We start from the raw sequence: 461,373 nt of genomic DNA on the forward strand, positions 1-461,373 counted from the left end.
AACGCCCGGCCCCATTCCGAACCCGGAAGCTAAGCCCTCCAGCGCCAATGGTACTGCACCCTAATCAGTGTGGGAGAGTAGGACACCGCCGAACACAACTTCACAAAACCCCTGTGACCACTGGTCACAGGGGTTTTGTGCTGTCTGGACCTCAGCTCAGATGGTGCACTTCCTGCAGCTTGTAGACCGGGGTCGGGATGCCCTCGTAGCGCGCTTTCAACTGCAACGCGAGATACAGCGAGTAGTGCCGCGACTGGTGCAGGTTGCCGCCGTGGAACCACAGGTTCTGCTGCTGAGTGGGCTTCCACATGTTGCGCTGTTCGCCCTCCCACGGTCCCGGATCCTTGGTGGTCTCCGAGCCCAGGCCCCACACTTTTCCGACCTTGTCGGCGACGTCCTGGCCGATGAGATCTGCGGCCCAACCGTTCATCGATCCGTATCCGGTCGCGTAGACGACCACGTCGGCCGGCAACTCCGTCCCGTCCGACAGCACCACAGTGTTCTCGGTGAGGTGATCGACGTTGCCGTGGGCGAGCTTGATGGTGCCGTCGGCGACGAGCTCCGCGGCACCGACGTCGATGTAATAGCCCGATCCCCGCCGCAGGTACTTCATGAACAGGCCGGAACCGTCGTCACCCCAGTCATGATCGAAGCCGGCAGCCTCGAGGCGGTCGTAGAAGTCCTTGTCACGCTCCCGGATCGCGTCGTATACGGGGATCTGGAACTCGTGCATGATCCGGTACGGCAGTGACGCGAACGTCAGGTCCGCCTTTTCCGTGGTCATGCCGGAAGCCAGCGCCCGCTCGGAGTAGAGATCACCGAGACCGAGATCCATCAGCGACTCTGACTTGACGATGTGTGTCGACGAGCGCTGCACCATCGTCACGTCGACGCCGTTCTCGACGAGCGCCTTGCAGATGTCGTGCGCGGAGTTGTTCGATCCGATGACCACGGCCTTCTTGCCGACATAGGCGTCGGGCCCGGGATGGGCGCTCGAGTGGTGCTGATCGCCGGCGAACACGTCCTGACCGGGGAAGTCGGGGACGTTGGGCTTTCCCGACATGCCGGTGGCGAGCACCAGGTGGGTGGGGTGCACCGTCACCTTCTCGCCGTCGCGATCGAGTTCGACGGTCCAGCGGCCGTCCTTCTCGTCGAACTGCGCCGAGAGACATGTGGTCGAGTTCCAGTACGGCACCTCCATCACGCGTGTGTAGAACTCGAGCCACTCGCCGATCTTGTCCTTGGGCGCGAACACCGGCCAGTTCTCGGGGAACGGCAGGTAGGGGAGATGGTCGTACCAGACCGGATCGTGCAGGCAAAGCGACTTGTAGCGGTTGCGCCACTGATCTCCGGGGCGCTCGTGCTTGTCCACCACGATCGACGGCACACCCATCTGCCGCATACGGGCGCCGAGCGCGATCCCGCCCTGGCCGCCGCCGATGATGAGCGTGTACGGATCCACGGTGTATCCGAGCTCGCGCTCCTCGTCCGCACGCCGCTCCGCCCACGAACGCGTGTCCTCGGACTGTCCGTGGACGGCGCCCTTGACGCGTCGGTCGCCCTGGGGTTCCTCGAAGCCTTTCAGCTCACGCAACGTGGTGAGTAACGTCCACCCGCGGTCGACACCGTCCTCCCCGCGTCGTAGGCGAAGGTGCCCCTTCCCGCGACCGGTGGCCGTCTCGAACTCGATGAACGCCGACACCACATCGCCGTCGGCGGTGGCGGGCTCCGCGGTCACGAACCCGCTCGGATCGGCCTCCGGTAACCGGGCCTCGAGCATGTCGGCCAGCTGTTCGTGGCCCTCCATCGTCGTCAGGTTCCAGGTCATCGCGACCAGATCCCGCCAGAAGCAGTCGGTCACGAATCCCGAGACGACGCGATCGATGTCGCGTACCGCGAGCGCGGCCTCGAACTCGGCCAGCCAGCGATCCATCCGCTGTTGAGCATCGTCGATCCCGGGTGCCGCGGCGCCGTCGGCGGACGCCTCCGCGAGGTCGGTGGGTTCGATGGTCTGCGTCATGTGACTCCCTGTCGTCGATCGCCGGGCCTTCACCGTCGAAGACTCCGCGCTGTGATCCACAACACACGCAGTGGGTGTCCCGGCGCCAGGGTTGCAGCGCGTTGCAACCCTGGCGGCCGACGTGGCCCGTCACATAGACAGGTCTGCATCGGTGGGCGACGATGCCGCGCCGGGACGAAAGCAGCCAGCCATGCGAGCAGCCATCTACCACGGACCCAACAAGGTCGCGATCGACGACGTGCCGGTACCCGATCCCGGACCGGGGCAGGTCACCATCGCCGTCGCGTACAACGGCATCTGCGGCACCGACCTGCACGAGTACTACGCCGGCCCGATCTTCATCCCGACATCACCGCATCCCCTGACCGGCGCCGAGCTGCCCCTGATCCTCGGCCACGAGTTCGCGGGCACGATCTCCGCGGTCGGCAAGGGTGTCACCGGGTACGCCGAGGGCGACCGTGTGGCGATCGAACCGCTGTACCGATGCGGCCACTGCGGACCGTGTTCGGCCGGCACCTACAACGTCTGCGCACAGATCGGCTTCCACGGGCTGATGTCCGACGGCGGCATGGCCGAGTACACCGTGGTCCCGACCGACATGCTGCACCGACTGCCGGACTCGGTGTCGTTCGAACTCGGAGCGCTCGTCGAACCGATGGCCGTTGCCCACCACGCCGCGACGCTCGGTGACGTGGGCGACGGGGACACGGCGATGATCTACGGCGCCGGCCCCATCGGCATCGGGTTGTGGTTCGCACTGCGGGGCAAAGGCCTCGAGGACATCCGCGTGGTCGAGCCATCGGCGACGCGACGGGCCGCCATCGAGGCGCTGGGGGCGACAACACTCGACCCCACCGCGGTCGACGTCCCCGCCCTCGTCGCCGACGCCACAAACGGCCGCGGTGTCGACGCCGTCTACGACGCGGCTGGGGTAGCACCCGCGATCGAATCGGCGCTCGCGTGCGTCGGCGCCCGCAAGCCCATGGTGAGCGTCGCGATCTACGAGAAACCGCTGACGACACCGTTGATCGATCTCGTGATGAAGGAGGCGCGCATCCAAGGATCCCTCTGCTACACCGGCGCTGACTTCGAGGCCGTGATCGCCCTGATGGCGTCGGGCGGCTACGACACCACCGGGTGGGTCAGTTCCATCTCCATCGAGGACGTCGTCGATCAGGGCTTCGAGGCGTTGCACGCGGGGACGAAGATGAAGGTCCTCGTCGACCCGACGCGGTGAGCGTGTCGTTGCCCGTCGGTGTGACGAGGCGCACACTGGTGCCATCATGACCCGTTCCGAGACCCCCGAGCCCGCGCTCTACGCGGGCGACGACCCACGCCGCTACGCAGAACTCCTCACCGAGGTCTACGACGCGACGATGTCGGGGGACAAGGCACCGGCCCGGCCCCGTGAGGTCATCGACGACTCGTGGACTCGACTCCTGGCGCAGGGCGCCGATCCCGATCGGATGAACCGGACGAGCCCGTCGGTGACGGTGGGCGACCTCGAACTCCGTCGACAGGAGTCGGGCCTGGCCGACGTGGTCGACGATCTCGCCCGCGGTCTCGAATCGGTGATCACCGACGGCGACAACATCCTCGTCATCGCCGATCGCGGCGGTCGGGTCCTGTGGCGGAGTGGCTCGAACCGCGTTCTCACCAACGCCGATCGGCTCGGGTTCGTCGAGGGCGCCGACTGGGCCGAGGGCGCGGTCGGGACCAATGCCATCGGGACCGCCCTGGCGTCGGGGCGGGCGCTGCAGGTGTTCTCCGCCGAGCACTTCGTCCGCAGTCACCACACGTGGACGTGCGCCGGTGCACCGATCCGCGACGCCCGCACGAACGAGGTCATCGGGGTCGTCGACGTGAGCGGGCCGGCGGCGACGATCCACCCGACCACCGTCGCGCTGGTCGACGCGGTCGCCCGTCTGGCGGAGTCGCATCTGCGGGAACTGCACCGCCGCACGCTCGATCGGCTGCGGTCCGTCGCGGCCCCGATGCTGGCGCGTCTCGCCGGTCGGGCTCTGGCGGTCGACGCCCACGGGTGGGTGGCCGCCGTGGAATCGGTGGCCGACCGGAACCGGATCCTACTGCCCGACGACCTGCGACCGGGGCGTGTGTGGCTCCCGTCGCTGGGGTCGTGTGACATGGAGCCCCTTCCCGGCGGATGGCTCGTTCGCGTGGGGGCCGACGCCGGCGCCGCCTCCGACGTCCCGACGACGGTGGTGGTCGATCTGCGCGACGGCAGCGCACCGTCGGTGCGCGTCGACACCGCGCTCGGCGGATGGACGAACGCCCCCACTCCACGGCACGCCGAGATCCTGTATCTCCTCGCACGACACCGGGCCGGCCGCACCGCGGCACAGATGGCGAACGATCTGTTCGGCGACGAGTCGCGCGTGATCACCGTGCGCGCCGAGATGTCGCGCTTGCGTAGGCAATTGGCGGGCGTCATCGTCGGCAACCCGTATCGCTTCCTCGACGACGCCGACGTGCAGCTGATGCTGCCGCTCGACACCGCGCGTCTGCTACCGCACTCGGTCGCGCCCGCGGTCTGTCGGGCCCGGGTCGCCTGACGCCGGATGGCTGCGCAGTGAGCGGTGGTTGCGGATCGCGACCGCCGCCGCCAGCACCCAGATGACCGCGACGACGATCCCCAGGCCCAGGCCGTAGGGGCGATCGAGGATGGTCGCGTTGTCGGGTGTCTTGTCGGCCGGGCGCGGGGCGAGAACCGGCAGCGACAGCAACACCAGGATCAGCGTGGCCGCACCGGCGACCAGCACCGGCGCCCACACCGTCGAGGGCAGCAGGCGCCGACCGGCGTGACCGAACATCGTGTAGACCGGCGCAAGGATCGCGTCGTGCGCGATGAGGCCCGCGGCGAGCCAGATGAGCAGCGAGATCTGGTCGGCGGTCTGTACGTCCCACAGCAGCGACACCCCGTACGCGGCCATCCCGACGCCGGCGACGGCGAGTACCAGCCGGATCGCGGTGGTCACAGGACCTCGATCCGCGACAGCCATTTCGTCTGCAGCACACCGGGCCGGTTCGGTGCGATGAGTCGGCACGGATACCCGTGGTCGAGACTGAGGACCTCGCCGTTGAGTTCGAGGGCGATGAGGGTGTCGTCGTCGTCGACGAAGTTCGCGGGCAGCATGGTGACCCCGTAGAGGCCGCGATCGAACGACACGACGCGGGCGTCCCGTCCCCGTCGGTCGTCGACCGTCGCGAGCAGATCCCGTAGGCGCACACCGCGCCAGGTGCCCGAGGCGCTCCACCCCTCCACGCACGCGATAGGCAGGTCGCGGGTCGTCTGCGGCAACGACCGCAGCGCCTCGAGCGACATCGGCGTCTCGCGACCGCCGACGGCGAGCATGAGGCGGTAGTCGGCGCCGCGTATCCGGTCGGTGATCCCCGCGGCCTGCGCGGTGCGATTGATCGGCACGCCCTGCGGACCCTCGCCCGATCTCGGCGCGAGGAACGCGGCCCAGCGCAGGAACGGGACGGACTGCCCCGCGTACGCCACTGCCGTCAGGGCGGCGATCGCCCAGGTACCGCGCAGGACGGTTCGGCGGGTGAGGACACCACGGTGTGAGGGGGCGGCCTCGGCTGCCTCATCGGTCGAGGTGTCGGCGTCGAGGGGTTCGCCGAGGGCGGTCCGGATGATCGGCAGCTTCACCGCGATGTGGACGGTCAACGCGCCGATGGCGACCCACGCCATCGCGTAGTGGGTGGTGGTGAAGAAGAACTTCCACGGATACCACTGCGCGGTGTTCATCAGCCCGGTGAACAGCTGGAAGATGCCCGCGGCCACCAGCACCGCGATCGACAATCGTTCGAGCAGACGCACCGGTGACCCGATCCGCGGGCGCGCGAACAACTTCGGGTACACCACGCCGAGCTTCACCAGCAGCAGAGGTATCGCCACGACCCCGCTGATCACGTGCAGTCCCTGCGTGACGCGGTAGAGCCATGGCGGGTTGGCGGGCCAGTAGAACCACCCCGGCGGGTGCTGGATCCAGTGGCTGATCAGGCCGGTGACGAAGCAGACGGTGAACGCGATGCCGAGCAGGAGGCCGACGCGGGCGGTCAGGCCGCTCCCGCGGACCGGCTTGTCGGTCCGGTCGTCGAGTCCGACCGCGGCGAGGGCGTCGTCGATGTGGTCGTCGAGGGGGCGACCTCGGAACGTCGGCGTCGGGAACCTCACGCTGTGGGGTACGCGGCGGAGGGTTCCCTGTGCCGAATGGGGTGCATACAACGAGACGATATGCTTACGCCACAAACTTCACAGCGTGGATCCGAAGGACAACAATGACCGATCGTGAACAGCGGGGCTCTCGAGCCACCGACCATCGTCGCCGCGACGACGGCCCACGCCGTGGCACCGGATCCGCGAACCGGCCACCCGAGCCGTCCATCCCGGACGACGTGGTGCCGCAGGATCTCGACGGAGAGGTCCGCCGGGACCTCCTGACCCTCGACCGCACCAATGCCGACGCCGTCGCGCGCCACCTGGTGATGACCTCGCGACTGCTCGACGAGGATCCCGCGCTCGCTCTCGAACATGCGCGAGCCGCCCGGCGGCGAGCCGGTCGCATCGCGGTGGTCCGCGAGACCGCAGGCATCGCGGCCTACAACGCCAACGAGTGGACCGAGGCGCTCTCGGAACTCCGTGCCGCGCGGCGTATGTCCGGCGGGACCACGCTGCTGCCGCTGATGGCCGATTGCGAACGGGGACTGGGCCGTCCGGACCGCGCCATCGACATCGCCCGCAGCGACGAGGGCCGTGCCCTGACCGGGGACGAGGCGACCGAGATGAAGATCGTCGAGTCCGGCGCGCGTATCGACCTCGGCGACTTCGACAAGGCCGTGGTGACCCTGCAGGCCGCGGGACTCGACCCGTCGCAGACCGGCACCGGACCGGCGCGCCTGTTCTACGCCTACGCCACCGCGCTGCACGCCGCGGGACGCACCGACGACGCCGTCACCTGGTTCATGAACGCCGCGGCCGCCGACGTCGACGATGTCACCGACGCCGAGCTGCGCCTCATGGAGCTCACCGACCCCGAGGGATTCGCCGAGCACTTCGGCGACGAGGACGACAACGAGGGTGAACTCCTCCAGACGCAGCCCGTCGAGATCCCCGAGCCTGTTGCCCCCGAGCCTGTGGCCCCCGCGCCCGTCGACTCCGAGCCTGTGGCCGCCGCGCCCGAGCCCGCTGTCGCAGAACTCGTGGTCACCGAACCCGTGATCACCGAGCCCGAACCCACCGAGCCCGAACCCACCGCGGCGGCCACGCCGACACCGAACGAGGAGACCGACGTGACCGGCGACGCCGCGGGCGACACCCTGGCCGACGGGTACGACGCGATCCTCTGCGATCTCGACGGGACGCTGTTCGCCGGGGGCGAGGCGATCGACGGTGCGCAGGAGGCGTTGGCGCAGGTGACCGCGCCCGCCTACTTCGTGACCAACAACGCCAGCCGCCGCGCCCCCGAGGTCGCCGACCACCTGACGTCGCTGGGCTTCACCGCGCAGGCCGATCAGGTCGTCACCAGCGCGCAGAGCGCCGCGGCCCTTCTGGCGGAGCACCTCGAGCCCGGGTCGCGGGCACTGGTCGTCGGTACCGACGGCCTCGCCCAGGAGATCCGTGAGGTGGGCATCGGCGTGACGCGCAGCGCCGCCGACCGGCCGCAGGCCGTGGTCCAGGGACACTCGCCCGACACCGGCTGGGCGCAGTTGTCGGAGGCCGTGCTCGCCATCGCCGACGGCGCGCTCTGGATCGCCTGCAACATCGACCCGACCCTGCCGTCGGAGCGGGGCTTCATGATCGGCAACGGCTCGATGGTGGCCGCAGTCGCCCACGCGACCGGCGCGACACCACTCGTCGCCGGCAAACCGGCCGAGCCGCTGATGCGCGACGCCATCGCCCGCAGCGGGTCGCAGCACCCGCTGGTCGTCGGTGACCGCCTCGACACCGACATCGCCGGTGCCGCCGCCGTCGGCGCCGACAGCCTCCTCGTCCTCACCGGTGTGGCGTCCCTCGCCGACGCCGTGTGCGCCGCGCCCGATCAACGCCCCACCCACATCGGCGGTGACCTGAGCGCGTTGACGCGCCCGGCCGGGTCGAGCGCGGTCGGACCCGTCGACGGATGGACGGTCTCCGTCGACGACGCGGTCATCCGCATCGCCGGCACCGATGGCGATCCCGACGCCCTGCCGGCCGCGGTGCTGCATGCGGCGTATGCGGCCGGGCTCCCGGAGTCGGCACGCGAGGTGACGTTCGTCGTCGACGACGACACCACGGCCGCGGCCCTGAAGCGATACGGCGTCGACTCCGATAGCGTCTCGAAGCGATGAGCCATCCGTCGCCCGCACAGATGCCCGGCCGCTTCGGCGCCACCGCGGCGTCCGCCGAGACGTCCCGGGTCGACCCCGACGCCGTCGTGCGCGGGGTCGCCGACCTCCTCGACCGTGTCGACGAGGTCCGTCGCGCGGCGTCCGATCACGATGCGCACGACGGTCCGGTCGATCTGACACCTCTGTCCGCTCAGGCCGAACTCCTCGAACAGGCTCATGACGTGCTCACCACGGCCCTCGAGCAGCTCGACCGTGTGTGACCGCTGATGGCGCCGCGGGCACGCCTCGACGCCGAACTGGTGCGGCGGGGACTGGCCCGTTCGCGCGAGGAGGCGCGTGATCTGATCGTCGCGGGCCACGTCGCGGTCAACGGTGTCGCGGCGGGTAAACCGGCCACCAACGTCGGCCGTGACACGCCGATCGTGGTGTCGGAGAACGACACCGAGAAGTGGGCGTCGCGCGGGGCACACAAGTTGATCGGTGCGCTCGACGCGTTCGCGCCCGACGGTCTGTCCGTCGAGGGTCGTCGTGCCCTCGACGCCGGCGCGTCGACCGGCGGGTTCACCGACGTCCTGTTGCGCCGGGGTGCGCGGGAGGTGGTCGCCGCCGACGTCGGGTACGGCCAGCTCGTGTGGCGCCTGCAGACCGACGACCGGGTCGATGTCCGGGACCGGGTCAACGTCCGTCATCTCGACGCCGAGGCGATCGGGGGACCGGTCGACCTCGTGGTCGCTGATCTGTCGTTCATCTCGCTGCGCCTGGTGTTACCGGCGTTCGCGGCGTGCGTCGCACCGGGCGGCGATGTGGTGCCGATGGTGAAGCCGCAGTTCGAGGTGGGTCGCGAGCGGGTGGGATCCGGTGGTGTGGTGCGGGATCCGGGCCTGCGCCGCGACGCGGTGTGTGGGGTCGCGGCCCGCGCGCTCGCGCTGGGCCTGCGTACGGTGGGCGCGGTGGCCAGCCCGCTGCCGGGACCGTCGGGAAATGTTGAATACTTCTTGTGGTTGCGGCGGGATGGAACCATCGACCCGGTCCCCGACGTCGATAGGGAAGACGTCGATTCAGCGCACGGTGAGATCGATGACGACACATTCGCCGCCATCACGACGGCGATCGAGGAAGGACCCCGGTGACACAGGTGGGGGCGCGAAGCGTGGGGACCGATCGCGAGTTCCTCGTCGTCGCGCACACGGGCCGCGCGATCGTCACCGAGACGATGGCGGCGATCGCCCGACACTGCGCCGACGCCGGTGTCGGGATGCGCGTCGTCGAGCACGACATCGCGGGCTCGTTCCGCGGCAAGGCATCCGATCCGCGCGCGGTGCACCCGGTCGATCCGGCCGAGCTGCGGAGCTTCGGCGCCGATGTCGAGGTGACCCGCGGCGACGAGGAATCGGCGGCGGGCTGCGAGATCGTCATCGTCCTCGGCGGTGACGGAACCTTCCTGCGCGCCGCCGAACTGGCCTACCCGTCGTCGGTCCCGGTGCTGGGGATCAATCTGGGCCGCATCGGATTCCTCGCCGAAGCCGAGGCCAACCGTGTCGACGCGGTGATGGATCAGCTCATCCGCGGCGACTACCGCGTCGAGGAGCGGATGACGCTCGACGTGTCGGTCATCGTCGACGGCGACGACGTCATCGCCCGCACCTGGGCGCTGAACGAGGCCAGCATCCAGAACCCCGGCAACCAGGGTGTTCTCGAGGTGGTCACCGAGGTCGACGGTCGCCCCGTCGCCTCCTACGGCGCCGACGGGATCCTCGTCTCCACACCCACCGGTTCCACCGCGTACGCGTTCTCCGCGGGCGGGCCGGTCATGTGGCCCGATCTCGAGGCCATCCTCGTGGTCCCCAGCAATGCCCACGCACTGTTCACCCGTCCCCTGGTCACCAGCCCGAACTCGGTGATCGCCATCGAGGTGGAACGGTCGCGGCAGCATGCCATTGTCTCGTGCGACGGCCGGCGCACCATCGACGTCCCCCCGGGTGCGCGCATCGAGGTGGTGCGCGGTGCGCGGCCATTGCAGTGGGTGCGGATCGATTCCGATCCGTTCGCCGACCGACTGGTCACCAAATTCGATCTTCCCGTCACCGGCTGGCGGGGCAGGCAGGTGTGACGTGCTCGAAGAACTAGCGATCAGCGGACTCGGTGTCATCGCCGACGCCGCCGCGGAATTCCACGACGGCTTCACCGTCCTCACCGGCGAGACCGGCGCGGGCAAGACGATGGTCGTCACCAGCCTGCACCTCCTGTCCGGTGTGCGCGGCGACGGCGACCGAGTGCGCACCGGCACCGACCGGGCCACGGTGGAGGGCCGGTTCCGCGTCGATCCGTCGCTCACCGGCGTCGACGAGATCCTCGAGTCGGCCGGCGCCGAACGCGACGAGGACGACACTGTGATCGCGGCGCGGTCGGTGAGCGCCGACGGTCGCTCGCGGGCGCATCTGGGCGGACGCTCGGTCCCCGTCGGGACCCTCGGTGCGTTCACCACCAGCCTGCTGACCATCCACGGCCAGAACGACCAGCTGCGGCTGCTCAAACCCGACCACCAGCGCGACGCCCTCGACCGCTTCGGCGGCAAGCCGGTCGCGAAGGCGCTGACCGCGTATCGCGCGGCGCGGCAGACATGGATCGACGCCGTCGACCAGCTCGAGATGCGTCGCCGCAACTCCCGCGAGCTGGCACAGGAGGCCGACCGGTTGCGGTACGCGCTCGACGAGATCGACGCCGTCGAGCCGACACCCGGCGAAGACCTCGAGCTGGCCGCACTGGTGACCCGTCTCGGCGATCTCGAGGAGGTCCGCTCGGTCGCCGCCGGTGCACACGCCGCGATCACCGGTCAGGCCGATCTCGACGGCGATGCCGTCGACGCCGACGCGGCCGCCGCGATCGACCTGCTCGGGCAGGTCCGCACCCTGCTGGGATCCACGTCCGAACCCACGCTGCGCGATCTGCTCCCGCGGGTGGAGGAGGCGTTGTCGGTGGTCGGCGACATCGGCGAGGAACTCGCCGGATTCCTCCACGGGCTCCCCGCCGACGCCTCGGAACTGGAGAAGGTGCTCGTCCGGCAGTCCGAACTGAAGAACCTGATCCGCAAGTACGCTCCCGACATCGACGGTGTCCTGGCGTGGCGCGATTCCGCGCGCAGCCGCCTCGCCGAGATCGACGACTCGTCGGTGTCGATCGAGGCGTTGGAGACCGCGGCGCAGGAGGCGACGACCGCGCTGGTCGGTGTCGCGGCGACGCTGACCGCCGCACGGACCAAGGCGGCGGGCTCGCTGGGGACGAAGGTGAGCCGCGAACTCGGCGGGCTGGCCATGAAGGACGCGACGCTCGAGGTCACGGTGTCCCCCGACGAGTCGGGGGAGAGCGACCCGCGCAGCCTCGTCGTCGACGGGACGCGACTGCACGCCGGGTCCGGGGGAGTCGACCGTGTCGAGTTCACCCTCGCCGCGCATTCGGGTGCGGTGCCGCTCGCCATCGCGAAATCGGCATCGGGTGGCGAACTCTCGCGCGTGATGCTCGCCCTCGAGGTGGTGCTCGCGGGGCCCGACGGCGGGTCGACGATGGTGTTCGACGAGGTCGACGCCGGTGTCGGCGGCCGCGCCGCGGTGGAGATCGGCAAGCGCCTGGCCGCCCTGGCGCGCAGCCACCAGGTCATCGTCGTCACCCACCTGCCGCAGGTGGCGGCGTTCGCCGACAACCACCTGCTCATCGGCAAGACGACCGGAAAGAGTGCGGTGACCAGCTCGGTCGAGACCCTCGACCACTCGGGTCGTGTCGCGGAACTGGCGCGCATGCTCGCCGGACTGGGCGATTCGCACACCGGCCGCGCGCATGCCGAGGAGCTGCTCGCCACCGCCGACCGGGAGAAGGCGCTGGCCTGATCCGTGGCCGGTGACCCCGTCGACGCCTGTTACTGATGTGACAAAAGTGGCGAATGTTACGGCGCGCCTCCGTGCCCGTGTTCACCCTCGGGCCGATCATGGGCGTCATGAAGATGCCAGCCCTGCTCTCCCGCACCGATGACACCCTGCCCGGATTCAGCGGGATCGCCAGGGTCGACAAGAACACCTCGCGCCTGCTCGAGCGCGTCGGACACGGCGACATCGTCGTCCTCGACGAACTCGACCTCGACCGCGTGATCGCCGACCGTCTCGTCGAGGCCGACGTGACCGCCGTCGTCAACGCCTCCCCGTCGATCTCGGGTCGCTACCCCAACCTCGGCCCCGAGGTGCTCGTGGCATCGGGGATCACCCTCATCGACGACGTGGGCCCGGAGGTGTTCCGCCGCATCAAGGACGGATCCAAGATCCGCATCGACGAGGGCAACGTCTACGTCGGCGGCAACCGCCTGGCGCGCGGCACCGAACTCGACGAGCGCGCGGTCGCCAAGCTGATGATCGAGGCCAAGTCGGGTCTCGTCGACCACCTGGAGGCGTTCTCCGGCAACACGATCGAGTTCATCCGTAGTGAGTCGCCGCTGCTCATCGACGGTGTCGGTGTGCCCGACGTCGAGGTCGACCTCAAGAACCGACACGTCGTGGTGGTCGCCGACGGCGCCGAGCACGAGCTCGACCTCAAGAAGCTCAAGCCCTTCATCAAGGAGTACGCGCCGGTCCTCATCGGCGTCGACGGTGGAGCCGACACGCTGATGCGTGCCGGGTACCGACCCGACCTCATCGTCGGTGACCCCGAGGCCATGCGGGCGGCGACGCTCAAATGCGGTGCGCAGGTGGTGCTCCCGGCCGACCCCGACGGCCACGCCGTCGGCCTCGAACGGATCCAGGATCTCGGTGTCGGGGCGATGACCTTCCCGGCCGCGGGTTCGGCAGCCGACCTCGCGCTGCTGCTCGCGGACTTCCACGGCGCGGCGCTCATCGTCACCGTCGGCACGTCAGCGTCACTCGACGACTTCTTCGACCGGAGCCGCCGCGAGTCGAACCCGTCGACGTTCCTCACCCGCCTCAAGGTCGGACCGAAGCTGGTCGATGCGAAAGCCGTTGCCACGCTGTACCGCAGCCGTGTCTCCGGTGCCGCGATCGCACTGCTCGTCCTCGCCGCGCTGGCCGCGATCATCGTCGCACTCGTGATGAGCAACACCGGCGGCGAGATCGCCGACTGGATCGTGGCCGAATGGGACCGTGGCTACGCCTGGGCCAGGGACGCCTGGAACCGATAGCTCGTGATCTCGCTGCGCCAGCATGCGATCTCGCTCGTCGCCGTCTTCCTCGCGCTCGCCGTCGGCGTGGTGCTCGGATCGGGCTTCGTCGCCGATCGCATCGACTCCGGGAACGATTCGTCGTCCTCCCTCCGCTCCGACAACGACACCCTGAGTGCTCAGGTCAACGCGGCCGACTCGTTCAACGACGCGATCTCGCCGCGCCTGCTGCGCGGTCTCCTCGCGAACCGTTCGGTCCTCGTGGTCACCGCACCCGGTGCGGCCGAGGCCGACATCGCGGCAGTGAAGACCTCCCTCAACCAGTCCGGGGCGACGTTCGCCGGCCAGATCGGGCTCACCGACGAACTGGTGGGTGACGCGTCGGCGCAGAAGCTGACCAGCATCATCGATCAGGCCATCCCGTCCGGCGCGTCGTTGCGCACCGAGCTGACCGATTCCGGTGGGCGGGTCGGGGACCTGCTGGGTCTGTTGCTGCAGCGCAAGGTCGACGCCCCCGGTGGCCCGTCGGACACCGACATCTCCGCCGGACTGCAGGCGCTGCGCCAGGGCGGGTTCATCACCTACGTCGACAACGCCGTCAACCCGGCGCAGCTCGCCGTGGTCGTCACCGGTGGATCCCTCGGTGACAACGCCGGTGCACGAGGTCAGCTCATCGCCCGTTTCGCGGCCTCGTTCGGGGCACGCGGATCCGGGACCGTGATGGCCGGACGCAGCGGATCGGCCGACGGATCGTCGCCGATCGGGGTGCTGCGCGCGGACGCGTCACTGTCCCGCGTGGTCGCCTCGGTCGACAACGTCGATCAATCCACCGGTCGCATCGTGACCGCTCTCGCACTCGCCGATGCCCAGCGTGGACGTCCGGGCGCGTACGGCTCGGGTCCCGGCGCGTCGGCGATCGCCCCGGCCACCTGAGGCCGTTCCCGGGGGCCGTGACACCCCCGGGGTCTCGCCGGCGGTACGTCCGGCGCCGGAGGTGTTACGGTAAAGCCCCGTAGGCGAGCAGGTTTTCCGACCCGCTCCGGCCAATCGGGAGAAGCGTTGCGACCACTGCGTCATGCACCATCAGGCACCAAGCACATCTTCGTCACCGGAGGTGTCGCATCCTCGCTGGGCAAAGGTCTGACCGCCTCCAGCCTCGGACAACTTCTCACCTCACGCGGGCTCCGCGTGACCATGCAGAAGCTCGATCCGTACCTCAATGTCGACCCCGGGACGATGAACCCGTTCCAGCACGGTGAGGTCTTCGTCACCGAGGACGGCGCCGAGACCGACCTCGACGTCGGCCACTACGAACGCTTCCTCGACCGGAACCTGTCGCAGAGCGCGAATGTGACCACCGGACAGGTGTATTCGACCGTCATCGCCAAGGAACGCCGCGGCGAGTACCTCGGCGACACCGTGCAGGTGATCCCGCACATCACCGACGAGATCAAGAACCGCATCCTCGCGATGCGCCTTCCCGACGCCGACGGCAACGAGCCCGACCTGGTGATCACCGAGATCGGCGGCACCGTCGGCGACATCGAATCGCAGCCCTTCATCGAGGCCGCACGACAGATCCGCCACGACGTGGGGCGCGACAACGTCTTCTTCCTGCACGTGTCTCTGGTGCCGTACCTCGCGCCGTCGGGGGAGTTGAAGACCAAGCCGACGCAGCACTCGGTGGCCGCGCTGCGCAACATCGGTATCCAGCCCGACGCGCTGATCCTGCGCTGCGACCGCGAGGTCCCCGAGCCGCTCAAGAACAAGATCGCGCTGATGTGTGACGTCGACATCGAGGGCGTCATCTCCACCCCCGACGCACCGTCGATCTACGACATCCCCAAGGTGCTGCACCGCGAACAGCTCGACGCCTACGTGGTGCGCAAGCTGGGGTTGCCGTTCCGCGACGTCGACTGGACCATCTGGGGCGAACTGCTCAAGCGGGTGCACGAGCCGCGCGAGTCGGTCACCGTCGCGCTCGTCGGCAAGTACGTCGACCTGCCCGACGCGTACCTCTCGGTCACCGAGGCCATCCGCGCCGGCGGGTTCGCCGCGCGGGCCAAGGTCGAGATCCGCTGGGTGCAGTCCGACGAGTGCGCCACCGACGCCGGTGCACAGCAACATCTCGGCGATGTCGATGCGATCCTCATCCCCGGCGGCTTCGGCATCCGCGGCATCGAGGGCAAGGTCGGCGCGGTCCGCTTCGCCCGCCGCCGCGGCATCCCGCTGCTCGGGTTGTGCCTGGGCCTGCAGTGCATCGTGATCGAGGCCGCCCGCGAGGCCGGCCTCACCGACGCCAGTTCCGCGGAGTTCGACCCCGACACCACCCACCCGGTGATCTCGACGATGGCCGATCAGGAACAGGCCGTCGCGGGTGAGGCCGATCTCGGCGGCACCATGCGTCTCGGCGCGTATCCGGCTGTGCTCGAACGCGGTTCGGTCGTCGCGAACGCCTACGGCACCACCGAGGTGTCCGAGCGCCATCGCCACCGCTACGAGGTGAACAACACCTACCGCGACCAGATCGCCACCACCGGTCTCCGGTTCTCGGGCACCTCACCCGACGGGCTCCTCGTCGAATTCGTCGAGTACCCGCGGGAGATCCACCCCTTCCTCGTCGCCACCCAGGCGCACCCGGAGCTCAAGAGCCGACCGACACGTCCGCACCCGCTGTTCGCGGCTTTCGTCGTGGCAGCGCTCAAATACAAGGCCGCCGAACGGCTCCCGGTGAACGTGCACGGCGAGGACGAGGAGACCGCACGCGATCCCGAACCCGAGTCCGGCGCCGCCGAGGTGAGCGCGTGACCCCAGCGTCGTCTCCGGGCGGCGAGCCGTTCGACTTCACCGTCATCGGTTCGGAGACCGTCTACGACGGCGCGATCCTCGCGCTACGGGTCGATGAGCTCACGATGCCGGGCGATCGGACCGCCCGACGCGAGGTCGTCGAACACCACGGCGCGGTGGCCATCGTCGCGTGCAACGACGACGGTGCCATCGCCACGGTCACCCAATATCGGCACCCGGTGCGGCGCCGACTCCGCGAGCTCCCCGCCGGGTTGATGGACTCCGGTGGCGACGAATCACCGGTCGAGGCCGCACGGCGTGAACTGATGGAGGAGGTCGGCGTCGAGGCCGACCGCTGGCACACCCTCGTCGACGTCGCCTCGTCACCGGGTTTCACCGACGAGGCGCTGCGCGTGTTCGTGGCCGAGGGGCTGCACACCGTCGACCGCCCCGACGCGCACGACGAAGAAGCCGACATGGACATCGACTGGATCCCGCTCGACGACGCCGTGGCCATGGTGTTCGCCGGTGAGGTCGTCAACGTCACCAGCGTGTGCGGCATCCTCGCACTGGCCCACGTCCGCGCCACCGGCGCCGACCTCCGCGACCCCGACTCGCCGTGGGTCGATCAGCCCACGGCACTCGATCGTCGCCACGCCGCGCGGAAATGACCGTGGGCCAATGGAACTCGACGACACGACGCTGGGCGGCCAGATCCGGCGGTACCTCGATCACCTCGCCGTCGAACGCGGTGCCGCGCCGAACACGCTGAGTTCCTACGGCCGCGACCTCCTGCGGTATCAGCGGTACCTCGTGTCACGACAGATCGACGACCTCGGCGACGTCGCCGAGGAGGACGTGCGCGAATTCCTCGTGGCGCTGCGCCGCGGCGACCCCGACCGCGACGAGAAACCACTCGCCGACAGTTCGGTCGCACGCACCCTCGTGGCCACACGAGGTCTGCACAAGTTCGCGGTCGCCGAATCGATGGCGGCCACCGACGTCGCGCACGCCGTGCGTCCCCCGAAAGCGGCCCGACGGCTGCCGAAATCACTACCGGTCGACGAGGTGATCGCGATCCTCGAGGCCGCGGGTGGCTCGGGCCCCTCGGAGACACCGCGCACGCTGCGGGATCGGGCGTTGATGGAACTGCTCTACAGCTGCGGGGCGCGGATCTCCGAGGCGGTGTCGCTCGACATCGAGGACGTCACCTCCGAGACCGGTGCGGTGTTGCTGCGCGGCAAGGGCGGTAAGGAACGCCTCGTCCCCGTGGGCGGACCGGCGCTCGAGGCCCTCGACGCCTACCTGGTGCGCGGTCGGCCGGCGCTGGTCTCGAAGTTCAACCCGGCGTTGTTCCTCAACTCCCGCGGCGGTCGGCTCTCGCGGCAGAGCGCGTGGCAGGTGCTCGCCGACTCCGCGCAGCGCGCCGGTCTCGACAAGGCGGTGTCGCCGCACACGCTGCGCCACAGCTTCGCCACCCATCTGCTTGACGGCGGCGCCGATGTCCGTGTGGTGCAGGAACTGCTGGGACACGCCTCGGTGACGACCACGCAGGTGTACACGCTGGTCACCGTGTCGGCGATGCGTGAGGTCTACGCAACCGCACACCCGCGGGCCCGGTGACGGCGATGCGTCGCCGTCTCGACGGCGTGACGCACTAGGCTGATCTGCGATCGACGACCCATTTTCGTGACAGGAGCATCGACAACGTGACCACGCCCCAGCCACCGGCCCAGGGTGCCCCGTCGCGCGATGCTCCGCTCGAGCAGTACAGCTTCACCATCGACACCCCGTCGCGCGGACCGGCGCAGGCCGACGTCTCGGCCGAACCCGAGGGTGTCGGCCCCACGGGGCGGGCCACCCGCGAGGTCCCCGAACCCCAGCCCCTGGACCGACACGGCCCCGCGATCGTCATCGCGGTGTGCAACCAGAAGGGCGGCGTCGGCAAGACCACGTCGACGATCAACCTCGGTGCCGCGCTCGCCGAATACGGTCGCCGCGTGCTGCTCGTGGATCTCGACCCGCAGGGCGCCCTGTCGGCGGGGCTCGGGGTCCCGCACCACGATCTCGACCTCACCGTGCACAACCTGCTGGTGCCGCCGCAGGTGTCGGTCGACGACGTCCTGATGCGGACCCGTGTCGACGGACTCGACCTGCTGCCCAGCAACATCGACCTCTCGGCCGCGGAGATCCAGCTCGTCAACGAAGTGGGCCGCGAACACACGCTCGGCCGGGCGCTGCACCCGATCCTCGACCGCTACGACTACGTGCTCATCGACTGCCAGCCGTCGCTCGGCCTGCTGACCGTGAACGCGCTGGCCTGCGCCGACACCGTGCTGATCCCGATGGAGTGCGAGTACTTCAGCCTCCGCGGACTCGCGCTGCTCACCGACACCATCGACAAGGTGCGCGACCGGCTGAACCCGCGGCTGAGCCTCGGCGGCATCCTCATGACCATGTTCGACGCACGCACCCTGCACTCGCGGGAGGTGATGGCGCGCGTGGTCGAGGTGTTCGGCGAGCGCGTGTACGACACCGTCATCAGCCGCACCGTGCGGTTCCCCGAGACCAGTGTCGCCGGCGAGCCGATCACCTCGTGGGCACCGAAGTCCGGGGGAGCGAAGGCGTACCGGGCGCTCGCACGAGAGGTGCTGCACCGCACCGGCCGATCGTGATGACCGACGACCCGGCGAGCGCTACGGGCACCGTCGACACGACAGACGCGGTCGCTGAGTTCGATCCGTCGGTGTTCAACGTTTCGCTGGCGAACTTCTCCGGACCGTTCGACCTGTTGCTCGACCTGATCAGTCGCCGTCGGCTCGACGTGACCGAGGTCGCGCTGCACGCGGTGACCGACGATTTCATCGCCTACACCAAGAAGATCGGGTCGATCGTCGACCTCGATCAGACCACGCAGTTCCTGGTGGTCGCGGCGACCCTGCTCGATCTGAAGGCCGCGCGACTCCTCCCGCGCGGTGAGGTGGAGGATCCCGACGACCTCGCGTTGCTCGAGGCCCGCGACCTCCTCTTCGCCCGGCTGCTGCAGTACCGCGCGTACAAGCAGGTCGCCGCGCTGTTCGCCGAGCTGGAAGCGGCCGCGCTGCAGCGTTATCCGCGCGCGGTGTCGTTGGAGGCGCGGTACGAGAAGCTGCTGCCGGAGGTGACCCTCGGTGTCGACGCGCGACAGTTCGCCGAGGTCGCGGCGACGGCGATGGCGCCCAAGCCGGTGCCGCGTGTCGGGCTGTCGCACCTGCACGACGTGGACGCGGTGTCGGTGCCCGAGCAGGTGGTGCGGGTGACCGAGATCCTGCGGGTCGCCGGCGCCAAGCAGTGGGTGAACTTCTCGACGCTGGTCTCGGAGTGCGCGAACGGTCTCGAGGTGGTCGCCCGGTTCCTCGCGCTGCTGGAACTGTTCCGCCAACGGGCCATCGAGTTCGAACAGAGTGAGGCGTTGGGCACATTGCACGTGTCGTGGACCGGTGAACGCGACACCGAGGAGATCACCGTGACGAGTGCGGACGACTACGGATGAGAGACCGATGACCGAGGACATGCTGTTCGACGACCACGACGACCACGACGACCACGACGCCCTCGCCGACGACGAACTGCGGTCGGCGCTGGAGGCGATGCTGCTGGTCGTCGACTCGCCGGTGACCACCGAGTCGCTGGCCAACGCCGTCGGCGAACCCGAGGAGCGTGTGGCCGAGGCGTTGCGGGCCTACGAGGCGGAGCTCACCGAGCGGTCCAGCGGGATCGACCTGCGGTACGCCGGCGATGGCTGGCGGCTCTACACACGCACCGATTACGCCCCCTACGTGGAGAAACTCCTCCTCGACGGGGTCCGGTCGAAGCTGACACGCGCCGCGCTCGAGACCCTCGCGGTGATCGCCTACCGCCAACCGGTCACCCGCACCCGGGTGAGCGCGGTACGGGGCGTGAACGTGGACGGCGTGATGCGCACGCTGCTCGCCCGTGGGTTGATCCGCGAGGCCGGCAGTGACCCCGAGACCAGTGGAACCATGTACGGCACCACCGAGTTGTTCCTCGAACGACTCGGTCTCGCGTCGCTCGCGGAGCTGCCCGATCTGGCGCCGCTGCTGCCCGATGTCGACATCATCGACGACATCGACGACGAGATCATCAACGATCCCCGATTCGCCAAGATGGACTCCCGGCAGGCAGACTCGAGGATTGACCTCACCACCTCAGAACTGGATTAGACATGACACCCGCTAGCCGAGACGGCAGACCGGACCGAAGCAAGACCACCTCGAACGCCGCGCGTACCGGTAACTCCCCGGGCCGGCCGAAGAAGCCGCACCGCAAGGGAACGGCCCACGTCGCGAAGGGCGCCGCGCCGAGCGTGCGCCGCGGCCAGGAGCGCATCAACAACGCCAAGCCCGCCAAGATCCAGAACGTCACGCCCGAGGGCGACGGCGCCAACTACGTCGCCGATGGCGTGCGGCTGCAGAAGGTGCTCGCGCAGGCCGGCGTCGCCTCGCGCCGCGGCGCCGAGGAGCTGATCGCCGCCGGTCGCGTCGACGTCGACGGCGAGATCGTCACCGAGCAGGGCATGCGGATCGACCCGACCACCGCGGTGGTCCGTGTCGACGGCGCCCGCGTGGTGATGGACGAGACCCTGCAGTACCTCGCGCTGAACAAGCCGAAGGGCTGGCAGTCGACGATGTCCGACGACCAGAACCGGCCGTGCGTCGGCGATGTGGTCGCCGAACGGGTGATGGCCGGACAGCGTCTGTTCCACGTCGGTCGCCTCGACGCCGACACCGAGGGGCTCCTGCTGCTCACCAACGACGGCGAGCTCGCGCACCGACTCATGCACCCCTCCTTCGAGGTACCGAAGACCTACCTCGCGACGGTCAAGGGCATCCCGCCCCGCGGCCTCGGACGCACCCTGAAGGCCGGTGTCGAACTCGACGACGGCCCGGTGTCGGTCGACGGCTTCGCCGTGCTGGAGATCCTCGAGGGCCAGGCTCTGGTGAAACTCGTTCTGCATGAAGGGCGTAAGCGGATCGTGCGACGCATGCTCGACCACGTCGGGTTCCCCGTGCTCAACCTCGTGCGCACCGAGATCGGTGCCGTGCACCTCGGCAACCAGCGTCCGGGCAGCCTGCGGGTGCTCGGACGCGACGAGGTCGGCGCGCTGTACAAGGCGGTGGGAATGTGACCGCGACACCTGCGATCATCACGATCGACGGACCCGCCGGCACCGGCAAGTCGAGTGTGTCGCGTCGTGTCGCCGACCGCCTCGGCGCCCGCTACCTCGACACCGGCGCCATGTATCGCGTGGCGACCCTGGCCGCCCTGCGTGCCGACGCCGATCTCGAGAACCCCGACGCCATCGCCGATTCCGTCGCCGACGTCGAGATGACGCTGTCGAACGACCCCGATTCGCATGCGGTCACCCTCGCCGGTGAGGACGTCTCGGGCGAGATCCGCACCGACGCGGTGACGTCCGCGGTCTCCTCGGTGTCGGCGGTCGGCGCCGTCCGCGAGAAGATGGTTGCGCTGCAACGCCAGATTGTCGCCGGCGAGTTCGCCGTGGTGGAGGGACGCGACATCGGCACCGTCGTGTTCCCCGACGCCGAGCTGAAGATCTATCTCACCGCGAGCGCGGCCGCCCGCGCACAGCGACGTCACGACCAGAACCTCTCGCAGGGACGCCCCAGCGACTTCGACGAGGTGCTGGCCGCGGTGGAACGTCGCGACCACCTCGATTCGACGCGCGCGCTGTCGCCGCTGCGTCCCGCCGACGACGCGATCACCGTCGACACCAGTGACATGACCATCGAGCAGGTGATCGACCACCTCGTCGAGTTGGCGACCGACCGTATCGGAGCACGCGCATGACCGACCAACAGGATTTCGATCTCGGCGGCGTCGACGGTGTGTGGTCGGACGAAGCCGATTGGCAGATCGGTGAATTCGGCGACGACGGAGAAGGTGGCGACGCAGTTGCCATGCCGACCGTCGCGATCGTCGGACGACCGAACGTGGGCAAGTCGACGCTCGTCAACCGCATCCTCGGTCGGCGTGAGGCCGTGGTGGAGGACATCCCCGGCGTGACGCGCGACCGGGTGTCGTACGCCGCGGTGTGGTCGGGTCGACGGTTCCTGGTGCAGGACACCGGCGGCTGGGAGCCCGACGCGAAAGGCATGGGTCAGGCGATCGCCCGTCAGGCCGAGTTCGCGATGAACACCGCCGACGCCGTGGTGCTGGTGGTCGACGCGACCGTCGGCGCCACCGCGACCGACGAGGCCGTCGCACGCGTGCTGCGCCGCTCGAAGACGCCGGTGCTGTTGGCGGCGAACAAGGTCGACGACGAGCGTGTCGAATCCGAAGCCGCCGCGCTGTGGTCGTTGGGCCTCGGTGAGCCGCGGTCGGTGTCGGCGGCGCACGGTCGTGGAGCGGGCGATCTGCTCGACGCCATCCTCGAGGTGCTGCCCGAGACGCCGCGTGACTTCGGTCAGCCGGCCGGTCCGCGCCGCGTCGCGTTGGTCGGCAAGCCGAACGTGGGCAAGAGCTCGCTGCTGAACAAGTTGACCGACTCCGATCGGGCCGTGGTCGACAACGTTGCCGGAACCACCGTCGACCCCGTCGACGAGCTGGTGGAACTCGGTGGGCGACTGTGGAACTTCGTCGACACCGCCGGCTTGCGCAAGCGCGTGAACACCGCCAGCGGCCATGAGTACTACGCCTCGCTGCGTACGCGCGCGGCCATCGACGCCGCAGAGGTGGCGGTGCTGCTGATCGACGCATCGGAGCCCATCACCGAGCAGGATCAGCGGGTGCTGACGATGATCGTGGAGGCCGGCCGGTCGCTGGTGATCGCGTTCAACAAGTGGGACCTCGTCGACGAGGACCGGCGCCTGCAGCTCGACAAGGAGATCGACCGCGACCTGGCCCGGGTGCCCTGGGCGCGTCGGGTCAACATCTCTGCGTCGACGGGTCGTTCGGTGCAGAAGCTCGTTCCGCAGCTCGACACCGCGCTGGACTCGTGGGACAAGCGCATCTCCACCGGTCAGCTCAACGGTTGGCTCAAGGACATCATCGCGGGTACCCCGCCTCCCGTTCGAGGCGGTCGCCAGCCCAAGGTCATGTTTGCGACCCAGGCGGCGACCCGTCCGCCGACGTTCGTGCTGTTCACGACCGGTTTCCTCGAGGCTGGCTACCGCCGCTTCCTGGAGCGCAAGCTGCGTGAGCAGTTCGGCTTCGACGGCTCACCGGTGCGGATCAACGTGCGCGTGCGGGAGAAGCGCGAGCGACGCAAGTAGACGGCTGAGGCGATTGGCCCCCGCGTGGGCCGGTCGGCTAATCTGTACAACGCTGCTCCTCGCGGAGCGGCGATGCCCCTCACGGGGCAGCCACGGGCTGTGGCGCAGCTTGGTAGCGCACTTGACTGGGGGTCAAGTGGTCGCAGGTTCAAATCCTGTCAGCCCGACTTCATGACCGAGGGCTTACGTGCCGGTCATTGTCCTTTGTGTCAGAATTGGCCGCGGGCTTGATGCCAATGAACGCCGGACTTGCTGCTTAACTAAATCTCATACTCGCCGCTTTGCCGTGTGGGCAGCGCGGCGACCTGTGTCGGTGAGCGTCCAGTATCCTCGCGTGGTGACACCCCGAACGTAGGGTTGCAGCAACCCCTCCGCCACCATCGTGTTGCGCTCCCATGCGGTCTGGTTCTCCCATTTGGTTTCTCCGTTTGAGTCCTGAGGAAGCCAATCGTCGGTGGTAAATCGGTTTGCGAACCGCTCGTTCATATGTTTGAGGACGCGTTGTTTATGTGCGGTTCCGCCGAGTTCGAGCAGTGCGACCAACAGATAGTTCCGCAACGTGATCTGTGGCGTCAGGTCCATGCCAGAAACTGTATCCGGAGAGTGCGCCATGATTGTGACGTTTGCCCAAGCTTGCCACTTGTTCTCGGGCGCCGCCCATCTCGGAATCGACGGTCGCGCGGGGAGAAGATAACTTCTAAACGTCGCGATGTGACACGCGTGGCACCATCCGGCATGTAGATGAACGGCGGCCCATCTCGTGAGTACACCTAAGTTCCCTATGCTTTGATTGAGCGGTGGATACGAAGGTAGATGAGACTCTCGGCGGAACGATGGGTCATTTTTGGCTAGACCTCGCGACTTACAATCGCGCTGACACCTCGTGGCAAGGCCATGCCGAGGAGCAAGACGGCTACCTCGCGATTCGGACTATTAAACGATCCGACGAGGGACTCCCACAGCTGCGAGTCACTCCGATACCAGACGCCGTTTACGGCGCTACTGAGGTTGGCGGGACGATTGCCTACGATATTCGAGGTGTCCCCGAGAACAGCGTCATGGGGGGCAACAAGATTTCTGTTCGCTCCTACCTTGCGCGAGGATTTGTCGTCGGTGTTGACCCGAACGAGGTAGCCAGTGCGAAAATTGTTTCAATCACCGCATACTTCTATGGGCTTGTCATGTGGAGCGGGGCTAAGGCCGCTCAAATCGACTACGGCAAGCAGCCCGATGGCCGGGTCGACACGGTGAATTACACGATTCGTCGTGTAACTCCAATCTCTGCAAAGATCAGCGACCGCCGGACTCTCGAGATTGGTGTTACTTGGGAAGCTAGCGAACGACAGTTCGATCAGTTTTCGGCCTCTACTCCACTTGCATTCACTATCGCCAAATCTAGGCCCGGGACTTGGCGCGAGCTCATCCGCCCGGTGATTGCCTTTCAAGATCTAATCAGCCTGGCCTACGACGCATTCGTCCCGTGCGTCGGCGGTTCGCTGGTTCCCCACTACCGTAAGGGCGTTGAGCCGAGCAAGGGCGCGCTTTGGAGTACATCCCTCATGGACTTTCCAGACGGGGTTAAGCGTGCTTCTGAGAAGTCCGAGCGACCAACATTCTCCCTGGCAGCAATTGGTGGGGCGCCGGGGGTGCGGCGATGGCTGCTGTTGGCTGAGACGCATCCCCGCGCGGTGGGGCCGCTGACCAGTGCCCGGCGGTTCGGTATGACGACTGTTGAAGTCGAGCTAATTAACATCGCCGTCGCTATTGAGTACTGGGTCGGAGCATGCAAGAAGGATTCGGGTTCGAGGCCGCAGTGGACCAAAGTTAAGAACAGGGGGTACGCCGAATTGCTGGCCATGCACGTCGGTTCAGAATTCCGAGAGTTCGTCGGCGGTGACGAGTGTAAGTGGGCGCGTCTGTTCTGGGACCGATATACCGCCCTGAAACACGACCCGCTGGTGTCCTATGACTCTTATGAGATTTCGACTCTCATGAGGAGTGGACGAATACTTCTAATGTGCGCTCTGCTGAATCGGGTAGCTGGCTCTAAAGAGCCCACGAGGTGGATATGCCAGTCCACCCAGTTCTACGGCTTGGGCGAGCGGATACAGGACCTCATGGCGAGCAAGCCGAAGCTTTTTCGGCGGTAGCGTCACCTCACGAGGCTGGCGATGCCGCCCGCGAAACTTTGGCAGGCAGAGCCGGGCATGTCTCATTTCACGCGTGGCGTGCCCGTGCCGCAGTGAGATGCGACGGATCCAACTACGCTAAGCGTCCGATCGAGAGGGCCAGCGTAAGTGCGCCCCGGCTCTGCCGAGATCAGAAAGGCAACGAACTGGACGCCCGTTCCCTGCTTCTCACCCGCGCCCGTATGGCGTTTTCTCGCCTGCTTCGACCGCGAAGGGCAGGTGGTTGCCGGCCGGGGGAAGCGGGCAGGTCGCGAAGTCGATGAAGGCGCAGGGCAGATTGACTGCACGGTTGAAGTCGAGGATCACGTCTCCGCCATCGCGAACGATCTCGTCTGACGCGTCGATCGCGAGGCTGCGGTTGGCTGCGTAGGTGGTCACTCCCGACGTCTCGTCGGTCAAGAGCACGCTCAGGCCGCCTTCCTTGCCGTTGAACGCGACCAGTCGGTGTTCGTCGCCGTCGCGCTCGAGGACCAGCACTCCCGGTGAGACGTACACGTGCGCGAGTCCCTCGGCGACCGCCCCGACGGTGACGGGCTCGGGCGCGGGGTGGGGCTCGAAGCGGGCGTCGATCGCCCACGCCGGGTCGGCGGGATAGGCAGGGACACCGCGGAAGTCACGAATCGTCGGGGCGGAGTTGTCGTGGACGCGGATCAGGTACCCGTCGCCGCGGCGGGCGACCTCGATGTGGTGACCGTCGACGTCGACGACCTCACCCGGACCCGTGGGGTGCAGGTCGAACGTGCGCGGTGAGAACGTCTCGTCGTCGCCGGGTGCGAGGTGCGCAACCGGCCCCTCGTACCACCATGACCCGGGCAGACCGTCAAACCGACCGGGCTCGGTGTCGAGCCACTCCAGACGATTGATCGACAACCATCCGCCGGGCGCTCCGAGGGCCTGTTCGCGAGCGTGGTGCCACTGCTCCCAGTCGGCGGCGAAGCTGTCCACCGCGGCAGTGCCGCCGTCAGTCGTGATTGTCGTGGTCATGGCGATCTCCTCGTGTCGGTTCACCATTCCAACGCGCGCCGAGGCCGCGATGATCGCATTGCCGTCGTCACGCACGAAAGTGTTGACCTGTTCGTCGGGGAAGGGGTGGCTCACCTACGTGGTCGGCACCGGACACCCGACCTACCGTGGATGCAATGACTCCCTCCCTGCGGTGGATGCGTCCCGGATTGGTGCCGGTGGTCGCGGTGCTGTGCGCCGGACTCGTCGCCTGCTCCTCCGGTGACGGTCCGTCGGGCACCCCGTCGACCTCCACGCTGCCTGCCGGACTCGGCGCCGACCAGCTCGTCTCCACCCGTTTGACCGCTGTGAACGGTGTCGAGGCCGGTGCCGCGTCAGGAAAGTCGCTGAACGTCCCGAAGGGGTGGACCGCGCAGGTGTGGGCTGATGTTCCCGACGCCCGGATGGCGGTGTGGACGCCTGACGGTCGGCTCATCGTGTCCACCGGCAAGGGTGGGTCGCTGTCGATCGTCACGCCGGGCAGCGGCGACCGGGGGCCACGCGTCGCGCAGTTGGCCAGTGGGCTCAGCGATCCGCAAGGAGTGGCCATGACCCGCCAGGGCGGACGCGACATCCTCGTCGTGGGCGAGGACTCGCGGGTCACGACGTGGACATACGCGAACGGCGCCATCTCCGACCGTCGAGTGGTCATCGACAATCTGCCCACGGGCGGCCACGACAGCAAGATGGTTGCCGTCGACGGCGACCGCATCGTCTACAACGTGGGATCGACGGCGAACCGCAGCGTCGCTGACCGCACCGCCACCCCGGTGCGCGCGACCATCGCACAGATCGGGTTCGACGGAACCGGGAACACCACACTCGCCGTCGGGGTGCGCAACGGTGAGGGACTGTCCGTGGCGCCCGACGGAACGGTGTTCACCGCCATCAACGAAGACGACAACCAGCCCTACCCGTTCCGCGACGGCGACCGATTCGGCACCGCGGTGCGTTCCTATATCAACGACCATCCCAACGATCAGATCTCCCGCATCACGCCCGGCACGGACATGGGATGGCCACTGTGCGTGCCGGACTCCCGCGGCAAGGCCGACCTGCGCGACCTGGGATACGTGAACGACCCGCAGTTCAATTCCGACGGGCAGGCCCTGGACTGCTCGCGTATCGGCACGACGATGCTCGGGCTGCCCGCGCACAGTGCCCCGGTCGGGTTCGTGTTCACGCGGGGGTCACGACTTCCCGCCTCTCTGGCCGATGGTGCGATCGTCACCGCGCACGGCTCGTGGAACCGCCAGCCGCCGCGCGAGCCGTATGTCGCCTACACGCCGTGGGATAGCGCGACGAGATCTCTCGGTCCTGCGCGACTGGTGGCCACCGGCTTCCAGAACTCGGCCGGGAAGCGCTGGGAGAGAAGCGTCGACGCGATACCCGGTCCGGACGGATCGCTGTACGTCACCGACGACACAGCCGGCCTGGTGTATCGGCTCACGCCCGGACGGTGAGATCGGGCCCACGGCGCGATCCGGCGTGGGACAGTACGTCGATGAGTGACAGCGTCGCCGTCATCGGGGCGGGACCCGGCGGGGTGATCGTCGCCCGTTGGCTGCTCGCGCAGGGATTCGACGTCACGGTTTTCGAGGCGGGGCCGACGCTGGGTGGCCAGTGGTCCGGGCGACCGGGATCCAGCGGCGTGTGGCCGGCCATGCACACCAACACCAGCCGCGTCCTCACCGCGTTCAGCGACCTCGACCCGGACAGCGACGTCGTCTTCCCGTCGAATCAGGACGTCCTCGACTACTTGCGCCGGTTAGCCGACACCTTCGACATCACACCCCGTATACGACTGCACACCCGCGTCGACCTCGTGGATCGCGAGGGAGACTCCTGGCGGGTCGAGCACGCAGGCACGGTGGAGATCTTCGACCGGGTGGTCATCGCCACCGGGCGGTTCCGAGCGCCCGCCATACCGCCGGTCCGAGGCCTGGATGCGTTCACCGGATCGGGCGGGGTGTCGTCGACCTTCCACTACCGCGGCGCCGACGACCATCGCGGCAAGCGCGTACTGGTGGCCGGATGTGCCGTCAGCGCGCTGGAGATCGCCGCCGAACTCGCCCATTCCGGTGCTGAGACGGTGGTCGTGACCCAACGTCGCCAGCGCTATGTGCTCCCGAAGTTCGCCGCCGGGGTCCCGTCGGATCACCGGATCTTCACCCGGTTCGGAGCCCTCGCCGCCGCCGCACTGCCGCCTGTCGAGATCGACCGGCAGCTGCGCGAGATCGTCGTCGAGGCGGGTGGGAGCCCCGAGCAATATGGTGCTCCTCCCGCGGACCCGTCATTGTTCGCCGCGGGTGTCACCCTGAACCAGACGTACCTGCCCCTGGTCGCCGAAGGGCGGATCGGGGTGCGCCCCTGGATCGAGTCGGTCGACGGGAGCGAGGTGACGTTCGCCGACGGAACCCACGACGAGTTCGACACCATCCTGTTCGGCACCGGTTTCGGGGTCGACATCCCGTGTCTGAGCGACGAGGTACGAGCGGTTCTCGACCTCGACGACGCGCACATCGACGCCGACCGGTACACCTTCCATCCCGACCTGCCCGGGCTGGCCCTGGTGGGGATGTGGGATCAATCCGGTGGCTATTTCGTTCCGCTGGAACTGCAGGCCCGGTGGATCGCCTACGCGTGGGGCGGTGTCATCCCGATGCCCTCCGACGCCGAGCAGCGGGACGCTGTGGCCGCCTACCGCTCCCGACGCGGACAGTCGCAGAAGACGCGGATGAATCTGGCGGCGATCATGTTCGCGCGGGCCGCCGGTGTGGAACCGTCCATCGACAAGTGGCCGGAACTTCAGCGGGCTCTGCTGTTCGGCCCACTCGCGCCCAGTTGTTTCCGGCTCGAGGGACATGACGCGTCACCGGATGCTGCACAACGGTTCACGCGAGACGCCGCAGCCTTCGGCGCCATCTCCGACCCCGAGTTCACGGAACGGGAACAGTCCTACCGGTCGATGCTCCAGTCGACCTAGGGCTCGGTGGCCGAGGGTTCATGCGTCAACACTGACCGACGAAACGCGAGCATGGACACGAGGTACGCGGCGCCGATGGCGATGAGGCCGACCACGATGACGATCGGGGTGGCGGTCGACATCGGTGACACCAGGACCACCACGGCGAAGATCGTCCATGCCAGTGCGGCGACGGCGACGGGGACGTCGAACCGGCCGAGGCTGAACGCGCCCTCGGTGTGGCTCAGCCGCCGGCGTACGGCGAGGTAGAGGACCACGATCAATCCGTAGGTGATGGCGGGGAACAGCGTTCCCGCCGTGATCAGTTCGAGGAGGGCGTCGCCGGGGATCACGACCATCGTGACGATGCCGATCACCAGGGGTAGGACGGTGGCGCCGATGGGTGTCTGCGTCTGCGGGTTCACCTTCCCGAGCACGCGGTGGCCGGGGAAGCGGGCGTCGCGCGACATCGCGAACACCGTTCGGGCGCAGGAGGTCATTGTGACCATCCCGCCGCCGAAGAAGGCGATACCGACGCACACGAGAAGAATCCGCTCCATCGGTGCACCGAGCTGGGCACGGAGGATGTCGGCGACGGGGGAGCCCGATTTGCTGACCGCGTCGACGTCGTCGATGGCGACGGTCAGGGCGATGAGGAACAGCATGCCCAGGACACCGGCCGCGACAACCGATCCCACGATCGCCCTCGGAACGGTGCGGTGCGGATCCTTCGCCTCCTCGGCCATGTTCGCCGCCGAGTCGAAGCCGACGAGGGTCGCCAGGCCCACGATCATGGTGGCCATCAGGCCACCCCCGAATGCCCAGTAGTCACCGGATCCTGCCGTCACGCCGCGCGAGGTGAGGTTGTCCACCGACCCGTCGCCGGTCAGCGCGACGGCGATCAGCAACCCGACGACCAGCACGATGACGATCGCCACCTCGACACCCACCGCCAGCGAGTTGATCAGGCCCACCAGGCGCGTCGATGCGATGGCGAGCACGGCCTGCACCAGCAGGATCACGACGGTGATCACCCGCGCGGTGGTCTCGTCGGGTGCCATGCCGAACAGCGGCATGAGGCATTGGCTGGCCACCGCGTTGTCGATCGCGGTGAGTCCGGTGATGAGATAGCAGAACGTGAGCCACCCGAAGATCCAGCCGATGCGGGGGTTCGCCAGTCGCGACGCCCACTGGTACGACGACCCGCTCAGCGGTATGCGCGCGGCGAACTGCGCGATCACCAACGCCACCAGTAGCTGGCCCGCCATCGCGACCGGCCACGTCCAGATGCCCACCGGCCCACCGTTGGCGAGCAGATCGTCGTAGGTGGCGAAGATGCCCACCGCCACCGAGATGAACGCGAACGACACCGCGAACACCTGGAACGAGCTGAGGGTGCGCTTCAGTTCGGGGCGGTAGCCATACGCCGACGGTGACTCGTCGACCGCGTCCGGCGGCAGGTCTGGTGCGGTCATCGTGTGCCCTTCGCCCCGACGCGGCTGGTCTCCGACAGTGTTCACCGAAGACGCCGGTCGCGGGCGCGTTCCGCGCAACGTGACGGAACGGATTATCCTGCGCGCAGCTAACTTTCAGGCGACATGAGCACATCGCGCGGTGACGACCGCGTTCCGCGGACCGCGGCCGGGCGCATCGAGAGCTGAGTCAGGCCTGCTCTTTCGAGCACCACCAGGTGGTGCGGCCGCCGACGGTGCCGCGTTTCATCGGTGCACCGCAGCGGGGACACGACGAGTCGGCATTGCGGTAGGGGATGATCTCGCCGGTGTGGACGCCGCCCTTGCGGATGGCCGCCCGTGTGCAGCGGCGCAAGACACGGCGCAGCTCGTCGACCTCCTCGGTCGACAGGGTTTTCGCGCGCCTCGACGGCGAGATCGACGACTGCCACAGCACCTCGTCGGCGAGCAGGTTGCCGATGCCGGCGATGGCGTGCTGATCCAGCAGGCGCGCCTTGAGCGGGGCGGCGCTGCGCGAGATCATGTCCCGGAATTCGTCGCGGGTGATCTCGGCGGCGTCGGGGCCGAGGGCGTCGATGTCGGGTTCGAGCCGCACCCGCCCGAGGCGCCGCTTGTCGAACAGGCGCATCTGGCCACCGTCGTCGAACGACATCGAGAAGCGCGTCCACTCCGGCTTGTCGGACTTCCGCACGCCGACCTTCGCGTTGCCGCCGCCGTAGTTCGACGACTGCTTACCCTCCGGTGCGGTGACGATGACCCGGCCACCCATCCCGAGATGGATTCCGAGCGTGGGTCCCTCGTCGCCGTCGGCGGTCTCGGTCTCACACCACATCGCCTTGCCGCGGCGCAGCGCCTTGGTGAGACGCCCGCCGACGAGAGCGTCGGCGATCTCCCCGGGTTTGTGCGGTCGGCACTCGTACTGGTCGTGGTCGTCGATCTCGGTGATGGTGCGATGCAACGCCTTCTCGACGACCTGCCGGGCGTTCTCGACTTCGGGGAGTTCGGGCACCCTACCGGTGTACAGGCTCGCGCTGTTCCGCGCTGTCCTCTCGCACATGGCGGTGGCGGCGGACGATCAACACCACGATCGCGACCGCGAGAACCGAGTAGACGACGTAGTCGAAGTACCCGAGGTAGTCCTGGAAGCGGTCGTTCTGGGTGCCCAGTGCGACACCCACTCCGAGCAGCAGGCCGTTCCACAGCGCTGAGCCGGCGATGGTCAGTGCGCTGAACACCGCGAGGTTCATCGCGCCGGCACCGGCGGGCAGCGAGATGATCGATCGCACGCCGGGGATCATCCGACCCAGGAACACCGACCACGTCCCGAATCGCTGGAACCAGTGCGCGCCACGCTCGGCGTCACGCCGGCTCACGATGCGGGTCCACACCGCGAAGTCGACCGTGCGGTCGAGGCCGACCCAGCGGCCGAGGCCGTAGAGCACCAGGGCTCCGAGCCAGGCGCCGATGGTGCTCCACAGCAACAGCCCCACGAAGGACAGGTCGCCACTGCGGCTGAGATACCCCGCGAACGGGAGCACCACCTCGCTGGGGATGGGCGGGAAGATGGTCTCGACGAAGATCAACAGTCCGATGCCGATGTCGCCCATACGCTCGAGCACATCGGCCGCGAGTCCTGTGAGCCCGGTGAATCCGTGCTGATCGGCTGCCGCTGCCGCCAGGGTGCTCACTCGGCCCAACCTCCTCGATTCAGTGGCTCGGACGCCACGGGTTGCCCTCCATGATCCAGAAATCGGACGATACGGACCACGTTCGTGGCCTAGAGCACAGGACTAGCGCGTATCGCCTGGGCTGTGATCACTGCCGAAAACTCTGATGAACAGGGACGTTGCCCTCGCCCGCAATTATGGTTTTGCCATGAAACTTCCGGGGATGTCGTCAGGTCGGGTGCGTGCTGCCGTGTTCGCCGTTGTGGCGATCATCGCTGTGGTGCCGAGCGCAGGCCAGGCCGCGGGGGCACCGGCAGCGCGCAGTGAGACCACATGGTCATCGACAACACCGATTGCCGGGGTGATCGGCTCCGTCGTCCGGATCGCGGCGCCGTTGCCGCCGTCGGCGGGCCCGCATCCCGCGAAGTGCGACACCATCTCGTATCTGCGCTGGCGTTCGGCCACCGGGCCGTCCGACCACCGCAAGGCGGATCGGATCCTCGTCGCCCAGCCGGGAGTCTTCGAGGGGGCGGGCGCCTTCGACAGCGTCGCGCGCAACACCGTCGCCGCCGCAGCGGCCCGGGGGTCGTCCATCGAGTTCTGGGCTCTCGACCGTCGCTCGAACTGTCTCGACGACCACACCGGTATCGCCGCGGCGATCGGCGCCCGCGATTATCGCGTGGCGTCGGACTACTACCTCCACGGCGGGCAAGCGGATGGTCGTCGCTTCGGCGGGTACGCCGACGGAGCCGACACCGCGTGGCTGAAGAACGTCGGACTCGAACAGACCCTGCGGGATCAGTACACGGTTCTGCGTGAGGCGTTCCCCGACCCGCGACAACGCCGCGCGAAAGTCCTCTGCGGTGGTCATTCGCTCGGCGGATTCCTCACCGGCTACTTCGCCGAGTGGGACTTCGACGGCAATCGACGCACCACCGAGGACGCCGGCTACCGACAGTGCGGCGGGTGGTTCGCGCTCGACACCGCCATCAAGGCCGGCCCGCCGAACCCGACGAGCGTGCAACTGCCGGACGTCCCGCCGCCTCTCGCCGCACTGGGGGAACCGATCTTCTCCGCCGTCGACACAGCGTTGCCTGTGCTCCGCCTGCCGGCGGTCATCAATCCCGAGACCGTGAACCTGTTGTCGCTGGCCGCCACCGCTGCCCAGGTCGATCCCGACGGCGTCAACTCCGTGGTCGACAGCCTGCCGGTGAACACCAACATCACGCTGACCCTGCGAGCGCTGCTGTCCAAGGACGCGGCCATGGCGGCCACCGGGAGTCCTGACATCCGTGCGCTGCGCGCCACGAATACCGCGGTTCTGGGATCGTTGCTCGACGACAACTCGCAGCCCCTGGGATTCCTGCAGGCGAGCGTGGGGTTCCCGACGGGATCGCCGGTCGGCCCGAAATCGTTCCCCGTCCCGGACGCCCTGCGCCGGTTACCCCTGGTCGACGGTCAATTCGGCGACGCACGCAAGGCCGCTCCGACGTTCTATGACGCCGCGCATCTGTACCGCTGGCTCGACTACGACGAGGTGGGCGGCACACGATCGCTGCCGAACGAGTCGCAGTTCACGACGCGCGCCGGCGAGGTCACGTCCATCCGAGAACTGGCGCGCAGCTTCGTCGAACCGCCCCTCGACTTCACCGAGGCGTACTTCCCGTCGCGCATCGCGCTGGATCTCGCCCAGTCGACGGCGCCGAGCATTGCGCGGCATCTGTTGTATCGCAACGGTATCGGCGAGAATCCGATTCTCACCATCAAGGCGAGTGGGGGAGTGGCACTCTCGGGTCAACGTGGCGCGGGTCGGTTCGTTGTCGCGCCCGGATACAACCATCTCGACGTGCTCACCGCCGCGCAGACACAGAACAACGGACGGCCCGAGATCGTCTCGAGTGAGCTGGCGCGCTTCGCCATCGACCCGGGTTCCGCTCGGCGCTGAGCGCGCCGGTCAGTCGCCGAGGGCGAGGATGCCCTCGGCCGAGGCGACACAGATGGCGTCGTAATCTGCGGGAATGGCGTCGCCGACCAGGGGGCGGATGAGTCCGTACGGTCCCTGGCGGGTCGCGAGCAGAGCCAGTCGGACGCGGCGATCGGTGAGCCGCCCGTACCGGCGGCGCACCACGTCGCGCAGCGCCACGTCGATCGCGTCGTTGACCGTGGCGACATCGTCTCGCATCGACTCGGGTACCAGCTCGATGAGATCGGTCCGCCGATACAGCGACATCGCCTTCGCGTCGGCCGGGTTGTCGCGACAGAAGCGGGGCACATGACGCGCGAGCGCCACCAACGACTCGCGCGGATCGTCGATCTCCGACGCCCCGAGCAGGCCGGCGTGGAATCGCCGGATCGACCGCACCCACAGTGCGCCCAACAATGCGTCGCGCGAGGCGAAGCGGTGATAGATCGACCCGGTCGGGGCGCCTGCGGCCTTGGCGACATGGGTGATCGTGGTGTCGCGCCAGTGTTCACGGCACGCCTCGGCCGCCGCGTCGAGGATCGCCTCCACGTCATACTTTTGGCTTCTTGCCACGATCGTTCACCGGCCTTACATTCAGAACGTGGATACTAGAACAGCGATTCTAATTGAGCGCGACCGGGTCCCCCTGTGGGCGAGGCGACTGTCGTGGGCCGCGTTCTGGGTCACGGTGCCCTCGGCGGTGTGGCGGGTGTTGATGATCGTCGGACTGATGCCGGGCACCGAGGCCCTGCGGGAGTTCGAACTCGCCGACGATGCGGTGGTCGGCTACATCTACGTGTTCGGGCTCAGCATCGTGCAGCTCGGTGCCGCGTTCCTGACCGTCGGTCTCGTCCGACCCTGGGGCCAGGTGTTCCTGGGGAGGCGGGTGCCGCGTGGACCGGTCATCGTCGCGGGCGTCCTCGGCGGCCTCGCGGTGACCTGGCTGTTCACCATCTCGATGGTGTCCCAGGTGCTGACCGGTCATCGCCCCGACGCCGGTCATGTCAGTGGGTTGCCGCTGGCCGTGATGGTCGCGTGCTACCTCCCGATCGTGTTCTGGGGTCCGCTCGAACTCGCCGCGACGTACGCGTTCTGGCGTCGGGGGCGGACCGTCGACCTGTCCGGAGCACAATCGCGGGCATGACCTCGCTGAACAAGGACACGACCGTCTGCATCTCGTTGTCGGGTCGGCCGTCGAACATCGGGACCAGGTTCCACAACTTTCTCTACGCCGAACTCGGTCTCGACTTTCTCTACAAGGCGTTCTCGACCGATGACATCGAGGGTGCGATCGCGGGGGTGCGCGCACTCGGTATCCGTGGCACGTCGGTGTCGATGCCGTTCAAGGAAGCCGTCATCCCGCTGGTCGACCTGATGGAGACCTCGGCCGCATCGATCGAGTCGGTCAACACCATCGTCAACGACAACGGCACGCTGACCGCGTCGAACACCGACATGGAGGCGGTCGCCGCACTCATCGACAGCCACGGCCTCGACGCCGCCGCGCCGGTGGTCGTCCGCGGCTCGGGTGGCATGGCGAAGGCAGTCGTGGCGGCGTTCCGTTCGGCGGGCTTCGACGATCTGACGGTCGTCGCACGCAACGGGGCCGCCGGGACGGCTCTGGCCGACAAGTACGGCTACCGCTGGGCCTCTGTGACGCCCGATCTCGACGGGCCGATCCTCGTCAACGTGACCCCGTTGGGCATGGATGGCGCCGACGCCGACACCCTCTCGTTCGACACCGCGCAGATCGCTGCCGCGCGGACCGCGTTCGACGTGGTCGCGTTCCCCGCCGAGACGCCGTTCATCCGCGCCGCGCGACACGCCGACGTCCCCGTGGTCACCGGCGCCGAGGTCATCGCCCTGCAGGCCGCGCGGCAGTTCGAGCGGTACACCGGCGTCGCGGTGACACCCGACCAGGTGGCTCGGGCATCGGAGTTCTCCCGACAGGTAGTGTCCGGCGGGTGAATTCGACCCCCGCCGTGCTGTCCGTGAACGCCCGCCTCGCCGCCGAACTGGCGGTGGCCGAGCACCAGGTCGCCGCCGCGGTGGGGTTGCTCGACGAGGGGTCGACGGTCCCGTTCATCGCCCGATACCGCAAAGAGGTGACGGGCAGCCTCGACGACGCACAGCTGCGCCTCCTCGAGGAGCGCCTGCGATACCTGCGTGAACTCGACGAGCGCCGCGTCGCGGTACTCGCGGCCATCGACGAGCAGGGCAAGCTCACCGACGACCTGCGCGCCGCGCTGAACGCCGCCGACACCAAGTCGCGGGTGGAAGACATCTACCTGCCGTACAAGACCAAGCGCCGCACCAAGGCGCAGATCGCACGCGAGGCCGGTCTCGAACCCCTCGCCGATCGACTCCTCGCCGACCCGTCACTGAACCCCGAGACCGTCGCGGCCGAGTACCTCGGCGACGACGTCGCCGACAGCGCCGCCGCCCTCGACGGCGCGCGGTTCATCCTCATCGAACGTGCCGCCGAGGACGCCGACCTCGTGGGCGCCACCCGCGAGAAGTTCTGGACCGACGGGGTCCTACGTACCGCTCCGCGCACCGAGGAAGCGGCGAAAACCCCTGCCGCGCAGAAGTTCCGTGACTATTTCGACTACTCCGAGCCGCTCGAGAAAATGCCGTCGCACCGCGTACTCGCCGCCCTGCGCGGCGACAAGGAAGAGGTTCTCTCGCTCACCTTCGACGGCGGCGACGATGACGCGTACCAGGCGATGGTGGCCCGGTCCCTCGGCGTCGACCTGTCGCACCCGGGACCGGCGACCACGTGGCTCGCGACCACGGTGCGGTGGGCCTGGCGGGTCAAGTTGATGTTGACCGCCGAGAGCGACGCCCGCATGCGGCTGCGCAAGAAGGCCGAGGACGACGCCGTCGCGGTGTTCGCCCGCAACCTCAACGATCTGCTGCTGGCGGCGCCGGCCGGTGCCCGCACCACCCTCGGTCTGGATCCGGGATTCCGCACCGGCGTGAAGGTCGCCGTCGTCGACGGCACCGGCAAGGTGGTCGACACCTGCGCGATCTTCCCGCATCAACCGCAGAAGCAGTGGGACACCGCCAAGGCGACGCTGGCCGCGCTCGTGCAACGCCACGGCGTGGACCTGATCGCCATCGGCAACGGCACGGCCTCCCGGGAGACCGACGCGCTGGCAACCGAACTCATCACCGAGATCGGCAAGGCCGGCGGCGCAGCACCCGCGAAGGCGATCGTCAGCGAGGCGGGCGCGTCGGTCTACTCGGCGTCGGAGTACGCGAGTCGTGAACTGCCGCAGCTCGATGTGACGCTGCGCGGCGCGGTGTCCATCGCGCGACGCCTGCAGGACCCGTTGGCCGAACTGGTGAAGATCGATCCGAAGTCGATCGGTGTCGGCCAGTACCAACACGACGTGAATCCGGCCACCCTCGCCCGTAGCCTCGACGCTGTGGTGGAGGACGCGGTGAACGCCGTCGGTGTCGACCTCAACACCGCGTCGGTGCCGTTGTTGTCGCGCGTCTCCGGTGTCTCGACCACGCTCGCCGAGTCGATCGTGGCGCACCGCGATGCGACCGGACCGTTCCCCACCCGTACGGCGTTGCTCGACGTCCCGCGATTGGGGCCCAAGGCCTTCGAGCAGTGCGCGGGATTCCTGCGCATCAGCGACGGTGACGACCCGCTCGACGCGTCGGGTGTGCACCCCGAGTCGTATCCGGTGGTGCGCAGCATCCTCGACCGCTCGGGCGTGCAGTTGGCCGAACTCATCGGTGACACGAGAACACTGCGCGCACTGCGGCCCTCGGAGTTCGCCGACGACCGGTTCGGTGTCCCGACGGTCACCGACATCATCGCCGAGCTGGAGAAACCCGGTCGGGATCCGCGACCGGCGTTCGCCACCGCCACCTTCGCCGCCGGGGTCGAGAAGGTCGCCGACCTGAAGCCGGGCATGGTGCTCGAGGGGGTGGTCACCAACGTCGCCGCATTCGGTGCCTTCGTCGACGTGGGTGTTCACCAGGACGGCCTGGTGCACGTGTCGGCGATGTCGAAGACGTTCGTCTCGGATCCGCACGAGGTGGTGAAATCCGGTCAGGTGGTGAAGGTGAAGGTCCTCGAGGTCGATACCGACCGCCAGCGCATCGGACTCACCCTGCGACTCGACGACGAGGCCGGCGCCCCCAAGCAATCGACGCCTCGCCCCCCGCGCGAGCGCGGATCGAACAAGAGCCCGCAGAAGGGGCAGGCGCGCTCCGACAAGGGCGGCCGCGGTGGCGACCGACGTGCCGCGGCCGCACCGACCGGCTCGATGGCCGACGCCCTGCGCAACGCAGGCTTCGGTCGCTGACGCGCGGAGATCGTCCGTCCTGGGACGCACTTCGGGCATAGTGCCCGAGCTGGCTCTCAGAACGGACGATGTCGGTCGGTAGCAGCCGTCGGGGCCTGCGTGAGTCAGTTCTGTGCGTCGAATTCTGATCGCGCACGCTCGATCTGGTCGAAGTGCTGCGCGGCCCAGGCAAGTAGAACGTCGACGGGCTCACGCAAGGTCTTGCCGAGCGACGTGATGCGGTACTCGACGGCGACAGGTCGGGAGCTGACCACCACCCGTTCGACGATGCCGCTTCTCTCCAACCGGCGAAGCGTGGCGGTCAGGCTCTTCTGCGTCACGGTGGGTATCGCGCGTCGCAGCTCGTTGAAGCGGCAGGGTCGTTCGCAGAGTTCGTTCAACACGTGCAATGACCACTTGTCGAGAACGTGATCGAGAAGTTCTCGGTGGGGTGACGAAATGGTCAGATCATCGCTGTGGTGGCGGGCTGAGGTATCGGTCATGAAACCTGGTCTCGTTGAAGTGTCCTGGCTGTACTAGGTATCAAGAACATACCTAGTACGTCGACATCAGGAGAAGCACCATGAGCGTTCGTCTTTCGAGTCCTACAGGTCTGATGACGCCGGCGCCGTATCACCACGTCGCGAGCGGCACCGGCAGTCGCCACATCCATGTCGCGGGTCAGATCGCACGCACGGCCGACGGGATCCCGGTGGCGCCCGGCGACCTCGCAGGGCAGGTGGCGCAAGCACTTCGCAACACCGCGACCGGACTGGCTGCGGCGGACGCCTCGTTCCGCGACGTAGTCCGCCTCACCTTCTACGTCGTCGGGTGGGACCCGTCGATGATGGACGAGTTCATGGCCGGCGTGGAAGGGGTCGCGGACGAGATCGCGCTGCCGCAGCCGATGCCGCCGTCGTCCCTGATCGGTGTCGCGATGCTGTTCGAGCCAGAGGTGCTCGTGGAGGTCGAGGCCACCGCGATCGCCGAATGATCGTTGTGGGCGTGCGGCATCAACGATCGTCGCGATGTCGCCGGGCCTCATCGATCACGTCGTCGGCCGAGCGGCGACCTGCGTAGGCCTGCTCCACCGGCGACAGGCGGTAGCCCCACCGTTCGAGTTGGCCCAGATAGGCAACGACCCCCTGGTCGGCCGTGTCCTCCCACGATTTCTGGGTCATGGTCCATTCGAATGCGGTGAGGACCATGGCCAGTGTGGCTGCACGCGGATCACCCAGTGCGGCAATCAGATCGGTGCCGTGGGCCCGGTACTTCGACTCCGTCGTCGGCGCGCCGAACAGGTCCACGGCGAGGGCGACACTGGCGGGACTCAGTCGGTTGTACAGCAGGTCGAGATGCGCGGCGACGAACTCATCGACACCGGGTAGTCGTGGGGTGTCGAGGACGGCGTCGCGTATCCACGCTCGCCGCCACGGTATGAGGTCGGCGTCGAGCCGGCGGAGTGACCGCACCGTCTGCCACTGGCGGTGTTCGGCGTCCGCGTCGGCCAAGCGCGTCCTGTGCAGGGGCGTCGAATGCCGTGAACGCGCGGCACGCATCGCATCGATGCTCGCCGGACGCGCCAGGTCCCACGTCAGATATCCGACATAGATGTCGAGCCCTGTCGTGGCGGCGATCGCGCTGAGGAGGGTGTCGGGACCGCGCACGCGGCATGCGATGTCGGCGTCGTCGACGGGGCAGTAGATCATCCCGAGATGGCGTCGTCGCGCGTCGTGATGGGCGTTCGCGTGGACGGTCCAGCCCGCATCGCCGCTGATGGGCGGCACATACGACGTCGCGATGTCGACGAGCAGGTCGTCGAGCGTCGCCGACGAGCGGTACGTCCAGACCTCCTCATGGGTGCTGACGTCGTCGCCCATCGCGACCGACGCGCGATCGATGTGCACGGTCAGGGTGTCGTTCATGTCGCCTCCCGGTCGACGTGAATCACACCATGCGTGCGGCCGCCCGTCCCGCCTGTCGACCGGAGAAGATGCATCCGCCGAGGAACGTGCCCTCGAGGGAGCGATAACCGTGGACGCCGCCCCCGCCGAAGCCGGCGGCCTCACCGGCGGCCATGAGTCCGGGGATGGGTGTCCCGTCGGCGTCGAGAACCCGTCCGGACAGATCGGTCTGTAGGCCTCCCAGCGTCTTTCGCGTCAGGATGTTCATACGGATCGCTATCAGCGGACCGGCCGCGGGGTCGAGGATGGGGCCCAGCGGTGTGGTCCGCACGAGGTTGTCGCCGGTGTAGGCCAGCGACCGCTTGATACCCAGGATCTGCGGATCGGTCGACCGCGGGTTCGCGGCCTCGCGATCGCGCGCGACGATCTGACGTTCCAGATCGGCCGCGTCGATGAGCCGCTCGCCCACCAGACCGTTCATCTTGCGCGCCAGCTCGGCGACCGTGCGGGCCTGTACGAAGTCGACGCCGCGATCGAGGAAGGCCTGCACCGGTTTCGGCACGTCGTCGATCACGCGGTTGGCGAGATAGGCGACGAGGTTCTTCGCGGTCAGTTCGGGGTTCTGTTCCGATCCCGACAGGACGAACTCCTTCTCGATGATCCGCTTGTTCAACACGAACCAGGAGTGGTCGAAACCGCTGCGCTGGATGAGTTCCAGGGTGCCGAGGGTGTCGTAGCTCGGGATACCGGGTGACGGGAACCGCCGCCCGCGGCCGTCGAACCACATCGAGGTCGGTGCCCCGAGGACCCGGATGCCGTGGCCGGGCCAGATCGGCGCGAAGTTCCGCAGCCCCTCGGTGTAGTGCCACATGCGGTCCCGGTTCACCACCCGTGCCCCGGCACGCTCGGTGATGCCGATCATGCGGCCGTCGACATGCGCGGGGACGCCGGTGATGAGACGCGCCGGGGCAGTGCCCAGACGTGCGGGCCAACTGTCGCGGACGAGTTGCTGATTGCCGCCGATGCCACCCGACGCGACTATCACCAGCGGGGCGCTGATGGCGAAATCGCCCGCTCTGACACGGGAACTGGGGGTTCCGCGCGCGGCCGAACTGGCGGCGAGCACGGTACCGCGCACACCGGTGACCGCGCCGCCGGTGGTGACGAGCTCGTCGACACGATGCCGGAAGCGGAACTCGATGCGACCACGTGCGGCCGCCGCGCGGACGCGCCGCTCGAACGGTTCCATCACCCCAGGGCCGGTGCCCAACGTCAGGTGGAAACGGGGGACCGTGTTGCCCGGACGCCCCGGTCGCCCGTCGCCACGCTCGGCCCACCCGACGACAGGAACCCACGCCATCCCCATCGACGACAGCCACGCGCGCTTCTCGCCCGCGGCGAACTGGAGGTACGCCTCGGCCCACCGGCGACCCCAGTAGTCCTCACCACGCGGGTCCTGCGGTGCCCGATCGAAGCCGGCGGTGGCGAACCAGTCGGTCCGGGCGCGCTCATAGGAATCCCGGACGCCCAGCAGCCGCTGCTCGGGCGTGTCGATCATGAACAACCCGCCGAGACTCCAGAACGCCTGTCCGCCGACGTTCTTGCCGTTCTCCTGATCGACGATGACGACCCGCTTCCCGCGGTCGGCGAGTTCGGCCGCGGCCACCAGACCCGCCAGGCCGAGACCCACCACGATGACGTCGGCGTCGGTTCGTGGTGCGGCCGCGGCGTATCCGGCGCCGGCCAGGCTCGAGGCCGTCACGGCTGCGGTGACCGCCAGTCCGCCGGTGGCCAACGCCTCGCGGCGGCTGATGCCAGCTGTGGTGTCGATGATCGTGATCCTTCGCCTCGGCCCCGGTCGCGGGTCGGGCCCGGGTCAACTCCGACGATTAGATCAAATCCGACATCGCGGTGTTCTCGATCGACGTCGTGTCGTGGTCGGGCATCACGGTCGTCACCGACACCTGGAACTCGTCACCACCGGCAGGAACCGATTCAGTGCCCCCGACTGCGCAGATAGGTGGCCAGGGCGGTGATGGTCGCCGGATTGCGCGGACTCTCGACCAGGGCGGCGTAGGGGAACGACAAAATGTTGTCCTCACGGATTGCTGTGGTCCCGGCCATGAGGGGTTGGGCGCGCAGCTGGGCGGTCTTGGCCGCGACCGTGTTCGCCTGTCCCGCGCCGTAGTCGACGATGACGATCACCTGCGGATCGTCCTGTGCGGCGGCCTCCCAGGACACCGACGTCCACGAGTCGTCCAGTTGCGAGAAGACGTTCGTGCCACCCGCCTCGGCGATGATCTCGTCGGGCGCGGCGTTGCGTCCGGAGGTGAACGGGGCAGGGTCGGCGCTGTCGAACAGCAGGACACGGGCTCGGCGATCGGCTGTCGGCGCGGTGGCGGCGGCCTGGGCGACCTCGCGTTTGTACCCGGCGATCAGGGCCGAGGCGCGGTCCTCGACACTGAAGATCCGGCCGAGGTTGGTGAGGTCGTCGTAGAGCGCGTCGAGCGGACGGGTGATGCCGCGTCGGGTCGATCCGCGCTGTCGGCACGCCTCGGTCAACTGATACGGCGTCGCACCGATCGTCGAGATCCAAGCCGGCGTCACGCCGGTCGACTCCTTGAAGCCGTAGTTCCATCCGGCGAACACGAAGTCGGGCGCCGCCTTCTGGATCACCTCGCGGGTGAAGGCCGTGCCGAGCGAGGGCGTCGATGCGAACTCCGATCGCCACGGCGACGATGCGATGTCACGTTCCTTGCCCTCGTAGGTGGTGTAACCGACCATCCGGTCCTGCAGCCCCAACGCGAACATCATCTCGGTGATGCCGGTGTCGTTGGTGAGCACCTTGGTCGGGCGTGACGGAACCGTCAGCGGTGCACCGCAATTGGCGACCGTGACCGCCGCACCGGACGAGGTCGGTGCGGCGGGGTCGGAAACCGTGGCGCCGCACCCACCGATCGTGAGTGCCGTGGTGAGCGCCAGTGCGGCGCGAGCCAGGAAGCGTCGTGTCATCGGGGGGTTCCTTCGTCGAAGATGATCTGCGGAACGCGCAGGCGTGGATGGGTGACGATGTGGCACCCGATACCGAAGAAGCGGGTGATGGTGTCGGTGGTGAGGACGTCGGCCGGGGTCCCGCGGCGCACGATGCGCCCGTCGGAGACGACGACGAGTTCGGTGCAGAACTGGGCGGCGATGTTCAGGTCGTGCAGTGCGGCGATCACGGTGATGCCCCGCGCGCGGGCCGCCTCGAGCACCGCGAACTGGTGACGTATGTCGAGATGGTTGGTGGGTTCGTCGAGGACCAACACGCGGGTCTTTTGGGCGAAGGCGCGCGCGATGAGGACCCGCTGGGACTCTCCTCCGGAGAGCTCGGCGAACCGTCGGCGCCCGAAACCTCCTATCCCGGCATCGATCATGGCGCGCTCGCAGATCTCGCGATCGGCGGCAGTGGGCGACCGAAGGAGGCGGATGTGGGGTAGTCGACCGGTGGCCACCACCTCGGCGACCGTGAAATCGAGGGTGACTGCCGAGGATTGGGTGAGCGCGGCGACCTGACGGGCGTTGTCGCGCAGCGACGTCGCGACGATGTCGGTGCCGTGCACGGTGACCTGGCCGCCCGACGGGGACAGGGCTCGGAACAGGCAGCGCAGTATCGTCGATTTCCCGCTGCCGTTCGGCCCGATGACGCCGAGGAACCCACCGTCGGACACCGACAGCGACAGGTCGTGCACGATCTCGGTGTCGCCCAGGCGGATCGACACGTCGCGGTAGGCGACGGCCGGTGTCGCTGAGGTGGCATCCGGGTCGCCTGTCATGTCGTCACCCGGTCGCGGCGGCGCATCAGTGCCACGAACACCGGCACCCCGACCGCGGCGGTGATGGCGCCGATCGGCAACTCGTACGGCGGAACCAGGGTGCGGGAAACGATGTCGGCGACCACCACGAACACCGCACCGAGCACGGGGCTGAGCAGGAGCACGCGGCGGTGGTCGGCGCCGACGAGCAACCGTGTCACGTGCGGCATGATCAGGCCGACGAACCCGATTGCGCCGCAGACGGACACGATGACGCCGACGATGACGGCCGACACCACGAACAGCGCCAGGCGGAATCGGCCGGGATGGATGCCGACACTGGCCGCGACATCATCGCCCATCGACAGGGCGTTGAGGTGACGGGCGCACGCGCTCGCGAGCACCACGCCGACCACCGACACCGTGCCGACCAACCACACTGAGTACCATGTGGCCGCGGCGAGACTGCCCAGCAGCCAGAACATCACGCTGCGCGCGGCGTCGCCGGCGGGCGCGAGGAACACGAGAACCGTCGTGATGGCCGAGAACCCGTAGCCCAGTGCGGTTCCCATGAGAACCAGTCGGGTCGGTTCGAGACCGCCTGCGCCGCGGGCCAGCACGAGCACGATGACCGTGGCGCCCAAAGCGCCGAGGAACGCCGCCGACGGCAGCGCATAGAGTCCGAGTCCGCCGAGGGCGCCGAACAACACCACGGCGGTCGCGCCCACCGACGCGCCCGAGGAGATACCGAGGATGTACGGGTCGGCCAGGGCGTTACGGACCAGCGCCTGCACCACGACCCCGACGACACTGAGCCCGGCGCCGACGAAGATCGACGTGAGGACCCGGGGGAGTCGGGAATCGGTCACGACTCGGTAGCCCGGGACGTCCTGCGGGGCGATGGTGCCGCCGACGACATCGGCCCACAGATAGCGCACCGCGTCGGACGCGGGAATGTGCACGCTGCCGACGATCATCCCCACCACGGAGACGGCGGCGAGCACGAGCAGGGACACCACGACGGCCGTGCCGACACCGGGGCGACCGCGTACCTGCATCCGATCCCTTTCCGTCTGTGCGGAAAAGGGGTGCAGACAGCCACGACAGGATCACGAGGCGCCGCACCGGCCATATCCCACGAGGCCGATGAGCGGTCGCATCGTCCGACGCGACCAACGGCGGCAGGTCTTCGGACTCTCGGGCACGGCATCTGTCTCGATGCCACCTACCGGCGACTGCTTCCCGGCCGGGGCCAGTGCATTGCTGTCGCGTCGTTCCCGATCACCGCTGCGGGGCAGTTCCGGACTCGCACCGGATTCCCTCTTGCGGTGCTCCCGGAGAAACGAGACGACCGGGAGCACACCGACGTCGGGGCAGAACTTACCCGAGCCCGCGACCGTCCCGGATCAGCGCCTCGGCTCGTCCTCGGTGAGCAGGGCCTTCATGTAGGTGAAGAGCTCCTTGTCGGTGAGCGCCCGCCACTGCGGGGCCAGCAGCTTCATGTACTTCTCGACGTAGAGGAGCTGCTTGCCGACCAGCACCAGCTCACGCGGCAGCCGCAGGTCGTAGGCCTTGGCCAGCGTGGCGAGCTGGGTGCCCAGCGCCGTGTACGACATCCCCGCGAGGTCTTTGCCCGCGATGGGTGCGGTGAACCGTCGCATGTCCTTCGCGCCCTCGCGGGTGCTGCCCGGGTTGCGGACCGCGCCCAGGGTGAACAGGGCCCGGCCGGCGGCCTCGTAGTCGTTGCGCACCATCAGGTCACCGACCAGGCGCCGCATGATGCGACGGGTGCGGGGGGTGAAGCGTCCGACGATCCCGAAGTCGAGCAGCACGAGTTTGCCGTCGGAGTCGACGAGGACGTTGCCCGCGTGCAGGTCGCCGTGGAAGAGGCCGCCGTGGAAGGCCGACTCGAGGAAGACCAGCAGCAGATTGCGCACCAGCGCGGTGCCGTCGTGGCCCGCGCCGCGTACGGCGCGCGCGTCGTCGATGCGGATGGCATCGACGTACTCCATCGTGAGCACCTCACCGGTGGTGAACTCGTGGTGCACGGTCGGGACCCGCACGCGATCGGCGAACGGTGTGTCGGCGAGACCCGCGACGAACTCGTCCATCGCCTGCGCCTCGTTGCGGAAGTCGAGTTCGGCGTCGAGGCCGGTCGCGAAGTCGTCGACCACGTTGCGCGCGCTGAGCATCCGACCGTACGGCGACAGTTCGAGCAGATCGGCGAGCCTCTCCAGGATCGCGACGTCGGCGGCGAGTCGGGTGGCGATACCGGGCCGCTGCACCTTCACCACGACCCGTTCGCCGCTGTGCAGCGTCGCGGTGTGGACCTGCGCGATCGACGCCGACGCGATCGGCACGGCGTCGAACTCCGCGAACACCTGCGACGGCGGGGCACCGAACGCATCGGTGAGCACCTTCTCGATCACGGCGATCGGTGCGGGGGCCACTCTGTCGAGCAGGGTCTCGAACTCCCGCGACAACGCCGGGGTGAACACACCCGGGCTCGAGGCGATGAGCTGCCCGAGCTTCACATACGTGGGTCCCAGCCGCTCGAAGACGTCGCGGACCTCTCGGGCCGCACGTTCGGGCAACGGCTTGCGGGACCGGAAACCGACAGCCACCTCACCGACGCCGCGTGCCAGTTGGAAGGCGGTGATGCCGACACGGCGCGCCTCGGCGATCGGCGACACATGCGGGAGGTGGACGTGTACGTGCGCTGAGCCTGCGGCCACGGGGGCCAGCTCGGTACCGGGTTCACGAGTCATGGTCTTCGCAGTATGCAGTGGTGAGGTCATGGGTGGGTCGAGGTCGGGGACACGAATGCGGCGAGAGGACTCGCCGTCGGCGATGGTGCCGAACCCGAGCGCGTCAGTCAAAGCGAACCGATGCGGGCGCCCGGGGTCGTGACCGGGCACACTGGTTCCCCTGAACCGCGTGAGAACAGGGGGTCGGCCATGCCCGGCGAGGGAACCGCACTGACCAAGCTCGGATTCCTGACGATCGGGCGGTTCGCCGAGTCGTCGCCGCGCGACGGGCACCTGGAGACGATCGACACTATCCGGCGTGCCGAGGATCTGGGTTTCGACTCGGTGTGGCTGCGCGACCGGCACCTGCAGTACGGCATCTCCTCGCCGGTCGCGGTGATGGCCGCCGCGGCGATGGTCACCTCGCGGATCGAACTCGGCACCGCGGTCATCCCGCTCGGACTCGAGAACCCGTTCCGCCTGGCCGAAGACCTCGCCACGGTCGACGTGCTGTCGAACGGACGTGTCAATCCGGGTGTGTCGGTGGGTACCCCCATGCGCTACGACGACTACCGGCACGTGCTCTATCCCGACACACACGACGTCGAGGACTTCTCGAAGGAGCGCGTGCTGCGCCTGCTGCGTTGCCTGCGCGGCGATCCGGTGAGCGACTTCGAGGGCACCGTGGGGATCGAGTCGTTCTCGCGGCGCGTGCAACCGCACTCGCCCGGCCTCGCCGACCGCGTCTGGTACGGCGGCGGTCTGGGTTCGGCGACCTGGGCCGGTGAGCAGCAACTCAACTATCTGACCTCGTCGGTGGTGTTCACCGAGGGCGGCCCGGCACGGGATTTCGCGACCATCCAGGCCGAGCACATCGACGCCTACCGCGCCGCGCATCCCGATCCGTCACGCGCGCGGGTGTCGCAGGGGCTCGTGGTGATCCCCACCGACACCGCGACCCCCGATCAGATCCGCCGCTACGAGGCCTACGCGGAGAGCCGGTTCGCCCGGACACTCGAACCGCAGGGACCGCGAGGGATGGTGTTCGCGCCCGATCTCGTCGGACCGTCCGACGAGATCGCCGCCCGCCTGTACGAGCACGCAGGATTCCAGCGCGCCACCGAGGTCGCCTTCGCCCTCCCGTTCTCGTTCGAGCCCGATGACTACGTCCAGATCATCACCGACATTGCGACGCGCCTCGGGCCGGCGCTGGGATGGCGTGGCCCGGCATAGGTGTCTGCGAGCGATCGACTCCCCGCCCGACAGCGCCTGACCCCCGAGCTCGCTACGCTGGACAGGTGGATTCGGATTGGATCGATAGTGCCTTCAACCCCACAGCGGCGGTTTTGAAGACGCTAGAGGACTTTGATGCCGTTCAGGTGATCGGTGGCGGTGCCATCATTTTTCCGGCGAACCTTCACGTAATGGACGGGGTCGTCGAGAATATTGTCGCTGTAACAGTTGCGGCTGGGGCGAGGTTGTCGAGCGTCGACTATGCCCGTCGCAAGTATGTGGCGGCGAGGAACAATCTCCCAGCGGAAAAGAATGTCCTTTCCGAATCCTTCCGCGCAGCACGCCGTCATATTTCCGCGTCGATTGAAAGTATGGACGGAAAAGCAGGAGGGGAACCATCCGTTGGAGTGTTCGCGTCTGCAGTCGCTCTGCAGCGGCTACAGACCAGCCTGCTGGCGGCCCACGTCCTTTACAGCCTTGGCCTCAATTACGAGGGAGACGCCGTCGCTCGCCAAGTTCTCGAACAAATCGCATGGTCGGTGTCAGCGTCGAAGGCGGAATCGGTGGATGCGCTAAAGAAGATCTCCGCATCGGGTTCGGTGGGGGAGTTGAAAAGCGTCGTGGGATACGCAGGCAGAATGTACGGAATGTTATGCAAGTTTACTCATCCGGGTTACGAGCAGCACCTGGCAGCATTCGAAGTCGGTGATGATGGCCTTGGCAGGATAAACGTAAGCTGGGATCGGCGACAAGACTCAGCTTTGACTCTCGTTCTTCTCGCTGACTTGTGGGTGGTTGCGTGGGAGTTGACTCAGCGTGACTTTATCAATTCGTTTGTCGCTTGGGTCGTTAGGTCGAAACTTGAGCTAAATGAAGAGCGGCAGTTTCTCATATACATTCGGGAAAATTTCACAGCGGATAGTGATTCCCGCGACTGATCGACCCCTTTTGCAACACCGCCTATTCAGTTAAGTTCGTTGAGAGCTAGTCGCCAACCCAATGCGTACGATCGTGAAGTTTTCAGTTCGCGGCGTCTCATCCGCGCTACGCGTGTGGTTCTGGCGATCTGTATCACCGTTGACCGCAAAGTAGGAGCCCCCATGCCCCCCGCGTCCACCGCGCACGTCGCCGACAGCCACGACCTGATCCGGGTGCAGGGGGCGCGGGAGAACAACCTGCGCGACGTCGATGTCGTGATCCCCAAGCGCCGCCTCACCGTGTTCACCGGCGTGTCCGGCTCGGGCAAGAGTTCGCTGGTGTTCGCGACCATCGCCGCGGAATCGCAGCGGATGATCAACGAGACCTACAGCGCGTTCCTGCAGGGGTTCATGCCGACCCTGGCCCGCCCCGATGTGGATCTCCTCGACGGACTGACCACCGCCATCATCGTCGACCAACAGAGGATGGGCGCCGACCCACGGTCGACTGTCGGCACCGCGACCGACGCCAACGCCATGCTGCGGATCCTGTTCAGCCGCCTGGGGAAGCCGTATGTCGGTTCGTCGCAGGCGTTCTCGTTCAACGTTGCCTCGGTCAGCGGCGCCGGGGCCGTCAACGTCACCCGCGGCGGTCGCGACGTGAAGAAGCGCGCCAGCTTCACCATCACCGGCGGCATGTGCCCCCGCTGCGAGGGACGCGGCTCGGTCAACGACATCGACCTCACCGCCCTCTACGACGACGCGAAGTCGTTGCAGGACGGAGCGCTGACCATCCCCGGCTACACGATGGACGGGTGGTACGGACGGATCTTCGCCGGCTGTGGCTTCTTTCCCTTCGACAAGCCGATCGCGACGTTCACCAAGCGACAACTCGACGACCTGCTCTACAAGGAGCCGACGAAGATCAAGGTCGAGGGCATCAACCTCACCTACGAGGGGATCATCCCCAAGATCCAGAAGTCGATGCTGTCCAAGGACGTCGACGCCATGCAGCCGCACATCCGCGCCTTCGTCGAACGCGCCGTCACCTTCGCCACCTGCCCCGACTGCGACGGCACCCGCCTGAACGAAGGCGCGCGTTCGTCGAAGATCGCGGGGAAGTCCATCGCCGACGCGTGCACCATGCAGATCAGCGACCTCGCGGTCTGGGTCCGCGGGATCAGCGACGCCGCCGTCGCGCCGCTGATCGAGTCACTGGGGGAGACCCTCGACTCGTTCGTCGAGATCGGACTCGGCTACCTCAGCCTCGACCGACCGGCGGGGACGCTGTCCGGCGGTGAAGCGCAGCGCACCAAGATGATCCGGCACCTCGGGTCGTCGTTGACCGACGTGACCTATGTGTTCGACGAGCCGACCACCGGTCTGCACCCGCACGACATCGCCAACATGAACGACCTCCTGATCCGCCTGCGCGACAAGGGCAACACCGTGTTGGTGGTGGAGCACAAGCCGGAGACCATCGCCATCGCCGATCACATCGTCGATCTCGGTCCCGGGGCCGGATCGAGCGGCGGCACGGTGTGTTTCGAGGGCACCGTCGACGGGTTGCGCTCCAGCGACACCGTCACGGGACGGCATTTCGACGACCGTGCGTCGCTGAAGGACACGGTGCGCGAGCACACCGAGGTGATCGAGATCCGGGGCGCCGATTCCCACAACCTGTTGTCGGTCGACGTCGACGTCCCGCTGGGCGTGCTGGTGGTGGTGACCGGTGTCGCCGGTTCGGGCAAGAGTTCGCTGATCCACGGTTCGCTGTCGGGACTCGACGACGTGGTGTCGGTCGACCAGAGCCCCATCCGCGGCTCGCGACGGTCCAATCCCGCCACGTACACCGGTCTGCTCGACCCCATCCGCAAGGCCTTCGCGAAGGCCAACGGCGTGAAACCCGCTCTGTTCAGCGCGAATTCCGAGGGTGCCTGCCCGACCTGCAACGGCAACGGGGTGATCTACAGCGACCTCGCCATGATGGCGGGCGTCGCCACCACCTGCGAACTGTGCGAGGGCCGTCGGTTCATGGCCGAGGTGCTCGAGTACCACCTCGGTGACCGCGACATCAGCGAGGTGCTCGCGATGTCGGTGGCCGAGGCGACCGAGTTCTTCGGGTCCGGGCCGGCCGCGACACCGGCGGCGCACAAGATCCTCGAACGTCTCTCCGACGTCGGACTGGGCTACATCAAGCTCGGTCAACCGCTGACCACCTTGTCCGGAGGGGAGCGGCAGCGACTGAAGCTCGCCACCAACATGGCGGGCAAGGGCGGGATCTACGTCCTCGACGAGCCGACCACCGGGCTGCATCTCGCCGACGTCGAACAGTTGCTCGGCCTGCTCGACCGGCTCGTCGAGTCGGGGAAGTCGGTGATCGTGATCGAGCACCATCAGGCGGTGATGGCGCACGCCGACTGGATCATCGACCTCGGGCCGGGAGCCGGCCACGACGGTGGTCGCATCGTGTTCGAGGGGACACCGGCCGATCTCGTCGCCGACCGGTCGACGCTCACCGGCGAGCATCTCGCCGCGTACGTCGGAGCCTGACCGGCCGATAGCGAACCAAGCGAGCGCTTGGTTTGTTAGCGTCGCCGGGTGGGATTCCTGACGCAGACCACCCCGGACGTCGACCTGGCCACCTGGAAGACGGGCACGCGCGCGGAGAAGATCGTGCCGATGGCGCGGCACTGGGCCGAGGTGGGGTTCGGCACTCCGGTGGCGCTGCACCTGTTCTACGTGATCAAGGTGCTCGCCTACGTGGTCGCCGCGTGGCTGCTGTCGGTCGGCACCTCCGACGTGGGAGGGCTGACCGACGTCCGCGGGTGGTGCGACGAGCCGGTCGTGTTCGCGAAGGTCGTGCTGTTCACGATGCTGTTCGAGGTCGTCGGACTCGGGTGTGGTTTCGGACCGCTGAACAATCGCTTCTACCCACCGATCGGGTCGATCCTCTACTGGCTGCGTCCGGGCACCATCCGGCTGCCTCCCTGGCCGCGCCGGATCCCGCTCACCCGGGGCGACGAGCGCCGCCCCGTCGACGTCGCGCTCTACGCGGCTCTGCTGGTGTCGTTGCTGGCGGCGCTGATCGTGACCGAGCCGCCGCGCTGGCTGATCGCGGTGATCCTGGTGGTGCTGGGAGCAGCCGCGCTGCGCGACAAGACGATCTTTCTCGCCGCGCGCGGAGAGGTCTACGCCGCGCTGACGGTCACGTTCCTGTTCGCGACGGTCGACGCCATCGTCGCGGCGAAGATCGTGTTCCTCATCATCTGGGTCGGGGCGGCGACCTCGAAACTCAACCGGCACTTCCCGTTCGTGGTGTCGACGATGATGTCGAACAACCCGATCCTGCGGCCCCGGTTCATCAAGCGAGCGTTCTTCGAGCACTTCCCCGACGATCTTCGACCGGGTCGGCCGGCACGCACGATCGCGCACCTGAGCACGGTGATCGAGATGGCGGTCCCCCTGGTGCTGTTCTTCTCCGGCGGCGGTTGGCCGACAGCGGTGGCCGCGGTGGTGATGCTCGTGTTCCATTTCGGGATCCTCTCGGCGATCCCGATGGGGGTTCCCCTGGAGTGGAACGTCTTCATGATGTTCGGCGTCCTCGCTCTGTTCGTCGGCCACGCCGACGTCGGGCTCGGTGACCTCGCGTCTCCGTGGTGGGTGATCGCGCTCGCGGTCGTCTCGGCGGGCACCGTGGTGATCGGCAACCTGTTCCCGCGCAAGGTGTCGTTCCTGCCGGGGATGCGGTACTACGCCGGGAACTGGGACACCGGGATGTGGTGCATGAAGCCGTCGGCGGCGGCGAAGATGGAGGCCAACCTGGTCGCCATCGCGGCGATGCCCGCCTCCCAACTCGAGCGGGTCTACGGCGCCGGCGACGCCATGCAGATCCCGCTGTACATGGGATATGCGTTCCGCGCCTTCAACACCCATGGTCGTGCCCTGTTCACCCTCGCCCATCGCGCCATGGCGGGTCTCGACGAGAGCGACTACGTGCTCACCGACGGTGAGCGCATCTGCAGCACCGCCATCGGTTGGAATTTCGGTGACGGCCACATGCACAGCGAGCAGCTGATCGCCGCACTGCAGGCCCGCTGTGCGTTCGAGCCGGGAGAGGTACGCATCGTCCTGCTCGACGCCCAGCCCATCCACCGTCAGCGGCAGGAGTACCGGCTGGTGGATCCGGCGGTGGGCGAGTTCGAGCGCGGGTTCGTCCGCGTGGCCGACATGGCGACCGCGCAGCCATGGGACGACACGATTCCCGTTCATCCGTATTTCGATCCTGAGGATCGCAAATCTGGACAGGTCAGCGGCCCGCGACGACCGTGACTCTCATGACTTCCACCATCCGCGCCAGCGTTGTGCCGTTCGTGATCGAGGCCGAGGGGACCGGCGTCGCGCAGACGCTCACCTCCCAGGGCGACAACAAGCACGTCTTCGAGACCGACGCGTACCCCGCGTTCGGCGGCAAGGACGAAGCGCCCAGCCCGCTGTTCTACGCCCTCGGCTCGCTCACCTCGTGCAACCAGGTGACCGCCGCTCTCGTCGCCAAGGACCTCGGCATCACGCTGGGCAAGTTCTCCTTCACGGTGCAGGGCGACCTCGACACCCTCGTGCTCGTCAAGGGCGAGGAGGGCAACGCCAACTTCGACAAGGTGTCGGTGCGCGCCACCGTCGAGACCGACGCCACCGACGAGCAGTTCTCGACCTTCGTCTCCGAGATCGAACGTCGTTGCCCCGTCACCCAGCTCTTCGTGCGCAGCGGGCTCGAGTTCGACAACCAGTGGACGCGTGCAGATCTGAGCTGACGGCTCTCCGGCGCCGAAAATGAGGTGCCGACCGTCGGTGGCGGTGCGTAGCGTTTCTAACGATGACCGCCACCACGACCCCCCAGCCCACCCGCGCCGCGCCGGCGCGGGTGGGCTCTGTCGTGGCCGCGGCGCGCCCGGTCTCGTGGCGTCGGTTGGCGCGTCCCGCGACCGGGGCGGCGCTCGTCGCGCTGACCGTCGCCGCGATCCTGCAGGCATCGGGCACCGTCGTAATCGGACGCGTCGCCGCCGATCCCGGGTGGACGCTCGTGATGGCCCTGGCCGGATGTCTCCTCGGATACGCCCTTCTCGACACCGCCGGCCGCACCGTGTGGGCCGGGTGCGCCGATCGGGCCGAGGGTGAGCTGCGCGGCGACCTCCTGAGCGCGGCTCTGCGCCAACCACTCGACCGGCTCTCCGAGCAGGCGGTGGGCGAGGTGCTCGACCGCGTCGACGACGACACCCATGAGGTGGGCACGCTGGTGCGCCTGCAGGTGTGGGACGCCCTGCGCACCGTTGTCGGGACGGTTCCGATGCTGATCGTCGCCGGGCTCACCTGGTGGCCGGCGTTCATCATCTTCCCGGTGATGGGTCCACTCATCCTGTTCTCGATCCGACCGTTGCTGACCGAGCTGCGCGCACGGAAGGTGTCCGAGGAGATCGCCTGGACCGATCACGCCGCGGCCATGGAGGAGGGTCTCGCCGCCGCCGACGACCTCCGCACCAGCGGCGGGCAGGCCTACCTCGTCCGACGCTGTGCCGAACTCTCCGCCGAGATCAGCCGCAGGTTCCGGCGCGTCATCGTCGCCGAGACACGCATCACCATGCGTGCCGGCGGGCTGCTGTACGTACTGCTCGGCGGCGTGGTGGTCGCCGGAGTGGCGCTCGTCGCCGACGGCGATCTCGACGTCGCCCGCCTCATCACGCTGTACCTCGTCAGCTCCGGACTCATCGGCCAGATCAACCAGCTCGCCCGGCATCTGCCCGAACTCCAGGCCGGCATGGGCGCGGTGGTGCGTCTGCGCCAGGTCCTCGACGCCACCCCGGAGCCGACCGGTGGCGCGACGCTGCCCGACGGTCCGGTCGACATCGCCGTGCGCGGACTGTCGTTCGCCTACTCCGACGGACCGACCGTGCTCTCGGACGTCGATCTCGTGGTGGACGCGGGACAGACCTGCGCGCTGGTGGGCCGCACGGGGTCGGGCAAGTCGACACTGGCCTCGCTGGTCTCCCGAGCGGTCGACCCGCCGCGGGGAACGTTGTTCGTCGGTGGCGTCGACGTCTGCGACCTCGACCTCCACGACCTGCGGTCGTCGGTCGGTGTCGTCACCCAGCGCACCGAGATCATCGCCGGCACGCTGGCCGAGAACATCGCACTGTTCGCCGACACCTCACGCGATCGCGTGCGCGACGCCCTGGCCGACCTCGAAGTCGACGACTGGGTGGCCGGGTTGCCCGCCGGGATCGACACCGTCCTCGGGCCCGGCGGTACCCGGCTGTCCGCGGGCGAGGAACAACTCGTCGCCTTCGCGCGACTCCTGGTCCGTGACGTACGCGTGGTGGTACTCGACGAGGCCACCGCCCGGATGGATCCCGTCACCGAGGCGCGGGTCGTGCACGCCGCCGACCGACTCCTCGCCGAGCGGACCGGCATCCTCATCGCGCACCGACTCACCACCGTCGCCCGTGCCGACACCGTCGCCGTCCTCGACGGCGGGCGGGTCATCGAGTACGGCTCGCGCGTGGCCCTGCAGTCGGGGAGCGGCCCGTTCCGGCGGCTCCTCGATGCCGCCGATCTCGATCCGCGCGGTGCCGACGACACGGCGGACCACGGTTCGCCCGGTGTCGGCGGGGTGCGCCGCACCGGCACACCACCGACACCCCGCCCGACCGCAGGAGGATCGAGCCTCACGCGCGGCATCCGACGGATGCTGGTGACCCACCCCCGCTGGGGCGTGGTCGGGACCGCGCTGTTCGCGTTCGCCGCGATCGTCGGCGCCGGCGGCGCGCTCACCGGCTTCGTGTGGGGCCATCTGGTCGCGGACCTGCAGCGCGGTCAGACCCCGATCGGTCTCACCACCGCGATGCTCGGTGTGCTGCTGAGCGCTCCGTTCGTGCTCGCCGCCGCGCTGCGCGGATTCCTCCCGTGGTGGACCGCCGTGTCGCTGCGGATCCGCATGACGGTGCTCGAGGCGCAGACGCGGTCGCACCGCCTGCCCCGCACCCCGCCCGGCGAGGTGATGTCGCGTGTCCTCGACTCCGACCGCTTCCTGCGCTATGGCGACCGGTGGATCGATGTCATCAACGGCCTGTTCGTGGTCGTCGTGACCGCGGTCCTCGGTGGAAGCGTGCTCGCCGGCGGGATCCTGCTCGCGGTCATGCTCGCCGCCGCCGCGGCGTCGGTGGTCGGACGGCCCATCGCCGGGCGGTCGGCCGCCGCCGCCTCGGCGACGCGGGCGGGGTTCGGGCGCGCTCTCGTCTCGTCGCTCGAAGGCGTGCGCACGGTCAAACTGGCTGCCGCCACCGAGGACGTGCACGCCCACCTGACCCGCGTCGACGACGGTCGCGTCGACGCCGCGGTGCGTGAACACCGCGTCCAGTCGGTGCTCATCGGGGTCCCGGTCGTGATGGTGCAGGTCGGGGTGGTGGCCGCCTGGACGATCTACCTCCTCGGCGGATGGGGTCTGGCGACAGCACTTCTCGTCTCCGGCGCGGTCGCGGGTTTCGACTACTTCGGTCGCGTGGCCGGTGCGGTCATCACCGAGGCGCCGGGCACCCGAGCGTGGCAACGCGCCACCGCCGGATTCGCCGGCGGCGCCGACCTGATGGACATCCCCGGTGGCGTCGACCTCATCGCCGGGACCGCACCCGCGGCGCCGGCCGAGCCCCGGGACCCGCTGCGGAGCCTCGAACTGCGCGGCCTCACCGCGGTCCACGACGACGGCACCCGGGGCGTGATCGGAGTCGACCTGACGGTGACGGCGGGGGAGTTGGTCCTGCTCGTCGGTCAGGTCGGGTCGGGCAAGTCGAGCCTCCTGTCGAGCCTGTGCGGACTCGTCGCGCACACCGGGTCGATCCGCTGGAACGGCACCGAGGTGGACGACGTCGAGACGTTCCTGCGGCCGGGTCGGGTCGCCCACATCGCCCAGGTGCCGCGCGTGTTGTCGGGCACCTTCGCCGACAACATCGCCCTCGACCACGACCGTCCCCTCGCCGACGCCGTGGCGGCAGCCCGACTCGAACCCGACGTCACCGCGGCCGGCGGGATCGACGCCGTGATCGGGCATCGGGGCGTGCGGCTGTCGGGCGGGCAGGTCCAGCGACTGGCGTTGGCGCGTGCGCTTGCCGTGCGTCCGGAACTGCTTCTCGCCGACGACGTGTCGAGTGCGCTCGATGCCACAACCGAGGTGGAGCTGTGGGCGGGCTTACGAGAACGCGGCATGACGATCCTCGGGGCGAGCTCGAAGCGGGCGGCATTGGCGCAGGCCGACCGCGTTGTCGTGCTCGTCGACGGCATGGCCGTCGCCACCGGCGCGTGGCGGGAACTCGAGACGCGCTGGGGGCACCTCGCCGGCTGAGCGCTCGGTGCCGTCGGCGTTCGGCACACTGGACCGATGAGCGACGACACCGTGGTGATGACCGACAGCGGACCCGTCCGCGGGTCGGTCACCCACACCGAACCCACCGACACCGAGGCGACGGCGACCATCCGGTCGTGGAAGGGCGTGCGCTACGCCGCGCCGCCCGTCGGCGACCTGCGATGGCGAGCACCGCAACCGCCGACCCCGTGGACCGAACCCGCCGACGCGACGCGGTTCGGTGCGGCGGCGCCCCAGCCGACGCTGCCGTTCTTCGATCTCGGCGACGGCGTCACCCTCGACGAGGACTGCCTGTTCCTCAACATCTGGGCCGCCGACACCGACACCGACTCGCCGCGGCCGGTGATGGTGTGGGTGCACGGCGGCGCCTACGTCCTCGGTGCCGCGAGCCAGCCGATGTACGACGGCACCTCGCTCGCCGCAAGCGGCGAGGTCATCGTCGTGACCGTGAACTATCGGCTGGGAGCGCTGGGGTTCCTGGACCTGACGTCCTTCGATTCCGCCGACCACCGGTTCGAGTCGAACCTGGCGCTGCGGGACGTGATCGCCGCACTGCGCTGGGTGCGCGAGAACATCGCCGCCTTCGGTGGCGACCCGGACCAGGTCACCCTGTTCGGAGAGTCCGCCGGCGGCGGGATGGTCACCACCCTCATGACCGTCCCCGCCGCCGAGGGCCTCTTCCACCGCGCCATCGCTCAGAGCTCACCGGCCACCTCGGTCTACGACAGCACCCGTGCCCGCGGCATCGCCGAGAAGTTCCTCGAGAACATCGAGGTGTCACCCGACGCCCTCACCGATCTGTTGTCGATCCCCGCCGACCGGATCGCGCAGGTGGGCAACGCCCTGTTCGACGCCACACCGAAGACTTCGCCGGGCACCCTCGCCTTCGCTCCCGTCGTCGACCGCGATCTCGTCCCCGACTATCCGGTGACGGCGCTCCGGGATCACCGTGCCCACCCTGTGCCCCTGATGATCGGCACCAACAAGGACGAGGCCGCACTGTTCCGGTTGATGCGCTCGCCGCTCATCCCGATCACCCGCGACTCCATCCGCTCGATGTTCGCCCAGATCGCGCGGGAGCGACCCGATCTGCCGCTCCCCACCGAGGAGGTCGTGCTCGAGGCCTACGCCGACGTGCGCGCGAAGGGGCGCGGTGAGGCCGTGGCCCGCGACATCGGGTTCCGTATGCCGACGGTGTGGCTCGCCGACGGCCACAGCCAGATCGCGCCGGTGTTCCTCTACCGGTTCGACTGGGCGACCACCATCCTCCGGTTGTTCCGCATCGGCGCCACCCACGCCACCGAACTGCCCTACGTCTTCGGCACCCTCACCAGCGGCTGGAAGGACATCACCTTCAAACTCGGGGGGCGCGCGACCGGGGAGGCGGTGTCGCGGCGGATGCAACGCCGATGGATCGGCTTCGCCGTCTCCGGCACGCCCGACGGTCTCGACGGCGACCCGGCCTGGCCGCCCTACGGCGACGACCGCGCCACCCTGGTCATCGACAGCACCGACGACGTGGTCGTCGATCTCGACCGGGCGATCCGCTCGGCCTGGGGCGACGAGGTGCTGAGCTTCACCTGACCGGCACACTGGGGTGGTGCGCGCAGCGATCTACCGCAGTTTCGGGGGACCGGTCTCGATCGAGGAGATCGACGACCCGCCCTGTCCGCCCCACGGGGTGATCGTCGCGGTCGGCTCGACCGGCCTGTGCCGCAGCGACTGGCACGGCTGGCAGGGCCACGACCCCGACATCCCCCTGCCGAACGTCCCCGGCCACGAACTCGCGGGGACCGTCGTCGAGGTCGGCCCCGACGTGCGGAACTGGACCGTCGGCGCGCGCGTGACCGTTCCGTTCGTGTGCGCGTGCGGCGAGTGCGCGGCCTGTGCCCGCGGCGACCAGCAGGTGTGTGAGCGACAGACGCAACCGGGATTCACCCACCACGGGTCGTTCGCCGAACGTGTCGCCCTCGACCACGCCGACGTCAACCTCGTCGCCGTTCCCGACGCCGTCGATCTCGACACCGCGGCGTCGCTGGGATGCCGCTTCGCGACGGCCTACCGCGCGGTGGTCCAGGTGGCCGACGTCCGCGCCGGAGAACGGGTCGCGGTCCACGGATGTGGGGGAGTGGGCCTGTCGGCGGTGATGATCGCCGCCGCCCGTGGTGCCCACGTGGTCGCCGTCGACCCGTCGGAACGCAGTCGTGTGCGGGCGGCCGAACTCGGTGCGGCGCAGACCTGTTCGGACGCGGACGGTGTGACCGACATGGACGCGTCGATCGACGCGTTCGGCGCGCCGACCACCATGCGCGCCTCGCTCGGATGCCTCCGACCGCGTGGCCGCCACGTGCAGGTCGGTCTGCTCGGTGCGGACGACACCCCGCCGGTGCCGATGGGCGCGGTGATCGCGCGAGAACTGCAGATCCTCGGCAGCCACGGCATGGCCGCCCACACCTACCCCGCGATGCTCGCCGAGATCGCCGACGGCACCCTGCGACCGCAGGATCTGGTGCGCGAGACGATCGGCCTCGACGAGGCACCGGCCCGCCTCATGGCGCTCGGGGAGCCGTCGGCGGGTGTCGGTGGCGTGACCGTGGTGCGTGTGGCCGCCATAATCGGGTCATGATCCGCAACGTGGTGGTGGGCCGACTCCGGGTGACCGACGACGACGGGCAGGCGCGGGCCGACCGACGGCAGCTCCGGGCGGGCCTCGATGGCATCGCCGCGTTGCGTCTGCCGGGGGTGTTGGCCAACCACTGTGGCCTCGACGCCGAACTACGCGCCGGTGGTTGGGATTTCGCCATCACCAACGACTGGATCGACGCCGCCGCCTACGAGGCGTACGACACCGACCCTGTGCACAACGTGTTCCGTGCGCAGATCGTGGAGGTGTGCGACCAGGTCGCCCGCGTGCAGTTCGAGATCGCCCCCGGCCTGTGACGCTCACCGCCGATGTCGCCGTCCACACGATCCGGCGTATCCCGCGCTCGCCGGACCCGCGACTCCCGCGCATCGACGTCGACGACCACCGCCCGGGGCTCATCGACGTCGTCGGCACCAGCATCCGTGACCGCGGTTGGTGGGTGATCGTCGGCATCGCCATCGGGATCGTGATCGCTGTCCTCGCCTCCGGGGCCGTCGTCTCCGCGGCGATCGCGGGTGCCGTCGGCGGGTTCGCGCTGGCGTTCGCGGTCTCGCAGTTCCTCGGACTGCGCCTCGGCCCGCATCGCACCGACACCCCGATCGTCGACGTGGTCCCCGAGACGCTGCGGGTGATGGAGTTCAACGTCCACGGCGGGATGGGTGGGCCCGGGAAGTTCTTCGCGACCCGCGCGACGCTCGACCACCTCGCGGCCACCATCGCCGCGCACCGTCCCGACATCGTGCTGCTGCAGGAACTCGACGACTTCGCCGCGCGGTCCAACGGGACCGACACCCTCGCCCGCCTGGCCCGTCGACTCACGCCCACCGGCGCGGTGATGGCCCCCGCGGCGGAGAAGATCTACGGCCGCCGCGAAGGGACGGGGATCCTCACCTTCGGCGGGATCACCGTCGGCGACGCCCGCGGACTCCGGATCTCCGACCCGTTCGGCGACGGCACCGGCCGGCGCCTGCGATCGGCCGCCGACATGTGGATCGGGGTGATCGGCGGATGGATCGGCCGCCGCCCACGACCGTTCGGGGCGGTCACCGAGTACCAACCGCGCGGGGCGTGCGAGGCGATGATCCGCACCCCGGCGGGCAACGAGATCCGCGTCGTGTCCGGACATTTCAGTTCCCCCCACGACGGCGTCGACGAACCCGCCCGTCAGGTCGCACCTGTCGCGGAGATCCTCGGCCGGTGGCAGGGGCCCACCATCGTCGGTGCCGATTTCAACGTCCGCGACGGCTCATCGGAGTTCACGGAGGAACACGAACGCTTCGCGGCCGCCGGGCTGACCGAGGCCACCGCCGGTGCACCCGCCAACAGCGACCGCATCTACGCGTCGGCGCATTTCGCCGCGACCGACGCGCGTAAACACGACACCCCGTCCGGGGAGCCACCGGCGAGCGACCACTCGCCGGTCACCGTCGACCTGCACCTGCGCTAGAAGGAGAACCGATGGACTACGTCAACCTGGGGACCAGCGGACTGCGCGTGTCGCGGATCAGCCTGGGCTGCATGACGTTCGGCGAACCCGGTCGGGGAACCCACGAGTGGACCCTGCCCGAGGAGCAGTCGCGACCCATCATCGCCCACGCCCTCGAGGCGGGCATCAACTTCTTCGACACCGCCAACTCGTACTCGGCCGGGTCGAGCGAGGAGATCGTGGGACGCGCGCTGCGTGACGTCGCCGACCGCGACGACGTCGTGATCGCCACCAAGGTGTTCCACAACGGCCGGAAGGCGCCGTACGAACGCGGGCTCTCCCGCAAGGCGATCATGACCGAGATCGACGGCAGCCTCCGACGACTCGGCACCGACCACGTCGACCTCTACCAGATCCACCGATGGGATCCGCTCACCCCGATCGAGGAGACCCTCGAGGCGCTCCACGACGTGGTGAAGGCCGGCAAGGCCCGCTACATCGGGGCGTCGTCGATGTACGCGTGGCAGTTCGCCAAGGCGCTGCACATCTCCGAACGCAACGGATGGACGCGCTTCATCTCGATGCAGGACCACTACAACCTGCTCCACCGCGAAGAGGAGCGGGAGATGCACCCGCTGTGCCTCGACTCCGGCGTCGGGGTGATCCCGTGGAGCCCGCTCGCCCGCGGTCGACTCACCCGCGACTGGGACACCACCACCGAACGCAGCTCCACCGACGCCTTCGGCTCGACGCTGTACACCGACGACGACCGCACCATCGTCGACGCCGTCGCCGCGATCGCCGACCGCCGTGGGGTCCCGCGCGCGCAGGTCGCGCTCGCGTGGGTCATGCACCAGTCGGCGGTCACCGCACCGATCATCGGTGCGCGCACCATCTCCCACCTCGACGACGCCGTCGCCGCGACCACACTGCGTCTCGACGACGACGAGATCGCGGTCCTCGAAGCCCCCTACCGGCCGCGACCCGTCGTCGGATTCGGCTAGACCGGATCAGCCCTGCGCTTCCAACGCTGAATCAGCCCTGCGCTTCCAGCGCGACGTCCTGCCACTGCTCCCAGTTCGCGATCCGGCTCTCGTAGTCGGCCTTCGCAATGCCCAGCGGCGCCTCGCCGAAGAACACCCGCAGGGGCGGGGTCTCGGCGTCGATCACCTTGAGCAGCGCACGCGCCGACGCCGCCGGGTCACCCGGTGTGCCGCTGCGCTTCGCGCGCGCCTGCTGGGCCTTCTCGTGGGCGTCGGCATAGGCGTCGAGCTCGGTCGCGTGCTTGGCCGACGGACCGCTCCAGTCGGTGGAGAAGCCGCCCGGCTCGATCAGCGTGACGTGGATCCCGAAGTCGGCGACCTCCTGGGCCAGCGACTGGGAGAAGCCCTCCAGCGCCCACTTGGACGCGTGGTAGAGCCCGACGAGCGGGAACGCGCTGATGCCGCCGATCGACGACACCTGCAGGATGTGGCCGCTTCCCTGCTCGCGCATGTAGGGGAGCGCGGCCTGCGTGATCCACAGTGCGCCGAAGACGTTCGTCTCGAGCTGTGCGCGCGCCTCCGCCTCACTGACCTCCTCGACGAACCCGAAGAGGCCGTAGCCGGCGTTGTTGATGACGATGTCGAGACGCCCGAAGGCGTCGTGCGCCTTCGCGACGGCGGCGAAATCGGCGTCGCGGTCGGTGACGTCGAGCGCGATGGGCAGGATCGCGTCCCCGTACTTCTCGACCAGATCGTCGAGCGACGAGGTGTCGCGTGCGGTGGCCGCGACCTTGTCGCCCCGATCGAGAGCCGCGATCGCCCACTCGCGTCCGAAACCCCGTGATGTGCCGGTGATGAACCAGACCTTGCCGCTCATGACTGCCGCCTCTCTCGCTGTGTGCGTGTCGACCGCACGATCGGCCGGTGCCGACCGTGGTCTCTCGTGGCAACGTCGTTACTCCTGCGCACCATTCCCGTCGCCGATGGTTTGCGCGATCGACCACCGCCCGACACACCGATCTGCTTAGTTCAGGCAATGAACAAAACCCGTGCGGCCGTCATCGCCGCCCTCCTGCTGTTCTTCGCGATCATCGGCGACGGCGCCGTCGCGAACGCCACCCCGACCGAGCAGTACCCCGTGGACCCCGCCGCGCAGGCCGCGTCGCAGGTCTACCCGGGTCCGCCGCTCAGCGCACAGACCCGCTCGCTGCAGCGCGCCGCCTTCGTGAGCGTGCCCAGCAACTACGTCTACAACGTGAACCTGGCGCCCGTCGCCCGTCACGACTACTGCACGTCGTCACCCGACAGCTACTTCAGCGCCGACTTCCGCGGACCCTGCGCGCGTCACGACCTCTGCTACGACGCCGCCGACCGCGCGGGCACCAACTACTCGGCCTGCAACTCGGCGCTGCGGACCGACCTGATCACCAACTGCGCGTACGCATATGGCGGCAGCGGAGCGTCGTACCAGACGTGCGTCGCCACCGCCGACGTCTACTACGCCGCGGTCACGGTCGCGCACCTGTAGCGGCGACCGACTAGACGAAGGCGACGGTCCCGTCGTCGCCGACCCGCCACCCGGGGTTGTGGGCGATCTCCCAGACCAGCCCGTTCGGGTCTCGCACATGGGCATGGAAGATGCCGCCGAACGCACCGTCGGAGGGTGGGACCAGAACCGTGGCCCCGGCCGCGACCATCTCGTCGACGACCGCGATGACCTCGTCGCGGTCGTCGACGTTGGAGGCGAGGGTGACGCCGCTGATACCGGTCGTCGACGTCGTCCCGCCGAGGTCCGCGTCGTACTTCTCCGCGTCGAAGAGGCCGAGCAGCAGCCCGGGTGCGACCTGGAAGAAGAGGATCTCGCCGGGCACGTCCATGAGGGCGTCCCACCCCAGTCGCGCGCAGTAGAACTCGCGCGCGGCGTCGAGATCCTGCGTCGCCACGGTGATGAAGTGCGTCTGCATTCGCATCGGCCCACGGTAGGACGATCGTCGACCTCGGCGCACGCGGCCGCCGATGGTCACCTGCCGGGGTGTACAAGTCAGGTATGGGATTCACGCGGGAACAGCTCGAGTCATATCGCGACGACGTCATCGACGACCTGATCGGACCCGACTGCCGATTGCTCATCGTGGGCATCAACCCCGGGTTGTGGACGGCGGCCACCGGCGCCCATTTCGCCCGTCCGGGCAACCGTTTCTACCCGGCGTTGCACTGCGCAGGCATCGTCCCGCGCATCATCGACGCCGCCGATGGATTCACCGACGCCGACCGCGCGACTCTCCTCGACGCAGGGATCGGCATCACGAATCTGGTGCCGCGGGCGACCGCCCGCGCCGACGATCTGACCACCGCGGAACTGAGAGCGGGCGCCCTGGTGCTCATCGAGACCATCGAGCGTGTGCAGCCGGCACTGGTGGCGTTCGCCGGGATCACCGCGTATCGCACGGCTTTTCAACGCCCGAAGGCGACCACCGGTCGTCAGCCCGACGACATCGCCGGCTGCCCGGTGTGGGTGATGCCCAACCCGAGCGGACTCAACGCCCACGACACCGTCGACACCCTCGCCGCCGCCTACCGTGACGCCGCCACCGCGGCCGGTCTCACCGTCGGGGCCACCGTCGCCGCCGCGGTGCCGCCACCCCGACTGCCGATCAAGAAGGTGCGACGACGGTGAGTCGGTCGACCACCCGCCTACCCGACGCGACGGTCGATGCGTTGCGACACGCTCCCTTCACCTACGCCGAGGTGGGCGCGACCGCAGAGGATCCACTGCCCGCGGGCTACGCACATCAGCGACGCGAGGTCACCGTCGGCCGCGGGGCGCAACGGTTCGCCCGGTGCGCGCAGGCGGTCATGGGGTGGCAGGTCCAGCTGCGGTCGGGGATCGCGGTGGCCACCTCCGACGACCCGATCGTCGACGGTGCGATCGCGCGGATCGCGATCGGGGTGGGTCCGCTGAGGCTGCATGCACCCACACGGGTCGTCTACGTCGTCGACGAGGAACGCCGATCCGGATTCGCCTACGGCACGCTCGCCGGACACCCGGAATCGGGCGAGGAGTCGTTCGTGGTCGAACACCGCCCCGACGACTCCGTCGTCTTCGCGGTCCGCGCCTTCTCGCGGCCGGGAAGTCTCCTCACCCGTGCGGCCGGCCCTCTGGGCCCCGTCGCCCAACACCTCGTCGCTGGGCGATACCTGCGCGCCGTGGCCGGTCTGCCCGACTGATCGACTGGCATCCTCGCGCCGCGGCCCCACGACTGCATAGGGTCTGCGCATGACCTTCACGCGAACCGATGTCGGCTTCAGCTCCGCGGGCGAGCGATGCGCTGGCTGGCTCTACCGGCCCCAGGCCGACGACAACGCGTCCGGGCCCGTGCCGATCGTGGTGCTCGGGCACGGACTCGGCGCGGTCAAGGAGATGCGCCTCGACGCCTTCGCCGAACGCTTTGTCGCCGCGGGATACGCCGCGCTGGTCTTCGACTACCGCCATTTCGGCGACAGCGAGGGCACCCCGCGCCAACTGCTCGACATCGGCAAACAGCGCGCCGACTGGCATGCCGCGATCGCCCACGCCCGCGGGCTCGACGGCATCGACCCCGATCGCGTCGCCCTGTTCGGCACCTCGTTCGGCGGCGGGCACGTGCTGGCCGTCGCCGCGCAGGACCCGCGGGTGGCCGCGGTGATCTCCCAGTGCCCCTTCACCTCCGGACTCGCCTCGGCGCTCACACTCGGGGTCGGGCCGTCGGTCCGCGTGACCGCCCTGGGGTTGCGTGACGCCGTCGCCCACCTCACGCGCCGGTCACGGGTGATGGTGCCCCTGGCCGGGCGCCCCGGCGAGGCCGCATTGATGAACGCCCACGACGCGCTCGGCGGCTACCTCGGCATCGTCCCCGAGGGCGAGGACGACTTCGCCAATGCCGTCGCGGCGACCATCGGGCTGCAGATCCCGATGCAGCGGCCCGGGAAGTACGCCGCCGACATCGAGGTCCCGGTGCTGTTCGGGGTCTGCGAGAAGGACACCGTCGCGCCGGCGGGACCGACCCTGCGGTTCGCCGCCAAGGCCCCCAAGGGCGTGATCAAGCGGTATCCCGTCGGCCATTTCGACATCTACGTCGGTGAACCCTTCGAGGTCGCCGTCACCGACTACGTGGAGTTCCTCGGCCAGGCCGTCGGGCACTGATGCACCCGCGGCGAACCGCACCGGCAGGACCGACCCCGTGACCCCGACCGTCACATGCCGGACCGAGTACCGCCTGCGCGCACACGAGGTCCTCGCCCGCACGGCGTGGGTTCTCGTGACGGTCGGCGCGGTCGCGCTGGTGGTGTTGCGGGCCGTCGACGTGGGATCGGGTACGACCATCGCGGTCGTGCTGGTCTGTGTCGCAGGCGGACTCGGTTGCGCCGGCGTCGGTCGCGGCATCCCGCGTCCCGCCGTGACGGTCGCCGCCGACGCCGAATCGCTCTACATCGGCAACGAGGACGTCGCCCTGCACGAGATCCCCCTCGACCGTCTGCTGTCGGTCGAGACCGATCGGGGACCGGCGACGGCGACCTCGTCGATGGCGGGCGACGACGCACGCCGTCTGACGATCGCCGGTCATCCCTATCTGCAGATCGAGGTGGCACGCAGCGGACCCGACACCGACGCCGTCGACCGGTGGCAGGTCGCCGTGGTCGAGGGCGATCCGGCCGCACGAGAGGTCACCGAGCGACTCCGGTCCGCGGCGCGTCCTCGTCCGTCCCGCACGGTCGCCGACGCGGAACCCCGACGCCGGGTGGCGCGTGTCGCCGACGCCGGCACCGACGAGGCCGCGATGCGCCTGTGGGAGGCCGCCACCCGAGTCCACGACGAGGTGATGGCGCAGTACGCGCCGTACGAACTCGACACCACCCTGGCGCAGTCGGCGCCGGAGGTGACCGATGTGCGGCGGCCGCAGGTGCAGCGGTTCCAGGAGGCGATGGACGCGGCGGAGGCGTTGCGCACCGACGCCTGGCCGGGCGATCGTGCCTACGCCGACCGCTATCAGCAGGCCGCGTTGGCGTTGCGTGACGCGTGGCGCGACTGCGTGGGTGCGCCTGATCCGACGGGTTCAGGAGATCCCGGGGCGTAGGAACGCGCCGTCGGGCGAGTACGTCCCCCGCGAGGCGTCGCCGGGTCCGACGGCGACCCAGATCGTGGGTCCGTAGTCGTCGCGGTAGCCGCCGATGCCTGCCGAGATGTCGATCGCCTCCCGGTCGAAGTCCTCGACGCGGCCGCGACGCATGGCGTCGTCGCGGACGCGCTCGAACACCGCGGCGGACAACCGGTTCGGGGCGAGCGCACCGCGCTGCAGACGGCCCGTCGAGTTGTCGTAGGAACTCACGGTCTCGGGGAACTCGCCCGGGACGACGGTGACGCCCTCCACCCGATCGACGGTCGTGTACTCGATGAGGACCCCACCACTGTTCTGGATCGACCCCGCCCGCATGATCGGCGTCCCTCGTCGCGTGCCGCGGATCTCGAACCGCGTCAGGACGGGCGAGTCGAACGGTAGTGCGCGCGAACGCATCACGTCCTGGCCGATGCGCATCGACGTCGCCAGGTCGGACGCGTCGAAGACGTCGGCCACCTCACCGGTCATCCGTGCCTGCACGTCGATCCCGGTGAAGGTATCGGCGCCGAGTTCCGCGGTGGCCAGCGGGTCCTCGCCCTGTCGGGGGCGGGTGATGGTGAGCGATCGCAGTGCCCGCTGCGTGGCGGGCACCCGCGACCGCATGGTGGCGGCGACGGTGTCGGCGTCGAACCGGGCCAGGTCGTCGAGGGCGAACGTGTCGGCGCGGCGTTTGGCGCTCTGATGCGTCGACGGGGTCAGCCATCGCCGCGAGGTCGTCGAGTAGCTCGCCGACACGACCTCGCCGGTTCCGGGGGAGAGCACCTCGATCCGGTCGCCGTCGACATCGATGGTGAGCGTCAGGACGTTCGCGCCGGCCTGTGCGCCGAGCGTCGCCACATGCTGCCGCAGATCGTCGAGACGGGCGGACGGGTCGGTGATGGAGTCCGCGTCGTCGTCCCGTGTCGAACCGGCCGCACCGGTCGACGAGGACATGTCGACGTCGACATGCCAGGTGTTCGCCGGCACCACGAGGATCACCGCGAGGGCGACCAGGGCCGTGATGATCGGGTACAGCACCGTCGCGCGTCCGGGCACGTCGTCGAACCCCGGCGTGGTCGGTCGGTCACGTGCCGGGACGACGAGCGGCGACATCTCCGTATCCGGCGTGGCGAGGAGCAGGTCGAACTCGGCGCGGCTCATCGACGCAAGCCACCGCGCCTCGTACGGGGTGTCGTCGGGCGGCGCCACGGTGGCGCTCACCACGGCGAGCTGACGCTCGGCCGGACCGAGGGTGCTGCGGGTGACGGCGTCGACCCGCACCTCGATGCCCGGTCGCGACGGCGTCCACGCCGGCAACCCGTCGACCCGTCGGGGACGCGGCGAGAGCACGACACCGGTCGCCAGCAGCGCCACGCCGGCGAGCAGGGCCATCAACCACCCGTTGTGGGCGCCGAGTCCGACACCCGCGCCGATCGCCACACCCGCCGCGACGGCTCGGATCGTCGAACGCCCTCGCAGGGTCATCAGGTCACCCTTTCCGGCAGTGGGACGGTCTGACGATACTGCGCATCGTCGGCGGTGAGCGTCGGTACGAATTGCCGCCCGGGCCCGCGTACGGTAGACGGCGGTCGAGTGGCGCGCGCGACGACGCCGTGCCCGGCCACAGACGAGTGAGGAGTTCGACGCGGTGGGAAAGCTCTCGAACAGGATGTGGCGGGCACTGGGCGCGCAGTCGTCGCGGAACCAGTCGAAGTCGATCGCGCTGATCAAGCGGTCGACCGAGCACGATTCGTGGGCGGCCGGCCTCGACGACGCCGAGTTCGCCGCCGCCGCCGAGAAGCTCGACATCACCGACCCCGCGGGCACCGATCGCGCGAAGTTCCTCGCCCTGGCCCGCGAGGCCGGCGACCGCGCCCTCGACATGCGTCCGTTCGACGTCCAGCTCCAGGGAGCCCTGCGCCTGCTCGAGGGCGACGTCGTCGAGATGGCCACCGGTGAGGGCAAGACCCTCGCCGGCGCGATCGCCGCGGTCGGCTACGTCCTGCAGGGGCGGCGCGTGCACGTCATCTCGGTCAACGACTACCTCGCCACCCGTGACGCGGAGTGGATGAAGCCGCTGTTCACCCTCTTCGACATCACCTCCGGTGCCGTGTCGGAGTCCTCCACCCGCGCCGAGCGCACGACCGCCTACGGCGCCGACATCACCTACGGCTCGGTGAACGAGGTCGGCTTCGACGTGCTGCGCGACCAGCTCGTCACCCACGCCGACGAACTCGTGTCGCCGCGACCCGATGTCGCGATCATCGACGAGGCCGACTCGGTGCTCGTCGACGAGGCGCTCGTCCCGCTGATCCTCGCCGGCGCCACCACCGGCGAGGTCCCCGACCGAGTCATCCACGACGTGGTCGGCAAGCTCAAGAAGAACCACTACGAGATCGACACCGAGGGACGCAACGTGTTCCTCACCGACGAGGGCGCGCAGTTCGTGGAGGCCGAGCTCGGCGACATCAACCTCTACGACGAGGAACACGTCGGCACCACGCTGGTGCACGTCAACATCGCGATGCACGCGCACATCCTCGTCGAGCGCGACGTCCACTACATCGTGCGCAACGGCGAGGTCCACCTCATCAACGCCTCGCGGGGCCGCGTGGCACAGCTGCAGCGGTGGCCCGACGGTCTGCAGGCCGCGGTCGAGATGAAAGAGGGCCTGGCGCAGACGGATTCGGGTGAGGTCATCGACACGATGACCGTGCAGGCCCTCATCGGCCGCTACCCCACGGTGTGCGGCATGACCGGTACCGCGCTCGCGGCGGGCGAGCAGTTCCGCCAGTTCTACGAGCTCGCCGTCTCCCAGATCCCGCCGAACGCCGACAACATCCGTGTCGACGAGGCCGACCGTGTCTTCGACAGCAAGCACAACAAGTCCGAGGCCGTCGTCGCCTTCGTCAAGGAGATCCACGAGACCGGCCAGCCCGTCCTCATCGGTACCCACGACGTCGCCGAGTCCGAGGAACTGGTCTACCTGCTGGAGCGGGCGGGCGTGACCAGTGTCGTGCTCAACGCCAAGAACGACGCGCAGGAGGCGGCGATCATCGCCGAGGCCGGCGCCCTCAACGCGGTCACCGTCTCGACGCAGATGGCCGGTCGCGGCACCGACATCAAGCTCGGCGGATCCCGCGGCGAGAAGGACGGACGATCCACCGGCGCCCGTGACCAGATCGTCGAGCTCGGCGGTCTGTGCGTGATCGGCACCGGTCGGCACGACACCGAACGCCTCGACAACCAGCTGCGTGGTCGTGCGGGCCGTCAGGGCGACCCCGGACGGTCGGTGTTCTTCTCCAGCCTGCAGGACCCGGTGGTCACCAAGAACCTCTCGTTCAAGCGCGACCCCGAGTCCGAGGAAGAAGACGGCTCGATGGGGGAGAAGGGGATCGAGCTCATCGAGCAGGCCCAGCGCGTCGCCGAGGGCATCATGCTCGAGCTGCACGCCAACACCTGGCGCTACAACAAGCTCGTCAACCAGCAGCGCGACATCGTCGTCAAACGGCGCATGGAACTGCTGACGACCGAGGTGGCCCTCGACGAGTTCACCGAGTCCGAGCCCGACCGCGTCGCGGAGCTGACCGGTTCGGCCTCCTCGGGAGGCACCGGGCGCCACGGCGCCGCATCCGGTGGGGCCGAGGACTCGGCGGACGACGAGGCAGGTGAGAAGGCGACGGGCGAGAAGGCGACGGGAACGGTCGCCGTGCGGACCGAGCCGGTGCCGCACGATGTGCTGGTGCAGGCGGCGCGCGAGATCGCCCTGTTCCACCTCGACCGCGCGTGGGCCGATCACCTCGCGTTCGTCGCCGACGTGCGTGCCAGCATCCACCTGCGCTCGATCGGCCGGGAGAGCCCGCTCGACGAGTTCCACAAGCTGATCCTCGACGAGTTCTCGCGGCTCCCCGGCGAGGCGGTCGAGAAGTCGCGCACCACGTTCCGGGAGGCGACGATCACCGCCGACGGTGTCGATCTCGACGCCGCCGATCTCCGTCGGTCGACCACGACGTGGACCTACATGGTCCACGACAACCCGTTCGCGGGCGGCGGGGCGAAGACGCTGCAGGGCATCATCGGCATCTTCCGGTGACCGGTGTCGGCGCTGTCTCTGTGACAGTCTGAGCGCATGGATCCCGACGGGCCCGCCGCCACCGCCGACGCCCCGTCGGACCGCATCCTCACCGTCCCCAACCTGCTGAGCTTCCTGCGCCTGCTGTTGGTGCCGGTGTTCGTGTGGTTGCTGTTGTTCGCCGAGGCCGACGGCTGGGCGTTCGTGGTCCTCCTCGTGTCGGGGTTCTCCGACTGGGCCGACGGCAAACTCGCGCGCCTGCTCAACCAGTCGTCGCGGCTGGGCGCACTGCTCGATCCGGCCGCCGACCGGCTGTACATGATCGTGATCCCCATCGGCCTGGGCATCCGCGACATCGTCCCGTGGTGGATGATCGCGATCCTGCTGGCCCGCGACCTGTTGTTGCTCGCCAGCGTCCCGTTGCTGCGCAGCCGCGGGATGACCGCCCTGCCGGTCACCTACGTCGGCAAGGCGGCGACGTTCTCCCTGATGTACGGATTCCCGTTCGTGCTCGGCGGACAGCTCGACGGACTGTTCGGCGACATCATGCACCCCATCGGCTGGGCGTTCCTGGTGTGGGGGATCGGCATGTACCTGTGGTCGTTCGTGCAGTACTGGTGGCAAACCGTGCTCGTGCTCAGACAAATGCCACGGGTGGGGAGTCCGATGCCACGGGTGGGCGGATGACCGACCGCGATCCACGCTAAGGTTCTCCGCGTGAGTGAGACAGAGGTTCCCGAAAACCTGCGCTACACCGTGGAACACGAGTGGATCGAGCAGGTCCGTCCCGGCGTCGTGCGTGTGGGCATCACCGCCTACGCCCAGGACCAGCTCGGCGATGTCGTCTTCGTGCAGCTCCCCGCCGTCGACGATGCCGTCGACTCGGGTGAGTCGTTCGCCGAGGTCGAGTCGACCAAGAGCGTGTCCGACATCTACGGCCCGCTCGCGGGCACCATCGCCGCGGTCAACGACGACCTCGACGCCACCCCCGAACTGGTCAACTCCGACCCGTACGGCGCGGGCTGGCTCGTCGAGATCGCGGTCGCCGAGGACACCGATCTGAGCGTGATCCTCGAGGATCTGCTCGACGCCGACGGGTACCGCACGGCCATCGAGGACTGACCTCGGCGCATCGTCGCCGGTGTCGATCCGCCGCACCCCGGTGCGGTTAGGATCGATCCGACGGGCGGGCCTCATCCGGCGTGACAACAGCGTTGACCGAACCCCACCGGGTCCGGACACCAGAAGAGCTTAAGGAGAAGTGGTGAGCGACAACGAGAAGGACCTCGACGCCCCCGTCGAGACGACGTCGGTCTTCCGCGCCGATTTCATCAAGGAACTCGACGCGAACAGCGGATCCACCACCGAGTCCGCCGAGACCGCGGTCGAGCGGCTGTCGGCGGGCACCGCGCTGCTGGTCGTCAAGCGCGGCCCCAACGCCGGGTCGCGATTCCTGCTCGACCAGACCACCACGTCGGCCGGACGCCATCCCGACAGCGACATCTTCCTCGACGACGTGACGGTCAGCCGTCGCCACGCCGAATTCCGTTTGGGCGACAACGAGTTCCAGGTGGTCGACGTCGGCAGCCTCAACGGCACCTACGTCAACCGCGAGCCGGTGGACTCCGCGGTGCTGGCCAACGGGGACGAGGTGCAGATCGGCAAGTTCCGACTCGTCTTCCTCAGCGGCCCGCACGCCGACGGGTCCTCGGCCAACGGGTAACGCGTGACCTCGCCGTCCTCGGGTCCGGGCCCGGGACCGAAGAACTCAGCAGATCGATCACCGGCCGAGGGATCCATGTCCATCGGTTCGGTGCTCGATCAGCTGCGTGGCGACTTCCCGGACGTGACCATCTCCAAGATCCGGTTCCTCGAGTCCGAGGGTCTGATCACCCCGCAGCGCTCGCCGTCGGGATACCGACGCTTCAGCACCGGCGACTGCGAGCGGCTGCGTTTCGTCCTCACCGCCCAGCGTGACCGTTACCTGCCGCTGAAGGTCATCAAGGAACAGCTCGAGGCCATCGATCGTGGTGAGCGGATCGACCCGGGCACCCCGCGGTTGCTCTCCTCGGCCCGGTCGTGGGTGGCCCCCGCGGTCGATTTCGAACGCTCCGGCGGTCGCATCTCCCGCGAGACCCTGCTCGAACGCACCGGCGCCGACACCGCGTTCGTCGCCGAACTCCAGCGCAGCGGTCTGCTGACACCCGGCGCGGGTGGCTTCTTCGACGAGGACGCCGTGCGACTCGTCGAAGCCGCCTCGGCGCTGGCCGACTACGGTCTCGAGGCCCGACACCTGCGGGCGTTCAAGGTCTCGGCCGATCGTGAGGCCGGTCTGGTCGCCCAGATCGCCAACCCGATCGCCAAGGGCAAGGGCGCCGGCGCACGCGACCGCGCCGAGGAACTGATCCGCGAGGTCGCCGCCCTCTCGGTCACCCTGCACACCCAGTTGGTGAAGGCGGCCGTCCGCGACGCGCTCGACTGAGCTGCGGCCGGTGCCGCCGCCCTCGAACTGTGCACGCGCGCACGAGCATTCTCAGCGTCTCGACCTGCGCAAGGTGGGCGCGTGAACGCCGGTGAGGTGTAGCGTCGAATGCGATGTCAGGCGACATTCGATGCCGTTGGGAGAATCGCATGGGTCAGATGCAGGTCGTGGGGATCCGGGTGGAGCCGCCCCAGGGACAACCCGTGCTGCTGCTGCGCGAGGTCGACGGCGAGCGCTACCTCCCGATCTGGATCGGACAGAGCGAGGCCGCGTCGATCGCCCTCAAGCAGAAGGGTGTCGAGCCCCCGCGTCCCCTCACCCATGACCTGATCGTCAACCTCGTCGCGGCGTTCGGGCAGGAACTCGTCGAGGTCCGGATCGTGGACATGCAGGAGGGCACCTTCTACGCCGAGCTCGTCTTCACCGGCGATCTCCGGGTGTCGGCCCGGCCGTCGGACTCGGTCGCGGTCGCCATGCGTGCGGAGGTCCCGATCATCGCCGACGAAGGAGTGCTCGCCGAGGCGGGTCTGCTGATCCCCGACGAGGAGTCCGCCGACGGCGACGAGGTGAAAGAGGACGAGGTCGAGAAGTTCAAGGAGTTCCTCGACACCATCTCGCCCGACGACTTCAAGGCCTCAGGCGGAGCCTGATCTGTGTGACAGGCGGAGCCTGATCTGTGTGACAGGCGGAGCCTGATCTGTGTGACAGGCGGAGCCTGATCTGTGTGACAGGCGGAGCCTGATCCTCGCGGTGTTCGAGGTCACGGTTGGGCTTCTGCCGGATCACAGTTGACCCTCAAGCTGACGTTGAGGTTGAGCCGCCCGCGAGTCGCGTTGAAACACGCTGTCGGCGCACCTACCGTTCACCACGACGCCCGCGACGAGCGGGACGGCACCCAGGGTCGGGTAGACGGCGTAATCTGAGTGACATCGATGGTGTTCGCATCATCATTCCTCGGGTTGCCGGGGACTCCCCCGAGCATTCGAGGAGAACTCAGTGGGCGACGAGCCGACCACCCGCGATGACGCGGACACCGCCGCGGACGTGACCGACACCGGGCCGGTGGCCTCGGTCCAGCAGGCCCGACAGGGCACGCTCGACGACATCGCGCCGGGACTGTTCCCGAACGACACCGTGCCCGACGAGCTCGTCGGCTACCGCGTGCCGAGCGCCTGCCAGATCGCCGGCATCACCTACCGCCAGCTCGACTACTGGGCACGCACCTCGCTGGTCGTGCCGTCGATCCGCGGAGCAGCGGGCAGTGGCAGCCAGCGCCTGTACTCCTTCAAGGACATCCTGGTCCTGAAGATCGTGAAGCGACTCCTCGACACCGGGATCTCGCTGCAGAACATCCGCGTCGCCGTCGACCACCTGCGCAAACGCGGTGTCGAGGACCTCGCACGCATCACCCTGTTCTCCGACGGCACCACCGTGTACGAGTGCACCTCGGCCGAAGAGGTCGTCGACCTGCTGCAGGGCGGTCAGGGTGTCTTCGGCATCGCCGTCGCCGGCGCGATGCGCGAGCTGTCGGGCACCATCGCCGATTTCCCGGGCGAACGCGCCGACGGTGCGATCGCCGAGACCGCGCCCGAGGACGAGCTCGCGGCTCGCCGCAAGACCCGCGCGCGCCGCACCGGCTAGACTCTCCCTACGTCGCCGCGACACGGGAGAGCGTCGTGACCCGCGAGGGTCTCGGCCGCCGAAGGAGCAACACCTCTCCGCCAATCTCTCAGGCCCCAGGACCGTGTCGTACGCCGGCGTCTCTGGAAAGTGGTGACCCCGTCACCCGCCCACGGTGAAAGGCCGCTCTGCGCGGCTGAATCTCTCAGGCGCCCGAGCCGACCTATCGCGTCGGTGACGGCAGGACAGAGGGGGAGGACCCACCTCAGTCCGGCGTGCCGCCGGACTCGGCGCAAAGGTTCTCCCGTGACCGAGTTGTTCTCCGATGTCTTCGCAGACCGCCATGTCGGACCCGATTCCGACGACCTCGCCCGCATCCTGTCGGTGCTGGAGATCTCTTCCCTCGACGACCTCGCCGACCGGGTGGTGCCCGCCTCGATCGCCGACCCGGCCGACGCCAACGGTCTGCAGACGCTGCCGCCGGCGGCCACCGAGGTCGAGGCCCTCGCCGAGCTGGCCGAACTGGCCTCGCAGAACACCGTCGCCACGTCGATGATCGGCCTGGGCTACTACGGCACCCACACCCCGGCGGTGCTGCGGCGCTCCATCATCGAGAACCCCGCGTGGTACACCGCCTACACCCCGTACCAGCCCGAGATCAGCCAGGGCCGACTCGAGGCGCTCCTCAACTTCCAGACGATGGTGTCGGATCTGACCGGCATGGACGTCGCGAACGCGTCGATGCTCGACGAGTCGACCGCCGCGGCCGAGGCCATGACGCTGCTGCGTCGCGCGAACAAGAGCAAGTCGCCGCGCTTCCTCGTCGACAGCGACGTGTTCCCGCAGACCGCCGCGGTGATCGCCACGCGCGCCGAGCCGCTGGGCATCGAGGTGGTCCGCGCCGATCTCACCGCCGGCCTGCCCGACGGCGAGTTCTTCGGCGTGCTGTTTCAGGTGCCCGCCGCCTCGGGCGCGGTCATCGACGCCGCCCCGATCATCGCCGCCGCCCACGAGCGCGGCGCGCTGGTCGCCGTCGGTGCCGATCTGTTGGCCCTGACCCTCATCACCGCGCCCGGTGACCAGGGTGCCGACGCCTGCTTCGGCACCACGCAGCGCTTCGGCGTGCCGATGGGCTTCGGTGGTCCCCACGCCGGGTACCTGTCGGTGCACACCGCCCACGCCCGCCAACTGCCCGGCCGTCTGGTCGGGGTGTCGAAGGACGCCGACGGCAACCTCGCCTACCGGCTGTCGCTGCAGACCCGTGAGCAGCACATCCGCCGCGACAAGGCGACCAGCAACATCTGCACCGCCCAGGTCCTGCTCGCCGTCCTCGCCGCCATGTACGCGAGCTACCACGGTCCGAAGGGACTCACCGGCATCGCCGAGCGCGTGCACGCCCGCGCGACGTCGATCGCGAACGCGTTGACCGCCGGTGGCGTCGACGTCGTGACCGACACCTTCTTCGACACCCTGTTGGTGTCGGTGCCCGGCCGTGCCGCCGACGTCGTGGCGGCCGCCAAGAACGACGCGAACATCAACCTGCGTCTCGTCGACGCCGACCACGTCGGCGTCGCCTGCGACGAGACGACCACCGCCGAGCACGTCGCCGCGGTCGCCACCGCCTTCGGGGTCGACCCCGCCGACGCGTCTGCTCCTGCGCCGATCAGCCCCGCGCGTACCTCGGAGTTCCTGACCCACCCCGCGTTCAGCCGGTACCACACCGAGACGGCCATGCTGCGCTACCTGCGGCGACTGTCCGACAAGGACATCGCCCTCGACCGCAGCATGATCCCGCTCGGTTCGTGCACGATGAAGCTCAACGCGGCCGCGGAGATGGAGCCGATCACCTGGCCCGAGATCGCCGGTCTGCACCCGTTCGCCCCGAAGGCCGACGTCGCCGGCATGCGGACCATGATCAGCCGTCTCGAGAAGTGGCTCGCGGACATCACCGGATACGACCGGATCAGCCTGCAGCCCAACGCCGGTTCGCAGGGTGAGTACGCGGGTCTGCTCGCGATCCGCAAGTACCACCTCAGCCGCGGTGACGAGTCCCGCGACATCTGCCTCATCCCGTCGAGCGCGCACGGCACCAACGCCGCCTCGGCGGTGATGGCGGGCATGCGCGTCGTGGTCGTCGCGTGCCGTGCGAACGGTGACGTCGACACCGCCGATCTCAAGGAGAAGATCGCGACCCACGCCGAGACGCTGGCCGCGATCATGATCACCTACCCCTCGACCCACGGTGTCTTCGAGCACGAGGTCCGCGAGATCTGCTCGGCCGTCCACGACGCCGGCGGTCAGGTCTACGTCGACGGTGCGAACCTCAACGCGCTGGTCGGTGTCGCCCGACCGGGCCAGTTCGGCGGCGACGTCAGCCACCTGAACCTGCACAAGACGTTCTGCATCCCGCACGGCGGCGGCGGACCCGGTGTCGGACCGATCGGCGTCCGGGAGCACCTCGCGGAGTTCCTGCCCGGACACCCGCTCGACGACGACCTGCCCGGCGACATCACCATCTCGGGCGCACCGTACGGCTCGGCGTCGATCCTGCCCATCACCTACGCCTACATCCTGATGATGGGGGCCGAGGGCCTGCGACGCGCCACGCTCACCGCCATCGCGTCGGCCAACTACATTGCCAAGCGACTGGCCGACCACTACCCGGTGCTCTACACCGGGGCGAACGGCACCGTCGCGCACGAGTGCATCCTCGACCTCCGCCCGATCACCAAGGCGACCGGCGTCACCGTCGACGATGTCGCGAAACGACTCGCCGACTACGGTTTCCACGCGCCGACGATGAGCTTCCCGGTGTCGGGGACCCTGATGGTCGAGCCCACCGAGAGCGAGAACCTCGACGAGATCGACGCGTTCATCGACGCGATGGTCGCCATCAAGGCCGAGATCGACAAGGTCGGGGACGGCACCTGGGCCGTCGACGACAACCCGCTGCGGGGCGCACCGCACACCTCCGAGTGTCTGGTGTCGCAGTGGGATCACCCCTACACCCGCGAGGAGGCCGCGTTCCCGAACGGACGGCCCAGCGCCGGTGCGCGCGACAAGGTGTGGCCCTCGGTGCGCCGGATCGACGGCGTCTACGGCGACCGCAACCTGGTGTGCAGCTGCCCGCCCATCGAGGCCTTCAGCGAGCCCGTCGAGGCCTGAGCGGGTCAGCCGACCCGAGTCGAGGTCGGCTACCCGCCGAGGACGAGTTGCGCGATCGCGGCGCCGGCGGCCGGTTCGGGCGCCGGCATCGGGGTCGCGGTGACGTCGAACGACACCGCCGCGGTCCGGGCGGGAAGCGATGCGCCGCCGCGGAATCCGAGCGCGGTGATGGTGCGCAGCTGGTCTGGGGTGCGCGCGAACCGGAAGAACGCCGCGACGGCCTCGGCCTGGGTGGCGTTCACCTGCGGGCCGGTCAGGTCGACGACCGGGTGATCGGCCGTGGGCGTTGCGCCCTCGGGACGTAGCTCGACCACCGATGGTTGTGCGGTGTCCTTGGTCGCGGCGTAGAGGGCCTGTTCGGTGATCGGTACGGCGTGGATGGCCGCCCCCGCGGGGTCGCCGCCGCCCGCGATCGTCGTCAGGGTCCGCTCCGCGCTGCCGTCGGTCGCGACGGGGGAGCGTCGGCGCAGATCGAGCAGTGTCGAGGTCACCTGCCGCGACTGCGCATCGGCCACGGTGAGGCCGTTCACCGTCGCGCGACCCACCTCGGTCGCCACGGCCTGCGATGCGAGCACGGTCGCGTCGCTGCCCGGCCCCGACGCGCGGGCCATCCGCAACGAGCCCCAACCCCGCACGCCGAACTCGGCGAGGCTGTTGTCGTTGCGCTGCAGCGTGGGCAGCTCGATCCACGACACCCGCCGCGCCGCGGCCCGCGCGAACTCCGGTGCCACCGCCAGCACCACGGGCGACGACACCAACGACTCCGGGTCGCCGTCGACGATCGCCGAACGGGCGGCCAGCAGCTGTGCACTCCACACCGACGACGCCGGCACCCACGCCGCGGGGTAGGCGCCCATCGAGGCGGCGTCCCAGGTACCGGTGAGCCCCTCGAGCGTGGTCTTCGGGTCCGACGGTCGCACCGTCACCGTCACGCACGCATCGCGCACGACGGGCCGCGTCGCCGAGTACGCCTGCGCGATCGTGGCCAGCGGTGTGGCGATGTCGGCGTCGGCGAGAACGGTGACCGTCTGCTCGCCCTCCACGCAGGTACGCGCGGCGGCGTCACCGTCGTCGGACAGGCTGTTGCCCAGCAGGTTCCAGCCCACGACGAGCGCCACCACCACGATCACCGCGAGGATCGTCAGCGACAATCCCCGGCTGATGCCGCGGCGGCGCGTCTCGTCGGTGCGGTGCTGACCCATAGGCGACGAGGATAGCCTCGCCGATCAGCCCTGCGCGGCCTTGTACTCCCGACGCCGGCGATGCAGGATCGGCTCGGTGTAACCGCTGGGCTGTGTGGTCCCCGACAGGATCAGCTCCTTCGCCGCCTGGAAGGCGATGTTGGAGTCGAAGTCGGGTGCCAGCGGTCGGTAGGTCGCGTCGCCCTCGTTCTGTCGGTCGACGACCGGCGCCATCCGCTCCAGCGAGGCGACGACGTCGGCCTCGGAGACGATGCCGTGGCGCAGCCAGTTCGCGAGGAGCTGGCTGGAGATCCGCAGCGTTGCCCGGTCCTCCATGAGCGCGACGTCGTGGATGTCGGGGACCTTCGAGCAACCGACGCCCGCGTCGATCCACCGGACCACGTAGCCGAGGATCGACTGGCAGTTGTTGTCGAGCTCCTGCTGCTTCTCCTCGTCGCTCCAGTCGGTGTTCGGGGCGAGAGGGATGGTCAAGATGTCGTCGACCGAGGCCGGGTCGCGCTTGGCGATCTCGTCCTGACGCTCGAACACGTCGACCTGGTGGTAGTGCAGCGCGTGCAGCGTCGCGGCCGTCGGCGAGGGCACCCACGCGGTGTTGGCGCCGGCCTTCGGATGACCGATCTTCTGCTCGAGCATGTCGGCCATCAGATCCGGCATCGCCCACATGCCCTTGCCGATCTGGGCGTGATGCTGCAGACCCGCGTGCAGGCCGGTGTCGACGTTGAAGTCCTCGTAGGCCTTGATCCAGGTCTGCGACTTCATCTCGGCCTTGCGGACGACGGCGCCGGCCTCCATCGAGGTGTGGATCTCGTCGCCGGTGCGGTCGAGGAAGCCGGTGTTGATGAAGACGACCCGCTCGGACGCCGCGGCGATACAGGCCTTGAGGTTGACCGTGGTGCGGCGTTCCTCGTCCATGATGCCGACCTTGAGGGTGTTCTCGGGCAGCCCGAGCAGCTTCTCGACACGACCGAACAACTCGACGGTGAAGGCGACCTCGTCGGGACCGTGCATCTTCGGCTTGACGATGTAGATCGAGCCGGTGCGCGAGTTCTGCTGGCCATCGGCGCTCATGCCGTGGACGCCGATGAGCGAGGTGAAGATCGCGTCGAGGATGCCCTCGGGCGCCTCGGCACCGTCGGCGGTGACGACGGCGTCGTTGGTCATGAGGTGGCCGACGTTGCGGACGAACAGCAGCGACCGACCCGGCAGGGTGAGCTCACCGCCACCGGGCGCGGTGTAGACGCGGTCGGGGTTGAGCACGCGGGTGAAGGTCTTGCCGCCCTTGCTGACCTCCTCGGCCAGATCACCCTTGTTGAGTCCCAACCAGTTCCGGTATCCGAGGACCTTGTCGTCGGCGTCGACCGCGGCGACGGAGTCCTCGAAGTCCATGATCGTGGTGATCGCCGACTCGACGAGGACATCCTTGATGCCCGCGGGGTCGGTGGAGCCGATGGGGGAGTCGGCGTCGATCTGCACCTCGAGGTGCAGTCCGTTGTGGCGCAGCAGCACACCGGTCGGGGCCGAGGCCTCGCCGGTGAACCCGACGAACGCGGCCGGATCGGCGAGCGCGGTGGTGGAGCCGTCGTCGAGGGTGACCGTGAGGACGGTGCCGTCGATCGCCAGCCCGGTCACCGACGCCCACGACCCGCCCTCGAGTGCGACCGCGCCGTCGAGGACGTTCTTGGCGTAGGCGATGACCTTGTCGCCGCGGACCTTGTTGTACGAGCGGCCCTTCTCGGCGCCGTCGGTCTCGGGGATCGCATCGGTGCCGTACAGCGCGTCGTACAGCGAACCCCAGCGCGCGTTGGAGGCGTTGAGCGCGAAGCGTGCATTGAGGACCGGGACGACGAGCTGCGGGCCGGCGGTGCTGGTGATCTCGGTGTCGACGCCGGCGGTGGTGATCTGGAAGTCCGCGGGAACCTCGACGAGGTAGCCGATCTCCTGCAGGAACGCCTTGTAGGCGCCGGCCTCGAAGGTGTTGTCGCGGTGCCATGCGTCGATCTGCTGCTGCAGCGCATCGCGGACCCCGAGCAGCTCGCGGTTGCGGGGTGCGAGATCGGTGATGATCTCCGCGACACCGTTCCAGAACGCGTCGGTGTCCACACCGGTGCCGGGCAGGGCCTCGGAGGTGATGAAGTCGTGCAGAACGGACGCGACCTGCACGCTGTTCCCGCCTTCTCCGACTGTGACCCGCTCGGTCATGACTGCCTCGCTTCTCCTGGTGTGGACGTGTGTTCGACGTTCAGGTTACTCGGCGGTAAGCGGGCGTCGTCGATCAGGTTGCGCTGATCAGGGCCGCGCAACGATCGATGAGACGGCGACGCAGCACCGCCGCCCTCCGGGCCGACGCCGCCTGCAGGCGAACGTATTCGGCGCGACCACGGGCCGATTCGATCTCGATGGGCGCGAAGCCGAGCCCGGCGAGGTCGTAGGGGCTCGCGCGCATGTCGAGCTCCCGGAGATCGAAGGCGAGTTCGAGGGCGTCGACGACGGTCCCGGAATCGATCAGGGGCACCAGCTTGTGCGCCCATTTGTAGAGATCCATGCCGGCGTGCACGCATCCGGGTTGCTCCCGGTCGACCTGGGTCGCCCGGGACAGGGGCTCGACGTTGCGGTCGGTCGCGTCGTCGGTGAAGAAGCGGAACGCGTCGAAATGGGTGCAGCGCAGATCCGCCGCCTCCACGACGGCGTCGGTGTCGGTTGCGGACAGGCGCAGCGGTGCGGTGTGTCTCCGCGTGTCCGGGGAGCGATAGACCATCGCCCACTCGTGCAGGCCAAAGCAGTTCAGACGCGGCGCGCGGGATTCGGTCGCCGACAGGAGGCGATGCACGAACGTGACCGTGGTGAGCCGGTCGGCGAGGTGGTCGGGATCGACCGTCAGGTGCCCGTCGTCGGTGACCGCGTAGTGCGGGTACTGCCGGTGCGGTGGTTCGCCGCCGAGCGCCACGCCGAAGCCGGGGTGCCAGCGACGCAGCTGTGCCGGCTTGTGGCTGTAGTACCGGAACAGGAACTGCCACACCGGGTGTGCCTCACCCGACGCCGTCTGCTGCGGGTGTGCCGCCAGCAGTGCGTCGACGCGGTCGCGATGCGTCGATGCGCGGTGCGCCCACTCATCCGGCGCGAGCACCCGGCCGGTGGCGGTGATGGACACGCTCACACCCGGTGGGTCTCGTCGCGCACGGTGCCGACGAACTCCTCCACGAGATCTTCGAGCGCGACGACCCCGATGGTGCGGCCGTTGCCGTCGACGACCGCGCCGAGATGGGCGCTGGTGCGGCGCAGATGGGCGGTGGCCTCGTCGAGCGAGGTGTCGCCGGAGATCACCGGCAGCGGTCGGATCTTGTCGACACCGATCACCGAGTCCTGGCCCACCTGGTCGTCGAGGATCTCGTCGAGAACGTCCTTGAGGTGCAGGTAGCCGGTGTAGACGCCGTCGACACCGCGAACCGGGAAGCGGGAGAACCCGGTGTCGGACACCGCCTTCTCGATCGATCCGAGGGTGGGGCCGGACCGTCCGGTGCCCGATTCGACGGTCACCTGGACGCTGCGGAGTTCGTCGAGTCCGATCGCCACCTCGGACACCGTTCGACCGGTCGTGCGCAGGGCGCGGGTCAGTCGGTCGTGCTCCTCGGCGTCGATGAGCCCCTCCTCGCGGGACTCGCCGATCATCTCGGCGAGCTCGCCGGCCGAGACCGTCGCGTCGAGTTCGTCCTTCGGCTCCACCCGCATCGCCCGCAGCGACAGGTTCGCCGCGAGGTTGTAGAAGGCGATCAGCGGGTGGGCGACGCGGATGAAGGCGAGGTGGGCGGGCACCAGCAACATCGCCGAGCGTTCCGGACCGGCCAGCGCGATGTTCTTCGGCACCATCTCACCGAGCAGGATGTGCAGGATCACCACGAGGATCAGCGCGATGGTGAACCCGATCGGGTGCAGGAAGGCGTCGGGGACACCGGCGAGGTCCATCGGTTTCTCGATGAGATGCGCGACGGCGGGTTCACCGACACGGCCGAGCAGGATCGAGCAGATCGTGATGCCGAGCTGTGCGCCGGCGAGCATCAGCGACAGTTCCTGGCCCGCCCGGATCACCGTCGTCGCGCGACGCTTGCCCTGATCGGCCAGCGCCTCGAGCCGGTCGCGGCGGGCGGAGATCAGCGAGAACTCGGCGCCGACGAAGAACGCGTTGCCCGCCAGCAGTGCGACGGCGAACAGCACGCCGAGGATGTCGTTCACGACGGCGCCTCCCCGGACTCGGGGATGGGGGTCAGCGACACGACGTCGATGCGTCGTCCGTCCATGCGGACGACACGGGCGCGCCACCGCGGGGCGACCGGCATAGGGTCCCCGCCGGAGTCCTCGTCGTCGGCGCCGTCGCGCTCGGGCAGGTCGACCTCGTCGCCCTCGGTCGCGAGTCGGCCCAGGGTCTGCATGACCAGACCGCCCAGGGTGTCGTAGTCGCCCTCGGGGGCGCGGTACCCGGTCGCCTCGGCGAGTTCGTCGATGCGCAGCAGTCCGGCGCAGGTGTAGCCGGTGCCGTCGGGGGCGACATCGGCTTGCTCGTCGTCGTGTTCGTCGGTGACGTCGCCGACGATCTCCTCGATCAGGTCCTCGGTCGTCACGATCCCGGCGGTGCCGCCGTACTCGTCGACGACGATGGCGACCTGCATCCCGTCGGCGCGGATGCGCCCCATCAGGGCGTCGCCGTCGAGGCTGGCGGGCACCACCGGCACCGCGCGCGCCAACACCCCGAGGGTGGTGGACTCGCGCTCGGCGAGCGGCACCGTGAAGGCCTGCTTGATGTGGACGAAGCCGCGGATGTTGTCGAGATCGCCCTCGACCACGATCGGGAACCGCGAGAAGCCCGTCTCCGACGCGGCGACGATGAGGTCGCGCACGTTGGCGTCCTGATCGAGTGCGTCGACGGTGACCCGAGGGGTCATCAGTTCCTCCGCGGTGCGCTCGCCGAACTGCAACGACCGGCTGACCAGCAGCGCGGTGCCCTTGTCGAGTGCGCCCTCACGGGCGGAGTTGCGGACCAGCGACCCGAGTTCCTGCGGCGACCGCGCCGAGCGCAGTTCCTCGGCGGGCTCGATGCCCAGCCTGCGCACGAGCATGTTCGCGCTGCCGTTGAGTCCGTTGATGGCCCATTTGAACGTCGTCGAGAACGCGGTCATCGGGCCCGCGGTGCCCCGGGCGGTGGGCAGTGGTCGCGCGATGGCGTAGTTCTTCGGGATCAGCTCACCGAGGATCATCGACAGCGACGTCGCGATGACCAGGGCGAGGACGATGGAGATGATGGAACTCACCTCGTCGGACGCCCCGACCGCGTCGAGTGCCGGTGAGAACAGCTGCGCGAGAACAGGTTCGGCGATGTAGCCGGTCACCAGGGTGGTGATGGTGATGCCCAGCTGGGCGCCGGAGAGCTGGAACGACAGCGTGCGGTGGGCGCGTGCGACCTGCCGCGCGCGACGGTCGTCACGACGCCGGAGGTCCGATTCGACCGCCGAGCGTTCGAGGGCGGTCAGGGAGAACTCGGCCGCGACGAACAGAGCGGTGCCCAGGGTGAGGGCGATGAAACCGAGGAGGCTCCCGACGAGGATCAGTGCCTGCACGAGCAGTTGTCCTCCATGAGCGCCGCGGGGTGAGGTCGACCGGGCGCAGTTCGATGCGATGTCTGTCGTTCATCGTATCGGGTGACCGCGCTCACAGGTCAGACGAGCGGGGGCTCACCATCCGCTCGGGAGCGGCCGCCCCTCGGCGAAGCCTGCCGCCGACTGCACGCCGAGCACCACCTTCTCGTGCAGTTCGTCGAGTGTCCGCGCACCCACATAGGTGGCGGTGCTCCGCACGCCGGAACAGATGTGGTCGATGAGGTCCTCCACGCCGGGGCGTTGCGGATCGACCAGGATCCGTGAACTCGAGATGCCCTCCTCGAACAAACCCTTGCGTGCCCGATCGAAGGCGCTGTCGGTGGCGGTGCGTGCGGCGACCGCACGTTTGGACGCCATGCCGAAGCTCTCCTTGTAAGGGCGACCGGAGGGATCGTGCTGCAGATCGCCCGGGGATTCGAAGGTGCCGGCGAACCACGAACCGATCATCACGTTCGAGGCACCTGCGGCGATCGCGAGCGCGACGTCACGCGGATGTCGGACGCCGCCGTCGGCCCACACGTGTGCACCGCGGGCGCGTGCCACCGCGGCGCATTCGGCGACGGCCGAGAACTGGGGTCGTCCGACACCGGTCATCATGCGGGTGGTGCACATGGCGCCGGGCCCGACGCCGACCTTCACGATCGAGGCCCCCGCGTCGAGGAGATCGGTGGTGCCCTGTCCCGACACCACGTTCCCCGCGGCCAACGGGACACCGAGCGCGGCCTCGGAGATGGCCCGGACCGCGGCGATCATCTTCTCCTGGTGTCCGTGCGCGGTGTCGACGACGAGGACATCGGCGCCGGCGGCGACGAGCGCCGTCGCCTTGCCCACCACGTCGCCGTTGATCCCGACCGCGGCGGCCACCCGCAGGCGCCCCTGCGCGTCGGTGTTGGGCTGGTAGATGCCGGTGCGCAGTGCGCCGGTGCGGGTCAGGACCCCCATGAGCTCACCGTCGGTCCCGGTGAGGATCGCGACACCGAGATGGTGATCGGTGAGTGCGTCGAACACCGCCCGCGGATCGGAGTCGACCGGCATGGACACCACCGTCGTGTCGAGCACCTCCCGCAGGCGCGCGAAACGATCGACACCGGCACACGCGGATTCGGTGACGATGCCGAGCGGCCGACGGTTCTCGTCGAGCACCACCACCGCGCCGTGCGACCGCTTCGGCAGCAACGCCATCGCGTCGGACACCGAGTCCTCGGGACCGAGGGTCACCGGGGTGTCGGCGACGAGGTGGCGACTCTTCACCGCCGCGATCGACTCGGCCGCGGCCTCGGCGGGCAGATCCTGCGGCAGCACCACGACCCCGCCACGACGCGCGACCGTCTCGGCCATCCGCTTGCCGGCGACCGCGGTCATGTTCGCCACCACGATGGGGATCGTCGTGCCGGTGCCGTCGCGACTCGTCAGATCCACGTCGAAGCGCGAGGCGACATCGCTGCGGCCGGGCACCACGAAGACGTCGTCGTAGGTGAGGTCGGTGGTCGGGGTCTGTCCGTCGAGAAACCTCAAGGGCTCAGGCCTCGACCTCGGTCCGGCCCTCGCTCCACAGCGTGTGGAACGTGCCCTCCTTGTCGATGCGCTGGTAGGTGTGCGCGCCGAAGTAGTCGCGCAGACCCTGGGTCAGTGCGGCGGGCAGGCGGTCGGCGCGCAACGCGTCGTAGTACGACAGCGACGACGCGAACGCCGGCACGGGGATGCCCATCTGGGTCGCGGTCACGACCACGCGGCGCCAGCTGTCGACGGCCTTCTCGACCGCGTCGCGGAAGTACGGCGCCAGCAGAAGGCTCGGCAGGTCGGCGTTCTCGTCGTACGCCTCGACGATGCGGTTGAGGAACTGCGCGCGGATGATGCAGCCGCCGCGCCAGATGGTGGCCATCGCGCCCGGGTGCAGGTCCCAGTCGTATTCCTTGCTGCCCGCGGCGATCTGGTCGAAGCCCTGCGCGTAGGCGACGACCTTCGACGCGTAGAGCGCCGAGCGGATGTCGTCGATGAACTGCTCGGTGTCGGTCGGCGCCGCGCCGAGCGTCCCCGATTCCAGTCCGTTGGCGGCCTTGCGCTGGTCGAGTGCGCTCGACAGGGCGCGGGAGAACACGGCCTCGCCGATGCCGGTGGTCGGGACGCCGAGGTCGAGTGCGGACTTCACCGTCCAGCGGCCGGTGCCCTTCTGGCCGGCGGCGTCGACGATGACGTCGACGAGTGGCTTGCCGGTGTCGGCGTCGGTCTGGGAGAGGACCTCGGCGGTGATCTCGATGAGGTAGCTCTCGAGGTCGCTGGAGTTCCACTCGCGGAAGACGTCGGCGATCTTGTCGACCGGGAGGTCGAGGGCCTTGCGGAGCAGGTCGTAGGCCTCGCCGATGAGCTGCATGTCGGCGTACTCGATGCCGTTGTGCACCATCTTCACGAAGTGCCCCGACCCGTCGGGGCCGATGTGGGTACAGCACGGGGTGCCGTCGACGTGTGCCGAGATCGACTCGAGCAGCGGGCCGAGCGACTCGTAGGCCTCCTTGGGGCCACCGGGCATGATCGACGGGCCCTCGAGCGCGCCGACCTCGCCACCGGAGATTCCGGCGCCGACGAAATTCAGCCCGCGGTCGCTCATCTCCTTCTCGCGCCGGATGGTGTCGGTGTAGAGGGAGTTGCCGCCGTCGATGATGACGTCGCCCTCCTCCATGGCGTCGGCGAGCTCACCGATCACCGCGTCGGTGGCGTCACCGGCCTTCACCATGATGAGCACGCGGCGCGGCTTCTCCAGCGCGGCGATGAACTCCTCGATGGTCTCGGTGCGGACGAAGTCACCCTCGGAGCCGTGCTTGTCGATGAGGGCGTCGGTCTTGGCGATGCTCCGGTTGTGCAGCGCGACCGTGTGCCCGTGACGGGCGAAGTTGCGGGCGATGTTGGAACCCATGACCGCCAGACCGGTGACACCGATCTGTGCGCGTGCAGTGCCCGAGGAGGTGTCAGCCGATGTGCTCTGTGTCATGTCACCCAGCCTATTCCGTCGCGCCGCGGAGATGCGTCGCGAGGGTCAGGCCGTGAGCAGTCGACTGAGCTCGGTGAGCCAGGGGATGGCCACCGCGAGGGTGGGCAGCACCAGGATGCCGACCGCGCACACGTACGCGGTCAGTGCGGCGGTGCGTGCGGGCTCGTCGTGGGTGAGGCGGCGGACGCGCGTGAGGGTGGTGGGGCCGCCCACGGCGAGCGCCCCGCGCGGTGCGACCGAATCGGCGCACGCCACCAGGGCCCGACCGAGCGGCGTGGGTCCCGTCGCCCGCACGGCGTGGTCGTCGGCGAGGACCTCGACCAGGAGTTGGACGGCACCGAGTGCGGACTTGCTGCGGATGAAGCGCGGGAACGCAGCGTGCACGGCGATGAACGCCTCGAGGATGAGGTCGTGGCGGGCACGCAGGTGCGCGCGCTCATGGGTGATGACGGCCTCGAGCTCGTCGGGGTTCAGGCGGGCGATGACGCCCTCGCTCAGCACGACGCGCTGCCGCAGTCCGGGCAGGCAGTAGGCGATGGGTTGCTCGACCTCGAGCATGCGGACGTCGCGGGCCAACAGTTGCCGATCGCAGCGGCTGCGGTCGACGCAGTCGAGCAGGTCGATCAGTTGGCGGTGGGCCGAGCGGCGCGCGCGGGTGCGTACGCCCACCCGCACGACGGTGTACATCAGGCGTGCACCGATGACGAGGGTGAGGACGAAGACACCGACGTAGACGAGCCACAGGGTGATGCCGAGGGAGTCGATCTCGTCGAGCGGGTTCGTCGTCGGCCGTCCGTCGGGTCCGACGACCAGCAGGTTCGAGGCGATGGCGAGTCCGCAGCTGAAGGCCGAGAGCACGGCGGCCAGCGCGACCGCCTGCCACAGGGTCATGGCAGCTCGCGGGGCACGCAGTGTCCACCGTGCCCGGGAGAGCCACTCGGCGACCGGCCCGGTGAGGATCAGGGCGAAGAGCCCGAATACCAAGGCGGTCATCAGTGAGTCCTACGGGTCGCGGTGCGCGGCGGGTGACACCGCCATTCTACCCGGGAGAGCATGTCCTCCAGGCACAGATGCGACTGCCCGGTCAGCGGCTTCCGGAGTCCGGACGGGCGGCCTCGAGTTCGTCGAGAGCGCGTCGCAGGGCGTCGGCCTCGTCGGCGCCCACGCGGCCCACGAAGGAGACCAGCGCCGCGTGGCGCGATGTCGACTCGTCGGCCTCGCTCAGTGCGTCGACCATGAGGCTCGCGACGAGGTGTTCGCGCGGGTGGGTGGGGGAGTACTGGTGAGCGCGGTCGTCACGGATCTGCGTGACCAGGTTCTTCTTGGCCAGGCGCTGCAGCACCGTCATCACGGTCGTGTAGGCCAGCTCGCGGTCACGTGACAGCGCTGCGTGTACCTGCCGCACCGTCTGCGGGCGGTCGCTGGACCAGAGATTGTCCATGACCGCGCGTTCCAGATCACCCAAACCGCTCATCCTTCCGAGTTTACCGATGTATGCGGTGCGGGGCGTCACCGCAGGCCCCGCGATCGTGATACTGGCCGCGACGGCCAGTTAGTCGACCCACTTGACGAAGTCGATAAGGGTAGCCTATCTTAATCACAACGTCGGACCGCGTGAGCGTCCTGAGGGCTGCAGAGACCCCCGGTCCACGCCACGGCAGGCCCCGCACCCCCGGTGTGGGGCCTGTCGGTTTTCCGCTCCGTTTCCCCGCCGCGGTCGTGGCATAGGGTCACCTCATCCGACCCCCGAAGGAGTTCCCGTGGCAGACGAACTGTCGATGACCGACATGGTGACCAGCGGACTCGACGCCACCCTCGGCTTCGACTACTCGACGATCAGCGGAGACGGTTCCGTCGCGAGCTTCGAGGCCGGGGCCGTCCACCATCAGCCCTACGGGATCGTCCACGGCGGCACGTACTGTGCGCTCGTCGAATCGCTGGCCTCGGTGTCGGCGGCGAAGTGGTTGCAGGACAAAGGCCTGCCGGCCAGCGTCGTGGGGGTCAACAACTCGACCGACTTCCTCAAAGCGGTCCGCAGCGGCCGGGTGACCGGCCGGGCCGTCCCGATCCATCGCGGGCGTTCGCAGCAGCTGTGGCAGGTCGACATCACCGACGCCGACGACCGGTTGGTCGCCCAGGGTCGCGTCCGTCTGCAGAATCTCGACAACCGACCGTCCTGAGGTGACGTCGATGACCGGCCTGACCGATCGCGCCGCGCAGCGGATGGACGCGATCCTCGACCCCGTCGACGCTCGACTCGACGCCATGTACCCCGATGTGCGCGTCGACGAACAACCCGTCCACACCGTGTACGTCGGCGCCGACGTCGTGGCGAGCGACACCCTCTCACTGTGGTCGACCGAGGCGGTGTCGATCGCCGAGGCGAACCGTCCGGTGCTCGTCGCACTGTCCTCCGATGCCTCGGTCGACGCCGTGATCGCCCGGTTGCGCCGCGACCCCGTCGACGACCTGCGCATCGACCTCGAGGACGGATACGGCAACCGACCCGACGACGTCGAGGACGCCCACGCCCGCGCGGCCGGCGAGGTGCTCGCCCATTGGTCACGCACCGCCACCGGACCGCGGTTGACCTCCGGGGTGCGGTGCAAGGGGCTCGGACCGGCCGAACGGCGTCGCGGGCTGCGGAGCATGGAGATGGTGCTCACCGGCGCGGGCGGGGTGCCCGACCGATTCGTGTTCACCGTGCCGAAACTGCGCGCGGTCGAACAGGTCGACGCCGTGGTCGCGCTCTGTGAGGAGATCGAACGCGCGCACGGACTCGGCGAGAACACCGTCCGGTTCGAGCTGCAGATCGAGAGTCCGCAGGCGGTGATCGGATTCGACGGTACCGCCACCGTGGCCGCCGCCATCCACCGTTCAGGTCCGCGACTGAGCGGATTGCATTACGGTACTTACGATTACAGCGCCGCGATGGGTGTGGTGTCGGCGCATCAATCGCTCGAACACCCCGTCGCCGACCACGCCAAGGCCGTCATGCTCGCCGCCGCCGCGCAGACCGGGGTGTGGGTGAGCGACGGCTCCACACAGGTCGTGCCGACCGGTGACCCCGACCGTGTCGCCTCGGCCCTCCGACGCCACCACCGTCTGGTGCGGCGTTCCCTGGAACGCGGCATCTACCAGGGCTGGGACATGCACCCGGGACACCTGGTGACCCGATGGTTGGCGGTGCAGACGTTCTTCGCCGAGGCGATGCCGGCCGCTGCGGCCCGCCTCGGTGGTCATCTCGAGCGGGTGACCGGCGACGGCACGGCCGAATCGGGATCGGACACCGGCGTGCTCGACGAGCCGGCCACCGCCCGGGCGATGGCCACGGTGGTGGCGCGGGGATGGGCGTGCGGCGCATTCACCCACGACGACGTCGCCGCGCTCGCACCCGCGATCACCCCGGCCCGTGTGGCCGCACTGGCCGCGGGTCGCCGACCGGTGTGAGGGCACGCTCGTCGCCGCGCCGGGCCACCGGACGCGTGGCACTATGAGGACTCCCGGTCGGTGGGATTCCGATCCGCTGAGCGGGAACCGACGTCGGTGAGGAGGGCACGTGCGGCTGTCACTGCACGAACAGGAACGGCTGATGATCTCCTACGCAGCCGAATTGGCGCGTCGCCGACAGGGCCGCGGACTGCTCCTCAACCACCCCGAGTCGATCGCGGTCATCACCGACCACGTCCTCGAAGGGGCCCGCGACGGCCGATCGGTTGCGGAGCTGATGGCGTCGGGCCGTGAGGTGCTCACCCGCGAACAGGTGATGGACGGCGTCCCCGAGATGCTCCACGACGTACAGGTCGAGGCCACGTTCCCGGACGGGACGAAACTCGTCACCGTCCACGACCCGATCTCATGACCGCCCATCCGGCCGGTGAGAGCCGCGTGATCCCCGGTGAGATCCTCTGCGACGACGACGGCGAGATCGAGATCAACGCCGGAGCGCCGGTCACGCAGATCGTCGTCGTCAACACCGGTGACCGACCCGTCCAGGTCGGCAGCCACTTCCACTTCGCGCAGTGCAATCCGGCGTTGTCGTTCCCCCGCGACCAGGCGCACGGTCGACGACTCGACATCCCCGCGGGCACGGCCGTGCGTTTCGAGCCGGGTATCGAGATGACCGTCGACCTCATCCCCATCGGCGGGGCCCGGGTTGTCCCCGGGCTCTCCCTCGACCCGCCGGGAAGGCTGGACTGACATGGCGTCGCTGCAGAGGTCCCGATACGCGGAACTGTTCGGTCCGACGGTCGGCGACCGGATCCGCCTGGCCGACACCGACCTTCTCATCGAGGTGACCGAGGACCGCTGCGGCGGACCGGGGCTGGCCGGCGACGAGGCGGTGTTCGGCGGCGGCAAGGTGATCCGCGAATCGATGGGTCAGGGCCGCGCCACCCGCGCCGAGGGCGCCCCCGACACCGTCATCACCGGTGTCGTCGTCCTCGACCACTGGGGGATCATCAAGGCGGACCTGGGTATTCGTGACGGTCGCATCGTCGCGCTGGGCAAGGCCGGCAACCCCGACACCATGGACGGTGTGCACCCCGACCTCGTGATCGGCCCGTCGACCGAGATCATCGCGGGCAACGGCAAGATCGTGACCGCGGGCGGGATCGACTGTCACGTCCACTTCATCGCGCCTCAGATCATGGACGAGGCCCTCGGGAACGGGATCACGACGCTCATCGGTGGGGGCACCGGTCCGGCCGAGGGCAGCAAGGCGACCACGGTCACGCCGGGCGCGTGGCACCTGGCGTCGATGATCGCCGCCACCGATCACTGGCCGATGAACATCGCACTCCTGGGCAAGGGGAACACGGTCGGCGCCGACTCCATGCGCGAGCAGCTCCTCGCCGGCGCATCGGGATTCAAGGTGCACGAGGACTGGGGAAGCTCCCCCGCGGCGATCGATGCCTGCCTCCGGATCGCCGACGAGACCGGTGTGCAGGTGGCCCTGCACTCCGACACCCTCAACGAGGCGGGGTTCGTCGAGCACACGCTCGGGGCCATCGCCGGCCGGGGGATCCACGCCTACCACACCGAGGGTGCCGGTGGCGGGCACGCACCCGACATCATCACCGTCGCAAGCTATCCGAACGTCCTGCCGAGTTCGACCAATCCCACGCGCCCGCACACCGTGAACACCCTCGACGAGCACCTCGACATGCTGATGGTCTGCCACCATCTCAACCCCAGCGTGCCCGAGGACCTCGCCTTCGCCGAGAGTCGGATCCGCCCGTCGACGATCGCCGCCGAGGATCTGCTGCACGACCTCGGTGCGATCTCGATGATCGGCTCCGACGCCCAGGCCATGGGACGTGTCGGTGAGGTGGTGTTGCGCACGTGGCAGACCGCGCACGTGATGAAGTCCCGGCGGGGTTCGCTCGCCGGTGACTCCCGCGCCGACAACAACCGCGCCCGGCGCTACGTCGCGAAATACACCATCTGTCCCGCGGTGGCCCACGGCCTCGACCACGAGATCGGCTCGATCGAGGTGGGCAAGCTCGCCGACCTCGTGCTGTGGGAGCCGGCGTTCTTCGGCATCAGGCCGCATGTGGTGGTCAAGGGCGGCGCCATCGCCTGGGCGGCCATGGGCGACGCCAACGCCTCGATCCCGACCCCGCAGCCGGTGCTGCCGCGCCCGATGTTCGGCGCCTCGGCGCCGGTCGCGGCCGACACCTCGCTGACCTTCGTGACCCAGCAGGCACTCGACGACGGTCTCGCCGACCGGCTCGGTGTGCGACGGCGACTCGCACCGGTCGGCAACGTGCGCGCGGTGGGCAAGGCCGACATGCCGCTCAACGACGCCACCCCCGACATCGTCGTCGATCCCGACACCTTCACCGTCCGCATCGACGGCGAGGTGTGGGAGGAGCAGCCGGCGACCTCATTGCCGATGGCCCAGCGCTACTTCCTGTTCTGATGGCCGTCCCGATCCCACTGGCGATGATGCTGACCCTGGCCGACTCCCGGCTGCCGGTCGGCGGACACGTGCACTCCGCGGGCGTCGAACAGGCGGTCGCCGATCGTCTCGTGACCGATGTCGCGAGCCTGCGCTCCCACCTCGAACACCGTGTCCGCACCGGTGGGCTCGTCGCCGCGTCGATCGCCGCCGCGGTCGCCGAGGGGCGGATCGACGAGGCCGACGCCCAAGGGGAGACCGACGCCCGCACACCGTCGGCGGCCGCACGGGCGGCGTCGGTGACGCAGGGGCGCGGCATGCTGCGCCTGGCCCGGAGACGGTGGCCGCATCATGACTTCACCGCGCACGTGGGCCGGACACACCTGCCGGTGATCTCCGGGACGGTGGGGCGGCTCTGCGGTCTCGATGCGCGACAGACGGCGTTGGTCTCGCTGTACACGGCGATGACCGGGTCGGCGACCGCAGGCCAACGCCTGCTCGCCCTCGACCCGGCCGACGTCGCGATGATCACGATGGATCTCGCCGGGGTGTGCGAGGAGACCGCAGACCTGGCCGCGCTCGAACTCGCCGATCTGTCCGACCCGGTCTTCGACGTCCTCGCCGAACGACACGAACGGCGTGACATGCCCCTGTTCGCCTCCTGACCCCCGGGCACGGACGACCGAGCCCTTGAGATGACCTAGCCCTGAGATGACCGAGCCCACGACCGCACCCGCAGCACCCACACACGAGGATGGTGACCATGCCCCCGCATCTGATCGACGGTGAACCCCACACCCATCACGACCGCCCGCGCCGGGAGCGCGTCGCCGGGGAGGCCCTGCGGATCGGTATCGGTGGGCCTGTCGGATCCGGGAAGACGGCACTCGTGGCGGCACTGTGCCGCCAACTGCGCGAGGAACTCTCGGTCGCCGTGCTCACCAACGACATCTACACCACCGAGGACGCGGACTTCCTGCGTCGCAACGCCGTTCTCCCCGACGAACGGATCACCGCGGTCCAGACCGGTGGCTGCCCGCACACCGCGATCCGCGACGACATCACCGCCAACCTCGACGCGATCGACGACCTCGTGGCGGCCAACCCGCCCCTGGACCTGATCCTCGTGGAGTCGGGCGGGGACAATCTCACCGCGACGTTCTCGACCGGACTGATCGACGTGCAGATCTTCGTCATCGACGTCGCCGGCGGCGACAAGGTGCCCCGCAAAGGTGGTCCGGGCGTGACGTTCTCGGATCTGCTGGTGGTCAACAAGACCGACCTGGCGCCCCTGGTCGGTGCGGACCTCGGCGTGATGGCCGGCGACGCCGCGCGTGTCCGCGAGGGCCGCCCCACCGCGCTGATCTCCCTCACCGACGACCCGGCCGCGAGCGACGTCCTCGCGTGGGTCCGCACGCAGCTCGCCGAGGTGGCCGGCGTCACGACCTGATGCACACCGACGTGTGCATCATCGCGCGCCGCGGTCGGACCCCGCTGATCCGCGCCACGGGCGGACTCGCGGTGCGACAGACCGGTGTCGACCGGGTGCATCTCATCTCGACCGCGGCCACCCCGCTGGGCGGCGACCGCATCAGCGTCAGCGTGCAGGTGCAGGCCGGCGCACGCCTGCACCTGCACACCGTCGCGGCCACCATCGCCCTGCCCGCGCGCCACGAGACCGTCTCCGATGCGGAATGGACCCTCGACGTCGCCGACGAGGCGGAACTCGTGGTGGACCCACTGCCGACGATCGTCGCCGCCGATGCCGACCACCGCACGCGGACGCACGTGCACGCGGCGTCGACCGCAAGGGTGACGATCGGGGAGACCGTGCAGATCGGACGGCATACCGAGGGCGCGGGGCGATGGTCGGGCCGCTTGCACGTCGACGTCGACGGCGCCGCGGCGTTACGACATCGACTCGAACTCGACCGGTCGCGGCGTGCGCTGGTCAGTCGGTTCGTCTACCCGGACCCGAGACCGTCGGCGGTCTCGGCGACCGCGGTCGCCGCACGACTGGACCTGCGCTGCGGTGCCACACTCACCACTGTGGTGGCGGCGTCGCTCGCCGAGGCGAGCTCCGCGGTGGCCTCGCTCTAACCGGCCTCGGCGCGTTCCTTCTCGACCACCGAGGGGTCGCCGACGTTCTTCTCCGCCTCGGCCTGCGCATCGGTCGTGCCCTCGGTCTGGTGACCGTCGGTGCCGGGCGTGGATGTCGCTGCCGGGGGCGTGGGTGCCTCGGCTGCGGGGATGCCCGACGCCTCGTCGACCTTGTTCTCGGATTCGAGATGGTGCAGGTGGTCCATCGCGGTGCGCGCGTAGACCTGCTGCTCGGTGACGGTGAGCTGTGACCGGTTGCGCGTGGTGAACGACACCGCCCAGTCGATGATGGTGCTCAGGCGACTGCGGAACCCGACGATGTAGACCAGGTGCAGCGCCAGCCAACCCAGCCACGCGAAGAAGCCCTCGGTCTCGAATCGCTTGGAGGTGAACGGGATCGGCACACTCATGACGGCGCTGAACCGCGACACCGTCGCCATCGACCCCTTGTCGTGGTACTTGAACGGGGTGCGGTCCTCGGGCTTCTGACCGTTCAGCCCGGCCTTGATCGCGTCTGCCGCATACCGCCCACCCTGGATGGCGCCCTGCGCCATGCCGGGCACGTTGTCGATGGACATCATGTCGCCGACGACGAACACGTTCGGGTGACCCGTGATCGACAGGTCGGGCTGCACCTTCACGCGACCGGCCCGGTCGAGTTCGACACCGCTCTGCTCGGCGAGCTGCTTGCTGAGCGGGCTCGCCGCGACACCGGCCGACCACACCTTGCACTGCGACTCGATGCGACGGGTGGTGCCGTCTTTGTCCTTGACGGTGAGCCCGTTGTAGTCGAGGTCGACGACCATCGCGTTGAGCTGGATCTCGACGCCCATGCCCTCGAGCCGCTTGGCCGCCTTCGTGCCGAGGTTCTCGCCCATCGGCGGCAGCACCGCAGGGGCGGCGTCGAGCAGGATCACCCGGGCGCTCGTCGGGTCGATGTTGCGGAACGTGTCCTTGAGGGTCTTGTCCGACATCTCGGCGATCTGGCCCGCGAGTTCGACACCCGTGGGTCCGGCGCCGACCACGACGAACGTGAGCAGTCGGGCCCGTTCCTCGGGATCCTGGGACAGCTCGGCCTGCTCGAAGGCACCGAGGATGCGGCCGCGCAGCTCGAGTGCGTCGTCGATGGTCTTCATGCCGGGGGCGAACTCGGCGAACTGATCGTTGCCGAAGTACGACTGCGCGGCACCGGCGGCGACGATGAGGCTGTCGAACGGCGTCTCGGTGAGGCGGGTCAGCAGCCGCGAGGTCACGACCTTGCGCTCGAGGTCGATCGACTCGACGTCGCCGAGCAGCACGCGGGCGTTGTCCTGTTTGCGCAGGATGACGCGGGTGGCGGGGGCGATCTCGCCCTCCGAGACGATGCCGGTCGCGACCTGGTAGAGCATCGGCTGGAAGAGGTGGTGGGTGGTGCGGGCGATCAGGGTGACGTCGACATCGGCCTTGCGCAGGCGCTGTGTGCCGAACAGGCCGCCGAATCCCGAGCCGATCACCACGACGCGGTGTGGGTGTCGTCCGTCCGTCGTAGCGCTCATGGGCTTCTCCTGTCAGTCGACGTGCGGTGGGGCTGCCGCAAACGATGGTCACGCGTGGGCTCGACCGAGTGGGGGAGATCCGACCGATCGGGTCGGTCTCCGCGACCGTGCTCGACGCCAACGGTAGTCAATCCGTCCGACTCGCACGCGACAAGGCTCACACGACGTCGTCGAGGGCGGTGAGTGGCTCCGGACCCCACAGGTCGATCAGGAGCGCGTGACCTGCGATCGACGAGCCCGGTAGGCGGCCACGCTGGCCCGGTTCCCGCAGTTGCGCTCGGCGCAGAACCGGCGAGAACGGTTGCGTGACATGTCGATCAGCACGCAATCGCAGTCGTCGGCGACACAGGTTCGCAATCGGTCGAACTCGTCGGCGCGGATGAGGTCGACGAACGCCATGGCGGTCTCGGCCCCGATACGGTCGGCGAGCGGATCGCCCGAGTCGGTGACGTGGATGTGCCAGTCGGCCGTGTCGTGGCGTGTGACGAACGGCCGGGCGCCCGATTCGCGGAGTATCCGGTTCACCTCGTCGGCCGCGGCGTCGCGGTCGAGGTCCCAGAACCGGGCGAGTCGGTCGCGCAGCGCCCGGACCGCCTGCAGTTCTGCGAGGTCGCCGTCGTGGCGGCCGGTGTAGCCGTGGGTGTCGAGGAAGTCGCCGAGGTGATCGGTCGTGGCCAGCGTGTCGGTGTCGGTGCGTCCGGAATTGACCAGTGCGGTCACCGCGACCAGCGCCGGCTCGGTGTCATGAGTGAAACGCATCTTGACTCCTGACAGGTGTGTGTCGTTTCCTTGTCATGAGCATAAGCTGCCGACGCTCATGACACACCGGATGCGACGGCACTCGAGGAGAGGCGGACCGATGCCACGCGCAACAGCCACACCGACGGCGGGGCCCGGATCGGTGACGTCCGGCGTCGCGCTGGCCGCCGTCTCCGCGGTGTCGTTCGGGATGTCGGGGCCGCTGGCCTCGGCACTGATCGAGGCCGGGTGGTCCTCGACGGCGGCAACCCTGCTGCGCCTGGGGCTCGGCGCGGTGGTGCTCGTGGTACCGGCCGCGATCATGGGGCGTCGGCGTCTCGCCACCATCGCCCGCGCACCCTGGTCGGTGATCGCCTACGGCGTGATGGGGGTGGCGATGGTGCAGTTGTGCTTCTTCAACGCCGTTCGCCATCTCGATGTCGCCGTCGCGTTGCTCATCGAGTACAGCGCGCCGGTACTGGTGCTGATCTACCGCCGGGTGGTCGGCGGTCATCGCGCCGGTCGTCTGACGCTGCTGGGCGCCGCGGTCGCGATCGCGGGGCTGGTGACCGTGGTCATCGGCGGCGCCGCGGGATGGTCGATAGACCCGATCGGTGTCCTCTGGGCCGGCGCCGCCGCCATCGGGCTGGCCGGGTATTTCCTGATCGCCGGCCCGAGCGCGCGCGTCGATGCCGACGGGCGCAGTCGCGGTGACGTCGACCCGGTCGCGCTCACCTGTGGCGGGCTCGTGATCGGAGCAGTCCTCGTCGGTGTGGCCGGCGCCGTGGGGCTGTTGCCGATGACGGCGAGCACCGCCGACGTCACCCTTGCCGGAGGCGAACTGCCGTGGTGGACCGCCGCTGTCGCGGTCGCGGTGATCTCGACCGCGATCGCCTACGTCACGGGGATCGCGGCCGTCCGCCGGCTGGGACCCACACTGGCGTCGTTTGTCGCGCTGGTGGAGGTGATCACGTCGGCGACGGCGTCCTGGATCCTGCTGGGCCAGTCGATGTCACCGGCTCAGATGGTCGGTGCCGTGGTGATGCTGTGCGGCATCGTGACCGTCCGACGCGGAACCGATCGCAGCGAGGCCGACGGCACGACTCAGGCCGTGAGCTCCGACGTCGACCCGCGCACCGCCCACACGAAACGTGCGCTCTCCCAGTCGGATCGACGCAGTTCGTATTCGACCTCGCCGCGCTCGTAGCCGTCGGTCTCCGCGTTGTCGCCGAGATGCAGTGCCGTCAAACGCATCCCGGATTTCTCCATCACCCGCCGCGACGCCGAGTTGACCGCCATCGTGCTCGCGAAGACCCGTCCGGTGTCGGGGGCGTCGAACGCGACGCGCATGAGGGTCTGCGACCCCTCCGTCGCCAGCCCTCGGCCCCATGCGGCACGCCGGAGCCGGTAGGTCAGTTCGAGTTCGGGTTGCGTGCCGTGGCGCGGGGCCCGTAACGAGAACCAGCCCACGAACGCCCCGTTCGACCGGTCGAGTGCCACCCACATCCCACCGCCGCGGCGCGACGACAGCTCGGCCACCGCACGGGGCACCACCCAGTCCTCGATCACCGCACGAGGGGTCGGTGCGCCACCGGACACGTAGCGCATGACCGCGGGATCACTGTCGAGTTCCACCAACGCCGACACGTCGTTCGTGCCGACGGGCCGCAGGATCAACTGGGGCGTCTCGACGATCAACGCGCACCTCGTTCTCCGCGGCCCGGATGGTCACCCGATCGGTGGTGACCACCGGCCGCCGGCCGGGCGAGTGCCCATGCCCGGCACCCGAAGTGCGCTCATGATACGGCCTGCGGGCTCACTTTCCGCACTGATGCGCCAACGCGTCGGCGAGTCGCGGCATCCGGAACTCGTGGCCCCATCGCTCCAGTTCGGTGGGCACCACGCGCTGGTCGGCCAACGCGAGCGAGTCCGCACCCGTCTCGGTGAGGAGCAGTTTCGGCGCGAACTCCGGCACACGGAAGAACGTGGGGCGGTGCAGGACCGAGCCCATCGTGGAGGTGAACTCCGCATTGCGCACGGGCTCCGGCGACACCGCGTTGACCGGTCCGCTGACCCGCTCGTCGAGCGCGGCGCGATAGAACACATCGCAGACGTCCTCGAGGCCGATCCACGACAACCACTGTCGCCCGTTGCCGATCGGCCCACCGAGTCCGGCCGAGAAGAGTGGTCGCAGCAGCTTGAGCATGCCGCCCGCCGCCGACTGCACAACGCCCGTGCGGATGTTGCTGACCCGCAGGCCGGCGTCGCGCGCCGGGTCGCATGCGGCCTCCCAGTCGCGCACGATGTCGGCGACCACGCCGTCGCCGGGTGCGCTCGACTCGGTGAGCCGCTCGTCGCCGCGGCTGTCGCCGTAGATCCCGATCGCCGAACCGGCGACGAACACCGATGGACCGGAGCCGCGGGCATGTGCCGCCGCGGCCACCGAGGCCAGTGCGCGCGTGGGCCCGACGCGACTGTCGCGGACCGACGCCACGTGGGAGTCGGTGAACCGACCGGCGATCGAAGCACCCGCGAGGTGGATGACCACGTCGACACCGTCGAGGAGATCGGCCGCGGGATGCGCGGTGTCCCAGCGCCGTTCGTCGGGGCCCTTCGGGTCACGACGAACCAGGGAGATCACCCGGTGCCCGCCGGTGGTCGCCAGTGCGGCCAGCGCGGTGCCGATCGTCCCCGACACGCCCGTCATGGCGATGGTGATCGGTGTCGGCTGCAGCGCCCGCGCCCACTTCTGGGTGACGATGTCGTCGGCGAGCTGGCGGTGGCGGAAGTCGAACATCGACGACAGCACGAAACCGGGTACGCGGGTGTCGACCGTGTCGGTGATGCGGGTGCGGTCGTCGCCGACGGCGTCGAAGCGGTGGGTGTGGGTCCACGGCGTGACGAACTTCAGCGGCACCGAGGTGAGGGTGTCGACGAATTGATGCGGCGGGTGATACCCCGACGGCACGTGCGTCGCCTTCCATGGCAGTCCACCCGGCAGGGCGAGGACGGCCTGTCCGTCGGAGATCGAGGTCGCCTCCGAACGCAGCGACATCGGTGCGAACGGCGGCGACAGCCGGTGGAAGGCGCCGGGGCGGGTGTGCCAGGCGAAGACCTCGTCGATGGTGTCGTCGACGACCGACGACCGCGTGATGCTCATGCTTCGAGAGTAGGCACATCGCGGGCCGACCATGCCGCCGCGACCACGTGCGTCGACCGGCGACGTCCGATTGCGCTGTGAGCCGAACGGGGTGCTCCCATCCGGCGCGCGGGAGACAACGAATCATGGTGGAGACGCCGATGAGGCGATAATGATCGCGCGCCCGGCGACCGACACCGGCCGCGCCCGATTCGAACCCAGGATCCGAGGTGGGAGATGGTGATGGACGCCGCACGCCCGTCGATGCCGTCCGTCGCGGTGATCGGCTCCGGTGTCTCCGGACTCACCGCGGCCCACATCCTCGGTCGCAGTCACGCGGTGACGCTGTACGAGGCCGACGATCGGTTGGGTGGGCATGCTCACACCCATTCCGTCGCCGACGGAGACCGGACGCACCGGATCGACACCGGTTTCATCGTCCACAACACCGAGACCTACCCGCTGCTGCGGCGCATGTTCACCGAGCTCGGCGTGGCCACCCAGCCCACCGAGATGAGCATGAGCATCAGTGACCCGGCGGGTCGCTTCCAGTACGCCGGTGGTCGGGGGATGGGTGGCATCCTGGCGCAGCCCTGGAGACTGGCCGATCCGCGTTTCCTCGGGATGCTCGTCCAGATCAAACAGTTCCACCGTGCGGCCGCCGCGTTCCTCGACACCGCCGACGACGAGGACCTCACCACCTACGGCGAGTTCCTCTCGGGGCATCGTTTCGGTGGGTTCTTCCGTCGGCACTACGCGATCCCGCTCGTCTCGTGCGTGTGGTCTTCGGGTGCGCAAACCTCGCTGGACTACCCGGCGCGCTACCTGTTCGCGTTCCTGCGCAACCACGGCATGCTGTCGGTCACGGGATCGCCGCAGTGGTACACGGTGACCGGCGGCTCGCACGAGTACGTCGACCGGATCGCCGCGACACTCGACGACATCCGCCTGGGCACACCGGTCGCGGAGATCACGCGCAGCGACACCGGTGTCACCGTCGTCGACGGCCACGGCGGGCGTGAGCGGTTCGACAAGGTCGTCGTCGCCACGCACCCCGAGCAGGCCCTGTCGATGCTGGCCGATCCCTCCGAGGCCGAGAAGACGCTGCTGTCCGCCTTCCACTACTCACCGAACGAGGCCGTCCTGCACACGGATTCGTCGTTGCTGCCCCGTTCGCCGCGGGCGCGCGCCTCGTGGAACTACCTCACACCCGACACGTCGAACGGACCCACCGACGACGCGGACGGGGACGAACTGCCGGTGGTGACCTACTGGATGAACCGGTTGCAGGACATCGACAGCGACACCGACTACCTGGTGACGCTCAACGCCCGGCACCTCATCGACCCCGCATCGATCATCGAGGTCATGGACTACGCCCACCCGGTGTACACACGCGCCGCCGTGGCCGCCCAGTCGATGCTGCCGACCCTGACCACCGCGACCACCGCCTTCGCCGGCGCCTACCACGGGTGGGGATTCCACGAGGACGGCTGCCGATCGGGCGTGGCCGCCGCAGAGGGACTCGGCGCGACATGGTGACCCCGGAACCGGTGCGCTCATGACCGCCGTCCTCGACCTCCCCCCGTTGCCCGCGATCGTCGCCGGCGACGTGGCGCACCGCCGCCGTGGCGCGACGGCGCACCGGTTCCGCCACCGCGTCTACCAGTGGCTGATAGACCTCGACGCGCCGCCTCGACTGCCACGTCCGCTCCGTCCCTTCGCCCGGTTCTCCGCGCGAGACCACCTCGGTGCGCTCGACACCGACGACACCCGTGCGATCAAGAGCAACGTCGAGACGTTCCTGCGCGCCAACGGGATCGAGACGGGACCCGGCTCACGGATCCTCATGCTCGCCAACGCGCGCGTGCTGGGCTACGTGTTCGACCCGCTGTCGGTGTACTGGTGCCTCGACGCCGCCGGAACCGTGACCTGTGTCGTCGCCGAGGTGCACAACACCTACGGCGAACGGACGGCCTACCTCCTCCATCCCGACCGTGATGGACACGCCGAGGCCGACAAGCACTTCTACGTGTCCCCGTTCAACGACGTCTCGGGCCGGTACCGGATGACGTTCCGGCTCGACGCCGACCGGATCGGGGTCACGATCATCCTCGACCGCGCCGGTATGGAACCGTTCACCGCGACGTTCACCGGCGTCCCACAGCCGGCGACCCCCCGTCGGGTCGCCCGCTCGATACTGACCATGCCCCTGATGCCCCAACGGGTCTCACTGCTCATCGCCGTCCACGGGATCTGGCTGTGGGCACGACGTCTCCGCGTCGTCCCCCGGCCCCCGCACACACCACCCCAGGAGGTCTGACCATGACAGGAGTCGCAGATCCGTTCGCCGTCCGCCGTCCCGTTCTGAGCGGGACGTGGTTCAAGACGCCGATCACGAAGCGTCTGGTCGACTACGCGATCACCAAAGCGCCCGTCGCCGTGCGCTTCCCCGACGGCACCGTGCGCGGGCACGGGGGCGAGGGCGCTCCCGAACTCGAGATCGTCCGGCCCAAGGTGTTCTACGACCGACTGAGCCACAACCCCAAGATCGGACTGGGCGAGGCGTACATGGCGGGCGACTGGCGCGCGGCCCCCGGCAGTGATCTCGGCGCCGCCCTCACCCCGTTCGCCGAACGACTCACCACCCTCATCCCGGAGCGCTTGTGGAAGATGCGGGCCGTGGTCGACAAGCGGATCCCGGAAAGCCAGCGCAACTCGATCGAGGGATCGAAACGCAACATCGGATCGCACTACGACCTGAGCAACGAGATGTTCGCCGCGTTCCTCGACCCGACCATGTCCTACAGCTCGGCCATGTTCGATCCCGCAACCGATTTCGCCGGCCAGGATCTCGAGGCCGCGCAGTATCGCAAGATCGACTCGATCCTCGACATGGCCCACGTCGGCTCGGGGACTCGCGTGCTGGAGATCGGCAGCGGCTGGGGAGCGCTCGCGATCCGGGCGGCGCAGCGCGGCGCCCACGTCACGACGGTGACCCTCTCGGCGGAACAGCGCGAGCTCGCCCTGGGGCGCATCGCCGAGGCCGGCCTGAGCGACCGGATCGACATCCGCCTGCAGGACTACCGCGACGTGCGCGGTGAGTTCGACGCCATCGTGAGCGTGGAGATGATCGAGGCCGTTGGCGAGGAGTACTGGCCGACGTACTTCGGGGCCCTCGACTCCCTGCTCGCCCCGGGCGGCACCGTCGCCATCCAGGCGATCCTCATGTCGCATGCTCGGATGCTCGCGACGCGTCGCTCGTGGGGCTGGATCCAGAAGTACATCTTCCCCGGTGGACTCATCCCGTCGCTGCAGGCGATCGACGATTCGCTCGCCGACCACACCTCGCTGGTCCGTTCGGACCGCCTGGAACTGGGTCAGCACTATGCGGAGACACTCCGGCGCTGGCGTCATCGATTCAACGAGACCTGGACGACGGTGTCGCACAGGGGATTCGACGAGACCTTCCGCAGGATGTGGGAGTACTACCTCGCCTACTGCGAGGCCGGCTTCGCGTCCGGATACCTCGAGGTCAGCCAGCTGCAGTTCACCCGACGCCCCGCCTGAGGGCACGCGCCGCCCGCCTGAGGGCACGCCGTCGGTACCGGTCGATAGCATGACCGGCATGTCTGATCACGTGGTGACGGTCTCGCTGCAGCTGCGGTGGGGCGACATGGATGTGAACAACCACATCAACAACGTCGCCATCGCGCGCCTGTTCGAGGAGTCACGCGTGCGGGCCGGCATGGCGCTCCTCATCGCCTCCGGTGCACCGCCCTCGGAGGACGGTGCATTGATCGACGGTGGACTCGTGGTGGTCCGGCAGGAGATCGAGTACCTCGCATCGATCCCGTACAGCGGCGACGACATCACCTCGCGTGTCTGGCTCAGCCGCGTCGGCACATCCTCGTTCGACTTCGGATGTGTGTTGACCGACCCCGCGGGCGCCCCGTTCGCTCAGGCCGAGACCACCCTGGTCTGCGTCGATCCGGCCGGACGACCGGTCGGCCTGGGCGAGGGTGTCGCCGCGGCGATGCGCGACCGAGTCGAGGCGCCGGTGGCCCTGCGCAGCCGTCGACCGTGACCGCATGACGCCGTCGAGTCGGATCCACCGATGTTGACGGCGCATCGCGCCGAGCGCACCGATGTGCTGGCGTCGGCGCTGGCCGACATCCTCGCCGAGCCGCTCGCCGATCCGTTCACACCGGAGATCGTGGCGGTGCCCGCCAAGGGTGTGGAACGGTGGCTCGCGCAGACCCTGTCGATGCGTCTGGGCACCTCATCGGTTCCGCGCTCACCGGCCGTCGTGACCGACGATAGCGACGGGATCGCCGCGAACATCGATTTCGCGTCACCTGCCGAACTCACCGAGCGGATCCTGGCGGCGGTGCGGGGGCATCGTCGCCGCGACGACCCGTGGGCGGCGGCTCGGGTGCAGTGGATGATGGTCGACGTCCTCGACGCCTGCTCCTCCGACCCCGCCTGCGCGGTCCTGGCCCGTCATCTCGGCATGGCGGGGGCCCGTCCGGATCCGCATCGTGTCGGACGGCGGTGGTCGACGGCCACCGATCTCGCCCGACTCTTCGCCTCCTACGCCTCGGCGCGACCCGGCATGATCGCCGACTGGGCGGCCGGTGACGACACCGACGGTCACGGACAGGCTTTGCCCGCCGACATGCGATGGCAGGTCGTCGTGTGGCGTGCGTTGCGCGACCGCATCGGGTCGCCGAGCCCGGCCGAACGCCTGTCGGCACTGTGTGAACGGATAGCGGCCGCCCCGGACGTCCTGGAACTCCCGCCGCGGTTGTCGCTGTTCGGTCCGACCCGCCTGACCACGGAACAGATCCGGGTCCTGCGCGCGGTCGCCGCACACCGGGACGTCCACCTGTTCCTGCCGCATCCCAGCGATCGCCTCTGGTCGTCGCCTCCGGAATCGGACGAGGTGGTCCGGCGTCGCGATCTGCCCCGCGCCGGGGTGTCGAATCCGTTGCTGGCCGGGCTGTCCCGCGAGATCCGCGAGACGCGACTGCGCCTGGCTCCCCATCTGGACCGCGATCTGCACCACCCCGACCCCGACGGCACCGCGCCCGACGATGCCGATACGCCGGGCGCCTCGGTGCTGGCGCGGTTGCAACGCGCGATCCGCGACGACATCGCCCCGGCCGACACACCGGTCGGTCCGGTCGACGACTCCGTCTCGGTGCACGCCTGCCACGGTCCGGCACGGCAGGTCGAGGTCATGCGCGACGTCCTCGCCCGGATCTTCTGCGAGACCGACGATCTCGAGCCGCGCGACGTGATCGTCATGTGCCCTGACATCGAGGCCTACGCGCCGTTGATCCGGGCCGCCTTCGGCCGCGAGGGCAGCGGTCATCCCGCCCACGGCCTCCGCGTGCGGCTCGCCGACCGGAGCATGGCCGCCACCAACACCGTTCTCGACGCGGTGGTCGCCGTCGTGGCGTTGGCGGGCGGACGCGCCACCTCCGGAGAGATCCTCGACCTCGCCGCCCGTGAACCGGTCCGCACGCGATTCGGCTTCGACGATGACGACCTCGAGACGATCGCGGAGTGGATCTCCGAGGCCGGCGTGCGGTGGGGGATCGGTGACGCGCAACGTGCGGCCTTCGGTCTGCGCGGGTACGAACAGAACACGATGTCGGCGGGCCTCGACCGGATCGCGCTCGGCGTGGTCGCCGACGAGTCGTCGATCGGATGGATTCATCGAGCACTGCCCTTGAGCGGTATCGACAGCGCCGACATCGATCTCGTGGGCCGCTTCGCGGAGTTCGTCGACCGACTCGACCGCTGTGTCACGGCCATGTCGGGTGGTCACACCGTCGAGGAGTGGGGGAGCGCACTGCTCGCGGTCATCGACGACCTCACCGACGTCCGCCGCGCCGACACCTGGCAGCGGGCGCAGGCCGTCGACGTCGTCGGGGCCGCCCTCGAACACGGCGATCCCGCCACGGTTCTCCGCCGTCCCGACGTCGTCGCCCTCCTCGACGACGTCGTCGCCGCACGGCCCACCCGGGCGAACTTCCGCACCGGCGAGCTCACCGTGTGCACGATGGTCCCGATGCGAGCGGTGCCGCACCGCGTGGTCGTCCTCATCGGCCTCGACGACGACACCTACCCTCGGGCCACCCGTGACGACGGTGACGACATCACCCGCCGCGATCCCTGTGTGGGCGAACGCGATCCGCGCAGCGAGGACCGACAGCTGTTGCTCGACACCATCATGTCGGCCCGTGATCGTCTGGTCATCTGCTACAGCGGCGCCGACCCGGTCTCGGGACTACGCCGCCCCCCGTCGGTGCCGGTGAGCGAGATCGTCGACGCCGTCGCCGCGATCGTCGGCGCCGACGACCCGACCTCGATGGTGCACCGTCACCCGTTGCACGCCTTCGACCCGGGCAATTTCGCCGAGATCGACCCGTTCTCGTTCGATGTCGCGGCACTGACCGGTGCGCGGGCACTCACGCAGCCGCCGGACCATAACATCGGTTTCGACCGCCGCCCGCTGACCCCCGTCCCGCCCGACGACATCGACATCGCCGACCTCATCGCGTTCTTTGATCACCCAGTGCGCGGCTTCTGCCGACAACGGCTGGGTTTCCTCGTCCCCGACACCGACGACCTGCCGGCCGACCAGTTGGACGCGGCGCTGGATCCCCTGGACCGCTGGGGGATCGGCGATCGCCTGCTGCGTCGGCGTCTGGCCGGCGAGTCCATCGAGGCTCTCCGTGCCACCGAACTGCGGCGCGGGACGCTGCCACCGTTCGAGCTCGGTCAGGTCGCATTGGCCGGAGTGCTCGACGACGTCGAACGACTCGCCGCCGCCGCGCAACCGATGCTCGATCGGCCCGTCGAGACCGTCGACATCGACGTGCCCCTCGCCGACGGCCGCCGCCTCGTCGGCAGCGTCGGCGGCGTGCACTCCGACCCGAACGGGGCGACGGTGTTCCGAGCGCACTACTCCCGCCTCGGGTCCAAACATCGGCTCCAGAACTGGATCTCGCTGCTCGCCGTCGCCGCCACGCGTGACGGCGCGGCCGAGGCGGTCGCCATCGGGCGCGCCGGGCGCGGGTCACGACTCTCACGATCGACACTGGAGGCGCCGCCGGACCCGGTGGCACCGTTGCAGGCGCTGGTCGCCCTGCGCGACACGGGACTGACGCAACCGCTACCGCTGCCCTCGAGTGCGGCGGCCGTGTACGCCGACCGCCGGTACGCCGGCAGCGACCACGCGGACGGGATCGAGGCCGCCCGCAAGGACTTCGACGACAAGTTCGGTGACGTGCACGACCGCCATCTGGGTCTGGTGTTCGCCGGCGGATTCGACGAGATCCTCGCCGCGGCCGAGCCCGTCGGCTTCGCGATGGCCGCGGCCACGATATGGCGACCGCTGCTCACCGCCGAGAGGATCGACACCCCGCGATGACACCCCGCGCCCGCACCATCGTCGCCGCCACGTTCGACGTCACCGCCCCACCGCCCTCGGGCACCACCGTGCTCGAGGCGAGCGCCGGCACCGGCAAGACCTACGCCATCGTGGCGTTGGCCGCGCGGCACATCGCCGACGGCGTCGACATCGACCGCCTGCTGCTGGTCACCTTCTCGCGGATGGCCACGGCCGAACTGCGCGAGCGCACCCGGACCCGGTTGACCACCCTCGCCGCGGGGCTCGCCGACCCGGATGCGGCCGCCGACGACCCGCTCGTGCAGGTGTTGGCCGCAGCGGAACCCGAGGTCGTCGCCCTGCGACGTCGGCGTGTGGTGGCCGCGCTGTCGGACTTCGACGCATCCACGGTGAGCACCACCCACACCTTCTGTTCGCGCATGCTCGACGCCCTGGGCATCGCCGGAGAGCGCGACCACGGCACCACGCTGGTCGAGGAGGTCGACGACCTCGTCACCGAGGTCGCCCGGGACGTCTACATCAAACGGTTCAGCGGAGGCCACGCCCCCTTCTCCTTCACCGATGCCGACGAGATCGCCCGTGCCGGGGTCCGGCACCAGCAGGCGACCCTCGTGCCGCGTGAGGCGCCGGACAACTCCGCGGCGGCGGCACGGGTCGACTTCGTCGCCACGGTGCGCCGCGAGGTCGCACGGCGGAAACGGATCATGCGGATCCGTGACTACGACGAATTGCAGTCACTGCTGCGCGACGTCGTCGCCGATCCCGAACACGGCGCCGCGGCGCGGGCTCGTGTCCGACAGTTCTTCGACGTCGTGCTCGTCGACGAGTTCCAGGACACCGACCCGGTGCAGTGGGACATCCTGCGTCTGTGTTTCCACGGCTCCGCCGACCTCGTGCTCGTGGGCGACCCGAAACAGTCGATCTACGCGTTCCGCGGCGCCGAGGTCCTGAGCTATCTCGACGCCGCGACGGTCGCCGACAATCATCAGGTCCTCGGCACCAACTGGCGCAGCGACTCCGGGCTCGTCACCGCGCTCGATCATCTCTACGGCGAAGCGGCCCTGGGTCATCCCGACATCGTCGTGCGACCGGTGGACGCCTCACACACCACCTCCCGCCTGTCGGGTCGCACACCCCTGCGCCTGCGGTATCTGTCGCGCACCGGCCTCGGACCTCTGGGCGACAACGGATTCCCCACCGTCGCGGCGGTGCGCGGCGCGGTGATCGACGACGTCGCCGCCGACATCGCCCGGCTGCTCGGTGATCCGCCGCAGCTCGACGACACCGACGGCGGGCGACCGTTGCGACCGTCGGACATCGTCATCCTGCTGCGCACCCGCGCCACGATCGCGCCGATGCAACGGGCGCTCCGCGACGTGGGTGTCGCCTCGGTGGTCGGCGCCGGGTCGAGTGTGTTCGCCACCGACTCGGCGCGCGACTGGTTCCACGTTCTCCGCGCCCTCGAACAACCCACCCGATCCGATCGTGCGGCGCTAGCCGCGATCACACCGCTGATCGGGCGCGCCCCGGTCGACCTCGACACACCCGACGGCGACGTCGCCGCCGATGTCGGTGACCTGTTGGTCGATCTCTCGCAGACCCTGTCGCGTGCGGGATTCGCGGCCATGTTCGACCAGCTCGCCGAGCGCACCGATCTCGCGGGTCGCATCCTCTCCGCGGTCGACGGTGAACGGATCATGACCGATCTCGTGCACCTGGCCTCCCTGTGCAACCGGGTGATGGTGGGGGAGTCGCGCGGTGTGACCGGACTCCTGCGATGGTTCGCCGACCGCCTCGACGACCCCACGGTCGGCGACCAGACCGAGCAGAGCCGCCGGCTCGACCGCGACGCCCAGGCGGTGTCGATCATGACCGTCCACGGCAGCAAGGGGCTCGAGTTCCCCGTGGTGTACGTGCCTTTCGGTTGGGACTCGGCGCGCAACCCGTCGCCGTCGACGGTGCATCTCCACGACGCCGACGGTCGACGGATCCTCGACGTGGGCGGCAAGAACGACCCCGGCTTCGACACGAACGTCCGCGCCGCACAGACCGAGGACGCCGGCGAGGAACTACGACTGTTCTATGTGTCGGTGACCCGCGCCCGATCGCAGGTGGTGCTGTGGTGGGCGCCGGCCACCACCGCACGCCGATCGCCCCTGCACCGACTGTTGTTCGCGCGCAACGCCTCCGCGGCGACGACGAACGCACCCGACCCCGCCGTCTCGGCCAACGTCCCCGCCGACGCGACCGCGGCGACCGCGCTGCAGGAGTGGGGACGACCGATGGGCGAGCTGATCTCGGTGGAACACGTCGACGCGACGTCACCTGCTCCCGTACTCACCCCCGATGACTCGCAGGGCCGCGTCGATCTGCGGGCGGCGACGTTCGACGCGGTGATCGACGACGACTGGCGCCGCACCTCGTATTCGGCGCTGGTGGCCGACCACCACCTCGACGCCACCGCGCTCGGTACCGACGCACACGCCCCCGAGGTCGTCGGTCCGGGCGCGGCGGAGCCCGAGGCCGTGGGAACGGTCGACGAACCGGAGGAGGTCACCGCGACCTCGGGCGGCGGGGGCGCGCCGTCGCTGATGAACACGCTGCCCGCGGGCGCGGCCTTCGGCACCGTGGTGCACAGTGTCCTGGAGGAGATCGACACCGACGCAGACGATCTCACCGCCGAGATCGCCGACCGGTGTCGCCACGCGGCCGCGGTGTCCGGGCTCGACATGGACGCCGACGTCCTCGCCACCGCGATCGCCGGGGTGCTCACCACACCCCTGGGAATCCAGCATCCCACCGACACGCACACCACCGACGATCTCGCCGGCCTCGGGATGCCGAACCGATTGTCGGAACTGGACTTCGAGTTCCCCCTCGCCGCCACCGGCGGGCCCACCGTCGCCGCGATCGCCGACCTCCTCGAGAACCATCTGGCCCCCGACGACCCGCTGCGGGCCTATCCCGGCCACCTCCGGGACATCGGCGGCTCGACACTGCGCGGCTTCCTCACCGGCAGCATCGATCTCGTGGCCCGCGTCGGCGCCGGATCGGGACACGAGCGATACGTGATCGCCGATTACAAGACCAACCGACTCGGTCTCGGCGACCTCGGGGTCGAGGACTATCGGCCCGAGGCCATGGCGCAGGAGATGATCCGGTCCCACTACCCGCTGCAGGCCCTCCTGTACTCGGTGGCACTGCACCGCTACCTGCGGTGGCGGCTCGCCGACTACGACCCGCATCGACATCTCGGTCCGGTCTGCTACCTGTTCGTGCGCGCCATGATCGGCCCCGACACCCCACCGGGGTGCGGGGTGTTCACCTGGGATCTGCCGCCTGTCGTGGTGACCGAGCTCTCCGACGTGTTGGCGGGTCGGTGATGGGGACCGACGCACGTATCGCGGCCCGGGCGCAGGGGCTGCTGGCGACCTTCAACGCCGCCGGTGTACTCGGCGTCGCCGACGTCCATGTCGCCTCCCGGCTGGCCGCCACCTCTGCGGTCGAGATCGATCCCGACGTGCTGCTGGCGACCGCGCTCACCGTGCGTGCGGTGCGAGCCGGGTCGGTGTGCATCGACCTCGCCCGCCTGCGTGACATCCCGCCCGACTCCGAGACCCCCGGCGGCCGAGACCCCGACGGCGGTGACACGGGGGCGATCGACGCGCTGCCCTGGCCCGACCCGACCACCCTCGTCGAGAAGGTGCGGAACAGTCCCCTCAACGGCTCGACGACTGCGTCGCCGCTGCAACCCCTTCGGTGCGCGACGACCGATGACGGTGTCGATCTGCTCTACCTCGACCGCTATTTCCGGCAGGAGCAGCGGGTGCGTGACGTGCTCGCCGCCCGCGCACAGATCGCGCCGGCAGTCGATCTGGCCGCCGTGACGGCGCATCTCGACGATCTGTTCCCCGCTGCGACATCCGGGGCCGGCACCGGAATCGACCGCCAACGGTTGGCCGCGGCGGTCGCGGCGACCCGACCGACGACCGTCCTCGCGGGTGGCCCCGGTACCGGCAAGACCCACACCGCCGCACGGATCATCGCGCTCCTGTCGAGGCTGCACGGCCCCGGCATCCGCATCGGACTGTGTGCCCCGACCGGTCGGGCGGCCGCGTCGCTGCAGGAGGCGGTCGTCGCACAGTCGGTCGCACTCGATCTGCCCGAGGTCAACGCGGTGACCCTGCACAGGCTGCTCGGCTCCACGCGGCGCGGCAGTGGTCGATTCCGGCACGACGCCGGCCACCGACTCCCACACGATGTCGTGATCGTCGACGAGGCGTCGATGGTGTCGCTGACGATGATGTTCCACCTCCTCGACGCGCTGCGGCCGCAGACCCGACTGATCCTCATCGGCGACCCCGATCAGCTCGCGTCCGTCGACGCCGGCGCGGTGCTCGCCGATCTGGTGCACCGGCGACACGACACTCCGCTGGACGGACCGTTGGCCGGCATCGTCGACTCCGTCGCGACCCCCGCCGAATTCGACGCTGACGAGCCGGACATCGCCGATCGCGCGGCGATCGCCGACGGGGTCATCTCGCTGCGCCGCCGTCGGCGGTTCGGGGCCGACATCGGGCGACTCGCCGACGCCGTCCGCGACGGCGATGCCGACACCGCCCTGGACCTGCTCGCCGCGGGATCACCGTCGGTGACGCTCGTGTCGCCGGACGACCTCGACCCGGTGCGCGGCGACGTCACCGCGTGGGTCGCGGCCATGTCCGACGCCGCGCTCGACGGGGATGCCGACGCCGCGCTCGCCGCACTCGGGAGTCATCGGGTCCTCTGTGCACACCGGGAGGGACCGGCCGGTGTGGCGGTGTGGGCGCGGCTGGTGACCGCGTGGTCGGCGCCTGTGGCGACCACCGGACCCGACCGTCTCTGGTACCCCGGCCGGCCGGTGCTGCTCACCGAGACCGACCACCGGGCGCAGCTGTACAACGGCGACACCGGTGTGGTCGTCGCCGAGGCGGACCGGCTCATGGTGGCGTTCGGCCGGGGCAGTCTGACGCGGCTGGTCCACCCGCAACGCCTGCGCGGGGTGATGTCGGCCCACGCGATGACCATCCACCGCAGCCAGGGCAGCCAGTACCGGTCGGTGTCGGTGGTGGTGCCGCCCGCGGAGTCGGCGTTGCTCACCCGCGAGCTGCTCTACACCGCGATCACGAGGGCCACCGACCGCGTGGTGCTCATCGGCACCCCGGACGGCCTGCGCGCCGGGATCGAACGGAAAGTGCTGCGCGCCAGTGGCCTCCGGTCCTCGCTCACGCAGACGTGATCGCGGGGCCGTGACCGACGGGGAGGTGATCAGGAGGCCGCGAGATCGATCCCGCCGTCGGCGAGGTCCCGACGCAGGAACCACTCGGTCCCCAACAACGCGGTGCGTTGTTCCACGTCGAGGGTGACGAGCACCTTCAGTGCCGTGCTGCGCTCGACCTCCGAGGCGTGGGCGTTGATCGCCTCCCACTTGCGGTCGAGCCACGGCGTCACGTCGATACGGGTGTCGATGAGGTGGTCGGGGGTTCCGGGTGCGGCCGCGTCGTCGGTGGCCGGGGCGGTGCCGTTCACGCGCAACCCGATGGCCTTCATCAGGGCCGTCGGGACGGTCGAGAAATACAGGGACGACACCTGCCACGCCGCCCCGAGTTCGGGGTGGACCGGACCGCAGGCGGCGGCCTCGACCGCCGCGACGGCAAGGCGATGGGCGTGGATGTGGTCAGGGTGCCCGTAGATGCCGAACGCGTCGTAGGTGACGACGACCTGGGGTCGGCGGCGACGGATCTCGGCGACGATCTGCGCGACCGCTTCGTCGAACGAGCAGTCACACAATCGCGGTTGACCGGGGGCGGAATCGGGGAACTTGTCGTCGGCCCAGCCCAGCATCACCGGTTCGGCCGCACCGAGGGCGCCCAGGGCGGTCACCAGTTCGACATGCCGATGTGTACCGGGCGACCACGTGCAGGTGATGACCGAGGTCGGTGCCCCCGCGGCGATGGATCGGGCGATGACTCCGCCGGTCCACAGTGACTCGTCGTCGGGATGTGCGTGGACGAACATGACGCTGGGATACGGCACGGGCCTCCAACCACTGTCGACGTTGTGTGGTCCAGCGTAGTCAGTGCGCGAAATGCTTCCGTCGGGGCAGCTCGCCGGTGGCACGTACCTGGGTGAGACCGGCGACGGCGGTGCGGAGGTTGTCGGCGAGGTGGCGGGCCATGTCGGCCGAGAACCCCTCTCGGACAACGATGCGCAGCACCGCGACGTCGGTGGCGTCGTCGGGCATCGTGTAGGCGGGCACCTGCCAGCCGAACGCGGCGAGGGCCCGGGACACGTCGAACACGGTGAAGTCGTGGTCGCCGGTCATCTCGAACGCGATCACCGGTATCGCGCTGCCGTCGGTGACCACCGAGAACCCGTCCATCGAGTCGATCTCGTGGGCGAGCCACTGCGCCGTCTCCGACAGACACGCCATGATCGACCGGTACCCGGCGACACCGAGGCGCAGGAAGTTGTAGTACTGGCCGATGACCTGGTTGCCCGGGCGGGAGAAGTTGAGGGTGAACGTGGGCATGTCACCGCCGAGGTAGTTCACGTGGAAGACGAGGTCGTCGGGCAGATCCTCCGACGTCCGCCACACCGCGAACCCGATGCCGGGGTAGGTGAGCCCGTATTTGTGGCCGCTGGCGTTGATCGACTTCACCCGGGGGAGACGGAAGTCCCACTCGAGGTCGGGGTCGAGGAACGGCACGACGAATCCGCCGCTGGCCGCGTCGACGTGCACCGGGACGTCGGGGCCGCCCCCGTCGGCCAACGCGTCGAGCGCGGCGACGATCTCGGCCACCGGCTCGAGCTCACCGGTGAACGTGGTGCCGAGGATCGCAACCACGCCGATCGTGTTCTCGTCGACGGCCTCGGTCACCTGCTCGGGCGTGATCACGTACCGGCCGCGCTCGACCGGGAGGTACTTCGCCTCGACGTCGAAGTAGCGACAGAACTTCTCCCACACCACCTGCACGTTCGATCCCAGGACCAGGTTGGGGGTCCCGCTGCCTGTGCCGCGGGCGCGCCAGCGCCACTTCAGCGCCAGTCCGGCGAGCATCACCGCCTCACTCGAACCGATGGTGCTCACGCCGACGGCACTCGACGGATCCGCCGGGTCGAGATCGGGAGCGTGGAACAGGTCGGCGACCATCGACACGCATCGTGACTCGATCGCCGAGGTCGCCGGGTACTCGTCCTTGTCGATCATGTTCTTGTCGAAGGTCTCGGCCATCAGTCGTTCGGCCTGCGGATCCATCCACGTCGTGACGAACGTGGCGAGGTTCATCCGCGACGCCCCGTCGAACATCATCTCGTCGTGGATGAACCGGTAGGCGGCGTCGGGATCCATCGACTCCTCGGGCATCCGGAGTGCCGGTACGCGTTGCATCGACAGGCGTCCGGTGTAGGCGGGGGCCAGGTGGGTGTCGACGGGTGTTCCTGCGGCGGGGTGGCGGTGTGACGGTTCGTTGGTGTCGGCCATGAGACCGGCTTACACCACGCGCGCAGGGCATCCGGGTCGTTCCAGGTCGATTCGAACCAATCGCCGAAATCGCGCCTCGCTAGAATCACCGCCATGAGCACACCCGTCGAAGAACGTGAATTCCAGGCCGAGACGCGCCAGCTGCTCGACCTGATGGTCCACTCCGTCTACTCCAACAAGGACAGCTTCCTGCGCGAGTTGGTGTCGAACGCCTCCGACGCCCTCGACAAGCTGCGTCTTCAGGCGTTCCAGGACAAGGACCTCGAGGTCGACACCTCGGATCTGCACATCACCATCGAGCGCGACACCGAGACGCGCACTCTCACCATCCGCGACAACGGCATCGGCATGTCGCGCGACGACGTCGTCGGACTCATCGGCACCCTCGCGCGGTCGGGAACGGCCGAGCTGCGCAAGAAGCTCGCCGATGCTCAGGATTCCGCGGCCTCGGCCGACCTCATCGGCCAGTTCGGCATCGGCTTCTACTCGACGTTCATGGTCGCCGACACCGTCACGCTGCTGACCCGCAAGGCCGGCGAGTCCGAGGGCACGCGGTGGCGCTCGACGGGTGAGGGCACCTACACCATCGAGACCGTTGCCGACGCCCCGCAGGGCACGTCGGTCATCCTCGAACTCAAGCCCACCGACACTGACGACCACCTCTACGACTACACGTCGGAATCGAAGATCCGGGAACTCGTGAAGCGGTACTCCGACTTCATCGCGTGGCCGATCCGGATGGACGTCGAACGGACCGAGAAGGTCGAGAACGAAGGCGCCGAAGGCTCCGACGACACCGCCGAGCCGACCGAGCGCACTGTCGTCACCACCGAGACCCTCAACTCGATGAAGGCGCTGTGGGCGCGGTCGAAGGACGAGGTGACCGACGAGGAGTACACCGAGTTCTACCGCCACGTCAGCCACGGCTGGGACGAGCCGCTCGAGACCATCTCGCTCAAGGCCGAGGGCACGTTCGAGTACCAGGCGTTGCTGTTCATCCCGTCGCAGGCGCCGTTCGATCTGTTCATGCGCGAACGTGCAGGGGGCATCCACCTGTACGTGAAGCGGGTGTTCATCATGGACGACTGCGAAGAGCTCATGCCGGAGTACCTCCGCTTCGTCAAGGGTGTCGTCGACGCGGCCGACCTGTCGCTCAACGTCTCCCGCGAGATCCTGCAGCAGGACCGGCAGATCCGGGCGATCCGTCGCCGACTCACCAAGAAGGTGCTGGCGACCATCTCCGACATCAAGTCCTCGCGGCCCGACGACTACGACACCCTGTGGGCGGAGTTCGGTCGCGCGCTCAAGGAGGGCCTGCTCTCCGATCAGGACAATCGCGATGCGTTGCTGAAGATCTCGTCGTTCGCCTCCACCAACGATCCCGAGAAGCTCACCGGGCTCGAGGACTACGTGTCGCGGATGAAGCCCGGCCAGTCCGAGATCTACTACATCACCGGCGAGACCCGCCAGGCCATGGAGAACTCGCCGCACATGGAGGCATTCCGCGCCAAGGGCATCGAGGTGCTCCTCCTCGGCGATCCGGTCGACGAGATGTGGGTCGGATCCATCCCCGATTTCGACGGCAAGCCGCTGCGGTCGATCGCCAAGGGCGAGGTCGATCTCGACGACGACGCGGGGAAGTCCGAGGACGAGAAGAAGGAAGCCGAGGCGGAGAAAGCCGAACGCGGCAAGGCGTTCGCCGATCTCACGGCCTGGCTGACCACGACGCTGGACGAGAACGTCAAGGAGACGCGGCTGTCGACCCGCCTCACCGATTCGCCGGCATGTCTGGTCGGTGACACGTTCAGCTTCTCGCCGCAGATGGAGAAGCTCTATCGCGCGTCCGGTCAGGTCCTGCCGCCCAGCAAGCGGATCCTCGAGCTCAACCCCGACCACCCTCTCGTCGTGGCGCTGCAACAGGCCCGGGCGGGGAAGGGCGACGACCAGTCCCTCGTCGACACCGCACACCTGCTGTACGGGATGGCCGTGATCGCCGAGGGCAGCGAACTGACCGACCCGGCGAAGTTCGCGAAACTGCTCGCCGATCGGTTGGCGCAGACGGTGTGAACGGCGGGTGACGGCGCGCTGCTAACTTTGCTCTCGCCCCGAATCGAGTGGTCGCGGGTCGAAGAAGCCAAAGGAGCTCCACGTGTCGTACCCGATCGTCGGTACCCCGGACGCGGCCAACACCGCGTGGGTCATGGTCAGCGCGGCCCTCGTGCTGGTGATGACCCCCGCACTGGCGTTCTTCTACGGCGGCATGGTGCGCGCCAAGAGCGTGCTCAACATGATGATGATGTGCATGTCGGCCGTCGGGGTCGTCTGGGTGCTGTGGCTGCTCTTCGGATACTCGATGGCGTTCGGCGACGACATCGGCGGCGTGATCGGTGACCCCACCCAGTTCGCCGGGCTGGACGGACTCTTCGGCGGCAACTACTCCGCCGGCGACCCGGCGGGGGCGTCGATCCCGCTGGTGGGGACCATCCCCGCGCTGGTGTTCGTGATGTTCCAGGCCGGCTTCGCGATGGTGACCGTCGCGCTGATCGCCGGCGCGGTGGCCGACCGCATGAAGTTCGTCGCCTGGCTGGCCTTCGCCGCGCTCTGGGCCACGTTGGTCTACTTCCCGGTGGCGCACTGGGTGTTCGCGATCGACGGCCTGGCCGCGGAATCGGGCGGCTGGATCGCGAATCGCCTGGGCGCCATCGACTTCGCGGGCGGCACCGCGGTCGAGGTGAACTCGGGCGCATCGGCACTGGTGCTGGCGCTCATCGTCGGCAAGCGTCGGGGATGGCCCCGCGACCCCATGCGGCCGCACAACCTGCCCGCGGTCATGCTCGGTGCCGGACTGTTGTGGTTGGGCTGGTTCGGTTTCAACGCCGGTTCGGCCCTCGCCGCCGACGGGACCGCCGCCATGGCCCTGGTGAACACCCTCGGCGCCGGCGCGGTGTCGCTGCTGAGTTGGTTGGTGGTCGAACGCATCCGGCACGGAAAGCCGACATCGTTCGGTGCCGCGTCGGGTGTCGTCGCCGGACTGGTGGCCATCACCCCGTCGTGTGCGTCGGTGACGCCCATCGGTGCCATCGCGATCGGGATCGTCGCCGGAGCGGTCAGCTCCCTGGCCATCGAGCTGAAATACCTTCTCGGATACGACGATTCGCTCGATGTCGTCGGAGTCCACCTCGTGGCAGGCGTCGTGGGCACCGTGATGATCGGACTGGTCGCCAGCAGCGCAGCGCCGGCCGGCGTCGACGGACTCTTCTACGGTGGCGGCCTCGATCAGCTGTGGCGTCAGGTCGTCGCGGTCCTCGCGGTCGGTGCCTACGCCATGGTCGTCACCGCCCTCATCGCGCTGGCCCTGAAGGCGACCATCGGCGTACGGGCCGAACCGCAGGACGAACTCGACGGCATCGACGACGCCGAACACGCCGAGACCGCCTACGATCTGGCGGCGTCGCGCGGCGGACGTCTCGACATCTAGACGCTCGTTCTGGCGTGAACTCCATCTACGTGGGGCGCGTTCTGTGACGTTGTCCAGCCAACAGCGGATGAACGGCGACATACCGTTCTGTGTCCGAAATCATTAGCGACACTTGAGATTACGGTTTGACCGTTTCTGTGACCTGTTCTGGTGGGCATTCACGTCCACGGCGCCGTCATGTCATCGAAACCCGGGAGTGTGTTCACCGGATGTTCGCCTGACTCGATCAGGCTTCACCCCGATCGACGTCGCCGCGTAGGTGTCGTCAATCCAGTCATGTCAGACGCAGATGTCCCGAGCGCGCTCGGGGTCCTGATCGCCCGAAAGAGGAACAGATGAGCAAGAACTCCACCGCGTTGCGGCGAGCTGCATCGCTGGGGACCATGGCCGTGGTCGGTGCCACCGCTGTCGGCCTGGTGTCGCAGGGCGCCGCCAACGCCGACACCTTCCAGAAGCTCCCCAACGGTGCTGCGCGGGGCGACAATCTGCTGATCACCCGTAGCGGTGAGTCGGTCCAGGTGTCGCCGTCGTTGGCGGCCAACGGTGCCGGCCGCAACGCCTGGGTCTCCGCCGACATCACCCTGTACGCCCCCAAGCTCAAGGCCAAGAAGGCCGGCCCCAACCGCGGACCCGCGGGCGAGACTGCGATTCCCGGCACCAACGGTGTCGAGACCAACGGCGCGTCGGCGACCCTGTCGGCCGGCTACATCGTGGGCTGCCAGGTCAGCATCGGCAGCCTCAGCCTCGGTGGCGGTCTGTCGGTCAACAACACGGGCACCGGCGGCGTGCCCTCGGTGGGTCTGAACGGATCGTTCGCGCTTCCGCTGACTCCCGGTCAGGTGAGCTTCGTGCTCCTCAACTACAAGAACATCGAGAAGGCCGGTACCTACTACCTGTCCTACGATCGCGCGCAGCTGCAGGTCCAGGGCTGCGGCGGCTACGCCCAGGCCCGCTCGTACGCGGTGGTCGAGACCACCGGTGACGACCACCAGAAGGTGACCCTGTACGGCAAGCCCTTCAACATCGGCTGACCTGACCTCCATGACACGCACTCAGACACAAAGGGATTCGATGAACACCTCCAGCAAGTCCTCGCGGCGGGCGGTCGGCGTCGCCGGCACCGGCGCCGTCATCGCGGTCGCGGCCGCGCTGCTCTCCCAGGGCACCGCCAACGCGGACGTCTTCGTGAAGCTGCCGTCGCAGACCGACGTGCAGACGCTGCCCGACGGCACGAAGGTGTCGGTCGTACGCACCAACGAGAAGGCGGTCATCGCGCCGTCGCTCGGCGGCACGCCACTGCACCGCGCCGCGCAGGTGTCGGCCAAATACACCGTCACCACCAGCAAGAAGGCGAAGATCCGCATCACGGCCGGCTACATCGTCGGTTGCCAGGTGTCCATCACCGGCACCAGCAACTCCACCACCGACTCCGGCGCGCAGAACCAGATCACCAGGTCGACCACAGGTGCTGTCGGCTCGACCCAGACCCTCAACCTCGGCCCCGGTCAGGCAGCGGTCTACTACGTGAACAACGTCGAGAAGGCCGACGATTTCGGCAGCCAGCAGCAGACGCAGAACGTCGACTACGAGACCACCAAGGCCTCGAACAGCTACACCAACGAGCAGCTGCAGCTCACCGGTTGCGCCGGCTACGCGCAGGCGCGTTCCTACGCGACGATCCGCATCCGCACGTCGAACGTCGACAAGCAGATCTCCACCTACGGACGGCCGTTCAGCATCGGCTGATCTGCCTGCATCGCAGTCTGACGACGACACCCCCGTCACCGGTACACGGTGGCGGGGGTGTCGTGGTTCGCCGGAGAGCGACGTCAGCGGGGGAGCAGGTCTGCCGGGATGAGTTGCAGTGAGCTGGCGGCACCCGGTGCGCTGCCGGTGACCGCCACGATCCCGGTCACCGGGTCCATCGCCACCGAGTTGGGTTGTTGCACCGTCGGGACGTCCCCGCGAATACGGGGTTTCGCCGGATCCGACATGTCGACGAGGCGCAGGGTGTTCGTGGATCCGAGCGTCACGAGCAGTGTCTTGGTGCGGTCGTCGTAGCTGAGCCCGTAGGGCTTGCCCGGCGCGTCGATACGGGCCACGTCGACCACTTGCGGGGTGATCCGTTCGACGAGAACGGCCCCGCCGTCGGTGTCGGCGAATGCCACGAGTCCACCGCCGAGAGCGTGCGCGTGCGTCAGACGGGTGCCGATCTTCTTCTGGGCGACCTCGGTCATCGTGGTGCCGTCGTAGACGAAGACACCGTTGCCCTGGACGTCGGCCATGGCGGCGTAGCGCCCGACCGCCGCGACACCACCGGGCTGCGGGGGACCGGCGGGGAGCGACTTCACCACCTTCCCGTCCCGCAGGAACAGTGCGCCGCCGCCGTGCTCGTTCGTGCCGACCAGTGTTCCGTCGGAGGTGCGGACCGCATCGTGGGGCAGGTCGCCCACGCCGGTGGCGATCGGACCGAACGTGCCGTCGAAGGACATCTCGGTCACCGTGTTGCTCGTCTCCAGCGGCACGATGACCGGACCGTTCGGCCCGGCAAGTTCGAGATGCCTTGGTGCGCCCCGGGTCTCGACGGTGCGGATGACGCGACCCGCGCGGACGTCGACGAGGGTGAGCCCATCGGGCCTCCGCACGCCCACCGCCGCGATCCCCGCGGAGCCGATGACGACGCCCTCGGGCTCGTTGCCCACCTCGATGGTCGTGCCGATCGGCGGGGTCGTCGGCGCAGGCGCCACGGCAGGTTCGGCGGCCACCGGCGTGCTCGACGGAGCGGCCCGATCGGTGGAGGTGTCCGACCCGCACGCGGCGATCAGGACGATTGATACGGCTGCGGTGGCGGCTAGTGCGACAGACCTCATCGCCTCAGTGTGCACGCGTACTGTCGTGTGAGGCACGTGCACACATGGCAATGCGGCGATACCGCCGCAGGAGAAGGGGAATCAGAATGCCGATCGCCGCAACCGACTACCACCACGTACGGCTGACCGTCCGCGACATCGCCGTCTCGCGGAAGTTCTACGACGACGTGTTCGGTTTCGACGTCGCCTTCGAGGTACCCGACGGCGCCGACGAGCAGACCCGGGAGCAACTGGCGTTCCTGTACGGCGGCGTGATCTACCAGTTCGGCGGCGGACTGCTCGGCCTGCGTCCCGTCGCACCCGGCGACGACTCGTTCACCGAGGACCGATCCGGTCTCGACCACGTGAGCTTCACGGTCGCATCGCTCGCGGACCTGAACGACGCGAGTGCCCATCTGGACTCTCTGGGCATCGACCACGAGCCGATCAAGGATCTCGGCGACGCCGGTATCGCGATCCTCGAGTTCCGCGACCCCGACAACATCGCACTCGAGGTCTCCGCGCCCAACTCCTGAGCCGGATCGATCCTTCGGCGACCATATCCGCTCAGCAGGCCACGCCGATGAGTGGTGGACCGTCACCGGCCTCCACGTCGGTGGGTAGTCCGCAAGTGACGTCGACCAGTTCGGTGCCCCGCTCGCGCCAGGCCAGAACGAGTCGCTCGTCGGGGTGATCGACGCAGAGGATCCGGCGCGGGCCGGACCACCCCGGCGATGACCATCGAGCGCAGGTGGTCATTGCGCGCAGGGTGCTCGCGCGCAGGGCCGTGACCGCGGCCCCGCTGTCGACGAGATCGTCGAGCACGCCGGCCACGGTCAGCGAGTCGGTGATCAGCAGGTGGGCTCCGCGCGAGAGCGCGGCGGCTCCGAGCCATCCCGACCACGGGTGGGTATGGGCATGCGTTGCGACGGCGACGGTGTCCTCGTCGTCGATGTCCAGCAGCGAGGCCATCGTGGCGACGTTGCCCGCCACCGTGGCGTGGTCGAAACCGACCGGCGCCGCCCCGGTCGGGTGCGCGGGCATCAACACACCTGGATCGCCGGGAAGCGGGTTCCGCCGCCAGGCCTCACCGGTGCCCGTCGCCATGAACGCCTCGTAGTCGAGCGGCTCACACAGTGCGTCCGGGATGCGACCCGAGGTCAACACGATCTGTCGGCGGCTCAGGAGGCCGATGTGGTCGTGGTGCACAGGGTCGACGACGACCGCGATCATCGAGGTGTCCTCGGCAACCGTGGTGGTCATGGCGGGCGGCACGGCGGGGTCGAGGGGAACGTGGCTGGCGCCGAGCGCCAGCGACGCGTAGAACGTCTCGACGGCATGTTGTGTCGTGGGACCGAGGAAGGCGATGCGGTCGCCGGCTCGGACTCCGACCTGGGCGAATGCGGCGCTCAACGCGGTGACGCGCTCGACCAACCGGCCGTAGCTCGTGGTGGTCCCCGACGAGCTGATGGCGACCGATCCCGGCCGCCCCCGCGGCCCCACCGGCACCCATGGAACATCGTTCGATGTGATCACGTCGATCTCCCTCCCCCGATGGACGACGTATTCAGTGCCACCGAGGGTGGCAGATGTTGAGGTCGAATGCGAGGGTGGCGTCCGCGGGCGGTCGACCGTCGACGAGCGGGCCGCACCCGGGGCACCGGCCTCGTCGCCCCTGTTCACGCGACACGTTCGGCGGGCCCGCTCCACGGCGCGTTGTCAACGCGTGGACGTCCGTGATGTGATCGGGTCAACCGAAACGTAGGCGCACTTATGTGCCGAGGAGGCGCTGTGACCGTCGATCGTCTGTTGCCGTCGGATGAGGCGCGTGAGCTGATCGGGCTGACGCGTGACATCGCCGGCCGAGTGCTCGATCCCATCGTCGACGAGCACGAGCGCCAGGAGAAGTACCCCGACGGCGTGTTCGCCACGCTCGGCGAGGCGGGCCTGCTGAGCCTCCCGTATCCCGAGGAGTGGGGTGGGGGTGGTCAGCCGTACGAGGTCTACCTGCAGGTGCTCGAGGAACTCGCCATCTCCTGGGCGGCGGTCGCGGTCGCCACCAGCGTGCACGGCCTGGCCTCGTTCCCGCTCAGCGTCTACGGCACCGATGAGCAGAAGCAGCGGTGGTTGTCGGAGATGCTCAGCGGACGCACCATCGGCGCCTACAGCCTGTCGGAGGCGCAGGCGGGTTCGGATGCGGCGGCCCTGGCGTGCAAGGCGACCGCACGCGGCGATGACTACGTGATCAACGGGGCCAAGGCGTGGATCACCCACGGCGGTGTCGCCGACTTCTACAACCTGTTCGCGCGCACCGGGGAGGGATCCAAAGGCGTGACCTGCTTCCTCGTGGCGAAGGACACGCCGGGCTTGTCTTTCGGCAAACCCGAGGAGAAGCTCGGGCTGCATGCGATCCCGACCACCGCGGCCTTCTACGACAACGCCACCGTCGAAGGGGCGCGACGGATCGGTGACGAGGGGCAGGGACTGCCGATCGCGTTCAGTGCGCTCGATTCCGGTCGCCTCGGTATCGCCGCGATCGCGGTCGGCATCGCGCAGGCCGCACTCGACGACGCCGTCGACTACGCACAGGAGCGCAGCGCCTTCGGTCGCAAGATCATCGACCACCAGGGCCTCGGTTTCCTGCTCGCCGACATGGCCGCCGCCGTCGACTCCGCGCGGGCGACCTATCTCGATGCCGCTCGTCGCCGCGACGCGGGTCTGCCGTACTCACGCAATGCGTCGGTCGCCAAGCTCGTCGCCACCGACGCCGCGATGAAGGTGACCACCGACGCGGTGCAGGTGTTCGGCGGGTACGGCTACACACGGGACTACCGGGTGGAGCGCTACATGCGTGACGCGAAGATCACCCAGATCTTCGAGGGAACCAACCAGATCCAACGTCTGGTGATCAGTCGGTCCCTCGCGCGCTGAGCCACCTCGGGCGACCGTCAGGTCGACGGGGTGTGCGGTCCCGCGGCGTGTCGGATGATCGCCTGTGCGAGTTCCTTGGGCCTCTCGTCGGGGATCCAGTGACTGACCCCGGTGAAGGCGAGGAAGTCGAACCCGCCGACGGCGTTACGCGACGTCGCCTCCACCGTGGCCCGGCGAATCGCGATGTCGCCGTCGCTCCACACCTGGAGGACCGGAACGGTGGTGGTGGCCGGGGCGGCCTCGCGGGACAGGATGAAACCGCGGTACCAGTTGATGCCTCCGTGACGCACTCCCGGCGCGGCCGCGGCGCGGGCGTCGCGGTCGGCGAGTTCGGGTGTCTGACCGGACCGGATCAGGAACCGCGCCATCATGTTCCGCCGGGCGAGAAGCAGTTCGGGAAGTACCGGGAGCTGGAAGACGAGCATGTACCACGAGCTCAGGATCTGTCGGCTGTGTGACAGCGCCCGGGCGAAGGTGGCGGGGTGCGGCACCGACACCGCCGTGAGCGTGGTCAACAGATCAGGTCGCCGACAGGCGACGGTCCAGGCCAGTGCTGCGCCCCAGTCGTGACCGACGAGGTGCACCGGCGCGCCGACGTCGGCGATGATCGCCTCCATGTCGGCGGTCAGGATGTGCGGTCGGTAGGACAGTCGCGAGCGCGGTGTCGCACCGACTGCCGCCCCTCGTAGGGACGGGACGACGGTGCGGTATCCGGCGTCGTGCAGGAACGGCACCACCGCGTCCCAACTGCGTGCGTTCTGCGGCCAGCCGTGGAGCAGCACGATCGGGGTGCCGTCGGTGGGTCCGCTGTACTCGACCGGCAGGACCACGTCTCCGGTCGCGACGTCGTGGACCGTCACGCCCGCGGGCGGGGTCACGACGGCTGCCCCGACGACCGCGGGGTGTCGCGGACGCCGCCGTAGATGCCGCGCCGCACCACGAGCGGTTGCAGCACCCGATCGGTGGACCAGCGCGGGATGCGGGTCGCCCGCCCGTTCGGCGCGAAGACCTGCAGGCCGTCGGGCTGGACGCCGAGCACCGAACCCCACCGCCGCCGCCGCGGGTGGTAGCTGTGCGGGCGACGCCCGTTCAACACGCTCATCACGTTGCGCGCGACGAGTTTGTCGGCCCGGTTGCGGGCCGATCCGCGCAACGGATCACTCGCCGCGACGTCACCGACGGCGAACACCGCGGGATGTTCGGGGAGTTGCAGGTAACGGTTGACGCGGACGAAACCGTCGACGTCGAGGACCTCCGACGGCAGCCATCCGGTGTTCGGTCGCACCCGACCGATGGCCCAGATGATCGCGTCGGCCGTCGAGGTGGCCTGCTCGGTCTGCCAGCGCACCGCACCGGAGGTGATCCGTTCGCAGGCGAAGTCGGGCGGGACCACCGCACGGTGTCCGGGGTGGAGGGTGACCCCCGCGTCGAGCAGACGTCGACGCACGGTCTTCCACGTTCGCGGATGGTGCTGGGGGAGCGCACGGTCACCGGGGAAATAGAGGTCGACGCGTTTCTCGGGCCACCGCAGAGCGATGTTGGCCGCGGTGCTCACGGCCGCGGCGCCACCGCCGACGACCATCACCCGCGCCGCGCGGGCGACGCGGTCGTGGTGCTCCGCGATGTCGGCGGCGACCTCGTCGGTGGACTGCAGTGCGGGCGACCGCCAGAACCCGTTGGTGACGCCGGTCGAGATCACCAGTGCGTCAAAGGCTTCGGTGACGGATTCCCCGTCCTCGACCCAGGTGACGGTCTTGGCGTCGAGGTCGGTGGCGGTGAGCGACGCGTGCACGGTGCGCACCGTGTCCAGTCCGCGGTACTGGCCGAACTCGATCCAGTAGTTGCGCGCCCACTCCTCGGGTCGGCCCAGGCGCGAACCGAGTTCCTGCCCGCTGACCAGTCCGGGTTTCGACGAGACACCGACGACGTCGGCGTGCTTGGCGAGGTGGATCGCGGTCAGGAGCCCGCTGTCGCCCAGACCGGCGACGATCACCCTCGGCGTGTTCACGCGGCCACCTTCCGCGGAGGACGCGGGACGAATCGCGACACCCTTTCGACGACATCGGAATACGAGGCACGGCTCTCGAGGCTGCGAGCCTCCATCATGGGGATGCTCGCGCCCAGGAACATCGCCAGCATCGCGATCGCGCCGACGAACAACCACCACGCGTCACCGGGTGACACCGCGACGCCGAACAGGGCCAAAGCGAACCAGAAACTGAACTCGCCGAAGTAGTTCGGGTGCCTCGACCACGCCCACAGGCCACGGTCCATCGTCTGTCCGGGCTGCTTCGTTGCCACGAACCGCCGCAACTGCTCGTCGGCGACGTATTCGAGTGCGACGGCACCCAGGCCGACCGCGGTCGCGACGAACGCGAGCCAGCCCACGGCGTCGTCGGGCCTGGTCACCGCCACGTAGACAGGCAGCATCCCCAGGAACACCTGGCCCGTGGGGATCAGGTGGATCGCGACGAGATCCACCACGAACTCCCAGCGCCCGGCGCCGTCCCGCAGATTCCCGTACCGCCAGTCCTCGTGATGGAGGCCGGGAAAGCTGCGCGCCCAGTTCCAGGTGAGGCGCACCGCCCACACCATCACGACGACGCTCACCAGCCACGCGACCAGGCTGTCTGCCCCGACGTCTCCGCGCGCCCACCAGAAGATCGTCAACAGCGGCGGGATCACGCTCCAGAACGCGTCGTAGAAGCTGGAGTTCCCGTGGAACCGGCTGAACGCGAAGATGACCAGGGTCGCGAGGACGTCGGCGACGAGTGCGTCGAGCCAGAGGTGATCGGTACGCGGCCCGAACACGACCCACAGCAGTGCGACGACGACGGCGAGTGTGTACGCGACGCCGACTCTGAGGAACGATCCTGTTCTGCTCACGGTCTCCGATGGTGCCAGTTCGACCCCGACGATCCGGCGTGTTCGCTACAGGATCCCCTTGAGTATCCCGTACCAGTAGACGAGCGGTAGCCCATAGCGGTCGAAGGCCCAGGCGGACCGTCGCGCGGCGAGCGGGTCGAGGAACGACGGCAGCGATGACGTGATCTCGCCGGTGCGGTCGAACTCGGCGGCGATGAGCCGATGCAGGTCGGTCGGGATGGGGGCGACGGTGTACCCGTCGTAGTGCGACAACGGCACTCCGGAGCGGGCCGCGATCATGTTGCCGACAAGGATCTTCGACTGCTGACGCAGTGCGCCACCGGACGGGTCGGTGTCGACGGCGGCACCGTCGCCGAGACCCCACACCGTCGGATGGGTCCGGTGACGGAACGTGGCGGGGTCGATGTCCACGACGCCGGTGGCGTGGTCACCGGCGAGCTCCGACTCCGAGACCAGCGGTACCCCGCGGAACGGCGGCACGAGATGGAGCATGTCGTAGCGCAAGGTGGTCGTCGCCCCGTCGGATCCGGTGGTGGAGCCGGATCCGGTGGCGGTGAGGGATCGGTGCTCGGGATCGAGAGCGGTGACGGCGGTGCGACGCAGGACGTTCACTCCGAGGTCGGCGAGGTGGTGTTCGAGGCGGACGTCGAGACGAGGTACCCCGACCAGTCCCTCACGGTCGACGACGAGGGTGATGTCGACGTCGTCGAGTATCCCTGCGCGACGCCACACACCGGCGGCGAGGAACAACGGTTTGATGGTGGTGCCCGTGCAGCTGACGGGTGGACGCGGGACGGTGAACACCGCATGGCCGCCCGGGCGCATCGCGCGGACGGCGTCGCGGGTCTGTTCGGCGGCGTCGACGTAGTTGCTGCCGACCGCCGGGGTCGACAGTGCCTCGGCGACACCGGGCAGCGCGGCGTCGTCGGGGACCAACCCGGTCGCCACCACGAGATCGCGGTAGGTGAACAGGCGACCCGAGGCGCACCGGACGGTGTGGGCATCGGCGTCGATGGCGTCGACGGTGTCGTCGATCCAGGTGGCGTCGGCGGGGGTGACCGATCGTTGGGTGCGTTCGGCAGAGGCCAATGTGGCTTGGCCGGAGCCGACGTACGACAACAGCGGTCGGTAGGTGTGGACGCGCTGCGGTTCGATCACCGCGACGTCGGTGATGCCCCGGCGACACAGTCGGGCCGCGGTGCCGATACCCGCGTTGCCCCCTCCGATCACGATGACGTCGAAGGAACGGTCGGGCGTGACGCCATGTGCATGCATTACGTTCCGTTGTACGCCGCGAAGCCCCGGCCCCCATGGGGCCACCGCTTCTCTCGAGATCGGACGACCTCATGACCGACGTGCTCATCTCGGCCCGGGATCTCGCCACACGCCTTCTCGACAAGGACCCGCCCGTTGTCCTCGATGTGCGCTGGCAGCTCGGGGACCCCCACGGCGCGGAGCACTACCGCGACGCGCACGTACCCGGCGCGATCTTCGTCGACCTCCATGCCGAACTCGCCGCACCGCCGACGGCCGCGGACGGTCGCCACCCGCTGCCCGCTCCCGACGCGTTCGAGACGTCGGTGCGTTCCTGGGGTGTCGGGGCGGACTCGTGGGTGGTCGTCTACGACGACACCGGGGGTCTGGCGGCGGCACGTGCGTGGTGGCTGCTGCGCTGGGCGGGTCACACCCGGGTCCTCATCCTCGACGGAGGTCTGGGCGCCTGGCGTGACGCGGGTGGCGCGGTGTCGGCAGGTGAGGAGAAGGCTGCTGCACCAGGAGATTTCATCGTCACCCCAGGCAGCATGCCGATCGTGCACATCGACGACGTCGGTCGCGACGGGGTGCTCCTCGACGCGCGGGCGCCCGAACGTTTCCGGGGTGAGACCGAACCGATCGACCCGCGCGCCGGCCACATACCCGGTGCGGTCAGCGTGCCCACCGCGGCGAACCTCGACGCGTCGGGTCGATTCCTGGAACCGTCGGCCCTGCGGGACCGGTTCGCGCGAGCAGGTGTCACACCCGGCGCCGAGGTGACCGTCTACTGCGGATCGGGCGTCACCGCTGCGCACGAGATCGCCGCGCTCGCGGTCGCCGGTGTCGATGCGGCGCTGTATCCGGGTTCGTGGTCGCAGTGGTCGGCCGACCCGGCGCGCCCGGCGGCGCGCGGCGAATGAGTCGGATCGTGACCCCCTGACACCGCCGCATGCGGGAGCGATCGCCAAAACCTCAACGGATGTTGTGAAGAGTCACACGCTCACCATGCTGCACCGTATGTTCGGCTGAAAAGGGGTCGGTCGACGCGCGGTGGTGTCCGTTCTGCCCCATCATGGTGATGTCCCTCCACGCTCAATTCGGGAGTCCCTCTTGCTCTATGCCCCACGGCGACGGCACCTGCTCGTCGTTCTCACCGTCATGCTCAGCGGCGCACTCGCATTCGGGACGGTGGGGGGCACCGCCGTCGCAGCCCCGCCACCGGTTCCGGTGCTGCCGGCACTTCCGGGAGTGTCCACCCCGCCCCTCCCCAAGAACATCGGGCCGTCGGTCTCGAATCCGGGCGCGCTGTACCGCCACCCCGCGAACCTCGCCTCGCTCGCCGACGGCGACGTCATCCGCGCGGTCAAGAGGGACAATCCGTTCCGGACCACCCCGTCGGAGGCGTGGCAGATCGCCTTCCGCACCAACGACTCGCACGGCAAGCCCGCGGTGGGTGTGACCACGGTGATCGTGCCGTTCAACCACAAGGCCGACATCCCCGTGCTGTCGTACCAGATGATCATCAACGCGATGGGTATGCGCTGCCAGCCCTCGCAGAGTGTGTACACGACGACCGACTGGATCGCGTCACCTGTCGACCCCTGGGGATTCAACTTCGCGCTCGCTCGCGGATGGGGTATCGCGATCCCCGATCATCTCGGTGAGAAGACCGCGTACGCGGCTGTGCGCATGAGCGGCCAGATTGTTCTCGACGGCATTCGCGCCGCGACCCGCTTTTCGCCGCTGCGACTGAAGAACTCCAAGTTCGCGCTGTCGGGGTACTCCGGCGGCGGCATGGCGACCGGTGCCGCCTCGACCCTGCAGGCCACCTACGCGCCGGAGGTGAACATCGTCGGCTCCGTGTGGGGTGGCGTGCCCACCAACCTCACGCAGATGGCCGAAGCCATCGGCACCGACAACTCGCACCCGGCCTTCGGGCTCGCGATGGCGGCGTCGTTGGGACTCGAACGCGAGTATCCGAAAGAACTGCCGATCAGCAGCCACCTCAACTGGCTGGGTCTGCAGACGCGCGCCCAGATGGCCAACGCGTGCACCAACGAGATCCTCGTGACCGGCTTCGGGAAATCCGCGCGGATGGTCGCCAAGAACTTCGACATGCTCAACGCGCCCGCGACACGACGCGTGCTGGCGCTCAACAGCATCGCGAGCATGCCCGAGGTCGCGAAGGCGCCGATCTTCGAGTTCCACAGCCCCACCGATCCGCTCATCTCGGTGACGTCGCTCGATGCGACGATGAAGCGGTACTGCCGGGCCGGGACGAAGGTCTACCAGCTCTCGACCCCGGCGCCGGAGCATCTCAGTGCGGCCGCTGTCGGCTTCTTTCCGGCGTATCAGTGGATGGCAGATCGCTTCGCGGGCAAGCCCGTTCCGACGAATTGTCGAGGCTGACCCTCGGGTGGTCGCGCTGTCAGCGCCGGTGGTCGGTCAGGATCTCCTGCCAGTTGGACGGAACGCGGGCGCGCGGTCCGGGCGCGGTCTGATCCCGCGGATGGTGATCGGGTGGCGCAAGAACAGGGCCCTCGAACATCGCGCCGGTGCCGTAGTCGTAAAACCAGGCCTCGCCCGGCTCGAAGCTCCGCACGATCGAGTGGCCCGAGGTGGTCGCGTGCTCGGTGGCGTGAGCACCCAACGAGTCATCACAGCATCCGATGTGGCCGCACTGGGCGCACCGGCGCAGGTGGAACCACCATCCGTTCTGTGACTCGCAGTCGACGCAGCCCGTACCGCTCGGTGCGCTGTGTGGGTCGATTCCGGCGATGTCGCTCATCGTGCCTCCCAGATCGTGCGGGCGATTCCCGACCATCGCACACACCGCGCCGAGCCGCACGGGTCCTCGCCGCCCCGGTCAGACCTGGGCGAGCCGACCCACCGGGAAGATGTAGTCGAGGCGTGGGATGAGTCCGGTCTGCGACGGGGTCGGACCGTAGACGACGAAGACGACGGGTCCGCTGCCCGTGGGCAGCACGGCGACACGGTCGGGGTAGCTCAGCGGGTTGGGGGAGGGCACCGACTGGGGCAGTCCGGTGACACCCGATGCGCCGGTCCGCAGGTTCACCCACGCGGCGGTGAGCTGCGAGCGCTCGATGATGAACCGCTGGATGACGGTGATCGTCTTGCGGTTGTGGTCGATGCGCGCGTCGACCTGTTGACCCGGGTTGCCGTTGCCCGGATTGGCGAGGGTGAACTGCTCCACACCGGCGGCGACGGGGGTCGCGCCGGCGGCTGCGGCCGCGATCGGCGCGGGTACCCCGGCGGCGACCAGTCCGGCGACGGGGTCGACGGCAGGTGCTGCCTGCGCAGTGCCACCCCCGAAGGCGGCGACGGCGATCGCGGCTGACGCAGCGGCGGTGGCGATGGTTCGAGTGATGCGGATCATGCTGTCTCCCAGTGATTTCAGAACGGCGATACGAAGCTGATGATGGTCTTGCAGGACTGATTGTTGATCGGATTGCTGTCCGGCGTGCTGGAGGTGGCACGAGCGCAGATCAGTGCCGGACCTCGTGTCTTCACCTCGATCTGGAAGCCGGAGTTGATCCCCACCGAGGGGGCTGATCTCGCCTGGCCGTTGTTGATCGTCAGCGTGACGTTCTTGGCCACGGCCGGCCCCCAGAGGTTGGTGACGAACACCCCGGTCGTCCTGACGCCGGTCTTCGCGTCGACGTCGAGGTCGGCGAAGGTGATGGTGAGATCGGCGGTGCCGGGTCCTGATCGTGGTGTGCCGAAGTCCGACGATCCGAAACCGGCGGCCGCCGAGGGGCCGGCCGCCACGCCGGTGGTCAGCGCAGCGGCTGCGGCCATGGTCACGCCGGCGGTGATGATTCGGCGTCGGGGGAGGTGTGTGGACATGGGATCTCCTTCGCTGATGTCGCGGGCGCGCGTTCGCGAGCTGCCCCCGGGGGCGACGGGGCTTACACAGGTGGTATCGCGGCGTACCGAAGAGTTGTTACAGCGTCTCACGAAAGAGCGCGGAAAGCATCAGCGTCAGAGGCGGGTGGCGACGAAGACATCGACCGGATGGGGCACGTGCGGTTCTCCATCCGCGCCGGGCACCGAGACGGCGTCGAGGTATGCACGAACCGGCCTGCGCAGCTCGGGGGTCAGGCGGGCCTGCACGGCGAAGTCGAGCACGTCGTCGCCGGCGGGGCCGAGGTCGACCAGCGCGTCGAGCGTGGAGACCTCGTCGAGGACGATGCCGGTGGCGCGGAAGGCCTCGGCGACATCGGAACTGAACCATTGGCGATGATCGTCCAGCGGTGGGGCCAGTACGTCGACGAGTGCGTTGAGCGCGGCACGCGGGGCGTTGAGCACCCAGAGTTGTCCGCCCGGCCGCACCAGTGCGAGGGCTTTGCGCAGGGTCTGCTCGAGGTCGGCGACGTAGTAGATCGAGTGGACGAACACCACGGCGTCGAAGGTCTCGTCGACCACCGCGTCGGCGAACGACGCGACCTGTACCTCGGCGCTGAGCTCGCGGGCGCCCAGGGCGGCCATCTCCGCGGTGAACAGCCCCGCACTCCCGGACCACGGTTCGATGCCGACGTAACGCACGGGTCGACCGGGCACGGCTCGCACCAATCCCTCGGCGAGCCGAACGTCCAACGTGCCGTCCCCACACCCGACCGAGAGCACCGAGAGGGGCCCGTCGCCGAGGCCGGCCAGCCGCCCGGCGAGATGGTCGGCGATCAGACCGCGCTGGTCGGAGCGGCGCTCGAACGCTGCGTGGTCGCGTGCGTAGGAGTCGGGTTCGAGAGCCGGCAGCGCCGCGGCCCCCCGACGTGCATCGCGGAGGTCGTCGAGAAGCGCGGTGGCGACCTCGGTCGACGGAGTCGGTACTAGGCTCGTCATCAGATCGAGTCAACCACGTCGGCTCGATCAGGGGGTCGAATGTGGCTGCCGATGACGGGACGAGAATTGTCGTGAGCAACAGGGACACAGCCGAACGCAGCCTCGAGCACTGGAGCGAAGCCGGACGGACGGGCATGGAGGCGTTCTACGCCCTCGCCACCGAGGACTACCGACAACTGGCGCTGGCCGCGGACTGGCCAGTTCTGCTCGGGGGCCGTGCGCACGACGGCTGGTCGCTCCTCGACGTGGCCTGCGGCAGCGGAAAGTTCCCGACGGCCCTCCGCAAGTACACAGATCTGTCCGCGCTGCCCGAGATGTCCTACGACCTCCTCGACCCATCGGAGTTCTCGGTCGCCGAGGCCCGCAGCGTCCTGGGGCCGCCGTTCGCCGCCCGCCACGACCTCGTGATGACCCTGCAGGATCTCCCCGACGAGTACTCCGGCTACGACGTCGTGTGGGCCACCCACGCGCTCTACGCGCTGCCGCCGGCGGAATTGGACGCCGCCGCAGAGCGGTTCGTCGCAGCTCTCGCTCCCGGTGGTCTCGGTCTGATCGCACAGGCCACCGCGGCATCGCACTACCTCGCCTTCTACGACGCCTTCCGGGCAGGAGTGCGCGAGGCGACGCCGTACACGACGGCCGAGCAGGTGCGCGACGCACTCGTACGCGCCGGCGCCGATGTGCGCGACCAGCGCGTCACCTACAGCACCGGGACATCAGATCGTGCTGTTGCGCAAGGATTCCTGCAGCGCTGCGCGTTCGACGACTCGGTGTCCCTGGAGGAGATGGAAGCCGCGCCCGTGCTGGGTGACTACCTGGCCTCCTGTCGCGACGCGTCCGGTTCCTACACCTTCTCCCACGAGGCGGCTCTGCTGTGGCTCTGAACAAGTCGACCGTGAACGAGCGTCTTCCCGAGCAGAACCGGGACGGCGGCATCGAGCAGGACTGGGCGGGGAACGATCAGGACTGGTGGGACTGGTACGTCACCCTCGCCGCGAACGAGAACGTACCGACCGAATTGGTCGACGGCCCCGGTCTCCCCGACGTCGAGGCAGCCACCGACGAGCAGGTCGAGCGCGAGTTGTCCGAGCCCTACGACCTCGACCCGGCCGCGGTCGCGTCGTTCGCGCGCGAGGCCTTCGTGCGGCTACCCGCCGTGCTGTCGCCGCCGGTGGTCCGACGACTCGCCGAACGCCTCGAGGAGTTGTTGCGTGCCGAGCACGGCGACGACGTCGCCGGTCGGTTCACCGCGCTGGAGCAGATGTGGCTGCACGACGACCTGATGCGGGCCGTCGCGTTGTCGCCCCGGATCGGCGGTCTGGCGGCGGCGCTGTTGGATGAGCCGGGCGTTCGGCTCTACCACGATAACGCGTTGTCGAAGGAGCCCGGATGCGGCCGGACCCCGTGGCACCACGACGCAGAGCACTTCCCGCTGCAGACCACCCAGGCGGTCACCGCGTGGATGCCGATGTCAGCCATCCCCGGTCGTATGGGACCGCTGTCGTTCGCTCGTGGCCGCGAGGTGCTGGGGGAGGTGTCCGACCTCGAGTTCGACAAGGTCGGCACGTCGTACGACGAGGCCGTCAGTCGGCGCTTCGTCGAACGTGACGTCTCGGTGGAATCCGGCCCGTTCGCCGTCGGCGACGTGTCGTTCCACTCCGCGCTGTGCTTCCACACCGCCGGGCCCAACCTGACCACGCAGCCGAGGCGGGCATTGGCCACCACGTACTTCGCCGACGGTGCGCGGGTGGTCGATTCGCCGACCCTCATCAGTGGGACGTGGCGGGAGTTCCTACCGGGTGTCGAGCCCGGCGGTCTCGCGGCCTCCGACCTCAACCCGGTGGTCGGCCTGCGCGGCTGAGGTTCACCTCTCGGCGACTGCGCCACGTGGTGCGATCGTACGAATACTCGTAGTTGTGCGTAACAAGTGAACGAATCGGCGCGATGGTACGGCCATGGACCACACACGCAAAAACATCTCGGCCTTAGCCGTCGCCGTCGCGGCGACATCGCTGATCCTCGGCGCCGGTATGGCGCATGCGGACACCACGACGGATCCGTCGTACCGGCAGGACGACGGACCCACCTGCATCGGGACGAATCCGAACATCATCGACCTCCCGTTCACCATCAAGGTGACGGCTTATCAGAACGAGTTGCGCTCGCACCACAATCGACTGCAGGTCACCACGACGATGCTCGGTTCTGTGAACGCTCCGTACACCGTCGACCTGTCGATGCGTGCAACGAACACACGCACGCGCGCGACAGTGAGCGCCCGTCTCACGACACGAGTCGACAAGATCGGATTTCTCACGCCGTTCTACAGCGGCGCCTACCTCGACGATCAGCCGTACGACGGATACATCCACCCCGGCGTCGGCCCGGTCGACATCACCGTCGTCGCCCAGCCGCATGGTCGCGTCCCGGTTGGTCCGGTCACATGCCGCGTGCACACGGTCGTGGTCTAGGCGGACCGACGCCTCACGACGGTTTCGCGCGGGTGGCCGAGAAAGCGATCGACACCTCGTCGACCACCTTCATCGCGCCCAGCATCTGTGAGTAGGGCTTGATGCCGAAGTCGGACTGTCGCACAGTCGATTCTGCGGACAACCGCCACGCGCGTTCCTCATCCTTCACCCGCAGATGCACCGAGTGATCACGACTCTCGCCGTGGATCTCCAGCGTTCCGTCGAGGCGGAAGCCGTTGTCGATGGCGGTGATGTCGTCGGCGCGAAAAGTGATCTGCGGGAATCGCTTCGCATCGAATGTTTTCAGCGCGTTGAGTCGCGCGACCACCTTTTCGGGCCCCAGCAACGGGGTGACTCCGCCCTGGCCGTCGACGACGTCGAGCGAGTCGACGTCGGCCGTGAGTTCCAGTGACGCCGGTTCCTCGCCGGACCAGTCGACGACCGCACGCCAGCGTGTCATCGCGATGGTGAGCCGGTGGCCCATCTTCGCGGCCTTGCCGGTGACGCCGGTCTGGATCTCCAGCACCGCGTCATCCGAGGGGCCGAAGGTCCAGTGCGTTGTGGTCATCCCCCAACGGTATAGCGCCTCGCGGCCTGCATCGGCCCGCGGCCGTCATCGCGGTGTCGTTCAGGGACCGGGGGACCGATGGCACTTGTGTATCGGTGAGTGGCTCAGTGGTTGAAGAGCGGCCCTTCGCCCGGCAGGTACGGCCCCTGCACCGGGTAGGAGTAGCCCGACGGAGGAGCCGGCGGGGCAGCGCCCGGGGGAAGATCGGCTCCGGCTGTACCTGCGCCCAGGCCCAGAGCCAGCGCCCCGCCTGAAAGTCCCACGACGACTGCGGTTGTAGCAAGAAGCTTCTTCATGCATATTTCCCTTCGTCGATGCGGCGCAACGCTCTGCGCCAGCTGTTCACAAGCCTAACTAAGGTAGCAAAGACGCCATAGACGTGCTCGCCGCGGAACGGATGCTGGAACACGCGTGGACATCATCTCCTGAGATCCGCGGATGGAAATTGTCCTGGTGGGGGACATGTTTCGGCGGCCTGCTGCCTTCAGCTTCCAGGCGAAGCTCGATGCCGCTGCTCGAACGGTTCAGCGGCCGTCGACCGTTCAGGGCCGCGCGTATGAGCTCATCGATTGCAGGGTCGCGGCGGCGCGGGCGCGGAGTTCGACCTCATCGGCGTGCACCAGCACGCCGTCGTCGACGACAATCCGGCCGGCGACGATGACGGTGGTGACGTCCGATGCTCGCGCGTGGAGTCCCAACGCCGGTACGGGGTGATCGACGCCGAGGTGATGCGTCGCGCCGGTGTCGACGATGGTCAGGTCGGCCAGTTGTCCGACCGCGATGCGCCCCAATCTGTTCGGGTTGCCCGTGCTGACTCCCGAGTTCGTGGACATCGCGAGGGCCTGTTCGAGCGTCAACGCAATATCGGACCCCGCAGTCTCGCGGTGGACCATCAGAGCCGCACGAATTGCGTCGAATGGTGTCGACACCGTCGACGGAGCCAAATCGCTTCCCAAGACGATCGGCGCCTGCCTCGAGAAGACGCGGGACGGCACGCCTCGCAGCGACGCCGAACCCGAGAACGGCATTACCGCCGGGGTTGTGATTGACCGTCACTCCGGTGCGCGCGAACTCGGCGATGTCGTCGTCGGTGACAGCGCCGGCGTGCATCACGGTGCAGCGCGGGTCGAGGATCCCGGTGTCGAGGAGCCGCTCCGTCGTTGTGCGACTTTGCGCCAGATCATGCGCACGTACGGCCTCTGGTGTCACGTAAGCGTGCATGTGGGTGGGGATGTCGTAATCGGCGGCGAGTCCGCTGATGCCCTCGAGGAGGGCGTCGGAACAGGCCAGCGGTTCGATGCCGGACAGGGTTGGGCGGACGCGTGCGTCGGTGGTGCCGTCGATGCCCTCGATGACGGAGCGCGCCGCGTCCAGTACCTCCGCCGTGTCCGCCTGCTTGATGACTTCGCCTGTGGTGGTGTGCCATTGGTCGGCAAGGCTGGGACCTGCCGCGGCCCGGATGCCTACATCGCGAGCGGCGTTTGCCACCCCGGACACTGACGGTGAACCGGCGTCGACCACCGACGTGAATCCGGCACGCAGCATCGACGCCATCACGGGCGCCACGACGGCCGACACCACATCGTCGGGCACTCGTGCCGCCAGCATTCCGGCCATCGCCGGTATCACCGTCGCCGGGCGTCCTCCTCCCGAGAACATGCCCTCCGTGCGCGCAGCTGAATACGGCCGGCCGGCGCCGAGAAAGGCCCCGAAGTGCACATGCGCATCGATGAATCCAGGACAGACGACGCTCCCCGTCGCGTCGAGCCTGAGTCGCGGCGTCCAGGACGTCTCGATGTCCGAGGCCGGTTCGACCGCGACGATGACGCCATCGGCAATGGCGATCGCATACCCGGACAAGCGGCCTGCCGATGAATCGAGGGCCAGGATCTCGGCGCCGGCGACAACGAGATCACAACTTTTCGGTGCGATCATGCGGCCAAGGGTAGCGATACAGCGCACCTGCCGAGGTTGTCTCACACACCCAGTTGCACCAGAATCACAGCGCCCTGACCGATTTGGGTGATGCCAGACCAACGGGATTCTTCGCCGATGCGCGGCAGCTCTATGTCGGTGTGCGCAGTGTCCCTATGGCCGTACGCGCGCCGTCGCGGCCTACCCAGCACGCCGTGTGACCGACCAACTCTGCTCGAAGGAACCCGCTGCTGTGGCCGCGTGGCCACTGAATGCCCGCCCTGGCGATCTGGTCTTGGACGAGGTCTGCGCAACTGACAACGATGGCCTCCTCGTCGTCGTAGACGAGCGCGCCGCCACCGCTGTGACCAGCGCCGGCCGGCGCTCCCCCGAAGGGGGTTATGTCGCTTGAGAGCCAGACAAAGTCGTTGTGGCGGTCGTGCATTGCCTCGAAAGCGATGTAACCAACTGTGCCGTTGAAGGATTGCACGTTGAGGTCTCGGCACAGTCGGTTGATTGCGCGGTGCCACGTCTCCGGCAGTTCGCTCGATGTGATGACGACACCGTCAGCCTCAGACCACGTAGCCGACATGACCACTTCGTCATCGTCGAATAGGCCGCGGTAGGACACAAGTGACAGTGTGCCCGGCCCGGAGCCCTCTCGGCTTTGGGAACGAATATCCCGGAGGACTTCAGCCTCGATCACCTGCCCAGCCTGAGACACCCGCGTGGGCGTTGGCGACGGATGGCGCAGAGGCACGGGTCCGGGTGCTGGTTTCTGCTCAGGCGGGAACTTGTTCGGCCGTAAGTGCATCGGAAGAGATGACGGGTGCGGCATGGGCCGCGCCACAGGACATTCTCTCAACGGTTATGTGTGCCGGCCGCGACGCCGCCGCACGTCAGAGAAAGGTGCGCCATGTACCCCCAGCAACCCCTCGCCCCGATCCGCATGGCGCCACCCCTTCATCACACATGGGTCGCAGAGCCGGGCGACCACGACGCGCTCGCCCTCGCCAGTGTGAAGATCGCGGCGATGACGCCCGCTGTTGTCGCAGTGGTGGGGCTGACGGTGATCCTCGCGCTGCTTGACATCGTTTCGGGGTCGTTCGCCGACACCGGTGGTGTGCTGCTGTTCCTGGTCGTGTTCGTTCTGGCGTTCCCGATCGCGTTGTACCTGCGGGCCAAGAAGGTGCTCGCCGCGACGGCGTACCCAGGGGCGGTGTGGGCGCTGGGCTTCGATGAATCGTCGATCGTGCTGGTCGATCCGCGGGCGACTGCGGTGGTCGCCTACGACATGTACTGCAAGCCCCGCAGACGATTCGGGGTGGTGACACTTCGCAACAGCGTCACCAACGGATTGACGGTCCTGCCCGCCGAACTCGTTGCCGAGCTGGCTTTCGCACACTTGCGCTCGCGGCTCGCCTCATGACGAGAGCCATCCCCGACTCAGGGGAAAAGATCGCCGCATCAACTGCATTCAAATCTGGCCAGTCAGCTCTAGGTGAGGACTCAGAGGGGAGTGCGGGACGATGAGCGCTCAGGATCCGCGGCGGTACGGAGTCGAGTTCTGGCTGGTGTCAGCTGTGCGAGGAACAGGGCTGCTCTTCGGCGGGAGCATTGTCGTGCTCACCTGCATCTTCTCCTATGGGCAGATTCGGTTCGCCGGGTTCTCTGTCGGGGCGATCGGCACCAGCTTCGGTGCCGCGTTCTTTTGGTCGATCCTCGGACTCATCGCAACGTGCTACTTCTCCATTCCGCTCGCGACGTTGCTGACAGGGGGAGTGCGAATGATGCTGGGAGAGATCGCCCGGGCACGTGACAAGCGATGAGCCGACAATCAGACGCGCTGTCTCAGCAATCGTGAATTCGTACGGCCAGACGTCGCCGAGACTGGCCACGTCGCCGGGGGAGAAGGAGACGACGTCGTGACCGCGTCGACGCGCGTCGGGGAAGACAGTCGGATGGTCCGGGAACTCTGGTCGCGCGGCGGGCATCTAACAACCATGACGACGACGAAAGCCCCGACATCGATGGATAAACCCAGCACGAGTGACCCCACGTCGGCGTTCTCCCGACTGATGGACTTTGCGCCGTTCGCCCGGCACCGGTGGCCCAGCCGTATCCGTGTCACCGCTGGTGGCGGGGAGCACGGGAAGGTGTACCCGATTCGCAGCGTGGCCGCTGACGGCAGCGAGACCGATACCATCTGGGTCCGAACACCGGAAGCAGGGCGGGGCAGCCCGGTGGAGTTCTACAGCGACCCGCAGTTGAGCCGACTCGTGTCGACGCTGCGCCCAGCCCGGCGCGGCAGCCGCGTCGTCGACTCCTTCGATCGCGACATGTTCACGTTCCGGCTCAACTTCTGGGTCGGATTGTTCGTAACGTCATGGCATTTCCGCGATGCGCAAGGCCAACACATCTTCACCATTAGGGAACGGGTTCGCGACGCGATCTGGCGTCGGCTGGTCTTCGGACCCGTCAAAGGGTGTCTCGGAGGCAGCGACATCGCCGGACTGCTTTTCGCCCCCCTCTTTGCGCCCTTCTTCCTCATCAAAGGACACCCACGGGTGTCGATTGTGATGCCCGGTCATGGACGCATCGGTTACATCGGGCACCGCAAATGGGCTTCTGTTCGCGATGGCTTCGATGTCCGACTCGATCCCCGCAAACCGTCACCGCCGTGGCGCGATCTCGCGATCGCGGCGGTCGGTGCCGGCGAACGGTTCGCGTGGGGGCCGAGCATCTGAGCTACATCACCAACCATGAGATGGACGTGACGACACCAGACGTGAAGGAATAGTCAAAGATGCTTGCTTGGTGGCAAACCCGCGGGTCAATTCCTTGGCAAGGGGTCTCCGTGATCGCACCGAAGACTGCCTGCACCGCACTCGCACCGCCGAACGTACACAGGAGACCGACCAGCGCGGAGGTAAGTACGCCGAAGACGGGCACACCGGAGATCGCGGATGTCGTCGCCGTAGCGGCAATCGTCGAAGTCATGCGCGGCCGTCCAATAAAGCCCGGCGGGTCATCTCGCTTCCAGGAGGCCGAAGTGCAGCGATCCGGTGGTAGCTTCGCGAGGTGATCACGGAGTTGTTCGCGGAAGCGGGCCTGTCGGAATGCGCCCGTGATGCTGCGTGTAGCGCGGAGTTCAATCATTCGGTCTACATATTGCTGGCGAAGGCGGCGGTAGCCGGGTTGTGGTTCGTGACGACGTTTGCCGCGACGGTGAGTGTGGGCCTGTCGGACATGGAGCCCCGGCGCAGCGGTCTGTGGATGTTGGCTGTGTGGTTCGTTCCCTTCATGGGTCAGGCGTTTTGGTGGCGACATCGCCGACGTCTGATCAGGTCGTTGCCGCCACTGTCTGACGACGCTCTTTCGCAGCCAAACCGCGGGCGCCGCCGTTCGTGGTGAAGGGCCTCGAAGCGTTGAGTCGGTCGTGCTCAGCGTCGTCATTTCTCTCGCCAGCGTTAACGGGCGGCCTCACCTTCTGCATCCAAATCGACCGCGGGCGCGGCCGGCGATCGGGGTGGAATGGAGCGGGGCCCGATCTTCCATCGAATCGTCACTGTGACGATTCGATGGAAGATCGGGCCAAATACATTGGAGTGGTGGGTGATCGATCGGTGGCTGTCTGGCCGAAAGGTTGAGACGCTTCGCGTCCGGCTTGTGCGATCGATAGTGTCCAAGTTGGAGACTGTGTGGATCGAAGCCCGTAGGTGATGGTGGCGATCGCGCTCACGGGCGGCATCGACGGCGGCCAGTGCGTCGACGGCGGCCAGTGTCGTCGTGATGGTATGGGCCTGCTCTACCCAGGCCTCGGCTTCGTGCCGATAAGATACATTATGTCAGGTAGTTGCTAGAAACTCCTGCTAGACACGGCGGACAACTTCAGGGTGGCGTCATCTCTCGCAATTGCTCGCGATCGCCTCTACGACGACGCTGGATGAGGCTATCCTCGCTGGCCAGTGTCGATCGGCTCCACCCCAACGCGTCGGGCTACCGCACCATGGCCGAGGCAGTCGACCTGGACATGATCACAGATCTCGGTCCGGCTGACGGTGGCTGCAAGGCGCGGCAGCCGTCCTGACCCGTGCCGCCGAAGTCAGTTCGAACCCAGTTCCCGCCCTGTCGACATGAGGTCGAGGACGGTCGTCGCCACCTCACAGGCGCAGCACGCAACTGTGGTCGGTCTCTGCGGGTGACTAGAGACGTGCTCGAGCGAGACGCTCGCGGACGAGTTCTGCGCCAGGACCAGACAGCGCCACGGTCGGAACCGGGCGGCCGGTCACAGCCAGCAATATGTCCATCGCCGGTCCGGACAGCGTCGGACCGTGGCCACGGACGAAGTCGGCATCGGTGGCTTCGAGCCTCACGCCGGCGACAATCGCTTTGCTGCCGCCCATCGAGGCCGACGTTCGGCATTGGTGATCCAACCCGGCCACAACAGCTTCCGGCGGATACTCCCCCCGCAACCCCAGAGGGCGTCGGATGTCTTCGCCGTGAACAAAGGCCTCCACAAGACGCGTCGCAAGCGGTGCGGGCGGTGTCCTGGTCAGAGAGGCCACGTTGGCCAGCTCGGTAACCGTGGCCTGGGCATCTGCGCGGCGCTCACGTGCGATGCCAGCGGCATTGGCTCGATCGAACCCCCCGCGCGCCCGCGCCATCGCCATGATGAACCGCAGGCGCGAGGTCTTGGCTGTGTCGATCAGGTGAGCCAGTACATCGTGGACATCCCACCCCACACACAAAGATCCGACTGCAAAAGACTCTGCAGGGAATGGCCGTAGTTCCTCGACCAACCGCATCCGCTCCTTCGCGACTACATCCCACACCTTCAACGCGGCCAACCCGTCCTCCTTCTGAGTGCGCGAGTAGCGCCTGGATCTCTCCTGTGAACAGACCGCGCGACGACCCGGAACTCATCGGCCAGTTCTCACGCAGACGATTCGCGAGGCGTGTGCGGTCATTCGCCAACCGCCAGAGGTTGGGTGGAAACTACAGCGTGGCCCTTTCCGCAACGGTGTTCAAAGTCGAACTCGGTGTCTCCGACGTCGAGCACAACTACTACGCCGATCACACTTTGACCGTGGCGCGACACCCCAGCGAAACTTACGAGCGCATGGTGGTTCGGCTGCTCGCGTTCGGTTTGCGGGCGCATCGACTGAACGACGTCGAAGGTGAGTTGACGTTCGGCGCCGGCCTGTCGACCCCGGGCGTACCTGACTTGCGACTCGCCGACTACACCGGTCGAAACGTGGAGTGGATCAACGTCGGTCAGCCCGACGAACGAGCCTTGAGCAAGGCGGCCGGCCAAGCCGAGCAGGTGGTTCTGTATCCATTCGCCTCCGGTGTGGCCACCTGGTGGCGGACCGTCGGCCCCAAGGTCGTCGGGATCGCGAACCTTTCAGTGGTCCAGATTCCGCACGCGCCCATCGCGCAATTGGCGCAGACCATCGATCGGCGTGTCTCGGTTCAGGTCATGATGATCGAAGGTGAGGTGACAATGACTGTCGGCGGTGTCGACGTCACCTTCGCGCCAGAGACTCTGAGGTGACCGGCCCCGTCATCTCGTTTGACAGCCTTATTCTGTTCTCGGGATGGAGCCGAACCAGCGGCCGTCGCGCATTCGCGAATAGTCGGCATCCACGAAGATACGCAGCAGGTTCGACAGCGCGCCGTTCGCGGACCCGTGGTCGAGGTTGGTGAGGAACGCCTCCACCACGGCCTGCTCGGCGAACAGGATGGTGTCGAGGTGGTCAGTGAGACTATCTGCGCTCAAACGGGTTTCGGTCAGCTGATACGGGTGGTGCAACGCGGTGAACAAGAACCAGTAGCGCTCGGCGTCGGTGCTCAGGACGTGCGCATGGCGTTCGGAGATGGCAAGACGTTCGACCCGGTCGGCGTGCCCGCTGGCCACGTAGATCTCGTACACGAGGTCGCCGCCCACGCGCAGCACGCTGGGGCCGTAGGGCGCTCTGGGTTCGAGGACCACCACGTCTGGGTCGGGCATCGGCAGATTGTCTCAGCCTAGGAGGGGGATTCGGTCGTTTCCAGGGCCGCCCCACGGGTGGGGCCGGGTCCCAGGGCCCAACGGATGGCCGATGTCATCGCGATGCCACTCCCCCGCACTGCCGTCGCCTCGGTGACGGGCAGGTACGGCAGGCGCAGCGGGAACCGGGTCCACCACGGCATCATCGACACCGCCACCGACGACAGGACACCGTATGCGGGACGTACGGCCAGCGGGATGGGCGGATTCAGGAGGATGAATCGCGCAGTCCGGCGGGCGGCGGCCGTGCCCCGGAGCTCCGACCTGTAGGCCGCCAGCACGTCGTCGAGCTCAGCAGTCGTCTCGGGGACGTCGACCGCGCCGAGACCCCGTGCCACGAAGGCGGTCTGACGCACATACTCGTCACGACCGCCCGCATCGAGCGGGTCAGCGCCATAGCGGTCGTGTGCGCGCAGGAAGCTGTCGATCTCGGCGACATGGACCCAGCGGATGAGGTGCGGGTCCGACGCAGCGTACGGGCGGCCGTCCGGCGCCGTCCCGGTGATGCGTTTGTGGACGGCGCGGACGATCCGGATCGCGCGGTCGGCATCGTCGATGGTGCCGAACGTGGTCTCGGCGAGAAAGGTGCTGGTGCGCTGGAGTCTCCCCCACGGGTCACCGCGGTATCCCGAGTGCTGATCGACCGCGGCCATCGCGAGCGGGTGCAGCGACTGCAGCAGCAGCGCCCGCATCCCGCCGATGAACATCGACGCGTCGCTGTGCACGCGGTAGATGGCCGAGTCGGGACCGTAGCGGCGCGGCCCGGTCGACAGATGGATCCGGTCGCGTCGAGCCGGACCTTCATCACCGGCGACGCGTTCGAAGATCATCTCGCCCACGCGCTGCTGGACCGAACTGAACGGGTTCATCTCCCCACTGTGCGCCTCGCTGGATCGTGCCTGATCAGATCGGTGAGACACGACGAATCTGATTCGAGGCGCCTCGCTTCGGCACCCTCGGAACAGTACAAATGCCCGAATTCGAACTCCTGCGACATAGTAAAGAACGACGTTACTGTTGTGAAGTGACCCAACTCCGTCTCCCCCACCGCGCACTGTTCGTCACGCTCGGAACCACGAGTGCGCTCTGTGTCACCCTTCTCGCCGGGCCGTCGGCACAGGCGGCTCCCCCGCTGTCGGTGACCACGGTGGCGAGCGGTCTCGACAAACCGTGGGACGTCGAGGTCGCCCCCGAAGGAACGCTGATCTCCGGCGAGCGCAGCGGACGGTTCGTCGCCGTGCGCCCGGGAGGGGCGGCGCAGACCGTCCGCGCCGATCAGTCACAGTTGTTCGTCACCAACGAGGCCGGTCTCATGGGACTGGCGCTCGACCGCGGTTTCGCGGCCAACCGCACGCTGTATTCCTGTCAGGCGGAGAAGACCTCGGGCTCGGGGATCGGCACCGGCTCGGCCGGCAATCTGCCCCTCCCCTTCCCGAACACGGGACAGGTCATCAACGTGGTCGCCTGGCGCGTCGCCGACGACTGGTCGTCGATGGCACGGACACGCACGGTGTTGTCGAACATCCCGGTCAACTCCGGCGGTCGTCACGCGGGCTGCGGACTGACCGCAGCACCCGACGGCACATTGTGGGTGGGCACCGGTGACAACGCGGTGCCGTCCTACCCTCAGAGCCGAACGACACTGGGCGGCAAAGTTCTCCACATCACGCCCGGCGGTGCCCCCGCGGGCGGAACCCTTCCTGGGACGCCCATCTACTCACTCGGCCACCGCAACGTCCAGGGTGTGGCGATACAACCCGGAACCGGGCGGGTCTACTCCATCGAGCAGGGTACCTCCCGCGATGACGAGCTGAACCTCCTCCAGCCGGGGGGCAATTACGGTTACCGACCCGACCGCGCTCCGTTCATCTACGACGAGTCGGTGCCCATGACCGACCCGGAGCGGGTGCCGGGCGCCATCGGCGCGGTCTGGAGTTCCGGCGCACCGACCCTCGCGACGCCGGCGCTGGAGTTCCTCCCCGCCGCCGGATGGGGCGACCTCGGTGGCGCAGTGGTGATCTCGACCCAGCAGGGAAAGCGACTGGTATTCGTCACGCTCTCGGAGAACGGTCGCGAGACGGTGCGCACCACCGACGGCCTCCGCGACACCTATGGACGCCTCCGCGGCCTGAAGGTCGACCGCGACGGATCGTTGTTGGTGACCACCGACAACGGCGGCGGCAACGACCGCATCCTGCGCGTCCGAGCCGGTTGAGGCGGCTACGCCGTCGACTTCCCTGCTGATCGGTGGTCCGGGACACCCTCGTAATCCGGCAGTTGGATGCCGTTGATCGCGCGCCCGACCAGCTCCATGAACCAGTCGCCGCCGAAGTCGGGTAGCGGCTCGGTATCCGGGCCGGGGATCTCGCGGGTGTGGGCGTTCAACCGTCCGATCTCCTGGTTGGCCTCGACGAACGGACGCAGCCGCTCCTCGTACCGGGCGAAACCGGTGTCGGGATCCCAGCCTGCCGTAACCAATTCGCCGGCCAACACGTAGGCGCCGACCAGCGCGAGCCCGGTTCCCTGTCCGGACATCGGGGACGAACAGAACGCCGCATCGCCCAGTAGCGCGACCCGACCGTGAGACCACCGGTCCATCACGACCTGCGCCACCTGGTCGAGATAGAAGTCGGGCGTCTCGTCGAGGTGCGCGAGCATCTGAGGGGTCAGCCATCCCAGCCCGGCCATGCGTTCGCGGAGCAGTGCCTTCTGGGCGGTGATGTCGCGGGGGTCCACGCTGTACCGGGGTGCACCGAAGGAGAACATCGCCATCGCGCGCTGCGCATCCTGGATGGGGCGCAGGAGTGCCGAGCGCCCCGACTCCTGATCCTGATACTCGAGCAGGTATCGGTCCAGCCCGAAGTCGTTGGGCACGCTGTAGAACGCCAGTGCCTGTCCGAGATGGCGGATGTGTTCGTCATCCGGCCCGAAGACCATGGTGCGTAACGGCGAATGCAGCCCGTCGGCCCCGATCACCAGATCGAAGCGTCGACGCCCACCGCCGGCGAAGACGACGTCGACACCGTTCGCATCCTGCGCCAGTCCGGAGATCCGGTCGCCGAACACGTACTCGACGTCGTCGCGGGTGTCGTCGACGAGCACCCGCGCGAGGTCGCCGCGCAGGATCTCGATGTCCGCGATGAACCCGTCGCCACCGTCGTCGTCGGCAAGGAAGGTCTGCAGAATCTGTCCGTCGGCGTCGACGGAGTGTGCGCCCGCGGTGTCGGTACATGCCGCGCGGACCGTCGAGTCCAATCCCATGCGTGTGATCACGTCCCGGGTGACCCCTCGCGCGTCGACCGCCTGACCCCCTGGACGCAGACCCGGTGAGCGTTCCACCACGGTGACCTGGGCTCCTCGGCGGTGCAACCAATGGGCCAGGGCCGGGCCCGCGATACTCGCCCCGGCGACCAGCACCCGTGGTGCGGCGCTCTCCTGTTCGTCGATGTGCATCATCGTCTCCGTCTCGCTGCCGTCGTGGCACCCCCACCGGGGCCGAACGCTGGTGCGTTCTCCACTCCATTGACCGCGCGGAGCGACGAAAGTCATCGGTCCGACCCCTCGTCGGGCCTCGGTCGAGCGCGCATACTCCGGATATGACGATGTTCGGTCGAATGAACACCACCATCGAACGCCGGCTCCTGGTCAACTACCGGGTCGATCCGTCGGTGGCTCAGAGGTGGTTGCCAGAGGGCTTCCGCCTCCAGCTCGTCGACGGTGTCGCGATCGCCGGTATCTGCATGATCCGACTGGCGCGCATGGCGCCTCCGGGCGTGCCTGCGGTGCTGGGGTGGCGCGGAGAGAACGCCGCACAGCGTGTCGCCGTGGAGTGGGACGACAACGGCCACAACGCTCGTGGCGTGTTCATCACGCGTCGATTCAGCGCGTCGTCGTTCGCGGTCGCGGCCGGTGGACGTCTCTTTCCCGGTGTGCACACGAAAGCGACCATCACCAGCGACGAGACGCCCGACCGGATCGCCGTGTCCCTGCGGACAGCGACATCGCCCGCCGTCACCGTCGACGCCGACGTCGCGGTGACGACATCGCTGAGGGGCAGCGTCTTCCCGACCGTTGCCGACGCCTCGGACTTCTTCCGCGCCGGCAGCACCGGGTACTCCCCCGCCCACACCCCGAACCGACTCGACGGCCTGCGACTGCACACCGACGACTGGCGTGTGGAGCCCACCACCCCCATTGACGTGCGATCGACGCTGTTCGACGATCTACCGACAGGGGCAGCCGAACTCGACAGCGTGCTGGTGATGCGAAATGTGCGCGCAGCATGGCATCCGGTGCCCGCGCCGACGGCCGGCGGGCGAGCGCAACACGTCGGCTGACCGCTCGACCCCCTGACGTCAGAGAGCGAACCGACCGGCGAAGGCGCGCAACGGCAGATCGGCGCTGGTGACGATGCCCGGTGGGGCGGCGACGACGGAACGGATCGCGTTGAGCGCGGGCAGACCCGTGACGGTCATGCCGATCGAGGCGAAGTCGCCGGGATCATCGAGACGCACGCCGGGCTTCGGGAAGATCATGTGCTTGCTGTAGATGTTCGGATCGCCCTTGATGTGGGTGATGTAGCAGCCCTGGATGTCCCACGCGGGATCGGTGTGCGGGGTCATCTGCCATTCCAGGTGCGTCTCCACGCGGGGTACGCCGTCGACCATGCCCTGGTACTCGATGTAGTTGGCGCCCAGCGATCCCTTCGGCATCTGGTACCAGCCGAGGTCGACGTCCTTGGTGCAGGCACCGAGCTCGTAGCTGAAGCGCACCTCGTCGAGGTCGAGGTCGAACGAGTCGGCCATCAACCGCACGCTGTCCTCGAAGACGGCGGTGTACTTGTGCAGCGACTCGGGAATGGACGGATCGTCGACCGGCCGGCCGTACCCGACCTCTTTCCAGGTCTCTACGGAGTGGTGACACGACACATCCACCGACTCGGTGACGGTGATGTTCTCGATCTCGGCGACGTCGGCGGTGTGCACGATCCCGAGGATCTGCGCGAGACCGGGGTTCATCCCGGTGCCGTAGAACGTGGAACCGCCCTTCCGGCAGGCGTCGGAGATGACGTCGGTGATGGGTTTGCCCGAGCGGTGTCGGTGGTGGGCGTTGCGATGGTGGCCGGTGATGAAGTCGGCGGTGGTGACGATGTCGATGCCCGCCTCGAGGACCTGCACGTAGAGGTCCTCGTCGGGGAAGACTCCGTGGAAGGTGACGACATCGGGTGCCGCGGCGATCATCTCGTCCACGGATCCGGTGGCGGTCACTCCGACGGCGTCGACACCGGCGAGCTCGCCGACGTCTCTGCCGACCTTGTCCGGCGAATAACAGTGCACGCCGATGAGTTCGAGATCGCGGTGGGCACCGATGCGCTTGATCATCTCCGAACCGACGTTGCCGGTGGCGACCTGGAAGACGCGGATGGGTGCGGTGAGGGGCATGGAAGTCCTTTCGGACGAAGGGAGTGGTCAGCGGGTGAGATGTGCGCGGGCCGCCGCGGTCGCGTCGAAGTCGTCGGGGTAGAACTGCGTCGCCCATCGGCGGATCGCGGTGAAACCCTCGAACTCTCTCGGCGACAGCGCCGGTGGATCGGAATAGCGTTGGTGTGCCCAGATGTGGAGGTCGTTCTCGAACTGCTCGATGACACCGGCGGCGTTGCGCAAGGCACGGCTGGTCGGAGTCGGACTGTCGTCGCCGGGTTTTCGGCCGATCCAGACGGTGAAGCGGATGTCGGAGGTGGTCTCGTCGACGGGTGTCACCGACGTGAGCGTTCGGTTGTCGATCATCCCCCAACTCTTCGTGGCCGCGACCCCGATGCCGCTGTTGATCGCCTGCACACCGCTGTTGATCTCCTCGGCGGGGACGTCGTCGAAGGCGATGGTGAAGTCGACGTAGGAGACCGGTGCGTCGAAGTCGTGACGCGTGAACTCCGGGACCAACGGGGTGTCGTGGACGTAGGTGAAGTGTGCGAAATCGACGCCGTTCTCCTGTACGTACTGCGGGTGGATCTCGAGTCCGGGCCGGAACAGGTGGGTGTGACCGAAGGCCGGGTAGTAGTCGGCGGCACTCTTGTCGTCGTCGAAGCCGGTGAGCACCTCGGCCACGTCGAAGTACGGTTCGCGACGCTGCTCGTCGAACCAGATGAAGACGGACTCGCTGTGCTCGGCCACAGGGTAGGTGCGGATCCGGCGGCCGCGGTTCGGGTGCTTCTCGTAGGGGACACAGACGTTGCGGCCCTGCTGATTCCACTCCCAACCGTGGAACGGGCAGCGGAGGATCTCGCCGTCGACCTTTCCGCCGAAACCGAGATGGGCGCCGAGGTGTTCGCAGTACGCGTCCATGACGGTGATTCGTCCCGCACTCGAACGCCACGCGATCATCTCGGTGCCGAAGTAGGTCATGCGGTGGACGTCACCGACTGCGATCTCCGCCGACCACGCGACCTGGAACCATCCGGTCGGCTTCATCGGGAGAGGAGTTCTCGCCATCGTGGCCCTTCCGCCGGTGACTACGTCTCCTCGAACATAGAGCCCTCTGTGAAAAAAGGAAAGAGCCCTCTGTGAAAGCGGCGCGACGTACTACGATCGGGTCATGGTCGAGAGCGGTGTCGCGAACAGGCGCACCAACAGACGGGGGCAGGCCACTCGGGAGTCGATGCTCGACGCGGCACTGAAGGCGTTGGCCTCCGGCGATCCGGGAGCGGTGTCCGGGAAGAGGATCGCCGGCGAGGTGGGCGTCACCTGGGGTGCCGTCAAGTACCAGTTCGGCGATGTCGACGGCTTGTGGGCGGCGGTCCTGCGCCACACCGCCGAGCGCCGTGGCGATCTGCCGGCCGGTTCGGTGCCCACGGCGACACTGCACGAGCGGGTGGCGACCATCATCGACAACATGTACGACGGTCTCGACACCGCCGATTCCCGCGCCATCGAGACGTTGCGGGCCGCAATGCCTCGTGACCGCGCCGAGTTCGAGCGGCTCTTCCCCCGCACCGCAGCCGAATTCGCGTCGTGGGGCGACGCGTGGCTCGCCACGTGCACCCGAGCCTTTGCCGGACTCGGCGTGGATCCCGGACGGGTCGCGGAGGTCGCCGCCTTCATTCCCGGCGCGATGCGCGGTATCACTTCCGAACGTCACCTCGGCTCCTACAACGACCTCGACCTGGCGCGGCGCGGACTCACCAACGCCATCGCGCACTACCTTCGGGCCGAGGAACCGACTGCGGACGGTGTCAACGGAGTCGGGTGACCACGCCGCGATCACCGTCCACGCGAACCCGGTCGCCGGTCCGCAGGGTCCGGGTGGCGACGAGGGTGTTCACGACACAGGGCAGTCCGTACTCCCGCGCGACCACGGCGCCGTGGGACACCGAGCTGCCGATGTCGGTCACCAACGCGGCGATGACGGTGAAGTACGGGGTCCATCCCACGTCGGTGACCGGCGCCACCAGGATCTCGCCGCCCCGGACGTCGCGCGCCTCGGCGATCGATCGGGCCACGCGCACAACGCCGTCGACGCATCCGCGGCCCGCGGGTCGGCCGACGATCTCGGAGTCGTCGACACCGTTCGGCGGTCGTACCACCAGCGGTGTCGGACGCCCCACGGAGACGTCGTCGAACTCCAACGCCTCCTGACACGGCAGTGCCGACCTGCGCCGCAGCCCGGCATGCACCAGGTCGGTGATGTCACCGGAGCCGACGATCCGGCGCAGTTCGGTGCGATCGAAGAAGTACACGAGGTCGGCGTCGGGAAGTCGTTCGGCACGGGCGAGCACCTGCCCCAGATGGCGGTAACCGAGTTTCAGCGAATGCGCCATCGCCGCCAGTTTCGATTTCGTCTCCTCGCGTCCCCGTGCGCCTCCTCGCGCAAGCCGGGCGAGGAACCGGACAGGCAGCGGGTCGGCCGTCTGATCCGCTCGCGGTGCGGCACGACGGGCCACGGGATCCGACGCCGACCGCACCATCACCTGCAGCATCGTTCCCAGGCCCTGCGGGTCCTCGCCCCACGACGGGTCGCGCATGCACAGTTCCCGATAGCCGCGGTGGCCGTGTCGTTGGAGAAAACCTCGAAGGGCCACTCCGGCAACGCCGGTCGATGCGCGCAGCCTCATGACCGCATCCCCGGGTTCGGACGTGGTGAAGTCCTCGGCCGAAGGGTCGGTGGCGATGGCATGGGCCACCTCGTCGAGCTCGGCCAGCATCACCGCGCTCTCGACATCGGTTGCCCCGGCCATCAACCGGCTCGCGGCGGCCCGGCCGTCGTCCTCGTGACCGCCACTCGCCACCGCCCGGCGGATCATGACGCTCTCGAGCACGTTCGCCGCGACCGCGGCACGCGACGACGAACGGACGTGGGTGGCCATGACCTCACAGAACAGATCCACCCCGTCGTCCAACTGCCGCAACACCTCTCGAGGATCGTCGGCGTCGGGGACGTCGAAACCGGCGATCTGATCACCGAGACGCCGGATGGCCGGCCCAGCCGACAGTGCGAAACCGGTGAGCAGAACGGTGTTGACCAGCCGACGCACGAACGGTTGAGGCGGTTTCGGCACGAGTTCCTCCACGACCCGGCCGCACACCGACATCGAGAACTGCTCCAGTGAGTTGCCCAGGATTCCCGCGCTGAGCGCCGTGCCCTCGGTGAGATTGAGGAACATGTGCCCCTGGAAGTATCCGACCTGCCGCCAGGGCGACTCGTATCGCGGCTGGGCCCGCGCGACCACCTGGGTCATCTGCATCGCGTAGTCGATCGCGAAGCCGGACACCGCCGCGGTCAGCGGACAGTAGGCGCCCGGCATCATCTCGCCGATGTTGCAGCGGGTGTAGACGTGGTCGTCGCCGGCCAGAGGCGAATCCATGGCGTCGAGTGCGCCCGGCAGGGTGGTGATGGGCCGGGCCTGCAGCCACCACAGCTGCCCGTCCCGATCGATCGCCCACTCGAGATCCATCGGCCGCCCCCAGTGGTCGACGGCCCGGATCGCGCCCGTGCGGATCGCCCGGAGTTCGTCGACCGAGATCGCGGGATCTGCTCTGACCTCGCGGATCACGCAGTCGCCATGTGCATCCAGCACGAAGTGATCCGGCGATGCGGTGCCGTCGACGAGCGTGTCGCCCAGACCGGCGACCGCATCGATCACCATCAGATCGCGCCGACCGGTCGCCGGATCCGCGGAGAACACCACGCCGGCGGCGCGGGCGTCGACCATCTGCTGGACCACGAGGTGCATCGTGGCGACGTCGCGGCCCGCGTAGGCCGTCACGCGGTGGGAGCCGGTCGAGGCGGTGCACGTCTGTACGGCCCGCGCCAGGTCGTCGGCGGTGGCCACCCCCAGCACGGTGTCGTACTGACCGGCGAAGGACAGCTCCCCGCCGTCCTCCCCCACGGCCGACGAGCGCACCGCCAACGGCGTCGCCCCCAGATCCCGCATCCGCGCGAACCATTCCTCGGCGACGTCGTCGGAGATCTCGTCGGCGGGATCGGCGACGACGAACCCCGCCGGGACCCGGAACCCGAGACGCTGCAGCCGCGCCAGTCCGGCAGCCTTACCACCGAACCGGTCGTCGACGACATCGTCGAACTCGACGGTCGTGGTCACGTCGACACCGTGAGGGAGTCGACGACCTCGGCGAGTGCCGTGGCGTCGATCGGGCCGGGTTGATAGAGACAGATCCGCTCCGACACCCCGTCGACACGGTCGCGGATGTGCGCGGCGACCTCGGCCGGGGTCCCACAGGCGGCGATGGTGTGGAGCATCTCGTCGTCGATCAGCCCGGCCATCTCACGCCACCGCCCCTGCTTCGACATGGCGTTGAGTTCCGGCTGGAGGTCACCCCACCCGTGCGCGTCGAGCACCGGGCGGTAGGCCGGGGTGGATCCGTAGAACGCCAACAACATCCGCGTCGAGGCGTGGTCTCCCCCGCCGTCCTGATCGGATTCGACGGAGACGATGATCTCGGGCACCACCTCGAAGTCGTCGCCACTGCGGCCGGCCGCAGCGAGCCCCGCCTGCACGGCAGGCATGGTCGACCCGTGCAGGAAGCGCTTCGACCCGAACGGCATCACCAACAGCCCGTCAGCCACCTCGGCGGTGGCGGCGGTCAGACGAGGGCCGAGGGCACCGAGATAGATCGGCGGCGGGCCGAACGGGTTCGGGCCCGGGACGAACGTCGGGGTCATGAGCGTGTGCCGGTAGTACTCGCCGCGGAAGTCCAGTCGCTCACCGCTGTCCCACGACGCGAAGATGGCCCGCAGGGCGCCCACCATCTCCTTCATGCGGTCGACGGGATGATCGAACTGCACCCCGTAGCGCTTCTCGATCTGCGCCCTGATCTGCGTGCCGAGCCCGAGGATGAACCGTCCCTCGCTCAGGAGCTGCAGATCGTTGGCCTGATGGGCCAGCTGGATCGGATTGCGCGGGAACGCGATCGCCACATTGGACAGCAGGTCGAGGCCCGGAACCGACGACGCCAGGACCAGCGGCGTGAAGACGTCGAACGGACCCTCGAACGTGAACACACCCGATGCCCCGGCCTCCCGCAACACCCCGGCACGCTCGACGGCGTCGGTGGGGCCGAACAGTGCGGTCATGACCTTCATGGCCGAGGCGTCCGTCCCGCCACGTCGGTCCAATCGAGGAAGCCCGACGGGTGATGGGGACCGATCACCCCGTGCTCGAACAGCCCTGCGCCGCGGTGCACGGTTCCGTCGGTATCGGTGGTCACGGCCGTGCAGACATGATCGATGAGGCTGAACGCCGCCCGCGCCATCACCTCGGGATCGGTGAGATCGAAATGGACACGCTCGCTGAACTTCTCGCCCTTCCACGTTCCGTGCGCCCACGTGGGGTCGCCGCCGTATCCGGCGCCGAAAGCGATCGGGGCGAACAGCGTCGATTCGAGATCGAGAGTGCTGCGGTCGCCGGCGCGGTTCAGGAACTCGATGTGGGCGCCGTGCGGGATACGCGTCCCGGGGGTGTAGTCGATCTCGACGCGTACGCCGTCGAGCTGTTCGACGCGGCCGTCGGCCCACCGACGCGTGCAGTCGTAGAGACTCCTCTGTCCGTCGGCGTCCTCCTGCAGGATCAGGAACAGCTGGTGGTCGTCGAAGGTCAGCGGTAGGTACAGCCACCAGATGCCCTGCAGGGCATTGTCGGGTCGGCCCTGGGGTTCGGATTCGCCGATCGGCCGGATACCCCATGATCGATCACGGCTCGCGACGCTGGTGTCGTGGTCCACCTCGAGGCGTTCCCCGTCGACATCGATCCAGCCCTGCCAGGTGCCGACCTGCGCGAAGCGGCAGGCGTCCAGGGTGACCCGCCTACGGCTCAGCATGGAGTGCGGTCGTTCCAGGGCAGCGGGGAACGTTCCGCGCCACGTGAGGTCGGCCGACATCCCCTCGGTGGGCGCGAGGGTCAGGTGGATCTCCCGCAGCGGCTCGACGACGTCGATGCGGTAGCCGTTGACGTTCGGGTGCAGTCGGTCGTCATCGATGGCGTCGCTGAGATGGACCGCGGTCTGCGTGTCGCCGTGGCGGACCACCAGGTACGCGTCCTTCACACCCAGGCGCGGGTAGTAGCCGATCCCCGTCAGCGCCATGAACCGTCCCCCGCGGTCGAGCACGTTGAAGTACGACCGGTCGTAGAACTGCCGGTCCGACGGTTCGGGCCAGGTGACGGGAGCCGGTGTCTGGTGGATCGGATACTCGTCGAGCGGACTGAGAAGCACCGGGAACTCCCTCAAATACGATGTGTGCCGTATCGGAATTACTCTGGCGTCATGGCACCAGAAAGCCGCAGCGAAAACAAGGGGTCGGCTCCGTCGACGGCGGGTCGCCCGCGGGATTCGCGGATCGACGCGGCGATCATCGCGGCGACGCGGGAACTGATCGTCGAGACCGGCTACCCCGCACTGTCGCTGTCGGCGATCGCGGCGCGCGCGGGTACGACGACGGCGGCGATCTACCGTCGCTGGTCGGGCAAGACCCAGCTCGTCCACGAGGCGGTGCTGTCGGCCGATTCCGTGCCCGCCGCCGACGGTTCCGACGACATCCACGGCGAGATCCGGGCGGTCGTCGAGACCGTGCGCGCCATGTTCGACAAGCCCTATGTGCGGGTGGCGTTGCCGGGCCTGATCGCCGACACCGTGGCCGACCCCGACGTGCACGCCATGATGATCAGCCGGCTCGCGGGCAACCTGACGGCGTTCGAGTCCCGATTCGGCCGTGGGCGTCGGCCCGACGACCGCCTGCCCATGCTCGCCGAGGTGGTGGCCGGCACGGTCATCGTCCGCCTGCTCATCCGGCAGGACGCGATCCTCGATGACGCCTGGGTCGAGGAGATGACCCGCATGATCACCGATCCCTGGACCGCGGACCCATCCTGATGTGGATCAGGCGTAGCGGCCGATCGCCCACGCCCGCGCCGCGTCGGTGGTGACCGCGTCCACCACCTCGCCGTCCTGATAGAGCCCGGTCTCGACGACGATCGATGTCTCGATCGCCTCGCGCCACGCCTGCACCGGTCCCTCGCCGAACGGTTTGTGCGGGAGCAGGTCGTCGATCATGACCACCGACTTCTCGTGCGCCAATCGCGCCATGTTGGCGATGTCGGCGGAGGCGACCTCGTAGGTGTGGCCGCCGTCGATGAACAGGACGTCGAAGGTCTCCCCCGCGTGCTCGCCGGCGAACGCCGGGACGGTCTGCGTGGAATCGCCGGTGATGAGTGTGTGACGGCCGGGGAACTCGTCGTCGATGCACTGTTTGGCCGTCGCCACGTACTCGTGGTCGCCGAGGTCGAACGAGGTGACCTCCACCTGCGGGTCGGCGCGGAGGAAGGCGTGGCTGGAGAAGCCGGCGTTGAAACCGATCTCGACGATCCGGCGCACATCGCTGCGGCGTGCCAGGGACTCGAGGAACTCCATCTCGGTGTCGCTGACCGAACCCTCGACGAACCACCCGTTGCTCCGTGCGTCGTCGACGTTGGCGAGAAGGCGCTCAAAACCCATGTGTCACCGCTTCGTTGCCGTGAGAGCCGTCGTGTCGGCCCCGATGAACCCATCCTATGCGTCGGCGTCGGACGGCTTCGGCTCGTTCAGCGGACGACGCGGTACCGCAGGTGTGCCACCCCCGGGGCCTCGAGCACCCGGACCAGTTCGAGTTCTGGTCGCCCCGGTGCGAACCCGTCGAACAACCGCTCGCCGGAGCCGAGGATCTCGGGACTGAGTTGGATGTCGATCTCGTCGACGATCCCGGCCGAGATGGCCTGCCGGGCACACGACGCGCCGCCGGCGATGGAGATCGAGCGGCCCGCCGCGACCGCGGTGGCCTGGGCGTAGGCGGACTCGATCCCGTCGGTCACGAAGAAGAAGGTCGTGCCGCCCTCGAGCTCGATCGGGTCGTGGGCGTGGTGGGTGAGGACGAAGACCGGGCAGTGATACGGCGGCTCGTCACCCCACCAGCCGGTCCAGTCCGACGCGCCCCATTCACCACGCACCGGTCCGAACATGTTGCGGCCCATGATGGTCGCGCCCATCTCGTCGAGCATCTCCGACATGACCTGTCGGTTCACCGGGTGATCGAGACCGGGCCCGATGTGCCAGGCGTGGACGCGTTGGCCGCCGATGCCGAGCGGGTGGTCGGCACTCTGTTGCGGACCGGCGACGAAACCGTCCGCCGACATCGACATCGACAGGTTGGTGCGGCTCATGGTGTCCCCGTTCGGTCGTCGGCTGCGTGCGGTCGGGGGTCGCGCCCGGCCAGCGCGAGGATACGGTGCAGCCGGTCGGCGTCGTCACCGATCGGCGTCACCGGTCCGAACGGCCCGGCCCCGGTGTCGGGATCCGGGGGGAAGAGCGTGAAGAACCGCTCCACGTGGTCGAGTGTCGCGTCGTCGACCCGCACGGTCTGATCGGTGGCATGCGCCAGATCCCAGGCGTGCACGGTCAGCTCCTCGGCGGCCACGACGGCGTTGTCCCGAGCCGACATCTCGACGCCACCGGCGCTCACCTGTCCCTCCCACGCGCTCGGTTTCCCCCAGGCCGTGGCGAGATCGTCGAGCTGCGCGGGGATGGCCGTGCGCCAGTCGCCCACGAGTCCGTCCGGTGGCCGGATCGGGGCCTTGCGCGCGCTGTCGGTGAAGACGCTGCTGAACTGGTGGATGTGTGCCAGCAGGTCGCGCACGGTCCAGTCGTCGCAGGGCGTGGGCCGATCGAGATCGTCGTCGTGCACGGCGTCGACGAGACGTGTCATCTCTCGCGCGGCAGGGCTCAGATCGAACATCGCGTACCTCCGTCGGGTCGGTGTCGGTGGTGTAGACCCCGACCGCGGCGAGAACTCATCGGCACCGTGCGCACCTACCGGGCGGTCCGTGCTCAGCCTGCGGCGTCGGCCGGGTCACCGAAGCGCACGTCGGTGACCCAGTCCGCGTCGGCACGGTGGTGCAGATCCGCGTAGGTCTCGGCGATGAGGTCGGGGTCGTAGCGCGTACCCGGGGCCACCGGACCGCACACCGTCACCGTGGCGCACCGCACGCCGTGGTCGCGATGACCGGTGTCGAGCAGTTCGGCGAGCGCCCGGACACCGGCCTTGCCGAGCGACAGGCTCGTCAGTGCGGGCAGCGGGTGCGGCATACCCGCGGTCAACAGGAATCGACCGCCTCCCGCCTGACCCATCCGGTCGAGGACGGTCGCCGCGGTCGTGACCGCTCCCCCGACGTTGACCGCATACGTGTCGAGAAGGGTCTGCGCGTCGAGGTCGTCGATCGTGTCGGTGCGGATGACCCCGGCGTTGTAGACGACGAGCTCAGGGACCCCGAGCCGTTCGAGAAGATCGTCGACGGCGGTACGCAATGCGTCCGCGTCGGCGACGTCGGCTCGTGCGCCGGCTGCCGTGTCGGGGAGATCGACGAGCAGAGCGTCGATCGTCGCCTGCGATCGTGCGATCACGCCCACCGGGTGACCGGCCGCGGCGAAGCGCCGTGCCACCGACCGGCCGATGCCCGGGCCGGCGCCGATGACCAGGACCGACGCCCCGCCGCCACCGCCCAGACCACCGCCGCTCAGGTCAGCACCGCGCCTTCGGATGCCGAACCGACGAGCTTGGTGTATTTCGCCAGCACACCGCGGGTGTAGCGCGGCGGCAGCGGCGCCCAGTCCTGGCGACGCGCCTCGAGTTCCAGCTCGTCGACGAGTAGATCGAGCGTGCCCTTGCCGACGTCGAGCCGGATCCGGTCACCGTCGGCGACGAAGGCGATGGGGCCGGCGTCGACGGCCTCGGGCGCGACGTGGCCGACGCACAGGCCGGTGGTGCCGCCCGAGAACCGACCGTCGGTGAGCAGCAGGACGTCCTTGCCCAGTCCGGCGCCCTTGATCGCGCCGGTGATGGCCAGCATCTCGCGCATCCCCGGGCCGCCCTTGGGGCCCTCGTAGCGGATGACGACCACGTCGCCTGCCGCGATCGTGCCGTCCTCGAGGGCATCCATGGCCGCGCGCTCACGCTCGAAAACCCGTGCGGTGCCCTCGAAGACGTCGGAATCGAAGCCTGCCGACTTCACCACCGCGCCGCCCGGCGCCAGCGACCCCTTGAGGATCGTGATCCCGCCCGTCGGGTGGATCGGATCGGACATGGCGCGCAGCACCTTGCCGTCGGGATCGGGTGGGGTGATGTGAGCCAGGTTCTCCGACATGGTCTTCCCGGTGACGGTGAGGCAGTCACCGTTCACCAGACCTGCGTCGAGGAGAGCCTTCATCACGACGGGGACCCCGCCGATGGCGTCGACGTCGGTCATCACGTGCTTGCCGAACGGTTTGACATCGGCCAGGTGCGGGACCCGGGAACCGATGCGGGTGAAGTCGTCGAGGGTCAGTTCGACCTCCGCCTCGCGGGCGATGGCGAGGAGGTGCAGCACCGCGTTCGTGGACCCACCGAACGCCATCACCACCGCGATCGCGTTCTCGAACGCCTCCTTGGTGAGGATGTCGCGCGCGGTGATCCCGCGGCGCAGCAGCTCGACGACGGCCTCGCCGCTGGCGTGGGCGAACTGATCGCGGCGGCGGTCCGGCGCCGGCGGAGAAGCGCTGCCGGGCAACGACATACCAAGCGCCTCGGCCGCGCTCGCCATCGTGTTGGCGGTGTACATGCCACCGCACGCACCCTCGCCGGGGCAGATGGCGCGCTCGATGGTGTCGACGTCCGCACGCGACATGAGGCCTCGCGAACAGGCGCCCACGGCCTCGAAGGCGTCGATGATGGTCACCTGGTGCTCGCTGCCGTCGGAGAGCTTCGCGAAGCCCGGCAGCGTGGACCCCGCGTAGAGGAACACGCTGGCCAGGTCGAGTCGGGCGGCGGCCATCAGCATGCCGGGCAGCGACTTGTCGCAGCCGGCGAGCAGGACCGATCCGTCGAGACGTTCGGCGCTGACCACCGTCTCGACGCTGTCGGCGATCACCTCACGGGACACCAGCGAGAAGTGCATGCCCTCGTGGCCCATCGAGATCCCGTCCGAGACCGAGATGGTGCCGAATTCGAGCGGGAACCCACCGGCCGCGGACACGCCTTCCTTCACCGCCTTCGCCAGACGCTGCAGCGACAGGTTGCACGGGGTGATCTCGTTCCACGAGGACGCCACGCCGATCTGCGATTTACCCCAGTCCTCGTCGCCCATCCCGACCGCGCGCAGCATGCCGCGGGCGGCGGTCTTCTCGAGGCCGTCGGTGACGTCGCGACTGCGGGGCTTGATGTCCGGGGATTCGTTCTCGGGCGACATGGCACTCCTGATCTGTGCGTGGGCGCGGCGGACGGGGCTGTCCGGCGCCGCTGCCGCGAACTGAGCGGCTCGTCGAGAAGTATGCCCCCGGGCCGTGCCCGATCGGCGCCGAGTCGGGTCATGTCCCCGCTCCCGTACCGAGGTGTGTTGCTCCGCCGGGACAGGACGGGGGTCGTACCCATGATGCGACGTGAGCGACCCCGACCGTGGTGCTGGCACTCGCGTCGGTCGAGTGCTAGAAATGTGCGACAGCACCCGATCGTCTCCGAGGAGGTTTGTCATGGATCCCCTGAGCAATCCGCTGCACAGCGCCGACGACGCCGATCTGATCGAACAGTCCACCGAACTCGGTGCAGATCCCGCAGGGCTGGAGGACTACCCCCACACCGACCACGACACGCCGCACGTGCCCGACGAGGTGTCGTGACCTTTTCGTGACCGGGGCATCGTTCGCGCACCGAAGTCCGTGTGCTGCTTTCGCCGTCGGGCACCTCGACCTACCGTCGAGGACGTGAGCGAAAACGTTGTGAATCACGCCCTTCCGATCGGTACCCACAAATCGATCGCCGACCTCGTCGCCGAGGGCCGTACGCTGGCCGAAGTCGCTGCCATACTGGACATGTCGGTCATCGACGTCCTGCGGTGGTACTCCGAGATGGCGGCCGTTCTCCACGTACGGGAATTGCCCGCACTGGCAAAGCGCCTGCGCGACATGGAATACGGGAAACCGACGGTGAGCCCGTGGCGCCGCGACATGTTCACCGGCGAGGCCGTCGTGCCGCAGGCACCCGACGCGCCTGCGCCGCTCGCCGGCTGAGACGACCGAAACAGGTTCCGCACGTACGGTGGCGGTCATGGATCTCATCACCGTCGACACGCCAGACGGAACCGCGCAAGCCCACGTCGCCACTCCCCCCGCGGGAACCGGCCCGGGCGTTCTCCTCTTCATGGACGCCATCGGACTCCGGCCACAGATCGTCGCCATGGCCGAGCGCATCGCGTCCTGGGGTTACGTGGTGTTGTCGCCCAACGTCTTCTACCGCGACGGCGACGTCGACACGTTGATGCCGACCGTCGACCTCCGCGAACCCGGCGCGCGAGACGAATTCTTCTCCGGGGTCGGTCCGCGGATGGCCGCTCTCACCACCGAGCGCGCCGCCGGTGACATCGCCGCCTACCATTCCGCACTCCTCGCCCTCGACGCCGTGGTCGGCGATCGGGTCGGAACGGTGGGCTATTGCATGGGTGCTCGTCTCGTGACGCGCTACGCCGGCCAGTTCCCGGACAACGTCGTGGCCGCGGCCGGGTTCCACGGCGGTGGGCTCGTGACCGACGACGCCGACAGTCCGCATCTGTCGCTGGCCACGGCCCGTGCGCGCTTCGTCTACGGGCACGCGGACAACGACGGGTCGATGGGTCCCGACGCCGTGGCGGCACTCGGGTCGGCGCTCGCCGACGCGGGATTGACGGCCACGAACGAGATCTACCCCGACGCGCCGCACGGGTACTCGATGGCTGACACCTCGATGTACCAGGAGGCAGGGGCCGAACGCAGCTTCGCGGAACTCCGCGCCCTCTTCGCCGACACGCTGGGGTGATGCGGTAGGTGATCCCCTGCGTCACACACAGCGCTACTCTGACATCAAACAATGGCACTGTGCGTGATGGGAACGTGATGACGACGATGGACGATCGACCGGTCGCGCCGGCGACGAGCACTCTCGACGTGGGCATGGAGGCGATCACGCGGCGTCTCGCCGACTCGTCGGTGCTGGCGTCGCGGAACGCGATGACCGAGATCGACTGGAACGCCCCACTCGACCCGACCAAACACGGATGTTCGCCCGAGTGGTCGACGCTCTACGGCACCGACTACTGGGACGAGTTGACCGAGGAGCAGCGGGTCACGCTCACCCGCCACGAGTTCGCCTCGACCATGACGATCGGCATCTGGTTCGAGATGGCCCTGCAGAAGATGGTGATCCGCGACCAGCGTTCCTCGCCCGTGCAGTCCGAGGAGTTCCGGTTCGCGATGACCGAGGTCGCCGACGAGTGTCGGCACTCGCTCATGTTCGCCCTCGCGGCGCAGAAGATGGTCGGCACGTCGTACCGTCCCGGCCCGCGGGTGGCCACGCTCGGACGGTTCTTCATGAACACGGCCGGGGGCGAGCTCGCCTATGGCGGGATCCTGGTGGCCGAGGAGATCCTCGATGTCATGCAGCGGGGTTCGCTGGGTGACCCGCGGGTGCTGCCCATGATCCAGACGATCAACGAGATCCACGTGCTCGAGGAGTCGCGGCACATGCGCTTCGCGCGCGAACAGGTCCGCGAGGCGATGGACGGCGCCGGACGACTACGCCGTGAGACCAGTGCGGTCCTGATCGCGTTGGGTGCCGAGCTGATCATCTGCAGCCTCGTGCGCCCGCAGGCGTTCACCGACGCCGGTCTCGACCGTCGCCGTGCCGTGGCGGCGATGATCGGCAACGACCACCACCACCGGATGGTGCGCAGCGGTTCGGTGCACCTCATGCAGTTCCTCGACGAGGTCGGTCTGCTGACACCGCGCGCGGCGAGGATCTACGCACGCAACCACATGCTGTGACGCGAGATGGTGGGCACCGACGGCCGCGGGCGCGTACTGTCGAGTCATGACCGATTCGAACACAGGTTCGACACCTGACACAGCGTCCACCACCGGTTCCGATGTCATCGGAGCCGACGCCGGCAACACCACCGAGAAGGATCCCGAGGACTGGGTGACCGGCGACGAGCCGATGACCGGAGCCCAGCGGAGTTACCTCGACACCCTCGCCCGCGACGCCGGGGAGACCCTTTCGGCCGATCTCACGAAGGCGCAGGCCTCCGAGGAGATCGAGCGGCTCCGAGCCGCGACCGACCGCACCTGACCCGAGTCCGCACTCTGGCGGGGTGCGGACCCCGCGGCCGCGATCGTCCGTAGCATCGAGGGATGGACGACGCGATCGCGACCGCGGGGGTCTTCCCCCTCTCCGACGACATCACCGTGACCCGGATGGGTTACGGCGCCATGCAATTGGCCGGTCCGCACGTGTTCGGCCCGCCGGCCGACCGCGACGCCGCGGTGGCCGTGCTGCGCGCCGTGGTCGACGCCGGGATCACCCACGTCGACACCAGCGACTTCTATGGACCGCACGTCACGAACCAGATCATCCGCGAGGCCCTGCACCCCTACCCGGACGATCTGCACATCGTCACCAAGGTGGGTGCTCGTCGCGACGCGGAGGGCAACTGGCCGTCGGCGCTGTCGCGCGACGACCTGCGATCCGCCGTGCACGACAACCTGACGAACCTCGGACTCGACGCCCTCGACGTGGTGAACCTGCGGGTCGGTGGGTTCGGTGAGGCCACTCCCGGTTCGTTGGCCGAGCCCTTCACGCACCTCGTCGAGATGCAGCGGGAGGGGCTGATCAGACACCTCGGCGTCAGCAACGTGAACGCCGAGCAGGTGGCCGAGGCGCGATCGATCGCCCCGATCGTCTGCGTGCAGAACAACTACAACGTGGCCCACCGCGTCGACGACGCGCTCGTCGACGAGCTCGCCGCGGACGGGATCGGCTTCGTGCCCTATTTCCCGCTCGGTGGGTTCTCGCCGCTGCAATCCGAGCGACTCGACGCCGTCGCGGCGCGCCTGCAGGCGTCCCCGATGAGCGTGGCCCTTGCGTGGCTGCTCGCGCGCTCCCCCAACATCCTTCTGATCCCCGGCACCTCCTCGCGTGAACACCTGCGGGAGAACATCGCCGCCGCGGCCCTCGAACTCCCCGCCGACGCGATGGCCGAACTCGACGCCATCGGCTGACACACCCGTCGTCCATCCGACCGAGCGCCCCGTCCTCTGTGGAGATCTCCTGTCGCCGTGCAGAAGGACGTGCCCGCAACATCTGTTGACGTAGGGTCTGAGCCCAACCGGTCCCGACGACGGGACCACGGTCGGAGGGTGGACGATGCGGGTACGTACGGTCGGATCGGGCGAGACGCCAGCGGTCGCCGCGTGGCACGAGACGTCGCAGCAGTGGATCGACCTCGACGCGGCGGCGCAGGCGCTCGACCCCGCCGCGCGCGGCGAATCTACCCGCGACGTGCTCGCGTTCCTCGCCGCCCGCGAACGCGGTCGCGACATCGCTGCATCCCTGATGGACCGTGCGGTCGCCGAGGGCGTCGCCGTGGCGACGCCGACGCCCGCCCGACCGCTGCAGCCGGCGTCGCTGCGCTGCTTCATGGGATGGGAACAGCACTGGAGCCAGGCCGCCCACCAACTCGTACGGCGCAACATCCCCGCCGCGATGCCGTTCATCCGCGGTGTCGAGATGGTGACCCGCAAGGACTTCCCTGCGCTGCGCCCCGGGGCGTCGTTCTCCGATCACCCGATGTACTACACCGGCAACCACCTGACGATCCTTGGCGACGGCGATGTCGTCCCGTGGCCGTCGTACTCCGATCTGCTCGATTTCGAGCTCGAGTTCGGGATGATCGTGGACCGGCCCCTGCGCGACGCCACGTCCGCCCAGGGCGCCGACGCCATCGGCGGCTTCGTCGTGTTCAACGATCTCAGCGCCCGCGACACCCAGTGGGACGAACAACGCAACGGTTCGTTCGGACCCGTCGTGAAGACGAAGACCTTCGCCAGTTCGATGGGGTCGGTCGTCGTCACCGCCGATGAGGTTCTCGATCGACTCGACGATTTGTCGGCGTCGGTGGTGGTCGACGGCGAGACGTGGTCGTCCACCGGCACAGCCGGGCTGCGGTGGGGACCCGGAGACACCGTCGCCTACGCGAGCCGGGGCGAAGACGTGTTCCCCGGCGAGATGATGACCTCGGGCACGTTGCCGTCGGGCTGCGGGTTGGAACTGGATCGGTGGATCGCGCCGGGCAACACCGTGACTCTCTCCATCGACGTCATCGGCTCGGTCACCAACGCCATCGGAGCCAAGGGCTGATCGGCCGACCGCGGCGCCGGGGTCATCGCGCGGTGTGCATCACCCGATTGATGATCTGCTCCACGACTGCCTGTTCGTCATCGGTGCGCGGGGCGTAGAGGAACAGGTAGCTGTCGGGCAGTCCGATCCTGCCCGCGAGTGGGTGTCGTTCGCCCCACCCGCGGTCGACGATCTCGTGGACGTCGTCGGGTGCGGCGACCACGTGCATCGATCCCTGTCCGTGTACGTGCGCGATCTCGCCGTGGGCGTCTCGGGCCCAGGCGGTGCCGGGTTCGGTACAGAACAGGGCGTCTCCGCGCTTCTCGAACCGGCTGCGTTCGAGGTGAAAGCCGTTGTCCTCGGCGGCGTCTCGCAGCCGCGACTCCAGACCGGCCACACGGGCCGCGTCGGCGTCGGCGCCGGTCTCCCGGTGCGGGATCGGGTACGGCGCGATGGAGGGTCGGGGTCCCTCGCGGTCGGGTAGGTGTAGACGGTGGACGTCATCGCCGGCTGGTTCGTCGCCGCTGACGTCGAGTGGATCGCGGCCCCACGGTCGCAGTGCGCTGGTGATGACCCAGCCGATCTGGTTCGCGGGCAGTCCGCCGGGCCCCAACTCTTTCCATCCCCGGTAGTTCTGGGCCAGTCGGTTCATCGGTGTTCTCCTGTCTGTGCAGGTGGGGGTATCTCGGCGGCGGGCTGTCATACCCGCGCGCGCTTGTGCACACTTGTGCACAAAGAGCATCATGACAGTGAGTCGTGTCACGTGCGCAGAAGGTGGGATGAGGATGAGTCGGGGAAACGCAGTGCGGATGAGGTTGAGATGGTTTGCGATGCACGGATTCCTGCGCTTCGTCGCCGGTCGTGCCGCTGCCGCAGGTGATCTGCAGGCACGGCTGATCGCCGATCCTTCGGCGCGCAAGGACCCGACCGGCCTGTACGGCGAGATCCGTGAGGCCGCTCCTGTGGTGCGTTCGCGGTTGGCGAGCGTGACCGTCGACCACGGGATCGTGTACGACACGCTGCGGTCCGACGACTTCCGCACGATCGTTCTCGGGTCCCGGCTCCCCGGTCCGCTGAAATGGATCGAGGAGCGGACGCGGTCGGGGGCGCTGCACCCGCTGCGCCCGCCGTCGTTGCTGGCCACCGAGCCGCCCGAGCACACCACCTATCGCAAGCTGGTGTCATCGGTGTTCACGGCGCGTGCGGTCGCGGCGTTGCGCGACAACGTGCAGGAGACGGCCGACCGTCTGCTCGACGGGCTGATGGACCAGAGCGGTCCGATCGACATCGTGGAGCGTTACTGCGCGGAACTGCCGGTCGCGGTCATCAGCGACATCCTCGGTGTCCCCGAGTCCGAACGCGGTCGCGTGTTGGAATTCGGTGAGCTCGCCGCGCCGAGCCTCGACATGGGCCTCACCTGGGCGCAGTTCACCCGGGTCGAGACCGGACTCCTCGGCTTCGACCAGTGGCTCTCGGACCACCTCGCGACACTGCGCCGCAACCCCGGCGACGACCTCATGAGCCAGCTGATCCGGGCGACCGAGGACGGGGTGTCACTGACCGACGACGAGTTGCGGGCCACGGCCGGACTGGTGCTGGCCGCGGGATTCGAGACCACCGTCAACATCCTGGGCAGCGGGATCGACCTGCTCATCAAGCACCCCGAGCAGCTGGCGCTCCTGCAGGAGGATCCCTCACTGTGGGCCAATGCCGCCGACGAGATGCTGCGACTGCAGGCCCCGGTCCAGATCACCGCGCGCGTCGCGCGCCGTGACGTCGAGGTCGGCGGCGAGGCGCTGTCGAAGGGTGACCTGGTGGTGCTGGTCCTCGCCGGCGCCAACCGTGACCCGAAGGTCTTCACCGATCCCGAACGTTTCGACGTGACGCGGGAGAACGCCAACAAGCACCTGTCGTTCTCCGGCGGACGACACTTCTGCCTGGGCTCGGCGTTGGCCAGGGCGGAGACCGAGGTCGGACTGAAGTCCTTGTTCGACCGGTTCCCGCAGATCACCTCGGCCGGTCAGGGCACCAAACGCGACACCCGCGTGCTCAACGGGTTCGCGCGCCTTCCGGTGCTCCTGGCACAGCCCAGCCGCGAGAGCGCCCACAGCCGTTAGCTGCAGGCGCCCTCGCGGACGAGGTCAGCGGGCGGCGTCGACCAGCCCCAGCGACCGCAGATCGGCGACGTACTTGGCGATGAGCTCGGCACTGAGGTGCGGGATCTCGCCGTTGTCACCGATACGCGCCTCGGCCACCGCCGCGGCGAAGCGCCGCGACGGGATGGCCGACCCGGCGATTGCCACGTCGGGTTCGGCGAACGCGTGGAGCAGTGGCAGCAGCGACGCCCGCCGCTGCGCCTCGGGCAACGCACGGATCGAGGTCTCGAATCGTGCGACCCACGAGGCGTAGTCGTCGATGCGGGTCACCGCGACACCGCTGTCGATCAGCCAGTCGACGACGGTGTCCAGTGAGATGCCGTCGTCGTGCGGGTTCACGACGTTGTAGGTCTCGTACCCCTTGTGCACCGAGGAACCGAGGTCGGTGATGGCGGTCGCGGTGAAGTCCGCGGGCAGGCCGTCGTAGTGCGCCCGCGGTCGATCGGTCGAACCGTCATCGGACCGATAGAACGAACCGGGCGCCACGCCGCTCGCCATCACGCTCAGCACCAGCCGTGTGAACATGTCCGGGACGTTGAGCTGGCCACCGAATGTGCTGTGGGCCAGGATCATGTCCGAGCGGAACACCGCCACCGGCAGCTCGCAGAGGTCGTGCGCCTCGCGGAGCAGGACCTCCCCGGCCCACTTGCTGTTGCCGTATCCGTTCGCGTAGGTCTCGTCGACCGACCGTCGCGCACTGGCCGAACGGATGTCGAGGTCCTCGTCGAGGATCGACGGTCCGCCGTCGGCGGCGACGCCGACGGTCGACAGGTACGTGATCGGCTTCACGCGGCTCGTCAGTGCCAGCGCGATCAGCTCGGCGGTCCCCACCACGTTCGGTCCGAACAGCTGGTCGTACGGCAGCACGTGGTTGACGAGGGCGGCGGGATGGACGATGAGATCGACCTCGTCGGCCAGACGCTGCCACGTTGACGCGTCGAGTCCCAGGTCGGTGTCGGCGATGTCGCCGGCGAGCACCTCCAGTCGACGACCCGCCAGTTCCCGGAAACGGGAGAGCAGTTCCGGATCGCCGCTGTCGAAAGCGGATTCGAGGCGGGCGCGGGCGTCGTCGGCGTCACGCCCGCGGATGATGCACACCAACCGGCCGTCGGAGGCGTCGAGACGTTCCAGCCATTCCAGGCACAGGAAGCGGCCAAGGTAGCCGTTCGCCCCGGTCAGCAACACGGTGCCCGGCTTCTCCGGGGCCCGGGGCAGTGACGGTGCAGCCGAGAGGGTCTCGGCGTCGATGAACTTGTCGAGTGTGAGCTGTTCGGCGAACACCTCGGTGGCACCCTTGCCGTGCACCGAGGTGAAGGTGGGCCGCACGGCGCCCGCGCGTGCACGCTCGATGTGCTCGGCGATGGCGCTCAGATCGGTGGCCGCGCTCATCAGCACACCGACCGGGATCTCGACGTCGAAGATGTCGGTCAACAGGTTCGAGAACGTCAGCGCCGACAGCGAGTCGCCACCGAGATCGGAGAACCGGACACTCCCCTCGACCTGACCCGAGCCTCCCACCGTGGCCATCGCCGCACGGGTGACCGTCTCGAGAACCGGGCGGTCGTTGCCATGGCGGCGCAGGTCACGCAGCTCGTCGTTCTGCCCGTCGGCGAGCTGGGTGTACAGCGCCTCGAGGCTGCCGCGGTAGTGCTCCGTGAGCGCCGGTCGCAAAAGCTTGCCGACGCCGGAGAGCAGACCGGCCTCGCGGGTGAACGGCGACCGCTCGACGATGATGTCGCGCGGGATCTCGTACGAGTTCAGTCCGGCGCCGCGGGCGCTCTCGCCGATGGCGTCGAGCAGTCGGGTACGCAACTGCGCGTCGGAGTCGATCTCGGCCGACACCTCGTCGGTGGGCACCACGACGGCGAGCAGGAACGCGCGAGAGCTGTTGCCGTAGACGAAGATCTGAGCGACGCCGTCAGCGGTGACGAAGATGGACTCGAGTCGTGACACCGCGACGAACTCGCCCTGGGAGAGCTTGAGGACGTTCTTGCGGCGATCGAGGTAGACGAGGTGGCCCGGTTCGGTCTCGGCCATGATGTCGCCGGTCAGGTAGAAGCCGTCGTCGTCGAAGACCTCGGCGGTGACCGCGTCACGCTTGTAGTAGCCGGGGAACATCGAGTCCGATTTCAGGACCAGTTCGCCGCGCGGATGCGGGGTGTCGCTGGTGTGATAGCCCAGTTCGGGGACGTCGATCAGCTTGTACTCGGTGACCGGCGGTTGGTTGACGACGCCGTTGATGAGCACCGGACCGGCCTCGGTGGAGCCGTAACCGTCGACGAGGGGTACGTCGGCGCAGGTGGTGATGAACTCGGCCATCTCCGGCGCGAGTGGCGCGGTGCCACACATCGCCGACAGGACGCGTCCGCCGAGCAGCTCCTCCCGCAACTCGGCCTTCACCGCGTCCTCGACGGCACCGACATCGGTGGCGTCGGCGTCGAGTCGGTGGTCGACCTGACTGCGGAAGCGCTGGAAGATCATGTCGCACACGCGTGGGACGAGCATCAGCGCGGTCGGGCGGACCAGCGCGAGATCCTCGAGCAGGGTCGACAGATCGCTGGCGGCGACGAAGTACGCGGTACCGCCGCTGCCGAGGGTCTTGGCGAGGACGGCTCGGCCGGCGACGTGGCTCATCGGCATGTAGTTGACCGAGATCTCGGGGATCGCGCCGGTGTCGAACCAGAACGTGGTCCACAGGCGGGCGACGTTGCGTGTCGGGTACATGGCGCCCTTGGGCGTTCCGGTGCTGCCCGAGGTGTAGATCAGGGTCGCGAGCGCGTCGGCCCAGGTGTCCTGCGCGCCGGATTCGGGTGTGCCGAAGGCGGGGACGGCGGGGGCGGTGCGACCGCGGTCGACGGTGTCGGCCAGGGTCTCGAACGCGGTGTCCGTGCCGGACAGGCGCTCTCGGGCCTGCGCGATCAGGTCGCGGTGGTCGTCGTCGTCGGTGAAGTTGTCGAACACGACCAGCCGGGAGGGTGCGAAACCGGTGGTGATGAGCTCGACGGCGTCGGCGAGGTGATCGATCGACACCGCGAACACGGTGGGTTCGGTCTCGGTGATGATCGGGGCGAGGGCCGCGGGGGTGGCGCTGGTCTGCAGCGGCACGCTCACCGCGCCGAGGTGCGCGCAGGCGAGGTCGATCACGGCGTAGTCGACGCTGGTGAAGCCGAGGGTCGTGACGAACTGCCCGGGCCGGACGAACTCCGCCCATCCGGCGGCGACGGCCGCGATGCGGTCGGCGAGCTCGCCGTAGGTGACGGTGTCGAAGCGTGGCACGAGGGTGCGGGTGGTGCGGCCGGTGGACGCGTCGGTGGTCGTCTCGGTGGCACGCGTGCCCAGTGCCGGTCGGTCGGCGTACGCCTGAAGGACGGTGGAGATGACGACGGCGAGCGGGGTGTCGGGGTCGTGGGACCCGGAGAGATCCGGGTTCGGGAGGGCCGCGGCGACCTGCGGGTCGTTCTCGGTCAGTCGATGGAGCCGCTCGGCGACGTGGGCGTCGAGCTCGTCGCGGCTCGGGGTGTCGGCGGTGTCGTCCTGGGTGGGTGTGCTCATCTCGTGCCCTCCTGTCGCACTCCCGCATCAGCGGGTGGCTCGGCCGTACGTCGAGCCTTAGTACCGCTAACGAAGGGCGGAGGCCGTGATATTTCCGCTGTCGATGTGGCGAATGTCTCTCAGGATGACTCGTCGTCGGAATAGGGCGATTCGCCCGTATCCAGCGGCAATGACGGATCGGCGAGGTACGCGATCGTCTCATCGACTCGACCGGCGATGACGCCTGGGGGTTGGTAGACGAGCCGTCCCGGCAGGCGTTCCAGCGCCGAGATGGCGTCGTCGAACGGCGCCAACGCGTCGTCGCCCCCGGGGACCGAGCCGGTCCCGACGGCGACGAGTCGGCCGTCGAGGGCGAGGACCGCGTCGTCGAGCCGCTCGAGCGCGGCCGCCGAGACGGGGTCGGCGCGCAGGGTGTGGTTCTCGTGGACCAGCGCGATGGCGTACCGGAGGCGGCGATGCAGCAGCGGAGCGGGATCGTCGGATGCGGCCCATTCGCGTGGCGCGGTGCCCGGACGGCCGGGGAGAACATCGGTGGAGCGGGCGAAGCGGCGCACGCGCACCATGGAGTCGATCACGAACCACGCGACGCCGGCGAGCACGGCCACCGCGAACACGATGGTGACGACGACGATGAGGAGCGACACGTCCGTCATTGTCTCTCCCCTGGTTCACGAGCCGACACCGCGCCCCGCCGCGCGGGCCGGTGGTGGGTCAGGACGCCGAGGCGATGTCGCCGCGACGACGCGACTTCTCGAGGTACATGGCGGAGTCGGCCCGCCGCCACGCCCCGTCGAGTCCGTCGGCGGGTTCGTAACGCCCGACACCGACCGACGCTGATATCGCGTTCGCGGACAACGTCTCCCGGATCGCCGCCACCACCTGGCCGACGACGCGCAGCGGTGATCCGCCGATGAGGATGCCGTATTCGTCGCCGCCGGTACGGGCGAAGACCGCGGGTACGTCCACCGCGGATGTCAGCAACGCCGCGACCCGCCGCAGGTGGTCGTCACCGGCGTGGTGACCGTGGGTGTCGTTGGTGCGTTTGAGGTCGTCGAGGTCGATCACCACCACCGCGCCGGGATCGCCGAAGCGACGGAATCGTGATTCCTCGACCGCCAGCATGCTCTCCCACCCACGTCGGTTGAGCAGCCCGGTCAGGGCGTCGGTGTCGGCATGGCGGTGTGCGGCCTCGAGCGCGCGCTCGGCCGCAGTCGCCTGCAGGTCGGCTTCGAGGATCCGGGACAGCAGCGACGCGAGCAGGGTGATGAGTTCGGTATGGGTGTCGGCGTCGAGCGGCAGACGCTCGCGGCCGAATCCGCAGACCGAACCGAACAGCGTTCCATCGGATTTCGCGAGCGGGAAACCGACATAGCTCGTCGCCGGCGACCCGGTGAGGTCGATCACCGCGGCATACTCGGGCACCGCGCGCATGTCATGGGCGATCAGCGGGCCGCCGTCGGGGGTCAGGTTCTGACACATCGCACTCGACCACGCCACCGCCGAACCCGCACTCACGCCGAGATCGGTGTCGTCGACGGTCAGGTAGATCTGGCGCTCACCGTCGAAACGGGTGACCGTCCAGGTGCCGATCGGGAAGACCCGTCGCAGATGGTCGAGAACATCCTGCGATGCCTCGTCGAAGCGAGGTCGTGACCGCTGTAGCGGGGGTGCCGAGTGCATCCGCGCTCCTCAGTCCGATGAACCCTCCCCCATGGAGAGCTCGATGCCAACGACCTGTCATCGTTCGATGTCACAATATCGTTACGGCCGATGCGGTGCGCGGCGCGGACGCCTTGTGACGATCTCCTACCGCGCGTCAGTGCCCGAGCAGGCGTGGGAGCCGGTGTTGGATCCGCTTGGCCGTCACGAGTCGACTCGTGAAGGCCACCGCGAGTGAGGCCAACAGCATCCCGGAACTGACGATCCATGCATCCGCGAACGAGGTGCTGCGCCCCACGGCATTGCCGCTGAAGCCCAACGTGACCCCGCTGAGGACCGCGGAACCGAAGGCCGGATACGACGCCTTCGTCTCCAACTTGATCTTCCAGTCCACGGCATCGCGCCGGAGGTCGGCGATCGAACGCTCCGAGGGGGTCGCACCGCGTGACTCCCGTCGTGCTGCTTCGATCGCGAGCTCGAGATCAGGGTCGTGCGGGGCGTTCCAGGCGCGGGTCAGCGACCAGATCCAGCCGAGGACGATCACGACATCGCAGATGGCGAAGGCCACCGTGCTGATGTTCGTCACACCGCCGATGGTAGGTCAGTAGACGTCGCGCACGTATCGCTTGTCGGCGGCGAGCGCTTTCACGTAGGCCTCGGCGCTGTGCGGGGCGAGACGCCCGTATTGGGCCACGACGCCCTTGAGCGCCGCGTCGACGTCGCGGGCCATGCGCGTCGCGTCACCGCACACGTAGATCGATGCACCCCGATGCAGCCAGTCCCAGATCTCGGAGCCGTGCTCGCGCATCCGGTCCTGTACGTAGACCTTGTCGGCCTGATCGCGCGAGAACGCGACGTCGAGCCGTGTGAGCACGCCCTCGTCGAGCATCGTCGTCAGTTCGTCGCGGTAGTAGAAGTCGGTGGCCTCGTGTTGCTCGCCGAAGAACAGCCAGTTGGGTCCGGTGTGACCCAGCGCGCGCCGCTCCTGGAGGAACGCGCGGAAGGGCGCGACGCCGGTGCCCGGCCCGATCATGATCATCGGGGTCTCGGGATCGGCCGGGGGACGGAAATGCGTCGACTTCTGGACGAAGATGCCGATCTCGTCGTCGTCGGCGTGATCGGCGAGATAGGTCGAGCACACGCCTCGTCGGGGTGTGCCGTGCAGATTGTGTCGCACGGCCGACACCGTCAGCTGTACCTCGTCGGGATGGTCGAGTGGACTCGACGAGATCGAGTAGAGCCGGGGCTGCATCGGTTTGAGCACGGCCAGCCAGTCACGGATGCCGGCGCGGACAGGGTGGGCGGCGAGCAGATCGAGCGACTGCCTCCCCCACGTCCAGTCATTGAGCCGGTCGCGGTTCTCGGGCAGCATCATCGCCTCGAGATCGACGTCATTGGTGCGACGCACCACGAAGCGCAGCAGATCGGGGGTGATGCGCGCTATCTCGAGATCGTCGCGGAGCGCGTCACGCAGAGGCCGCGGTGCACGGCCGTCGAGGTCGACCGTGGCGTCGCCGTCGAGGCCCGTGAGCGTCAGCCACTCGTCGACCAGGTGCGTGCTGTTGCGGGGCCACACGCCGAGCGCGTCGCCGGTCTCGTAGCTCAGTGTGTCGGCGGGAAGGTGAAAGCCGAAGTGACGGACATCTTTCGCCGATCCGGCGCCGGACAGCGGTGTGTTGCGGATCAGGCGTGTGCGCAGCGGCGACTTCCTGCTGTATCCGGCGGGCTCGGACGGCGCGGTCGTCGGCACGGACGGGGCGCCGACGGGTGCGGCGGGGGCCAGTCGTGCGGTGACCGTCTGCAGCCACCCGGCGGCGGTCTCGGCGAACTCGGGTTCGCAATCGGCACGCTCGGCGATGCGGTCGGCACCCAGCTCGGCCAGCCGTGAATCGAGTTTGCGGCCGTGGCCGCAGAAGTCGTCGTAGTTGGAGTCGCCGAAGGCGAGCACCGAGTACCGCACGCCGCGCAGATCGGGCGCGTCCGGAGCGGTCACCTGATCCCAGAACGCGGCGCCGTTGTCGGGGGCATCGCCGTCGCCGGTGGTGCTGGTGATCATCAGCGCCGCGTCGTGGTGCGCGAGATCGGCCACGGAGAAGTCGTCCATGGAGCGCAGGGTGACCCCGACACCGGTGTCGGCCAGGTGGGCCGCGGCGGTGGCCGCGAACTCCTCCGCGGTCCCCGTCTGCGATGCGCACAGCACGACTGCCGTGGTCGTCGGCGTCGATCCGGTGTCGTCGGCGATGCCTCCCGACGGCACGGTGCGCGACCAGATGCCGGCGAGCACGCCGTCGACGTAGGCGCGGGCGGCCGGCGACAGCGGCGCGTGGGCGGGAACGGTCGGCACCGAGCCGACGGGTGCGTCACCGACCGGCGCGGCCTGCAGACCCGCGACGAGGCCCGCGACCCAGGTCCGTTCGGAGGCGGTGAGTTCGACGACGTCGGACGCAGAGACCCCCAGGGCCCGGCCGATCGGCCCCATCGAGTCGGTGATCGCCGGAGACGGGGCCTCACCGGGAGCGGGCACGACCGACGACTCCGCGGCGGGTCCCACCCGGACGAGTCGCACCGCGCAGAACTTGAACTCGGGTTGCTGCGACGCCGGGTCGATGGCGTCGTTGGTGACGGCGTTGATCGCCAGGTTCTCGCCGAACACGTCGCTCCAGTGGAAGGGTGCGAAGCATCCACCGGGGCGGATCCGGTCGCTGATCGTCGCGGGGAGCACGGCCGTACCGCGGCGTGAGGCGATCTCGACCCGGTCACCGTTCGAGATACCCAGGGACGCAGCGTCGTCGGGGTGGATCTCGACGAAGGGCCCCGGGTTGAGTCTGTTCAACTTGGCGACCCGACCGGTCTTGGTCATGGTGTGCCACTGGTGCGGTAGCCGGCCGGTGTTGAGGACGAACGGATGGTCGTCGTCGGGCATCTCGGCGGGGTCCATGGCCGGTCGGGCGAGGAACTGCGCGCGACCGTTCGGGGTCGCGAAGGCCAGGCGGGGCGTCGTGCCGTCGGGCCGGGTCAGCAGGTTCTGGCTGACACCGTCGTTGAGGTAACGGATGGGATGGCGCGACTGCGTCGACGTCGGTGGGCAGGGCCATTGGATCGGTGACTCGCGCAGGCGGTCGTAGGCCACGCCCCGCAGGTCGTATCCGGTGTTCGGGTTCGCGAAACCGACGATCTCGTCGAACACCTCCTCGGCGGTCGCGAAGTCGAAGGCCTCGCCGAACCCGAGTTCGCGTGCCATGAGCGCGATGAGCTGCCAGTCGGGCAGGCAGTCGTCGGGTGCCGGCACACCGGGTCGGAAGAGTGTGAGGGTCCGCTCGGAGTTGACCATCACCCCCTCGGATTCGGTCCACGACGTCGCCGGCAGCACGACGTCGGCGTAGGCGTTGGTCTCGGTGTCGACGAACGTGTCCTGGGTGATCACCAGCTCGGCGCGTTCGAGTCCCGCGATGACCGTCGATCGATTCGCCACGCTGGCAACGGGATTGGTGCAGATGATCCAGCATGCCTTGATCTCGCCCTGCGCCATGCGGGAGAACATGTCGATGGTGCCCGCGCCCGCCTCGGTGCGCAGCGACCCCGCACGCAGACGCCACGCGTCCTCGACGAACGAGCGATCGGCGTCGACGAGGACACTGCGCTGGCCGGGTAGCCCCGGCCCCATGTAGCCCATCTCGCGGCCACCCATCGCGTTCGGCTGACCGGTGAGTGAGAACGGGCCACTGCCGGTGCGGCAGATCGCCCCGGTCGCCAGGTGCAGATTGCACAACGCGTTGGTGTTCCACGTCCCGTGGGTCGACTGGTTGAGGCCCATGGTCCAGCAGCTCATCCAGTCGTCGGCCTCGGCGATCCACCGCGCGGCGGTCCGCAGGTCGGACTCGTCGACACCGCATCTCTCGCTCACCACGGCCGGGGTGTACTCAGCCAGGAACTCCACCAGTCCCTCCCAGCCGTCGGTGAACTCGGTGATGAAGTCGTGATCGACCGCATCGGCCTCGACGAGCAGGTGGAGCAGACCGTTCATCAGCCACAGATCGGTGCCGGGGGCGATCTGCAGGAACAGATCTGCCTTGTCGGCGGTGGCGGTCCGGCGCGGATCCACCACGATGAGGCGCGCACCGGACTTGATCCGGTCGAGCATCCGCAGATGCAGGATCGGGTGGCAGTCGGCCATGTTGGCGCCGGTGACGAAGAACAGATCGGCATGGTCGAAGTCGTCGTAGGAGCCGGGCGGCCCGTCGGCACCGAGCGACTGCTTGTAGCCGGTGCCGGCGCTGGCCATGCACAGTCGGGAGTTCGATTCGATGTGCGACGTCCGGAGGTAGCCCTTCGCGAGCTTCGTCGCCAGGTACTGCGCCTCCAGCGACATCTGTCCGGATACATAGATCGCGACCGCGTCGGGGCCGTGCTCGTCGACGATGGCGCGGAGTCGACGCGCGGCGAGACCGATGGCGTCGGATGTCGCGGTCGGGACCGCGGCGCCCCCGCGTTCGGCGCGGACGAGAGCGGTGTGCAGACGACCGGGCGCGGCGAGCATGTCGGCCGTGGTGGCGCCTTTGGTGCACAGACGTCCGGCGTTGCTGGGGTGTGCGGTGTCCCCCGAGGTCTTGGTGACGACGTCGCCGCCGTCGGGACCACGGCCGATCTGCAGGACCATGCCGCACCCCACGCCGCAGTACGCGCACAGGGATCTGACCATGGCCCCATGGTGGCGGCGCGGGCTCTCGCGGCGATTACCTCGCTGTGTGTCGGAGGTGACGATCTCCTCACCGCGCCCCGCTCGTGCGGGTGAGCGCGGGACATCCGTATCGGATCACCTCGATCGGAACCCATCGGTGCAGATCAGAGGCATCGACGAATGTCGTCGGCCGGTTCGGTGACCGGTCCTCGGCCTAGCGTGAACAGACCATCCACCGCGCGAGAGGACCGGTCATGACCACTTCCACCACCCACATCGGCGGCGTGATCGCCGCGACCGCGGACGCGATCGCATCAGACCCGACGAACGCGCATGCGCTGTTCCGCGGTGCTGCGGTCGCTCACGACGCGGTCGCGAGCACGATCCGTCTGGGCCAGTACAGCGTCGAGGTCGATGAACCGCCGGCGCTCGGCGGCGAGAACACCGCGCCGAACCCGGTCGAGTACTACCTCGCCTCGCTGCTGTCATGCCAGGTGGTGACCTACCGGTTCTGGGCGGAGAAGCTGGGGATCTCCGTCGACGACATCTCGGCGACGGCCGAGGGCGACCTCGACGTCAACGGGTTCTTCGGGTTCGACGACGACGTCCGTGCGGGGTTCGGGGAAGTGCGGCTGGAGATCACCGTGACCGGCCCCGAGTCGCAGGAACGCTACGACGAACTGCAGGCCGCGGTGGATGCGCACTGCCCCGTCCTCGACCTCACCCGCAACGCCACGCCGGTGCACACCACCCTGCGCGTCGGTTGAGTCGCCGCAGCCGGCTCGACACCACGGTGGTAGAACTCGCAGGGTGAGCGACCACGAATTCGGCTTGCGTACCCGGGCGATTCACGCGGGGGCCCGCGTCGACCCGCACACCGGTGCCCGAGCCATCCCGATCTACCAGACCGCCAGCTATGTCTTCGCCGACGCCGACGACGCCGGAGACCTCTTCGCCCTGCAGAAGTACGGCAACATCTACAGCCGAATCGGCAACCCCACGGTCGCTGCGTTCGAGGAGCGGATGGCCAGCCTCGAGGGTGGGATCGGGGCGGTCGCGACCGCCAGCGGTCTGTCGGCGGAGTTCGCCGTCTTCGCGACGCTGGCCGGTGCCGGCGACCACATCGTCGCCGCGGCCGGACTCTACGGCGGAACGGTCACCCAGCTCGACGTGACGTTGCGTCGCTTCGGGATCGAGACGACCTTCGTCGGCGGCACCGATCCGGCCGATTACGCCGCGGCCATCACCGATCGCACCAAATTGGTCTACGCCGAGGTGATCGGCAACCCGTCGGGCGAGATCGCCGACCTCGAGGGGTTGGCGGCCGTGGCCCACGACCACGGACTCCCCCTGGTCGTCGACTCCACCATGGCGACCCCGTGGCTGTGCCGACCGATCGAACACGGTGCCGACGTGGTGGTCCATTCGGCCACGAAGTTCCTCGGCGGGCACGGCACCACCCTCGGTGGGGTGATCGTCGAATCGGGCCGATTCGACTGGGGCTCGGGCCGGTTCCCGGCCATGACCGAGCCCGTCGCCTCCTACGGTGGGCTCACCTGGTGGGGCAACTTCGGCGAGTACGGGTTCCTCACCAAGGTCCGCAGCGAGCAGGTCCGCGACCTCGGTGCCAGCCTCGCCCCGACCTCGGCGTTCCAACTGATCCAGGGCATCGAGACCCTGCCGCAGCGGATGGACGCGCACATGTCCAACGCGCGGGCGGTCGCGCAGTGGCTCGACGCCGACCCCCGCGTCACCTATGTCCGGTGGGCGGGGCTGCCCGACCACCCCCACGCCGAGCGTGCGGCGAAGTACCTCCCGGCCGGGCCGGGCGCGGTGTTCGCGTTCGGTATCGCCGGTGGTCGCGACGCCGGTCGTGCCTTCGTCGAGAACGTCCGTCTGGCCAGTCACGTCGCGAACATCGGCGACGTGCGGACCCTCGTGATCCACCCCGGCAGCACCACGCACCGGCAGTTGACCGCCGAGCAGCTCGAGGCCGCGGGCGTTCCCGACGACCTCATCCGCATCAGTGTCGGCATCGAGGACATCGAGGACATCCTCTGGGATCTCGACCAGGCGCTGGCCGCGGCGACGGCCACCGCGGAGGAGGCGAACTCCGATGTCTGACACCAGGACCTGGGTGGGCCCCACGGCCGCACAACGCCGGACCATCCTCACCGAGACACGGACGATCGCCATCGTCGGTGCCTCGAAGAACCCCGCACGCGCCAGCTACTTCGTGAACAAGTACCTGTCGTCGACCTCGGACTACACCATCTGGTTGGTCAACCCCACGATCGACGACATCGAGGGCACCACCGTGTACCCGACGCTCGCCGATCTCCCCGGTACCCCCGACCTCGTGGACGTGTTCCGCAAACACGACGATCTGCCCCAGGTGGCCGAGGAGGCCATCGCCGTGGGTGCGCGCACCCTGTGGTTGCAGTTGGGTCTGTGGCACGAGGACGTCGCGCACCGGGCGGAGGAGGCGGGGCTGCGCGTGGTGATGGACCGCTGCATCAAGATCGAGCACGCGCGCTTCCACGGCGGGCTGCACCTCGCAGGTTTCGACACCGGCGTGATCGACTCGCGTCGTCGGTCGGGTCTGTGACCGGCTGATCTGCGCCCTACTGCCACTATGGGGAGTGTGACCCGCAACGACGCCACCAGGCCCACGACCGACGACTCGGTCGACGGCTACCTCCCCATCGCCGATCACGGTGTCATCGGTGATCTGCGCACCGCCGCACTGGTCGGCATCGACGGTCGTATCGACTGGTTCTGCTGCCCGCGCTTCGACTCGCCGAGTGTGTTCGGCTCGCTCCTCGACTCGTCGAAGGGCGGATCCTGGGACATGTCGATGGTCGACGGACTCGTGTCGACGAAGCAGTTCTATCTCCCCGACTCCAACGTCCTCGTGACGCGGTTCATGAGCGAGGACGGCGTCGCCGAGGTGCAGGACCTGATGCCGCTGGCCAAGCCCCGGGACCCCGATCACCGGACCCGGATCGTGCGCCGCATCGAATGCGTCCGCGGGCGCGTCACCATGTCGATGCGCCTCGATCCCGCCTTCGACTACGGACGCGCCGAGCACACGGCCACAGCCGTCGACGACACCCACGTCACGCTCACCGGTGGCGACCTGACGTTGTACCTCGCGGCCGACGTGCCGCTCGAGGTCGACGGTGGCGTCGTGACCTCGCGCATGCAGCTCGGTGTCGGCGAGGCCGCCACCTTCAGCCTCGGTGCCGACGAGATCCCGGACGACGAACGCGATTCCGAGGCGTCGGAGCACATCATCCACGCGACGGTGCGGTTCTGGCAGTCGTGGTTGGCGCAGTCGAACTACACCGGTCGCTGGCGCGAGATGGTGCACCGCTCCGCGCTCGCGCTGAAGCTCATGACGCATGAGCCGACCGGTGCGATCGTCGCGTCGGTCACCACCGCGCTGCCCGAGGAGATCGGCGGCGAACGCAACTGGGACTACCGATACGTGTGGATCCGGGACGCGGCGTTCTCGCTCTACGGCCTGCTGCGACTCGGATTCAACGACGAGGCGGCGGCGTTCATGGGCTGGCTGACGCGGCGGTTCAGCGACGGCGGCGGCGCCGACGGCCGCCCTCTGCGTCTGATGTACACGATCGACGGTGAGGCGCCCCCGGACGAGAAGCCGCTCGAGCACTGGGAGGGCTACCGCGGGTCGACGCCGGTGAACGTCGGCAACGGCGCGACCAACCAGATGCAACTCGACATCTACGGCGAACTGATCGACTCGGTGTACCTGTTCAACAAGTACGGGCCGGGTATCTCGTGGAACTCGTGGAACGAGTTGTGCGGGGTGATGTCCTGGCTCGTGGACAACTGGGACCAGTCCGACGAGAGCATCTGGGAGGTGCGGTCGGAGTCGCAGAACTTCGTCTACTCGCGACTGATGTGTTGGGTCGCGTTCGAGCGCATGATCCGGATGAGCCGACAGCGCGGACTGCCCGGTGATGTCGCGACGTGGATGCGGACCCGCGACGAGATCTTCGATCAGATCATGACCAAGGGGTGGAACGAGTCTCGTCAGTCGTTCACGCAGACCTTCGAGTCCGACCGACTCGACGCGTCGCTGTTGCTGATCCCGGCCGTGAAGCTGCTCTCCCCCACCGATCCACGATTCCTGGCCACACTGGAGGCCATCGAGGGCCAGTTGGTGAGCGACTCGCTGGTGTTCCGTTATGACGCGAGCGATCATGACGACGGCCTCAGCGGTACCGAGGGCACCTTCTCGCTCTGTTCGTTCTGGTACGTCGAGGCGCTCACTCGGGTCGGTCGGCGGGCCGACGCCCGCCTGGCGATGGAGAAGATGTTCACCCACGCCAACCATCTCGGCCTCTACGCCGAGCAGGTGGGCCTCACCGGCGAACAACTCGGCAACTTCCCCCAGGCGTTCACCCACCTCGCCCTGATCAGCGCCGCCTACAATCTGGACCGCGAACTCGGCGTGTGACGCGCCGGTCGACCGCTGTCGACGGGTCGGTGGAACCGAGCGCACCCACCGAGAACAGTCCAGACTGGACACATCATGACCGAGCAGCATTCGCCGATGGATCAGGCCGAGTCGTCGCCGAGGCGCGCGGCGTCACCCGGGCAATCCGTCGAGCTGACAGCCGGCGGGGTGCCGGTGGTCGAGCGCGACTTCTTCATCGAGGAGTTCCGCGGGGTCACGATCGTGGTCGCCCTCAGCGCCGTGACCTCCACCGCCCGGACCGCGATCCGACGAACCGTCGGTGAGTTCGCCTCGGGTGACACGCGGTTCGTCTTCGTCGTCCCGGTCGATCGGGTGGCGGAGGTGACCGAGGCAATCGACGCTCTGGCCGTGGAACGGTCGGCCACATGGGACGACAGGACGGTCGCCCGCCTGTGGCTCGCGATCGCGGACTCGCATCGCGTCGTGATCGGCGCGGAGGCATCAGAGGTCGCACGCACCGCCGGATCGGTGTCCGCGAGCGTCCGGGCCTCGAAGATGGTGCTCACCGATGCCGGTGGCGGCTGGGGCACGCCGTGTAGGAGCTTCGCCGACATCGACGCGCACCGCGACCTACTCGTCGCGCACCTCGCCGGGCGCGGGCTCGACGACTTCGTACCCGCCGCGCACGAGGCGCTCGCCGGTGGCGCCTACAGCGTGAACCTCTGTCGCGCGGAGGATCTCGAGTTCGAGCTGCTCACCTTCGAGGGCCGTGGAACCGTGCTCACGCAGGGTCGATACCTGCATCTCGCGTCGCTACAGGTCGACGACTTCCCCGCGATCGAGGCCCTCGTGGAGCAGGGTGTGCGGGAGGGTGTGCTCAAGCAGCGGAGCCGGCTGGAGGTCGCGCGTCTGGCGGTCGGCGGGCTGGGCGCGCGGGTGCTGCGCACCGGCCACCTCGCGGGCGTCGTGGGGCTCGAGGTGGACCGGTACGCCGGAACAGGATTCGGCGAGGTGTCGGGTCTGATCACCGTGGCGGAGTTCTCCGGGCTCGGTGCCGGGGGTCTGCTCGTCGACGGATTGTCGGCGCGATGTCGTGACCGAGGTATCACGACCCTGTTCGCGGTGACGGTCAGCGCCGATGCGGCGCAGTTCTTCCTGCGGCGCGGTTTCGACGAGGTCGGCCCACAGGACGTACCGCCTGCGAAATGGGACGGCTACGACACCGACCGTCTGACACAGGCCCGCTGCTTCGTGAAACAGGTGTGAGTCGGGGTGCCACCGGCGGTGCTCTCGCGCGGTGAGACCGATTGTGCCGTCACGGGTTGAGATCGGCGATGAACCGGTCGACGCGCTCGGCGATCTCCTCGGGACGCTCGCCGTTGATCGCATGGGACGCACCGGCCCACACCTCGACCTCGGCGCCGGGCACCTCTCGCGCGGTCCGTGCGGCGCGCTGCGGGTCGTGGACGATGCTCTCGCCCGCGATGATCGCCAGGACAGGTGTGGTGATCGCCCGCAGTTCCGCAACGGACGGTCGCGCAGGCTGCGGCATCGACTGACGGAAGTCGCGCATTCCCGAGGCGATGAGACGCCCCTCGGGGACCGCGTCCGAGACGGTCGCGCCGCCGGCGGTCATCGCGAGAAGCCGGTGGCGTAGGGAATCCGGGAGGCCGGGGATGACGCTGCCCATCGACACCGCGATCATCTTCGCGGTCAACGGCGCGAACGTGTTCGCCGGATCCAGGAGAACCGCCGATGCGACGCGTTCGGGCCGGCGCATGACGCACTGCCCGACCAGCCACCCTCCGACGCTGACGCCGAGCAGGTGAACGTGCTCGAGATCGAGGGCGGCCAGTGCCTCGTCGATCCACCTCACCGCGTCGTCGTTGTCGCGGATCGGCGCGGTCTGGGTGCTGGCGCCCGGCTCCCCGATCGAATCGAGGGACCATACGTCTCGATCTCCCACCAGGGTCTGGATGTTCGAGCGCCACAACGGAGTCGAGGCCTGGCGGCCGGCGAGGAGGACCAGGGGTGTGCCGCCTCGGGTGCCCCAGCGGTAGGCCCGGACCCGTCCGAAAGAGGTGTGGGCACTGGCGACCTCGTCAGGAGACGGGAGCAGACCCATGCCGTCGAGGTAGGCGGCGGCGAACCGCTCGAAGCCCGGCCGGCCGCGGAAGTGGCCCACATCCGGTGTACGCCCGATGTTCGGGTCGAGGAACACGCCGCGGTCCATGCGGCGAGCCTAACCGTCGACACAGCAGGTGTCCGCCCACCTTCTGCGCCGCGCTCGACGGGCGCCCGGCCGTCCGGTCGGAGATGCTGTGGAGGTGAACAGAAGCGAACTGACCGAACTCATCGTCGCGCGCCGCATCGAGGCGGGGGTGACGTGGCAGGACCTCGCCGACGCGGTCGACCGCCCCGTCGTGTGGACGACCGCGGCATTGTTGGGGCAGCACCCCATCCCCCGCCCGGAGGCGGAGATCCTCGTGGAGAAGCTGGGCCTGCCCACCGATGTGGTCGCACTGCTGGGTGCGGTGCCGGTTCGAGGGACCGGTCGTGATGTCGCGGTGAGCGATCCGACCATCTACCGGCTCTACGAGGCGTTGGCCGTCTACGGTCCTGCGCTCAAGGAGCTGATCCACGAGAAGTTCGGCGACGGCATCATGAGCGCCATCAACTTCAGCCTCGACATCGACAAGGTGCCGCATGACTCCGGCGACCGTGTGGTGATCACCTTCGACGGGAAGTTCCTGCCGTACGACTGGGTCAGCGGCCGCTGACGAACCAGCCCACCGGGTCGGCCAGGGCGTCGGCGGCGTGCGGGCCCATCGAGCCGGGTGCGTAGGACGCGATCGCCGGCGGGTTGTCGAGCAACGGTGCCGCGACCTCCCACACGTGGGCCAGTCCGTCGGGACGGGTGAACAGCGAACGATCGCCGTCGAGCACGTCGAAGAGCAGACGTGAATACGGTGACAGGCCACCGCCGTTGGTCTCGATGGAGCTCAGCGGCAATTCCATGTGCGCCACCGAGAGTTCCTCACCGGGGCCGGGTGTCTTCACCGTCAGCGTGATGTCGATCTCGCCGTCACCGGACAGATCGAAGGTCAGCGCCGCGCCGTCGGCGGGCAGATGGGTGACCGGGCCGTCCTCGGGTCGACGGAAGACCAGCGTCACGCGTTGCGCGGAGACGCCCAGCATCTTCCCGGTCCGCAACACGAACGGGACGTCGCGCCACCGGTCGGTGTCGACCCACATCCGTGCAGCGACATAGGTGTCGGTGTCGGAGTCGTCGGCGATGCCCTCGGTGTCCCGGTAGCCCTCATACTGACCGAGCACCACCTCGTCGGTGTCGATGGGGCGGAACGCCGCGATCACCGACTCCCGCGCGGTCTGCAGGTCGTCGGCGCGCAGGCTCAGCGGCGGCTCCATGGCCACCTCGGCCGCCACCTGGAACAGGTGGGTGACGAGCATGTCCAGCACCGCACCGGTGGCGTCGTAGAACTCGGCACGGTCGTCGATGTCGAGGGTCTCGGGGATGTCGATCTGCACCTGCTCGACGTGTTCCCGGTTCCACAGGCCGGCGAACATGCCGTTGGCGAACCGGATGATGTGCAGGTTCTGGGTGCTCTCCTTGCCGAGGAAGTGGTCGATCCGATAGACCTGCTTCTCGTCGAACACCTCGTGTACCGCGACGTCGAGCTCCTCGAACGACTTCTGTGAGGTGCCGAAGGGCTTCTCGTAGACCACCCGGGCACCCTCGTCGAGTCCGTGCTCGCCGAGCGCCTTCGTGTAATCGGTGAACGTGGCCGGCGGCAGGGCGATGTAGTGCACGAGTTGGACGTCGTCGCCGCTGAAGTCCCCTGCCCCGTCGTCGCCACCGTTGCGGATCTCGTCGATGACGTCGGGGAGCTGTCCGGGATCGTCGACCGTGAATCCCCCACCGGCGAAACGGAGATTCTTCGCGAACGCGTCCCAGTGGTCGTCGGTCCCGTCGCCGAACTCGGTCAGCGCGTCGGCGACGTGTTGCCGGAACTCGTCGTCGGTGCGCTCGCCGCGACCGTTGCCGATGAGCTTCCACCGCGTCGGCAGCAGCTCGCGTTGGGCGAGTTCGTAGAAGGCGGGCAGCACCATCCGTTTGGCGAGATCGCCGGTGGCACCGAACAAGACGAAGACCGTGGGGGTGTCGGCCCCTGAGGTGGAGTCGGGCATGGCTCCACTATGCCCCACGCGCGGTGGTGGGTGCCGAGCAGCGCTCGACCGGCCTGCTCAGCGTCGGGTGAGGACGAAGACCGGGATGGTCCGGTCGGTGCGTTGTTCGTAGAGACGGAAATTGGGCCACACGTCGAGGAGTTCGGCCCACAGCGCGGGCCGGTCGTCACCCGCCTCACGCCACGACACCTCGATCGGGGTGCCGTCGACGACGATCTCGGCGGAATCGGTGGCGCGCAGGTTGTACACCCATGTCGGGGTCTTGGGGTTGCCGAAATACGAGCCGGCGATCAGCCATTCACCGTTGCTGCGCGGTGCGCACAGCAACGGGGTCGATCGCAGGACGCCGCTCTTGCGGCCCGGGACCCGCAGCATGAGGTTGGGGAGTCCCGCGATGTCGAGCAGGCTGACCCGCCCGCCCGTGACACGTTGCAGGCGACTGTCGGTCTTCTCGATCAGCGGCAGTGCTTTCGGCATCCAGGGGATGGCGCCGATGCGGACGGCGAGCGGAGTGAGCAGACCCATGTCTCGACGGTAGTCGGCCCGCGCGACGGGATCCGACCGTCCCGGCTAACCCGATCGGTGACCGGGCGCGACCGGGCGCCGCGTGCGGGCAGGCTGTCGCTGGAACTCCAGGAGAAGACGTGCGACCGCATCGGGGTCCTCGACCTGCGGGAAGTGACCGACGCCGGGGAGGATCTCGAGCCGGCTCGCCGGCATCGCCTCGTGCGCCGCATGGGCGTGCGCCACGGGGATGACCGCGTCGTCGTCACCCCAGATGAGCAGGGTGGGCATCCCCTCGTTGAGATGCAGTTTGCCCATCGCGCTGACCGCCTGTCCGCGGTGGTCGACGACCGCGCGCAGGGTGCGCAGGAACGCCGCGCGGGTCTCCCGGTCACCGAGGGACCGGTGTGCGCGCCACATCTCGTTCGCTCGGGGGGCACGCAGGCCGCGGTCCCCCAACCACGACGCCACCTTGTTGCCGGCGGTGATCACCGGCGCCGCGGCGATGACGGGCATCAGCAGCTCTGCGCCCGGGGCGGCGAGCAGCCGCAGGGTCCAGCTGACGTCGGGCCCGAGGCCCCCGCTGCTGATCAGCGCGAGTCGTTGGCAGTACTCGGGGTGCTGGTAGCTGAACTGCATCGCGACGCCGCCGCCGAGCGACTGGCCGACGACGGTCACGCGGTCGATGTCGAGTTCGTCGAGCAGGTCGCGCAGCCAGGCCGCGAACGAGCCCAGCGAGTAGTCACCTCGCGGCTTGCCCGACGCCCCGTGACCGGGCAGGTCGGGGGCCAGGACGCGATGATGCCGCGCGAGCTCCGGGATCACGTCGCGCCAGGTGGCCGAGCTCCCGGCCATCCCGTGGATCAGCAGGATGACCTCGCCGCGACCGACGTCCCGGTAGGCGGCGGGCTCACCGTTGATGGTGACGGTCGACAGGGTGGTCATGAGCCCAGGGCGGCGAGGTTGTCCACCGACCGCCGGACGTCGGACTCGATGACGCGTGCGACCAGCGAACCGACAGGACCGCTGAGGAGGCCACCACTGAGGGTCGCGGTGAGGTCGAAACGGGAACCGGAGTCGACCGAGGCGACCGTCATCGACAGGTCGATCTTCACCCCGCCCCGACCGGTGCCCTGCAGTCCGATCCGTTCGGGCTCGTCGTAGGTCGTGACCGTCCAGCTGATGACGTTGCGGAAGCCCTTCACCTTGATGAGCGACTTCACCGAGGCGCCCTTCTCGATCCGGCTGGGCACCTCCGACCGCCACCCACCGAAGATCGTCAGCCATTCATCGAAACGACCCAGGTCCGATGCGAGTGCCCAGGCGTCGGCCGGGGACAGGTCGGAATCGACCGTCACGGTCACACTTGCCACAGTGGGTGTCCTTCGCATCGGGGTGCGGCGACGCGTACCGCCGCCTTCCGGCCGACGCTACCGGTGAACGCGGTCCGTGGTCGCCCCACCGCCCCACCTGCCGCGGCGTGGGTGTGATCTGGCGCACCGGTAAGGTGACCGGCGACGATGCTCTGCGGACCACATCGGCCCAGCCCACGGCCGAGGTGCCCGTACGAGCCACGATCCTCCGCATCGGTGGATCAGGGGGAACACCACGGAAGGAAGATGGCACCCATGACCGAGCTGGACCCGTTCTACGAGGATGTGCAGGCGCACTACGACCTCTCCAACGATTTCTTCGACCTGTTCCTCGACCCGTCGCGGATGTACAGCTGCGCCTACTTCGAAGAGGACGACTACACCCTCGAGCAGGCGCAGTACGCGAAGATCGACCTCTCCCTCGGCAAGCTGGGGCTCGAGCCGGGGATGACGTTGCTCGACGTCGGTTGCGGCTGGGGCACCACCATCAAGCGCGCGATGGAGACCTACGACGTCAACGTCATCGGACTCACACTGAGCAAGAACCAGTACGAGCTCGTGAACGCCTCCCTGGCCGAGGCCACACCCGAGGGACGGACCGCCGAGGTGCGTCTGCAGGGCTGGGAGGAGTTCGACCAGCCCGTCGACCGCATCGTGAGCATCGGCGCCTTCGAGCACTTCCGCGCCGAGCGCTACCCCCAGTTCTTCGAGAAGACCTACAACCTGCTGCCCGCCGACGGTCGCATGCTGCTGCACACCATCGTCGCGTTCAACCGCCACGTGATCCGCGAGAAGGGGCTGCCCATCACCCGCGAGGTGCTGCAGTTCGCGCGATTCATCGCCAACGAGATCTTCCCGGGCGGGCAGCTCCCCGAGCCCCACGACGTCGAGCGCGAGTCGACCGCGGCGGGATTCACGGTCGAGAAGATCCAGCCGTTGCAGCAGCACTACGCCCGCACGCTCGACATCTGGGCGGCCGCGCTGGAGAAGCGTCGCGAGGACGCGATCCGCATCGCCTCGGAGGATGTGTACAACACCTACATCCACTACCTGACCGGGTGCGCCGACTACTTCCGCAACGGCTACATCGACGTCATGCAGTTCACGCTGGCCAAGTAACCCTCGGCCGCCGATCCGCCCCTCGACCCCCGGTCACGACCGGGGGTCGAGCACGTCGAGCATGCCCCGCACCGCCGACGGCCAGCCGTAGTCCTCGGCACGGAGACGCGCGCTGACCCGTCCACCCGACGACAGTGCGAACACCGACCGCACCCCGTCGGCGAACTCGCCGGTGGTGTTGCCGGCGATCGCGCCGCAGCGGTCGGTCACCATCTCGGCGACCGCCGAGGTGCGTGAGGCGACGACCGGTGTCCCCGCGGCGAGTGACTCCAGCGCGGACAGGCAGAAGGTCTCGTGTGGTCCGGGAGCCAGTGCGACGTCGGCGGCGGCGAGCAGCTCGGCGACCCGGGTCCGGTTGTCGAGGAAGCCGGTGAACTCGACCGGGAGGCCGGCGGCGCGGCGCGTCAACGAGGCCCGGCGCGGACCGTCTCCCGCGATCACCAATCGTGCGTCGACGCCGGCGGCGAGCAACCCGGCGCAGGTGTCGATGCTGCGTTCGACGTGCTTCTCGACCGAGAGACGCCCGCAGTGCACGAGTAGGTGCGAGGACCTGCCCCGCCAGGCGTCGACGGTGGCGGTGTTGCGCCGGCGGGGGTGGAACAGGTCGAGATCGACCCCGAGGGGCACGCGGTGGACGTTCGTCGCGCCGATCCGATCGAACTCGGCGCGGGCGAAGGCGGTGGTGCACACCACCGCGTCGTATCCCGCCGCGGTGCGCGCGTTGGCGATGTCGGCCGCGGCGCGAGCCCAGCGTGCGGGCATCACCTGACCGAGGAGACGGTCGAGGCGTTCGTGGCTGATCATCACCGACGCGATCCCGCGACGGCGCGCCCACGGGCCGAGGCCGCGCAGTGTCAGCCGATCCGAGACCTCCAGCGCGTCCGGTGCGAGTCCGACGAGGAGGTCGGTCACCCGTCGCGGATCGGCCACCCGATAGCCGCCGGTGCCCGGGATCCTGATGGCGGGCACGGTGATGCGCGCGACGCCCGAGGCGAGGACCTCCTCCGATGCCGCACGACCCGGGACGATCACCGTGACGCAGTGGCCGTGATCGGTGTACCCACGTCCCAATTGGTCGACAGCGGTCCGGAGACCGCCGGAGCGCGGACCGTAGAAGTTCGCGACCTGCACGATGCGCATGACCCGCAGTGTCCCCGGGGTGCGACGCCGTCGTGTTACGCCGAGATGACCGGCGGCACAACATGTACACAATTCATCCCGCCGGTTTCGTGACGTCGCACAAAGCGGCGCGGTGGTCACAGGAAGGTCTCAGAGAACGCCGCTAACCTCGCAACATGGACACGATCGCCGACAAGGAATCGCGACTCTCGTGGGTGCTCGCCGGTCTCGCCGGACTGGTGGGCGCAGCCGCATTCACCCAGACCGGAGGGTATTTCGTCACCTTCATGACCGGCAACGCCGAGCGCGGTGCGCTCGGATTCCTCCAGGGCCGGCCCTGGATGGCGACCGCAGCCCTGCTGCTGACGCTGTCATTCGTCTCGGGCGTCGTCGTTGCGTCGTTGTGCCGCAGGCACTTCTGGGTCAACCACCCGCACGGTGCCACGGTGCTCACGACCGGTGCACTCGCGATCGCGACGGTGGTCGACCTGTTCATGGCGGGATGGGATGCGCCACAACTGAATTTCGTCCCCATCATCTTCGTCGCGTTCGGCATCGGCGCCCTCAACACCTCGTTCTGCAAGAACGGTGAGGTGTCGATCCCGCTGAGCTACGTCACCGGGACGCTGGTGAAGATGGGGCAGGGAATCGAACGCCACATCAGCGGCGGCCCGATCACCGCGTGGCTCGGCTATTTCCTGCTCTACGCCTCGTTCTTCGTCGGCGCCGTCGCCGGCGGCATCATCAGCCTCATCATCACCAACCCGCAGATGCTCCTCGTCGCCACGGTGATCAGCGCCGCGACGACGATCTACACCTACTCCAGTGCCGACCGGAGTGGCGTCCTCGGATGACCATGCGATCGGAAACAGGCTGCCGTCACTCGTATTTCGGCACGACCGCGTAGACGATCAGGTCGCGGGGCGCGCCCTTGGCGCGAAAACGTCTGCGGCGAGTGATGTATTTGTCCGCACGCGTCGCCTCGAGGGTGGAGCTGGTGGCCAACACCTCTCCCCCGGCTGCGGCGTCGGCGACCCGGGCTGCGATGTTGACGTCGACCCCGAGGTAGTCGTCGCCCTCCCTGCGGGGCTTGCCGGTGTGCAGCCCGGCGCGCAGAGCCGGGCGATATCCGTCGACGGTGATCGCGCTGACGGCCATGCACGCCTCGTGAGCCGCCTCGATGGCGTCCGCGCCGTCGACGAACACCGCCATCGTGCCGTCGCCGAGCGACTTCACCACGCGTCCGTTGCGCCGCGTGACCACATCGTCGGTCGCCGCGTTGACCTGGCGGAGGAGCGTGAGGACCCTGTCGTCGCCGGCGGCCAGCGCCCAGGTGGAGAAGCCGACGAGGTCGGTGAACAGGATGGTGACGAACTCGCTGGGCGCCTCGGTGGGTGCGCGCCGCGCACCGATCGCCTGCCAGAGTTGCACCGCCGTGAGACCGAGTTCCCGCAGCGCGCTGGGCTCCTCGGCCCCGGCCTCGCCGATGAGCCGCGCGATGCGGTCACTGCGACGCGTCGGGTTGCTCGACACCTCGAGGATCGGGAGGTCGCCGGGCGCGACCTGTCGCGCGGTGCGCGCGGCGCGCACCACCGAGTCGGTGCGATTGACCCGCGATGCCCACCGACGCGCCGACTGCAGCGCGTCGACGACCGACCGTCCGGGGCTGCGCTTGTCTCGGGGGGTCACAGGTCGATGGTGCACTCGCCCGAGACGGTGCTGATGCAGGTCTGGATACGGTCGCCCTCACGACTCTCGGTCCCGTTGCGCAGGTCCCGGGTGTAACCCCCGGTCAGCTGCACCACGCAGCTCTGGCAGATACCCATCCGGCATCCGAACGGCATCTGCACACCCTGGCTCTCCCCCGCTTCGAGCAGCGTTGTCGCGCCGTCGATCTCCAGCGACCGGCCCGATCGCGTGAACGTGACCGTGCCGCCTTCGCCGCCCTTGTCGGTGCGGGCGATGGCGAAACGCTCGACGTGCAGGTTGTCTCCGAGTCCGGCGGCGCCCCAGGTGCGTTCGACGTCGTCGAGCATCGCGATGGGACCGCACGCCCAGGTCGATCGCGTCTGCCAGTCGGCGACGCGATCACCGAGCCGTCCGAGATCGACCTTGCCCATGGTGCGGGTCAGTTGCAGGTCGAGGGTGTAGCCGACACCGGCGGCGGCGAGCTCTTCGAGTTCGGCGAGGAAGATGACGTCCTCGCGGGTCGGCGCCGAGTGCACGTGCACGATGTCGGGGGTCTCGCCGCGGGACCGCAGCCCGCGCAGCATGGAGATGACCGGGGTGATCCCGCTGCCCGCGGTGATGAAGAGGATCGACGGCGGCGCGGGGTGCGGCAGCGTGAAGTCCCCCTTGGGGGCGGCGAGCCGGATGACCGTCCCCGGCGCGACGCCGTCCACCAGGTGCGTCGAGAGGAAGCCGTCGGGGTTGGCCTTCACGGTGATGGTGATGCGCTTCTTGCGCGTCGCCCCGATGGAGGTCAGCGAATACGACCGCCAATGCCAGCGGCCCTCGATCTGGAGACCGATGCCGACGTACTGCCCGGGTTGGTAGTTGTGCGAGAAACCCCACCCGGTCTCGATCTCGACGGTCGCGGTGTCGGTGGTCTCGCGGGTCACGGCCACGATGCGACCGCGCAACTCCCGCGCCGACCACAGCGGGTTGAGCAGATGCAGGTAGTCGTCGGGCAGCAGCGGGGTGGTGGCCCGGGCGACGAGCCCGCGGATCACGTTCACCTGGGGCGCGGTCGCGGAGACGTCTGCGGCGGGCCGCCGACTCCACTTCAACAGATCCATGTCCATCCCTGCCCGTCTGCTCGGCCGCTCGCGAAACCGGTCCCCGTCGCCGAGGCCCGAGAGCACAGTACCCGCCGGTCGACGAGGTCTCCTCGACGATGCAGCGGCGAACGAATCACTCGGTGACGGTGGCCATCTCGCCGGTCGGGGAACCGGCTGTCGGCGGTGTCGTGTCGTCGCCCGCCTCGCGTCGGTTGGCGATGACGCTGCTGATGAAGGCCGCACCGATGAACGCGACGCCGACGAGGCCGGTGATGATCTCGTTGATGTGGTACTCGATCGAGATGAACAGGATCACCGACAGGGCGCCGATCGCCCAGTGTGCGCCGTGTTCGAGGTACCGGTACTCGGCGAGCGTGCCCTGCCGCACCAGGAACACGGTGATCGAGCGGACGAACATCGCGCCGATGAAGCCGAGGCCCAGGGCGATGATGATCGGGTCGGCGGTGATGGCGAACGCGCCGATGACGCCGTCGAAGGAGAACGACGCGTCGAGCACCTCGAGGTAGAGGAACAGGAAGAACGCGGCCTTACCGGTCGCCTTCACCAGGGTCGACGGCCCACCCGCGGCCCGCGACGCGACATCGCGTTCGTGGTCTTCCTCGAGTTGCTCGGTGTGGAACAGCGAGCCCAGACCGTCGACGGCGATGTAGGTGATCATGCCCAGCACGCCGGCGATCATGATCGTCGCGCGATGCTGGTCGTCGGCGAGGAACTCCGCGACCAGGGTCAGGCTGCCACCGGCGATGATCACCGAGAGCTGGTCGAGCTTGCCGATCGCCGCCAGTGGCTTCTCGAACCATGCCAACCACTTGGTGTCGCGCTCGGCGAGGATGAAGTTCAGGAACAGCATGAACAGGAACATCCCGCCGAACGCGGCGATCTGTGGGTGGGCGTCGGTGAGGATCTTCTCGTAGCTCGGGCTGCCGTCGGCGAAGTTCTCGGCCCCGCCCGCGGGCGGGTTCATGGCCAGATCGAACGCCCGGACCGGATCCAGTCCCGCCGTGACCCAGACGATCACGAGCGGGAACAGGAGCCGCATCCCGAAGACGGCGATGATGATGCCGACCGTGAGGAACATCTTCTGCCAGAACTCGCTCATCTTCTCGAGCACGGTCGCGTTGATGACCGCGTTGTCGAAGGAGAGCGACACCTCCAGCACACCGAGGATGGCGCACAGCGCCACCGCTTCCCAGCTGCCGTAGATGAACGCCACCACCAGTGAGGCGATGGTCACCAGGATCGAGATCCCGAAGGTGCGAACAACCACGAGGGGAAGCCTTTCGGAGAGGGCTAGCGCGTCAGACGTTCACACCGTAGTCGCGTGCGATCCCGGCGAGTCCCGAGGCATACCCCTGGCCGACCGCGCGGAACTTCCACTCCGATCCCGAGCGGTAGAGCTCACCGAAGACCATGGCCGTCTCGGTGGAGGCGTCCTCCGAGAGGTCGTAGCGGGCGAGTTCCTTGCTGTTGGACTGGTCGACCACGCGGATGAAGGCGTTGCGGACCTGACCGAACGACTGCGAACGCGAGTCGGCGTCGTAGATCGAGACGGGGAAGACGATGGAGTCGACCTCCGGCGGGACGGCCGCGAGGTTCACCTTGATGACCTCGTCGTCGCCCTCGCCCTCGCCGGTCAGGTTGTCGCCGAGGTGCTCGATGGAACCGTCCGGGGAGGTCAGGTTGTTGAAGAAGACGAAGTGCTTGTCCGACAACGCCTTCTTGTCGGTGCCGGCGGCGATGGCGCTGGCGTCGAGGTCGAAATCGGTTCCGGTGGTGGTGCGGATGTCCCAACCGAGACCCACCGACACCGCCGTGAGGTTCGGTGCCTCCTTGGTGAGAGAAACGTTGCCGCCCTTGCTCAAGCTGACGCCCATGTCAGTCCCTTTCTTCAGTGGTCATTCTGTGGGTAACCGTACGTGAGATCCGACAAACCGTGCGAGGGATCCACGGGGGCAACGGACGGCATGCGCGTCGCGTTCCCGAGCGCCGCTCGCGTACGGCGGGACGTGTCGACACGCGTCGGGCCAGTACGATCGCGCTCGTGGTCAGTGGCTGGTTTCGACGCGCGCCGCGTGCGGGCGGCACCCCCACGCCGCGATCGGCGGCCCCCGGGCCACTCGACGGACCCCGTGAGGCCATGGTCCGCGATTTCCTCGCGCTCGACCAGCGACTGTCCATCATCGCCGAGGGTGTCGACGCCGCCGCCGACCTCGCGACCGACCGCTCCCTGACCCGCGAGTTCGAACCGGTGCGCGCATCGGTCTACGCCTCGATCGACTGGTACCTGCGGCTCAGCGGTCAGTCGACCGAACTCTCCGCCGCCGGGGCGGGCCTGGTGTCGGAGACCGAATACCGCCAGTGCTCCGAGGCCCTGCAGAAGGCCATCGCCGATCTCGACCGCTTCTACACCGCGCACTCGACCGCGATCGAGAACGCCCGGGCCGTGCGCGCCGCCGTCCCCGACGAGGCGGGGGCGGCCGCGCGGGCGTCGGACGCCGCGGTCGACGCGGTCGGGGCGCTCGACCCGCATCTGCGGGACTACTCGTCGATCCGGGTCGCCCTGGTCGAGCACGCCGGCGCACGCGACACCTTCGACCGCGCACGCGCAGCCGGCGAACCATCGGCCATCCACACCGCCACGGCTGATCTCGTCTCCGCGGTCGAGGGTCTGCGGGCGGCCGTCGCGGGTGCGCCCGGCCGCGCCGAGGAGGTGCGCAGGGCCCTGGCCTCGGTGCGGACCCGCCGGTCGGCGGTCGCGACCCGCGCGCAACGACTCCCCCAGGCGTATTCGGCTCTGCTCCGGGAGTTCTCGTCGGCCTGTTCGGAGGATCTGGTCGGTGACGACCGTCGCGGTGACGAGGCGCTCCGATCGGCTGATCACTTCGTCGACGCCGCGACCGAACTCCTCGCGGGCGACCCCGATGCCGCCGCCGAGCGCGTCGCCTCGGCCCGCAGTCGCCTCGCCGACGCCGAGGGGTTCGTCGACGGCGTCACCGACCGCCTGGCGCTGCTGCGCGACGTGCGGGCCGATCCGCGCCGCCTCGAGGGCGAGGTCCGGTTCGCCATCCGCGACGCACAGCTCCTCGCGGTCGACCGCCGCCTGGTCCCGCGCTGGGGTTCGGTGCTCGATGCCACCGCGGCGCGTGTCGAACGGGCCACCGCTGCGCTGGTCGGCACCCACCCCGACTACTGGGGGTACGTGCAGGAACTGACCTCGGTGTCGGAATTCGTCGCCGAGACGGTGGCGAAGATGAAGGGCGAGGCGCGCCGGTGAACGCGACCGGTCACCGCAGCGTCACCCATTTCCCGATGCTGTCGGTGTCGGAGTGTGAGCGCCTGTTCCACCGGCGCCCGCGCGCGGTCGCGATCGACGGCGACGTCGACCTCGTGTCCACCGCCCTGGGGGCGACGCTGTACATCCCCGCGGTGCGCGACAACCTCGCCGATCTCATCGTGCGGGCCGGTACCGCCGGTTCGGTGTCGGTGGTGATCGATCTCGAGGACGCCGTCCCCGACGAGGACGTGCAGTCCGGTGTCGCCGCGATCGTGTCGACGCTCGACGCGTTGTCGGCGCGACCGTCGGTGCCGATGGTCTTCGTCCGCGTGCGTCATCCCGGTCAGATCGACGAGGTACTCGACGCGATCGCGGCCGACACGGACACGCTGGCCGGGTTCGTCCTGCCCAAGTTCTCCGCCGACACCGGCCGGTCGTTCCTCGACCCGATCGTGGCGGCCAACGCCACCCGCCCGCACCGGCTGCGGGCGATGCCGATCATCGAGACCGCGCGGGTCCTGCACCTCGAGACCCGATCCGAGGAGCTGCACGCCATCGCCGAACTGCTCGACGCGTACCGGTCGGTGATCCTCGCGGTGCGGATCGGTGCGACCGACCTCAGCGGCGCGTTCGGCATCCGTCGCGATCCCGACCTCACCATCTACGACGTCCACCCGGTCGCGTCGGTGATCGCGTCGATCGTGAACGTGCTCGGTCGGCGCGACGGCACGGGGTTCATCATCACCGGCCCGGTGTGGGAGTACTACAACGCGCACGAACGCATGTTCCGACCGCTGTTGCGCAACACGCCGTTCCGCGAGATCGACGCGGTGCGTTTCCGCAATCGTCTGGTCAGCCGGGATCTCGACGGGTTGCTGCGGGAACTGGTCCTCGACCGCGCCAACGGCCTACAGGGCAAGACGGTCATCCACCCCACCCACGTCAACGTCGTGCACTCGGTCTGCGCGGTGTCGCACGAGGAGTTCGTCGATGCCCTCGCGGTTCTCAACATCTCCGAACGCGATCTCGTGGATGTGGGTGTCGACGGGTCCACCCGGTCGGTCGCCGAGGCGGTCGACGCCGTGGGCGCCGCGGCGGCCGACGTCGGTGGTGTGCTGCCCTCGGAGTACCGCAACAAGATGAACGAGCGCCGACCGCACCGCAACTGGGCGATCCGGACGTTGACCCGGGCGACGGTGTTCGGGGTGACCCGCCCCGAGGTGGGGGTCATCGAACTGCTGACCGCCGTGGTGGACCGGTGAGCGATCGGTGGTGGGCCGAGACCCATCTCGGGCTCCGAGCACACCACGTCGAGTCCTCGGCCGGCCACACCGTCGACGACCTCATCGTGCCGGGTCTCCGGCGCAACCCGCGCCGGGCGCACCTGTGGGTGTCGACGGTGCTGGGCAAGCACATCCCGGTCGCCCCCTCGGCGATCCTGCATGCGGCCGACGACCTCGCCGATCTCGCGACCGCCGAGCTGTCGCGGCGAGGACTCGATACCGACATCACCGTGTTCGGGTTCGCCGAGACCGCAACGGGTCTCGGTCACTGCGTGGCGCACCGGATGGCGGCGGCCACCTATCTGCACTCCACCCGACGGACGCACCCGGGGGCACCGGTGTTCGCGACGTTCACCGAGGGTCACTCCCACGCCACCGACCACCGGATCTCTCCCACCGACGCGGACCTCATCGCCGGGCCGGGTCCGCTGGTGCTCGTCGACGACGAGATATCCACCGGCGACACCGCTCTCGACGCGATCGCGTCGCTGCACGCCGTGGTCCCCCGTGGGGTCTACGTGGTGGCGTCGCTGGTCGACATGCGCTCCGATGAGGACCGGGCCCGATGCTCCGCGGCCGCCATCGATCTCGGTGTCGACGTCGCGTTCGTCAGCCTGGCGCGTGGGCGGGCCGAGATCCCCGACGACCTCGTCGACCGCGTCCTGGCCCTGCCCGCACCCGAGGCGCCGCCCAGCGCGGACACGGCGCCGGGCTCGGTCGACACCGTCGTGATCCCCTGGCCGGCGTCGGTGCCCGACGGCGGCCGACACGGCTTCCTGGTCGGCGACGAGCCCGCGTTCGCTGAGCATGTGCGCCTGGCCGCCGACGCCGTCGCCGACCACCTCGACGCGGACGCCCCGGTGGTGGTGATCGGGCACGAGGAGCTGATGTACCTGCCCCTGCGCATCGCCGCCGAACTGGAACGCCGCGGGTGCGATGTGCGCTCGCAGACGACGACCCGATCACCGGCCCATGTGTTCGACGACCCCGGTTATCCCCTGCGCCACGGGATGGAGTTCCTCGCCCCGGAGGCGCAATGGTCGGCCGACGCGCCGCGACGTCACCTCTACAACGCCGCCGCCGACGAGCCCGGTACGCAGCGGGTCCTGGTGGTCGACACCCCCGCCGACACCGCGGAGCTGCGATCCCCCGACGGCCTTATAGCGGCCCTCACCGCGCGGGGTCGGGCCTTGCTCGTCGCCGTCGTCGGGGCCACGGATTTCGTCGCACTCGCGCGAGCCCGGAGCGACTCGTGACGACCCCGGATCCGCTGTACGGACCGACGTTCGGCAGCTACGCCGCCGATGAGGTGGCCTGGTTGCTCACCGACCTCTCCGACCGCCGACTCGAGGCCGACATCACCCAGCGCGAGAAGGCGATCCAGGCCGGGACCGCGCACTACGCCGAATCGCTGCCCGTCGAGTTCCAACCGGATGCCGCCTACCGCGAACTGTTCGCGACGGTGCTGGCCGACACCGCCGACACCCTCGCGACCGCCGTCGCGGTCGTCACCGAGCTGGTCCTGGCCGAACGCGGTCACGACATCGTGTTCGCGTCGCTGGCACGGGCCGGAACCCCGATCGGGATCCTGATGCGCCGCTGGGCCCGACACCGACACGGTCTCGACCTCCCGCACTACGCCGTGTCGATCGTCCGCGACCGCGGGATCGATCCCGTCGCCCTGGAACACATCGCGGCTCACCACGATCCGGCGTCGGTGGTCTTCGTCGACGGATGGACGGGCAAGGGCGCGATCGCGAAAGAGCTCGCCGCAGCGCTCGAGGTCGTCGCCACCGGCGGCGGTCCGCGTTTCGACCCCGACCTCGCAGTACTCGCCGACCCCGGCCACTGCGTGCGGACCTTCGGCACGCGTGAGGACTTCCTCATCGCCTCGGCGTGCCTGAACTCGACGGTGTCCGGCCTCGTCTCGCGCACCGTGCTCAACGCCGACCTGATCGGTCCGCGGGACTACCACGGTGCGAAGTTCTACGCCGACCTCGCCGACTCGGATGTGTCGAACCTGTTGCTGGACAAGGTGTCCGGACGCTACGCCGCCGTCACCGCGGGGGTGGACGCCGCCGTCGCGTCGGTGCAGGGCTCGGATCGGACACCGACGTGGACCGGGTGGCGGTCGGTCGCCGAGATCGCGCAGCGCTACGGCATCAGTTCGGTCAACTTCGTCAAACCCGGTGTCGGGGAGACGACCCGGGTACTGCTGCGGCGTGTGCCCTGGCGGGTTCTCGTCCGCGACCCCGATGCGCCGGAACTGCGCCACATCTTCGCCCTGGCGCAGAGCCGGGACGTTCCGATCGAGGTCGTCGACGACCTCGCCTACGCCTGCATGGGCCTCATCAAGGAGATGCGATGACCACCGCCGGCGCGACGGATCTGATCGCGACCGACCTCGATCGCACCCTGATCTACTCGGCGGCCGCGGCAGGGGTGGCGGCCCCCGACGATCCGCTCGCGATGGCGGAGTTCCGGTGCGTCGAGCTCTATCGCGGTGCACAGCAATCGTTCATGTCACCGCTGGCGGTCGAGCTGCTCGCCGAGCTCGACACCCTCGCCGTCGTGGTCCCGACGACGACGCGCAGTGTCGAGCAGTTCCGTCGCGTCGACCTCCCCCTCGATCGCGGCCGGCGGCCGCGATACGCGGTGGCGGCCAACGGCGGCGAGATCCTGCTCGACGGTGTCGCCGACCCGGCGTGGCGCACCGAGGTCGAGAGACGTCTGAGCGCCACGTGTGCGCCGGTCGACGAGGTGTACGACCATCTCGCCGCCGACTCCGACCCGACGTGGCTGACGAACCTGCGCATCGCCGACGGACTGTTCTGTTACGCCGTCGTCGATCTCCCGTCCATGCCCGATGACGTGGTGTCGCGGTGGCGGGTGTGGGCGGAGCACCGCGGATGGAACGTGTCACGTCAGGGACGCAAGATCTACGTCGTCCCCGACCCCCTCACCAAGGCATCGGCCATCGAGGCCATCGGCGAGCGATACCTGCCCGACCGGCCACGACGCGTGTTCGCCACCGGGGACGGGGTGCTGGACACCTCGATGCTCGTCGCCGCCGACCGGTCGATCCGGCCACGCCACGGCGAGCTACAGGAACTCTCGTGGCACCACCCGTCGTTGTCCGTTACGAGCAGTTCCGGGATCGCCGCCTCGGCGGAGATCCTCGAGACGCTGCTCGTCTGGACCCGCACCGACCCGACGCCACCCCGATGACGTCGGACGCGCCGCACAACGACCTCGACGAACAGGACCGCTACTGATGGCAACGACGCTGACCAAGGGACAGAACGGGCCGCTCGGGTCCACCGACGTCGAGATCGCGATCGACCTCGCGACCGCGGGTGATCTGTCCGCGTTGCTCGTCACCGATGCGGGCAAGGTCCGCACCGACGCCGACTTCGTCTTCTTCAACCAGCCGTCGGGTCCCGGGGTCACCCTGGTCAGTGGGTCGGGTGTCGGCACGCTGCGGCTCGACCTGTCGGCCGTCCCCGCCGACATCAGCCAGATCCGCGCGGTGATCACCCTCGAGAACGGCACGTTCGGTGCCGTCGCGGCGCCGGTCGCCCACGTCCGCGCCGGCGGTGCCGACGCGTTCGAGTACCGGATCGACGGCCTGTCGTCGGAATCGATCGTCATCGCGCTCGAGGTGTATCGCCGCGGCGCGGACTGGAAGGTCCGCGCCGTCGGTCAGGGGTACGCCGGGGGCTTCGCGGCTCTGGTCACCGACCACGGGGTGTCGGTGGACGACGCCCCGACCCCGCCAGCCGCGACACCGCCCGCCGCTCCGACCCCGCCCCCGGCCGCCCCGACCCCGTCGGTGTCCTACAGCCGCCCGGCCCCCGCGACTCCCCCGCCCGCACCTCCTGCCCCGCCCGCAGCCGTGGCGCCCGCCGGAGCCCAGCCGTGGCCGACGGCCTCCACCGGCGAGGTCAGCCTCAGCAAGGACCGACCGGTCAGCCTCACCAAGGGCCAGCGGGTGTCGCTGCAGAAGGACGGCGGGGTCGCCCTCACCCGCATCACCATGGGCCTGGGGTGGGATCCGATCCTCACCAAGAAGGGTCTGTTCGGGGGTGGACGGTCGTCGAACATCGACCTCGACGCCTCGGCCATGATGTTCGCCGGCACTCAGCTCGCCGACCTCGCCTACTACGGGCAGCTGGTCAGCAAGGACGGCTCGGTGAAACACCACGGTGACAACCTCACCGGCGAGGGTGACGGCGACGACGAGGTGATCGACGTGGACCTCACCCGGATCCCGCAGCAGATCACGCAGATCCTGTTCATCGTGACGTCCTACCAGGGGCAGACCTTCGAGCAGGTCGACAACGCGTTCTGTCGTCTGGTGGACCAGTCCAACCGCGCCGAGCTCGCCCGCTACACCCTCGCCGGTGGGATGCCGTTCACCGGCATCGTGATGGCGAAGGTCTTCCGTGGCGACGGCGGGTGGAAGCTGCAGGCCGTCGGCGAGGGCATGGCGGCACGACACCCCGGCGAGGCGGCCAAGCAGATCCAGCGTTTCCTCTGACGGGTCGCGGTCACCGCAGGCGTTCGGCGTCGCCGGCCTGCTCCACCAGCCGGCGGCAGAGGTCGTCGAGTTCGGCGTGCGACGCGCGTTCGGCGACCGCGGTGGCGACGTCCTCGGCGGCGCACCGCAGCTCGAAGAGCCGGTCGACCAGTTCGGTGGCCTCGGTGCTCGACAGGATCACCGCATCGGTGGGAACCGCACTGCCGCCGACCGCGGCGCGTTGTTCGTAGGCGCGCTGACGGCACGCCCGCTTGCAGTATTTACGGCGCCGGCCGGTCTCGGAATCGACGACCGGGCGGCCGCACCACGCGCAGGCGTAGGGGCGCCGCCGACGCTCGGAATCCATCAGCGCAGCGTACCGGTGGTGACCAGACGGGCTGTGCACCGTCGGCGGGCGATCCGACGGTGTCGCGGCATGTGACCGCTGTGGGAATGGCGGGTAGCATTGCGGTGTTCTGGCTCGCAGGCGACCGGTGCCGATCCGCGGCAGCCCGGTCGGCCCGACGTCCCGGCGGCTGCGCGCACCGATCGCCGCATCCCCCGGTCGACGAGTCCACAGCAGAGAGGACGACACCATGGCAGATCGAGTACTCCGAGGTAGCCGACTGGGCGCGGTCAGCTACGAGACCGACCGCGACCACGACCTGGCACCCCGCCGCATCGTGCAATACCGCACCGACAACGGTGAACTGTTCGACGTCCCGTTCGCCGACGACGCCGAGATCCCCTCGAAGTGGCCGTGCAAGAACGGCATGGAGGGCACCATCCTCGAGGGCGCCGAGCCCGACGAGAAGAAGGTCAAGCCGCCGCGCACCCACTGGGACATGCTGCTCGAGCGTCGCAGCGAGGCCGAGCTGGAGGAGCTGCTGACCGAGCGGATGGACCTGCTCAAGCAGCGTCGCCGCGGCGTCACCACCTAGACCCCGGGAGGTCGCATCCGCCGGTCGGTCACGACCGGCGGATGCCCGCCTTCTCGAGTCGGTGCTTCATGCCCCACTCGAACACCTTGAAGAACGCCTCACCGATCACGTCACCGCTCATCTTCGATTCGCCGATCTGGCGCTCGGTGAACGTGATCGGCACCTCGCTGACGGTGAAACCCGCCTGGATCGTGCGCCAGGCGAGGTCGATCTGGAAGCAGTAGCCGTGGGAATCGACCGACGCGATGTCGATCTTCTCCAACACCGCGCGACGGTAGGCGCGATACCCCGCGGTGATGTCACGCACGCGGACGCCCAGCGCGAGCCGTGAGTACGTGTTCGCACCCTGCGACAGCAGCTTGCGCCGCTTCGGCCAATTCACCAGTGATCCACCGGCGACGTACCGGGACCCGATGACGAGGTCGGAACCGGCGTTGATCCCTTCGAGCAGCCGGTGCAGCTGCTCCGGCGCGTGGCTGCCGTCGGCGTCCATCTCCACCAGCACGGCGTAGTCGCGCTCGAGGCCCCATCCGAAGCCGGCGATGTAGGCGCCGCCGAGGCCGCTCTTCTCCGCGCGGTGCATGACATGGATCCGGTTGTCGGCGTCCGTCGACGCCAGATCGTCGGCCAGTGCACCGGTGCCGTCGGGGCTGCCGTCGTCGACGACGAGGACGTGCGCCGCCGACAGCGACGCGTGGAGCCGGCCGATGATGAGCGGCAGGTTCTCCCGCTCGTTGTAGGTCGGGATGATCACGAGCGTGCCGGCGCCGTCGGGGCCGACCGGGCGGGACGGATCAGGGACGCCCGACGGATCAGGGGCGCCGGACGGGCCGTGGCCCTGCGGGGTCCGCGAATCCATGGGTCTCCTTCGACTCAGGTCTGCTCGCCGCTCGACCCCGTCGATGCCGCGGTCGTCAGCGGCTCGTCGCCCGAGGTCTCGGCGCGCACATGTTCGCCCAACTTAATACGTCGGACCAGCGCGACCAAAAACCCGATCACCGTCAACGCGACGAGCACGGCCTGCGGGATCGCGCCGGCGCGTGTCGCCAGGGTGCGGTTCACGTGCAGCGGGATCGTCGAGACCAGCGTGCCGGGGGCGAAGAACTCGGTGCGGGAGGTCACATGGCCGTCGGGGGCGACGATGGCGCTGATGCCGCTGGTCGCCGCGACAGCCACCGCGCGCCCGTGCTCGACGGCCCGGATCTGCGACATCGCGAGCTGCTGATACGTCATCTGCGTGCGGCCGAACGTGGCGTTGTTGGTCGGAACGTAGAGGAACTGGGCTCCGGCGTCGACGGCGGACCGCGCCGACCGGTCGAAGGCGACCTCCCAACAGGTCGACACACCCACCCGCACCGCCCCGTCGGCCCCCGCGACCGGGACGGTCAGTGCGGTGCTGCCGGTCCCGGCCCGGAAGTTGCCGGCCTTGTCGGCGTAGGAGGAGAAGTGGCGGAAGAACGATCGCCACGGAAGGTACTCGCCGAACGGCTGCACGATGTGTTTGTCGTAGCGACCGATCGGACCGTTCGCGCCGTCCCACACCAGGACGGTGTTGGTGGGCCGCCCGTCGGCGTTGTCGATCAGGGTGCCCACGAGGATCGGCGCGCCCACCGCGCGTGAGGCCGCCGTGATCTCCTCGGCGGCGTCGGAGTTGTCGAGTGGATCGATGTCGGAGGCGTTCTCCGGCCACAGCACGACATCGGGTCGGGGCTGGGTACCGGCACGGATCGCGTCGGCCAGCCGCAACGTCTCGGCGACGTGGTTGTCGAGAACCGCACGGCGCTGGGAGTTGAAGTCGAGGCCCAATCGCGGCACGTTGCCCTGGATCGCCGCGATCGTGAGCGTCGACCCGGGTCGGTCGGCGGGTGTGTTCGCAGCGTGCACCGACGGCCACATCGCCGCGGCGGCGATCGGACCCACCAACAGCGCGGCGACCGCACCGGACAACCGCATCCGCATGGCCGGCGGGCGGGTGATCGCGAGGATGACCACCGCGGCGACACCCGCGCCGGTGAGCGCGACGACGAACGACAGGCCCGGTACACCGCCCAGGGCCGCGACCGAGGTCAGTGGGCTGTCGACCTGTCCGAAGGCGGTTGCGCCCCAGGGGAAACCACCGAAGGGGAACGACGATCGCGCCCACTCGACGGTCACCCAGCACAGGGCGAACCACAGTGGTGCGACGCCCAGACGCATGGTGAGCGTGGCGATCGCACCGAACAGCGCGAGGTAGAGCGCGAGGACGATCGACAACGCGACCCACGGCAGTGGGCCGACGTAGACCCCGATCCACGGCAGCAGCGGTAGCCAGAAGGCGGCGCCCCAGACGAAACCGCACCAGGTGCCCATCCGGACGCCGGTCCGGTCCACGGCGAGCGCCGCGTACAGCAGGCCGAGCGAGACGACACCGAAGAACCAGAGGTTGCGCGGCGGGAACGACGCCCACATCGCGACACCACCGGCGGCGGCGGTCCCAGTCCGGATCAGCCAAGTCCGGATCACCGGTGCTCGGGTCATCAGTCGGGCCTGCGGTAGATGACCTCGCCCGCGCGCACCGTGCGCAGGCACACCGGCAGATCGACGCCGGGGGTGACATCGGGCAGTGCGGGGACACGCGACCGCGGGTCGGTCGACCAGCGGGCGACGCTGTCCGAGGATCCGGCGGTGACCATCTCCCCCACCTCCCACACGGCGTAGTCGGCGGGCGCGCCCGGCACGAGGGTGCCGCGGTCGCGATCGGTCTCGCCGGCCGCGCGCCACCCGCCCCGGGTGCAGGCCGCGAACGCGGCGCGCGGCGACACCGCGTTGCGGGGGTTGTGGTGGTGGACGGCGGCGCGGATCTGTTCCCAGGGGTGGATCGCGGTGACCGGGGCGTCGGAGCTGAAGGCGAGGGTGACCCCGGCGCGTGCCAGCGCGGCGAAATCGTTCAGGGTGGTGCCGCGCGGCAGCCCGAGCCGTTGTTCGTAGAGGTCGCCCGGTCCGCCCCAGAGGGCGTCGAAGATCGGTTGCATGCTGGCGGTGACGCCCGCCCGCGCCAGCACCTCGGCCGCGGCGGCGTCGACCATCTCGGCGTGCTCGATGCGGTGACCGCACCGCGCCACCGCCGCTGATCCCACCTCGTCGATCAGGGTGGTGAAGGCGCTGACGACACACGCCGTCGCCCCGTCGCCGATCAGGTGGAAACCGGCTTGGACACCGGCCTCGGTGCACGCTCGCAGGTGCGCCAGGACGGTGTCGTGGTCGAGATAGTCGACCCCGTGGTTGTCGGCGTCGTCGGAGTAGGCGTGACACAGCCACGCGGTGTGCGATCCGATGGCACCGTCGATGAACAGGTCACCGGCTAGTCCGTCGGCTCCGGTGGCGTGCATCAGCGCACGGGCATCGTCGGCGGTCGCCACGGCCTGTCCCCAGAGTCGCCGTACGCCGACCGGGTGGTCGAGGTCGGCGATCGCGGCGAAGTCGTTGAGCCCGCTGATGTCGGGGCCGCCGTTCTCATGGACCATCACCACCCCGTGTGCCACGGCTTCGTCGAGCGCGCGCAACTGGGCGCGACGACGCTGGGTGGGCGTCAGGAGCTCGCGTGCGGCCCCGCGCACCAGGTGGTGTGCCTCGGCGGTGAGCGGCTGCTGTGGGTCGTACCCGTGGGCTTCGTCGACTCCGGCGGCGATCAACCGCAGCGCCGAGGAGGCCACCGCGGAGTGCTCGTCGATGCGGGCGAGGTAGACGGGGCGATCGCCGACGATGGCGTCGACCTCGTCGGTGGTCGGACTGGCGTGATCGGTCCACTGGGAGTCGTCCCACCCGAGACCCCAGATCAGGTCGCCGCCGGGGGTGTCGTTGGCGTGCGTGCGCAACAGGCCGAGGCACTCCGCCCGGCTCGTGGCCTCGGAGAGGTCCAGTCCGGCCAGCGACAGGCCCGTCGAGGTGAGGTGGACGTGGGAGTCCACGAACGCGGGAGCGACGAAAGCTCCCGCGAGATCGTCGATCTCGGCGTCGGGGTGGAGGGCGCGCCCGACGCGGTCGGACCCGATCCAGGAGATGATCCCGTCGGTGACGGCCATCGCGGTCGCGTCCGGGGAGACCGGCGAATAGATGTGCCCGCCGACGAACAGTTGAGTTCCCACGAGGGTCCAGTGTGCCCTGTGTGCGCGCGGGTACCGGCGTCAGGCCGCTCAGCCGATCGAACGCCATCCCGGGGTGCTGCCGGGCGACGCGGGATGTGTCGGGTCGACGACCTCGCCCTCGACGACGATCCCGCGGCCGCCGGCGGCGCCGTAGCGGTTCATCGCCGTCACGACGCGACGGGCGCCGACTGCCGCGACGAGCGGGCGTGCCAGTGCCCGGACGGGTCCGAGCAGCAGCAGGATTCCGAGCACCGTGCTGACGATGCCCGGCAGGAACAGCAGGAACACCGAGCCGGCGAGCAATGCGGTGTCGGTGAGCGGTCGCACCGAATCGGTGGAACCGTCTGCCGCGGCACGGAGTTCGGCGAACACCCGCGCGCCCTGACGGCGCAGCATCGCGAACCCGATGATCACCGCGGCGAAGGTCGCGAGCAGCGTCCACCAGAAGCCGATCGCGTACACCAGACCGACGAACGCGCCGATCTCGACGAGCAGGTAGGTGGCGAACACGGCGAGCTTCATGGCGATCAGTCCTCGGTTGTGGTGATGGAGTACCGGGTCAACGAACGAGGGACCGATTTTTCTCCCGGACGGCACGCCGGGCTGGGTCGGCCGCCTACTCGTCGCCCTCGATGTCACCCTCGGTCTCGAGGAACACCTGCTGCAGCTGGGCGAGCAGTTCCGGCGGGGGCTGCGACCACAGCTCCCGCCCGGCGGCCTCGAGGAGCCGCTCGGCGATCCCGTGCAGCGCCCACGGGTTCGACTCGGCCATGAACTTGCGGTTCGTCTCGTCGAGGACATACGTCTCGGTGAGCTTCTCGTACATCCAGTCCTGCACCACGCCGGTGGTCGCGTCGTAGCCGAAGAGATAGTCGACGGTCGCCGCCATCTCGAACGCGCCCTTGTATCCGTGGCGTCGCATGGCGTCGAGCCACCGCGGGTTGATGACGCGGGCCCGGAACACCCGAGCGGTCTCCTCGGCCAGCGTGCGGGTGCGCACCGACTCCGGACGGGTGCTGTCACCGATGTAGGCCTCGGGCGACTTACCGGTCAGCGACCGCACCGTGGCGACCATGCCGCCGTGGTACTGGAAGTAGTCGTCGGAGTCGGCGATGTCGTGTTCGCGGGTGTCGGTGTTCTTCGCCGCGACGGCGATCCGGCGGTAGGCCGTTCGCATGTCGTCGGCGGCGGGGACGCCGTCGAGGCCGCGTCCGTAGGCGAAGCCGCCCCACGTCGTGTAGACCTCGGCCAGATCGGTGTCGCTGCGCCAGTTCTTGCTGTCGACGAGCTGCAGCAGCCCGGCGCCGTACGACCCGGGCTTCGACCCGAAGATGCGGGTGGTGGCGCGGCGCTCGTCGCCGTGGTCGGCGAGGTCGGCCTGGGCGTGGGCGCGGACGAAGTTCGACTCGTGGGGCTCGTCGAGATCGGCCACCAGACGCACGGCGTCGTCGAGCATCGCCAGCACGTGGGGGAAGGCGTCGCGGAAGAAGCCGCTGATGCGGACGGTGACGTCGATCCGGGGCCGCTTGAGTTCCTCGAGCCCGATGGGTTCGAGGCGCACCACGCGCCGTGACCCCTCGTCCCACACCGGCAGCACCCCGAGCAGGGCGAACACCTCGGCGATGTCGTCCCCGGAGGTCCGCATCGCGCTGGTCCCCCAGATCGACAGACCCACCGACTGCGGGTACTCGCCGTGATCGGTGAGGTACCGGTCTATGAGCGACTCGGCCATCAGCTGGCCGGTCTCCCACGCCAGGCGCGACGGGATCGCCTTGGGGTCGACGGAGTAGAAGTTGCGACCGGTCGGCAGGACGTTGATGAGTCCGCGCAGCGGCGAGCCGCTGGGTCCCGACGGGATGAAACCGCCGTTCAGGGCGTGCAGGATCCGGTCGACCTCGCCGTCCGTCTGCCGCAGACGCGGAACCACCTCGGTGGCCGCGAACTCGAGGATGCGTCCCACGGTGTCGCGTTGCGTCGCGTCCTCGACCGAGGCGACGACGGATCCGACGGCGTCGACCGCCCAGTCGGCGTCGGCCATCGCGACGATGAGATCGCGTGCGCGGACCTCGATCTCGTCGACCCGCCCGCGGACCTCGTCGCCGTCCTCCGACAACCCCAGGGCCTCGCGCAGGCCGGGGACGCTGCGTTCGCCGCCCCACATCTGCCGGGCGCGCAGCATCGCGAGGACCATGTCGATCTCGGACTCCCCGCGCGGCGCCTCGCCGAGGATGTGCAGGCCATCCCGGATCTGGACGTCCTTGATCTCGCACAGCCAGCCGTCGACGTGCAGCAGCATGTCGTCGAACACCTCCTCGGCCGGTCGCTCCTCCAGGCCGAGATCGGTGTGCATCTGCGCCGCGGTCATCAGCGTCCAGATCTGCTGACGGATGGCCGGCAGCTTCACCGGGTCGAGGGTGGTGATGTTGGAGTGCTCGTCGAGGAGCTGCTCGAGGCGGGTGATGTCGCCGTAGCTCTCGGCGCGCGCCATCGGCGGGATGAGGTGATCGACGAGGGTCGCGTGCGCCCGACGCTTGGCCTGCGTCCCCTCCCCGGGGTCGTTGACCAGGAACGGGTAGATCAGCGGCAGATCGCCGAGCGCGGCGTCGGTGCCACACGACGCCGACATGGCGAGGGTTTTTCCGGGCAGCCACTCGAGGTTGCCGTGCTTGCCGATGTGCACGATCGCGTCGGCGCCGAACCCGCCGCGATCGGCCGGTGCGGCCACCCACCGGTAGGCGGCGAGGTAGTGGTGGCTCGGCGGCAGGTCGGGGTCGTGGTAGATCGCGATGGGGTTCTCGCCGAACCCGCGTGGCGGCTGCACCATGAGCAGGATGTTCGCGAACTGCAGTGCGGCGATGACGATCTCGCCGTCGGGATCCGACGACCGGTCGACGTAGAGCTCGCCGGGCGGCGGACCCCAATGGTCGACGACCCGGGCCCGGAAATCGTCGGGCAACGTCGCGAACCACTCCCGGTACAGCGACGCCGAGATGCGGATGGGATTGCGTTCGAGCTGTTCGGCCGACAGCCAGTCGGGGTCCTGTCCCCCGGCCTCGATGAGTGCGTGGATCAGCGCGTCGCCGTCGCCGGCGGCCAGGCCGGGGACCGCGTCGTCGCCGTACTCCGGGCCCATGTCGTATCCGGCCGCACGCATCGCGCGCAACACCCCGATGGTGCTCGCGGGGGTGTCGAGGCCGACGGCGTTGCCGATGCGGGCGTGCTTGGTCGGGTATGCCGACAGCATCAGGGCAACGCGCTTGTCGGCGGGAGCGATGTGGCGCAGACGCGCGTAGCGGGTCGCGATACCGGCGACGCGTGCGCACCGCTCCGCGTCGGGCACATAGGTGCTCAGTCCCTCGGCGTCGATCTCCTTGAACGAGAACGGCACGGTGATGATCCGACCGTCGAACTCGGGCACCGCGACCTGTGTGGCGACGTCGAGCGGGGTCATGCCGTCGTCGCCGTCGGCCCAGGTCGCGCGGCTGCTGGTGAGGCACAGGCCCTGCAGGATCGGCACGTCGAGGGCGGCGAGCTCGGCGACGTCCCAGGCCTCGTCGTCGCCGCCGGCGGTGACGCCCGCCGGTCGGGTCCCGCCCGCGGCGAGCACGGTGACGACCATGGCGTCGGCGGCGCGCAGTGTGTCGAGCAGCTCCGGAGGTGCGGCGCGCAGGGACGCGCAGAAGATCGGGAGCGGGCGTGCGCCGTGGGCGACGATCGCGTCGCACAGAGCGTGGATGTATCCGGTGTTCCCCGACAGGTGCTGCGCCCGGTAGAAGAGCACCGCGACCGTCGGGCCCGCGACGTCGGTGTGGTCGCGTTCCAGGATCCCCCAGGTCGGGGTGGACTGCGGCGGCTCGAATCCGTGTCCGGTCAGCAGCACGGTGTCGGACAGGAACCAGCTCAGTTGCAGGAGGTTCTCGGGTCCGCCCTCGGCGAAGTACTGGTGTGCCTGCGAGGCGACGTTGGCGGGGACGGTCGACAGTTCCATCAGGGCGGCGTCGGGGGCCATCTCGCCACCCAGCATCACCAGGGGCACGCCGGACGAGAGGACCGTGGCCACCCCCGACTCCCACATCTGCCGCCCGCCCAGGATGCGCACGATGACGAGATCGGCGGCGTCGAGCATGGCCGGCAGGTCGTCGGTGACGCTGATGCGGTTGCAGTTCGCCCAGGTGTAGTCGCCGCCGGACGATCGCGCGCTGGACAGGTCGGTGTCCGAGGTGGACAGCAGCAGGATCACTAGTCGTGCCTCCCTGGGGGTTTCGCGCCCCGGTGGTGGTGTGGAGATCTCCGGTGAGCGGATCGGGTCTGACTTCCCGCGTCGCCGCAGGTCACAGTGGCGCGACCGCACCGGTTTCCCACCGGTTTCCGCACCGCTCTGCCGACGACGATACGGGTCTGTGCACCGGCGGTCGTACCGTGGACGCCGTGACCACGCCGCCCGATCCCACCGCGCGGACCCGCGCCGACGACGCTTGCCCGGGTGCGCTGTCGCTGCATCAGGCCGCCGATGGACCGCTGGCGCGGGTCCGGTTGCCCGGGGGCGTGCTGACCCCGGAGCAACTCGCCGTGCTGGCCACCGCGGCCGACGAGCTGGCGAGCGGCGACCTCGAACTCACCAGTCGCGGGAACGTGCAGCTCAGAGCGGTGCGAGACCCCGATGCGCTCGCGCAGCGCCTCGCCGACGCCGGGCTGCTGCCGTCGGAGACCCATGAACGGGTGCGCAATATCCTCGCCTCGCCGCTGGCCGGTCGGGTCGGGTCGGGACCCGACGTCGCGGGCATCGTCACCGACCTCGACCTCGGTCTGCGCGCCGACCCGGACCTTGCGGACCTGCCCGGTCGCGTCCTGTTCGCCGTCGACGACGGCACCGGCGACGTCACCGGACTCGGACCCGACATCGGTGTGCACGCCCTCGGCGGTGACGAAGGGCTCGACGGTGCGTTCGCGCTCGTCCTCGCCGGCGCCGACACCGGGGTCCGCGTGGCCGCCGACGCCACGGTCGCGACGATGCTGGCCGCGGCACGCGCCTTCGGTCGCCAACGCGACAGGCAGTGGCGGCTGGCAGAACTGCCCGACGGTGTGGCCGCGGTGCTCGACCACACCGGTCTGACCGCCACCACCGATCCGGTCGAGCTCGGGTCCGAGGGCTCGGCGCCCGTCGGCTGGTTCGAGCAGGCCGACGGCAGGGTCGCGCTGGGTGCGGTGCTGGCCCACGGGATCCTCCCCGCGCGGACGGCCACCGTCATCGCGGCCGTCGAGAAGCCGGTCATCGTGACCCCGTGGCGATCGATCGTGCTGGTCGACCTCACCGAGGACGAGGCCGAGGCGGTGGTGCGCGTGTTGGCGCCGATGGGGCTGATCTTCGACGCGAACTCGCCGTGGGTGCGGGTCAGTTCCTGCGTGGGATCACCCGGGTGCGCGAAGTCCCACGCCGACGTCCGTGCCGATCTCGAGTTCGCCGTCACCGCCGGTACGGCGGGCCATGACGGGCGTGAGCACTGGGTCGGATGCGACCGAGCCTGCGGCAGTCCCCACTCCGATCACCTGCGGGTCACGGCGACGGGCGAGGGATACGACGGTCAGAGGGTCGACGGCCCGCGGCTATCGTGAGTCCCGACATGTACTCCTACATCCACGACGGCGCCGAGATCTACCGGCAGTCGTTCGCGACCATCCGTGCCGAATCCGACCTGTCGGCGTTCGACGACGACACCGAGACCGTCGTCGTCCGGATGATCCACGCCTGCGGGCAGACCGACCTCACCACCGACGTCGTCGCCACCCCGGGTGTCGTGACCGCGGCGCGGACGGCGCTGCGCAACGGCGCTCCCATCCTGTGCGACGCGACGATGGTCGCCTCGGGGGTCACGCGCCGGCGCCTGCCGGTCGACAACGACGTCGTGTGTCTTCTCGGGGACCCGCGGACGCCGCCGCTCGCCGAGCAGTTGCACACCACCCGTACCGCGGCCGCGGTCCACCTGTGGGAACCGATGCTCGAGGGCGCGGTGGTCGGCATCGGCAACGCCCCCACCGCGTTGTTCGCCCTCCTCGAGCAGATCGACGCGGGCGGTCCCCGCCCGGCCGCGATCGTCGGTGCCCCGGTGGGGTTCATCGGTGCCGCCGAATCGTGTGCGGCACTGGCCGAGCGGACCGATCTGGAGTTCATCACCGTCCTCGGGCGCCGTGGCGGCTCGGCGATCACCGCCGCCGCGCTCAACGCGTTGGCGAGCCCGGTCGAGTGAGCGCCGATCGCATCGATGCCGGATCCGGCGCCGGGAAACTGTGGGGTGTGGGCCTCGGGCCCGGTGACAGCGAACTGGTGACGGTCAAGGCGGCACGGATCATCGCCGACGCCGACGTGGTCGCGTATCACTCTGCGCGCCACGGCCGTTCGATTGCGTTGGGCGTCGCCACCCCGTACCTGCGAGAGGGTCAGCTCCACGAGAAGCTGGTGTACCCGGTCACGACCGGCACCACCGATCATCCCGGCGGGTACCGCGGGGCACTCGAGGAGTTCTACACCGAGTCCGCCGAGAGGCTCGCCGTCCACCTGCGTGCTGGGCGCACGGTCGCCCTTCTCGCCGAGGGTGATCCGCTGTTCTACAGCAGCTACATGCACATGCACAAACGTCTCGTCGACGAGTTCGACGCCGAGATCGTCCCCGGTGTCACCTCGGTGAGCGCGAGCACCGCCGCGGTCGGGATCCCGTGGGTCGAGGCCGACGAGACCACCACCGTGCTCCCCGGGACCATGGGCCGCGACGAACTGGTGCGTCGACTCCGCGACAGCGATGCGGTGGCGATCATGAAGCTGGGTCGCACCTTCCCCACCGTCCTCGAGGCGTTGGAGACCGCCGGTCTCGCCGACCGCGCCTGGTACGTCGAACGGGCGTCGACCACCACCCAGCGCGTGGTGCCCGTCCGCGACGTGGACCCGACCTCGGTCCCCTACTTCTCGATGATCGTGGTCCCCGGTGTGATCAACGGTGTGGTCAACCACGTCGGCACCTCTGGTGCAGCGACCGCTGATCCCGTCGGCGGCGAGGTGGTGGTCGTCGGCCTGGGTCCCGGCGCACAACGGTGGACGACGCCAGAGGTGCTCGACGAACTCGCCCGCGCCACCGACATCGTCGGTTACAAGACCTATCTCGCCCGGATCTCGCCGCGTCCCGGACAGCGCATGCACGCCAGCGACAACCGCGTGGAATCCGAACGTGCCTGCATGGCCCTCGATCTCGCCGCGGCGGGCGCCCGCGTGGTCGTGGTGTCGTCGGGCGATCCGGGTGTGTTCGCGATGGCCTCGGCCGTGGTCGAGATGTCGGCGGAAGCGCCGTGGACCGGGGTGACGGTCCGCGTGGTCCCCGGGGTGACCGCGGCCAACGCGGTGGCGGCGGCGGTCGGTGCGCCGCTGGGACACGACTACGCCGTCATCTCCCTGTCCGATCGCCTCAAGCCGTGGGACACCATCGAGCGTCGTATCCGCGCCGCAGTGTCCGCCGATCTCGTCATCGCCATCTACAACCCCGGTTCGGCCAGCCGCACCTGGCAGGTCGAGGCGCTCCGCTCGATCCTGCTCGCCGAGGTCGGCGCCGAGCGCCCGGTGATCGCCGGTCGCGATGTCGGCGGCCCGGAGCAGGCGGTGTCGATGACCACGGTCGGTGAGCTCGACCCCGCGAGCGTCGACATGCGGACGTTGCTCATCGTCGGGTCGTCGACCACCCAGGTCGTCGAGCGGCCCGCCGGCGCCGCGGTGTTCACCTCACGCCGCTACGGCGACGCCTGATCGGTCGTCACCCCGGGGTGAGTGCCCGGCGGACCGCGCGGAGTGCGTCGTCCACCGAGGTCACCACCTGCCCGTGGTCGGGTGGCGCGGGCCGTTGCACCATCACCACCTCGACTCCGAGCTCGGCCGCCGCACGCAGCTTCGCGCTCGTGAGGTCACCCCCGCTGTTCTTGGTGACCAGGGTGTCGATGTGGTTGTCGCGCAGGATCTCCCGCTCGTCGGCGAGGCGATAGGGTCCGCGACTGCGCAGCACCCGGTGGCGGCGCGGGAGGGACCCGGTGGGCGGGTCGACCACGCGGATGAGGAACCACGAGTCGTCGATGTCGGCGAAGGCGCCCACGTCCTGACGGCCGGTGGTGAGGAAGACACGCCGGGCGCGCGTGCCCACGTGGGCCGCCGCCGCGCCGATGTCGGCGACGGTGGCCCAGTGGTCGTCGGGGCCCGGTGTCCAGGGTGGGCGCCGCAGCGAGATCATCTGCGCGCCGGTCGCTCTCGCGGCGTCGGCGGCGTTGCGGGAGATCTGTTGCGCGAAGGGATGGGTCGCGTCGACCACCGTCGTGCAGTGGTGGTCGGCCAACCAGGCCGCGAGACCGTCGGATCCTCCGAACCCACCGATGCGGACCTCGCCCGCGGGGAGGGCCGGATCGGTGACCCGACCAGCCAACGAGGACACGCATGCGATGCCGTCGGCGACCAACGCCGCGGCGAGTGCCCGGGCCTCGCCGGTACCGCCGAGGATCAGGACGGGGGCCGGCGGCTCAGTGGCCGTCACCGGCCACCTTCGTCATCCGTGCCTGCGAATAGAGGTAGCTGTCGGGGAAGCCCGAGGCGGCGAGGACGCGGCCGACGAACACCACCGCGGTGCGCACGATCCCGGCCTCGGTGGTGCGCGCGGCGAGATCGGCCAGTGTGCAGCGGACGATCTGCTCGTCGTCACGGCTCGCGAACGCCACGACGGCACAGGGGCAGTCGGCGCCGTAGTGCTCGACGAGGTCGGCCTGGACCTGCTCGATGCGGTGGGCGGCGAGGTGCAGGGCGAGCGTGACTCGTGTGGCGGCGAGTTCGGCCAGGGTCTCGCCGTCGGGCATGTCGGTCGACAGGGTCGAGACGCGGGTGATGAGCAGTGACTGCCCGACGCCGGGGACGGTGAGCTCCCGTCCGAGTGACGCGGCGGCGGCCGCGAAGGCCGGGACACCGGGCACGATCACGTGGTCGATACCGATGGCGTCGAGAGCTCGGATCTGTTCGGCCACCGCGGAATACAGTGACGGGTCACCGGAGTGCAGGCGGGCGACGTCGTGACCGGCGCGATGTGCGGCGGCGATGTGCTCGACGATGTCGGCCAACGGCATCCGTGCGGAGTCGATGAGCACCGCCCCGGGTGGGCAGTGCTCGAGCATCTCGGCGGGAACGAGTGAACCGGCGTACAGGCATGTCGCGCAGCGGGAGAGCACATTCGCCCCACGCAGGGTGATGAGATCGGCGGCGCCGGGGCCGGCGCCGATGAAGTACACGGTCACGGTCGCTCCTCGGTGGTGTGCGGTTCTTTGACGACCGACCACTGCGTGACGGGCAGGATGGGACGCCACGTCGTCATGCCCCCGAGTGGCGCCGCGTGGTCGATGTGGATGCGGCGCAGGTCTCCGCCGAGGCTGCGCTGCCGGTCCATCACCAGTGTCTCGGACTCGAGGGTGACCGCGTTGGCGACCAGGCGTGCGCCGGGGGCCATGGCGTCCCAGCAGGTCTCGACCATTCCCGCGACGGTCAGACCACCGCCGACGAACACGGCGTCGGGTCGTGGGGCGTTGTGCAGGGCCGCCGGCGCCTCGCCCTCGATGCGCAGGCGCGCGGTGACGCCGTGTCGTGCGGCGTTGTGCGCGATGCGAGCCCGTCGGTCGGGGTCGGCTTCGAACACCACGGCGCGGCTCGTGGGCTCGGCGAGCAACCATTCGATGGACACCGACCCGGCGCCACCGCCGATGTCCCACAGCACCTCCCGCGGAGCGGGCCGCAGCAGCGCGAGCGTGAGCGACCGGACGGCCGTCTTCGTCAGTTGCCCGTCGGAGTCGAAGTCGGTGTCGGGGCGACCGGGTGCGGTGCTGATCCTCGGGCCGCGACAGGCGACGGCCACCACGTTGAGATCGTGACCCGGTGGTCGTCGCCACTGCGCGGCGTCGGCGGACTCGATCGTCTCCTCGTCACCGCCGAGGCATTCGAGCACCGTGACCGAGGACTCGCCGAAGCCGTGGTCGCACAACGCAGTCGCGATGGCCGCGGGCGTGTCGGCGTCGCGGCTCAACACCAACAGTCGCACGCTGTCGCTCACGTGGGCCAGGATCGTCTCGACCGGATCGGTGACGAGACTGATGACCGGTGTGCGCGCGAGGTCCCATCCCATGCGCGCAGCCGCCAGCGACGCGCTCGACACGGCCGGGATGACGCGGACCCGCTCGGCGCCGATGAGCCCGACGATCGTGGCGCCGACGCCGTGGAACATGGGGTCGCCGCTGGCGAGTACGTGCAGCGGTCGCGCCGGCGGGTCGGCGAGCAACGCGCGGAGGTCGGCGAGCATGGGCGTCGACCACGCGTGGGTGCGCGCCGACAACTCGGGCAGCAGGTCGAGTTGCCGTGGTGAGCCGGCAATCGTGGTCGCGCCCATCAGCTCGTCGTGCGCAATCGGCGACAGTCCGTGCCATCCGTCGGCGCCGATGCCCACCACCACGACGTCGGGCACGGTCATCGCGGCATGCGACGCCAGATCGGCTGCGGCAGCAGTTTCATCACGAAGAACGCCGGGCGGATGGCCCACGGGATCCACACCGTCGCGCGCCCCCGCTGCAACGCGCGCACGACGGCGTCGGCGACCTGGTCGGGTGTGCTCGACATCGGCGCGGGCTCCACACCCGAGGCCATCAGGTCCTTGGTCATCGCCCCGACGACGAAGCCGGGCCGAGCCAGTAGCAGGTGCACGCCGGTGTCGTGCAGGGCGTCGGACAGACCCGACGCGAAGCCGTCGAGGCCGGCCTTGGTGGATCCGTACACATAGTTCGCGCGTCGTACCCGTACGCCGGCCACCGAGGAGAAGACGATGATCGCGCCCGCGTCGCGTGCGCGCATCGTCGCGGCGAGCGGGGTGAGCACGCTGATCTGCGCGAGGTAGTCGGTGTGGGCGATCTGCAGGGCGTGGGCGACCTCGGTCTCGGCGCGGGCCTGATCACCGAGGATGCCGAACGCGACGATGGCGACACCGATCGGGCCGTGTCGTGCGACCACCGACTCGACGATCCCCGTGTGTGACGCGGTGTCGTCGGCGTCGAACGCGACGGTGTGCACCTCGCGAGCTCCGGCGGCCATTACGGCGGCGGTCTCGGTCTCGAGGTCGTCGGGTCGCCGCGCCGCCAGCACGACCACGGCGTCGGCGGCGATGCGTGTCGCGACGGCGAGGCCGATCTCGCTGCGCCCGCCGAACAGCAGCACGACACCGTCGGTGTCGGGTCGTCGACGTCCTAGGGCCACGTCGGCCATTGTGTCACCGCCGGCATCGACCTCGTGACCGCCTCCGTGGCCTGCCGGTCAGCGGTCGATCTCGGGGCGGGGCTGACGGAGGTTTTGAACGACATCCCGATAGAACTCCGAGACGAGTCCATCGGTCGCGTGCACCACGTTTCCGCGGGCAGCTCCTCCCCGACCACCGAGCGGGCCGGACAGGGTGATCACGAATCTTCGGGGCGGACGTTCGTCGTCTCTCGTGAGCGCCGCAGGATCATCGCGCAGATTGCCGAGCTCGACCGACCGCGGTGGTACCGACTGGCGGCCGGAGACCTGACTTTGAATCAGCGTCTTGACGGGTGCGTCCGGAAGCTGTCGAAGGAGGGCCTTGACCCTGGTCACAGCTCGAGCGCTCGACGCCGCGTCCACGGTCGTCGAGCAGCTGACGCGTTCCAACCGAAGATCCATGGAGACGGTGAGGGGTCCTGTCGCGCCGGGGATACGCAGAGAACCGAAGAGCACACCCGAGTCCGTGAGCTGCTGGACCCGGGAGGTGCTGTCGACGCGATTACGGGGGAAGTTGGGCGTCACATCGACACCGAGAAGGCATGAGAGGTCGTGCCCGATGTGGCGGACGAGTTGATCGAATTGATGACAGACATCGACAGCTGCCTTGTCCTTCGGATGGATGGTCTTGTTCTTCACCCCGTCCCGAACTTGCACCCAGAGCTGACCCATGTCGGTGAAGCCGTGGAGTCCCGAACGGTCGTGCTGGAGATACCGCACGAATTCGCGCAGTACCCACCCCTGGGTGAAGTCCTCGATGCGGTGGTGCATTGACAGTTGAATGGCCACCGAACGGATCTCGTCCCACGAAAGATGGTGGAGGCTGACCTTTCGAAGCTTTCTCCTGTCGATCTCGACAGGAAAGTCGTCGTGGCCGCCGAGCAATTGATTGCTGATGGTGACCACCGCATCGAAGGAGTTCGCCTTGGCGACCGCGATGTAGCGCTCGACTTGATCGGAGGCAAGCGCATTGCTCGACGTCTTCGCCTCGACAAGTGCGGTCCACTCCCTCTGTCCGCGACGAATTCGTATGAGTCCATCTGGACGAAACTTCTCGCCGTCGATGGTGAACTCGGGCTCGATGTAGGTGGTGACCGCTCCCGGCGGCGCACCCACCCTGCGTGTCAATTCTCGGCCGAACTCCTTGACGCCCCCGACGACCGCCAGCAGAGCGGATACCGCTCGTCGCTCTCGTTCTGTGCCCGAACCGATCCCGGACACCGAGAACAAGCGCGCCTCGTCCCACTCGCTCGCATCGGTCAAAGAACTGCTCATCGACCATTCAGGAAGGACGGGAGGGCGCTGCGCGCGTTTGACAGTGAGTCGGGTCGGGCCCCCCGAGGCGGACGGCACGGGTGTGGAATCGTCGTTCGGTGCCGAGGGTGAGCCGGGGGTGGCCACCTCCTCGGTGGTGGGTTCAGGTGCCGAGTCCTCGATGTTGACGCCGTATTCCGCAGCCAGACTGGGTAATCCGCCGGCATAGCCCTGGCCGACCGTTCGGAACTTCCACTCGTCGCCGCGACGATAGAACTCCGCGAAGATGAGAGCTGTGACGCGAGGGTCCGGGACGACGTCGAACGATGCGAGGTCGGTTCCGTCGGCGGCGTCGGCGAGGATCACCTGAAGCGTCGTCGCAACGTCGAAAGTCGTCGCAATGCTTTCGTCAAGGCTCGCCACCACCAGAACCCGCTCGACCTCGTCGTTCATTTTGTCGAGATCGACAACAACCGAATCAGTTCGTATCTCGTCGCTGTCGGTGCGGTCTGCGATGTGGATCGCGCCGTCGGAGGACGAGGCCTGGTTGTAGAAGATGAAGTCGTCATCGGAACGAACACGGTGATCGGGTCCCAGTGCGAGTGCACTGACGTCGGGTCCGTCGATGTTCCTGTCTCCGAACGCGGAATGCATCAAGACGCAGAAGACACGCGGCTCGCCGGCAATCGTTGCCAGCGAGACGTTCTCCCCCTTCGCCATGACGTGTACGGAAGTGGCGGCCATCCTCCGACTATCGCACGGGGAGCGCTGTCAACTGGTCGACTCACAGCACTTTCCCGTTCTGGCAACACCTGCTGCGGAACATCCCGGATTGCTTTCATCAGCTGCCATCGCGGGCGCAAGTGGCAGAAATTTTGGCACGGTGGGCGCGGTGTTTCGGCACGGTCGGCGGATGACAGTCGGGCATACGCACCGAGGTCGCGGATAGGCTCGACGGGTGCCCCGTACCGCAGCTGATCTCTCCCCCGCCGCCCTGGAGTTCCTCACCGATCGCCATCTGGCCAGTCTCACCACGCTGCGTGCCGACAACACCCCGCATTCGGTCGCCGTGGGGGTCACCTACGAGCCGGAACGCAGCCTGGCGCGGGTCATCACCTTCGAGGGCAGCCAGAAGGTGCGCAACGTCGATCGGGGCGGGTATGCCGCGGTCACGCACGTCGACGGGCCGCGGTGGCTCACGTTGGAGGGTCCCGCTCGGATCAGCCGCGACGCCGACGACATCGCCGAGGCGGTCCGTCGCTACGCGTTGCGCTACCGGCAGCCGAAGGTCAACCCGCGCCGCGTCGTCATCGAGATCGAGGTGACCCGCGTGCTCGGATCGCAGTCGCTGTTCGCCGAGGACACCACCGCGTGACACGACGCCGCGAACTCCTCCATTCCGGCGCAGGCGTCGTCTTCGGTGTCGCGTTCGTCTACCTCGCCGCCTGCTACGTGTTCGACGCCATCGACAGCCCGTCGGTCTACCGGGTGTTCCTCGCGATCGTGTCCGTGCTGCTGGCGGCGGGTATCGGTGTCGACGGCTATCGACGGATGACCGGTCGCAGCCGACCCGCGCTCGCCTATCCGCGCGTCAATCCCGCCACGGTGCCCTTCGACGACGTCGTCGCGGTGACGACGGGGACCGACGACCGGATCGACGCGATCCGTCAGCTCCGCGAAGCGCACCCCGGGTTGGGTCTGAAGGACGCGAAGGACCTCGTCGACGAGGTGCTGGCGCGCCCGGATCTGTGACCAGCCGAGCCTTGTGACCGTTCAGACGCGGGTCAACCCGTGCGGCCGGGTGTTCATGGGCTCGCACCCGTCGGCGGTCACCACCACGATGTCCTCGATGCGTGCGCCCCACTCGCCGGTGAAGTAGATCCCCGGCTCGACGCTGAACGCCATGCCCTGCAGCAGGGGCTCGTCGCTTCCGGCGACGATGTAGGGCTCCTCGTGCACCGACAACCCGATGCCGTGACCCGTGCGATGGATGAAGTTCTCGCCGTAGCCGGCGGCGGCGAGGACGTCGCGGGCGGCGGCATCGATCTGGTGTGCGGTGACGCCGGGCGCGACGGCGTCGACCGCGGCCTGCTGCGCCCGTTCGAGAACGGCGATGCGTTCGGCGACCGATGCGTCGGGCTCCCCGACGCAGTAGGTCCGGGTCGAGTCCGAGTTGTACCCCGGCGCCACCGGTCCGCCGATGTCGACCACGACCACGTCACCGTCGGTGATCACGCGGTCGGACACCTCGTGGTGGGGATCGGCGCCGTTGGGTCCCGATCCGACGATGACGAACGCCGCCTCGGTGTGTCCCTCCTCGAGGATCGCGGCGGTGATGTCGGCGGCGACATCGCGTTCGGTCCGTCCGGCGACCAGCCACTGCGGCACCCGCGCGTGCACGCGATCGATGGCGGCGCCCGCGCGTCGTAGCGCGTCGATCTCCGCATCGTCCTTGACCATGCGCAGCGTGCGCAGGATCGGCGTCGCCAGTCGGGGGAACGACCGCAGGCGATCGGCCAGCGGGATCAGATGCAACGCGGGCACCGAGTCGGAGACCGCCACCGTCGCGTCATCGGCCACCCCCTGCAGGGCGAGTCCGTAGGCGTCCTGGCCGTCGACCCAGTCGCGGGTCTCGATCCCCAACTCCCCCACGGCCGAGGCGCGGAGCGCGGCGAGTTCGAGACGAGGAACCACCACCCAGCTCGCCCCGACACTCGGGATCACCAGCGCGGTGAGCCGTTCGAAGGTGCTCGCGCGCGAACCCGTCAGGTACTCCAGATCCGGTCCGGGGCCCACGATCACGGCGTCGACACCGGCGCGCTCGGCGTGCGCCGCGACACCGGCCAACCGTTCGGCGTAGACCTCTGCGGGGAAACGTTGATCGGTCATGAGTTCACCGTAGGTCACCGCACGACGCCTCGCGGATCGTTGCCCCGTGGGCCCGGGCTGATCTGGCACAGTGTCGTGCATGGCTGCCCCGGTGATGCTGCTCGACGGTGCGAGTCTGTGGTTCCGAGCGTTCCACGGACTCCCCGAGAAACTGACCGCGCCCGACGGGCGGCCGGTCAACGCCGTCCGCGGATTCCTCGACATGATCGCGGTGCTCGCCACGCGTGAATCCCCACACCGACTCGTCGTGTGCCTCGACTACGACTGGCGTCCGCAGTTCCGGGTCGACCTCATCCCCTCCTACAAGGCGCATCGGGTCGCCGAGACGGTGGCCGCCGCCGACGGCGAGGAGTTCGTCGAGGAGGTCCCCGACACCCTCACCCCCCAGGTCGACATGATCATGTCCTTCCTCGCCGCGGCCGGGATCGCGTCGTCGGGGGCGCCGGGGTGCGAGGCCGACGACGTGATCGGGACCCTGGCCGACGCCGAGACCGACGACCCCGTCGTGGTGGTCAGCGGCGACCGCGACCTGTTGCAGGTGGTCGTCGACGACCCGGTCGAGGTGCGTGTGCTGTACGTGGGTCGTGGCGTGAACCGCGCGGAGAAGTTCGGTCCCGCCGAGGTGGCCAAGGTCTACTCGGTACCGCCGCGGCGTCCCGGCACCGCGTACGCCGAACTGGCGATGCTGCGCGGCGACCCGTCCGACGGGTTGCCCGGGGTGGCCGGTGTCGGTGAGAAGACGGCCGCGAAGTTGTTGGCGCAGTTCGAGACCCTCGACGGCATCGAGGAGGCGGCACGCGCCGGCCACAAGGCGATCTCGCCCCGGATCCGCGCCTCCATCGTCGACGCAGCGGACTATCTCACCGCGGCCCGCACGGTGGTGTTCGTGCGGACCGACGCGCCCGTCGACGGGGACACCGTGGGCATGGTCCCGGCGGCGCCGGCCGACCCCGATGCGCTCGCCGCCCTCGTGGCCGAACTGGGCATCGGGTCGTCGGTCAACCGCGTGGCCGAGGCCTTCGAGTGGGACGAACGCTTCTGAGGAGGGGCCCGGGGGTCGGGCCGGGTCCTCAGTTCGCGCTGGGGCGACCGACCTCGTAGGTGCCGTCGTCGTCGAGGAAGGTCACCGACACCTTCTGCTGCGCCCCGGCGACGGTCGCGGTGCAGGTGAAGCTGGCGCCCTTCTTCACATCGGTGCCCGAGGGGCAGCTGACCGACGACACGTCGGTTGCGCTGTAGTCCTTCTCGAGGATCGACTTCACGCCCGACTCGGCCGCGGACTGTGAGAGCTGCTTGGTGAGTGCGAAGCCCGGGGCGACGAACGCCGTGATGGCGAGCACCACGACGACGACGGCCACGATCCCACCGGCGACGGCGATCTGCACCGGTCGGCGCTTACGCGGCTCCCGGCCCATCGACGCGAACTGATCGGACCCCTGTCCGCCCGGAAGGGACTGCTGCGGTGCGCCATAGGGCTGCTGGCCGTACTGGGGTGTCCACGGAGCCGAGGGACTCGGTTGCCCGCCCTGGTTCGGGTCCGCATAACCCTGCTGCCCATGGCCCTGTGTCCCGTACCCCTGCTGGCTGTACCCCTGTGTCCCGTAGCCCTGCCCACCGGACGGGGGCGCACCCCAGGGGCTGCCGGGTGGTGGACCGTACGGATTCGGTGGGTACTGATCGGGGTACTGGTTGCCGTCGGGTGCGTTCTGGCCGTAGGGGTTCGGATTCGGCGGGTAGGGCTGGCCGTAGGCGGGAGGTCCCCAGGGTTGTGCGCCGGGCGCGTCGTCGCCCGGCCGCTGTCCACCGGGGTTCTGGGGGTCGCTCATCGGTGCCCTCCGCAAGTCGATAAGTGTGCGCGACGGTGCTCCACCGCCGGTGCTCCGGTCCGAAGATACCGCAGACCCCGGTCGTCGCCGGGGACCCGAGCACCGACGTCCGGCGGGGACTGATCAGCCGAGTTCGACCGCGACGACGCCGCGTTTGATGCACCCCACGGCCGACTTCGCCGACCGGGCCAGACGCCCCTCGGCGCCGGCGCTCATGCGGATCTGCTCGAGGAGATCGATGACCTGACGCGACCACCGGACGAAGTCACCCGCCGGTAGCGGGCGCCCCCGTTCACCCGCGACAGCCAATGCCTCGCCGAGCGACCGGCCCGACGCCCACGTGTACATCGCGGTCGCGAACCCCGCGTCGGGTTCGCGGGTCACGCCGACGCCGTGTCGGTTCTCCAGGGCCGACAGCGTGCGCCACTGCTTGTGGGTCGCCGAGAGGGTCTCGCGCAGAGTCGGGTTCCCGGTGACCAGGTCGGGTCCGGAGTACGTGTCGCGCCGCGACTCGTAGACCACCGACGAGACGACCGCGGCGAGCTCCGGCGGTGTCATCGCATCCCACACGCCCGCGCGGATGCACTCGCAGATCAGCAGGTCGCTCTCGCTGTAGACGCGGCTCAGTGTCGAACCGGACTCGGTGACCACCATGCGCGGCGCGCCCTCGGCATCGACGTCGGCCAGGAGGTAACCGAGTTCGGTGAGCACGGCCACGATGCGATCGAAGGTGACGCTCAGCGTCGAGGTCCGCGTGTCGACCGAGGACGTCAGGTTCGTGATCTCGCGCAGCGACCGATTGCGACGCTCGGCGAGACGGAACAGGTCGTCGTGGCTCGACAGCTCATGCGCCGGATGCGCCCGGAGCCGAGCCCGCAGATCGGCCAGTTCGCCGTCGTCGGCGGCCGGGGAACGCTTGGTGTTGCGGCCCTTCGGCACCGACAGCCCGGTGTTGCGCAGCGACGACGCCAGATCACGCCGGCCGCGTCCCGTGCGATGGTCGACCTGTCGCGGCAACCGCATGTTGCCGACGACCTCGGGTGGGTTCAGGAAGTCCGAGACCCCGACCCGGCCTGCCCACCCGTCCTCGCACAGGACGAGCGGTTTGGGGTCGCGGCGGTCGTTGGCCGGCTCGATCACCACGGCCAGTCCGCGGTGACGACCCCCGTGGAGGCCGATCACGTGGCCGCGCTTGAGGCCGAACAGCTCGTCGACGGTGTTGGCCTGCAGGGTCATCCGTTTGTGGAACTTCAGATCGCGTTCCCGGGTGCGGATGTCCTCGCGCAGCGTCATGTATCCGAGGAAACCGTCGTAGGCCGACGCGTCACCGGCCGGCTCGTCGGGTGCGAGACGACCGGGGTCGATGCCGAGACCGCTTGCGCGGCCGACGAGTTCGGTGTCGATCTTGCGCAGGATGCCGCGTGCCTTGTCGATCTGCCTGTGCTGGCCGACCACCGAGCGGTCGGTCTGGAACTGCGCGAACGACCGCTCGAGGAGATTCTTGGCGCCGGCCAGCCCGAGGCGCCCGATGAGGTTGATCGCCATGTTGTACTCGGGCGCGAAGGAGCTGCGCAGCGGGAAGGTCCGCGCACCGGCCAGGCCGGCGACCCGTGTCGGGTCGAGGCCGGGCATCCACACGACCACCGCGTGGCCTTCGACGTCGATGCCGCGGCGACCGGCACGACCGGTCAACTGCGTGAACTCGCCGGGGGTCAGGTCGACGTGGGACTCGCCGTTGAACTTGACGAGTCGCTCCAGCACCACCGACCGGGCCGGCATGTTGATCCCCAGCGCGAGGGTCTCGGTCGCGAACACCGCACGGACCAGTCCGCGGACGAACAGCTCCTCGACCGCGTGCCGGAACGCCGGCAGCATCCCCGCGTGGTGGGCGGCCAGTCCGCGCCGGAGACCGCTCTCCCAGCTGTCGACGCGCAGGATCTCGCGGTCCGACGGAGAGAACTCACCGGTGTAGCGGGCGACGACCTCGGCGACCTGCTCGGCCTGGTCTGGCTCGAGGAGGTTCAACCCGGACCGCACGCACTGTTCGAGCGCGGCCTCGCATCCCGCACGGGAGAAGATGAACCCGATCGCCGGGAGCAGCCCGTCGCGGTCGAGGCGGGCGATCAGGTCGGGTCGGGAGATGGTGCCGGTCGGACGCCCACGTTGGGGCCGCCCACGCGCACCCCGACCGCTGTGTGCGCGCTGGTGGTCCTCCACCATCTCGCGCTGCTTGATGTAGCGCGTCAGCTCGCCGTTGACCTGCGGGCGTTCGCCGGGACGGATGCGCTGATCGAACAGGTCGAAGATGCGGTTGCCGACCATCATGTGCTGCCACAGCGGGATCGGTCGGTGGTCGTCGACGACGACGGTCGTGTCGCCGCGCACGGTCTTGATCCAGTCGCCGAACTCCTCGGCGTTGCTCACCGTCGCCGAGAGGCTCACCAGCTTCACGTCGGGATCGAGATGCAGGATCACCTCCTCCCACACCGCGCCGCGGAAGCGGTCGGCGAGGAAGTGCACCTCGTCCATCACGACGTGTGACAGACCGTCGAGCGCGGGCGAGTTCGCGTAGATCATGTTGCGGACGACCTCGGTGGTCATCACCACGATCGGGGCGTAGGGGTTGATCGAGCTGTCGCCGGTCAGCAGTCCGATGGAGTCGGCGCCGTGCACCGCGACGAGGTCGGAGTACTTCTGGTTGCTCAGCGCCTTGATCGGGGTGGTGTAGAAGCATTTCGTGCCGGCCTGCAGAGCCAGGTGGACCGCGAACTCACCGACGATGGTCTTGCCCGCACCGGTCGGCGCACAGACCAGCACACCGTGGCCGTCCTCGAGAGCCGCACACGACTCCCGCTGGAACGGGTCGAGGGAGAACGACAGCCGATCGGTGAACTCACGGAGCCGCGGGCGATCGACCACCTCGGTGACTGCTCCCTCGGTCATCGGGGCACCGGCGTCGGGGCCCGAGGGGGTGTCGTCGTCCCAGGGTCCGGCGGCCTCAGAGGATGTCATCGAACTCACCGGCGCGCACCGGCGCCGGGGTGTGGGTGACCGTCGACGCACCGACCTTCTCCGGGCGGTGGTCCAGCGGCGAGGCCTCGTCGTCGTCGAGGTCCGCCCAGTCCTCGCCGAGACGGCGGGCCTTGCGGCGGTCGTGGATGCGGGCGAACTGCACCGCGAACTCGAAGAGCACGGTGAGCGCGAGTGCGAGCGCCAGCATGGTGAAGGGATCCGAACCGGGGGTCACCACGGCGGCGAAGACGAACAGACCGAAGGTGAGACCGCGCCGCCATGCCTTGAGGCGCTCGTAGGTCAGGATCCCGATGAGGTTGAGTGCGACCACCAGCAGCGGGAGTTCGAAGCTCACGCCGAAGATGACGAGCAGATGGAGGATGAAGTTGAAGTATTGGTCGCCGGCGAGCGCGGTGACCTGGACGTTGTCACCGACGGTGAGCAGGAAGTGGAACGCCTTGGCGACCACCAGGTAGGCGAGGATGGCGCCGGTGACGAAGAGGGTCGCGGCGACGGTGACGAACCCCATCCCGTAGCGGCGCTCGTTCTGGTGCAGACCCGGGGTGATGAACTGCCAGATCTGGAAGAACCAGATGGGGCACGCCAGCACCACACCCGCGGTGAGACCGACCTTGAGTCGAAGCATGAACTGGTCGAACGGACCGGTCGCGAGGAGTCGACATTCGTTGCCCGGCGTCAGCGTCGCCCGGGCGCTCTCGGGCAGCGCGCAATACGGACCGCGGAGCAGTTCGCCGAGCGACTCGATGTGCAGGAACCCGTACGAGTACCAGACGAATCCGATGATGGTGGTCAGGCTGATGGCCAGAACCGAGATCAGGAGGCGTCGACGCAGTTCGTAGAGGTGCTCGACGAGCGACATGGTGCCGTCGGGATTGACCTTCACACGTCGACGACGTGGATCAAGGGGAATGCGCACGGTGCGGGTCTCGGTTCCTCACGTGACGGTCGGTGGCGGCCGGCGACGGGCACGTCGCGGCCGGCGGTACACCGGTTCGCCGGGTGTCCCCGGCACGGTCGGACGACGCTGTAGGTCAGCCGACCGTCGTCCCGATCAGGCGCTGCGACGCTGGTTGTCGGTCTCGTGGGTGGCGTCGGTGGGCGAGGGCGGGGTGATCTGACGCGGCGTGACGTCGGCGTCGGAGTCGTCGTTCTTGGTGTCGGCGGAGGAATCCTTGCCGTCGTTCTGCATCTCCTTCACCTCGCTCTTGAAGATGCGCATCGACCGGCCCAGGCCGCGAGCGGCGTCCGGGAGCTTCTTCGATCCGAACAGGATCAGGAACACGATCACCACGATGATGATGTGCCACGGCTGGATGGCGCCCATGTCAAGACCTCCGGGGTTGGTTGCTGCCGATGCTACCGGACACGACCCGTGCGACCGCGCGACGACAGCCGAGCCGATGCGTCACCGGGTGGGCCCGTCGTAGGCGGCCAGTGCGTCGGCGGCGCGGCGGGTCACCTCGCCGGCGGCACCCGGCGCATTCATCAGGCGGATGCGGCCCCCGAACCCCAGCACGAAGCGGGTGAGCCAGTCCTCCGAGCCGTAGGTCATCTGCGCCCGGATGTGGGTGCCGGGGGCGGTCTCGGCCACGTCGTCGAGCGGCTCGATGAGGTAGTAGTCCATGACCCACACGACCGACGGGTCGATGGTGATGAGCGCCGTGGGGAGCTGCGGGTCGGCGTTGAAGAGGGCGAGGGTGGCCTCGGGATCGGGCTCGTCGGGGACGGTCGCGGGTTCGTCGAGCACGCGCGCCTCGTCGACACGGTCGAGGCGGAACAGGCGGATCCCCGCACTCTGCCGACACCACCCCTCGAGGTAGCTGTTGCCGTCGACGGCGACGATCCGCACCGGGTCGACGATGCGCTCGGACACCGCGTCGCGCGATGCCGAGTAGTACCGGATCCACACCGCACGCGATCCCCGCACCGCGTCGCGGACCGCGGCCATCGGAGCGGAGACGTCGGTGGTCTCGGCGGCGTCGGACGGCTCCCCCGCTCCTGTCCGCACATCGGGATCTCCGGGGTCACGCGCGCTGCCGACGGCCCGCTCGACCTTGGCGATCGCCCGCCGCGCGGCCTCGGGGTCGAGCACGCCGCGCATGTCGATGAGTGCGCGCAACGCGACCAGCAGCACCGATGCCTCGGTCGGGGTGAGCCGCAGGGGCCGGTCGATCCCGGCCGAGAACGTGACCTGGATGCTCTCCTCGCTGAAATCGAGGTCGATGAGATCGCCCGGGGTGTAGCCGGGCAGACCGCACATCCACAGCTGGTTCAGGTCGGCCATCACCTCTTTCGGCGTGACCCCGAGGTCGGCCGCGGCCTCGTCGGCGCTGGTGCCCGGATGCGCCAGGAAGTACGGGACCATCGCCAACAGGCGGCTCAGGCGCGACGGCGCGGGGGCGGTCATGCCGTCACCTCGGCGGCGAGCGTGCGCAGGTCGGCGATCACGCGATCCCGCAGATCGGCCGGTTCGAGCACCACCGCGTCGGCACCGGCGCCGAGCACCTGACGGGCCAGCGAGTCGACGGTCCAGCCCTCGATTCGCAGTGCCGATCCGCTGCGTCCCCCGAGCTCACGCGGCTCCGACGACACCGCCGACCGCCGCATCCCCTCCGCGCGACCATCGGCCACCCAGACGGTGGCCGAGCGGGTGTGGGCGCCGTCGCCGAAACCCACGGCCGCGGCCACGACCTCGCGGAGGTCGACGCCTTCGGGACGGTGCACGACCTGGTCGGTCTCGACCACCGGTTCGGAGATGCGCGACAGTCGGAACGTACGGGTCTCGCCGCGCTCCAGGTCGTGGCCCACCACGTACCACCGACCCCGGTGGGTCACGACGCCCCACGGTTCGAGGTGTCGAGTGGCCACCGGGCGGGTGCGGGTCGGTCGGTGTTCGAAGGTGACGCCGCGGCCGTGGTCGATCGCGGCGAGCAGGGCGGCGAGCACCGCCTCGGACCCCATCGATCGGGGTGCGGCACTGTGCACGCCGACGTCGAGGGCCGAATCCGCGCCCAGTTCGACACCACCGGCGCGCAGTTTGAGCAGAGCGCCGCGGGCCGCGGCGGCCATCGTCGGGGTGTCCCACAGCGCGGCGGCCATGGTGACCGCGGCGGCCTCGTCGCGGTCGAGCGCGATCGCCGGCAGTTCGTAGGCATCGCGGTTGATGCGGTACCCGTCGGTGTCGCTGAACGCCGAGTCGCGACCGGTCTCCAAGGGGATACCGAGGTCGCGCAGTTCGGTCTTGTCGCGCTCGAACATGCGGTTGAAGGCCTCGTCGGACCTCGACTCGCCGTAGCCGGTGACGCTGCTGCGGATCTGCTCGGCCGTCACGAACCGTGGGCTCGCCAGCAGGCAGATCACCAGGTTCATCAGACGTTCGACTTTGGTGGTGGCCATCGCCGCCAAGCCTAGGACACCGCCGACCTACATCGACGCAATCAGGCGGTCGACGCGCTCGTCGACGTTGCGGAACGGGTCCTTGCACAGCACGGTGCGCTGGGCCTGGTCGTTGAGCTTGAGGTGCACCCAGTCGACGGTGAAATCGCGACCCGCCTTCTGTGCCGCCGAGATGAAGTCGCCGCGCAGTTTTGCGCGGGTGGTCTGCGGGGGCTCGTCGACCGCGGCGGCGATGGCCTCGTCGGTGGTGACCCGCTTGACCAGTCCCTTGCGGGAGAGCAGGTCGAAAACGCCACGGCCGCGCTTGATGTCGTGGAAGGCGAGGTCGAGCTGGGCGATCTTCGGGTCCGACATGTCCATGTCGTAGCGGTCGATGTAGCGCTGGAAGAGCTTGCGCTTGATCACCCAGTCGATCTCGGTGTCGACCGAGGAGAAGTCCTGGCTCTCGACCGCGTCGAGGGTGCGGCCCCACAGGTCGACGACGAGGTCCATCTCGGGATCGGGCTTGCGGTTGCGTAGGTGCTCGACGGCCCGCGCGTGGTACTCGCGCTGGATGTCCAGCGCGCTGGCCTGGCGTCCGCCGGCGAGCCGTACCGGACGGCGCCCGGTGGTGTCGTGGCTGACCTCGCGGATCGCGCGGATCGGGTTGTCCAGGGCGAAGTCGCGGAACGCCACGCCGGCCTCGATCATCTCGAGCACCAGTGCCGCGGTGCCGACCTTGAGCATGGTGGTGGTCTCGGCCATGTTCGAGTCGCCCACGATGACGTGGAGTCGGCGGTACTTCTCGGCGTCGGCGTGCGGTTCGTCGCGGGTGTTGATGATGGGCCGCGAGCGCGTGGTCGCCGAGGAGACGCCCTCCCAGATGTGCTCGGCGCGCTGCGACAGGCAGTAGGTGGCCGCCTTCGGGGTCTGCAGCACCTTGCCGGCGCCGCAGATCAGCTGCCGGGTCACGAGGAACGGCAACAGCACATCGGAGATCCGGGAGAACTCGCCGGCGCGCACCACGAGGTAGTTCTCGTGGCAGCCGTAGGAGTTGCCCGCCGAGTCGGTGTTGTTCTTGAACAGGTAGATGTCGCCGCCGATGCCCTCGTCGGCGAGACGCCGCTCGGCGTCGATCAGGAGCTCCTCGAGCACCAGTTCGCCGGCGCGATCGTGGTTGATGAGCTGTACGAGGCTGTCGCACTCGGCGGTCGCGTACTCGGGGTGCGAACCCACATCGAGGTAGAGACGCGCGCCGTTCTGCAGGAACACGTTCGACGATCGGCCCCACGACACCACCCGCCGGAACAGATACCGCGCGACCTCGTCCGGGCTCAGGCGTCGATGACCATGAAAAGTGCAGGTCACACCGAATTCTGTCTCGATGCCCATGATTCGTCGTTCCACTCGCTCAACCCTACCGGTGCAGGGGTGAGCGGGTCGGTTCCCGCCGAGGAGGGCCCGTCGTGTGGCGCGATGCCGGGACGTCCTACTCCGCGGTCGACTCGCCGCCGGTGGGGTCGGATGTCGGCGCCGGTGTCGGCAGCATGGCCGCCACCGCGTCGGCCGACAGGCGTCGGAACGCGCGGCGCGGTCGGTTGCGGTCGAGGGTCGCGACCTCGAGATCCCCCGCGGTGAGTACGCGCGGCTCGGGTGTCGGGGCCGAGGACCCGTTCGCCGGTGCGGCCGGGGAACCCAGTGCCGCCACTGCTGTCGTGAGGGCCGTCGTGAGGTCGGAGTCGGCGACGTAGCCGTCCTTCATGGCCGTGGAGATGGCCTCGTTCGCGCCACCCATCACCAGGAAACGGGTCTCGTCGTTGATCGAGCCGTCGTAGGTGATGCGGTACAGCTGAGCGGGTTTCGTGCTCCCGAACGGGCCGATCTCGGCGACGCACAGTTCGACCTCGAACGGCTTGGCCTGCTCGGTGAACACCGAGCCGAGGGTGTTGGCGTAGGCGTTGGCGAGCGACAGCCCGCTCACGTCGGCGCGGTCGTAGCTGTAACCGCGCATGTCGGCGTGCTGGATCCCCGCCTTGCGCAGGCTCTCGAACTCGTTGTACTTGCCGACCGCGGCGAACCCGATGCGGTCGTAGATCTCGGAGACCTTGCGGAGTGCGTTCGACGGGTTCTCGGCCACGAACAGCACGCCGTCGGCGTAGGTGAGGACGATGACGCTGCGGCCGCGGGCGATTCCCTTGCGGGCCAACTCCGAGCGGTCGCGCATGATCTGCTCGGCACTGGCGTAGTACGGGAACGTCATACCGTGCCTCCCCACGGAGCGGCCTCGTTGGCCGCGGTCCGTTGCGCGATGACCGCGCGAGCGGCCTCCTCGATGCGGTCGGCGGCGATCTCCTGTGCGCCGTCGCGACCGATCACGACCGCCGTCGGGACGATGCGGCGCACGAGATCCGGTCCGCCGGTGGCGGAATCGTCGTCGGCCGCGTCGAACAGCGACTCGACGGCGATCGACAGGGCCGAGTCGGTGTCGAGATCGGGACGGTAGAGCTTCTTCAACGCCGACTTCGCGAACACCGAACCCGAACCGATGGCCTGGAAACCACCGAACTCCTCGTGCCGGTCACCGGCGACGTCGAAGGAGAAGATGCGTCCCCGACGGTTCTCGTCGGCCCCCTTGCTGTCGTCACCGTCGGCGTCGTAACCGACGAGCATCGGGATGGCGGCCAGACCCTGCATGGCCGCACCGAGATTCGACCGGACCATGGCGGCGAGGCGGTTGACCTTGCCGTCGAGTGTGAGCGGGATGCCCTCGATCTTCTCGTAGTGCTCGAGCTCCACCGCGAACAACCGGACCATCTCCACCGCGATGCCCGCGGTTCCGGCGATGCCGGCCGCGGAGTACTCGTCGGTGACGAACACCTTGCGGATGTCGCGGCTGGCGATCATGTTGCCCGCGGTCGCGCGACGATCACCGGCGATCAGCACCCCGCCGGGGAAGTTGACCGCGACGATGGTGGTGCCGTGCGGGATCAGGTCAGCGCCGTTCGAGGCGGTGAATCGACTGTCGGGCAACAGTTCCGGCGCGTTGCGCCGCAGATGATCGGAGAACGAGGAGAGATCTCGACCGAGCGAGGTGACCGGATCGCTCACTGGCCGCCCTTCTGCACATAGGCGCGCACGAAGTCCTCGGCGTTCTCCTCGAGCACGTCGTCGATCTCGTCGAGGAGGTCATCGGTGTCGTCGGCGAGCTTCTCGCGACGTTCCTGGCCGGCACTCGTGTCGGGACCGGTACCGGAGTCGTCGTCCCCGCCACCGCTACGCCTCGTCTGTTCCTGCGCCATTGCTGCCTCCTTGAGCCTGCGACTTCACCCGGCGTCACGTCGGGAAGGTCCGTAGGAACACCCTACCGGGGCCGATGTCGGAAAGGGTCGCCCGCGTGGCCGACCCACCGCCACCTCCCGTGAGAACCCCGCGCGAGGTCAGTTGGTCAGCTGGTCGACCAGCTCGGCGGCGGAGTCGACCGAGTCGAGGAGCGCTCCCACGTGGGCCTTGCTGCCCCGCAGCGGCTCGAGGGTCGGGATCCGCACGAGCGAGTCGCCGCCGAGGTCGAAGATCACCGAATCCCAGCTCGCGGCCGCGATGTCGGCACCGAACCGCCGCAGGCACTCACCGCGGAAGTACGCACGGGTGTTCTCCGGCGGCGACGACACGGCGTCCATGACCTGCGCCTCGGTGACCAGTCGCTTCATCGACCCGCGCGCGACGAGCCGGTTGTAGAGCCCCTTGTCGAGGCGGACGTCGGAGTACTGCAGGTCGACGAGTTGCAGTCGCGGCGCCGACCATGCAAGGCCCTCGCGGTTGCGGAACCCCTCCAGCAGTCGCAGCTTGGCCGGCCAGTCGAGGATGTCCGAACACTCCATCGGATCGCGTTCGAGGCGGTCCAGGACGTCGATCCAGGTGTCGAGGACGTGCTGCGCACGAGGGTCGTCACCGCCGCGCGTTCGGAAGAACTCGGCGCACCGCTCGTGGTAGATCCGCTGTACCGCAAGAGCGGTCATCTCACGTCCGTCGGCCAGTGCGACGGTCTGGGTCAGGGTGGGGTCGTGGCTGATCTTGTGCACCGCGGTGACGGGGCGGGCGAGCTCGAGGTCGCTCAGGTCCACACCACCCTCGATGATGTCGAGGACCAGCGACGCGGTGCCCACCTTGAGATAGGTGGCGGTCTCGGCGAGGTTCGCGTCGCCGATGATCACGTGGAGCCGCCGGTAGCGATCGGGGTCGGCGTGCGGCTCATCGCGGGTGTTGATGATGCCCCGCTTGAGGGTGGTCTCGAGTCCGACCTCGACCTCGATGTAGTCGGCGCGTTGCGACAGCTGGAAGCCGGGGTCGTCGCCGGACTGGCCGATGCCCACCCGACCCGAGCCGGTGAACACCTGGCGTGTCGCGAAGAACGGTGTGAGACCGGTGATCACCGAGGTGAACGGGGTGTCGCGGGCCATCAGGTAGTTCTCGTGGGTGCCGTACGAGGCGCCCTTGCCGTCGATGTTGTTCTTGTACAGCTGCAACTTCGGCGCGCCGGGGACGCTCGCGACGTGGCGTGCCGCGGCCTCCATCACCCTCTCGCCGGCCTTGTCCCAGATCACCGCGTCCATCGGATCGGTGACCTCGGGCGCGGAGTACTCAGGGTGCGCGTGGTCGACGTAGAGCCGGGCACCGTTGGTGAGGATCATGTTCGCCGCACCGACCTCGTCGGCGTCGATGATCGGCGCGGGACCCGAACCCCGACCGAGATCGAAACCGCGTGCGTCGCGCAGCGGCGACTCGACCTCGTAGTCCCACCGCGTCCGCTTCGCCCGGGGCACGCCCGCCGCCGCGGCATACGCGAGAACCGCCTGCGTCGAGGTCATGATCGGATTGGCGCCCGCCTCGTTGGGTGCGGAGATGCCGTATTCGACCTCGGTGCCGATGATTCGTTGCATGCCCCGAGCCTAGAGGCTGCGACGAGACCTACAGGTACTGGCCGGTGTTCGTCTCGGTGTCGATCGCGCGGCTGGCGCCGGCGCTCTTGCCGGTGACCAACGTGCGGATGTAGACGATCCGCTCGCCCTTCTTGCCCGAGATGCGGGCCCAGTCATCGGGATTGGTGGTGTTCGGCAGGTCCTCGTTCTCGGCGAACTCGTCGAGGATCGAGTCGAACAGGTGCTGCACGCGCAGGCCCGGTGTGCCCGTCTCGAGCTGCGACTTGATCGCGTACTTCTTCGACCGGTCGACGACGTTCTGGATCATCGCGCCGGAGTTGAAGTCCTTGAAGTACATGACCTCTTTGTCGCCGTTGGCGTAGGTCACCTCGAGGAAGCGGTTGTCGTCGTTCTCGGCGTACATCTTCTCCACGACGCGCTCGATCATCGCGGCGATGCACGCGGCGCGGTCGCCACCGAACTCCTCGATGTCGTCGGAGTGGATCGGCAGGGTGTCGACGAGGTACTTCGAGAAGATGTCGATCGCCGACTCGGCATCGGGTCGCTCGATCTTGATCTTCACGTCGAGGCGCCCGGGACGCAGGATCGCGGGGTCGATCATGTCCTCGCGGTTCGACGCACCGATCACGATGACGTTCTCGAGGCCCTCGACGCCGTCGATCTCGCTCAACAGCTGCGGCACGACGGTGGTCTCGACGTCGGAGGAGACGCCGGATCCGCGGGTGCGGAAGATCGAGTCCATCTCGTCGAAGAACACGATGACCGGGGTGCCCTCGGAGGCCTTCTCGCGAGCCCGCTGGAAGATCAGGCGGATGTGCCGCTCGGTCTCGCCGACGAACTTGTTGAGGAGCTCGGGGCCCTTGATGTTGAGGAAGTACGACTTCGCCTCGCGGGCGTCGTCGCCGCGGGCCAGGGCGATCTTCTTGGCCAGCGAGTTGGCGACGGCCTTGGCGATGAGCGTCTTGCCGCAGCCGGGAGGGCCGTAGAGCAGGACGCCCTTCGGCGGGCGCAGCGAGTAGTCGCGGAACAGGTCCTTGTGCAGGAACGGCAGCTCCACGGCGTCGCGGATCTGCTCGATCTGGCGGCCGAGACCACCGATGTCCTCGTAGCCGACGTCGGGCACCTCCTCGAGCACGAGGTCCTCGACCTCGGCCTTCGGGACGCGCTCGAACGCGAAACCGGCCTTGGTGTCGACGAGCAGCGAGTCGCCCGGGCGGAGTTTGCGGCGGTGGCCGTCCTCGCCGTCGACCTCGCCCATGAGGGGCTCGGCCAGCCAGACGACGCGTTCCTCGTCGGCGTGACCCACCACGAGGGCGCGGTCGCCGGTCCCGAGGACCTCGCGCAGGGTGCTGATCTCGCCGACGGAGTCGAACGCGAGTGCCTCGACGATGGTGAGGGCCTCGTTCAGGCGCAGTGTCTGACCGCGTTTGAGCGACTCGACCTCGATGTTCGGCGAGATCGTGAGGCGCATCTTGCGGCCCGAGGTGAACACGTCGACCGTGGAGTCCTCGTAGGTGTCGAGCAGCACGCCGTAGCCGCTCGGCGGCTGGCCGAGACGGTCGACCTCCTCGCGGAGCGCCAGGAGTTGCTGGCGTGCGTCCTTGAGGGTGTCGAGCAGCTTCGCGTTGCGTGCGGTCAGCGTCTCGATGCGCGTCTGCGGGTCGGTGTCGGTCGAGTCCGGCGGGACATTCAGACCGCGGTTCCCGGTATCGGGCATGGGGGCGTTGCCTGAGCCTGTCGAGCGCGCGGTCGATTTCTGCGCGCCTGCGGGGTCGTGGCGATCGGATTCGGTCATTGCTGACTCCTCTCCCCGGCGGAACACCATCGGTTTCACCGTTACCCCACGCTACCGGCGTGCGGGGCGACATGCCCCGCATGCCACGACGTTCGACGTTGACGTCTCGTTAACTGGGACGACGCCCACCGCTCGCCCGACGGTTCAGCGGTCGTTGGACCCCTTGTTGGAGCGGCGCTGGGGCCGGAGGGTGACCGTCCCCGGAGCGAGGCGTCGTGCGGTCACGAGAAACGCGGTGTGACCTTGCATCTTGTGCGACGGGCGGACGGCCAGGCCGACCACGTTCCACTCGCGCAGCATGGTCTCCCACGACCGCGGTTCGGTCCAACACTGCTGCTCACGCAGGGCTTCGACCACCCGGGAGAGCTGTGTGACGGTCGCCACATAAACCACGAGCACGCCGCCGGGCCGCAACACCGACGACACGGCGTCGAGGGTCTCCCACGGCGCCAACATGTCGAGGATCACGCGGTCGACCGACGCCGCGGCGTCCGCCGTGGCGGCGAAGTCGACGATGTCGGCGACGGTGAGTTCCCAGTTCGCCGGGCGTTCACCGAAGAAGGTCTCGACGTTGCGCACCGCGTGCTCGGCGTGGTCCTCGCGGACCTCGTAAGACAGCACCCGCCCCTGGGGGCCGACCGCGCGCAGCAGTGAACACGTCAGCGCACCAGATCCGGCGCCGGCCTCGAGCACGACACTGCCGGGATAGATGTCGCCCTCGGTGACGATCTGCGCGGCGTCCTTGGGGTAGATCACCTGAGCACCGCGCGGCATCGACAACACGTAGTCGGTCAGCAGCGGACGGAGGGCCAGGTACTGGGCGCCGCGGGTCGAGGAGACGATGGTGCCCTCGTCGGTGCCGATGAGGTCGTCGTGCGCGATCGCGCCGTGGTGGGTGTGGAAGCTGCCACCCGTCTCGAGGTGGACGGTGAACTTGCGGCCCTTGGTGTCGGTCAGCTGGACGCGGTCGCCGACGGTGAACGCCGAGGCGGCCGCGATCGGGTCGCCGGTCGCGTCCTGTGCGGCTGTGTCGTACATCAGGCATACCCTGCCAGGTGTGAGCACGGCGTCAGACCACAACCCCACGGCGACACACCCCGCACCCCTGGTCGATCCCGCCCCCGAGGGGCCGCGCAGACCGGCTTTGTCGCCGTCGCGCGCGGCGGATTTCAAACAGTGTCCCCTGCTGTACCGATACCGCGCGATCGACCGGTTCCCCGAGGCGTCGACGACCGCGCAGGTCCGCGGCACCGTCGTGCACTCGGCGCTGGAGAACCTGTTCGACCTCCCCGCGCCGCTGCGTACCGCCGACACCGCCGACGTACTCGTCGAGGCCGCGTGGGATGTGCTGTGCGAGAAGGACCCCGAGTTGCGGTCGCTGGTCGCCGAGGCCGACGTCCCGGCGTTCCTCGCCGAGGCGCACCGTCTCATCGCCACGTACTACACGATGGAGGACCCGACGGCGTTCGACGCGCAGGCGTGCGAGATGCGCATCGAGATCGACATCGCCGACGACGTCGCCCTGCGCGGGTTCGTCGACCGCATCGACGTCGCGCCGACCGGCGAGGTCCGCGTCGTCGACTACAAGACCGGCCGCTCCCCCGGCGAGATGTTCGAGGCCCGCGCGCTGTTCCAGATGAAGTTCTACGCCCTGGCCATCATGCGGCTGCGGGGCGTCGTCCCCGCACGTCTGCAGCTGATGTACCTCGCCGACGGCCAGGAACTGCGCTACACCCCCGACGCCGAGGAACTCGAACGGTTCGCAGGCACCCTCACCGCGATCTGGCGGGCCATCCTCGATGCCGGGGCCACCGGCGACTTCCGGCCGAAGCGATCGCGGATGTGCACCTGGTGCGATCACAAGGCCCGCTGCCCCGAGTTCGGCGGCGAGATACCGCCATACCCCGGATGGCCCGGCACGCCCACCGAGGACACCGCCGCCGACCACCTCGCCTCGTGACCGCCCCCGGAACGGCCCCGCGCGGCTACTACGTGCCGCTCGGCGCCGACGACGGCTGGGAACACCTCATGCCGACCGCCGAGTCGGTCAGTGTGTGGACCGACACCATCCAGCACGGCGGCCCGCCGTCTGCGCTGATGGTCCGCGCGATCGAGAACCTGGACATGCCCGCGCACCTGGCGATGTCACGGGTCACCGTCGACATCCTCGGTGCGATCGGACTGTCGGAGAACCGCGTTCGCGCGCAGGTCATCCGCCCGGGCCGACAGATCGCGCAGGTGCAGGCCGAACTCGACGTGCAGACCGCCTCCGGTGACTTCCGGACCGCCGCTCGCGCCACCGCCTGGTTGATCGCCACCTCCGACACCGCCGCGGTCGCGGCGCCCGTCGAGTCCCCGTCCGTGCCCGCCGCCGGCGACGACACGATCGGCGAGCTGCCCACGTGGCTCGACGCCGGTTGGGGTGCATCGGGTTTCATCTCGACCGTCGAGTTCCGCGCCTCCACCGACCCGGATCGACCTCGACTGGCGTGGCTGCGGCCCGCCGTCGACATCGTCGCCGGGGAGACCGCCACACCACTGGTGCGCACCTGTTGCATGGTCGACGTCGCGAACGGACTGGGCTCCACGCTCTCGCCGTCGGAGTGGACGTGGATGAACACCGACACCACCATCCACCTGCGCCGTGCACCGACCGGCGACTGGACCGGCATCGACGCCGCGATGGTCGGCGGGGCACACGGATTCGGCTATACGGCGGCCGATCTGTTCGACGACGACGGCTCGCTGGGTCGGTCCAGTCAGACGATTCTCATCACGCGCGCGGGCTGACGGACCCGCGGTCGGTCAGAACCGGCAGGAGCGGATGTCGCTGGCCAGGATGGCCTTGGCGCCCATGGCCGAGAGGTCGTCCATCACCGACTGGTGTCCCGCCCTCGGGACCATGGCGCGGACGGCGACCCAGTTGTCGTCGGCCATCGGTGCGACGGTGGGTGATTCCAGCCCGGGGGTGATCGCGACCGCGGCGTCGAGCAGGTCCTTGCGGCAGTCGTAGTCCATCATCACGTACTGCTGACCGACGACGACGCCCTCGATGCGCTTGATGAGCTGTTCGGCGGCGCGGGACGGCGCGACGTCGGCGCCGTGGATGAGCACGGCCTCCGACTGGCACATCACCTCTCCGAACGCCTGCAGATTGTGTTGACGCAGTGTGCGTCCCGACCCGACGACGTCGGCGATGGCGTCGGCGAGACCGAGCTGGATGGAGATCTCGACGGCACCGTCGAGCCGGATGATCTCGGCGGTGATGCCGCGCCGGTCGAGGTCGGCGCGCACGATGTTGGCGAACGATGTCGCGATCCGGCGCCCCGACAGGTCGGCCTCGGTCATCTCGGTGTCGACAGGACCGGCGTAGCGGAAGGTCGACGCGCCGAAGCCCAGCGACAGGCTCTCGGTGACCGGTGCCTGCGAATCCCAGGCGAGGTCGCGTCCGGTGATGCCGAGATCGAGCTCTCCCGACCCGACGTAGATCGCGATGTCCTTGGGACGCAGGAAGAAGAACTCGACGTCGTTGGCGGAGTCGAGGACGGTCAGGTCCTTGGCGTCGGTGCGTCGGCGGTAGCCCGCCTCGGCGAGCATGGCCGCGGCCGATTCCGACAGGGCGCCTTTGTTCGGCACGGCTACGCGCAGCATGTGATCGATTTCCTTCGTGAGGGACGTGACGGTCGGGCTGTGGTGAACGAGGTGTCTACAGGTACCGGTACACGTCGGCCGGTGTGAGACCACGTTTGATCATCATCACCTGCAGCCAGTAGAGCAACTGAGATATCTCCTCGCCGAGCGACTCGTCCGACTCGTGCTCGGCGGCCAGCCACACCTCGCCGGCCTCCTCGATGATCTTCTTCCCGAGGGTGTGCACGCCGGCGTCGAGCGCGGCGACCGTCCCGCTGCCCTCCGGGCGGGTCGCGGCACGCTCGGTGAGCTCGGCAAAGAGGTCGTCGAAGGTCTTCACGGGAAATCAGTCTCCCATGACCGCATGGGCGGCCCGACCGCGACGCCAGGCGTCCGACACCCCGGCCATGTCGAGACCCACGAGACTCTCGCGGAACGTCCGTCCCGGGGCCTGCGGGACCTCGGCGTCGGACGGGACGACCAGCGTCGGACAGCCCGCCGCCCCGGCGGCCGTGGCACCGGTCGGTGAGTCCTCGATGGCCAGGCAGTCCGCCGGCGACACCCCGGCCGCCCGCGCCGCGGCGAGATAGAGGTCGGGTGCAGGTTTGCCCTCGGCCACCTCGTCGCCGCACAGGGTGTGCGCGAACCGGTGCTTGCCGATGGTGGGCAGCGCCCGCTCGGTGAGGTCGCGTTCGGTGTTGGTCACCAGCACCATCCGGATGCCCGCGGCAGCGATCGTCCGCAGGGCTGCGTCGGCGCCCGGCCGCCACGGGATGCCGTCGGCGAACAGCTCTGCGACCCGGCCCCGCAACCAGTGCGCCTGGTCGTCGAGGTCACGCTGCGCGTCGGGCACACCGGCGGCGTCGAAGAGCTTCGTCATCGCGCCGACCATGGAGTTGCCCAGCGTCGACTGACGCAACTCCACCGTCATCACCGCGCCGAGCCGTACCGCGAGCTCGGCCATCGCCACGTCCCACAGCTTCTCAGAGTCCAGCAGCGTCCCGTCCATGTCCCAGAGAACCGCCCGCGGCAGGGCGCCCTCGGGGGGATCGACGGGTACGGGTCCCGGCGTGGCCACGTCAGACGTTGAAATACTTGGCCTCGGGGTGGTGCAGGACGAACGCGTCGGTGGACTGCTCGGGATGCAGCTGCAGTTCCTCGCTCAGCTCGACCCCGATGCGGCCCGGCTCGAGCAGCTCGATCATCTTCGCGCGATCCTCGAGATCGGGGCACGCGCCGTAGCCGAACGAGTAACGCGCGCCGCGGTATTCGAGATCGAAGAATCCCTGCGGCGACGTCGGGTCGTCGCCGGCGACCGAACCGCCGTCGAAGGTGAGCTCCGACCGCACCCGCTGATGCCAGTACTCGGCGAGCGCCTCGGTGAGCTGCACGCCGATGCCGTGCACCTCGAGGTAGTCGCGGTAGGAGTCCTTCGCGAACAGGTCGTTCGCGAAATCGGCGATCGGCTGGCCCATCGTCACGAGCTGGAACGGCAGCACGTCGACCTGACCGAGTTCGGTGGCCCGTTCCTTCGACGCGATGAAGTCGGAGATGCACAGGAACCGACTGCGCTGCTGACGGGGGAACTCGAAGCTGAACCGGACGTCGGCGTCGGGCCGCGGCTCGGTCAGCACATGGACGGTGTCACCCTCGCTGACCGCCGGGAAGTAGCCGTAGACCACCGCGGCGTGCTGGAGGATGTTGCCCGTCGACAGACGGTCGATCCATTCGCGGAAGCGCGGACGCCCCTCGGTCTCGACGAGCTCCTCGTAGCTGGGACCGTCGCCGCTACGGGTGCCCCGCAGACCCCACTGCCCGAGGAACAGCGCACGTTCGTCGAGCAGCCCGCGGTAGTCGGCGATCGGGATGCCCTTGACGATGCGCGATCCCCAGAACGGCGGCGTCGGGATCTCGTTGTCGGCGGCGACGTCCGAGCGCGCCGGCACCTCGACAGGCGCCTGCTCGGCCTTGCGCTTGGCCGCGATACGGGCCGACTTCTCGTGCCGCGCCTTGCGTTCGGCGGTCTTCGCCTCGGCCGCGGCCTTCGCCTCGGGATCCTGCGTCGAACCGCCGCCACGCTTGGCCGACATGATGTCGTCCATCAGACGCAGTCCCTCGAAGGCGTCCCGTGCGTAGTGCACGTCGCCCTCGTAGGTCTCCGACAGATCGTTCTCGACGTAGCCACGCGTCAGCGCGGCACCACCGAGCAGCACCGGGTAGTTCTCGGCGAGCCCGCGGGAGTTGATCTCCTCGAGGTTCTCCTTCATCACGACCGTCGACTTCACCAGCAGACCGGACATTCCGATCACGTCGGCGCGCTTGTCCTCGGCGACCTCGATGATCGTCGCGATCGGCTGCTTGATGCCGATGTTGACCACCTCGTAGCCGTTGTTGGACAGGATGATGTCGACGAGGTTCTTGCCGATGTCGTGGACGTCGCCCTTGACCGTGGCCAGCACGATGCGGCCCTTGCCGTCCTCGCCGGTCGCCTCCATGTGCGGCTCGAGATGGGCGACCGACATCTTCATGACCTCGGCCGACTGCAGCACGAACGGCAGCTGCATCTGGCCCGAGCCGAACAGCTCACCGACGGTCTTCATGCCCGACAGCAAGGTCTCGTTGATGATCTTGAGCGGCGGGACCTCTTTCATCGCGTCGTCGAGGTCTGATTCGAGGCCGTTGCGCTCGCCGTCGACGATGCGTCGCTCGAGTCGCTCGAACAGCGGGAGCTTGGCCATCTCCTCGGCGCGGCTCTCGCGCGCCGACGCCGCCGACACACCCTCGAACAGGCCCATCAGCGTCTGCAACGGGTCGTAGTCGGTGTTGCCCTCGCTGCGGACGCCGTCGGTTCCGCGACGGTCGTAGACGAGGTCGAGTGCGACCTCGCGCTGCTCGTCGGGGATCCGCGCCATCGGCAGGATCTTCGAGGCGTGCACGATCGCGGTGTCGAGACCCACCTGGGCGCACTCGTGCAGGAAGACCGAGTTGAGCACCTGGCGCGCGGCGGGGTTGAGGCCGAACGAGATGTTCGAGATACCCAGGGTGAAGTGCACCGACGGGTGCGCCTCGTGGATCCGCCGGATGGCCTCGATGGTCTCGATGCCGTCCTTGCGGGTCTCCTCCTGACCGGTCGAGACCGGGAAGGTGAGGGCATCGATGATGATGTCCTCCTCGCCCAGCCCCCAGTTCTCGGTGATGTCGGTGATGAGGCGTTCGGCGACGCTGACCTTCCAGTCGGCGGTACGCGCCTGGCCCTCCTCGTCGATGGTCAGCGCGACCACCGCGGCACCATGCTCCACCGCGAGCTGCATGATCTTGGTGAAACGCGAGTCGGGTCCGTCACCGTCCTCGTAGTTCACCGAGTTGACCGCGCAGCGACCGCCGAGCGCCTCGAGTCCCGCCTGCAGGACCGCGGGCTCGGTCGAGTCGAGCATGATCGGCAGGGTCGACGAGGTAGCGAGACGGGTGGCCAGCGCGGTCATGTCCTCGGCGCCGTTGCGGCCGACGTAGTCGACGTTGAGGTCGAGCATGTGCGCGCCGTCGCGGGTCTGGTCCTTCGCGATGTCGAGGCACTTCTGGTAGTCGCCGGAGAGCATGGCCTCGCGGAAGGCCTTGGAGCCGTTGGAGTTGGTCCGCTCCCCGACCATCATGAAGCTGTTCTCCTGCTCGAACGGCACCGAGGCGTAGAGCGAGGACACCTCCGACTCGTGCTCGACCGACCGGGTGCCCTTCGTGGTGCCGCGCACGGCCTGGGCCAGCTGGGAGATGTGTTCGGGGGTGGTGCCGCAGCATCCGCCGACGAACGACAGGCCGTAGTCGGATACGAAGCCGCTGACCGCCTCGGCCAGCTCGTCGGGCAGCAACGGGTACTCGGCACCCTTCGGGCCGAGCTGCGGCAGGCCGGCGTTGGGCATGACCGACACCGGGATGCGCGCGTGCTTGGACAGGTACCGCAGGTGCTCGCTCATCTCGGCCGGTCCGGTCGCGCAGTTGAGACCGATCAGGTCGACGCCGAGCGGTTCGATGGCCGCCAGCGCCGCGCCGATCTCCGACCCGAGCAGCATCGTGCCGGTGGTCTCCACCGTGACGTGGGAGATGATCGGGATCCGCCGACCGAGCTGCTCCATCGCGCGCTTGGCGGCCAGCACCGCCGCCTTCACCTGCAGCAGATCCTGCGAGGTCTCGATGAGGATCGCGTCGGCGCCACCCTCGAGCATGCCCAGGGCGCACTCCTGGTACGCGTCGCGGATCACCGCGAAGGTCGTGTGGCCCAGCGACGGCAGCTTGGTGCCGGGGCCCACCGAGCCGAGGACGAAACGCGGGGTGCCGTCATCGGACGGTCCCATCTCGTCGGCCACGCCCTTGGCGATCGCGACGCCCTTGCGGGCGAGCTCACGGATGCGGTCGGCGATGTCGTAGTCGCCGAGGTTCGAGAGGTTGCAGCCGAAGGTGTTGGTCTCGACCGCGTCGGCGCCGGCCTCGAAGTAGGCACGGTGGATACCGGCCAGGACCTCGGGGCGGGTGTCGTTGAGGATCTCGTTGCAGCCCTCGAGATTGTTGAAATCGTCGAGGGTGAGATCGGCGGCCTGGAGCATGGTGCCCATGGCGCCGTCGCCCACGAGGACTCGTTTGGCCATCGCGTCGAGGAACGTCGAGTCGTACGAATCGGTTCCGGTGGTGGCAGACATGGTACTCAGCGTAGTTCGCTCCCTATCGGTGTTCGGTCGTAGGCTGGTTCGGTGCACGCTGAGAAGACCGGCCATCTCCCCACCTTGCGGTCACCGATCCTCGTCGCAGCGTTCGAGGGCTGGAACGATGCCGGTGACGCCGCAAGCGGCGCGGTCGAACATCTGGCCCTGATCTGGGATGCGCAACCCCTCGCCGAGATCGATTCCGACGACTACTACGACTTCCAGGTCAACCGTCCCATCGTAAAGCAGGTCGACGGTGTCACGCGACGAATCGAGTGGCCGGCCACGTCGATCTCGTGGTGCAGCCCGCCCGGATCCGACCGCGACGTCGTCCTGCTCCGCGGCATCGAACCGAACATGCGCTGGCGTGGATTCTGCGCGGAGATCCTCGACACCGCGCGCTCGCTCGACGTGCAGACCATGGTCATCCTCGGTGCACTGCTCGCCGACGCACCCCACACCCGACCCGTGCCGGTGACCGGCACGGCGTACAGCACCGATTCCGCGTTGGCCTACAACCTGCAGGAGAGCCGGTACGAGGGTCCGACGGGCATCACCGGCGTGCTGCAGGACGCGTGTGTGAACGCCGGCATCCCCGCGGTGTCGTTCTGGGCCGCGGTCCCGCACTACGTGTCGACGCCGCCCAACCCCAAGGCGACGGTGGCGCTGTTGGGTCAGGTCGAGGAGGTGCTCGATCTCGAGGTGCCGCTCGGCGACCTGCCCGCCCAGGCCGAGGAATGGGAGCAGGCGGTCACCGAGATGACCGAGGACGACGAGGAGATCGCCGAGTATGTCCGCGGTCTCGAGGAGCGCGGCGACGCCGAGGCAGGCACCGACGACGCGCTGTCGAAGATCGACGGTGACGCGCTCGCCGCGGAGTTCGAGAAGTATCTCCGTCGCCGCGGGCCGGGCTCGTTCGGCGCCTGACCCCGTCCGCGCTCGGCGTCTCTCTCACCGCCGGGGTGCGCGCCGGGTGAAGTCCTGACCACCGAGATGTAACACCGCGGCAAAGGCCCATTGATCCCGGCCACGAACACTGACGCCATGTCGTCGACTCCCATGTTCTGGCAGGGTGTGTTCGGTTTCACCGGCACCGGACTGCACTCCCCCGCACCGCTGGACCCCTCGCTCTCCTACGTGGTCCCTCCGGGTATGACGGCTCAGCCCTTGTACTTTCGCGGGGGCAACAGCTCCGACGAACTCGTGTACGTCACGCTCACCCGCGACGGCGAGTCGATGCGGGTGTTCCCGATGGGCGCGAAGGCCTCGGTCAACGTGCCGCTGCGTGTGGTCTCCGACGTCGACCCCGACTCGGTGCTGGCGCTGACCTTCGCCGCGCCACACGGCTGCACCGGGTCGATCGTCGTCGATCTCGGCTGGGTGCTCGTGTGACCGCGGTGACAGGGGGCTCGGTGACAGGGGCCTCGATGACGGGCGCCTCGACCGGGCGGCGGCGGCTGGTGGTGGTGGGCAACGGCATGGCCGGTGCGCGGACGGTGGAGGAGATCCTCAGCCGCGGCGGCAGCGAGCAGTTCGCGATCACCATGATCGGCGACGAGCCCTACGGGAACTACAACCGCATCATGCTGTCCCACGTCCTCGCCGGTGAGAGTTCCATCGACGACGACGATCTGATGCTCAACCCGATGGCCTGGTACCGGGACAACGGTGTCGAACTGTTCGCCGGCGATCGCGCGGTCTCCATCGACCGTTTCGCCAAGGTGGTGACGTGCGAGAGCGGTCGACAGATCGACTTCGACCTGCTGATCATCGCCACCGGCAGCACCACCTTCTTCCCGAACATGGACGGGCTGCGGGAGCCCGATGGTCGACTCGCCCGAGGTGTCTTCGGTTTCCGCACCATCGCCGACACCAACGGGATGCTGCAGATGGCCGAGGCCGGCGGGGCCGACGACGGCGCCGAGCGGGTGCGTGCGGTCGTGATCGGCGGCGGTCTCCTCGGTCTGGAGGCCGCATACGGCCTCCAGACGCAGGGCGTCGCGGTCGACGTCGTGCACTCTCCCGGTCACCTGATGAACCAGCAGCTCGACGAACGTGGCGGACGGGTGCTGCGCACCAAGATCGAGGCACTCGGTGTCGGGGTGCACACCTCCCGACGCACGACCTCGGTCCTCCGCGACGACGTGGGAACCGTGACCGGTGTCGCATTCGCCGACGGTTCGAGCCTGCCCGCCGACATGGTGGTGGTCACCGCCGGGATCCGGCCGAACGTGGAGCTGGCGCGCCGCACCGGTCTGGTGATCGAACGCGGCATCGTCGTCGACGACCAGATGCGCTGCGAGGACGAGGGTTTCCTCTACGCGGTCGGCGAGTGCGCACAGCATCGCGGGGAGGTCTACGGGCTGGTCGCCCCGCTCTGGGAGCAGGCCGTGGTGCTCGCCGACGTGCTCACCGGTGCCGATCCGACGGCGGCGTACCACGGTTCGCGGTTGACCACGAAGCTCAAGGTCGCCGGTGTCGATGTCGCGGCCATGGGCGTGAAGGGCCCCGAACGCGACGACGACGAGTTCGTCCAGTTCTACGAACCCCGCAGCGGCACCTACAAATCGGTGGTCGTGCGCGACAACAAGCTCATCGGCGCCATGCTGCTCGGCGACATCAGCAAGGCGAACTTCCTGACGCAGGCCTTCGACGAGAAGGTCGCGCTACCGGCCGAACGCATCAGCATGCTCTTCGACATGGGCACCCCGTCGGCAGCGGTCGGCGCGGCCGAGCTCTCCGACGACACCGCCGTGTGCAACTGCAACGGGGTGACCAAGGGTGCCATCGTGGCGAGCGTGCGCGGTGGTGCGCGCAGCGTCGGCGAGGTGGTCGCCGCCACCCGGGCCGGCAAGGGATGCGGGTCGTGCAAGGGGCTCGTCGCCGACATCGTCTCCTTCGCCGCAGACGGTGACCTCGCCGAGGACGTCTCGGCGAACTGGTACGTGCCGTGCATCCCGATGACCAAACCCGAACTGCTGGGCGCGATCCGGGCGAGCAACATCCGCTCGGTGTCGGAGATGTTCGAGAAGCTCGCACCGCAGGGCGAGGACGCGGCCGCGAAGATGCCGCTGGCGTCGCTGCTGCGGATGGTGTGGGGCCCCGACTGGACCGACGAACGCGGCGCGCTCTACATCAACGACCGCGTGCACGCGAACATCCAACGCGACGGCACGTTCTCGGTGGTGCCGCAGATCAAGGGCGGGGTCACCACGCCGGATCAGTTGCGGCGCATCGCCGATGTCGCCGACAAGTACGCGATTCCGATGGTGAAGATCACCGGAGGTCAGCGCATCGACCTGCTCGGGGTGAAGAAGGAGGATCTCCCGAAGGTGTGGGGCGACCTCGACATGCCCTCGGGATTCGCCTACGGCAAGAGCTTCCGCACGGTGAAGACCTGTGTGGGCACCGACTACTGCCGGTTCGGTCTCGGTGACTCGACGGCACTCGGTATCGCGATCGAACAGCGGTTCCAGGGTCTCGAGACGCCCGCGAAGCTGAAACTCGCGGTCACCGGTTGCCCGCGCAACTGTGCCGAGGCGTTGTGCAAGGACGTCGGCGCGGTGGCCGTCGGGGCGGCGGGCGCGGCGTCGGATCGGTGGGAGATCTACGTGGGCGGCGCGGCGGGTGCACACATCCGCAAGGGCGATCTGCTCGCGACGGTCGACTCGTCCGACGAGGTCGTCCGGTTGTGCGGCATCTTCATCCAGCACTATCGGGAGCAGGCGAAGTGGCTCGAGCGGACCTACGCCTGGGTCCCGCGGGTGGGTATCGAGGAACTGCGGGCGGTGCTCGTCGACGACCGCGACGGCATCGTCGCCGGCCTCCAGGAACGCATCGAGGACAGCGTCGCCGGCTACCGCGACCCGTGGCAGGACCGGACCGAACCCCGATCGCCGGCACAGTTCACCTCGGCGCTGCCTCTGCTGCCGCTCCCCCGGGTCCCCGTCCGATGACCGCCGACGTCAGCGACGGGGTCGAGACCCCGCGCGGGGCAACGTATGTGACGGTCGGGTCGATCTCGAATCTCACGCACGGTGAGGGACGGGCCTACGCGGTCGGCGGTGTGCAGATCGCGGTGTTCCGTGTCGGCGCCGACGAGGTGCGGGCGACGGGCGCGGTGTGTCCGCATCGTGGTGGGCCCATCGCCGACGGCCAGGTCGACGGCGCGAAGGTGGTGTGCCCGCTGCACCAGTTCGCCTACGCCTTCGCCGACGGCGCCTGTTCGGACCCGTCGATCGGGTCGCTGCCGGTATACCCGGCGCGGGTGGTCGACGGTGTCGTCGAGGTCGCGCTCTGACCCGGTCGGCGTCGCCGCAGCGCTGTCAGCTGATGCGTTCGATCGACACGACGGGCGTGGTGATACGCCAGGTGCGCACGTCGGGATCGTCGGCCGCCCGCACCCAGAACTGGGCCGATTCGCCTATGCGGCAGGACTTCACGCCCAGCAGCGGGATGTCCTCGGAGTCGCGTCGCAGCGCACTGACCGCCCACGATTCGTCGGTCGACCCGCCGACACCGGGTGCGCGCAGCAGCGTCATCTCGGAGAAATCGAGCAGATAGGTCGAGGTCCGTGTGACGACGGTCCACACGCCGGAGGTGGTGTCGGGGTCGATCTCTTCCAGATGGGCCACCTGCAGGACTCTACCCAGCGCGCCCCGCCGATGACGGGGTACTGCGTCAGCGACGCAGCTCGACGCCCAGCAGGGTGTCGAGTGCGTGCTCGACCTCGGTGCCTGCAGTGGTCGACGATCCGAGGCCGCGCACGGCGTCGGCCGCCCACGCATCGAGCGCGGCAAGGGCTTTGGGGGTGTCGAGGTCGTCGGCGAGATGCTGACGCACCCGGGCGATGGTGTCGGTCGGATCGGGTCCGGTGGGTCGCGACACCGCGTCGCGCCACGACGACAGTCGGGTGTGCGCCGCCGCGAGCGCCTCGTCGGACCACATGCGATCGGTCCGGTAGTGATCGGCCAGCAGCCCGACGCGGATCGCGTTCGGGTCGACATCGGCCGCACGGAGTTTCGAGACGAACACCAGGTTGCCGCGGCTCTTCGACATCTTCTCGCCGTCGAGCCCCACCATCCCGGTGTGCACGTAGTGCCGTGCGAAGCGACGCTCACCGGTCAACGCCTCGGCATGCGCCGCGGAGAACTCGTGGTGCGGGAAGATCAGGTCGCTGCCGCCGCCCTGCACGTCGATCGGCGACCCCAGTCGGTTCAGGGCGATCGCGGCGCATTCGATGTGCCATCCCGGTCGGCCCGGACCGTGCGGTGAGGGCCAGGACGGTTCGCCCTCGCGCGCGGCGCGCCAGATCAGGGCGTCGAGCGGATCGCGCTTGCCCGGTCGCTGCGGGTCGCCGCCCCGCTCGGCGAAGAATGCAGCCATCGTGTCGTGGTCGTAGTTCGACTCGTAGCCGAACTGCTGTGTCGCGTCGGTGCGGAAGTAGATGTCGGGGTACTGGTCGTCGTCGACGATGTAGGCCGCGCCCGACGCCAGAAGCTTGTCGACGACCTCGACGACCTCGTCGATCGACTCCACTGCACCGATGTAGTCCCGGGGCGGCAGCACCCGCAACGCGGTCATGTCGTCCCGGAAGAGCTGCGTCTCGCGTGCACCGAGATCGCGCCAGTCCTCACCGTCGCGATCGGCCCGCTCGAACAGGGGGTCGTCGACATCGGTCACGTTCTGTACGTAGTGCACCCCGTGGCCGAGATCGCGCCAGATCCGGTTGACCAGATCGAACGTGAGATAGGTCGCGGCGTGGCCGAGGTGCGTCGCGTCGTACGGGGTGATGCCGCAGACGTACATCGTCGCCTCGGCTCCGGGGGTGACCGGCCGAACCTGCCGATCGGAGGTGTCGTAGAGCCGGAGCTGCGGGCCCTGCCCGGGAAGCGGACGTACCTCGATGTCTGACCACGACTGCATATCTCCACCCTATGGGCGCACCGTCATCGCCCGTCGGGGCACCCACCGACGGGGGCTTTTGTCGACCGACTAGAACGCGGGCCAGGGAATCGGTCGGGAACGGTCGGCGCTGGGCATGACCGGGCTCGCGACGAGCTCGCGGGCTCGCAGGGTCAGTGCGGCCACCTCGGTCGGAGTGATCAGCGTCGGCAGGTCGCGCGCGAGTTCGGAACCCGCGGTGGTGAGCTCGACGAGAAGCGTCTCGATGTCGGCGACGAGATGCGCGGGCACCGGTTCGTCGGCCCATCCCCACAGCACCGTGCGCAGCTTGTCCTCCGAGTGCAGGCAGATGCCGTGGTCGACCCCGTAGACCTGCCCGTCGAGCCCCTCGAGGACGTGCCCGCCCTTGCGGTCGGCGTTGTTGATGACGACATCGAGGACGGCCATCCGCTGCAGGCGTGGGTCGTCGGCGTGCACGAGTGTGACCTCCTCGCCGCGCGCGTCGTAGGCGTCGATCACACGGCGGAAGTTCTCGGGCACCATCGCGGTCGGGCACAGGTCGACGAGATCGAGGTGTTCGGGGACGGTGTCGGCGGGCTCGGGAGTGTCGATCCAGCGTTGGACCATCCCGGGGCCGAACTGACCGTCGCGGAACACCGTGGTCGGGATCACCGACCAGCCCAGCGCGTCGGAGACGCGGAACGACGCGATCTCCCGGCCGGCGAGGGTGCCGTCGGGGAAATCCCACAGCGGTTGCTCACCGCGCACCGGTTTGTAGACGCAGCGCAGACTGTGATCGCCGAGACTCGCCTCGCACACCAGGGTGGCGTTGCTCGCGCCCCTGATCTGTCCGATCAACTCCATCTCGCCCGTGCGCAGGATCTCCGCGATGTCGGGTGAGGACTCCGATTCCGCCGCGGTGGGCGGCATCAGCGTGACGGCCCGTCGGTCGGGTCGTCCCCTTGCTCGTCCTCGTCGTCGTCTTGCAAGGCCGCGCGCAGGTCCGGGTCGTCGAACACGTCGGGGTCGACGAAGTCGAGCGACTTGTCGAAGGTGATCTCGCGCTTGTAACCGTTGGTGCGGACGCACATGTGCCCCGACGGGTCGAGCGGGAGGCCGCACAACGGGCACGGCTCACGACCGGCCGAGATGACACGCGTCGAGCGGGCCGCGAACTCGCGCGCGGCCGCTGTGCTGAGGAACACGCGCACCGCGTCGGGACCTTCGTCGGTGTCGTCGAGCACGACGCTCTCGTCGAACTCGCCCTCGGTGATGGCGAGGAGTTCGACGACGACCGCCTCGGACTCGGCGTCCCACCCCAGGCCCATCGTGCCGACGCGGAACTCGGCGTCGACCGGCATGATCAGCGGGCTCAGATCCTCGATGTGATCGGACTCCGGCGGCAGAGGGGTGCCGAAACGACGGTTGATCTCCTCGAGCAGCGCGCCGATGCGGTCGGCGAGGATCTGCACCTGCTGCTTCTCCAACATGACGCTCACCACCCGTGCCTCGTGGGTGGCCTGCAGATAGAACGTCCGGTCGCCGGGTGCGCCGACGGTCCCGGCGACGAAACGGTCCGGGCTACGGAAGACGTGGATTGCCCTGGGCATGGCACCTCCTGTCGCTGTCGTGGGTCGTGGGTCGGGCTCGCATGGTCGATCAGCCCGCGGGGGGCGTGTGCGCGGTCACCGGTGGTGCGCCGTGCTGGTCGTGGGATCCGGTCGAACCGCCGATCACGGCGTCATCGGAGGCGGGTGTGGTGCCCGACGCGGTGTCGGTGGGCGACGGGGGCGCGGGCACCGTGGGCCGCGCGCCCGTGGAGTTGACGGTGTGCACATACGGGCGCGACGAGCTGTACCGGATCACGCTGATCGACGCCGGTTCGACCACGATCCGCTGGAACGAGTCGAGGTGCATCCCCATGGCGTCGGCGATGATCGACTTGATGACGTCGCCGTGTGAGCAGGCCACCCAGATCCCGGAGCCGTCCGGTCCGCCGTAGAGCGCGTCGAGTTCGCGGATCGCGGCCACCGCACGGCTCTGCACGTGCGCGAGACCTTCACCCTCGGGGAAGATCGCGGCCGACGGCTGCTGCTGGACGGTCTTCCACATGTCCTCGGCGAGCAGGTCCTTGATCGGCCGGCCCGTCCACTGGCCGTAGTCGACCTCGACGAGTCGGTCATCGACCACCTCGGTGAGCCCGCGGGCCTCGACGAGCGGCGCAACGGTCTGCTCGCATCGCTGCAGCGGGGAACGGACGACGGCGACGAGCTTCTCGACGTGATCGAGTCGGCCCACCACCTCGCCGGCCTGCCTGCGACCGGTGTCGTCGAGGTCGACGCCGACGCTGCGGCCGGCCAGCACACCCGAGGTGTTGGCGGTCGAGCGGCCGTGGCGCAGCAGGATGACGGTCACTCGACCACCCTATGCGGCACCTCGGCGCGACCGCCGTCGTCGAGGTGCGCGTTCGCGGCGAGCGCAACCGGGCATCGCCGCCGACGGGAGGCCGCATCGAGGAGTCCGCGTCGGAGGATGTCGGGCGATCAGGTCGCGCTGACGACCCCGCCGGCGAGCAGGCCCAGGACGATGAGACCCACGATGACGCGGTAGCCCACGAACCAGTTCAGGGAGTGTTTCGCGACGAAACGCAGGAGCCAGGCGATCGACGCGAAGCCGATGACGAAGGCGATGACCGTCGCGACCAGGAGCTGTGGACCGCTGGCCTCGAGGCCGTCGCCGCTGGGCGAGAAGGCGTCGGGGAGGCTGAACAGCCCCGACGCGGTGACCGCGGGGATGGCCAGCAGGAAGGAGAAACGGACCGCCGCCTCCCGCTGGAGCCCGAGGAACAGGCCGGCACTGGCGGTGGCGCCCGAGCGCGAGACACCCGGGATGAGCGCGAGGCACTGCGCGAGGCCCATCGTGACGCCGTCGCGCAGGGTCAGCTCCTCGATCGGACGGCGACGCTTGCCGTATCGCTCGGCCAGGACGATGACGGCCGAGAACACGATGAGCATCGTGGCGATGAGCCAGAGGTTGCGTGCGCCGGTGCGGATCTGGTCCTTGAAGACGAATCCGAGCAAACCGATCGGGATCGTGGCGAAGATCACGTACCACCCGATGCGGTAGTCGAGACCCCGCTGCTCGGAGGAGAACAAGCCGCGGAACCACGCGGTGATGATGCGCACGATGTCGCGGGCGAAGTAGAGGAGAACCGCAGCCTCGGTCCCCAACTGTGTGACCGCGGTGAACGAGGCGCCGGCGTCGTCACCGAAGAACACCCCCGACACGATGCGCAGGTGCCCCGAGGACGACACGGGGAGGAACTCGGTGAGGCCCTGTACGGCCCCCAACACCACGGCCTGGGTCCACGTCATCGCATCGGTCACCGCGCGAATGCTACGTCACGGCCGCACCCCGCCCGACCTGAGCGCACGACCGTATCGAACCGTGCGCCACTATGGTTCTCATGCCCGCAACCCGTCCGGCCGCACGACACGCAGCCGCCCGACACACCGCCGGCGCCGCGCTGGCGGCCGTCCTCCTCGTCGCGGTGTCGGCGTGCGGCAGCGGTTCCTCGGACTCCCCCGACGTCGCCACGACCATCCCGCAGACGGCGCTGCCCGCGCCCACCGGTACCGCCCGCCCCGCCGGATCGGTGGTCGCGGCCCCCGCCTCGACGTCGCTCGTCCTCGACTCGACGGGCAAGCGCGTCGCCGTGCTCGGTGCCGACCGCCGATCGGTCGTCGTGTACTCCACGGCCGCACCGACCGCGCCCGTCGCGACCCGGACGATCCCTCTGCCCGAAGCGGTGTCGGCGATCGGCGCGGTGTCGGGCGACGACCTCGTGGCCGTCGCGCCCTCGACCCTCGTCGACATCGACCTCACGACCGGTGTCGCACAGGGTCACGACGTCACCGTCGGCGAGCCGTTGAGCGTGGCGCGACTGTCGAACGGTTCGGTGGTCATCGGCACCGCCGACGGGAAGATCGTGGAGGTGGGTGCCGATCGTCGCGTCGTCCGGACCGTCGACGGTCTCGTCCGGGTCGACGAACTGGCCGTCGCGGCGCGGACCGGGAAGTCCGATCAGGTGGTGGCCCTCGATCGTGCGCAGTCGTCGGTGACCTCGGTGGACATGTCCGACGGATCGTTGGGCGAGGCGCTGCGGACGGGCGACGGCGCGACCAACCTCGTCGTCGACCACTACGGACGGTTCCTCGCCACCGACACCCGCGGCGGCGAGTTCCTCGGTTTCGACGGCGACCCGCTGCTCACCAAGTTCCGCTATCCGGTGGCCGAGGGACCGTACGCCGTAGGATATGACGACGTCCGCAACCTGGCGTGGGTCGCGACCACCGGCGACAACGAGGCCATCGCGTTCGACCTCGCGTCGGGGATCCCGACCGAGAAGCGCCGCGTGGCCACGGTGGGCCAGGCCGATGCGATGGTGGTCGACAGCGCGACCGGCACCGTCTACCTGCTCTCGGCCCGCGGCGACGGGTTGCAGGCCGTCAGCGGGTGACCGTGGCGACGACAAGAATCCGGGAGGCACAGTGCGACGTGGATCCGAGGGCCGTATGACCCGTTCCACCGCGTTCCCCGCCGAGTGGAACGAGATCCGCAGCGCCGAGGACTACGAGTACGTGCCCCTGCGCCTGCCGCCCGACGTCACACGGGTGACCGCGTCGATGCGTCTGGCCATCGAGGCCGAATTCGGCGGGTGGGAGATATCCCGGGTCCGTCTGTACACCGACGGCAGCCGCAAGGTGCTGTTGCGGCGCAAGCGGACCCGCACCACCCCCGACACCGCACCGGCGCAGGTGCACCGGTGATCGATCGGCTGTACCGACTGCTCTATCCCCTCGTACTGCGGGGCATGTTCCTGCTGCCCGCAGAACGCATCCACACGCTGATCTCGCGCGCGCTGTCCACCCTGGGTCCTCGCCGGCCTGTTCTTGCGGTCACCACACGGCTGTTCGGGCCGACCGACCCGATCCTGCGGTCACAGGTGTTCGGTGTCGACTTCCCCGCCCCGATGGGCCTCGCGGCCGGCTTCGACAAGAACGCCGAGGCCATCGACGCCTGGCCCGGGATGGGTTTCGGGTTCATCGAGATCGGCACCGTCACCGGCTCGGCCCAGCCCGGCAATCCCCAGCCGAGATTGTTCCGCCTCCCCGCCGACCGTGCTCTGATCAACCGCATGGGGTTCAACAACCACGGTGCCGCGGCCGCCGCGCACCGATTGGGTCGCCGCCGCCGTGGACCGGGGTCGATCCCGGTCGGCGCGAACATCGGCAAGACGAAGCTCGCCGCGCCCGACGAGGCCGTCGACGACTACCGCACCAGCACACGGCTGCTCGCCCCGCTCGCCGACTTTCTCGTCGTCAACGTCAGCTCGCCCAACACCCCCGGACTGCGTGATCTCCAGGCCGTCGCGTCGCTGCGACCGCTGCTGGCTGCGGTGCTGGAGCTCGCCGACATCCCGGTGCTGGTGAAGATCGCACCCGACCTGTCCGACGCCGACATCGACGACGTCGCCGATCTCGCGGTGGAACTCGGACTCGCCGGAATCGTGTGCACCAACACCACCATCGGCCGCGGCGGCCTGGCGACCGGCGCCGACGAGGTGGAGCGGATAGGTGCCGGGGGTCTGTCGGGTGCCCCGTTGGCCGACCGGTCGCTGGCCGTCCTGCGTCAGCTCTATCGCCGCGTTGGCGATCGCGTCGCACTGGTGTCGGTGGGCGGCATCGAGACCCCCGAGCAGGCGTGGGAACGGATCTGCGCCGGGGCGTCCCTCGTCCAGGGCTACACGGGCTTCATCTACGGCGGTCCCATGTGGGTGCGCGACATCCACGACGGGATCGCGCAACGCCTTCGCGCGCACGGCTTCTCGTCGTTGCGCGAGGCGGTGGGGAGCGAGAACGCCCCCCACGCAGCTGCGTGAGGGGCGTTCGTCGCACGGCGACCGCCAGGTGAGTGTCAGTCCTCCGCGGCCTGCTCGTAGGTCGCGTGGATGACCGCGCGTCCGATGGCGTGGCTGAACAGGTTGAACCCCAGGAACGCAGGTGTCGCGTCCTCGGGCAGTCCCAGCGACTCGACGTCGACGGCGTGGACGACGAGGAAGTAGCGGTGCGGACCGTGCCCGGGCGGCGGTGCGGCGCCGATGAAGCGCTTCGCCGAGGCGTCGCCGGCGAGGGTGACCGCTCCCGCCGGGAGACCGCTGCCGTTCTCGTCACCGGCGCCCTCGGGCAGCGAGGTGGTCGACACCGGGATGTCGGCGACGGCCCAGTGCCAGAAGCCCGACGCGGTCGGTGCGTCGGGGTCGTAGACGGTGACCGCGAAGCTCTTGGTGCCCTCGGGGAATCCCGACCAGCTCACCTGCGGTGAGGAATCATCTCCCCCGGCGCCCATGATGCCGCTGACCTGCGGCTGCGCGAAGGCCTCGCCGTCGGCGAAGCTCTCCGAGGTGACGGTGAACGTCGGGAGGTCGGGCAGGGCGTCGTACGGGTTGTAGCTCGACATGGGTGTTGTACACATCCTTTCGAGATCACGTGCACCCGGGCGGGCGCATCGTGACCATCCAACGCCCGGGAACGGTGTACGTGTTCCCGGGCGTCGCGACGATACGATCAGTAGAGAGAGAACGTCGCCTTCCCGGGCAGGTTGGGAAGCGTGGTCTCACCGGACTCGTCGTACTTGCTGTAGGTGGTGATGGTCGATGCGACCCGCCCGGCACCGGGGCCGAACCCGAACCCGTCGAGGATGTTGTCGGGGAATCCCTCCACCGAACCGTCGGGACGAACCGTCTGGATTTGCCCGTCGGAGTTCCCGTTGGTCAGGTTGCGCCAGGTGACCGCCAGTTTGAATGCGCCGCAGTTCGCCCCGAATCGGCTGATCTGCACCTTCACTCGGTACTGCCCCGCTTTCGTCTGCGGGAGCTTGGTCGCGTTGATCACCGCGAAGCATGCGAACCCCGGCGTCACGGTGAGGGTCGGCGAGTAGGCCACCGCACCGGTGTTGATCGCCGGTGCCGCGGGTGCGGCGGTCGCCACCCCGGCGGCCCCGGTGATGGCTCCGGTGGCGATGACGGATGTGGCGATCAATGTGCGCAGGCCGTGCGAGCCGAAACGTGTCGAGATCATGTGTGTACTCCTCGTGATCACGGATCGGCGAATGCCGACCTCACGGGGTACGTCGACGTACCGACACTTCGCGTTACTAGTTAGCGAGAAGAAGCGATAACGATGTGGTCTCGGCTCAGCTGTGCAGCAGGAAGTGCTCGAGGACGCGGGTGCCGAACAGCAGGCCGTCGACCGGCACGCGCTCGTCCACGCCGTGGAACAGCGCCGCGAAATCGAGGTCCGGCGGGAGCTGCAGCGGGGCGAACCCGAAACACCGGATACCGAGTTTGGCGAACGCCTTCGCATCGGTGCCGCCGGAGAGCATGTACGGCACCGTCCGCCCATCGGGGTCGAACGCCAGGATCGCGTCGTTCATGGCGTTCACGAGGTCGCCGTCGAAGGTCGTCTCGTAGGAGTCGAGCTTGGTCACCCACTCCCGCGTCACGTCGGGACCGATCAGTTCGTCGACCTCGGCCTCGAACTGCGCCTGGCGGCCCGGCAGTACTCGGCAGTCGACGACCGCGGTGGCGGTCTGCGGGATCACGTTGGCCTTGTACCCGGCGTCGAGCATCGTCGGGTTCGCGGTGTCACGCAGCGTGGCGCCCACGATCCGCGCGATCGACCCGAGCTTGAACAGCGTCGTCTCGAGGTCCGGGGACGTGGCGTCGAGCTGCAGCGTCGACTCCTCGCTGACCGCGGCCAGGAACTCCGACACCGATTCGGTCATCACGAGCGGGAAGGTGTGGCGGCCCAGCTTCGCGACCGCCTCGGCGAGGATCGTGACGGCGTTGTTCTCGTGCAGGAACGACCCGTGGCCGGCGGTGGCGGTCGCGGTCAGCTTCATCCACGCGATGCCCTTCTCCGCCGTCTCCACCAGGTAGAGCCGCTTGGTGGAGCCGTCCGGGGTGTCGACGGTGAGCGAGTAGCCGCCGACCTCACCGACGGCCTCGGTGATGCCCTCGAACAGATCCGGCCGGTTCTCGACGAGCCAGTGCGATCCCCACTTGCCGCCGGCCTCCTCGTCGGCGAGGAACGCGAACACGATGTCGCGCGGCGGCACGGTGCCGTCGCGACGGAACTGCCGCGCCAGCGCCAGCGCCATCCCGACCATGTCCTTCATGTCGATCGCGCCGCGACCCCACACGTATCCGTCTTTCACCGACCCCGAGAACGGGTGCACGCTCCAGTCCTCGGGTCGCGCGGGGACCACGTCGAGGTGGGTGTGCAGGAGCAGGGTCCCGCGTTCCCGATCGGCCCCGGGCAGGCGGGCGAAGACGTTTCCGCGACCCGGTTGGCCGGACTCGACGTACTCCGTCTCGTAGCCGACGTCGGCGAGCTGCTGTGCGACCCACCGCGCGCACTCCTCCTCGCCGACCGTGGTCGCGAGATCGCCGGTGTTGCTGGTGTCGAACCGGATGAGTCGGCTCACGAGGTCGACGACCTCGTCGGTCGCCCTCGGACCGCCAGGGTCGGGCGTCTCGGAACCGGGGGCGTCGGATGCGGGGTTGTCGGTCACGGGAACCATCCTGTCACCCGCCCACGGGCGCCTCGGTGGAGTGGGGATTTGGGATCCGACGATCGGGTCGGTTAACGTAGTCCGGCACTCACACGGGCGTCATCGCCCGTACATGTCCGGGTGGCGGAATGGCAGACGCGCTAGCTTGAGGTGCTAGTGTCCTATTAACGGACGTGGGGGTTCAAGTCCCCCTCCGGACACACTCTTTCGGCTCTCGCCGGTCTCACGGCACCATTTCTCGCAAGGCCTTCTCCACGGCATCGATCGTGTCGTCGACCGATCCCGCCGTCGCCACGCGAACCCCCCGTTCGTCGGGCTCGAGGTCCTCCAGCGTCGCGAGCTGCGACTCCAACATGGTCACCTTCATGTAGTGCCCCGTCCGCCCCTCCAGGCGACGCCGCAGCTCGTCGGTCGGCGCGGTCAGGTGCACGAAGACGACCCCGGCGCGTGCCCGGGCGATCCGGTCCCGGTACGCACGGCGCAGCGCCGAACACGCGAACACCGTCGGGTCACCGTCGCCGTGTCCGTCGAGCCACGCGACGACCGCGTCGAGCCACGGCGCCCGGTCGGCGTCGGTGAGGGGATGCCCGTTCGCCATCTTCTCGATGTTCGCCGCCGGATGGAGGTCGTCGGCGTCACCGAACGGACGCCCCAGTTGTTCGGCGAGGCCCTGGGCGATGGTCGTCTTCCCCACTCCGCTGACGCCCATGACGCAGAGGTGAGGGCCGGCGATCGGGTCCGCGGAGCGCGTGTCGGTCACGCCACCCTTCTAGCACAGCGGAGCGACGTCGAGACGGTTCGTGCCGGACGCAGGGTCTCTCTACACTGGCCTCCCGTGACCTCACCGATCGATCCTGCCGACATGGCCACGGTCCGGCGCGTCCTCGATCAGGTGGCGACCATGGACACGGGGCATCCCGACTCGATCGAGGTGCAGCGCGCGGTGGCCCACATGTTCAAGCTCGCCAAGAGGTCGAAGAAGAAGGCGCGTCACGCCGAGCGCCTCGCCGCCGACCGCGCCGTGTTGGGCGCCACCGCGACCGGGTCGGCCGATCGCATCGACGACGAGACCGCCGGTGTCGGTCTGTCGGGGGACGGCACCGGTGTCGCCGGGCACCTCATCCGTCCGCAGGCCTGCTACATCTGCAAGACCGAGTACACCGAGGTCAACGCGTTTCACCATCAGCTGTGTCCGGATTGCGCCGCGGACAACCGCGCACGTCGCAACCAGCGCACCGATCTGCGCGGCCGCCGCGCCCTCCTGACCGGGGGTCGCGCCAAGATCGGCATGTACATCGCGCTGATGCTGCTCCGCGACGGCGCCGAACTGACCATCACCACGCGGTTCCCCCGCGACGCCGCCCGCCGGTTCGCCCGACAGACCGATGCCGACGACTGGCTGCACCGACTCACCATCGTCGGCATCGACCTGCGCGACCCGGCGCAGGTGGTCGCCCTCGCCGATTCGGTCGCCGCGCGTGGCCACCTCGACATCCTGGTCAACAACGCCGCGCAGACCGTCCGTCGGTCGCCGGGGTCGTACCGCTCCCTCGTCGACGCCGAGGCCGCTCCCCTGCGCGGCGCCGCGGCGGCCATCCCCGCCCTGACGATGGGCGACAGCTCGGAGCTGCACCCCAACGCCCTCGCCGGCGGGTCGAGCTCCGACGCGGCCGCGGAATCGTTGGCGGCCCTGGCGATGACGGCCGGCTCGGCGTCACCGGCGCGCATCGCCGACGGCACGGCCGTCGACGCCGGCGGACTGCTTCCCGACCTGGTGAGCTCCAACAGCTGGGTCGCGTCGGTCGACCACGTGGACCCGCTCGAACTCCTCGAGGTCCAACTGTGTAACAGCGTGGCGCCGTTCATCCTGCTGTCGCGCCTCACCCCGTCGCTGCGGGCCTCACCCGCCCGACGCAAGTACGTGGTCAACGTGTCGGCGATGGAGGGCATCTTCTCGCGCGGCTACAAGGGGCCGGGACATCCGCACACGAACATGGCGAAGGCGGCCCTGAACATGTTGACCCGCACCAGCGCCGGGGAGTTGTTCGACGACGGCATCCTGGTGACCGCGGTCGACACCGGGTGGATCACCGATGAGCGTCCGCATGAGTCGAAGATGCGTCTGGCCGACGAGGGCTTCCGTGCACCGCTCGATCTCGTCGACGGCGCGGCGCGGGTGTACCACCCGATCGTCGACGGCGAGAACGGGATCGACCTCTACGGCTGCTTCCTCAAGGACTTCGAGCGGTACCCGTGGTGACCGATACCCTGCACTCGGCCGCGGCGACGATCATCGATGAGACGTTGGTGTCGATGCGGACGATCGTCGCCGATCTCGGCGACGGCCTCGTGAACACGACCCCGTCACTGCCCCAGAAGAACTTGCCGCAGACGAATTCGCCCTACGCGATCGTGTTCCACTGCGTCGAGCTGACGAAGTTCTGGGCCGGCAGTGTCATCGGCGGTGAGCAGATACCCCGTGACCGCGCCGCCGAGTTCCGTGCCACCGGCACCGCCGCGGCCCTGTGCGACGCCGTCGACGACGTGCGGACACGCGTGAGCGACTGGCTGCACATCGCCGTCACCGAGGGGGTCCGCGACCGCGACGTACGAGGGTCGACCCGCACCGCCGACATCGCCGAGGCGACCCCGCAGTGGATCATCCTGCACATCCTGCGCGAGCTCGCCCAGCATCTCGGCCAGCTCGAACTCACCCGCGACGTCCTCCTCGACGCCGTCGACACACCCGGCGGATAGTGTGCGCGGGTGACCGTGCACCCCATCGTGTTCGACTGCGACACCGGCATCGACGACTCCCTGGCGCTGCTCTACCTGCTGTCCCATCCCGACGCCGACCTCCTCGCCGTGCTCTCCACGGCCGGCAACGTGCCCGCAGACGTGGTGTGCGCCAACAACCTCGCCTGGCTGGAGCTGTGCGACCGCGACGACATCGAGGTGTGCCTGGGTGCGTCGGCGCCGTTGGTCGCGGAGCTGATGACGACCGAGGACACCCACGGTCCCCTGGGCATCGGCTACGCCGACCTGCCGCCCGCACCCCGTGCACCGTCGTCGCGATCGGCCGCCGACGCCTGGATCGAGATCACCGCGGAGCGACCGGGCGAGGTCGTCGGGTTGGTCACCGGGCCGTTGACCAACCTCGCGCTGGCCATCGAGCGCGATCCCGACCTGCCGTCGCGTCTGCGACGGCTCGTCGTGATGGGCGGCGCGTTCCACCACCCGGGCAACACGACACCGACCTCGGAGTGGAACGTCGCCGTCGATCCCGAGGCCGCCCAACGGGTGTTCGCCGCCTTCGGTCGCGACGGTGCACCGACTCCCGTCGTCTGCCCCCTCGACCTCACCGAGACCATCGTCATGACCCCCGACCACCTGGGTCGTCTGGCCGCGCAGGCGGGCAGCGCCCCGGTGGAACAACCCTCGGTGACCGACGAGCGCGGTCTGCGCTCGGTGGCCGACAACCGGGTGGTGCGCCACCTCGTCGACGCGATCCGGTTCTACTTCGAGTTCCACGCCGACCACGACGAGGGCTACATCGCCCACATGCACGACCCGTTCGCCGCCGCGGTCGCCCTCGACCCCTCCGTGGTCACCACCCGGCCGGCTGTCATCGATGTCGAGCTCGCCGGCACCCTGACCCGCGGCACCACCGTCGCCGACGAACGCGGGATGTGGGGACGAGATCCCAACGCCGCCATCGCGACCGCGACCGATCCCGATGCCTTCTTCGACGACCTGATCGATCGGATCGCCGGACTCGCGGCTCAGGTGCGCTGAGCGTGACGGGAGTGGGCCGGGCGCGGGTGTGCGGCGTAGAACTCGAGATGTCGAGCCGCGGCGGTCTCCCAGGTCATCGACTGCGCGAGGGCGCGGCCCGCGTCGGCGCGGCCGGTGTCGGTGCGGTCGGGGTGTGAGGTGATCGCCTCGTCCAGCTCCCGGGCCAGCTCCTCGACGGTGGCGGCGTATCCGACGGTGTCGCCGAACACCTCTCTCAGCACCGGCAGATCGCGGGTGACGACCGGACGACCGGCGGCGAGTGCCTCCATCGCGGCGAGTCCGAAACCCTCCTTCACCGACGGGAACGCGAACACCTCGGCGGATGCGACGAGTGCGGGGAGTTCGTCCTCGTCGACGGTGCCCAGCACGACCGGTGCGACCGCGAGTTCGGCGCCGCGTCGGTCGAACGCCTCGCGGTACTCGCGGTAGTCGAAGAGCGTCTCACCGCCCGCGAACACCAGGGCGACGTCGGGGTGCGAGATCTGCAGCTGCGCATACGCTTCGAGGAGGTCGATGCTGCCCTTGCGGGGTTCGATGCCGCCGACGGCGAGGATGTGGCGGCCGAGTCGGTCGCGCCATCGATCGCGCCCGGCGGTGGCCGCGGGGGTGTCGGTCGCGGCGGCGGCGAACCGCTCGGCGTCGACGCCGTTGGCGATCACGGTCGGGTGGAGACCCCAGCCCGCGGTCACCTCCGACGCCACCGCCGCCGACACACAGATGTGGGCGTAGGGCTCCGCGATGGCCTTCTCGTGGCAGTCCGCGAGCACCGGGGTGGTGAAGGTGTCGAGGTGGTGCACGGTGCGGATGCACCGGCCCACGGCGTTCGCGCTGATGCAGTCCTGGGCGTGCACGATGTCGTGGTCGTCGGGGGTGAAGGCGCGACGCATGGTGTCGATGGACCGGACGATCCGCTCGGTGACGGTCTCGCCGTCGACGGCCGGGAAGTCGACGAGCCGCAGGCGGACCCGTGGATCGACGGCGCGGAAGAAGCCTCGGTCGCCGGCGCGGGCCAACGACCACACCGTCACCTGCGCGCCGGCGTCGACGAGCGCCTCGGCGAGGTTCAGGGTGTGGACGACCCCGCCGCGCGGCTTGGTGGAGTAGGTGATCAGGGCGATGTGCACGGGGCTGCTCCCTAGTTCGTGGGCAACGTCTGCGGCGCCGCAACCGGCCCCGCGCCGGTCGGTGCCGCGGGAACGTAGGTGTCGGGTCGCCGTTCGGCGAGATGGTGCAACACCTTTCGTGCGCGGGTGATCTCGGTCTCGACATCCATCGTCACCGTGGCCATACCGCCCTTCGATCGGGTCGTGGCGAGGATCTCGCCACCGGGACCGACGATCTTCGCCTGGCCGAGGAACCGCAGCGACCCCATCACGCCGGTCTGGTTCGACGACACCAGGACAACCTGGTTCTCCGCCGCGCGGGCGGCGTCGTAGAGATCGAACAGTCGCGACTGCCGGTCGGCGGGCAGCCGTGAGGCGCGGTCGGTGACGCTCGCCGGCCACGCCGACAACGCGGCGATGACGTGGGCCCCGTCGACGGCGACGGCACGGGCGGCCTCGGGGAAGGTCTTGTCGTAGTCGATGAGCATCCCCATCCGCCCGACGGGGGTGTCGAAGGCCGTGAACCGATCGCCGGCGGTGTAGGCGATCGACTCCCCCGCGGGTTGGTGCACCTTGCGATGGGTACCGAGGATGCCGTCGCCGCTGACGCAGACCGCGGAGTTGTATCCGCTTCGCGGGGGGGAGTTGTACCCGCTGCGTGCGGCGTCGGGTCCGTCGTCGGAGACCTCGGCGTACCCGACACACACGGTCATGTCGCCGGCCGCGGCGATGATCGCGGCGATCTCGGGTCCGTCGGTGGCGAGCACCGGCGGCAGTTCGGTGAGGTCGGGACTGCGCAGGTCACCGATGTACCCGCCCAGGCTGGCGTCGGGGAACACCAGGAGATCGACGCCGTCGCGACGCGCGGACTCGATGATCCCGACCACCTTCGCGACGCTGCGCTCGAGGTCGCGACCGAAGTGTGCGGCGACCGCACCGATGGTGATCGGCGCCATCAGCGCCGACCTGGGTGATCGGGGGTCACGCGCGACCCAGTCCGGTGACCCCCGAGTTCACCGCGGTCGTCGTCACACCGTCCGGCCAGCGCAGGCGCACACCGGGGGTCGCGGTCAGCCGTCCGCACACCGCGCTCACGACATCCCTCGGCAGTCCCGCGGGCGCCGCGGTACCCGGGCGGTCGGCGGTGAGCATCGCGAATCCGGGGAAGCACGTCAGCCAGGATCCCATGTCGACCCCGCCCGGACGGGGAACGGCGGCGACGTCGATCTCCGCGCCGGTCCCGCACGCCTCGGCCAGCATCCCGGTGGTGCCCGCGATCCCGGCCATGCTGACGTCCTTCGCCGCGCGCGGGTCGAGTTCGCGCACCATCGCGTTCATGGCGCGGAGGTCGTGCGGGGTCCGCGTACTCGTCGAGTCCCATTGCCCGCCGTGGTATCCGGGTCGCCATCCGCCACTCACGTCGACGGTCACCCGGAGGTGGTCACCGACATCGGCACCGCCGGCCGGGACGGGTCGTCGGGTGGTGCCCAGTGCGGTCACCGACAGCGACGCGGGCACCCCGAGCTGGGTGTGGCCGCCGAGAACCGGCACACCCCACGCGGAGGCGGCACCGGCCATGCCCCGCACGATCCGGGTCAGTTGGGATCGTGTGGTGGCGCCGACGGCATCGAGGAGGCCGGTCGGTGTGGCCCCCATCGCGGCGAGATCGTTGAGGTTGACCAACACCGAACACCAGCCGGCCCATTCGGGGTCGCGGTCCACCATCGAGGGGAGGATGGCGTCGCAGGCGGCGACGATGTCGCTGCCCGGAACGGGTACGCCGTCGTCGCCGGTGAAACCGGCCGGACCCAACCCACCCGGTTGCTGTCGGAACGGTGCCAGGGCCTCGGCGAGGAACGACTTGGTCCGCTCGGCGACGCGCTCGATGCGCCGCGGATCCCACCGCATCCGGACGTGGGGTCGGCCGCCGATCTCGCACACACCGACGTCCTGCCAGCCGAGGTGGGCGAACATCCGGCGGTGTGGTCGCTGCACGGTCGCCTCGAAACGCAGCACCCCGCGTTCGGAGGCATGCGCGCACGCCGCGCGCACCAGCGCCGGACCGATGCCGGCGTCGTGGCGTGAGCGGTCGACGACCAGGCGGCTCCCGGTCCACCACCCGATGTCGGCTGTGTCGATCCCTGGTCTGTGGTCGATCCCCCACCCGTGCTGCGGCGCGAGGCGTACCCCGCCGACCACGGTTCCCTCGGCGGTGACGGCCACGAGCACGAGGGTGCGCGGGTCGTCGTCGATGTCGTCGATGTCGCTGCCCGAGAACACCTTCTGCTCGTCGACGAACGCCTCGCGGCGCAGTTTTCGGTAGGCGTCGTGGTGTGCGGGGGTCGTCGCGGGGGTGATGAGGAAGCCGACCCGGGTGGCGTCGAGACCCCGCGGCAGCCCCGAGAGGATCGACATCTCGGCGGTCGGCGGACGCATGTCAGCCGCCGACGTTCGGCAGGATGCTGCAGGCGCCGCAGGCGGCGCAGCCCGCGTTTTGATCCGCGCCGCTCATCCCGGACAGGCGCAGGTGTTCGGCGACGCCCCGCGAGACCTTTTCCAGGACAGCGGCATCGGGTGCACGGGCGCCGTCGACGTCCACGGCGAGGGTGCCGGGGTGCGGGCGGAACGGCACCACGAACGGATAGACGCCGGCGTCGATGAGCTCGCGCGCCCCGGCGACCATCTCGTCGGCGTCCTCGCCGAGACCGACGATCAGGTAGGTCGAGACCTGGTTGCGCCCGAAGACGCGCACCGCCTCCGTCCACGCCGACCGGTACTCGGAGAGCGCGACGGTGGCCTTGCCCGGCATCCACCGCCGTCGGACGTCGTCGTCGAGCGACTCGACGTGGATGCCGATCGACCGGGCGCCGGCCTCGTGGAGTTCGGTGATCGTGCCGAGATCCGCGGGCGGCTCGCACTGCACCTGGATCGGGAGATCGGGAACCGCCGCACGCACCGCGCGCACACACCGCGCGAGATGTCGGGCGCCACGGTCGTTCCCGGCCGAGGTGCCGGTGGTCATCACCATCTGCCGCACGCCGTCGAGCCGGACCGCGGCCTCGGCGACCTCGGCCAGCTCGTGCGGCTTCTTCACCGCGACCGTGGCCCCCGACCGCAGCGACTCCTCGATGGAGCAGAAGCGGCACCGTTGGTCCTCGCCGTAGCGGATGCAGGTCTGCACCACCGTGGTCGCCAGCACGTCCCGCCCGTGCAGCTTCGCCAGCTTCTCGTAGGCGACCCCGTCCGCGGTCTGCAGATCGTAGAACCTCGGACGGTCGACCGCCGAGACGTCCAGACCGGTGTCCACGCCGTCGAGCAGCACCCTGTCCCCGTCGAACACGAACGGGCTCAACGGGTTGCGCGGGATCGCGGCACTGAGTCCGTCGATGACGAGATGTCCGTCGTCGCTGGGTCCGGCGCCGGGTGACCGGGTGACCGGGGCGTCACCCCGGAATCCGAGCAGGGCGAGATCGACGCGCGTGGATACCGACATGTCCGTCTCCTAGACCATGTACGTCGAGTTGATGATGGCGCCCTTGCGCGCGTAGTGGATGAGCGCGTCCTGCACGTCGAGGGGGTGGGCGGGGATGACACCCTCGATCAGGTCCTCCTCGCGCCCGCCGTGCAGCGCCAGGCCGAAGCGGCAGCAGTAGACCGTCCCGCCCTCGGCGATGAACGTCTCCAGCGAGCCGTTGATGTTCTGCTCCCCCGGGAAACCGGAGTCGCCGGTGGTCGGGAATCCACGTGTCGCCGAACAGTTCATGGCACCGGGACCGTAGAAGTAGATGGCCGACTCGAAGCCCTTGCGCAGCGCACGGGTGGCCTGCAGGACGGCGACGAAGCTCACCGACGACTCGTGGGCGATGCCGTGTACGAGGGTGAAGTAGGTCTCCCCGTCCTCGGCCTGGTAGTCGGGGAACAGCTTCGTCGAGCCGTAGATGTTCGACCCCTTGGGAAGTGAGGGGTGCGGGATCTCGGCGAGAGACTTCGCGATGTTCTCGGCGATCTGGTCGTCGATCTCGGACATGGGTCCTCCTGGAGGTGAGGAGATGACGAGAGGTGTCATCTCAGCGGTTGTCCCGACTGGTTCGATGTCGAGTACATACGGGGGCCGTTTCCGGCTGGTTGTGCGTGGAACAACGCGTTGTTACGCAATCGATCCCGCGTTGCGATCAGGTTTCGCCGATCGCCCCGGCGCCGACCGTCTCGGGCAGGGACGAGCGGCGCACCTTGCCGGCGGCGTTGCGTACCGGCACACGGCGCACGGTGATCGGTCCGGTGGCGCAGTGCGCGGCGAGCTGCGCGCGGGTGAAGGTCTCGATGCTGTGTCGGCCAACCTGCGCGTCACCGATGTCGACCACCGCACACAGCCGTGACTCGCCGTCGGCCGTGCGCGACCCGTAGACCACGGCCTCGCGGACGGCCGGGTGTCCGACGATGCCCTGCTCCAGCCGGGCGGGATACAGGTCGGTGCCTGCGCAGGTCACCACATGCGTTCGGCGGTCCACGACGCGAAGCCACCCGCCCTCGTCGAGGGCACCGATGTCTCCGAGGGTGTCCCATCCCTGTTCGTCGCGGTGGGAGTCGGCCCCGAGGTAGCGATAGCGCGATCCCCCGGATCGACGCATCCAGATCTCGCCGATCTCGCCCGTGTCGGCGCGACTGCCGTCGTCGCGTCGGATGCACAGCTCGGTGTCGCCGAGCGGCCGCCCGACACTGCCGGGATGACGAAGCCAGTCGACGCCGTCGATCATGGTGATGCCGTTGGACTCGCTGCCGGCGTAGATCTCCACCACCCGCTGCGGACCCACCAGATCGATGAGCGCGCGCTTGTCGGCCTCGGGACAGGGTGCACCCAGGTGGAGGACGGTCTCGAGCGAGTCGAGATCGGCGCCCGACCGCCGGGCGGCGTCGGACCGGACCAGGCGATGGATCTGGCTGGGGGTGAGCATCATCCACGTCACCCGGTGCTCGGCGACGATCGCCGGCAGGGTGGCGACGTCGAGCGGGTCGGCGAGGACGAGGCTGTGGTCGGTCATCACGCCGCGCAGGGCGTAGGTGAAGGTCGCCGAGTGCCACATGGGTCCGGTCACCAATGCGACTGCCGACCGTGGCAGGAACGCGGGGGTCGCGGCGTCGGGATCGAACCGCGCGGGTGCGGTCGCCTGCACCACCTTCGGGGTCCCGGTGCTCCCCGAGGACGTCGGTGCCTTCCAGCTCGCGGCCCACCGATCCTCGACCGGACCGTCCAGCACCGACGACGGCGGGACGGCGCCGGCCGGCCACCACGGGACGGTGTCGTCGACCGGTGGTGCGCCGACGACGAGCGCGGGCCGCGCGACGGCCTCCACGGCGGATCGTTCGGCGGTCCGCAGGTCCGGAGCGAGAGGCTGCGGTGTCGCCCCGCACTTCCAGATCGCCGCACACGTCACGACGAACTCGACCGAGGTGGGCAGGGCGACGGTGACGAGGTCGTCGGTGCCGACGCCGAGCCCTGCGAAGACCCGCGACAGACGATTGCTGCGCCGGTCGAGCTCGGATGCCGTCACACGCTCGCCGGTGTGGTGGTCGGTGATGAGCACGCGATCAGGGTGATCGGCGGCCCGATCGGCGATCAGACGGCCGATGGACTTCTCCGTCACACGGTGCCTCCCGTCACCGACCGACCGCCAGGCGCAGCGGTCCACCGCGACCGGCCGTGCGGTCGGCGATGATGTCGGCGACGTGGCCGGCGTCGCGATCGATACCGAGGAACCGCCCCGAACCCCACGTGTGCATCCACGGCAGTCCGATGAAGCTGAGGCCGTCGACAGCGGTGATCCCGCGGGTCTGCATGGGTCGCCCGCCGCCGTCGAAGGCGCTGGCCTCGATCCACCGGTAGTCGGGCCGGTACCCGATGGCCCAGATGATGGTGGTGACGCCGGCGGCGGCGAGATCGAGTTCGGTGGGATCGGCGTCGGGCTCCCACACCGGCGTGTACCGCGACGGCGGTGGTGCGTCGACGCCGCTGCGTTCGATGTGGGCGTCGATGTCACGACAGATGGAGTTGTAGACGGCGTCGGCGGCGTCGAGCGATGCGGTGAGCGTGGGTGCGAAGCGCAGCGTGCTCCCCTGACCGTCGACGAGGGTGCCGTAGAGGCCCATCCCCTCGCGGGCGAAGGCGCGCAGGTCGACGTCGCGGCCTCCGTCGCGACCGGTGACGTAGTGGTTGGTCTTCTCCCGCGCCGCGGCGCCGCCCGGGTACTGCCGGGCCGGGACGTCGTAGAGGCCCATGTCGGCCAGCCAGGTCATGGCGTCACGCCCGCGGTAGAAGCGCGCGACCCGGGGTGCGTTGCCGATCGCGAGGTGGACCTCGCGGCCCTCGAGATGGAGGTCCTCGGCGATCTGCGCACCGGACTGGCCCGATCCTACGACGAGGACCGCGCCGGGTGGGAGTTCGCCGGCGTTGCGGTACTCCTCGGAATGCATCTGGTGCACCGCGGGATCGATCGACCCGGCGAAGGGCGGGACCACCGGGATCGGGTAGCCGCCGGTCGCGATCACCACCTCGTCGCACGACAGCGTGGTGATCTCCCCTGCCGACTCCAGTGTCAGTTCGAAACCGCCGTCGGCTCCGTGCGCCAGCCGCGTCACCCGGGTGTGGGTGATCAACGGCGGTGCGAAGGTCTCGAGCCATCCGGCGAGCCAGTCGACGACCTCGTCGCGGGTCATGAACCCGTCCGGGTCGGTGCCGTCGTAGGCGTATCCCGGCAGCCGGCAGTGCCAGTTCGGGGTGACCAGGGTGAAGTTGTCCCAGCGGGTGTCGGCCCACTGGTGCATCGGTGTCCGTGCCTCGATGACGACGTGGTCGACGCCGCGGTCGGCGAGGTGCCAACTGACCGACAGGCCCGCCTGGCCGCCGCCGATGATCGCGACGGGGATCTGCTCGGGTGGTTGCTGCTGATCACGCTCGAGGCGTGCCGCGATCGTCATGACACACTCTGCGATCGACGGCCGGCGGGATCCGGGGTGTCGAGCGGGGGGTGCATCTGCGCGACCGTGACGACCGCGTCACCGGCGAAACGCGCTGAGCGGGAGACGATCTGCTCGCTCGTCGCCATCGCCGAGGTGCAGGCGAAACCGTACTTGGCACGCACCCGTTCGGAGGCGGTGTCCAACGCCGAGACCGATCGGCGCACGAAGTCGTCGACGGTGTAGCTCGCGCCGTCGGTCAGGTGATCGTGCATCACCAGGCTCGGTGAGTAGCAGCGGTCGACGCTGCCATCGGGCCAGCGGACATCGAAGGTCATCTCAGGCACGGGACAGTTCCTTCCATGCCGCGGTGTGGTCGGTGTCGGTGAGTGCGCCGTACACGTCGGGGCGCCGGTCGCGCAGGTGGAACATCCCGCCGCGCATCGCGCGGAAGGTCTCGTCGATGTCGACCTCGGCGACGGCCATCCCGCTGCCGAGGAGGGTGGTGGCGAGGATGTTGCCGCCGGGGTCGACGACCTTGGCGTTGCCGACGTAGCGCAGCGAACCGAAGGTGCCGGACTGGTTCGAGGCGATCCAGAAGACCTGGTTGTCGAGGGCTCGGGCCTGATCGAAGAGGTTGAACCGATGAGTCCAGCGGTCCTCCTGCAGGTTCTCCGCGGTCGCGGTGCGGGCGGCCGGCCACGCCGACAGGCTCGCGATGATCTCCGCGCCGTCGAGCGCCATGGTGCGTGCGGCCTCGGGAAACGCCTTGTCATAACAGATCTGGAGCCCCACCCGCCCGACCGGCGTGTCGAACACCCCGTACTCGTCGCCTGCGGAGTACGACATGTTCTCCCCCAGTGGCTGATGCACCTTGCGGTAGCTGCCGTAGACCTGTGTGCCGTCGAGCACGGCGGCCGCGTTGTAGCGGACCTCGCCGGTACCGTCGGGTGCGGACCCGAGTTCGCAGAAGCCGATCGCGACGACCATGTCGCCGACAATCTGCTGGACCCGGCGGATCTCCGGGCCGTCGAGGGTGATGGCCGGGGGAAGGGACCGCGCGGTGTTCTTCACCGTGTCGCCGTGGTTGCCCAGCGAGGAGAGATAGCCGCCGATCGCGGCCTCGGGGAACACGAGGAAATCGACGCCCCGCTCCCGCGCCTGGGCGACCATCGTCTCGATGAGGGCGTAGTTCTGGTCGAGGTCGCGGGTGAAATTCGCGGACACTCCTGCGATGGTCGTCATGATGGTTCCTCGTCGTGGGTTGGATCCGAGTGGATCTGGTCCGGGTCTCGATCTCGGAATCCAGTACACGGGTGAGGAATTGCGTGGTGGTTGCGCCCAGAACAACGCCGCGCTGCCTGGTGCTCACAGCCGTAATGTCGCCGAAACGTCCGGCGCGCAGAGCGGACGCGGTCAGCCGCGGTCGTCGAAGGCGGTGACGATCTCCAGCGCGGCCAGCGCAGGGGTCAACGACCCGTCGCGCACCTGCGCCTCGACGCGGGCACGGGTGGCCCGCACCGTGGGATCGGTCCCGAGACGGTGCATGAGCGCGTCGGTCACCATCGCCCACATCCAGTCGACCTGTTGTTGGGCCCGCCGCGACTCGAACCGGCCCGCGTCGGCCAACACCTCGCGGTGACGGCAGACGGTGTCCCAGAACTCCCGCACGCCGGTGTTCTCCAGTGCGCTCATCGTGAGGACCGGCGGGAGCCACAGCGCATCGTGCGGATAGAGGAGCCGCAGCGCCCCACCGAGTTCCCGCGCCGCCGATCGTGCCTCGCGTTCGTGCTTGCCGTCGGCCTTGTTGACCACCACGATGTCGGCGAGTTCGAGGACGCCCTTCTTGATGCCCTGCAACGAGTCGCCGGTGCGCGCGAGGGTCAGGAAGCAGAAGCTGTCGACCATGTTCGCGACGGTGACCTCGGACTGGCCCACCCCGACCGTCTCGACCAGGACGACGTCGAAACCGGCCGCCTCGAGCAGCACGATCGTCTCCCGCGTCGCCTTGGCGACACCGCCGAGCGTGCCCGAGGTCGGCGACGGCCGGATGTAGGCCTGCGGGTGCACCGACAGCTGTCCCATCCGGGTCTTGTCGCCGAGGATGGAGCCACCGGTACGGGTCGACGACGGGTCGACGGCGAGCACCGCGACCTTGTGCCCCTGCTCGATGAGGTACATGCCGAGCGCCTCGATCGTCGTCGACTTGCCGACGCCGGGAACGCCCGTGATCCCGACGCGATACGAGCGGCCGGCGTCGGGCGTCAGCTCCAGCAGCAGTTCCTGCGCGAGCGCACGGTGGTCGGCGCGGGTCGACTCCACCAGGGTGATGGCCCGGGCGAGCTGCGGACGACGATCGGCCCGGATGTCGTCGGCGAGCGTCGCGGGATCGATGGGTACGGGAGGCATCAGCGCGGCGGGGGGCCGTCCCGGTCGGTCATCCGGCCGCCGCCGCACCCGGCAGGTCGAGACCGAGCTGTGCGGCGAGCTTGGTGACCAGTTCGACTGCGCTGTCGGCGATCACGGTGCCGGGCGGGAAGATCGCCGTCGCGCCGGCCGCGTACAACGCGTCGAAGTCGCCGGGCGGGATGACACCGCCGACGACGATCATGATGTCCTCGCGACCGACCGCGGCGAGCGCGGACCGCAGCGCCGGGACGAGTGTCAGGTGTCCCGCGGCGAGCGAGCTGACGCCGACGACGTGGACGTCGTTGTCGGCGGCCTGGCGGGCCACCTCGTCCGGCGTCTGGAACAGCGGGCCCACGTCGACGTCGAATCCGAGGTCGGCGAAGGCGGTGGCGATCACCTTCTGGCCGCGGTCGTGGCCGTCCTGGCCCATCTTCGCGATCAGGACACGGGGGCGTCGGCCCTCGGCCTCGGCGAACTCGCCCACGATGGCGATCGCGGCATCGATGTTGCTCACCTGCCCGGCCTCATGTCGGTACACCCCGCTGATGGTCTTGATCTCCGCCTGATGCCGACCGTAGACCTTCTCCAACGCCTCGGAGATCTCGCCCACCGTCGCCATGTGGCGCGCCGCCTCGATGGCCAGCGCCATCAGGTTGTTCTCGGCGCCTCCGCCGGTGTCGGGCCCACCCTCGGTCGACGTGCCCGTCGCCTCGGCGGCGCGGGTCAGGTTCGCCAGGGCCGCGGTGACGGCGTCGGAGTCGCGCGACGCCCGCAGCGACGCCAGTTTCTCGAGTTGCTCGGCGCGGACGCGGCTGTTCTCGACCTTGAGGACCTCGACCTCCTGATCGGAGTCGACGGCGTACTTGTTGATGCCGATCACCGGCTGACGGCCCGAGTCGATCCGCGCCTGGGTGCGGGCGGCCGCCTCCTCGATCCGCAGCTTCGGGATGCCCTCGTCGATGGCCTGGGCCATGCCGCCGGCCTCCTCGACCTCGGCGATGTGCGCGCGGGCCCGCTCGGCGAGTCGGTGGGTGAGCCATTCGAGGTAGTACGAGCCACCCCACGGGTCGATGGGACGGGTGGTGCCGGATTCCTGCTGCAGCAACAGTTGGGTGTTGCGCGCGATGCGTGCGGAGAAGTCGGTCGGGAGCGCCAGCGCCTCGTCGAGTGCGTTGGTGTGCAGCGACTGGGTGTGGCCCTGCGTGGCCGCCATCGCCTCGATACACGTCCGCGCGACGTTGTTGAACGGGTCCTGCGCGGTGAGCGACCACCCCGAGGTCTGCGAATGTGTGCGCAGTGACCGCGATTTCGGGTTCTTCGGCTCGAACTGGGCGACCAGTTCACTCCAGATGAGGCGGGCGGCACGGAGTTTGGCGACCTCCATGAAGAAGTTCATGCCGATGCCCCAGAAGAACGACAGACGTGGGGCGAAGGTGTCGATGTCCATGCCCGCGGCGAGTCCGGCCCGGATGTACTCCACCCCGTCGGCGAGAGTGTAGGCGAGCTCGAGATCGGCTGTGGCCCCGGCCTCCTGGATGTGGTAACCCGAGATGGAGATCGAGTTGTACTTCGGCATCCGCTCGCTGGTGTAGGCGAAGATGTCGGAGATGATCCGCATGGAGGGCTTCGGCGGATAGATGTAGGTGTTGCGGACCATGAACTCTTTGAGGATGTCGTTCTGGATGGTCCCGGCCAGCTTCTCCGGTGCCACCCCCTGCTCCTGGGCCGCGGCGACGTAGAGCGCGAGGATCGGCAGCACGGCGCCGTTCATCGTCATCGACACCGACACCGAGCCGAGGTCGATCCCGTCGAACAGTTCACGCATGTCGAGGATCGAGTCGATCGCGACCCCGGCCATGCCGACGTCGCCCTCCACACGGGGGTGGTCGGAGTCGTAGCCGCGGTGGGTGGCGAGATCGAACGCGACCGACAGACCCTTCTGGCCGGCGGCGAGGTTGCGTCGGTAGAACGCGTTGGACTCCGCAGCGGTGGAGAACCCGGCGTACTGGCGGATCGTCCACGGCTGGTTGACGTACATCGTCGGGTACGGCCCGCGCAGGAACGGTGCGGTGCCGGGGTAGGTGTCGATCGGGAAGCCCTCGGCGACGGCCTCGTCGCGATCGGTGCGTCCGTACACCGGGCGCACGTCGATGCCCTCGGGGGTCGCCCACGTCACCTGCTCGACGGTGTATCCGTTGGCCGCGGCGCCGGATTCGGCGAGTGCGTCGAGATCGTCACGCCCGACCTCGGCGGCATCGGACGCGGTGGTGTCGGGGTCGACGAGGGGGATCTCGGCGAAGCTGCCGACGCCGGGTCGGGTCTGCTGTGCTGTCTCGGGTGAGGTGGTCATGCGGGGGCTCCCTGCGATGTGAGCATGTCGAGCAGGTCGGTGAGGACGGCCACCGCGTCGACCCCGAGGGTCAGGTGGCCGTCGGGACCGAGCGACTCGTCGTCGGCGGCCGCGGTGCCTGCGAGGGCTTGTCGGGGCCCGGCCAGCAGGACCCGGGTCACCCCGGCCGACCGCAGTGTGGCGATCGCGTCGAGTGCCACGGTGGCGTAGCGCTTGTCGGTGCCGCAGATGATGGCGACCGTCGCACCGGCTGACCGTGCCGCGTCGGCGAGATCGTCGGTGGGTCCGGGGTCCACGGCCGCGATCCCGCCCGCGGCCATGAGGTTGGTGGCGAACGTGGTGCGCGCGTTGTACTCCGCCACGGTGCCCAGCGGTGCGAGGAACACCGACGGGCGCTCGCCGGTGGCGGCGAGATGGGCGTCGGACCGGTCGCGCAACTGCTCGAAGGCCTCGCCGTAGCGGGCCGCGGTGGGGGCGACGCGGTCGGCCGGGAGCGGCTTCTCGGCGAGGTTCGGGAACTCGGTCACGCCGGTCACGGCGAAGCGGCGGTGGGCGATGTCGTCGTCGCGTCGTGCGCGGGTCGCGGCGATCTCCTCGGCCAGCGATCCGGAGTCGAGCGCCGTGGTGTACCCACCGGCCGCGTCGATCCGCTGCAGCACTTCCCAGGCCGCCTGCGCCATCCGATCGGTGAGGTCCTCGACGAACCACGATCCGGCTGCGGGGTCGAGGACCCGCCCGAGGTGCGATTCCTCGAGCAGCAGCAGTTGGGTGTTGCGGGCCATGCGTTCGGCGAAGGTGCGTGAGACCCCGAGGGCGTCGGGTGGCAGGGCGGCGTCGAACGGCAGCACCGTCACCTGGTCGGCACCCCCGACACCGGCTCCGAACGCCCCGAGCGTGGTGCGCAGCAGGTTCACCCACGGGTCGCGCTGGGTCATCATCGCCGACGATGTGACGCCGTGCTGGGGGGCGCCGCCGTGCTCGGGGGCCCCGACGACCTGCGCCACGCGTGCCCACACCCGGCGGGCCGCACGGAACTTGGCGATCGTCTCGAACTGGGCGTCGGTGGCGGCGATGCGGAAGGAGATCTGGTCGAGGGCGTCGGCGACCGTCATACCGCTCTCGGTGGCCACCCGTAGGTACTCGATCCCGGCCGCCACCGCCGCACCGATCTCCTGTGCCTCCGATGCGCCGGCGTCGTGGAACACCGTGCCGTCGACACAGATGGTCCGGATCGGTTCGGTGCGCGCAGCCGCGGCGGCCGCCAGAGACAGGGTGTCGGGGACCGACGCGGCGTCGGTCCCGGCGAACCGCGCGGTCAGCGGGTCGGCCCCGAGACAGATGTGGGTGGTCGTCGGGTCGGCAGCGTCGGGTCGGGCGTCGAGCAGGGCGAACAGCGCCGAACCGACCGCCGCGGTGTGCGCGCCGGCGCGCACGGTCAGCGGCGCGAGGTCGAGGAGCACCCCGTCGAGGGCGCGGGTGATGTCGGCGGCGGGGTCGTCGGTGCTCGGGCTCCACCACAGCGCGCTGACCCCGGTGGTCAGTCCGTCGAGGATGGCCGTGTTGACCTCGGCGGGGTCGGTTCCCTCGCCTCCGTAGACGGCGGTGACGTGCCAGCCGCGAGTGACGTCACGGGCGGCGTCGCGGCCGCGGACGAAGGGGAACCTTCCGGGCAGGGTGGGCTCGGGTGTCTCGGTGGCGGGATCGTAGAGCGGGTCGACGAGTATGTCGTCGTAGGTGGTGGTGGCGAGCAGTGCCGACGCCGGCTGGGTGATCTCCGACGGATCGACGCGACGTGCTTTCGCCAGCACCCCCGCGACGGCCTGCTCCCAGGCGGCACGGGCGTCGTCCGGGGTGTCGGCGCTCGACGACGCCTGATCTCCTGAGCTCTGAACCACGTGTGGAACTCCTCGTCCCCGGTCGATCCCCGGTGGGTGTGATCGTAGCGGCGGTCGGTCACCGTGCGGAGGCGTCGGCCGCAGTCGACGCCTCCGCACGGTGAGGTGGGCCTCATGTGTATTTACCGCATCCGTCGGTGAGACCGCGGTCACACCCGTGTGAACGCTCGGTCGGGTGGTCGCGGTGAGGTGACGGGTACGGTGAAACACCGTGGTCGGAGCTCTTCGTCGATGGTGGCGACTCGGTGCGATAGGTGTGGTCTTCGTCGCTGCCGCGATCACCGCGACCTTCGTCGGTCTGCCCGATGTCGACCAGTTCCGGCAGTGGTCGTCGTCCATCGGACCTGGGTTCGTGATCCTCTTCCTCGTCGTCCATGCGGTCGTCTGCGTGGCGCCGATCCCGCGGACGATCTTCACCCTGGCCTCCGGCGTCCTGTTCGGCCCCGTGCTCGGTCTCGCGGTCGCCGTCGTCGCCAGCACGGCGAGTGCGACCGGGGCATTCCTGCTGGTTCGGGCGCTGGGCCGCGAGACGGTCGCAGCGCGGCTCACCCACCCGGCCGTGACCGCGGTCAACACGCGCCTCGAACGCCGCGGATGGTTGGCCGTCGGGTCGTTGCGGATGATCGCCCCTGTGCCGTTCTCGATCATCAACTACTGCGCGGGGTTGTCGGCGGTACGGCTGCTCCCCTTCGTGGCCGCGACGGTGGTCGGCATCCTGCCCGGCACGGTGTCGATCGTGATCCTCGGCAGCGTGATCGGTGGCGGCGCGAATCCATGGGGACTGGTGGTGTCGGTGGCCGGTGTCTGCCTGGGACTGGTGGGTATGGCTCTCGACGCGCGTCTTCCGGTCGCGCCACCGGTCAAGCCGGAGGACTTGCCTGAGGATAATCAAGCCTCAGGCCTGGACGCTGACGCTGCGACACCGCGACTGTAAAGCTTCACGGCTTGACATGGCTTGGTCAATTACGCAGACTTGACCCATGTTCGTGATGACCGTCGATCAGCGACGTAGCCGCCGCGAACGCGACCGCGTGCCCGATCTGCTGGCACGGTTCGCCGACACACCCGTCGTCCGGTCCTTCGATCGCACCGCCGGGGACGAGGTCCAGGCCGTGGTGGCCGAGGCGTCCACGGTCGTCGACATCACCCTCGTCCTTGCCGAACTCGGCACCTGGAGCATCGGCATAGGCGCCGGTGCCGTCGAGGAACCGCTGCCCGCCGTCACCCGCGCCGGTCGGGGGCCGGCCTTCGAGGCGGCGCGCGAGGCGGTGACCCTCGCCAAGCACGCACCGGGGTCGGTGTGTGTGCGCGGACCCGACACCGACACCGCCGCCGACGCGGCAGCCGTGCTCAGCCTTCTCGCCGTCCTCGTCGCCCGTCGATCGCCCGAGGGCCGTGCGGCGGTCGAACAGATGCGGGCCGGTCGATCGCAGAGCGATGCCGCCGAGGCACTCGCCGTCACCAAACAGGCGGTCTCACAACGACTCGCGGTCGCCGGATGGCAGGCCGAGGCGGCCGGCCGGCGCACGGCGATCCGCCTCGTCGAGCGCGTCGATCCCGGGCAGCGGGGCGCGTCGTGATCGGCCTCGTCATCGCGGCCCTCGTGGTCTCGGCCCTCGCCCCTGTCCCCCAGCTCCTCGGTCTCCGATCCCCCACCGCGCGCCGCCTCGCCGCCGGCCTCGGCGTCATCGGGCTGATCGCCGCAGCGATCGCGGCCGCACAGACCGACCCGGCCACCGGGTTCGCGCGCGGACTGGTCCTCGTCCTGGGCGTGACGACGGCGGCGACCGGCGCCATCGCCCTCGTGCCCCTGCTGTTCGACATCGTGCGGGACGAGGACGACCGACAGCCAGAGCCAGATCCCGACAACCCAGACCCCGACAGCTCCGAGCCCGACGACAGCGTCCCCGCGTCGACGACCGTCACGACCCCGCTGCGCGGTGGGCGCCTCATCGGGGTTCTCGAACGCACGGCCGTCGCCGCTGCGGTCCTCGCCGGGTGGCCCGAGGGGATCGCCGTGGTACTGGCGGTCAAGGGACTCGCGCGCTATCCGGAGATCCGCGCCGCGCACGCCGGTGAGCAGTTCATCATCGGCACCTTCGGATCGGTCCTGTGGGCGCTGGCCGTCGCGGGCACCGCGCACCTCGCCCTCCACTGACCTCCGTCGTGGCCGGTCGGCGTCGAGATCCGCCGGATTACTCTGCCCACCATGACCTCTCGCACACAGCTGGCCGTGACACTCGTCGCGACCACCCTCGCGGTCTCGGTTCCCGCCGCCACCGCGTCAGCCGCCCCGATCAGATCCACACAGACGACATCCGGCGCGGGCGCGATCGTGGCGCCCGTCGTCGACCGCCTGCTGCTCGCCGATGCGGTGGCGCGGTCGAAATGGGTGACTCACGGCGCGATCGACGACCCGGCGCGTGAACGGGCCGTCATCGACGCAGCGGTGGCGGGCGCGACGCCGGCAACGGCAGATCGGGTGCGCATGGTGGTCCGCGATCAGATCGAGTCGAGCAAGACGGTGCAACGGGGCCTGTTCGCCGGGTGGCGTGTGGCCCCGTGGACCGCGCCGCATGCCGACACGGACCTGTCGGCCACCCGCCGACGGATCAGTGCCCTCACGCGCGACATCGTCGCCCGCGTCACCGACCGCGACCCCCGGGACCCGGTATGCCCGGCCGACGTGGCGTCGGCGACGGTGCGCACCGTCACCGACCGCGGCCTGACGCCGCTGCAGACCGTGGCGCTGGTGCAGGCCGAACGGTCGCTGTGCGCGCTATGACCCGGTGCCGGGACCGATCTCGTCCTGACCGGCATCGGGGTACCCACGATCGCGGCCGCCGAGCACGGTCTCCGGTGCGCTCGACTGCGAGCGCGACGTGAGCGGTTCGGCGACGGGCTTGCGGGCCACCGCCTCGGCCTCGGCGACCGCCTGCGCCACCTTCGGGTCCGACGCGAGGTCGAACCAGTCCTCGACGTCGGAGTCGTCGACCACCGGCGCCTCGTCGGTGTCCGACGACTCGTAGCGGAACACGCCGTCGTCGCCCTGCGCGCCGAACGACTTGGCGAAACCCTGGAGCGCGGAACCGAAGTCCGACGGCACGACCCACACCGAATTGCCCTCGCCCGCAGCCATCTCCGGCAATTTCTGCAGGTACTGGTAGGCGAGCAGTTCCGGGGTCGGCTTGCCCGCCTTGATCGCGGCGAACACCTTCTCGATCGACTTCGCCTCGCCCTGGGCGTACAGGTACTGGGCGGCGCGCTCGCCCTGAGCGCTGAGGATCCGGGATTGCCGGTCGGCCTCGGCGGCGAGGATGGCGGCCTGCTTGGCGCCCTCGGCCGAGAGGATCTGGCTCTGCTTGTTGCCCTCCGCGGTCTTGATCGAGGACTCCCGTTGGCCCTCCGCGGTGAGGATCATCGCGCGCTTCTCACGGTCGGCCTTCATCTGCTTCTCCATCGACTCCTGGATCGACGGCGGCGGCATGATGCTCTTGAGCTCCACGCGGGCGACCCGCAGGCCCCAGCGTCCGGTGGCCTCGTCGAGCACGCCGCGCAGCTGCGCGTTGATCGAATCGCGTGAGGTCAGTGTCTCCTCGAGCGTCATGCCACCGACGACGTTGCGCAGGGTCGTGGTCGCGAGCTGCTCGACGCCGATGATGTAGTTGTTGATCTCGTAGACCGCCGACTGGGGAACGGTCACCTGGAAGTAGACGACCGTGTCGATCGACAGGGTCAGGTTGTCCTCGGTGATCACCGGCTGCGGCGGGAACGACACCACCTGCTCACGCAGATCCACCCGCGCCCGGATCCGGTCGACGAACGGCACCAGCAGCGTGAGCTGACCCGACACCGTCTTGGTGTACCGACCGAGTCGTTCGATCACCGCCGCCTCGGCCTGCGGGATGAGGGCAACCGACCGGAAGAGGATGACGAATGCCAGCAGAACCAGCACCACCACGACCACGAGTCCGACAACCATTGCGCACCTAGCCTTTCCAGACGACCGCGGTCGCCCCGTCGATCTGCATGACCATGACGTCCTGGCCGGATTCGAACACGTCTGATTCGTGGAGCGCACGCGCCGACCACACCGAACCGTCGAGCTTCACCTGACCGCCGTGCCCGTCGACGGTGGCGACCACCGTCGCCGTCTTCCCCTGCAACGCCTCGGCGTTGGTGGCCAACATCGGTCGCCGCATCAGGTGCCGTTTCGCCACAGGGCGCACCGCGCCGAGCAACAGGACCGACACCCCTGCGAAGACGATCCCGTCGACCACCAGCGGCAGGTCGAACAGCGCCACACCCGATGCCGCGAGGGCACCGCCGGCGAGCATCAAGAGCACCAGCTCACCGCTCAGCGCTTCGGCACCGACCAGGATCAGTGCCGCGGCCAACCACAGGAGCGCGGACATGACCCCATACTGCCAGAACGCTCGTACGAGCCGCCGGATCGCAGATCCGCCCCCCTGCCCGCCGGAGGTGCGATCTACTCGGGGATCGCGGTGACGAAGTCGATGAGTTCCTCGACGCTGCGCAGCAACTCCACCCGGACGTCGCGGAAGTCACGGACCGCGGCGTAGACCCGACGCCACCCGTCCTGCGGTGTCCCCCAACCCAGTCGGGCGCAGACACCGGCTTTCCACTCCTCCGACCGGGGCACCGACGGCCACGACTCGATGCGCAGGCGTTCGGGTTTGACCGCCTCCCACACGTCGATGAACGGGTGACCGCACACCAGGACGTGCGGTCCGACGCTCCGGGTGAGTCGGCTCTCCTTGGAGTGCGCGACGAGGTGGTCGACGAGCACCCCGGCGCGGCGGTGCGGTGCCGGGCCGAACTCGGCGAGGACGTCGTCGAGGTTGTCGAGGCCGTCGAGGCTGACCACGACGATCCCCTCGGCGCGCAGGTCGTCGCCCCAGATCCGTTCGACGAGCGCCGCGTCGTGCACACCTTCGACGAACAGGCGGCTCGCCCGGGCGGTGCGGGCCCGCTGTGTGGGGGCGGCGACCGACCCCGACGCGGTCCGCGCCCGGGTGGTCGGCGCCGCGACCGTCGGGCGGGTGAGCGTGACCGGGGCGCCGTCGATGAGGAAGGCCGCGGGCCACATGCCGAACAGGCGGGTCCGCCCACCGCGGTCCTCGAGGCGCACGTGGTCGACGTCGTTGCCGCGTTCGATCCCGACGATGGCCCCGCAGAAGCCGGTCGCCGCGTCCTCCACGACGAGATCCCTCTCGGCGGCCACGGTGGGAATCGCCGGCCGGCGATTGCGTCCCCCGGCGAGGACGTCGGACCCGTAGCGGTCCCCGGAAGCGTTGCTGTGCACTCGTCGACGCTAGATTTCCCGCCCCCGGAATGGGTCGTGCCACGCCGGGAGCGGGCCGTATCCGGGCGCGGCTTCGGCGCGACCGGTGTCGCCGCCGAGCGCTATCGTGGCGGGGATGACCGACACCACCCACGATCCCCGGGTCGGCAGCCTGCGGGCGCTGACCGGCCTCGCCACGTCCGGCGCCCTGTGGCGCCGCGGCCGCCGCTCCCCCGACGACATCGTCGACACCCTGGCCGACGTCGCCCCCGGTCACCGGGTCGCCGCTGCCGATGCCGACGCGGCGGCCACCATCGGCGTGGGAGCGGCCGAGTCGGGCACCGGGGCCCTCCTGCGGGCGATCCGTACCGCCGATCGGATCCGCCTGCTCATGCCGGCGGCCGGCGACACGTGTGGGATCACCGCCCCCGATGCCCTGGCGGTGGCCCTCGAGGCGCGCGCGGTCCTGGTCCTGTGGACCGGTGTCGGCGACGAGGCCGTCGGCATCGTCGTGCGGGCGGTGGCGCCCGGGTCGCTCTCGTGGACCGCGCACCATCTCGGCGAGGTGCGCAGCGGCCCCGTGGAGAGTCTCGGAGACGTCGAATACGAGCTGCGGCAGGCGGTTCGCGACGCGGCGGAACTGTTCGCGACCCTCGACACCATCGACCCGGGGTCACGGTCGGCGAGCGATCTGCGGACCCGTCTGACGACGCTCGTCGATGTCGACCGGGTGGAACTGCCCCCGGAGGCGGGTGACCGCATCATGCGCGTGATGGACCAGGCGACCCAGGTCGCGGCCATCGTCACCCTCGTCGGCGAGCGAACGCCCGCGGTGGGCATGACCGCCGGCAGTCAGGAGAGCGTGGACGCCGCCCTCGAACGCCTGCGGTCGCTGACCCGGGTGGCCCGGATGACCGCGGTCAACACGATCATCGCGGAGCTGGAGCGCTCACCGCACTGACGTGTCGCCGACCACCCCGAGTACCTCAGCTCGGTCGTGACGGTCGCTGCGACGCACAGCATCCGACGGCACAGCGCGCCCCGTTGTCGGTGCACCCGAGTCCAGCGGCGTCGGTGGTCTGTCCCTCGAGCTGGTCGGAGATAAGCGTGACGATCATGTCGATGTAGCGGTCGTCGGTCCCGACGGTGCCCGCACGCGCGAGGGCGATCCCGACCTCGCCGGCCGTCTCGACCGCCTCGGTGTCGAGATCCCACACCACCTCGAGGTGGTCGGAGACGAAGCCGATCGGGCACACGATCGCGGCCGCGGCGCCGTCGGCCGCGATCGCCTCGAGGTGATCGCAGATGTCGGGTTCGAGCCACGGGATCTGCGGCGGACCCGAGCGGGACTGCCACACGACGTCGTGTGCGGCGAAACCGGCTGCGGCGGCGGCCTTCTCCGATGCGGCGGTGACCTGACGGCTGTAGAGGTGTCCACCGAGCTCCGGCGGACCGGCGGCGACATCGGCGGCCACCGGGATCGAGTGGGCGGTGAACACCAGGCGCGCATCGTCGCGGACCGCGGCGGGCAGTCGGGTGCGGGCGTCGGTGATGGCGTCGGCGAACGCGCTCGTCATCTCCGGTCGGTCCCAGTAGTGCGGGAGCTTGCGCAGCGTGATCGGGTCGTCGTCCAGCCCCGGTGTCGCGGCGGCCAGCGACTCGAGTGCCCGTGCGATGTCCTCGTGGTACTGAGCGCAGCCCGAGTACCCACCCCACGCCGACGTCGGGAACACCAGCACGTTCCGGTGGCCCGCGGCGTAGAGGTCGGCGACAGTGTCCTCCACCATCGGGTGCCAGTTGCGGTTGCCGAAGAACACCGGCAGATCGATCTGCGCCGCAACCAGCGCGGCCCGCAGACGGTCGATGATGTCGAGGTTGAGCGCGTTGATCGGTGACACGCCACCGAAGTGGAAGTAGTGCTCGGCCACCGCGTCGAGTCGCTCGGGCGGCACCCCGCGGCCCCGGGTGACGTTCTCCAGGAACGGTCGGACGTCATCGGGACCGTCGGGCCCGCCGAACGACAGCAGGAGGACGGCGTCGAACGGCGTGCCGGCTGCGGCGGTCATGAACCGGTGAAACCCTCGGGGAACCAGGTGTTGTGGCTCGCACCGCCGTCGACGTAGACGATCGACCCGGTGGTACCCGGCAACCAGTCCGAGAGAAGTGCACAGATCGACTTCGCGACCACCGTCGGGTCGTCGACGTTCCAGCCGATGGGCGACGCGCCGTCCCAGTACTCGTTGAGCATGTTGAGCTGCTTGGCGTCGTCGGTCGCGGTACCCGCGATCGCCTTGGCGGCCAGGGTCTTGATGGGTCCGGCGGCGACGAGGTTCGACCGGATGCGCTTGGCCTCGCCCACCTCTCGCGCCACGTACCGGTTGACCGCCTCGAGCGCGGCCTTCGCGACACCCATCCAGTTGTAATACGGCATGGCCGTACGGGGATCGAAGTCCATCCCGACGATCGACCCGCCCTCGTTCATCACCGGCAGGACCGCGCGTGCGAGCGACGCGTAGCTCCACGCCGAGATCTCGAAGGACTTCGCGGCATCGGGGCCGGGGGCGTCGAGGAACGGCACGGCGTCGGGACCCATGAGATTCTTGGGCGCCATGGCGATCGAGTGCAGGACACCGTCGACACCCTCGGGTGCGAGTTCGCGGACCTTGTCGGCGAGCTCGCCCAGGTTCTCCTCGTCGGTGACGTCGAGACCGATGGCCGGCGGCACCTCCTGCGGGAGCCGCTTGGCGATGCGGTCGATGAGGCGCAGGCGCTGGGGGATGCCGGTGATGATCACCTTCGCGCCCTGCCCCTGCGCCATGGCCGCGGCGTGGAAGGCGATCGACGAGTCGGTGATGATGCCGGTGATCAGGATGGTCTTGCCCTCGAGCAGTCCGCTCACGTGTGAACTCCTAGGTCGTCGGATGCGATGAAAAGTGTTTCGGTGGTGCTGATGTCGGCGTTCAGTGCCCCATGCCGAGGCCGCCGTCGACCGGGATGACGGCGCCGGAGACATACGAGGAGTCGTCGGAGGCGAGCCAGCTGACCACGGCCGCGACCTCGTCGGTACGGCCCATCCGCTGTGCCGGGATCAGCTTGAGGGCCTGATCCTGGTACTCCTGCGGCAGCTCGGCGGTCATGTCGGTGTCGATGAAGCCCGGCGCGACGACGTTGGCGGTGATCGACCGCGAACCGAGCTCGCGGGTGAGCGATCGCGCCATGCCGATGAGGCCTGCCTTCGACGACGCGTAGTTGATCTGTCCCGGCGTCCCCATGGTCGCGACCACCGAGCCGATGAAGATGAACCGTCCGAATCGCTTGCGCAGCATCGACCGACACGCCGCCTTCGCCACCCGGAACGAGCCGGTGAGGTTGGCGTCGATGACCTTCGAGAACTGCTCCTCGCTCATCCGCATCAGCAGGGTGTCGTCGGTGACGCCGGCGTTCGACACCAGCACCTCCACCGGTCCCTGGTGCTTCTCGACCTCGGCGAACGCCGCGGTGATCGAGTCGGCGTCGGTCACGTCGCACACGACGCCGAAGAGGCCGTCGGGCGCTCCCGAGCCGCGGTGGGTGACGGCGACCTTGTGGCCGTCGGCGGCCAGGCGCTGGGCGATCGCCAGTCCGATGCCCCGGTTCCCGCCGGTGACGAGGACCGAACGGGAGACCTTCTCCGGTCCGGCGGAGGGATTCCCCGTGGCGGTCGTCTCGGTCGAGGTCGTCGCAGTCTCTGTCGTGGTGGAGGTGTCTGCCATGACGGTCAACCTATCGGGCGGGCGCAGGCGACGGACAACCGGCGCGCGGACTCCGTGCTCACGGCAGGCGCCGGTTCATCGCGATCGCACCGATCGCGGCGATCAGCACGAGGATCGTGCCCGCGATGACCCACGGCCGCGAGTTGTCGCCGCGTCGGGTCTCGAAGCCGATCTGCTGCTGCAGGGTGTCGTAGACGCTGGTCAGCTCGTCGAGACTCGACGCGGTGAAGAACTCGCCGCCGGAGAGGTTCGCGATGCGGTTGAGCGAGTCGTCGTCGACGGGCACCGGGATGCGGTCGCCCTCGAGATCGACGGTGCCGGTCCGGGTTCCGAAGGAGATGGTGTTGACCGGGATCTTCTCCTCCTTGGCCTTGCGGGCCGCGGTGAAGGCCCCGCGCGGGTCGTCGGGGTCGTCGGGCACGGTCTCCTTGCCGTCGGACTCGAGGACGATCCTGGCCGGCGGTGCGCCGGTGTCGCCACCGAGGACGGCGTTGAGGGTCTTGATCTGCTGGATCGCGGCGAAGATGCCCTCGCCGGTCGCCGTCTTGTCGGCGAGCTGCAGCTTGTCGACCGCTTCCTTGGTGGCGTTGTGGTCCGGTGTCGGCGAGACCAGCGTGGCCGCGGTGCCCGCATAGGAGATGAGCCCGAGGTTGATGCCGTCGGTGAGGTCGTCGGCGAACTTCTTCGCCGCCTGCTGGGCGGCCTCGATGCGTGTCGGCGCGACGTCGGTGGCGTTCATCGACCGCGACACGTCGATCACGAGGATCACCGTCGCCTTGTTACGGGGGATCTTGCGGTCGGCCTGTGGCCCGGCGAGCGCGATGGTGAGCAGGAGCAGCCCGACGAGCAGCACCGCTATCGGTGCGTGCCGCAGGCGGTTGCGCTGCGGCGGCACCACCGAGTCGAGAAGGTCGAGGTTGGCGAAACGGATGGCGCGACTGTGTCGTCGTCGCTGCATGTAGACGTAGCCGCCGGCGAGTGCGACCACGACCAGCGCGAGCAGCAACCACCACGGGGTGGCGAGATCGACCATGTCAGCGCCCCGTCCCGGCGCCGAGGCCGCGGCGGCGTCGCACCACGAACCGGACCACGTCCGCGATCCAGTCGCGGTCGGTGCGCAGTGCGAGAGTCGGTGCGCCGCAGGTGCGCAACGTGCGATGGACCTCGTCGGAGTGGGCGCGCGCCGCGCGGGCGAAGTCCTCGCGGATCCTGTCGGTGACCGTCAGCTCACGCACCTGGCCGCTCTCGGCGTCCCGCAGCACGATCTCACCGACGTCGGGCAGTTCCATGTCACGCGGGTCGAGGACCTCCACGCCCAGCACCTCGTGGTGGCCGCCGACGGCGCGCAGCGGTCGGGACCAGTCGATCGGTCCGAGGAAGTCGCTGACGACGACGGCCAACCCACGACGCCTCTCGGGGCGGCGCAGGGCCTCGATCGCGGCGTCGAGATCACCGCGCACGCCGTCGGAGGCGCGGTGGGTCGTCGCGATGGTCTTGAGGAGGTTGAGCGCATGCGCTCTGCCGCCCCGTGCCGGGATGCGCACGATCTGATCGCCGGTGGCGACGATCGCGCCGATGCGGTTGCCGCCCCCCAGCGTGAGGTGGGTGATCGCCGAGCAGGCCGCGACGGCGAGATCGCGTTTGGTGCCGTTGACCGTGCCGAAATCGAGACTCGCCGACATGTCGACGACCAGCCAGGTCTCGAGTTCGCGGTCGGCGACCATCTGCCGGACGTGGGCGTGGGTGGTCCGCGCGGTGACCGACCAGTCCATCCGCCGGACGTCGTCGCCGGGCTGATACATCCGCGCCTCGCCGGGCTCGGACCCCGGGCCGGGGATCAACCCGAGATGATCGCCCTGCAGCACCCCGTCGAGCTTGCGTCGGACAGTGATCTCGAGGGTCTTCAGAGCCGCGGTCAGGGTCGGGTCGTCGAGAGTGCCCGCGCCGAACGACGGCAGACGGTCAGCGTCGGCCATCGGCGGCGTCGGTGCGACCGTGGGTCGGCGCCGGGTACCCACCGGTGGCCCGCGGATCCTGCTGACCGTACGGGGCCGGTCCGGGCGGGGCCTGATGCTGTACGGGGTTGCCGACGGCCTGCGCGGGCACCGGCTGACCCTGCTGACGCGGATTCATCTGTCCGGCAACCGGTCCGGGGCCGGCCGGCTGCGCCGACACCTGCGGCAGCCCGACGGTCTGCAGCACCCGGGCGATCACCTGATCTGCGTCGACTTCGTCGGCGAGGGCGTCGTAGCTCAGGACGAGTCGGTGGCGCAGGACGTCGGGGATGATCTCGACGACATCCTGCGGGATGACGTAGTCGCGGCCCCGCACCAGCGCCAGGGCGCGCGCGGCGGCGACGATGCCCAGCGTGGCGCGCGGCGAGGCGCCGTACGACAGCCAGTTCGCGACGTCGGTCAGTCCGACGGTCTCCGGGCGGCGGGTGGCGGTGATGACACGGACGACGTAGTCGACGAGGGCGTGGTGGACGAACACGTTGGCGGCGACGCGCTGCAGTCGCACGGTCGACTCGGGATCGAGGACGGGGTTCGCGCTCGGGGGCACGTTGCCCATCCGGTAGACGATCTCGCGCTCCTCCTCGACCGAGGGGTAGTCGACGAGGACCTTGAACAGGAACCGGTCGCGCTGCGCCTCGGGGAGCGGGTAGACGCCCTCGTTCTCGATCGGGTTCTGGGTCGCCATCACCAGGAACGGATCGGGCATGGGGTAGGTGACGCCGCCGATGGACAGGTGGCGCTCGGCCATGACCTCGAGCAGCGCCGACTGCACCTTCGCCGGGGCGCGGTTGATCTCGTCGGCGAGCAGGAAGTTCGCGACCACCGGGCCGAGTTCGGTGTCGAACTCCTCCTTGCCCTGCCGGTAGATGCGGGTACCGATGAGGTCGGTCGGCACGAGGTCCGGTGTGAACTGGACGCGGGAGAAGCTGCCGCCGATCACGCGGGCGAAGGTCTCGACGGCAAGGGTCTTGGCGACGCCGGGAACACCCTCGAGCAGGATGTGTCCCCGGGCGAGCAGGCCGACGAGGATCCGCTCGATGAGCTGATCCTGACCGACGATGACGCGCTTGACCTCGAACATCGTGCGCTCGAGCAGCTTCACGTCGGACTCGGTGAGGGCTGAGCCGCTCCCGTTCCCGCTCTGCCGATCACTGCCGTCGTGCGTTTGCGCCACGCGAGATCCTCCGATTGCCGCCGGTGCGTCGAGTCTGACCTCACCGAGAGTAGCCGTACCCGCGAGCGGGACCCGGCCACCACACGTGCGAGGGAGGTGCTATCCGGTGAGTCGGACCACCGACGGCATCGCCCCGCTGGTGCGCAGCGGCGAGATCTTGACGACGCTGCCCGACTGCGGCGCCTCCACCATCTGGTTGTTGCCGAGGTAGAGCGCGACGTGCTGGCTGGCGTTGGGGCCGTAGAAGATCATGTCGCCGCGCTGCATCTGCGAGAGCGGGAACTTCGGGCCCGACGTGTACTGGTAGCCGGTGTAGTGGGGCAGCGAGATCCCGATGCCGGCGAAGGCGTAGATCATGAGGCCCGAGCAGTCGAAACCGCTCTTGTTGTAGTCGCCGTAGCTGTCGGCGACACCGCCGTCACGGATGCCCTTGGTGGGTCCGTTCGCGTTGCCACCACCCCAGGCGTAGGTGACGCCGAGCTGTGACAGCGCACGGTTGACGACGATCTCGACGGCGGCCGGTCCGGTGACACCGGGGGTGATCGAGGTCGCCCCTCCGGTACCGGGCGAGGCCGTGGTGCCCTGATTCGTCCCGTCGAGGTCGGTGTGCGGGCGTTGGATCGATGCGACGACCGAGGCGAGGACCTGCTGCGCGGCGTCGACGGCGAGCTTCGCCGCCGCCTGTGCGGCCACCTGGAACGCCGACTGCGCGGCGGTGGCGATGGCGGCCTGCAATGGATCGGCCGCGGCCGGGACCCGTCCGGGCAGCGGAGCGGCGGCGTCCTGACGTCCGGGGACGACCGCTGCGACACCCTCGGGTGTCGGGGCGGCGGCTCCGGCCTGCGCCGGTGCTGCTCCGTTCTGGGCCGGTGCGGTGGCGGCACGTCCGCGCAGTGCGTCGAGCTGACGCTGCGCTTCGTCGCGGGCGGCGGCCAGCGAGGCCTTCTTCGCAGACTCGGACTTCACCGCGGCCATGGCCTGGGCGATCGCGCCGAGCGCGTCGTCCTTGCGTTGTGCGGCGGTCGATGTCGCGAGCGCCGCCTGGCGACGCGTCGCGGTGGCGGTGGCGACCCGGTTGGCCTTCTCGTTGCGGGCGACCTTCAGCTTCTCGATCGTCGCCTGCTGGTCGCGGGTGAGCTGATCGATCACCCCCGCACGGTCGAGGACAGCGCCGGGGTCGGCAGCCGACAGCACATTGGCGATCGACGCCTGGTTGCTGCCCTGGCGGTACAGGTCGCGGACGAAGTCGTCGAAACCCTTCTGCGCCTGCGCGATCGCGCCGTCGGCGCGGCTCAGCGCGTCCTTCGATCCCGTGACCGCGAGCGAGGCGAGCCGTTCCTGGTCGCGGGCGTTCTGCAGGTCGACCAGGGTGCGGTTGACCGACTCACGCTTCAGGGCCACCGAGCTGTCGAGATCGGCGAGGTGTTGATCGGTGTCGGCGATCTGGTTGATGAGCGCGGCGATGCCGGTGGGGCCGCGCGGCGCGTCGACCCCCGGAGCGGCGGTGGCCGCCCCGGATCCCAGCAAACCTATCGCCACGAGAACCGACAGGACGAGGGCCGACAACAGCCGGACCCCCGTTTCGGACAGACCGAACACGTGAGCGGCGGGACCCCGACGATCCCGAGCAGCGTGTGACGGGCGGCGCGGGCTCGACCACAGAACTCGTGATCGGCAGCCCGATGCGGAACGTCGCCTCACAGATGACTCCCTCGCAGAACTGACGTGCGGTCGCCGGCCGACGCCCCGGGAAGGCGCCGGACTCCAGTCGGAAAACACCGATCACGACCGCGAACTTGCGTCACGAAAGATGTCAACTTCCCCATCAACACCATCAATGACAGCTCGAACCGTACGCCACAATCGCCCCGAGTGAAACATGAGTCACAAATTACAAAGGGGTGATTACCTGCGGATATGCCGTGAACTGGTGCTCGTCACGAGAGCATCTCGGGAATCACACAGGTGTCATTTCGCAGGAAGCGACAGTGATCCGGCAGATGTCGCGATTCGATACGTGCGAACGGACGAATCAGGCGGAGGTCGACACCCGGTCAGGCGTCGGGCGTCGAGGTCCTGGCGTCGGTGGGGCCGCCGTCGGTCGACACGGTGGCCGGCGCCGATGCGGTCCCCGGGCCCGCCGAACGGCCGCGTCCGACGATCCGGGCGGCGACGGCACCGAGCGCAACGACCACCACGAGCAGCACGGTGACGACCGTCCACGGGACCTGAGTCTGATCGGTCATCCGGTCGAGTATCTGGTTGGCCCCCACGGTCGGGTTCGAGACGTTCAGATTGTCCTGGGCCTGCTCGAGTTGGACGCGGCTGAAGTCGTCGGACGCGGAACCGATGGTGTTGGGGCCGAAGACGATGACGGTGCCGCCGGTCTTCTCCTGCAGGGCCGTGGCGATGTCGCGGTAGTAGGTGAAGCGCGGCTGCGCCTCGGTGAGCACCACGAAGTACATGTCGTGGCCCTCCGACTGTGCCTTCGTCACGACCTGGCGCAGACCGGCGGTGTCCTCGGCCGGTGCGTCGACGTGGTCGTCGGCCAGGCCGCGCTCGATCGCACCCAGGTCGACGTCGTCGGGGACGATCGCGTGCAGCCCGGTCACCGTCTGCAGTGGACCTTCGTGGGCCGGACTCGTCTGGTGCCACGGGAGCGAGGTCGGGGCCATGGCGTGTCGTTCCCTTCAGAGCTGACCGGTCGAGCCCGGTGCAACAGGCTCACATCAACAGGCACAGTACGACACAATCAAGACGCGCTGGGTCACCCGCTCGGTGACACCCACACCCGCTGTTCACCCGAACGCGCCGAGTTTTCACCGGGATCGATTCAACCAGTACGCGCGTACTGCTAGACTGACGGCACGCATCGGGGTCCGTGTGACCGATGCCCCGCATACAGCGTCGGCCAGCCCGCCGGCGGCAAGTCGTCGGCCACGCCCAGCCGACCGAAGCGAGAGTGGAGTGTTCTGTGAGCTCGTCAATTGATTCATTCGGTGCCAAGGGAACGCTGGAGGTCGGTGAGAACTCCTACGAGATCTTCCGACTGAGCGCGGTCGACGGCGTCGACAAACTCCCCTACGCCCTCAAGGTCCTCGCCGAGAACCTGCTGCGTACCGAGGACGGCGCCAACATCACCAAGGACCACATCCAGGCGATCGCCGGATGGGACCCCTCCGCGGACCCGAGCGTCGAGATCCAGTTCACCCCTGCGCGCGTGATCATGCAGGACTTCACCGGAGTGCCCTGCATCGTCGACCTGGCCACCATGCGTGAGGCCGTGCAGGAGCTCGGCGGCGACCCGGACAAGGTCAACCCTCTCGCACCCGCCGAGATGGTCATCGACCACTCGGTCATCATCGAGGCCTTCGGCAACGCCCAGGCCTTCGAGCGCAACGTCGACATCGAGTACCAGCGCAACGAGGAGCGCTACCAGTTCCTCCGCTGGGGCCAGGGCGCGTTCGACGACTTCAAGGTCGTCCCCCCGGGCACCGGCATCGTGCACCAGGTCAACATCGAGCACCTCGCCCGCTCGATCATGGTCCGCAACGGGCAGGCCTACCCCGACACCTGCGTCGGCACCGACTCGCACACCACCATGGAGAACGGTCTGGGCGTCCTGGGCTGGGGCGTCGGCGGCATCGAGGCCGAGGCGGCCATGCTGGGCCAGCCCATCTCGATGCTCATCCCCCGCGTCGTCGGCTTCAAGCTCTCGGGCGAGACCAAGCCGGGCGTCACCGCGACCGACGTGGTGCTCACCATCACCGAGATGCTGCGCAAGCACGGCGTCGTCGGCAAGTTCGTCGAGTTCTACGGCAAGGGTGTCGCCGCGGTACCGCTGGCCAACCGCGCCACCATCGGCAACATGAGCCCCGAGTTCGGCTCCACCTGCGCGATGTTCCCGATCGACGAGGAGACGGTGAAGTACCTGCGTCTCACCGGTCGCAGCGAGGAGCAGCTCGCACTCGTCGAGGCCTACGCCAAGGAGCAGGGCATGTGGCACGACGGCGAGAAGGAGCCGGTGTACTCCGAGTACCTCGAGCTCGACCTCGCGAACGTCGTCCCGTCGATCGCCGGCCCGAAGCGTCCGCAGGACCGCATCGAGCTGTGGGACGCGAAGAACGCCTTCCGCAAGGACATCCACAACTACGTGGACGGTGAGAAGGAGCCGCAGAAGAACGGCGAGAAGGCGCGGATGTCGTCGGAGGGCGGTCCCGCATCGGGCGGTGGCGCCGAGGGCGGCACCGTGAAGCTGCAGTGGGCCGAGGACGATTCCATCCCCAGCGCGGCCAAGGGTGCCGAGGGTCGTCCGTCCTCGCCGGTCCTGGTCGAGTCCACCGAGCGCGGCAAGATGGTCCTCGACCACGGCATCGTGTCGATCGCGTCGATCACCAGCTGCACCAACACCTCCAACCCGTCGGTGATGCTCGGTGCCGCTCTTCTCGCCCGCAACGCGGTCGAGAAGGGTCTCACCAGCAAGCCGTGGGTGAAGACGTCGATGGCACCCGGTTCGCAGGTCGTCACCGGGTACTACGAGAAGGCCGGCCTGTGGCCGTACCTGGAGAAGCTCGGCTTCTTCCTCGTCGGCTACGGCTGCACCACGTGCATCGGCAACTCGGGCCCCCTGCCCGAGGAGATCTCGAAGGCGATCAACGAGAACGACCTCACCGCGACCGCGGTGCTGTCGGGCAACCGCAACTTCGAGGGCCGCATCAACCAGGACGTCAAGATGAACTACCTGGCGTCCCCGCCGCTGGTCATCGCCTACGCGATCGCCGGCACGATGGACTTCGACTTCGAGTCCGATCCGCTGGGTCAGGACACCGACGGCAACGACGTCTTCCTGAAGGACATCTGGCCCTCGGGTGAGGAGATCGAGAAGACCATCGCCGAGTCGATCTCGCCGGAGCAGTACGCGGCCGACTACGCCGACGTGTTCAAGGGCGACGAGCGGTGGCGCGGGCTGCCCACCCCGGACGGCAAGACGTTCGAGTGGGACGAGAAGTCCACCTACGTGCGCAAGCCCCCGTACTTCGACGGCATGCAGCGCGAGCCGGCTCCCGTCGCCGACATCAAGGGCGCACGCGTGCTCGCGAAGCTGGGCGACTCGGTCACCACCGACCACATCTCCCCCGCCTCGACGATCAAGCCGGGTACCCCCGCCGCGCAGTACCTCGACGCGAACGGTGTCGAGCGCAAGGACTACAACTCGCTGGGTGCCCGTCGCGGCAACCACGAGGTGATGATCCGCTCGACGTTCGGCAACATCCGGTTGCAGAACCAGCTGCTCGACGGTGTCTCGGGTGGATACACCCGTGACTTCACCCAGGACGACGCCCCGCAGTCGTTCATCTACGACGCCGCGCAGAACTACGCCGCGCAGGGCACCCCGCTCGTGGTGCTCGGTGGCAAGGAGTACGGCACCGGGTCGTCGCGTGACTGGGCGGCCAAGGGCACCAGCCTGCTGGGTGTGAAGGCGGTCATCACCGAGAGCTTCGAGCGCATCCACCGCTCGAACCTCATCGGCATGGGCGTCATCCCGCTGCAGTTCCCCGAGGGCGAGTCGCACGGGTCGCTGAAGCTCGACGGCACCGAGACCTTCGACATCACCGGTATCGAGGAGCTCAACAACGGTGGCGTCCCGTCGACGGTCAAGGTCGTCGCGACCAAGACCGACGGCTCGACCGTCGAGTTCGACGCGGTCGTGCGCATCGACACCCCCGGCGAGGCGGACTACTACCGCAACGGCGGCATCCTGCAGTACGTGCTCCGCAACATGATCAAGAACTGACCCGACCGGTTCTCGATGTACGTCCACGCCCGGTGGGTTCGGCACACGCCGGATCCACCGGGTGTGTCGTATCCGCCCGTTCCCGTCTCACCCGTACCTGTCCACCACCGTCGACACAGGGGGTCGTCTCGTGCCGAAGGTCAGTGAGGACCATCTGGCCGCCCGTCGTCGCGAGATCCTCGCCGGCGCGCGCAGGTGTTTCGCCGAGTACGGCTACGACGGTGCGACGGTGCGGAGGTTGGAGGAGGCGACCGAGCTCTCGCGCGGCGCGATCTTCCACCACTTCCGCGACAAAGAGGCGCTCTTCCTCGCGCTCGCCCACGAGGACGCCGAGCGGATGGCCGACGTGGCCGCCGATCAGGGTCTCGTGCAGGTGATGCGCGACATGCTCGACCACCCCGAGGAGTTCGACTGGCTCGGCACGCGCCTGGAGATCGCCCGCAAGCTGCGCACCGACCCGGCGTTCCGATCCGAATGGCTGGACCGGTCGGCCGATCTCGAGACCGCCACCCTCGCCCGCCTCGAACGCCAGCGCAGCGCGGGCCGATTGCGTGACGACGTGCCCACCGCGACGATCGTCGCCTACCTCGACCTGGTCCTCGACGGGATGATCACACGCCTGGCCTCGGGTCGCGACACCGACGACCTCCACGCCGTCCTCGACCTGGTCGAGGAATCGGTGCGGCGGGGTACCGCCGGCTGACGTCGTGACCGCCGCAGTACCGGATCACCCGGTCCCCGGGACGGTGGTGGCGATCGCGGACGGGGCCTCGATCACTCCGGTGTGGCACAACGGAATCGGTGGCACGACCTACGAACTCGCCGGCAACCCACCGCGTCGGTTCCTGAAGTGGCAGCCGTGGAACCGCGAGGTCTCGGTGGCAGACGAGGTCGCCAAGCTGGCGTGGGCGAGGGCATTCGTCGTCGTACCGCGCGTGCTCGACCACGGGTCGACGGCCGACGCCGAATGGATCGTCACCGAGGCGCTCGACGGGCGTAGCGCGGTCGCCCCTGAATGGATCGGCTCGCCCGAGGTGGCGGTATCCGCCGTGGGGCGTGGTCTGAGGCAGATGCACGACGCGCTACCGGTGGCGCAGTGCGGTTGGGCGTGGGGCGTGAAGGAACGACTCGAGCAGGCTCGCGCGCGCGGCCTCACGCTCCCTGAGGACCTCGACGATCCTCCGAGTGTCGACCGACTCGTCGTCTGCCATGGTGACGCGTGCGCTCCGAACTCCATTCTGGCGTCGGACGGGACGCCGGCCGGGCACGTCGACCTCGGGTCGCTCGGAACCGCCGATCGCTGGGCAGATCTCGCCGTCGCGGCCGCGAGCACGGAATGGAACTACGGGCCGGGGTGGCGTCATCGCCTCATCGAGGCATACGGACTCGAACCTGATGAGAGGCGGATCTCCTATTACGAACGCCTGTGGAACCACACGTGAGTTGCGCTGAAAGTGGGCCGGTTCTCCCCCGCCAATCCACGGCGCGCGGTGATGGCCTCGGCTAACGTCTCGGCCATGATGGCTCAGGAGTACCGGTTCGGCCCCGGCATCGCGATCGGCTACGGGGCGACGGCGCTCGCCGCTGTCCTCCTGTTCGTGGGGCTCATCACGGGGACGACCTGGCTGTGGGTGCTCGCCCTCGTCCTCTTCGTGCTGACCGGTCTGTGGTGGGGCGGTGTCCGACGGCAGTTCTTCCCGAACGAGGGACGGTCGCGGAACCGATGACCGCGCCGGTGCCCGAAACGTAAGTTCACTTACTTTGCCCCGGCGGGGCGGATCGATCGTTACCATCGGGGTCACCGAGTGATCGCTCGGTCGTCTCCGATCGGAAGGCCCTCGATGTTCCCTGGAGTGTTCGCAGCGACCACCCCTGACGCACTGGCGGCGATCATGCCGTCGACCGGACAGCAGCTGACCTACGCCGAGTTGGACGACCGGTCCACCCGGCTCGCCAACCACCTCCACGGACTCGGGTTGCGCCGCGGCGACTGCATCGCCCTGGTGTCCGACAACGACCTTCGTGTGTTCGAGGTGTACTGGGCCGCACTGCGTTCCGGGCTCTACATCACCCCGGTCAACAACCACCTCACCGCTGCGGAGACCAACTTCATCCTCGGTGACTGCGGTGCGCAGGTGCTCTTCGCATCCTCCGCGTGCGCCGACGCCGTGGCACACGCCGACGAGGTGGCCTCGATCGGTCATCGCATCGCGTGGGGCGGACTCGAGGGCTTCGAGAGCTACGACGACGTCCTCGCCGCGGCATCGTCGACCACTCCGACCGATCAGCCCCGCGGGCACGACATGCTCTACTCCTCGGGGACCACCGGCCGCCCCAAAGGTATCCGGCCGCCGCTGCCCGAAGGGCAGGTCGACGAGGTCCCCGATGTCTACACCGCGATCTTCGCCCCGATGTACGGCTTCGACGCCTCGACCGTCTACCTCTCGCCGGCTCCGCTGTATCACGCTGCGCCCCTGCGGTATTGCGGGATGACCCAGTCGGTCGGCGGCACGGTGGTGGTGATGGACCGGTTCGACGCCGAGACGGCGCTGTCACTCATCGACGAGTATCGCGTGACCCACAGCCAGTGGGTGCCCACCATGTTCGTACGCATGCTCAAACTGCCTGCCGAGGTCCGCGAGAAGTACGACGTGTCGTCGATGAAGGTCGCCATCCACGCTGCCGCGCCGTGCCCGGTGCACATCAAGCAGGCCATGATCGCGTGGTGGGGGCCGGTGATCGAGGAGTACTACTCCTCCACCGAGGCCGTCGGCGCCACCTTCATCAACAGCGAACAGGCGCTCGCGCACCCGGGTTCGGTCGGCAAGCCACTCCTCGGTGTGATCCACGTGTGTGGTGACGACGGCGCCGATCTGCCCGTCGGCGAGACCGGCACCGTGTACTTCGAGCGCGAGGCACAGGCCTTCGAGTACCACAACGACCCCGAGAAGACCCGTGCCGCACAGCATCCCGAGCACCCACTGTGGGCCACCACGGGCGACATCGGTCACATCGACGACGACGGGTTCCTCTATCTGACCGACCGCAAGGCGTTCATGATCATCTCCGGTGGGGTGAACATCTATCCGCAGGAGGCCGAGAACGTCCTCATCGGTCACCCGGCGGTGTTCGACGTCGCCGTGATCGGCGTCCCCAACGACGAGTTCGGCGAGGAGGTGAAGGCGTGCGTCCAACTCGAGGAGGGGATCGAGCCGTCCGATGCGCTCGCCGCCGAGATGATCGAGTTCACGCGGGCGTCGCTGGCGGCCTACAAGGCGCCGCGCACCATCGATTTCGTCGACGAACTCCCCCGCACGCCCACCGGGAAACTGGTCAAGCGGGAACTCACCAAGCTGTACAGGTAAGAGGTTCAGGCGAGCTCGATGAGCTCTGTGACACCGCGGAGGAGCTCATCTCCGCACAGTGTCATCAAGCGAGCTCGATGAGCTCTGTGACACCGCGGAGGAGCTCATCTCCGCACAGTGTCATCAGGCGAGCTCGATGAGCTCCTGGTACTCGTCGGACCAGTGGTCCTCGGTGCCGTCGGGCAACAGGATGACCCGCTCGGGCTCCAGGGCCGCGGCGGCACCGGGGTCGTGCGTCACCAGCACCACGGCCCCGGCGTAGGTGCGCAGGGCGTCGAGGACCTGCTCACGCGAGATCGGGTCGAGGTTGTTGGTCGGTTCGTCGAGAAGCAGCACGTTGGCGGCCGAGGAGACGAGCCCGGCCAGCGCCAGACGGGTCTTCTCACCGCCGGAGAGGGTGCCGGCGGGCTGCTCGAGCTGCGGGCCGGTGAACATGAACGCACCGAGGAGACCACGCAGGTCCTGCTCGCCGGCGTCGGGGGCGGCGTGGCGGATGTTCTCCCATACCGACGCCCGGTCGTCGAGGGTGTCGTGTTCCTGGGCGAAGTAGCCGATCTTCAGGCCGAACCCCGGTTCGAGGGACCCGGTGTCGGGCTTCTCTACGCCGGCCAGCAGCCGCAGCAGCGTGGTCTTGCCCGCACCGTTGAGGCCGAGGATGACCACGCGTGATCCCTTGTCGATGGCGAGGTCGACACCGGTGAAGATCTCCAGCGAGCCGTAGATCTTCGTCAACCCCGACGCCATCAGAGGCGTCTTGCCGCACGCGGCGGGCTCCGGGAAGCGGATCTTCGCCGTCTTGTCCGACACCCGCTCGGCGTCGAGCTCGTTCATCATCTTGTCGGCGCGCTTGAGCATGTTCTGCGCGGCGACGGCCTTGGTCGCCTTGGCGCCCATCTTCGCGGCCTGCACACGCAGCGCCCCGGCCTTCTTCTCGGCGTTGGCGCGTTCACGCTTACGGCGCTGCTCGTCGGTCGCGCGGGCGTCGAGGTACTTCTTCCACGTCATGTTGTAGACGTCGACCTCGCTGCGGACCGCATCGAGGAACCACACACGGTTGACGACATCGGCCAACAGGTCGACATCGTGGCTGATGACCACCAGGCCGCCCTCGTGGTTGTGCAGGAACTGTCGCAGCCACGCGATCGAGTCGGCGTCGAGGTGGTTGGTCGGCTCGTCGAGCAGGAGGGTGGTGTTCGACTTCCCGCCACTGCCGTCGGACGCCGCGAACAGGATGCGCGCCAACTCGATCCGTCGGCGCTGACCGCCCGACAGCGTGCGCAGCGGCTGTTCGAGCACGCGGTCGGGCAGGCTCAGGCTGTTGCAGATCCGCGCCGCCTCCGACTCGGCGACGTACCCGCCGAGCGAGGAGAACCGGTCCTCGAGCTCGCCGTACTTGCGCACCGCCCGGTCGAGGGCGTCCGGATCGGCGACCTCGGCCATCAACGCCTGCTGCTTCTCCAGATCACGCAGCAGCGTGTCGAGTCCACGAGCGGACAGCACGCGATCCTTCGCCAACATCGACAGGTCCCCCTCCTTGGGGTCCTGCGGGAGGTAACCGATCTCGCCGATGACGCTGACCGAACCCGCGTAGGGCTCGCCCTCGCCCGCGAGCACGCGCAAAGTCGTCGTCTTGCCTGCGCCGTTGCGTCCGACGAGGCCTATGCGGTCGCCGGGCTGGATGCGGATCCCCGGTCCCGGGACGCTGAGGAGCGTGCGGACGCCCGCGCGTACCTCGAGGTCGGTTGCCGTGATCACGTCGACTGACTTTACGCGGTGTTCAGCGCCTCTTTTCCCACCGTCGTCGGCGGTGGGAGCTCACGGGCTCGACTACGGTTGCCGATGTGACCGGATCAACACCTCCCACTCCTGGAAACGACGCCGCGGCCCCCTCGGGCGGACCTGCGCTCACGGGGAAATCGGCTCTGGTGACCGGCGCGAGCCGGGGTATCGGCCTGTCGATCGCGGCCGAGCTCGCCCGACGTGGGGCCGCGGTCACCATCACCGCCCGCAAGGCCGAGGCACTCCAGGCGGCGGCGGAGTCGATCCGCGCCGAGGTTCCCGGGGCCACCGTGACCGTCTCGGTCGGCAACTCCGGGTCCGCCGACGATCGCGCGGCGGCGGTGGCCGCGGCGGCGGCGCACACCGGAACGGTCGACATCCTCGTCAACAACACCGGCATCAACCCGGTCTACGGCCCACTCATGGACGCCGACCTCGACGCGGTGCGCAAGATCTTCGATGTGAACGTCGTCGCGATGCTGGGGTACATCCAGGAGTGTCACCGGGCCGGGATGGGTGACCGCGGCGGCGCGATCGTCAACATCGCGAGCACCGCGGGCCTGCGATCGACCGGGGTCATCGCGGCGTACGGCGCATCGAAGGCCGCGGTCATCCGACTCACCGAGGAACTCGCCGCCGAGCTCGGTCCCGGCATCCGGGTGAACGCGATCGCGCCGAGCGTGGTCAAGACGAAGTTCGCCGAGGCCCTCTACGCGGCCGACGAGGAGGCCGTCGCCTCCCGGTACCCACTCCGCCGGCTGGGTGTCCCGCAGGACGTGGCGTCGCTCGCGGCCTTCCTCGTCGGGGACGAGTCGAGCTGGATCACCGGCGAGACCATCCGTATCGACGGGGGCATGTTGGCCGCAGGTGGCTGACCCCCGGCTGCGCCGACACGATCTCGCGGTCGTCGGCGCCGGTCCGGCCGGCCGCGCTCTCGCCCATCGCGCCGCGCGCGCCGGTCTCGATGTCGCGCTGATCGATCGTGCACCGCACCGGCCGTGGCGGGCGACGTATTCGGCGTGGACCGATGAACTGCCCACGTGGCTCGACCCCGGTGCCGTCGAGCACGCCGTGCCGTCCATCGCGGTCCACTCCCCCGGCCGTCACCGCATCGACCGCGGCTACTCGGTGCTCTCGGAGACCTTCCTCGACACCCTCACCCTCGACGACGTCACCGTGGTCACCGGGACCGCCGGTCACCTCGCCGCCGACCGCGTCGAGCTGACCGAAGGCCCCCCGCTGACCGCGGTGGCGGTGGTCGACGCCCGGGGTGCGATGTCCACCGCGGGGCCCGCGCAGACCGCCTACGGCGTGTTCCTGCCCGCGGCCGCCGCGGCGCCGCTGCTCGACGGCGACCACGCGGTGTTGATGGACTGGCGTTCGGAGAACGGTTGGGCGGGTGAGCAACCCAGTTTTCTCTACGTCGTGCCTGTCTCGGCCGGTCGTGTCCTGGTGGAGGAGACCTGTCTGGCCGGCGACCCGGCGATCGGAGTGGGTGAACTGCGGACGCGGCTGCACCGCCGACTGGCCCGGTCCGGGGTCGACGTCGGCGAGTACGAGAGCGACGACGCGATCGAGCGCGTGCATTTCGCGCTCACCGCCGGTGGTGCGCGGCCCTGGGAACACCGACCCACCACGCATGGTGCGGCGGGTGGACTGATGCACCCCGCGACGGGCTACAGCGTCGCGACGTCACTGCGATGGACCGACACCGTCGTCGAGGCACTGGTGGGCGGCCACGACGTGGGCGAGGCGCTGTGGCCCGCCGGTGCACGGGGCGTGCACACACTGCGACGCAGGGGGCTGAACTCGGTGCTGCAGCTCGACGGGCCCTCGACGGTCGCGTTCTTCGACGCGTTCTTCGCGATGCCCCGCGAGCGGCAGCGTGCCTACCTCAGCGGCCGAGACGACCTGTCCGGCGTGATGGCGGCGATGATGACGATGGCGTGGTTCGCCCGACCGCGACTGGGTCTGCGCGTCGCGCGGGGAGCCACCGCCCTGCCACGGTGGTGACTAGTCGTCGTCTGTCGGATCGTCAGCGGTCGGATGGTCGGTGGTGGCCTGGTGGGTGATCGCGCCGGCGGTGTCCTCGGCGAGGAGTCGGCTGAGGAGTTCGGTCAGGTGGTCGAGCTCGTCGCCGGACAGCGCGGTCATCGATGCCGGTGGCCGTGCCAGCACCGCGTCGGCCATGTCCACGGCCGCCCGGCCGGCGTCGGTGAGCGTGACGAGCTTGCGTCGTCTGTCGTCGGGGTGCGGACGTCGTTCGACCAGGCCGTGGCGTTCCAGCTTGTCGACGATCAGAGTCGTGTACGGGGCGTCGACGTTGTTCGCCTCCGCGAGTTCGCGCAGCGTCATCGGGTGCTCACGCAGCCCGAACAGCACCTTGCCGCGGCCGCCTCCGAGTCGGAAGCCGAGGGTGTCGGCGAGCTCGGCGCGACGGTTCTCGGCCTCGACGTAGCGATACATCAACGCCCACGCATCGCGGCCGTGATCGGAGTCGCCGGTCACCACGGCACGGTCCGGCCGAGGTAGTCCACGTACCGCAGTTCGGTGGAGCCGGACAGGGAATCGAGGGTCTTCACCACGTTCGGGATGCTCTCGTCGATGGTCAGTCGCGCGGCACTGCCGCCGAGGTCGGTCCGCACCCAACCGGGTGCCATCAGGACCAGCGATCGCTGTTCGCCCGCATGGCGTGCCGCGTAGCTACGCATGTAGGTGTTGAGTGCGGCTTTGCTGCCTCGATACATCTCGTGTCCGCCGGTGACGTTGTTGGCGACACTGCCCTGCCCGGACGACATGACGCCGATGGTGCCGTCGGGCTCCACCAGATCGGCCAGGGTCTCGACGACCCGCAGGGGGCTCAGGGCGTTGGTGATCATCACGCGCGCGAACTCCTCGTCGGTCGTCTCGGCGACCGTGCCCTCGGGCGAGTTCGTGACGCCCGCGTTGACGAAGACCAGGTCGAAGGTGCGACCCGACAGACGCCCGTGCAGCGCGGCGATCTGCTCGGGCTCGGTGATGTCGACGGTCTCGATCTCGATCGACCGGTCGTCGCGATCGGCCAGGTCGTGCAGCGGTGTGCGGCCGGTCCCGCGCACGGTGGCCACGACCTCCCGTCCGAGACGCGACCATTCGTCGGCGAGGGCGAGACCCAGGCCGCGGGAGGCGCCGATCAACAGGATGCGGTCGAGTGCGCGGCCGTCTCCGCGCGCGGACTGATTCGTTGTAGTCATAACAATCATTGTTACCACTACAACTACTTGACCGCCACCGATGGAGCGTCACCCATGCCTGTGGCGCAGTAGTTCTCGCCAACGCTCGACCATGTCCTCGACGTCGATGGTGGACACGACGATGCGTGAGGCCGGTCCGAGCGACGGCGCCAGCCGTTCCCGCTTCACCCGACGATTGAAATCGACGAGGATGCGGCGCACGGCCTCCTCGTCGCGGATGTCGCGCAACGACTCCGGGTACTCCTGGCGTTCGCGCCGCAACTGCAACGCGGCCGGCAGCAGCGTCGTCGAGTCGAGGTCCTCGTCGCGGATCTTCTGCTTGGCCCACCAGTCGGGGTCGTCGAGACCGCGCAGATCGAGGGGCTTCCCCAGTCCGGGTAGGTCGTCGAAATCGCCCCGCTCGTGGGCCTCCCGGATCAACCGGTCGACACGTGATTCCGGGACCGACGGCTGCTGCCACCGTCGACGTCGACGCGCGCGCCTCTCGTCCAGACCCCGGGGTGCGTCCCAGGGCGTGTCCGAGTCCGACACCGCAGGCGAATCCGGCGTCGCGTGAGAAGGGTCGGGCCGCTCGGGACCGGTGTGAGGATCCACCGCCGATCGAGCAGGGTCAGACGGTGAAGCCCAGGGCCCGGAGCTGTTCGCGACCGTCGTCGGTGATCTTGTCGGGTCCCCACGGCGGCAGCCAGACCCAGTTGATCTCCAACTCGGTGCACAGTCCGCTGCTGACCACGGCGGCACGCGACTGGTCCTCGATCACGTCGGTCAGCGGGCACGCCGCCGAGGTGAGGGTCATGTCGATCTTGGCCTTCGCGTCGGAATCGACGTCGATGCCGTAGACCAGGCCGAGATCGACGACGTTGATGCCGAGTTCGGGGTCGACCACGTCGCGCATGGCCTCCTCGACGTCATCGATGGACGGCAGCGAGGTGGTCACCTCGGCGGGGGTCTGTGTGTCACTCATGTCAGTTCCTTTCTGCGGACTGCCGTGCCAGCGTTTGTGCGAGAGCGTCCTTGAACGACAGCCAACCGAGCAGCGCGCACTTCACGCGCGCCGGGTACTTGCTCACACCGGCGAAGGCGATGCCGTCGCCGATCACGTCCTCGTCGCCGTCGGACTTGCCGCGCGAGGTCATCATGTCGTTGAACGCCGCGACGGTGTCGAGCGCCTCGTCGACGCTCATGCCGACCACCTGGTCGTAGAGCACCGACGTCGCGGCCTGCGAGATCGAACATCCCTGGCCGTCATAGGAGATGTCGGTGACCGTGGTGGAGTCGTCGGACAGGGTGACCCGCAGCGTGATCTCGTCGCCGCACGTCGGGTTGACGTGGTGCACCTCGGTGCCGAACGGTTCCCGCAGGCCGCGGCCGTGCGGGTGCTTGTAGTGGTCCAGGATCACCTCCTGGTACATCTGTTCCATTCTCATGCGGACGCCTCCACCCCGAAGAAACGCTGGGCGGTCACGATCGCTTCCGCGAGCGCGTCGACCTCGGCGAGAGTGTTGTAGGCCGCGAACGACGCCCGCGCCGTCGCCGCCACACCGAACCGCTTGTGCAGTGGCCATGCGCAATGGTGGCCGACCCGGATCGCAACGCCCTCGTCGTCGAGCACCTGACCGAGATCATGGGCATGGATGCCGTCGACGACGAACGCCACCGCTCCCCCGCGCTCGTGGGTCGAGGTCGGACCGATGACGCGGACGCCGTCGAGCGACGCGAACCGGTCGAGGGTGTGCTCGACGAGCAGGTGTTCGTGTGCGGCGATCGCACCCATGCCGATCGCCTGCAGGTAGCGCACGGCGGCGCCGAGCCCGACCACCTGCGAGGTCATGGGCACGCCGGCCTCGAACCGCTGCGGCGGGGCGGCGTAGGTCGACACCTCCATCGACACGGTCTCGATCATCGAGCCGCCGGTGATGAACGGCGGGAGCTGGTCCAGCAGAGACGCCTTGCCGTAGAGCACACCGACCCCGGAGGGTCCGAACATCTTGTGTCCGGAGAAGGCGGCGAAGTCGACATCGGAGGCGGCGAAATCGACCTCCATGTGCGGCACCGACTGGCAAGCGTCGAGCACGACGAGCGCACCGACGGCACGAGCCAGTCGGACCATCTCGGCGACGTCGGCGACGGCGCCGGTCACGTTCGACTGGTGGGTGAACGCCAGCACCTTCACCGTGTCGTCGAGTTCGAGCGAGTCGAGATCGATGCGGCCCTCATCGCTGACGCCGTACCACCGCAGGGTCGCCCCGGTGCGTCGACACAGTTCCTGCCACGGGACGAGGTTCGCGTGGTGTTCGAGCTCGGTGACCACGATCGTGTCGCCGGGTCCGAGCGGCTTGCCGCCGAAGATCCCGGCCGACCGGTCGTCGCCGAGGGTGTGGGCGACGAGATTGATCGACTCGGTCGCGTTCTTGGTGAACACGATCTCGTCGACCCCGACACCGACGAACTCGGCGATGATCGCCCGGGCGTCCTCGTAGGCGTCGGTGGCCTCCTCGGCCAACTGGTGAGCGCCACGGTGTACCGCGGCATTACAGGTCACCAGGAAGTCGCGTTCGGCGTCGAGGACCTGCACCGGCCGCTGCGACGTCGCCCCGGAGTCGAGGTAGACCAACGGCTTGGAGTCGCGGACCGTCCGTCCGAGGATCGGGAAGTCCGCGCGCAGAGCATCCACGTCGAGCGGGGCGGTGCGGGTGTCGGTCGAGACCGTGCTCGTCACGTCGGTGACCTCCGTCGGGGTTCGCGGTGGATCAGGCCTGCGCGGGTGCGGAGGTGAACTTCTCGTAGCCGTTCTCCTCGAGCGCATCGGCCAGCTCGGGTCCGCCGGATTCGACGACCTTGCCGGCGACGAACACGTGCACGAAGTCGGGCTTGATGTAGCGCAGGATGCGCGTGTAGTGCGTGATGAGCAGCACCCCGCCGTTCTCGCGCTCCCGGTAGCTGTTGACGCCGGCCGACACCACGCGCAGCGCATCGACGTCGAGGCCGGAATCGGTCTCGTCGAGGATCGCGATCTTCGGCTTCAGCATGCCCAGCTGCAGGATCTCGTGGCGCTTCTTCTCGCCGCCGGAGAAACCCTCGTTCACCGATCGCTCGATGAACGACGGATCGATCTCGAGCTCGCTCAGCGACTCCTTGACCTCTTTGACCCAGTGCCGCAGCTTCGGCGCCTCGCCACGGACCGCGGTCGCCGCGGTGCGCAGGAAGTTCGACATCGACACCCCGGGCACCTCGACCGGGTACTGCATCGCGAGGAACAGTCCCGCGCGGGCGCGCTCGTCGACCGTCATGGCGAGGACGTCCTCACCGTCGAGGGTGATCGACCCCTGGGTCACCTCGTACTTGGGGTGGCCGGCGATGGCGTACGACAGCGTCGACTTGCCCGACCCGTTGGGGCCCATGATCGCGTGGGTCTCGCCCGACGAGATGGTGAGATCGACACCCTTGAGGATGTGGATGGATTCGGCGTCGGAGTCGCTGGATGCGACATCGACGTGCAGGTCACGGATTTCGAGTGTTGCCACGGTTATTCAGGTTCCTCTGGGGTGATGTGGTGATGAGTCGTTGTGCGCGTGGGGCGCGACGTCGGGCCCGGTACCGGTCAGGCGCCGGCGATCTGCAGCTCGGCCTCGACGGCGTTCTCGAGCCGTTCGCGGATCTCGGGTACGCCGATCTTCGCGATGACCTCGCCGAAGAAGCCGCGCACCACGAGACGGCGGGCCTGGTCCTCGGGGATGCCGCGCGCCTGCAGATAGAACAGCTGCTCGTCGTCGAAGCGCCCGGTGGCGCTCGCGTGTCCCGCGCCGACGATCTCGCCGGTCTCGATCTCCAGGTTGGGCACCGAATCGGCGCGCGCGCCGTCGGTGAGCAGCAGGTTGCGGTTGACCTCGAAGGTCTCGGTGCCCTCGGCCGCGGCCCGGATCAACACGTCGCCGATCCACACCGTGTGCGCCTCACGCGCCCTGTCGGTGGAGTCCCCTTGCAGCGCACCCTTGTACACGACGTGGGACTTGCAATGCGGCTGCGAGTGATCGACCAGCAGACGCTGTTCGAGGTGCTGCCCGGCGTCGGCGAAGTACAGACCCCACATCTCGGCGTTGCCGCCGGGACCGTCGTAGTGCACCAGCGGGGACAGCCGGACGAGGTCGCCGCCGAGGCTGATCGCGAAGTGACGGATCGTCGCGTCGCGGCCCAGGCGTACATGGTGCGCGGCGACGTGCACGGTGTCGTCGGCCCAGTCGTGGAGGTTCACGACGGTCAGGTGCGCACCGTCGGCGACCACGAACTCGATGTTCTCGGCGTAGGTGCCGCTGCCGTTCTGGTCGATGACGACCACGGCGCGGGCGAACCGCTCCAGCCGGACCTGCACGTGTCCGTAGGCGACCTCGTCGACACCGGGTCCGGTGATGGTCACCGTGACCGGGTCGTCGAGTTCGGTGTCCTTCGCGACCGTGATGACGGTCGCGGTGTCGAACGACGAGTAGGCCTGGGCGGCGATGCGATCGAACGGGACACCGCCCTGACCGAGCCGGTCGTCGGTGCGGTCCACGGTGTCGACACTCACCCCGTCGGCGACGCCGTCGACGGTGATGGTGGCCGAGCCGGTCGCGACCGCCGCGCCCGTGTGCAGGCCGCGCAGGCGGCGGAACGGGGTGAACCGCCACGCCTCGTCTCGCGAACCGGGCACCTCGAACGCGTCGACGTCGAACGACGTGAACAGCTCGCCCTTGTTGGTGACGGGGTGTGCGACGCCCGTCGGGTTCTCACCACGGACGGCGTCGACGACACCGCCGGGGGTCTGTGCCTGACTCAACCGACAGATCCTTCCATCTGGAGTTCGATGAGCCGGTTGAGCTCGAGCGCGTACTCCATGGGGAGTTCCTTCGCGATCGGCTCCACGAACCCGCGGACCACCATCGCCATGGCCTCGTCCTCGGTCATGCCGCGGCTCATCAGGTAGAACAACTGGTCGTCGCTGACCTTCGAGACGGTCGCCTCGTGTCCCATCGTCACGTCGTCCTCGCGGATGTCGACGTACGGGTAGGTGTCGCTGCGGCTGATCGTGTCGACGAGCAGGGCGTCGCACTTCACCGTCGACCGGCTCCCGTGCGCGCCCTTGTTCACCTGCACCAGACCGCGGTACGACGCACGACCGCCGCCACGGGCGACCGACTTCGACACGATGTTGCTCGAGGTGTTCGGCGCGAGGTGCACCATCTTCGAACCGGTGTCCTGGTGCTGGCCGGGACCGGCGAACGCCACCGACAGGACCTCGCCCTTGGCGTACTCACCGGTCATCCACACCGCCGGGTACTTCATGGTGACCTTGGAGCCGATGTTGCCGTCGACCCACTCCATGGTCGCGCCGGCCTCGGCCTTCGCGCGCTTGGTCACCAGGTTGTAGACGTTGTTCGACCAGTTCTGGATGGTCGTGTAGCGGCAGCGGCCGCCCTTCTTGACGATGATCTCGACGACCGCGGAGTGCAGCGAGTCGGTCTTGTAGATCGGCGCGGTACAACCCTCGACGTAGTGGACGTAGGCGTCCTCGTCGACGATGATCAGCGTCCGCTCGAACTGACCCATGTTCTCGGTGTTGATGCGGAAGTACGCCTGCAGCGGGATGTCGACATGGACGCCCTTGGGCACGTAGATGAACGAGCCACCCGACCACACGGCGGTGTTCAGCGCGGAGAACTTGTTGTCGCCGGCGGGGATCACCGAGCCGAAGTACTCACGGAAGATCTCCGGGTGCTCCTTGAGCGCGGTGTCGGTGTCGAGGAAGATCACGCCCTGCTGCTCGAGATCCTCGCGGATCGAGTGGTAGACGACCTCGGACTCGTACTGCGCGGCGACACCGGAGACCAGACGCTGCTTCTCCGCCTCGGGGATGCCGAGCTTGTCGTAGGTGTTCTTGATGTCGGCGGGCAGGTCGTCCCAGGTGGCTGCCTGCTTCTCGCTGGAGCGCACGAAGTACTTGATGTTGTCGAAGTCGATGCCGTCGAGGTCGCTGCCCCAGTTCGGCATCGGCTTGCGCTCGAAGGTCTGCAGCGCCTTGAGACGGGCGGCGAGCATCCACTCGGGCTCACTCTTCTTCGACGAGATGTCGGTGACGACCGCGGGGTTGATGCCGCGCTGCGCGCTGGCACCGGCCACATCGGAGTCCGACCAGCCGTACCCGTAGGTACCGAGCGAGTCGATCGTCTCTTCCTGCGTCAGAGCCGGGGCGACCGGCGTGCGGGGATCGGTGACTGTCATCGAGAGTCCTCTCGGTTGATGCCGGTGGCCGACGCGAGCTGTGCGTCGGTCTGCGGCAGGCTGTCGATCCGGTGGGCGGTGTTCGCCGCCAGCGGGACGTGGGTGGTGCACGCGCAGTCGCCGTTGGCGATGGTCGCCAGGCGCTGGACGTGGGTTCCGAGCAGCTGCGTGAAGCGGGCGGTCTCCGCCTCGCAGAGCTCGGGGAACTCGGCGGCGACGTGCGCCACCGGGCAGTGGTGCTGACAGATCTGCACACCCGCACCGACACGCCGCGTGTTCGCCGAGAAGCCCGCCTCGGTCAGCGCCGAGGCTATCCGCTCGGCGGTCTCGACCACCGCGTCGGGATCGGGTGTGTCGGTCGCGGCGCCCGCGGCGGTCTCGACACCGGCGAGGACGGCGTCGATCCGGTCGTCGGCGAACTCGCGGACCGCGGCGTCGCCGCCGAGATCACGGAGACGGCGCATCGCGGCGCCGGCGAGGTCGTCATAGGAGTGGTGCAGCTTGCCGCGACCGTGCGCGGTCAGTTGGAACTGTTTGGCCGGACGGCCCCGTCCGCGGGTGACGTGACGACCCGAGCCGGTGGTCGCCCGGACCTCGCCCGCTGCGATCAGCGCGTCGAGATGGCGTCGGACCCCGGCCGCACTCATGCCCAGCTCGTCACCGATCTCGCCTGCCGTCGCCGGACCGCGTTCCACCAGCAGCGACACGACCGCGGTCCGGGTCTGTCCGTCGGAACTGACCGAGACCGGACCACCGTCGCGCACGACGCCCACCGGCGAGGAGGCAGACGTGTGCCCCTCGTCGTCGCGTGCGGGGACAGCGGTCCCGGTGGTTTTCACAACACAAGTGTCACCTAATTGCCGACGGCACGCCAGCAAGGGTTACCTTGCCTGCCGCGGGCACGACCGGCCAGACCCCCCACCTGCGCCGAACGCCGCAGCACGCGCGGTTTCGGAGCGCGTCGAGAAAGCCCGATAGAGTCTGGACTTGTGCCCGATCCCACACCGCAGTCGCCGCCCGACGGCACCGCTGCGCCCCCTCGGGAGCGTCTCGCCGAGACCGCGGTCGAGCGCTTCCGCACGGTCACGGGATACCTCGGGCTGCGCCGGCCCGCGAAGGCGACGAAACCCGATCGCGACACCACCGGCGACTACGGCGTCACCATGGCCCGCCTGCACGGCTCCGAGCCCGAGGTGGGTGGCCTCGACCCCGTCGAGAGTCGCACCCTTCTCCGCATCCGACTGTTCGGCGCCGTCGGATCCATCCTGATCCTCGTCGGATCGTTGGGCACCGGCGCCCTGCCCGTCCTCCAGAACCCCATCGCCGGGATGCGACTGCTGTCGCTGCCGTCGCGGATGTGGACCACCGCGCTGACCCTGTCCATCGGCGGCACCATCGTGCTCGTGCTCGCCTGGCTGATGCTGGGCCGGTTCGCCGTCGGTCGGCTCACCGTCGAGGTCGTCGGGGGCACCGCCCCGCAACGCCGCATGACCCGTCGACAGGCCGACCGCACCCTGCTGGTCTGGATCGCCCCGATCGTGCTCGCGCCGCCGATGCTCAGCAAGGACATCTACTCCTACCTCGCCCAGAGCGCGATCGCCTACCGCGGCATGGACCCCTACGTGGTGAGTCCCGTCCGCGGGCTGGGGGTGGGCGACGTGCTCACGCGGTCGGTGCCGAACCTGTGGCGCGACACCCCGGCGCCCTACGGACCGTTGTTCCTCTGGCTGGGCAAGGGCATCACCGGCATCGTCGGCGACAACCTGTCGGCGGCCATCCTCGGACACCGCATCATCGCCCTGGCCGGTGTCGCGCTGATCGTGTGGGCGCTCCCCCGTCTCGCGCGGCGCTGCGGGGTGTCGCCGGTCGCCGCCCTGTGGCTGGGCGCCATGAACCCGCTGCTGATCCTGCATCTCGTCGGCGGCATCCACAACGAGGCCCTGATGCTCGGCCTCATGCTCGCGGGCATCGAACTGTGCTTCCGCGCGATCGACAGCCCACACCGCCTCCGCCGCGCCGGGACGTGGTTGCCGTCGGCCACCGGATGGCTGCTCATCGCCGGTTCGGCGACCATGGCCGCCTCGTCGATGGTGAAGATCTCCTCGATGCTCGCGTTCGGTTTCGTCGGCATCGCCCTCGCCCGTCGCTGGGGTGCGACGCTGCCCGCGCTGCGTCATGCGCCGCGAGCCGAATGGTGGCAACGATCGCGCCGGTCCTTCTGGGCGCTGGCCGCCTCCGCAGGCGTCCTCGCATCGATCCTCGCCGCCGTCGTCGTGTCTATCTGCCTGGGCACCGGCCTCGGTTTCGGCTGGACCTCCACTCTGAGCACCGGCGACGTGGTGCGCTCGTGGATGTCGATGCCCACGCTGCTGTCGGTGACCGGTGGCCGCGTCGGGGTCCTCGTCGGTCTCGGTGACCACACCCAGGCGATGCTCGACGTCGCGCGGCCGGTCGGTCAGCTGATCGCCGGATTGTTCATCGTGCGCTGGCTCCTCGCCGCACTCGCCGGCCGACTCCACCCCCTCGGCGCCCTGGGTATCGCCATGGCGACGTTCGTGCTGTTCTTCCCGTTCGTGCAGGCCTGGTACCTGCTGTGGGCGATCATCCCGCTTGCGGCGTGGGCCACCGGCCGCTGGTTCCGGATCGCGGCCATCGCGGTGTCGGCCATCATCGCGGTCGTGGTGCTCCCGACCGGCGCGGGGACGCGCGGCTTCCAACTCGCCGAGGCGATCATCGCGTCGGTGTTGCTGACCGCGGTGCTCACGGCGCTGTTCTTCGAGAAGATGCCGTGGCAGCGACGACGGCGCGACGAGCGACCGACCCCACCGAAGGTCGGCCCCCCGGCCCCGGACGACACCGGGAACGACACCGCCCGCGCCTCGACGCCCGCCGCCGAGCGCGTCTCCTGAGCCGGACCGCGCGACCACCGTCGAGAGTCCGTTTGGCGGCCGCGGGTCGCCGACGAATAGTGTTGGCCCTGTGAAGAGTCCGCCGAACCCCCCGCTCGCCCCCTCGTCGGGGGTGTCCGGGATCACCACCGGCGACGCGCCGGCTCTGCAGGTCCGAGGGCTGGTCAAGCGCTACGGCGACGTCACCGCGGTGAACGGGCTCGACCTCGAACTCCACCGCGGGCAGGTTCTCGCCCTGCTGGGTCCCAACGGTGCGGGCAAGACCACCACCGTCGAGATCTGCGAGGGGTTCGGCGTCGCCGACTCCGGTGAGGTGCGTGTCCTCGGCCTCGACCCGGTCGCCGACAACGACCGCCTGCGCACGCGGATCGGCGTCATGCTGCAGGGTGGCGGCGCGTACCCCGGTGCCCGGGCGGGCGAGATGTTGAGGCTCTGTGCGGCCTACTCGGCCAACCCGATCGACCCGGACTGGTTGATGCGCACGCTCGGTCTCGTCGACGCCCAGCGCACGCCGTATCGCCGCCTGTCGGGCGGTCAGCAGCAGCGGTTGGCCCTGGCGTGCGCGCTGGTCGGCCGCCCCGAGCTCGTCTTCCTCGACGAGCCGACCGCAGGCCTCGACGCCGCGGCACGAATCCTGGTGTGGGAGTTGATCGATCGTCTCCGCAAGGACGGCGTCTCGGTTCTGCTCACCACGCATCTCATGGACGAGGCCGAACAGCTCGCCGACGACCTCGTGATCATCGACCGGGGTGAGATCGTCGCGCACGGCACCCCCGAGGAGGTCACCAGCCGGGGCGCGGAGAACGAACTGCGGTTCCGGGCGCCGCGCGGCCTCGATCTCACGCTGCTCGAGTCGATCCTGGCCGAGGGATACGTCTGCAGCGAGGTCAACCCGGGCACCTACCTCGTCGCCGGCGCCGTGACCCCGCAGGTCCTCGCCGCGGTCACCGCGTGGTGTGCGCGGATCAACGTGCTCGCCACCGACCTGCGTGTCGAGACCCGCAGCCTCGAGGACGTCTTCCTCGACCTCACCGGACGGGAATTGCGCGGATGACCCGCACAGACGGCACCACGGGCCGCAGCACCACCTCGGGTCGATTCGAGCCCGGCCAGTTCAGCCCCGATCCCCGACCCGCGCCGATCGCGCGGATGGTCGCCGCGCAGTCGCGGATCGAGCTGATCCTGCTGCTGCGCAACGGCGAGCAGCTCCTGCTGACCCTGTTCATCCCGGTCACCCTGCTGATCGGGTTGTGTCTGCTGCCCATCGGGACCTTCGCCGAGAGCCGCGCCGACCGCTTCGTGCCCGCCATCATGACGGTGGCGGTGATGTCGACCGCGTTCACCGGACAGGCCATCGCCGTCGGGTTCGACCGCCGTTACGGCGCCCTGAAACGCCTGGGCGCGACACCCCTGCCGCGGTGGGGCGTCATCGTCGGCAAGTCGATCGCCGTCGCGATCGTGGTGGTGCTGCAGGCCGTCGTCCTGGGGATCATCGGATTCGCGTTCGGGTGGGACGTCAGCGCCACCGGGCTCCTGCTCGGCGCCGTCGCCATCGCGATCGGCACCATGACCTTCTCGGCGCTGGGCCTGCTGCTGGGCGGCACCCTGCGCGCCGAGATCGTGCTCGCCCTGGCCAACGTCGTCTGGTTCGTGTTCATCGGCGTCGGCAGTCTCGTGGTCGTCGGCGACGGGGTCCCCGAGGCCGTGCGATGGATCGCCCGTGCCATCCCGTCCGGGGCGTTGAGCGAGGCCCTGCACCAGGCCACCGAGCACTCCATCGACTACGTCGGACTCGGCGTGCTCATCGCCTGGGGCGTCGTCGCCGGAATCGCCGCCGTCCGCTGGTTCCGCTTCATCTGACGCGGCGGCGCACCCGGGCCGCGGGCCGGGGTGGCCGAGACGACAGCCGCAGGATTGCCGTTCCGACCGGCCCCTTCTATACGATCGGGTCGTGCTCTATCGCGGTTTCGTCCGGCTGGTCGACCTCCTCCCCATGCCCTCTCGGCGTGCGCAGATCGGGGTCGCCATCGCGGTCCTCATCACCCAGGCGGGCATCGCCGTCACCGGTTCGGTGGTGCGTGTCACCGCCTCCGGTCTCGGCTGTCCCACCTGGCCCCAGTGCTTCCCGGGCAGCTTCACACCGGCGCCGCACACCAACGTCGCCGGGTTCCACCAGGCGGTCGAGTTCGGCAACCGGCTGCTCACCTTCGCGGTGGTGGCGACCGCCGCACTGATCGTCATCGCCGTGACCCGCGCACGGCGTCGGCGCGAGGTGAAGGTCTACGCCTGGCTGATGCCGCTCTCCACGGTCGCGCAGGCGGTCATCGGAGGCCTCACCGTCCTCACCGGGCTGCTGTGGTGGACGGTCGCGATCCACCTGCTGGTCTCCATGGCGATGGTGTGGCTGTCGGTCCTGCTCCTCGAGAAGGTGCGCGAACCCGACGACACCGAGGCGATCGCCGTCGTCCCCCAACCGCTTCGTGCGCTGACCGTGCTCAGCGCGGCCGTCCTGGGTCTGCTGCTCGTCGCCGGCACGATGGTGACCGGTGCCGGTCCCCACGCCGGCGATGCGAGCATCGAGAAACCGGTACCGCGCCTGGAGATCGCGATCACCTCACTCGTCCACTTCCACGCCGAGGTGATGGTCGCCTATCTCGCGCTCATCGTCGCCCTGGGGTTCGGACTGGCCGCCGTGGGCGCGCCGGCACGGGTCCGCAACCGTCTCTACGTCGTGGTCGCGCTCATCGTGGTGCAGGCCGGCATCGGGTTCACCCAGTACGTCACCGGCATCCCCGAGGCACTCGTGGTCGCCCACGTGGCCGGGGCCGGAGCGTGTGTCGCGGCCACCGCCGCCCTGTGGGTGTCGATGCGCCCGCGTCTACGGGTCGAGGAGGTCGCCGCGACGAGCGGGGCGGACCGAACGCGACTCGAGCGGACCGGACTGGGCGAGGTCGTCGAGAACTGAGCCGAGCTCAGGTCCGCGCGACCCAGCCCGCCATCTTGGCGTGGTGCCCGTCGCGCGGATTGGCCACCGAGCTCAATTCCCGATCCCACTCCGAGATCTCGAGTCCGTCGACGCGTTCGACGAGTGCGTTCGCGGTGGCGACGTCGTCGACCACCTGATCGCCCATCACACCGTTGTCGCCCACGAGCAGCACCCGCACACCGTCGGCGCCGACCGGCTCCACGACCGCCTTCGCGCTGCCACCGTTGCGCCGGACGAACCGGGTGACCGCGGCCAGCGTGCCGCGCGCGATGCGCACCTCGCCGCCTGCCTGCTCGGTGGTGGTCGTCTCGTCCGTCTTCTGATCCGCCATGTCGAAGAGCATATCCGCACCCCGGACCCGTGTTCCGCGGCGACGCGGCCCTCGCTGTCGTGCACGGTGGTGGCCGGGTAGAACTGGAGGCATGCGAGCGATACACGTCACCCGGCACGGCGGTCCCGAGGTCCTCGAGGTCGTCGAGGTCGACAGTCCCGTCGCCGGGCCCGGCGAGCTCCTCGTCGACGTCGCGGCCGTGGGCGTCAACTTCATCGACACCTACTTCCGTACGGGTCTGTACCCCTCCACTCCCCCGTACGTGCCGGGCAGCGAGGGTGCGGGAACGGTCGTCGCGGTCGGTGAGGGTGTGTCCGACGACCGGGTCGGTACCCGGGTCGCATGGTGCGAGGCGTCGGGTTCCTACGCCCAGCAGGTGACGGTGCGCGCGGATCGGGCCGTGGCGGTACCCGACTCGGTCGACGACACCACCGCGGCGTGTGTGTTGCTGCAGGGGCTGACCGCCCACTATCTGCTCGACGGAAGCGCCCACCCGGCCACTGGCGACACGGTGCTGGTTCATGCCGGAGCGGGCGGGGTCGGGCTCATGCTGACCCAGCTGGCGACGTCAGCGGGCATCCGGGTGATCACGACGGTCTCCACCGACGCCAAGGAAGAGCTCTCCCGCGGCGCCGGTGCCACCGATGTCCTGCGCTACGGCGACGACGTGGCCGAGAAGGTGCGTGACCTGACCGACGGCGCGGGGGTGGCCGTCGTCTACGACGGTGTCGGTGCCGACACGTTCGAACAGTCGCTGCGCGCCGCTCGCATCCGCGGCACGGTCGTGGTCTTCGGTGCGGCGAGTGGACCCGTGCCGCCCCTGGACGTGCAACGGCTCAACGCACTCGGTTCACTGCACGTCACACGGCCGACGCTGGCGCACTTCATCGCCGACGCCGACGAGTTCGCGTGGCGCACCGGTGAGGTGATGGGCGCGGTGGCCGACGGGCGGCTGTCGGTGCGGGTGGGCGCGAGCTATCCACTCGCGCAGGCTGCGCAGGCTCACACCGATCTGGCCGGGCGTGCAACGACGGGATCGATCGTCCTCATCCCCTGACACACCTCGCTCCGCGGGTCAGGAACCCGCGGGTCAGAACCAGGTGGCGATGGTCGGCAGGTGCACGACCGAGTCGACGGCCAGGCCGCAGAAGACGATGGCGAGGTACTCGTTGGACTGCAGGAAGACCTTGAGCGGGGTGATCGGTTCACCGCGACGGGTCGCGGCGAGGAGCTTGTGGACCGCCCGCAGGAACCATGCGCCCGCACCGATCGCGACGACCGCGTAGATCGGCCCGGTGGCCCACACGAGGACGAGCGTCGAGGCGACGGTGGCCCAGGTGTAATAGACCATCTGCTTGGCGACGTGGAGTTCGGTGGCGACCACCGGCAGCATCGGGACACCGGCCGCCTTGTAGTCCTCCTTGTAGCGCATCGCCAGCGCCCAGGTGTGCGGTGGAGTCCAGAAGAAGATGACGAGGAACAGCACGACCGGTTGCCAGCTGAGCGACCCGGTGACCGCGGCCCAGCCGACGAGTGTCGGCATGCAGCCCGCCGCGCCGCCCCAGACGACGTTCTGCCAGGTACGGCGCTTCAGGATCATCGTGTAGACGAAGACGTAGAACGCGATCGTCGCGGTGACCAGCAGTGCGGAGAGCAGGTTCGCGCAGGTCCACAGGACGGCGAACGAGGCCACGCCGAGGACGAGACCGAAGACGAGGGCGTGCATGCGCGACACCGCGTGCCGCGCCAGCGGGCGCCGCTCGGTGCGCTTCATCTTCTGGTCGATGTCGTGGTCGATCACCATGTTGAGGGTGTTGGCGCTCGCCGCACCCAACCACCCGCCGACGAGGGTGACCGCGATCAGACCGATGTCGATCGACCCGCGGTCGGCCAACAGCATCACCGGGACCGTGGCGACGAGCAGGAGCTCGATGACGCGCGGCTTGGTCAGCGCGATGTACGCGAACACGATCTGCCGGAGGCGACCGGCCCCCGACGCGGGTTCGGGAATGCCGGGTGACAGTCCGGGCCGGGTGGCCGCGGAACCGTGTCCGCCCACGCTGTGCCCCATCTCCACTGACGCTCCTGGCTGTCGAACTCGATACGAACGTGAACACCCGTTCGTCTACTACACGGAATGGTAGACGCCGACCGATCCGGATCGACAATTGGACGCTCCGACAACGGTCATCGATCCGACACCCCGGCGACCGCCCGGGCGCCGGACCTGCGGACTACGCTTGGGCACGGAGTTACGCGTCGCACACTGCGACCGTCGGCACAGGTGTGACCACACGGTGCCACGGACCGCAGGTCACCGACCGCGACAACTCCGTTCCGCACTCGACGCGACCGACACAGGAGACTTGCACATCGTGGCAGTGACAGATGAGATCCGCGCCCTGACCCAGCCGTCACATCCGGAGGGTTGGACCGATCTCGACACCAAAGCCGTCGACACCGTACGGGTGCTCGCGGCCGATGCGGTGCAGAAGTGCGGATCCGGTCACCCCGGCACCGCCATGAGCCTCGCGCCGCTGGCCTACACCCTCTTCCAGCGGATCATGCGCCACGACCCGAACGACACCGCGTGGCTCGGCCGCGACCGGTTCGTCCTGTCGTGTGGGCATTCCAGCCTCACCCTCTACATACAGCTGTACCTCGGCGGTTTCGGTCTCGAACTCGCCGACCTCGAGGCGCTGCGCACCTTCAAGTCGAAGACCCCCGGTCACCCGGAGTTCCGCCACACCCGTGGCGTCGAGATCACCACCGGCCCCCTCGGCCAGGGTCTCGCGTCGGCGGTCGGCATGGCGATGGCCTCGCGGCGCGAGCGTGGACTGTTCGATCCCGAGCCCGCGATCGGCGAGAGCATCTTCGACCACTACATCTACGTCGTCGCCTCCGACGGCGACATCGAGGAGGGCGTCACCTCCGAGGCGTCCTCGCTCGCCGGTACCCAGCAGCTGGGCAACCTCATCCTGTTCTACGACGAGAACAAGATCTCCATCGAGCACAACACCGACATCGCCCTGTCGGAGGACACCGCCAAGCGCTACGAGGCGTACGGCTGGCACGTGCAGACCGTGCAGGGCGGCGAGAACGTCACCGGCATCGAAGAGGCGGTCGCCAACGCGAAGGCCGTCACCGACAAGCCGTCGATCATCCTCCTGCGCACCATCATCGGCTACCCGGCCCCGACGAAGATGAACACCGGCGGCGTGCACGGTTCGGCGCTCGGTGACGACGAGGTCGCCGCCACCAAGGAGATCCTCGGGTTCGACCCGACCAAGACCTTCGACGTCGCCGACGAGGTCGTCGCCCACACCCGCGAGCTCGTCGCCCGCGGTCGCGACGACCACGCGCAGTGGAGCAAGGACTTCGACGCCTGGGCGACGGCCAACCCCGATCGCAAGGCGCTGCTCGACCGGCTCACCGCCGACGAGCTCCCCGACGGCTGGGCCGACGTCCTGCCGACCTGGGAGGTCGGCGACAAGGGGCCGGCGACCCGCGCCGCGTCGGGCAAGGTGCTCACCGCGCTCGCGCCGGTCCTCCCCGAGCTGTGGGGCGGTTCCGCCGACCTCGCCGGATCGAACAACACCACGATGGACGGCGCGAAGTCGTTCGGCCCGACGTCGATCTCCACCGACGACTGGGACGCCGAACCCTACGGCCGCACACTGCATTTCGGTATCCGTGAGCACGCGATGGGGTCGATCCTCAACGGCATCGTGCTGCACGGCCCGACACGCGCGTACGGCGGCACGTTCCTGCAGTTCGCCGATTACATGCGTCCGGCGGTCCGGATCGCGTCGCTGATGGACATCGACCCGATCTACGTGTGGACCCACGACTCCATCGGACTCGGCGAGGACGGCCCGACCCATCAGCCGATCGAGCACCTCGCGGCGCTGCGCGCCATCCCGAACCTGTCGGTGGTGCGTCCCGGTGACGCCAACGAGACGGCATACGCGTGGAAGACGGTGATCGCGCGCTCGTCGAGCAGCGGTCCGGTCGGCCTCGCCCTCACCCGTCAGGGTGTGCCGATCCTCGAGGGCACCAGCGCCGAGGGTGTCGCCAAGGGCGGATACGTCCTGGCCGACGCGGCCAACGGAGCGCCGGAGGTGGTCATCATCGCCACCGGGTCCGAGGTCCAGTACGCGGTCGAGGGACGCAAGAAGCTCGAGGAGCAGGGAATCGCCGCGCGGGTTGTGTCGATGCCCTGTGTGGAGTGGTTCTCCGACCAGGACCAGAACTACAAGGACCAGGTGATCCCGCCGACCGTCAAGGCGCGCGTCTCCATCGAGGCCGGCATCGCGATGCCCTGGTACAAGCTCGTCGGCGACGCCGGCGAGATCATCTCGCTGGAGCACTACGGCGAGTCCGCTGACGCCGAGACCTTGTTCCGCGAGTACGGCTTCACCGCCGACGCCGTCGTCGCGGCTGCTCAGCGCTCCATCACGAACGCGAAGGGATGACCAAAATGGCCCAGAACCAGAACCTGAAGAACCTGTCCGAGGCCGGTGTGTCGGTGTGGCTCGACGACCTGTCGCGCGAGCGCATCTCCTCGGGCAACCTCGCCGAGCTGATCGAGACGAAGTCGGTGGTCGGTGTCACCACCAACCCGTCGATCTTCCAGGCCGCGTTGTCGGCCGGTGACAGCTACGACGAGCAGATCAACGAACTCGCCGCCCGCGGCGCCGACGTCGACGCCACCATCCGCACCGTCACCACCGACGACGTCCGCAACGCCTGTGACATCTTCGCGCCGGTCTACGAGTCGACCAACGGTGTCGACGGGCGGGTGTCGATCGAGGTCGACCCGCGTCTGGCCCACGACACCGACAAGACCGCCGCCCAGGCGATCGAGCTGTGGAAGATCGTCGACCGGCCCAACCTGCTGATCAAGATCCCCGCCACCGAGGCCGGGATCCCCGCGATCTCCAGGACCCTCGCCGAGGGCATCAGCGTCAACGTGACCCTGATCTTCTCCGTCGAGCGCTACCGCGCGGTGATGGACGCCTACCTCGAGGGCATCGAGGCCGCGAAGGCCGCCGGACACGACGTCTCGACGATCCATTCGGTCGCGTCGTTCTTCGTCTCGCGTGTCGACACCGAGATCGACTCCCGGCTCGACGCGATCGGCACCCCGGAGGCGACCGAACTCAAGGGCAAGGCGGCGCTGGCCAACGCGCGTCTGGCCTATGTCGCCTACCAGCAGGTGTTCGAGACGGAGTCCCGGTTCCAGGGTCTGCTGTCCGACGGTGCGCGTCCCCAGCGTCCGCTGTGGGCCTCGACCGGGGTCAAGAACCCCGACTACTCCGACACGCTGTACGTCAGCGACCTCGTCGCCCCGAACACCGTGAACACCATGCCGGAGAAGACGATGGACGCCTTCGCCGACCACGGCACCGTCGACACCGAATCTCTCGTCGGCCGGGGACCCGAGTCGCAGGAGGTGTTCGACGCGATCTCCGCGCTGGGCATCGATCTCACCGACGTCTTCCTCACCCTCGAGAACGAGGGCGTCGAGAAATTCGAGAAGGCGTGGGGTGAGTTGCTCGACGCGACCACCGAGCAACTCGACGCCGCCAAGGGCTGACACCGGTGACGGCAGCCACCGACACCGGCTGGGCGAACCCGCTCCGGGACAGCCGCGACAAGCGGCTGCCCCGGATCGCGGGTCCGTGCAGCCTGGTCATCTTCGGCGTCACCGGCGACCTCGCCAAGCGGAAGCTGATGCCTGCGGTCTACGACCTCGCCAACCGCGGTCTGCTCCCGCCGAGCTTCGCCCTGGTGGGTTTCGCCCGGCGCGACTGGGACAACCAGGACTTCGGTCAGGTGGTCCACGACGCCGTGCGCGACCACTCCCGCACGCCGTTCCGTGAGGACGTGTGGGAGCGGTTGTCGGAGGGTTTCCGCTTCGTGCAGGGCGCCTTCGACGACGACGCGGCGTTCGATCAGCTCGCGACCACACTCGCCGATCTCGACGAGCAACGCGGCACCGACGGCAACCACGCGTTCTACCTCTCGGTGCCGCCCAAGGCGTTCCCGACGGTGTGCGAGCAGTTGCAGCGGTCGGGTCTGGCCCAGCACACCGGGGACAACTGGCGTCGCGTCGTCATCGAGAAGCCGTTCGGTCACGACCTCGCCAGCGCGAAGGAGCTCAACGCGGTCGTCAACGGTGTCTTCCCCGAGGACTCGGTGTTCCGCATCGACCACTACCTGGGCAAGGAGACCGTCCAGAACATCCTGGCGTTGCGGTTCGCGAACCAGCTGTTCGATCCGCTGTGGAGTTCGCACTATGTCGACCATGTGCAGATCACCATGGCCGAGGACATCGGGCTCGGTGGCCGCGCCGGCTACTACGACGGCATCGGTGCCGCGCGTGACGTGATCCAGAACCACCTGCTGCAGCTGCTCGCGCTGGTCGCGATGGAGGAGCCCGTCTCCTTCGAGCCGCGGGAGTTGCAGGCGGAGAAGATCAAGGTGCTCTCGGCGACCCGCAACATCCTGCCGTTGGAACTGAACACCGCCCGTGGTCAGTACGGTCCGGGATGGCAGGGCAGCCAGTCGGTGCCCGGCCTGGTCGACGAGGAGGGTTTCGCGGCCGACTCGATCACCGAGACGTTCGCGGCCATCGCGGTCGAGGTCGACAGTCGTCGGTGGGCGGGTGTGCCGTTCTATCTCCGCACCGGCAAACGTCTGGGCCGTCGCGTCACCGAGATCGCGCTGGTGTTCAAGAAGGCTCCGCACCTGCCGTTCGACAAGACCATGACCGAGGAGCTCGGCGAGAACGCCCTGGTCATCCGGGTGCAGCCCGACGAGGGCATCACGTTGCGCTTCGGGTCGAAGGTGCCGGGGTCGAGCATGCAGGTCCGCGACGTCAACATGGACTTCAGCTACGGCCAGGCGTTCACCGAGTCCTCCCCCGAGGCCTACGAGCGCCTCATCCTCGACGTGCTGCTCGGTGAGCCGTCGCTCTTCCCCGTCAACGCCGAGGTGGAGTTGTCGTGGAAGATCCTCGACCCGGTGCTGCAGGCGTGGGCCGCGCAGGGCACCCCCGACACCTACGAGTCGGGGATGTGGGGGCCACGGTCGGCCGAGGACATGATGACCCGCGTCGGGCGCGTGTGGCGTCGACCCTAGAGCTCTCGCGATCTTCTCCCGTGAAGGAACACTCCCGATGATTCTCGACCTGCCCGCGACGACGACCGAGAAGGTCAGCAAGAAACTCGTGAAGATGCGCGAGTCCGGTGGCGCGGTCACCCTCGGTCGGGTGCTCACCCTGGTGGTGTGCGCCGACGAGGGCGAGCCGACCGAGGGCGCGATCGAGGCCGCCAACGACGCCAGCCGCGAGCATCCCTGTCGCGTGATCGTGGTGTCGCTCGGGAACCGTGCTGCCGCAGCACGTCTCGACGCCCAGATCCGCGTCGGTGGGGATGCCGGCGCCTCGGAGGTGGTGGTGCTGCGTCTCTACGGCGAGCTCGCCGAGCACGCCGAGAGCGTCGTGGTGCCGTTCCTGCTGCCCGACACCCCGGTGGTCACCTGGTGGCCCGGGGAGGCGCCCAGCGAGCCCGCCGCCGACCCGGTGGGGCGCCTGGGCACCCGTCGCATCACCGATGCGGCGAAGGCGAACGACCCGAACACGATCCTCGGCGAGCGGCTCGCCGGTTACGCACCGGGTGACTCCGACCTCGTGTGGGCACAGATCACGTACTGGCGCGCGATCCTCACCGCCGCCCTCGACCGACCCCCGCACGAGCCGGTCGAGCGTGTCGTGGTGAGCGGACCCGATCGTTCGCCGTCGATCGACCTGCTCGCGGGATGGCTGCGCGCACAGCTCGGCGTGGACACCCAGCGGCACATCGGCAGCTTCGAGGTCCGCCTCGAGCGGGCGAGCGGGCCGTTGGTCCTCGCCGTCGACGGCAACAACAACGCCGTGCTGTCGAACCCCGGCAAGCCCGACGGTCGCGTCGCGATGAGCACCCGCGGTGTGCGCGACTGCATCGCCGAGGAACTCCGTCGACTCGATCCCGACGAGGTGTACCACCTGGCGCTCCAGGGCGCCGCGCAGATCAGCCGCGAGTCGGCAGAAGGGGTGTCGGCATGACATCGGTCGAGATTCCCGTCCCCGAGGTCGTCGTGGCCGACGACAAGGCCGCCCTGATCGACGCCGCGGGCACCCGCCTCGTGCAGACACTGGTGACCGCGCAGCGCGAGCGCGGTTCGGCGTCGCTCGTCCTCACCGGCGGAAGCAACGGCGTCGCGATCGCGGAATGGTTGCGCGACAACGCCGCATCGGCGGCCGACGATCCGCTCGACTGGGCCCGACTCGACCTGTGGTTCGGCGACGAGCGGTTCGTCGCGGGCGCCGACGACGAGCGCAACCACAAGCAGCTGTCCGACGCCCTCCTCGACCACGTCCCCGTCGACGCGTCGCGGGTGTTCGTGATGGCGCCCTCGGACGGCGAGTTCGGCGACGACATCGAGGCCGCGGCCGGCCAGTACCGGCAATGGCTCTCCGATGCCGGTCACGGCGCGGCGAGCCCTGCCTTCGACGTCCACCTGCTGGGCATGGGCGGTGAGGGCCACATCAACTCGCTGTTCCCCCACACCCCCGCCCTCGCCGAACGTGACGACACCGTCGTGTCGGTGCACGACTCCCCCAAGCCGCCGCCGCGACGGATCACTCTGACTGTCCCGGTGGTGTGTCGCTCCCGGGAGGTCTGGTTCCTCGTCGCCGGCGAGGACAAGGCGGAGGCCGCCGCCGCCGGCATCACGGGTGGTGACGCCGGGCAGTGGCCATGTGCGGCCGTCCACGGCAGCGAGGCGACCGTGTGGTTCCTCGACTCTCCCGCCGCGTCGTCGCTCGATCCTGACGCCGCCCATCCCCTGTGAGGGCGTAGATGGCGCGTTCCACCCGCCTGACGGTCGAGGACTGGGTCAATGCGGCGTTCGATCTGCTCGTCGCCGAGGGCGTCGCCGGGGTCAAGATCTCCCGGTTGTGTGAGCAACTCGGTGTCACCAAGGGCAGCTTCTACTGGCACTTCACCGACATCGACGGGCTCATGGTCGCCGTCGCTCATCGGTGGCAGGAACTGCAGGCCGCGAACATGGCGCGGGTCACCGAGCTGGGCTCGCTGCCACCGGCCGAGCGGATCGTCGCCATGGCCGGCACGCTGTTCGACGAGCGGGTCCGCGCGGTGGAGGTCGCGATGCGTGAATGGGCACGCAGTGACGCCACGGTCGCCGATGCCGTGCGCGCGATGGACCGTCTCGTCGTGACCATGGTCCGCGACGCCCTCGTCGAATCGGGATTCGACCAGCGGACGGCCGAGGTCCGCGCGGCGGCACTGCTGTTCGCCGGCATCGGATTCCTGCACAACCGCGATGCGCTCGGGCCGCTGCACGCCGACGAACTGCACGAGGTGTTCGCGGTCTTCACCGCCCGCTGAACCCCGAACCGCTACCCGCTGTTGCGCAGCGCGGTGGCGAGGCCGTTCATGGTCAGCTGGATCCCGCGACGGACCTGCGGGGAGTCGTCGCCGGCACGGAAACGGCGCAGCAGTTCGAGCTGCAGCAGGTTGAGAGGCTCGAGGTAGGGGAACCGGTTGAACACCGAGCGGGCCAATGACGGGTTGTCGGCCAGCAGGTCGTCGGACTCGGTGATCGCGAAGTACATCGCGGTCGTGCGGCGGTGCTCGTCGACGATCATCCCGAACACCCGCGCACGCAGTTCCTCGTCGGCGACGAGGTGTGAATACCGTTCGGCGAGACCGAGATCGGACTTCGCGAGCACCTGCGCCATGTTCGACATGACCGTCCGGAAGAACGGCCACTGCCGGTAGTAGCCGCGCAGTGTCTCGAGGCGCCCGTCGTCACCGTCGATCCACTCCTCGAACGCCGAACCCGTTCCGTACCACCCCGGCAGCATCACACGACACTGCGTCCACGACAGCACCCACGGGATCGCCCGCAGGTCCGAGATCTTCTCGGTCTGCTTGCGCGAGGCCGGTCGGCTGCCGATGTTGAGCGCACCGATCTCCGACAGCGGCGTCGAGGAGGTGAAGTACTCGACGAATCCGGGGGTGTCGTGGACCAGCGCGCTGTACGCCGACCGTGCGCGTGCGGCGAGGTCGTCGAGGATCTCGTAGGCGCCGTCGGCGGCGTCACCGAGCCCCTCGGTGTCGAGCAGGGTCGACTCGATGGTCGCGGCGAGCAGTGTCTCGAGGTTGCGCCGCGCCAGCACCGGCTCGGCGTACTTGGCCGCGATGACCTCACCCTGCTCGGTGATCCGCAGCGACCCCTGCACGGCGCCGGGCGGCTGCGCGAGGATCGCGTCGTAGCTCGGGCCACCGCCGCGACCGACGGTGCCGCCGCGGCCGTGGAACAGTCGCAGGCGGATACCCGACTTCTCGGCGGCCTCCACGAGGTCGAGCTCGGCGCGGTAGAGCGCCCAGTTCGCGGCGAGGTAGCCGCCGTCCTTGTTGGAGTCGGAGTAGCCCAGCATGATCTCCTGGATGTCGCCCTGCGCAGCGACGAGATCGCGGTAGAGCGGCACGTCGAGCACGGCGAGCAGTGTCGCCGCGCCCTGCTGCAGATCCTCGATGGTCTCGAACAGCGGCACCACGCGTACCGAACAGCGTGGCCCCTGCTCCGCCGACCCCGGGTCGAACAGTCCGGCTTCCTTGAGCATGATCATCGCCTCGAGCATGTCGCTGACCGAGGTGCACATGCTGATGATGTAGTTCGGGACCGCTTCGGGTCCGTAGTCGGCGACGGCTTTCGCGCCCGCGGTGACGATGGCGAGCTCCTTCGCGGCGAGCTCACCGAGCTCCGCGCCGGGCCGGATGAGGGGTCGACGGTCGGAGAGCTCACGGACGAGCAGTTCCACGCGCGCGGGCTCGTCGAGACCCGCGTAGTCGTCGTGGACACCGGCCCACGCCAACAGCTCGCCCACGACCTCCTCGTGGATGTCGGAGTTCTGCCGCATGTCGAGCCCGGAGAGGTGGAACCCGAACGTGCGCACCGCTTCCCGCAGGGTCAGGAGCCGGTCGTCGGCGAGCGCCGAATCGCGGTTGTCACGCAGCGAGGCGTCGATGACGTCGAGATCGGCGAGCAGGTCGGCGGCCACCGCATACGGCTCGGCGGCGGTGTCGACGAACGAATCGGCCAACGGCGCGACCTCGTCGCCGAACCGGTGCCGAGCGGTCGCCAGGAGGCGGGAACGGATGTGGCGCAGCGCGAGGCGATAGGGCTCGTCGGTCGCGACATCGCCCTCGTCACCGCCGCCGAGTTCGATGACCGCGTCACTGACCGTCACCAGGCGCGACGACATGCTCAGTTCCTGGGCGAGGGTCGTCAACTGCTCGAGATGATGGGTCAGGGCCGTCTGGGCGGCGCGGCCGGTCGCCATCGCCACGATCCGGTCGGTGACGAACGGGTTGCCGTCGCGGTCGCCGCCGATCCAGGAGCCCATCCGCAGGATGGGGTCGTCGCCGAGACCGGCGTCGGGGTACCGGGTGCGGAGATCGGCCCGCAACGATGCGTTGATCGCGGGGATCACCTCGAAGAACGCCGCGTCGTAGTAGCGAAGCCCGACCTCGATCTCGTCCTCGATGCGCAGTCGCTCGAGTCGGATGAGGGCCGTCTGCCACAGCGTCAGGATCTGGCGCCGCAGTCCGGCGACCACCTCGTCGTCCTCGGCGGGCGTCAGCTCGGTGCGACCACGGAAGCGCATGAGGTCGGTGATGCGGCGCTGGGTCTCGAACACCGTCCGACGTCGGGTCTCGGTGGGGTGCGCGGTGATCACGGGGACCACCACGGCGTCGGCCAGTGCCTTGCCCACGGCGGCGTCGTCGAGACCTGCGGCGTCGAGTTTGGCGTGGGTGGCCGCGAGACTGCTCGCTACCGGAGGATCCCCGGCGCGGACGTGGACGGCGCGTCGCCGCTCGCGGTGGATGTCCTCGGCGAGATTCGCGAGCAGCGCGAAGTGGCTGAACGCCCGGATCACCGGGATCGCCTCGGAGACATCGACGCCCGAGAGGGTGTCGGCGAGCTCACCACGGTCGATCTCGGACCTGCGGACACGGAACGACTCGACGCGCGCTCGCTCGACGAGATCGAAGATCTCGGTGCCGGCGTGTTCGCGGACGATGTCGCCGAGCAGTCCGCCGAGCAGGCGGATGTCCTCACGCAGGGGTTCGGTGGCCGCGCGCCCGGTGGCGGTCGAGGTGACCGGTGCGTCCGACGGCGCAGCGAAGGTCTCGGAGGGGGTGGTCGACTCGGGACCGCTTGGTGCCCTGCCCTGTTCCGTCATCGCGGACTGTTCCGTCATCCCACCAGTATCGCGCGTCCCGCCTGCGACGGCAGTCCGAGTGGCGCGTCGTCGGTCAGGAGAGCTTGATGTCCAGGCCGATGCCGAGGATGAAGATGAACCAGATGATGCCGACGAAGATCGTCAGGCGGTCCAGGTTGCGCTCGACGACGCTCGACCCGGACAGACTCGACTGGACGCCGCCACCGAAGAGCGACGACAGGCCGCCACCCTTGCCGCGGTGCAGCAGCACGAGGACCACCATGAGAACACTGGTGATCACCAATCCGATGTCCAAGACGAGCTTCACTGCCGAGGGTCCTTTGGTCGTCACGCGAGCACGGCGGATGCCGCGAACGCAATGGGAGTCTACGTGGTGATCGGCCCCGATCAGGGCAGGGGCCCACCGGCGGCGATCGCCGAGAGGGTCGCGAACTCGTCGGACTTGAGCGACGCACCGCCCACGAGGGCACCGTCGACATCGGTCTGACCGACGATCTCACCGACGTTCTTCGAGCTCACCGAGCCGCCGTAGAGGACCCGCACCGATGCCGCGACCTCGGCGTCGGCCAGCTCGGCGAGCGTCGAACGGATCGCCGCGCACACCTCCTGGGCGTCGGCCGCACTCGCCACCCTGCCGGTTCCGATGGCCCACACCGGTTCGTAGGCGATGACGACCTTCGCGATCTGCTCGGCGGTCAACCCGGCCAGCGAACCCTTGAGCTGCTCCACGTTGTACGAGACGTGATCGCCGGCCTCGCGGATCTCGAGCCCCTCGCCGATGCACACGATCGGAGTGAGGCCGTGGCGCAACGCGGCCGTGGCCTTGCCGAGGACGACCTCGTCGGTCTCGGCGTGGAGGGTGCGTCGCTCGGAGTGCCCGACCACGACGTAGGTGCATCCGAGCTTGGCCAGGAACGCGCCACTGATCTCACCGGTGTACGCGCCCGAATCGTGCTCGGAGAGGTCCTGCGCCCCGTAGGTGAGAAGCAGCTTGTCGCCGTCGATGACGGTCTGCACGCTCCGGATGTCGGTGAACGGCGGGATGACGGTGACGTCGACCTTGTCGAAGTACTTCGCGGGCAGCGCGAACGCGATCTTCTGCACCAGGGCGATGGCCTCGAGGTGGTTGAGATTGCACTTCCAGTTGCCGGCGATGAGCGGCTTGCGGGTGGCCACGATCGGGTCAGTCCTCCAGAACTTTCAGCCCCGGCAGCTCTTTGCCTTCGAGGTACTCCAGCGATGCGCCACCGCCGGTCGAGATGTGCGAGAACGCCTCGTCTGCGAGACCGAGATGGCGCACCGCGGCGGCCGAGTCGCCGCCACCGACCACGCTGAACGCGCCGTCGGCGGTGGCGGCGGCGATGGCCTCGGCCACACCGCGGGTACCCGCGGCGAACTTGTCGAACTCGAACACACCCGACGGGCCGTTCCAGAAGATCGTCTGGGCGCCCGAGAGCACCGCGGCGAACCTCTTGACCGATTCCGGCCCGATGTCGAGACCCATCCAGCCGTCCGGGATGTCCTGCACGGCAACGGTCTTCGCCTCGGCGTCGGCCGAGAACGAATCGCCGATGACCACGTCGACGGGCAGGTGGATCACATCGCCGAACCGCTCGAGGAGGTCTTTGCAGACCCCCACCTGATCGTCCTGCAGAAGCGAGTTGCCGACCGAGAGCCCCTGGGCCACCAGGAACGTGAACGCCATACCCCCGCCGATGACGAGTGTGTCGACCTTCGGTGCGAGGGCCTCGATGACCCCGAGCTTGTCGGACACCTTCGACCCACCGAGGACGACTGCGTACGGACGGGCCACCTCGGCGGTGAGCTTCTCGAGAACCTTCACCTCGGACTCGACGAGCCCACCGGCGTAGTGCGGCAGGAGCTTCGCGACGTCGTACACCGACGCCTGCTCGCGGTGGACGACGCCGAAACCGTCGGAGACGAAGGCGCCGTCGTCTCCGACGAGCTCGACGAGCGCCGCGGCGAGCTTGCCCCGCTCGGCGGGGTCCTTCGAGGTCTCCCGCGGGTCGAACCGGATGTTCTCCAGCAGCAGCACATCACCGTCGGTGAGTCCCTCGGCCCGAGCCAGCGCATCGGTACCGACGACGTCGGAGGCGAGCTGGACGTTGCGTCCGAGCTCCTCTCCGAGCCGTGTGGCGACAGGTCCGAGCGAGAACGCCGGGTCCGGCGCACCCTTCGGGCGTCCCAGGTGCGCGGTCACGATCACCGATGCACCCGCGTCGGCCAGCGCCGCGATCGTCGGTGCCGAGGCGATGATGCGCCCGGCGTCGGTGATCGTGGTGCCGTCGAGCGGGACGTTGAGGTCCGACCGCACCAGCACGGTGCGCCCGGACACACCGGAGTCGAGCAGATCTTTCAGCGATGCGAGTGCCATGAGTGGGATCCGGCCGACCTGTCAGAGCGACTTGCCGACGAGACCGATGAGGTCCACGAGGCGGTTGGAGTAGCCCCACTCGTTGTCGTACCAGGACACGACCTTGGCCTGGTCGTCGATGACCTTGGTCAGACCGGCGTCGAACAGCGAGCTGTGCGGGTCGGTGACGATGTCGGAGGAGACGATCGGCGCGTCGTAGTACTTGAGGATGCCCTTGAGCGGTCCCTCGGCGGCGGCCTTCATGGCGGCGTTGATCTCGTCGACCGTGGCGGCCTTGCGCAGGTGTGCGGTGAGGTCGGTGACCGAGCCGGTGGGGATCGGCACACGCAGCGCGTAGCCGTCGAGCTTGCCCTTCAGCTCGGGCAGCACCAGGCCGATGGCCTTGGCGGCACCGGTGGAGGTGGGGACGACGTTGATGGCGGCGGCGCGGGCGCGACGCAGGTCGGCGTGCGGGCCGTCCTGCAGGTTCTGATCCTGGGTGTAGGCGTGGATCGTGGTCATCAGGCCTTTGACGATGCCGAACTCGTCGTTGAGGACCTTGGCCAGCGGGCCGAGGCAGTTCGTGGTGCACGAGGCGTTGGAGATGATGTTCTGGCTGCCGTCGTACTTGTCGTCGTTGACGCCCATCACGATCGTGATGTCCTCGTCGGAGGCGGGCGCGGAGATGATGACCTTCTTGGCGCCGGCATCCAGGTGGCCCTGGGCCTTGTCGCGCTTGGTGAAGATACCGGTCGACTCGACGACGACGTCGACACCCAGATCGCCCCACGGGAGCGCCGCGGGGCCCTCCTTGACCGACAGGCTCTTCAACTTCTGGTCACCGATGACGATGGTGTCCTCGCCCTCGAGCGACACGTCGGCGTCGAGGCGGCCGAGGATCGAGTCGAACTTGAGCAGGTGCGCCAGAGTGGCGTTGTCGGTCAGGTCGTTGACGGCGACGATCTCGATGTCGGTGGTGCCCAGCGCTTTCTGCGCTGCGACGGCACGGAAGAAGTTGCGGCCGATACGGCCGAATCCGTTGACGCCTACCCGAACGGTCACAATGTGCTCCTTGCTTGTGGAGATGGAGTCGATCACTACGGTGACCCAAGCCTAAACGGAGCCCGCTCGCGCGGCGCCGCCAGGCCGGATCGTCAGGCCTCGTCGAGCAGTTCCGACGTCACGGCCGACTCGGTGTCGGGGATCCCGTCGGTGCGTGCCTTCTTGTCGGCCATGGACAGCAGTCGGCGGATGCGGCCGGCCACCGCGTCCTTCGTCATCGGCGGATCGGCGAGCTGGCCGAGTTCCTCGAGCGAGGCCTGGCGGTGCTGCACCCGTAGCCGGCCCGCGTTGAGCAGGTGGTCGGGAACGGTGTCGCCGAGGATGTCGAGGGCGCGTTCCACACGGGCTGCCGCGGCGACCGCGGCGCGAGCCGACCGACGCAGGTTCGCGTCGTCGAAGTTGGCGAGCCGGTTCGCCGTGGCGCGGACCTCGCGCCGCATGCGGCGTTCCTCCCACGTGAGGCGAGTGTCCTGTGCGCCCATCCGGGTGAGCAGCGCACCGATGGCCTCGCCGTCGCGGATGACGACGCGATCGGCGCCGCGGACCTCGCGGGCCTTGGCGGCCACGCCGAGTCGACGGGCCGCGCCGACGAGTGCCAGCGCCGCCTCGGGTCCGGGGCAGCTCACCTCCAGAGCCGAGGAACGGCCGGGTTCGGTGAGCGATCCGTGGGCGAGGAAAGCGCCGCGCCAGGCCGCCTCGGCGTCGGCGACACCGCCGCCGACGACCTGTGCCGGCAGTCCACGCACCGGGCGGCCGCGCATGTCGAGGAGGCCCGTCTGGCGCGCGAGTGCCTCACCGTCCTTGGTGACGCGGACGATGTAGCGGGCGCTCTTGCGGAGTCCGCCGCTGCGCAGGACGTGGACCTCGGAGTTGTAGCCGTAGAGATCGAAGATCTCTTTGCGCAGCCGTCGGGCGACGTTGCCGAGATCGACCTCGGCCTCCACCACCACCCGCCCGGCCACGATGTGGAGTCCGCCGGCGAAACGCAGCAACGCCGACACCTCGGCCCTGCGACAGCTGGTCTGCGTGACCACGAGTCGACTCAGCTCGTCCTTGACGGCTGCTGTCATCGCCACCGGTTGTCGTCCTCCTGCCGGGGTGATCCCCAGATGTGTCGCGTCGGGTTGCGGTGCGCGTCGCGACGGCGTCGTGCGGTGCCGGCCTCGCCCAGACGATCATGCCCGGGCCGGTGACTCAACGGGCCCCCGCGTGTCCGGCCGGGCCGTCGGTCCCGTCGACCGCCCCGACAGCGTAGCCACCTCCCGAACCTGCGCACAGCGTATGCACCATGGCCGCCAATTTCTCCGGATCGTGCACATGGGTGCCGTCTCGCGCGAGATCGCCGACGCGCAACTGCGCACCGAAACGTGCGGCCGCCCGTTCGACGTGGTCGCGTTCGCGGCCCGCCGGTGCGGAACCGACGTCGACGATGACGTCGTCGATGCGCAGATCCGACGCGTGTGCGTGCAGGACGTGCAGATGGCGTTCCACCGAGAATCCACTGGTCTCACCGAGTTCGGGCGCGAGGTTCACGAAGAGCATCCGGCGCGCATCGGTGGACTTCAAGGCCTGCAACTGATCAGGGACGAGAACGTGCGGGATCACGCTGGAGAACCACGAACCGGGACCGAGGACGACGAGATCGGCTGCGGTGATCGCATCGACGGCCTGCGTGCAGGCGGGTGGGTCGGCCGGGAGCAGACGCACGCGTCGCACCTTGCCCGGTGTCGTCGCGACCGCGACCTGTCCGGTGATGCTGCGGCTGATCCGCGGATCGACCTCCAGCCCCGAGACGTCGGCCTCGATGCTCAGCGGCACCGTCGACATCGGCAGGACGCGTCCGGTGACCCCGAACAGCTCCCCCATCGCGTCGAGCGCGGCGACCGGATCGCCCAGCACCTCGGTGAGTCCGGCGAGCACCAGATTGCCGACGGGGTGACCGGCCAACGCGCCGCGACCGCCGAATCGGTGCTGTAGCAACGTGACCCACAGTTCCGGGTCGGTCGTGGCGTCACCGTCGCCCGGATGTGCGCCGTCGGCGGCGAGCAGTGCGGCGAACGCCATCCGCAGATCGCCCGGCGGGATCACCGACAACTCCGAGCGCAGCCGACCCGACGACCCGCCGTCGTCGGCGACCGTGACGACGGCGGTGACATCGGTGCTGATGTGACGCATGGCGGTCAGGGTGGCGTAGAGACCGTGTCCGCCCCCGAGGGCGACCACCCGACCGACGTCGACGGCCCCCGTCGTGCGCGGGCCGGTCATTCGCGACCCAGGTCGCGATGGACCACACGTGCGTCGAAGGCTCGGTTCTCGGCGGCCGTCGAGCCGTTCTCGCCGGGGTCCGACGGGATCGATAACCGACCGCACATCTCGCGCGACATCGCGACGCTGCGGTGTTTGCCGCCGGTGCAGCCGATCGCGACGGTCATGTACCGCTTGCCTTCTCGCTGGTAACCGCGGGCGGTGAGTCGGATGACCTGTTCGAGTGCGGCGAGGTAGTCCTCGGCACCCTCCTGGTGCAGGACGTACTGCGACACGGGCTGGTCGAGTCCGTCGAGCTCGCGTAGTTCCGGGATCCAGTAGGGATTGGGCAGGAAGCGCACGTCGGCGACCAGGTCGGCGTCGATCGGCAGACCGTACTTGAAGCCGAAGGACTGCAGGGTGATCCGGACATCGGTCGCGCTGGGCTGGGCGAAGGCGTTGTCGACGATCTCGCGCAGGGCGGTGACCGACAGCGTGGAGGTGTCGACCACGAGGTCGGCCGACTCGGCGACCGCACGGAGCACCGAGCGTTCCCGCCCTATCGCCTCGATCAGGGTCCCGTTGTCCTGCAGCGGATGTCGACGACGCACCTGTTCGAACCGTCGTACGAGAGCGGCGTCGTCGGCGTCGAGGAACAGCAGGCGCGGGCGGTGGCCCGCGGCGGCCAGTTCACCGCGCAGCTCGGCGACCTCACCGGCGAATCTCGCTGCGCCGGCGCGCATCACCATGGCCAGCCGGGTGAGAGCGGGGTCGTCGGAGCGGGCGACCGACACCATGTCGGCGATCAGGGACGCGGGCACGTTGTCGGCGACGTACCAGCCGAGATCCTCGAGCAGTTTCGCGACCGTGCCGCGACCGGCACCGGACATACCGGTGACCAACAACACGTCCATCTCCGCGCCGGGGCCCACGCCGCCGCTCACGACTGCGCTCCCTCGGTGAGGGCCCGTTGGACCGCCAGCGCCGTCGATCGACCGATGCCGGGGACCCCGGAGATCTCCTCCACCGTCGCGCTGCGCAGGTTGGCCACCGACCCGAAGTGCGACACCAATGCCGCGCGGCGGCTCTGACCGAGGCCGGGCACACCGTCGAGCACCGACGCCGTCATCCGCTTGCTGCGCTTGCTGCGGTGGAACGTGATGGCGAACCGATGGGCCTCGTCGCGCACCCGCTGCAACAGGAACAGCGCCTCGCTGGTGCGCGGGAAGATCACCGGATCGTCGTCGTCGGGTGTCCAGACCTCCTCGAGACGCTTGGCCAGACCCACGACGGCGACGTCGGTGACGCCGAGATCGTCGAGCACGGCCGCGGCCGCACGCACCTGCGGGCCGCCACCGTCGACGACGAACAGGTTGGGCGGATAGGCGAATCGGCGCGGCCGACCCGTGGCGGGATCGATCGCGGCCTCGGGCGCCATGTCGCCACCGTTCGCCGGGTCGACCTCCACCTCGGTGTCGGGCAGGGCGGCGGTACCGGACTCGGCGGTGTCGGGGAGGTGATCGGTGCGGTGACGCAGGAACCGGCGTCGGGTGACCTCGGCGATCGAGGCGACATCGTCGGAGCGGCCGTCGCCGGCGGCCTCCTTGATCGAGTAGTGCCGGTAGTCGGACTTGCGCGGCAGACCGTCCTCGAACACGACGAGCGAGGCCACCACGTCTGTCCCCTGCACGTGCGAGATGTCGATGCACTCGATGCGCAGCGGCGCGATGTCGAGGCCGAGGGTCTCCTGGATCTCGGTCAGTGCCGCCGAGCGGGTGGTGAGGTCACCGGCGCGCCGCAGCTTGTGGCGGGTCAGCGCCTCCCCTGCGTTGCGCTCGACGGTCTCCATGAGCGCCTTCTTGTCGCCGCGCTGCGGTACACGCAGATCGACCGCGGCGCCGCGCAGATCGGACAGCCATCGGGTGAACTCGCCGGCGTCGGGTGGGAGCACGGGAACCAGCACCTCGCGCGGCACCGTGTCGTTGCGGTCCTCACCGCCGGAGCCCTTCACGGTCGCGTTCTGGTCGACCTGCTCACCGTAGAACTGCGTGAGGAACTGCCCCACCTGTTCGGCGAGATCGGCATCATCGGAATCGCTCCCGGCGCCGCCGGTCATGACGTCCGTGCGCTCGACGACCCAGCCGCGTTCGCCGCGCACACGCCCGTCGCGCACGTGGAACATCTGCACCGACACCTCGAGCTGGTCGGCGACCATGGCGATGACGTCGGCGTCGGTGCCGTCGCCGAGGACCACGGCCTGTTTCTCCAGGGCCCGGCGGAGCGCGCCGACGTCGTCGCGCAGACGGGCTGCGCGCTCGAAGTCGAGATCGGCTGCGGCGGCCGCCATCTGGTTGTCGAGCTGGCGGATCATCTTGTCGGTCTTGCCGGCGAGGAAGTCGCAGAAGTCGTCGACGATCTCGCGGTGCTCGGCGGCGCTGACCCGACCGACACACGGTGCGGCACATTTGTCGATGTAGCCGAGCAGGCACGGGCGGTCGATCTGCTTGTGCCGCTTGAACACACCGGCCGAGCAGGTGCGCGCGGGGAAGACGCGGGTCAGCAGGTCGAGGGTCTCGCGGATCGCCCAGGCGTGGGCGTAGGGCCCGAAGTAGCGGACCCCCTTGCGGCGGGGGCCGCGGTAGACGAACAGCCGCGGGTACTCCTCGTTGAGGGTGACCGCCAGCATCGGGTAGGTCTTGTCGTCGCGGTAGCGGACGTTGAAGCGCGGATCGAACTCCTTGATCCAGTTGTATTCGAGCTGCAGCGCCTCGACCTCGGTGCCCACCACGGTCCATTCGACCGATGCGGCGGTGGTCACCATCTGGCGGGTGCGTGGATGGAGGCCCGACAGGTCGGCGAAGTAGGACGTCAGGCGCTGCCGGAGGCTCTTGGCCTTGCCGACATAGATCACGCGGCCGTAGGTGTCCCGGAACTTGTAGACCCCCGGCGCCACCGGGATGCTCCCGGGTGCCGGGCGGTAGGTGGTCGGATCGGGCACGGGTCCCAGGTTAGTACGGAGGACCGACGACAGTGGTCCGCGATCGCCCCGCCGGTCGGGCACGTGGCCCTCGGCGAGGGGGTTACGATCACCGGCACGCCAGGACCGACGACAGGTGAGGTGGGCCGATGGCTCCGTTTGCACGAACATCGAGCGCCCCGGGAGGTCCGCGACGACGGACGTCACGTCTCGTCGCGATCGGGGCGGTCGCCGCTCTCACGCTCACCGCCGCCGCGTGCTCCGACGACTCCGGATCCGGGTCGGACAGCGCAGCCGGGACATGTGCGACCGTTCCCAACGGGACACCCGTGGCCGCCGCCGCGTCGGCGTCGGCCGGTGCCGGCCCGAGTCGCGACATCGCCACCAACCCGGAGGTGGCGACCGGCTATCGCACCCAGATGACCCCGGTGCGGACCGGTTCGTTCGCCGTCGCCACGGCCAACCCGCTGTCGACCGAGGCCGCGTGCGAGGTCGTCCGCGACGGCGGCACCGCCGCTGACGCGCTCGTCGCCGCCCAGGCGGTCCTCGGTCTGGTCGAACCGCAGGCGACCGGGATCGCCGGCGGTGCGTTCCTCATGTACTACGACGCGACGACGAAGTCGGTCCAGGCCTACGACGGTCGCGAGACCGCACCCGCGGCCGCCACCGGCGACTATCTCCGGTACATCAGCGCGACCGACCGGCGTGCCCCGATCCCGTCGGCGCGGGCCAGCGGCCGCTCGATCGGGACCCCCGGCGTCCTGCGGATGCTCGAGATGGCGCACGCCGACCACGGCGCGAAGAAGTGGCGAGATCTGTTCGAGTCCGCGATCACACTGTCGGGCAACGGCTTCCGGATCAGCCCACGGATGGCGGCCGCGATCGCCGACAGCCGGGCCGACCTCACGGACGATCCCGATGCCCGCGCATACTTCCTCAACCCCGACGGCAGCGCCAAGACGGCGGGGACCGTTCTCACCAACCCGGCCTACGCGAAGACGTTGGGCGCGATCGCCACCGACGGCCCCGACGCGTTCTACACCGGCGCCATCGCACGCGACGTGGTCGACAAGATCGGGTCCACGACCGACGGAATGACGCCCGGACTCACCACCACCGCCGATCTCGCCGCCTACCGGGCGAAGAAGCGCGAGGCGCTGTGCACCCCGTATCGCGGGCGGGTGTTGTGTGGCATGCCGCCACCGTCGTCGGGCGGCATCGCCGTGGCCTCGACCATGGGCATCCTGTCGAACTTCGATCTCGCCGCGCTCGGTCCACGCGCGGTGGACCGCAACGGCGGCGTGCCGCAGGCCCAGGCGGTGCACCTCATCTCCGAGGCCGAGCGCCTCGCCTACGCCGACCGCGACAAATACGTCGCCGACACCGATTTCGTTCCCCTTCCGGGTAATTCGCCCGCGGCGCTGACCGACCCGGCGTACCTGACGAAGCGCGCTGCCCTGATCGACCCGAACCGCTCGATGGGTACGGCGCAGGCCGGGGACTTCGGGCCCGTTCCGGCCGGTGTCGTCACCACCCCCGAACACGGCACCAGTCAGATCGTCGTGATCGACAAGAAGGGCGACGCGGCGTCGATGACCACCACCGTCGAGTCCGCGTTCGGTTCGTTCCACTTCGTCGACGGTTTCGTGCTGAACAACCAGCTCACCGACTTCTCGGCGCAACCGACCGACGCCATGGGTGCCCCGGTCGCCAATCAGGTCGCGGCCGGGAAACGTCCCCGCAGCTCCATGTCGCCGACCCTGGTGTTCGACGGCGCCGGCAATGGGTCCCGCGGCGATCTCATGGCCGCGCTGGGCTCGCCGGGAGGTTCGGTCATCATCCAGTTCGTCGTGAAAACGCTGGTGTCGCTGCTCGACTGGGGCCTCGATCCGCAGCAGGCGGTGTCGGGTGTCGATTTCGGCGCCGCCAACACCCCGGTGACGAACGTGGGCGGGGAGCACCCCGCCATCGACGCCACCGACAACGGCGACCGCGACCCGCTGGTCACCGAACTACGTCGGAAGGGCCACCAGGTCTCGGTGGCCGATCAGTCCTCGGGACTCGCCGCCGTCGTCCGCGACGGGAAGGGCTGGATCGGCGGCGCCGACCCCCGCCGCGAGGGCGAGGTCATGGGCGACCCCCGCTGACCCCACCCGGTGCTGACTGTGTGGAAACCGCCGTCGAGTGTGCTGACCACGCGCAGTGAGGTCCGTACTGAACGACGCACACTCGGCGTCGGCTTCGGCACTGTCGGCGGCTCTTCTCGACGACGGACACGCCGCTGAAGGTTCGGATACCGCCATCAGTGCGGGAAGCGACTCCAGCCGGTGCTGACTGTGTGGAAACCGCCGTCGAGTGTGCTGACCACGCACAGTGTGGTCTGTACGGAATGACGCACACTCGGCGTCGGGCTTGGGCACTGTCGGCGGCATTTCTCGACGACGGACACGCCGCTGACGGTGCGGAAGCGCCGCATCGAGTGTGCGCCGCCGATCACGCGGCCGGCCGTTCTGTGCCGAGCACACTCGATGGTCGCTTCCACACAGTCAGCCAACAGATGTAGCCACCCGAAACGCTGACGGTGTGGAGCCGTCGTCAACGAAGGAAACGACCGACCCCGGTGCTGACCGTGTGGAAACCGCCGTCGAGTGTGCTGACCACGCACAGTGAGGTCCGTACGGAACGACGCACACTCGGCGTCGGGGTTCCGCACTGTCGGCGGCATTTCTCGACGACGGACACTCCGCTGACGGTGCGGAAGCGCCGCATCGAGTGTGCGCCGCCGATCACGCGGCCGGCTGTTCTGTGCCCAGCACGCTCGATGGTCGCTTCCACACAGTCAGCACAACAGACCGAGCACACTCGATGGTCGCTTCCACACAGTCAGCAGGTTTGCTCAGGTGCGGTAGCGGTCGTGGAGTTCGCGGAAGGTGTCCATGGCCTGCACGGCGCGGATGCCGTCGTTGGCCTGGATGGCCATCACCGGGACGTGTTCGAAGGCGGGGAGTTCGAGGCGGGCCCAATGGCCCTTGTCCGGGTACCAGATGCCCTCGACGTCAGGCCATTCGAACAGCCTCTCACCGAGGATGTTCCGCACCTCGACACCGGCGGCGCCGACCCGCAGTCGCGGTCGCGCCAGCGTCATGATCGCTCCTCCGAGGACGACCCCGATCATCGCGAGACCGATCTGGTCGGTGACGCGGAAGCGGACCCCGGTGTCGGACACCCGAAGCAGGATCCCGACGACGACGTGAGCGATGACGAACAGCGCCGCGACGACCGTGGCCCAGCGCGGTGTGCGGACCGCGCGGTAGGTCAGATCCCACTCGACGGTTCCGGTGGTCGGGGGCACGGAACGGGTCACCGGGCGTCGAGGCGCGAGAGTTCGCGCAGGGTGATCGCCGAGGCGAGCGCGGCTGTCGTCGCCTGCGCTCCCTTGTCCTCCCCGGACCCGGGCAGACCCGCCCGCGCCAGTGCCTGTTCCTCGGTGAGGACCGTCAGCACGCCGTTGCCGACCGGCGTGCTCTCGTCGAGCGACACCCGCGTCAGGCCGGCGGTGACGGCATCGCACACGTACTCGAAGTGCGGTGTCTCGCCGCGGATCACGACACCGAGCGCGACGACGGCATCGTGGGTGCGGGCCAACGCCTGCACCACCACGGGCAGCTCGATGGCGCCCGCGACGCGCACGACGGTGGGCTCGGGGATGTCGGCGTCGGCGGCGACACGCAGTGCACCGTCGAGCAGCGCGGTGCAGATCTGCTCGTGCCACTGCGAGGCGGCGATGGCCAGGGTCAGCCCCGTCGCGGCGCCGAGTTCGACGACCGGTTCACCCGCGCCGCTCACGCGCCGGCCCCGCCGCTGACTCCGGTGTGGTCGTCGAGGCCGATGAGATCGTGGCCCATACGATCACGCTTGGTCCGGAGGTATCGCAGGTTCTCGGGGTTGGGGCGCACGGGCATCGGGACGCGCTCGGTGATCTGCAGTCCGTAGCCGTCGAGACCGACCCGCTTGGCGGGGTTGTTGGTCAGCAACCGCATCGACGTGACGCCGAGGTCGGTGAGGATCTGCGCGCCCAGACCGTAGTCGCGGGCGTCGGCGGGCAACCCGAGTTCGAGGTTGGCGTCGACGGTGTCGGCGCCGCTGTCCTGGAGTTGGTAGGCCTGCAGCTTGTGCAGCAGGCCGATCCCCCGGCCCTCGTGTCCTCGCATGTAGAGGACGATTCCGCGGCCCTCGGCGGCGACCATCTCCATGGCGGCGTCCAGCTGCGGCCCGCAGTCGCACCGAAGGGATCCGAAGACGTCCCCGGTGAGACATTCCGAGTGCACCCGCACCAGGACGTCGGCCCCGGCACCGTCGGGACCGGGGATGTCGCCGAGGACGAGGGCGACGTGCTCGACCTCGTCGTAGATGCTGGTGTAACCGACGGCGCGGAACGTGCCGTGGTCGGTCGGGATGCGGGCGTCGGCGACCCGGACGACGTGCTTCTCGTGGCGTCGACGCCACGAGATCATGTCGGCGATCGAGATCAGCGCGAGGCCGTGTTCGTCGGCGAACGTGCGCAGTTCGTCGGTCTGGGCCATGTGGCCCTCGTCCTTCTGGCTCACGATCTCGCAGATCACGCCGGCCGGGGTGAGTCCTGCCATGCGGGCGAGATCGACCGCGGCCTCGGTGTGGCCGGGTCGACGCAGCACGCCGCCCTCCTTGGCGCGCAGCGGCACGACGTGTCCGGGACGGGTGAAGTCGTTGGCGGTGCTCTCCGGGCGGGCGAGCAGACGCATGGTGGCCGCGCGGTCCGACGCACTGATACCGGTGCCGATGCCCTCGCGGGCGTCGACGGTCACGGTGTAGGCCGTCCCGTGCTTGTCCTGGTTCATGGTGTACATCGGCGGCAGCCCGAGACGGTCGCAGTCGGCGCCGTCGAGCGGCACGCAGAGGTACCCCGAGGTGTAGCGCACCATGAACGCGACGAGTTCGGGGGTCGCCTTCTCGGCGGCGAAGATGAGGTCGCCCTCGTTCTCGCGGTCCTCGTCGTCGACCACGACGACGGCCTTGCCCGCGGCGATGTCGGCGATCGCGCGTTCGACGGTGTCGAAGCGGTTCGTGCGGACGGGATCGAGCTGTGTCATGACGAGACCTCGTTGTTCTCCGGAAGGCTCTCCGGGTGGCGGGTGCCGGATGCGGCCGGGATGGCCAGGCGTTCCACGTATTTGGCGATGACGTCGACCTCGAGGTTCACCGTCGCGCCCTCGCGGAGGGCGCCGAGGGTGGTGACCTCGAGGGTGGTGGGGATCAGGGAGATCTCGAACCAGGCGTCCGCGGCGTCGACGGAGGCGATCGAGGAGACGGTCAGGGAGACGCCGTCGACGGTGATCGACCCCTTCTCGACGATGTACCGCGCCACCGTGGGATCGATCGCGATGCGGATGACCGTCCAGTTCTCCGACGGTGAGATCGATGCGACGGTCCCGGTGCCGTCGACGTGGCCCTGGACGATGTGTCCACCGAACCGACCTCCGGCGGCCATGGCGCGCTCGAGGTTGACCGGCGCGCCGGCGCCGAGGGCGGCCAGCGAGGAGCGATTGAGGGTCTCGGCCATGACGTCGACGGTGAACTCGCCCGCGTCGGGTTCGCCGACCACGGTCAGACAGACGCCGTTGACGCAGATGGAATCCCCGGGTCCGGCGTCGCTGGTCACGAGCGGGCCGCGGACGGTGAAACGTGCAGCGTCGGCGAGGTCATCACGAGACACAACCGTGCCGCGCTCCTCGACTATTCCGGTGAACACGTGCGCTCCTGTCGGTCGATCGACCCAGGGCGGCACGACCGCGGTCGACGACGACTGCGGGGGTTCTCTCTCATCCGGACTGTGACCGTCGGCTCCGGGTTCACACCGGAATCTGCTGACCCCGTCCGCACCGATCGTCGATCGGTGCGAGCGGGCGCTCGCGGGCTCGACGATCGCTCGTCATCACCGCCGGTGGGGAATTGCACCCCGCCCTGAGAACTCTGTTTTCGACGCTAGCACAGCACAGGGGTGCCACCGTGTCCGCGATGGGCGAAAAGCCCCGGTCAGACGGTTGGCGCCAGGGTGATCAGAAGGTCGTCGCCCAGGATCTCGACCGATTCGCGGGTGAATCGGTGGGCCTGGGCGAGGGTGCCGACCGAGGCGTCGAGGACCGCGGCGGCACCGGCGCCGAGCACGGTGGGCGCGAGGTAGGCCTGCACGCGATCGACGAGTCCGGCGGCCAGAAAGGCGCCGAGCACGGTGGGGCCGCCCTCCACCAGCAGCGACAGGGCGTCGCCGGCGGCGGCGACGGCCTCGGCGGGGTCGTGGGACGCCACGTGCAGCGTCCTCGCCTCGGGGCCGAGGATGCGTGCCCCGTCCGGCAGCGACCGACGGCCGAGGACGATCCGTGTCGGTTGGTGTCCCCGCAGCGATCCGTCGGCGTGGCGGGCGGTGAGAGCGGGATCGTCGGTGGCGACCGTCCCGGACCCGACGACGATCGCGTCCAGGCGGGCACGGTCGCGGTGCACCCGCTCGCGCGCGACGTCGCCGGTGATCCACCGGCTGGTCCCGTCGGGTGCGGCGATCCGGCCGTCGAGGGTCGCCGCGAACTTCGCGGTGACCAGGGGGCGCCCTGTGCGCAGTCGGAACAGCCAGGCGCGCAACGGATCGGCGGCGACGTCGTCGGCGAGGACGCCGCCGACCACCTCGACCCCGGCCGCGCGCAGTGTCGCCGCTCCCCCGGCGGCCACCGGGTTGGGGTCGGAGACCGCGTAGACCACGCGGGTGATCCCCGCCGCGATCAGGGCTGCGGTGCACGGCCCGGTGCGGCCGGTGTGATCGCACGGCTCGAGGGTGACGACGGCAGTCGCTCCCCGGGCGCGATCGCCCGCCGCCGCGAGCGCGACCACCTCGGCGTGCGGTCCGCCCGCGGGGGCGGTGCTGCCGACCCCGACCACGACGCCTGCGCGGTCGACGACGACGGCGCCCACCGGGGGGTTCGGGGTGCTGATCCCCCGCGCGGACTGCGACGCGTCGATCGCCGCACGCATCGCCGCCTCGTCGGTCGCGACCCTCTCGGAGGTCATCGACGTGGGTCAGCCACGGGCCGCGAGGGCCTGTGCGCGCAACTTCTCCACGGCCACGGCGGGGTCGTCGGCGCCGTAGACGGCCGAGCCGGCCACGAAGCAGTCGACCCCGGCCTCGGCGGCCTCGGCGATGGTGTCGGCGTTGATGCCGCCGTCGATCTCGACCAGCAGTCGCAGATCACCGGAGTCGATCCTGGTCCGGATCGTGCGCACCTTGTCCAGTACCTCCGGCATGAAGGACTGTCCACCGAATCCCGGCTCGACGCTCATCACCAGCAGGGTGTCGAACTCGCGCAGGATCTCCAGATACGGCTCGAGATCGGTGCCCGGTTTGATGCTGAGCCCGGCGAGCGCGCCCGCGGCGCGGATGTCCTTGGCCACCGACACCGGGTCGTCGGTGGCCTCGGCGTGGAAGGTGACGTTGCGGGCCCCGGCCTCGGCGTAGGGCGGCGCCCATCGCTTCGGGTCCTCGATCATCAGGTGGCAGTCGAGCGGGATGTCGGTCGCCTTGAGCAGGCTCTCCACGATGGGCAGACCGAGGGTGAGGTTGGGGACGAAGTGGGCGTCCATCACGTCGACGTGCAACCAGTCGCTGCCGCGCACGGCGTCGGCCTCGGCGGCGAGGTTGGCGAAGTCGGCGGACAGGATCGACGGGGCGATCATGGGCTGATCGGGGCGCTGCGGGGACGACATGGTCTGCAGAGTCTATGCACGCCCCGCGGTGGGTCAGGGACGGGTGAGAGCGGCCAGGAACATCGCGTCGGTGCCCTGGCGATGCGGCCACAGCTGGACGAAGGGGCCGTCGCCGATGTCGGCGACACCGACGAACGGTCGTGCGTCGATCACCCGTGCACCGGTGTCGGCGACCACCGATTCGACGACCCCGACGGTCTCGGCGGGGTGCGGCGAGCACGTCGAGTAGACGACGACACCGCCGGGCCGCACCAGTTCCAGTGCCGCGCTGAGCAACTGGCGCTGCAGGGCCACGAGTTCGGGTACGTCGGAGGGCTGTCGGCGCCACCGCGCCTCGGGGCGTCGGCGCAACGATCCGAGTCCGGTGCACGGCGCGTCGACCAGGACGCGGTCGTAGCCCGGCGTGAGTCCGCTGCTGCGGCCGTCGGCGACGTGGACGGTGACGGGAAGACCGTCGACCGACTGCCGCACGAGCGTGGCGCGGTGCTCGGAGGGTTCGACCGCGTCGAGACGGGCCCCGTCGATGTCGGCGACGGCTCCGACGAGCGCGGCCTTGCCGCCCGGCCCGGCACACAGGTCGAGCCAGCGCCCGGTGTCGGGGCCGTCGATCTCGGCGACGGTGAGCGCACGGGCCACCAACTGACTGCCCTCGTCCTGCACACCGGCGAGATGTTCGCGGACGGCGTCGAGCGCGCCCGGATCGCCACCGGGCAGGTACACGCAGTAGGGCGAGAACGCGCCGATGTCGCCGCCGGTCGCCGCGGCCAGCTCCTCGGCGCTGATCAGTCCCGGCCGCGCCACGAGGTGGACCAGGGGTCGTTCGTCGTCCGCGGCGAGAGCCGCCTGCAGCTCCCCCGCCCGGACCGGGGCGTCGGGTGCGCTCAGCGCCTCGGCGAACACCTCGGCGATCCACCGCGGGTGTGCGTACCGGAAGGCGAGGTGTCCGATGAGGTCGTCGGCCATCGTCGGGGCGAGTTCGTCGGTCCAGAGGTCCTCGTCGCGCTGGGAGATCTTGCGCAGTACCGCGTTGCAGAACCCGGCCGGACCCTGACCGGCCTCGGACCGGATGAGATCCACCGACGTCGAGACCGCGGCGTGGGCGCCGATCCGCGTGCGCAGCAGCTGGTAGGCGCCGAGACGCAGGACGTCGAGGACGGTGCCGTCGATGTCGGCGACGGGCCGGCCGGCGGCCGAGGCGATGATCTCGTCGAGTGTGCCCGCGCTGCGACAGGTGCCGTAGGCCAGTTCGGTGGCCAAGGCGGCGTCGCGCCCGGTGATCTTCCGCTCGCGCAACAGGGCGGGCAGCACGAGGTTGGCATAGGAGTCGCGTTCACGCACCGCGCGCAGGACGTCGCGGGCGACGGCGCGGACCGGGTCGACGGCCTTGTCCCGGATGTGGGCAGGCCGGGTCATGCGAGGACCATCCCGTCGGTGAGGTGGGCACCGCGTGCCCAGTCGGCGGCGGGCATCGGCTTCTTCCCGGGGGGTTGCACGGTGCCGAGTCGGACCGGCGTGGAACCGGTTCCGACGAAGACGGCCTTCTTGGTGACGAGCAGATGCCCGGGCGGGATCACCGCGGTACCGAACTGTTCGGGGTCGGCGACGGTCACCGGGCCGGTCTTGAGTCGCGTCCCGTCGAGTTCGGTCCAGGCACCGGGGGCCGGTGTCGCGGCCCGGATGTGGCGATCGACGATGTGCGCCGGGCGATCCCAGCGGACGCGGGCGTCGGCGACCTCGATCTTGGGGGCCAGGCTCACGCCGTCGGCCGGCTGGGGCACGGCGACCAGTTCGCCGGTCTCGATTGCGTCGAGGGTGGAGGTCAGCAGTTGCGCGCCGCCGTCGGCCAGGCGCGCGAGCAGGTCCCCACTGGTGTCGGTGGGGCGGATCGACTCGGTCATGGTCCCGAAGACGGGTCCGGTGTCGAGCCCGGCCTCGATGCGGAACGTGCTGGCGCCGGTCATGACGTCACCGGCGGCGATGGCCGCCTGCACCGGTGCGGCACCGCGCCACGCCGGGAGCAACGAGAAGTGCAGGTTGATCCAGCCGTGGGTCGGCAGGTCGAGGAGATCGGGCGGGACGAGCGCGCCGTAGGCGACGACCGCGCAGCAGTCCGGCGACCAGCGGCGCAGGATCTCGTGCGCGTCGTCGTCACGTAGGCGACGCGGGGTGGCCACCTCGATGCCGGCCGCGTCGGCCAGTTCGGCCACGGGCGACCGGGTCACCGTGCGACCGCGACCGGCGACGGCGTCGGGACGGGTGAGCACGCCGACGACCTCGTGGTCGGGGGAATCGAGCAGCCGACGCAGCGACGGCACGGCCGGTTCCGGCGTGCCTGCGAAGACGACCCTCACAGGGTCGCGTCGGAGGTCGCGGGGGCGTCGCCGGTGCGGGCGTCCTCGGTGGTGTCGGGGTCGCCCTGGACCCAGGTGGTCGGGTACGAGCCGGGATCGTCGGTCGAGGTGCGTCCCTCGGTGAACCAGGCGCTGCCCCGCACCACCCGCATCGCGGCCTTGCGCACGTCGGGGGCTAGACGCTGGAGGAACAGCACGCCGTCGAGGTGGTCGGTCTCGTGCTGGACGCACCGGGCCATGATGTCGTCGACGTGCAGTGTCACGGGTTGGCCGTCGCGATCGACGCCGGTCACGGTGACCTCGGCTGCGCGTGTTGTGTCGGCCTGCACCCCGGGTATCGACAGGCAGCCCTCGGGCCCGGTCTGGGTCTCGGTCCCGACCGCGGTCCACACCGGGTTCACGATGTGACCGCGCTGTCCGCCGCAGTCGTAGGTGAACACGCGCGCCCCGACACCGATCTGGGGTGCGGCGAGGCCGGCCCCGTGGTGGCGGTCCATCGTCTCGAGCATGTCGTCGACGAGGCGGTGCAGGTCCGGCCCGAAGTCGGTGACCTCGGTGGCCCGGGTCCGTAGAACGGGATCACCGAACAACCGGATGTCCGCCACCGCCACGTCGTACTCCCTCTCGCCTCGCCGATCGCGCCCGTGTCGGGCCGCTGATCGCCACATGTCCAGGTCACGAGTCTAGGTCGCCCCCGGCCCGACAGGTCGGGCAGGCCGCACGGGTCAGCCGACGGTGGGTGGATCGACCTGGACACGCAGCACCCCGGACTCGTGTGTGGAGGTGCGGTGGACCTGGGCGAGCCGGATGGCCTCGACCAGTTCGCGGCCGCCCGTGCGCGGTGCGCGCAGCAGCACGCGTTCGATGCGGCCGGTGGCGGTGTCGACCGACCCCGGTCGGTCGGCTCCCGCGGGTGGGCGGGCGTCGCCCGGCAGGTCCACCGGGCCCAGGATCTCGGCGGTGTCGGGCAGGGCGACCGAGCGGACGAACTCCCCCACCGTCGATGCCGAGCCGTCCACCGACACCATCGTGACCGCGGGCGGCAACCGGAGCTCGGCCCGCTGGCGGACCTCCTCGGCGGCGAACCCGACGGGGTCCCACCGGATCGCGGCCTGCACCACCGACAGCGACGCGTCGGCGACGACGACCGCGGATCCCGTGTGTGCCACGAGGGTGAGCACCGCGAGCCATCGACGCAGCGTCTGTTCCCCGGCGCGCAGGTCGGCGCGGTCGAGCTGCGCCCACGTGTCGAGGAGGATGGCCGCGCCGTAGCCGCCGGGGACCACCGGTTCGGCTCCCGGGGTGGCCACGACGACGCGCGCACCGGACTCGACGGTGTCGACGACGGTGCTCCCCCCCGAGGTCACCACGGGGACGCCGGGGAACGCCTTGCCCAGTTCCTCGGCGGTGCGGCGCGCCCCGGCCGTGAGGGCCCGCAGGTGCGTGTCGCCGCATTCGGCGCAGCGGAACGACGATTCACCGCGGCCACACCAGCGGCAGGTGATGGCGACCGGTGACCCGTCGCGCGGCGAGGTCGGACCGTCGGCGAACATCGGGCCACGACACCGCCGGCACCGGACGCGGGTGCGACACCGTTCGCACGCCAGCGACGGGTGGTATCCGCGCCGCGGGACGCTGATGAGCACACCGGTGTCGTCGGCGAGCGCACGGCGGGCGGCGTCGAACCCGATGGCGGGGATGCGGGCAACCCGGGCCATGGGGTCACGCGCGATCTGCCGGTCGTCGTCGCTGATGGCCGCGATGCGCGGCGCACGGTCGCGGACGGTCGCCCGCTCGGCGACGAGATCGTGCATCCACCCGGACTCGACGAGGATCTGGGTCTCGGCGGTGCGCGAGGTGCCCCCGATGACCAGAGCGCATCCCGTCTCGACGGTGCGCAGCACGGCGACCTCGCGGGGATGGGGGTACGGCGCGCGCGGTTCGGTGAGACTGTCGTCGCCGTCGTCGAAGACCACCATGAGCCCCAGGCGGTGGACCGGGGCGAATCCCGCACTCCGCGTGCCCACGACGACATCGGCGGTCCCGCGCAGCACCCGCAGCCATCGGCGGTAGCGGGTCGACGGACCGAGACCGGCCGACAACGCGACCACCCGGTCCCCCAGTGCGGCACGACACGCCGACTCGACCCGGTCGAGATCACGCTGGTCGGGCACGACCACGATCACCCCGTGCCCGCCCCGCACGGCGTGCGTGGCCAGCTCGGCGATCCGCAGGGCCCAGTCCTCCCCCGGCAGCGCCTGCCAGGCGGCACGCCCGGGACCGCCGGCCCCGATGAGCTCGGTGAACGCCGCGGCTCCGCGATACGCCGACCATCCCGCTGCATCGGGTGCCTCGGGGACGGGGAGTTCGGTCGCCGGGGGTTCGGCGAGGAGGGTGGGTGCCTGTTCGGTGCGGCCGTGTCGCGGGGGGATCGCCAGGCGCACCACGTCGGTGGTGGTGCCGGCATAGCGCGCGGCGACGGCACGGCAGAGTGCGAGGAGTTCGGGGGTCAACACCGGCTCGTCGGAGACGACGCGTTCGAGCCATCCCAGGCGGCCCAGGTGGTCGCTGGCCTCGAGCCGGTCGAGGACGAACCCGTCGACGAGGCGGCCGGAGAACCGCACGCGGACACGGGTACCGGGACGCGCGGCGGCGTCCTGCTCGGTGTCGACCTGGTAGTCGAACGGCCGGTCAAGATGGGCCAGACCGAGGAGTGGGAGAACCGACGCCACCGGCAGATGAGGCGCAGGGCTGCGGGTGGCAGCGCGTGCGCTCATCGTCCGGTGGCGTCGGGTGTCGTGGTCGCGGTCGTCACGACGGTGTGCACCGCGGGGGTGTCACAGACCGGCGGCGGCCTTCAGCTTGTCGGCGCGGTCGGTGTTCTCCCACGGCAGGTCGACGTCGGTGCGACCGAAGTGGCCGTAGGCCGCGGTCGGTGCGTAGATCGGGCGCAGCAGGTCGAGATCGCGGATTATCGCGCCGGGGCGCAGATCGAACGTCTCGGTGATGGCCGAACGGATCTTGACCGGGTCGATGGTCTCGGTGCCGAAGGTCTCGACGAACAGACCGACGGGCGCGGCCTTGCCGATGGCGTAGGCGACCTGGACCTCGATGCGCGTGGCGAGACCGGCGGCGACGGCGTTCTTCGCGACCCACCGCATGGCGTAGGCGGCGCTGCGGTCGACCTTCGAGGGATCCTTGCCCGAGAACGCGCCGCCACCGTGGCGGGCCATGCCGCCGTAGGTGTCGACGATGATCTTGCGGCCGGTCAGACCGGCGTCACCCATCGGCCCACCGAGCACGAACTTGCCGGTCGGGTTGACCAGCAGGCGGATGTCGGAGGTGTCGAGATCGGGCAGGTCGAGATCGGCGAGGACCGCATCGACGACGTTGGTCTTGATGTCCGGGGTCAGCATGTTGACGAGGTCGATGTCGGCGGCGTGCTGCGTCGACAGGACGACGGTGTCGAGCCGGACCGGCTTGTCGCCGTTGTACTCGATGGTGACCTGGGTCTTGCCGTCGGGACGCAGGTACGGCAGCGTGCCGTCCTTGCGGACCTCGGTGAGACGACGCGACAGGCGGTGCGCGAGTGCGATCGGCACCGGCATGAACTCGGGGGTCTCGGAGGTGGCGTAGCCGAACATCAGGCCCTGGTCGCCAGCACCCTGCTTGTCGATCTCGTCGGTCTGGCCGTCGACGCGCGCCTCGTAGGCGTTGTCGACGCCCTGGGCGATGTCGGGCGACTGCGCGCCGATCGCGACGTTGACGCCGCACGACGCGCCGTCGAAGCCCTTCGACGACGAGTCGTAACCGATCTCGAGGACCTTGTCGCGCACGATCTTCGGGATGTCGGCGTACGCCGAGGTGGTGACCTCACCGGCGACGTGGACCTGTCCGGTCGTGACCAGGGTCTCGACGGCGACGCGCGAGTGCTTGTCCTGCGAGAGGAGGGCGTCGAGGATCGAGTCGCTGATGGCGTCACAGATCTTGTCTGGGTGACCCTCGGTGACCGATTCGCTGGTGAAGAGCCTGGATGCTCCGGCAGAACTCATCTTTTCCTCTCGAACCTCGCGACGAGGTGCAGTCGTGGTGTGGTTGCTACAGATGTTGTGCAGGCACGCCCGGGCGTGATCTGTCCCCCGTGACAATCGTTCAAGGTACACACCCCCACCGACGGCCGGTGACCTGGCCGGGATGGGCGCGTACCCGTGTTCAGCCGGATCGACTCCCGCCCAGCAGGTCACCGACGGCGTCCAGTATTCGGCTCGCCATGAGTGTTTTCGATCCGAGCGGCAGTGCGGTCTCGCTGCCGGTGGTGGCGAGAAGCCATCCGGTGTTGTCGTCGGTCCCGAAGGCCTTGCCGTCGCCGACGGCGTTGACCACCAACAGGTCACATCCCTTGCGGGCCAGCTTCGCCCGACCGTGGTCGAGCACCCCACCCGACGCGTCGCCGGTCTCGGCGGCGAAACCCACGATGACGGTGGTGCCGCCGAGTTCGCCGCGATCGCGGGCACCGACGACGCCGCGCAGGATGTCGGGGTTGGTGTCGAGTTCGATGGGCGCGGGTCCCGACGCGCCCTTCTTGATCTTCGACTCCGCGACGCTCACCGGTCGGAAGTCGGCGACGGCCGCGGCCATGATCACCACGTCGGCGTCGCCCGCGCGTTTACCGACCTCCTCGGCGAGTTCGGACGCCGTCACGATCGGCACCACCTCGACACCGGCAGGCGCGGCGAGTTCGGTTGTGGCACCGGCGATCAGCGTGACCGACGCGCCCCGATGGGTGGCCGCGCGCGCCAACGCGTACCCCTGCTTTCCCGAACTGCGGTTGCCGAGGTAGCGCACCGGGTCGAGCGGTTCACGGGTGCCGCCGGCGGTGATGAGCATCCGCACGCCGGACATGTCGTGCGGCAGCGCGTCGGGACGTTCGAGCAGGACGTCGCCGAGGAGACCGATCTCGGTCGGTTCGGGCAGGCGGCCCGGTCCGGAGTCGCGGCCGGTGAGCCGTCCCGAGGCGGGACGCAGGACGATCGCGCCGTGACTGCGCAGGGCGGCGACGTTGGCGACGGTCGCGGGGTGTTCCCACATCTCGGTGTGCATAGCGGGGGCGTAGACCACCGGGCATCGGGCGGTGAGGAGCGTCGCGGTGAGCAGGTCGTCGGCCCGTCCGGACGCGGCACGCGCCATGAGGTCCGCCGTCGCCGGTGCGACGACCACCAGGTCGGCGCCCTGCCCGATGCGGACGTGCGGCACCTGTTCGACGTCGGCGAAGACGTCGGGGGTCACCGGGTTGCCGCTGAGTGCCTCGAACGTGGCGGCACCGACGAACTCGAGCGCGGCGCGGGTGGGGATGACGCGGACGTCGTGTCCGGCCTCGGTGAAGTGGCGGATGATCGAGCACGCCTTGTAGGCGGCGATCCCGCCACCGACACCGACGACGATGCGCCGCGACGGGCCGTTCCCGGTCATCGGCGTCGACCCGCGTCGCTGTTCGCGATCGACCTACTCGCCTTCGGTGTGCTCGAGCAGGTCGCTGTGGATCTCGCGCATGGCGATCGACAGCGGCTTCTCCTGCAGGCCCGGCTCCACGAGGGGGCCGACGTACTCGAGGATGCCGTCGCCGAGCTGGTTGTAGTAGTCGTTGATCTGGCGTGCGCGCTTGGCTGCGTAGATCACCAGGGCGTACTTCGACGATGCGCGGTCGAGCAGCTCATCGATGGGCGGATTGGTGATACCCAGCGGCGTGTCGTAGGCCGGGGCGTCGACGACGCCTGTCGCTGTGGCGTCGGAGCCGAAGGCTGCACTGCTGGTCGGGATGCTCACGCAAAGTCCTCACTTCGTTGTCGATCGGGCGCATCAGCGGGCAATCGGATGCAAACGCGCTGTTCAGGGGAGTCGGTCGGACACCGCACCATGTGGGTCACACTGCAGACGACCGGGGATCCTCACGCCCGACCAGCAAGGATACCAACTCGCGGGCCACGCGGTCGACTTCGTCGTTGACGATGACGTGGTCGAACTCGTCGGCGATGGCCAGTTCGGCGCGTGCGGTCTGCAGCCGACGCTCGATCACCTCGGGGCTCTCGGTTCCGCGGCCGGTGAGCCGTTCGACCAGCACCTCCCAGCTCGGCGGGGTGAGGAAGACGGTGATGGCGTCGGGGAGGCGGTCGCGCACGGCGTGTGCGCCGGCGATGTCGACCTCCACCAGAACGGGTTTGCCGGCGTCGAGGGCGTCGAGCACGGGGCGGGCGGGGGTCCCGGATCGTTGCAGCCCGCCGTGGATCTCGGCCCACTCGAGCAGATCGCCCGCGGCGAGCATGGCGTCGAATCCGTCTGTGCCGACGAAGTGGTAGTCGCGGCCGTCGATCTCGCCGGCTCGCGGGGCGCGGGTGGTGGCCGAGACGCTGAACACCAGGTCGGGCATCAGCTCCCGCAGACGCCGCACGACACTGGACTTACCGACGGCGGAGGGGCCGACCAGTACCACCAGTCGACCCCTCCGGTCGTGCGATGCCATCTAGTTCTGATCAGTCCTGATCGAACTTCGCGAGCAGCGCCTTGCGCTGCCGATCGCCCAGTCCGCGCAGACGGCGGGTGGGGGCGATCTCGAGTTCGGTCATGATCTCCTGCGCCTTGACCTTGCCCACCTTGGGCAGGGCCTCCAGCAGAGCGGAGACCTTCATCTTGCCGAGGATCTCGTCGGTCTCGGCATCCTTCAGCACCTGCGTGAGGTTGGTGCCTCCACGCTTGAGCCGCTCCTTGAGCTCGGCGCGCGCCTTGCGAGCGGCAGCTGCCTTCTCCAGAGCAGCAGCGCGCTGCTCAGCGGTCAACTGGGGAAGGGCCACGGGTTCCTCCGTATTCGTAGAACTGGGTCGAGTCGCCACCGGGTGGGCAGCGGGTGCTGTGGTTTGCCACAGCGACTGCGACCGTACCGACGTGAGCTGGGATTTGCGACCCCCACCCCGCCATTTCCGCACTAGAGACCGTGTTGTAGAGGATTTCGCCCCGGTCCGACGGCGTGATCGCCCCCGGCCGCCGCGTGAAGGCCGGGACGGGCGAAACCGCCTGTGGGACAGAGCATTCGCGATAGGCGGGCACGTCGACCCGGTCGGAGGCCGTCGAGGTGCCCATGGGACGTGTGTGACGGATGGTTCGAACCCGGATCGGTCGTATTCGCCCGACCCCTTCGAGCGTGTCGCTTTGCCCTCGTGAGCTGGGGCGAGAGCGCAGACGGCCTCAGCCGCGCAGGGCCGACTCCAGCGCGTCGCGCATCGACTCGGTCGCAGACACGAGAGCCGCGCGGTCGGGACCGGCGCCCAGGATCTCCCGCGACACCGCGGGCAGGACCCAGCGGTGTACACCGTCGAAGATGCGGGCGACGTCGTCGGGCGTGCCGCCCTGCGCACCGACACCCGGCGCGAGGATCGGTCCCCCCAGTGCCTCGAGCGACAGACCGTGCGGACGTGTGGCACCCACGACCACGCCGAGTGCGGCCGGTCCGGAGGCGTTGCGGGCCGCGGCGGCGTCGATCACCGACTGCGCGACGGTGCTGCCCCGGGCGTCGGCGAGTTGCAGCGCCGCACCCTCGGGGTTGGAGGTGCGGGCGAGGACGAACACCCCGCGGCCCGACTCCGCTGCGGCGTCGAACGCGGGATCGAGCGACCCGAACCCCAGATAGGGCGAGACGGTGACGGCGTCGGAGCACAGCGGCGACCGCGGTGACAACCACGCGTTCGCGTAGGCGGCCATGGTGGAGCCGATGTCACCGCGTTTGGCGTCGGAGATGACCAGCGCACCTGCCCCGGTGATCTCGGCGATGGCCTCCTCGAGCACGCCGAAGCCGGCCGACCCGAATCGTTCGAACAGGGCGACCTGGGGCTTGATCGCCGCCGCGACCGGCGCCACGGCGCGCACCACGGTCTCGGTGAACGCGCGCAGCCCGCTGACGTCGTCGGTGAGGCCCCACGAGGCCAGCAGGGCCGGGTGGGGGTCGACGCCGACACACAGACGGCCGCGGCGGGCCACGGCGTCGAGGTGACGACCTGCGTAGTTGGCTCCCCCGGTGCCGGAGCGACCGCCCGGGTCGGTCACGAGCTGCGCATCACGCGGTGGCGTTCCTGCAGGGACATCACCCCGATGTCGCCGCCGAGTGCGGCCTCGATGCCCTGCACCGCCGCGCCGGCGCCCTGGACGGTGGTGATGCAGGGGATGTTCACCGACACCGCGGCGCTGCGGATCTCGTAGCCGTCCACGCGCGGTCCGGAGTTGCCGAACGGGGTGTTGATGACCATCGAGACCTCACCGGCCCGGATGGTGTCGACGATGGTCACCGCGCCCTCGGGGAGGTCGGTGTCGGAGTGCTTGAACACCTGTGTGCACTTGATCCCGTTGCGGCGCAACACCTCTGCGGTTCCCTCGGTGGCGAGGATGTGGAAGCCGAGATCGGCCAGACGCTTCACCGGGAACAACAGGGCCCGCTTGTCCTTGTTCGCGACCGAGACGAAGATGTTGCCCGACAGCGGCAGCGAACCGTAGGCGGCGGTCTGGGACTTCGCGAACGACCGACCGAAGTCGGCGTCGATGCCCATCACCTCGCCGGTCGACTTCATCTCGGGGCTCAGCAGCGAGTCGACGCCGGTGCCGTCGGCGCGACGGAACCGGTTGAACGGCAACACGGCCTCCTTCACCGCGATGGGCGCGCCCACCGGGAGGTCACCGCCGTCACCTGTCGCGGGCAGCACACCGGAGGTGCGCAGTTCGGCGATCGACTCCCCCAGCATGATCCGGGCGCACGCCTTCGCCAGCTGGACCGCGGTCGCCTTCGAGACGAACGGGACGGTGCGGCTGGCCCGCGGGTTGGCCTCGAGGACGTAGAGGACGTCGTCCTTGAGGGCGAACTGCACGTTGAGCAGGCCCTTCACCCCGATGCCGTGGGCCAGCGCCTCGGTGGAGCGCCGCACCGCGGCGACGTCGGTCTTGCCGAGGGCGACCGGGGGCAGCGCGCAGGCCGAGTCGCCGGAGTGGATGCCGGCCTCCTCGATGTGCTCCATGATCCCGCCGATGTAGACCTCGGTGCCGTCGCACAGGGCGTCGACGTCGATCTCGACGGCGTCCTCGAGGAACCGGTCGACGAGCACCGGGTGTTCGGGGGTGAGCTCGGTCGCGCGGGAGATGTAGCCCTCCAGCGACGGCTCGTCGTACACGATCTCCATGCCGCGGCCGCCGAGGACGTACGACGGACGGACCAGCACCGGGTATCCGATGTCGGCCGCGATGGTGCGGGCCTCGGCGAAGGTGGTGGCCATCCCGTACTTCGCGGCGGGCAGGCCCGCGGCGTCGAGGACCTTGCCGAACTCGCCGCGGTCCTCGGCGAGGTCGATGGCGGCCGGGCTGGTGCCGACGATGGGCAGGCCGGCCTCCTCGAGGCGTCGCGCCAACCCGAGCGGGGTCTGGCCGCCGAGCTGCACGATCACACCGACGACGGTGCCCGAGGCGGACTCGGCGCGGTACACCTCGACGACGTCCTCAAACGTCAGCGGTTCGAAGTAGAGCCGGTCGGCGGTGTCGTAGTCGGTGGAGACGGTCTCGGGGTTGCAGTTGACCATCACCGTCTCGTAGCCGGCGTCGGTCAGCGTCGTCGCGGCGTGCACGCACGAGTAGTCGAACTCGATGCCCTGGCCGATGCGGTTGGGCCCCGATCCGAGGATCAGGACCTTGCCGCGTTCGGTCTGCGGGGCGATCTCGCTGGTGGCGGCGGGATCGGTCTCGTAGGTCGAGTAGTGGTACGGCGTCTTCGCCTCGAACTCGGCGGCGCAGGTGTCGACGGTCTTGTACACCGGATGGACGCCGAGGGCCTCGCGGTGTGCGGCCACGGCCGCGTCGTCGGCGAAATCGGTGCGTAGAGCCGCGATCTGGCGGTCCGAGAAGCCGTGTGATTTGGCCTCGCGCAGCAGGTCCTCGTCGAGGGTGTCGGCCGTGCGGACCCGTGCGCCCAGCGCACCGATGGCCTCGATCTCGGCCAGGAACCAGGGGTCGATCTTCGTCGCGTCGAAGAGCTGTTCCACGGTCGCGCCGAGGTCGAACGCCGCCATGATCCGGTAGAGCCGTCCGTCGCGCGGGGTGGCGATGTCGGCGAGGATCTCCTCGAGCGAGTCGTCGGTGGCCGGGTCGGTCCAGAAACCGCCCGCCTTGGTCTCCATCGACCGCATCACCTTGCCCAGTGCCTCGGCGAAGCTGCGGCCCAGGCTCATGCCCTCGCCCACCGATTTCATGGTGGTCGTCAGGGTGTCGTCGGCGCCGGGGAACTTCTCGAACGCGAACCGCGGTGCCTTCACGACGACGTAGTCGAGGGTGGGCTCGAAGCACGCCGGCGTCTCGCCGGTGATGTCGTTGACGATCTCGTCGAGCGAGTAACCGACGGCGAGCTTCGCGGCGATCTTCGCGATCGGGAACCCGGTGGCCTTCGACGCCAGCGCCGACGACCGGGACACGCGGGGGTTCATCTCGATGACGACCAGGCGGCCGTCGGCGGGGTCCATCGCGAACTGGATGTTGCACCCGCCGGTGTCGACGCCCACCTCACGCAGGATGTCGATGGAGAGGTCGCGCATCTTCTGGTACTCGCGGTCGGTGAGTGTCATCGCGGGTGCGACGGTGACCGAGTCGCCGGTGTGGACGCCCACCGGGTCGACGTTCTCGATGGAGCAGACGACCACCACGTTGTCGCGGCCGTCGCGCATCAGCTCGAGCTCGTATTCCTTCCACCCGAGGATGGACTCCTCGATGAGGACATTCGCCGTCGGCGAGGCCGCCAGTCCCCCGCCGGCGATGCGGTTGAGGTCGTTCTCGTCGTAGGCCATGCCCGAACCGAGACCGCCCATGGTGAACGACGGACGCACCACCACCGGGTAGCCGAGTTCGGCGACGGTGTCGTGGCACTCGGCCATCGTGAAACACACACGGGAGCGGGCGCTCTCGCCGCCGACCTTGGCGACGATGTCCTTGAACTTCTGCCGGTCCTCGCCGCGCTGGATCGCGTCGAAGTCGGCGCCGATCAGCTCGATGTCGTACTTGGTGAGAATCCCCTGCTCGTGGAGGGCCACCGCGGTGTTCAGCGCGGTCTGCCCGCCGAGGGTGGCGAGCACGGCGTCGATCGGGTGTCCGGCGTCGCGCTCGGCGATGATCACCTTCTCCACGTACTCCGCGGTGATCGGCTCGACGTAGGTGGCGTCGGCGAACTCCGGGTCGGTCATGATCGTCGCCGGGTTCGAGTTCACCAGGCTCACGCGCAGGCCCTCGGCGCGCAACACGCGACAGGCCTGGGTACCCGAGTAGTCGAACTCGCACGCCTGCCCGATGACGATGGGACCCGAACCGATCACCAGGACATGGTCGATATCGCTCCGGCGGGGCATCAGGCACGCACTCCTTGCATCACGGTGACGAATCGGTCGAACAGGTACGCGGCGTCGTGGGGACCGGCCGCCGCCTCGGGGTGGTACTGCACGGAGAACGCGCGACCGTCGACGAGCTCGACACCCTCGACGGTGCCGTCGTTGGCGCAGGTGTGGCTCACCCGTCCCCGCCCGAAGTCGGTGTCGAACTCCTCGCCGGCCTCGCCCTCGAGGGCGAAGCCGTGGTTCTGCGCGGTGATCGACACCAGACCGGTGGTGTGGTCGATCACCGGGATGTTGATGCCGCGGTGACCGAACTTCATCTTGTAGGTGTCGCGACCCAGTGCGCGGCCGAGAATCTGGTTGCCGAAGCAGATGCCCAGCAACGGGATCCGACGGTCGAGCACGCTGCGGGTCAGCGCGACGGCGTCGTCGGCGGTGGCCGGGTCGCCGGGTCCGTTGGACAGGAACACGCCGTCGGGAGCGAGGTCGGTGACGACCTGCGGGTCGACCGACGATCCGAACACGTGCACCCGGACACCGCGCTGCGCGAGCATCCTCGGCGTGTTGGTCTTGATGCCGAGATCGATGGCGGCGACGGTGAACCGGTGGTCCCCGACCGCGTCGACGACGTACTCGGAGTCGGTGCTGACCTCACCGGCCAGGTCGGCGCCGGCCATCGACGGCGCCGAGCGCACCCGGTCGAGCAGCACGTGGGGGTCGGCGAGAGCGTCACCGGAGAAGATGCCCGCGCGCATCGACCCGTGGTCGCGCAGCACGCGGGTCACGGCGCGGGTGTCGATGCCGGCGATCCCGACGACACCCTGCTCGACGAGCGCGTCGTCGAGGGTTCCCGTCGACCGCCAGCTCGACACCCGGCGGGTGGGGTTGCGCACCGCGTATCCGGCCACCCAGATGCGCCCGCCGCGGCTCTCGTCGTCCTCGGTGTTCCAGCCGGTGTTGCCGATCTGGGGGGCCGTGGCGACGACGATCTGCCGGTGGTAGCTGGGGTCGGTGAGGGTCTCCTGGTAGCCGGTCATCGCGGTGCAGAACACCGCCTCGCCGAGGGTCTGGCCGGTGGCGCCGAACGCCGTGCCGGTGAACACCTGCCCGTTCTCGAGCACCAACACCGCTGTGGTCATGATCGTTGCTCCTTCGCTGTGTCGGTGGGGTCGTCGCGGTCGGGGTCGTCGTCTGGTCCGTCGTCCGCCGGTCCGGGCGTGTCGGTGGTCTCCGGGGGGTCGAGCTCCACCCAGGTCGGATAGACGCTCTTGTCGTCGGCGCGCAGACCGGAGTCGATCTCGGTCCCCGACGGCAGACGCCAGCGGATCACCAGCACGCCGTCGGCGGTCATCACCTTGCCGGCGAGGCCGCGTTCGGTGCGGACCGCGACGAGCGACTCCCGTGGGATCCAGATGGGGTTCGCCCCGTGTCGGCTGAGCAGGATGCCGCCGTCGAACGCGGAGAACTCCGTCGACGCGCGGTCGCCGTAGTCGCCGACGGCCACCCGGTCCTGCCAGCTCGGTGCGACGGTGGACCCGACGTAGAGCCCGGTGTGCGGGCCGAACAGCAGCGCTCCGGGATCGAGGGGGACCTCGGGGAACGCACCGAGCAGATCCTGTTGTCGCCGTGCGCGATTGCGCCATCCGCGCAACATCAGCGCGATCACCCCCAGCCACGCCAGGACGACGATCGCCACCACCAGCACACCGCTCATCGGTATCGCACCTGTCCGTCGAGCGCGGTCACCCGACCGCGCAGGACTGTCGCGACCACCCGTGCGGGCAGCGTCATCGTGTCGAACGGCGTGTTGGCGCTGAGGCTGGCCAGCGCGCTGCGCGACACCGTCCACTCCGCGTCGGGGTCGACGACGGTGAGATTGGCCGGCTCGCCGACCGCGATCGGGCGCCCCTGATCGGGCAGGCCGACGATCTGTGCGGGTCGCTCGCTGAGCACCCGGGCGACGCCACGCCAGTCGAGACCGTCGGGTCCCACCACGGTCGCCGCGATCACCGACAGCGCCGTCTGCAGACCGAGCATGCCGGGGCGCGCCACCGCGAACTCGCAGCACTTGTCCTGCTCGGCGTGTGGTGCGTGGTCGGTGGCGACGCAGTCGATCACGCCGTCGACCAGTGCCTGTCGCAGGGCGACACAGTCGCTGCTCTCCCGCAGCGGCGGGTTGACCTTGTTCACGGCGTCATAGGTCTGCAGGCGGGAGTCGTCGAGGAGCAGGTGATGCGGTGTCACCTCGGCGGTGATCGCGATGCCCTGCGCCTTGGCCCACCGCAGCAACTCCACGGTCCCCGCGGTCGACGCGTGGCAGATGTGCACCCGCGCACCGGCGTCACGGGCGAGGATCGCGTCGCGGGCGACGATCGACTCCTCGGCCGAACGCGGCCAGCCGGCCAGACCCAGGCGGGCGGCGGTGGGGCCCTCGTGGGCGATGGCACCGACGGTCAGTCGTGGTTCCTCGGCGTGCTGGGCGATGAGGACCCCGAGTCCGCTCGCGTACTCCAGGGCGCGGCGCATGAGCAGCGGATCGTGGACACACTTGCCGTCGTCGGAGAACATCTTGACCTGCGCGACCCCGTCGGCCATCGCGCCGAGTTCGGCGAGGTGCGTGCCCTCGAGGCCCACGGTGACCGCACCGACGGGGTGGACGTCGACGAGACCGACCTGCTGACCGCGTGCCCACACGTGGTCGGTGAGCACGGCCGAGTCGGCGACCGGATCGGTGTTGGCCATCGCGAACACCGCGGTGTAACCGCCGAGAGCCGCTGCCGCCGAACCGGTCTCGATGGTCTCGGTGTCCTCACGGCCGGGCTCGCGCAGGTGGGTGTGCAGGTCGACGAAGCCGGGCAGCAGCACACCACCGTGGCCGTCGATCCTCTCGACCCCGTCGGCCGAGAGGTCGGTGCCGATCTCGGTGATGACGCCGTCGACGACGAGCAGGTCGACCGCGTCGCCCTCGCCGTAGGGACGCACATCGGCGATCAGCAGCTGCTCACTCACGACACACCCTCCTCGTCGGTCCCGACCAGGAGTCGGAACAGCACGGCCATCCGCATGTGCACCCCGTTGCTCACCTGCTGCAGGACCGTGGCGCGCGGCGAGTCGGCCACCGAGAAGCCGATCTCCATGCCGCGCAGCATCGGGCCCGGGTGCAACACGATGGCGTCGTCGTCGAGCAGGGCGAGGCGCCGCTCGCTCAGGCCGTATCGGATCGAGTACTCCCGCGCCGACGGGAAGAACCCACCGTTCATGCGCTCGGCCTGCACACGCAGCACCATCACCGCGTCGACACCGGGCAGGGTGGCGTCGAGGTGGTGGGACACCTCGACGGGCCATCCCGACACACCGACCGGCAGCAGTGTCGGCGGCGCGACGAGCACCACCTGCGCCCCGAGGGTCGCCAGGAGGTGCGCGTTCGACCGGGCGACCCGCGAGTGCAGGATGTCGCCGACGATCGCGATCCGCCTGCCCTCGAGGGAGCCGAGTCGCTGCCGCAGCGTCAACGCGTCGAGCAGTGCCTGTGTGGGGTGTTCGTGGGTGCCGTCGCCGGCGTTGATGACCGCCGGCCCGTCGCCGTCCTCGGAGGTCCACCGCGCGATCTGGTGGGCCGCACCCGAGGCGGGGTGACGCACGATCAACGCGTCGGCGCCCGCCGCACGCAGGGTCTTGGCGGTGTCGCGCAACGACTCCCCCTTGCCCGCAGAGGAACTCGACGCACTGACGTTGATGACGTCGGCGCTCATCCACTTGCCCGCGACCTCGAACGACACCCGGGTGCGCGTGGAGTTCTCGTAGAACAGGGTCATCACGGTGCGACCACGCAGCGTCGGCAGCTTGCGGACCTCGCGGCCGAGGAGCGCCTGTTCGAACCGTTCGGCCTCGTCGAGGAGTCCGTGCGCGGCCGCGGCGTCGAGGTCGTCGACCGAGAGCAGGTGCTTCATGAGCGGGGCCGCCTTTCGCCGACGGCCGGCCGTGTCGCTGCGGATCGAGCGGCCGGGGCGAGGACCACCTGGTCGATGTCGTCGTGTTCGACGAGCTGTACCGAGACGTCCTCGGTGCGCGAGGTGGGGATGTTCTTGCCGACGTAGTCGGCGCGCAGCGGCAGTTCGCGGTGTCCGCGATCGACGAGGACGGCGAGCTGTACCGCCGACGGGCGTCCGAGATCACGGAGGGCGTCGAGCGCCGCCCGGACGGTGCGACCGGAGTAGAGGACGTCGTCGACGAGGATCACCAACGCCGCGTCGACGCCGCCGGCGGGAACCGAGGTGCGTTCGAGGGGCCGGTGCGGCTGTGCGCGAAGGTCGTCGCGGTAGAGGGTGATGTCGAGGTATCCGACACCGACGTCGACGCCGGAGAACTCACGGATGCGGTCGACGAGACGCTGGGCGAGAGTCGTTCCTCGCGTGGGGATCCCGAGGACCACGACACGAGGCGCCTGCGGGTCGTCGAGCGCGGTCTTCTCGATGATCTGATGCGCCATCCGCGCGATCGTCCGGGTCACGTCACCGGAATCGAGGAGAATCCGCCGATCATCGGGCGCGCCGTCTGCCGGTGTCACCTACCCGACCTCCTTCTCCGCCTCACGGGACGGATCGTTAAAGGATGTCTGCTTCCGCGGAGAACCTTAACAGTCGCCGCGTGCCGAACCCGCCTCGAGCGAGCTGCGTCACTCGCCGGCGGTGTCGGTCTCCGATCCGGTCGCGATCGACGCCGCCCGTACCTGCGGGGCGAGCGTCACGATCCGACCGAGCACGCCGTTGACGAAGGCGGGCGACTCGTCGGTCGACAGCTCCTTGGCGAGCTCGACGGCCTCGTCGACCACGACGACGGGAGGTACGTCGTGGGTGTTGAACAGTTCCCACGCCGCGAGGCGCAGGATCGCCCGGTCGACGGCGGGCAGGCGAGGCAGGGTCCACTCACGCAGGTGCGAGGTGAGGACGGCGTCGATCTGCGCGCGGTCGGCGGTGAGGCCCTCGACGACCCGCGCGGTGTAGGGATGGATCATCCCGATGCTCTCGTCGTCGACGACGAGCTCACGCCGCTGCGCGATGAGCTCCATCGGCGAGACGTCCTTGGCCTCGGCCTCGAACAAGAGGTCGACGGCGCGCTGCCGCGCCTTGTGGCGGGTACCGGGTTGTTTCACGCGGCCCTCACACGCAGAGCGGACGAACCGAGGTCACGAGTTCACGCGACCGAGGTAGTTGCCATCGCGGGAGTCGACCTTGAGCTTGTCGCCGGTGTTGATGAACAGCGGGACGTTGATCTCGGCGCCGGTCTCGAGCGTCGCCGGCTTGGTGCCACCGGTCGAGCGGTCACCCTGCACGCCGGGATCGGTCTGGGCCACGAGCACCTCGACGGTGACGGGGAGCTCGACGTAGAGGGGGTTGCCGTCGTGCATGGCGACCTGGACCTTCATGTTCTCGAGGAGGAACTTGTGGCCGTCGCCGAGGGTCTGCGGACTGACCGAGATCTGCTCGTAGTTCTCCGAGTCCATGAAGACGAAGTCGGCACCGTCCTTGTAGAGGAACGTCATGTCGCGTCGGTCGACAGTCGCGGTCTCGACCTTCACGCCGGCGTTGAACGTCTTGTCGACGATCTTGCCCGAGAGCACGTTGCGGATCTTGGTGCGCACGAACGCCGGACCCTTACCGGGCTTGACGTGCTGGAACTCCTGGATCTGCCACAACTGGTCGTCCATCCGGAGAACGAGCCCGTTCTTGAAATCTGCGGTACTGGCCACGTGTGTGTCGCTTCCTTCCACCCGCGAGCGGGCGCATGGTCATCGTCGTCGGGGCGGCGGACGCCCCTAGATGACGGAGAATGATTTGTCGGTGGTGGTCAGCAGCTCGGGAACGCCCTCGCGGACCACCAGCGTGTCCTCGATGCGGACACCACCTCTGCCGGGCAGGTACACACCGGGTTCCACGGTGACTGCCGCACCGCATGGCAGTGTACCCGTCGCGCTGGCACCGATCGCCGGCGCTTCGTGGATCTGCAGTCCGACGCCGTGCCCGAGGCCGTGGACGTAGTTCTCGCCGTACCCCGCGGCGTCGATCACCGCGCGTGCGGCGGCGTCGACCTCACGCGCGTCGGCGTCGGGCGCCAGCGCCTCGCGACCCACCTGCTGGGCCGCGGCGACGAGGTCGTAGATCTCCCGCTGCCAGTCCGCGGCGTGATCGAGGACGTAGGTGCGCGTCATGTCGGAGTGGTACCCGCCCACGACGGCACCGAAGTCGATCTTCACGAAGTCGCCGGCCGCGAGCACCGCATCGGTCGGGCGGTGGTGCGGTACCGCGGAGTTGGCCCCGGCGGCCACGATCGTCTCGAAGGAGATGTCGTCGGCCCCGCACGCGTACATCTCCCATTCCAGGGCGCGCGCCACCTGACGCTCGGTCTGCCCGGGCACGATGACGCCGCGTTCGATGATGGTCGCCAGCGCCACGTCGGCGGCCTGACAGGCCTGCCGCAGCAGCTCGATCTCGCTCTCGTCCTTGACCATCCGCAACTGCTCGACCCGCGGCCCGAGGGCCACGAGGCGGATCGGGGGGCTCGTGGTCTCGGCGTCGGCGCCCAACGCACGCCACGTCGCGACCGTCATCGCGTGTTCCTCCACCGCGACCATCGATCCCGCGGTGAACCCGCCGAGCAGGGTCGCGGGGCAGTTGCGACCGATGACCGCTACCAGGTCGGGGACCTGCTCGGACACCTGCGTCACGTACCGACCGTCGGTGGCGATGCGGTCGTCGGCGGGACCGCTCGCGGCGATCGCGACCGCGGCGTTGGAACCGGTGAAGCCGGTCAGGTAGCGGACGTTGACGAGGTCGCCGATGAGGGCGTGATCGGCGCCGACGTCGGTCAGGGCCGCGCGCAGACGGTCGCGACGAGCCCGGTGGACGTCGTGCGGATCGGTCACCGACGGTGCCAGGGAGGTCATCGCAGCCACGCTACCGCGCAGGAAGTGTGTGTTGCGGCACACGGCGCTCTGGGCGTTGGGTACGCTTCCGCCCATGGTTGCCTGGTTGTTGCGTGGTGTGTCGATGTCGGTGGTCCACGTGGTGGCCCGGGTACTGCTCGGTCTTGCGATCGTGCACGCCCCGTTGCAGGGGACGTACTGGAAGACGATCGCCGTCGCGGTCGTCGTCCTGATCGCGATCATCTGGGGCGGTGTCGACGGCATCGCCGACGGTCGCGCCCACGACGACCCCGAGGACTACGACGACCTCACCATCCGCTGGCTCAAGGCCGGACTGTTCACCGGTGTCGTCTCGGCGATCGTCTCGTGGGCCCTGAGCAACTACCTGGTCGCGGGCATGGGTCAGAACTCGATCTTCGTCGAACTCTTCGCGGGCGGCTCGTTCACCACGCTGCTGGTGTTCCTCGCCGCACTCGTCGGCGCCGCACTCGGACGCCTGCTGGCACGGCGCCAGCGCGCCAAGAACACCAAGCAGAACGGCAACGCCGACACCTCGCAGCGCCAGACCGCCGACAGCCACTGAGGCCACGCCCGCGGACCGGCCCTCGAACGGTCGGCGCCCGCGGCGTGTGAGTCAGAGCAGGATGCCCCCGGGCGACGCCGACCGCGCGATCGCGGAGTAGGCGGCGACCAGCAGACCGGGATCGGGACCCTCGAGTCGTCCCGGCCGCGCCAGGCCGTCGAGCACCACGAACCGCAACATGCCCGACCGGTTCTTCTTGTCCCCCGCCATTGTCTCGAGCAACGCCGGGAAGGCATCCTCGTCGTATCCGGTGGGCAACCCCACCGACTCCAGGATGCTGCGATGCCGATCGGCGGTGGCGTCGTCGAGGCGCCCGGCCAGACGGCCCAGTTCCGCGGCGTACATCAGACCGACCGAGACCGCGGCCCCGTGGCGCCACCGGTACTGCTCCCGACGCTCGATCGCGTGGGCGAGGGTGTGGCCGTAGTTGAGGATCTCCCGCAGTGACGACTCGCGCAGATCGGCGGCCACCACATCGGCCTTCACCTGTACCGAGCGTCGGATCAGTTCGGGCAGAACCGATCCCGACGGATCGCGCGCGGCGACCGGGTCGGCCTCGATCAGGGTGAGGATCTCCGGATCGGCGATGAACCCGGTCTTGATGACCTCGGCGAGCCCGGCGATGATCTCGTTGGGTGGCACGGTCTCGAGGGTCGCGGTGTCGATGAGCACCGCACGGGGCTCGTGGAACGAGCCGACCAGGTTCTTGCCGGCGTCGGTGTTGATGCCGGTCTTGCCGCCCACCGCCGCGTCGACCATCCCGAGCAACGTCGTCGGCAGATGGATCACGCCGATACCGCGCATCCAGGTGGCCGCGACGAACCCGGCGAGGTCGGTGGCGGCGCCGCCACCGAGGCCGATGACCACGTCGTTGCGCTTCATGCCGATCCGACCGAACACCTCCCAGCAGAAGGCGGCCACCGACAGGTCCTTGCCGGCCTCGGCGTCGGGGATCTCGATGCGATGGGCGTCGAAGCCCGCTTCGGCCAGCACCTCGCGCACGGCCTCGGCGGTCTTGATCAGCGGCGGCTGGTAGAGGATCGCGATGTGGTCGGCGCCGCCGGCGGCCGTGACGAGATCGGTGAGGAGATCACGCCCGATCACCACGTCGTACGGGTCGGCCGTGGCGACCCGGATGCGGGTGGGCTCGCTGGTGGTGGGCTCGGTCACGTGGAGGCCTCTCGGGGATCGGGGTGGTGTGGGTGGGAGCGGTCCGACGGCGTCGTCGCGGGGTCGAGCAGCACACGGATACGCTCGGCGACGGTCACGGGGTCGGCGTCGTCGGTGTCCACCCGGAGGGTCGCCACCTCGGTGTAGACCGCGGCCCGTGCGGCGTGGAGGGCCACGTACCGCTCGCGCGGCGTGCGGCCGTCGGCGTCGACCTGCAGGAGTGGACGAGCCGACCCCTCGACCCGGGCGAAGCCCGCGGCGGGAGCGACGTCGAGGTGCACGACCCGATGTCCGGACAGGACGCGTCGGACCTCGGGGCTCAGAACGGCGCCGCCACCGAGGGCGACGACGCCGCGGTGGCTGGTGAGCACATCGGAGATGACGGCGGTCTCGACCTCGCGGAACCGTTCCTCGCCGTCGGTGGCGAAGATCTCGGCGATCGATCGGCCGGTACGCCGGACGATCTCGTGATCGGTGTCGAGGTACTCGACGCCGAGATGGGCGGCCAGCACCGATCCGACCGTCGACTTCCCCGCACCCATGAACCCGATCAGGACGACGGGTCCGGTCGTGTCGTTCGCGGGTGGGTCGGAGGTCATCCGGCGGCGGGACGCGGAACCGAGGCGGTGGCGTCGCCGTGGGCGAGGCGTGCGGCGACACGCTCTCGGTAGCGAGCCACATTGTCGGCGGTCTCGGTCACCGAGTCGCCACCGAACTTGTCGAGTGCCGCCTGGGCGACGACGAGCGCGACCATCGCCTCGGCGACCACTCCCGCGGCGGGGACCGCACACACGTCCGACCGCTGGTGGATGGCGCTGGCCTGTTCGCCGGTGGACATGTCGACGGTCGACAGCGCACGCGGCACCGTCGAGATCGGCTTCATGGCCACGCGGACGCGCAGGTCCTCACCGTTGGTCATGCCGCCCTCGAGGCCACCGGCGCGGTTCGTCGAGCGGAGCACGCCGTCGGGCCCGGGGACCATCTCGTCGTGGGCCTGGCTGCCGCGGCGGCGGGCGGTCGCGAAACCGTCGCCCACCTCGACCCCCTTCATCGCCTGGATACCCATCAGGGCCGATGCGAGACGTGCGTCGAGTCGGGTCTCACCGCTGACGTGGGAGCCGAGGCCGACCGGCAGGCCGGTCACGATGACCTCGACGACCCCGCCGAGGGTGTCGCCCTCTTTCTTCGCGGCCTCGATCTCGGCGATCATCGAGGCCTCGGCGGTCTCGGACGCGGCGCGTACCGGGCTGGCGTCGATGCGGTCGAGATCAGCCGGCGTGGGGCTCGGCCCGTCGAACGGGTCGGACGCCCCGATCGACACCACGTGGCTCAGGACCTCGGCGCCCAGCACCTGACGCAGGAAGTTGCGTGCGACCGTGGCGGCGGCGACGCGAGCGGCGGTCTCGCGGGCGCTTGCCCGCTCGAGGACCGGGCGGGCGTCGTCGAAGTCGTACTTGAGCATGCCGGAGTAGTCGGCGTGGCCGGGGCGCGGACGGGTGAGCGGCGCGTTCCGCGCCACATCGGCGAGCTCGGCGGCGTCGACGGGGTCGGCCGCCATCACCGTCTCCCACTTGGGCCACTCGGTGTTGGCGATCTCGATGGCGACGGGGCCGCCCTGGGTGAGGCCGTGGCGGACGCCGCCCACGACGGTGACCTTGTCGGCCTCGAACTTCATGCGGGCACCGCGGCCGTACCCCAGACGCCGGCGGGCGAGTTGGGTGGCGATGTCGTCGGACGTGACCGAGACACCGGCGATCATCCCTTCGACGAGGGCGACCAGGGCGGGGCCGTGGGATTCTCCGGCAGTTATCCAGCGCAACACGAGTGGTCATTCTTCCACGTCCGTGTGCGGCCCCCCGCCGCACGTACGTCAGCCCGTGGGGAGAAGGCCGCCCCAGATCAGCGCGGCCGCCACCAGGGCGGGTCCGTGGGCCTGCGGGGTGCTCCGCCCACTCCCCCGCCGTCGCAGGGCGATGATGCCGGCCACGCCGAGGCTCAGCACCGATGCGGCCACGACAACCAACAGAGATCGGCCCGGGTCGGCGACGAGGCCACCGAGCGCCGCGGCGAGCTTCACGTCGCCACCGCCGCACCCGCCGGCCAGGCAGGCGACGATGTAGGGCACCGCCAGGGCCAGCATCGACAGCGCGACACCACCGTGACAGGCCGCCGCGGCCACCGCCGCGATCACCGCGGGCACCGTCAGCCGGTTGGGCAGAGTTCGGGAGCGCAGGTCGTGGCCGGTGAGCACCATCAACCACGCCGGGACCACCAGCAGGGTCACCGCGCAGGCCGTCGAGGTCGAGATCACCCGGTGATCGTGGGCGACGGCAGCGGGCCTCGTCGCGTCCGATGGGGTCCGCCTGGGGACAACCGACGGTGTGAACACCGGTTTCGGCGGAACTGTGGATCGATGCGAATTGTCGACCCGACGTCGCGACGGTCAGGGGGTGAGGGCGGCGGCCATCGCATCGCGCGGGGCCGCTCGGCCGGTGAACAGTTCGACCTGGGTGACGGCCTGGTGGAGCAGCATCACGAGCCCGCCCGCGACCGCGCCGCCGCGGTCGGTGACGGCGGCAGCCAGTGGGGTCGGCCACGGGGCGTAGATGGCATCGATGAGGCGCGGCGACGCCGCCACCGACACCGCGAGCGGGGCCGCGGCCTGCGCGGGCACCGTGCTGACGGTGACCGCCGCGGCGGCGCAGTATGCCGCGAGGTTGTCCGAGGGCGCGAAGTCGACCACCTCGGAGGTGAGTCCGAGTGTGTCGGCGAGCTCGAGAAGTGTTGCGGCGCGAGCGGGTTCGCGGACCACCACCGTCACCGATCCCGCGCCGGCGGCGGCCAGGGCGGCCAGCGCCGGGCGCGCGGTCCCGCCTGCTCCGAGCACGACCGTCGAGGCGCCGTCGAGACCCTCGGCGCCGAGTTCGCGCAGCGCCCCGGTCACCCCGTCGATGTCGGTGCAGTCCGCCGACCAGCCCGCTGGTGTGCGCACCAGGGTGTTCGCCGAACCGACCATGACCGCCCGGTCGGTGACCTCGTCGGCGTGATCGAGGGCGGCCACTTTCGCGGGCATGGTCACCGACAGCCCGACCCAGCTGTCGTCGAGACCGTCGACGAGGTCACCGAGTTGGTCTGCGGTGCACTCGATCCGCTCGTAGGTCCAGTCGGCGAGACCCAACGCGCGATAGGCCGCCAGATGCAGATCGGGTGAGCGCGAATGACCGATCGGCGAACCGAGTACTGCGGCCCGCCGGACCGTCGACGGTGCAGCGGTCACCGGCATCCGACGGCGAGGACCTTGTTGTCGCAGGCCTTCTGCCGGTTGCGGAGGTGTTCGGCGTAGTCCTCGGTGAACAACGTCGTGCCCTGCGGATCGACGGCCACGAAGTAGATCCAGTTGCCGGCCGGCGGGTTGTCGGTGGCCTGGAGCGGGGCCTTGCCGACCGACCCGATGGGTGTCGCGGGGAGACCGTTGACCTGATAGGTGTTCCACTTCGTGTCGGCGGTGTACGCGTCGCCGGAGACGTCGATGTTCACCACCGCCGCGGTGTAGTTCGCGGTCGAGTCCATCTCCAGCTTCTGGTTCTTGCCCAGACGGTTGAGGATGACGCGGGCGACCTTGCCGTAGTCGTCGGGGTCGGCGACCTCCTTCTCGACCACCGACGCCGACACCAGGTTCTGGTACGGGCTCAACCCCGTGTCGTTGCGGTCGAGCAGTCCCCACTGATCGAACAGCGTTGCGCTGGTGGTGATCAGGTACTTGAGCATCGCGGTCGGCGACAGCGTCGGGTCGATGGCCTCGAACGCCACGGGCGCGATGAGTCCCTCGATGCGTCGATGGTCACCGTTGAGGCGTTCCACGTCGGCCGCGGCCCACGACGGCACCCCGAGGTCGGTGGGCGAGGCGGTCGCGGCGGCCTGGGCGAGCTGCTCCTGGGTGACCCCGGATCGGCGGCCGTCGATCGTGACCGTGGTGGCCTGCGCGATCATCGCGAAGATGCCCGTGCTCGGCGAACCGTCGGCGGTCTGCTTCGTGTCGAGTTGGCGGCCCGGTGGGATCACCACGCGACCCACGCGGTTCGCGTCGCCGTCGAGCATGGACACCGCCGTCGCCGCCGGGATCCCGGTCCGGAGTTTGTAGAACCCTGCGGAGATCGAGCCCGAGCCGGCGGCGTCGGTGAACGCACGCACGCTCGCGACCACGCCGCGGTCGCGCAGGATCTGGCCGAACTGGGTGAGGGTCGAGTCCTGCGGGATGGAGACGAGCACGTCCCCGGTACCGGAGGCGTTGGAGTAGTCGTCGTCATCGACGAAATAGCCGGTCATCCGCAGGCCCACGTACCCCAGCGATCCGATCACCGCGACCATGAAGACCATCACCAGCGCCAGCACGACCCGGCGTCGTCGCTTGCGGGCCTGCATCTGTGCGGTCGCGCGGCGACCGTGACCACCGCGGCGGCTGCGGGGCTCGGGGTCGCGGCGCGGGACGTCACCGGGGATGTCGGGACGGCCGATGGGCACCGTGGCCGGTTCGTCGGCCACCGGCGCCCACATCGCCTGCGCTTCGTCGGGTCTCGGCTCGACACCCGGTTCGCCGGCGCGATCACCCGGGTGGAACCGGTCGTCGTATCGGGGCCGGTCGACCGGGGGGATCGCCCGGGGCTGGGCCCGGCGCGGTTCCTGCCACAGCGGTTCGCCGGCGTCGGCACGCCCGTCGTCGGTGCGGGTACGTCGTGGGTCGAGCGGGGGGAGGTCGGGGCGCCGGGGCGGGGCACCGCGGGCCCGGCGATGGGTGTGGCCGCCGCCGTTCTCGGCGATGAGGCGACGCAGTCGCGCGGTCTCGGCCGGGTCGCGGCCGTCGTCATCGGCGCGGCGGCGGTGCGGACGCGGGGGTTGTTCGGTCACCGTTCGTCGCCTCCGACCGCCTGCAGGTCGAGCCACGACTGCAGGATCGCCACGGCCGCGGCCTGATCGATCACCGATCGCTGCTGCTTGGCCGACCGGCCGCTCGCCCGCAGCATCTGCGTCGCCGCCGCCGTGGTGAGGCGCTCGTCGTGGAAGGTGATGGGGACCGGCGCGATCCGGGTGGCCAGTCGGTCGGCGAATGCGGTCGCGGCCTGTGCAGCTGCTCCGTGCTCGCCCCGCAGCGTCGTCGGCATCCCGACGACGACCTCGACGGCCTCGTACTCGGCGACGATGTCGGTGATCCGATCGATGTCGGAGGCGTCCTTGCTTCGGGCGACCGTCTCGATCGGCGTGGCCAGCATCCCGTCAGGATCACACGACGCGACCCCGATACGCACGCTTCCCACGTCGACGGCGATTCGCCGTCCGCGCGGCCGCAGCGGGCTCACCCCTGCGCCCCGACCGTCTCCCGCACCCGCCGCAGGGCGGCATCGATCCCCGAGGCGTCCGATCCCGAGCCCTGCGCGAGGTCGGGTTTGCCACCGCCGCGGCCGCCGAGAAGCGGGGCGATGTCGGAGACGATCGATCCGGCCGAGAGGCCGGCGTCGCGCGCCGCGGCGGTGACCGCCACCGCGAACGGCACCTTGGCGTCGGACACCGAGAACAGGGCGACGACCGCGGCCTGCGCACCGAATCGACCGCGCAGGTCGGTCGCCAGACCACGCAGATCGCCCCCGGCGAGCCCGTCGTCGAGTCGGGCCGCGACCACGAGGGTGTCGCCGACGCGTTCGGCGTCGCCGACGAGCGCGGCCGCCGACGCCTTCGCGGCCTCGGCCTTCATGCGTTCGATCTGTTTCTCGGCGTCACGGAGACGTTCCACCAGGTGGGCCACGCGCTCGGGTACCTGGTCGCCGGGCACCTTCAGGGCCGACGACACCGACGACAGCAGTGCGCGTTCGCGGGCGAGATGGCGGTAGGAGTCGAGGCCGACGTAGGCCTCGACGCGCCGCACACCCGACCCGATCGACTGCTCACCGAGCAGCGTGACGGGACCGACCTGGGCCGAGCTGCCCACGTGCGTGCCGCCGCAGAGCTCCATGGAGAACGGCCCGCCGATCTCGACCACGCGCACCCGGTCGCCGTAGTTCTCGCCGAACAGCGCCATCGCGCCCATCGCGCGGGCCTCGTCGAGGCCGGTCTCGAACGTGTTCACCGCGTGGTCGGCCTCGACCGCGGCGTTCGTGATCTCCTCGATCTCGGTGCGCTGGGCGTCGGTGACCGGGCCCTGCGCGCGGAAATCGAACCGCAGATATCCCGGGCGGTTGAGCGAACCGGCCTGGGTGGCACCCGATCCGAGCACCTGTCGCAGCGCTGCGCCGACGAGGTGCGTGCCCGAATGACCCTGCGTCGCCCCGCGCCGGTGTCCGGCGTCGACCTGCGCGAGCACGACGTCGCCGACCACGAACTCACCGGCATCGACGGTGACGACGTGTCGCCACACCGACTTGCCGATCTTCTGGACATCGGTGACCCGCGCACGGGCGCCGGTGGTGGTGCTGATGGTGCCCACGTCGGCCATCTGCCCGCCGGACTCGGCGTAGAGCGGGCTGCGGTCGAGGATGATCTCGGCCTGCTGTCCGACCCCGACGACCGGTAGCGACGTGCCCCCGCCGACGATGCCGAGAACGGTGGCCTCACTGACGAGTTCGTCGAAGCCGGTGAACTCGGTCGGTCCCCGGTCGAGGAACTCGCGGTAGACTGAGACATCGGCGTGCCCGGCCTTGCGGGCGTACGCGTCGGCCTTGGCGCGCGTGCGCTGCTCGCTCATCAGGTCGGCGAAGCCCTGTTCGTCGACCTGCAGGCCCGCCTCGGCGGCCATCTCGAGGGTGAGGTCGATCGGGAAGCCGTAGGTGTCGTGCAACGCGAACGCGTCGGTGCCGGTGATGACCGTCGCCCCCGACGACCGTGTCGCCGCGGCCGCGTCGTCGAACAGCTTCGACCCGGCGGCCAGGGTGGCCGAGAAGGCGTCCTCCTCGGCGACCGCGGTCGACCGGATCGACGAGGCCTGTTCGGCCAGAACGGGATACGACGGCGACATCGTCGCGATGACGGTGTCGACGTAGTCGCCCATCGTGGGCTGCTGTGCGCCGAGCAGACGCGACGACCGCACGATGCGTCGCAGCAGACGCCGCAACACGTAACCGCGGCCGTCGTTGCCCGGCGTGATCCCGTCGGAGATGAGCATGACCGCGGTGCGCGCGTGGTCGGCGATCACCCGGAACCGCACGTCGGCCTCGGCGGCGCCCTCCCCCTCGGCGCCGTAGGTCCGACCGGTGAGCCGCTCGGCCACATCGATGACGGGCTTGAGCAGATCGGTCTCGTAGACGTTGTCGACGCCCTGCAGGATCGTCGCGACGCGCTCTATGCCCATACCGGTGTCGATGTTGTTCTGCGGCAGCGGACCCAGGATCTCGTAATTGTCCTTGCCGATACCCGGCCCACGCTGGTTCTGCATGAACACGAGATTCCAGATCTCTATGTAGCGGTCCTCGTCGGCCTCGGGTCCGCCCTCGACGCCGTAGTCGGGTCCGCGGTCGTAGAAGATCTCCGACGACGGACCGCAGGGACCCGGGACGCCCATCGACCAGTAGTTGTCGGCCATCCCGCGGCGCTGGATCCGTTCGGCGGGGACACCGATCTCGTCGCGCCAGATCCCGGCGGCCTCGTCGTCGTCGACGTAGACCGTCGGCCACAGGCGCGTCGGGTCGATCCCGAACCCGCCGTCGTCCACCGAGTCGGTGAGCAGCGACCACGCGAACCCGATCGCCTCGCGCTTGAAGTAGTCACCGAACGAGAAGTTGCCCGCCATCTGGAAGAAGGTGTTGTGGCGGGTGGTGATGCCCACCTCCTCGATGTCGAGGGTGCGCACACACTTCTGGATGCTGGTCGCACGCGGCGAGGGCGGGGTCCGTTCACCCAGGAAGTAGGGCTTGAACGGCACCATCCCGGCGTTGACGAACAGCAGGTTGGGGTCGTCGAGGATCAGCGAGGCGCTGGGGATCTCGGTGTGACCTGCGGCGACGAAATGATCGAGGAATCGCTTCCTGATCTCGTGGGTCTGCACCTGATGTCCTCACGCCGATGTCATCTGGCCGTGCACCGACCACCGAGCGGTTCGTGGGTGCACGACACCCCGCGCAACCGCAGAGCGAGTCCACCCTACCGTTTGGCGTTCCACGCCCCGACGATCGAGCGCAGGCGTCCGACCCGCGCGGAGATCTCACGCTCGTGGCCGTGGTCGGTGGGCGCGTAGTACTCGGTGCCGACGAGGTCGTCGGGCGCGTACTGCTGGGCCACGACCCCGCCGGGTGCGTCGTGCGGGTACCGGTAGCCCTGCGCGTTGCCCAGCTTCGCCGCTCCCGCGTAGTGGCCGTCGCGCAGATGCGGGGGCACCGCGCCGGCCTTACCGGCGGCGATGTCGCCCATCGCGGCGCCGATGGCCGAGACCACCGCACCCGATTTCGGCGCGGTGGCGAGGTGGATGGTGGCCTGGGTGAGGGCGAGTTTCGCCTCGGGCATGCCGACGAGCGCGACGACCTGGGCGGCGGCGACCGCGGTCTGCAGCGCGGTCGGGTCGGCCATCCCGATGTCCTCGCTGGCGTGGACCATCAGCCGTCGGGCGATGAACCGGGGGTCCTCCCCCGCGGTGATCATGCGCGCGAGGTAGTGCACCGCCGCGTCGACGTCGGATCCGCGGATCGACTTGATGAACGCGCTGATGACGTCGTAGTGCTGATCGCCGTCACGGTCGTAGCGCACGGCGGCGCGGTCCATCGCCGACTCGACGTCGGCGAGCTCGATACGCGGGACCCCTTCTCCCCCGGTCTCGTCGGCACCACCGCGGGCGGCGCCCGCGGCGACCTCGAGGGCGGTGAGCCCGCGCCGGGCGTCACCGCCGGCCAGGGCGACGATGTGGTCGAGGGCGTCGTCGGCGATCTCGACCGTCCCGGCCAGGCCGCGGTCATCGGTGATGGCGCGGTGCAGGACCTCGCGCAGATCGTCGTCGGTGAGGGGGTGCAGCTGCAGTACCAGCGATCGCGACAGCAGCGGCGACACCACCGAGAACGACGGGTTCTCGGTGGTCGCGGCGACCAACAGCACGATGCGGTTCTCGACGGCGTCGAGCAGCGCGTCCTGCTGGGTCTTGGAGAAGCGGTGCACCTCGTCGATGAACAGGACGGTCTGGCGGCCGTCGATGAGGGCGCGGCGGGCGACCTCGATCACCGCCCGGACCTCCTTGACGCCCGACGACAGCGCCGAGAGCGCCTCGAAGCGACCGCCGGTGGCCGTCGAGATCAGCGATGCCATCGTGGTCTTGCCGGTCCCGGGCGGGCCGTAGAGCAGGACCGACGCGGCGCCGGAGCCCTCGATGAGACGCCGCAGGGGCGATCCGGCGGCCAGGAGATGTTGCTGGCCGACGATCTCGTCGAGGCTGCGCGGACGCATCCGCACCGCCAACGGACCGGTGTCGGGCCCGAACGCCCCGGCCCCCGCGGTGACGGGGGCGAGATCGTGCCGGGATGGCGGCGTGGGGGCGTCGAAGAGGGCGTCCTGCGGCTCGCCGACCCCGTCGCGGTCCGCCATCGGGGTCACCGCAGCCAGGCTGCGTCCAACGCCGCACCGATGGCGTCGGCGTCGGCCGCGATGTCCTGGTCGCCGGTCCGGCGGGCCGCGGCGGCGAGATCGGTCCATCGCGCGACGACGACAGCCGGGTCGGAGGTGCGCAGCGCCAGCCCGCGCGCGTGGCGGTCGTCGCCGAGTTCGACCGGCAGCATCCACACCGTCGCCAGCCACACCCACAGCGCCCGGGCGGTCAGGACCTTGCGGTTGAGTTCGCCGTCGTGGCTCAGTGCCGGCCAGATCGCCTGGATCTCCGAACGCCAGGCGTCGACCATGGCGGTCTCCAGATCGGCACGACGGTCGGCCCAGCGTGGGGCCAACTCGGCCCCGAAGGTGACCACGGCGTAGCCGATGTCGAGGGTGGCGTCGCGGAAACCGCCCCACTCGTAGTCCATGAACTGCACGCCGTCGTCGTTGATGAGGATGTTGGGCGGCCCGACGTCCGACGGGCTGAACGCGCGGTGCTCACCCTCGGCGAAGAGCAGTTGCGCGCGGGTCAACAGCTCGACGAACCCGGTGGAGACGTCGACCCCGAGATGCTCGCCGAGCACCTCTGGCGCCCGCGACACCGCGATCTGCACCTGCGCGGTGAGCGCCTCGACGTCACCGCGTGCGGGTCCGTGGCGCAGCAGTGCGGCGAAGTCGTCCTCGCCGCCGACGGTCGCCGCGTGCATCCGGCCCAGTGCCTGTCCCCAGGCGCTGATGGCGTGGCTCGGGTCGGCCCAGTCGGTGCTGGCCAGCAGAGCGCTCATCGACCGACCGTGACCGAGGTCGCTGAGCACGATCAGCCGTTCGGCCGAATCGGAGGCGATGAGCTGCGGCCCCGGCCGCGACCGCATGGGCAACGCGGTGGCGTACTTGTACGAGGCGAGTTCACGGGCGAAGGCGTCGGCCGGTTCGTCGGCGGGCAGCACCTTGATGACGAGGCTGCGATCGGGCGACAGCGGGTTCTGGGCGACACGGACGCGGACCACGTCGGTGCGACCGCTCCCGGCCAGGTCGACGGGGTCGTCGAGTACGACCGGGCTCCCCGCTCGCGCCGACAACACTCGTTCGGCCGTACGGACCGCACCCGCGGTGCGCCCTTCGGCGATGACAGTCATTGCTCCCCAACCTACCCAACTCGCCACGTCGGACCATCCTCGAGGCGATGGACAGTCCACCACCCGCGTACAGATGTCCTACGGCGAGATCGTCGCGTCCTGCGGCCCCGGCGACTCTTCTTGCGACACGGTCGGCAGTTCGTGCGGCGCCACGTCCACCGACACCGAGATCGTGCTCGATGTCGAATCCGTGTAGATCACTCCACGGAGCGGCGGAACATCATCATAGTCACGTCCCCACGCGACTGTGACGTGCCTCTCATCGACGAGCTTGTCGTTGGTGGGATCGAAAGCGATCCACTGCCCTCCCGGGACCCACACCGCCGCCCAGGCGTGGCTGGCGTCGGCGCCGACGACCCGTTCGCGGCCGGGCGGCGGATCGGTCGCGAGGTAGCCCGAGACGTACCGCGCGGCAAGACCGTTGGCGCGCAGGCAGGCGATCGCGACGCGGGCGAAGTCCTGACAGACACCCTCGCGACGCTCCATCACCGTCGCGACGCGCGTGCTGACCGCCGTCGACCCCGACTTGTAGGTGAAGTCCTGGTTGATGCGCGTGGTGAGATCCCCGATCACCTCGATCAGGGGTCGACCCGGGGTGAACACCGGGGCCGCGTACTCGCGGACGGCGTCGGTGATCTCGGGCGGGAAGAGATCGAGGACGAACTCCCGCGCGTCGGCGTCGCCGCTCGCGGTGGGCCGGGCGTGCTCCCACGGCGCCACCGCAGGTCCGGTGCCGATGAGGTCGGGGTCGATCGGGTCGACATCGACCAGGGACGACCCGGTGACCTCGAGTCGGTGGTGCGGGGTCCGGACATGAAAGTAGATGTCGGCGTTGCCGAAGATGTCGGTGCCGGTCGACCGGTCGGCCGGTTCGGGGTCGATGGTCACCTCGGCGGAGAGAACCCGCTGGCCGGGCATCGAACGCGGCATCAGGAAGCACCGACCGAACGATGCGCTGACCACGTCGGCGTACTCGTAGGTCGTGCGGTGGGTGACCCGATAGCGGCGCGTCGACACCGATTCGACCGCGGGGGCCCTCACGGCGCGTCCACCGTGCCGCCCCACAGCGGCTGGATGTCGCGGGGAGGTGCGAAACGGGTGCGGCCGAGGACGTCGGACACCTCGCGCACACCGCGGGCCAGGGTCGTCATCAGCTCGGCGAGGTCGGCGCGGCGGTCGGAGTCGTCGACGGCGACCAGATCGGCGGGGTCGACGCGCCGCAGTTCGGCGATCAGGTCCTCCACGGTGCGCTCGACCGCGGCGGAGCGGATCTCGTCGGGCAGCGCGACGAAGTCGTCGCGCAACCGGCCGAGCTGGTAGATCATCGATCGCGGGTTGGTCTCGTCGAACATCGCCAGGACCAGCACCGAACGCAACCGCACCACCCCGCGGTTGCGACGGCGGTAGATGACGGCCGATTCGTTGGCGACGAGGAACGCCTCGAGCAGCGCCTGTTCGATCTCCGGGTCGTGTGCGTCCACCAGCGTCGTGCGCGTGATGTCGGCGAGCACCAGCGCCCGCTCGATGCGTCGTCCGGCGTCCATGAACAGCCACCCCGGGTCGTGCACCATCGACTCGGCCTGCAGACCCGCGAGCGCGAGCAACCCGTGCAGCATCGCCTCGTGGGCGTGCGCGAGGTCGTCGACGTCGACGCTGCTGTCATCGGGTGCGTCGGCGGCGACGGTGTGGGCGAGATCGGCGAGCGCCCGTTCGATCGTGCCCAGCACCATCCAGGTGCTCGTCGACATCTGGTCGCGGGCCGCGCGCGCCGCGGCGACGAGGCGGTCGACGGCGTGGGCGATCGAGCCGGGTGTCGAGCGCGACATGGTGAGTCGACCGAGTGCGGCGAGCGCGAGTGTCGCGTCGCCGACGGTGGTGTGCCCGGAGTCGACGGGGGGCAGCGGCCCCAGCCGGCCCGCGGTGGCCGTCGTCGTCGCCACTGCGGACAGGAACAGCGGCAGGGCTCCGGTGCCCGGCATCCAGGGGCGGTGGTCGCGGGCCTGGTAGCGCTCGCGGGCGACCGCGGTGAGGCGCACGGTGAGTTCGGCCCGTTCGCCGTAGCGACCGAGCCAGAACAGGTCGGCCAGCACACGCGGCGAGGTCGCCGACCGGTCTATGCCGAATCCGGTGGTCGGAAGCGACACCGGCTGTGCCGATTCCGCGACACGGGTCGTGTCACCGACTCCCTCGGGGCTGGTCACCCAGACGTCCTTGGCGGCCACGGCCCGCATCGTCGACCCGGCCGGGCCCTGTTCCAGCACCTGCCCGAGTCCGCCGGGCATCACGCTGTACCCCGAACTCGACGACACTGCGAACGTGCGGATCGCGACCGGCGCGGCGCGCAGTCGCATCCCGGCGCCCGGCGCGGCCGGGGCCATCGACGGGGCCACCGAGAACCCCTCGGGGCGACGCGCCACCCACTGCCAGGGGTCGGCGTCGATCCGGTCGCCGACGGTGTCACTCTGCGCCGACGACAGCTCGGGTCCGAGGAACTGTTCGCCGGTGCGGACGTTGTCGATCACGAGCTCGAGAAGTTCGGCGCGGATCTTCGATCGGTCGAGATCGTCACCGGCCCAATATGTCTCGACGGGACGCAGCAGCAGGTCCTCGTCGAGCAGTGCCCGGGACAGACGCTCGGCCACGGTGTGCAGCGCGGGGTTCTCGAGGACCCCGCTGCCCAGGGTGTTGACGACGGTGACGTTGCCGCGCGCGATCGCCTCGACCAGTCCCGCGACCCCCAGCCGTGAGTCGGTGCGCAGGTCGAGCGGATCGCAGAACGCGGCGTCGACGCGCCGCAGGATCACGTCGACCCGTTTGAGACTGCCCAGCGACCGCATGTAGACGACGCCGTTGACGACGAGAAGGTCGGCCGACTCCACGAGCGGGAAGCCCAGTTGTGAGGCGACGTAGGCCTGGTCGAACGCGGTCTCCGACAACGAGCCCGGGCTGAACACGACGACCGTCGGGTCGTCGGCGCCCGGCGGGGCGTGGTCGAAGAGGGCGAGCCGCAACGTGCCGGCGAAGGTGGTCATCGCCCTCGGCCCCACGCGGCCGAATGCCCGCGACAGCGCGCGGGAGGTGAGCCGGCGGTCGGCGATGGCGTAGCCGATGCCCGACGGGGCCTGGGTGTGATCGGCCCACACCACCGGCGAGCCGTCGGCGGTGCGTCCGATGTCGGTGGCGTGCAGGAACAGTGCGTGGGGGCCGGGGTTGCCGAGACCCGCCGCCTTGCGGATGTAGCCGGGATGCCCGAACACCATCTCCGGGGCTACGAGGCCCGAGGTGAGTGTGCGCCGTTCGCCGTAGATGTCGACGAGCAGTCGGTCGAGCAGCACCGCGCGTTGCGCCACAGCGGATTCCAGGGCCGCCCACTGACCTCCGTCGACGACGAGCGGCACACTGTCGAGTTCCCAGAGCTGCGCCGGTTGCGGCGGCGCGGTCGGCGACGCCACACGATCGCCGGTCGGGGTGTAGGTGATGCCCTCGTCGGCGACCATGGTCCGCAGACGGGTCGCGGTGCGGGTCAGACCGGCCTCACCGGTGCGGGCGACGCCGTCGACGAGGCCGTCCCAATGGGGACGCACGGCACCGTCGGCGTCGATGAGTTCGTCGTACGGGATCGACGCGTCGGCGCCGCCACCCCGCACGCGATCGGGGTCGAAGAGTCCGAAGCGGTCGGATCGATACCGGTCGACCACGGCCGAGACCTGCGCGGGTCGCCCGGAGGGCGGCGAGGGTGGGTGCACCGAGGTCACCGCAGGACCGTACGCGCCCGCCGCAGGTCGAGGATCGTCGGCACGCCGAGGTCGGTCGCGAGGCGCGCCGCCATCTCGCGCAGCGCCGCGGTGTCGACCGGGCCCGGGGTGTGGCCGATCGCCTCGAAGCGGCCGTTGCGCCGCGATTCGGCCTCGACGGCGTTGACGGGCGGCCGCTCATAGGCCCGGCCACCCGGGTGGATGACGTGATAGGTCGCACCGCCCACCGACCGGCCCGAGAACGTGTCGACCATGTCGAACACCAGCGGTGAGTCGATCCCCACGGTCGGGTGGAGCGCGCTGGGGGGTTGCCAGGCCCGGAACCGGATGCCCGCGACACGTTCGCCGGGGCGACCCGTCGGCGTCAGCGGCAACGGGAAACCGTTGCAGGTGAGGATGAACCGGTCGTCGTCACTGCCCTGCACCCGCACCTGCACGCGCTCGATCGACGAGTCGACATACCGGGCGGTGCCGCCGGCGGTCGACTCCTCGGCGAGGACGTTCCACGGCTCGATCGCCCCGCGCAGCTCGATCTCCTGGTCGCGGATCTGCACCGTGCCCAGGCGCGGGAAACGGAACTCGGTGAACGGATCGAGCCATGCGGTGTCGAACTCGTGGCCCGCCTCACGCAGGTCCTCGGCCACCTGCGCGATGTCGGCGATCACGTAGTGCGGCAGGAGGTGCTTGCCGTGCAGGTCGGCGCCGTGGCGGACCAGTCGACCACGGAAGGGGTGGTCCCAGAACCAGGCCACCAGACTCCGCACGAGCAACGACTGCACCATGGCCATCTGATGGTGCGGCGGCATCTCGAACGCCCTCAGTTCGAGCAGCCCGAGGCGTCCGCGCGCGGAATCGGGGCTGTAGAGCTTGTCGATGCAGAACTCGGCCCGATGGGTGTTGCCCGTGATGTCGGTCAGCAGATGCCGCAGCGCACGGTCCACCGTCCACGGGCTCGCGTCACCGTCCTCGCCGGTGAGACGGTCGATCTCGGCGAACGCGATCTCCATCTCGTAGAGCGCACTCTCCCGCCCCTCGTCGGCGCGTGGCGCCTGCGAGGTGGTGCCGATGAACCGGCCGGAGAACAGGTACGACAGCGACGGGTGACGCTGCCAGTAGCTCAGCATCGACACCAGCAGGTCGGGTCGGCGCAGCATCGGCGACTCGGCCGCGGTCGATCCACCGAGGGTGATGTGGTTGCCACCACCGGTACCGCCGTGACTGCCGTCGAGATCGAACGACTCGGTGCCGAGTCGGGCGTGGCGTGCCTCGCGATAGATCGTCTCCAGCAGGGTCGACTGCTCGGCGAACGACGCCGTGGGCTGGATGTTGACCTCGATCACCCCGGGATCGGGGGTGACGGTGAGTGACTGGACCCGCCCGTCGGCGGGCGGTCCGTAGCCCTCGACCACCACCGGCCGACCGATCGCGGTCGCGGCGGTCTCGATCACGCTGACGAGATCGACGAACTCCTCGAGCCGTTGCGTGGGCGGGAGGAACACGTAGAGGACGTTGTCGCGGATCTCGGCGACGAGGGCGGTCCGGGGAACCGGACGGTCCGCGGGATCGTCCTCGACGCTCTCGTCGGACTCGGCCTCGGTGTCGGTCTCCTCGGTGTCGTCCTCGTCGTCGGCGACGCCCGGTGTGGGAGGCAACGGTGGCGCGGTGATGCGCAACGGAGCGGCCGGCGCCGTCGGATCGGCCTCGAAGGTGACCGGCGCCGGACCCCACGACAGCGAGTCGAGCGGGAGTCGCAGCCCCGCGGGGCTCGTACCCGCGGTGAGGACGAGGCGACCGCGTCGGGTGGTCCAGGCCGCGCTCTCCCAGGCGGTGTCGTCCTCGGTGCGGCTCACCGGCAGCACGTGCGCGGTGGGCGCGGTGACCGGTTCGTCCAGCCGTGCCAACAGTTCCCGACGCGCGGCGGTGCCGTCGTCGATCGGTGTGAGGTCGCGGCCGCGTCCGCGGAACCCCGCGGTCGGGTCGTCGTCATCGGCGTCGGGTTCGGTCGTGATCGCGGTCGGTTCGCCCTCGGGGCTGCGGAGCAGCTCGGCCAGGCGCAGCAGAGGATCCTCGAACGCGGGCTGTACGGCATCGCGGGTGACGCCGATGGCGTCGGCGACCGCGTCCATGAACGCCCCGGTGACCTCCGCCGAGCCCGCGTCGGGACGGGTCACCGACGTCGACATCGACGCGGCGGCCGTCTCGGCGTCGGCCCAGGGGTCGGCGAGCAGTTCCGGCTGATGCCACAGCGCCTCGCCGTCGGTGCGCCAGAGCAGACCGATCTGCCAGCGCGGCAACGGTTCTCCGGGATACCACTTGCCCTGGCTGCGCTGCACGAGCCCGGTCGGCGCGTAGATCGGACGCAGCCGACCGGCCAGCACCGACGCCAGTCGTCGCTTGTCGGGGCCGTCGGCGGCGGTGGTCCATTCCGGCGCGGTCTGGTCGTCGATCGACACGAACGTCGGCTCGCCACCCATCGTCAGACCGACGCCGCGCTCGCGCATGCGGGTGTCGACCACGGCCCCGAGGTCGACGACCCGGCGCCACTGATCGTCGGTGTAGGGCAACGTGACCCGCGGATCCTCGTGGAAGCGGGTGACGACGTTGGAGAAGTCCATCGTCGCGTGGCACGGGCCCGTCGCACCGGTGATCGGCGCCGCGCCGCCCGGCGACGGCGTCGCGGCCAGCGGGATGTGGCCCTCGCCGGCGAACAGACCCGACGTCGGGTCCATGCCGACCCATCCGGCACCGGGCAGGAACACCTCGGTCCAGGCGTGGAGATCGGTGAAATCGGCCGACGGCCCCGACGGACCGTCGATCGACTTGACGTCCGACGTCAGCTGGACCAGGTACCCGGACACGAATCGCGCGGCCAGTCCGAAGCGACGCAGGATCGCCACCATCAGCCAGGCCGAGTCGCGACACGATCCGATGGCGCTGGTGAGCGTGTACTCCGGACTCTGCACCCCGGCCTCGAGGCGGACCGTGTAGTTCACGTCGTCGCGCAGGGCGCGGTTGACCGCGACCAGGAAGTCGATGATGCGGATCGGTCCGGTCGGGCGGTGATCGGCCACCCACTGCGCGACGGTGGGGCTGTCGTCGTCTGCGTCATCGCCACCGCCGGCGCTGTGGCGACCCGGCGTGGAGTCGGTGACCGGACGCAGGTAGGCCTCGAGGTCGGTGCGCATCGCGTCGGGGTAGGTGAACCCGAAATCCTCGGCCCAGTCCTCGATGAAGAAGTCGAAGGGGTTGATCGAGGTGAGGTCGGCGACCAGACCGACGGTGATGCTCAGCGACGTCGTCGGCTCCGGGAACACCAGCCGCGCCTGATAATTCGCGAATGCGTCCTGCTGCCAGTTCACGAAGTGACCGGCAGGCTCGACGGCGAGCGTGTACGCCTCGATCGGGGTCCGGGAGTGCGGTGCGGGGCGGAGTCGGACCACGTGGGGGTACACCTTCACCGGCCGGTCGAAGGAGTAGCTCGTCCGGTGTTCCAGTGCCACCTTGATGGTCAACGCCGTGTACCCCTGTCCGTCACCTGCGGCCGCGTCGCGAACCGACGCACCGCAGACGATCCCATCACAGATCCGGGGTTGTCGCCGCGCGCCGACGGGCCAGCAGACGGTGCACCGCGAGCACGCAGACCCCGGCCACCACGATGCCGACCATGTTGACCGCGAGCTGTGCCGTCGACTCCGCCGCGACGCGCCACTGGCCCAGCGTCGCGGCCACCACCGCGTAGCCCGCGGCCGGGACGGTGGTCACCGAGATGAACACCCCGACCAGTGCGGCGGACTTCGCCGACACCAGGGAGAGCATCCCCGCGGCCCCGGCCAGGATCGCGACCACCAGTGAGAACGGACCGACCTGATAGATGAAGTCGACCTGGTCGGCGGAGGTCACGTCGGTGATGTCGACGGTTCCGGTCGCCTCGCCGAGGACGGCGGCCAGGCCGGTGACGACCATGGCGACCGGGAACCCGAGGAGCAGTGCGTAGACCGACCGGCGTGCGAGGTCGAAGCGGCGACGGACGAACCCGACGGCGATACCGGCGAGCGGTCCGAACTCGGGTCCGACGACCATGGCGCCGACGACGGTCACCGGCGAATCGGTGATGACACCCACCGCGGCGAGGAGGCACGCCAGGGTCAGAAACGTGACGAAGGTGACGCTGAGCGTCGCGTCCTCACGCGTCCGACGGGTCAGTTCCTCCCAGATGATGGCGTCGTCGGGGTCGCCCGGCGCATCCTTCTCGGCACGCACGGCCGCATCGGAGATCACCGTGTCGAGCGGCTCCATGGTGATGGCTCCGTCGTGGGTGAGTCCCAGCGCGAGCAGGTCGTCGAGGACGTCGTTGACCGCCTCGCGGGTGATGTCGGCCTCCACCAGATCGCCCGCCGGTTCGACCGCCGCACCCGGGTGGACGATCAGGTGGGTGACACCGACAGCCTCACGCAGCAGGGTCACCACGTCGCCGGCGCAGTGGTCCGGCGCGATGATCCGCAGGTGCAGCACGGGTGACGAGTGTCGATCAGGCGGTGGCGGGAGGCGGTGTCTGCGCCTGCGCCGCGGGCTTCGGCGGCGGTGCGTCGATGCCCGACTCCTTGCGCTGCGCCGGGGTGATCGGTGCGGGGGCCTCGGTCAGCGGGTCGACGCCGCCACCGGACTTCGGGAAGGCGATGACCTCACGGATCGACCCCTCGTGGGCCAACAGTGCGGTGATGCGATCCCAGCCGAAGGCGATGCCGCCGTGCGGCGGAGCGCCGAACGCGAAGGCGTCCAACAGGAATCCGAACTTCTCCTGCGCCTGCGCGTTGTCGATGCCCATGAGCGCGAACACGCGCTCCTGCACGTCGCGCCGGTGGATACGGATGCTGCCGCCACCGATCTCGTTGCCGTTGCAGACGATGTCGTAGGCGTACGCGAGTGCCGCACCCGGATCGGCTTCGAGGTTCTCGAGCGACTCGGGCTTGGGTGAGGTGAACGCGTGGTGCACCGCGGTCCAGGCACCCGAGCCCACCGCGACGTCGCCGGTGGCGGTCGCGTCGGCCGTCGGCTCGAACAGCGGGGCGTCGACGATCCAGGTGAAGGCCCAGGCGGCGGGATCGATGAGGTCGAGCTTGCGGGCGATCTCGCCGCGTGCGGCGCCGAGCAGCGCCCGCTGCGCCTTGGTCGGTCCGGCGGCGAAGAACACGCAGTCCCCCGGCTTCGCGCCGACGTGGGCGACGAGCCCGTCGCGCTCGGCGTCCGACAGGTTCTTGGCGACCGGTCCACCCAGGGTGCCGTCCTCGCCCACGAGGACGTAGGCCAGGCCCTTGGCGCCGCGCTGTTTGGCCCACTCCTGCCAGGCGTCGAGCTGGCGACGGGGCTGGCTCGCCCCACCGGGCATCACGACGGCGCCGACGTACTCGGCCTGGAAGACGCGGAACGGGGTGTCGGAGAAGAAGTCCGCACACTCGACGAGTTCGAGGTCGAACCGCAGGTCGGGCTTGTCGCTGCCGTAGCGGCGCATCGCCTCGGCGTAGGTCATCCGCGGGATCGGGGTCGGGACGGTGTAGCCGATGAGCTCCCACAGCGACACCAGGATCTCCTCGGCCAGGGCGATCACGTCGTCCTGGTCGACGAAGCTCATCTCCACGTCGAGCTGGGTGAACTCCGGCTGTCGATCGGCGCGGAAGTCCTCGTCGCGGTAGCAGCGCGCGATCTGGTAGTACCGCTCGAGGCCACCGACCATCAGCAGCTGCTTGAACAGCTGCGGGCTCTGCGGAAGCGCGTAGAACGACCCCGGACGTAATCGCGCCGGCACGAGGAAGTCGCGGGCACCCTCGGGGGTGGAACGGGTCAGGGTCGGGGTCTCGACCTCGACGAAGTCACGGGCGCCGAGCACGGCCCGCGCGGCGGCGTTGACCTTCGAGCGCAGCCGGATGGCGGCGGCGGGGCCCTCGCGGCGGAGGTCGAGGTAGCGGTACTTGAGGCGTGCCTCCTCGCCGGGCGACTCGTCGAGCTGGAACGGCAGTGCAGCCGACTCGTTGAGCACGGTCAGTTCCGAGGCGTTGATCTCGATGGCGCCCGAGGCGAGGTTGGCGTTCTCGCTGCCCTCGGGACGGGTCTCGACGACGCCGGTGACCTGCACGCAGTACTCGGCGCGCAGGCGGTGGGCGATGTCGGCGACCTGCTCGTCGCGGAACACGACCTGCAGCAGCCCTGAGCTGTCGCGCAGATCGATGAAGATCACCCCGCCGTGATCACGACGGCGCGCCACCCATCCGACGACGGTGACGGTCTCGCCATCGTTGTCGGCTCGCAGAGATCCGGCGAAATGGGTGCGCAGCACGGGCGTCCTCTCATGGAAAAGGTGGTGCCGAGGGTCGCCTCGACGGTCGTGATCCTACGTAGGATCATCCTCCGAACACGAATGCGTTTCGCAGTCGTGCGCAGGCGACAGGAGAGCGATGACGTTCCAGGGTGACGGTCCACTCGACACCAGCGGGGTCTCCGGCGGCGGTGGCGGCGGACGTGGCCGCATCGCGCTCGGCGGCGGTGCCGGCCTGATCGTCGCGATCGTGGCGGTGCTGTTCGGCGTCAATCCCGGCGACATCCTCGGCGGCGACGGCGATTCGACGTCGAGCGTCTCGTCGGGGACGTCCGACTCGTCGGGGACGAACACCGCCATCCAGAGCCAGATCGACAGCTGCACCATCGCCAAGGCCAACACCGACACCATCTGTCGGATCGTCGCCACCACCAACAGCCTCGACAAGGTGTGGCCGACCCTCGTCGACGGGTACACCAAGCCCAAGACGGTGATCTTCGCCGACGCGATCACCACCGGCGGCTGCGGTTCCGCCACCTCCGCGGTCGGCCCGTTCTACTGCCCCGGCGACAAGACCGCCTACTTCGACCCGACCTTCTTCACGACACTGTCCGATCAGCTCGGGGGCAGCAACGCCCCGCTGGCCCAGGAGTACGTCGTCGCCCACGAGTTCGGGCACCACGTGCAGAACCTGCTCGGCACCATGGACCAGGCCCAGCGGCTCGGATCCCGCGGCGCCACCTCGGGTTCGGTCCGGCTGGAACTGCAGGCCGACTGCTACGCGGGCGTGTGGGCCGAACACGCCGACAAGGGCCCCGACGCGATGCTCGAGCCGCTCACGAGCGAGCAGATCGACGACGTGATCACCACCGCGAAGGCGATCGGCGACGACACCCTGTCGGGAAAGAACGACACCGAGGGCTGGACACACGGTTCGGCCGATCAGCGCGTGCGCTGGTTCACCACCGGGTACCGCTCCGGCGACCCCGCGAGCTGCGACACCTTCTCCACCAACCGCCTGTAGGACCTCAGTTGGGCACTTAAAACCTCAGTTGGGCACTTAAAGACCTCAGTTGGGCACCTAAAGACACCAGTTGGGCACGTAACGACACCAGTTGGGCACGTAACGCGCCGGCTGGGCTCCGCGGCACGCGACGGAGCGATCCGGTGCCCCACTGCGGTCGTTATGTGCCCAACTGCGGTCGTTTCCTGCCCAACTGCGGTCGGTCTGATTGCATGGGCTCATGACCGGTCCCGAGACGCCCCGCACCTCCACCGCCGTCGACGCCATCGCCGACGATTTCCTCGCGCGGTCGTGTGCCGCCGATCCGGTGTTCTCCACCCTCACCGGCGTGCGCGGCAACGACCACGCACTCACCGACTACTCCCCCGACGCGATCGCCGGACGGTCGGACCTGGCACGTGAGACCCTGCGCGCGCTCGCCGCGGCGACCCCGGTCGATGACGTCGACCGCGTGACCGTGGCGACGATGACCGATCAGCTCGGCCGTGGACTCGCCGTCGACGACGCCGGGCTCCGGGTGGGCGAGGTCAACGTCATCGAGTCGCCGTTGCAGGCGATGCGGGACGTGTTCGACCTCATGGGCACCGACTCCGACGACGACCGGTCGGTGCTGCTGTCACGTGTCCGTGCCATCCCGGGGTGCGTCGACTCGATCGTGGCCGGTCTGCGCCATCGGGTCGGTCGCGGAGAACCCGTGGCACGACGTCAGGTCGAGCTCGTCGCGGCCCAGTCGGGCGAGGCGGTCGACGCCATCTGGACGAACGTGGCCACCGCACTCGCCGGTTCACCCGCCTTCACCGACGATTTCGACCGCGCCCGACCCGCCGCCGCCGAGGCCTTCGATCGACTGCGCGAGGTCCTCACCACCGAGGTGCTCCCCCACGCAGTCGGGCACGACGGTGTGGGCCGCGACCGCTACCGGCTGCACTCGGCGGAGTTCGTGGGCACCGACATCGATCCCGACGAGTCCTACGCCTGGGGCCTCGATCACCTGCAGTCGATCGTCGCCGAACAGGAGACACTGGCCGAGCAGATCGCCCCCGGCGCCGGGGTCGCCGGTGCGCTCGCCGCCCTCGACGACGACCCGCGTTATCAGATGACCGATCGCGACGCCTTCGTCGCGTGGATGCAGGATCTCTCCGACCGGGCCACGAGCGGACTCGCCGGGACCCACTTCGACATCCCGGACGGTCTCACCGCGCTCGAGTGCCGTCTCGCGCCGTCGGCGGTCGGGATCATCTACTACACGATGCCCAGTGAGGACCTCACCCGACCGGGCCGCATGTGGTGGTCGGTGCCGCCGGAGCAGACGGTGTTCCACACCTGGCAGGAGACGACCACCGTCTTCCACGAGGGTGTCCCCGGGCATCACCTGCAGCTGGGCCAGGCCATGATCAGCCCCGAACTGAACCGGTGGCGCAAGCTGGCCTCGTTCACCTCCGGGCACGGAGAGGGCTGGGCGCTCTACGCCGAACGGCTGATGGACGAACTCGGCTGGCTGACCGACATCGGCGACCGCATGGGGATGCTCGACTCGCAACGTCTGCGCGCCGCCCGCGTCGTCGTCGACATCGGCGTGCACTGTGGACTGCGCGCTCCCGACTCGGTCGGCGGCGGCATCTGGGACGCCGACAAGGCGTGGCAGTTCCTGTGCGACGCGGTGGCGATGGACCGCAACGTGCTGCGCTTCGAGCTCAACCGCTATCTCGGCTGGCCGGGTCAGGCACCGTCGTACGCCCTGGGGCAGCGGGTGTGGGAACGCACCCGCGACGACTACCTCCGGGCCAACCCCGACCGAACACTGCGCGACTTCCACTCGCGCGCACTGCGATTGGGCGGGGTGAGCCTCGACGTGCTGCCGAGCGGCGTGGCCGGGACCACCGACTAGGGCCTGATCAGCCGACCGTGGCGACGACGTCGTCGACGACGGAGTCGAGGGCGACGGTGCGCTGCGACCCGTCGGCGAGATCCTTGATCTCGATCTGACCGGACTCGAGCTCACGATCGCCGAGCACCAACGCCAGTCGTGCGCCCGAGCGGTCGGCTCCCTTCATGGCGCCCTTGAGTGCCCGGCCGCCGTAGGCGATGTCGATGCTGACACCCTTGGCCCGCAGTTCGCCGGCGATCACGACGAGTCGGGCGAGCGCGGCCTCCCCCATCGGGACGCCGTAGACCCGACACCGCGCCGAGGTGGTGTCGGGGACGGCCTCGGCATCGAGGGCGAGAACCGTGCGGTCCACTCCGAGCCCGAACCCGATGCCGGAGAGCTCCTGCTTGCCGCCGAGCTGACTCATCAACCCGTCGTAGCGTCCACCGCCACCGATACCCGACTGTGCGCCGAGCCCGTCGTGGACGAACTCGAACGTGGTCTTCGTGTAGTAGTCGAGACCTCGCACCAGCCGCGGGTTGACCTCGTAGGCGACGCCGAGCCGGTCGAGGTGGCCGCGCACGACCGTGAAGTTCTCGCGCACCGAATCGGAGAGGAAGTCGATCATCAGAGGCGCGTCGTTGGTGGCCGCCCTGATCTCGGGCCGCTTGTCGTCGAGCACACGCAGCGGGTTGATCTCCGCACGCCGACGTGTCTCCTCGTCGAGATCGAGCCCGAAGAGGAACTGCTGCAACGCCTCCCGATAGGCGGGCCGGCAGGTGTCGTCACCGAGGGTCGTGATCTCGAGGCGATATCCGCGCAGGCCGCACCTGCGGAACCCCTCGTCGGCGATGGCGATCACCTCCGCGTCGAGGGCCGGGTCGTCGACACCGATGGCCTCGACACCGACCTGCTGCAGCTGGCGGTAGCGACCGGTCTGCGGCTTCTCGTAGCGGAAGAACGGACCGTGGTAGCTGAGCTTGATCGGCAGCTGCCCCCGGTCGAGCCCGTGCTGCAGCACCGCCCGCATCACCCCGGCCGTGCCCTCGGGACGCAACGTCACCGAACGGTCGCCGCGGTCGGCGAAGGTGTACATCTCCTTCGACACCACGTCGGTCGACTCCCCCACACCACGGGCGAACAGCGCGGTGTCCTCGAACACCGGGAGTTCGATGTGCGAGTAGCCGGCCAGTCGCGCCGCCCGGGTCAACTCGTCGCGGACGGCAAGGAACCGGCTCGAGTTCGGTGGCAGATAGTCGGGTATGCCGCGCGGCGCCTGGAACACAGAGCTCACAGTCCGTGTCGTCCTTTCCTCGGTCCGTTCTCGGCGCTGTCGTCGACGCCGGGGAGACCGACGAGGAACGGGTTGACCGCCCGCTCGCGACCGACACTGGTCTGCGGCCCGTGTCCGGGCAGCACCTGGGTCTCGTCGCTGCGGGTCAACAGCGTGGTGGCGATGCTGCGGAGCAGCTGCTCGTGATCGCCCCCGGGCAGATCGGTACGCCCGATCGACCCCGCAAACAGTACGTCGCCGGAGAAGCACACCGGTAACGTGCCGTCGCCGGTGTCGGCGAGGGTCGACAGCAACACCGACCCCCGTGTGTGGCCGGGCGCGAGATCCACGTCGAAACCGATCCCCGCCAGATCGACCGGCTCGCCGTCGACGAACTCGATGACCTTCTCCGGTTCACGGAACACGATCCCGCCGATGACCGACGCCAACGCCGGGCCGATCCCCGACGCCGGATCGGCCAACATGTGCCGGTCGGCGGGGTGGATGTAGGCCGGGATCGAGTACTCGTCGCACAGCACCGCGGCGTCCCAGGTGTGGTCGAGATGACCGTGCGTGAGCAGCACCGCGACCGGTGTCAGCGAGTGCTCGGCCAGCAGGGCACGGACACTCGCGGCCGAGTCCTGGCCGGGGTCGATGATGACGGCCTCGGCACCGGGACGGTCCGCGACCACGTAACAGTTGGTCGCGAACATGCCCGCGGCGAAACCGGTGATCAACAACTGCTGCTCCTTCGGTTGATCGGTCCATCATCGCAAAGGCGGCTGTGAACGGTGCTCTCGCGCCGCGGCCATGGGACACGCCCGACGTCCGCGCCCACCCCTGAGAGGTCCTCACAGGGTCGGCTGGCAGACTCGCAGGCGGCAGAGGTGGCTGACGTCACCTCCTCACGAGCCGTGCGTCGACGACGCACACGGCGTCCCAGTGGTCATCGATGGAGGTATCGCGGCTGTGCCCAGCGACCCAACCGGCAAAGACAACGCTTCGGACAACACGTCGAACGAACCCGAGGTCGGCGGTGAGCAGATGACCAACGAGCAGCGGCGAGCCGAGGCCAAGCGCAAGCTCGAGCATCGGCTCGGTACGCAGCAGGCGGCCGCGCGTCGCCGCAAGATCATCGTGGTCACGACGTCGGTGGTTGTCGCCGTGGCCGTCATCGCCACCGTCGGCACCCTGGTGACCAACAAGGTTCTCGACGACCGTGAGAAGGCCCGCTACACCGCGTGCGCCTACACACCGATCCCCGCCGACGCGAACCCGTTCTCCCAGCCGCCGCCGATCCCGCCGAACCTCAGCGGTGAGCAGCTGGCCCGCGCCAAGCAGTTCGTCGCCGATTTCACCGCCGGGAAGTCCAAGCAGCGCACTGCCACGATCCCCGCCGACCGTGAGCTCAAGAAGGGCGACCTCACGGCCACCTTCACCACCAGCCAGGGCACCATCCCGATCGAGCTCGACCGGGCGTCGGCGCCGTGCAATGTGGCCGCGGTGGCGTCGCTGATCGAGCAGAAGTACTACGACAACACCCAGTGCCATCGCATGACCGAGGGCGGGACGGGGAAGATCGCCGTGTTGCAGTGCGGCGACCCGACCGCCACCGGCGCCGGCACCCCGGGATGGACGAGCCCCGACGAGTTCCCAACCGATCTCAAGGTGATCCCGCAGGACCCGCAGATGGCGTCGCTCGGCGTGCCCGAGTCGGTCGTCTACCCCCGCGGCACGGTCGCGATCGCCAACAGCTACTCCCCCGGTCAGGGCGGCCAGGCCACGGGCGCCAACACCGGTTCGGCGCAGATGTTCCTGGTCATCAACGACAGTGAGCTCCCGGCGAACTACAGCGTCATCGGCAAGGTCGACAGCGCGGGGCTCGCGGTGCTCGACAAGGTCTACAAGGGCGGTGTCACCCCGGGTATCCAACCGTCCCAGAACCCCACCACCGGCGCGGTCACCTACGCACCGACCCCCGGCGACGGCAAGCCGAAGCTGGCCGTCGAGATCGAGAAGGCCACCGTCAGCTGACCGTTCGCGGCGACCGGTCGACCTCATGGTCGGCCGGTCGACGTGGTCCCTCTAGGACGCCGACGTGACGCGGTAGACGTCATAGACGCCCTCGACGTTGCGCACCACGTTGAGCACGTGACCCAGATGCTTGGGATCACCCATCTCGAAGGTGAACTTCGAGATGGCCACTCGGTCGCGGCTCGTCGTGACCGACGCCGACAGGATGTTCACCCGCTCGTCGGCGAGCACGCGCGTCACGTCCGACAGCAGTCGGGACCGGTCGAGTGCCTCGACCTGGATGGCGACGAGGAACACCGACGACGGCGACGGCGCCCAGGTGACATCGATGATCCGCTCGGACTGCTCCTGCAGCGCATCGGCATTCGTGCAGTCGGTGCGGTGGACGCTGATGCCGCCACCGCGGGTCACGAACCCCAGGATCTCGTCGCCGGGCACCGGCGTACAGCACTTGGCGAGCTTCGCCACGACACCTTCGGCACCGGGCACGAGCACCCCGGCGTCACCGGTCTGTCGCGTGCGCGTCGGCATCGTCGACGGCGTCGAACGTTCGGCCAGCTCTTCCTCGGCGTCGTCGAGACCACCGAGTGCGGCGACCAGTCGACCCACGACGTGGCGAGCCGACACGTGGCCCTCGCCGATGGCGGTGTAGAGCGCGGAGACGTCGGCGTAGCGCAGTTCGGTCGCGATGGAGCCCACCGACTCCGCACTCATCAACCGCTGCAACGGGAGTCCGCCGCGACGGACCTCCTTGGTGATCGCGTCCTTGCCCGCCTCGAGCGCCTCCTCACGACGCTCCTTGGCGAACCACTGCCGGATCTTCGTCTTGGCGCGGGGCGAGACCACGAAGCCCTGCCAGTCCCGTGAGGGACCGGCGTTGGGCGCCTTGGAGGTGAACACCTCGACCACCTCGCCGTTCTCCAGCGTGCGTTCGAGCGCGACGAGGCGGCCGTTGACGCGGGCACCGATGCAGCGGTGCCCGACCTCGGTGTGCACGGCGTAGGCGAAGTCGACCGGGGTCGAACCGGCGGGCAACGTGATGACGTCGCCCTTGGGTGTGAACGCGAAGATCTCCTTGACCGCGAGGTCGTAGCGCAGCGACTCGAGGAACTCGCCGGGGTCGGCGGCTTCGCGCTGCCAGTCGAGAAGCTGTCGCATCCAGGCCATCTCGTCGATCTCGTTGGCGTCGTCGACGTGCTTGGCGCCGTTGCGGCCGCGGGTCTCCTTGTAACGCCAGTGCGCGGCGATGCCGAACTCGGCGGTGCGATGCATGTCGCGGGTGCGGATCTGCACCTCCAGCGGCTTGCCCTCCGGGCCGATCACGGTGGTGTGCAGCGACTGGTAGACGCCGTAGCGCGGCTGGGCGATGTAGTCCTTGAACCGGCCCGCCATCGGCTGCCACAACGAGTGCACGACGCCCACGGCGGCGTAACAGTCCCGGATCTGCTCACACAGGATGCGCATGCCGACCAGGTCGTGGATGTCGTCGAACTCCTTGCCCTTGACGATCATCTTCTGATAGATCGACCAGTAGTGCTTCGGTCGTCCCTCGACGGTGGCGTCGATGCGGGATCCGGTGAGCGCCTTGGTGATCTCGGTGCGCACCTTCGCGAGGTAGGTGTCGCGCGACGGGGCGCGGTCGGCGACCAGACGCACGATCTCCTCGTAGCGCTTGGGGTGCAGGATCGCGAACGAGAGGTCCTCGAGCTCCCACTTGACCGTCGCCATCCCGAGCCGGTGGGCCAGCGGCGCGATGACCTCGAGGGTCTCGCGGGCCTTGCGTGCCTGCTTCTCCGGCGGCAGGAACCGCATGGTGCGCATGTTGTGCAGGCGGTCGGCGACCTTGATGACCAGCACCCGCGGATCGCGCGCCATGGCGATGATCATCTTGCGGATGGTCTCGGCCTCGGCTGCGTTGCCGAGGGCGACCTTGTCGAGTTTGGTGACGCCGTCGACGAGATGGGCGACCTCGTCACCGAACTCGGCACCCAGCGCCTCGAGGCTGTAGCCCGTGTCCTCGACGGTGTCGTGGAGCAGTGCCGCCACCAGGGTGGTGGTGTCCATGCCGAGGTCGGCGAGGATCGTGGCGACGGCGAGCGGGTGGGTGATGTACGGGTCACCGGACTTGCGGAACTGACCGTCGTGATACTGGTCGGCGATGTCGTAGGCGCGCTGCAGGACCGCGACGTCGGCCTTCGGGAAGAGGTCGCGGTGCAGGGCGACGAGGGGCTCGAGGACCGGGCGGATCGGGTTGCGGGTGGCGGTCATCCGGCGCGCGAGGCGGGCACGCACGCGGCGCGAGGTCGACGACCCGACCGGCGCGGAGGTGCTCACCGCGGGATGGGGGTCGGTGTCGGTGGCCACGTCGAGCGACGCCCCGTCGGTCTCGCGCACGTCGGGCTGATCGGTCACACGCACCTCCTCGACTCGCCGTCGGAACACCGACGTCCGGTGGTCGCGGCGCTGGTGGCGATGGTAGTCCTCAGCCGGTGGTGAGCGCGGTCAGCGTCAGATCAGGGTGCGCCGAGGCCACCGCGGCGCGGCCGGGCAGCCCGTCGATCTCCATGACCACCGCGGCCGAGGCGACGATCGCACCGGCGTCGAGCAACAACCCGATGGCCGCGTTGAGGGTGCCACCGGTGGCGAGCACGTCGTCGACGACGAAGACCCGCCGCCCACGCAGGTCGAGGCCGTCGGCCGGGATCTCGAGCGATGCCGAGCCGTACTCGAGGTCGTAGGTGGCCGAGTGGACCGGCGGCGGTAACTTGCCGGCCTTGCGGACGGCCACCACACCGAGACCGCTGTGCAACGCGATGGCGCCACCGAGGAGGAACCCGCGGGCGTCGATGCCGGCCACGAGGTCGACGTCACCGGACACCGAGGCCAGCGCTGCGGTGACCGACGCCAGTCCGGCGGGATCGGCGAGCACCGGCGTCAGATCCTTGAACTGGATACCCGGCGACGGGAAATCGGGCACCAGACGCGTGTGGTCGGCGATCGCCGTCCGCGCCCGTTCGATCGTCTCGGTCATCGGCTTCTGCGACGCTTGCCCGACGGGCGCTCGTCCGAGCCGGCCGACCGCGACGTGGCCGACGCGGTGGCCAGCTCCGGCTCGGTGAGACCGGCGTCGATGCGCACCCGGCGCGCCAACACCTTCTCCGTGTGCTTCTTGATCTCGCCGCGACGCTCCTTGAGCGTGACCAGCAACGGGGTGGCGAAGAAGATCGACGAGTAGGCACCGACCACGACGCCGACGAGCTGGATGAGACCGAGGTCCTTGAGCGTGCCCACACCCAGCAGCCACACGGCCACGATCATCAGCGAGATGATCGGGAGTACCGAGATGACCGTGGTGTTGATCGATCGCATCAGCGTCTGGTTGACGGCGAGGTTGGCCTGCTCGGCGTACGTCCGGCGGGTCGTCTTGAGGACCGCCCGCACGTTCTCCTCGACCTTGTCGAACACCACCACGGTGTCGTAGAGCGAGAAGCCCAGGATGGTGAGCAGACCGATGACGGTCGCCGGGGTCACCTCGAAGCCCACCAGCGAGTAGACGCCGGCGGTGCAGACGATGTCGAAGATCAGCGAGGCCATGGCCGCGGCGGACATCTCCCGGTCGAAGCGGACCGCGATGTAGATCAGGACGATGACGAGGAACACCGCGAGCGCGATGAGCGCCTTCTCGGTGATCTCGCCACCCCAGGTGGAGCTCACATCGGAGGAGTTGATGTCGTCGGCGGTCAGCTGGGGGCCGAACCGTTCGACGAGTGCGGCGGTGATCTTCTCCGTGTCGGCCTGCGACAGCGTCGAGGTGCGGATCTGCACGGTCGCGCTCGATCCCGACCCGGCGGTCTGCACCGTCTGCGGGTCGGTGCCCATGGCGTCGGAGAACGCCTTCTCGACCGCCGAGGTGGAGGTCTGAGGGGTCGAGGCGAACGAGATCTGGGTCCCGCCCTCGAAATCGATGCCGAGGGTGAATCCGCGGAACACGATGCTCAGCACGCAGATCAGCATGATCACGGCGCTGACGATGTACCACATCTTGCGTTTGCCGACGATCTCGAACGCACCGGTGCCGGTGTAGAGGCGGCTCAGCAGCGAGTGACGCTTGGCGATCTCGTTGTTGCGGGCCTCGCTGGCGCGGTCGTCGGTCGGGGTGTCGAACCCGGTGGTGTCGTCGCTCATCAGACGCTCTCCTTCTGCGATGCGGCGGCACCGGCACCCGACTGCGCGGCGGCCAGGCGGCGTTCCTTCGCGACCTCGGAGACACCCCCGAGACCGTTGACCGATGGTTTGGACAGGAACGACGACCGGCTGGCCAGCGCGACCAGCGGATGGGTCACGAGGAACACCACGACGAGGTCGAGGATGGTCGTCAGACCGAGAGTGAACGCGAACCCGCGGACCTCACCGATGGCCAGGAAATAGATGGCGGCGGCGGCGATGAAGCTGACCGCGTTGCCCGACCAGACGGTGCGGCGGGCGCGGGCCCAACCGCGGGGAACCGCGGACCGGAAGCTGCGTCCCTCACGCATCTCGTCCTTTATTCGTTCGAAGTAGACGACGAACGAATCGGCGGTCATGCCGATACCGATGATGAGGCCGGCGATACCCGAGAGGTCGAGCGTGAAGCCGATGTAGCGGCCGAGCAGGACCATGATCCCGTAGACCATGATCCCGGCGACGATCAGCGACAGCATCGTCAGGAACCCGAGCATGCGGTAGTAGAGCAGGGCGTAGAGCAGCACCGCGACGAGACCGATCGCGCCGGCGATCAGCCCGGCGCGCAGCGAGGACAGGCCCAACGTGGCCGAGACGGTCTGTGCGTCCGACGATTTGAACGACAGCGGCAGCGACCCGTACTTGAGGACGTTGGCGAGGTCCTTCGCGCCGGACTGCGAGAAACTACCGCTGATCTCGGTGGTCGGGGTGGTGATGGCGCCCTGGATCTGCGGTGCGCTCACCACCCGGGAGTCGAGGGTGAAGGCGGTCTGCTTGCCGATGTTGGCGCCGGTGTACTTGGGCCAGAAATCGCGCGCGGCGTTGCGGAACTCGACCTGCACGATCCACGCGCCGCCCTGCGAGCTGGTGGTGGCGGTGGCGTCGGCGATGTCGCGGCCGTCGATGATCTGCGGAGCGAGCAGGTAGACCTGCGCCCCGTCCTGCGAGCACGCCACGAGGTACTGGCTCGGGTCGTCGTTGCCCTGCAAGGGGTCGGTGTTGCGGGGGTTGCAGTCGGTCTTGGCCATCTGCGCGGTCAGCTTCGACACGGCCGCCTGGTTGGCCGCGGCGTCGCCGCCGGGAGCCTGACGCAGCGCCTTGGCGGCGGCGATCGCCTGCGCCGCGGTCTGCCCCGCCAGGGCGGGCGTCGCCTGCTGCGGGGTCGCCGGTTGCACGTTCTCCACCGGGCGGACGTAGAGGCGCGCGGTCTGTCCCAGGGTCCGGGCCTGACGGCCGTCGGTGCCCGGGACGGTGATCACGAGGTTGTTGCCGTCGGTGATCACCTCGGAACCGGACACACCGAGGCCGTTCACGCGCTGCTCGATGATCTGCTTGGCCTTGTCGAGCTGGTCCTTCTGCGGCGCGCTGCCGTCGGGGGTGCGCGCAGTCAGGGTGACCCGGGTACCGCCCTGCAGGTCGATGCCCAGTTTCGGCTCGGGCTTGCCGCCGCCGGTGAAGAACACCAGTGCGTAGACGATGACCATCAACAACAGGAAGACGCTCAACAACCGCACAGGCGGGATCTCACGTTTGGACGGTGCCACGGGTGCTACGACTCCTCGGATGGACTGTTTCGCCACCGGTTGATCCCCGGCGGCCCGCAGGACAGGCTACGTGGCCGGCCGGGGCGGTTTCGATCAGCTGTCGCTGTCGGCCTTCTTGTCGAGCGTGATCGGACGGTCGACGTCGGCGTCGTAGCCGGTGTCGTCGTCCTCGTCGAACGCGTCGGCCGGCGTGGTGTCGGCGCCGGGGAACGATCCGGCGAGATCGTCGGCGTGCACGACCTCACGGACCGCGAGGCGGTTCCAGCGCACCACGACCCCGGGCGCCAGCTCGAGGTCGACGACACCGTCGGCGAGGCCGACCACGGTGCCGTACATGCCGGAGGTGGTCTGCACGCGGGCGCCGGGCTGCAAGGCGTCCTGCATCTCCTGGACCTGGGCGGCGGCCTTCTTCTGACGGCGCACGGACAGGAACATGAAGCCGACGAGGACGACGAGGACGATCGGGAAGAGCAGTTCCATGGTGGTGGGTCAATCCTTGGTGTTGTCCGGCTGTGCGTGTGGCAGCGGCCGGGTCGGGAGGGTCACCGCCGCAACTCCCACGTGTGCGTGGGGCAGACGGTGCGCGAGGGCGTGGCGGCCGCCACGCTCGATCATCCAGTGTGCCATCTCGACGCCTGCCGCCGGGAATCTTCGTGCCTCACCGGACCGATGAGGCGCGTCAGAACTCGGGGCCGAACAGCGAGTCGCCGTCATCGCGGACACGGACACCGAACGAGGCGTTCAGCGCGCCCGCCGGCGGGGTGAGATCGAGGTGGTGCCAGGCCGCGGCCGTCGCCACCCGTCCCCGGGGGGTGCGCGCGATCATCCCGGCCCGGACCAGGAAGGGCTCGCACACCTCCTCGACGGTCGCCGGCTCCTCACCCACGGCGACCGCGAGCGTCGACACACCGACCGGCCCGCCCCCGAAGCCCTTGACCAGGGCACCGAGGACGGCGCGGTCGAGCCGGTCGAAACCCAGCTCGTCTACGTCGTAGACCCGCAGCGCCGCGCGGGCCACCTCGAGGGTCACGCGTCCGTCGCCGCGGACCTCGGCGTAGTCGCGCACCCGCCGCAGCAGGCGGTTGGCGATACGCGGGGTCCCGCGGGAGCGCCCGGCGATCTCCGCGCCCGCCTCGTGGTCGAGGCGCACCCCGAGGATCCCCGCCGAACGGGTGATGACCCGCAGCAGCTCGGAGGGCTCGTAGAACTCCATGTGCGCGGTGAACCCGAACCGGTCACGGAGCGGACCGGTCAGTGACCCCGAGCGGGTGGTCGCCCCGACGAGCGTGAACGGGGCGACGTCGAGCGGTATGGACGTGGCCCCGGGGCCCTTGCCCACCACCACGTCGACCCGGTAGTCCTCCATCGCGAGGTAGAGCATCTCCTCGGCGGGGCGCGCGATGCGGTGGATCTCGTCGATGAACAGGACGTCACCCTCAACGAGGTTCGACAGCATCGCGGCGAGGTCACCGGCGCGTTCGAGGGCAGGTCCCGAGGTCACCCGGATGGCCGCGCCCATCTCGCCGGCGATGATCATCGCCAACGATGTCTTGCCCAGGCCCGGGGGCCCCGACAGCAGGATGTGGTCGGGCGTGCCTCCGCGACCGCGGGCACCGGCGAGCACCAGTTCGAGCTGTTCGCAGACCCGGGGCTGGCCGATGAAGTCGGTGAGGCTGCGTGGACGGAGGTTGGTGTCGAGGTCGCCGTCGGAGGTGACGGTGAACGGGCTGACGTCGCGGTCGTCGGTGGACGATCCGGGGTCGCCGGCGCCACCGAAGGTGTCCTCGCTCATCGCGCGCCCCGGCCGAGGGAGGCCAGCGCGGTGCGCAGCGTGCGGGCGGAGTCGGCGTCGGGTTCGTCGGCGAGGACCGCGGCCACGGCGCGTTCGGCAGCCGGCGCGGGGAAGCCCAGACCGACGAGGGCCTCGACGACCTGATCTCCGACGCTCATCGAGGCCACGACACCGGTACCCGAGTCCGGTGTCGCGCCCGTCCGGTCGACCTTGTCGCGCAGTTCGACCACGAGCCGCTCCCCGACGCGCTTGCCGATACCCGGGACCGTGCACAGCGCCTTGACGTCGGAATCGGCCAGCGCGCGCCGCAGCGCAGCGGGTTCGAGCACTGCGAGGGTGGCCATCGCGAGACGGGGCCCGACCCCGGTCACGGTCTGCAACAGCGCGAACAGATCCCGCGCGTCGGGTTCGGTGAACCCGTAGAGCGTCATCGAGTCCTCGCGCACGATCATCGCCGTGAGGAGTGTCGCCTCACTCCCCCGCTGCAACGACGACAGCGTCGACGGAGTGGCGAGAACGCGGTAACCCACACCGCCGCAGTCGATCACGGCATGGTCGAGCGCGATGTGCAGGACGGGGCCGCGTACCGACGCGATCACCGTGCGGTCCTGTTCGCGGCGACCTTCGCGCGACGGTCGGCGTCGGCCGCGGCAGCACGCGCGACGGCGGCCCGGGCCGCGGCCACCTGCACCGCGGCGCGGGCCTCGGCGGCCGCGAGACGCTCGGCGATCGGTCCTCGCCAGCAGTGACAGATGGCCAGGGCGAGGGCGTCGGCGGCGTCGGCGGGCTGCGGCTTGGTCTGCATCCCGAGGATGCGGGTCACCATCGTGGTGACCTGCGCCTTGTCGGCGCGACCGCTACCGGTCACCGCGGCCTTCACCTCGCTGGGGGTGTGGAAGCGCACCGGGATGCCGTGTTGGGCGGCGGCGAGCGCGACGACGCCGCCGGCCTGCGCGGTCCCCATCGCGGTGCTCACCTGGTTCTGCGCGAAGACCCGCTCCACCGCGACGACGTCGGGGCGGTGGGTCTCGATCCAGTGGACCGCGGCGGTGTGGATCGCGAGAAGGCGTTCGGCGAGATCCATGTCCGACGGCGTGCGCACGACGTCGACGTCGAGCGCGGTGACCGCCCGGCCCCCACCGGACTCGACGAGTGCGATACCGCACCGGGTCAGGCCGGGATCGACTCCCATGACACGCACGCATTCTCCCGCCGCAGACGAACAACTGTTCGAGATACTAGCGGTCCGGGCCGACGTCGTCGCCGATCGACACGACACAATGGACGCCGATGCCCACCTACCGTCCGACCACCCCTGACGCCCTCGTCGACCTGTGTGTCGAGGTCATCACCCGACGCCCCGGGGTGGTCGTGGCCGGTGTCGACGGCGCCGACGCGGCGCGTCCGACCGACCTCGCCGAGCGTGTCACCGCCGCGTTGCGCGCGACCGGGCGGGCCGCGGCGGTGGTCGCGCTCGGCGACTACGTGCGTCCGGCGTCGGTGCGGAAGGAATTCGGCCACACCGACACCGAGAGTTACCGGACCATGTGGTTCGACTACGCCGCCCTCGACCGCGAGGTCATCACCGCGGTCCATCGCTCGGGCTCCTGGTTGCCGCGTCTGTGGGACGAGGCGACCGACCGCTCGCCGCGGGATCGGCCGACCACAGCCACGGACGACCAGGTGCTGATCATCGCGGGACCGATGCTGCTCGGACGCGGTCTGGCCCTGTCACCGACGGTCCGCCTCGAGATGAGTGCGGCCGCGCTCGGCCGCCGCACGCCCGACGCCGACCGCTGGACGGTCGACGCCCTCGTCGAACACACCGCCGATGTCGGTGACCTCGCCGACATCAGCGTCCGCTACGACCACCCGGACCGCCCCGCGGTGGGCGGGATCGTCTGATCAGTCCTCGTCGAGCTCGGCGAGGACCTCGTCGCTGATGTCGGCGTTGCTGTAGACGTTCTGCACGTCGTCGGAGTCCTCGAGTGCGTCGATGAGCTTGAACACCTTGCGTGCACCCTCGGCGTCGACCGGGACCTCCACCGACGCACGGAAACTGGCCTCGGCCGAGTCGTAGTCGATCCCCGACTCCAGCAGTGCGGTGCGCACGGCCACGAGGTCGGTCGGCTCGCTGATGATCTCGAAGGAGTCGCCGAGGTCGGTGATCTCCTCGGCCCCGGCCTCGAGAACGGCGTCGAGGACCTGGTCCTCGGTCTGGTCGGCCTTCTCCAGCGTGACCACTCCGCGCCGGGTGAACAGGTAGGAGACCGACCCGGGGTCGGCCATGTTCCCGCCGTTGCGGGTCATCGCGGTACGCACCTCGCCCGCGGCACGGTTGCGGTTGTCGGTGAGGCACTCGATGAGCACGGCGACACCGTTGGGGCCGTAGCCCTCGTACATGATGGTCTGCCAGTCGGCGCCGCCGGCTTCCTCGCCGCCGCCGCGCTTGCGGGCGCGCTCGATGTTGTCGTTGGGCACCGAGGACTTCTTCGCCTTCTGGATGGCATCGAAGAGCGTCGGGTTGCCCGACGGATCGCCGCCACCGGTGCGCGCCGCCACCTCGATGTTCTTCACCAGTTTCGCGAACATCTTGCCGCGCTTGGCGTCGACCACCGCCTTCTTGTGCTTGGTGGTGGCCCACTTGGAATGGCCGCTCATCGCCGGTGCCCCTCTCTCCTGGCCGCGCCGTGGAGTCCGCGCGTGCCGTACGTCATGCTGCGAGAAGCGATGTTACCCGCCGGGCCAGGCCGTTCCGTCGACGTCAGGCGCCTGCGGCGACGATGTCGGTGAAATAGCGGTGGATGCGCAGATCGCCGGTGACCTCGGGATGGAACGACGTCGCGACCACCGAGCCCTGCCGCACCGCGACGACGCGTCCGGCCGCGGGGCCGTCGGGGACCCGCCCGAGCACGGTCACCCCCGCGCCGGTCGCCTCCACCCACGGCGCACGGATGAACACCGCCCGCATCGGCCCGCCGGGGACGTCGGTGATGTCGATGTCGGTCTCGAACGACTGCACCTGACGTCCGAAGGCGTTGCGTCGCACCGTGATGTCGAGGGCGTCGAGGTGGTGCGCGTCGGGGCGGGTGTCGAGGACGTCGGACGCCAGCAGGATCATGCCCGCGCACGAACCGTAGGCGGGCATGCCCGCGGCGAGTCGGGTCCGCAGCGGCACCAGCAGGTCCAACAGGTCGAGCAGTCGACTCATGGTGGTCGACTCGCCGCCCGGGATGACGATGCCGTCGATCGCGTCGAGTTCGGCGGGTCGGCGGACCGTGACGGCGATGGCCCCGGCGGCCTCGAGCGCGGCCACGTGTTCGCGGACGTCCCCCTGCAGGGCCAGCACGCCGATCGTCGGCCTCCGATCGGTGCTGCTCACCCCTGTCGGGCGTGCTGATCAGTCGGCATGGTGCGCCCCACCCGGGCCAGACCCTCCTGGGTGACCGCGGCGACCATCCGGCCGCTCGTGTCGAAGATGCGGCCCTGGGTGAGGGCGCGACCGTCCTCGGCGGAGGGCGACGTCTGGTCGTAGAGCAGCCATTCGTCGGCGCGGAAGGGTCGCAGGAACCACATCGCGTGATCGAGCGACGCCGACTGGGGGTTGGAATCGGGGTGGGCGACCTTCGCCGAGCCGAGCAGCGTCATGTCGCTCATGTAGGCCAGGGTGCACACGTGGAACACCTGGTCGTCGGGCAGCCGGTGGCGGTATTTGAACCACACCCGCTGCTGGGCGGCGAAGCGCTCGGCGCGGACCATCTGATCGGCCGGGACGATCCGGATGTCGAAGTTCTCCCACTCACGGAACACCGATCGTTGTGCCTCGGTGCGTGTCTCGAACGGGTCCTCGAGCGTGTCCGGGTCGGGCGCCGGGGGCATCTCGTCCTGGTGCACCAGCCCCTCCGACGGCACCCCGAACGACGCAGACATCGTGAAGATCGCCTCGCCCGCCTGCACGCCGGTCACCCGACGCGTACAGAACGAGCGGCCGTCGCGGATCCGGTCGACGAGGAAGATCGTCGGCTCGTCGGGGTTGCCCGGGCGCAGGAAATAGCCGTGCAGGGAGTGGACGCGGTATTCCGGTGCGACGGTGTGGGTGGCCGAGACCAACGCCTGCCCGGCGACCTGGCCGCCGAAGGTGCGCAGCAGCTGGCTGGTGTAGGCCTTGCCGCGGTAGATGTCGGCGTCGATCGGCTCGAGTTCCAGGATCTCCTCGATCGTGGCCATCAGTCCTCTTCTCCCAGTTGACGAACCGTCGCGACGACGACGGTGACGTTGTCGCGAGCGCCGAGGGCCAGGGTCGCCGACACCAGTTCGGCGGCGAGCGAGTCCGGTGTCGCGGCGCGCTCGGCGATGATCTCCTCCAGCTCGGAATCGGGCAACTCGCCGGTGAGCCCGTCGGAACAGATCAGCACGACGTCGCCGGCGACGACCGGGAACACGAAGAAGTCGGCCTGGGCGTCCATCCCCGCGCCCAGTGCGCGCGTGATCACGTTGCGACGGGGGTCGACACGAGCCTGTTCCGGGGTGAGATGACCCGCGTCGATCAGCTCCTGGACCTGCGAGTGGTCGGTGGTCACCTGCTCGATGACGGCGTCCGACCACCGGTAGGTGCGCGAGTCGCCGATGTTGACCACCAGCCAGTGCGGGGCGCCCTCGTAGTCGACGATGAGTGCACCGGTCACAGTGGTGCCCGCCCGCCGACCGTTGGCCGAGTCGATGGCGCCGATGTCGTGCGCGGCGGTCCGCAGGGCGTCGAGGACTGCGTCGCGGGTGGTCGTGAGATCGGTCGGCTCGACGGCGCCGAGTGCGGCAAGTGCTGCCTCGCTGGCGATCTCACCGCAATCGTGACCGCCCATGCCGTCGGCCAGCAGGTAGCGCCGATCGGTCACCAGAGCCGCGTCCTCGTTGGCCTCACGGACCAGACCGACGTCGCTGACCGCGGCCCAGTCGATCCCGAAACCGCCGACCTCGTGGGACCCCGAGGCCGCGGAATCGCGCACCGTCGTCATCGCTGCCATCGTCACCGCCCGCCCGTCGTCATCGTCGCCACCCGCTCCTGCACCCCCGCGTGTGCGCCGCGGCTACCGGTTACCAGCCTCGTTCGGCGAGTCGGTGACCGACGGGCAGTTGCTCGACGTTGATGCCGACCATCGCCTCCCCCAGGCCACGCGAGATCTTGGCCAGCACATCGGCGTCGTCGTGGAAGGTGGTGGCCTGCACGATCGCCGACGCACGCTCGGCCGGGTTCCCGGACTTGAAGATCCCCGATCCGACGAACACACCGTCGGCGCCGAGTTGCATCATCATTGCCGCGTCGGCGGGGGTCGCGATGCCGCCGGCGGTGAACAGGGTGACCGGGAGGCGTCCGAGACGGGCCACCTCGACCACGAGGTCGTAGGGCGCCTGCAGTTCCTTGGCGGCGACGTAGAGCTCGTCGGCCGACAGTGAGGTGAGGCGACGGATCTCGCCGCCGATGGTGCGCATGTGGGTGGTGGCGTTGGAGACGTCGCCGGTGCCGGCCTCGCCCTTGGAACGGATCATGGCCGCTCCCTCGGAGATACGCCGCAGCGCCTCGCCGAGGTTGGTCGCACCGCACACGAAGGGCACGGTGAAGCGCCACTTGTCGATGTGGTGGGTGTAGTCGGCGGGGGTCAGGACCTCCGACTCGTCGATGTAGTCGACGCCGAGGCTCTGCAGGATCTGGGCCTCGACGAAGTGACCGATGCGGGCCTTGGCCATCACCGGGATCGACACCGCGGCGATGATGCCGTCGATCATGTCGGGATCGCTCATCCGCGACACGCCACCTTCGGCACGGATGTCGGCGGGAACGCGCTCGAGGGCCATGACCGCGACCGCACCGGCGTCCTCGGCGATCTTCGCCTGCTCGGCGTCGACGACGTCCATGATGACGCCGCCCTTGAGCATCTCGGCCATACCGCGCTTGACGCGCGCCGTCCCGGCACCGGTCGGCTGATCGTGCTCGGTGGTTGCCTCGCTGGTCACTGTCATGTCTCCTGACGTACGTACTCCCTCGGTCGCGGCGGCCACGACCGGTGAACCCGCAGTGGGGTGTCGGGTAATTCTAGGCCCACCACCGGCGGCGTCCCGCCGTGGCCTCCGGCGCGGTCACCAGCACCGATGACGATCATGATGGTGATCACATCGGCTGAGCTCGTCGGAGCTCAGCCCGACACGCGCTCGACGATCTCCAGGTACCGCGGCTCGGGAGCGGTCCCGCCGAGGCGCAGCAACCGCACCGGGCCGCGCCCGCGCAGCGCGAGGGTGTCGCGGACCGCATCGTTGTAGAAGCGGCGCGAGATCATGACGCGGGTGTCGGCGTCGGCGAGCTCGGCGACCAACTGGGCCCGCAGCGTCGACGAGTCGACCTTCGCGAGCTGGGCCGACACCTCGTTCTCGGCCAGGTCGCGGTCGGCACGGTCGGCCCGCTCGGCACGATCGGCGCTCGCGATCAGCTCGCGGCCGTCGGCGCCGAGGCCCGCCCCGATGGTGCGGGCGACCACCGCGCGCCGTGCGAGGGCGGCGTCGAGGGCCTGCCACGCGAGGTCGACGCGGACGTGGAGTCGGTCGAGACGGTTCGCCGTCTTGTAGATCCATCCGATGCCGACGGACACGATCGCCACCACGATGGCAACGATCAGGATCGTCACAGCTGAAATTGTCATCATCTGCCCCTTCGATGAGTGATCGGTCGTTGCGCCCGGTGCGAGCCGGGGCGGGTGTCAGTCGCTGACCGACACCTTCCCCGAGCCGACGGTGACCGACTCGTAGACCTGAAGGATCTGGTCGGCGATCCGCGACCAGTCGTACCGCCGGGCGCGCTGCTGTGCCCGGGCGACCAGTTGCTGCCGTGTGTCGTCGTCGGCGAGGACCTCGATGACACCCGACGCCAGTGCGGCCGGGTCCCCCGCGCGGACGAGTCGTCCGGCGCGGCCGTCGTCGAGGACGCGGCGGAACGCGTCGAGGTCACTCGCGATGACCGCCGCGCCGGCCGCCATCGCCTCGACGAGCACGATGCCGAAGCTCTCGCCGCCGAGGTTGGGCGCGCAGTAGACGTCCACCGACGCCAACGCCCGCGCCTTCGTCGCGTCGTCGACCTGCCCGAGGAACACCAGGTGGTCGGCGAGCGCGCCCGCACGTCGGCGCATCGCCCGCTCGTGGCCACTGCCGACGACGAGGACGGTGATGTCGGGGAACGATCGGACGATGCGCGGCAGGGCTCGCATCAGCACGTCGATGCCCTTGCGGGGTTCGTCGTAGCGGCCCAGGAACAGGATCGACCGGCCCTCGCGGGGGAAGCCCTCGAGCGGTGTCGCCTCGGCGAAGGCGTCGACGTGGATTCCGTTGGGGATCTCGACGGCGTCGGAGCCCAGCGATTCCATCTGCCAGCGGCGCGCGAGCTCCGACACGGCGATCTTGCCCATGATCCGCTCGTGATACGGACGCAGGATTCCCTGGAAGGTGCTGAGCCACAACGACTTCGTGGTGGAGGTGTGGAAGGTGGTGATGATCGGACCCTGCGCGACGAACAGCGACAACATGGAGATGCTCGGCGCGTTCGGCTCGTGGACGTGCAACACGTCGAAGTCGCCGTCACGGATCCAGGTACGCAGACGGCGGTAGGCCGCGGGCCCGAAGTTCACCTTCGACACCGAGCCGTTGTAGGGGATGGCCAGCGCCGGTCCGACCGACACGACGTAGTCCGGCAGGGCCGAGGTGTCGGCGGCCGGGGCCAGGACGCTCACGGTGTGGCCGCGCTCGATGAACACCTGCGCGAGTTCCACCACGTGCGCCTGCACGCCGCCGGGGGTGTCGAACGAGTACGGGCAGATCATCCCGATTCTCATCGCCGCACGATCCCCGTCATCGTCCGGTCTCCCCGTGGATCCGGTCCCGCCGCTCGGCCGACCAGTCGGCCTCCCACAGGGGCTGCAGCATGTGCCAGTCCTGCGAATGCGCGGCGATGTTGCGTTCGAACACCTTCGCCACCCGCTGGGTCGCGTCGGCGACCCCCCCGCTGACATCGACCGGCGGGTCGCACAGGATCTGCGAGGACGCGCCGTCGGTGAAGAAGTGGTGGACCGGCATCAGAGCGGCACCGGTCTCGATCGCCAACTTGGCCGGGCCCGCCGGCATCCGCGTGGGTTCTCCGAAGAAGGTGACCGGCACCCCGTGTCGTGCCAGGTCGCGTTCGCCGAGCAGACACACCACCCCACCGGCCCGCAGCCGTTCGGCCAGCAGACCGAACGGGGGTTGCTCGCCACCGCTGAGCGGGAAGATCTCGAAACCGAGACTCTCGCGGTAGGCCACGAACTTCTCGAACAGCGACTCGGGCTTGAGTCGTTCGGCCACGGTGGCGAACTGGCCCGTCTGCTGCACCAGCCACACCCCGGCCATGTCCCAGTTGCCGCTGTGCGGCAGCGCGAACACGACGCCCTTGCCCTGGTCGTAGGCGGTGGTGAAGTGCGCGAGATCGTCCGGCGCCACGTACACACGGGAAGCCGCGGTGGCGAAGTCCATCGCCGGCAACCGGAACGCCTCGAACCAGTACCGGGCGTAGGAGCGCATGGCCTCGCGCATCAACGACTCGGGCACCGCCTCGGGGGTCACGCCGAGCACGCGGGAGAGGTTCCGCCGCAACTGCTCCGGGCCTCCCCGGGATCCGATGCGTGCGCCGGCCGACTCGAAGGCGCGGCGCGTCCGGGCCTCGGGCAGCCGGCGGACCACCGACCAGCCTGCGCCGTACCCGAGGTCGGCGACGCGCTCGCCGAAGGTCACGCGGGCGACTCCGGGGTCGACTGTCCGGGACCGCTCGTGGTCTCGGGGTCGGCGGGGCGACCGATGGGCAGCAGGTCGCGGGCCCCGGGAGAATTCGAGATCGAGAGCATCCGCTGTCCCACGGTGACGACGCTGCCGACGGCCAGCAGCCACACGGCGACATCGATCAGCCACGGCATGCCGAGCTCGCTGAACCCGGCTCCGACCAGGATGATGATGAGCCGCTCGGGACGCTCGATGAGCCCGCCGTTCCCGTCGAGTCCACTGGCCTCCGCGCGCGCCTTCGCGTACGAGATGACCTGCGAGGTGACGAGGCAGATCATCATCCCGACGAACAGCACCGGATGGTCCTCGGTCTGCAGGCACCACCAGCCCAACGCCGCGAAGATCGCCCCGTCGGCGATGCGGTCGCAGGTCGCGTCGAGCACGGCGCCGAAGCGCGTGCCGCCGCCGCGTTCGCGGGCCATCGCCCCGTCGATCATGTCGAACATGACGAACAGCCAGATGACCAGCGCCCCGGCGAGCAGGTGACCCATCGGGAACAGGGTCACCGCCGCCGCGACCGATGCGACGGTGCCGATGACGGTCATCGAGTCAGGGGTCAGACCGACCTTCAGCAACACCCGCGCGATCGGCACGGTGATCTTGGACATCCCCGCGCGACCGGTGATGGAGAGGAATCTGGCCATGTCAGTCCTCGAGAGCCGTCCACGCATCGGCGAGCAGGACCCGGGTGTCGCGCAGCAGCTGCGGCATCACCTTCGTCTCGCTGATCACGGTGATGAAGTTGGCGTCGCCGCCCCATCGCGGCACGACGTGCTGATGGAGGTGCTCGGCGAGTGAACCACCCGCCGCGGCACCGAGATTGAGTCCGACGTTGAACGCGTGCGGCCGCGACACCGACTTGATCGCGCGGATCAGTCGCTGCGTGAACGCCATCAGTTCCGCGCTCTCCTGCGGCGTGAGGTCCTCGAGGTCGGCGACCTGCCGATACGGCACGATCATCGAGTGCCCGGGGTTGTACGGGTACAGGTTCAGCACGGCGTACACGCTCTCACCGCGCGCGACGACCAGCCCGTCCTCGTCGGACATCGTGGGGATGTCGATGAACGGGTGCGTCGAGTTCGCCGAACCCGAGCTCGGTTCCTTGATCGACGAGGTGATGTAGGACATCCGGTGCGGACTCCACAACCGCGACAACCGGTCCGGCTCTCCGGCGCCGCTGTCGTGGATCTGCTCGCCGGTCACGAGTCGCCGGCGGGTGCGGGTGCGAGGGCGGCGAAGAACTCCGCGGTGGGCGATTCGTTGCGCCGTGTGGTGATCCAGTCGGCCACCGCGGCGACCGCGGAATCGACCGGAACCGAGTTGACCTGGGTGCCGTCGCGGAACCGGAAGCTGACAGCACCGGACTGCTGGTCGCGGTCGCCGGCGAGCATCATGAACGGGACCTTACCGGTGGTGTGGTTGCGGATCTTCTTCTGCATCCGGTCCTCGGAACGGTCGACCTCGGCGCGGATGCCGTGCGCCCGCAGCTTCGCGATCACCCCGTCGAGGTGATCGGCGTAGTCCTCGGCGACGGGGATGCCGACGACCTGCACTGGCGACAGCCACGCCGGGAACGCGCCCGCGTAGTGCTCGGTGAGGACGCCGAAGAAGCGCTCGATGGAACCGAACAGCGCCCGGTGGATCATGACCGGACGGTGCTTGGCGCCGTCGTTGCCGGTGTACTCGAGTTCGAAACGCTCCGGGAGGTTGAAGTCGAGCTGGATGGTCGACATCTGCCAGTGCCGCCCGAGGGCGTCTTTGACCTGCACCGAGATCTTCGGGCCGTAGAACGCGGCGCCACCGGGATCGGGGACGAGGTCGAGCCCGGAATCGGCGGCCACCTGAGCCAACGTCGCGGTGGCCTCCTCCCACGCGTCGTCGGACCCCACGGACTTCTCCGGATTGCGGGTCGACAGCTCGAGGTAGAAGTCGTCGAGGCCGTAGTCCTTGAGGAGATCGAGGACGAAGGTCAGCAGCGACGTCAGCTCGCCGGCCATCTGCTCACGCGTGCAGTAGATGTGCGCGTCGTCCTGGGTCATGCCGCGCACACGGGTGAGCCCGTGGATGACGCCGGACTTCTCGTAGCGGTAGACCGACCCGAACTCGAACATCCGCAGCGGCAGTTCGCGATACGACCGGCCGCGCGACCGGAAGATCAGGTTGTGCATCGGGCAGTTCATGGGCTTGAGGTAGTAGTCCTGGCCCGGCTTGCGCACGGTGCCGTCGGGGTTGAGCTCCTCGTCGACGTGCATCGCGGGGAACATGCCGTCGCGGTACCAGTCGAGGTGACCCGACACCTCGAACAGATGGCCCTTGGTGATGTGCGGGGTGTTGACGAACTCGTAGCCCGCCGCGGAATGCCGCACCCGCGAGTAGTCCTCGAGCTCCTTGCGGATGATGCCGCCCTTGGGGTGGAAGACCGGCAGTCCCGAACCGAGCTCGTCGGGGAAGCTGAACAGGTCGAGCTCGACGCCGAGACGGCGGTGGTCACGCTTCTCGGCCTCGGCGAGCAGCTCGAGGTAGGCGTCCTGGGCCTCCGTCGACTCCCACGCGGTCCCGTAGATGCGCTGCAGTCCGGCGTTGGCCTGGTCACCGCGCCAGTAGGCCGCGGAGCTGCGGGTGATCTTGAACGCGGCGATGTACTTGGTGGTCGGCACGTGGGGACCACGGCACAGATCGCACCAGATGCGTTCGCCGGTGCGGGGATTCAGGTTGTCGTAGGCGGTGAGCTCTCCCCCGCCGACCTCCATCACCTCGGGGTCGTCGGCCGAGCCCTTGTCGTCGACCAGCTCGAGCTTGTACGGCTCGGAGGCGAGTTCGGCCTTGGCGGCGTCGAGGGAGTCGTAGACGCGGCGCGAGAAGCGCTGTCCCGACTTGACGATCTGCTTCATCTTCTTCTCGAGCGCGACCAGGTCCTCGGGCGTGAACGGATCTTTCACGTCGAAGTCGTAGTAGAAGCCGTCGGTGATCGGCGGACCGATCCCGAGCTTGGCGTCGGGGAACAACTCCTGGACGGCCTGGGCCAACACGTGCGCCGCGGAGTGCCGGATGACGCTGCGTCCGGCCTCGCTGGCGGCGATCACGGGTTCGACGTCGGTGTCGGTGGCCGGTGCCCACGACAGATCGCGCAGCGCACCGTCGGCGTCGCGCACCACGACGACCGCCTCGGGTCCCTTGTTCGGGGCGTCCGCCTCACGCAGCGCGGTGCCCGCCGTGGTCCCGGCCGGCACACGGATCGTGGCGGGGCTGGCGACCACAGAATTCTCAGGCACGGACTCGGACTCCTCGACATGGGTGAAGACAGGAACGAACCCCGCGGCCGGACGGCCACGGGACGAATGCCTGTAGATGGTATCGGCGATGGGGGGACGGTCAGAAGATCGGGCTGTCCAGCCACGACGGGTCGTAGCCGACCCACCCTCCGACCAGCGCGAGAGCACCGAGCAGCCAGAGCGTGGCCAGCACGATGGCGAAGGTGAAGATCCCGAACAACGCCTGTACCGACCAGTGCTGGACCTTGATCCAGTCGGCGAAGGCGTCGTACTTGCCGCGGGCGAAGATCAGGAGTCGGTGCGCCCAGGAGAACTCCGTCGCGAGGATGCCGAGGCCGGCGAACACGATCAGCCAGCCCGGTCCGGGGTACGGGATCGCGATGATCCCGACGACGAGGACGGCGGTGCCGATGACGCCGACCGCGATGCGATAGGCGAGATTCAGGGTCGGCTTCTCGGCGATCTTGTCGCGTCGACGCTGCAACGCGTCGGGCAGCAGCCCACCGGGATCGCCGGACGGTGCGGTGTCGGTGCGGGCGCCGTCGGTCGACCCCTCGGGCATCGCGGCAGGCTGGTCGGTCATCGCAGCGTCGTCCTCACTGACTCTTCCGGTGTGCACCACAACGAAACGGTGGCGTCGGGGACAACCCTACGGAATCGGACACACTCGGTGTCCCGTCCGAAAGGACGAGATGAGACGGGGGTGGTCCCGGCTGGGATCGAACCAGCGACCTTCCCGGTGTGAACGGGACGCTCTTCCACTGAGCCACGGGACCGCGATCGGCGTGGTGTTCCTCGCCGACGACCGCAGAACGTTATCACGACGACAGGGTCGTTCCGCCAATCGAGGTCGGACGCCTCGCGGCCTCCCGCGGCCTGTCCGGGCCGCCGAAACGGCGACGTCTCATCGGTCGCATGTTCCCGGTGACTCGCCGATGACCAGCGGATTTGTTGGGTCGCCCGCGATTCGGATAGTGTTTCGCTTCGCACCGCGAGCCCACAAGGTTTGCGGCGCACGCGGACGTGGCGCAGCTGGTAGCGCACAACCTTGCCAAGGTTGGGGTCGCGGGTTCGAATCCCGTCGTCCGCTCGGAAGAGCGATTGAGTCCACCGTGGCGGTGTGGCCGAGTGGTGAGGCAACGGCCTGCAAAGCCGTGCACACGGGTTCGATTCCCGTCGCCGCCTCCACGAGCGTTTCCCAATTAAATACCCGCGCGATTAGCTCAGTGGGAGAGCGCTTCCCTGACACGGAAGAGGTCACTGGTTCAATCCCAGTATCGCGCACCAGGTTTCAGACAGTGAGGCATCCGATCCGGGTGCCTCACTTTTTGTCTGCCCGGTCGGCCAGCCACCCCGCGAACCAACCCGGCATCTCGATGTGTGGCATGTGCGCGACACCGTCGAGCACGGTCACCGTGGCCGAGGTCGACAGCGCCGCGGACTCGCGGGCGATGTCCACCGGGATGCGGTCGAGCGTTCCGTGTAGGTAGTGCACCGGAACGGCCAGTTCGGCGAGATCGGCCCGCGGGTCCGCGGCGATCGCATCGACGGCGATCGCCAGGGCCTCGGTACGCATCTCCCCGATCTGCTCGGCAACCCAGTCGTGTACCCGTGGCCCCACCAGCGGACCGAACCAACCGGGCACGACCGCGGCGATGGTCGCGGCAGGATCATCCCGCAGTCCGCTGACCATCGCCCGCATCGCCGATGCCAGATCAGGATCGACGGTCGGGGCATGGCCGGCACCCCCCACCACCGACACGGCACCCACGAGATCCGGAGCCCGGTGTGCGACGGTCGTCGCGACCAACGAGCCGATGGAACTGCCCACGATCAGGGGACGCACGAGGCCGAGTGCTCCGATCAGTTCGATCACGTCGGCGACGTTCTCGTCGAGAGAACACGCGGTCGTGGTGGCCGAACGCCCGTGGTTGCGGGCGTCGAGGGCGACCACGCGATGGCGACGCCCGAGCATCGGCATCATCGGCTGCCAGACACGCGCCGAGGTGCCGAAACTGTGTAACAGCAGGATGTCCCTGCCGTCCGCGGCATCCGGGTCGGCGGGGCGGTCGTCGTGGTGCAGGACGGTGTCGTTGATCTCGATGAGAGGCATGGATCCAGCACACGGCACGCCGCGGACGCGAACAACGAGCATTTCGGGATTACTCTCATCACGAGAACTGATGGGTGGGTCGATGGAACTCCGGCAGGTGCGGTACTTCGTCGCGGTGCTCGACACCGGCAGCTTCACCGCGGCTGCGCAATCCCTGTCGATCGTGCAATCGGCGGTCAGCCAACAGATCTCACGACTCGAACGCGAACTGGGGACCGACCTGTTCGATCGCTCTCGACGTTCGGTGCGGCCGACGACGGCCGGCAGACGATTCGAACCGTTCGCGCGATCGATGCTCGACACCGAATCCGCAGCCCGGCGGGCGCTCTCGCCGTCGAGTGCCTCCGGACCGACACGGATCGGGGTGTCCACGGGACTCGGCGCACTCGCCACCGCGGCAGCCGCCTCGATCCGCGAGGGGCTGGTGCCATCGCCGATCGAGGTGATCGGAGTCCCCGGCGATGACCGTGAGCGGCGCGTCTCCGAGGGCGACCTCGCCGCGGCGATCGTCCGTTCGCCCCCGACGAGACCCGAACTGGTGGCCTTCCCGCTGCCCGCCGACGACGTGGTCGTCGGTGTGGCCACCGGACATCCTGCTGCGTCCGCCGACTCGCTGACGCTCGGCGACCTCGCCTCCCATCCGCTCGTACTGAGTGTCGGGGCCATCGGTGAACCGTTGTGCACCAGCGTGATCGCGGCGTGCCGCCGCGCGGGGGTGGAACCGCATCTGCAGGTCCTGACCCCCGGTGCCGACGCACTCAGTGCCCTGACGACGGTGCCCGACGCGTGGACGGTGTTCCTCGTGACGCACGCCCGTCAGCTGTACGCCGAGGCCCTCGGGGTGCGGTTCGTACGGTGCGTGGAGCCCCTCACGGTTCCGAAATCACTCATCGTGCGCAGGGACAGAACGGACGTCGGTGCCCGTCTCGCCGCCGCGATCACCGAGCTGGAGACCGCATGACCGCCACCCCGTCCTGGCCGCACGACACTCGACTTCACGCCTGGTGGGTCACACCCGGACTGCTCGCGGGCGAGTATCCCGGCGATCGTGACCGTGACTCCGCTCGCGAGAAGATCGACCTCCTCGCCGAAGCAGGTATCACCGCGATCGTCGACCTCACGACGCCTCAGGATCGCCTGCGTCCGTACGTGGACCTCCTACCCGACACGATCACCCGATCGGCATTCCCGATCCCTGACCTCGGTGTCATCGACGATGCGGGCTACGACGACATCGTCGCTCACATCCGTGCCGAGATCGCTGCCGGCGGCCGGGTGTACGTGCACTGCTGGGGCGGCGTGGGACGCACCAGCACGGTCATCGCCTGCGTTCTGGGTGCCGACGGGTTCGATCATGGTCATGCGCTCGAACGGATAGCCGAACTCCGTGCGGGCACGCGCAAAAGCCATCGCCGGTTCCTGCAGAGCGGTGCCCAGCAGGAGCTGGTCGCGCGTCGACTCGGGGCGCGAGACTGACCCGCGCCGCCCTCTCAGGCGACCGAGCGGTGCGATACGGGATGGTCCGGCACGCAGACAACGTCGGCCGCGTTGGCACGGAACACCGGCTCTATGTCGACCCCACATCGTTCGGCGGCATCGGTGAGCAGTCGCGTCCACTCGAGGTCGGTGGGCGTGATCGCATCGGCCCCCGGTCGGGTCATCAGGAACGCGACGCGCACCGACGACTGCGCGTCGATGATGTCGGCCAGCCGTTCCATCAACCGCTCCATGGGTCACCGTCCGGCACGGCCGGCAGCGGCAGCTGGTTGAGCGCCGGGATGATCCGGCCGTGGGTGTCGACGAAGGCGAACCAGAGGGTCTGCTCGCTGAATCCCAAGGGACCGAGCAGGGCTCGCCACCGATCGCGGAGCTGGTCGGTCGACCCGAACGGGTCGAGGGCGGTGACGATATCGGGGATCGGGTCGTGTGCTGCGTTCGCGGTGGATGTCATGTCCCCGACCTTGCGACGGCGACGGTCGTGTCGTCGAATGCGTTGTCCACAGGGCGATCTCCTGTGGACACCTCGGTTGACGAAGGTCGCACCGCGGTGTCCGATGGATGGTTCGGGTGGTTGACGGGCACCCGCACAACCAGAGTCTTAATGACAATGATTATCATCAGTGGATGACCACAGCCAGCCTGCCCGTCACCGTGCTCTCCGGCTTCCTGGGCGCCGGGAAGACGACTCTGCTCAACCACGTGCTCGCCAATCGGGAGGGACGCAGGGTCGCGGTGATCGTCAACGACATGAGCGAGGTCAACATCGACGCGGCTCTCGTCGATGGGCCTCGAGGTGCGGTCAGCCTCGACCGCACCGAGGAGAAGCTCGTCGAGCTCACAAACGGTTGCATCTGCTGCACGCTGCGCGAGGATCTCGTCGCGTCGGTGGGCGAGCTCGCCGCGCAGGGCCGTTTCGATCAGATGATCATCGAGTCGACCGGCATCTCCGAGCCCATGCCGGTGGCCGCGACGTTCGAGTGGGAGTTCGCCGACGGTCGCCGCCTCGGCGACGTCGCGCGGCTCGACACCATGGTGACCGTGGTCGACGCGTCGACCCTGCTCACCGAGATCATGCGCGGCGACTCCCTCGAGGGCCGGTCGCTGCAGGCCGCCGCCGAGGACCACCGGAGCATCTCCGACCTGCTCGTCGACCAGATCGAGTTCGCCGACGTGGTGGTGATCAACAAATCCGACCTCGTGACCGAGGCGGTCGCCGGGGCGGTGCGGGCCACGATCCGTCGGCTCAACCCCCGCGCGCACATCGTGACGACGTCGAACGGGGTCATCGGACTCGACCAGGTTCTCGACACCGGGCGCTACGACCCCGAGGCGGCGATCTCGCACCCGGACTGGGCGACCGAGCTCGCAGGCGGGCACACGCCGGAGACCGAGGAGTACGGCATCCGGTCGGTCACCTACCGCGCCGACCGCCCCTTCCATCCTCGTCGACTCTCTGAGGCACTTGTGGGCCTGCGCGGCATCCTGCGCAGCAAGGGGTTCCTGTGGGTCGCGACCCGACCGGAGACCGTCGCCATCTGGTCACAGGCCGGCCCGAACCTCGTGATGGAGCCCGCCGCGCTGTGGTCGTCGCTGCCCGACGAGACACCCGGACAGGAGATCGTCTTCATCGGCGTCGCACTCGATCTCGGCGCGCCCGCGAGAATCCTCGACCCGGCCCTGCTCACCGACGACGAGATGAATGCCGGGCCGCAGGCCTGGCGCCACTTCGACGACCCGCTCCCCGAATGGGCTGAGGTGTCCCACACCCACTGACGTGGCGCCGTCAGCATCTGCGGGTGACCGACGGGGGCACCTCGACGACGTCGGCGGCATTGGCGCGGAACATCGGCTCCATCGGGAGTCCGAACCGCTCGGACGCGCCGTGGAGCTGGCGCGACCATCCGCGATCCCAGGGGGCGATGCCGTCGACACCAGGGCGCATGAGCAACACCGCCGACCCGGTGACGTCGTGCCTGTCGCAGATCTCGCTGAGTAGATGCACGAGTCCTTCTGCGAGATCCGGATCAGGTGGGCCGGGGACCTCGAGTTGTACCAGCGGACGGCGAAGTGCTCGGGCCCGGTCGACGAAGCCCACCCACACCAAACGTTCGGAAAACCCCAACGGGCCCATCAGGGCCCGCCACCGGTCCCCCAATTCGTCGGCGGTGTGGAACGGGAGGCCGGCGGTCTCGATGGGTGGAAACGACGCGGGTCGCGCTGAGTTGTCTGTGGTCATCGCGCCACCATCCGGTGGCACGAGGTGATCGATCAAAGGCGTTGTCCACAGACCGATTCGCCTGTGGACGCCGTGTGTGCGAATCGCCGGCCGATCATGTCCGATGAGGGGTCCGGACTCGCCTGCGACGGATGTGTTGTGATCTACAACCGTGCCCCCTGCCGCCATCGTCACCATCGACACGTGCCCCGACCACGCCACCGAGCTCGCCGACGTCGCGGCGGTGACGTTCCCCCTCGCCTGTCCGCCCGGCACCACCGACGCCGACACGGCCGATTTCATCGGCAAGAACCTGACGGCGGCGCACTTCCGCGATCATCTGACCGCCACCGACCGCGACGTGGTGGTCGCGCGGGTCGACGGCGCGATCGTCGGTTACGCCCTTGTGCTGCACGGCGAGCCGACCGACACCGAGGTGCGGGCGGTGGTCACGCAACGTCCCGTCTCGGAACTGTCGAAGATGTATGTGCTTCCGCAGGCGCACGGCCTCGGCGTGGCGCACGAGCTGATGTCGACCGCAGTCTCGGCCGCCGGCGAGCGCGGGAGCGTCGCGGTGTGGCTGGGCGTCAGCAACGTCAACCTAAGGGCGCAGCGGTTCTACGGCAAGGCGGGGTTCGTCGAGGTGGGCCGTAAGTCGTTCTGGCTCAACGGCGACGAGCAGCGCGACTTCGTGATGGTCCGCGCACTGCGCTGACCGTGCGCAGCGGAGCCGACGTCAGTTCGTCGACTCGGCGAACCGGGAGAGCGCGAGCAACCGCGACGTCGCGCGCAGGTACTTCTTCTTGTAGCCACCCGCGAGCATCTCCTCGGTGAAGATCTCGTCGAGCTTGGAGCCCGAGACCATCAACGGGATGTTCGCGTCGTAGAGGCGGTCGGCGAGCACCACCATGCGCAGGGCGACGGTCTGATCAGGGGCCGGGTGCACACCCGACACGCATACCAGCGTGACGCCCTCGACCAACGCCTTGTACTTCGAGGGGTGCAGCGTCGAGAGGTGCTTGCACAGCTCGTCGAAGTCGTCGAGGGTCGCGCCCTCGGTCTTGCCCGCCAGCTCGGCCAGTTCGGCATCGGTGTGGGGTTCGGGCGCCGGCGGCAGGTCGCGGTGGCGGTAATCGGGTCCGTCGACGCGCACGGTCTCGAACACCGCCGCCAGCTTGCGGATCTCGCGCAGGAAGTCCTGCGCGGCGAAGCGTCCCTCGCCCAGCTGGCCGGGCAGGGTGTTCGACGTCGCGACGATCGACACGCCGCGGGCGGTGAGCTCGGTGAGCAGCCGCGACACCAACATCGTGTCGCCCGGGTCGTCGAGCTCGAACTCGTCGATGCAGATCACGCTGTGGTCGCTGAGGCGGTCGACCGCCGCGGTGAAACCGAGCGCGCCGACGACGTGGGTGACCTCGACGAAGGTCGCGAACGCCTTCGGGCCGGGCATCTCGTGGTAGATCGACGCGAGCAGGTGGGTCTTGCCGACGCCGAACCCTCCGTCGAGGTACAAGCCGATCCCCTGCCCGGGTGTCTTCTTGCCGAACAGCTTCCGCTTGCCCGCCCGCGCGCCGCGCGCACGCTCGACGAACTGCCGACAGCTCGCCACCGCCGCGGACTGCGACGGCTCGTTCGGGTCGGGGATGTAGCTGTCGAAGCTGACCTCGTCGAACATCGTCGGCGGCACCATCTCGTCCACCAGTTCCTCCGGCGGAACCTGGGGCGAGCGGTCGCTCAGACGTGCGGTCATGCGCCGACACTAGCGACGCCGTAGAAATGACCTGGTGTACCTCTTGCAGAAAGCGACTCAGCTCACAGTTGACCGCGACGCCCTGACCGATCTCTACGCCTACCCCGCCACCGACGCCGGCACGTGCCATGTCCGGGCGAACATGGTGACCTCGCTCGACGGTGCGGCGGTCGCCGACGGCGTCTCGGCCGGGTTGGGCGGTGACGGCGACAAACAGGTGTTCGGGCTGCTCCGTGACCTCTCCGACGTGGTCCTCGTCGGCTCGGCCACGGTCACCCAGGAGGGATACGGCCCGATCGACCCCGGGGGCGACGACCCCTCGGTCACCACGCTGGCGATCGTGTCCGGGTCGCTGCACCTCGACGCCGACCAGGACGGCGTCACCGCGGCGAGCACCGTCGTCCTCACCCACGAGGGCGCACCGACCGACCGACGTGCCCGACTGGTCGAGGCCGGCGCGACACTCCTGGACTGCGGAACCGACGATGTCGACCTGCGTCGCGCGCTGGCACACCTCGCCGACCGCGGCCGCACCCGGGTGCTGTGCGAGGGCGGGCCCGGTCTGCTCGCCGCGTTGTTCGCCGACGACCTCGTCGACGAGCTGTGCCTCACCACCGGCCCCACCCTCATCGGCGGGGACGCCGGGCGCATCACCCACGGCGACACCGGCGGCACGCGTCGCCTGCGCCGCGCGCACGTGCTCGCCGACGACGAGGGATTCCTCTTCACCCGGTGGGTGCGGGGCGAACGAGGCGAGAGCACCGCCGCCTCCGACGACAACTGAGTGCTCCTGCGGCGATGACTAGGCTCGCCGGTATGCCTCGCGTCCCCCTGCTCCGGTCCCCGCGATCGGCGACCGTGGTCGCGGTCCTCGCGATCGTCGGGGCCCTGCTCGCGGGATGTGCCGTCGGTCCCGACACCGGACCGGGTCTCGTCATCGACAACGGCGGCGGTGGTGGCGGCCCCGCCGCGAGCACCGAGGCGCCGGCCGCACCGGCACTGAACGCACCCCGCACCGATCTCGGCTGGCGCACATGTCCCGACGACGTCGCGGGTCGCTACGGGTTGTCGGCGACGGCCGCCGACGTGCGCATCGAATGCGCCGACTTCCAGGCCAGCATCACCCCCGGCGTCGCCACCATCGACGCCGTCGACGTGGCCGCGGTCCGGGTGCGACTCACCAGCACCCCGATGTCGGCTGCGCCGTTGGTGCTCACCTCGGGTAGCGACATCCCGTCGGCGTTGACCGCGGTCCTCGTCGCGAACAGCCCCGGCCGCAACCTGCTGGCCTCCCATCCCCTGGTCGCGGTCGACCGACGTGGCACCGGCGCCAGCTCACCGCTCGACTGCCTGACCGTGCGCGAGCGCAACACCCTGCTGGACAACGGGTTCGACAGCAGTGACGCCGCGAGCGGTGTCGGACCACGGCAGACCCGGCTCGCGACCACCGCGGCCGAGGCCTCCGACGGCTGTTCGGAGACGATCAGCCCGCATCAGCTGGCATACACCGCCGCCAACGCCGCCGGTGACCTCGAACGTCTACGGACGATCTGGGGTGTCGACCGGATCGGCATCGTCGGGGTGGGCGCCGGATCCGATGTCGCCCTGGCCTACGCCGGGCTCTACCGCAACCGGGTCGCACGGCTCGTGCTCGACACTCCCCCCGCCTACCTGGCGTCGGCACGGGACCGCGCACAGCAGATCGCCGCGGGTACCGACGCCGCACTGACGACCTTCGCGACCGACTGCGCGTCCGCGAACTGCTCACTCGGCACCGGCGCACGGGCCGCGGTCCTGTCGTTGATCGATCGCGCCGCCTCCGGACGACTCGCCACCCTCTCCGACGCCGACGTCCTCAGCGCGATCACCACCGAACTCGCGGTCACGACCACCGATCGGGCGAGCACGGTGGCCCGGGTGTCCCGACTGCTGTCGTCGGCCGCCGCCGGCGACGTCGGTGGGCTGACACAGGCCGCCACCCGGGCCCGCGCACTCCGCGGAACCGACGGACAGCTGCTGTCGCGGTGCAACGACACCTCGCAGCCGGTGGGTCAGAACGAGATCGGCGGCCTCGTCTCGTCGTGGAGCGGGCAGTACCGGTTCACCGGCACCGACACCGCCCTGTCGTTGCTGCGCTGCTCGGGGTGGCCGGCCGGCCCCGCCGCGCCGCGGCCGGAGGGCTTCGACGTCCCCGTCCTCCTGCTCACCAGCGGTTACGACACCATCAACGGTGGCACCGGTGCGGGCGCCCTCGAACCGCTGTTCGTCTCGGCGGGCGCGAAGACCAGCACCGTCACGTGGGACGGGCTCGGTTTCTCGGTCGCGGCCCACTCCGACTGCGCCGCCGACATCGTCACGCGGTACGTCGAGTCCGGCGAGATCCCCGACACCGGCGCCTGCCCGTCCTGACATCAGGTCGGACACGGCGGACCGCGGCGCGTCCGACCGCCCTCGTCCCCCTGCGCCCTCGGCCGTCGGTGCCGTAGTACGGTTCGTCGGTGCCGGTTGCCCACGAACCCGACCTGACCTCGCGGCGGCTGTTCCCGACGATGGACACCGCCCGGATCGTGTCGCTCGCGCTGTGGCCGATCACCGTGCTGCTGGTCATCCACCGCTCACTGATCCTCGGCGTCAACGGCGACCGGACCGACGACTTCACCCCGGTGTACAACGCGGGTCTGGCGTTCCTCCGGGGCCAGGCGGTCTACGGCGAGAACTACAACACCGTCGACCCGCATTACCTCTACCCGCCGTCGGGGACGCTGCTCATGGCGCCGCTGGCCTACATCGACCCCGAGCGCGCCCGCTGGCTGTTCATCGTCGTGTCGGTCATCGCTCTGATCGCCGCGGCGTATTTCCTCGTGAAGCTGTTCGGGTTCTCCGCGTCGTCGGTGGCCTTCCCCGCAGTACTGTTCTTCTTCTTCTGCACCGAGACCGTCTCGCACACACTGATCTTCACGAACTTCAACTCGTTCGTGCTGCTCGGCGAGGTGCTGTTCATGACCCTCGCGCTCAAACGCAAGGACCGCTGGGCCGGGGTCCCGCTCGGGATCACGTTCGCCGTCAAACCCGTGCTGGCGGTTCTGCTCCTGCTGCCGTTGCTCTCGCGGCAGTGGAAGGTGTTCGTGGGCGCCGTCGGTGTGCCGCTCGTGCTGACGGCGCTGGCCTGGCCGCTCACGGCCGATCCGATGGACTTCGTGAAGCGAACCGTGCCCTACCTCGGCGAGGCCCGCGACTACTACAACAGCTCGATCGCCGGCAACGGCGCGTACTTCGGCGTGCAGCCCTGGCTGCTGTACGTGCTGCGCATCGCGTTCGTGCTGATGGCCGCGTTCAGCCTGTGGTTCCTCTACACGCAGTACCGCCGCACCGACGAGCTGCTGTGGATGGCGACCTCGTCCGGCGTCCTGCTGGCGACGTCGTTCCTCGTACTGTCGCTCGGCCAGGGCTACTACTCGATGCTGCTGTTCCCGCTGCTCATGACCGTCGTCCGGCCAGGATCGGTGATGCGCAACTGGCCCGCGTGGCTCGGCGTCGCCGGGTGCATGACCTTCGACTCGTTCCTGTCGAGTCGATGGGCGGCGTTCGGGCGCGCGCTCGAGTACAACAAGGTCACGTGGGGCTGGTCGCTGCTGATGATCGCGGTGTTCTGTGTGCTGCTGTTCCGCTGGCTCGACCTGCGGGAGCAGCGCGCTACCGTGGAGGTATGACCACCGATTCCAACACCGCCGGTTCGACCCCCGTCTCCGATGCCGCGGGCCTGACCGACGAGCAGTGGCGCGCGAAGCTCACCCCCGAGGAGTACCGCGTGCTGCGCCAGGCCGGCACCGAGGCCCCCTTCGTGGGCGAGTACACCGACACGAAGACCACCGGTGTCTACCGCTGCCGGGCCTGCGACGCCGAACTGTTCCGCAGCGACCAGAAGTTCGAATCCCACTGCGGCTGGCCGTCGTTCTTCAGCCCGCTCGCCGGTGAGGCGATCATCGAGAAGGTCGACCGCTCGATGGGCATGAAGCGGACCGAGGTGCTCTGCGCCAACTGCCACAGCCACCTCGGTCACGTGTTCGAGGGCGAGGGGTACGACACCCCCACCGACCTCCGCTACTGCATCAACAGCATCTCGATGCGGCTCGAAGAGGCCTGACCCCCTTCGGGTCCGCCGGGACGGTGCCCGTCGGTCAGGGCCCGCTGGTCAGGGCAGGGAGCTCACCAGCTGCTCGACCGGCACCCTCGGCCCGGTGAAGAACGGGGTCTCCTCGCGCACGTGCATGCGGGCCTCGGTCGCGCGCAGGTCGCGCATGAGGTCGACGATCCGGTGCAGCTCGGGCGCCTCGAACGCCAGCAGCCACTCGTAGTCGCCGAGCGCGAACGACGACACGGTGTTCGCGCGCACGTCCTTGTAGGCACGCGCGGCCATCCCGTGATCGGCGAGCATCTTGCGACGCTCGTCGTCGGGCAGCAGGTACCACTCGTAGGAGCGCACGAACGGGTACACACAGATGTACGCGCCGGCCTCCTCACCGGTGATGAAGGCGGGCAGGTGGCTCTTGTTGAACTCCGCCGGACGATGCAGCGCGACGTTGCTCCAGACCGCGTTGCTGGCCCGTCCGAGCGCGGTGGTGCGCCGGAAATCGGCGTAGGCCCGTTGCAGGTCCTCGATGTTCTCCGCGTGCCACCAGATCATGAAGTCGGCGTCGGCGCGCATGCCGGCGATGTCGTAGAGACCGCGCACCACCACCCCGGTCGTCTCGAGCTTCTCCACGAACGTGCGGGTCTCGGCGATCACGTCGGCCCGGTCGTCGGGCAGCTCCCCCGGGCGCACGGCGAAGACCGAGAACATCAGGTAGCGGACCGTGGAGTTGAGTTCGGCGTAATCGAGTCGCGTCATGACCCCATCGTGCCACCGCCGTGTGGGCCCCGGTCGGCGAGATGGGTCACCACCTGTGCGGCCGCGACACCCGCGCGCGCGATGCACGCCGGCACGCCCACGCCGTCGTAGGTGGCGCCGCAGAACACCAGGCCCGGCGGTACGTCGGCGAGCGCGGAGGCCACCAGTTCCCGGTGGCCCGGCGCGTACCGCGGCAACCCGACCGGCCACCGCTGCACCGTCGCGTCGACCAGGTCGGCGGCGGTGAGCGGTCTCGATCCACCGGCCAGGTCGACGATCGTGGCCAGGTCCGTGACCGCCGCACTCACGAGGTCGTCGTCGCTGAGATGATCGACCGGATCGCCGTAGCGCCCGAACGAGGCGCGCACCAGTCCCGGCCCGCCGTCGGAGGCGAGGTGGGCCCACTTCTGCGACGACAACGTGATCGCCTTCGCCGTCGTGGCCTCGCCGGTGGCCATGAGCACCCCCGAATGGTCGGGCAGCGCGACACCGGGGGTGATCGCGAGCATCACCAGCGCCGTGCTGGCCGTGGCGACGGTCGCGACACCACGCGCCACCTGCGGGGCCGCGTGCGCGACCACCGTGGCCGCCGCCGGTGCGGGCAGCGCGATCACGACGGCATCGAAGGCGCGCTGCGATCCGGAGTCGAAGGTGACCGTCCACCGGTCCCCGTCGGCGTCCACCGACGACACGGGCGAACCGAGATGCATCGTCGCGCCACCGGCCTGCACCAGGCGATCGACGAGCAACCGGTATCCGCCGTCGAGCGCACCGAACACCGGCGCCGTCGACGGCGGCGGCAGCAGTCCGGTCACCGCCGTGGTCAGATCCGGTGCGCCGGAGTCGAGCCGGGCGGCCAACGCCGGTAACGACGCCCGGAGACCGATGTCGTCGGAGCGGCACGAGTAGACCCCAGACAGCATCGGGTCGACGCTGCGGTCGACGACCGAGCGTCCGAAGCGGTCGGCGACGAGCTCCCCGACCGAGCGGTCGGAGCCGGTCGTCCAGTCCATCGGGCGACCGACGTCACCGCGCATCCGTTCGACATCAGCGGCATCGACGAGGTCGACGACCTGATCGGCGTTCGCGGGGATGCCCATCAGGGTGGGTCGCGGGAGGTCCCGCAGCCGCCCACCGGCCAGGATCGCGGGGCGACGCGACGTGGGACTGACCACCCGATCGGCGAGACCGAGTTCCGAGATGAGGCCGACGGCCTCGGGGCGGCGCACGATGAACGACTCGGCGCCCGCATCGAGCAGCTGCCCGTCGAGCCGGCGTGACGCGAGGAGACCGCCCGGGGTGTCGGATGCGTCGAACACATCGATCACCGCCGCCGCGCCCAGACCCTGCCGCAGCCGGTAGGCGGACACCAGCCCGGAGACACCGGCACCGACGACCGCGACGCGCACGGTCCTGCCGCTGCCCGCGGTGGCGGCGGTCGTCGGGGCGGTCACAACGTGTGGACGAGCTCGACGATCCGCGTCAGCACATCCGGGTCGGTCGACGGCAGTACACCGTGACCGAGATTGACGATGTGGCCTGCCGCACCGGCCGCGACGGCGGCGTCACCCTCGGCGACGACGCGGCGCACGTGGCTCTCCACCACCTCCCACGGCGCGAAGAGCACCGCGGGATCGATGTTGCCCTGCACTGCTTTCCCGGATCCGATACGTCGCGCGGCGACGTCGAGGGGGATGCGCCAGTCGACGCCCACGACATCGGCACCCACCTCGCCCATGGCGTGGAGGAGTTCCCCGGTGCCCACCCCGAAGTGGATGCGCGGACGGCCGAAATCGGCGACCTCGGCGAGGACCCGACGGCTGTGGGGTGCGACGAAGCGCTCGTAGTCGGCCAAGGAGAGCATCCCCGCCCACGAGTCGAACAACTGCACCGCGTGCACGCCCGCCTCGAGTTGGACGCGCAGGAAGGTGATCGTGATGTCGGCCAAAGCTCCGACGAGTTCGTTCCAGACCTCCGGCTCGCCGTGCATGAGTGCCTTGGTGCGCTCGTAGTTGCGGCTGGGCCCGCCCTCGACGAGGTACGACGCGAGGGTGAACGGAGCGCCCGCGAACCCGATGAGGGAGGTGTGCTCGGGCAGCTCACCCAGTATGTTGCCCACGGCATGGGCGACCGACCCCACCGACTTCGGGTCGAGGCGGGGCAGGGCGCGCACCGCGGCGCGGTCGCGGACCGGGTGGGCGATCACCGGCCCGGTGCCGGCCACGATGTCGAGATCGACACCGGCCGCACGAAGCGGCACGACGATGTCGGAGAAGAGGATCGCGGCGTCCACATCGTGGCGTCGCACCGGCTGCATGGTGATCTCGGTGACCAGATCGGCGTCGAAGCAGGACTCGAGCATCCCGCGACCCACCCGCAACTCGCGGTATTCCGGCAGCGAACGGCCGGCCTGACGCATGAACCAGACCGGTCGGCGCGACGGTCGGTCACCGGTGGCGGCGGCGATCAACGGCATCCGTCGGACGTGGTCGGGAATCGAGGGGGTCATCACCGAATTCATGCTGCCATGTGCGACCCGTTCCCCGGACGGCGCGCCTCCGGCTGTCACGACGGCGCGCCTCCGGCTGTGACGACGGCGCGCCTCCGGCACGGGAGAGTCCGTTCGGCCTACCGTCTCCGGTGTGACCTCACCCGGGGCTTGCGCGGAGCCTGTCGATTTCCGCAGCGCGGTCGACTCGATGCATGCGGCACGGATCCGTCCCGACATCGAGGTCGGCAGCATCCGTCCGCCCCAGCGCCTCGCGCCCTACAGCCACGCCATCGGCGCCGAGGTCACCCAACCCGAACCCGACGGTGAGATCCCGACCGACTCCGACGGCAGCGCCTTCGGCCGGCTCATCCTGCTCTACGACCCCGACGGCCAGGACGCCTGGAACGGGACGATGCGTCTCGTCGCGTTCGTCCAAGCCGAGGTCGAAGCGGCACTGGCCACCGATCCCCTGCTCCCCGAGGTCGCGTGGAGCTGGCTGGCCGACGCCCTGGCGGTCAGCGAGATCACCGCCCTCGGCGGCACCGTCACCTCCACGACATCGGTCCGCTACGGCGACATCTCCGGTCCGCCCCGCGCACACCAACTCGAGCTGCGTGCGTCCTGGACCGCCACCGGGACCGACCTCTCCGCCCACGTCGAGGCCTTCTGCGAGGTGCTGTCGTCGGCGGCGGGTCTGCCGCCGACCGGTGTCACCAACCTCGGTGTCGGCGGCGCGGCCACCTGAGTGGTCGCCCCCATGACCGATCCCACAGCGTCCGATCCCACAGCGTCCGATCCCACAGCGTCCGATCCCACAGCGTCCGATCCCGGACCCGAGCCGGCCTCGGACGCCCCCGAGGCCGTCGCGGAACCGGAGATCACCCCGCTGACCCAGCCCGCCGAGGGCGTCCCACCGGTGCTGCGCACCCCGGCGGAGTTCGACGAGGCGGCAGCGCTTCTCGCCGCGGGCGAGGGACCGGTCGCCCTCGACACCGAGCGAGCCTCGGGCTTCCGCTATTCCGGTCGGGCGTATCTCGTGCAGATCCGCCGACGCGGGTCAGGCTCGTTCCTCATCGACCCCATCGATCACCCGGACGCGTTGGGCGGCGTGATCGCCGCCCTCGACGGACCGCAGTGGGTCCTGCACGCCGCCGATCAGGACCTGCCCTGCCTGCGCGAACTGGGTTTCGTGTGCGCCGACCTGTTCGACACCGAACTCGGTGGACGTCTCCTGGGTCTGCCCCGGGTCAACCTCGCGGCCATGGTGGCCCACCATCTCGGCCTCGGACTGGTGAAAGGGCACGGCGCCGCCGACTGGTCGCGCCGACCGCTCCCCGAGGACTGGCTGAACTACGCCGCCCTCGACGTCGAGGTGCTCGTGGAGCTACGCGATGCCGTCGCCGCCGACCTCCTCGCGGCCGGCAAGGACGAGTGGGCGGCCGAGGAGTTCGAACACGTCCGCACGAAACCCGAACCGCCGCCGCGGGTCGACCGGTGGCGCCGGACGTCGTCGCTGCACACGGTGAAATCGACTCGGGCACTGGCGATCGTGCGTGAATTGTGGTCCTCCCGTGAGGAACTCGCGATCGAACGGGACATCGCGCCGGGCCGGGTGCTGCCCGATTCGGCGATCGTCGCCGCCGCGCAGGCCTCCCCCACCACCGCCGAGGACCTCACCCGACTCCCGGTGTTCGGCGGTCACCGTCAACGCCGCCTCGCGCGCCGCTGGTTCGGTGCCATCGACCGGGCCCGCCGACTCCCCGACTCTGATCTCCCATCCCGCAACGCCGGCGGCGTCGGACTGCCCGCGGTGAACCGGTGGGCCAACCGCAATCCCGAGGCCGCACAACGCCTGTCGGCCACCCGTACCGCCCTGGCCGAGCTCTCCGAGCGTGTGGGCACCCCGGTGGAGAACCTGCTGCAGCCCGACCTGATGCGTCAGATCTGTTGGGACGGCGTCGGTGAACCGGTGACTCTCGACGCGATCACCGAACGCCTCACCCGCGGTGGCGCACGGCGATGGCAGCGTGAACTGTGCACGCCGCTGATGTTCACGGCGTTCACGGCGCCGCCGGAGCCGGAAACACCCGCCGACGACGCCGAACCGGCGGGCTGAGACCTACGTCTCGCGTCTAGTTCTCGGCGGTGACGTCGGAGTCGACGGGGACGTTCTTCGTCGCGGTGACGTCATCGCCCATCGGCGTCACCGACTGCATCGTCGACACCGTGGCGGTGATGGTGCGCGCGAGATCCTGCGCGGTGAGTCCGAGGTCGCCGAGGATCTCGTTGCGGCTGCTGTGGGCCAGGAACTCCTGCGTGATGCCGCGCTGCTGCACCGGCACGTCGACACCGGCTCGGCGCAGTCGATCGCTGATGGCCGATCCGACGCCGCCGTGCACCCCGTTGTCCTCGAGGGTCACCACCAGACGGTGGCTCTTCGCGAGGTCGACGATCGAGTCGTTCACCGGCAGCACCCACCGCGGGTCGACCACCGTGACGTCGATGCCCTGCTGTGCCAGACGGCCGGCGGTGTCGACGGCCAACGCGGCGAACGCGCCGACCCCGACGACGAGTACGTCGGACGGCCCCGTGCTCGACGAGCGGTAGAGGACGTCGGTGCCGTCGGCGAGTCGCTCGATCGACCGGATGTCCTCGGGCACAGCACCCTTGGAGTAGCGCAGCGCGGTCGGGCCGTCGGCGGTGTCGAGTGCCTCGCCCAGCTCTTCGCGGAGACGGACGGCGTCGCGGGGCGCCGCGACACGCAGGCCGGGGACCAGCGCCATGAGCGACAGATCCCACATGCCGTGGTGGCTCGGGCCGTCGGGCCCGGTCACGCCGGAGCGGTCGAGGACGAGTGTGACGGGCTGTTTCAGCAGCGCGACGTCCATCAGCAACTGATCGAACGCGCGGTTGAGGAACGTGGAGTAGATCGCGACCACGGGGTGCATGCCACCGAGCGCGAGCCCCGCCGCCGAGGTCAGCGCGTGCTGCTCGGCGATGCCGACGTCGAAGAGACGGTCGGGGAACTTCGCCCCGAACGGGGCGAGACCGGTGGGCCCGGCCATGGCCGCGGTGATGGCCACGACGTCGTCGCGCCGGGAACCGGCCTCGACCAGAGCCGCAGAGAACACCGAGGTCCAGTCCTGCGGGGGCACGCTCGTCGCACGACCGGTGAGCGGGTCGATGATGCCGATGCCGTGCATCTGGTCGGCCTCGTCGTTCTCGGCGTAGGCGTAGCCCATCCCCTTGCGGGTGACGGTGTGCACGATCACCGGGCCGCCGAACGACTTCGCACGCGCCAATGCGCTCTCGAGCGCCGACTGATCGTGCCCGTCGACCGGGCCGACGTACTTGATGCCGAGATCGGTGAACATCGCCTGCGGAGCCAGGAAATCCTTGATGCCGCTCTTCATGCCGTGCAACGCGGCGTAGGCCACCGACCCGACGACCGGCACGCCGGTCAGCATGCGGCGACCCTCGTCGAGGAACTTCTCGTATCCGGGCTGCAACCGCAGGCCCGCGAGGTGGTCGGCGAGACCGCCGATGGTCGGGGCGTACGAGCGACCGTTGTCGTTGACGATCACGACCAGGGGGCGGTCGCCGGCGGCGATGTTGTTCAGCGCCTCCCAACACATGCCGCCGGTGAGCGCGCCGTCACCGACGACCGCGACCACGTGGCGGCGGCGGCCGGTCAGCTCGAACGCCTTGGACAGACCGTCGGCGTAGGACAGCGCAGCCGACGCGTGCGACGACTCGACCCAGTCGTGTTCGCTCTCGGCACGCTCCTGGTAGCCGGTGAGACCACCGCGCTGACGCAGGGTGTCGAAGGCGTCACGGCGGCCGGTGACGATCTTGTGGACGTAGGACTGATGTCCGGTGTCGAAGATGACGGCGTCCGACGGCGATTCGAAGACGCGATGGATGGCGAGGGTGAGTTCGACCACGCCGAGGTTGGGGCCGAGGTGCCCGCCGGTGGCCGACACCTTGTCGATCAGGAAGGTACGGATCTCCGCGGCGAGCTCCTCGAGCTCCGCCGCCGTGAGGCCTGCGAGATCCCGCGGCGAATCGATCCTCTCGAGCACACCCATCGACGCTCCTTCCACCATGGTGATGTCGAGTCTACGGAAGGGGCTCGTCCGATCGGCCACCGCCGAGTGTGGGGTCGGGCACCAGGGCCGCGATCGCCTCGACGTGGTGGGTCAACGGGAAGGCGTCGAGCCCGACCAGCTCGACGGGCCGGTAGCCGAGTTCGCGGTAGGTACCCAGATCACGGGCGAAGGTGGCGGCGTCGCAGCCGACGTGGACGACCAGCGCCGGGCCCGCGGCGCAGATGCCCTCCACGACCGATCGGCCGGCGCCGCTGCGCGGTGGGTCGGCGACGACGACGTCGGGGGCGGGCAGGTTGACCAGGGCGGCGTCGACGGGTCCGCGGTACACCGCCACCCGGTCGTCGTCGGCGTAGGTGGCGCGCGCGGCGGCCGTCGCCGCGGCGTCGGCCTCGACCACCACCACCGAGGTCAGCGTGTCGACGGCGTCGCACAGCGCGCCGGCGAACACCCCGACACCGCCGTAGAGATCCCAGGCCGACGTCGCGGTCGGGGCATGACGCGCGGCCATGGCCCCCACGAGTTCGCCGTAGCGGGTCGGGGCGGAACGATGTGCCTGCCAGAAGCCGGTCACCGGCAGGAGCCACGTGCGGCCGCCGACGCGGTGCACGGCGGTGTCGGATCCCGCCACCACCGTCTCGCGGGACACCGAGCGCCCCGAGCGGGCCCGTTGCGCCCGGCCTCGACGGTCGTTGCCGCGTCGTCCGGACCGACCCCGCGCGGGTGTCGTGGGGCTCGTGACGAGTTCGGTCAGGTGCATCACACCGTCGTCCCCGCCCACGGCCACCACCTCCGCGCCCGGCGTCCACGAATGGGCGTCGAGCCCGTCGAGGAGTTCGACGATCGGCTGCGCGCACCGCGCACCGGTCACCACGGCATCCGACGCCGGGGCGTGCACGCCGACGACACCGGCGGCGTCGACGGGCATCCGCACCCGGGTACGCCAGTGCGTCGGGGCCCCGAGGGACGCCACCTCGACCGCGGCCGCACCGGACGCGCGCAGCGCATCCGGTGACCACCCGCCGAGTCGTTCGAGCTGTTCACCGATGACCGTCGCCTTGATGTCGCGGGCGTGGTCGGCGGTGACGAACGAGAGATCGCAGCACCCGGCGCCGGCCGCGGCCGCGGCGCACACCGATTCGATCCGGTGTGCGGACGGTTCGACGACCTCGACGACGACGGCGTGGCAGTAGGAGCGGTGGCGGTCCTCTGTCACCTCGACGAGGACGCGTTCACCGGGCAGGGCGCCGCGTACGAACACCGCGCGACCCCCGTCGCGACCGACCATCGCACCCCCGTGTGCCGGACGCAGGTCGGTGAGTTCGCGCCGCGACCCCGTCCAGCCTCCGGACTCCGCAGGCCGCGCGCTCACGGGGTGTCGCTGCCGGAGCCGCGGGCACCGGGCGGGGTGCTGCGGCTTTCCGCGCCGAGCGGTTCGGGGGCACCCACCATGCCGCGACGGAGGTCGCCGGGTGCGTTGTAGACGCGGTCCTTGTTCTTGCGGCGGTCCGACGAACTGAGCTGCCACGGAACCGATGTCACCATCACGCCGGGCTCGAACAGGAGTCGTCCCTTGAGGCGCAGCGCCGACTGGTTGTGCAGGATCTGCTCCCACCAGTGACCGACGACGTATTCGGGGATGAACACGGTGATGACGTCGCGCGGCGACTCGCGGCGCAGCCGTCGGACGTAATCGATGACCGGACGGGTGATCTCACGATAGGGCGACGCGATCACCTTCAGCGGGACGGTGATGTCGCTGCTCTCCCACTCGGCCACGAGGCGCCGTGTGTCGCGGTCGTCGACGTTGACGGTGATGGCCTCCAGCGCGTCGGGCCGGGTGGCACGGGCGAAGGCCAGGGCCCGCTTGGTGGGCAGGTGCAGTTTCGACACCAGCACCACCGAGTGGGTGCGGCTGGGCAGGATCGTCTCGTATTCGCTGTTGTCGAGCTCGGTCTGGACCGACGCGTAGTGCCGGTGGATGAGCTGCATCAACCCGAAGATCGCGATCATCGCGACGATCGCGATCCAGGCGCCGGCGAGGAATTTGGTGATGAGGACGATCACGAGGACGGTGCCGGTCATCGCCAGGCCGATGGAGTTGATGATGCGCGACCGTTGCATCCGTCCGCGTGCACCGGGGTCGGTCTCGGTGCGCAGGTGGCGGGTCCAGTGGCGCACCATGCCGATCTGGCTCAGCGTGAACGAGACGAACACGCCCACGATGTAGAGCTGGATGAGGGCGGTGACCTGGGCGCCGAACGCGACGACGAAGGCGATCGCGGCGATGGCGAGGAACAGGATGCCGTTGCTGAAGGCGAGGCGGTCGCCGCGGGTGTGGAGCTGGCGCGGCAGGTAGCGGTCCTGCGCGAGCACCGAACCCAGCACGGGGAATCCGTTGAACGCGGTGTTGGCGGCGAGCACGAGGATGAGCGCGGTCACGATCGTGACGAAGTAGAAGCCGGGGGTGAAGTTCGCGAACACGGCGTGGGCGAGCTGGGCCACCAGGGACTTCTGTTGGTATCCCGCGGGTGCGCCGGTGAGATCGGCGGCCGGGTTCTCCACGTACTTCGCGCCGATCTTCTGCGCGAGCAGGATGATCCCGAGCAGCAGCACGACCGCGATGGCACCGAGCAGGAACAGCGTCGTGGCGGCGTTGCGCGACTTCGGCTTCTGGAACGCGGGGACGCCGTTGCTGATGGCCTCGACACCGGTCAGCGCCGCGCAGCCCGAGGAGAACGCGCGGGCGATGAGGAACACGAAGGCGATACCGACGAGGTGGCTGTTCTCGGCCTTCACGCCGAAGTCGGCGGTCTCGGAGCTGATGTCGTCGCCGAGGATGAAGATCTGTACGAAACCCCAGATGAGCATGACGACCATGCCGGCGATGAACGCGTAGGTGGGGATGGCGAAGGCGGTGCCGCTCTCGCGGATGCCACGCAGGTTCACGCTCGTGAGCAACACGATGGCCACCACGCAGAACAACACCCTGTGCTGTTCGACGAACGGGATGGCCGATCCGATGTTCTCCGCCGCCGAGGAGATCGAGACCGCGACGGTGAGGATGTAGTCGACGAGCAGGGCACTGCCGACGGTGAGCCCGGCCTTGGGGCCGAGATTGACCGTCGCCACCTCGTAGTCGCCGCCGCCGGAGGGGTAGGCGTGCACGTTCTGCCGGTAGCTCGCGACCACCACGGCCATCACCACCGCGACCGCGACACCGATCCACGGGGTGTAGGTGTAGGCCGACAGTCCGGCGACCGAGAGCACCAGGAAGATCTCCTGCGGCGCATAGGCGACCGACGACATCGCGTCGGAGGCGAAGACCGGCAGCGCGATCCGCTTGGGCAGCAACGTGGCGCCGAGGGTGTCGCTCCGGAACGGACGTCCGAGGACGAGCCGTTTCGCTGCTACGGACAGCTTGGACACGGTGGACACTGGGCAACCATAGGACGTGGTCGTCACCGCGGCGACGTGGGGCGGTAGCGTTTCCGATCGCGGGTCCGGTTGTACCGAGGAGGACGCTGGTGCGGGTAGTGATCATGGGGTGCGGCCGGGTCGGTTCGTCCCTGGCCCTCGCCCTGGAGGGCAAGGGGCACGAGGTGGCGGTCGTCGACCGCGACTCCTCGGCGTTCCGACGTCTGGGCAGCGGTTTCGGCGGCACCACCGTCAAGGGCGTGGGCTTCGACCGGGACGTGTTGCGGACGGCGGGCATCGCCGACGCCGACGCGTTCGCCGCGGTGTCCTCCGGCGACAACTCGAACATCATCGCCGCGCGTGTCGCGCGCGAGACCTTCGGTGTCGAGAAGGTCGTCGCGCGGATCTACGACGCCAAACGCGCCGCGGTGTACGAACGTCTGGGCATACCCACCGTCGCGACGGTGCCGTGGACCACCCAGCGGTTCGTCGCCGCACTCGGTGAGGGCAGCCCGTCGACGGCCTGGCGGGATCCCTCCGGCTCGGTGCTGGTGACGCTGATTCCGTTCCACGAGAGTTGGATCGGGCAGACCGCGGCGGTGTTCCAGGAGGAGACCGGGGCGCGCATCGCGTTCATCAACCGACTCGGCAACGCGCTGTTGCCCGAACCGCGCACGGTGCTGCAGCAGGACGACAACGTGTTCGTCTCGGTGTTGCGCGACAACCGCGACAACGCTTTCGCGGTCGCCGCGGGCGAACGGGACGCAGGATGACCGGGGCCGTGATCGTCGGCGGTCCCCACGACAGAGGTGGTCAACGGTGAAGGTCGCCATCGCCGGGGCGGGTGCGGTGGGTCGCTCGATCGCCCGCGAACTGCTCCACAACAAGCACGAGGTGATGTTGCTCGAGCGCCGCGTCGACAACATCGACGAGGCCTCGGTCCCCGGGGCCACGTGGATCAACGGTGACGCCTGCGAACTCGACAACCTCGAACAGGCGCAGCTGCACACCTACGACGTGATGGTGGCCGCCACCGGTGACGACAAGGCCAACCTCGTGGTGAGTCTGTTGGCCAAGACCGAGTTCGCCGTGGACCGTGTGGTGGCCCGCGTCAACGACCCGCGCAACGAGTGGCTCTTCGACGAGGGGTGGGGTGTCGACGTGGCGGTGTCCACGCCGCGCATCCTCGCCTCGTTGGTCGAGGAGGCCGTGTCGGTCGGGGATCTCGTGCGGCTCATGACCTTCCGGCAGGGTCAGGCGAACCTCGTGGAGATCACGCTGCCGCAGGACACCTCGTTCGCGGGCAAGCCCGTGCGCAAGCTGGTGCTGCCGCGTGACGCGGCGCTGGTCGCGATCCTGCGCGGTGGACGGGTGATCGTGCCGCAGGCCGACGACCCGGTCGAGGGTGGCGACGAACTGGTCTTCATCGCGCCGGCCGAGGTGGAAGAGGCTCTCCGCGAGGCGATCCTCAGCCTCTAGGCGCCGTCGTCCCGCCGGTCTCGTGTGCCCCGTCGGGTTCGATCGTCTCGTCGGGCTCGGTCGATTCCTCGCGTTCGGCCCAGCGCACCAGCAGGACCGTCGCCAGGCCGGCGGCGATGGTGAGCGGCCATCCCATGCCGATGCGTGCCACGGCGAGCAGACCGGTCTGGTCGGAGTCGTAGAGGAACGACTGGACGAGGTAGCGGACGCCGAACAGCACCGCCCACACCGCGGTCGCGAGGTCGTAGGCGAGCAGGGTCCGCCGGTGCTTGCGCCACGCGGTCCCGTTGCCGTTCACCACGTTCCAGATGACGCCGACCAACGGCCAGCGCACCAGGATCGACAGCAGGAACGCGCCCGCGTAGACGAGCGTCGTCCAGATGCCGACGAGGAAGAACCCCTTGGCGTCGCCGGTGCGGTGGGCGATGAACACGCAGATCGCCACGCCGAACAGCCCCGAGACGGCGGGCTGGATCGGGTCGCGGCGGATGAGCCGGTAGGCGAAGATCGCCACCGATGCCGCGACGGCGGCGATGATGCCGGGGGTGAGACCGCCGATGGCGTTGGCCGTGACGAACACGACGATCGGCACGGTCGAGAAGATCAGGCCGGGTACGCCACCCATCTGCTCGAGCAGTGTGGGCGCCGCGGCCGCGGCTGTCGTGACGGTATCCGGGGTGTCGGGTGCGTGATCGGGGTCGGACAGGCCACGCGAGGGGTCAGTCGTCACCGAGGAGCTCGTAGTACGGGTTGTAGATCACCTTGGCGCCGTCCTTCTCGCCGAGGCGGCCGCGCACGGTGATCTTGCGTCCCGGCTCGATGCCGGGGATGCGGTTGCGACCGATCCACTTGAGCACGACGACGTCGGTGCCGTCGAAGAACTCCGCGACCACACCGGTCTTCGTCGCCTTCGAACAGGTCTGCACCGACCGCAGCTCACCGAGCATGCTGACCTCCTCGCCGCGCGAACAGTCGCACGCGCGCTGAGCACCGGTCGCCTGCGACTGCTCCGAGATCTTCTCGGCGTCAGCCTGCTCGAGATCCTCGGTGAGACGCCTGGTGAGGCGCTTGAGGTATCCGGCTCCTGCGGTCATCGCACCCTTTCACGGTCGCTGATCGGGGTCTTGATGGCGGCCCCTGGATCGCCAGGGTAGACCTCGCCCGATCACCACACCACCCACGGGGCAGGATCATGGGATGGACACCGTCACACCGTTCGAGACCAGCGGTCTCGCAGGCGCATCGGTGCTGGTGGGACTACCCGGGACGGGCTCCGACGCCGACTACGCCAGGCGCGCCTTCACCCCGCTCGCCGACGCCCTGGGCCTGCCGCTGACCGCCGTCGATCCCGGCCCCGACGGGGTCGGGACGTCCTACCTCCGCGCCCTCGAGGACGCTGCCGCCGGGGACGGTTCGGTCCTCGTCGCCGGGATCTCCAGCGGGGCCTGCATCGGCGTCGGATGGGCGCTCGGATCCGACGCGTGTGCAGGCGTGGTCGCCGCGCTGCCTCCCTGGCTGTTCGACGGGGAGACCGCACCGTCGCCGGCGGCACTGAGTGCGCTGGCCGCGGTCGACCTCATCGACCGCCTCGGGACCGACGGCGCCATCGCGGAGATGCGGACGCACACACCCCCGTGGCTGGGCGCGGAACTGGCGCGGTCGTGGACGTCGATCGGCGCCCCGCTGCGATCACAGCTCGCTGAGGCGGCCGCGATGCGCACACCGACATCGGGGATGCTGTCGGCGCTCGGCGTGCCGCTCGCGGTGGTGGGCGTGCGCGACGACCCCATCCATCCCCACGCCGTCGCCGAGCACTGGGCGAACCTGGCGCCGCGGTCGGCGATGGGATCGATCACCTTCGGCGACTGGGGCGCCGATCCGGGCTCGATCGGGCGAGCGGCGGCGTCGGCCTGGGCCGAACTGGCCTGAGCCGCCGTCCACTTCGTGCCGTGGGGGTCTACTTCTTGCCCTGCCGTCGGCGCAGGCGCTGCAGCGCCGACCCCGACGACCGACGCGACCGATCCGCCTCGGCTTCCGACGGCTCCTGTTCGGCGGCGTCGGTGACCTCGATGTCGGGGTGCATGTCGGTTCCGACGGGATCGTCCTCACCGATCACGTGCGCCCGCGCACTCTGGGCGATCGCACCCTCGGGCGCGACCTCGGTGTCGTCACCGGGAACGGCCTCGCCAGCCGTCGGCGCCGGTGTGGTGCCGGATTGCTCGGCGAGTTCCTCGGGGGCTGCGGCGAACTGCTCCATGACGCCGTCGGCCTGCATCTGCTGCTGTGCGGCGAACACCTGCTCGGCGAGCACGGGAGGCAGCGAGACGGGCAGTGGGTCTCGCGGCGGATGCGGGTCGGAGCCGCGTCGCACCACCGACTCGCTGAGGACGGCGCGCGCAACGGGCGCGAGGTCGTCCGCCGATTCCGGCGGACCGCTCGCGACGCAGCGGACCATCCACCGGGGTCCCTCGGCGCCGATGAACCGGTGCACCCCACCGGGCACCACGGCCACGACCTCGCGGCCCCAGTGTCCGTCCTCGGTGGACGCCTCGGCACCGTCGGTGCGCAGGGTGTCGACCAACTCCCCCACCACCTCTCGCCACAGGCCGGGCGACCGCGGTGCGGCGAACGCCGCGACGCTGATGCGGCCGTGCGGGGTCACGAGGTGGACCGCCTGGGGCTGGTGGTCGGCGGTCATCTCCACGGTGACCTGCCCGCCCTCGACCACCGGCACGAGCACCGATCCCAGGTCGAGATGCGAGTTGGACAGGTCGACGTCCTCGGCCAGATCCTCGATGTCGTAGGGGCCCCGCCCCGAACCGATCTCCTCCGTCATGCTCGTCATCCTTCCCGACGCGGATCGGCGAGCGACGCGTGACCACCACTCGAGCCGTGGCCGCCGGTTCCCCGACTGGTCTCGTCGAGTGTCTCGACCTCGACGAACTCGGGCAGCTCGACGCGCTGGACCAGCAGCTGCGCGATGCGGTCGCCGCGCTCGATGGTGATCGGCTCGGCCGGATCGAGATTGATCAGACACACCTTGATCTCGCCGCGGTAGCCGGCGTCGACGGTGCCGGGGGCGTTGACGATGGAGAGTCCGACGCGCGTGGCGAGACCCGAGCGTGGATGGATCAGGCCCACCGTGCCGACGGGCAGCGCGACGGCGATCCCGGTCGGGACGAGCTCGCGCGCGCCGGGGGCGAGAACGGTGTCCACGGTGCTGCACAGATCGACCCCGGCATCGGAGTCGTGTGCGCGGTGCGGAGGGGGGACCGAGGGGTCGAGTCGTCGGAATGCAACCGTCTCGACCTGCGCATCGACTGCCACACGCGAAGACTACGCTGGCCTGGTGGCATCGTTTTCATCGACCGACGAGCGCGGGTTGTCCCCTGTCGCCGACCGTTTCACCGAGCGTCTGCGGGTCCCGTGGTGGTGGTGGCCGGCGGCCGCGGTCGTGGTCGGCGTGTTCGGGTACGAGATCCAGCTCGCGGCCCGGCAGGCGTCGTGGAGCGCCATCGCCTATGTCGTCGTCGCGGTGCTCGCGGTGTGGATGCTGTGGTCGATGGGCCGTGTCACCGTCCGTGTGACCGCCGACGGCGAATTGTGGGCCCACAAGGCGCATCTGCCCGTGTCGCTGATCGCCCGCGGCGCCACCATCCCGGCGACGGCGAAGAGCGCGGCGCTCGGCCGGCAGCTCGACCCGGCGGCGTTCATGATGCATCGGGCATGGGTCAAGACGATGGTGCTCCTCGTCCTCGACGACCCCGACGACCCGACTCCCTACTGGCTGGTCAGCACCCGGCATCCCGCCGAGCTGCTCGCCGCGATCGGACTGTCCGACGCCTCGGACCGCGACCGGGACTGACGGACCTGACACCCTCTGACACACGACGAGCGCCGACCCGCCCAGTGGGCGAATCGGCGCTCGTCGTGTCTCGCGTCGCCGTGTGACGGCGACGTCGTCTCACTCCCGCGTCGGGAAGACCGTGACGATCAGGCGCAGTCCACGCAGATCAACGAGTTGCCGTTCTCGCGGGCGAGTCGGCTGCGGTGGTACACGAGAAAGCAACTCGTGCAGGTGAACTCGTCGGCCTGCTTGGGCACGACCCGCACGGAGAGTTCTTCTCCGGACAGATCAGCACCGGGCAGTTCGAAGGACTCGGCCGTGTCGCCCTCGTCGACGTCGACCGACGCGGCCTGCGCCTCGCTCCGTCGCGCTTTGAGCTCCTCGAGCGAGTCCTCGCTGAGGTCTTCGGTTTCGGTTCGACGTGGGGCGTCGTAATCAGTAGCCATGTTTCCGCCTTCACTCAATACCTGTGGCCGGCGCGACTGCGTTCCGCTTGTTTCGCGAGATCGTCGGGCGCCGTGTGTGGACGACCCGTTTGACTCGAGTCGCCCTGTCCCTCACGGGCGTGCCATGTAGTAACGACACATCCGTCGGATTTGTTGCCCTCACCGGGGTGTTGTGCAGTGACCTTGACCACATGGGCCGAGTTTCTGGACCACAAGACCAGTTACGCTGAGGCGGGCGAAGCGTAGCTCAACCACCGGACCGGGTCAACTGCGGATGTCGCACCGGCGCGGCGGCGTGCTCGCCGCCTATGGTGAGGGTCGCCGCCGGGACCATCACCGGACCCCGGCCACCTGCGAAGGGAAGTCAGTCGAGCGTGGTTTCGCAGATCACCATCGGATACCCCACCGACGACCACGGTCGTCCTTTCCGACGCCGCCGTTTCATCCCGTTCGTCATCGCCGTCGTCGTGCTGCTGGTGTTGGCCCTCGTCGTGTGGATCAGCGCGCTCTCCGACGGCGGTGCGGAGTCGGCGACGACCAGCTGCAACCCGCCGCCGGTCCCGTCCTCGGCAGCAGCCGCGGCCTCGGGCGCCCCGTCGCCCGCGCCCACGACCACGGTCGCCAACAGCGATCTGCTCGACGTGGCCCCGGGCGCGCTGTCGACCTTCCAGGTGCGCGTCCTCAACGCCTCGGCCGAACGCGGTCAGGCACGCAGCGTGCTCGACGACCTGACCTCACAGGGCTTCACCCCGGCGACCGACACCCCGTACGCCGACGACACCGTCTACCCCGATCAGAACCTCGACTGCGTCGGACAGATCCGGTTCGGTCAGGCCAGCCGTGCCGCCGCGGCGGCGTTGTGGGTGGCCGAGCCCTGCGCCCAGCTCGTCGACGACGGCCGGTCGGGTTCGGTGGTCGACCTCGTGCTGGGAACCCAATTCACCGGCCGCGAGCAGTCGCAGGACGCCCAGGCCGTTCTCGAGGCGCTGCGGCAGGCCGACCCGTCGAACCCGCGTACCGGCGCCGACCCGGCGTTGGTGTCCGCGGTGCACAACGCGTCCTGCTGACGCGTCCCCCACATCCGGTCAGCTGATCGGTCCCGACGCACCGATCTCGTCGAGCAGCGCCAGGAACTCGTCGGCGATACCCGGTGCGACGGCGATGGTCACCGGCCCCTCGTCGCCCCGCGACCGCGGGCCGGGTGTCCGGACCGCCGCGCCGGCCTCCTCGGCGATCAGGGCCCCCGCGGCCCAGTCCCACGGGTTGAGCCCGTGCTCGAAGTGGGCGTCGACCGCGCCGGAGGCCACCATGCACAGATCCAGCGCCGCCGACCCGACCCGACGGATGTCACGGATGCGCGGGAGCAACTCCGCGATCACCCGGCCCTGCGCGCGGCGCCGGTCCTCGCCGTAGCCGAAGCCGGTCGCGACGAGCGCGAGCGAGACCGACGACACCGCGTTGGCCCGCAGGGTCTGCGGCCCGGTGCCGTCGTCGCGCACGGCGCCACCGCCCCGGGCGGCCGAGTAGACGACCGACCGTGCGACATCGACGACGGCACCCGCGACCGACACGCCGTCGATCTGCGCGGCGATCGACACCGAGTACGCCGGGATCCCGTAGAGGAAGTTGACCGTCCCGTCGATGGGGTCGACGACCCAACGCACCCCCGAGGGCACGTCCACCGAACCGCCGTCCTCCTCGCCGAGGAACGCGTCGTCGGGGCGCAGCCGGAGCAGATGGGCACGGATGGCCGCCTCGGCCTCGGTGTCGACGACGGTCACCGGATCGGTGGGTGTGCTCTTCGTCGACACCGCCGAGGAGTGCAGCGGTGCCGCCGCGTGGTCGATGAGGTCACCGCGGCGGGTCCGGATCAGTGTGGCGGCGTCGCGGGCGACGTCGACGGCGATGGCGGTCAGTTCAGCGGCAGTGGTCACGCGTCCATGTCAGCACACCCGTGCGGGCGGTGCCGTGGTCGCACCCGCCGTGGCACCGGCGCGGGCGAGACGCAGACGGCCCGTGGATCGGTGAGCCCGCAGCGCGCGGTCGCCGTCATGACTAGCCTTGAGCGCGAGTCGGAGTCGGCCACCATCGGTGACCACCGACGGCCACATCCACGAGCCACGCCGGGCGCGAGAATCGTTCGGACGCCGTCTGCCGAGAGGACCTCGCCATGAGCGACGCGACACCCGCCACCGACCCCGCGACGCCGCTGGGCGCCGACGTCCCGCGCGACGGATCGGGAGGTCTGGCCTTCGGCGTCGACGTCGGGGGTTCGGGCATCAAGGGCGGCATCGTCGACCTGTCGACCGGTGAGCTCGTCGGCGAGCGGTTCAAGGTGCTGACCCCGCAGCCGTCGACCCCCGCCGCCGTCGCGGGCGGTATCCACGAGGTGACCGAGCACTTCGCCTGGACCGGGCCGGTGGGTGTCACGCTCCCCAGCGTCGTCTCCGGCGGTGTCGTGCGCAGCGCCGCCAACATCGACAAGTCGTGGATCGGGACCGACCCTTACCCGCTGCTCGCCGGTGTCCTCGGTGACCGCGACTTCTCTGTCCTCAACGACGCCGACGCGGCCGGGATGGCCGAGGACGCGTTCGGTGCCGGCAAGGACGCCGCGGGCATGGTCATGCTGTTGACGTTCGGCACCGGCATCGGTTCGGCGATCCTGTTCCACGGGAAGCTGGTGCCCAACACCGAACTCGGCCACATGGAGGTCGGCGGGGTGGAGGCCGAGCACCAGGCGTCGTCGAAGGTCAAAGAGGACAAGGACATGTCCTACGAGAAGTGGGCGGGTCACGTGTCGAAGGTGCTCACCGCCTACGAGAACCTCTTCTGGCCCGACCTGTTCATCGCCGGGGGTGGCATCAGCCGCAAGGCCCACAAGTGGGTACCGCACCTCACCAACCGCACGCCCGTGGTCCCGGCGACACTGCTCAACACCGCCGGGATCGTCGGCGCGGCCATGGCTGTGGGTGCCCGTCTGCGGCCCTGATCGGCGGTTATGGCGACGCCAAGCGTGGTGTGGCGAACGGTGGGGCCGTCGAATCGTTACAATGGGTCGGTCGGCCATCGAGCCGGCCCATCACGCCCCCGCTCCGCCGAGGTGATCTCTCGGTGTGACGCCACATGATTCCAGTCCCGAAAGGTCGTACGTGGCAGCCACCAAAACTCGCCAGGAAACGGACAGCGACGAGTCCTCGGACGTGACCGCACCGCGAGCAGCAGCGAAGAAGACCACTGCCCGGAAGACGGCCGCCAAGAAGGCACCCGCGAAGAAGGCCCCGGCCAAGAAGGCGGCCCGCAAGGCCACCGCCAAGGCCCCGGCCGCCGCCGATCCCGCCACCGATGGCGACGAGAACCCCGAGTCCATCGACGATCTCGACGCCCCCGAGGGTGAGATCGACGAGGAGATCGTGGTCGACGACATCGAGGTCGAGGAACCGTCCACCGACTCCGACGGCGCCACCGCCAAGGTGAAGCCGGCCGCCAAGGCCGACGCCGAGGAGATCGAGGAGCCCACCGAGGAGGACAAGAAGTCCGGCGACTTCGTGTGGGACGAGGACGAGTCCGAGGCACTGCGGCAGGCCCGCAAGGACGCCGAGCTCACCGCCTCGGCCGACTCGGTCCGCGCCTACCTCAAGCAGATCGGCAAGGTCGCCCTGCTCAACGCCGAGGAGGAGGTCGAGCTCGCCAAGCGCATCGAGGCCGGACTCTTCGCCACCGAGCGCATGCGCCGCATCGCCGACGCCGGCGAGAAGCTGACCGTCGCCCAGCGACGCGACCTGTCCTGGATCTCCCGCGACGGCAACCGCGCGAAGAACCACCTGCTCGAGGCCAACCTCCGTCTCGTCGTCTCGCTCGCCAAGCGCTACACCGGCCGCGGCATGGCGTTCCTGGACCTCATCCAGGAGGGCAACCTCGGTCTGATCCGCGCGGTCGAGAAGTTCGACTACACCAAGGGCTACAAGTTCTCGACGTACGCCACCTGGTGGATCCGTCAGGCGATCACCCGCGCCATGGCCGATCAGGCCCGCACCATCCGTATCCCGGTGCACATGGTCGAGGTCATCAACAAGCTCGGTCGCATCCAGCGCGAACTCCTGCAGGACCTGGGCCGCGAGCCCACCCCCGAGGAACTCGCCAAGGAGATGGACATCACGCCCGAGAAGGTGCTGGAGATCCAGCAGTACGCGCGTGAGCCGATCTCGCTCGACCAGACCATCGGCGACGAGGGCGACAGCCAGCTCGGTGACTTCATCGAGGACTCCGAGGCCGTCGTGGCCGTCGACGCCGTGTCCTTCACCCTCCTGCAGGATCAGCTGCAGTCGGTGCTCGAGACGCTGTCCGAGCGTGAGGCGGGCGTGGTCCGTCTGCGCTTCGGTCTCACCGACGGGCAGCCGCGCACCCTCGACGAGATCGGCCAGGTGTACGGCGTGACGCGTGAGCGCATCCGCCAGATCGAGTCTAAGACGATGTCGAAGCTGCGTCACCCGTCGCGCTCGCAGGTCCTGCGCGACTACCTCGACTAGTCACACCCGTTCCACCGACTCGGCCGCCCCGGAGATCTTTCCGGGGCGGCCGCGTCGTCGGCGTGGTCAGGAACGGGCACGGCTCCCCTGGTCGAACAGCGCCCACACGGGTCCGGTGACGAGCCAGATCGCGGTGATGATGCCCAGCAGCGGGAAGATCCCGAAGAGGTCGCGCGCCTGATCGGAGTCGGCGACGGTGACGGCCAGCCCGAGGATGCAGGCTCCCGCGACCACCGCGGCGAGCAGCCATCGCCCGAACTCGGTCACCTCGCGACGCACGGCCTCCGGGCCGTGCTTCACCCGTGGCGGTGGCGGCGGACCGTCGAAGAACCAGTGCGCGCACCGCACATCGGCCCACCGGATCATCGAATGACCGAACGCGACGGTGACGCCAAGGTAGATGCCGGCGATGCGGTGGATCTGTTCGACCTCTGCACCGGCGTGCAGATCGAGGGCGACAGCGGCCAGCAACACGAGATCGACCACGGGTACGAGCCGCAGCACGATCGTCGACGCGCGCTGTGCACGCAGTCCGTACCGCACGGCTAGTCCGGCGATCACGACGACCCAGAAGCCGATCTCGCAACCGATGATGACGAAGAGCACGGGGGAATCCATGTCCCCCAGCGTCGTCGAACGACTTCGGCCCCCGCGTCGGCCGCGGGCCCGATCTCGCAGCCCGGGGCTCATCACTTCGGACGATCCCCGGGTCGGGGTACCCGTGGTGAGATGGGATACGTCGGGTGAAGGAGGCGGACGAGGTGTGGAGTGCGGTGGCCGATCGGCCGCGGTCACGGGATCTGTGCGTCTGTCTGGCCTTCGGCGCCCTCGGTGTCGTCCTCTACGCCGCCGATCTGAGCGTGATCGGCGGCAACTCCGGCGCACCGTTCGACCTGCCCCGGTGGATCGGGCTGATCACCCTGGCCGCCGCCTGCGGAGCGCAATCGCTGCGTTCCACCTCGCCGGGTACGGCCCTGACCCTGTGTCTCGCCGTGGTCGCGGTCGACACCGTTGTGGCGCAGTCGCTCTCGGTGTGGTTGGTGCTGTCGGACGTGGTGTACGCCGTGGCGTTGTACGCAGGTCGTCGCACCGTCCACACGATGTACGCGGTCCTCGGTGCGATCGCCGTCCTCGCCTTCGCGACGGTGATCGCGCTCGGGGCAAGCTGGCAGACGGTGTTGCTCGCCGGACTGTGGGTGCTGGCCCTGGTGATCGGCCCCATCGGGTACGGCCGCGCCATCGCCGAACACCGCGTGGCCGCCGCGGCCGAACGGGAACGATCGGCGATCCTGGCGCAGCTCGCCGACCGCGATCGTGCTGACGCCGTCACCGAGGAACGGCGACGCCTCGCCCGCGATCTCCACGACATCGTCGCCGGCCACCTGTCCGGCATCGCCCTGCAGTCGGCCGCAGCCCTCACCGCGGGCCCCGCCTCCCCCATCACCGCCGAGGTGTTGGCATCGGTACGCGCCAACAGCGTCGCCGCACTCGGCGAGATGCGTGCCCTCATCGACGTCCTCGACGCGGATGACAGCGCGACGAACCGCCACGACACCGATGACCACGACGGCTCGCCACGCACCGCGTCGCTGCGGCGTATCGACCACCTCGTGACCACGGCGAGGACCGCGGGATCTCCCGTGGCCGTCACTCCGGAGGTCCCGCCCGAGCTGCCGCCCGCGATCGATGTGTGCGCTTACCGTATCGCGGCCGAGGCACTCACCAACGCCACCAGACATGCTCGGCGGCAACCGATCTCGATGGAATTCGCGGTCGATCCGCGCGGACTGACGCTCACGGTCCGCAACGCCGTGCTCGACGAGGCGGCCGCATCGGGCCCAGGCGGGCACGGTGTCGCGAACATGGCGCTGCGGGCGAGGGCCGCCGGCGGCCGCTGCACCGCGGGACGCGTGGGCGGCGACTGGGTCGTCACGGCGTCGTTGCCCCTCCCCGACAGCGGGGCCGCCGCGTGACGATCACGGTCGTCATCGCCGACGATCACACGGCGATCCGCGCCGGACTGTCGATGATGCTCGGACAGGCCGACGGCATCGAGATCGTCGGTGAGGCCCCCGACGGTGACGAGGCGGTCCGGCTGGCGCGGTCGCTGCGACCCGACGTCGTGGTGATGGACATCCGCATGCCCGGCACCGACGGCATCACCGCCACCACCGAGATCGTGCGGGCCGGTCTCGCCTCAGTGCTGGTGCTGACCTCGTTCGACATCGACGACCACGTGTTCGCGGCGCTCGACGCCGGTGCGGGCGGGTTCCTGCTCAAGACCGCCGAGACCGAGGCGATCGTCGCGGCCATCGAGTCGGTCGCGCGGGGCGACGCGGTGTTGGCACCCGAGGTGACCCGCCGCGTGATCGACCGATTCGCCCGGGGTCGGTCGACCACCCGGTCGTCACCGGCGGTGGACCTGTCGGTCCTCACCGATCGTGAACGCGAGGTGCTCGACTGCATCGGTGACGGCCTGTCGAACGCCGACATCGCCGTGCGTCTGTTCGTCAGTCCGACGACGGTGAAAACCCATGTGTCGCATGTCCTGGCGAAGCTCGACGTCCGGTCACGGGTGCAGGCGGCGATCATTGCCCGCGAGTCGCGATGGACACGGCAGGCTCGTGGTGCGGATGTACGGCCCGACGTGATCCACTGACCGGGTGCTGGGGATCCTGACGCCGTGCCTGCGTGGAGCCGACCGCGACGTCGTCGACCTGTGGCGCGCGCACATGTGTGGCGCCTGCCTCACGCTGCGTGACCGTCACTGGCAGGTCGCCCGTGCGACCCTCAACACCGACGCGATCGCCGCGTCGGTGCTCCTCGAGGCACAGCAGGCGGTTCCCGACATGCGGGTGCGCGCCGGTCGGGCCGCACTGCGCGGGATGCGGCCGGCGCAGGTCATCCCCGCCGAGGCGCTCAGTGTGCGGCTCGCGGCCACGACATCGTTGACCCTCGCTGCGGCCAAGGCCACCGACGAGGTCGGCGAGGCGGCGCTCGCGCTGTCCGGCCGGTCGCGTCTGCGGACCTCTGTCGCACGAGGCGTCGCCGGGCCGTTGCGACGTGGAGCGTCCCGTGACCTGGCGGTCGGCGACGCCCTCGACACCGCCGCCGTCATCACCGGTGTCGCCGGCCAGGCAGCCGTCGAACAGGCCTCGACCGACATCGACGAGATCACGGCCGCCACCGAACACGCTTGTGCCGCTGTGTTCGCCGCGACCGCCGACCTCGCGGACCGGCCGGAGAACCGCGCCGCGCTCGCCCGCATCGGGGCGGCCTTCGGGCGGTGCGGCCACCTCCTCGACGCGGTCGAGGATCTCGCGACGGACCGCGATTCCGGCGCCTACAACCTCATCGACGCGACCGGGGTCACGATCGACGAGCTGGAGGCGGAGTGTCTGCGCCTGCACCGGACCATCGCCGAGGAGATCGACGGACTGGGTCTGCGCGACGACCGTCTGGCCCGCGCGCTCGTGGTTCGCGGCTTGCGGCACTCCATCACCGACACCTTCGCCGGCCGCTCGACGGGCTCGCGCAGCAACACCCGGACGGTGCGCGGGTACCGCACACTCGGCGCCATCGGCGTGGCCCTGTGCGTGGTGGGCCCGCAGACCCCGGCAGCAGACGAGTCCGAGGACGGATGGTGCACGTCCTTTCGCAAGCAGTGCTGCGACTGTGCGGACTGCTGCGATTGCGGTGACTGTTGCGACTGTTGCGATTGTTGCGACTGCAGCTGAGTCAGTGCGCGTCGAGGGTGGTGCGCGGGGCGAACGTCCCGTCGGGCCCCGGCTGGTAGTCGTGCACGCGGATCACCGCCGTCACCGGGAGCGGACCATAGAGGTGCGGGAACGCGATGCCGTCAGGATGCGGCGGATCGCCGTCCTCCCACACGATGTCGGCGGGTACGCGCTGCGGGTCGATCTCGAGGAGCACGAGGTCGGTGCGACCGGCGAAGACCGCGTTGGCCGGGATGTGCACGTGGCGGAGGTCGGAGAGGTGGATGAACCCGACGGTCGACAGTGACTCCGGCTCGAGCCGTCCGTGGCTCGACGCGTGGACCCAGTCGGGTTTGGGACACAGGTGCACGACCGGACCGGGGTCGTCGACAGGAGGCGATGTCATCGACGTCCACGGTGCCACATCGGCCGGGGCGTGCGGTCGTCGATCGGGCGATTCGGGCGTCACGCGCCGAGGTCGACCCGCCGAGAGCGCGATCGCCGCGATGACCAGCGCGATGCCCACGAGCTCGAGTGGGGCCGGGATCTGCGCGAGCGTGATGGCGCCGACGATCACCGCCGTGGCGGGCAGCAGCGACAGCATGAGCGCGAACCGCCCGCGGTCGATCCGGGTGAGGACGATCTGGTCGAGCACGTACGGGACCGCACTGGAGAGCACCCCGACCGCCGCCGCCAAGCCGACCAGGCCGAGAGACAGGTTCGGTGCTCCCGTGACCACACTCACACCGAGGACGAACGGCGCCGAGAGCACACCGGCGATCGCGAGGCCGACACCGAGATCCTCGACACCGTGCCGCCATCCGCTCACACCGCTCTCAGCGGCTGCACCCGCCGCCGAGACCCGGGCACCGAACACGATGTACCCGCCCCACAGCGCGCCCGCGAGCAACGCCCAACCGACCCCGATCGCCGACCCCTGCAGCGACACCCCGCTCACCAGCACGACACCGAGCGCCACCGCGACGAGTGCGGCAATCGCACGTGCTCCCCGGGCGGCGAGCGCGGCGACGGTGATCGGGCCGATGAACTCGACGGCGACGGCGACACCGAGGTCGACCTGCGAGATCGCGAGGTAGAACGCGATGTTCATGGCGGTGGTGACGAGTCCGAACACCGTCGCGCGGCGTAGGCGCACACGGTCGCCCACGATCGCGACCGGGCGCGTCAGGACGACCAGCACCACCCCGCCGGACAGCGTGCGCAGCCACGCCACGACCTCGGGATCGGTCCGGTCGAAGAGCGGGACGGCGATGGCGGCACCGAGGTACTGACACACCGCGCCGACCACGAAGAGGACCCAGACGAAGCGGGCCCGGTCGCCGCCGGGGTGTCCGGCGCTCCTCGGCGTGCGCCCGATCACCGCAGGCCCCCGGTTGTTAACGATGAATGACGACCGGTGTGCTGCGGCGCGGGAACAATACGGGGAGCTGATTCGTCTGAAAGAGTGAGAGAAGCCCACCACTCCTGGTGGGTCAGCTCGCGAAGGGAAGCGTTCGCGCTCGCCCGGGACGGAGGAACCATGTCAGATGTCATCACCACCACCTCGATCTCCATGCCCCTCACCGCTGCCGACCGTTGTGACCGTTGCGGTGCAGCAGCACGTGTACGCGCGACCCTCCCGGCCGGCGGTGAACTGCTCTTCTGCCGCCACCACTACAACGAGCACGAGGCCCGACTCGCTGACATGGGTGCCACGGTGACCCGTTCCGAGGAAGAGCTGGTCTGATCGTCCGACCGCCCCGCGGTCTGGAGAGCTGTCGTCAACGGCATCGTCGCATCGCGGCGGTGCCGTTGACGTGTCTCCGGGACCATCGCTGGTAGACCACGTCACTTCCAGGTGCGCAGCGCGCTGATCCGCTCCTTGAGTTGATCCGCGGTCGCCATGGCGGTGGGCGGACCGCCCAGGCGGGTGCGCAGCTCGTTGTGCACCATGCCGTGCGGCTTACCGGTGCGGTGGTGGTGCATCGCCACGAGGCTGTTGAGCTCTCGACGCAGCGCCGACAGCTGCTGGCCCGTCGATTCGGTCTTCTCCCGCGGCGGCGGCGGGGGTGCCGCGGTCCGGGTGGTGATCTGATCGGTCTGCCGCTGCCGCAGCAGGTCGCGCACCTGATCGGCGTTGAGCAGACCCGGCAGGCCCAGGTAGTCGGACTCCTCGTCGCTGCCGGCGAAGGTGGCCGTGCCGAACGACGACCCGTCGAAGATGACCTGGTCGAGTTCGGCGTCGGCGTGCAGGGAGATGAACGCCGGGTCGTCGTCACCGGGTTCGTCCTCGGTCTTGTTCGCCTCGGCGATCAGCTCGTCGTCGAAGCCCTCTTTCTCGCGGTGCGGCTTCCCGAGGACGTGGTCGCGCTGCGCCTCGAGCTCGCTGGCCAGGCGCAGCAGGACCGGCACCGACGGCAGGAACACGCTGGCGGTCTCGCCGGGACGCCGTGATCGCACGAACCGACCGACGGCCTGGGCGAAGTACAGCGGGGTCGAGGCGCTCGTCGCGTAGACGCCGACGGCCAGCCGCGGGACATCGACACCCTCGGACACCATGCGCACGGCGACCATCCATCGGTCGTCCGACGCCGCGAACTCGTCGATGCGGCTCGACGACGACGCCTCGTCGGAGAGCACGAGCGTGACCGGCGACGCCGAGATCTCCTCGAGCAGCTCCGCGTAGTCGCGGGCGGTCTTCTGGTCGCTCGCGATGACCAGTCCACCGGCGTCGGGGACGCCCGAGGTGCGCAGCTGGCCCAGGCGGGTGTTGGCGGCGGTGAGCACGGCGGGGATCCAGTCTCCGTGCGGGTCGAGCGCGGTGCGCCACGCACGGGCCGTGTGCTCGGCCGACAGCGGCTCACCGAGTCGGGCGGAGAACTCCTCGCCGGCGCTCGTGCGCCAGCTGGCCTGGCCCGAGTACGCGAGGAACACCACCGGCCGCACGACGCCGTCGGCGAGGGCGTCGGCGTAACCGTAGCTGTGATCGGCCTTCGAGCGCAGCGCCCCGCCCCCGTCGGGTTCGTAGGTGACGAACGGGATCTGCGCGTCGTCGGATCGGAACGGTGTCCCGGTGAGCGACAGACGGCGGGTCGCGTCGGAGAAGGCCTCGGAGATCGCGTCGCCCCAGGTCTTCGCGTCGCCGCCGTGGTGGATCTCGTCCAGGATCACCAGCGTCCGCCGGTTCTCGGTGCGCACGCGGTGTCGTGAGGGGTGGGCGGCGACCTGGGCGTAGGTCAGCACCACGCCGTCGAAGTCGCTGCTCGTGACGCCGACGGTGTTGCGGAAGTTGGCGTCGAGAGCGATGCCGACACGCGCGGCGGCCTGCGCCCACTGGAATTTCAGGTGCTCGGTCGGCGCGACCACGGTGATCTGATCGACCGTGCGGTCACCGAGCAGCTCTCGTGCGATCCGCAGACCGAACGTCGTCTTACCGGCACCGGGCGTGGCGACGGCGAGGAAGTCGCGCGGCGCGGTCGCCAGGTACTTGGTCAGCGCACGGCGCTGCCAGGTGCGCAGCGACTCGGTGGCCTGGGGAACCATGACCTCGGAAATCTCAGAACTCCTCGACATATGTCGAAACGGGGGTGGGCAGTCGCGACGGGCGTTCGTGATGTGATGGGCGGGGGTGTCGACGACCCGTGGGCGACGAGAGGCTCGCCGGTCACACCGATCGCGTCAGCCATCCGGGTGGACCGACTGCCGAACGCGTCTGATCGTACCCTCGCGGCGGCACGAATCGTCCCGCCGGAGACCGGCGACACGGTCGTCGGCGCGACCTCCTGCGCCCACCGCGCGGCTCGATCGGGGATGCTGAACCCATCACCTCCACCGGCGACGATCCCGACCTCGAACCGACACGCACCGCGTCGCCGGGACGTCGGCCTGTGCTGAGGTCGCTCCCGCGGGTGATGTGGCGGGCGATCGTCAAGGCGTGGGACGACTCGATCTTCGGCATGTCGGCGCAGGCCGCCTTCTGGCAGACGTTGTCGCTCCCGCCGCTGCTCCTCGGACTGCTGGGCAGCATCGGCTACATCGGAGGGTGGTTCGGTCCGGGCACCACGGAGATGATCCGCACCCGGATCATCAACTTCGCCGGTCAGACCTTCAGCGACAACATCGTCGACGAGATCATCACCCCGACGGTCAACGACGTCCTCGCTCGCGGGCGCGGTGAGCTCATCTCGCTGGGATTCGTGTTGTCGCTGTGGTCGGGGTCGTCGGCGATGTCGAGTTTCGTCGACTCGATCAACAAGGCCCACGATCAACACGATGTGCGAAACGCGGTGTGGCAGCGCGTCTTCGCGCTCAACCTCTACATCGTGTTCCTGGTGGTCGCGACCTTCGTGTTGCCCCTCGTCGCGCTCGGCCCCACCTACGCCGCCGACATCGCACCCGACTCGTGGAGACCGTTCAGCACGCAGGTGATCCACATCGGCTACTACCCCGCTGTCGCGATCCTGCTGATCCTGGGGTTGACCACCCTGTACCGCGTGTCGCTGCCGAAGCCGCTCCCCTGGCATCGGCTCGTCGGCGGAGCGGTGCTCGCCGGCATCGTGTTCTGGTTCGCCAGTGCCGGCCTACGTATCTACCTGGGGTCGATCACGAAGACGGGATACTCCTACGGCGCACTGGCCACGCCGATCGCGTTCCTGCTGTTCACGTTCTTCCTGGGGTTCGCCATCGTGATCGGAGCGCAGTTCAACGCGGCCGTGCAGGCCACGTGGCCCACGGCGGGACCGACCCACATCGAGCAGGTCAAGGACTGGGTGTCGGCGCAGACCACCGATCTCACCGACCAGCTGAAGTCGGTGCCCAAGCGCATCCAGACCGGTCCGATCCGCCGTCAGTCCCGACCGGCCGAGGCCGATGCACCCGAGCGTCGCGAGCACATCAGACCGCGCTGATCACTCGCCCTTCTTGAGCTTCTCGTAGATCTTCTTGCACTTGGGGCACACCGGCGAACCCGGTTTGGGTGAGCGCGTCACCGGGAACACCTCGCCACACAACGCGACGACATGGTTGCCCATGACCGCGCTCTCGGCGATCTTGTTCTTCTTCACGTAGTGGAAGAACTTCGGGGTGTCGTCATCGGTGGTCTCGTCGGTGTCGATGTCGACATCGGGGCGTTCGATGGTCTGCGTTCCCATGGCCCCATTCTGCCTGATTCCCAGAGGTGACCAACGTCGTATGTGAGCTGCATCGATGCATTGTTGGACAGAAAGTGCAACAGTGGAGCAATGGCACACGAAGAGGCACGAGAAGCGATCCTGATCACCCAGGCGCAGGTCTCTCAGGAAGACCAGCACAAGGCCCGGGTCCGTCGCTACCTGAGCCTGATGGCCTTCCGTGTCCCCGCCCTCGTGATCGCCGGGATCGTCTACGGCGCGACCGGGTCGGGTCTGCTGGCGCTCGCCGTCATCGCGCTGTCGATCCCGATACCCTGGGTGGCCGTGCTCATCGCCAACGACCGCCCGCCGCGCGAGAAGGGCGAGGTCCCCCGCTACAAGTGGTCCGGCGACGCCGACCCGCCCGCGGTCGCCGCCACGCACTTCCGTCAGCTCAAGGGTCACGACGACTGATCCACCCCCGGTGTGCCAGTCATCGTGTGACACGGTCGTGCCATGACCCAGCCCGCGCCGACCGACGTCGCGCACCTGCACACCATCGCCGACGATCTGCGGGCCGCGTTCGTCGCCCACCGTTACGACGCCGACG

The 461,373-nt window shown here is 69.2% G+C and carries 423 protein-coding genes, 6 tRNA genes, 1 rRNA gene, 2 pseudogenes and 4 riboswitches (1 of these 436 only partly in view); of the genes and pseudogenes, 186 read left to right on the plus strand and 246 right to left on the minus strand.

Annotated elements, in window-relative coordinates:
• Nucleotides 1-94, plus strand: a 5S ribosomal RNA gene (rrf, locus tag ASG12_RS08090); the annotation flags it as partial.
• Nucleotides 95-151: 57 nt separating this feature from the next.
• Here the strand turns inward: rrf and ASG12_RS08095 are convergent.
• A complete protein-coding gene (locus ASG12_RS08095; RefSeq protein WP_055787955.1) occupies nt 152-2,020 on the minus strand; it encodes an NAD(P)/FAD-dependent oxidoreductase in 1,869 nt (622 codons plus the stop codon).
• Nucleotides 2,021-2,210: 190 nt separating this feature from the next.
• Between ASG12_RS08095 and ASG12_RS08100 the strand changes: the two genes are divergently transcribed.
• Both ASG12_RS08100 and ASG12_RS08105 read left to right on the plus strand, forming a co-directional pair.
• Nucleotides 2,211-3,257 (plus strand): 2,3-butanediol dehydrogenase, encoded by a 1,047-nt coding sequence (locus ASG12_RS08100; protein WP_055787959.1) that lies wholly within the window; start codon nt 2,211-2,213, stop codon nt 3,255-3,257.
• A gap of 46 nt (nt 3,258-3,303) precedes the next feature.
• A complete protein-coding gene (locus tag ASG12_RS08105; RefSeq protein WP_055787963.1) occupies nt 3,304-4,593 on the plus strand; it encodes a GAF domain-containing protein in 1,290 nt (429 codons plus the stop codon).
• Here the strand turns inward: ASG12_RS08105 and ASG12_RS08110 are convergent.
• Together ASG12_RS08110 and ASG12_RS08115 are read right to left on the minus strand one after the other, a co-directional pair.
• A complete protein-coding gene (locus tag ASG12_RS08110) occupies nt 4,546-5,016 on the minus strand; it encodes a hypothetical protein (RefSeq protein WP_200932754.1) in 471 nt (156 codons plus the stop codon). The genes ASG12_RS08105 and ASG12_RS08110 overlap by 48 nt on opposite strands.
• Nucleotides 5,013-6,176: a molybdopterin-dependent oxidoreductase gene (locus ASG12_RS08115; RefSeq protein WP_055789320.1), complete on the minus strand. Its 1,164-nt coding sequence runs from the start codon at nt 6,174-6,176 to the stop codon at nt 5,013-5,015. Before ASG12_RS08115 ends, ASG12_RS08110 begins: the two co-directional genes overlap by 4 nt.
• 152 nt (nt 6,177-6,328) lie before the next feature.
• Between ASG12_RS08115 and ASG12_RS08120 the strand changes: the two genes are divergently transcribed.
• The 17 genes from ASG12_RS08120 (at nt 6,329) to ASG12_RS08200 (ending at nt 23,781) form a co-directional block, all read left to right on the plus strand.
• A complete protein-coding gene (locus ASG12_RS08120; protein ID WP_055787967.1) occupies nt 6,329-8,377 on the plus strand; it encodes an HAD-IIA family hydrolase in 2,049 nt (682 codons plus the stop codon).
• A complete protein-coding gene (locus ASG12_RS08125; protein ID WP_235456370.1) occupies nt 8,374-8,637 on the plus strand; it encodes a hypothetical protein in 264 nt (87 codons plus the stop codon). Before ASG12_RS08120 ends, ASG12_RS08125 begins: the two co-directional genes overlap by 4 nt.
• Before the next feature lie 6 nt (nt 8,638-8,643).
• Entirely contained in the window at nt 8,644-9,507 is an 864-nt protein-coding gene (locus ASG12_RS08130) for a TlyA family RNA methyltransferase (protein ID WP_055787970.1), read from the plus strand.
• 83 nt (nt 9,508-9,590) lie between these two features.
• Nucleotides 9,591-10,487 carry an NAD kinase gene (locus tag ASG12_RS08135; protein WP_235456597.1) on the plus strand — a complete coding sequence of 299 codons (897 nt, stop codon included), beginning with the start codon at nt 9,591-9,593 and terminating at the stop codon, nt 10,485-10,487.
• A 1-nt stretch (nt 10,488) separates the two neighbouring features.
• Nucleotides 10,489-12,258: a DNA repair protein RecN gene (recN, locus tag ASG12_RS08140; protein ID WP_055787976.1), complete on the plus strand. Its 1,770-nt coding sequence runs from the start codon at nt 10,489-10,491 to the stop codon at nt 12,256-12,258.
• A gap of 107 nt (nt 12,259-12,365) precedes the next feature.
• A complete protein-coding gene (steA, locus tag ASG12_RS08145; protein ID WP_045822994.1) occupies nt 12,366-13,553 on the plus strand; it encodes a putative cytokinetic ring protein SteA in 1,188 nt (395 codons plus the stop codon).
• A gap of 3 nt (nt 13,554-13,556) precedes the next feature.
• Nucleotides 13,557-14,465, plus strand: coding sequence for a copper transporter (locus ASG12_RS08150; RefSeq protein WP_055787980.1), 909 nt, complete (start codon nt 13,557-13,559; stop codon nt 14,463-14,465).
• 126 nt (nt 14,466-14,591) lie between these two features.
• Nucleotides 14,592-16,340 (plus strand): CTP synthase, encoded by a 1,749-nt coding sequence (locus ASG12_RS08155; RefSeq protein WP_055787983.1) that lies wholly within the window; start codon nt 14,592-14,594, stop codon nt 16,338-16,340.
• Nucleotides 16,337-16,990: an NUDIX domain-containing protein gene (locus ASG12_RS08160; RefSeq protein WP_055787986.1), complete on the plus strand. Its 654-nt coding sequence runs from the start codon at nt 16,337-16,339 to the stop codon at nt 16,988-16,990. Before ASG12_RS08155 ends, ASG12_RS08160 begins: the two co-directional genes overlap by 4 nt.
• A gap of 10 nt (nt 16,991-17,000) precedes the next feature.
• A complete protein-coding gene (gene xerD / locus ASG12_RS08165; RefSeq protein WP_055787989.1) occupies nt 17,001-17,942 on the plus strand; it encodes a site-specific tyrosine recombinase XerD in 942 nt (313 codons plus the stop codon).
• 158 nt (nt 17,943-18,100) lie between these two features.
• Nucleotides 18,101-18,994 carry a ParA family protein gene (locus tag ASG12_RS08170; RefSeq protein ID WP_235456600.1) on the plus strand — a complete coding sequence of 298 codons (894 nt, stop codon included), beginning with the start codon at nt 18,101-18,103 and terminating at the stop codon, nt 18,992-18,994.
• Entirely contained in the window at nt 18,994-19,851 is an 858-nt protein-coding gene (locus ASG12_RS08175; protein ID WP_055787995.1) for a segregation and condensation protein A, read from the plus strand. Before ASG12_RS08170 ends, ASG12_RS08175 begins: the two co-directional genes overlap by 1 nt.
• Nucleotides 19,852-19,858: 7 nt before the next feature.
• Nucleotides 19,859-20,542, plus strand: coding sequence for an SMC-Scp complex subunit ScpB (scpB, locus tag ASG12_RS08180; RefSeq protein WP_055787998.1), 684 nt, complete (start codon nt 19,859-19,861; stop codon nt 20,540-20,542).
• 2 nt (nt 20,543-20,544) lie between these two features.
• Complete coding sequence (locus ASG12_RS08185; RefSeq protein WP_055788000.1) at nt 20,545-21,507, plus strand: pseudouridine synthase; 963 nt, start codon at nt 20,545-20,547, stop codon at nt 21,505-21,507.
• A complete protein-coding gene (gene cmk, locus ASG12_RS08190) occupies nt 21,504-22,190 on the plus strand; it encodes a (d)CMP kinase (protein ID WP_235456408.1) in 687 nt (228 codons plus the stop codon). Before ASG12_RS08185 ends, cmk begins: the two co-directional genes overlap by 4 nt.
• Nucleotides 22,187-23,614, plus strand: coding sequence for a ribosome biogenesis GTPase Der (gene der, locus ASG12_RS08195; RefSeq protein ID WP_055788002.1), 1,428 nt, complete (start codon nt 22,187-22,189; stop codon nt 23,612-23,614). Before cmk ends, der begins: the two co-directional genes overlap by 4 nt.
• A 93-nt stretch (nt 23,615-23,707) precedes the next feature.
• Nucleotides 23,708-23,781 (plus strand) — tRNA-Pro (locus ASG12_RS08200).
• 100 nt (nt 23,782-23,881) lie between these two features.
• Here ASG12_RS08200 and ASG12_RS21175 read toward each other — a convergent pair.
• Nucleotides 23,882-24,196, minus strand: coding sequence for a winged helix-turn-helix domain-containing protein (locus ASG12_RS21175; protein WP_162243416.1), 315 nt, complete (start codon nt 24,194-24,196; stop codon nt 23,882-23,884).
• A 215-nt stretch (nt 24,197-24,411) separates the two neighbouring features.
• Between ASG12_RS21175 and ASG12_RS21645 the strand changes: the two genes are divergently transcribed.
• On the plus strand, nt 24,412-25,764 hold the full coding sequence (locus tag ASG12_RS21645) for a HEPN domain-containing protein (RefSeq protein ID WP_156378024.1): 1,353 nt from the start codon (nt 24,412-24,414) through the stop codon (nt 25,762-25,764).
• A gap of 207 nt (nt 25,765-25,971) precedes the next feature.
• On the opposite strand, the gene ASG12_RS08210 is transcribed toward ASG12_RS21645, so the two are convergent.
• Nucleotides 25,972-26,787: a DUF1684 domain-containing protein gene (locus ASG12_RS08210; RefSeq protein ID WP_055789329.1), complete on the minus strand. Its 816-nt coding sequence runs from the start codon at nt 26,785-26,787 to the stop codon at nt 25,972-25,974.
• A gap of 155 nt (nt 26,788-26,942) precedes the next feature.
• Between ASG12_RS08210 and ASG12_RS08215 the strand changes: the two genes are divergently transcribed.
• Nucleotides 26,943-28,268, plus strand: coding sequence for a PQQ-dependent sugar dehydrogenase (locus ASG12_RS08215; RefSeq protein ID WP_235456411.1), 1,326 nt, complete (start codon nt 26,943-26,945; stop codon nt 28,266-28,268).
• Between the two features lie 41 nt (nt 28,269-28,309).
• On the plus strand, nt 28,310-29,791 hold the full coding sequence (locus ASG12_RS08220; RefSeq protein ID WP_055788012.1) for a flavin-containing monooxygenase: 1,482 nt from the start codon (nt 28,310-28,312) through the stop codon (nt 29,789-29,791).
• Here the strand turns inward: ASG12_RS08220 and ASG12_RS08225 are convergent.
• The 3 genes from ASG12_RS08225 to ASG12_RS08235 form a co-directional block, all read right to left on the minus strand.
• Nucleotides 29,788-31,245 carry an amino acid permease gene (locus tag ASG12_RS08225; RefSeq protein WP_055788014.1) on the minus strand — a complete coding sequence of 486 codons (1,458 nt, stop codon included), beginning with the start codon at nt 31,243-31,245 and terminating at the stop codon, nt 29,788-29,790. The genes ASG12_RS08220 and ASG12_RS08225 overlap by 4 nt on opposite strands.
• A 187-nt stretch (nt 31,246-31,432) precedes the next feature.
• Nucleotides 31,433-32,251 carry an Fpg/Nei family DNA glycosylase gene (locus tag ASG12_RS08230; RefSeq protein ID WP_055788017.1) on the minus strand — a complete coding sequence of 273 codons (819 nt, stop codon included), beginning with the start codon at nt 32,249-32,251 and terminating at the stop codon, nt 31,433-31,435.
• Between the two features lies 1 nt (nt 32,252).
• The gene (locus ASG12_RS08235) at nt 32,253-32,930 is read right to left on the minus strand and encodes a DedA family protein (RefSeq protein ID WP_200932755.1); all 678 of its coding nucleotides are present in this window, start codon (nt 32,928-32,930) and stop codon (nt 32,253-32,255) included.
• 187 nt (nt 32,931-33,117) lie between these two features.
• Between ASG12_RS08235 and ASG12_RS08240 the strand changes: the two genes are divergently transcribed.
• Entirely contained in the window at nt 33,118-34,854 is a 1,737-nt protein-coding gene (locus tag ASG12_RS08240) for a hypothetical protein (protein WP_235456413.1), read from the plus strand.
• A gap of 9 nt (nt 34,855-34,863) precedes the next feature.
• Here ASG12_RS08240 and ASG12_RS08245 read toward each other — a convergent pair whose 3' ends face one another.
• Nucleotides 34,864-35,445, minus strand: a complete 582-nt coding sequence (locus ASG12_RS08245; protein WP_055788020.1) for a TetR/AcrR family transcriptional regulator — start codon at nt 35,443-35,445, stop codon at nt 34,864-34,866.
• Between the two features lie 28 nt (nt 35,446-35,473).
• Here ASG12_RS08245 and ASG12_RS08250 point away from each other — a divergent pair, with 28 nt between their 5' ends.
• Genes ASG12_RS08250 through ASG12_RS08260 form a run of 3 tightly spaced genes read left to right on the plus strand, consistent with a single transcriptional unit; the run spans nt 35,474 to nt 39,197 of the window.
• Complete coding sequence (locus ASG12_RS08250) at nt 35,474-36,016, plus strand: hypothetical protein (protein ID WP_156378025.1); 543 nt, start codon at nt 35,474-35,476, stop codon at nt 36,014-36,016.
• Nucleotides 36,013-36,840, plus strand: coding sequence for a shikimate 5-dehydrogenase (locus ASG12_RS08255; protein WP_055788025.1), 828 nt, complete (start codon nt 36,013-36,015; stop codon nt 36,838-36,840). Before ASG12_RS08250 ends, ASG12_RS08255 begins: the two co-directional genes overlap by 4 nt.
• The gene (locus tag ASG12_RS08260; protein WP_055788027.1) at nt 36,837-39,197 is read left to right on the plus strand and encodes a Tex family protein; all 2,361 of its coding nucleotides are present in this window, start codon (nt 36,837-36,839) and stop codon (nt 39,195-39,197) included. The genes ASG12_RS08255 and ASG12_RS08260 overlap by 4 nt, the downstream gene beginning before the upstream one ends.
• A 104-nt stretch (nt 39,198-39,301) precedes the next feature.
• On the opposite strand, the gene ASG12_RS08265 is transcribed toward ASG12_RS08260, so the two are convergent.
• Nucleotides 39,302-39,679 carry a winged helix-turn-helix transcriptional regulator gene (locus ASG12_RS08265; protein WP_055788029.1) on the minus strand — a complete coding sequence of 126 codons (378 nt, stop codon included), beginning with the start codon at nt 39,677-39,679 and terminating at the stop codon, nt 39,302-39,304.
• Between the two features lie 80 nt (nt 39,680-39,759).
• Between ASG12_RS08265 and ASG12_RS08270 the strand changes: the two genes are divergently transcribed.
• Nucleotides 39,760-40,170 (plus strand): RidA family protein, encoded by a 411-nt coding sequence (locus ASG12_RS08270; RefSeq protein ID WP_055788032.1) that lies wholly within the window; start codon nt 39,760-39,762, stop codon nt 40,168-40,170.
• 19 nt (nt 40,171-40,189) lie between these two features.
• On the opposite strand, the gene ASG12_RS08275 is transcribed toward ASG12_RS08270, so the two are convergent.
• From ASG12_RS08275 to ASG12_RS08300, 6 genes are all read right to left on the minus strand, one after another.
• The gene (locus ASG12_RS08275) at nt 40,190-41,101 is read right to left on the minus strand and encodes a hypothetical protein (protein WP_055788035.1); all 912 of its coding nucleotides are present in this window, start codon (nt 41,099-41,101) and stop codon (nt 40,190-40,192) included.
• A 22-nt stretch (nt 41,102-41,123) separates the two neighbouring features.
• Nucleotides 41,124-42,842 (minus strand): FAD-binding dehydrogenase, encoded by a 1,719-nt coding sequence (locus tag ASG12_RS08280; RefSeq protein ID WP_235456416.1) that lies wholly within the window; start codon nt 42,840-42,842, stop codon nt 41,124-41,126.
• Between the two features lie 233 nt (nt 42,843-43,075).
• Entirely contained in the window at nt 43,076-44,092 is a 1,017-nt protein-coding gene (locus ASG12_RS08285) for an ABC transporter substrate-binding protein (protein ID WP_055788041.1), read from the minus strand.
• Complete coding sequence (locus ASG12_RS08290) at nt 44,089-44,895, minus strand: ABC transporter ATP-binding protein (RefSeq protein WP_055788044.1); 807 nt, start codon at nt 44,893-44,895, stop codon at nt 44,089-44,091. Before ASG12_RS08290 ends, ASG12_RS08285 begins: the two co-directional genes overlap by 4 nt.
• Entirely contained in the window at nt 44,892-45,932 is a 1,041-nt protein-coding gene (locus ASG12_RS08295) for a FecCD family ABC transporter permease (protein WP_055788045.1), read from the minus strand. Before ASG12_RS08295 ends, ASG12_RS08290 begins: the two co-directional genes overlap by 4 nt.
• A 105-nt stretch (nt 45,933-46,037) precedes the next feature.
• A riboswitch (cobalamin riboswitch) is annotated at nt 46,038-46,256 on the minus strand.
• Nucleotides 46,257-46,280: 24 nt separating this feature from the next.
• On the minus strand, nt 46,281-47,642 hold the full coding sequence (locus ASG12_RS08300) for an ABC1 kinase family protein (RefSeq protein ID WP_082501876.1): 1,362 nt from the start codon (nt 47,640-47,642) through the stop codon (nt 46,281-46,283).
• A gap of 189 nt (nt 47,643-47,831) precedes the next feature.
• On the opposite strand from ASG12_RS08300, the gene ASG12_RS08305 reads away from it, so the two are divergent.
• From ASG12_RS08305 to ASG12_RS08350, 11 genes are all read left to right on the plus strand, one after another.
• Nucleotides 47,832-48,854 (plus strand): LLM class flavin-dependent oxidoreductase, encoded by a 1,023-nt coding sequence (locus ASG12_RS08305; protein ID WP_055788048.1) that lies wholly within the window; start codon nt 47,832-47,834, stop codon nt 48,852-48,854.
• A 65-nt stretch (nt 48,855-48,919) separates the two neighbouring features.
• Nucleotides 48,920-49,792, plus strand: a complete 873-nt coding sequence (locus ASG12_RS21650; RefSeq protein ID WP_156378027.1) for a hypothetical protein — start codon at nt 48,920-48,922, stop codon at nt 49,790-49,792.
• A 162-nt stretch (nt 49,793-49,954) separates the two neighbouring features.
• Nucleotides 49,955-52,324, plus strand: coding sequence for an ATP-binding cassette domain-containing protein (locus tag ASG12_RS08310; RefSeq protein WP_055788052.1), 2,370 nt, complete (start codon nt 49,955-49,957; stop codon nt 52,322-52,324).
• A gap of 48 nt (nt 52,325-52,372) precedes the next feature.
• Complete coding sequence (locus tag ASG12_RS08315; protein ID WP_055788054.1) at nt 52,373-54,103, plus strand: DUF3556 domain-containing protein; 1,731 nt, start codon at nt 52,373-52,375, stop codon at nt 54,101-54,103.
• 5 nt (nt 54,104-54,108) lie between these two features.
• Entirely contained in the window at nt 54,109-54,582 is a 474-nt protein-coding gene (locus ASG12_RS08320; protein WP_055788057.1) for an OsmC family protein, read from the plus strand.
• Nucleotides 54,583-54,644: 62 nt separating this feature from the next.
• The gene (locus ASG12_RS08325; protein WP_055788059.1) at nt 54,645-58,160 is read left to right on the plus strand and encodes an ATP-binding cassette domain-containing protein; all 3,516 of its coding nucleotides are present in this window, start codon (nt 54,645-54,647) and stop codon (nt 58,158-58,160) included.
• Nucleotides 58,161-58,196: 36 nt separating this feature from the next.
• Nucleotides 58,197-59,765 carry a carboxylesterase/lipase family protein gene (locus ASG12_RS08330; protein WP_055788062.1) on the plus strand — a complete coding sequence of 523 codons (1,569 nt, stop codon included), beginning with the start codon at nt 58,197-58,199 and terminating at the stop codon, nt 59,763-59,765.
• Between the two features lie 16 nt (nt 59,766-59,781).
• Nucleotides 59,782-60,807, plus strand: coding sequence for an alcohol dehydrogenase catalytic domain-containing protein (locus ASG12_RS08335; protein ID WP_055789340.1), 1,026 nt, complete (start codon nt 59,782-59,784; stop codon nt 60,805-60,807).
• On the plus strand, nt 60,804-61,121 hold the full coding sequence (locus ASG12_RS08340; protein WP_045822906.1) for a Dabb family protein: 318 nt from the start codon (nt 60,804-60,806) through the stop codon (nt 61,119-61,121). The genes ASG12_RS08335 and ASG12_RS08340 overlap by 4 nt, the downstream gene beginning before the upstream one ends.
• Complete coding sequence (locus ASG12_RS08345) at nt 61,118-62,272, plus strand: endonuclease/exonuclease/phosphatase family protein (RefSeq protein WP_055788065.1); 1,155 nt, start codon at nt 61,118-61,120, stop codon at nt 62,270-62,272. The genes ASG12_RS08340 and ASG12_RS08345 overlap by 4 nt, the downstream gene beginning before the upstream one ends.
• A gap of 11 nt (nt 62,273-62,283) precedes the next feature.
• Complete coding sequence (locus ASG12_RS08350; RefSeq protein ID WP_055788067.1) at nt 62,284-63,255, plus strand: aldo/keto reductase; 972 nt, start codon at nt 62,284-62,286, stop codon at nt 63,253-63,255.
• A gap of 31 nt (nt 63,256-63,286) precedes the next feature.
• On the opposite strand, the gene ASG12_RS08355 is transcribed toward ASG12_RS08350, so the two are convergent.
• Nucleotides 63,287-64,111 carry an SDR family oxidoreductase gene (locus ASG12_RS08355; protein ID WP_055788070.1) on the minus strand — a complete coding sequence of 275 codons (825 nt, stop codon included), beginning with the start codon at nt 64,109-64,111 and terminating at the stop codon, nt 63,287-63,289.
• A 159-nt stretch (nt 64,112-64,270) separates the two neighbouring features.
• Here ASG12_RS08355 and ASG12_RS08360 point away from each other — a divergent pair, with 159 nt between their 5' ends.
• Nucleotides 64,271-64,762 carry a phospholipase A2 gene (locus tag ASG12_RS08360; RefSeq protein WP_055788073.1) on the plus strand — a complete coding sequence of 164 codons (492 nt, stop codon included), beginning with the start codon at nt 64,271-64,273 and terminating at the stop codon, nt 64,760-64,762.
• Between the two features lie 10 nt (nt 64,763-64,772).
• Here the strand turns inward: ASG12_RS08360 and ASG12_RS08365 are convergent, their stop codons facing one another.
• Nucleotides 64,773-65,204 carry a VOC family protein gene (locus tag ASG12_RS08365; RefSeq protein WP_055788076.1) on the minus strand — a complete coding sequence of 144 codons (432 nt, stop codon included), beginning with the start codon at nt 65,202-65,204 and terminating at the stop codon, nt 64,773-64,775.
• 77 nt (nt 65,205-65,281) lie between these two features.
• Between ASG12_RS08365 and ASG12_RS08370 the strand changes: the two genes are divergently transcribed.
• From ASG12_RS08370 to ASG12_RS08385, 4 genes are read left to right on the plus strand one after another with little or no spacing between them, the layout of a single operon-like run.
• Nucleotides 65,282-65,911 (plus strand): mismatch-specific DNA-glycosylase, encoded by a 630-nt coding sequence (locus ASG12_RS08370; RefSeq protein ID WP_082501807.1) that lies wholly within the window; start codon nt 65,282-65,284, stop codon nt 65,909-65,911.
• Nucleotides 65,908-66,462, plus strand: coding sequence for a DUF1990 family protein (locus ASG12_RS08375; protein WP_055788079.1), 555 nt, complete (start codon nt 65,908-65,910; stop codon nt 66,460-66,462). The genes ASG12_RS08370 and ASG12_RS08375 overlap by 4 nt, the downstream gene beginning before the upstream one ends.
• Before the next feature lie 49 nt (nt 66,463-66,511).
• Complete coding sequence (locus tag ASG12_RS08380; RefSeq protein ID WP_055788082.1) at nt 66,512-67,417, plus strand: alpha/beta hydrolase; 906 nt, start codon at nt 66,512-66,514, stop codon at nt 67,415-67,417.
• A gap of 37 nt (nt 67,418-67,454) precedes the next feature.
• Nucleotides 67,455-68,348, plus strand: coding sequence for a hypothetical protein (locus ASG12_RS08385; protein WP_055788085.1), 894 nt, complete (start codon nt 67,455-67,457; stop codon nt 68,346-68,348).
• Here ASG12_RS08385 and ASG12_RS08390 read toward each other — a convergent pair.
• Nucleotides 68,328-69,854, minus strand: a complete 1,527-nt coding sequence (locus tag ASG12_RS08390; RefSeq protein WP_055788088.1) for a hypothetical protein — start codon at nt 69,852-69,854, stop codon at nt 68,328-68,330. The genes ASG12_RS08385 and ASG12_RS08390 overlap by 21 nt on opposite strands.
• 163 nt (nt 69,855-70,017) lie before the next feature.
• On the opposite strand from ASG12_RS08390, the gene secA2 reads away from it, so the two are divergent.
• From secA2 to gcvP, 8 genes are all read left to right on the plus strand, one after another.
• Nucleotides 70,018-72,462, plus strand: coding sequence for an accessory Sec system translocase SecA2 (secA2, locus tag ASG12_RS08395; RefSeq protein WP_055788091.1), 2,445 nt, complete (start codon nt 70,018-70,020; stop codon nt 72,460-72,462).
• Nucleotides 72,463-72,498: 36 nt separating this feature from the next.
• Complete coding sequence (locus ASG12_RS08400; protein ID WP_055788094.1) at nt 72,499-73,128, plus strand: CDP-alcohol phosphatidyltransferase family protein; 630 nt, start codon at nt 72,499-72,501, stop codon at nt 73,126-73,128.
• A gap of 30 nt (nt 73,129-73,158) precedes the next feature.
• Complete coding sequence (gcvH, locus tag ASG12_RS08405) at nt 73,159-73,563, plus strand: glycine cleavage system protein GcvH (protein ID WP_045822897.1); 405 nt, start codon at nt 73,159-73,161, stop codon at nt 73,561-73,563.
• A gap of 142 nt (nt 73,564-73,705) precedes the next feature.
• Nucleotides 73,706-74,164, plus strand: coding sequence for a glycogen accumulation regulator GarA (gene garA, locus ASG12_RS08410; RefSeq protein WP_200932756.1), 459 nt, complete (start codon nt 73,706-73,708; stop codon nt 74,162-74,164).
• A gap of 75 nt (nt 74,165-74,239) precedes the next feature.
• Complete coding sequence (gene ftsR, locus ASG12_RS08415) at nt 74,240-74,923, plus strand: transcriptional regulator FtsR (RefSeq protein ID WP_045822895.1); 684 nt, start codon at nt 74,240-74,242, stop codon at nt 74,921-74,923.
• A 149-nt stretch (nt 74,924-75,072) separates the two neighbouring features.
• Nucleotides 75,073-75,573 (plus strand): bifunctional nuclease family protein, encoded by a 501-nt coding sequence (locus ASG12_RS08420; RefSeq protein WP_045822894.1) that lies wholly within the window; start codon nt 75,073-75,075, stop codon nt 75,571-75,573.
• A gap of 394 nt (nt 75,574-75,967) precedes the next feature.
• The gene (locus tag ASG12_RS08425) at nt 75,968-76,564 is read left to right on the plus strand and encodes a MerR family transcriptional regulator (RefSeq protein WP_045822981.1); all 597 of its coding nucleotides are present in this window, start codon (nt 75,968-75,970) and stop codon (nt 76,562-76,564) included.
• Nucleotides 76,565-76,577: 13 nt separating this feature from the next.
• A riboswitch (glycine riboswitch) is annotated at nt 76,578-76,678 on the plus strand.
• A riboswitch (glycine riboswitch) is annotated at nt 76,679-76,802 on the plus strand.
• A 47-nt stretch (nt 76,803-76,849) separates the two neighbouring features.
• Nucleotides 76,850-79,708: an aminomethyl-transferring glycine dehydrogenase gene (gene gcvP, locus ASG12_RS08430; RefSeq protein WP_055788100.1), complete on the plus strand. Its 2,859-nt coding sequence runs from the start codon at nt 76,850-76,852 to the stop codon at nt 79,706-79,708.
• A 29-nt stretch (nt 79,709-79,737) separates the two neighbouring features.
• Here the strand turns inward: gcvP and ASG12_RS08435 are convergent, their stop codons facing one another.
• The 9 genes from ASG12_RS08435 to ASG12_RS08475 form a co-directional block, all read right to left on the minus strand.
• Nucleotides 79,738-80,910 carry a substrate-binding domain-containing protein gene (locus ASG12_RS08435; protein ID WP_055788103.1) on the minus strand — a complete coding sequence of 391 codons (1,173 nt, stop codon included), beginning with the start codon at nt 80,908-80,910 and terminating at the stop codon, nt 79,738-79,740.
• 24 nt (nt 80,911-80,934) lie between these two features.
• Nucleotides 80,935-83,109, minus strand: coding sequence for a malate synthase G (locus ASG12_RS08440; RefSeq protein WP_055788106.1), 2,175 nt, complete (start codon nt 83,107-83,109; stop codon nt 80,935-80,937).
• A gap of 73 nt (nt 83,110-83,182) precedes the next feature.
• Entirely contained in the window at nt 83,183-84,058 is an 876-nt protein-coding gene (locus ASG12_RS08445) for a 3-methyladenine DNA glycosylase (protein WP_327197943.1), read from the minus strand.
• A gap of 2 nt (nt 84,059-84,060) precedes the next feature.
• Nucleotides 84,061-85,137 (minus strand): hemolysin family protein, encoded by a 1,077-nt coding sequence (locus ASG12_RS08450; RefSeq protein WP_055788109.1) that lies wholly within the window; start codon nt 85,135-85,137, stop codon nt 84,061-84,063.
• Nucleotides 85,134-86,516 carry a hemolysin family protein gene (locus ASG12_RS08455; RefSeq protein WP_055788113.1) on the minus strand — a complete coding sequence of 461 codons (1,383 nt, stop codon included), beginning with the start codon at nt 86,514-86,516 and terminating at the stop codon, nt 85,134-85,136. Before ASG12_RS08455 ends, ASG12_RS08450 begins: the two co-directional genes overlap by 4 nt.
• Nucleotides 86,517-86,630: 114 nt before the next feature.
• The gene (locus tag ASG12_RS08460) at nt 86,631-88,070 is read right to left on the minus strand and encodes a GuaB1 family IMP dehydrogenase-related protein (protein ID WP_055788115.1); all 1,440 of its coding nucleotides are present in this window, start codon (nt 88,068-88,070) and stop codon (nt 86,631-86,633) included.
• A gap of 4 nt (nt 88,071-88,074) precedes the next feature.
• The gene (gndA, locus tag ASG12_RS08465) at nt 88,075-89,541 is read right to left on the minus strand and encodes an NADP-dependent phosphogluconate dehydrogenase (RefSeq protein WP_055788118.1); all 1,467 of its coding nucleotides are present in this window, start codon (nt 89,539-89,541) and stop codon (nt 88,075-88,077) included.
• A 45-nt stretch (nt 89,542-89,586) separates the two neighbouring features.
• Nucleotides 89,587-90,534: a M56 family metallopeptidase gene (locus ASG12_RS08470; protein WP_055788121.1), complete on the minus strand. Its 948-nt coding sequence runs from the start codon at nt 90,532-90,534 to the stop codon at nt 89,587-89,589.
• A gap of 91 nt (nt 90,535-90,625) precedes the next feature.
• Nucleotides 90,626-91,015, minus strand: a complete 390-nt coding sequence (locus ASG12_RS08475) for a BlaI/MecI/CopY family transcriptional regulator (protein ID WP_045822885.1) — start codon at nt 91,013-91,015, stop codon at nt 90,626-90,628.
• A gap of 286 nt (nt 91,016-91,301) precedes the next feature.
• On the opposite strand from ASG12_RS08475, the gene ASG12_RS08480 reads away from it, so the two are divergent.
• From ASG12_RS08480 to ASG12_RS08515, 8 genes are all read left to right on the plus strand, one after another.
• On the plus strand, nt 91,302-91,721 hold the full coding sequence (locus tag ASG12_RS08480; protein ID WP_420835174.1) for a PaaI family thioesterase: 420 nt from the start codon (nt 91,302-91,304) through the stop codon (nt 91,719-91,721).
• Between the two features lie 10 nt (nt 91,722-91,731).
• Nucleotides 91,732-92,991: a DUF6986 family protein gene (locus tag ASG12_RS08485; protein WP_055789344.1), complete on the plus strand. Its 1,260-nt coding sequence runs from the start codon at nt 91,732-91,734 to the stop codon at nt 92,989-92,991.
• Nucleotides 92,992-93,100: 109 nt separating this feature from the next.
• Nucleotides 93,101-93,403: an urease subunit gamma gene (locus ASG12_RS08490; protein ID WP_045822884.1), complete on the plus strand. Its 303-nt coding sequence runs from the start codon at nt 93,101-93,103 to the stop codon at nt 93,401-93,403.
• Complete coding sequence (locus tag ASG12_RS08495; RefSeq protein WP_055788124.1) at nt 93,400-93,741, plus strand: urease subunit beta; 342 nt, start codon at nt 93,400-93,402, stop codon at nt 93,739-93,741. Before ASG12_RS08490 ends, ASG12_RS08495 begins: the two co-directional genes overlap by 4 nt.
• A gap of 1 nt (nt 93,742) precedes the next feature.
• Nucleotides 93,743-95,464: an urease subunit alpha gene (locus ASG12_RS08500; RefSeq protein WP_055788127.1), complete on the plus strand. Its 1,722-nt coding sequence runs from the start codon at nt 93,743-93,745 to the stop codon at nt 95,462-95,464.
• Nucleotides 95,464-96,108 carry an urease accessory protein UreF gene (locus ASG12_RS08505; protein ID WP_055788130.1) on the plus strand — a complete coding sequence of 215 codons (645 nt, stop codon included), beginning with the start codon at nt 95,464-95,466 and terminating at the stop codon, nt 96,106-96,108. The genes ASG12_RS08500 and ASG12_RS08505 overlap by 1 nt, the downstream gene beginning before the upstream one ends.
• Before the next feature lie 98 nt (nt 96,109-96,206).
• Nucleotides 96,207-96,893 (plus strand): urease accessory protein UreG, encoded by a 687-nt coding sequence (gene ureG / locus ASG12_RS08510; protein ID WP_045822977.1) that lies wholly within the window; start codon nt 96,207-96,209, stop codon nt 96,891-96,893.
• On the plus strand, nt 96,893-97,543 hold the full coding sequence (locus tag ASG12_RS08515) for an urease accessory protein UreD (protein WP_055788133.1): 651 nt from the start codon (nt 96,893-96,895) through the stop codon (nt 97,541-97,543). The genes ureG and ASG12_RS08515 overlap by 1 nt, the downstream gene beginning before the upstream one ends.
• On the opposite strand, the gene ASG12_RS08520 is transcribed toward ASG12_RS08515, so the two are convergent.
• Nucleotides 97,540-99,078, minus strand: coding sequence for an NAD(P)/FAD-dependent oxidoreductase (locus tag ASG12_RS08520; RefSeq protein ID WP_055788135.1), 1,539 nt, complete (start codon nt 99,076-99,078; stop codon nt 97,540-97,542). The two genes, ASG12_RS08515 and ASG12_RS08520, sit on opposite strands and share 4 nt — an antisense overlap.
• 207 nt (nt 99,079-99,285) lie before the next feature.
• Nucleotides 99,286-99,837, minus strand: coding sequence for a CGNR zinc finger domain-containing protein (locus tag ASG12_RS08525; RefSeq protein WP_055788138.1), 552 nt, complete (start codon nt 99,835-99,837; stop codon nt 99,286-99,288).
• Nucleotides 99,838-99,937: 100 nt separating this feature from the next.
• Between ASG12_RS08525 and ASG12_RS08530 the strand changes: the two genes are divergently transcribed.
• A complete protein-coding gene (locus ASG12_RS08530) occupies nt 99,938-101,023 on the plus strand; it encodes an EamA family transporter (RefSeq protein WP_162243417.1) in 1,086 nt (361 codons plus the stop codon).
• Here ASG12_RS08530 and ASG12_RS08535 read toward each other — a convergent pair.
• Nucleotides 100,921-101,514: a GNAT family N-acetyltransferase gene (locus ASG12_RS08535; RefSeq protein ID WP_055788143.1), complete on the minus strand. Its 594-nt coding sequence runs from the start codon at nt 101,512-101,514 to the stop codon at nt 100,921-100,923. The genes ASG12_RS08530 and ASG12_RS08535 overlap by 103 nt on opposite strands.
• A gap of 118 nt (nt 101,515-101,632) precedes the next feature.
• Nucleotides 101,633-102,976, minus strand: a complete 1,344-nt coding sequence (locus ASG12_RS08540) for a TIGR01777 family oxidoreductase (RefSeq protein ID WP_055788146.1) — start codon at nt 102,974-102,976, stop codon at nt 101,633-101,635.
• 222 nt (nt 102,977-103,198) lie between these two features.
• Between ASG12_RS08540 and ASG12_RS08545 the strand changes: the two genes are divergently transcribed.
• Genes ASG12_RS08545 through recD form a run of 7 tightly spaced genes read left to right on the plus strand, consistent with a single transcriptional unit; the run spans nt 103,199 to nt 115,656 of the window.
• Nucleotides 103,199-104,497, plus strand: coding sequence for an NAD(P)/FAD-dependent oxidoreductase (locus ASG12_RS08545; RefSeq protein WP_156378029.1), 1,299 nt, complete (start codon nt 103,199-103,201; stop codon nt 104,495-104,497).
• Between the two features lie 19 nt (nt 104,498-104,516).
• Nucleotides 104,517-105,278 carry a DUF1365 domain-containing protein gene (locus ASG12_RS08550; RefSeq protein ID WP_055788149.1) on the plus strand — a complete coding sequence of 254 codons (762 nt, stop codon included), beginning with the start codon at nt 104,517-104,519 and terminating at the stop codon, nt 105,276-105,278.
• A gap of 2 nt (nt 105,279-105,280) precedes the next feature.
• The gene (locus tag ASG12_RS08555) at nt 105,281-106,525 is read left to right on the plus strand and encodes an SAM-dependent methyltransferase (protein ID WP_055788153.1); all 1,245 of its coding nucleotides are present in this window, start codon (nt 105,281-105,283) and stop codon (nt 106,523-106,525) included.
• 58 nt (nt 106,526-106,583) lie between these two features.
• Entirely contained in the window at nt 106,584-107,042 is a 459-nt protein-coding gene (locus ASG12_RS08560; protein WP_082501878.1) for an acyl-CoA thioesterase, read from the plus strand.
• Nucleotides 107,043-107,072: 30 nt separating this feature from the next.
• The gene (gene recC, locus ASG12_RS08565) at nt 107,073-110,399 is read left to right on the plus strand and encodes an exodeoxyribonuclease V subunit gamma (RefSeq protein WP_055788159.1); all 3,327 of its coding nucleotides are present in this window, start codon (nt 107,073-107,075) and stop codon (nt 110,397-110,399) included.
• A complete protein-coding gene (locus tag ASG12_RS08570; RefSeq protein WP_055788161.1) occupies nt 110,396-113,761 on the plus strand; it encodes a UvrD-helicase domain-containing protein in 3,366 nt (1,121 codons plus the stop codon). Before recC ends, ASG12_RS08570 begins: the two co-directional genes overlap by 4 nt.
• Nucleotides 113,761-115,656, plus strand: coding sequence for an exodeoxyribonuclease V subunit alpha (recD, locus tag ASG12_RS08575; protein ID WP_055788163.1), 1,896 nt, complete (start codon nt 113,761-113,763; stop codon nt 115,654-115,656). Before ASG12_RS08570 ends, recD begins: the two co-directional genes overlap by 1 nt.
• 29 nt (nt 115,657-115,685) lie before the next feature.
• Here recD and ASG12_RS08580 read toward each other — a convergent pair whose 3' ends face one another.
• Together ASG12_RS08580 and ASG12_RS08585 are read right to left on the minus strand one after the other, a co-directional pair.
• Complete coding sequence (locus ASG12_RS08580; RefSeq protein WP_156378030.1) at nt 115,686-116,453, minus strand: PIG-L family deacetylase; 768 nt, start codon at nt 116,451-116,453, stop codon at nt 115,686-115,688.
• Nucleotides 116,454-116,493: 40 nt separating this feature from the next.
• Complete coding sequence (locus ASG12_RS08585; RefSeq protein ID WP_055788168.1) at nt 116,494-117,900, minus strand: glutamate decarboxylase; 1,407 nt, start codon at nt 117,898-117,900, stop codon at nt 116,494-116,496.
• A 93-nt stretch (nt 117,901-117,993) separates the two neighbouring features.
• On the opposite strand from ASG12_RS08585, the gene htpG reads away from it, so the two are divergent.
• From htpG to ASG12_RS08605, 4 genes are all read left to right on the plus strand, one after another.
• Nucleotides 117,994-119,967, plus strand: a complete 1,974-nt coding sequence (gene htpG / locus ASG12_RS08590) for a molecular chaperone HtpG (protein ID WP_055788171.1) — start codon at nt 117,994-117,996, stop codon at nt 119,965-119,967.
• Between the two features lie 82 nt (nt 119,968-120,049).
• A complete protein-coding gene (locus ASG12_RS08595) occupies nt 120,050-121,378 on the plus strand; it encodes an ammonium transporter (RefSeq protein ID WP_268810437.1) in 1,329 nt (442 codons plus the stop codon).
• A 335-nt stretch (nt 121,379-121,713) separates the two neighbouring features.
• On the plus strand, nt 121,714-122,409 hold the full coding sequence (locus tag ASG12_RS08600; RefSeq protein WP_055788174.1) for an MspA family porin: 696 nt from the start codon (nt 121,714-121,716) through the stop codon (nt 122,407-122,409).
• Nucleotides 122,410-122,449: 40 nt separating this feature from the next.
• Complete coding sequence (locus ASG12_RS08605; RefSeq protein ID WP_055788176.1) at nt 122,450-123,124, plus strand: MspA family porin; 675 nt, start codon at nt 122,450-122,452, stop codon at nt 123,122-123,124.
• 83 nt (nt 123,125-123,207) lie between these two features.
• On the opposite strand, the gene ASG12_RS08610 is transcribed toward ASG12_RS08605, so the two are convergent.
• A complete protein-coding gene (locus ASG12_RS08610; protein WP_055788178.1) occupies nt 123,208-124,248 on the minus strand; it encodes a YncE family protein in 1,041 nt (346 codons plus the stop codon).
• Between the two features lie 86 nt (nt 124,249-124,334).
• Between ASG12_RS08610 and ASG12_RS08615 the strand changes: the two genes are divergently transcribed.
• Nucleotides 124,335-124,763, plus strand: coding sequence for a VOC family protein (locus ASG12_RS08615; RefSeq protein ID WP_055788181.1), 429 nt, complete (start codon nt 124,335-124,337; stop codon nt 124,761-124,763).
• Between the two features lie 31 nt (nt 124,764-124,794).
• Here the strand turns inward: ASG12_RS08615 and ASG12_RS08620 are convergent, their stop codons facing one another.
• A complete protein-coding gene (locus ASG12_RS08620) occupies nt 124,795-125,763 on the minus strand; it encodes an AMP-binding protein (RefSeq protein WP_162243418.1) in 969 nt (322 codons plus the stop codon).
• A 255-nt stretch (nt 125,764-126,018) separates the two neighbouring features.
• Here ASG12_RS08620 and ASG12_RS08625 point away from each other — a divergent pair, with 255 nt between their 5' ends.
• Nucleotides 126,019-127,158 (plus strand): acyl-CoA dehydrogenase family protein, encoded by a 1,140-nt coding sequence (locus ASG12_RS08625; RefSeq protein ID WP_055788186.1) that lies wholly within the window; start codon nt 126,019-126,021, stop codon nt 127,156-127,158.
• Between the two features lie 17 nt (nt 127,159-127,175).
• Here the strand turns inward: ASG12_RS08625 and ASG12_RS08630 are convergent, their stop codons facing one another.
• The 4 genes from ASG12_RS08630 to ASG12_RS08645 are packed head-to-tail and all read right to left on the minus strand — an operon-like array spanning nt 127,176 to nt 131,319.
• Entirely contained in the window at nt 127,176-128,036 is an 861-nt protein-coding gene (locus tag ASG12_RS08630; RefSeq protein WP_235456419.1) for an alpha/beta fold hydrolase, read from the minus strand.
• On the minus strand, nt 128,033-129,166 hold the full coding sequence (locus tag ASG12_RS08635) for an FAD-dependent oxidoreductase (RefSeq protein ID WP_055788189.1): 1,134 nt from the start codon (nt 129,164-129,166) through the stop codon (nt 128,033-128,035). Before ASG12_RS08635 ends, ASG12_RS08630 begins: the two co-directional genes overlap by 4 nt.
• Complete coding sequence (locus tag ASG12_RS08640) at nt 129,163-130,044, minus strand: DUF1295 domain-containing protein (protein ID WP_055788193.1); 882 nt, start codon at nt 130,042-130,044, stop codon at nt 129,163-129,165. The genes ASG12_RS08635 and ASG12_RS08640 overlap by 4 nt, the downstream gene beginning before the upstream one ends.
• 45 nt (nt 130,045-130,089) lie before the next feature.
• Nucleotides 130,090-131,319: an NAD(P)/FAD-dependent oxidoreductase gene (locus ASG12_RS08645; protein ID WP_055788195.1), complete on the minus strand. Its 1,230-nt coding sequence runs from the start codon at nt 131,317-131,319 to the stop codon at nt 130,090-130,092.
• Nucleotides 131,320-131,390: 71 nt separating this feature from the next.
• Between ASG12_RS08645 and ASG12_RS08650 the strand changes: the two genes are divergently transcribed.
• Both ASG12_RS08650 and ASG12_RS08655 read left to right on the plus strand, forming a co-directional pair.
• A complete protein-coding gene (locus ASG12_RS08650) occupies nt 131,391-132,218 on the plus strand; it encodes a sulfurtransferase (protein ID WP_055788199.1) in 828 nt (275 codons plus the stop codon).
• A 328-nt stretch (nt 132,219-132,546) separates the two neighbouring features.
• Nucleotides 132,547-133,707, plus strand: a complete 1,161-nt coding sequence (locus ASG12_RS08655; protein ID WP_162243419.1) for a lipase family protein — start codon at nt 132,547-132,549, stop codon at nt 133,705-133,707.
• 19 nt (nt 133,708-133,726) lie between these two features.
• On the opposite strand, the gene ASG12_RS08660 is transcribed toward ASG12_RS08655, so the two are convergent.
• The 4 genes from ASG12_RS08660 to ASG12_RS08675 all read right to left on the minus strand — a co-directional run bounded on the left by ASG12_RS08660 (nt 133,727) and on the right by ASG12_RS08675 (nt 136,161).
• The gene (locus ASG12_RS08660) at nt 133,727-134,086 is read right to left on the minus strand and encodes a UBP-type zinc finger domain-containing protein (protein ID WP_055789354.1); all 360 of its coding nucleotides are present in this window, start codon (nt 134,084-134,086) and stop codon (nt 133,727-133,729) included.
• Nucleotides 134,087-134,164: 78 nt separating this feature from the next.
• The gene (locus ASG12_RS08665; RefSeq protein ID WP_055788205.1) at nt 134,165-134,695 is read right to left on the minus strand and encodes a hypothetical protein; all 531 of its coding nucleotides are present in this window, start codon (nt 134,693-134,695) and stop codon (nt 134,165-134,167) included.
• Nucleotides 134,696-134,712: 17 nt separating this feature from the next.
• Nucleotides 134,713-135,165: a hypothetical protein gene (locus tag ASG12_RS08670; protein WP_055788208.1), complete on the minus strand. Its 453-nt coding sequence runs from the start codon at nt 135,163-135,165 to the stop codon at nt 134,713-134,715.
• Nucleotides 135,166-135,300: 135 nt separating this feature from the next.
• Nucleotides 135,301-136,161, minus strand: coding sequence for a class I SAM-dependent methyltransferase (locus ASG12_RS08675; RefSeq protein ID WP_055788212.1), 861 nt, complete (start codon nt 136,159-136,161; stop codon nt 135,301-135,303).
• Nucleotides 136,162-136,232: 71 nt separating this feature from the next.
• Between ASG12_RS08675 and ASG12_RS08680 the strand changes: the two genes are divergently transcribed.
• The 3 genes from ASG12_RS08680 to ASG12_RS08690 all read left to right on the plus strand — a co-directional run bounded on the left by ASG12_RS08680 (nt 136,233) and on the right by ASG12_RS08690 (nt 138,632).
• Nucleotides 136,233-137,045, plus strand: a complete 813-nt coding sequence (locus ASG12_RS08680; RefSeq protein ID WP_156378032.1) for a class I SAM-dependent methyltransferase — start codon at nt 136,233-136,235, stop codon at nt 137,043-137,045.
• A complete protein-coding gene (locus ASG12_RS08685; RefSeq protein ID WP_055788216.1) occupies nt 137,036-138,022 on the plus strand; it encodes a phytanoyl-CoA dioxygenase family protein in 987 nt (328 codons plus the stop codon). Before ASG12_RS08680 ends, ASG12_RS08685 begins: the two co-directional genes overlap by 10 nt.
• A 94-nt stretch (nt 138,023-138,116) precedes the next feature.
• Entirely contained in the window at nt 138,117-138,632 is a 516-nt protein-coding gene (locus ASG12_RS08690) for a hypothetical protein (protein WP_055788219.1), read from the plus strand.
• Nucleotides 138,633-138,645: 13 nt separating this feature from the next.
• On the opposite strand, the gene ASG12_RS08695 is transcribed toward ASG12_RS08690, so the two are convergent.
• The 4 genes and pseudogenes from ASG12_RS08695 to ASG12_RS08710 form a co-directional block, all read right to left on the minus strand.
• Complete coding sequence (locus ASG12_RS08695; protein WP_055788222.1) at nt 138,646-139,200, minus strand: YceI family protein; 555 nt, start codon at nt 139,198-139,200, stop codon at nt 138,646-138,648.
• Nucleotides 139,201-139,742: 542 nt separating this feature from the next.
• Nucleotides 139,743-140,228, minus strand: a complete 486-nt coding sequence (locus ASG12_RS22235; RefSeq protein ID WP_082501810.1) for an amidohydrolase family protein — start codon at nt 140,226-140,228, stop codon at nt 139,743-139,745.
• Between the two features lie 25 nt (nt 140,229-140,253).
• Nucleotides 140,254-141,135: pseudogene (locus ASG12_RS22330) on the minus strand (amidohydrolase family protein); the annotation flags it as partial.
• A gap of 130 nt (nt 141,136-141,265) precedes the next feature.
• Nucleotides 141,266-141,820, minus strand: coding sequence for a hypothetical protein (locus ASG12_RS08710; RefSeq protein WP_156378034.1), 555 nt, complete (start codon nt 141,818-141,820; stop codon nt 141,266-141,268).
• A gap of 210 nt (nt 141,821-142,030) precedes the next feature.
• On the opposite strand from ASG12_RS08710, the gene ASG12_RS08715 reads away from it, so the two are divergent.
• The 4 genes from ASG12_RS08715 to ASG12_RS08735 all read left to right on the plus strand — a co-directional run bounded on the left by ASG12_RS08715 (nt 142,031) and on the right by ASG12_RS08735 (nt 144,528).
• Nucleotides 142,031-142,543, plus strand: coding sequence for a hypothetical protein (locus ASG12_RS08715; RefSeq protein WP_055788233.1), 513 nt, complete (start codon nt 142,031-142,033; stop codon nt 142,541-142,543).
• A gap of 100 nt (nt 142,544-142,643) precedes the next feature.
• A complete protein-coding gene (locus ASG12_RS08720; RefSeq protein ID WP_156378035.1) occupies nt 142,644-142,943 on the plus strand; it encodes a hypothetical protein in 300 nt (99 codons plus the stop codon).
• Between the two features lie 96 nt (nt 142,944-143,039).
• The gene (locus tag ASG12_RS21655; protein WP_156378036.1) at nt 143,040-143,861 is read left to right on the plus strand and encodes a hypothetical protein; all 822 of its coding nucleotides are present in this window, start codon (nt 143,040-143,042) and stop codon (nt 143,859-143,861) included.
• Between the two features lie 334 nt (nt 143,862-144,195).
• Complete coding sequence (locus tag ASG12_RS08735) at nt 144,196-144,528, plus strand: hypothetical protein (protein WP_055788245.1); 333 nt, start codon at nt 144,196-144,198, stop codon at nt 144,526-144,528.
• 791 nt (nt 144,529-145,319) lie between these two features.
• Here the strand turns inward: ASG12_RS08735 and ASG12_RS21190 are convergent.
• Nucleotides 145,320-145,964, minus strand: coding sequence for a maleylpyruvate isomerase family mycothiol-dependent enzyme (locus ASG12_RS21190; RefSeq protein ID WP_268810438.1), 645 nt, complete (start codon nt 145,962-145,964; stop codon nt 145,320-145,322).
• Nucleotides 145,965-146,119: 155 nt separating this feature from the next.
• Between ASG12_RS21190 and ASG12_RS08740 the strand changes: the two genes are divergently transcribed.
• The gene (locus tag ASG12_RS08740; protein ID WP_055789357.1) at nt 146,120-146,671 is read left to right on the plus strand and encodes a YaeQ family protein; all 552 of its coding nucleotides are present in this window, start codon (nt 146,120-146,122) and stop codon (nt 146,669-146,671) included.
• A gap of 27 nt (nt 146,672-146,698) precedes the next feature.
• Here the strand turns inward: ASG12_RS08740 and ASG12_RS08745 are convergent, their stop codons facing one another.
• Both ASG12_RS08745 and ASG12_RS08750 read right to left on the minus strand, forming a co-directional pair.
• Nucleotides 146,699-147,127, minus strand: a complete 429-nt coding sequence (locus ASG12_RS08745; RefSeq protein WP_055788247.1) for a hypothetical protein — start codon at nt 147,125-147,127, stop codon at nt 146,699-146,701.
• 17 nt (nt 147,128-147,144) lie between these two features.
• Nucleotides 147,145-148,035, minus strand: a complete 891-nt coding sequence (locus ASG12_RS08750) for an oxygenase MpaB family protein (RefSeq protein WP_055788250.1) — start codon at nt 148,033-148,035, stop codon at nt 147,145-147,147.
• A 155-nt stretch (nt 148,036-148,190) separates the two neighbouring features.
• Between ASG12_RS08750 and ASG12_RS08755 the strand changes: the two genes are divergently transcribed.
• Nucleotides 148,191-149,381: a PQQ-dependent sugar dehydrogenase gene (locus ASG12_RS08755; RefSeq protein WP_055788253.1), complete on the plus strand. Its 1,191-nt coding sequence runs from the start codon at nt 148,191-148,193 to the stop codon at nt 149,379-149,381.
• 5 nt (nt 149,382-149,386) lie between these two features.
• On the opposite strand, the gene ASG12_RS08760 is transcribed toward ASG12_RS08755, so the two are convergent.
• Nucleotides 149,387-150,619: an FAD-dependent monooxygenase gene (locus ASG12_RS08760; protein ID WP_055789360.1), complete on the minus strand. Its 1,233-nt coding sequence runs from the start codon at nt 150,617-150,619 to the stop codon at nt 149,387-149,389.
• Between the two features lie 161 nt (nt 150,620-150,780).
• Here ASG12_RS08760 and ASG12_RS08765 point away from each other — a divergent pair, with 161 nt between their 5' ends.
• Entirely contained in the window at nt 150,781-151,503 is a 723-nt protein-coding gene (locus ASG12_RS08765) for a DUF2071 domain-containing protein (protein ID WP_235456430.1), read from the plus strand.
• Nucleotides 151,504-151,521: 18 nt separating this feature from the next.
• Here the strand turns inward: ASG12_RS08765 and ASG12_RS08770 are convergent, their stop codons facing one another.
• Nucleotides 151,522-152,607 carry an NAD(P)H-dependent amine dehydrogenase family protein gene (locus ASG12_RS08770; protein ID WP_055788259.1) on the minus strand — a complete coding sequence of 362 codons (1,086 nt, stop codon included), beginning with the start codon at nt 152,605-152,607 and terminating at the stop codon, nt 151,522-151,524.
• Between the two features lie 27 nt (nt 152,608-152,634).
• A complete protein-coding gene (locus ASG12_RS08775) occupies nt 152,635-153,654 on the minus strand; it encodes a Rieske 2Fe-2S domain-containing protein (protein ID WP_082501812.1) in 1,020 nt (339 codons plus the stop codon).
• Nucleotides 153,655-153,757: 103 nt separating this feature from the next.
• Between ASG12_RS08775 and ASG12_RS08780 the strand changes: the two genes are divergently transcribed.
• Complete coding sequence (locus ASG12_RS08780; RefSeq protein ID WP_055788266.1) at nt 153,758-154,411, plus strand: TetR/AcrR family transcriptional regulator; 654 nt, start codon at nt 153,758-153,760, stop codon at nt 154,409-154,411.
• Here ASG12_RS08780 and ASG12_RS08785 read toward each other — a convergent pair.
• From ASG12_RS08785 to ASG12_RS08795, 3 genes are read right to left on the minus strand one after another with little or no spacing between them, the layout of a single operon-like run.
• Complete coding sequence (locus ASG12_RS08785; protein ID WP_055788268.1) at nt 154,395-156,761, minus strand: PEP/pyruvate-binding domain-containing protein; 2,367 nt, start codon at nt 156,759-156,761, stop codon at nt 154,395-154,397. The genes ASG12_RS08780 and ASG12_RS08785 overlap by 17 nt on opposite strands.
• Nucleotides 156,758-157,762 carry a TIGR03617 family F420-dependent LLM class oxidoreductase gene (locus ASG12_RS08790; RefSeq protein WP_055788271.1) on the minus strand — a complete coding sequence of 335 codons (1,005 nt, stop codon included), beginning with the start codon at nt 157,760-157,762 and terminating at the stop codon, nt 156,758-156,760. Before ASG12_RS08790 ends, ASG12_RS08785 begins: the two co-directional genes overlap by 4 nt.
• Nucleotides 157,759-158,889, minus strand: coding sequence for a hypothetical protein (locus ASG12_RS08795; RefSeq protein WP_055788274.1), 1,131 nt, complete (start codon nt 158,887-158,889; stop codon nt 157,759-157,761). The genes ASG12_RS08790 and ASG12_RS08795 overlap by 4 nt, the downstream gene beginning before the upstream one ends.
• 51 nt (nt 158,890-158,940) lie before the next feature.
• Here ASG12_RS08795 and ASG12_RS08800 point away from each other — a divergent pair, with 51 nt between their 5' ends.
• The gene (locus ASG12_RS08800; protein ID WP_055788277.1) at nt 158,941-159,546 is read left to right on the plus strand and encodes a TetR-like C-terminal domain-containing protein; all 606 of its coding nucleotides are present in this window, start codon (nt 158,941-158,943) and stop codon (nt 159,544-159,546) included.
• 6 nt (nt 159,547-159,552) lie between these two features.
• Here the strand turns inward: ASG12_RS08800 and ASG12_RS08805 are convergent, their stop codons facing one another.
• The 5 genes from ASG12_RS08805 to ilvD all read right to left on the minus strand — a co-directional run bounded on the left by ASG12_RS08805 (nt 159,553) and on the right by ilvD (nt 163,925).
• A complete protein-coding gene (locus ASG12_RS08805) occupies nt 159,553-160,167 on the minus strand; it encodes a class I SAM-dependent methyltransferase (RefSeq protein ID WP_055788279.1) in 615 nt (204 codons plus the stop codon).
• Between the two features lie 86 nt (nt 160,168-160,253).
• A complete protein-coding gene (locus ASG12_RS08810; RefSeq protein ID WP_055788282.1) occupies nt 160,254-160,868 on the minus strand; it encodes a dihydrofolate reductase family protein in 615 nt (204 codons plus the stop codon).
• Nucleotides 160,865-161,440 (minus strand): TIGR03086 family metal-binding protein, encoded by a 576-nt coding sequence (locus ASG12_RS08815; protein WP_055788285.1) that lies wholly within the window; start codon nt 161,438-161,440, stop codon nt 160,865-160,867. The genes ASG12_RS08810 and ASG12_RS08815 overlap by 4 nt, the downstream gene beginning before the upstream one ends.
• A gap of 92 nt (nt 161,441-161,532) precedes the next feature.
• Nucleotides 161,533-162,312 carry an SDR family oxidoreductase gene (locus ASG12_RS08820; protein ID WP_327197948.1) on the minus strand — a complete coding sequence of 260 codons (780 nt, stop codon included), beginning with the start codon at nt 162,310-162,312 and terminating at the stop codon, nt 161,533-161,535.
• The gene (ilvD, locus tag ASG12_RS08825; protein WP_055788290.1) at nt 162,219-163,925 is read right to left on the minus strand and encodes a dihydroxy-acid dehydratase; all 1,707 of its coding nucleotides are present in this window, start codon (nt 163,923-163,925) and stop codon (nt 162,219-162,221) included. The genes ASG12_RS08820 and ilvD overlap by 94 nt, the downstream gene beginning before the upstream one ends.
• Before the next feature lie 280 nt (nt 163,926-164,205).
• Between ilvD and ASG12_RS21665 the strand changes: the two genes are divergently transcribed.
• The 7 genes from ASG12_RS21665 (at nt 164,206) to ASG12_RS08855 (ending at nt 168,898) form a co-directional block, all read left to right on the plus strand.
• Nucleotides 164,206-164,352 carry a hypothetical protein gene (locus tag ASG12_RS21665; protein WP_156378038.1) on the plus strand — a complete coding sequence of 49 codons (147 nt, stop codon included), beginning with the start codon at nt 164,206-164,208 and terminating at the stop codon, nt 164,350-164,352.
• Nucleotides 164,353-164,436: 84 nt separating this feature from the next.
• Entirely contained in the window at nt 164,437-164,742 is a 306-nt protein-coding gene (locus ASG12_RS08830) for a hypothetical protein (protein ID WP_156378039.1), read from the plus strand.
• 37 nt (nt 164,743-164,779) lie between these two features.
• The gene (locus ASG12_RS08835; RefSeq protein ID WP_055788295.1) at nt 164,780-165,523 is read left to right on the plus strand and encodes a dienelactone hydrolase family protein; all 744 of its coding nucleotides are present in this window, start codon (nt 164,780-164,782) and stop codon (nt 165,521-165,523) included.
• A gap of 77 nt (nt 165,524-165,600) precedes the next feature.
• Nucleotides 165,601-166,527: an AurF N-oxygenase family protein gene (locus ASG12_RS08840; RefSeq protein ID WP_055788298.1), complete on the plus strand. Its 927-nt coding sequence runs from the start codon at nt 165,601-165,603 to the stop codon at nt 166,525-166,527.
• A 46-nt stretch (nt 166,528-166,573) separates the two neighbouring features.
• On the plus strand, nt 166,574-166,831 hold the full coding sequence (locus ASG12_RS08845) for a DUF3072 domain-containing protein (RefSeq protein WP_045822830.1): 258 nt from the start codon (nt 166,574-166,576) through the stop codon (nt 166,829-166,831).
• Nucleotides 166,832-166,893: 62 nt separating this feature from the next.
• Complete coding sequence (locus ASG12_RS08850; protein ID WP_055788299.1) at nt 166,894-167,760, plus strand: oxidoreductase; 867 nt, start codon at nt 166,894-166,896, stop codon at nt 167,758-167,760.
• Nucleotides 167,761-167,905: 145 nt separating this feature from the next.
• Nucleotides 167,906-168,898, plus strand: a complete 993-nt coding sequence (locus tag ASG12_RS08855) for a fumarylacetoacetate hydrolase family protein (RefSeq protein WP_055788303.1) — start codon at nt 167,906-167,908, stop codon at nt 168,896-168,898.
• A 22-nt stretch (nt 168,899-168,920) separates the two neighbouring features.
• Here ASG12_RS08855 and ASG12_RS08860 read toward each other — a convergent pair whose 3' ends face one another.
• Complete coding sequence (locus ASG12_RS08860) at nt 168,921-169,529, minus strand: luciferase domain-containing protein (protein WP_055788306.1); 609 nt, start codon at nt 169,527-169,529, stop codon at nt 168,921-168,923.
• Nucleotides 169,530-169,680: 151 nt separating this feature from the next.
• Between ASG12_RS08860 and ASG12_RS08865 the strand changes: the two genes are divergently transcribed.
• On the plus strand, nt 169,681-170,994 hold the full coding sequence (locus tag ASG12_RS08865) for a cytochrome P450 (RefSeq protein WP_055788309.1): 1,314 nt from the start codon (nt 169,681-169,683) through the stop codon (nt 170,992-170,994).
• 24 nt (nt 170,995-171,018) lie between these two features.
• On the opposite strand, the gene car is transcribed toward ASG12_RS08865, so the two are convergent.
• The 5 genes from car to ASG12_RS08890 form a co-directional block, all read right to left on the minus strand.
• Nucleotides 171,019-174,585: a carboxylic acid reductase gene (gene car, locus ASG12_RS08870; protein WP_082501814.1), complete on the minus strand. Its 3,567-nt coding sequence runs from the start codon at nt 174,583-174,585 to the stop codon at nt 171,019-171,021.
• A 119-nt stretch (nt 174,586-174,704) separates the two neighbouring features.
• Nucleotides 174,705-175,238: a hypothetical protein gene (locus ASG12_RS08875; RefSeq protein WP_055788312.1), complete on the minus strand. Its 534-nt coding sequence runs from the start codon at nt 175,236-175,238 to the stop codon at nt 174,705-174,707.
• Nucleotides 175,239-175,296: 58 nt separating this feature from the next.
• Nucleotides 175,297-176,265: a GGDEF domain-containing protein gene (locus ASG12_RS08880; protein WP_055788315.1), complete on the minus strand. Its 969-nt coding sequence runs from the start codon at nt 176,263-176,265 to the stop codon at nt 175,297-175,299.
• A gap of 136 nt (nt 176,266-176,401) precedes the next feature.
• On the minus strand, nt 176,402-176,830 hold the full coding sequence (locus ASG12_RS08885) for a hypothetical protein (protein WP_055788318.1): 429 nt from the start codon (nt 176,828-176,830) through the stop codon (nt 176,402-176,404).
• Nucleotides 176,831-176,845: 15 nt separating this feature from the next.
• Entirely contained in the window at nt 176,846-180,943 is a 4,098-nt protein-coding gene (locus ASG12_RS08890) for a bifunctional nitrate reductase/sulfite reductase flavoprotein subunit alpha (protein ID WP_055788321.1), read from the minus strand.
• A gap of 233 nt (nt 180,944-181,176) precedes the next feature.
• Between ASG12_RS08890 and ASG12_RS08895 the strand changes: the two genes are divergently transcribed.
• The 5 genes from ASG12_RS08895 (at nt 181,177) to ASG12_RS08915 (ending at nt 186,638) form a co-directional block, all read left to right on the plus strand.
• Nucleotides 181,177-181,689, plus strand: coding sequence for an OsmC family protein (locus ASG12_RS08895; protein ID WP_045822823.1), 513 nt, complete (start codon nt 181,177-181,179; stop codon nt 181,687-181,689).
• A 43-nt stretch (nt 181,690-181,732) separates the two neighbouring features.
• A complete protein-coding gene (locus ASG12_RS08900; RefSeq protein WP_055788324.1) occupies nt 181,733-183,046 on the plus strand; it encodes an O-acetylhomoserine aminocarboxypropyltransferase/cysteine synthase family protein in 1,314 nt (437 codons plus the stop codon).
• On the plus strand, nt 183,039-183,530 hold the full coding sequence (locus ASG12_RS08905) for a CoA-binding protein (protein WP_045822821.1): 492 nt from the start codon (nt 183,039-183,041) through the stop codon (nt 183,528-183,530). The genes ASG12_RS08900 and ASG12_RS08905 overlap by 8 nt, the downstream gene beginning before the upstream one ends.
• A 27-nt stretch (nt 183,531-183,557) precedes the next feature.
• Entirely contained in the window at nt 183,558-185,411 is a 1,854-nt protein-coding gene (locus ASG12_RS08910) for a glycoside hydrolase family 15 protein (RefSeq protein WP_055788327.1), read from the plus strand.
• Between the two features lie 75 nt (nt 185,412-185,486).
• Nucleotides 185,487-186,638 (plus strand): GNAT family N-acetyltransferase, encoded by a 1,152-nt coding sequence (locus tag ASG12_RS08915; RefSeq protein ID WP_055788328.1) that lies wholly within the window; start codon nt 185,487-185,489, stop codon nt 186,636-186,638.
• Nucleotides 186,639-186,687: 49 nt separating this feature from the next.
• Here ASG12_RS08915 and ASG12_RS08920 read toward each other — a convergent pair whose 3' ends face one another.
• Nucleotides 186,688-187,605 carry an alpha/beta fold hydrolase gene (locus ASG12_RS08920; RefSeq protein ID WP_055788331.1) on the minus strand — a complete coding sequence of 306 codons (918 nt, stop codon included), beginning with the start codon at nt 187,603-187,605 and terminating at the stop codon, nt 186,688-186,690.
• Nucleotides 187,606-187,699: 94 nt separating this feature from the next.
• On the opposite strand from ASG12_RS08920, the gene cynS reads away from it, so the two are divergent.
• The gene (cynS, locus tag ASG12_RS08925; RefSeq protein WP_055789364.1) at nt 187,700-188,152 is read left to right on the plus strand and encodes a cyanase; all 453 of its coding nucleotides are present in this window, start codon (nt 187,700-187,702) and stop codon (nt 188,150-188,152) included.
• On the opposite strand, the gene ASG12_RS08930 is transcribed toward cynS, so the two are convergent.
• Genes ASG12_RS08930 through ASG12_RS08945 form a run of 4 tightly spaced genes read right to left on the minus strand, consistent with a single transcriptional unit; the run spans nt 188,139 to nt 191,458 of the window.
• A complete protein-coding gene (locus ASG12_RS08930) occupies nt 188,139-189,581 on the minus strand; it encodes a glucose-6-phosphate dehydrogenase (protein WP_055788334.1) in 1,443 nt (480 codons plus the stop codon). The two genes, cynS and ASG12_RS08930, sit on opposite strands and share 14 nt — an antisense overlap.
• Nucleotides 189,582-189,638: 57 nt before the next feature.
• A complete protein-coding gene (locus ASG12_RS08935; RefSeq protein ID WP_055788337.1) occupies nt 189,639-190,106 on the minus strand; it encodes a nitroreductase/quinone reductase family protein in 468 nt (155 codons plus the stop codon).
• A gap of 45 nt (nt 190,107-190,151) precedes the next feature.
• Nucleotides 190,152-191,030: an alpha/beta fold hydrolase gene (locus ASG12_RS08940; RefSeq protein ID WP_055788340.1), complete on the minus strand. Its 879-nt coding sequence runs from the start codon at nt 191,028-191,030 to the stop codon at nt 190,152-190,154.
• Nucleotides 191,027-191,458, minus strand: coding sequence for a type II toxin-antitoxin system Rv0910 family toxin (locus ASG12_RS08945; protein WP_055788344.1), 432 nt, complete (start codon nt 191,456-191,458; stop codon nt 191,027-191,029). Before ASG12_RS08945 ends, ASG12_RS08940 begins: the two co-directional genes overlap by 4 nt.
• A gap of 255 nt (nt 191,459-191,713) precedes the next feature.
• On the opposite strand from ASG12_RS08945, the gene ASG12_RS08950 reads away from it, so the two are divergent.
• A complete protein-coding gene (locus ASG12_RS08950; RefSeq protein ID WP_055789367.1) occupies nt 191,714-192,577 on the plus strand; it encodes a cyclopropane mycolic acid synthase family methyltransferase in 864 nt (287 codons plus the stop codon).
• Nucleotides 192,578-192,610: 33 nt separating this feature from the next.
• Here the strand turns inward: ASG12_RS08950 and ASG12_RS08955 are convergent, their stop codons facing one another.
• Nucleotides 192,611-193,717 (minus strand): glycosyltransferase, encoded by a 1,107-nt coding sequence (locus ASG12_RS08955; protein WP_055788347.1) that lies wholly within the window; start codon nt 193,715-193,717, stop codon nt 192,611-192,613.
• Nucleotides 193,718-193,872: 155 nt separating this feature from the next.
• Here ASG12_RS08955 and ASG12_RS08960 point away from each other — a divergent pair, with 155 nt between their 5' ends.
• Nucleotides 193,873-194,550 (plus strand): YoaK family protein, encoded by a 678-nt coding sequence (locus tag ASG12_RS08960; RefSeq protein WP_055788349.1) that lies wholly within the window; start codon nt 193,873-193,875, stop codon nt 194,548-194,550.
• Between the two features lie 25 nt (nt 194,551-194,575).
• On the opposite strand, the gene ASG12_RS08965 is transcribed toward ASG12_RS08960, so the two are convergent.
• The 4 genes from ASG12_RS08965 to ASG12_RS08980 form a co-directional block, all read right to left on the minus strand.
• A complete protein-coding gene (locus tag ASG12_RS08965; RefSeq protein WP_235456447.1) occupies nt 194,576-195,385 on the minus strand; it encodes an adenylate/guanylate cyclase domain-containing protein in 810 nt (269 codons plus the stop codon).
• A complete protein-coding gene (locus ASG12_RS08970; protein WP_055789375.1) occupies nt 195,382-196,494 on the minus strand; it encodes a ferredoxin reductase in 1,113 nt (370 codons plus the stop codon). Before ASG12_RS08970 ends, ASG12_RS08965 begins: the two co-directional genes overlap by 4 nt.
• Before the next feature lie 115 nt (nt 196,495-196,609).
• Nucleotides 196,610-197,764 (minus strand): DUF475 domain-containing protein, encoded by a 1,155-nt coding sequence (locus ASG12_RS08975; protein WP_055788352.1) that lies wholly within the window; start codon nt 197,762-197,764, stop codon nt 196,610-196,612.
• Between the two features lie 31 nt (nt 197,765-197,795).
• The gene (locus tag ASG12_RS08980; protein WP_055788355.1) at nt 197,796-198,371 is read right to left on the minus strand and encodes a TerD family protein; all 576 of its coding nucleotides are present in this window, start codon (nt 198,369-198,371) and stop codon (nt 197,796-197,798) included.
• Nucleotides 198,372-198,538: 167 nt separating this feature from the next.
• Between ASG12_RS08980 and ASG12_RS08985 the strand changes: the two genes are divergently transcribed.
• Genes ASG12_RS08985 through ASG12_RS09010 form a run of 6 tightly spaced genes read left to right on the plus strand, consistent with a single transcriptional unit; the run spans nt 198,539 to nt 205,594 of the window.
• Entirely contained in the window at nt 198,539-199,771 is a 1,233-nt protein-coding gene (locus ASG12_RS08985; protein WP_156378041.1) for a hypothetical protein, read from the plus strand.
• A gap of 35 nt (nt 199,772-199,806) precedes the next feature.
• Nucleotides 199,807-201,033, plus strand: coding sequence for an HpcH/HpaI aldolase/citrate lyase family protein (locus tag ASG12_RS08990; protein WP_055789379.1), 1,227 nt, complete (start codon nt 199,807-199,809; stop codon nt 201,031-201,033).
• Nucleotides 201,030-202,310: a phosphoribosyltransferase family protein gene (locus ASG12_RS21670; RefSeq protein WP_055788362.1), complete on the plus strand. Its 1,281-nt coding sequence runs from the start codon at nt 201,030-201,032 to the stop codon at nt 202,308-202,310. Before ASG12_RS08990 ends, ASG12_RS21670 begins: the two co-directional genes overlap by 4 nt.
• Nucleotides 202,307-203,422 carry a cysteine protease StiP family protein gene (locus ASG12_RS09000; protein WP_055788364.1) on the plus strand — a complete coding sequence of 372 codons (1,116 nt, stop codon included), beginning with the start codon at nt 202,307-202,309 and terminating at the stop codon, nt 203,420-203,422. The genes ASG12_RS21670 and ASG12_RS09000 overlap by 4 nt, the downstream gene beginning before the upstream one ends.
• Nucleotides 203,419-204,282: a hypothetical protein gene (locus tag ASG12_RS09005; RefSeq protein ID WP_055788368.1), complete on the plus strand. Its 864-nt coding sequence runs from the start codon at nt 203,419-203,421 to the stop codon at nt 204,280-204,282. The genes ASG12_RS09000 and ASG12_RS09005 overlap by 4 nt, the downstream gene beginning before the upstream one ends.
• A 46-nt stretch (nt 204,283-204,328) precedes the next feature.
• Entirely contained in the window at nt 204,329-205,594 is a 1,266-nt protein-coding gene (locus ASG12_RS09010) for a TerD family protein (RefSeq protein WP_055788371.1), read from the plus strand.
• Nucleotides 205,595-205,604: 10 nt separating this feature from the next.
• Here the strand turns inward: ASG12_RS09010 and ASG12_RS09015 are convergent, their stop codons facing one another.
• On the minus strand, nt 205,605-205,940 hold the full coding sequence (locus ASG12_RS09015; RefSeq protein WP_045822806.1) for a hypothetical protein: 336 nt from the start codon (nt 205,938-205,940) through the stop codon (nt 205,605-205,607).
• 229 nt (nt 205,941-206,169) lie between these two features.
• On the opposite strand from ASG12_RS09015, the gene ASG12_RS09020 reads away from it, so the two are divergent.
• A complete protein-coding gene (locus ASG12_RS09020) occupies nt 206,170-206,514 on the plus strand; it encodes an RNA polymerase-binding protein RbpA (RefSeq protein WP_045822805.1) in 345 nt (114 codons plus the stop codon).
• Nucleotides 206,515-206,542: 28 nt separating this feature from the next.
• Here ASG12_RS09020 and ASG12_RS09025 read toward each other — a convergent pair whose 3' ends face one another.
• From ASG12_RS09025 to cobN, 5 genes are all read right to left on the minus strand, one after another.
• On the minus strand, nt 206,543-207,373 hold the full coding sequence (locus ASG12_RS09025) for a polyprenol monophosphomannose synthase (RefSeq protein WP_082501819.1): 831 nt from the start codon (nt 207,371-207,373) through the stop codon (nt 206,543-206,545).
• Nucleotides 207,374-207,387: 14 nt separating this feature from the next.
• On the minus strand, nt 207,388-209,031 hold the full coding sequence (gene lnt / locus ASG12_RS09030) for an apolipoprotein N-acyltransferase (RefSeq protein WP_055788374.1): 1,644 nt from the start codon (nt 209,029-209,031) through the stop codon (nt 207,388-207,390).
• Nucleotides 209,031-210,638, minus strand: coding sequence for an amidohydrolase (locus ASG12_RS09035; RefSeq protein WP_055788376.1), 1,608 nt, complete (start codon nt 210,636-210,638; stop codon nt 209,031-209,033). Before ASG12_RS09035 ends, lnt begins: the two co-directional genes overlap by 1 nt.
• 48 nt (nt 210,639-210,686) lie before the next feature.
• The gene (locus ASG12_RS09040) at nt 210,687-211,160 is read right to left on the minus strand and encodes an FxsA family protein (RefSeq protein WP_055788379.1); all 474 of its coding nucleotides are present in this window, start codon (nt 211,158-211,160) and stop codon (nt 210,687-210,689) included.
• A 94-nt stretch (nt 211,161-211,254) separates the two neighbouring features.
• Nucleotides 211,255-214,878, minus strand: coding sequence for a cobaltochelatase subunit CobN (cobN, locus tag ASG12_RS09045; RefSeq protein ID WP_055788381.1), 3,624 nt, complete (start codon nt 214,876-214,878; stop codon nt 211,255-211,257).
• A gap of 188 nt (nt 214,879-215,066) precedes the next feature.
• Between cobN and cobG the strand changes: the two genes are divergently transcribed.
• From cobG to cobJ, 3 genes are read left to right on the plus strand one after another with little or no spacing between them, the layout of a single operon-like run.
• Entirely contained in the window at nt 215,067-216,251 is a 1,185-nt protein-coding gene (gene cobG / locus ASG12_RS09050) for a precorrin-3B synthase (RefSeq protein WP_055789385.1), read from the plus strand.
• An 8-nt stretch (nt 216,252-216,259) separates the two neighbouring features.
• Nucleotides 216,260-216,883, plus strand: a complete 624-nt coding sequence (locus tag ASG12_RS09055) for a precorrin-8X methylmutase (RefSeq protein WP_045822948.1) — start codon at nt 216,260-216,262, stop codon at nt 216,881-216,883.
• Entirely contained in the window at nt 216,880-218,424 is a 1,545-nt protein-coding gene (gene cobJ / locus ASG12_RS09060) for a precorrin-3B C(17)-methyltransferase (RefSeq protein ID WP_055788384.1), read from the plus strand. Before ASG12_RS09055 ends, cobJ begins: the two co-directional genes overlap by 4 nt.
• Before the next feature lie 7 nt (nt 218,425-218,431).
• Here cobJ and ASG12_RS09065 read toward each other — a convergent pair whose 3' ends face one another.
• Genes ASG12_RS09065 through ASG12_RS09085 form a run of 5 tightly spaced genes read right to left on the minus strand, consistent with a single transcriptional unit; the run spans nt 218,432 to nt 223,977 of the window.
• Nucleotides 218,432-219,196 carry a cobalt-precorrin-6A reductase gene (locus ASG12_RS09065; RefSeq protein ID WP_055788387.1) on the minus strand — a complete coding sequence of 255 codons (765 nt, stop codon included), beginning with the start codon at nt 219,194-219,196 and terminating at the stop codon, nt 218,432-218,434.
• Nucleotides 219,183-219,944, minus strand: coding sequence for a precorrin-4 C(11)-methyltransferase (cobM, locus tag ASG12_RS09070; RefSeq protein WP_055788391.1), 762 nt, complete (start codon nt 219,942-219,944; stop codon nt 219,183-219,185). The genes ASG12_RS09065 and cobM overlap by 14 nt, the downstream gene beginning before the upstream one ends.
• Nucleotides 219,941-221,164, minus strand: a complete 1,224-nt coding sequence (locus ASG12_RS09075; RefSeq protein ID WP_055788395.1) for a bifunctional cobalt-precorrin-7 (C(5))-methyltransferase/cobalt-precorrin-6B (C(15))-methyltransferase — start codon at nt 221,162-221,164, stop codon at nt 219,941-219,943. The genes cobM and ASG12_RS09075 overlap by 4 nt, the downstream gene beginning before the upstream one ends.
• Nucleotides 221,161-221,949, minus strand: coding sequence for an SDR family NAD(P)-dependent oxidoreductase (locus ASG12_RS09080; protein ID WP_055788397.1), 789 nt, complete (start codon nt 221,947-221,949; stop codon nt 221,161-221,163). Before ASG12_RS09080 ends, ASG12_RS09075 begins: the two co-directional genes overlap by 4 nt.
• Nucleotides 221,950-221,997: 48 nt before the next feature.
• Nucleotides 221,998-223,977 carry a TerD family protein gene (locus ASG12_RS09085; protein WP_082501820.1) on the minus strand — a complete coding sequence of 660 codons (1,980 nt, stop codon included), beginning with the start codon at nt 223,975-223,977 and terminating at the stop codon, nt 221,998-222,000.
• Between the two features lie 214 nt (nt 223,978-224,191).
• On the opposite strand from ASG12_RS09085, the gene ASG12_RS09090 reads away from it, so the two are divergent.
• On the plus strand, nt 224,192-224,608 hold the full coding sequence (locus tag ASG12_RS09090; protein ID WP_055788404.1) for a pyridoxamine 5'-phosphate oxidase family protein: 417 nt from the start codon (nt 224,192-224,194) through the stop codon (nt 224,606-224,608).
• Entirely contained in the window at nt 224,605-224,985 is a 381-nt protein-coding gene (locus ASG12_RS21895) for a ribosomal protein L7/L12 (RefSeq protein ID WP_055788407.1), read from the plus strand. Before ASG12_RS09090 ends, ASG12_RS21895 begins: the two co-directional genes overlap by 4 nt.
• A 21-nt stretch (nt 224,986-225,006) precedes the next feature.
• Here the strand turns inward: ASG12_RS21895 and ASG12_RS09100 are convergent, their stop codons facing one another.
• A complete protein-coding gene (locus ASG12_RS09100) occupies nt 225,007-226,122 on the minus strand; it encodes a M24 family metallopeptidase (RefSeq protein WP_055789388.1) in 1,116 nt (371 codons plus the stop codon).
• A 79-nt stretch (nt 226,123-226,201) separates the two neighbouring features.
• On the opposite strand from ASG12_RS09100, the gene ASG12_RS09105 reads away from it, so the two are divergent.
• Complete coding sequence (locus tag ASG12_RS09105; RefSeq protein WP_055789391.1) at nt 226,202-227,164, plus strand: 5'-3' exonuclease; 963 nt, start codon at nt 226,202-226,204, stop codon at nt 227,162-227,164.
• A 28-nt stretch (nt 227,165-227,192) separates the two neighbouring features.
• On the opposite strand, the gene ASG12_RS22245 is transcribed toward ASG12_RS09105, so the two are convergent.
• The 13 genes from ASG12_RS22245 to ASG12_RS09170 all read right to left on the minus strand — a co-directional run bounded on the left by ASG12_RS22245 (nt 227,193) and on the right by ASG12_RS09170 (nt 242,126).
• A complete protein-coding gene (locus ASG12_RS22245; protein WP_082501821.1) occupies nt 227,193-227,948 on the minus strand; it encodes a DUF4333 domain-containing protein in 756 nt (251 codons plus the stop codon).
• A 123-nt stretch (nt 227,949-228,071) separates the two neighbouring features.
• Entirely contained in the window at nt 228,072-230,891 is a 2,820-nt protein-coding gene (locus ASG12_RS09115; RefSeq protein ID WP_055789394.1) for a DEAD/DEAH box helicase, read from the minus strand.
• 55 nt (nt 230,892-230,946) lie between these two features.
• Nucleotides 230,947-231,897, minus strand: a complete 951-nt coding sequence (tatC, locus tag ASG12_RS09120) for a twin-arginine translocase subunit TatC (RefSeq protein ID WP_055788411.1) — start codon at nt 231,895-231,897, stop codon at nt 230,947-230,949.
• 135 nt (nt 231,898-232,032) lie between these two features.
• A complete protein-coding gene (gene tatA / locus ASG12_RS09125) occupies nt 232,033-232,305 on the minus strand; it encodes a Sec-independent protein translocase subunit TatA (protein ID WP_055788418.1) in 273 nt (90 codons plus the stop codon).
• A gap of 81 nt (nt 232,306-232,386) precedes the next feature.
• Nucleotides 232,387-233,388 (minus strand): helix-turn-helix transcriptional regulator, encoded by a 1,002-nt coding sequence (locus tag ASG12_RS09130; RefSeq protein ID WP_055788422.1) that lies wholly within the window; start codon nt 233,386-233,388, stop codon nt 232,387-232,389.
• Nucleotides 233,385-234,377, minus strand: coding sequence for a helix-turn-helix transcriptional regulator (locus ASG12_RS09135; RefSeq protein WP_055788424.1), 993 nt, complete (start codon nt 234,375-234,377; stop codon nt 233,385-233,387). The genes ASG12_RS09130 and ASG12_RS09135 overlap by 4 nt, the downstream gene beginning before the upstream one ends.
• Nucleotides 234,378-234,404: 27 nt before the next feature.
• A complete protein-coding gene (gene pafA, locus ASG12_RS09140; protein ID WP_150116479.1) occupies nt 234,405-235,763 on the minus strand; it encodes a Pup--protein ligase in 1,359 nt (452 codons plus the stop codon).
• Nucleotides 235,764-235,845: 82 nt separating this feature from the next.
• The gene (prcA, locus tag ASG12_RS09145) at nt 235,846-236,616 is read right to left on the minus strand and encodes a proteasome subunit alpha (RefSeq protein WP_055788427.1); all 771 of its coding nucleotides are present in this window, start codon (nt 236,614-236,616) and stop codon (nt 235,846-235,848) included.
• On the minus strand, nt 236,613-237,464 hold the full coding sequence (gene prcB / locus ASG12_RS09150) for a proteasome subunit beta (RefSeq protein ID WP_055788430.1): 852 nt from the start codon (nt 237,462-237,464) through the stop codon (nt 236,613-236,615). The genes prcA and prcB overlap by 4 nt, the downstream gene beginning before the upstream one ends.
• Nucleotides 237,461-237,655: a ubiquitin-like protein Pup gene (locus ASG12_RS09155; RefSeq protein ID WP_045822788.1), complete on the minus strand. Its 195-nt coding sequence runs from the start codon at nt 237,653-237,655 to the stop codon at nt 237,461-237,463. Before ASG12_RS09155 ends, prcB begins: the two co-directional genes overlap by 4 nt.
• A gap of 138 nt (nt 237,656-237,793) precedes the next feature.
• Entirely contained in the window at nt 237,794-239,293 is a 1,500-nt protein-coding gene (gene dop / locus ASG12_RS09160; RefSeq protein WP_055788433.1) for a depupylase/deamidase Dop, read from the minus strand.
• Nucleotides 239,294-239,321: 28 nt separating this feature from the next.
• On the minus strand, nt 239,322-241,088 hold the full coding sequence (arc, locus tag ASG12_RS09165) for a proteasome ATPase (protein ID WP_055788436.1): 1,767 nt from the start codon (nt 241,086-241,088) through the stop codon (nt 239,322-239,324).
• Nucleotides 241,089-241,232: 144 nt separating this feature from the next.
• On the minus strand, nt 241,233-242,126 hold the full coding sequence (locus ASG12_RS09170; RefSeq protein WP_055788439.1) for a tRNA (adenine-N1)-methyltransferase: 894 nt from the start codon (nt 242,124-242,126) through the stop codon (nt 241,233-241,235).
• A gap of 10 nt (nt 242,127-242,136) precedes the next feature.
• Here ASG12_RS09170 and ASG12_RS09175 point away from each other — a divergent pair, with 10 nt between their 5' ends.
• On the plus strand, nt 242,137-243,048 hold the full coding sequence (locus tag ASG12_RS09175) for a RecB family exonuclease (RefSeq protein WP_443089086.1): 912 nt from the start codon (nt 242,137-242,139) through the stop codon (nt 243,046-243,048).
• Complete coding sequence (locus ASG12_RS09180; protein ID WP_055788442.1) at nt 243,045-243,878, plus strand: thioesterase family protein; 834 nt, start codon at nt 243,045-243,047, stop codon at nt 243,876-243,878. Before ASG12_RS09175 ends, ASG12_RS09180 begins: the two co-directional genes overlap by 4 nt.
• A 15-nt stretch (nt 243,879-243,893) precedes the next feature.
• On the opposite strand, the gene hisG is transcribed toward ASG12_RS09180, so the two are convergent.
• The 4 genes from hisG to metH are packed head-to-tail and all read right to left on the minus strand — an operon-like array spanning nt 243,894 to nt 249,406.
• The gene (hisG, locus tag ASG12_RS09185; RefSeq protein ID WP_055788445.1) at nt 243,894-244,739 is read right to left on the minus strand and encodes an ATP phosphoribosyltransferase; all 846 of its coding nucleotides are present in this window, start codon (nt 244,737-244,739) and stop codon (nt 243,894-243,896) included.
• A gap of 55 nt (nt 244,740-244,794) precedes the next feature.
• Nucleotides 244,795-245,058 (minus strand): phosphoribosyl-ATP diphosphatase, encoded by a 264-nt coding sequence (locus ASG12_RS09190; protein WP_045822783.1) that lies wholly within the window; start codon nt 245,056-245,058, stop codon nt 244,795-244,797.
• 6 nt (nt 245,059-245,064) lie between these two features.
• Nucleotides 245,065-245,796 carry an HAD family hydrolase gene (locus ASG12_RS09195; RefSeq protein WP_268810440.1) on the minus strand — a complete coding sequence of 244 codons (732 nt, stop codon included), beginning with the start codon at nt 245,794-245,796 and terminating at the stop codon, nt 245,065-245,067.
• A gap of 1 nt (nt 245,797) precedes the next feature.
• Nucleotides 245,798-249,406, minus strand: a complete 3,609-nt coding sequence (metH, locus tag ASG12_RS09200; RefSeq protein WP_055788448.1) for a methionine synthase — start codon at nt 249,404-249,406, stop codon at nt 245,798-245,800.
• 51 nt (nt 249,407-249,457) lie between these two features.
• Here metH and ASG12_RS09205 point away from each other — a divergent pair, with 51 nt between their 5' ends.
• The 4 genes from ASG12_RS09205 (at nt 249,458) to ASG12_RS09220 (ending at nt 253,709) form a co-directional block, all read left to right on the plus strand.
• Nucleotides 249,458-250,336, plus strand: a complete 879-nt coding sequence (locus tag ASG12_RS09205) for a PAC2 family protein (protein ID WP_055788451.1) — start codon at nt 249,458-249,460, stop codon at nt 250,334-250,336.
• Between the two features lie 117 nt (nt 250,337-250,453).
• Nucleotides 250,454-250,801, plus strand: a complete 348-nt coding sequence (locus tag ASG12_RS09210; RefSeq protein ID WP_055788454.1) for a hypothetical protein — start codon at nt 250,454-250,456, stop codon at nt 250,799-250,801.
• Nucleotides 250,802-250,836: 35 nt separating this feature from the next.
• Nucleotides 250,837-253,365 (plus strand): nitrite reductase large subunit NirB, encoded by a 2,529-nt coding sequence (gene nirB, locus ASG12_RS09215; protein WP_055789402.1) that lies wholly within the window; start codon nt 250,837-250,839, stop codon nt 253,363-253,365.
• Nucleotides 253,362-253,709 carry a Rieske (2Fe-2S) protein gene (locus tag ASG12_RS09220; protein ID WP_055788456.1) on the plus strand — a complete coding sequence of 116 codons (348 nt, stop codon included), beginning with the start codon at nt 253,362-253,364 and terminating at the stop codon, nt 253,707-253,709. Before nirB ends, ASG12_RS09220 begins: the two co-directional genes overlap by 4 nt.
• 25 nt (nt 253,710-253,734) lie before the next feature.
• Here ASG12_RS09220 and ASG12_RS09225 read toward each other — a convergent pair whose 3' ends face one another.
• From ASG12_RS09225 to ASG12_RS09250, 6 genes are all read right to left on the minus strand, one after another.
• Complete coding sequence (locus ASG12_RS09225; protein ID WP_045822778.1) at nt 253,735-254,043, minus strand: hypothetical protein; 309 nt, start codon at nt 254,041-254,043, stop codon at nt 253,735-253,737.
• Between the two features lie 46 nt (nt 254,044-254,089).
• Nucleotides 254,090-255,334, minus strand: coding sequence for a cysteine--1-D-myo-inosityl 2-amino-2-deoxy-alpha-D-glucopyranoside ligase (gene mshC, locus ASG12_RS09230; RefSeq protein ID WP_055788459.1), 1,245 nt, complete (start codon nt 255,332-255,334; stop codon nt 254,090-254,092).
• Nucleotides 255,335-255,403: 69 nt separating this feature from the next.
• The gene (locus ASG12_RS09235) at nt 255,404-256,243 is read right to left on the minus strand and encodes an SCO1664 family protein (RefSeq protein ID WP_055788462.1); all 840 of its coding nucleotides are present in this window, start codon (nt 256,241-256,243) and stop codon (nt 255,404-255,406) included.
• Nucleotides 256,243-256,923, minus strand: a complete 681-nt coding sequence (locus ASG12_RS09240; protein WP_055788465.1) for a DUF3090 domain-containing protein — start codon at nt 256,921-256,923, stop codon at nt 256,243-256,245. Before ASG12_RS09240 ends, ASG12_RS09235 begins: the two co-directional genes overlap by 1 nt.
• Before the next feature lie 49 nt (nt 256,924-256,972).
• On the minus strand, nt 256,973-257,728 hold the full coding sequence (locus ASG12_RS09245) for an MSMEG_4193 family putative phosphomutase (RefSeq protein WP_055788468.1): 756 nt from the start codon (nt 257,726-257,728) through the stop codon (nt 256,973-256,975).
• A 128-nt stretch (nt 257,729-257,856) separates the two neighbouring features.
• Nucleotides 257,857-258,699, minus strand: a complete 843-nt coding sequence (locus ASG12_RS09250) for an undecaprenyl-diphosphate phosphatase (RefSeq protein WP_055788471.1) — start codon at nt 258,697-258,699, stop codon at nt 257,857-257,859.
• Between the two features lie 80 nt (nt 258,700-258,779).
• Between ASG12_RS09250 and ASG12_RS09255 the strand changes: the two genes are divergently transcribed.
• From ASG12_RS09255 to ASG12_RS09265, 3 genes are read left to right on the plus strand one after another with little or no spacing between them, the layout of a single operon-like run.
• Nucleotides 258,780-259,832 carry a YncE family protein gene (locus tag ASG12_RS09255; RefSeq protein ID WP_156378043.1) on the plus strand — a complete coding sequence of 351 codons (1,053 nt, stop codon included), beginning with the start codon at nt 258,780-258,782 and terminating at the stop codon, nt 259,830-259,832.
• A 55-nt stretch (nt 259,833-259,887) separates the two neighbouring features.
• Nucleotides 259,888-260,142 (plus strand): DUF5703 family protein, encoded by a 255-nt coding sequence (locus tag ASG12_RS09260; RefSeq protein ID WP_055788473.1) that lies wholly within the window; start codon nt 259,888-259,890, stop codon nt 260,140-260,142.
• Nucleotides 260,139-261,254 carry a quinone-dependent dihydroorotate dehydrogenase gene (locus ASG12_RS09265; protein WP_055788476.1) on the plus strand — a complete coding sequence of 372 codons (1,116 nt, stop codon included), beginning with the start codon at nt 260,139-260,141 and terminating at the stop codon, nt 261,252-261,254. Before ASG12_RS09260 ends, ASG12_RS09265 begins: the two co-directional genes overlap by 4 nt.
• A gap of 35 nt (nt 261,255-261,289) precedes the next feature.
• Here ASG12_RS09265 and ASG12_RS09270 read toward each other — a convergent pair whose 3' ends face one another.
• The 3 genes from ASG12_RS09270 to ASG12_RS09280 form a co-directional block, all read right to left on the minus strand.
• A complete protein-coding gene (locus ASG12_RS09270; protein ID WP_055788478.1) occupies nt 261,290-261,832 on the minus strand; it encodes a YbhB/YbcL family Raf kinase inhibitor-like protein in 543 nt (180 codons plus the stop codon).
• Between the two features lie 107 nt (nt 261,833-261,939).
• Nucleotides 261,940-262,452 (minus strand): hypothetical protein, encoded by a 513-nt coding sequence (locus ASG12_RS09275; RefSeq protein WP_055788481.1) that lies wholly within the window; start codon nt 262,450-262,452, stop codon nt 261,940-261,942.
• A gap of 115 nt (nt 262,453-262,567) precedes the next feature.
• On the minus strand, nt 262,568-263,947 hold the full coding sequence (locus tag ASG12_RS09280; RefSeq protein ID WP_055789407.1) for a M20/M25/M40 family metallo-hydrolase: 1,380 nt from the start codon (nt 263,945-263,947) through the stop codon (nt 262,568-262,570).
• Between the two features lie 114 nt (nt 263,948-264,061).
• On the opposite strand from ASG12_RS09280, the gene ASG12_RS09285 reads away from it, so the two are divergent.
• Nucleotides 264,062-264,147 (plus strand) — tRNA-Leu (locus ASG12_RS09285).
• 23 nt (nt 264,148-264,170) lie between these two features.
• Here ASG12_RS09285 and ASG12_RS09290 read toward each other — a convergent pair.
• Nucleotides 264,171-264,707 carry a gluconokinase gene (locus tag ASG12_RS09290; protein WP_235456463.1) on the minus strand — a complete coding sequence of 179 codons (537 nt, stop codon included), beginning with the start codon at nt 264,705-264,707 and terminating at the stop codon, nt 264,171-264,173.
• 102 nt (nt 264,708-264,809) lie between these two features.
• On the opposite strand from ASG12_RS09290, the gene ASG12_RS09295 reads away from it, so the two are divergent.
• From ASG12_RS09295 to ASG12_RS09305, 3 genes are read left to right on the plus strand one after another with little or no spacing between them, the layout of a single operon-like run.
• Complete coding sequence (locus ASG12_RS09295; RefSeq protein ID WP_055789414.1) at nt 264,810-266,207, plus strand: SDR family NAD(P)-dependent oxidoreductase; 1,398 nt, start codon at nt 264,810-264,812, stop codon at nt 266,205-266,207.
• Nucleotides 266,201-266,704, plus strand: coding sequence for a mycothiol transferase (locus ASG12_RS09300; RefSeq protein WP_055788484.1), 504 nt, complete (start codon nt 266,201-266,203; stop codon nt 266,702-266,704). Before ASG12_RS09295 ends, ASG12_RS09300 begins: the two co-directional genes overlap by 7 nt.
• A gap of 9 nt (nt 266,705-266,713) precedes the next feature.
• The gene (locus ASG12_RS09305) at nt 266,714-267,742 is read left to right on the plus strand and encodes a nucleoside hydrolase (RefSeq protein WP_443089083.1); all 1,029 of its coding nucleotides are present in this window, start codon (nt 266,714-266,716) and stop codon (nt 267,740-267,742) included.
• Here the strand turns inward: ASG12_RS09305 and ASG12_RS09310 are convergent.
• The 12 genes from ASG12_RS09310 to ASG12_RS09365 form a co-directional block, all read right to left on the minus strand.
• Nucleotides 267,730-268,866: an MSMEG_0565 family glycosyltransferase gene (locus ASG12_RS09310; protein ID WP_055788487.1), complete on the minus strand. Its 1,137-nt coding sequence runs from the start codon at nt 268,864-268,866 to the stop codon at nt 267,730-267,732. The genes ASG12_RS09305 and ASG12_RS09310 overlap by 13 nt on opposite strands.
• A gap of 11 nt (nt 268,867-268,877) precedes the next feature.
• A complete protein-coding gene (locus tag ASG12_RS09315) occupies nt 268,878-269,801 on the minus strand; it encodes a carbon-nitrogen hydrolase family protein (RefSeq protein WP_055788490.1) in 924 nt (307 codons plus the stop codon).
• A gap of 25 nt (nt 269,802-269,826) precedes the next feature.
• Nucleotides 269,827-271,281, minus strand: coding sequence for an MSMEG_0567/sll0787 family protein (locus ASG12_RS09320; RefSeq protein WP_082501825.1), 1,455 nt, complete (start codon nt 271,279-271,281; stop codon nt 269,827-269,829).
• Between the two features lies 1 nt (nt 271,282).
• The gene (locus ASG12_RS09325; RefSeq protein WP_055788492.1) at nt 271,283-272,338 is read right to left on the minus strand and encodes an MSMEG_0568 family radical SAM protein; all 1,056 of its coding nucleotides are present in this window, start codon (nt 272,336-272,338) and stop codon (nt 271,283-271,285) included.
• Nucleotides 272,339-272,347: 9 nt separating this feature from the next.
• Complete coding sequence (locus tag ASG12_RS09330; RefSeq protein ID WP_045822735.1) at nt 272,348-272,872, minus strand: MSMEG_0572/Sll0783 family nitrogen starvation response protein; 525 nt, start codon at nt 272,870-272,872, stop codon at nt 272,348-272,350.
• A gap of 145 nt (nt 272,873-273,017) precedes the next feature.
• Nucleotides 273,018-274,487, minus strand: coding sequence for an AMP-binding protein (locus tag ASG12_RS09335; protein ID WP_162243420.1), 1,470 nt, complete (start codon nt 274,485-274,487; stop codon nt 273,018-273,020).
• Between the two features lie 13 nt (nt 274,488-274,500).
• Nucleotides 274,501-275,817, minus strand: coding sequence for an MSMEG_0569 family flavin-dependent oxidoreductase (locus tag ASG12_RS09340; RefSeq protein WP_055788498.1), 1,317 nt, complete (start codon nt 275,815-275,817; stop codon nt 274,501-274,503).
• Nucleotides 275,814-276,143, minus strand: a complete 330-nt coding sequence (locus tag ASG12_RS09345; protein ID WP_055788500.1) for an MSMEG_0570 family nitrogen starvation response protein — start codon at nt 276,141-276,143, stop codon at nt 275,814-275,816. Before ASG12_RS09345 ends, ASG12_RS09340 begins: the two co-directional genes overlap by 4 nt.
• Nucleotides 276,136-277,041: a carbon-nitrogen hydrolase family protein gene (locus ASG12_RS09350; protein ID WP_055788503.1), complete on the minus strand. Its 906-nt coding sequence runs from the start codon at nt 277,039-277,041 to the stop codon at nt 276,136-276,138. The genes ASG12_RS09345 and ASG12_RS09350 overlap by 8 nt, the downstream gene beginning before the upstream one ends.
• A gap of 171 nt (nt 277,042-277,212) precedes the next feature.
• Nucleotides 277,213-278,205 carry a methylmalonyl Co-A mutase-associated GTPase MeaB gene (gene meaB, locus ASG12_RS09355; RefSeq protein WP_045822730.1) on the minus strand — a complete coding sequence of 331 codons (993 nt, stop codon included), beginning with the start codon at nt 278,203-278,205 and terminating at the stop codon, nt 277,213-277,215.
• Nucleotides 278,206-278,233: 28 nt separating this feature from the next.
• A complete protein-coding gene (gene scpA / locus ASG12_RS09360; protein WP_055788506.1) occupies nt 278,234-280,555 on the minus strand; it encodes a methylmalonyl-CoA mutase in 2,322 nt (773 codons plus the stop codon).
• The gene (locus ASG12_RS09365) at nt 280,552-282,450 is read right to left on the minus strand and encodes a methylmalonyl-CoA mutase family protein (RefSeq protein ID WP_055788509.1); all 1,899 of its coding nucleotides are present in this window, start codon (nt 282,448-282,450) and stop codon (nt 280,552-280,554) included. The genes scpA and ASG12_RS09365 overlap by 4 nt, the downstream gene beginning before the upstream one ends.
• 211 nt (nt 282,451-282,661) lie before the next feature.
• On the opposite strand from ASG12_RS09365, the gene ASG12_RS09370 reads away from it, so the two are divergent.
• Genes ASG12_RS09370 through ASG12_RS09385 form a run of 4 tightly spaced genes read left to right on the plus strand, consistent with a single transcriptional unit; the run spans nt 282,662 to nt 285,235 of the window.
• A complete protein-coding gene (locus tag ASG12_RS09370; protein ID WP_055788512.1) occupies nt 282,662-283,384 on the plus strand; it encodes a TVP38/TMEM64 family protein in 723 nt (240 codons plus the stop codon).
• A 46-nt stretch (nt 283,385-283,430) separates the two neighbouring features.
• Nucleotides 283,431-284,030: a hypothetical protein gene (locus tag ASG12_RS09375; RefSeq protein WP_055788515.1), complete on the plus strand. Its 600-nt coding sequence runs from the start codon at nt 283,431-283,433 to the stop codon at nt 284,028-284,030.
• Nucleotides 284,027-284,608, plus strand: coding sequence for a hypothetical protein (locus ASG12_RS09380; protein WP_055788518.1), 582 nt, complete (start codon nt 284,027-284,029; stop codon nt 284,606-284,608). Before ASG12_RS09375 ends, ASG12_RS09380 begins: the two co-directional genes overlap by 4 nt.
• A gap of 51 nt (nt 284,609-284,659) precedes the next feature.
• Nucleotides 284,660-285,235: a chorismate mutase gene (locus ASG12_RS09385; protein WP_055788521.1), complete on the plus strand. Its 576-nt coding sequence runs from the start codon at nt 284,660-284,662 to the stop codon at nt 285,233-285,235.
• On the opposite strand, the gene ASG12_RS09390 is transcribed toward ASG12_RS09385, so the two are convergent.
• The 3 genes from ASG12_RS09390 to ASG12_RS09400 form a co-directional block, all read right to left on the minus strand.
• Complete coding sequence (locus tag ASG12_RS09390) at nt 285,230-286,432, minus strand: SPFH domain-containing protein (protein WP_055788524.1); 1,203 nt, start codon at nt 286,430-286,432, stop codon at nt 285,230-285,232. The genes ASG12_RS09385 and ASG12_RS09390 overlap by 6 nt on opposite strands.
• A gap of 7 nt (nt 286,433-286,439) precedes the next feature.
• Nucleotides 286,440-286,865, minus strand: a complete 426-nt coding sequence (locus ASG12_RS09395; protein WP_045822723.1) for an NfeD family protein — start codon at nt 286,863-286,865, stop codon at nt 286,440-286,442.
• Nucleotides 286,866-286,939: 74 nt separating this feature from the next.
• Nucleotides 286,940-287,776, minus strand: a complete 837-nt coding sequence (locus tag ASG12_RS09400; RefSeq protein WP_055788528.1) for a DUF3097 domain-containing protein — start codon at nt 287,774-287,776, stop codon at nt 286,940-286,942.
• Nucleotides 287,777-287,891: 115 nt separating this feature from the next.
• Between ASG12_RS09400 and ASG12_RS09405 the strand changes: the two genes are divergently transcribed.
• Nucleotides 287,892-288,716, plus strand: coding sequence for a hypothetical protein (locus tag ASG12_RS09405; RefSeq protein WP_052688846.1), 825 nt, complete (start codon nt 287,892-287,894; stop codon nt 288,714-288,716).
• A gap of 25 nt (nt 288,717-288,741) precedes the next feature.
• Here the strand turns inward: ASG12_RS09405 and ASG12_RS09410 are convergent, their stop codons facing one another.
• The 8 genes from ASG12_RS09410 to ASG12_RS09445 form a co-directional block, all read right to left on the minus strand.
• Nucleotides 288,742-289,821, minus strand: coding sequence for a ferrochelatase (locus tag ASG12_RS09410; RefSeq protein WP_055788531.1), 1,080 nt, complete (start codon nt 289,819-289,821; stop codon nt 288,742-288,744).
• On the minus strand, nt 289,818-290,654 hold the full coding sequence (gene inhA / locus ASG12_RS09415) for an NADH-dependent enoyl-ACP reductase InhA (protein WP_055788534.1): 837 nt from the start codon (nt 290,652-290,654) through the stop codon (nt 289,818-289,820). Before inhA ends, ASG12_RS09410 begins: the two co-directional genes overlap by 4 nt.
• Before the next feature lie 61 nt (nt 290,655-290,715).
• A complete protein-coding gene (gene fabG1 / locus ASG12_RS09420) occupies nt 290,716-291,507 on the minus strand; it encodes a 3-oxoacyl-ACP reductase FabG1 (RefSeq protein WP_082501827.1) in 792 nt (263 codons plus the stop codon).
• A 58-nt stretch (nt 291,508-291,565) separates the two neighbouring features.
• Nucleotides 291,566-292,540, minus strand: coding sequence for a VWA domain-containing protein (locus ASG12_RS09425; RefSeq protein WP_055788537.1), 975 nt, complete (start codon nt 292,538-292,540; stop codon nt 291,566-291,568).
• Nucleotide 292,541: 1 nt separating this feature from the next.
• The gene (locus ASG12_RS09430) at nt 292,542-293,483 is read right to left on the minus strand and encodes a DUF58 domain-containing protein (RefSeq protein ID WP_055788540.1); all 942 of its coding nucleotides are present in this window, start codon (nt 293,481-293,483) and stop codon (nt 292,542-292,544) included.
• On the minus strand, nt 293,470-294,696 hold the full coding sequence (locus ASG12_RS09435; protein ID WP_156378045.1) for an AAA family ATPase: 1,227 nt from the start codon (nt 294,694-294,696) through the stop codon (nt 293,470-293,472). Before ASG12_RS09435 ends, ASG12_RS09430 begins: the two co-directional genes overlap by 14 nt.
• 99 nt (nt 294,697-294,795) lie before the next feature.
• Nucleotides 294,796-296,262: an NlpC/P60 family protein gene (locus tag ASG12_RS09440; protein ID WP_235456465.1), complete on the minus strand. Its 1,467-nt coding sequence runs from the start codon at nt 296,260-296,262 to the stop codon at nt 294,796-294,798.
• A gap of 488 nt (nt 296,263-296,750) precedes the next feature.
• Complete coding sequence (locus ASG12_RS09445) at nt 296,751-297,371, minus strand: Rv1476 family membrane protein (RefSeq protein ID WP_055788546.1); 621 nt, start codon at nt 297,369-297,371, stop codon at nt 296,751-296,753.
• Nucleotides 297,372-297,670: 299 nt separating this feature from the next.
• On the opposite strand from ASG12_RS09445, the gene ASG12_RS09450 reads away from it, so the two are divergent.
• The 5 genes from ASG12_RS09450 to ASG12_RS09470 all read left to right on the plus strand — a co-directional run bounded on the left by ASG12_RS09450 (nt 297,671) and on the right by ASG12_RS09470 (nt 303,855).
• Nucleotides 297,671-300,490 carry an aconitate hydratase gene (locus ASG12_RS09450; protein ID WP_055788549.1) on the plus strand — a complete coding sequence of 940 codons (2,820 nt, stop codon included), beginning with the start codon at nt 297,671-297,673 and terminating at the stop codon, nt 300,488-300,490.
• 130 nt (nt 300,491-300,620) lie between these two features.
• A complete protein-coding gene (locus tag ASG12_RS09455; RefSeq protein WP_055788552.1) occupies nt 300,621-301,193 on the plus strand; it encodes a TetR/AcrR family transcriptional regulator in 573 nt (190 codons plus the stop codon).
• A 4-nt stretch (nt 301,194-301,197) separates the two neighbouring features.
• Entirely contained in the window at nt 301,198-301,932 is a 735-nt protein-coding gene (locus ASG12_RS09460; protein WP_055788555.1) for an aminoglycoside 3'-phosphotransferase, read from the plus strand.
• A 75-nt stretch (nt 301,933-302,007) separates the two neighbouring features.
• Complete coding sequence (locus ASG12_RS09465; protein ID WP_055788558.1) at nt 302,008-302,217, plus strand: hypothetical protein; 210 nt, start codon at nt 302,008-302,010, stop codon at nt 302,215-302,217.
• Nucleotides 302,218-302,331: 114 nt separating this feature from the next.
• Complete coding sequence (locus ASG12_RS09470) at nt 302,332-303,855, plus strand: acyl-CoA synthetase (RefSeq protein ID WP_055788562.1); 1,524 nt, start codon at nt 302,332-302,334, stop codon at nt 303,853-303,855.
• 123 nt (nt 303,856-303,978) lie between these two features.
• On the opposite strand, the gene ASG12_RS09475 is transcribed toward ASG12_RS09470, so the two are convergent.
• Nucleotides 303,979-305,610 (minus strand): ABC-F family ATP-binding cassette domain-containing protein, encoded by a 1,632-nt coding sequence (locus ASG12_RS09475; RefSeq protein ID WP_055788565.1) that lies wholly within the window; start codon nt 305,608-305,610, stop codon nt 303,979-303,981.
• Nucleotides 305,611-305,696: 86 nt separating this feature from the next.
• Between ASG12_RS09475 and ASG12_RS09480 the strand changes: the two genes are divergently transcribed.
• Nucleotides 305,697-306,509, plus strand: a complete 813-nt coding sequence (locus ASG12_RS09480; protein WP_082501829.1) for an SDR family oxidoreductase — start codon at nt 305,697-305,699, stop codon at nt 306,507-306,509.
• Nucleotides 306,502-307,647, plus strand: a complete 1,146-nt coding sequence (locus tag ASG12_RS09485) for a lycopene cyclase family protein (protein WP_055788567.1) — start codon at nt 306,502-306,504, stop codon at nt 307,645-307,647. The genes ASG12_RS09480 and ASG12_RS09485 overlap by 8 nt, the downstream gene beginning before the upstream one ends.
• Here ASG12_RS09485 and ASG12_RS09490 read toward each other — a convergent pair whose 3' ends face one another.
• The 10 genes from ASG12_RS09490 to ASG12_RS09535 all read right to left on the minus strand — a co-directional run bounded on the left by ASG12_RS09490 (nt 307,648) and on the right by ASG12_RS09535 (nt 315,961).
• Nucleotides 307,648-308,142, minus strand: a complete 495-nt coding sequence (locus ASG12_RS09490; RefSeq protein ID WP_200932759.1) for a MarR family winged helix-turn-helix transcriptional regulator — start codon at nt 308,140-308,142, stop codon at nt 307,648-307,650. It abuts the gene before it with no gap.
• On the minus strand, nt 308,139-308,867 hold the full coding sequence (locus ASG12_RS09495; RefSeq protein ID WP_055788574.1) for an SDR family oxidoreductase: 729 nt from the start codon (nt 308,865-308,867) through the stop codon (nt 308,139-308,141). The genes ASG12_RS09490 and ASG12_RS09495 overlap by 4 nt, the downstream gene beginning before the upstream one ends.
• Before the next feature lie 48 nt (nt 308,868-308,915).
• Nucleotides 308,916-309,359, minus strand: a complete 444-nt coding sequence (locus ASG12_RS09500; protein WP_055789429.1) for a J-domain-containing protein — start codon at nt 309,357-309,359, stop codon at nt 308,916-308,918.
• A 118-nt stretch (nt 309,360-309,477) separates the two neighbouring features.
• Nucleotides 309,478-309,831: a metal-sulfur cluster assembly factor gene (locus ASG12_RS09505; RefSeq protein WP_045822708.1), complete on the minus strand. Its 354-nt coding sequence runs from the start codon at nt 309,829-309,831 to the stop codon at nt 309,478-309,480.
• 1 nt (nt 309,832) lies between these two features.
• On the minus strand, nt 309,833-310,294 hold the full coding sequence (gene sufU, locus ASG12_RS09510) for a Fe-S cluster assembly sulfur transfer protein SufU (protein WP_055788576.1): 462 nt from the start codon (nt 310,292-310,294) through the stop codon (nt 309,833-309,835).
• Nucleotides 310,291-311,586, minus strand: a complete 1,296-nt coding sequence (locus ASG12_RS09515) for a SufS family cysteine desulfurase (protein ID WP_055788579.1) — start codon at nt 311,584-311,586, stop codon at nt 310,291-310,293. The genes sufU and ASG12_RS09515 overlap by 4 nt, the downstream gene beginning before the upstream one ends.
• 31 nt (nt 311,587-311,617) lie before the next feature.
• The gene (gene sufC / locus ASG12_RS09520; RefSeq protein ID WP_045822705.1) at nt 311,618-312,391 is read right to left on the minus strand and encodes a Fe-S cluster assembly ATPase SufC; all 774 of its coding nucleotides are present in this window, start codon (nt 312,389-312,391) and stop codon (nt 311,618-311,620) included.
• A gap of 77 nt (nt 312,392-312,468) precedes the next feature.
• Nucleotides 312,469-313,680 carry a Fe-S cluster assembly protein SufD gene (gene sufD / locus ASG12_RS09525; protein ID WP_082501832.1) on the minus strand — a complete coding sequence of 404 codons (1,212 nt, stop codon included), beginning with the start codon at nt 313,678-313,680 and terminating at the stop codon, nt 312,469-312,471.
• Nucleotides 313,677-315,122, minus strand: a complete 1,446-nt coding sequence (gene sufB, locus ASG12_RS09530; RefSeq protein WP_045822704.1) for a Fe-S cluster assembly protein SufB — start codon at nt 315,120-315,122, stop codon at nt 313,677-313,679. Before sufB ends, sufD begins: the two co-directional genes overlap by 4 nt.
• Nucleotides 315,119-315,961 carry a helix-turn-helix transcriptional regulator gene (locus ASG12_RS09535; protein WP_082501833.1) on the minus strand — a complete coding sequence of 281 codons (843 nt, stop codon included), beginning with the start codon at nt 315,959-315,961 and terminating at the stop codon, nt 315,119-315,121. The genes sufB and ASG12_RS09535 overlap by 4 nt, the downstream gene beginning before the upstream one ends.
• 324 nt (nt 315,962-316,285) lie before the next feature.
• On the opposite strand from ASG12_RS09535, the gene mptB reads away from it, so the two are divergent.
• The 4 genes from mptB to ASG12_RS09555 all read left to right on the plus strand — a co-directional run bounded on the left by mptB (nt 316,286) and on the right by ASG12_RS09555 (nt 320,996).
• Nucleotides 316,286-318,031 (plus strand): polyprenol phosphomannose-dependent alpha 1,6 mannosyltransferase MptB, encoded by a 1,746-nt coding sequence (gene mptB, locus ASG12_RS09540; protein WP_082501891.1) that lies wholly within the window; start codon nt 316,286-316,288, stop codon nt 318,029-318,031.
• A gap of 112 nt (nt 318,032-318,143) precedes the next feature.
• The gene (locus tag ASG12_RS09545; RefSeq protein WP_055789435.1) at nt 318,144-319,085 is read left to right on the plus strand and encodes an ABC transporter ATP-binding protein; all 942 of its coding nucleotides are present in this window, start codon (nt 318,144-318,146) and stop codon (nt 319,083-319,085) included.
• On the plus strand, nt 319,082-319,891 hold the full coding sequence (locus ASG12_RS09550) for an ABC transporter permease (RefSeq protein WP_055788585.1): 810 nt from the start codon (nt 319,082-319,084) through the stop codon (nt 319,889-319,891). Before ASG12_RS09545 ends, ASG12_RS09550 begins: the two co-directional genes overlap by 4 nt.
• A gap of 133 nt (nt 319,892-320,024) precedes the next feature.
• The gene (locus ASG12_RS09555; RefSeq protein ID WP_082501892.1) at nt 320,025-320,996 is read left to right on the plus strand and encodes a COX15/CtaA family protein; all 972 of its coding nucleotides are present in this window, start codon (nt 320,025-320,027) and stop codon (nt 320,994-320,996) included.
• Nucleotides 320,997-321,003: 7 nt separating this feature from the next.
• On the opposite strand, the gene ASG12_RS09560 is transcribed toward ASG12_RS09555, so the two are convergent.
• Nucleotides 321,004-321,348 carry a hypothetical protein gene (locus ASG12_RS09560; RefSeq protein WP_235456476.1) on the minus strand — a complete coding sequence of 115 codons (345 nt, stop codon included), beginning with the start codon at nt 321,346-321,348 and terminating at the stop codon, nt 321,004-321,006.
• Nucleotides 321,349-321,439: 91 nt separating this feature from the next.
• On the opposite strand from ASG12_RS09560, the gene ASG12_RS09565 reads away from it, so the two are divergent.
• Entirely contained in the window at nt 321,440-322,405 is a 966-nt protein-coding gene (locus ASG12_RS09565; RefSeq protein ID WP_055788590.1) for a quinone oxidoreductase family protein, read from the plus strand.
• Between the two features lie 33 nt (nt 322,406-322,438).
• On the opposite strand, the gene ASG12_RS09570 is transcribed toward ASG12_RS09565, so the two are convergent.
• Entirely contained in the window at nt 322,439-323,419 is a 981-nt protein-coding gene (locus ASG12_RS09570) for a heme o synthase (protein WP_082501893.1), read from the minus strand.
• 304 nt (nt 323,420-323,723) lie between these two features.
• Between ASG12_RS09570 and tkt the strand changes: the two genes are divergently transcribed.
• From tkt to ASG12_RS09600, 6 genes are read left to right on the plus strand one after another with little or no spacing between them, the layout of a single operon-like run.
• The gene (gene tkt / locus ASG12_RS09575; protein ID WP_055789441.1) at nt 323,724-325,823 is read left to right on the plus strand and encodes a transketolase; all 2,100 of its coding nucleotides are present in this window, start codon (nt 323,724-323,726) and stop codon (nt 325,821-325,823) included.
• 5 nt (nt 325,824-325,828) lie between these two features.
• Entirely contained in the window at nt 325,829-326,947 is a 1,119-nt protein-coding gene (gene tal / locus ASG12_RS09580; protein ID WP_055788593.1) for a transaldolase, read from the plus strand.
• A 5-nt stretch (nt 326,948-326,952) separates the two neighbouring features.
• Nucleotides 326,953-328,494, plus strand: a complete 1,542-nt coding sequence (zwf, locus tag ASG12_RS09585) for a glucose-6-phosphate dehydrogenase (RefSeq protein ID WP_055788596.1) — start codon at nt 326,953-326,955, stop codon at nt 328,492-328,494.
• 37 nt (nt 328,495-328,531) lie between these two features.
• Complete coding sequence (opcA, locus tag ASG12_RS09590; RefSeq protein WP_045822696.1) at nt 328,532-329,458, plus strand: glucose-6-phosphate dehydrogenase assembly protein OpcA; 927 nt, start codon at nt 328,532-328,534, stop codon at nt 329,456-329,458.
• On the plus strand, nt 329,455-330,246 hold the full coding sequence (pgl, locus tag ASG12_RS09595; RefSeq protein ID WP_055788598.1) for a 6-phosphogluconolactonase: 792 nt from the start codon (nt 329,455-329,457) through the stop codon (nt 330,244-330,246). The genes opcA and pgl overlap by 4 nt, the downstream gene beginning before the upstream one ends.
• Nucleotides 330,247-330,254: 8 nt before the next feature.
• Nucleotides 330,255-330,803 (plus strand): TetR/AcrR family transcriptional regulator, encoded by a 549-nt coding sequence (locus tag ASG12_RS09600; RefSeq protein WP_055788600.1) that lies wholly within the window; start codon nt 330,255-330,257, stop codon nt 330,801-330,803.
• 11 nt (nt 330,804-330,814) lie between these two features.
• Here ASG12_RS09600 and ppc read toward each other — a convergent pair whose 3' ends face one another.
• From ppc to uvrC, 9 genes are all read right to left on the minus strand, one after another.
• Nucleotides 330,815-333,685: a phosphoenolpyruvate carboxylase gene (ppc, locus tag ASG12_RS09605; protein ID WP_235456492.1), complete on the minus strand. Its 2,871-nt coding sequence runs from the start codon at nt 333,683-333,685 to the stop codon at nt 330,815-330,817.
• 55 nt (nt 333,686-333,740) lie between these two features.
• Complete coding sequence (secG, locus tag ASG12_RS09610) at nt 333,741-333,974, minus strand: preprotein translocase subunit SecG (RefSeq protein WP_045822693.1); 234 nt, start codon at nt 333,972-333,974, stop codon at nt 333,741-333,743.
• Nucleotides 333,975-334,054: 80 nt separating this feature from the next.
• Nucleotides 334,055-334,843, minus strand: coding sequence for a triose-phosphate isomerase (gene tpiA, locus ASG12_RS09615; RefSeq protein ID WP_055788604.1), 789 nt, complete (start codon nt 334,841-334,843; stop codon nt 334,055-334,057).
• Between the two features lie 7 nt (nt 334,844-334,850).
• Nucleotides 334,851-336,062, minus strand: coding sequence for a phosphoglycerate kinase (locus ASG12_RS09620; RefSeq protein WP_055788607.1), 1,212 nt, complete (start codon nt 336,060-336,062; stop codon nt 334,851-334,853).
• Between the two features lie 21 nt (nt 336,063-336,083).
• Nucleotides 336,084-337,103: a type I glyceraldehyde-3-phosphate dehydrogenase gene (gap, locus tag ASG12_RS09625; protein WP_045822690.1), complete on the minus strand. Its 1,020-nt coding sequence runs from the start codon at nt 337,101-337,103 to the stop codon at nt 336,084-336,086.
• A gap of 92 nt (nt 337,104-337,195) precedes the next feature.
• Nucleotides 337,196-338,173 (minus strand): DNA-binding protein WhiA, encoded by a 978-nt coding sequence (gene whiA, locus ASG12_RS09630; protein ID WP_200932760.1) that lies wholly within the window; start codon nt 338,171-338,173, stop codon nt 337,196-337,198.
• Between the two features lie 124 nt (nt 338,174-338,297).
• The gene (locus ASG12_RS09635) at nt 338,298-339,368 is read right to left on the minus strand and encodes a gluconeogenesis factor YvcK family protein (RefSeq protein ID WP_055788609.1); all 1,071 of its coding nucleotides are present in this window, start codon (nt 339,366-339,368) and stop codon (nt 338,298-338,300) included.
• Entirely contained in the window at nt 339,365-340,261 is an 897-nt protein-coding gene (gene rapZ / locus ASG12_RS09640; RefSeq protein WP_055788612.1) for an RNase adapter RapZ, read from the minus strand. The genes ASG12_RS09635 and rapZ overlap by 4 nt, the downstream gene beginning before the upstream one ends.
• Before the next feature lie 26 nt (nt 340,262-340,287).
• The gene (gene uvrC / locus ASG12_RS09645) at nt 340,288-342,345 is read right to left on the minus strand and encodes an excinuclease ABC subunit UvrC (RefSeq protein ID WP_055788614.1); all 2,058 of its coding nucleotides are present in this window, start codon (nt 342,343-342,345) and stop codon (nt 340,288-340,290) included.
• Nucleotides 342,346-342,473: 128 nt separating this feature from the next.
• Here uvrC and ASG12_RS09650 point away from each other — a divergent pair, with 128 nt between their 5' ends.
• A complete protein-coding gene (locus tag ASG12_RS09650) occupies nt 342,474-344,471 on the plus strand; it encodes a gamma-glutamyltransferase family protein (RefSeq protein ID WP_082501834.1) in 1,998 nt (665 codons plus the stop codon).
• A 749-nt stretch (nt 344,472-345,220) separates the two neighbouring features.
• On the opposite strand, the gene ASG12_RS09660 is transcribed toward ASG12_RS09650, so the two are convergent.
• From ASG12_RS09660 to ASG12_RS09780, 25 genes are all read right to left on the minus strand, one after another.
• Complete coding sequence (locus tag ASG12_RS09660; protein ID WP_055789450.1) at nt 345,221-345,676, minus strand: PH domain-containing protein; 456 nt, start codon at nt 345,674-345,676, stop codon at nt 345,221-345,223.
• An 8-nt stretch (nt 345,677-345,684) separates the two neighbouring features.
• Complete coding sequence (gene ribH / locus ASG12_RS09665; RefSeq protein ID WP_055788620.1) at nt 345,685-346,170, minus strand: 6,7-dimethyl-8-ribityllumazine synthase; 486 nt, start codon at nt 346,168-346,170, stop codon at nt 345,685-345,687.
• Complete coding sequence (locus ASG12_RS09670) at nt 346,167-347,453, minus strand: bifunctional 3,4-dihydroxy-2-butanone-4-phosphate synthase/GTP cyclohydrolase II (RefSeq protein ID WP_045822685.1); 1,287 nt, start codon at nt 347,451-347,453, stop codon at nt 346,167-346,169. The genes ribH and ASG12_RS09670 overlap by 4 nt, the downstream gene beginning before the upstream one ends.
• Entirely contained in the window at nt 347,450-348,112 is a 663-nt protein-coding gene (locus ASG12_RS09675; protein ID WP_055788623.1) for a riboflavin synthase, read from the minus strand. Before ASG12_RS09675 ends, ASG12_RS09670 begins: the two co-directional genes overlap by 4 nt.
• A gap of 58 nt (nt 348,113-348,170) precedes the next feature.
• A riboswitch (FMN riboswitch) is annotated at nt 348,171-348,336 on the minus strand.
• A 60-nt stretch (nt 348,337-348,396) separates the two neighbouring features.
• Nucleotides 348,397-349,419: a bifunctional diaminohydroxyphosphoribosylaminopyrimidine deaminase/5-amino-6-(5-phosphoribosylamino)uracil reductase RibD gene (gene ribD / locus ASG12_RS09680; protein WP_055788626.1), complete on the minus strand. Its 1,023-nt coding sequence runs from the start codon at nt 349,417-349,419 to the stop codon at nt 348,397-348,399.
• Between the two features lie 9 nt (nt 349,420-349,428).
• A complete protein-coding gene (gene rpe, locus ASG12_RS09685) occupies nt 349,429-350,112 on the minus strand; it encodes a ribulose-phosphate 3-epimerase (RefSeq protein ID WP_082501835.1) in 684 nt (227 codons plus the stop codon).
• 33 nt (nt 350,113-350,145) lie between these two features.
• Nucleotides 350,146-351,525, minus strand: coding sequence for an RsmB/NOP family class I SAM-dependent RNA methyltransferase (locus tag ASG12_RS09690; RefSeq protein ID WP_055788632.1), 1,380 nt, complete (start codon nt 351,523-351,525; stop codon nt 350,146-350,148).
• Nucleotides 351,522-352,463: a methionyl-tRNA formyltransferase gene (fmt, locus tag ASG12_RS09695; RefSeq protein ID WP_055788635.1), complete on the minus strand. Its 942-nt coding sequence runs from the start codon at nt 352,461-352,463 to the stop codon at nt 351,522-351,524. Before fmt ends, ASG12_RS09690 begins: the two co-directional genes overlap by 4 nt.
• Nucleotides 352,460-353,074 (minus strand): peptide deformylase, encoded by a 615-nt coding sequence (gene def, locus ASG12_RS09700; RefSeq protein WP_082501836.1) that lies wholly within the window; start codon nt 353,072-353,074, stop codon nt 352,460-352,462. Before def ends, fmt begins: the two co-directional genes overlap by 4 nt.
• A gap of 114 nt (nt 353,075-353,188) precedes the next feature.
• On the minus strand, nt 353,189-355,240 hold the full coding sequence (locus ASG12_RS09705; RefSeq protein ID WP_055788637.1) for a primosomal protein N': 2,052 nt from the start codon (nt 355,238-355,240) through the stop codon (nt 353,189-353,191).
• A gap of 60 nt (nt 355,241-355,300) precedes the next feature.
• Nucleotides 355,301-356,515 carry a methionine adenosyltransferase gene (gene metK / locus ASG12_RS09710; protein WP_045822679.1) on the minus strand — a complete coding sequence of 405 codons (1,215 nt, stop codon included), beginning with the start codon at nt 356,513-356,515 and terminating at the stop codon, nt 355,301-355,303.
• A 160-nt stretch (nt 356,516-356,675) separates the two neighbouring features.
• On the minus strand, nt 356,676-357,932 hold the full coding sequence (coaBC, locus tag ASG12_RS09715; RefSeq protein ID WP_055788640.1) for a bifunctional phosphopantothenoylcysteine decarboxylase/phosphopantothenate--cysteine ligase CoaBC: 1,257 nt from the start codon (nt 357,930-357,932) through the stop codon (nt 356,676-356,678).
• A gap of 33 nt (nt 357,933-357,965) precedes the next feature.
• Nucleotides 357,966-358,286, minus strand: coding sequence for a DNA-directed RNA polymerase subunit omega (gene rpoZ / locus ASG12_RS09720; RefSeq protein ID WP_408068724.1), 321 nt, complete (start codon nt 358,284-358,286; stop codon nt 357,966-357,968).
• Nucleotides 358,287-358,383: 97 nt separating this feature from the next.
• The gene (gene gmk / locus ASG12_RS09725; RefSeq protein WP_082501837.1) at nt 358,384-358,980 is read right to left on the minus strand and encodes a guanylate kinase; all 597 of its coding nucleotides are present in this window, start codon (nt 358,978-358,980) and stop codon (nt 358,384-358,386) included.
• 10 nt (nt 358,981-358,990) lie between these two features.
• A complete protein-coding gene (gene mihF, locus ASG12_RS09730; RefSeq protein ID WP_045822676.1) occupies nt 358,991-359,308 on the minus strand; it encodes an integration host factor, actinobacterial type in 318 nt (105 codons plus the stop codon).
• 391 nt (nt 359,309-359,699) lie between these two features.
• A complete protein-coding gene (pyrF, locus tag ASG12_RS09735; RefSeq protein ID WP_055788642.1) occupies nt 359,700-360,554 on the minus strand; it encodes an orotidine-5'-phosphate decarboxylase in 855 nt (284 codons plus the stop codon).
• Nucleotides 360,551-363,877: a carbamoyl-phosphate synthase large subunit gene (gene carB, locus ASG12_RS09740; protein WP_055788644.1), complete on the minus strand. Its 3,327-nt coding sequence runs from the start codon at nt 363,875-363,877 to the stop codon at nt 360,551-360,553. The genes pyrF and carB overlap by 4 nt, the downstream gene beginning before the upstream one ends.
• Nucleotides 363,877-364,998 (minus strand): glutamine-hydrolyzing carbamoyl-phosphate synthase small subunit, encoded by a 1,122-nt coding sequence (carA, locus tag ASG12_RS09745; RefSeq protein WP_055788648.1) that lies wholly within the window; start codon nt 364,996-364,998, stop codon nt 363,877-363,879. The genes carB and carA overlap by 1 nt, the downstream gene beginning before the upstream one ends.
• Nucleotides 364,995-365,573: a PH-like domain-containing protein gene (locus ASG12_RS09750; protein WP_235456496.1), complete on the minus strand. Its 579-nt coding sequence runs from the start codon at nt 365,571-365,573 to the stop codon at nt 364,995-364,997. Before ASG12_RS09750 ends, carA begins: the two co-directional genes overlap by 4 nt.
• Complete coding sequence (locus ASG12_RS09755) at nt 365,570-366,868, minus strand: dihydroorotase (RefSeq protein ID WP_055788650.1); 1,299 nt, start codon at nt 366,866-366,868, stop codon at nt 365,570-365,572. Before ASG12_RS09755 ends, ASG12_RS09750 begins: the two co-directional genes overlap by 4 nt.
• Nucleotides 366,865-367,809 carry an aspartate carbamoyltransferase catalytic subunit gene (locus ASG12_RS09760; RefSeq protein ID WP_055788652.1) on the minus strand — a complete coding sequence of 315 codons (945 nt, stop codon included), beginning with the start codon at nt 367,807-367,809 and terminating at the stop codon, nt 366,865-366,867. The genes ASG12_RS09755 and ASG12_RS09760 overlap by 4 nt, the downstream gene beginning before the upstream one ends.
• Nucleotides 367,806-368,426 carry a bifunctional pyr operon transcriptional regulator/uracil phosphoribosyltransferase PyrR gene (gene pyrR, locus ASG12_RS09765; RefSeq protein ID WP_055788654.1) on the minus strand — a complete coding sequence of 207 codons (621 nt, stop codon included), beginning with the start codon at nt 368,424-368,426 and terminating at the stop codon, nt 367,806-367,808. Before pyrR ends, ASG12_RS09760 begins: the two co-directional genes overlap by 4 nt.
• 108 nt (nt 368,427-368,534) lie before the next feature.
• Nucleotides 368,535-369,011: a transcription antitermination factor NusB gene (gene nusB, locus ASG12_RS09770; RefSeq protein ID WP_055788656.1), complete on the minus strand. Its 477-nt coding sequence runs from the start codon at nt 369,009-369,011 to the stop codon at nt 368,535-368,537.
• A gap of 33 nt (nt 369,012-369,044) precedes the next feature.
• Complete coding sequence (efp, locus tag ASG12_RS09775) at nt 369,045-369,608, minus strand: elongation factor P (RefSeq protein WP_045822748.1); 564 nt, start codon at nt 369,606-369,608, stop codon at nt 369,045-369,047.
• A gap of 66 nt (nt 369,609-369,674) precedes the next feature.
• Nucleotides 369,675-370,802: a M24 family metallopeptidase gene (locus ASG12_RS09780; RefSeq protein ID WP_055789455.1), complete on the minus strand. Its 1,128-nt coding sequence runs from the start codon at nt 370,800-370,802 to the stop codon at nt 369,675-369,677.
• A 73-nt stretch (nt 370,803-370,875) separates the two neighbouring features.
• On the opposite strand from ASG12_RS09780, the gene ASG12_RS09785 reads away from it, so the two are divergent.
• A complete protein-coding gene (locus ASG12_RS09785; protein ID WP_055788658.1) occupies nt 370,876-371,364 on the plus strand; it encodes a B-4DMT family transporter in 489 nt (162 codons plus the stop codon).
• Between the two features lie 51 nt (nt 371,365-371,415).
• On the opposite strand, the gene aroB is transcribed toward ASG12_RS09785, so the two are convergent.
• From aroB to aspS, 15 genes are all read right to left on the minus strand, one after another.
• On the minus strand, nt 371,416-372,534 hold the full coding sequence (gene aroB, locus ASG12_RS09790; protein ID WP_055788661.1) for a 3-dehydroquinate synthase: 1,119 nt from the start codon (nt 372,532-372,534) through the stop codon (nt 371,416-371,418).
• A complete protein-coding gene (locus ASG12_RS09795) occupies nt 372,531-373,133 on the minus strand; it encodes a shikimate kinase (RefSeq protein ID WP_055788663.1) in 603 nt (200 codons plus the stop codon). Before ASG12_RS09795 ends, aroB begins: the two co-directional genes overlap by 4 nt.
• A complete protein-coding gene (gene aroC, locus ASG12_RS09800; protein WP_055788666.1) occupies nt 373,130-374,356 on the minus strand; it encodes a chorismate synthase in 1,227 nt (408 codons plus the stop codon). Before aroC ends, ASG12_RS09795 begins: the two co-directional genes overlap by 4 nt.
• 48 nt (nt 374,357-374,404) lie before the next feature.
• Nucleotides 374,405-374,845: a prepilin peptidase gene (locus tag ASG12_RS09805; protein WP_055788669.1), complete on the minus strand. Its 441-nt coding sequence runs from the start codon at nt 374,843-374,845 to the stop codon at nt 374,405-374,407.
• Between the two features lie 132 nt (nt 374,846-374,977).
• On the minus strand, nt 374,978-375,817 hold the full coding sequence (locus ASG12_RS09810; protein ID WP_055788671.1) for a shikimate dehydrogenase: 840 nt from the start codon (nt 375,815-375,817) through the stop codon (nt 374,978-374,980).
• Nucleotides 375,808-377,439 (minus strand): endolytic transglycosylase MltG, encoded by a 1,632-nt coding sequence (locus ASG12_RS09815; RefSeq protein ID WP_235456499.1) that lies wholly within the window; start codon nt 377,437-377,439, stop codon nt 375,808-375,810. The genes ASG12_RS09810 and ASG12_RS09815 overlap by 10 nt, the downstream gene beginning before the upstream one ends.
• Nucleotides 377,436-377,888, minus strand: a complete 453-nt coding sequence (gene ruvX / locus ASG12_RS09820; protein ID WP_055788674.1) for a Holliday junction resolvase RuvX — start codon at nt 377,886-377,888, stop codon at nt 377,436-377,438. The genes ASG12_RS09815 and ruvX overlap by 4 nt, the downstream gene beginning before the upstream one ends.
• Nucleotides 377,885-380,563, minus strand: coding sequence for an alanine--tRNA ligase (gene alaS, locus ASG12_RS09825; RefSeq protein WP_055788677.1), 2,679 nt, complete (start codon nt 380,561-380,563; stop codon nt 377,885-377,887). Before alaS ends, ruvX begins: the two co-directional genes overlap by 4 nt.
• A gap of 95 nt (nt 380,564-380,658) precedes the next feature.
• Nucleotides 380,659-382,083 carry a replication-associated recombination protein A gene (locus ASG12_RS09830; protein WP_055789463.1) on the minus strand — a complete coding sequence of 475 codons (1,425 nt, stop codon included), beginning with the start codon at nt 382,081-382,083 and terminating at the stop codon, nt 380,659-380,661.
• Nucleotides 382,084-382,088: 5 nt separating this feature from the next.
• Nucleotides 382,089-383,222, minus strand: coding sequence for a hypothetical protein (locus tag ASG12_RS09835; protein ID WP_055788680.1), 1,134 nt, complete (start codon nt 383,220-383,222; stop codon nt 382,089-382,091).
• A 78-nt stretch (nt 383,223-383,300) separates the two neighbouring features.
• On the minus strand, nt 383,301-384,263 hold the full coding sequence (locus ASG12_RS09840) for a transglutaminase family protein (protein ID WP_055789466.1): 963 nt from the start codon (nt 384,261-384,263) through the stop codon (nt 383,301-383,303).
• On the minus strand, nt 384,260-386,968 hold the full coding sequence (locus ASG12_RS09845) for a circularly permuted type 2 ATP-grasp protein (protein WP_055789470.1): 2,709 nt from the start codon (nt 386,966-386,968) through the stop codon (nt 384,260-384,262). Before ASG12_RS09845 ends, ASG12_RS09840 begins: the two co-directional genes overlap by 4 nt.
• A gap of 5 nt (nt 386,969-386,973) precedes the next feature.
• On the minus strand, nt 386,974-390,489 hold the full coding sequence (locus ASG12_RS09850; RefSeq protein WP_055788682.1) for a transglutaminase family protein: 3,516 nt from the start codon (nt 390,487-390,489) through the stop codon (nt 386,974-386,976).
• 64 nt (nt 390,490-390,553) lie between these two features.
• Nucleotides 390,554-391,489: a DUF389 domain-containing protein gene (locus tag ASG12_RS09855; RefSeq protein WP_055788686.1), complete on the minus strand. Its 936-nt coding sequence runs from the start codon at nt 391,487-391,489 to the stop codon at nt 390,554-390,556.
• A 16-nt stretch (nt 391,490-391,505) separates the two neighbouring features.
• A complete protein-coding gene (gene aspS / locus ASG12_RS09860) occupies nt 391,506-393,308 on the minus strand; it encodes an aspartate--tRNA ligase (protein ID WP_055788689.1) in 1,803 nt (600 codons plus the stop codon).
• A gap of 118 nt (nt 393,309-393,426) precedes the next feature.
• Here aspS and ypfJ point away from each other — a divergent pair, with 118 nt between their 5' ends.
• Nucleotides 393,427-394,311, plus strand: a complete 885-nt coding sequence (ypfJ, locus tag ASG12_RS09865; protein ID WP_055788692.1) for a KPN_02809 family neutral zinc metallopeptidase — start codon at nt 393,427-393,429, stop codon at nt 394,309-394,311.
• A 220-nt stretch (nt 394,312-394,531) separates the two neighbouring features.
• Entirely contained in the window at nt 394,532-396,199 is a 1,668-nt protein-coding gene (locus tag ASG12_RS09870) for a DUF885 domain-containing protein (protein WP_055788695.1), read from the plus strand.
• Nucleotides 396,200-396,206: 7 nt separating this feature from the next.
• Here the strand turns inward: ASG12_RS09870 and hisS are convergent, their stop codons facing one another.
• The gene (hisS, locus tag ASG12_RS09875) at nt 396,207-397,472 is read right to left on the minus strand and encodes a histidine--tRNA ligase (protein ID WP_055788699.1); all 1,266 of its coding nucleotides are present in this window, start codon (nt 397,470-397,472) and stop codon (nt 396,207-396,209) included.
• Entirely contained in the window at nt 397,469-398,191 is a 723-nt protein-coding gene (locus ASG12_RS09880) for an MBL fold metallo-hydrolase (protein WP_055788701.1), read from the minus strand. The genes hisS and ASG12_RS09880 overlap by 4 nt, the downstream gene beginning before the upstream one ends.
• Nucleotides 398,192-398,420: 229 nt before the next feature.
• Here ASG12_RS09880 and ASG12_RS09885 point away from each other — a divergent pair, with 229 nt between their 5' ends.
• The gene (locus tag ASG12_RS09885) at nt 398,421-399,485 is read left to right on the plus strand and encodes a peptidylprolyl isomerase (protein WP_327197945.1); all 1,065 of its coding nucleotides are present in this window, start codon (nt 398,421-398,423) and stop codon (nt 399,483-399,485) included.
• Nucleotides 399,486-399,536: 51 nt separating this feature from the next.
• On the opposite strand, the gene ASG12_RS09890 is transcribed toward ASG12_RS09885, so the two are convergent.
• From ASG12_RS09890 to ruvC, 8 genes are all read right to left on the minus strand, one after another.
• On the minus strand, nt 399,537-401,849 hold the full coding sequence (locus ASG12_RS09890; protein WP_443089087.1) for a RelA/SpoT family protein: 2,313 nt from the start codon (nt 401,847-401,849) through the stop codon (nt 399,537-399,539).
• Between the two features lie 118 nt (nt 401,850-401,967).
• The gene (locus ASG12_RS09895) at nt 401,968-402,516 is read right to left on the minus strand and encodes an adenine phosphoribosyltransferase (protein ID WP_055788705.1); all 549 of its coding nucleotides are present in this window, start codon (nt 402,514-402,516) and stop codon (nt 401,968-401,970) included.
• The gene (gene secF, locus ASG12_RS09900) at nt 402,513-403,670 is read right to left on the minus strand and encodes a protein translocase subunit SecF (protein ID WP_055788708.1); all 1,158 of its coding nucleotides are present in this window, start codon (nt 403,668-403,670) and stop codon (nt 402,513-402,515) included. The genes ASG12_RS09895 and secF overlap by 4 nt, the downstream gene beginning before the upstream one ends.
• A complete protein-coding gene (gene secD / locus ASG12_RS09905; protein ID WP_082501899.1) occupies nt 403,670-405,190 on the minus strand; it encodes a protein translocase subunit SecD in 1,521 nt (506 codons plus the stop codon). Before secD ends, secF begins: the two co-directional genes overlap by 1 nt.
• A 153-nt stretch (nt 405,191-405,343) precedes the next feature.
• On the minus strand, nt 405,344-405,730 hold the full coding sequence (gene yajC / locus ASG12_RS09910) for a preprotein translocase subunit YajC (protein ID WP_055788711.1): 387 nt from the start codon (nt 405,728-405,730) through the stop codon (nt 405,344-405,346).
• A 199-nt stretch (nt 405,731-405,929) separates the two neighbouring features.
• Nucleotides 405,930-407,042 (minus strand): Holliday junction branch migration DNA helicase RuvB, encoded by a 1,113-nt coding sequence (ruvB, locus tag ASG12_RS09915; RefSeq protein WP_045822596.1) that lies wholly within the window; start codon nt 407,040-407,042, stop codon nt 405,930-405,932.
• A complete protein-coding gene (gene ruvA, locus ASG12_RS09920; RefSeq protein ID WP_055788714.1) occupies nt 407,039-407,641 on the minus strand; it encodes a Holliday junction branch migration protein RuvA in 603 nt (200 codons plus the stop codon). Before ruvA ends, ruvB begins: the two co-directional genes overlap by 4 nt.
• Nucleotides 407,638-408,243, minus strand: coding sequence for a crossover junction endodeoxyribonuclease RuvC (gene ruvC / locus ASG12_RS09925; RefSeq protein ID WP_200932761.1), 606 nt, complete (start codon nt 408,241-408,243; stop codon nt 407,638-407,640). The genes ruvA and ruvC overlap by 4 nt, the downstream gene beginning before the upstream one ends.
• Nucleotides 408,244-408,332: 89 nt before the next feature.
• On the opposite strand from ruvC, the gene ASG12_RS09930 reads away from it, so the two are divergent.
• Nucleotides 408,333-408,947 (plus strand): hypothetical protein, encoded by a 615-nt coding sequence (locus ASG12_RS09930; RefSeq protein ID WP_055788717.1) that lies wholly within the window; start codon nt 408,333-408,335, stop codon nt 408,945-408,947.
• Here ASG12_RS09930 and ASG12_RS09935 read toward each other — a convergent pair whose 3' ends face one another.
• From ASG12_RS09935 to ASG12_RS09995, 13 genes and pseudogenes are all read right to left on the minus strand, one after another.
• Nucleotides 408,948-409,703: a YebC/PmpR family DNA-binding transcriptional regulator gene (locus ASG12_RS09935; protein ID WP_055788722.1), complete on the minus strand. Its 756-nt coding sequence runs from the start codon at nt 409,701-409,703 to the stop codon at nt 408,948-408,950.
• 103 nt (nt 409,704-409,806) lie between these two features.
• Nucleotides 409,807-410,424: a pyridoxal 5'-phosphate synthase glutaminase subunit PdxT gene (pdxT, locus tag ASG12_RS09940; protein ID WP_235456504.1), complete on the minus strand. Its 618-nt coding sequence runs from the start codon at nt 410,422-410,424 to the stop codon at nt 409,807-409,809.
• Nucleotides 410,421-411,269: an acyl-CoA thioesterase gene (locus ASG12_RS09945; RefSeq protein ID WP_055788725.1), complete on the minus strand. Its 849-nt coding sequence runs from the start codon at nt 411,267-411,269 to the stop codon at nt 410,421-410,423. Before ASG12_RS09945 ends, pdxT begins: the two co-directional genes overlap by 4 nt.
• The gene (locus ASG12_RS09950) at nt 411,269-412,054 is read right to left on the minus strand and encodes a PP2C family protein-serine/threonine phosphatase (RefSeq protein ID WP_235456516.1); all 786 of its coding nucleotides are present in this window, start codon (nt 412,052-412,054) and stop codon (nt 411,269-411,271) included. Before ASG12_RS09950 ends, ASG12_RS09945 begins: the two co-directional genes overlap by 1 nt.
• A 79-nt stretch (nt 412,055-412,133) precedes the next feature.
• Nucleotides 412,134-413,057, minus strand: coding sequence for a pyridoxal 5'-phosphate synthase lyase subunit PdxS (gene pdxS, locus ASG12_RS09955; RefSeq protein WP_055788731.1), 924 nt, complete (start codon nt 413,055-413,057; stop codon nt 412,134-412,136).
• Nucleotides 413,058-413,242: 185 nt separating this feature from the next.
• A pseudogene (locus ASG12_RS09960) lies at nt 413,243-413,731 on the minus strand (exopolyphosphatase); the annotation flags it as partial.
• 57 nt (nt 413,732-413,788) lie between these two features.
• Entirely contained in the window at nt 413,789-414,913 is a 1,125-nt protein-coding gene (locus tag ASG12_RS09965; RefSeq protein WP_055788734.1) for a glycosyltransferase family 4 protein, read from the minus strand.
• A gap of 16 nt (nt 414,914-414,929) precedes the next feature.
• A complete protein-coding gene (locus tag ASG12_RS09970) occupies nt 414,930-415,844 on the minus strand; it encodes a phosphatidylinositol mannoside acyltransferase (RefSeq protein ID WP_055788736.1) in 915 nt (304 codons plus the stop codon).
• A complete protein-coding gene (gene pgsA, locus ASG12_RS09975) occupies nt 415,841-416,533 on the minus strand; it encodes a phosphatidylinositol phosphate synthase (protein ID WP_055788739.1) in 693 nt (230 codons plus the stop codon). The genes ASG12_RS09970 and pgsA overlap by 4 nt, the downstream gene beginning before the upstream one ends.
• A gap of 1 nt (nt 416,534) precedes the next feature.
• Nucleotides 416,535-417,092, minus strand: a complete 558-nt coding sequence (locus ASG12_RS09980; protein WP_045822586.1) for an HIT family protein — start codon at nt 417,090-417,092, stop codon at nt 416,535-416,537.
• Entirely contained in the window at nt 417,089-419,161 is a 2,073-nt protein-coding gene (gene thrS / locus ASG12_RS09985; RefSeq protein WP_055788742.1) for a threonine--tRNA ligase, read from the minus strand. Before thrS ends, ASG12_RS09980 begins: the two co-directional genes overlap by 4 nt.
• 100 nt (nt 419,162-419,261) lie before the next feature.
• The gene (locus ASG12_RS09990; protein WP_082501838.1) at nt 419,262-419,744 is read right to left on the minus strand and encodes a TIGR02611 family protein; all 483 of its coding nucleotides are present in this window, start codon (nt 419,742-419,744) and stop codon (nt 419,262-419,264) included.
• Between the two features lie 121 nt (nt 419,745-419,865).
• Nucleotides 419,866-419,937, minus strand: a tRNA-Val gene (locus ASG12_RS09995).
• A gap of 241 nt (nt 419,938-420,178) precedes the next feature.
• Between ASG12_RS09995 and ASG12_RS10000 the strand changes: the two genes are divergently transcribed.
• From ASG12_RS10000 to ASG12_RS10010, 3 genes are all read left to right on the plus strand, one after another.
• Nucleotides 420,179-420,251: transfer RNA gene (locus ASG12_RS10000), tRNA-Gly, on the plus strand.
• Between the two features lie 24 nt (nt 420,252-420,275).
• A tRNA-Cys gene (locus ASG12_RS10005) sits at nt 420,276-420,349 on the plus strand.
• A 24-nt stretch (nt 420,350-420,373) separates the two neighbouring features.
• A tRNA-Val gene (locus tag ASG12_RS10010) sits at nt 420,374-420,448 on the plus strand.
• 34 nt (nt 420,449-420,482) lie between these two features.
• Here the strand turns inward: ASG12_RS10010 and ASG12_RS21675 are convergent.
• Complete coding sequence (locus ASG12_RS21675) at nt 420,483-421,274, minus strand: alpha/beta fold hydrolase (RefSeq protein WP_055788744.1); 792 nt, start codon at nt 421,272-421,274, stop codon at nt 420,483-420,485.
• 82 nt (nt 421,275-421,356) lie between these two features.
• Here ASG12_RS21675 and ASG12_RS21680 point away from each other — a divergent pair, with 82 nt between their 5' ends.
• Nucleotides 421,357-422,235 carry a LysR family transcriptional regulator gene (locus tag ASG12_RS21680; RefSeq protein WP_162243421.1) on the plus strand — a complete coding sequence of 293 codons (879 nt, stop codon included), beginning with the start codon at nt 421,357-421,359 and terminating at the stop codon, nt 422,233-422,235.
• Entirely contained in the window at nt 422,232-422,750 is a 519-nt protein-coding gene (locus ASG12_RS10025) for a protein-tyrosine phosphatase family protein (RefSeq protein ID WP_055788750.1), read from the plus strand. Before ASG12_RS21680 ends, ASG12_RS10025 begins: the two co-directional genes overlap by 4 nt.
• Before the next feature lie 14 nt (nt 422,751-422,764).
• Here ASG12_RS10025 and ASG12_RS22080 read toward each other — a convergent pair whose 3' ends face one another.
• Both ASG12_RS22080 and ASG12_RS22085 read right to left on the minus strand, forming a co-directional pair.
• Complete coding sequence (locus ASG12_RS22080; protein WP_055788753.1) at nt 422,765-422,992, minus strand: hypothetical protein; 228 nt, start codon at nt 422,990-422,992, stop codon at nt 422,765-422,767.
• Complete coding sequence (locus tag ASG12_RS22085; RefSeq protein ID WP_055788756.1) at nt 422,992-423,225, minus strand: hypothetical protein; 234 nt, start codon at nt 423,223-423,225, stop codon at nt 422,992-422,994. Before ASG12_RS22085 ends, ASG12_RS22080 begins: the two co-directional genes overlap by 1 nt.
• Nucleotides 423,226-423,398: 173 nt before the next feature.
• Here ASG12_RS22085 and ASG12_RS10040 point away from each other — a divergent pair, with 173 nt between their 5' ends.
• Nucleotides 423,399-424,547 carry a GTP-binding protein gene (locus tag ASG12_RS10040; RefSeq protein WP_055788758.1) on the plus strand — a complete coding sequence of 383 codons (1,149 nt, stop codon included), beginning with the start codon at nt 423,399-423,401 and terminating at the stop codon, nt 424,545-424,547.
• A 10-nt stretch (nt 424,548-424,557) separates the two neighbouring features.
• On the opposite strand, the gene ASG12_RS10045 is transcribed toward ASG12_RS10040, so the two are convergent.
• The gene (locus ASG12_RS10045; RefSeq protein WP_055788761.1) at nt 424,558-425,010 is read right to left on the minus strand and encodes a hypothetical protein; all 453 of its coding nucleotides are present in this window, start codon (nt 425,008-425,010) and stop codon (nt 424,558-424,560) included.
• Nucleotides 425,011-425,161: 151 nt separating this feature from the next.
• Between ASG12_RS10045 and ASG12_RS10050 the strand changes: the two genes are divergently transcribed.
• Nucleotides 425,162-425,704, plus strand: coding sequence for a GNAT family N-acetyltransferase (locus tag ASG12_RS10050; RefSeq protein WP_055788764.1), 543 nt, complete (start codon nt 425,162-425,164; stop codon nt 425,702-425,704).
• 21 nt (nt 425,705-425,725) lie between these two features.
• Here ASG12_RS10050 and zapE read toward each other — a convergent pair whose 3' ends face one another.
• Nucleotides 425,726-426,739, minus strand: coding sequence for a cell division protein ZapE (gene zapE / locus ASG12_RS10055; protein ID WP_045822569.1), 1,014 nt, complete (start codon nt 426,737-426,739; stop codon nt 425,726-425,728).
• Nucleotides 426,740-426,773: 34 nt separating this feature from the next.
• On the opposite strand from zapE, the gene ASG12_RS10060 reads away from it, so the two are divergent.
• The 4 genes from ASG12_RS10060 to msrB all read left to right on the plus strand — a co-directional run bounded on the left by ASG12_RS10060 (nt 426,774) and on the right by msrB (nt 430,883).
• On the plus strand, nt 426,774-427,523 hold the full coding sequence (locus tag ASG12_RS10060) for a pyrimidine reductase family protein (protein WP_055788766.1): 750 nt from the start codon (nt 426,774-426,776) through the stop codon (nt 427,521-427,523).
• A gap of 32 nt (nt 427,524-427,555) precedes the next feature.
• A complete protein-coding gene (locus tag ASG12_RS10065) occupies nt 427,556-429,148 on the plus strand; it encodes an alpha/beta fold hydrolase (RefSeq protein WP_055788769.1) in 1,593 nt (530 codons plus the stop codon).
• 140 nt (nt 429,149-429,288) lie between these two features.
• Nucleotides 429,289-430,449 (plus strand): glycosyltransferase family 87 protein, encoded by a 1,161-nt coding sequence (locus tag ASG12_RS10070; RefSeq protein ID WP_082501901.1) that lies wholly within the window; start codon nt 429,289-429,291, stop codon nt 430,447-430,449.
• Nucleotides 430,446-430,883, plus strand: a complete 438-nt coding sequence (msrB, locus tag ASG12_RS10075) for a peptide-methionine (R)-S-oxide reductase MsrB (protein WP_045822566.1) — start codon at nt 430,446-430,448, stop codon at nt 430,881-430,883. Before ASG12_RS10070 ends, msrB begins: the two co-directional genes overlap by 4 nt.
• A 48-nt stretch (nt 430,884-430,931) precedes the next feature.
• On the opposite strand, the gene hemQ is transcribed toward msrB, so the two are convergent.
• From hemQ to hemE, 3 genes are read right to left on the minus strand one after another with little or no spacing between them, the layout of a single operon-like run.
• A complete protein-coding gene (gene hemQ, locus ASG12_RS10080) occupies nt 430,932-431,627 on the minus strand; it encodes a hydrogen peroxide-dependent heme synthase (protein WP_055788771.1) in 696 nt (231 codons plus the stop codon).
• Entirely contained in the window at nt 431,624-433,081 is a 1,458-nt protein-coding gene (locus tag ASG12_RS10085; protein ID WP_235456534.1) for an FAD-dependent oxidoreductase, read from the minus strand. Before ASG12_RS10085 ends, hemQ begins: the two co-directional genes overlap by 4 nt.
• On the minus strand, nt 433,078-434,136 hold the full coding sequence (gene hemE / locus ASG12_RS10090) for a uroporphyrinogen decarboxylase (protein WP_443089088.1): 1,059 nt from the start codon (nt 434,134-434,136) through the stop codon (nt 433,078-433,080). The genes ASG12_RS10085 and hemE overlap by 4 nt, the downstream gene beginning before the upstream one ends.
• 133 nt (nt 434,137-434,269) lie before the next feature.
• On the opposite strand from hemE, the gene ASG12_RS10095 reads away from it, so the two are divergent.
• Entirely contained in the window at nt 434,270-434,863 is a 594-nt protein-coding gene (locus tag ASG12_RS10095; protein WP_082501840.1) for a DUF3000 domain-containing protein, read from the plus strand.
• A 12-nt stretch (nt 434,864-434,875) separates the two neighbouring features.
• The gene (locus tag ASG12_RS10100; protein ID WP_055789502.1) at nt 434,876-436,234 is read left to right on the plus strand and encodes an HRDC domain-containing protein; all 1,359 of its coding nucleotides are present in this window, start codon (nt 434,876-434,878) and stop codon (nt 436,232-436,234) included.
• Nucleotides 436,235-436,250: 16 nt separating this feature from the next.
• Here the strand turns inward: ASG12_RS10100 and dxs are convergent, their stop codons facing one another.
• The 3 genes from dxs to ASG12_RS10115 are packed head-to-tail and all read right to left on the minus strand — an operon-like array spanning nt 436,251 to nt 441,662.
• On the minus strand, nt 436,251-438,206 hold the full coding sequence (gene dxs / locus ASG12_RS10105) for a 1-deoxy-D-xylulose-5-phosphate synthase (protein WP_055789505.1): 1,956 nt from the start codon (nt 438,204-438,206) through the stop codon (nt 436,251-436,253).
• 31 nt (nt 438,207-438,237) lie between these two features.
• Nucleotides 438,238-439,596, minus strand: coding sequence for a class I SAM-dependent RNA methyltransferase (locus ASG12_RS10110; RefSeq protein ID WP_055788777.1), 1,359 nt, complete (start codon nt 439,594-439,596; stop codon nt 438,238-438,240).
• The gene (locus tag ASG12_RS10115) at nt 439,593-441,662 is read right to left on the minus strand and encodes an APC family permease (protein WP_055788780.1); all 2,070 of its coding nucleotides are present in this window, start codon (nt 441,660-441,662) and stop codon (nt 439,593-439,595) included. Before ASG12_RS10115 ends, ASG12_RS10110 begins: the two co-directional genes overlap by 4 nt.
• 89 nt (nt 441,663-441,751) lie before the next feature.
• Between ASG12_RS10115 and ASG12_RS10120 the strand changes: the two genes are divergently transcribed.
• Complete coding sequence (locus tag ASG12_RS10120) at nt 441,752-442,414, plus strand: potassium channel family protein (protein WP_055788783.1); 663 nt, start codon at nt 441,752-441,754, stop codon at nt 442,412-442,414.
• A 46-nt stretch (nt 442,415-442,460) separates the two neighbouring features.
• Nucleotides 442,461-443,120: a potassium channel family protein gene (locus tag ASG12_RS10125; protein WP_055788785.1), complete on the plus strand. Its 660-nt coding sequence runs from the start codon at nt 442,461-442,463 to the stop codon at nt 443,118-443,120.
• On the opposite strand, the gene ASG12_RS10130 is transcribed toward ASG12_RS10125, so the two are convergent.
• Both ASG12_RS10130 and ASG12_RS10135 read right to left on the minus strand, forming a co-directional pair.
• Nucleotides 443,110-443,850 carry a DUF3159 domain-containing protein gene (locus ASG12_RS10130; RefSeq protein WP_443089084.1) on the minus strand — a complete coding sequence of 247 codons (741 nt, stop codon included), beginning with the start codon at nt 443,848-443,850 and terminating at the stop codon, nt 443,110-443,112. The two genes, ASG12_RS10125 and ASG12_RS10130, sit on opposite strands and share 11 nt — an antisense overlap.
• Nucleotides 443,840-444,214, minus strand: a complete 375-nt coding sequence (locus ASG12_RS10135) for an OB-fold nucleic acid binding domain-containing protein (protein ID WP_045822558.1) — start codon at nt 444,212-444,214, stop codon at nt 443,840-443,842. Before ASG12_RS10135 ends, ASG12_RS10130 begins: the two co-directional genes overlap by 11 nt.
• Nucleotides 444,215-444,317: 103 nt before the next feature.
• Between ASG12_RS10135 and ASG12_RS10140 the strand changes: the two genes are divergently transcribed.
• Nucleotides 444,318-445,049: a hypothetical protein gene (locus ASG12_RS10140; protein WP_055788787.1), complete on the plus strand. Its 732-nt coding sequence runs from the start codon at nt 444,318-444,320 to the stop codon at nt 445,047-445,049.
• A 28-nt stretch (nt 445,050-445,077) separates the two neighbouring features.
• On the opposite strand, the gene ASG12_RS10145 is transcribed toward ASG12_RS10140, so the two are convergent.
• Entirely contained in the window at nt 445,078-445,956 is an 879-nt protein-coding gene (locus ASG12_RS10145; RefSeq protein ID WP_082501903.1) for a DUF3710 domain-containing protein, read from the minus strand.
• A 5-nt stretch (nt 445,957-445,961) separates the two neighbouring features.
• Nucleotides 445,962-446,447, minus strand: coding sequence for a dUTP diphosphatase (dut, locus tag ASG12_RS10150; protein ID WP_055788794.1), 486 nt, complete (start codon nt 446,445-446,447; stop codon nt 445,962-445,964).
• 22 nt (nt 446,448-446,469) lie between these two features.
• On the opposite strand from dut, the gene ASG12_RS10155 reads away from it, so the two are divergent.
• Nucleotides 446,470-446,985, plus strand: coding sequence for a DUF3093 domain-containing protein (locus ASG12_RS10155; RefSeq protein WP_055788796.1), 516 nt, complete (start codon nt 446,470-446,472; stop codon nt 446,983-446,985).
• Between the two features lie 128 nt (nt 446,986-447,113).
• On the opposite strand, the gene ASG12_RS10160 is transcribed toward ASG12_RS10155, so the two are convergent.
• On the minus strand, nt 447,114-447,413 hold the full coding sequence (locus tag ASG12_RS10160; protein WP_045822554.1) for a DUF4193 domain-containing protein: 300 nt from the start codon (nt 447,411-447,413) through the stop codon (nt 447,114-447,116).
• A gap of 374 nt (nt 447,414-447,787) precedes the next feature.
• On the opposite strand from ASG12_RS10160, the gene cei reads away from it, so the two are divergent.
• Complete coding sequence (gene cei, locus ASG12_RS10165; RefSeq protein ID WP_055789510.1) at nt 447,788-448,480, plus strand: envelope integrity protein Cei; 693 nt, start codon at nt 447,788-447,790, stop codon at nt 448,478-448,480.
• A gap of 18 nt (nt 448,481-448,498) precedes the next feature.
• Here the strand turns inward: cei and ASG12_RS10170 are convergent, their stop codons facing one another.
• Complete coding sequence (locus ASG12_RS10170) at nt 448,499-449,347, minus strand: inositol monophosphatase family protein (protein ID WP_055788800.1); 849 nt, start codon at nt 449,345-449,347, stop codon at nt 448,499-448,501.
• Nucleotides 449,348-449,583: 236 nt separating this feature from the next.
• On the opposite strand from ASG12_RS10170, the gene ppgK reads away from it, so the two are divergent.
• Together ppgK and ASG12_RS10180 are read left to right on the plus strand one after the other, a co-directional pair.
• On the plus strand, nt 449,584-450,402 hold the full coding sequence (ppgK, locus tag ASG12_RS10175) for a polyphosphate--glucose phosphotransferase (protein WP_055788803.1): 819 nt from the start codon (nt 449,584-449,586) through the stop codon (nt 450,400-450,402).
• A gap of 160 nt (nt 450,403-450,562) precedes the next feature.
• Nucleotides 450,563-451,939 (plus strand): RNA polymerase sigma factor, encoded by a 1,377-nt coding sequence (locus tag ASG12_RS10180; protein ID WP_045822550.1) that lies wholly within the window; start codon nt 450,563-450,565, stop codon nt 451,937-451,939.
• Between the two features lie 66 nt (nt 451,940-452,005).
• Here ASG12_RS10180 and ASG12_RS10185 read toward each other — a convergent pair whose 3' ends face one another.
• Entirely contained in the window at nt 452,006-452,557 is a 552-nt protein-coding gene (locus tag ASG12_RS10185) for a hypothetical protein (RefSeq protein WP_055788806.1), read from the minus strand.
• 125 nt (nt 452,558-452,682) lie between these two features.
• Between ASG12_RS10185 and ASG12_RS10190 the strand changes: the two genes are divergently transcribed.
• From ASG12_RS10190 to ASG12_RS10200, 3 genes are read left to right on the plus strand one after another with little or no spacing between them, the layout of a single operon-like run.
• A complete protein-coding gene (locus ASG12_RS10190; RefSeq protein WP_055788810.1) occupies nt 452,683-453,912 on the plus strand; it encodes a sensor histidine kinase in 1,230 nt (409 codons plus the stop codon).
• On the plus strand, nt 453,909-454,598 hold the full coding sequence (locus tag ASG12_RS10195) for a response regulator (RefSeq protein WP_055788814.1): 690 nt from the start codon (nt 453,909-453,911) through the stop codon (nt 454,596-454,598). Before ASG12_RS10190 ends, ASG12_RS10195 begins: the two co-directional genes overlap by 4 nt.
• A 4-nt stretch (nt 454,599-454,602) precedes the next feature.
• Nucleotides 454,603-455,676 (plus strand): DUF5685 family protein, encoded by a 1,074-nt coding sequence (locus tag ASG12_RS10200; protein WP_055788817.1) that lies wholly within the window; start codon nt 454,603-454,605, stop codon nt 455,674-455,676.
• Nucleotide 455,677: 1 nt separating this feature from the next.
• Here ASG12_RS10200 and ASG12_RS22300 read toward each other — a convergent pair whose 3' ends face one another.
• On the minus strand, nt 455,678-457,036 hold the full coding sequence (locus tag ASG12_RS22300) for a DUF952 domain-containing protein (protein WP_055788819.1): 1,359 nt from the start codon (nt 457,034-457,036) through the stop codon (nt 455,678-455,680).
• Nucleotides 457,037-457,195: 159 nt separating this feature from the next.
• On the opposite strand from ASG12_RS22300, the gene ASG12_RS10210 reads away from it, so the two are divergent.
• Nucleotides 457,196-457,402: a DUF7455 domain-containing protein gene (locus ASG12_RS10210; protein WP_055788822.1), complete on the plus strand. Its 207-nt coding sequence runs from the start codon at nt 457,196-457,198 to the stop codon at nt 457,400-457,402.
• 101 nt (nt 457,403-457,503) lie between these two features.
• Here ASG12_RS10210 and ASG12_RS10215 read toward each other — a convergent pair whose 3' ends face one another.
• Nucleotides 457,504-459,198 carry a DEAD/DEAH box helicase gene (locus ASG12_RS10215; RefSeq protein WP_235456536.1) on the minus strand — a complete coding sequence of 565 codons (1,695 nt, stop codon included), beginning with the start codon at nt 459,196-459,198 and terminating at the stop codon, nt 457,504-457,506.
• Nucleotides 459,199-459,542: 344 nt separating this feature from the next.
• On the opposite strand from ASG12_RS10215, the gene ASG12_RS10225 reads away from it, so the two are divergent.
• Complete coding sequence (locus ASG12_RS10225) at nt 459,543-460,562, plus strand: YihY/virulence factor BrkB family protein (RefSeq protein WP_055788830.1); 1,020 nt, start codon at nt 459,543-459,545, stop codon at nt 460,560-460,562.
• Here the strand turns inward: ASG12_RS10225 and ASG12_RS10230 are convergent, their stop codons facing one another.
• On the minus strand, nt 460,563-460,805 hold the full coding sequence (locus ASG12_RS10230; protein ID WP_045822545.1) for a DUF3039 domain-containing protein: 243 nt from the start codon (nt 460,803-460,805) through the stop codon (nt 460,563-460,565).
• Between the two features lie 90 nt (nt 460,806-460,895).
• Here ASG12_RS10230 and ASG12_RS10235 point away from each other — a divergent pair, with 90 nt between their 5' ends.
• A complete protein-coding gene (locus ASG12_RS10235; protein WP_052688825.1) occupies nt 460,896-461,237 on the plus strand; it encodes a DUF3099 domain-containing protein in 342 nt (113 codons plus the stop codon).
• Between the two features lie 42 nt (nt 461,238-461,279).
• Nucleotides 461,280-461,373 carry the start of a DUF7782 domain-containing protein gene (locus ASG12_RS10240; RefSeq protein ID WP_055788835.1) on the plus strand. 1,409 nt of this gene lie beyond the right edge of the window, so only the first 94 of its 1,503 coding nucleotides appear in the window; the start codon lies at nt 461,280-461,282; the stop codon falls past the right edge of the window.

This window comes from Williamsia sp. Leaf354, assembly GCF_001424365.1.
Classification (GTDB): Bacteria; Actinomycetota; Actinomycetes; order Mycobacteriales; family Mycobacteriaceae; genus Williamsia_A.

Excerpts from the sequence above, each read along its gene's own strand:
- ASG12_RS09375 (WP_055788515.1), top strand. The coding sequence starts at position 283,431 with ATGTTCGTGATGACCGTCGATCAGCGACGTAGCCGCCGCGAACGCGAC.
- ASG12_RS09670 (WP_045822685.1), bottom strand. The coding sequence starts at position 347,453 with ATGACACAGCTCGATCCCGTCCGCACGAACCGCTTCGACACCGTCGAA.
- ASG12_RS08990 (WP_055789379.1), top strand. The coding sequence starts at position 199,807 with ATGCTGTCGGTGTCGGAGTGTGAGCGCCTGTTCCACCGGCGCCCGCGC.
- ASG12_RS09105 (WP_055789391.1), top strand. The coding sequence starts at position 226,202 with ATGGCTGCCCCGGTGATGCTGCTCGACGGTGCGAGTCTGTGGTTCCGA.
- ASG12_RS08100 (WP_055787959.1), top strand. The coding sequence starts at position 2,211 with ATGCGAGCAGCCATCTACCACGGACCCAACAAGGTCGCGATCGACGAC.
- ASG12_RS09270 (WP_055788478.1), bottom strand. The coding sequence starts at position 261,832 with ATGTCGAGCTACAACCCGTACGACGCCCTGCCCGACCTCCCGACGTTC.
- ASG12_RS08960 (WP_055788349.1), top strand. The coding sequence starts at position 193,873 with ATGGACACGATCGCCGACAAGGAATCGCGACTCTCGTGGGTGCTCGCC.
- ASG12_RS10135 (WP_045822558.1), bottom strand. The coding sequence starts at position 444,214 with ATGACCGCAGGAGCCGGATACCTCAAGCGCCTCACCAGGCGTCTCACC.
- carB (WP_055788644.1), bottom strand. The coding sequence starts at position 363,877 with ATGCCCCGCCGGAGCGATATCGACCATGTCCTGGTGATCGGTTCGGGT.
- dop (WP_055788433.1), bottom strand. The coding sequence starts at position 239,293 with ATGCAACGAATCATCGGCACCGAGGTCGAATACGGCATCTCCGCACCC.
- ASG12_RS08880 (WP_055788315.1), bottom strand. The coding sequence starts at position 176,265 with ATGCACTCGGCACCCCCGCTACAGCGGTCACGACCTCGCTTCGACGAG.
- ASG12_RS08840 (WP_055788298.1), top strand. The coding sequence starts at position 165,601 with ATGACGACGATGGACGATCGACCGGTCGCGCCGGCGACGAGCACTCTC.
- ASG12_RS08290 (WP_055788044.1), bottom strand. The coding sequence starts at position 44,895 with ATGACAGGCGACCCGGATGCCACCTCAGCGACACCGGCCGTCGCCTAC.
- ASG12_RS08220 (WP_055788012.1), top strand. The coding sequence starts at position 28,310 with ATGAGTGACAGCGTCGCCGTCATCGGGGCGGGACCCGGCGGGGTGATC.
- ASG12_RS08095 (WP_055787955.1), bottom strand. The coding sequence starts at position 2,020 with ATGACGCAGACCATCGAACCCACCGACCTCGCGGAGGCGTCCGCCGAC.
- ASG12_RS08555 (WP_055788153.1), top strand. The coding sequence starts at position 105,281 with ATGACAGGAGTCGCAGATCCGTTCGCCGTCCGCCGTCCCGTTCTGAGC.
- ftsR (WP_045822895.1), top strand. The coding sequence starts at position 74,240 with ATGTCCATCGGTTCGGTGCTCGATCAGCTGCGTGGCGACTTCCCGGAC.
- ppgK (WP_055788803.1), top strand. The coding sequence starts at position 449,584 with ATGAGCGACGCGACACCCGCCACCGACCCCGCGACGCCGCTGGGCGCC.
- ASG12_RS09635 (WP_055788609.1), bottom strand. The coding sequence starts at position 339,368 with ATGACCGGCCCGCGCACGACGGGGGCCGTCGACGTCGGTCGGGTGGTC.
- ASG12_RS09040 (WP_055788379.1), bottom strand. The coding sequence starts at position 211,160 with ATGAAGCTCGCCGTGTTCGCCACCTACCTGCTCGTCGAGATCGGCGCG.
- ASG12_RS08545 (WP_156378029.1), top strand. The coding sequence starts at position 103,199 with ATGGACGCCGCACGCCCGTCGATGCCGTCCGTCGCGGTGATCGGCTCC.
- ASG12_RS08320 (WP_055788057.1), top strand. The coding sequence starts at position 54,109 with ATGACTTCCACCATCCGCGCCAGCGTTGTGCCGTTCGTGATCGAGGCC.
- ASG12_RS09005 (WP_055788368.1), top strand. The coding sequence starts at position 203,419 with ATGACCACCGCCGGCGCGACGGATCTGATCGCGACCGACCTCGATCGC.
- ASG12_RS08720 (WP_156378035.1), top strand. The coding sequence starts at position 142,644 with ATGAGCGCTCAGGATCCGCGGCGGTACGGAGTCGAGTTCTGGCTGGTG.
- ASG12_RS08980 (WP_055788355.1), bottom strand. The coding sequence starts at position 198,371 with ATGGGCGTCAGCTTGAGCAAGGGCGGCAACGTTTCTCTCACCAAGGAG.
- ASG12_RS21680 (WP_162243421.1), top strand. The coding sequence starts at position 421,357 with ATGGAACTCCGGCAGGTGCGGTACTTCGTCGCGGTGCTCGACACCGGC.
- ASG12_RS08850 (WP_055788299.1), top strand. The coding sequence starts at position 166,894 with ATGGACGACGCGATCGCGACCGCGGGGGTCTTCCCCCTCTCCGACGAC.
- ASG12_RS08600 (WP_055788174.1), top strand. The coding sequence starts at position 121,714 with ATGAGCAAGAACTCCACCGCGTTGCGGCGAGCTGCATCGCTGGGGACC.
- prcA (WP_055788427.1), bottom strand. The coding sequence starts at position 236,616 with ATGACGTTCCCGTACTACGCCAGTGCCGAGCAGATCATGCGCGACCGC.
- ASG12_RS08645 (WP_055788195.1), bottom strand. The coding sequence starts at position 131,319 with ATGCATGCACATGGCGTCACGCCCGACCGTTCCTTCGACGTCATCGTG.
- ASG12_RS09320 (WP_082501825.1), bottom strand. The coding sequence starts at position 271,281 with ATGCGTCCGCCGACCGCCGAGATGTCGATCCTCTCGGGGCTGCCGCGG.
- opcA (WP_045822696.1), top strand. The coding sequence starts at position 328,532 with ATGATTCTCGACCTGCCCGCGACGACGACCGAGAAGGTCAGCAAGAAA.
- ASG12_RS08420 (WP_045822894.1), top strand. The coding sequence starts at position 75,073 with ATGGGTCAGATGCAGGTCGTGGGGATCCGGGTGGAGCCGCCCCAGGGA.
- ASG12_RS09135 (WP_055788424.1), bottom strand. The coding sequence starts at position 234,377 with ATGGCCACCACCAAAGTCGAACGTCTGATGAACCTGGTGATCTGCCTG.
- ASG12_RS09240 (WP_055788465.1), bottom strand. The coding sequence starts at position 256,923 with ATGCCCAGGGCAATCCACGTCTTCCGTAGCCCGGACCGTTTCGTCGCC.
- carA (WP_055788648.1), bottom strand. The coding sequence starts at position 364,998 with ATGACCACAGCGGTGTTGGTGCTCGAGAACGGGCAGGTGTTCACCGGC.
- ASG12_RS09895 (WP_055788705.1), bottom strand. The coding sequence starts at position 402,516 with ATGACCGAGACGATCGAACGGGCGCGGACGGCGATCGCCGACCACACG.
- msrB (WP_045822566.1), top strand. The coding sequence starts at position 430,446 with ATGACCACCGATTCCAACACCGCCGGTTCGACCCCCGTCTCCGATGCC.
- ASG12_RS08760 (WP_055789360.1), bottom strand. The coding sequence starts at position 150,619 with ATGCACATCGACGAACAGGAGAGCGCCGCACCACGGGTGCTGGTCGCC.
- ASG12_RS09155 (WP_045822788.1), bottom strand. The coding sequence starts at position 237,655 with ATGGCGCAGGAACAGACGAGGCGTAGCGGTGGCGGGGACGACGACTCC.
- ASG12_RS08530 (WP_162243417.1), top strand. The coding sequence starts at position 99,938 with ATGCCACGCGCAACAGCCACACCGACGGCGGGGCCCGGATCGGTGACG.
- ASG12_RS09020 (WP_045822805.1), top strand. The coding sequence starts at position 206,170 with ATGGCAGATCGAGTACTCCGAGGTAGCCGACTGGGCGCGGTCAGCTAC.
- ASG12_RS08325 (WP_055788059.1), top strand. The coding sequence starts at position 54,645 with ATGACCGCCACCACGACCCCCCAGCCCACCCGCGCCGCGCCGGCGCGG.
- ASG12_RS08935 (WP_055788337.1), bottom strand. The coding sequence starts at position 190,106 with ATGGGTCTGCTCACTCCGCTCGCCGTCCGCATCGGCGCCATCCCCTGG.
- ASG12_RS08355 (WP_055788070.1), bottom strand. The coding sequence starts at position 64,111 with ATGAGCGGCAAGGTCTGGTTCATCACCGGCACATCACGGGGTTTCGGA.
- meaB (WP_045822730.1), bottom strand. The coding sequence starts at position 278,205 with ATGCCTCCCGTACCCATCGATCCCGCGACGCTCGCCGACGACATCCGG.
- ASG12_RS08660 (WP_055789354.1), bottom strand. The coding sequence starts at position 134,086 with ATGAGCGACATCGCCGGAATCGACCCACACAGCGCACCGAGCGGTACG.
- ASG12_RS09965 (WP_055788734.1), bottom strand. The coding sequence starts at position 414,913 with ATGAGAATCGGGATGATCTGCCCGTACTCGTTCGACACCCCCGGCGGC.
- ASG12_RS08650 (WP_055788199.1), top strand. The coding sequence starts at position 131,391 with ATGACCGACGTGCTCATCTCGGCCCGGGATCTCGCCACACGCCTTCTC.
- ASG12_RS08780 (WP_055788266.1), top strand. The coding sequence starts at position 153,758 with ATGGTCGAGAGCGGTGTCGCGAACAGGCGCACCAACAGACGGGGGCAG.
- xerD (WP_055787989.1), top strand. The coding sequence starts at position 17,001 with ATGGAACTCGACGACACGACGCTGGGCGGCCAGATCCGGCGGTACCTC.
- ASG12_RS09295 (WP_055789414.1), top strand. The coding sequence starts at position 264,810 with ATGGCCACGGTCCGGCGCGTCCTCGATCAGGTGGCGACCATGGACACG.
- ASG12_RS08520 (WP_055788135.1), bottom strand. The coding sequence starts at position 99,078 with ATGAGCGCTACGACGGACGGACGACACCCACACCGCGTCGTGGTGATC.
- whiA (WP_200932760.1), bottom strand. The coding sequence starts at position 338,173 with ATGACAGCAGCCGTCAAGGACGAGCTGAGTCGACTCGTGGTCACGCAG.
- ASG12_RS08790 (WP_055788271.1), bottom strand. The coding sequence starts at position 157,762 with ATGAAGGTCATGACCGCACTGTTCGGCCCCACCGACGCCGTCGAGCGT.
- ASG12_RS21665 (WP_156378038.1), top strand. The coding sequence starts at position 164,206 with ATGGATCCCCTGAGCAATCCGCTGCACAGCGCCGACGACGCCGATCTG.
- ASG12_RS08970 (WP_055789375.1), bottom strand. The coding sequence starts at position 196,494 with ATGGATCTGTTGAAGTGGAGTCGGCGGCCCGCCGCAGACGTCTCCGCG.
- ASG12_RS08615 (WP_055788181.1), top strand. The coding sequence starts at position 124,335 with ATGCCGATCGCCGCAACCGACTACCACCACGTACGGCTGACCGTCCGC.
- hemE (WP_443089088.1), bottom strand. The coding sequence starts at position 434,136 with ATGACCCCCTCGATTCCCGACCACGTCCGACGGATGCCGTTGATCGCC.
- ASG12_RS08380 (WP_055788082.1), top strand. The coding sequence starts at position 66,512 with ATGACCTTCACGCGAACCGATGTCGGCTTCAGCTCCGCGGGCGAGCGA.
- hisG (WP_055788445.1), bottom strand. The coding sequence starts at position 244,739 with ATGCTGCGCGTAGCCGTGCCGAACAAAGGCGCCCTGTCGGAATCGGCC.
- ASG12_RS08285 (WP_055788041.1), bottom strand. The coding sequence starts at position 44,092 with ATGACACGACGCTTCCTGGCTCGCGCCGCACTGGCGCTCACCACGGCA.
- ASG12_RS09405 (WP_052688846.1), top strand. The coding sequence starts at position 287,892 with ATGACCGACACCACCCACGATCCCCGGGTCGGCAGCCTGCGGGCGCTG.
- ASG12_RS09080 (WP_055788397.1), bottom strand. The coding sequence starts at position 221,949 with ATGGCCGACGTGGCCCTAGGACGTCGACGACCCGACACCGACGGTGTC.
- yajC (WP_055788711.1), bottom strand. The coding sequence starts at position 405,730 with ATGGAACTGCTCTTCCCGATCGTCCTCGTCGTCCTCGTCGGCTTCATG.
- ASG12_RS09220 (WP_055788456.1), top strand. The coding sequence starts at position 253,362 with ATGACCGCCGACGTCAGCGACGGGGTCGAGACCCCGCGCGGGGCAACG.
- ASG12_RS08750 (WP_055788250.1), bottom strand. The coding sequence starts at position 148,035 with ATGAACCCGTTCAGTTCGGTCCAGCAGCGCGTGGGCGAGATGATCTTC.
- ASG12_RS08805 (WP_055788279.1), bottom strand. The coding sequence starts at position 160,167 with ATGGGTTTTGAGCGCCTTCTCGCCAACGTCGACGACGCACGGAGCAAC.
- metK (WP_045822679.1), bottom strand. The coding sequence starts at position 356,515 with ATGAGTTCTGCCGGAGCATCCAGGCTCTTCACCAGCGAATCGGTCACC.
- ASG12_RS09010 (WP_055788371.1), top strand. The coding sequence starts at position 204,329 with ATGGCAACGACGCTGACCAAGGGACAGAACGGGCCGCTCGGGTCCACC.
- ASG12_RS08105 (WP_055787963.1), top strand. The coding sequence starts at position 3,304 with ATGACCCGTTCCGAGACCCCCGAGCCCGCGCTCTACGCGGGCGACGAC.
- ASG12_RS09600 (WP_055788600.1), top strand. The coding sequence starts at position 330,255 with ATGGCGCGTTCCACCCGCCTGACGGTCGAGGACTGGGTCAATGCGGCG.
- ilvD (WP_055788290.1), bottom strand. The coding sequence starts at position 163,925 with ATGTCGCCCGAGAACGAATCCCCGGACATCAAGCCCCGCAGTCGCGAC.
- ASG12_RS08500 (WP_055788127.1), top strand. The coding sequence starts at position 93,743 with ATGGCGTCGCTGCAGAGGTCCCGATACGCGGAACTGTTCGGTCCGACG.
- htpG (WP_055788171.1), top strand. The coding sequence starts at position 117,994 with ATGAGCACACCCGTCGAAGAACGTGAATTCCAGGCCGAGACGCGCCAG.
- ASG12_RS08860 (WP_055788306.1), bottom strand. The coding sequence starts at position 169,529 with ATGAACCGACTGGCCCAGAACTACCGGGGATGGAAAGAGTTGGGGCCC.
- ASG12_RS08715 (WP_055788233.1), top strand. The coding sequence starts at position 142,031 with ATGTACCCCCAGCAACCCCTCGCCCCGATCCGCATGGCGCCACCCCTT.
- ASG12_RS08370 (WP_082501807.1), top strand. The coding sequence starts at position 65,282 with ATGGGATTCACGCGGGAACAGCTCGAGTCATATCGCGACGACGTCATC.
- nirB (WP_055789402.1), top strand. The coding sequence starts at position 250,837 with ATGACGGGCGCCTCGACCGGGCGGCGGCGGCTGGTGGTGGTGGGCAAC.
- ASG12_RS09470 (WP_055788562.1), top strand. The coding sequence starts at position 302,332 with ATGTTCCCTGGAGTGTTCGCAGCGACCACCCCTGACGCACTGGCGGCG.
- ASG12_RS22235 (WP_082501810.1), bottom strand. The coding sequence starts at position 140,228 with ATGCCGTTCTCGGGTTCGGCGTCGCTGCGAGGCGTGCCGTCCCGCGTC.
- ASG12_RS08690 (WP_055788219.1), top strand. The coding sequence starts at position 138,117 with ATGGACCACACACGCAAAAACATCTCGGCCTTAGCCGTCGCCGTCGCG.
- ASG12_RS08895 (WP_045822823.1), top strand. The coding sequence starts at position 181,177 with ATGACCACTTCCACCACCCACATCGGCGGCGTGATCGCCGCGACCGCG.
- ASG12_RS08765 (WP_235456430.1), top strand. The coding sequence starts at position 150,781 with ATGAACACCACCATCGAACGCCGGCTCCTGGTCAACTACCGGGTCGAT.
- scpA (WP_055788506.1), bottom strand. The coding sequence starts at position 280,555 with ATGACCACCTCACCCGAGACAGCACAGCAGACCCGACCCGGCGTCGGC.
- car (WP_082501814.1), bottom strand. The coding sequence starts at position 174,585 with ATGAGCACACCCACCCAGGACGACACCGCCGACACCCCGAGCCGCGAC.
- ASG12_RS09235 (WP_055788462.1), bottom strand. The coding sequence starts at position 256,243 with ATGCCGCCCACCGCGGCGGAATCGGAGTCCTCACCCGACATCGCGGAG.
- ASG12_RS08930 (WP_055788334.1), bottom strand. The coding sequence starts at position 189,581 with ATGCCCGACTCCACCTCAGGGGCCGACACCCCCACGGTCTTCGTCTTG.
- ASG12_RS09780 (WP_055789455.1), bottom strand. The coding sequence starts at position 370,802 with ATGACCTCCCTGGCACCGTCGGTGACCGATCCGCACGACGTCCACCGG.
- ASG12_RS10235 (WP_052688825.1), top strand. The coding sequence starts at position 460,896 with ATGGCACACGAAGAGGCACGAGAAGCGATCCTGATCACCCAGGCGCAG.
- ASG12_RS08920 (WP_055788331.1), bottom strand. The coding sequence starts at position 187,605 with ATGGACCGCGGCGTGTTCCTCGACCCGAACATCGGGCGTACACCGGAT.
- ASG12_RS09935 (WP_055788722.1), bottom strand. The coding sequence starts at position 409,703 with ATGAGCGGCCATTCCAAGTGGGCCACCACCAAGCACAAGAAGGCGGTG.
- ASG12_RS09760 (WP_055788652.1), bottom strand. The coding sequence starts at position 367,809 with ATGAAGCACCTGCTCTCGGTCGACGACCTCGACGCCGCGGCCGCGCAC.
- ASG12_RS09930 (WP_055788717.1), top strand. The coding sequence starts at position 408,333 with ATGCCCACCTACCGTCCGACCACCCCTGACGCCCTCGTCGACCTGTGT.
- ASG12_RS10040 (WP_055788758.1), top strand. The coding sequence starts at position 423,399 with ATGACCACAGCCAGCCTGCCCGTCACCGTGCTCTCCGGCTTCCTGGGC.
- hemQ (WP_055788771.1), bottom strand. The coding sequence starts at position 431,627 with ATGACGCGACTCGATTACGCCGAACTCAACTCCACGGTCCGCTACCTG.
- fabG1 (WP_082501827.1), bottom strand. The coding sequence starts at position 291,507 with ATGGCAGACACCTCCACCACGACAGAGACTGCGACGACCTCGACCGAG.
- ASG12_RS10185 (WP_055788806.1), bottom strand. The coding sequence starts at position 452,557 with ATGGATTCCCCCGTGCTCTTCGTCATCATCGGTTGCGAGATCGGCTTC.
- ribD (WP_055788626.1), bottom strand. The coding sequence starts at position 349,419 with ATGACCTCCGAGAGGGTCGCGACCGACGAGGCGGCGATGCGTGCGGCG.
- gmk (WP_082501837.1), bottom strand. The coding sequence starts at position 358,980 with ATGGCATCGCACGACCGGAGGGGTCGACTGGTGGTACTGGTCGGCCCC.
- ASG12_RS09015 (WP_045822806.1), bottom strand. The coding sequence starts at position 205,940 with ATGGATTCCGAGCGTCGGCGGCGCCCCTACGCCTGCGCGTGGTGCGGC.
- ASG12_RS08310 (WP_055788052.1), top strand. The coding sequence starts at position 49,955 with ATGCCCCCCGCGTCCACCGCGCACGTCGCCGACAGCCACGACCTGATC.
- ASG12_RS08130 (WP_055787970.1), top strand. The coding sequence starts at position 8,644 with ATGGCGCCGCGGGCACGCCTCGACGCCGAACTGGTGCGGCGGGGACTG.
- recC (WP_055788159.1), top strand. The coding sequence starts at position 107,073 with ATGTTGACGGCGCATCGCGCCGAGCGCACCGATGTGCTGGCGTCGGCG.
- ASG12_RS09425 (WP_055788537.1), bottom strand. The coding sequence starts at position 292,540 with ATGGTCGATCTCGCCACCCCGTGGTGGTTGCTGCTCGCGCTGGTCGTG.
- ASG12_RS09705 (WP_055788637.1), bottom strand. The coding sequence starts at position 355,240 with ATGAGCGCACGCGCTGCCACCCGCAGCCCTGCGCCTCATCTGCCGGTG.
- ASG12_RS08125 (WP_235456370.1), top strand. The coding sequence starts at position 8,374 with ATGAGCCATCCGTCGCCCGCACAGATGCCCGGCCGCTTCGGCGCCACC.
- ASG12_RS09340 (WP_055788498.1), bottom strand. The coding sequence starts at position 275,817 with ATGACGATCGCGGCACGCCTCGAGCGTGATCAGCAGCAACCACCCGAG.
- ASG12_RS08605 (WP_055788176.1), top strand. The coding sequence starts at position 122,450 with ATGAACACCTCCAGCAAGTCCTCGCGGCGGGCGGTCGGCGTCGCCGGC.
- ASG12_RS08175 (WP_055787995.1), top strand. The coding sequence starts at position 18,994 with ATGACCGACGACCCGGCGAGCGCTACGGGCACCGTCGACACGACAGAC.
- ASG12_RS09430 (WP_055788540.1), bottom strand. The coding sequence starts at position 293,483 with ATGGCCGACGCTGACCGTCTGCCGTCGTTCGGCGCGGGCACTCTCGAC.
- ASG12_RS10145 (WP_082501903.1), bottom strand. The coding sequence starts at position 445,956 with ATGACGGAGGAGATCGGTTCGGGGCGGGGCCCCTACGACATCGAGGAT.
- steA (WP_045822994.1), top strand. The coding sequence starts at position 12,366 with ATGAAGATGCCAGCCCTGCTCTCCCGCACCGATGACACCCTGCCCGGA.
- ASG12_RS22080 (WP_055788753.1), bottom strand. The coding sequence starts at position 422,992 with ATGGAACGGCTGGCCGACATCATCGACGCGCAGTCGTCGGTGCGCGTC.
- ruvB (WP_045822596.1), bottom strand. The coding sequence starts at position 407,042 with ATGAGCGAGGACACCTTCGGTGGCGCCGGCGACCCCGGATCGTCCACC.
- scpB (WP_055787998.1), top strand. The coding sequence starts at position 19,859 with ATGACCGAGGACATGCTGTTCGACGACCACGACGACCACGACGACCAC.
- ASG12_RS22245 (WP_082501821.1), bottom strand. The coding sequence starts at position 227,948 with ATGAGCGACCCCCAGAACCCCGGTGGACAGCGGCCGGGCGACGACGCG.
- ASG12_RS08435 (WP_055788103.1), bottom strand. The coding sequence starts at position 80,910 with ATGGGTCAGCACCGCACCGACGAGACGCGCCGCCGCGGCATCAGCCGG.
- coaBC (WP_055788640.1), bottom strand. The coding sequence starts at position 357,932 with ATGACCGGGAACGGCCCGTCGCGGCGCATCGTCGTCGGTGTCGGTGGC.
- ASG12_RS09555 (WP_082501892.1), top strand. The coding sequence starts at position 320,025 with ATGCCCTCTCGGCGTGCGCAGATCGGGGTCGCCATCGCGGTCCTCATC.
- ASG12_RS09075 (WP_055788395.1), bottom strand. The coding sequence starts at position 221,164 with ATGACCGTGCCCGACGTCGTGGTGGTGGGCATCGGCGCCGACGGATGG.
- ASG12_RS09170 (WP_055788439.1), bottom strand. The coding sequence starts at position 242,126 with ATGTACGACACAGCCGCACAGGACGCGACCGGCGACCCGATCGCGGCC.
- sufU (WP_055788576.1), bottom strand. The coding sequence starts at position 310,294 with ATGAGAATGGAACAGATGTACCAGGAGGTGATCCTGGACCACTACAAG.
- ASG12_RS10160 (WP_045822554.1), bottom strand. The coding sequence starts at position 447,413 with ATGGCTACTGATTACGACGCCCCACGTCGAACCGAAACCGAAGACCTC.
- ASG12_RS09565 (WP_055788590.1), top strand. The coding sequence starts at position 321,440 with ATGCGAGCGATACACGTCACCCGGCACGGCGGTCCCGAGGTCCTCGAG.
- ASG12_RS08120 (WP_055787967.1), top strand. The coding sequence starts at position 6,329 with ATGACCGATCGTGAACAGCGGGGCTCTCGAGCCACCGACCATCGTCGC.
- ASG12_RS08515 (WP_055788133.1), top strand. The coding sequence starts at position 96,893 with ATGCACACCGACGTGTGCATCATCGCGCGCCGCGGTCGGACCCCGCTG.
- pgl (WP_055788598.1), top strand. The coding sequence starts at position 329,455 with ATGACATCGGTCGAGATTCCCGTCCCCGAGGTCGTCGTGGCCGACGAC.
- ASG12_RS08495 (WP_055788124.1), top strand. The coding sequence starts at position 93,400 with ATGACCGCCCATCCGGCCGGTGAGAGCCGCGTGATCCCCGGTGAGATC.
- ASG12_RS09210 (WP_055788454.1), top strand. The coding sequence starts at position 250,454 with ATGTCGTCGACTCCCATGTTCTGGCAGGGTGTGTTCGGTTTCACCGGC.
- ASG12_RS08845 (WP_045822830.1), top strand. The coding sequence starts at position 166,574 with ATGACCGATTCGAACACAGGTTCGACACCTGACACAGCGTCCACCACC.
- ASG12_RS08185 (WP_055788000.1), top strand. The coding sequence starts at position 20,545 with ATGACACCCGCTAGCCGAGACGGCAGACCGGACCGAAGCAAGACCACC.
- ASG12_RS10215 (WP_235456536.1), bottom strand. The coding sequence starts at position 459,198 with ATGGTTCCCCAGGCCACCGAGTCGCTGCGCACCTGGCAGCGCCGTGCG.
- ASG12_RS08775 (WP_082501812.1), bottom strand. The coding sequence starts at position 153,654 with ATGGCGAGAACTCCTCTCCCGATGAAGCCGACCGGATGGTTCCAGGTC.
- ASG12_RS08875 (WP_055788312.1), bottom strand. The coding sequence starts at position 175,238 with ATGACGGACGTGTCGCTCCTCATCGTCGTCGTCACCATCGTGTTCGCG.
- ASG12_RS08905 (WP_045822821.1), top strand. The coding sequence starts at position 183,039 with ATGTCTGACACCAGGACCTGGGTGGGCCCCACGGCCGCACAACGCCGG.
- ppc (WP_235456492.1), bottom strand. The coding sequence starts at position 333,685 with ATGACGGAACAGTCCGCGATGACGGAACAGGGCAGGGCACCAAGCGGT.
- ASG12_RS08440 (WP_055788106.1), bottom strand. The coding sequence starts at position 83,109 with ATGACCGAGCGGGTCACAGTCGGAGAAGGCGGGAACAGCGTGCAGGTC.
- lnt (WP_055788374.1), bottom strand. The coding sequence starts at position 209,031 with ATGACCCGAGCACCGGTGATCCGGACTTGGCTGATCCGGACTGGGACC.
- ASG12_RS10045 (WP_055788761.1), bottom strand. The coding sequence starts at position 425,010 with ATGACCACAGACAACTCAGCGCGACCCGCGTCGTTTCCACCCATCGAG.
- arc (WP_055788436.1), bottom strand. The coding sequence starts at position 241,088 with ATGACCGAATCCGATCGCCACGACCCCGCAGGCGCGCAGAAATCGACC.
- ASG12_RS08525 (WP_055788138.1), bottom strand. The coding sequence starts at position 99,837 with ATGCGTTTCACTCATGACACCGAGCCGGCGCTGGTCGCGGTGACCGCA.
- secF (WP_055788708.1), bottom strand. The coding sequence starts at position 403,670 with ATGAGCGACGACACCACCGGGTTCGACACCCCGACCGACGACCGCGCC.
- ASG12_RS08550 (WP_055788149.1), top strand. The coding sequence starts at position 104,517 with ATGACCGCCGTCCTCGACCTCCCCCCGTTGCCCGCGATCGTCGCCGGC.
- ASG12_RS09650 (WP_082501834.1), top strand. The coding sequence starts at position 342,474 with ATGGCTCCGTTTGCACGAACATCGAGCGCCCCGGGAGGTCCGCGACGA.
- ASG12_RS09505 (WP_045822708.1), bottom strand. The coding sequence starts at position 309,831 with ATGAGTGACACACAGACCCCCGCCGAGGTGACCACCTCGCTGCCGTCC.
- ASG12_RS08210 (WP_055789329.1), bottom strand. The coding sequence starts at position 26,787 with ATGACCACGACAATCACGACTGACGGCGGCACTGCCGCGGTGGACAGC.
- ASG12_RS10140 (WP_055788787.1), top strand. The coding sequence starts at position 444,318 with ATGGACACCGTCACACCGTTCGAGACCAGCGGTCTCGCAGGCGCATCG.
- mptB (WP_082501891.1), top strand. The coding sequence starts at position 316,286 with ATGGCCCGCCTGCACGGCTCCGAGCCCGAGGTGGGTGGCCTCGACCCC.
- ASG12_RS08665 (WP_055788205.1), bottom strand. The coding sequence starts at position 134,695 with ATGATCCGCATCACTCGAACCATCGCCACCGCCGCTGCGTCAGCCGCG.
- ASG12_RS09445 (WP_055788546.1), bottom strand. The coding sequence starts at position 297,371 with ATGGCCCCGACCTCGCTCCCGTGGCACCAGACGAGTCCGGCCCACGAA.
- ASG12_RS21175 (WP_162243416.1), bottom strand. The coding sequence starts at position 24,196 with ATGGACCTGACGCCACAGATCACGTTGCGGAACTATCTGTTGGTCGCA.
- ASG12_RS08670 (WP_055788208.1), bottom strand. The coding sequence starts at position 135,165 with ATGTCCACACACCTCCCCCGACGCCGAATCATCACCGCCGGCGTGACC.
- ASG12_RS09260 (WP_055788473.1), top strand. The coding sequence starts at position 259,888 with ATGACCCGTTCCACCGCGTTCCCCGCCGAGTGGAACGAGATCCGCAGC.
- ASG12_RS09570 (WP_082501893.1), bottom strand. The coding sequence starts at position 323,419 with ATGGGGCACAGCGTGGGCGGACACGGTTCCGCGGCCACCCGGCCCGGA.
- ASG12_RS08135 (WP_235456597.1), top strand. The coding sequence starts at position 9,591 with ATGGCGGCGATCGCCCGACACTGCGCCGACGCCGGTGTCGGGATGCGC.
- ASG12_RS08305 (WP_055788048.1), top strand. The coding sequence starts at position 47,832 with ATGCCCGGCGAGGGAACCGCACTGACCAAGCTCGGATTCCTGACGATC.
- ASG12_RS09990 (WP_082501838.1), bottom strand. The coding sequence starts at position 419,744 with ATGACCGACCAGCCTGCCGCGATGCCCGAGGGGTCGACCGACGGCGCC.
- ASG12_RS09945 (WP_055788725.1), bottom strand. The coding sequence starts at position 411,269 with ATGGCCACGATCGAGGAGATCCTGGAACTCGAGCCGATCGACGCCGAC.
- ASG12_RS09495 (WP_055788574.1), bottom strand. The coding sequence starts at position 308,867 with ATGACTACAACGAATCAGTCCGCGCGCGGAGACGGCCGCGCACTCGAC.
- ASG12_RS08800 (WP_055788277.1), top strand. The coding sequence starts at position 158,941 with ATGGCACCAGAAAGCCGCAGCGAAAACAAGGGGTCGGCTCCGTCGACG.
- ASG12_RS08485 (WP_055789344.1), top strand. The coding sequence starts at position 91,732 with ATGACCGGCCTGACCGATCGCGCCGCGCAGCGGATGGACGCGATCCTC.
- ASG12_RS08295 (WP_055788045.1), bottom strand. The coding sequence starts at position 45,932 with ATGCAGGTACGCGGTCGCCCCGGTGTCGGCACGGCCGTCGTGGTGTCC.
- ASG12_RS08240 (WP_235456413.1), top strand. The coding sequence starts at position 33,118 with ATGAAACTTCCGGGGATGTCGTCAGGTCGGGTGCGTGCTGCCGTGTTC.
- dxs (WP_055789505.1), bottom strand. The coding sequence starts at position 438,206 with ATGGGTGTGCTCGAGAGGATCGATTCGCCGCGGGATCTCGCAGGCCTC.
- ASG12_RS09835 (WP_055788680.1), bottom strand. The coding sequence starts at position 383,222 with ATGACTGTCATCGCCGAAGGGCGCACCGCGGGTGCGGTCCGTACGGCC.
- ASG12_RS08855 (WP_055788303.1), top strand. The coding sequence starts at position 167,906 with ATGCGGGTACGTACGGTCGGATCGGGCGAGACGCCAGCGGTCGCCGCG.
- zapE (WP_045822569.1), bottom strand. The coding sequence starts at position 426,739 with ATGACCGCACGTCTGAGCGACCGCTCGCCCCAGGTTCCGCCGGAGGAA.
- ASG12_RS08350 (WP_055788067.1), top strand. The coding sequence starts at position 62,284 with ATGGACTACGTCAACCTGGGGACCAGCGGACTGCGCGTGTCGCGGATC.
- ASG12_RS08340 (WP_045822906.1), top strand. The coding sequence starts at position 60,804 with ATGATCCGCAACGTGGTGGTGGGCCGACTCCGGGTGACCGACGACGAC.
- ASG12_RS09390 (WP_055788524.1), bottom strand. The coding sequence starts at position 286,432 with ATGGTTGTCGGACTCGTGGTCGTGGTGGTGCTGGTTCTGCTGGCATTC.
- ASG12_RS08835 (WP_055788295.1), top strand. The coding sequence starts at position 164,780 with ATGGATCTCATCACCGTCGACACGCCAGACGGAACCGCGCAAGCCCAC.
- ASG12_RS08560 (WP_082501878.1), top strand. The coding sequence starts at position 106,584 with ATGTCTGATCACGTGGTGACGGTCTCGCTGCAGCTGCGGTGGGGCGAC.
- ASG12_RS08810 (WP_055788282.1), bottom strand. The coding sequence starts at position 160,868 with ATGAGCCGCACCAACCTGTCGATGTCGATGTCGGCGGACGGTTTCGTC.
- ypfJ (WP_055788692.1), top strand. The coding sequence starts at position 393,427 with ATGACGTTCCAGGGTGACGGTCCACTCGACACCAGCGGGGTCTCCGGC.
- pdxS (WP_055788731.1), bottom strand. The coding sequence starts at position 413,057 with ATGACAGTGACCAGCGAGGCAACCACCGAGCACGATCAGCCGACCGGT.
- sufB (WP_045822704.1), bottom strand. The coding sequence starts at position 315,122 with ATGACAGTCACCGATCCCCGCACGCCGGTCGCCCCGGCTCTGACGCAG.
- ASG12_RS08570 (WP_055788161.1), top strand. The coding sequence starts at position 110,396 with ATGACACCCCGCGCCCGCACCATCGTCGCCGCCACGTTCGACGTCACC.
- ASG12_RS08275 (WP_055788035.1), bottom strand. The coding sequence starts at position 41,101 with ATGAACGACACCCTGACCGTGCACATCGATCGCGCGTCGGTCGCGATG.
- ASG12_RS08255 (WP_055788025.1), top strand. The coding sequence starts at position 36,013 with ATGACCTCGCTGAACAAGGACACGACCGTCTGCATCTCGTTGTCGGGT.
- der (WP_055788002.1), top strand. The coding sequence starts at position 22,187 with ATGACCGACCAACAGGATTTCGATCTCGGCGGCGTCGACGGTGTGTGG.
- ASG12_RS09055 (WP_045822948.1), top strand. The coding sequence starts at position 216,260 with ATGTACTCCTACATCCACGACGGCGCCGAGATCTACCGGCAGTCGTTC.
- ASG12_RS09560 (WP_235456476.1), bottom strand. The coding sequence starts at position 321,348 with ATGGCGGATCAGAAGACGGACGAGACGACCACCACCGAGCAGGCAGGC.
- ASG12_RS09785 (WP_055788658.1), top strand. The coding sequence starts at position 370,876 with ATGGTTGCCTGGTTGTTGCGTGGTGTGTCGATGTCGGTGGTCCACGTG.
- ASG12_RS21675 (WP_055788744.1), bottom strand. The coding sequence starts at position 421,274 with ATGCCTCTCATCGAGATCAACGACACCGTCCTGCACCACGACGACCGC.
- pgsA (WP_055788739.1), bottom strand. The coding sequence starts at position 416,533 with ATGGCCAGATTCCTCTCCATCACCGGTCGCGCGGGGATGTCCAAGATC.
- ASG12_RS09810 (WP_055788671.1), bottom strand. The coding sequence starts at position 375,817 with ATGCCGGTGACCGCTGCACCGTCGACGGTCCGGCGGGCCGCAGTACTC.
- metH (WP_055788448.1), bottom strand. The coding sequence starts at position 249,406 with ATGTCTGCCACCACCGGAACCGATTCGTACGACTCGACGTTCCTCGAC.
- ASG12_RS09385 (WP_055788521.1), top strand. The coding sequence starts at position 284,660 with ATGACCTCTCGCACACAGCTGGCCGTGACACTCGTCGCGACCACCCTC.
- ASG12_RS22085 (WP_055788756.1), bottom strand. The coding sequence starts at position 423,225 with ATGACATCCACCGCGAACGCAGCACACGACCCGATCCCCGATATCGTC.
- recD (WP_055788163.1), top strand. The coding sequence starts at position 113,761 with ATGGGGACCGACGCACGTATCGCGGCCCGGGCGCAGGGGCTGCTGGCG.
- ASG12_RS08360 (WP_055788073.1), top strand. The coding sequence starts at position 64,271 with ATGAACAAAACCCGTGCGGCCGTCATCGCCGCCCTCCTGCTGTTCTTC.
- ureG (WP_045822977.1), top strand. The coding sequence starts at position 96,207 with ATGCCCCCGCATCTGATCGACGGTGAACCCCACACCCATCACGACCGC.
- ASG12_RS08745 (WP_055788247.1), bottom strand. The coding sequence starts at position 147,127 with ATGCCCGACCCAGACGTGGTGGTCCTCGAACCCAGAGCGCCCTACGGC.
- ASG12_RS08390 (WP_055788088.1), bottom strand. The coding sequence starts at position 69,854 with ATGACCCTGCGAGGGCGTTCGACGATCCGAGCCGTCGCGGCGGGTGTG.
- ASG12_RS09410 (WP_055788531.1), bottom strand. The coding sequence starts at position 289,821 with ATGACCGCCGCAGCCGGCACGCCGTTCGACGCCGTCCTCCTGCTGTCG.
- ASG12_RS09255 (WP_156378043.1), top strand. The coding sequence starts at position 258,780 with ATGCCCGCAACCCGTCCGGCCGCACGACACGCAGCCGCCCGACACACC.
- gndA (WP_055788118.1), bottom strand. The coding sequence starts at position 89,541 with ATGACACAGAGCACATCGGCTGACACCTCCTCGGGCACTGCACGCGCA.
- ASG12_RS08890 (WP_055788321.1), bottom strand. The coding sequence starts at position 180,943 with ATGGTCAGATCCCTGTGCGCGTACTGCGGCGTGGGGTGCGGCATGGTC.
- ASG12_RS10230 (WP_045822545.1), bottom strand. The coding sequence starts at position 460,805 with ATGGGAACGCAGACCATCGAACGCCCCGATGTCGACATCGACACCGAC.
- ASG12_RS08475 (WP_045822885.1), bottom strand. The coding sequence starts at position 91,015 with ATGAGCGGTTTGGGTGATCTGGAACGCGCGGTCATGGACAATCTCTGG.
- ASG12_RS08955 (WP_055788347.1), bottom strand. The coding sequence starts at position 193,717 with ATGCGCATCGTGCAGGTCGCGAACTTCTACGGTCCGCGCTCCGGCGGT.
- ASG12_RS10100 (WP_055789502.1), top strand. The coding sequence starts at position 434,876 with ATGACCGATCCCACAGCGTCCGATCCCACAGCGTCCGATCCCACAGCG.
- ASG12_RS09130 (WP_055788422.1), bottom strand. The coding sequence starts at position 233,388 with ATGACCGCCCCCGCGCCGTCGCGCCTGAGCCGCCTGTTGGCGATGGTC.
- ASG12_RS09325 (WP_055788492.1), bottom strand. The coding sequence starts at position 272,338 with ATGTCGGTATCCACGCGCGTCGATCTCGCCCTGCTCGGATTCCGGGGT.
- ASG12_RS09550 (WP_055788585.1), top strand. The coding sequence starts at position 319,082 with ATGACCCGCACAGACGGCACCACGGGCCGCAGCACCACCTCGGGTCGA.
- ASG12_RS08675 (WP_055788212.1), bottom strand. The coding sequence starts at position 136,161 with ATGACGAGCCTAGTACCGACTCCGTCGACCGAGGTCGCCACCGCGCTT.
- ASG12_RS08330 (WP_055788062.1), top strand. The coding sequence starts at position 58,197 with ATGAGCGACGACACCGTGGTGATGACCGACAGCGGACCCGTCCGCGGG.
- ASG12_RS09395 (WP_045822723.1), bottom strand. The coding sequence starts at position 286,865 with ATGTCCGCGCTCCTGTGGTTGGCCGCGGCACTGATCCTGGTCGGTGCC.
- ASG12_RS08505 (WP_055788130.1), top strand. The coding sequence starts at position 95,464 with ATGGCCGTCCCGATCCCACTGGCGATGATGCTGACCCTGGCCGACTCC.
- ASG12_RS08915 (WP_055788328.1), top strand. The coding sequence starts at position 185,487 with ATGACCGAGCAGCATTCGCCGATGGATCAGGCCGAGTCGTCGCCGAGG.
- ASG12_RS09025 (WP_082501819.1), bottom strand. The coding sequence starts at position 207,373 with ATGGATTCGCGGACCCCGCAGGGCCACGGCCCGTCCGGCGCCCCTGAT.
- ASG12_RS09750 (WP_235456496.1), bottom strand. The coding sequence starts at position 365,573 with ATGAGCGGTGTGCTGGTGGTGGCGATCGTCGTCCTGGCGTGGCTGGGG.
- ASG12_RS09950 (WP_235456516.1), bottom strand. The coding sequence starts at position 412,054 with ATGACGACGGTGCGCGATTCCGCGGCCTCGGGGTCCCACGAGGTCGGC.
- ASG12_RS08815 (WP_055788285.1), bottom strand. The coding sequence starts at position 161,440 with ATGTTCGATCTGAGCCCTGCCGCGCGAGAGATGACACGTCTCGTCGAC.
- ASG12_RS08265 (WP_055788029.1), bottom strand. The coding sequence starts at position 39,679 with ATGACCGATACCTCAGCCCGCCACCACAGCGATGATCTGACCATTTCG.
- ASG12_RS09115 (WP_055789394.1), bottom strand. The coding sequence starts at position 230,891 with ATGACCGAGGGAGCAGTCACCGAGGTGGTCGATCGCCCGCGGCTCCGT.
- secD (WP_082501899.1), bottom strand. The coding sequence starts at position 405,190 with ATGGTCATCGTCTACGCACTGGTGTTCTTCACCGGCGGCGGCAAGCCC.
- ASG12_RS08770 (WP_055788259.1), bottom strand. The coding sequence starts at position 152,607 with ATGCCCCTCACCGCACCCATCCGCGTCTTCCAGGTCGCCACCGGCAAC.
- ASG12_RS09350 (WP_055788503.1), bottom strand. The coding sequence starts at position 277,041 with ATGACGACCATCGCAGGAGTGTCCGCGAATTTCACCCGCGACCTCGAC.
- ASG12_RS08940 (WP_055788340.1), bottom strand. The coding sequence starts at position 191,030 with ATGACCACCCTGTCGACCGTCACCATCAACGGTGAGCCCGCCGCCTAC.
- ASG12_RS10210 (WP_055788822.1), top strand. The coding sequence starts at position 457,196 with ATGTCAGATGTCATCACCACCACCTCGATCTCCATGCCCCTCACCGCT.
- ASG12_RS08270 (WP_055788032.1), top strand. The coding sequence starts at position 39,760 with ATGAGCGTTCGTCTTTCGAGTCCTACAGGTCTGATGACGCCGGCGCCG.
- ASG12_RS08585 (WP_055788168.1), bottom strand. The coding sequence starts at position 117,900 with ATGGCCGACACCAACGAACCGTCACACCGCCACCCCGCCGCAGGAACA.
- ASG12_RS08470 (WP_055788121.1), bottom strand. The coding sequence starts at position 90,534 with ATGACCGCCTTGGTATTCGGGCTCTTCGCCCTGATCCTCACCGGGCCG.
- ASG12_RS10065 (WP_055788769.1), top strand. The coding sequence starts at position 427,556 with ATGCCTCGCGTCCCCCTGCTCCGGTCCCCGCGATCGGCGACCGTGGTC.
- ASG12_RS08215 (WP_235456411.1), top strand. The coding sequence starts at position 26,943 with ATGACTCCCTCCCTGCGGTGGATGCGTCCCGGATTGGTGCCGGTGGTC.
- ASG12_RS09620 (WP_055788607.1), bottom strand. The coding sequence starts at position 336,062 with ATGGCACTCGCATCGCTGAAAGATCTGCTCGACTCCGGTGTGTCCGGG.
- ASG12_RS08400 (WP_055788094.1), top strand. The coding sequence starts at position 72,499 with ATGGATCCCGACGGGCCCGCCGCCACCGCCGACGCCCCGTCGGACCGC.
- ASG12_RS08540 (WP_055788146.1), bottom strand. The coding sequence starts at position 102,976 with ATGAGCATCACGCGGTCGTCGGTCGTCGACGACACCATCGACGAGGTC.
- ASG12_RS09085 (WP_082501820.1), bottom strand. The coding sequence starts at position 223,977 with ATGGCCGCCACTTCCGTACACGTCATGGCGAAGGGGGAGAACGTCTCG.
- ASG12_RS09690 (WP_055788632.1), bottom strand. The coding sequence starts at position 351,525 with ATGACCCGGCCTGCCCACATCCGGGACAAGGCCGTCGACCCGGTCCGC.
- ASG12_RS08365 (WP_055788076.1), bottom strand. The coding sequence starts at position 65,204 with ATGCGAATGCAGACGCACTTCATCACCGTGGCGACGCAGGATCTCGAC.
- tal (WP_055788593.1), top strand. The coding sequence starts at position 325,829 with ATGGCCCAGAACCAGAACCTGAAGAACCTGTCCGAGGCCGGTGTGTCG.
- rpe (WP_082501835.1), bottom strand. The coding sequence starts at position 350,112 with ATGTCGTCCCCGCAGCGCCCCGATCAGCCCATGATCGCCCCGTCGATC.
- mshC (WP_055788459.1), bottom strand. The coding sequence starts at position 255,334 with ATGCAGTCGTGGTCAGACATCGAGGTACGTCCGCTTCCCGGGCAGGGC.
- ASG12_RS09795 (WP_055788663.1), bottom strand. The coding sequence starts at position 373,133 with ATGACCTCCGACCCACCCGCGAACGACACGACCGGACCCGTCGTCCTG.
- ASG12_RS08300 (WP_082501876.1), bottom strand. The coding sequence starts at position 47,642 with ATGACTCGTGAACCCGGTACCGAGCTGGCCCCCGTGGCCGCAGGCTCA.
- ASG12_RS09330 (WP_045822735.1), bottom strand. The coding sequence starts at position 272,872 with ATGTCCGAGATCGACGACCAGATCGCCGAGAACATCGCGAAGTCTCTC.
- ASG12_RS08910 (WP_055788327.1), top strand. The coding sequence starts at position 183,558 with ATGGGGAGTGTGACCCGCAACGACGCCACCAGGCCCACGACCGACGAC.
- ASG12_RS09870 (WP_055788695.1), top strand. The coding sequence starts at position 394,532 with ATGACCGGTCCCGAGACGCCCCGCACCTCCACCGCCGTCGACGCCATC.
- ASG12_RS10070 (WP_082501901.1), top strand. The coding sequence starts at position 429,289 with ATGGACACCGCCCGGATCGTGTCGCTCGCGCTGTGGCCGATCACCGTG.
- ASG12_RS08695 (WP_055788222.1), bottom strand. The coding sequence starts at position 139,200 with ATGACCACAACGCACTGGACCTTCGGCCCCTCGGATGACGCGGTGCTG.
- ASG12_RS09275 (WP_055788481.1), bottom strand. The coding sequence starts at position 262,452 with ATGATCTCGACACGTTTCGGCTCGCACGGCCTGCGCACATTGATCGCC.
- ASG12_RS10025 (WP_055788750.1), top strand. The coding sequence starts at position 422,232 with ATGACCGCCACCCCGTCCTGGCCGCACGACACTCGACTTCACGCCTGG.
- tatA (WP_055788418.1), bottom strand. The coding sequence starts at position 232,305 with ATGGGCGCCATCCAGCCGTGGCACATCATCATCGTGGTGATCGTGTTC.
- ASG12_RS08610 (WP_055788178.1), bottom strand. The coding sequence starts at position 124,248 with ATGAGGTCTGTCGCACTAGCCGCCACCGCAGCCGTATCAATCGTCCTG.
- ASG12_RS08950 (WP_055789367.1), top strand. The coding sequence starts at position 191,714 with ATGACCGAGCTGGACCCGTTCTACGAGGATGTGCAGGCGCACTACGAC.
- rapZ (WP_055788612.1), bottom strand. The coding sequence starts at position 340,261 with ATGGACGTGTTGTTGGTCACCGGTATGTCCGGTGCCGGTCGCGGCACG.
- ASG12_RS09100 (WP_055789388.1), bottom strand. The coding sequence starts at position 226,122 with ATGACCGATCAACGTTTCCCCGCAGAGGTCTACGCCGAACGGTTGGCC.
- ASG12_RS09315 (WP_055788490.1), bottom strand. The coding sequence starts at position 269,801 with ATGGCGCCGATCACCATCGGTGCGGTCGCCGCACACTTCGGTCGCGAC.
- ASG12_RS09465 (WP_055788558.1), top strand. The coding sequence starts at position 302,008 with ATGATGGCTCAGGAGTACCGGTTCGGCCCCGGCATCGCGATCGGCTAC.
- ASG12_RS09830 (WP_055789463.1), bottom strand. The coding sequence starts at position 382,083 with ATGGCGGACCGCGACGGGGTCGGCGAGCCGCAGGACGCCCTCTTCGAC.
- ASG12_RS08225 (WP_055788014.1), bottom strand. The coding sequence starts at position 31,245 with ATGACCGCACCAGACCTGCCGCCGGACGCGGTCGACGAGTCACCGTCG.